This is a genomic window from Parapedobacter sp. ISTM3 (assembly GCF_016533505.1).
Classification (GTDB): Bacteria; Bacteroidota; Bacteroidia; order Sphingobacteriales; family Sphingobacteriaceae; genus Parapedobacter; species Parapedobacter luteus.
In genome coordinates this window covers 57,672-515,007 of sequence record NZ_JAENGN010000002.1, presented here as the reverse complement: position 1 = coordinate 515,007, position 457,336 = coordinate 57,672, and the positions used below count along the sequence as shown (strand labels likewise).

At 49.1% G+C, this 457,336-nt stretch carries 388 protein-coding genes, 5 tRNA genes, 1 other RNA gene and 2 pseudogenes (1 of these 396 running past the window's edge); 171 read left to right on the top strand and 225 right to left on the bottom strand.

From position 1 onward, the window contains the following. Positions 1 to 76: 76 nt before the first annotated feature. From JHJ32_RS04925 to JHJ32_RS04910, 4 genes are all read right to left on the bottom strand, one after another. On the bottom strand, positions 77 to 817 hold the full coding sequence (locus JHJ32_RS04925) for a menaquinone biosynthetic enzyme MqnA/MqnD family protein (protein ID WP_200120173.1): 741 nt from the start codon (positions 815 to 817) through the stop codon (positions 77 to 79). A gap of 11 nt (positions 818 to 828) precedes the next feature. Then, the gene (locus tag JHJ32_RS04920) at positions 829 to 1,455 is read right to left on the bottom strand and encodes a histidine phosphatase family protein (RefSeq protein ID WP_079718305.1); all 627 of its coding nucleotides are present in this window, start codon (positions 1,453 to 1,455) and stop codon (positions 829 to 831) included. A gap of 11 nt (positions 1,456 to 1,466) precedes the next feature. Next, positions 1,467 to 2,675: an aminofutalosine synthase MqnE gene (mqnE, locus tag JHJ32_RS04915; protein WP_079718306.1), complete on the bottom strand. Its 1,209-nt coding sequence runs from the start codon at positions 2,673 to 2,675 to the stop codon at positions 1,467 to 1,469. A 73-nt stretch (positions 2,676 to 2,748) separates the two neighbouring features. Next, positions 2,749 to 4,569 (bottom strand): ABC transporter ATP-binding protein, encoded by a 1,821-nt coding sequence (locus JHJ32_RS04910; RefSeq protein ID WP_079718307.1) that lies wholly within the window; start codon positions 4,567 to 4,569, stop codon positions 2,749 to 2,751. A gap of 109 nt (positions 4,570 to 4,678) precedes the next feature. Here JHJ32_RS04910 and JHJ32_RS04905 point away from each other — a divergent pair, with 109 nt between their 5' ends. Next, on the top strand, positions 4,679 to 5,848 hold the full coding sequence (locus JHJ32_RS04905) for a pyridoxal phosphate-dependent aminotransferase (protein ID WP_200120172.1): 1,170 nt from the start codon (positions 4,679 to 4,681) through the stop codon (positions 5,846 to 5,848). 31 nt (positions 5,849 to 5,879) lie between these two features. Further along, positions 5,880 to 6,719, top strand: coding sequence for a prephenate dehydrogenase (locus JHJ32_RS04900; protein ID WP_079718309.1), 840 nt, complete (start codon positions 5,880 to 5,882; stop codon positions 6,717 to 6,719). Between the two features lie 76 nt (positions 6,720 to 6,795). Here the strand turns inward: JHJ32_RS04900 and JHJ32_RS04895 are convergent, their stop codons facing one another. From JHJ32_RS04895 to JHJ32_RS04870, 6 genes are all read right to left on the bottom strand, one after another. Continuing rightward, positions 6,796 to 8,742 (bottom strand): OmpA family protein, encoded by a 1,947-nt coding sequence (locus tag JHJ32_RS04895; protein WP_200120170.1) that lies wholly within the window; start codon positions 8,740 to 8,742, stop codon positions 6,796 to 6,798. A gap of 194 nt (positions 8,743 to 8,936) precedes the next feature. Continuing rightward, the gene (locus JHJ32_RS04890; RefSeq protein WP_079718310.1) at positions 8,937 to 9,944 is read right to left on the bottom strand and encodes a type IX secretion system membrane protein PorP/SprF; all 1,008 of its coding nucleotides are present in this window, start codon (positions 9,942 to 9,944) and stop codon (positions 8,937 to 8,939) included. A 72-nt stretch (positions 9,945 to 10,016) separates the two neighbouring features. Continuing rightward, positions 10,017 to 14,885 carry a gliding motility-associated C-terminal domain-containing protein gene (locus JHJ32_RS04885; protein WP_200120167.1) on the bottom strand — a complete coding sequence of 1,623 codons (4,869 nt, stop codon included), beginning with the start codon at positions 14,883 to 14,885 and terminating at the stop codon, positions 10,017 to 10,019. A 223-nt stretch (positions 14,886 to 15,108) separates the two neighbouring features. After that, complete coding sequence (locus JHJ32_RS04880) at positions 15,109 to 15,678, bottom strand: response regulator transcription factor (RefSeq protein WP_176146259.1); 570 nt, start codon at positions 15,676 to 15,678, stop codon at positions 15,109 to 15,111. Between the two features lie 321 nt (positions 15,679 to 15,999). Then, the gene (locus JHJ32_RS04875) at positions 16,000 to 18,165 is read right to left on the bottom strand and encodes a S9 family peptidase (RefSeq protein ID WP_200120165.1); all 2,166 of its coding nucleotides are present in this window, start codon (positions 18,163 to 18,165) and stop codon (positions 16,000 to 16,002) included. Between the two features lie 45 nt (positions 18,166 to 18,210). Then, on the bottom strand, positions 18,211 to 18,483 hold the full coding sequence (locus tag JHJ32_RS04870; RefSeq protein WP_233632477.1) for a hypothetical protein: 273 nt from the start codon (positions 18,481 to 18,483) through the stop codon (positions 18,211 to 18,213). A gap of 139 nt (positions 18,484 to 18,622) precedes the next feature. On the opposite strand from JHJ32_RS04870, the gene JHJ32_RS04865 reads away from it, so the two are divergent. Further along, positions 18,623 to 19,552 carry a M28 family peptidase gene (locus JHJ32_RS04865; RefSeq protein ID WP_079718357.1) on the top strand — a complete coding sequence of 310 codons (930 nt, stop codon included), beginning with the start codon at positions 18,623 to 18,625 and terminating at the stop codon, positions 19,550 to 19,552. Between the two features lie 28 nt (positions 19,553 to 19,580). Here JHJ32_RS04865 and JHJ32_RS04860 read toward each other — a convergent pair whose 3' ends face one another. The 11 genes from JHJ32_RS04860 to JHJ32_RS04810 form a co-directional block, all read right to left on the bottom strand. After that, on the bottom strand, positions 19,581 to 20,150 hold the full coding sequence (locus JHJ32_RS04860; RefSeq protein WP_079718314.1) for a gluconate 2-dehydrogenase subunit 3 family protein: 570 nt from the start codon (positions 20,148 to 20,150) through the stop codon (positions 19,581 to 19,583). Between the two features lie 69 nt (positions 20,151 to 20,219). Further along, positions 20,220 to 21,899, bottom strand: coding sequence for a GMC oxidoreductase (locus tag JHJ32_RS04855; protein ID WP_079718315.1), 1,680 nt, complete (start codon positions 21,897 to 21,899; stop codon positions 20,220 to 20,222). Between the two features lie 106 nt (positions 21,900 to 22,005). Next, a complete protein-coding gene (locus JHJ32_RS04850; RefSeq protein WP_079718316.1) occupies positions 22,006 to 23,229 on the bottom strand; it encodes an MFS transporter in 1,224 nt (407 codons plus the stop codon). An 84-nt stretch (positions 23,230 to 23,313) separates the two neighbouring features. After that, on the bottom strand, positions 23,314 to 24,243 hold the full coding sequence (locus JHJ32_RS04845; RefSeq protein ID WP_079718317.1) for a hydroxypyruvate isomerase family protein: 930 nt from the start codon (positions 24,241 to 24,243) through the stop codon (positions 23,314 to 23,316). Positions 24,244 to 24,268: 25 nt separating this feature from the next. Then, positions 24,269 to 25,267: an FAD:protein FMN transferase gene (locus JHJ32_RS04840; RefSeq protein ID WP_079718358.1), complete on the bottom strand. Its 999-nt coding sequence runs from the start codon at positions 25,265 to 25,267 to the stop codon at positions 24,269 to 24,271. Positions 25,268 to 25,290: 23 nt separating this feature from the next. After that, positions 25,291 to 26,610, bottom strand: coding sequence for a Gfo/Idh/MocA family protein (locus JHJ32_RS04835; protein ID WP_200120163.1), 1,320 nt, complete (start codon positions 26,608 to 26,610; stop codon positions 25,291 to 25,293). A gap of 36 nt (positions 26,611 to 26,646) precedes the next feature. Continuing rightward, positions 26,647 to 27,576, bottom strand: coding sequence for a formylglycine-generating enzyme family protein (locus JHJ32_RS04830; RefSeq protein ID WP_370584473.1), 930 nt, complete (start codon positions 27,574 to 27,576; stop codon positions 26,647 to 26,649). 236 nt (positions 27,577 to 27,812) lie between these two features. After that, entirely contained in the window at positions 27,813 to 30,713 is a 2,901-nt protein-coding gene (gene infB / locus JHJ32_RS04825) for a translation initiation factor IF-2 (protein ID WP_200120161.1), read from the bottom strand. Between the two features lie 112 nt (positions 30,714 to 30,825). Beyond that, a complete protein-coding gene (gene nusA / locus JHJ32_RS04820; protein ID WP_079718321.1) occupies positions 30,826 to 32,064 on the bottom strand; it encodes a transcription termination factor NusA in 1,239 nt (412 codons plus the stop codon). A 1-nt stretch (position 32,065) separates the two neighbouring features. Next, on the bottom strand, positions 32,066 to 32,536 hold the full coding sequence (rimP, locus tag JHJ32_RS04815; protein WP_200120159.1) for a ribosome assembly cofactor RimP: 471 nt from the start codon (positions 32,534 to 32,536) through the stop codon (positions 32,066 to 32,068). Positions 32,537 to 32,664: 128 nt separating this feature from the next. Further along, complete coding sequence (locus JHJ32_RS04810; RefSeq protein ID WP_079718323.1) at positions 32,665 to 33,438, bottom strand: LexA family transcriptional regulator; 774 nt, start codon at positions 33,436 to 33,438, stop codon at positions 32,665 to 32,667. 111 nt (positions 33,439 to 33,549) lie between these two features. On the opposite strand from JHJ32_RS04810, the gene JHJ32_RS04805 reads away from it, so the two are divergent. After that, positions 33,550 to 33,888, top strand: a complete 339-nt coding sequence (locus tag JHJ32_RS04805; RefSeq protein ID WP_079718324.1) for a hypothetical protein — start codon at positions 33,550 to 33,552, stop codon at positions 33,886 to 33,888. Between the two features lie 60 nt (positions 33,889 to 33,948). Here the strand turns inward: JHJ32_RS04805 and JHJ32_RS04800 are convergent, their stop codons facing one another. The 3 genes from JHJ32_RS04800 to JHJ32_RS04790 form a co-directional block, all read right to left on the bottom strand. Beyond that, positions 33,949 to 37,062 carry a DPP IV N-terminal domain-containing protein gene (locus tag JHJ32_RS04800; protein ID WP_233632476.1) on the bottom strand — a complete coding sequence of 1,038 codons (3,114 nt, stop codon included), beginning with the start codon at positions 37,060 to 37,062 and terminating at the stop codon, positions 33,949 to 33,951. A 76-nt stretch (positions 37,063 to 37,138) separates the two neighbouring features. Next, complete coding sequence (locus tag JHJ32_RS04795; protein ID WP_370584472.1) at positions 37,139 to 39,493, bottom strand: penicillin-binding protein 1A; 2,355 nt, start codon at positions 39,491 to 39,493, stop codon at positions 37,139 to 37,141. Positions 39,494 to 39,638: 145 nt separating this feature from the next. Continuing rightward, on the bottom strand, positions 39,639 to 40,616 hold the full coding sequence (locus JHJ32_RS04790) for a cation diffusion facilitator family transporter (RefSeq protein ID WP_200120155.1): 978 nt from the start codon (positions 40,614 to 40,616) through the stop codon (positions 39,639 to 39,641). Between the two features lie 132 nt (positions 40,617 to 40,748). On the opposite strand from JHJ32_RS04790, the gene JHJ32_RS04785 reads away from it, so the two are divergent. Next, complete coding sequence (locus tag JHJ32_RS04785) at positions 40,749 to 41,954, top strand: pyridoxal phosphate-dependent aminotransferase (protein ID WP_176146260.1); 1,206 nt, start codon at positions 40,749 to 40,751, stop codon at positions 41,952 to 41,954. A gap of 78 nt (positions 41,955 to 42,032) precedes the next feature. Here the strand turns inward: JHJ32_RS04785 and JHJ32_RS04780 are convergent, their stop codons facing one another. Continuing rightward, positions 42,033 to 43,280, bottom strand: coding sequence for an ABC transporter permease (locus JHJ32_RS04780; protein WP_079718327.1), 1,248 nt, complete (start codon positions 43,278 to 43,280; stop codon positions 42,033 to 42,035). 174 nt (positions 43,281 to 43,454) lie between these two features. On the opposite strand from JHJ32_RS04780, the gene queA reads away from it, so the two are divergent. Together queA and JHJ32_RS04770 are read left to right on the top strand one after the other, a co-directional pair. Continuing rightward, on the top strand, positions 43,455 to 44,504 hold the full coding sequence (queA, locus tag JHJ32_RS04775; protein WP_079718328.1) for a tRNA preQ1(34) S-adenosylmethionine ribosyltransferase-isomerase QueA: 1,050 nt from the start codon (positions 43,455 to 43,457) through the stop codon (positions 44,502 to 44,504). Between the two features lie 22 nt (positions 44,505 to 44,526). Further along, positions 44,527 to 45,219 carry a 2-C-methyl-D-erythritol 4-phosphate cytidylyltransferase gene (locus tag JHJ32_RS04770; protein WP_079718361.1) on the top strand — a complete coding sequence of 231 codons (693 nt, stop codon included), beginning with the start codon at positions 44,527 to 44,529 and terminating at the stop codon, positions 45,217 to 45,219. On the opposite strand, the gene JHJ32_RS04765 is transcribed toward JHJ32_RS04770, so the two are convergent. The 12 genes from JHJ32_RS04765 to JHJ32_RS04710 form a co-directional block, all read right to left on the bottom strand. Then, positions 45,216 to 45,368, bottom strand: a complete 153-nt coding sequence (locus JHJ32_RS04765; protein ID WP_139378774.1) for a lmo0937 family membrane protein — start codon at positions 45,366 to 45,368, stop codon at positions 45,216 to 45,218. The genes JHJ32_RS04770 and JHJ32_RS04765 overlap by 4 nt on opposite strands. 81 nt (positions 45,369 to 45,449) lie before the next feature. Next, positions 45,450 to 46,214 (bottom strand): MBL fold metallo-hydrolase, encoded by a 765-nt coding sequence (locus JHJ32_RS04760; RefSeq protein WP_200120153.1) that lies wholly within the window; start codon positions 46,212 to 46,214, stop codon positions 45,450 to 45,452. Then, the gene (locus tag JHJ32_RS04755) at positions 46,211 to 46,483 is read right to left on the bottom strand and encodes a hypothetical protein (RefSeq protein ID WP_079718362.1); all 273 of its coding nucleotides are present in this window, start codon (positions 46,481 to 46,483) and stop codon (positions 46,211 to 46,213) included. The genes JHJ32_RS04760 and JHJ32_RS04755 overlap by 4 nt, the downstream gene beginning before the upstream one ends. An 85-nt stretch (positions 46,484 to 46,568) precedes the next feature. Beyond that, complete coding sequence (locus JHJ32_RS04750; RefSeq protein WP_200120151.1) at positions 46,569 to 47,555, bottom strand: glycosyltransferase; 987 nt, start codon at positions 47,553 to 47,555, stop codon at positions 46,569 to 46,571. Between the two features lie 51 nt (positions 47,556 to 47,606). Continuing rightward, the gene (locus tag JHJ32_RS04745; protein ID WP_079718363.1) at positions 47,607 to 48,557 is read right to left on the bottom strand and encodes a glycosyltransferase family 2 protein; all 951 of its coding nucleotides are present in this window, start codon (positions 48,555 to 48,557) and stop codon (positions 47,607 to 47,609) included. Between the two features lie 52 nt (positions 48,558 to 48,609). Next, the gene (locus tag JHJ32_RS04740) at positions 48,610 to 49,191 is read right to left on the bottom strand and encodes a DUF4199 domain-containing protein (protein ID WP_200120149.1); all 582 of its coding nucleotides are present in this window, start codon (positions 49,189 to 49,191) and stop codon (positions 48,610 to 48,612) included. Between the two features lie 17 nt (positions 49,192 to 49,208). Then, a complete protein-coding gene (locus tag JHJ32_RS04735; protein WP_200120147.1) occupies positions 49,209 to 49,877 on the bottom strand; it encodes a hypothetical protein in 669 nt (222 codons plus the stop codon). 2 nt (positions 49,878 to 49,879) lie between these two features. Continuing rightward, a complete protein-coding gene (locus JHJ32_RS04730) occupies positions 49,880 to 51,151 on the bottom strand; it encodes a dihydroorotase (protein ID WP_079718333.1) in 1,272 nt (423 codons plus the stop codon). Between the two features lie 149 nt (positions 51,152 to 51,300). Continuing rightward, positions 51,301 to 51,861, bottom strand: coding sequence for a UbiX family flavin prenyltransferase (locus JHJ32_RS04725; protein ID WP_079718334.1), 561 nt, complete (start codon positions 51,859 to 51,861; stop codon positions 51,301 to 51,303). A gap of 82 nt (positions 51,862 to 51,943) precedes the next feature. Continuing rightward, complete coding sequence (locus JHJ32_RS04720; protein ID WP_233632475.1) at positions 51,944 to 53,008, bottom strand: ABC transporter permease; 1,065 nt, start codon at positions 53,006 to 53,008, stop codon at positions 51,944 to 51,946. After that, positions 52,992 to 53,975 carry an ABC transporter ATP-binding protein gene (locus JHJ32_RS04715; RefSeq protein WP_079718335.1) on the bottom strand — a complete coding sequence of 328 codons (984 nt, stop codon included), beginning with the start codon at positions 53,973 to 53,975 and terminating at the stop codon, positions 52,992 to 52,994. Before JHJ32_RS04715 ends, JHJ32_RS04720 begins: the two co-directional genes overlap by 17 nt. 3 nt (positions 53,976 to 53,978) lie before the next feature. Then, positions 53,979 to 55,049: an NEW3 domain-containing protein gene (locus JHJ32_RS04710; RefSeq protein ID WP_245827008.1), complete on the bottom strand. Its 1,071-nt coding sequence runs from the start codon at positions 55,047 to 55,049 to the stop codon at positions 53,979 to 53,981. Between the two features lie 571 nt (positions 55,050 to 55,620). Here JHJ32_RS04710 and JHJ32_RS04705 point away from each other — a divergent pair. Then, on the top strand, positions 55,621 to 56,271 hold the full coding sequence (locus JHJ32_RS04705; protein WP_200120145.1) for an ankyrin repeat domain-containing protein: 651 nt from the start codon (positions 55,621 to 55,623) through the stop codon (positions 56,269 to 56,271). Here the strand turns inward: JHJ32_RS04705 and JHJ32_RS04700 are convergent. From JHJ32_RS04700 to ribD, 5 genes are all read right to left on the bottom strand, one after another. Then, complete coding sequence (locus JHJ32_RS04700) at positions 56,268 to 56,489, bottom strand: PspC domain-containing protein (protein WP_079718338.1); 222 nt, start codon at positions 56,487 to 56,489, stop codon at positions 56,268 to 56,270. The genes JHJ32_RS04705 and JHJ32_RS04700 overlap by 4 nt on opposite strands. Then, positions 56,461 to 57,777, bottom strand: a complete 1,317-nt coding sequence (locus JHJ32_RS04695) for a DUF2851 family protein (RefSeq protein WP_200120143.1) — start codon at positions 57,775 to 57,777, stop codon at positions 56,461 to 56,463. The genes JHJ32_RS04700 and JHJ32_RS04695 overlap by 29 nt, the downstream gene beginning before the upstream one ends. A gap of 92 nt (positions 57,778 to 57,869) precedes the next feature. Further along, entirely contained in the window at positions 57,870 to 58,625 is a 756-nt protein-coding gene (locus tag JHJ32_RS04690; RefSeq protein WP_079718340.1) for an ABC transporter ATP-binding protein, read from the bottom strand. 12 nt (positions 58,626 to 58,637) lie between these two features. After that, a complete protein-coding gene (locus JHJ32_RS04685) occupies positions 58,638 to 59,516 on the bottom strand; it encodes an ABC transporter permease (protein ID WP_200120141.1) in 879 nt (292 codons plus the stop codon). After that, on the bottom strand, positions 59,516 to 60,574 hold the full coding sequence (gene ribD, locus JHJ32_RS04680; protein WP_079718342.1) for a bifunctional diaminohydroxyphosphoribosylaminopyrimidine deaminase/5-amino-6-(5-phosphoribosylamino)uracil reductase RibD: 1,059 nt from the start codon (positions 60,572 to 60,574) through the stop codon (positions 59,516 to 59,518). The genes JHJ32_RS04685 and ribD overlap by 1 nt, the downstream gene beginning before the upstream one ends. Before the next feature lie 299 nt (positions 60,575 to 60,873). On the opposite strand from ribD, the gene prmC reads away from it, so the two are divergent. From prmC to JHJ32_RS04625, 11 genes are all read left to right on the top strand, one after another. Continuing rightward, positions 60,874 to 61,842: a peptide chain release factor N(5)-glutamine methyltransferase gene (gene prmC, locus JHJ32_RS04675; RefSeq protein WP_233632474.1), complete on the top strand. Its 969-nt coding sequence runs from the start codon at positions 60,874 to 60,876 to the stop codon at positions 61,840 to 61,842. Between the two features lie 11 nt (positions 61,843 to 61,853). Beyond that, positions 61,854 to 63,503, top strand: a complete 1,650-nt coding sequence (locus JHJ32_RS04670; protein ID WP_079718343.1) for an amidohydrolase — start codon at positions 61,854 to 61,856, stop codon at positions 63,501 to 63,503. Positions 63,504 to 63,653: 150 nt separating this feature from the next. Next, positions 63,654 to 63,726, top strand: a tRNA-Lys gene (locus JHJ32_RS04665). Between the two features lie 686 nt (positions 63,727 to 64,412). Beyond that, positions 64,413 to 65,147, top strand: a complete 735-nt coding sequence (locus JHJ32_RS04660; RefSeq protein WP_233632473.1) for a sensor histidine kinase — start codon at positions 64,413 to 64,415, stop codon at positions 65,145 to 65,147. Beyond that, complete coding sequence (locus JHJ32_RS04655; protein ID WP_200120139.1) at positions 65,144 to 65,899, top strand: LytTR family DNA-binding domain-containing protein; 756 nt, start codon at positions 65,144 to 65,146, stop codon at positions 65,897 to 65,899. Before JHJ32_RS04660 ends, JHJ32_RS04655 begins: the two co-directional genes overlap by 4 nt. Positions 65,900 to 66,038: 139 nt before the next feature. Further along, positions 66,039 to 66,659 carry a porin family protein gene (locus JHJ32_RS04650; protein ID WP_200120137.1) on the top strand — a complete coding sequence of 207 codons (621 nt, stop codon included), beginning with the start codon at positions 66,039 to 66,041 and terminating at the stop codon, positions 66,657 to 66,659. A 283-nt stretch (positions 66,660 to 66,942) separates the two neighbouring features. Next, complete coding sequence (locus JHJ32_RS04645) at positions 66,943 to 67,827, top strand: DUF6268 family outer membrane beta-barrel protein (RefSeq protein ID WP_233632472.1); 885 nt, start codon at positions 66,943 to 66,945, stop codon at positions 67,825 to 67,827. 3 nt (positions 67,828 to 67,830) lie between these two features. Next, positions 67,831 to 68,784 (top strand): lysophospholipid acyltransferase family protein, encoded by a 954-nt coding sequence (locus tag JHJ32_RS04640; RefSeq protein WP_233632471.1) that lies wholly within the window; start codon positions 67,831 to 67,833, stop codon positions 68,782 to 68,784. Between the two features lie 138 nt (positions 68,785 to 68,922). Next, a complete protein-coding gene (locus tag JHJ32_RS04635) occupies positions 68,923 to 70,092 on the top strand; it encodes a DUF6695 family protein (RefSeq protein WP_233632470.1) in 1,170 nt (389 codons plus the stop codon). A gap of 187 nt (positions 70,093 to 70,279) precedes the next feature. Next, the gene (locus JHJ32_RS04630; protein ID WP_233632469.1) at positions 70,280 to 71,278 is read left to right on the top strand and encodes an aldo/keto reductase; all 999 of its coding nucleotides are present in this window, start codon (positions 70,280 to 70,282) and stop codon (positions 71,276 to 71,278) included. Between the two features lie 68 nt (positions 71,279 to 71,346). Then, a complete protein-coding gene (locus tag JHJ32_RS04625) occupies positions 71,347 to 72,249 on the top strand; it encodes an AraC family transcriptional regulator (RefSeq protein WP_200120196.1) in 903 nt (300 codons plus the stop codon). Positions 72,250 to 72,368: 119 nt separating this feature from the next. Here the strand turns inward: JHJ32_RS04625 and JHJ32_RS04620 are convergent, their stop codons facing one another. From JHJ32_RS04620 to JHJ32_RS04600, 5 genes are all read right to left on the bottom strand, one after another. Then, positions 72,369 to 72,767 (bottom strand): S41 family peptidase, encoded by a 399-nt coding sequence (locus tag JHJ32_RS04620; protein ID WP_233632487.1) that lies wholly within the window; start codon positions 72,765 to 72,767, stop codon positions 72,369 to 72,371. After that, a complete protein-coding gene (locus JHJ32_RS04615; protein WP_233632468.1) occupies positions 72,695 to 73,789 on the bottom strand; it encodes a S41 family peptidase in 1,095 nt (364 codons plus the stop codon). Before JHJ32_RS04615 ends, JHJ32_RS04620 begins: the two co-directional genes overlap by 73 nt. 210 nt (positions 73,790 to 73,999) lie before the next feature. Next, positions 74,000 to 74,584, bottom strand: coding sequence for a hypothetical protein (locus tag JHJ32_RS04610; RefSeq protein WP_200120133.1), 585 nt, complete (start codon positions 74,582 to 74,584; stop codon positions 74,000 to 74,002). A gap of 84 nt (positions 74,585 to 74,668) precedes the next feature. Next, complete coding sequence (locus JHJ32_RS04605; protein ID WP_200120132.1) at positions 74,669 to 75,130, bottom strand: carboxymuconolactone decarboxylase family protein; 462 nt, start codon at positions 75,128 to 75,130, stop codon at positions 74,669 to 74,671. A 111-nt stretch (positions 75,131 to 75,241) separates the two neighbouring features. Beyond that, positions 75,242 to 75,820, bottom strand: a complete 579-nt coding sequence (locus tag JHJ32_RS04600; RefSeq protein WP_200120131.1) for an NADPH-dependent FMN reductase — start codon at positions 75,818 to 75,820, stop codon at positions 75,242 to 75,244. A gap of 223 nt (positions 75,821 to 76,043) precedes the next feature. Here JHJ32_RS04600 and JHJ32_RS04595 point away from each other — a divergent pair, with 223 nt between their 5' ends. The 8 genes from JHJ32_RS04595 (at position 76,044) to JHJ32_RS04560 (ending at position 84,748) form a co-directional block, all read left to right on the top strand. After that, on the top strand, positions 76,044 to 77,018 hold the full coding sequence (locus JHJ32_RS04595) for a GlxA family transcriptional regulator (RefSeq protein WP_200120130.1): 975 nt from the start codon (positions 76,044 to 76,046) through the stop codon (positions 77,016 to 77,018). Between the two features lie 355 nt (positions 77,019 to 77,373). Further along, complete coding sequence (locus JHJ32_RS04590; RefSeq protein ID WP_200120128.1) at positions 77,374 to 79,383, top strand: BamA/TamA family outer membrane protein; 2,010 nt, start codon at positions 77,374 to 77,376, stop codon at positions 79,381 to 79,383. Between the two features lie 2 nt (positions 79,384 to 79,385). Continuing rightward, positions 79,386 to 80,480, top strand: coding sequence for a sensor histidine kinase (locus JHJ32_RS04585; protein ID WP_200120126.1), 1,095 nt, complete (start codon positions 79,386 to 79,388; stop codon positions 80,478 to 80,480). After that, complete coding sequence (locus JHJ32_RS04580) at positions 80,477 to 81,214, top strand: LytTR family DNA-binding domain-containing protein (protein ID WP_200120124.1); 738 nt, start codon at positions 80,477 to 80,479, stop codon at positions 81,212 to 81,214. The genes JHJ32_RS04585 and JHJ32_RS04580 overlap by 4 nt, the downstream gene beginning before the upstream one ends. Positions 81,215 to 81,411: 197 nt before the next feature. Then, on the top strand, positions 81,412 to 82,227 hold the full coding sequence (locus JHJ32_RS04575) for an oxidoreductase (RefSeq protein WP_200120122.1): 816 nt from the start codon (positions 81,412 to 81,414) through the stop codon (positions 82,225 to 82,227). Between the two features lie 11 nt (positions 82,228 to 82,238). After that, on the top strand, positions 82,239 to 83,048 hold the full coding sequence (locus JHJ32_RS04570; protein WP_200120120.1) for an AraC family transcriptional regulator: 810 nt from the start codon (positions 82,239 to 82,241) through the stop codon (positions 83,046 to 83,048). Positions 83,049 to 83,122: 74 nt separating this feature from the next. Next, on the top strand, positions 83,123 to 83,692 hold the full coding sequence (locus tag JHJ32_RS04565) for a Crp/Fnr family transcriptional regulator (RefSeq protein WP_079716567.1): 570 nt from the start codon (positions 83,123 to 83,125) through the stop codon (positions 83,690 to 83,692). Between the two features lie 81 nt (positions 83,693 to 83,773). After that, complete coding sequence (locus JHJ32_RS04560; RefSeq protein WP_200120118.1) at positions 83,774 to 84,748, top strand: aldo/keto reductase; 975 nt, start codon at positions 83,774 to 83,776, stop codon at positions 84,746 to 84,748. Positions 84,749 to 85,842: 1,094 nt separating this feature from the next. Here JHJ32_RS04560 and JHJ32_RS04555 read toward each other — a convergent pair. The 3 genes from JHJ32_RS04555 to JHJ32_RS04545 form a co-directional block, all read right to left on the bottom strand. Further along, positions 85,843 to 87,099 (bottom strand): TonB-dependent receptor plug domain-containing protein, encoded by a 1,257-nt coding sequence (locus JHJ32_RS04555; RefSeq protein ID WP_200120116.1) that lies wholly within the window; start codon positions 87,097 to 87,099, stop codon positions 85,843 to 85,845. A gap of 216 nt (positions 87,100 to 87,315) precedes the next feature. Then, positions 87,316 to 88,479: a FecR family protein gene (locus JHJ32_RS04550; RefSeq protein WP_200120115.1), complete on the bottom strand. Its 1,164-nt coding sequence runs from the start codon at positions 88,477 to 88,479 to the stop codon at positions 87,316 to 87,318. Positions 88,480 to 88,616: 137 nt separating this feature from the next. Then, positions 88,617 to 89,204: an RNA polymerase sigma factor gene (locus JHJ32_RS04545; RefSeq protein WP_200120114.1), complete on the bottom strand. Its 588-nt coding sequence runs from the start codon at positions 89,202 to 89,204 to the stop codon at positions 88,617 to 88,619. Positions 89,205 to 89,391: 187 nt separating this feature from the next. On the opposite strand from JHJ32_RS04545, the gene JHJ32_RS04540 reads away from it, so the two are divergent. Further along, entirely contained in the window at positions 89,392 to 89,748 is a 357-nt protein-coding gene (locus JHJ32_RS04540; protein WP_079716583.1) for a helix-turn-helix domain-containing protein, read from the top strand. Between the two features lie 13 nt (positions 89,749 to 89,761). Here JHJ32_RS04540 and JHJ32_RS04535 read toward each other — a convergent pair whose 3' ends face one another. The 4 genes from JHJ32_RS04535 to JHJ32_RS04520 form a co-directional block, all read right to left on the bottom strand. After that, on the bottom strand, positions 89,762 to 90,127 hold the full coding sequence (locus JHJ32_RS04535; RefSeq protein ID WP_079716584.1) for a response regulator transcription factor: 366 nt from the start codon (positions 90,125 to 90,127) through the stop codon (positions 89,762 to 89,764). A gap of 12 nt (positions 90,128 to 90,139) precedes the next feature. Then, complete coding sequence (locus JHJ32_RS04530; protein ID WP_200120113.1) at positions 90,140 to 91,279, bottom strand: PAS domain-containing sensor histidine kinase; 1,140 nt, start codon at positions 91,277 to 91,279, stop codon at positions 90,140 to 90,142. Between the two features lie 201 nt (positions 91,280 to 91,480). After that, on the bottom strand, positions 91,481 to 92,014 hold the full coding sequence (locus JHJ32_RS04525) for a hypothetical protein (RefSeq protein WP_200120112.1): 534 nt from the start codon (positions 92,012 to 92,014) through the stop codon (positions 91,481 to 91,483). 21 nt (positions 92,015 to 92,035) lie between these two features. Then, entirely contained in the window at positions 92,036 to 93,217 is a 1,182-nt protein-coding gene (locus tag JHJ32_RS04520; RefSeq protein ID WP_079716587.1) for a hypothetical protein, read from the bottom strand. A gap of 161 nt (positions 93,218 to 93,378) precedes the next feature. Here JHJ32_RS04520 and JHJ32_RS04515 point away from each other — a divergent pair, with 161 nt between their 5' ends. Together JHJ32_RS04515 and JHJ32_RS04510 are read left to right on the top strand one after the other, a co-directional pair. Continuing rightward, positions 93,379 to 95,316 (top strand): tetratricopeptide repeat protein, encoded by a 1,938-nt coding sequence (locus tag JHJ32_RS04515; RefSeq protein WP_200120111.1) that lies wholly within the window; start codon positions 93,379 to 93,381, stop codon positions 95,314 to 95,316. Then, the gene (locus JHJ32_RS04510) at positions 95,285 to 95,896 is read left to right on the top strand and encodes a response regulator transcription factor (RefSeq protein WP_200120110.1); all 612 of its coding nucleotides are present in this window, start codon (positions 95,285 to 95,287) and stop codon (positions 95,894 to 95,896) included. The genes JHJ32_RS04515 and JHJ32_RS04510 overlap by 32 nt, the downstream gene beginning before the upstream one ends. A gap of 135 nt (positions 95,897 to 96,031) precedes the next feature. Here the strand turns inward: JHJ32_RS04510 and JHJ32_RS04505 are convergent, their stop codons facing one another. After that, entirely contained in the window at positions 96,032 to 96,643 is a 612-nt protein-coding gene (locus JHJ32_RS04505) for a YigZ family protein (protein WP_079716590.1), read from the bottom strand. A 374-nt stretch (positions 96,644 to 97,017) separates the two neighbouring features. On the opposite strand from JHJ32_RS04505, the gene JHJ32_RS04500 reads away from it, so the two are divergent. From JHJ32_RS04500 to JHJ32_RS04485, 4 genes are read left to right on the top strand one after another with little or no spacing between them, the layout of a single operon-like run. Then, on the top strand, positions 97,018 to 98,871 hold the full coding sequence (locus JHJ32_RS04500; RefSeq protein WP_200120108.1) for a hypothetical protein: 1,854 nt from the start codon (positions 97,018 to 97,020) through the stop codon (positions 98,869 to 98,871). After that, positions 98,799 to 99,017, top strand: coding sequence for a hypothetical protein (locus tag JHJ32_RS04495; RefSeq protein WP_200120106.1), 219 nt, complete (start codon positions 98,799 to 98,801; stop codon positions 99,015 to 99,017). The genes JHJ32_RS04500 and JHJ32_RS04495 overlap by 73 nt, the downstream gene beginning before the upstream one ends. Before the next feature lies 1 nt (position 99,018). After that, positions 99,019 to 99,846 carry a DUF2490 domain-containing protein gene (locus tag JHJ32_RS04490; RefSeq protein WP_200120104.1) on the top strand — a complete coding sequence of 276 codons (828 nt, stop codon included), beginning with the start codon at positions 99,019 to 99,021 and terminating at the stop codon, positions 99,844 to 99,846. Positions 99,847 to 99,893: 47 nt separating this feature from the next. Beyond that, the gene (locus tag JHJ32_RS04485; protein WP_200120102.1) at positions 99,894 to 100,790 is read left to right on the top strand and encodes an MORN repeat-containing protein; all 897 of its coding nucleotides are present in this window, start codon (positions 99,894 to 99,896) and stop codon (positions 100,788 to 100,790) included. 29 nt (positions 100,791 to 100,819) lie between these two features. Here JHJ32_RS04485 and JHJ32_RS04480 read toward each other — a convergent pair whose 3' ends face one another. Then, the gene (locus JHJ32_RS04480) at positions 100,820 to 101,680 is read right to left on the bottom strand and encodes an EamA family transporter (RefSeq protein WP_200120100.1); all 861 of its coding nucleotides are present in this window, start codon (positions 101,678 to 101,680) and stop codon (positions 100,820 to 100,822) included. A 103-nt stretch (positions 101,681 to 101,783) separates the two neighbouring features. On the opposite strand from JHJ32_RS04480, the gene JHJ32_RS04475 reads away from it, so the two are divergent. Then, entirely contained in the window at positions 101,784 to 104,420 is a 2,637-nt protein-coding gene (locus tag JHJ32_RS04475; protein ID WP_200120098.1) for a valine--tRNA ligase, read from the top strand. A 49-nt stretch (positions 104,421 to 104,469) separates the two neighbouring features. Here JHJ32_RS04475 and JHJ32_RS04470 read toward each other — a convergent pair whose 3' ends face one another. Continuing rightward, positions 104,470 to 108,318, bottom strand: a complete 3,849-nt coding sequence (locus tag JHJ32_RS04470) for a glycosyltransferase family 2 protein (RefSeq protein WP_200120096.1) — start codon at positions 108,316 to 108,318, stop codon at positions 104,470 to 104,472. Continuing rightward, positions 108,305 to 109,609 carry a glycoside hydrolase family 2 TIM barrel-domain containing protein gene (locus tag JHJ32_RS04465; RefSeq protein WP_139378623.1) on the bottom strand — a complete coding sequence of 435 codons (1,305 nt, stop codon included), beginning with the start codon at positions 109,607 to 109,609 and terminating at the stop codon, positions 108,305 to 108,307. Before JHJ32_RS04465 ends, JHJ32_RS04470 begins: the two co-directional genes overlap by 14 nt. Before the next feature lie 299 nt (positions 109,610 to 109,908). Between JHJ32_RS04465 and JHJ32_RS04460 the strand changes: the two genes are divergently transcribed. Further along, positions 109,909 to 110,553 carry a hypothetical protein gene (locus JHJ32_RS04460; protein WP_200120095.1) on the top strand — a complete coding sequence of 215 codons (645 nt, stop codon included), beginning with the start codon at positions 109,909 to 109,911 and terminating at the stop codon, positions 110,551 to 110,553. Between the two features lie 26 nt (positions 110,554 to 110,579). Here JHJ32_RS04460 and JHJ32_RS04455 read toward each other — a convergent pair whose 3' ends face one another. Then, entirely contained in the window at positions 110,580 to 111,233 is a 654-nt protein-coding gene (locus JHJ32_RS04455) for a hypothetical protein (RefSeq protein WP_200120094.1), read from the bottom strand. A gap of 58 nt (positions 111,234 to 111,291) precedes the next feature. Continuing rightward, a complete protein-coding gene (locus JHJ32_RS04450; protein WP_079716596.1) occupies positions 111,292 to 111,903 on the bottom strand; it encodes a WbqC family protein in 612 nt (203 codons plus the stop codon). A gap of 161 nt (positions 111,904 to 112,064) precedes the next feature. Here JHJ32_RS04450 and JHJ32_RS04445 point away from each other — a divergent pair, with 161 nt between their 5' ends. The 5 genes from JHJ32_RS04445 (at position 112,065) to dapA (ending at position 117,830) form a co-directional block, all read left to right on the top strand. Beyond that, entirely contained in the window at positions 112,065 to 112,940 is an 876-nt protein-coding gene (locus JHJ32_RS04445) for a lysophospholipid acyltransferase family protein (protein WP_200120093.1), read from the top strand. Beyond that, positions 112,901 to 113,968: a glycosyltransferase family 2 protein gene (locus tag JHJ32_RS04440; protein ID WP_233632467.1), complete on the top strand. Its 1,068-nt coding sequence runs from the start codon at positions 112,901 to 112,903 to the stop codon at positions 113,966 to 113,968. The genes JHJ32_RS04445 and JHJ32_RS04440 overlap by 40 nt, the downstream gene beginning before the upstream one ends. Positions 113,969 to 114,050: 82 nt before the next feature. Next, complete coding sequence (locus tag JHJ32_RS04435) at positions 114,051 to 114,788, top strand: hypothetical protein (RefSeq protein WP_200120092.1); 738 nt, start codon at positions 114,051 to 114,053, stop codon at positions 114,786 to 114,788. An 80-nt stretch (positions 114,789 to 114,868) separates the two neighbouring features. Next, positions 114,869 to 116,887, top strand: coding sequence for an NAD-dependent DNA ligase LigA (ligA, locus tag JHJ32_RS04430; RefSeq protein WP_079716598.1), 2,019 nt, complete (start codon positions 114,869 to 114,871; stop codon positions 116,885 to 116,887). A gap of 58 nt (positions 116,888 to 116,945) precedes the next feature. Next, complete coding sequence (dapA, locus tag JHJ32_RS04425; RefSeq protein WP_079716599.1) at positions 116,946 to 117,830, top strand: 4-hydroxy-tetrahydrodipicolinate synthase; 885 nt, start codon at positions 116,946 to 116,948, stop codon at positions 117,828 to 117,830. Position 117,831: 1 nt separating this feature from the next. Here the strand turns inward: dapA and JHJ32_RS04420 are convergent, their stop codons facing one another. Beyond that, complete coding sequence (locus JHJ32_RS04420; protein ID WP_200120091.1) at positions 117,832 to 118,743, bottom strand: glycosyltransferase family 2 protein; 912 nt, start codon at positions 118,741 to 118,743, stop codon at positions 117,832 to 117,834. A 256-nt stretch (positions 118,744 to 118,999) separates the two neighbouring features. Between JHJ32_RS04420 and JHJ32_RS04415 the strand changes: the two genes are divergently transcribed. From JHJ32_RS04415 to JHJ32_RS04380, 8 genes are all read left to right on the top strand, one after another. Then, a complete protein-coding gene (locus JHJ32_RS04415; RefSeq protein WP_200120090.1) occupies positions 119,000 to 125,689 on the top strand; it encodes a polyketide synthase in 6,690 nt (2,229 codons plus the stop codon). A gap of 4 nt (positions 125,690 to 125,693) precedes the next feature. Beyond that, positions 125,694 to 129,746 carry a non-ribosomal peptide synthetase gene (locus JHJ32_RS04410; RefSeq protein ID WP_200120089.1) on the top strand — a complete coding sequence of 1,351 codons (4,053 nt, stop codon included), beginning with the start codon at positions 125,694 to 125,696 and terminating at the stop codon, positions 129,744 to 129,746. Between the two features lie 146 nt (positions 129,747 to 129,892). Further along, on the top strand, positions 129,893 to 130,684 hold the full coding sequence (locus JHJ32_RS04405; protein WP_079716603.1) for a glycosyltransferase: 792 nt from the start codon (positions 129,893 to 129,895) through the stop codon (positions 130,682 to 130,684). An 11-nt stretch (positions 130,685 to 130,695) separates the two neighbouring features. Continuing rightward, the gene (locus JHJ32_RS04400; RefSeq protein WP_079716604.1) at positions 130,696 to 131,493 is read left to right on the top strand and encodes a glycosyltransferase family 2 protein; all 798 of its coding nucleotides are present in this window, start codon (positions 130,696 to 130,698) and stop codon (positions 131,491 to 131,493) included. A gap of 12 nt (positions 131,494 to 131,505) precedes the next feature. Continuing rightward, a complete protein-coding gene (locus JHJ32_RS04395) occupies positions 131,506 to 132,366 on the top strand; it encodes a glycosyltransferase (RefSeq protein ID WP_079716605.1) in 861 nt (286 codons plus the stop codon). Positions 132,367 to 132,379: 13 nt separating this feature from the next. Continuing rightward, positions 132,380 to 133,144 (top strand): glycosyltransferase family 2 protein, encoded by a 765-nt coding sequence (locus JHJ32_RS04390; RefSeq protein WP_200120087.1) that lies wholly within the window; start codon positions 132,380 to 132,382, stop codon positions 133,142 to 133,144. Positions 133,145 to 133,172: 28 nt separating this feature from the next. Continuing rightward, positions 133,173 to 134,537, top strand: coding sequence for a flippase (locus JHJ32_RS04385; RefSeq protein ID WP_255539711.1), 1,365 nt, complete (start codon positions 133,173 to 133,175; stop codon positions 134,535 to 134,537). Between the two features lie 236 nt (positions 134,538 to 134,773). After that, positions 134,774 to 136,129 (top strand): hypothetical protein, encoded by a 1,356-nt coding sequence (locus JHJ32_RS04380; protein ID WP_200120083.1) that lies wholly within the window; start codon positions 134,774 to 134,776, stop codon positions 136,127 to 136,129. 3 nt (positions 136,130 to 136,132) lie between these two features. Here JHJ32_RS04380 and JHJ32_RS04375 read toward each other — a convergent pair whose 3' ends face one another. The 7 genes from JHJ32_RS04375 to JHJ32_RS04345 all read right to left on the bottom strand — a co-directional run bounded on the left by JHJ32_RS04375 (position 136,133) and on the right by JHJ32_RS04345 (position 145,316). Beyond that, positions 136,133 to 137,830 (bottom strand): GMC oxidoreductase, encoded by a 1,698-nt coding sequence (locus JHJ32_RS04375; protein ID WP_200120081.1) that lies wholly within the window; start codon positions 137,828 to 137,830, stop codon positions 136,133 to 136,135. Positions 137,831 to 137,850: 20 nt separating this feature from the next. Then, entirely contained in the window at positions 137,851 to 138,429 is a 579-nt protein-coding gene (locus JHJ32_RS04370; RefSeq protein WP_200120079.1) for a gluconate 2-dehydrogenase subunit 3 family protein, read from the bottom strand. Next, entirely contained in the window at positions 138,426 to 139,601 is a 1,176-nt protein-coding gene (locus JHJ32_RS04365; RefSeq protein ID WP_233632466.1) for a glycosyltransferase, read from the bottom strand. The genes JHJ32_RS04370 and JHJ32_RS04365 overlap by 4 nt, the downstream gene beginning before the upstream one ends. Positions 139,602 to 139,666: 65 nt before the next feature. Further along, positions 139,667 to 140,851, bottom strand: coding sequence for a glycosyltransferase (locus JHJ32_RS04360; RefSeq protein WP_079716612.1), 1,185 nt, complete (start codon positions 140,849 to 140,851; stop codon positions 139,667 to 139,669). 170 nt (positions 140,852 to 141,021) lie between these two features. Then, positions 141,022 to 142,452, bottom strand: a complete 1,431-nt coding sequence (locus JHJ32_RS04355) for an O-antigen ligase family protein (protein ID WP_200120077.1) — start codon at positions 142,450 to 142,452, stop codon at positions 141,022 to 141,024. A gap of 11 nt (positions 142,453 to 142,463) precedes the next feature. Next, a complete protein-coding gene (locus tag JHJ32_RS04350; protein ID WP_233632465.1) occupies positions 142,464 to 144,626 on the bottom strand; it encodes a Wzz/FepE/Etk N-terminal domain-containing protein in 2,163 nt (720 codons plus the stop codon). Between the two features lie 6 nt (positions 144,627 to 144,632). Beyond that, positions 144,633 to 145,316, bottom strand: coding sequence for a TolC family protein (locus JHJ32_RS04345; protein ID WP_079716615.1), 684 nt, complete (start codon positions 145,314 to 145,316; stop codon positions 144,633 to 144,635). A 386-nt stretch (positions 145,317 to 145,702) separates the two neighbouring features. Here JHJ32_RS04345 and JHJ32_RS04340 point away from each other — a divergent pair, with 386 nt between their 5' ends. Then, positions 145,703 to 147,283, top strand: a complete 1,581-nt coding sequence (locus tag JHJ32_RS04340; RefSeq protein WP_200120073.1) for a hypothetical protein — start codon at positions 145,703 to 145,705, stop codon at positions 147,281 to 147,283. Positions 147,284 to 147,292: 9 nt separating this feature from the next. On the opposite strand, the gene JHJ32_RS04335 is transcribed toward JHJ32_RS04340, so the two are convergent. The 5 genes from JHJ32_RS04335 to JHJ32_RS04315 are packed head-to-tail and all read right to left on the bottom strand — an operon-like array spanning position 147,293 to position 153,210. Beyond that, positions 147,293 to 148,171, bottom strand: coding sequence for a dienelactone hydrolase family protein (locus JHJ32_RS04335; RefSeq protein WP_200120071.1), 879 nt, complete (start codon positions 148,169 to 148,171; stop codon positions 147,293 to 147,295). Positions 148,172 to 148,207: 36 nt separating this feature from the next. Then, entirely contained in the window at positions 148,208 to 149,227 is a 1,020-nt protein-coding gene (locus JHJ32_RS04330; RefSeq protein ID WP_200120062.1) for a UbiA family prenyltransferase, read from the bottom strand. Next, positions 149,224 to 150,222 carry a glycosyltransferase family 2 protein gene (locus JHJ32_RS04325; RefSeq protein ID WP_200120060.1) on the bottom strand — a complete coding sequence of 333 codons (999 nt, stop codon included), beginning with the start codon at positions 150,220 to 150,222 and terminating at the stop codon, positions 149,224 to 149,226. The genes JHJ32_RS04330 and JHJ32_RS04325 overlap by 4 nt, the downstream gene beginning before the upstream one ends. Continuing rightward, entirely contained in the window at positions 150,213 to 151,427 is a 1,215-nt protein-coding gene (locus JHJ32_RS04320; protein ID WP_200120058.1) for a glycosyltransferase family 4 protein, read from the bottom strand. The genes JHJ32_RS04325 and JHJ32_RS04320 overlap by 10 nt, the downstream gene beginning before the upstream one ends. Continuing rightward, a complete protein-coding gene (locus JHJ32_RS04315) occupies positions 151,408 to 153,210 on the bottom strand; it encodes an ABC transporter ATP-binding protein (RefSeq protein ID WP_176146151.1) in 1,803 nt (600 codons plus the stop codon). The genes JHJ32_RS04320 and JHJ32_RS04315 overlap by 20 nt, the downstream gene beginning before the upstream one ends. 182 nt (positions 153,211 to 153,392) lie before the next feature. Between JHJ32_RS04315 and JHJ32_RS04310 the strand changes: the two genes are divergently transcribed. After that, positions 153,393 to 154,259, top strand: a complete 867-nt coding sequence (locus tag JHJ32_RS04310) for a beta-1,6-N-acetylglucosaminyltransferase (protein WP_200120056.1) — start codon at positions 153,393 to 153,395, stop codon at positions 154,257 to 154,259. 14 nt (positions 154,260 to 154,273) lie between these two features. On the opposite strand, the gene JHJ32_RS04305 is transcribed toward JHJ32_RS04310, so the two are convergent. Further along, positions 154,274 to 155,362 (bottom strand): sugar transferase, encoded by a 1,089-nt coding sequence (locus JHJ32_RS04305; RefSeq protein ID WP_079716623.1) that lies wholly within the window; start codon positions 155,360 to 155,362, stop codon positions 154,274 to 154,276. Continuing rightward, the gene (locus JHJ32_RS04300; protein WP_079716624.1) at positions 155,346 to 155,735 is read right to left on the bottom strand and encodes a response regulator; all 390 of its coding nucleotides are present in this window, start codon (positions 155,733 to 155,735) and stop codon (positions 155,346 to 155,348) included. Before JHJ32_RS04300 ends, JHJ32_RS04305 begins: the two co-directional genes overlap by 17 nt. Before the next feature lie 276 nt (positions 155,736 to 156,011). Here JHJ32_RS04300 and JHJ32_RS04295 point away from each other — a divergent pair, with 276 nt between their 5' ends. Next, positions 156,012 to 156,770 (top strand): 4'-phosphopantetheinyl transferase superfamily protein, encoded by a 759-nt coding sequence (locus tag JHJ32_RS04295; RefSeq protein WP_200120054.1) that lies wholly within the window; start codon positions 156,012 to 156,014, stop codon positions 156,768 to 156,770. A gap of 122 nt (positions 156,771 to 156,892) precedes the next feature. Here the strand turns inward: JHJ32_RS04295 and rpmA are convergent, their stop codons facing one another. Both rpmA and rplU read right to left on the bottom strand, forming a co-directional pair. Continuing rightward, positions 156,893 to 157,306, bottom strand: a complete 414-nt coding sequence (rpmA, locus tag JHJ32_RS04290) for a 50S ribosomal protein L27 (protein WP_200120046.1) — start codon at positions 157,304 to 157,306, stop codon at positions 156,893 to 156,895. 60 nt (positions 157,307 to 157,366) lie between these two features. Beyond that, positions 157,367 to 157,678 carry a 50S ribosomal protein L21 gene (gene rplU / locus JHJ32_RS04285; RefSeq protein ID WP_079716627.1) on the bottom strand — a complete coding sequence of 104 codons (312 nt, stop codon included), beginning with the start codon at positions 157,676 to 157,678 and terminating at the stop codon, positions 157,367 to 157,369. 189 nt (positions 157,679 to 157,867) lie between these two features. On the opposite strand from rplU, the gene rpsF reads away from it, so the two are divergent. From rpsF to rplI, 3 genes are read left to right on the top strand one after another with little or no spacing between them, the layout of a single operon-like run. Beyond that, the gene (rpsF, locus tag JHJ32_RS04280) at positions 157,868 to 158,239 is read left to right on the top strand and encodes a 30S ribosomal protein S6 (protein ID WP_079716628.1); all 372 of its coding nucleotides are present in this window, start codon (positions 157,868 to 157,870) and stop codon (positions 158,237 to 158,239) included. Next, complete coding sequence (gene rpsR / locus JHJ32_RS04275; RefSeq protein WP_079716629.1) at positions 158,239 to 158,502, top strand: 30S ribosomal protein S18; 264 nt, start codon at positions 158,239 to 158,241, stop codon at positions 158,500 to 158,502. Before rpsF ends, rpsR begins: the two co-directional genes overlap by 1 nt. A gap of 13 nt (positions 158,503 to 158,515) precedes the next feature. Next, complete coding sequence (gene rplI / locus JHJ32_RS04270) at positions 158,516 to 158,959, top strand: 50S ribosomal protein L9 (RefSeq protein WP_200120044.1); 444 nt, start codon at positions 158,516 to 158,518, stop codon at positions 158,957 to 158,959. A gap of 170 nt (positions 158,960 to 159,129) precedes the next feature. Here the strand turns inward: rplI and JHJ32_RS04265 are convergent, their stop codons facing one another. The 4 genes from JHJ32_RS04265 to JHJ32_RS04250 form a co-directional block, all read right to left on the bottom strand. Further along, a complete protein-coding gene (locus JHJ32_RS04265) occupies positions 159,130 to 159,774 on the bottom strand; it encodes a hypothetical protein (RefSeq protein ID WP_200120042.1) in 645 nt (214 codons plus the stop codon). Between the two features lie 80 nt (positions 159,775 to 159,854). After that, positions 159,855 to 160,238, bottom strand: a complete 384-nt coding sequence (locus JHJ32_RS04260; RefSeq protein ID WP_079716632.1) for a hypothetical protein — start codon at positions 160,236 to 160,238, stop codon at positions 159,855 to 159,857. A gap of 146 nt (positions 160,239 to 160,384) precedes the next feature. After that, positions 160,385 to 161,836, bottom strand: coding sequence for a RagB/SusD family nutrient uptake outer membrane protein (locus JHJ32_RS04255; RefSeq protein ID WP_200120040.1), 1,452 nt, complete (start codon positions 161,834 to 161,836; stop codon positions 160,385 to 160,387). 20 nt (positions 161,837 to 161,856) lie between these two features. Further along, the gene (locus tag JHJ32_RS04250) at positions 161,857 to 165,012 is read right to left on the bottom strand and encodes a TonB-dependent receptor (protein ID WP_200120038.1); all 3,156 of its coding nucleotides are present in this window, start codon (positions 165,010 to 165,012) and stop codon (positions 161,857 to 161,859) included. Positions 165,013 to 165,506: 494 nt separating this feature from the next. Here JHJ32_RS04250 and JHJ32_RS04245 point away from each other — a divergent pair, with 494 nt between their 5' ends. Next, the gene (locus JHJ32_RS04245) at positions 165,507 to 165,782 is read left to right on the top strand and encodes a LapA family protein (protein ID WP_079716635.1); all 276 of its coding nucleotides are present in this window, start codon (positions 165,507 to 165,509) and stop codon (positions 165,780 to 165,782) included. Here the strand turns inward: JHJ32_RS04245 and JHJ32_RS04240 are convergent. The 5 genes from JHJ32_RS04240 to lepA all read right to left on the bottom strand — a co-directional run bounded on the left by JHJ32_RS04240 (position 165,775) and on the right by lepA (position 171,068). Further along, on the bottom strand, positions 165,775 to 167,049 hold the full coding sequence (locus JHJ32_RS04240; RefSeq protein WP_200120036.1) for a HAMP domain-containing sensor histidine kinase: 1,275 nt from the start codon (positions 167,047 to 167,049) through the stop codon (positions 165,775 to 165,777). The two genes, JHJ32_RS04245 and JHJ32_RS04240, sit on opposite strands and share 8 nt — an antisense overlap. Continuing rightward, positions 167,050 to 167,724 carry a response regulator transcription factor gene (locus JHJ32_RS04235; RefSeq protein WP_200120035.1) on the bottom strand — a complete coding sequence of 225 codons (675 nt, stop codon included), beginning with the start codon at positions 167,722 to 167,724 and terminating at the stop codon, positions 167,050 to 167,052. Positions 167,725 to 167,824: 100 nt separating this feature from the next. Continuing rightward, positions 167,825 to 168,253: a hypothetical protein gene (locus tag JHJ32_RS04230; RefSeq protein ID WP_200120033.1), complete on the bottom strand. Its 429-nt coding sequence runs from the start codon at positions 168,251 to 168,253 to the stop codon at positions 167,825 to 167,827. A gap of 55 nt (positions 168,254 to 168,308) precedes the next feature. Then, the gene (locus JHJ32_RS04225) at positions 168,309 to 169,190 is read right to left on the bottom strand and encodes a bifunctional 5,10-methylenetetrahydrofolate dehydrogenase/5,10-methenyltetrahydrofolate cyclohydrolase (RefSeq protein ID WP_200120031.1); all 882 of its coding nucleotides are present in this window, start codon (positions 169,188 to 169,190) and stop codon (positions 168,309 to 168,311) included. Between the two features lie 87 nt (positions 169,191 to 169,277). Next, positions 169,278 to 171,068 carry a translation elongation factor 4 gene (lepA, locus tag JHJ32_RS04220; protein WP_079716640.1) on the bottom strand — a complete coding sequence of 597 codons (1,791 nt, stop codon included), beginning with the start codon at positions 171,066 to 171,068 and terminating at the stop codon, positions 169,278 to 169,280. A 170-nt stretch (positions 171,069 to 171,238) separates the two neighbouring features. Here lepA and JHJ32_RS04215 point away from each other — a divergent pair, with 170 nt between their 5' ends. Both JHJ32_RS04215 and JHJ32_RS04210 read left to right on the top strand, forming a co-directional pair. Next, the gene (locus tag JHJ32_RS04215) at positions 171,239 to 172,219 is read left to right on the top strand and encodes a GlxA family transcriptional regulator (RefSeq protein ID WP_079716958.1); all 981 of its coding nucleotides are present in this window, start codon (positions 171,239 to 171,241) and stop codon (positions 172,217 to 172,219) included. 5 nt (positions 172,220 to 172,224) lie between these two features. Further along, positions 172,225 to 172,767, top strand: a complete 543-nt coding sequence (locus JHJ32_RS04210) for a hypothetical protein (protein WP_079716641.1) — start codon at positions 172,225 to 172,227, stop codon at positions 172,765 to 172,767. Between the two features lie 11 nt (positions 172,768 to 172,778). On the opposite strand, the gene JHJ32_RS04205 is transcribed toward JHJ32_RS04210, so the two are convergent. Then, the gene (locus tag JHJ32_RS04205; protein WP_233632464.1) at positions 172,779 to 173,888 is read right to left on the bottom strand and encodes a Gfo/Idh/MocA family protein; all 1,110 of its coding nucleotides are present in this window, start codon (positions 173,886 to 173,888) and stop codon (positions 172,779 to 172,781) included. Between the two features lie 134 nt (positions 173,889 to 174,022). Between JHJ32_RS04205 and JHJ32_RS04200 the strand changes: the two genes are divergently transcribed. The 6 genes from JHJ32_RS04200 to JHJ32_RS04175 all read left to right on the top strand — a co-directional run bounded on the left by JHJ32_RS04200 (position 174,023) and on the right by JHJ32_RS04175 (position 179,533). Further along, positions 174,023 to 174,568, top strand: a complete 546-nt coding sequence (locus JHJ32_RS04200) for an OmpA family protein (protein WP_200120029.1) — start codon at positions 174,023 to 174,025, stop codon at positions 174,566 to 174,568. A 9-nt stretch (positions 174,569 to 174,577) separates the two neighbouring features. Beyond that, positions 174,578 to 175,756: an AIR synthase related protein gene (locus JHJ32_RS04195; RefSeq protein WP_200120027.1), complete on the top strand. Its 1,179-nt coding sequence runs from the start codon at positions 174,578 to 174,580 to the stop codon at positions 175,754 to 175,756. Between the two features lie 35 nt (positions 175,757 to 175,791). After that, a complete protein-coding gene (locus JHJ32_RS04190) occupies positions 175,792 to 176,229 on the top strand; it encodes a RimK/LysX family protein (protein WP_139378624.1) in 438 nt (145 codons plus the stop codon). A 54-nt stretch (positions 176,230 to 176,283) separates the two neighbouring features. Continuing rightward, complete coding sequence (rimK, locus tag JHJ32_RS04185) at positions 176,284 to 177,210, top strand: 30S ribosomal protein S6--L-glutamate ligase (protein WP_079716645.1); 927 nt, start codon at positions 176,284 to 176,286, stop codon at positions 177,208 to 177,210. Between the two features lie 37 nt (positions 177,211 to 177,247). Continuing rightward, on the top strand, positions 177,248 to 178,072 hold the full coding sequence (gene lgt, locus JHJ32_RS04180) for a prolipoprotein diacylglyceryl transferase (protein ID WP_200120025.1): 825 nt from the start codon (positions 177,248 to 177,250) through the stop codon (positions 178,070 to 178,072). 243 nt (positions 178,073 to 178,315) lie between these two features. After that, positions 178,316 to 179,533, top strand: coding sequence for a multidrug effflux MFS transporter (locus JHJ32_RS04175; RefSeq protein WP_079716647.1), 1,218 nt, complete (start codon positions 178,316 to 178,318; stop codon positions 179,531 to 179,533). Here the strand turns inward: JHJ32_RS04175 and aroQ are convergent. Genes aroQ through JHJ32_RS04155 form a run of 4 tightly spaced genes read right to left on the bottom strand, consistent with a single transcriptional unit; the run spans position 179,472 to position 185,138 of the window. Beyond that, a complete protein-coding gene (gene aroQ / locus JHJ32_RS04170; RefSeq protein ID WP_079716648.1) occupies positions 179,472 to 179,894 on the bottom strand; it encodes a type II 3-dehydroquinate dehydratase in 423 nt (140 codons plus the stop codon). The genes JHJ32_RS04175 and aroQ overlap by 62 nt on opposite strands. A gap of 28 nt (positions 179,895 to 179,922) precedes the next feature. Further along, the gene (locus tag JHJ32_RS04165; RefSeq protein WP_079716649.1) at positions 179,923 to 181,581 is read right to left on the bottom strand and encodes a gliding motility protein RemB; all 1,659 of its coding nucleotides are present in this window, start codon (positions 181,579 to 181,581) and stop codon (positions 179,923 to 179,925) included. A gap of 59 nt (positions 181,582 to 181,640) precedes the next feature. Further along, positions 181,641 to 184,316, bottom strand: a complete 2,676-nt coding sequence (locus JHJ32_RS04160) for a TonB-dependent receptor (protein ID WP_200120023.1) — start codon at positions 184,314 to 184,316, stop codon at positions 181,641 to 181,643. A 9-nt stretch (positions 184,317 to 184,325) separates the two neighbouring features. Continuing rightward, positions 184,326 to 185,138, bottom strand: a complete 813-nt coding sequence (locus JHJ32_RS04155; protein ID WP_200120021.1) for a GLPGLI family protein — start codon at positions 185,136 to 185,138, stop codon at positions 184,326 to 184,328. A gap of 887 nt (positions 185,139 to 186,025) precedes the next feature. On the opposite strand from JHJ32_RS04155, the gene JHJ32_RS04150 reads away from it, so the two are divergent. Further along, positions 186,026 to 187,444 carry a glycoside hydrolase family 125 protein gene (locus JHJ32_RS04150; RefSeq protein WP_200120019.1) on the top strand — a complete coding sequence of 473 codons (1,419 nt, stop codon included), beginning with the start codon at positions 186,026 to 186,028 and terminating at the stop codon, positions 187,442 to 187,444. A 32-nt stretch (positions 187,445 to 187,476) separates the two neighbouring features. Beyond that, positions 187,477 to 188,298: a glutamate racemase gene (gene murI / locus JHJ32_RS04145; RefSeq protein ID WP_200120017.1), complete on the top strand. Its 822-nt coding sequence runs from the start codon at positions 187,477 to 187,479 to the stop codon at positions 188,296 to 188,298. A gap of 10 nt (positions 188,299 to 188,308) precedes the next feature. Here murI and JHJ32_RS04140 read toward each other — a convergent pair whose 3' ends face one another. Beyond that, positions 188,309 to 188,761, bottom strand: coding sequence for an OmpA family protein (locus tag JHJ32_RS04140; protein ID WP_233632463.1), 453 nt, complete (start codon positions 188,759 to 188,761; stop codon positions 188,309 to 188,311). Between the two features lie 104 nt (positions 188,762 to 188,865). Next, the gene (locus tag JHJ32_RS04135; protein WP_200120013.1) at positions 188,866 to 191,031 is read right to left on the bottom strand and encodes a glucoamylase family protein; all 2,166 of its coding nucleotides are present in this window, start codon (positions 191,029 to 191,031) and stop codon (positions 188,866 to 188,868) included. Between the two features lie 168 nt (positions 191,032 to 191,199). Between JHJ32_RS04135 and JHJ32_RS04130 the strand changes: the two genes are divergently transcribed. From JHJ32_RS04130 to JHJ32_RS04120, 3 genes are all read left to right on the top strand, one after another. Beyond that, a complete protein-coding gene (locus tag JHJ32_RS04130; protein ID WP_200120011.1) occupies positions 191,200 to 192,153 on the top strand; it encodes an acetyl-CoA carboxylase carboxyltransferase subunit alpha in 954 nt (317 codons plus the stop codon). Positions 192,154 to 192,453: 300 nt separating this feature from the next. Beyond that, positions 192,454 to 192,681: a DUF433 domain-containing protein gene (locus JHJ32_RS04125; protein ID WP_079716654.1), complete on the top strand. Its 228-nt coding sequence runs from the start codon at positions 192,454 to 192,456 to the stop codon at positions 192,679 to 192,681. A 1-nt stretch (position 192,682) separates the two neighbouring features. Then, on the top strand, positions 192,683 to 193,018 hold the full coding sequence (locus tag JHJ32_RS04120; RefSeq protein WP_200120010.1) for a DUF5615 family PIN-like protein: 336 nt from the start codon (positions 192,683 to 192,685) through the stop codon (positions 193,016 to 193,018). A gap of 135 nt (positions 193,019 to 193,153) precedes the next feature. Here JHJ32_RS04120 and JHJ32_RS04115 read toward each other — a convergent pair whose 3' ends face one another. From JHJ32_RS04115 to fucP, 7 genes are all read right to left on the bottom strand, one after another. Beyond that, positions 193,154 to 193,933, bottom strand: a complete 780-nt coding sequence (locus JHJ32_RS04115) for an SDR family oxidoreductase (protein ID WP_200120009.1) — start codon at positions 193,931 to 193,933, stop codon at positions 193,154 to 193,156. Positions 193,934 to 193,938: 5 nt separating this feature from the next. Then, complete coding sequence (locus tag JHJ32_RS04110) at positions 193,939 to 194,769, bottom strand: amidohydrolase (protein WP_200120008.1); 831 nt, start codon at positions 194,767 to 194,769, stop codon at positions 193,939 to 193,941. A gap of 19 nt (positions 194,770 to 194,788) precedes the next feature. Then, positions 194,789 to 195,643 (bottom strand): fumarylacetoacetate hydrolase family protein, encoded by an 855-nt coding sequence (locus JHJ32_RS04105; RefSeq protein WP_200120007.1) that lies wholly within the window; start codon positions 195,641 to 195,643, stop codon positions 194,789 to 194,791. An 11-nt stretch (positions 195,644 to 195,654) separates the two neighbouring features. Further along, entirely contained in the window at positions 195,655 to 196,425 is a 771-nt protein-coding gene (locus JHJ32_RS04100) for an SDR family NAD(P)-dependent oxidoreductase (protein ID WP_200120006.1), read from the bottom strand. 66 nt (positions 196,426 to 196,491) lie between these two features. Then, on the bottom strand, positions 196,492 to 198,156 hold the full coding sequence (locus JHJ32_RS04095) for a UxaA family hydrolase (RefSeq protein WP_200120005.1): 1,665 nt from the start codon (positions 198,154 to 198,156) through the stop codon (positions 196,492 to 196,494). After that, the gene (locus JHJ32_RS04090; RefSeq protein ID WP_200120003.1) at positions 198,143 to 198,496 is read right to left on the bottom strand and encodes an L-rhamnose mutarotase; all 354 of its coding nucleotides are present in this window, start codon (positions 198,494 to 198,496) and stop codon (positions 198,143 to 198,145) included. The genes JHJ32_RS04095 and JHJ32_RS04090 overlap by 14 nt, the downstream gene beginning before the upstream one ends. A gap of 52 nt (positions 198,497 to 198,548) precedes the next feature. Next, positions 198,549 to 199,817: an L-fucose:H+ symporter permease gene (fucP, locus tag JHJ32_RS04085; RefSeq protein WP_200120001.1), complete on the bottom strand. Its 1,269-nt coding sequence runs from the start codon at positions 199,815 to 199,817 to the stop codon at positions 198,549 to 198,551. 161 nt (positions 199,818 to 199,978) lie between these two features. Here fucP and JHJ32_RS04080 point away from each other — a divergent pair, with 161 nt between their 5' ends. Next, positions 199,979 to 200,851: an AraC family transcriptional regulator gene (locus tag JHJ32_RS04080; protein ID WP_200120000.1), complete on the top strand. Its 873-nt coding sequence runs from the start codon at positions 199,979 to 199,981 to the stop codon at positions 200,849 to 200,851. A gap of 144 nt (positions 200,852 to 200,995) precedes the next feature. On the opposite strand, the gene JHJ32_RS04075 is transcribed toward JHJ32_RS04080, so the two are convergent. The 6 genes from JHJ32_RS04075 to JHJ32_RS04050 all read right to left on the bottom strand — a co-directional run bounded on the left by JHJ32_RS04075 (position 200,996) and on the right by JHJ32_RS04050 (position 209,041). After that, positions 200,996 to 201,967, bottom strand: coding sequence for an NAD(P)H-quinone oxidoreductase (locus tag JHJ32_RS04075; protein ID WP_370584470.1), 972 nt, complete (start codon positions 201,965 to 201,967; stop codon positions 200,996 to 200,998). After that, positions 201,964 to 204,657, bottom strand: coding sequence for an outer membrane beta-barrel protein (locus JHJ32_RS04070; RefSeq protein ID WP_079716662.1), 2,694 nt, complete (start codon positions 204,655 to 204,657; stop codon positions 201,964 to 201,966). Before JHJ32_RS04070 ends, JHJ32_RS04075 begins: the two co-directional genes overlap by 4 nt. A gap of 212 nt (positions 204,658 to 204,869) precedes the next feature. Then, positions 204,870 to 205,394 carry a ferritin gene (locus JHJ32_RS04065; protein ID WP_200119999.1) on the bottom strand — a complete coding sequence of 175 codons (525 nt, stop codon included), beginning with the start codon at positions 205,392 to 205,394 and terminating at the stop codon, positions 204,870 to 204,872. Positions 205,395 to 205,756: 362 nt separating this feature from the next. Beyond that, a complete protein-coding gene (locus JHJ32_RS04060) occupies positions 205,757 to 206,119 on the bottom strand; it encodes a hypothetical protein (RefSeq protein ID WP_079716664.1) in 363 nt (120 codons plus the stop codon). Positions 206,120 to 206,291: 172 nt separating this feature from the next. Beyond that, positions 206,292 to 207,647, bottom strand: a complete 1,356-nt coding sequence (locus tag JHJ32_RS04055; RefSeq protein WP_079716665.1) for an efflux RND transporter periplasmic adaptor subunit — start codon at positions 207,645 to 207,647, stop codon at positions 206,292 to 206,294. A 41-nt stretch (positions 207,648 to 207,688) separates the two neighbouring features. Continuing rightward, on the bottom strand, positions 207,689 to 209,041 hold the full coding sequence (locus tag JHJ32_RS04050; RefSeq protein WP_200119998.1) for a TolC family protein: 1,353 nt from the start codon (positions 209,039 to 209,041) through the stop codon (positions 207,689 to 207,691). A 106-nt stretch (positions 209,042 to 209,147) separates the two neighbouring features. Between JHJ32_RS04050 and JHJ32_RS04045 the strand changes: the two genes are divergently transcribed. Further along, positions 209,148 to 209,756, top strand: a complete 609-nt coding sequence (locus JHJ32_RS04045) for a polysaccharide deacetylase family protein (protein WP_200119997.1) — start codon at positions 209,148 to 209,150, stop codon at positions 209,754 to 209,756. Between the two features lie 15 nt (positions 209,757 to 209,771). Here the strand turns inward: JHJ32_RS04045 and JHJ32_RS04040 are convergent, their stop codons facing one another. Then, a complete protein-coding gene (locus tag JHJ32_RS04040; protein ID WP_200119996.1) occupies positions 209,772 to 210,551 on the bottom strand; it encodes a DUF4249 domain-containing protein in 780 nt (259 codons plus the stop codon). Positions 210,552 to 210,554: 3 nt separating this feature from the next. Beyond that, positions 210,555 to 212,894, bottom strand: coding sequence for a TonB-dependent receptor (locus JHJ32_RS04035; protein ID WP_200119994.1), 2,340 nt, complete (start codon positions 212,892 to 212,894; stop codon positions 210,555 to 210,557). 249 nt (positions 212,895 to 213,143) lie between these two features. Here JHJ32_RS04035 and JHJ32_RS04030 point away from each other — a divergent pair, with 249 nt between their 5' ends. Further along, a complete protein-coding gene (locus JHJ32_RS04030) occupies positions 213,144 to 213,881 on the top strand; it encodes a family 16 glycoside hydrolase (RefSeq protein WP_079716670.1) in 738 nt (245 codons plus the stop codon). An 86-nt stretch (positions 213,882 to 213,967) separates the two neighbouring features. Here JHJ32_RS04030 and JHJ32_RS04025 read toward each other — a convergent pair whose 3' ends face one another. Together JHJ32_RS04025 and JHJ32_RS04020 are read right to left on the bottom strand one after the other, a co-directional pair. Then, positions 213,968 to 215,761, bottom strand: coding sequence for a chloride channel protein (locus JHJ32_RS04025; RefSeq protein ID WP_200119992.1), 1,794 nt, complete (start codon positions 215,759 to 215,761; stop codon positions 213,968 to 213,970). A 10-nt stretch (positions 215,762 to 215,771) separates the two neighbouring features. Next, on the bottom strand, positions 215,772 to 216,710 hold the full coding sequence (locus tag JHJ32_RS04020; protein WP_200119991.1) for a hydrogen peroxide-inducible genes activator: 939 nt from the start codon (positions 216,708 to 216,710) through the stop codon (positions 215,772 to 215,774). Positions 216,711 to 217,133: 423 nt separating this feature from the next. Here JHJ32_RS04020 and JHJ32_RS04015 point away from each other — a divergent pair, with 423 nt between their 5' ends. Continuing rightward, positions 217,134 to 217,703, top strand: coding sequence for an HD domain-containing protein (locus JHJ32_RS04015; RefSeq protein ID WP_200119990.1), 570 nt, complete (start codon positions 217,134 to 217,136; stop codon positions 217,701 to 217,703). Positions 217,704 to 217,724: 21 nt separating this feature from the next. Continuing rightward, positions 217,725 to 218,597 (top strand): YitT family protein, encoded by an 873-nt coding sequence (locus JHJ32_RS04010; protein ID WP_233632462.1) that lies wholly within the window; start codon positions 217,725 to 217,727, stop codon positions 218,595 to 218,597. A gap of 17 nt (positions 218,598 to 218,614) precedes the next feature. Here JHJ32_RS04010 and JHJ32_RS04005 read toward each other — a convergent pair whose 3' ends face one another. The 9 genes from JHJ32_RS04005 to JHJ32_RS03965 form a co-directional block, all read right to left on the bottom strand. Then, positions 218,615 to 219,658 carry an adenylate/guanylate cyclase domain-containing response regulator gene (locus tag JHJ32_RS04005; protein ID WP_200119989.1) on the bottom strand — a complete coding sequence of 348 codons (1,044 nt, stop codon included), beginning with the start codon at positions 219,656 to 219,658 and terminating at the stop codon, positions 218,615 to 218,617. After that, complete coding sequence (locus JHJ32_RS04000; protein WP_200119988.1) at positions 219,651 to 220,034, bottom strand: response regulator; 384 nt, start codon at positions 220,032 to 220,034, stop codon at positions 219,651 to 219,653. The genes JHJ32_RS04005 and JHJ32_RS04000 overlap by 8 nt, the downstream gene beginning before the upstream one ends. After that, a complete protein-coding gene (locus tag JHJ32_RS03995) occupies positions 220,031 to 221,407 on the bottom strand; it encodes a sensor histidine kinase (protein ID WP_233632461.1) in 1,377 nt (458 codons plus the stop codon). The genes JHJ32_RS04000 and JHJ32_RS03995 overlap by 4 nt, the downstream gene beginning before the upstream one ends. Before the next feature lie 70 nt (positions 221,408 to 221,477). Further along, positions 221,478 to 222,407: an AraC family transcriptional regulator gene (locus JHJ32_RS03990; RefSeq protein ID WP_200119987.1), complete on the bottom strand. Its 930-nt coding sequence runs from the start codon at positions 222,405 to 222,407 to the stop codon at positions 221,478 to 221,480. Positions 222,408 to 222,415: 8 nt separating this feature from the next. After that, positions 222,416 to 222,769 carry a hypothetical protein gene (locus JHJ32_RS03985; RefSeq protein ID WP_079716677.1) on the bottom strand — a complete coding sequence of 118 codons (354 nt, stop codon included), beginning with the start codon at positions 222,767 to 222,769 and terminating at the stop codon, positions 222,416 to 222,418. A gap of 1 nt (position 222,770) precedes the next feature. Beyond that, on the bottom strand, positions 222,771 to 222,974 hold the full coding sequence (locus JHJ32_RS03980; protein ID WP_200119986.1) for a hypothetical protein: 204 nt from the start codon (positions 222,972 to 222,974) through the stop codon (positions 222,771 to 222,773). Continuing rightward, a complete protein-coding gene (locus JHJ32_RS03975) occupies positions 222,971 to 223,750 on the bottom strand; it encodes an SDR family oxidoreductase (RefSeq protein WP_200119984.1) in 780 nt (259 codons plus the stop codon). The genes JHJ32_RS03980 and JHJ32_RS03975 overlap by 4 nt, the downstream gene beginning before the upstream one ends. Positions 223,751 to 223,993: 243 nt before the next feature. Continuing rightward, positions 223,994 to 224,066 (bottom strand) — tRNA-Thr (locus JHJ32_RS03970). Positions 224,067 to 224,280: 214 nt separating this feature from the next. Further along, positions 224,281 to 224,697, bottom strand: a complete 417-nt coding sequence (locus JHJ32_RS03965; protein WP_079716691.1) for an OsmC family protein — start codon at positions 224,695 to 224,697, stop codon at positions 224,281 to 224,283. Positions 224,698 to 224,771: 74 nt separating this feature from the next. Between JHJ32_RS03965 and JHJ32_RS03960 the strand changes: the two genes are divergently transcribed. From JHJ32_RS03960 to JHJ32_RS03945, 4 genes are read left to right on the top strand one after another with little or no spacing between them, the layout of a single operon-like run. Then, the gene (locus JHJ32_RS03960) at positions 224,772 to 225,959 is read left to right on the top strand and encodes a cysteine desulfurase family protein (protein WP_200119982.1); all 1,188 of its coding nucleotides are present in this window, start codon (positions 224,772 to 224,774) and stop codon (positions 225,957 to 225,959) included. 31 nt (positions 225,960 to 225,990) lie between these two features. Next, the gene (locus JHJ32_RS03955; protein WP_200119980.1) at positions 225,991 to 227,196 is read left to right on the top strand and encodes a polysaccharide pyruvyl transferase family protein; all 1,206 of its coding nucleotides are present in this window, start codon (positions 225,991 to 225,993) and stop codon (positions 227,194 to 227,196) included. 8 nt (positions 227,197 to 227,204) lie between these two features. Continuing rightward, positions 227,205 to 228,386, top strand: a complete 1,182-nt coding sequence (locus JHJ32_RS03950) for a hypothetical protein (protein WP_200119979.1) — start codon at positions 227,205 to 227,207, stop codon at positions 228,384 to 228,386. A 42-nt stretch (positions 228,387 to 228,428) separates the two neighbouring features. Beyond that, on the top strand, positions 228,429 to 229,421 hold the full coding sequence (locus JHJ32_RS03945) for an LLM class flavin-dependent oxidoreductase (protein ID WP_079716695.1): 993 nt from the start codon (positions 228,429 to 228,431) through the stop codon (positions 229,419 to 229,421). Between the two features lie 16 nt (positions 229,422 to 229,437). On the opposite strand, the gene JHJ32_RS03940 is transcribed toward JHJ32_RS03945, so the two are convergent. Further along, positions 229,438 to 230,034 (bottom strand): DUF502 domain-containing protein, encoded by a 597-nt coding sequence (locus tag JHJ32_RS03940; protein WP_079716696.1) that lies wholly within the window; start codon positions 230,032 to 230,034, stop codon positions 229,438 to 229,440. 74 nt (positions 230,035 to 230,108) lie between these two features. Continuing rightward, the gene (locus tag JHJ32_RS03935) at positions 230,109 to 232,565 is read right to left on the bottom strand and encodes a bifunctional UDP-N-acetylmuramoyl-tripeptide:D-alanyl-D-alanine ligase/alanine racemase (protein WP_200119978.1); all 2,457 of its coding nucleotides are present in this window, start codon (positions 232,563 to 232,565) and stop codon (positions 230,109 to 230,111) included. Between the two features lie 56 nt (positions 232,566 to 232,621). Here JHJ32_RS03935 and JHJ32_RS03930 point away from each other — a divergent pair, with 56 nt between their 5' ends. The 5 genes from JHJ32_RS03930 (at position 232,622) to JHJ32_RS03910 (ending at position 235,522) form a co-directional block, all read left to right on the top strand. After that, positions 232,622 to 233,080 (top strand): regulatory protein RecX, encoded by a 459-nt coding sequence (locus tag JHJ32_RS03930; RefSeq protein ID WP_200119977.1) that lies wholly within the window; start codon positions 232,622 to 232,624, stop codon positions 233,078 to 233,080. A gap of 63 nt (positions 233,081 to 233,143) precedes the next feature. Beyond that, positions 233,144 to 233,219 (top strand) — tRNA-Gly (locus JHJ32_RS03925). Between the two features lie 56 nt (positions 233,220 to 233,275). Then, positions 233,276 to 233,361: transfer RNA gene (locus JHJ32_RS03920), tRNA-Leu, on the top strand. Positions 233,362 to 233,557: 196 nt separating this feature from the next. After that, complete coding sequence (locus JHJ32_RS03915) at positions 233,558 to 234,517, top strand: hypothetical protein (RefSeq protein ID WP_200119976.1); 960 nt, start codon at positions 233,558 to 233,560, stop codon at positions 234,515 to 234,517. Between the two features lie 159 nt (positions 234,518 to 234,676). Beyond that, on the top strand, positions 234,677 to 235,522 hold the full coding sequence (locus tag JHJ32_RS03910; protein ID WP_200119975.1) for a universal stress protein: 846 nt from the start codon (positions 234,677 to 234,679) through the stop codon (positions 235,520 to 235,522). A 71-nt stretch (positions 235,523 to 235,593) separates the two neighbouring features. Here JHJ32_RS03910 and JHJ32_RS03905 read toward each other — a convergent pair whose 3' ends face one another. The 7 genes from JHJ32_RS03905 to JHJ32_RS03875 form a co-directional block, all read right to left on the bottom strand. Next, on the bottom strand, positions 235,594 to 236,376 hold the full coding sequence (locus JHJ32_RS03905) for an endonuclease/exonuclease/phosphatase family protein (RefSeq protein ID WP_200119973.1): 783 nt from the start codon (positions 236,374 to 236,376) through the stop codon (positions 235,594 to 235,596). 94 nt (positions 236,377 to 236,470) lie between these two features. Next, the gene (locus tag JHJ32_RS03900) at positions 236,471 to 237,808 is read right to left on the bottom strand and encodes an IPT/TIG domain-containing protein (protein WP_200119971.1); all 1,338 of its coding nucleotides are present in this window, start codon (positions 237,806 to 237,808) and stop codon (positions 236,471 to 236,473) included. A gap of 47 nt (positions 237,809 to 237,855) precedes the next feature. Continuing rightward, positions 237,856 to 238,719, bottom strand: coding sequence for an endonuclease/exonuclease/phosphatase family protein (locus JHJ32_RS03895; RefSeq protein WP_200119969.1), 864 nt, complete (start codon positions 238,717 to 238,719; stop codon positions 237,856 to 237,858). Positions 238,720 to 238,728: 9 nt separating this feature from the next. Then, the gene (locus JHJ32_RS03890; protein WP_200119967.1) at positions 238,729 to 240,387 is read right to left on the bottom strand and encodes a RagB/SusD family nutrient uptake outer membrane protein; all 1,659 of its coding nucleotides are present in this window, start codon (positions 240,385 to 240,387) and stop codon (positions 238,729 to 238,731) included. A 27-nt stretch (positions 240,388 to 240,414) separates the two neighbouring features. Next, on the bottom strand, positions 240,415 to 243,804 hold the full coding sequence (locus JHJ32_RS03885; protein ID WP_233632460.1) for a TonB-dependent receptor: 3,390 nt from the start codon (positions 243,802 to 243,804) through the stop codon (positions 240,415 to 240,417). 169 nt (positions 243,805 to 243,973) lie between these two features. Then, entirely contained in the window at positions 243,974 to 245,128 is a 1,155-nt protein-coding gene (locus JHJ32_RS03880; RefSeq protein WP_200119963.1) for a FecR family protein, read from the bottom strand. Between the two features lie 127 nt (positions 245,129 to 245,255). Continuing rightward, complete coding sequence (locus tag JHJ32_RS03875) at positions 245,256 to 245,855, bottom strand: RNA polymerase sigma factor (RefSeq protein WP_200119961.1); 600 nt, start codon at positions 245,853 to 245,855, stop codon at positions 245,256 to 245,258. A 221-nt stretch (positions 245,856 to 246,076) separates the two neighbouring features. Between JHJ32_RS03875 and JHJ32_RS03870 the strand changes: the two genes are divergently transcribed. The 5 genes from JHJ32_RS03870 (at position 246,077) to JHJ32_RS03850 (ending at position 250,353) form a co-directional block, all read left to right on the top strand. Next, a complete protein-coding gene (locus JHJ32_RS03870) occupies positions 246,077 to 247,711 on the top strand; it encodes a helix-turn-helix domain-containing protein (protein ID WP_200119959.1) in 1,635 nt (544 codons plus the stop codon). Between the two features lie 133 nt (positions 247,712 to 247,844). Beyond that, the gene (locus tag JHJ32_RS03865; RefSeq protein WP_200119957.1) at positions 247,845 to 248,771 is read left to right on the top strand and encodes an AraC family transcriptional regulator; all 927 of its coding nucleotides are present in this window, start codon (positions 247,845 to 247,847) and stop codon (positions 248,769 to 248,771) included. Then, positions 248,768 to 249,163 (top strand): response regulator, encoded by a 396-nt coding sequence (locus JHJ32_RS03860; protein WP_079716705.1) that lies wholly within the window; start codon positions 248,768 to 248,770, stop codon positions 249,161 to 249,163. Before JHJ32_RS03865 ends, JHJ32_RS03860 begins: the two co-directional genes overlap by 4 nt. 199 nt (positions 249,164 to 249,362) lie before the next feature. Beyond that, positions 249,363 to 249,713, top strand: coding sequence for a hypothetical protein (locus JHJ32_RS03855; RefSeq protein ID WP_200119955.1), 351 nt, complete (start codon positions 249,363 to 249,365; stop codon positions 249,711 to 249,713). Positions 249,714 to 249,975: 262 nt separating this feature from the next. Continuing rightward, on the top strand, positions 249,976 to 250,353 hold the full coding sequence (locus tag JHJ32_RS03850; RefSeq protein WP_200119954.1) for a hypothetical protein: 378 nt from the start codon (positions 249,976 to 249,978) through the stop codon (positions 250,351 to 250,353). Between the two features lie 42 nt (positions 250,354 to 250,395). Here the strand turns inward: JHJ32_RS03850 and JHJ32_RS03845 are convergent. Both JHJ32_RS03845 and JHJ32_RS03840 read right to left on the bottom strand, forming a co-directional pair. After that, positions 250,396 to 251,915: pseudogene (locus tag JHJ32_RS03845) on the bottom strand (FMN-binding glutamate synthase family protein). A gap of 310 nt (positions 251,916 to 252,225) precedes the next feature. Then, positions 252,226 to 253,716: a succinate CoA transferase gene (locus JHJ32_RS03840; protein ID WP_200119953.1), complete on the bottom strand. Its 1,491-nt coding sequence runs from the start codon at positions 253,714 to 253,716 to the stop codon at positions 252,226 to 252,228. A gap of 141 nt (positions 253,717 to 253,857) precedes the next feature. Between JHJ32_RS03840 and JHJ32_RS03835 the strand changes: the two genes are divergently transcribed. Continuing rightward, positions 253,858 to 254,670, top strand: coding sequence for an AraC family transcriptional regulator (locus tag JHJ32_RS03835; protein ID WP_079716710.1), 813 nt, complete (start codon positions 253,858 to 253,860; stop codon positions 254,668 to 254,670). Between the two features lie 36 nt (positions 254,671 to 254,706). Next, the gene (locus JHJ32_RS03830; RefSeq protein ID WP_233632459.1) at positions 254,707 to 255,573 is read left to right on the top strand and encodes a DUF1080 domain-containing protein; all 867 of its coding nucleotides are present in this window, start codon (positions 254,707 to 254,709) and stop codon (positions 255,571 to 255,573) included. Positions 255,574 to 255,650: 77 nt separating this feature from the next. Here JHJ32_RS03830 and rpsT read toward each other — a convergent pair whose 3' ends face one another. Continuing rightward, positions 255,651 to 255,905, bottom strand: coding sequence for a 30S ribosomal protein S20 (gene rpsT / locus JHJ32_RS03825; protein ID WP_079716711.1), 255 nt, complete (start codon positions 255,903 to 255,905; stop codon positions 255,651 to 255,653). A 302-nt stretch (positions 255,906 to 256,207) separates the two neighbouring features. Here rpsT and JHJ32_RS03820 point away from each other — a divergent pair, with 302 nt between their 5' ends. The 4 genes from JHJ32_RS03820 (at position 256,208) to smpB (ending at position 258,970) form a co-directional block, all read left to right on the top strand. Then, a complete protein-coding gene (locus tag JHJ32_RS03820) occupies positions 256,208 to 256,756 on the top strand; it encodes an RNA methyltransferase (RefSeq protein ID WP_200119949.1) in 549 nt (182 codons plus the stop codon). 59 nt (positions 256,757 to 256,815) lie between these two features. Continuing rightward, the gene (gene sucD, locus JHJ32_RS03815) at positions 256,816 to 257,694 is read left to right on the top strand and encodes a succinate--CoA ligase subunit alpha (RefSeq protein ID WP_079716714.1); all 879 of its coding nucleotides are present in this window, start codon (positions 256,816 to 256,818) and stop codon (positions 257,692 to 257,694) included. 99 nt (positions 257,695 to 257,793) lie between these two features. Further along, the gene (locus JHJ32_RS03810) at positions 257,794 to 258,456 is read left to right on the top strand and encodes a metal-dependent transcriptional regulator (protein ID WP_200119947.1); all 663 of its coding nucleotides are present in this window, start codon (positions 257,794 to 257,796) and stop codon (positions 258,454 to 258,456) included. A gap of 58 nt (positions 258,457 to 258,514) precedes the next feature. Continuing rightward, the gene (smpB, locus tag JHJ32_RS03805) at positions 258,515 to 258,970 is read left to right on the top strand and encodes an SsrA-binding protein SmpB (RefSeq protein ID WP_079716716.1); all 456 of its coding nucleotides are present in this window, start codon (positions 258,515 to 258,517) and stop codon (positions 258,968 to 258,970) included. A 20-nt stretch (positions 258,971 to 258,990) separates the two neighbouring features. On the opposite strand, the gene JHJ32_RS03800 is transcribed toward smpB, so the two are convergent. Further along, on the bottom strand, positions 258,991 to 259,902 hold the full coding sequence (locus JHJ32_RS03800; protein WP_200119945.1) for an AraC family transcriptional regulator: 912 nt from the start codon (positions 259,900 to 259,902) through the stop codon (positions 258,991 to 258,993). A 189-nt stretch (positions 259,903 to 260,091) separates the two neighbouring features. On the opposite strand from JHJ32_RS03800, the gene JHJ32_RS03795 reads away from it, so the two are divergent. Together JHJ32_RS03795 and JHJ32_RS03790 are read left to right on the top strand one after the other, a co-directional pair. Beyond that, complete coding sequence (locus JHJ32_RS03795) at positions 260,092 to 261,594, top strand: aldehyde dehydrogenase family protein (protein ID WP_079716717.1); 1,503 nt, start codon at positions 260,092 to 260,094, stop codon at positions 261,592 to 261,594. A 124-nt stretch (positions 261,595 to 261,718) separates the two neighbouring features. After that, a complete protein-coding gene (locus JHJ32_RS03790) occupies positions 261,719 to 262,105 on the top strand; it encodes a DUF779 domain-containing protein (RefSeq protein WP_079716718.1) in 387 nt (128 codons plus the stop codon). A gap of 6 nt (positions 262,106 to 262,111) precedes the next feature. Here the strand turns inward: JHJ32_RS03790 and JHJ32_RS03785 are convergent, their stop codons facing one another. The 3 genes from JHJ32_RS03785 to JHJ32_RS03775 are packed head-to-tail and all read right to left on the bottom strand — an operon-like array spanning position 262,112 to position 265,036. After that, on the bottom strand, positions 262,112 to 262,516 hold the full coding sequence (locus tag JHJ32_RS03785) for an acyl-CoA thioesterase (protein WP_370584468.1): 405 nt from the start codon (positions 262,514 to 262,516) through the stop codon (positions 262,112 to 262,114). Between the two features lie 15 nt (positions 262,517 to 262,531). Beyond that, the gene (locus tag JHJ32_RS03780) at positions 262,532 to 264,343 is read right to left on the bottom strand and encodes a DNA mismatch repair protein MutS (RefSeq protein WP_200119943.1); all 1,812 of its coding nucleotides are present in this window, start codon (positions 264,341 to 264,343) and stop codon (positions 262,532 to 262,534) included. 36 nt (positions 264,344 to 264,379) lie between these two features. Continuing rightward, positions 264,380 to 265,036, bottom strand: coding sequence for a protein-L-isoaspartate(D-aspartate) O-methyltransferase (locus tag JHJ32_RS03775; protein ID WP_079716720.1), 657 nt, complete (start codon positions 265,034 to 265,036; stop codon positions 264,380 to 264,382). Between the two features lie 138 nt (positions 265,037 to 265,174). On the opposite strand from JHJ32_RS03775, the gene JHJ32_RS03770 reads away from it, so the two are divergent. After that, positions 265,175 to 265,909 (top strand): hypothetical protein, encoded by a 735-nt coding sequence (locus JHJ32_RS03770; RefSeq protein WP_200119941.1) that lies wholly within the window; start codon positions 265,175 to 265,177, stop codon positions 265,907 to 265,909. Here the strand turns inward: JHJ32_RS03770 and priA are convergent. Beyond that, complete coding sequence (gene priA, locus JHJ32_RS03765; protein WP_200119939.1) at positions 265,903 to 268,386, bottom strand: primosomal protein N'; 2,484 nt, start codon at positions 268,384 to 268,386, stop codon at positions 265,903 to 265,905. The genes JHJ32_RS03770 and priA overlap by 7 nt on opposite strands. 22 nt (positions 268,387 to 268,408) lie before the next feature. Then, positions 268,409 to 268,798 carry a DUF423 domain-containing protein gene (locus tag JHJ32_RS03760; RefSeq protein ID WP_079716723.1) on the bottom strand — a complete coding sequence of 130 codons (390 nt, stop codon included), beginning with the start codon at positions 268,796 to 268,798 and terminating at the stop codon, positions 268,409 to 268,411. Positions 268,799 to 268,980: 182 nt separating this feature from the next. Here JHJ32_RS03760 and JHJ32_RS03755 point away from each other — a divergent pair, with 182 nt between their 5' ends. Further along, entirely contained in the window at positions 268,981 to 271,614 is a 2,634-nt protein-coding gene (locus JHJ32_RS03755; RefSeq protein ID WP_200119936.1) for a hypothetical protein, read from the top strand. Here the strand turns inward: JHJ32_RS03755 and JHJ32_RS03750 are convergent. Both JHJ32_RS03750 and JHJ32_RS03745 read right to left on the bottom strand, forming a co-directional pair. Further along, positions 271,611 to 272,756, bottom strand: a complete 1,146-nt coding sequence (locus JHJ32_RS03750) for an acyltransferase (RefSeq protein WP_200119934.1) — start codon at positions 272,754 to 272,756, stop codon at positions 271,611 to 271,613. The two genes, JHJ32_RS03755 and JHJ32_RS03750, sit on opposite strands and share 4 nt — an antisense overlap. 25 nt (positions 272,757 to 272,781) lie before the next feature. Further along, positions 272,782 to 275,820: a ThuA domain-containing protein gene (locus JHJ32_RS03745; RefSeq protein ID WP_200119932.1), complete on the bottom strand. Its 3,039-nt coding sequence runs from the start codon at positions 275,818 to 275,820 to the stop codon at positions 272,782 to 272,784. Between the two features lie 168 nt (positions 275,821 to 275,988). Here JHJ32_RS03745 and JHJ32_RS03740 point away from each other — a divergent pair, with 168 nt between their 5' ends. From JHJ32_RS03740 to JHJ32_RS03730, 3 genes are all read left to right on the top strand, one after another. After that, the gene (locus JHJ32_RS03740; RefSeq protein ID WP_200119930.1) at positions 275,989 to 277,068 is read left to right on the top strand and encodes a DUF6695 family protein; all 1,080 of its coding nucleotides are present in this window, start codon (positions 275,989 to 275,991) and stop codon (positions 277,066 to 277,068) included. 23 nt (positions 277,069 to 277,091) lie between these two features. Then, complete coding sequence (gene panD / locus JHJ32_RS03735; protein WP_079716728.1) at positions 277,092 to 277,460, top strand: aspartate 1-decarboxylase; 369 nt, start codon at positions 277,092 to 277,094, stop codon at positions 277,458 to 277,460. 111 nt (positions 277,461 to 277,571) lie between these two features. Beyond that, on the top strand, positions 277,572 to 278,777 hold the full coding sequence (locus JHJ32_RS03730; protein ID WP_200119928.1) for a DUF763 domain-containing protein: 1,206 nt from the start codon (positions 277,572 to 277,574) through the stop codon (positions 278,775 to 278,777). 24 nt (positions 278,778 to 278,801) lie between these two features. Here JHJ32_RS03730 and JHJ32_RS03725 read toward each other — a convergent pair whose 3' ends face one another. Both JHJ32_RS03725 and JHJ32_RS03720 read right to left on the bottom strand, forming a co-directional pair. Then, complete coding sequence (locus tag JHJ32_RS03725) at positions 278,802 to 279,566, bottom strand: SDR family NAD(P)-dependent oxidoreductase (protein WP_079716730.1); 765 nt, start codon at positions 279,564 to 279,566, stop codon at positions 278,802 to 278,804. A 32-nt stretch (positions 279,567 to 279,598) separates the two neighbouring features. After that, entirely contained in the window at positions 279,599 to 281,314 is a 1,716-nt protein-coding gene (locus tag JHJ32_RS03720; protein ID WP_200119926.1) for an IlvD/Edd family dehydratase, read from the bottom strand. Positions 281,315 to 281,516: 202 nt separating this feature from the next. Between JHJ32_RS03720 and JHJ32_RS03715 the strand changes: the two genes are divergently transcribed. The 4 genes from JHJ32_RS03715 (at position 281,517) to JHJ32_RS03700 (ending at position 285,447) form a co-directional block, all read left to right on the top strand. Further along, complete coding sequence (locus JHJ32_RS03715; protein ID WP_079716732.1) at positions 281,517 to 282,527, top strand: bifunctional oligoribonuclease/PAP phosphatase NrnA; 1,011 nt, start codon at positions 281,517 to 281,519, stop codon at positions 282,525 to 282,527. Positions 282,528 to 282,546: 19 nt separating this feature from the next. Further along, a complete protein-coding gene (locus tag JHJ32_RS03710; protein ID WP_079716733.1) occupies positions 282,547 to 283,503 on the top strand; it encodes an FKBP-type peptidyl-prolyl cis-trans isomerase in 957 nt (318 codons plus the stop codon). 124 nt (positions 283,504 to 283,627) lie between these two features. Continuing rightward, positions 283,628 to 284,395, top strand: coding sequence for a TatD family hydrolase (locus JHJ32_RS03705; RefSeq protein WP_200120187.1), 768 nt, complete (start codon positions 283,628 to 283,630; stop codon positions 284,393 to 284,395). A gap of 35 nt (positions 284,396 to 284,430) precedes the next feature. Then, positions 284,431 to 285,447 carry an asparaginase gene (locus JHJ32_RS03700; protein WP_079716735.1) on the top strand — a complete coding sequence of 339 codons (1,017 nt, stop codon included), beginning with the start codon at positions 284,431 to 284,433 and terminating at the stop codon, positions 285,445 to 285,447. A 9-nt stretch (positions 285,448 to 285,456) separates the two neighbouring features. Here JHJ32_RS03700 and JHJ32_RS03695 read toward each other — a convergent pair whose 3' ends face one another. The 11 genes from JHJ32_RS03695 to JHJ32_RS03645 all read right to left on the bottom strand — a co-directional run bounded on the left by JHJ32_RS03695 (position 285,457) and on the right by JHJ32_RS03645 (position 300,485). Next, positions 285,457 to 285,885 carry a nuclear transport factor 2 family protein gene (locus tag JHJ32_RS03695; RefSeq protein ID WP_233632457.1) on the bottom strand — a complete coding sequence of 143 codons (429 nt, stop codon included), beginning with the start codon at positions 285,883 to 285,885 and terminating at the stop codon, positions 285,457 to 285,459. Between the two features lie 4 nt (positions 285,886 to 285,889). Next, a complete protein-coding gene (locus tag JHJ32_RS03690) occupies positions 285,890 to 286,669 on the bottom strand; it encodes an HpcH/HpaI aldolase/citrate lyase family protein (protein ID WP_079716737.1) in 780 nt (259 codons plus the stop codon). Beyond that, positions 286,666 to 287,751 (bottom strand): phosphotransferase family protein, encoded by a 1,086-nt coding sequence (locus JHJ32_RS03685; RefSeq protein WP_200119916.1) that lies wholly within the window; start codon positions 287,749 to 287,751, stop codon positions 286,666 to 286,668. Before JHJ32_RS03685 ends, JHJ32_RS03690 begins: the two co-directional genes overlap by 4 nt. Next, positions 287,751 to 288,824, bottom strand: a complete 1,074-nt coding sequence (locus JHJ32_RS03680; RefSeq protein WP_200119914.1) for a bile acid:sodium symporter family protein — start codon at positions 288,822 to 288,824, stop codon at positions 287,751 to 287,753. The genes JHJ32_RS03685 and JHJ32_RS03680 overlap by 1 nt, the downstream gene beginning before the upstream one ends. Further along, the gene (locus tag JHJ32_RS03675) at positions 288,814 to 290,508 is read right to left on the bottom strand and encodes a hypothetical protein (protein ID WP_200119912.1); all 1,695 of its coding nucleotides are present in this window, start codon (positions 290,506 to 290,508) and stop codon (positions 288,814 to 288,816) included. Before JHJ32_RS03675 ends, JHJ32_RS03680 begins: the two co-directional genes overlap by 11 nt. Positions 290,509 to 290,625: 117 nt before the next feature. After that, positions 290,626 to 291,906 (bottom strand): sialidase family protein, encoded by a 1,281-nt coding sequence (locus tag JHJ32_RS03670; protein WP_200119910.1) that lies wholly within the window; start codon positions 291,904 to 291,906, stop codon positions 290,626 to 290,628. Positions 291,907 to 291,939: 33 nt separating this feature from the next. Then, entirely contained in the window at positions 291,940 to 292,614 is a 675-nt protein-coding gene (locus JHJ32_RS03665; protein WP_139378631.1) for a hypothetical protein, read from the bottom strand. A gap of 109 nt (positions 292,615 to 292,723) precedes the next feature. Next, the gene (locus JHJ32_RS03660) at positions 292,724 to 294,025 is read right to left on the bottom strand and encodes an exo-alpha-sialidase (protein WP_200119908.1); all 1,302 of its coding nucleotides are present in this window, start codon (positions 294,023 to 294,025) and stop codon (positions 292,724 to 292,726) included. Positions 294,026 to 294,073: 48 nt separating this feature from the next. Beyond that, positions 294,074 to 295,714, bottom strand: a complete 1,641-nt coding sequence (locus tag JHJ32_RS03655) for a RagB/SusD family nutrient uptake outer membrane protein (protein ID WP_200119907.1) — start codon at positions 295,712 to 295,714, stop codon at positions 294,074 to 294,076. A 34-nt stretch (positions 295,715 to 295,748) separates the two neighbouring features. After that, complete coding sequence (locus tag JHJ32_RS03650; RefSeq protein ID WP_200119906.1) at positions 295,749 to 298,748, bottom strand: TonB-dependent receptor; 3,000 nt, start codon at positions 298,746 to 298,748, stop codon at positions 295,749 to 295,751. A gap of 213 nt (positions 298,749 to 298,961) precedes the next feature. After that, positions 298,962 to 300,485 carry a sialidase family protein gene (locus tag JHJ32_RS03645; protein ID WP_200119905.1) on the bottom strand — a complete coding sequence of 508 codons (1,524 nt, stop codon included), beginning with the start codon at positions 300,483 to 300,485 and terminating at the stop codon, positions 298,962 to 298,964. A gap of 247 nt (positions 300,486 to 300,732) precedes the next feature. Here JHJ32_RS03645 and JHJ32_RS03640 point away from each other — a divergent pair, with 247 nt between their 5' ends. Further along, complete coding sequence (locus tag JHJ32_RS03640; protein WP_079716747.1) at positions 300,733 to 301,617, top strand: AraC family transcriptional regulator; 885 nt, start codon at positions 300,733 to 300,735, stop codon at positions 301,615 to 301,617. Positions 301,618 to 301,624: 7 nt separating this feature from the next. On the opposite strand, the gene JHJ32_RS03635 is transcribed toward JHJ32_RS03640, so the two are convergent. From JHJ32_RS03635 to JHJ32_RS03565, 15 genes are all read right to left on the bottom strand, one after another. Continuing rightward, complete coding sequence (locus tag JHJ32_RS03635) at positions 301,625 to 302,920, bottom strand: folylpolyglutamate synthase/dihydrofolate synthase family protein (RefSeq protein ID WP_200119904.1); 1,296 nt, start codon at positions 302,918 to 302,920, stop codon at positions 301,625 to 301,627. 4 nt (positions 302,921 to 302,924) lie between these two features. After that, positions 302,925 to 303,746: an energy transducer TonB gene (locus JHJ32_RS03630; RefSeq protein WP_079716749.1), complete on the bottom strand. Its 822-nt coding sequence runs from the start codon at positions 303,744 to 303,746 to the stop codon at positions 302,925 to 302,927. Positions 303,747 to 303,809: 63 nt separating this feature from the next. Next, positions 303,810 to 304,217 carry a biopolymer transporter ExbD gene (locus JHJ32_RS03625; protein WP_079716750.1) on the bottom strand — a complete coding sequence of 136 codons (408 nt, stop codon included), beginning with the start codon at positions 304,215 to 304,217 and terminating at the stop codon, positions 303,810 to 303,812. 13 nt (positions 304,218 to 304,230) lie between these two features. Then, on the bottom strand, positions 304,231 to 304,932 hold the full coding sequence (locus JHJ32_RS03620; protein ID WP_079716751.1) for a MotA/TolQ/ExbB proton channel family protein: 702 nt from the start codon (positions 304,930 to 304,932) through the stop codon (positions 304,231 to 304,233). A gap of 68 nt (positions 304,933 to 305,000) precedes the next feature. Continuing rightward, positions 305,001 to 306,059 carry an SPOR domain-containing protein gene (locus JHJ32_RS03615; protein ID WP_200119903.1) on the bottom strand — a complete coding sequence of 353 codons (1,059 nt, stop codon included), beginning with the start codon at positions 306,057 to 306,059 and terminating at the stop codon, positions 305,001 to 305,003. A 139-nt stretch (positions 306,060 to 306,198) separates the two neighbouring features. Continuing rightward, entirely contained in the window at positions 306,199 to 307,932 is a 1,734-nt protein-coding gene (locus JHJ32_RS03610) for a hypothetical protein (protein ID WP_200119902.1), read from the bottom strand. Between the two features lie 17 nt (positions 307,933 to 307,949). Beyond that, a complete protein-coding gene (locus JHJ32_RS03605) occupies positions 307,950 to 310,979 on the bottom strand; it encodes a tetratricopeptide repeat protein (protein WP_200119901.1) in 3,030 nt (1,009 codons plus the stop codon). A gap of 160 nt (positions 310,980 to 311,139) precedes the next feature. Continuing rightward, the gene (locus tag JHJ32_RS03600; protein WP_079716755.1) at positions 311,140 to 312,075 is read right to left on the bottom strand and encodes an aspartate carbamoyltransferase catalytic subunit; all 936 of its coding nucleotides are present in this window, start codon (positions 312,073 to 312,075) and stop codon (positions 311,140 to 311,142) included. A 21-nt stretch (positions 312,076 to 312,096) separates the two neighbouring features. Continuing rightward, positions 312,097 to 312,648: a bifunctional pyr operon transcriptional regulator/uracil phosphoribosyltransferase PyrR gene (gene pyrR, locus JHJ32_RS03595; RefSeq protein ID WP_200119900.1), complete on the bottom strand. Its 552-nt coding sequence runs from the start codon at positions 312,646 to 312,648 to the stop codon at positions 312,097 to 312,099. Between the two features lie 223 nt (positions 312,649 to 312,871). Further along, positions 312,872 to 313,333, bottom strand: a complete 462-nt coding sequence (locus JHJ32_RS03590; protein ID WP_079716757.1) for an RES family NAD+ phosphorylase — start codon at positions 313,331 to 313,333, stop codon at positions 312,872 to 312,874. A gap of 2 nt (positions 313,334 to 313,335) precedes the next feature. Further along, positions 313,336 to 313,773 carry an antitoxin Xre-like helix-turn-helix domain-containing protein gene (locus JHJ32_RS03585; protein WP_176146158.1) on the bottom strand — a complete coding sequence of 146 codons (438 nt, stop codon included), beginning with the start codon at positions 313,771 to 313,773 and terminating at the stop codon, positions 313,336 to 313,338. A 44-nt stretch (positions 313,774 to 313,817) separates the two neighbouring features. Then, positions 313,818 to 314,843, bottom strand: a complete 1,026-nt coding sequence (locus JHJ32_RS03580; protein WP_200119899.1) for a YCF48-related protein — start codon at positions 314,841 to 314,843, stop codon at positions 313,818 to 313,820. Between the two features lie 23 nt (positions 314,844 to 314,866). Then, positions 314,867 to 317,887, bottom strand: a complete 3,021-nt coding sequence (locus tag JHJ32_RS03575; protein WP_200119898.1) for a DUF2723 domain-containing protein — start codon at positions 317,885 to 317,887, stop codon at positions 314,867 to 314,869. A gap of 119 nt (positions 317,888 to 318,006) precedes the next feature. Then, complete coding sequence (locus JHJ32_RS03570) at positions 318,007 to 318,699, bottom strand: YafY family protein (RefSeq protein ID WP_200119897.1); 693 nt, start codon at positions 318,697 to 318,699, stop codon at positions 318,007 to 318,009. A gap of 9 nt (positions 318,700 to 318,708) precedes the next feature. After that, a complete protein-coding gene (locus tag JHJ32_RS03565) occupies positions 318,709 to 321,738 on the bottom strand; it encodes a DUF2723 domain-containing protein (protein ID WP_200119896.1) in 3,030 nt (1,009 codons plus the stop codon). 204 nt (positions 321,739 to 321,942) lie between these two features. Here JHJ32_RS03565 and JHJ32_RS03560 point away from each other — a divergent pair. The 5 genes from JHJ32_RS03560 to pth all read left to right on the top strand — a co-directional run bounded on the left by JHJ32_RS03560 (position 321,943) and on the right by pth (position 325,257). Beyond that, positions 321,943 to 322,013 (top strand) — tRNA-Gln (locus tag JHJ32_RS03560). Positions 322,014 to 322,281: 268 nt separating this feature from the next. After that, positions 322,282 to 323,226 (top strand): ribose-phosphate pyrophosphokinase, encoded by a 945-nt coding sequence (locus JHJ32_RS03555; RefSeq protein WP_079716763.1) that lies wholly within the window; start codon positions 322,282 to 322,284, stop codon positions 323,224 to 323,226. Positions 323,227 to 323,299: 73 nt separating this feature from the next. Beyond that, a complete protein-coding gene (locus JHJ32_RS03550) occupies positions 323,300 to 323,890 on the top strand; it encodes a 50S ribosomal protein L25/general stress protein Ctc (protein WP_079716764.1) in 591 nt (196 codons plus the stop codon). Between the two features lie 437 nt (positions 323,891 to 324,327). Further along, entirely contained in the window at positions 324,328 to 324,582 is a 255-nt protein-coding gene (locus tag JHJ32_RS03545; RefSeq protein WP_200119894.1) for a hypothetical protein, read from the top strand. A gap of 108 nt (positions 324,583 to 324,690) precedes the next feature. Further along, positions 324,691 to 325,257, top strand: coding sequence for an aminoacyl-tRNA hydrolase (pth, locus tag JHJ32_RS03540; RefSeq protein ID WP_079716766.1), 567 nt, complete (start codon positions 324,691 to 324,693; stop codon positions 325,255 to 325,257). Between the two features lie 38 nt (positions 325,258 to 325,295). Here the strand turns inward: pth and JHJ32_RS03535 are convergent, their stop codons facing one another. Both JHJ32_RS03535 and JHJ32_RS03530 read right to left on the bottom strand, forming a co-directional pair. Next, positions 325,296 to 326,984, bottom strand: a complete 1,689-nt coding sequence (locus tag JHJ32_RS03535; RefSeq protein ID WP_200119892.1) for a M56 family metallopeptidase — start codon at positions 326,982 to 326,984, stop codon at positions 325,296 to 325,298. Positions 326,985 to 326,986: 2 nt separating this feature from the next. Beyond that, positions 326,987 to 327,352, bottom strand: a complete 366-nt coding sequence (locus JHJ32_RS03530; protein ID WP_079716768.1) for a BlaI/MecI/CopY family transcriptional regulator — start codon at positions 327,350 to 327,352, stop codon at positions 326,987 to 326,989. 200 nt (positions 327,353 to 327,552) lie between these two features. Here JHJ32_RS03530 and JHJ32_RS03525 point away from each other — a divergent pair, with 200 nt between their 5' ends. The 8 genes from JHJ32_RS03525 (at position 327,553) to JHJ32_RS03490 (ending at position 336,727) form a co-directional block, all read left to right on the top strand. Continuing rightward, entirely contained in the window at positions 327,553 to 328,839 is a 1,287-nt protein-coding gene (locus JHJ32_RS03525) for a citrate synthase (protein WP_079716769.1), read from the top strand. 136 nt (positions 328,840 to 328,975) lie between these two features. After that, entirely contained in the window at positions 328,976 to 330,058 is a 1,083-nt protein-coding gene (locus JHJ32_RS03520) for a complex I subunit 1 family protein (RefSeq protein ID WP_079716770.1), read from the top strand. A 38-nt stretch (positions 330,059 to 330,096) separates the two neighbouring features. Continuing rightward, a complete protein-coding gene (locus tag JHJ32_RS03515; protein ID WP_200119890.1) occupies positions 330,097 to 330,657 on the top strand; it encodes a 4Fe-4S binding protein in 561 nt (186 codons plus the stop codon). Between the two features lie 6 nt (positions 330,658 to 330,663). Beyond that, complete coding sequence (locus JHJ32_RS03510) at positions 330,664 to 331,206, top strand: NADH-quinone oxidoreductase subunit J (RefSeq protein ID WP_233632456.1); 543 nt, start codon at positions 330,664 to 330,666, stop codon at positions 331,204 to 331,206. Continuing rightward, complete coding sequence (gene nuoK, locus JHJ32_RS03505) at positions 331,203 to 331,508, top strand: NADH-quinone oxidoreductase subunit NuoK (protein WP_079716772.1); 306 nt, start codon at positions 331,203 to 331,205, stop codon at positions 331,506 to 331,508. Before JHJ32_RS03510 ends, nuoK begins: the two co-directional genes overlap by 4 nt. Positions 331,509 to 331,518: 10 nt before the next feature. After that, positions 331,519 to 333,567 carry an NADH-quinone oxidoreductase subunit L gene (nuoL, locus tag JHJ32_RS03500; protein WP_200119889.1) on the top strand — a complete coding sequence of 683 codons (2,049 nt, stop codon included), beginning with the start codon at positions 331,519 to 331,521 and terminating at the stop codon, positions 333,565 to 333,567. Continuing rightward, positions 333,564 to 335,174, top strand: a complete 1,611-nt coding sequence (locus JHJ32_RS03495; RefSeq protein WP_200119888.1) for a NuoM family protein — start codon at positions 333,564 to 333,566, stop codon at positions 335,172 to 335,174. The genes nuoL and JHJ32_RS03495 overlap by 4 nt, the downstream gene beginning before the upstream one ends. Before the next feature lie 68 nt (positions 335,175 to 335,242). Further along, positions 335,243 to 336,727 (top strand): NADH-quinone oxidoreductase subunit N, encoded by a 1,485-nt coding sequence (locus JHJ32_RS03490; protein ID WP_200119887.1) that lies wholly within the window; start codon positions 335,243 to 335,245, stop codon positions 336,725 to 336,727. Between the two features lie 72 nt (positions 336,728 to 336,799). On the opposite strand, the gene JHJ32_RS03485 is transcribed toward JHJ32_RS03490, so the two are convergent. The 3 genes from JHJ32_RS03485 to JHJ32_RS03475 form a co-directional block, all read right to left on the bottom strand. Further along, positions 336,800 to 338,116, bottom strand: coding sequence for a sorbosone dehydrogenase family protein (locus tag JHJ32_RS03485; protein ID WP_233632455.1), 1,317 nt, complete (start codon positions 338,114 to 338,116; stop codon positions 336,800 to 336,802). Positions 338,117 to 338,219: 103 nt separating this feature from the next. Next, positions 338,220 to 338,999 (bottom strand): GLPGLI family protein, encoded by a 780-nt coding sequence (locus JHJ32_RS03480; RefSeq protein ID WP_200119886.1) that lies wholly within the window; start codon positions 338,997 to 338,999, stop codon positions 338,220 to 338,222. Positions 339,000 to 339,003: 4 nt separating this feature from the next. Next, positions 339,004 to 341,796: an outer membrane beta-barrel family protein gene (locus JHJ32_RS03475; RefSeq protein WP_200119885.1), complete on the bottom strand. Its 2,793-nt coding sequence runs from the start codon at positions 341,794 to 341,796 to the stop codon at positions 339,004 to 339,006. 349 nt (positions 341,797 to 342,145) lie between these two features. On the opposite strand from JHJ32_RS03475, the gene JHJ32_RS03470 reads away from it, so the two are divergent. Genes JHJ32_RS03470 through JHJ32_RS03450 form a run of 5 tightly spaced genes read left to right on the top strand, consistent with a single transcriptional unit; the run spans position 342,146 to position 345,517 of the window. After that, positions 342,146 to 343,513, top strand: coding sequence for a dipeptidase (locus tag JHJ32_RS03470; RefSeq protein WP_200119884.1), 1,368 nt, complete (start codon positions 342,146 to 342,148; stop codon positions 343,511 to 343,513). A 41-nt stretch (positions 343,514 to 343,554) separates the two neighbouring features. Beyond that, the gene (locus JHJ32_RS03465) at positions 343,555 to 344,277 is read left to right on the top strand and encodes a 1-acyl-sn-glycerol-3-phosphate acyltransferase (protein ID WP_233632454.1); all 723 of its coding nucleotides are present in this window, start codon (positions 343,555 to 343,557) and stop codon (positions 344,275 to 344,277) included. 40 nt (positions 344,278 to 344,317) lie between these two features. Beyond that, a complete protein-coding gene (locus tag JHJ32_RS03460; protein ID WP_079716781.1) occupies positions 344,318 to 345,076 on the top strand; it encodes an ABC transporter ATP-binding protein in 759 nt (252 codons plus the stop codon). Beyond that, positions 345,063 to 345,251, top strand: coding sequence for a hypothetical protein (locus tag JHJ32_RS03455; RefSeq protein WP_200119881.1), 189 nt, complete (start codon positions 345,063 to 345,065; stop codon positions 345,249 to 345,251). The genes JHJ32_RS03460 and JHJ32_RS03455 overlap by 14 nt, the downstream gene beginning before the upstream one ends. 44 nt (positions 345,252 to 345,295) lie before the next feature. Continuing rightward, positions 345,296 to 345,517, top strand: coding sequence for a DUF2795 domain-containing protein (locus JHJ32_RS03450; RefSeq protein WP_002996718.1), 222 nt, complete (start codon positions 345,296 to 345,298; stop codon positions 345,515 to 345,517). A 100-nt stretch (positions 345,518 to 345,617) separates the two neighbouring features. Here the strand turns inward: JHJ32_RS03450 and JHJ32_RS03445 are convergent, their stop codons facing one another. Beyond that, positions 345,618 to 346,433 (bottom strand): ThiF family adenylyltransferase, encoded by an 816-nt coding sequence (locus JHJ32_RS03445; protein ID WP_200119879.1) that lies wholly within the window; start codon positions 346,431 to 346,433, stop codon positions 345,618 to 345,620. Continuing rightward, positions 346,434 to 347,096 (bottom strand): TatD family hydrolase, encoded by a 663-nt coding sequence (locus JHJ32_RS03440; RefSeq protein WP_200119878.1) that lies wholly within the window; start codon positions 347,094 to 347,096, stop codon positions 346,434 to 346,436. Between the two features lie 242 nt (positions 347,097 to 347,338). Between JHJ32_RS03440 and trpD the strand changes: the two genes are divergently transcribed. From trpD to trpA, 4 genes are read left to right on the top strand one after another with little or no spacing between them, the layout of a single operon-like run. Continuing rightward, the gene (trpD, locus tag JHJ32_RS03435; RefSeq protein ID WP_200119877.1) at positions 347,339 to 348,331 is read left to right on the top strand and encodes an anthranilate phosphoribosyltransferase; all 993 of its coding nucleotides are present in this window, start codon (positions 347,339 to 347,341) and stop codon (positions 348,329 to 348,331) included. Between the two features lie 56 nt (positions 348,332 to 348,387). Further along, positions 348,388 to 349,017: a phosphoribosylanthranilate isomerase gene (locus JHJ32_RS03430; RefSeq protein ID WP_200119876.1), complete on the top strand. Its 630-nt coding sequence runs from the start codon at positions 348,388 to 348,390 to the stop codon at positions 349,015 to 349,017. Continuing rightward, positions 349,010 to 350,194 carry a tryptophan synthase subunit beta gene (gene trpB, locus JHJ32_RS03425; protein WP_200119875.1) on the top strand — a complete coding sequence of 395 codons (1,185 nt, stop codon included), beginning with the start codon at positions 349,010 to 349,012 and terminating at the stop codon, positions 350,192 to 350,194. Before JHJ32_RS03430 ends, trpB begins: the two co-directional genes overlap by 8 nt. Before the next feature lie 3 nt (positions 350,195 to 350,197). After that, the gene (trpA, locus tag JHJ32_RS03420; RefSeq protein WP_200119874.1) at positions 350,198 to 350,971 is read left to right on the top strand and encodes a tryptophan synthase subunit alpha; all 774 of its coding nucleotides are present in this window, start codon (positions 350,198 to 350,200) and stop codon (positions 350,969 to 350,971) included. Positions 350,972 to 350,982: 11 nt separating this feature from the next. Here the strand turns inward: trpA and JHJ32_RS03415 are convergent, their stop codons facing one another. Beyond that, entirely contained in the window at positions 350,983 to 351,432 is a 450-nt protein-coding gene (locus JHJ32_RS03415) for a PepSY-like domain-containing protein (RefSeq protein ID WP_200119871.1), read from the bottom strand. Positions 351,433 to 351,565: 133 nt separating this feature from the next. Here JHJ32_RS03415 and JHJ32_RS03410 point away from each other — a divergent pair, with 133 nt between their 5' ends. Both JHJ32_RS03410 and JHJ32_RS03405 read left to right on the top strand, forming a co-directional pair. Next, entirely contained in the window at positions 351,566 to 352,024 is a 459-nt protein-coding gene (locus tag JHJ32_RS03410) for a hypothetical protein (protein ID WP_200119868.1), read from the top strand. 124 nt (positions 352,025 to 352,148) lie between these two features. Beyond that, complete coding sequence (locus tag JHJ32_RS03405) at positions 352,149 to 355,010, top strand: TonB-dependent receptor (protein ID WP_200119866.1); 2,862 nt, start codon at positions 352,149 to 352,151, stop codon at positions 355,008 to 355,010. Between the two features lie 71 nt (positions 355,011 to 355,081). On the opposite strand, the gene JHJ32_RS03400 is transcribed toward JHJ32_RS03405, so the two are convergent. The 5 genes from JHJ32_RS03400 to JHJ32_RS03380 all read right to left on the bottom strand — a co-directional run bounded on the left by JHJ32_RS03400 (position 355,082) and on the right by JHJ32_RS03380 (position 359,446). Next, the gene (locus JHJ32_RS03400) at positions 355,082 to 355,924 is read right to left on the bottom strand and encodes a VOC family protein (protein WP_079716791.1); all 843 of its coding nucleotides are present in this window, start codon (positions 355,922 to 355,924) and stop codon (positions 355,082 to 355,084) included. Positions 355,925 to 356,008: 84 nt separating this feature from the next. Continuing rightward, a complete protein-coding gene (locus JHJ32_RS03395; RefSeq protein WP_200119864.1) occupies positions 356,009 to 356,578 on the bottom strand; it encodes a nucleoside triphosphate pyrophosphatase in 570 nt (189 codons plus the stop codon). 4 nt (positions 356,579 to 356,582) lie between these two features. After that, complete coding sequence (locus JHJ32_RS03390; RefSeq protein ID WP_079716793.1) at positions 356,583 to 357,080, bottom strand: HAD family hydrolase; 498 nt, start codon at positions 357,078 to 357,080, stop codon at positions 356,583 to 356,585. Between the two features lie 536 nt (positions 357,081 to 357,616). Continuing rightward, the gene (gene floA / locus JHJ32_RS03385) at positions 357,617 to 358,606 is read right to left on the bottom strand and encodes a flotillin-like protein FloA (protein ID WP_079716794.1); all 990 of its coding nucleotides are present in this window, start codon (positions 358,604 to 358,606) and stop codon (positions 357,617 to 357,619) included. A gap of 120 nt (positions 358,607 to 358,726) precedes the next feature. Further along, positions 358,727 to 359,446 carry a head GIN domain-containing protein gene (locus JHJ32_RS03380; protein WP_200119862.1) on the bottom strand — a complete coding sequence of 240 codons (720 nt, stop codon included), beginning with the start codon at positions 359,444 to 359,446 and terminating at the stop codon, positions 358,727 to 358,729. A gap of 161 nt (positions 359,447 to 359,607) precedes the next feature. On the opposite strand from JHJ32_RS03380, the gene JHJ32_RS03375 reads away from it, so the two are divergent. The 8 genes from JHJ32_RS03375 (at position 359,608) to JHJ32_RS03340 (ending at position 369,695) form a co-directional block, all read left to right on the top strand. Continuing rightward, positions 359,608 to 360,774, top strand: a complete 1,167-nt coding sequence (locus tag JHJ32_RS03375; RefSeq protein WP_200119860.1) for a hypothetical protein — start codon at positions 359,608 to 359,610, stop codon at positions 360,772 to 360,774. An 85-nt stretch (positions 360,775 to 360,859) separates the two neighbouring features. Continuing rightward, the gene (locus tag JHJ32_RS03370) at positions 360,860 to 363,943 is read left to right on the top strand and encodes a response regulator (protein ID WP_200119858.1); all 3,084 of its coding nucleotides are present in this window, start codon (positions 360,860 to 360,862) and stop codon (positions 363,941 to 363,943) included. Between the two features lie 13 nt (positions 363,944 to 363,956). Then, positions 363,957 to 364,769, top strand: a complete 813-nt coding sequence (locus JHJ32_RS03365) for a protein-glutamate O-methyltransferase CheR (RefSeq protein ID WP_079716798.1) — start codon at positions 363,957 to 363,959, stop codon at positions 364,767 to 364,769. Beyond that, a complete protein-coding gene (locus JHJ32_RS03360) occupies positions 364,762 to 365,394 on the top strand; it encodes a chemotaxis protein CheB (RefSeq protein ID WP_200119856.1) in 633 nt (210 codons plus the stop codon). The genes JHJ32_RS03365 and JHJ32_RS03360 overlap by 8 nt, the downstream gene beginning before the upstream one ends. Continuing rightward, positions 365,382 to 366,995 carry a response regulator gene (locus tag JHJ32_RS03355; RefSeq protein ID WP_200119854.1) on the top strand — a complete coding sequence of 538 codons (1,614 nt, stop codon included), beginning with the start codon at positions 365,382 to 365,384 and terminating at the stop codon, positions 366,993 to 366,995. Before JHJ32_RS03360 ends, JHJ32_RS03355 begins: the two co-directional genes overlap by 13 nt. A 131-nt stretch (positions 366,996 to 367,126) precedes the next feature. After that, positions 367,127 to 367,660: a plastocyanin/azurin family copper-binding protein gene (locus JHJ32_RS03350; protein WP_079716969.1), complete on the top strand. Its 534-nt coding sequence runs from the start codon at positions 367,127 to 367,129 to the stop codon at positions 367,658 to 367,660. Between the two features lie 123 nt (positions 367,661 to 367,783). After that, a complete protein-coding gene (gene lpdA, locus JHJ32_RS03345) occupies positions 367,784 to 369,190 on the top strand; it encodes a dihydrolipoyl dehydrogenase (protein WP_200119852.1) in 1,407 nt (468 codons plus the stop codon). A 115-nt stretch (positions 369,191 to 369,305) separates the two neighbouring features. Further along, entirely contained in the window at positions 369,306 to 369,695 is a 390-nt protein-coding gene (locus JHJ32_RS03340; protein WP_079716802.1) for an acyl-CoA thioesterase, read from the top strand. A 3-nt stretch (positions 369,696 to 369,698) separates the two neighbouring features. Here JHJ32_RS03340 and JHJ32_RS03335 read toward each other — a convergent pair whose 3' ends face one another. Next, positions 369,699 to 370,004 carry a DUF3817 domain-containing protein gene (locus JHJ32_RS03335; protein ID WP_079716803.1) on the bottom strand — a complete coding sequence of 102 codons (306 nt, stop codon included), beginning with the start codon at positions 370,002 to 370,004 and terminating at the stop codon, positions 369,699 to 369,701. 183 nt (positions 370,005 to 370,187) lie between these two features. Between JHJ32_RS03335 and lpdA (JHJ32_RS03330) the strand changes: the two genes are divergently transcribed. Both lpdA (JHJ32_RS03330) and JHJ32_RS03325 read left to right on the top strand, forming a co-directional pair. Next, the gene (gene lpdA / locus JHJ32_RS03330) at positions 370,188 to 371,576 is read left to right on the top strand and encodes a dihydrolipoyl dehydrogenase (protein ID WP_200119850.1); all 1,389 of its coding nucleotides are present in this window, start codon (positions 370,188 to 370,190) and stop codon (positions 371,574 to 371,576) included. A 167-nt stretch (positions 371,577 to 371,743) separates the two neighbouring features. Then, positions 371,744 to 372,823 (top strand): hypothetical protein, encoded by a 1,080-nt coding sequence (locus tag JHJ32_RS03325; RefSeq protein ID WP_200119848.1) that lies wholly within the window; start codon positions 371,744 to 371,746, stop codon positions 372,821 to 372,823. A 17-nt stretch (positions 372,824 to 372,840) separates the two neighbouring features. Here JHJ32_RS03325 and JHJ32_RS03320 read toward each other — a convergent pair whose 3' ends face one another. The 5 genes from JHJ32_RS03320 to JHJ32_RS03300 all read right to left on the bottom strand — a co-directional run bounded on the left by JHJ32_RS03320 (position 372,841) and on the right by JHJ32_RS03300 (position 377,408). Beyond that, entirely contained in the window at positions 372,841 to 373,851 is a 1,011-nt protein-coding gene (locus tag JHJ32_RS03320) for a LacI family DNA-binding transcriptional regulator (protein WP_200119846.1), read from the bottom strand. A gap of 225 nt (positions 373,852 to 374,076) precedes the next feature. Next, entirely contained in the window at positions 374,077 to 375,519 is a 1,443-nt protein-coding gene (locus JHJ32_RS03315; RefSeq protein ID WP_200119844.1) for a S41 family peptidase, read from the bottom strand. 27 nt (positions 375,520 to 375,546) lie between these two features. Further along, the gene (locus JHJ32_RS03310) at positions 375,547 to 376,161 is read right to left on the bottom strand and encodes an HAD family hydrolase (RefSeq protein WP_200119842.1); all 615 of its coding nucleotides are present in this window, start codon (positions 376,159 to 376,161) and stop codon (positions 375,547 to 375,549) included. A gap of 82 nt (positions 376,162 to 376,243) precedes the next feature. Beyond that, on the bottom strand, positions 376,244 to 376,729 hold the full coding sequence (locus JHJ32_RS03305; RefSeq protein WP_200119840.1) for a hypothetical protein: 486 nt from the start codon (positions 376,727 to 376,729) through the stop codon (positions 376,244 to 376,246). Between the two features lie 13 nt (positions 376,730 to 376,742). After that, positions 376,743 to 377,408, bottom strand: coding sequence for an ABC transporter ATP-binding protein (locus JHJ32_RS03300; protein WP_200119838.1), 666 nt, complete (start codon positions 377,406 to 377,408; stop codon positions 376,743 to 376,745). Between the two features lie 166 nt (positions 377,409 to 377,574). On the opposite strand from JHJ32_RS03300, the gene JHJ32_RS03295 reads away from it, so the two are divergent. From JHJ32_RS03295 to JHJ32_RS03265, 7 genes are all read left to right on the top strand, one after another. Beyond that, positions 377,575 to 379,515: a KUP/HAK/KT family potassium transporter gene (locus JHJ32_RS03295; RefSeq protein WP_200119836.1), complete on the top strand. Its 1,941-nt coding sequence runs from the start codon at positions 377,575 to 377,577 to the stop codon at positions 379,513 to 379,515. A gap of 71 nt (positions 379,516 to 379,586) precedes the next feature. Next, complete coding sequence (sucC, locus tag JHJ32_RS03290) at positions 379,587 to 380,777, top strand: ADP-forming succinate--CoA ligase subunit beta (RefSeq protein WP_079716813.1); 1,191 nt, start codon at positions 379,587 to 379,589, stop codon at positions 380,775 to 380,777. A gap of 94 nt (positions 380,778 to 380,871) precedes the next feature. After that, entirely contained in the window at positions 380,872 to 381,711 is an 840-nt protein-coding gene (gene lgt, locus JHJ32_RS03285) for a prolipoprotein diacylglyceryl transferase (RefSeq protein ID WP_200119834.1), read from the top strand. Between the two features lie 68 nt (positions 381,712 to 381,779). Continuing rightward, the gene (asnS, locus tag JHJ32_RS03280) at positions 381,780 to 383,225 is read left to right on the top strand and encodes an asparagine--tRNA ligase (protein WP_079716816.1); all 1,446 of its coding nucleotides are present in this window, start codon (positions 381,780 to 381,782) and stop codon (positions 383,223 to 383,225) included. 150 nt (positions 383,226 to 383,375) lie between these two features. Beyond that, the gene (locus tag JHJ32_RS03275) at positions 383,376 to 383,996 is read left to right on the top strand and encodes an L-threonylcarbamoyladenylate synthase (protein ID WP_079716817.1); all 621 of its coding nucleotides are present in this window, start codon (positions 383,376 to 383,378) and stop codon (positions 383,994 to 383,996) included. A 33-nt stretch (positions 383,997 to 384,029) separates the two neighbouring features. Beyond that, positions 384,030 to 385,199 carry a Na+/H+ antiporter NhaA gene (gene nhaA / locus JHJ32_RS03270; protein ID WP_200119832.1) on the top strand — a complete coding sequence of 390 codons (1,170 nt, stop codon included), beginning with the start codon at positions 384,030 to 384,032 and terminating at the stop codon, positions 385,197 to 385,199. Further along, positions 385,192 to 386,733: an ATP-binding cassette domain-containing protein gene (locus JHJ32_RS03265; RefSeq protein WP_200119830.1), complete on the top strand. Its 1,542-nt coding sequence runs from the start codon at positions 385,192 to 385,194 to the stop codon at positions 386,731 to 386,733. Before nhaA ends, JHJ32_RS03265 begins: the two co-directional genes overlap by 8 nt. Before the next feature lie 149 nt (positions 386,734 to 386,882). Here the strand turns inward: JHJ32_RS03265 and JHJ32_RS03260 are convergent, their stop codons facing one another. The 5 genes from JHJ32_RS03260 to JHJ32_RS03240 form a co-directional block, all read right to left on the bottom strand. Beyond that, positions 386,883 to 387,191 carry a hypothetical protein gene (locus JHJ32_RS03260; RefSeq protein WP_139378636.1) on the bottom strand — a complete coding sequence of 103 codons (309 nt, stop codon included), beginning with the start codon at positions 387,189 to 387,191 and terminating at the stop codon, positions 386,883 to 386,885. A gap of 65 nt (positions 387,192 to 387,256) precedes the next feature. After that, positions 387,257 to 387,430, bottom strand: coding sequence for a hypothetical protein (locus JHJ32_RS03255; RefSeq protein ID WP_176146163.1), 174 nt, complete (start codon positions 387,428 to 387,430; stop codon positions 387,257 to 387,259). Positions 387,431 to 387,655: 225 nt separating this feature from the next. Next, positions 387,656 to 389,959, bottom strand: coding sequence for a GH92 family glycosyl hydrolase (locus JHJ32_RS03250; protein ID WP_370584467.1), 2,304 nt, complete (start codon positions 389,957 to 389,959; stop codon positions 387,656 to 387,658). A 160-nt stretch (positions 389,960 to 390,119) separates the two neighbouring features. Next, a complete protein-coding gene (locus JHJ32_RS03245) occupies positions 390,120 to 392,384 on the bottom strand; it encodes a GH92 family glycosyl hydrolase (protein WP_200120185.1) in 2,265 nt (754 codons plus the stop codon). A 98-nt stretch (positions 392,385 to 392,482) separates the two neighbouring features. Continuing rightward, positions 392,483 to 393,172, bottom strand: coding sequence for a basic secretory protein-like protein (locus JHJ32_RS03240; RefSeq protein WP_200119820.1), 690 nt, complete (start codon positions 393,170 to 393,172; stop codon positions 392,483 to 392,485). A 660-nt stretch (positions 393,173 to 393,832) separates the two neighbouring features. On the opposite strand from JHJ32_RS03240, the gene JHJ32_RS03235 reads away from it, so the two are divergent. Both JHJ32_RS03235 and JHJ32_RS03230 read left to right on the top strand, forming a co-directional pair. Continuing rightward, on the top strand, positions 393,833 to 395,266 hold the full coding sequence (locus JHJ32_RS03235; RefSeq protein ID WP_079716827.1) for a sensor histidine kinase KdpD: 1,434 nt from the start codon (positions 393,833 to 393,835) through the stop codon (positions 395,264 to 395,266). A gap of 7 nt (positions 395,267 to 395,273) precedes the next feature. Then, entirely contained in the window at positions 395,274 to 395,972 is a 699-nt protein-coding gene (locus JHJ32_RS03230) for a response regulator transcription factor (protein WP_079716828.1), read from the top strand. 29 nt (positions 395,973 to 396,001) lie between these two features. Here the strand turns inward: JHJ32_RS03230 and JHJ32_RS03225 are convergent, their stop codons facing one another. The 9 genes from JHJ32_RS03225 to JHJ32_RS03185 form a co-directional block, all read right to left on the bottom strand. Then, entirely contained in the window at positions 396,002 to 396,295 is a 294-nt protein-coding gene (locus JHJ32_RS03225; protein ID WP_079716829.1) for a DUF721 domain-containing protein, read from the bottom strand. Beyond that, positions 396,292 to 397,407, bottom strand: coding sequence for a DNA replication/repair protein RecF (locus JHJ32_RS03220; RefSeq protein ID WP_079716831.1), 1,116 nt, complete (start codon positions 397,405 to 397,407; stop codon positions 396,292 to 396,294). Before JHJ32_RS03220 ends, JHJ32_RS03225 begins: the two co-directional genes overlap by 4 nt. A 26-nt stretch (positions 397,408 to 397,433) precedes the next feature. After that, positions 397,434 to 397,739 carry a DUF4834 family protein gene (locus tag JHJ32_RS03215; RefSeq protein WP_233632453.1) on the bottom strand — a complete coding sequence of 102 codons (306 nt, stop codon included), beginning with the start codon at positions 397,737 to 397,739 and terminating at the stop codon, positions 397,434 to 397,436. Positions 397,740 to 397,875: 136 nt separating this feature from the next. After that, a complete protein-coding gene (locus tag JHJ32_RS03210) occupies positions 397,876 to 398,379 on the bottom strand; it encodes a hypothetical protein (RefSeq protein WP_200119818.1) in 504 nt (167 codons plus the stop codon). Positions 398,380 to 398,382: 3 nt separating this feature from the next. Next, a complete protein-coding gene (tilS, locus tag JHJ32_RS03205) occupies positions 398,383 to 399,714 on the bottom strand; it encodes a tRNA lysidine(34) synthetase TilS (RefSeq protein ID WP_079716836.1) in 1,332 nt (443 codons plus the stop codon). Between the two features lie 30 nt (positions 399,715 to 399,744). Continuing rightward, positions 399,745 to 400,620, bottom strand: a complete 876-nt coding sequence (locus tag JHJ32_RS03200) for an outer membrane beta-barrel protein (RefSeq protein WP_200119816.1) — start codon at positions 400,618 to 400,620, stop codon at positions 399,745 to 399,747. Next, a complete protein-coding gene (locus JHJ32_RS03195) occupies positions 400,518 to 401,054 on the bottom strand; it encodes a hypothetical protein (protein WP_200119814.1) in 537 nt (178 codons plus the stop codon). The genes JHJ32_RS03200 and JHJ32_RS03195 overlap by 103 nt, the downstream gene beginning before the upstream one ends. Further along, the gene (locus tag JHJ32_RS03190) at positions 400,949 to 401,605 is read right to left on the bottom strand and encodes a carboxypeptidase-like regulatory domain-containing protein (protein ID WP_200119812.1); all 657 of its coding nucleotides are present in this window, start codon (positions 401,603 to 401,605) and stop codon (positions 400,949 to 400,951) included. The genes JHJ32_RS03195 and JHJ32_RS03190 overlap by 106 nt, the downstream gene beginning before the upstream one ends. A gap of 93 nt (positions 401,606 to 401,698) precedes the next feature. Then, positions 401,699 to 402,259 carry a GLPGLI family protein gene (locus JHJ32_RS03185; RefSeq protein ID WP_370584475.1) on the bottom strand — a complete coding sequence of 187 codons (561 nt, stop codon included), beginning with the start codon at positions 402,257 to 402,259 and terminating at the stop codon, positions 401,699 to 401,701. Between the two features lie 741 nt (positions 402,260 to 403,000). Here JHJ32_RS03185 and JHJ32_RS23105 point away from each other — a divergent pair. Further along, positions 403,001 to 403,402 (top strand): annotated as a pseudogene (locus JHJ32_RS23105) (OstA-like protein); the annotation flags it as partial. A gap of 1,776 nt (positions 403,403 to 405,178) precedes the next feature. On the opposite strand, the gene JHJ32_RS23100 reads toward JHJ32_RS23105, so the two are convergent. Then, positions 405,179 to 405,517, bottom strand: a complete 339-nt coding sequence (locus tag JHJ32_RS23100; RefSeq protein ID WP_370584474.1) for a DoxX family protein — start codon at positions 405,515 to 405,517, stop codon at positions 405,179 to 405,181. 396 nt (positions 405,518 to 405,913) lie between these two features. Between JHJ32_RS23100 and JHJ32_RS03175 the strand changes: the two genes are divergently transcribed. Both JHJ32_RS03175 and JHJ32_RS03170 read left to right on the top strand, forming a co-directional pair. Continuing rightward, complete coding sequence (locus tag JHJ32_RS03175; RefSeq protein ID WP_079716842.1) at positions 405,914 to 406,261, top strand: YciI family protein; 348 nt, start codon at positions 405,914 to 405,916, stop codon at positions 406,259 to 406,261. A gap of 5 nt (positions 406,262 to 406,266) precedes the next feature. After that, positions 406,267 to 407,517: an RNA polymerase sigma factor gene (locus JHJ32_RS03170; RefSeq protein WP_200119810.1), complete on the top strand. Its 1,251-nt coding sequence runs from the start codon at positions 406,267 to 406,269 to the stop codon at positions 407,515 to 407,517. Between the two features lie 19 nt (positions 407,518 to 407,536). On the opposite strand, the gene JHJ32_RS03165 is transcribed toward JHJ32_RS03170, so the two are convergent. After that, complete coding sequence (locus JHJ32_RS03165; RefSeq protein WP_200119808.1) at positions 407,537 to 408,259, bottom strand: SDR family oxidoreductase; 723 nt, start codon at positions 408,257 to 408,259, stop codon at positions 407,537 to 407,539. Between the two features lie 124 nt (positions 408,260 to 408,383). Between JHJ32_RS03165 and JHJ32_RS03160 the strand changes: the two genes are divergently transcribed. The 4 genes from JHJ32_RS03160 (at position 408,384) to JHJ32_RS23095 (ending at position 410,735) form a co-directional block, all read left to right on the top strand. Further along, positions 408,384 to 408,929: a hypothetical protein gene (locus JHJ32_RS03160; RefSeq protein ID WP_200119799.1), complete on the top strand. Its 546-nt coding sequence runs from the start codon at positions 408,384 to 408,386 to the stop codon at positions 408,927 to 408,929. 287 nt (positions 408,930 to 409,216) lie between these two features. Beyond that, positions 409,217 to 410,071: an SPFH domain-containing protein gene (locus JHJ32_RS03155; RefSeq protein ID WP_200119798.1), complete on the top strand. Its 855-nt coding sequence runs from the start codon at positions 409,217 to 409,219 to the stop codon at positions 410,069 to 410,071. Positions 410,072 to 410,116: 45 nt separating this feature from the next. Next, the gene (locus JHJ32_RS03150) at positions 410,117 to 410,290 is read left to right on the top strand and encodes an Arc family DNA binding domain-containing protein (protein WP_079716849.1); all 174 of its coding nucleotides are present in this window, start codon (positions 410,117 to 410,119) and stop codon (positions 410,288 to 410,290) included. A gap of 100 nt (positions 410,291 to 410,390) precedes the next feature. Further along, positions 410,391 to 410,735 (top strand): four-helix bundle copper-binding protein, encoded by a 345-nt coding sequence (locus tag JHJ32_RS23095; RefSeq protein WP_200119797.1) that lies wholly within the window; start codon positions 410,391 to 410,393, stop codon positions 410,733 to 410,735. Positions 410,736 to 410,853: 118 nt separating this feature from the next. On the opposite strand, the gene JHJ32_RS03140 is transcribed toward JHJ32_RS23095, so the two are convergent. Beyond that, the gene (locus JHJ32_RS03140) at positions 410,854 to 411,483 is read right to left on the bottom strand and encodes a gluconate 2-dehydrogenase subunit 3 family protein (protein WP_200119796.1); all 630 of its coding nucleotides are present in this window, start codon (positions 411,481 to 411,483) and stop codon (positions 410,854 to 410,856) included. Between the two features lie 15 nt (positions 411,484 to 411,498). Beyond that, positions 411,499 to 413,238: a GMC family oxidoreductase gene (locus JHJ32_RS03135; protein WP_079716853.1), complete on the bottom strand. Its 1,740-nt coding sequence runs from the start codon at positions 413,236 to 413,238 to the stop codon at positions 411,499 to 411,501. Positions 413,239 to 413,516: 278 nt separating this feature from the next. Here JHJ32_RS03135 and JHJ32_RS03130 point away from each other — a divergent pair, with 278 nt between their 5' ends. The 3 genes from JHJ32_RS03130 (at position 413,517) to JHJ32_RS03120 (ending at position 415,526) form a co-directional block, all read left to right on the top strand. Then, entirely contained in the window at positions 413,517 to 414,395 is an 879-nt protein-coding gene (locus JHJ32_RS03130; RefSeq protein WP_200119795.1) for a methylated-DNA--[protein]-cysteine S-methyltransferase, read from the top strand. Positions 414,396 to 414,480: 85 nt separating this feature from the next. Continuing rightward, positions 414,481 to 415,089 carry an alpha-ketoglutarate-dependent dioxygenase AlkB gene (locus JHJ32_RS03125; protein WP_200119787.1) on the top strand — a complete coding sequence of 203 codons (609 nt, stop codon included), beginning with the start codon at positions 414,481 to 414,483 and terminating at the stop codon, positions 415,087 to 415,089. 71 nt (positions 415,090 to 415,160) lie between these two features. Further along, entirely contained in the window at positions 415,161 to 415,526 is a 366-nt protein-coding gene (locus JHJ32_RS03120; protein WP_200119785.1) for a VOC family protein, read from the top strand. A gap of 12 nt (positions 415,527 to 415,538) precedes the next feature. Here the strand turns inward: JHJ32_RS03120 and JHJ32_RS03115 are convergent, their stop codons facing one another. The 3 genes from JHJ32_RS03115 to JHJ32_RS03105 are packed head-to-tail and all read right to left on the bottom strand — an operon-like array spanning position 415,539 to position 417,629. Next, the gene (locus JHJ32_RS03115; RefSeq protein ID WP_200119783.1) at positions 415,539 to 416,117 is read right to left on the bottom strand and encodes a non-canonical purine NTP diphosphatase; all 579 of its coding nucleotides are present in this window, start codon (positions 416,115 to 416,117) and stop codon (positions 415,539 to 415,541) included. Continuing rightward, positions 416,114 to 416,647 carry a hypothetical protein gene (locus tag JHJ32_RS03110; RefSeq protein WP_200119781.1) on the bottom strand — a complete coding sequence of 178 codons (534 nt, stop codon included), beginning with the start codon at positions 416,645 to 416,647 and terminating at the stop codon, positions 416,114 to 416,116. The genes JHJ32_RS03115 and JHJ32_RS03110 overlap by 4 nt, the downstream gene beginning before the upstream one ends. Before the next feature lies 1 nt (position 416,648). Continuing rightward, on the bottom strand, positions 416,649 to 417,629 hold the full coding sequence (locus JHJ32_RS03105) for a deoxyhypusine synthase family protein (protein ID WP_079716858.1): 981 nt from the start codon (positions 417,627 to 417,629) through the stop codon (positions 416,649 to 416,651). A 264-nt stretch (positions 417,630 to 417,893) separates the two neighbouring features. Between JHJ32_RS03105 and gltB the strand changes: the two genes are divergently transcribed. Then, the gene (gene gltB / locus JHJ32_RS03100) at positions 417,894 to 422,408 is read left to right on the top strand and encodes a glutamate synthase large subunit (protein WP_200119779.1); all 4,515 of its coding nucleotides are present in this window, start codon (positions 417,894 to 417,896) and stop codon (positions 422,406 to 422,408) included. Between the two features lie 21 nt (positions 422,409 to 422,429). Next, positions 422,430 to 423,896, top strand: coding sequence for a glutamate synthase subunit beta (locus tag JHJ32_RS03095; RefSeq protein WP_200119777.1), 1,467 nt, complete (start codon positions 422,430 to 422,432; stop codon positions 423,894 to 423,896). On the opposite strand, the gene JHJ32_RS03090 is transcribed toward JHJ32_RS03095, so the two are convergent. Genes JHJ32_RS03090 through tgt form a run of 3 tightly spaced genes read right to left on the bottom strand, consistent with a single transcriptional unit; the run spans position 423,893 to position 427,059 of the window. Beyond that, positions 423,893 to 424,810 carry a DMT family transporter gene (locus tag JHJ32_RS03090; RefSeq protein ID WP_370584466.1) on the bottom strand — a complete coding sequence of 306 codons (918 nt, stop codon included), beginning with the start codon at positions 424,808 to 424,810 and terminating at the stop codon, positions 423,893 to 423,895. The two genes, JHJ32_RS03095 and JHJ32_RS03090, sit on opposite strands and share 4 nt — an antisense overlap. Positions 424,811 to 424,824: 14 nt before the next feature. Beyond that, a complete protein-coding gene (locus JHJ32_RS03085; RefSeq protein ID WP_079716861.1) occupies positions 424,825 to 425,925 on the bottom strand; it encodes an LptF/LptG family permease in 1,101 nt (366 codons plus the stop codon). A gap of 3 nt (positions 425,926 to 425,928) precedes the next feature. Then, complete coding sequence (tgt, locus tag JHJ32_RS03080) at positions 425,929 to 427,059, bottom strand: tRNA guanosine(34) transglycosylase Tgt (protein ID WP_079716862.1); 1,131 nt, start codon at positions 427,057 to 427,059, stop codon at positions 425,929 to 425,931. A gap of 204 nt (positions 427,060 to 427,263) precedes the next feature. Between tgt and JHJ32_RS03075 the strand changes: the two genes are divergently transcribed. Together JHJ32_RS03075 and rsmG are read left to right on the top strand one after the other, a co-directional pair. Continuing rightward, positions 427,264 to 428,406 carry a glycosyltransferase gene (locus tag JHJ32_RS03075; RefSeq protein ID WP_079716863.1) on the top strand — a complete coding sequence of 381 codons (1,143 nt, stop codon included), beginning with the start codon at positions 427,264 to 427,266 and terminating at the stop codon, positions 428,404 to 428,406. 19 nt (positions 428,407 to 428,425) lie between these two features. Beyond that, positions 428,426 to 429,061: a 16S rRNA (guanine(527)-N(7))-methyltransferase RsmG gene (gene rsmG / locus JHJ32_RS03070; RefSeq protein WP_079716864.1), complete on the top strand. Its 636-nt coding sequence runs from the start codon at positions 428,426 to 428,428 to the stop codon at positions 429,059 to 429,061. A gap of 27 nt (positions 429,062 to 429,088) precedes the next feature. Here the strand turns inward: rsmG and JHJ32_RS03065 are convergent, their stop codons facing one another. Both JHJ32_RS03065 and JHJ32_RS03060 read right to left on the bottom strand, forming a co-directional pair. After that, positions 429,089 to 430,051, bottom strand: a complete 963-nt coding sequence (locus JHJ32_RS03065; RefSeq protein WP_200119775.1) for a hypothetical protein — start codon at positions 430,049 to 430,051, stop codon at positions 429,089 to 429,091. A 73-nt stretch (positions 430,052 to 430,124) separates the two neighbouring features. Then, on the bottom strand, positions 430,125 to 430,661 hold the full coding sequence (locus JHJ32_RS03060) for a DinB family protein (RefSeq protein ID WP_200119773.1): 537 nt from the start codon (positions 430,659 to 430,661) through the stop codon (positions 430,125 to 430,127). Between the two features lie 259 nt (positions 430,662 to 430,920). On the opposite strand from JHJ32_RS03060, the gene dprA reads away from it, so the two are divergent. The 5 genes from dprA to JHJ32_RS03035 all read left to right on the top strand — a co-directional run bounded on the left by dprA (position 430,921) and on the right by JHJ32_RS03035 (position 434,776). Beyond that, a complete protein-coding gene (gene dprA / locus JHJ32_RS03055) occupies positions 430,921 to 432,015 on the top strand; it encodes a DNA-processing protein DprA (RefSeq protein ID WP_079716866.1) in 1,095 nt (364 codons plus the stop codon). A 77-nt stretch (positions 432,016 to 432,092) separates the two neighbouring features. Then, positions 432,093 to 432,191, top strand: an RNA gene (ffs, locus tag JHJ32_RS03050) — signal recognition particle sRNA small type. Positions 432,192 to 432,293: 102 nt separating this feature from the next. Beyond that, entirely contained in the window at positions 432,294 to 433,136 is an 843-nt protein-coding gene (gene accD / locus JHJ32_RS03045; protein ID WP_079716867.1) for an acetyl-CoA carboxylase, carboxyltransferase subunit beta, read from the top strand. Positions 433,137 to 433,346: 210 nt separating this feature from the next. Next, a complete protein-coding gene (locus tag JHJ32_RS03040; RefSeq protein ID WP_079716868.1) occupies positions 433,347 to 434,315 on the top strand; it encodes a M23 family metallopeptidase in 969 nt (322 codons plus the stop codon). A gap of 125 nt (positions 434,316 to 434,440) precedes the next feature. Next, positions 434,441 to 434,776 carry a MerR family transcriptional regulator gene (locus JHJ32_RS03035; RefSeq protein ID WP_079716869.1) on the top strand — a complete coding sequence of 112 codons (336 nt, stop codon included), beginning with the start codon at positions 434,441 to 434,443 and terminating at the stop codon, positions 434,774 to 434,776. Here the strand turns inward: JHJ32_RS03035 and fbp are convergent. The 3 genes from fbp to JHJ32_RS03020 all read right to left on the bottom strand — a co-directional run bounded on the left by fbp (position 434,773) and on the right by JHJ32_RS03020 (position 437,168). After that, the gene (fbp, locus tag JHJ32_RS03030; protein WP_079716975.1) at positions 434,773 to 435,801 is read right to left on the bottom strand and encodes a class 1 fructose-bisphosphatase; all 1,029 of its coding nucleotides are present in this window, start codon (positions 435,799 to 435,801) and stop codon (positions 434,773 to 434,775) included. The two genes, JHJ32_RS03035 and fbp, sit on opposite strands and share 4 nt — an antisense overlap. Before the next feature lie 106 nt (positions 435,802 to 435,907). Continuing rightward, positions 435,908 to 436,402, bottom strand: a complete 495-nt coding sequence (locus JHJ32_RS03025) for a metallophosphoesterase (protein ID WP_079716870.1) — start codon at positions 436,400 to 436,402, stop codon at positions 435,908 to 435,910. A gap of 22 nt (positions 436,403 to 436,424) precedes the next feature. Next, complete coding sequence (locus JHJ32_RS03020; RefSeq protein ID WP_233632452.1) at positions 436,425 to 437,168, bottom strand: tRNA1(Val) (adenine(37)-N6)-methyltransferase; 744 nt, start codon at positions 437,166 to 437,168, stop codon at positions 436,425 to 436,427. Between the two features lie 204 nt (positions 437,169 to 437,372). On the opposite strand from JHJ32_RS03020, the gene hutH reads away from it, so the two are divergent. After that, positions 437,373 to 438,938: a histidine ammonia-lyase gene (gene hutH, locus JHJ32_RS03015; protein ID WP_079716872.1), complete on the top strand. Its 1,566-nt coding sequence runs from the start codon at positions 437,373 to 437,375 to the stop codon at positions 438,936 to 438,938. A 103-nt stretch (positions 438,939 to 439,041) separates the two neighbouring features. On the opposite strand, the gene JHJ32_RS03010 is transcribed toward hutH, so the two are convergent. The 3 genes from JHJ32_RS03010 to alaS form a co-directional block, all read right to left on the bottom strand. After that, positions 439,042 to 439,728: a response regulator transcription factor gene (locus JHJ32_RS03010; RefSeq protein WP_079716873.1), complete on the bottom strand. Its 687-nt coding sequence runs from the start codon at positions 439,726 to 439,728 to the stop codon at positions 439,042 to 439,044. 101 nt (positions 439,729 to 439,829) lie between these two features. After that, on the bottom strand, positions 439,830 to 440,930 hold the full coding sequence (locus tag JHJ32_RS03005) for a TlpA disulfide reductase family protein (protein ID WP_200119771.1): 1,101 nt from the start codon (positions 440,928 to 440,930) through the stop codon (positions 439,830 to 439,832). Continuing rightward, positions 440,920 to 443,571 carry an alanine--tRNA ligase gene (gene alaS, locus JHJ32_RS03000; protein WP_200119769.1) on the bottom strand — a complete coding sequence of 884 codons (2,652 nt, stop codon included), beginning with the start codon at positions 443,569 to 443,571 and terminating at the stop codon, positions 440,920 to 440,922. Before alaS ends, JHJ32_RS03005 begins: the two co-directional genes overlap by 11 nt. A 207-nt stretch (positions 443,572 to 443,778) precedes the next feature. Here alaS and JHJ32_RS02995 point away from each other — a divergent pair, with 207 nt between their 5' ends. Together JHJ32_RS02995 and JHJ32_RS02990 are read left to right on the top strand one after the other, a co-directional pair. Further along, a complete protein-coding gene (locus tag JHJ32_RS02995) occupies positions 443,779 to 445,101 on the top strand; it encodes an OmpA family protein (RefSeq protein WP_079716877.1) in 1,323 nt (440 codons plus the stop codon). A gap of 164 nt (positions 445,102 to 445,265) precedes the next feature. Beyond that, positions 445,266 to 447,038, top strand: coding sequence for a DEAD/DEAH box helicase (locus JHJ32_RS02990; protein ID WP_079716878.1), 1,773 nt, complete (start codon positions 445,266 to 445,268; stop codon positions 447,036 to 447,038). A gap of 89 nt (positions 447,039 to 447,127) precedes the next feature. Here the strand turns inward: JHJ32_RS02990 and JHJ32_RS02985 are convergent, their stop codons facing one another. The 7 genes from JHJ32_RS02985 to JHJ32_RS02955 form a co-directional block, all read right to left on the bottom strand. Further along, positions 447,128 to 448,504 carry an MFS transporter gene (locus JHJ32_RS02985; RefSeq protein ID WP_200119768.1) on the bottom strand — a complete coding sequence of 459 codons (1,377 nt, stop codon included), beginning with the start codon at positions 448,502 to 448,504 and terminating at the stop codon, positions 447,128 to 447,130. A 120-nt stretch (positions 448,505 to 448,624) separates the two neighbouring features. After that, positions 448,625 to 450,040: a glucuronate isomerase gene (uxaC, locus tag JHJ32_RS02980; RefSeq protein WP_079716880.1), complete on the bottom strand. Its 1,416-nt coding sequence runs from the start codon at positions 450,038 to 450,040 to the stop codon at positions 448,625 to 448,627. A 15-nt stretch (positions 450,041 to 450,055) separates the two neighbouring features. Continuing rightward, positions 450,056 to 451,693 (bottom strand): altronate dehydratase family protein, encoded by a 1,638-nt coding sequence (locus tag JHJ32_RS02975; protein ID WP_200119767.1) that lies wholly within the window; start codon positions 451,691 to 451,693, stop codon positions 450,056 to 450,058. Between the two features lie 3 nt (positions 451,694 to 451,696). Continuing rightward, entirely contained in the window at positions 451,697 to 453,163 is a 1,467-nt protein-coding gene (locus JHJ32_RS02970) for a tagaturonate reductase (RefSeq protein WP_200119766.1), read from the bottom strand. A gap of 8 nt (positions 453,164 to 453,171) precedes the next feature. Further along, positions 453,172 to 455,142 (bottom strand): glycoside hydrolase family 88 protein, encoded by a 1,971-nt coding sequence (locus JHJ32_RS02965; RefSeq protein WP_200119765.1) that lies wholly within the window; start codon positions 455,140 to 455,142, stop codon positions 453,172 to 453,174. Positions 455,143 to 455,145: 3 nt separating this feature from the next. Next, complete coding sequence (locus JHJ32_RS02960) at positions 455,146 to 456,804, bottom strand: glycoside hydrolase family 28 protein (RefSeq protein ID WP_200119764.1); 1,659 nt, start codon at positions 456,802 to 456,804, stop codon at positions 455,146 to 455,148. 115 nt (positions 456,805 to 456,919) lie between these two features. Continuing rightward, a protein-coding gene (locus tag JHJ32_RS02955; protein WP_200119763.1) for a rhamnogalacturonan acetylesterase crosses the window boundary here: on the bottom strand, positions 456,920 to 457,336 show its 3' portion. It continues 345 nt past the right edge of the window; only the last 417 of its 762 coding nucleotides appear in the window; the start codon falls outside the window, past its right edge; its stop codon occupies positions 456,920 to 456,922.

Here is a 457,336-nt window from a genome sequence, read left to right as displayed (position 1 = left end):
AGGTTTCATTGAAATAATTGTTTTTAAGCGGCAATGAAGCTTGCATGAGCTTCTTTTCATCTATAAACAAAGCCGCTCACGGATTGATTGGCGCGCGGTCAAGCGTTTTCATCAACCTTAAAAACATCGCAACGGCTTTTTTTTTGTCTTCGTTATATTGATAGTCGATATGCTCCATCAAATATTGGCGATAGTCAAAATCAAGCCTGGGCGGTAGTTGTTTGATAAGCTCTTCCCGATGGGCCAGTCCATAGGCCAGTGCTTCGTCAAATGCTTGGATAAAGGACACCGGAAGTGGTTTGTTGGCCACCCAAGCTGCAAATGTAAACGGTAACCCGGTAAACTGCTGCCAGTGCAGCGCCAAATCATAAACATAAGCATGCGAATGCTGCTTTCCGAACGTACGATCACCGATTTCGACATAAGCATCGGCATCACCGCTGGTCAGTACCGCTACCTCACGTTTCCAATGGTGCTGCAACAGGATTTGTGCAAGCCCATTTGATGTCCTGGACTGGCTGTCCAGGCGGAGCGTGTCGATTTCCTCAATTGGTTTTTCACTGAATATAAATACCGAATTGACCGCTCCTGTTGCGCCGAGGCAATAATCGGTAACAATCTCCGCATCAGGCAGATCAAGCAGGGCGGCTACCGGAACAATGCCCAAGTCAGCTTCGTTGTGGATTAGTTTGTACGCACATCGGCTAGGAACGTCCAGGCTCAATGTTATGCGATCGATAACAGCCGAACGTTGCAAGCCGTAAATAAAAGGCAATGTATTCGTATAAGACACCGCAGAAACTCTCACTTTTTCCATGCGCGTACGTATTATTCGGTAAGCAATCCTTCTAAATGCTGAATATTGTAGGCGTCTGCTATCGAAAATCCGCGGCCATCGTACAGCACCTTATAGAGCGCGGTATTGGTGTGCGGAAAATCATCCATCTGCGCAATATCCCGGTTGATCAACAAGCAGAGCAATACACGCATTGCCCTGCCGTGCATGCAGACCAATACCTTTTCTTCCTCGCGGACGGAAAGGATGCGGTCAAGCGCCTTCCGCTGCCGCGCAGCCAATTGATTTGGCGATTCGCCTCCGGCTACCGCAGCGTCCAGCTCGCCGTTGCGCCACCGCATAATCAAATCAGCAAACCCCTCCATGATTTCCGGTGTTTGCTCTTTGCCTTCGTAGATCCCCCATCCAATCTCATCCAGCCCTTCCAACTGTTCCATGGGTATGCCGTCCTGCATAAATGGAGCTACGGTTTGGTGCGTTCGCAACAAGGTAGACGTGTATATCTTATCGAAACGCTCGTCCCTGTAATGCGCATAGAAGGCCTCAGCCTGTTTTCTGCCCATCTCGTTCAATGGCGAATTGATCCCCCGGCCTTGTACGATACCCTTCAGATTGAGATCGGTTTGACCGTGACGAATGATGTAAAGTAATTTTTCCAAGAAGTATACGGCTATTTATCGTTCAACACTGGTAACTGATAATATCGCGACTGTTTGCCGGGCTGCTCGTCTTCAAAGACCACGTCTTTATAGTCGGTAATCACCCGATAAAGCGTATCCCGCTCAACGGGATGCCTTCCGGCATTTCGGATCAATTCAACCAGTTCGCGCGTCGACATTGCGGGATGCTGTTCTTCGGCACCAGCCATGGAATAAATTTTTGTGGTGTCATCCAGCGTTCCGTCAATATCGTTTACACCAAAGCCCAGTGCCAGCTGGGCCGTTTCCCGGCTAATCATGGCCCAATAGGCTTTGATGTGCGGAAAATTATCCAAGTAGATACGGCTAATCGCATAGTTGCGCAAATCCTCGACCACGGTTGTCTCCGGAACATGCGACATCTGGTTGTCCTTATTTCGAAACTTGAGCGGAATGAAGGTCTGAAATCCGCCTGTCTTATCCTGCAGGCGCCGCAACCGCTCCATATGGTCTATGCGGTGCCAGTATTGCTCGATATGGCCATACAGCATGGTCGCGTTGGAATGCATCCCCAGCCGGTGCCACACCTCATGAATCTGAAGCCATTGCTCCGCATTGCATTTATCCTTGGCTATCTGCTCCCGAATTTCGGGATGAAAGATCTCGGCTCCCCCTCCCGGCATCGAATCCAGTCCCGCGTCCTTCATCATCGCCATACCCGTCGCATAGTCGACCTTGGCTTTTTTAAAGATATAATGATACTCTACCGGCGTTAGCGCTTTCACGTGAAGATTTGGACGGTGACGCTTAATCGCGGTAAACAAATCCATATAAAAAGCCATATTGTACTGAGGCAATACGCCGCCGACGATATGCACCTCCGTTACCGGTTCGTTGTCATACGATCGGACCTGATTGAGCATTTCCTCCATCGTGGCTTCCCATCCATCATCGCGATGTTTAATCAATCGTGAATAGGAGCAGAACTTGCAATCATATACACAAAGATTTGTGGGCTCGATGTGAAAATTGCGATTAAAGTAAGTGACGGCGCCGTGCCTTTTTTCCCGGATAAAATTTGCCAATACACCTAAATACCCCAATTCGCCCCGTTCATACAAAAGCAGGCCTTCTTCTTCATTTATCCGCTCTCCGGCGTATACCTTAGCGGCGATGGCGCTTAACGCACCATCAAGGCGCTTATTTTCAAGGAGGAAGGTAAGTTTTCGTTCAGCATCCATTTCCTGAAATCTTAGCCAACAAACTTAGGCAAAATTGCGTTTATTTACAACGCAGCACCCGCAATCACGGCCGTCATTCGCCAAATTGCTGCATATCAATTAATTTTTTATATAGCCCACCCTTAGCCAACAATTGTTGGTGCGTGCCTTCTTCCACGATGTGACCGGATTCGAGCACAACGATTTTATCGGCATTCTGGATCGTGCTCAAACGGTGGGCAATGACCAGTGTTGTACGGTTTTCCATCAGCTTGCCGAGCGCTTCCTGTACCAGTTTTTCCGATTCGGTATCCAGTGCAGACGTCGCCTCGTCAAGCAATAAAATGGGTGGGTTTTTCAGTACAGCGCGGGCAATGCAAATCCGCTGCCGTTGGCCTCCAGACAACCTGATTCCCCGATCACCGATGTAGGTATCGTACCCTTTTTCGGTGTCCAGAATAAATTCATGTGCATTGGCAATTTTCGCTGCGGCAATTACGTCATCCAACTGTACATGCTCAGCCGCAAACGCGATATTGTTATATATCGTATCGTTGAATAAAAAAGAATCCTGGTTGACCAATCCAATCAGCGAACGCAAATCGCTCGTTTTCAAATTCTTTACATTGACTCCATCAAGCAACACTTCGCCTTCTTTGACGTCTATAAACCGTGGGATTAGATCCATCAATGTCGATTTTCCACCGCCAGAAGGTCCTACCAGCGCGACGGTCTTGCCTTTAGGAATCTCCAGATTGATGGCTTTGAGCACCTGCCGATCGCCATAAGAAAAACTTACATCGACCAACCGGATACCTTGATTGAACGCCGTGAGCGGCTTAGCTGCAGGCGCATCGGGCAACTCGTTCTTCTGGTCAATTAAATCGAGCACGCGCTCACCTGCCGCTATCCCGGAGTGAATGTTGGCAAATGAGTCTGTGAGGGCCTTTGCGGGCCGCATGACCTGCGAAAACAACGCAATATAACCTATAAATGCCGCAGCCGATAAGTCATCGGAACCACTCAACACCAAATTTCCACCATAAAGCAGTATGACAGCAACCATCACGACGCCCAAAAGCTCAGAGACGGGCGATCCCAGCTGCTGCCGCCGGACCATCCTTCTGCTTATTTTGGAAAGCAATATATTTTCGTCATTGAATTTTTTCTTGATGAAATCCGTCGCATTGAAAGCCTTGATGATTTTCACGCCCGACAACGCCTCATCCAAATAAGCAATCATATTGCCGTATACTTGCTGTGCCCGGATGGCCTGTGCCTTTAGCCGCTTCACAATCCGGGAGATGAGAAAAGCGGACAATGGAATGACCGCCACTGCGAACAACGTCAATTCGGTGGAAATCAGAAACAATGCTATAATATAAAACACCAGCGTGAGCGGCTCCTTAAACACCACCTGTAGTGTACCGGTCACCGAAAATTGTACAACCTGCACATCCGACGCTATCTTTGAGATAATATCGCCCTTGCGTTGACTGTTGAAATAGCCGACATGCAAATCCATTACATTGTCGAAGACTGCTTTGCGCAGGTTCAATAGGGTATGGATACGGAGATTTTCCATAATCCGTTGCGACAAATAGCGAAACAGGTTGCTGAGGAACACGGAGACAACGATAATCAGACATACCCTTTTCAAGGCTTCATAAGGACCGTACAACAATCCGGCCTGCGTCGCATAGTAATTAAAATAATCGATCACATCATACCAGTTTTCGGGCTTTGCTACTTCGGCAGCAGTCCCATTGGTATTAAACAGGGTGTGCAGCAAGGGGATCACCAACGCGAGATTTAACGTGCTGAACACGACGCTCAACAACGTGCAAAGAACGTAGGGAATAGCAAATTTTTCAATGGGTTTGGCGTACGAAAGTAATCGAAAGTAAGTCTTCATCAAGAACTAAACAAGTTGCAAAGTTACCAAAAAAAGCAAGGCGACCGGAAAAATACGGACTTAATTATTGAATGTATTTATTTATTTTAGTCGCCTAAAAGTAAAAAAAATGCAAATAGAGCTTGCTAAGCGGATTCAACATACGGAAGAATATTATTTTTCAAGGAAGTTACGGGAAATTGACGCACTCAACCAAACGGGGGCTAAGGTTATCAATCTAGGCATCGGAAGCCCGGATTTACCGCCTCACCCAAGTGTCGTGGAGACCCTCCATCAATATGCGGCCATGCCAACGACGCATGGGTATCAAAATTACAAAGGAATCCACCCCCTGCGCAAGGCAATTGCCGACTGGTACCACCGGTACTATGGCGTGTCGATTCATGCGGACCGCAACGTGCTACCGCTAATCGGCTCCAAGGAGGGCATTGTTCATGTCTGTATGACCTATCTTGCAGAAGGTGACAAGGCGTTATTTCCCAATCCGGGGTATCCGGCCTATGCGTCAGCCGTACGGCTAAGCGGCGCTACCGGTGTTCCCTATAAACTCGCTTCGCAGCGTAATTGGTTGCCTGATTTGGATGCATTGGCTAAAGGCGACCTTAGCGGGGTGAAACTCATGTGGCTCAACTATCCGCACATGCCCACCGGCGCAGCGGCCACAACGACTTTTTTTAACGAAGTGGTCGCTTTTGCGAAGCAGCACCGCATCCTGCTTTGCCACGACAATCCTTACAGCTTTATCCTTAACAATCAACCGCAAAGCCTCTTGGCTGCTGATGGAGCCCTGGATGTGGCAATTGAGCTCAACTCATTGAGTAAATCATCCAATATGGCCGGCTGGCGTGTAGGCACGCTTATCGGCGCCGAAGAACGCATCAATGAAATTATCCGCTTTAAAAGCAACATGGATTCCGGGATGTTTCTTCCCGTACAAATGGCTGCTGCAAAGGCCTTATCCCTGGATCCGGAATGGTACCAGGAGTTGAATAAGACCTACAGCCGCAGACGGGAAAAAGTATACCAGCTTCTGGATGCGTTAGCATGCACGTATGACAAGCAGCAGGTTGGCCTATTTGTATGGGCAAAAGTTCCGGCCTCCCAGGCCGATGGCTACGCACTAAGCGATGAAATCCTTCGGCAATCCAGGGTATTCATCACCCCCGGCGGAATTTTTGGGGATGGCGGCAATGCATACATCCGGGTAAGCCTCTGTGCAACGGAGGCCGTGCTGGATGAAGCCTTGGACCGCATTGCAAATGCCGTGATAACCCAATGATGTATTGAATAAACCATATACGCAAAGACAAATGAAGGTAGCCATCGTTGGTGTAGGACTCATTGGCGGGTCCATTGCCATCACCTTAAGAGAAAAAAAAGTAGCCACTAGGCTTGTGGGGGTAGACAAGAGTGAGCATAATCTAAAAAAAGCGATACAGCTGGGGCTTGTCGACGAGGGTATGACCATCGACGAAGCTGTTGATCATTGCGACGTGATCTTTCTCACCATCCCCGTTGATGCTATTCTGACTATCTTGCCTCCCCTGCTCGACCGGGTGACCAACCAAGTAATTGTCGACATGGGTTCGACCAAAGAGCGCATATTAGCACGCGTAACCAACCATCCGCAACGTGGCCGGCTGGTGGCCGCCCACCCCATGGCTGGTACCGAATACTCCGGTCCGGAAGCCGCTGTCGCCAATCTATTCAAGGGTAAAATGATGGTATACGTCGATGCGATGGATAGCGATGAAGATGCATTTGAGACGATGGAAGCCGTCACTGAGCACCTTGAAATGCGCACTACCTTTATGAATGCGCAGGAACATGACGTCCACACAGCCTATGTATCGCACATCTCGCATATTACTTCATTTGCGTTGGCGCTTACCGTGCTGGAAAAAGAAAAATCTCAGGGACGGATTTTCGAATTGGCCGGATCGGGATTCGAATCGACAGTACGGCTTGCGAAAAGCTCACCCGATATGTGGACACCGATTTTCCGGCAGAACCGTGAAAATGTACTCGAAGTACTGCAAGAGCATATCAAACAGCTCCAGCATATCCAAGAGGTGTTGGACAACGAAAACTATGACGCTTTCTACAAGTTGATCAAAAAATCAAACAAAATCCGGAAGATATTGAAATAGATCGCCCTCATCCTGAAAATACTAAAGGGCAACCGCCATTGGTTGCCCTTTAGTATTTTCAGATCAGCATAATGACCTAGTACTCCAGTACCGTCACCTCGGTCCTCCGGTTGGCCTGGTGCTCTTCTGCCGAACACGGGACACCATCGGCGCATCGATTGACCAATTTGTTTTCACCGTAGCCCTTCGCTACCATGCGATCGCGTGCTATACCACGGCTCACCAAGTAGTCTACCGCAGCCTGTGCCCTTCGTTGTGAAAGCACTTCATTATATGCGCGGCTACCCCGGCTGTCAGTATGGCTGGACAGTTCAATCTTCAAGGTCGGGTTGTCCCGCATCGTGCGAACCAGTTCGTCCAGTATCGCCGCAGCATCCGGACGGATGTTATACTTATCGAAGTCATAGTAGATATGCTCCAATTCGAATGTCTGCCCTGGCCGGAAAACGGGCTCCAACAGCAGGGCCACCTCCAGTGTATCAGATTTGGTGATTCCCAACGTACTCACCTTTGCCGAGTCGGCATGATAACCTTCTTTCTGTCCCAATACGGTATAATCGCGGCCAGGATCCAGCTCAAATACAAACGTACCGTCATTGCCGCTATTCACTTTTGCGACGATTTTCCGTTGGCCGTCATATAGGGTGACGGCCGTGGCAGGCAAACGCTCACCGGTGGCCTTATCCGCCGTGGTACCGTTCAGGATAATAATAATTTTCGGCTTCTCAAATGAAAACGAGTAAATGTCGTCGCCGCCCTTCCCTCCTGGCCTATCGGAGGCAAGAAATCCATGGAAACTATCCCCTTCTTCGCGATGGACGATGTACGCGAAGTCGTCCGTAGCACTGTTGACGGGATATTTCAGGTTTTCCGGTGCCGTCCAGGAAGCTTTACTGCCTGTAGCCTGATAGATATCAAGGCCGCCCATGCCGGCAAAGCCATCACTGGAATAATAAAGGATCCCATCCGGGCCGATATTAGGGAAAAGTTCATCACCTGCACTATTGACTACATCGCCTGCGTTGACTGGGCTACCCCATGTTCCGTCAGCCTGCCGTTCACTGTACCAGATGTCCGTGCCGCCCTGGCCGCCGGGCATATCCGACACAAAATACAGGGTATTATCATCCGGAGACAATGTTGCGTGGCCTACCGAATAAGTGTTGACGTTGTTGAAGGCAAACGGCTCTTCGATCCATTCTCCATCTATTTTGCGGTACACGTAAAGTTCAAGCCTGTTGGTTCGATACCGGTGCCGTCCCGCTTTTTCCAATTGGCCGTCACGGCCGGCATATGTGCGGGTGACATAATACGTATTACCGTTCTTTTCGGCGGAAATCGGACCAATATGGTATTTGGCGCTGTTGATGGCCATGTCTGCCAGAGACGACGTGCCGAGGTTGCCACTGGCCGACAGCGGAGCGGTATAGATACGCAAAAAAGCGTTGCCCGTCCAACCATAGGTTGCTTCAAACGTCCCGGCAGCGGGTTCGCCGGCGTAATACACCTGATCTCCTACGGGAAAAACAGAGAACTCGGCATTCCCTGTGTTCACCTCAGTCTCGTTATGCAGCCGATGCAAGGTTGGGTTTGCCATCCAATGCAATGCCGAATCACAGCCCACAATTTCCAGCGCTACCCGCTCGCTATCGCCCGTTTTGGCGGCATAAGCTTCTAACTGCTGCTTTGCCGCTGCGTATTTACCGTTTATTTTGAGCACTGTCCCATAGTGCAGTAAGTGCTCAGGCGAGCTTTCGTCCTGTCCTATAAGGCGTGCATACCAATTTTCCGCCGACTCATAGTCTTTCATTTTCAGATAACTATCTGCAAGGCGTTCTAAATCTTGCACCCGCGGACGTTTGGTATCCACAAGCTTCGCGTATAATTTCACAGCGTTGGCATACTCAAAACGCCTGTACAACTCATCAGCGCGGTCGCGGAGACTGGGTTGTTCTTGGGCAAGGGAAATATGAGCCAAGAACATCAACGCCACCATCAACAAACCTACGTATTGCTGTTTCATTGGAAAATAATTTGTTCGTAAGGGTATGAGGGAATTTGCGTTTTTATCATCGTTTGTGTCAGACGCCGGCACGGCAGGTTTCGTTTGAATCATTGTTTTTAAGTGGCAATGAAGCTGGTATGAATGAATCATGTTTTTTTGCGATGGCAATTCAGGTTTCATATCGTCAAAATTAAAAGGAAGATGTCCATTAACTAAAAGAACCTTGGGCTTAATATACGCTGTGCTTTAGGACCGAAGGTGATCCCCAGTGTCACTTCATGTGACCCATTTTGGACGTTTGATAGCCTACTGATAATATGATCATATGAATAGCCTATCCTTAGCGTTTCGGTAGCATAAATCTGAGTCACCGCTGATATGGAGTTCCGGCCACTCAAGCTCTTGCCGCTTATCCGGTTATATTCACGTTCAAAGACGGCAACACCGGTGCGCCAGCCTGCTCCGAGCCAAAAGCGATCGCCGAAAATAAACATGGCATTTACGTCTAAACTCGTCGGCCCTTTGAAATCTTCCTTAACCAATAAGCTTGGGCGAAGCCTCAAACCTTGAGACAGATCAAATAATGCACCGGTGATAAAGTAAAGATGGCGCTTGCGCCGTATGTTGTCGGTGGTAGTTCCGTCCCAACGGAAGATATTATTGCTCTGGTCGCCGGAAAGCAAATCCATGACCGATACCCCGGCATACCATTTGGGATTGTAGTAGTATATCCCAAAGCGGAGATCAGGTATCCAATTGCTTATCTTACCTGCGGGAACCACTTGATCACTCCCTTCAATGGGCTGGAGTACTGTGCCGTCAAGACTGTATTGGGTCACGCCAGCACCAATACCAAAGCTCAATCGTTGCGTATCCTCCTCATTCAGCCGCAGCCGAAATGCATAGTTTGCATATGCCGAAGTTGAAGACTGCGGCCCCAGCCTGTCTGCAGTGAGCTGTAAACCTACGCCATGGCGCTTAGCTATCGGGTCTACGATACCGTCTATTGATAGTAAGCCCGTTTGCGGTGCCCCCTCCAATCCCACCCATTGGCTACGGAGGCCAAGCTGGCCAAACCATTGCTCCTTATACCCTGCATAGGCCGGGTTCACACTCATCGAATTGAAGATATACTGCGTAAATTGGATATTCTGCTGGCCATGGGCTTCCCTCGCTATTCCCACGGCAACCACCAATATCATTAATTTTATGTACTTCATCGTTTTTTTATTTTAATCAATGCCAACGTACTATGAGACCTCATGTTTACTATGTAATATCGATGATACGTACTACTGCCGTTTGATAAGCACCCAGCCCGTATGCCGCTCTTGACGTCCGCCCGCATGCGTGATGATGGAATAATAATAAGTTCCTTCATTCAACCCTTGCCCGTTCCACGTATTCTTGTAGTTTGTATTGCGATATACTTCATTGCCCCAGCGGTTCACGACCGTAATTTCGACACGGTCGAACCCTTCGATACCGACAATTTCGAAAACATCGTTACGGCCGTCGCCATTCGGGGTGAACACATTCGGAATCTTGAATGGATGGGCACTGACCGTAACCGCAATGGTAGCAACATTGGAAAGTAAACCGTTTTCATCGCTCACTTCATAACGCACCGTGCTTGTACCTACGAATCCAGCTTCCGGCATGAAAGATACAATGCCCTGTGTATTCACCTCATAGCGACCTTCGCCAGGAATGGTTACAGCATTCACACGATTGCCAGATGCATCGATCAACCTTACCGTGGCCGGCACTATCGGACTGCTTCCTGCTTGGTCATTTTCCAGTATCGCTATCGTCACGGCTTGCCCATGAGGGGTTGTCGCATTATCATCTACCGCGATCGGTGCGATTTCCGCCGCGACACCTTCCACCGTTATCGTAACGGTTGCTTCATTTGAAGCCAAGCCATTTTCGTCTTCTACAACATACTTCACAACGCTGACACCGACATAATCTGCATCCGGAACAAACGTGACACCGCCGTCCGAATGAACCGTATAGGTCCCCTCTCCTTCGATAAACACAGTGGTGACCTTATTGCCGGTCACGGGATCAATGAGGCGAACGGAACCGGGCACTATCGGGCTATTACCGGGCTCATCGTTTGCCAGCACAGTGACCGTTACTGGCTCGCCCTGGTTGGTATTGGCCTCGTCGTGATGAGCAACTGGCCCGATAATCACCGGTACATCCGGTGATTCAGGATGCTCGGTTTCCGGATTAGCGGGATCACCTCCCGTCACTAATGCGACGTTCCGTATTGCTGTGACTCCTGCCAACGCTCCCGCAACCTTTACTTTGAAGCTTACCGCGACTTGTTCTTCCCGGTTCAGGGAGATTTTCCAAATCAATTTACCGTTGACGAGCGAACCATTATGGCTTGCACTGCCAGCGATGTAGGTTGTATGGGCAGGAATCGCATCTTCTATAATGATATCATGGTAAACATCTTGCCCCATGTTTTTGACAATAATGGTATAGGTCAGCTCTTCTCCTGCCTCAGCTTTGCCGTCGCCGGTTGCGTCGGCCACCGTTTTACTTGATTCAAACCGGTTGTCCCGTACAACAGGCGTCTCGGTAGCTGGCTCTTCCGGTGTCTCCGGATCATCGCCCGTCACTCGGGCCACATTGCGGATGCTGCCAACACCTGTCAGATCCTCCGCAACGACTACCGTAAAGCGGACTTCCCGCGATGCGCCGAACGGTACGTCGAGTGTCCATGACAGCGTGCTGCCGCTCAACGTTGCCCCCGCACTGGCGCTGCCTTCTTTGTATATTGTATTTGCCGGGATGGCATCGGTGACCACGATACCCGTATAGTCCGCATCACCCGTATTGGTTACCCGTATTGTGTAGGTCAGCTCCTCGCCGGCCTTCACTTCCGATTTGTCCGCTGTCTTCACGCTGCTGAACGATTTCACCGGATCCGTCGGCGTTTCCACCTCCGGCTCTTCCGGTGTCTCCGGATCATCGCCCGTCACCCGGGCCGCATTGCGGATGCTGCCAACACCTGTCAGATCCTCCGCAACGACTACCGTGAAGCGGACTTCCCGCGATGCGCCGAACGGCACGTCGAGTGTCCATGACAGCGTGCTGCCGCTCAACGTTGCCCCCGCACTGGCGCTGCCTTCTTTGTATATTGTATTTGCCGGGATGGCATCGGTGACCACGATACCCGTATAGTCCGCATCACCCGTATTGGTTACCCGTATTGTGTAGGTCAGCTCCTCGCCGGCCTTCACTTCCGATTTGTCCGCTGTCTTCACGCTGCTGAACGATTTCACCGGATCCGTCGGCGTTTCCACCTCCGGCTCTTCCGGTGTCTCCGGATCATCGCCCGTCACCCGGGCCGCATTGCGGATGCTGCCAACACCTGTCAGATCCTCCGCAACGACTACCGTGAAGCGGACTTCCCGCGATGCGCCGAACGGCACGTCGAGTGTCCATGACAGCGTGCTGCCGCTCAACGTTGCCCCCGCACTGGCGCTGCCTTCTTTGTATGTCGTATTTGCCGGAATGGCATCGGTGACCACGATACCCGTATAGTCCGCATCACCCGTATTGGTTACCCGTATCGTGTAGGTCAGCTCCTCGCCGGCCTTCACTTCCGATTTGTCCGCTGTCTTCACGCTGCTGAACGATTTTACGGGGTCGGTGTCGATAGTTGCCGTCGGGGTTTGTGGCGTCTCCATTACATCACTCGTTATAACGGCCGTGTTTTCGATCATGGAAACACCCGTCAAGTTCTCTGCAACTTCGACCACAAACGACACTGTGATACTTGTTCCCGCAGGAATTACCAGATCATCCCAAGTGATTTCATTGGCCGCAGCATCATAAATTCCGTTTGTAGCATTGCTAACATACACCGTATGAGCCGGCATTTGGTCGGCAATATTTACGGAGATATCTCGATCATACGTACTGCTGATTGCAATGGTATACGTTAATTGTTCTCCCGCCTGTGCCAGTCCATCGTTGTCCGCATCGGCAACCGTCTTTTCGCTTGTGATGGCACAGTCGCCGGCAATGGTCACCGATTTCTCCTGGTGTGCCACGCAATCCGCCTCACTTGATACGGTATAGCTAATGACAACCGTACCCGGTGCTAGCGCTGTAATCAAGCCGTTGGCGTCGACCGTGGCTATGGTTTCATCACTGCTGGCCCAAATCCCCCCGGCCTGCACCGGTTGCATTACTGCTGTGGTTCCCGGACAAAGCTTATCGGGGCCACTGAAATCCGCATCAGGTTGCGGATTTACCGTTACCGTAAATGAAACGGGGGTACCCTCGCAGCCATTCTCAGCCCGCGGAGTAACCGTAAAGGTTGCGACAATTGGTGCTTCGGTATCATTAACCGCGATAAATGAGATGTCACCTTCACCATTGTCTGCAACACCAATCGCCGCATTGTCACTGCTCCACAGGTACGTCAACGCTGCTTCGCTACGGAAGTCAATACGGACTTCATCGTTTGCGCATACAACCACATCCGAAGCACCGGTAAATGTAAAGCAGCTATTTAAGTCAACGTTGAAAGTCACCGCGCCATAAATCGGATTTCCCTCCGGGACGCAAGGTGTCTCGTCATCTCCAAAGCCACTGATAAAGCCCGAGGTAACCAGTTGCTCAGAAACCGAACCAATACCTGAAAAGCTACCGTCTATGGCAATCTGCGGCGAACACCCCCCTTCGATTCCTAATAACGAAGCGCAATCTTTCACCTTCACTTTATAGGTCATCCAGGCTATCACGTCGTTGATGTCGTCATGGCGATCAATCGCCGCAACATTCCAAATGAGTTTCCCGTCCACGAGCTGCGGTGTTTCGCCCTCAGAGACTGCGACAACTTCGATATTGATAAAATCGGGAACAGGAATTGTAATCACACCATCCCGAATGGCTTCATTACCTTTGTTTTTTATTTCGAGCCTGAACTCGACCTCATCGCCAGCCGCTACCGTACCGTCGGGAGAAATTCCCGAAACTACACGGTTGATCGGTTCAATAATCGGGATATACGCATCAACGGCAAATGTCAGGTTGTAAATCACATAGCTGTCATCTCTCGTGCTGTACCGAAAACTCGTATGATCGTCGCGGTTCCGGATGTATTGTTTTTCTTCATTGGGGATCTGGAAGACCGCGATGTCAATACCTGCATTGTCTGCCAAAACGGGCCTCCGTGGGGCGTCGTTGAGGATGGTGGAGTTGAAAAAGTTATCCACGTCATTGAGCGAATGCTGCAAACGGTCATAAGTCCCGGTTTCCTTATTGAGGATACTCAAGTAATCGCCTAAGTCAATCCGATCGCCCTCGCCGGCCAATATGCCCAATTTGACATTTACAGGCCCCTCTTCATTAGACAAAAAGTCTTCAATGTCGATTTGGTATTCATCGGTGGTTCCACCCTGTACAAATGCGAACCCATCATATACCACCACATTCCGGGTGTTCATCACGGGGTTCTGGTATACCACGACCAATCCCCACCCACCGTAATAGCCAATCAGGCCTCCGCTCCGGTCCGGGCCTTCCGTCGTTGCAATATCTGCCACATAATATGCACCTTCTTTGTGGTTTTTCACGTAAGCTGTCACGTCCGCGAATGCCACATACATGCCACGATTCGTGGCGACATCCAACGGGTTGCCATCTTCAGCAACGATTTCATCCGCTGTAATATCCACATACGTGTCGCCTTCGTGCTTGAATTTCACCTTGTTTTTTTGGAAACGGGTATTGCTCCATTGGCCGTCAGGAAGCCTACCGGGCACATCGTTATTTTCTGTCTGCGCCCTACCGCTCCAATAAAGTCCGGCAAAAAGAACTTCCGTACATGCCGCCAGCGCACCATTTTCATTGGAAAACTGGAGTGAAGCCGATGAAGAATTTTGGGTCTGCGCATCGTCGTCGATATCAATGAACTCAACTCCTATACCATTGTGCGCGTCGGGACCGCTTTCGGTCAATCCGACGTTTGTATTACCCAATATGGAAAAATCCCCCCGGATAGGTGCGTTTGGAAAACGCGGGACAAATTCTTTCCTTACCTGTGCTTCCACAAAGCTGAACAGTGTTGCAACCAACATTAAGCTTGTCAACACATACTTACACAAGGATTTAAAGTCTACGTGTTTCATTTAGAATATATTTCAATAATTAATAGTCAATATCAGATTCCACTCAATAGGTATTTTTTCACCCGGCCAAGCAATAGTCGGCCAAATGATGTGCACAAATAGACAGATTTAGGTTATGAGCAGCAATTTGATGTGTACGAACGACAGGAAAATGTATGTAAACAGAAAATAATGTAGGTGAAATACTACAGTCTGACCCGTGACGCCAAGCTGCTAAATGGTGCTACCTATAGATTTTCGATAAGGCGATAAGATCAGATAACGCCTTAACATTGGTTTTTCTGAAAACCCGCTTTTTGTAGGTACTGACCGTCGTTTCCTTTAAATTCATCCGTTTGCTGATTTCAATTAAGGGAATTCCCTTGATAAGCAAATCAGCGATTTGGGCTTCTCGGGCTGACAATAGGCTAAACGGTCCCCATCGGGTCACCCGCGATGGCTGCAATACGTCGCCGGTTTCCCGCTGAAAAACCCCGCCTCTCAATGCCGTTTCGAATGCTTGCACAATGCTATCGACCGCTGCATTCTTGGTTAGGTATCCATTGATACCAAATGCAAGATACTTGGGCCCATAAATGGCTTCATCCAGTTCGGAAAATATCAGTATGCGGGTTTTAGGGCTGATGGATTTGATATGCTCTACGATAGCCAACACGTGCGCGCTGTCGCTAATCTCGGCATCCAATACCACGAGGTCGTATTGTTTTTTAGGCAGATCGTTAAGCGTTTTTTGAAAATTCTGTGCTTCACCGATGGCGGAAAACGGGAAATGCTGCTGCACTAACCACTTCATGGCGATTCCCACAATTTCATGACAATACGTCAAAAAAATATTATGCCCGATGTTTGCTAAGCTACTATCCATGGTCGTTTATGAGATTCCGCTATTTATTCTTGGTCAAAGTTAGGGGGTTACAGAGGCTTGCGGAAAAGAATGCGTGTAAACAACAAAAAATTGTATACGAACGACAAAGGCAAAAAAAAACCGCGCCTTTGGGAAGCGCGGTAAAAACAAAATGTTTTTTATCAACCTAAACCTAATCTCTTAACGCTGCAGATTTCATTTTGTTTTATGCAAACATGATTTTTTTTGAAATTCCAGCTAATCAGGGCGTCAATTTATCCAACGTTCGAAAAATTCATAAGTACGCAGCATCTGGTCGATGCGTTGCCGGTTGTCCCCGCTGCGTGTAATTTCGTGACCTGCACCCGGATGGCGGACATATTCCACGGGCCTGTCCAATACTTTAAGGCTCTTGTAGAGCATTTCGCTTTGTATCACCCCCGTCCGAAGATCGCTTTCGCCATGGAAAATGATATAAGGCGTCTTGATCTGAGATACGTAATTGATCGGCGACTCGCGCTCCAGCACATCTTTTACCTGATCGTCCCAGGGGTATCCGCCAAAATAGTTGGGTACCAACCGCCATGCATTGCCTTCACCAAAAAATGTCTTTAAGTCATATACCCCACGCTGGCTACATGCGGCTTTGAAACGGTGATCATGAGCAATGATCCAGCTGACCAGATAGCCAGCATACGATCCGCCAGTAATCAGTAGTTTGGCGGTATCTACCCAGCCTTCGGCGATGGTTCTGTCCAAGGCGGTAAGCACATCACTGGCGGGACCGGCGCCCCAGTTATTCATGTTAGCCCGCAGAAATTCTTCACCATATCCACCTGATCCCCTCGGATTGCTGTATACTACGCCATAACCCTGTGCGCAGAAATATTGAAATTCATGCCACATGCTTGCCTCTCCCGGCCCCCACATGGCCGACGGTCCACCGTGGATTTCCAATAGCAACGGGTATTGTGTTCCTTCTTTGTAGCCGATTGGCTTCATAACCCAATATTCGATTTCCATTCCATCGTCATTGGTAAACACATGCTTTTGCGGAACACTCAATTGCTTCTTTGCTATCCAATGAGTGTTGAAATCAGACAGCTGCTTACTATTTTTCAACGATAAATCATCGGCGATGAACAGTTCCGACGGGCTGTTGATGCTGGTCTTCGTGTAAACGACACGTCCCCGTTCGAAATCGTAGTCGCCGATACCTTCATCTACTGAGGTGAGTCTGTCGACGTTGGCACCGTCAATTGCTGCCCTACATAATATTGTACCACCATTGCTTGCGCTGGTAAAGTACAGGTACTTTTCGTCACTACTCCACTTCAGTCCACTTTTATTCCGGTCAAAGGTGATGGATATCGGTGTACCGGCGGCGCCAGAGGCGCTCAAATTCACTACATATAATTTCGGGACGGAAGGTTTGCCGATTTCAGACTCCTGATAGGCGAGCCATTTGCCGCTTGGTGAAACGGCTCCGACCGAAAAGCTTTTGCCCGGTTGCGCCAGCAGCTCCTTTTCGCCGGCGCCATCGACAGCTAACATCACTACCTGGCTCTCCTGTACGCGATCGGGATGAAGCACCCCTTCCCTTCTCACATTGACCACTAACCTGTTATCGTCCACCATCTGCGGCGATCCGTACGAATAAAACCCGCGGGTGATTGCTTTTGGTGATGCTCCGACTTCTGCGTCCGTGATGAAAATATGGGAAAAGCGGATCTCCGCCGAGGTGGCTGTTTCTCCTTGAAAATTAAGCTTGGTCAACACTTTCGCTTTCCTATCTTCCTCATTCTTTTTTAAGTAAGCTCGAATCTCGGCCAAGGACCCGTCCGGGTCCGGCTTGCTTGCCGTGTCCATTCTTAAATGCTCATTACCGCTGAATCCCGGTTTTTCATCCACCCATTCAGGAAGCCTGCCCCCTGGGTTGATGACGGAGTCGCGCAGTACTTCCTGTAGCGACAAAGATGCCGTAAACAAAATCCTCCGGCCGTCTTTTGTCCATTGCGGGTTACTCGCTCCATAACGGTGATTGGTAAGCTGTTGCGGCTCACCGCCAGTCAATGGCAGCAAAAAAAGCTGGGGTTTACGATCCACCGCTCTGACGAAGACGATGGATTGCCCATCCGGGCTGAATACTGGCTGGGAAACGCCTCCTTCGGAAAATGTAAGCTGCCTTGGGCCATTAGTGCCGTCGGTCGCCGCGAGCCATAGCTGATTGTCATAAGAATAATCGGATTTGCTCTGTTTATCCGGAACGATAGCCTGTACTGTAAACAGCACTTGTTTTTCGTCCGGAGATAAGTCAACAGATGTTATCGATTTGATCTTCAGCAAATCAGTCACTTTAATTTTCTCGGTAGCCTGTTGGGCCGTCGCGGCAATGAATAACTGGAAAAAAACAGCAATCAGTAAAAATCGTTTCATGGATTAATAATCGTTGGGTAAAGTATGTATGTGTATGTGTATAAGCTAATAGTCGACATCCAGCAGACTGCCCAATGGCAAGACCACCCCATTTTTGATCTGAAGCGCGTCATCGGTAACCGTCCAAACCGTCGTTTCCACCCGTTTTGGTCCGTCGATTGTCTGAAACGTAATGGTTGCCTTGGCTTTAAATTCATTACCTAACCGCTGAGCACCTTGCAGTTTGGGACGCAACTCCACTGAATGATCTGCCGACGCTTTTGCCAACCTATACTTCGGGATCTCTTCCTTAGGTATCAATTCTACAGCTGTCATCATGGCTAGTGATTTGGATAAACAATACTACTGAAATTGAACCAGAATAACAATGACTGGTTTGAAAAATTGCAGTTACATGATCACTTCCAGGCGCATTTTCATTATTTTGCACAATATTTTATTCATTGCAAATCGGCTTATGGTGTTTATAAGGACATTCATTATTATCATTTCCTGCCTGCTGGCCGTTTTGAACGGTTCAGCGCAAAAGGTCGACAGGGATCGCTTACTGAACGATATCAAAACTTTGTCATCCCGCGACTTTTCAGGCAGAAAGCCGGGTACGATGGGCCATCAGAAAGCCAGGACTTACCTTGCCGGGCGGTTTCAAGCGTTGGCACTGAAACCTTTCCAGGAAGGTTACCTTGACACCTTTGCCATGACCAATGGGCTCACCGGATACAACATTATCGGATACATACCCGGCAAACGCGAGGACGCCATCGTTATTTCAGGACACTACGACCACCTTGGCGAACGCAACGGTGCGATTTATTACGGGGCAGATGACAATGCCAGCGGTGCATCTGCTTTGCTCGCGTTGGCCGCCTATTTCAGCGGGCACCGACCCAACCATACCTTAATTTTTGCCGCCTTCGATGCCGAAGAAATGGGTTTACAAGGTGCACGGGCATTTGTCAGGGCACCGCCGATCCCGCTGGACAGGATTGTACTCAACGTCAACATGGATATGGTAAGCCGCAACGATAACAATGAACTTTACGCTTCAGGCACCTATCATTACCCTTTTCTCTCGCCTTTTATCAAAAGCGACAGCCGCTTCATCACCCTTAAGACGGGGCATGACCAACCCGGCAGCGGCCATGACGACTGGACAAAGCAGAGCGATCATGCAGCTTTCCATGAAGCAGGCATCCCATTTATCTATTTTGGTGTGGAAGATCATCCCGATTACCATACGCCACGGGATACTTACGAGCGTATCCAGCCGGATTTCTTTCATCATGCTGTCTTGGCGATACTGGACGTATTGGAGAATATCGACAAAGAAACCCTTCCGTCGCCCAAATTGGTTAGAAGCGGTTCTGCAGTAGGCGATTTGCCGTAAGCATCCCCGCTCTTGTGTACTTCCCCGCTTAGGTAGCCCAGGCCTTATCGCCTTTTTTATAGGGATAATCACCGTCGTACCGTCCGGGGATCTGAACGTAGCGCAATGCCTTGGTGGCTCCCAGCTCCGACGTAAAAAATCCAAGCAACGTCAGCTGCTTAAACAGGTGAAAATAATGGTCGGGGTCTTCGGCTGTTTTACTTTTTTGGTAATCCTTTGCCTCCTTATCGATCGCCGCCAGAAGCTCCGTACGTTCCGTAGCATTCAATTCCTGGAATTTCCGGCCGAATTTTTCATCAGCAGCATCTTCGAGTTTGCCAAGCCCGTCTACGAATGTCTTTTGCTCATTAGCTGTGTAACAATCTTTGACCATCACGGGGATAAATGCACCCACGCCGGCCTCTTTTGCACCCGGACTGCTTGTCGGCGGTAATATGGTGTCTGCCACATCCCCGAGAAAATCTACCATTTCCGGTTCAAAAAGGCCCTCCACATGCTTAGTGGCCTTGCGGGTACACCCTTCCAAAAATAGATTAGCACCAACAACCGCTCCGCCCATTATCCATGCAACCCTTGCCAAAGCTTCTCTTCTATTCATAATGTCATCTCGTTAATCGTTAAACTTGTCGTTATCAATGTCTATCCGGCTCCAATCGTGCAATGCACGTTACAAGTTGCCTTTCTTCAACTCGCTCACCGCAAAATCAACAGCACGAGCCGTCAATGCCATGTACGTGAGCGACGGATTCACACAGGCGGCAGACGTCATGCAAGCACCGTCCGTTACAAACACGTTAAGTGCATCCCATACTTGGTTGTTGCCATTCAGTACCGAGGTTTTCGGATCCCGGCCCATTCTTGCCGTACCCATTTCGTGGATGCCTTGCCCGAAGCCATATCCGTTGTCGTACGTATATACATCTTTCACTCCGGCCGCTTCCAACATTTCCTTACCATCCTCCATCATATCCTTACGCATTTTCAGCTCATTTTCCTTGATTTCCATATCCATGGCCAATACGGGCAATCCCCATTTGTCTTTAACATCCTTGTCCAGGAATATCCGATTTTCATGATAGGGCAATGTCTCGCCGAATGCGGTGAAGCCAACAGACCAGCTGCCCGGCTCGCACATGGCATCCTTCCATTCGCCACCGATACTCATTTCAGCAATCTCACCACTCCACCGGCCACGGCTCGCAGAGCCTTGATAACCAAAGCCGCGCACATAATCGCGCTTATCATTGCCGACATTCCGGAAGCGTGGTATATACAGACCATTGGCCCGCCGGCCGTAGTAATATTTATCTTCGTACCCTTCCACGCGTCCGCTGGCACCGCAGCGGAAATGGTGATCCATCGCATTGTGGCCGAGCTCGCCGCTGCTGCTGCCCAATCCGTCCGGCCAGATATCGGTTGCCGAGTTCATCAATATCCAAGTCGAGTTGAATGCGGATGCGCATACAAACACGATTTTAGCAAAATATTCATAGGTCTGATTGGTTTCAGCATCCAACACCTCTACCCCTTTTGCCTTTTTCGTATCCTTATCGTACAGAATCTTGGTCACAATCGAAAAAGGGCGCAATGTCAGGTTGCCGGTAGCCACCGCAGCGGGCAACGTAGATGACTGTGTGCTGAAATAAGCCCCAAAATTACAGCCCAACCAGCATTGATTCTGGTATTGGCAATTGACTCGCCCTTCATGCGGCACGGTAAGGTTTGCAACACGGCCAATGATAAAATGGCGCTGTCCTTTATAGTGGGCTTTGATGCGCGCGGCCATATCTTTTTCTACCACGTTCATTTCCATGGGCGGCAAAAAATCACCGTCCGGCAATACATCGAGGCCGTCGCGGTTGCCACTGATGCCGGCAAAGCGCTCGGCATAGCTGTACCAAGGAGCGATGTCCTTGTACCGGATTGGCCAGTCCACCCCATGGCCGTCCTTGAGGTTTGCTTCAAAATCCAAATCGCTGAACCGATAGCTTTGGCGACCCCACATCAACGAGCGTCCGCCCACGTGATAACCCCGGTACCAGTCGAAGCGTTTCACCTCAACATACGGGCTTTCCTTTTCGTTTACCCAAAAATCAAGGTTCTTTTCATTCAAGGGGTAATCCCGCCGTAATACGGGATAATCTTCAACCATTTGCTGTGTCCGTCCGCCGCGGTGCGGAAACTCCCACGGGTGCTTCGTTGCCGCATGGTAGTCTTTCACGTGCTCCACGTTGCGGCCACGCTCCAGCATGATGGTCTTTAATCCTTTTTGCGTTAACTCTTTTGCAGCCCAACCACCGCTAATCCCTGATCCGATGACAATCGCATCATATACATTATCTGCCATAGCTTGTTATATAGTTTTTGTTTTAGTTATGCGTTAGTTTATCCCCTGTAACGGGATTATATTATTGACGTTATTATTATCATTTTATTGTCTCAAGTGGTGAAAATTAGCCGTTTACCGTCGCTTTCTCATTCCTGAAAAACACCGCAAACAGGAACAGCACCACAGCGGCGATTCCCGCCGGCACCAACCAGACATTCTGCCAAAAGTGATCCCCGGTAGGATTGGTCTTGTAATATTCACTGACCAATCCGGCCACCCAAAAACCGATCAATTGCCCGACGCCATAGGTCGCCAGGGTAATTAAGCCCTGTGCCGAACTTTTGTATTTTTCCCCTGCCCGCGCATCTGTATAAATCTGGCCCGATACGAAGAAAAAATCGTAGCAGATACCATGCAGCGCAATGCCTATAATCAGCATATAAGCCAACTCGCCGGCGTTGCCATAGGCAAAGAGCAAATAACGCACAGCCCATGCCAACATACCGAGCATAATGGTGTTCTTGAATCCAAAGCGGCTAAAAAATACCGGCAACAGCAGCAGGAAGAATGCTTCCGAAATTTGGCCGATGGTCATTTTTCCTGTCGGGTTGGCTAATCCGATTTCCGAAAGGAACTGATTGGCATATTGGTAATAGAACGCCAAAGGGATGCATATCAGGATAGACGATATAAAGAACACGAGAAAGTTCTTGTTGCCAAGCAGTTTCAGCGCATTCAAACCCAGCATTTCGCTAATACTGCTACTTTCGGTAGTATCTCTTTTTACGGGGGGAGTTTTAGGAAGCGTAAAGCTGAACAGCCCCAGGACCAGTGAAGCGACAGCGGCCATCAAAAACGTATTTTTTAATAGGCCGGCACCGGTGTCCCATTTGAAGAGGTAGCTAATGGACAGGCCTGCCACTATCCAGCCGACCGTTCCGAAAACCCGTATTGTCGAAAATTCTTTTTCCGGATTTATCATTTGCCTGAACGATATCGCGTTGGCCAACGACAACGTAGGCATGTATAAGATCATATACGCTAGTACATACGGATAAAAGGCGCTCACATCCGGGGCATTGTACATTTGATACATCAAAAAAGCACCTATCAAATGCAATGTCCCGAAGATACGCTCTGCGTTAAAGTACTTGTCGGCAATCAGGCCGATGATAAATGGTGCGATAATCGCGCCGAGCGATTGGGTAGAAAACACATTAGCTTTCTCCAGTTCCGACGCATTGAGATTCTGGCTCAAGAACGTCCCCAATGTCACAAACCAAGCTCCCCAAATAAAAAATTCGAGGAACATCATAAAAGACAACTTAATTCTTATGCTTATGTTCATAATTGACTATGCACGACTGACGGAATGGTGAATCCGCAACGAATATGAGATATATTTATGAATACTACAACAAATTAACACTTATTAACCCAAAAAATTATCGACTTCGCGATAAGCAGCGATCAGCTTTACTTCGCCTTCCTTACCGCTCATTGATTTGCCGTGTTCCATACCAACCACGCCACGGTATCCCTTATCGTAAATGTGCTTAAACAAGTTTTTGTAATTGATCTCGCCTGTTGTAGGCTCCCGCCGACCGGGGTTATCTCCGGTCTGGAAATAAGCAATTTCATCCCAGCAGCGGTCGATATTGGCGATCAGGTCTCCCTCATTGCGTTGCATGTGGTATACATCGTATAGAATCTTGCAGGATGGGCTATTTACGCCTTTGCAGATGAGATATGTCTGGGTAGACGTCCGCAGGAAAAGATCAGGCGTATCGCTCAGGGGTTCCAACACCATCACGATGCCGTGGGGCTCCAATATCTCCGCACCGCGTCTCAATGCTTCGATAACATTGGCTGTCTGGATGTCCGGGGGCAGGTTTCTCGCGAAATCCCCCGGAACCACGGTCGTATACTTACCGCCGCACCGCTTAGCCAGTTCCACGGCCTGCCGGCATCCCTTTAGGAATATGTCTACATGCTCCTGCTTTCCCGCGGCCAACGTATTGGCACCATTCCCCCCTTTGTCCAGCACAAAAACCCCCATCGTCATGCCCAATTTCGCCAACAAGCTTCCGATACGTTCCTGCTCCTCCACAGGCCGGCCCGAAAACCCGTTGTCTTCGATGCTGCGAAAGCCTTGGTCATAGGCAAATTGGATTTGATCGAGGATGTTTTTCCCCGCATGGTTTTCAAATTGGCCTTGATGGGGCCCATAATTGAGGTTGAAGGGTTTGTTTTCCTGTTTTGGAGCGCCATTCGGTGTATGTCCAAAAGCATGTAAAGCCCCACTGCCCGCTACGGCACCGGTAGCCAAGAGGGAATTGCGAATAAATTGACTTCTCTTCATTGTATTAAATAGATTATACGATTTGTTAATAGCTGGATAACAACCTATTGAATCCAGCACTTGACGTATCCCGAACGAACCCGGATGCATCTCGATAAACGACCAGCACGTCCAAGTCCTCCCGTTGGTTGACAAATGCAACAGCCTCGTCAGCTTTCATGGCCATAATTACATTGTCATATCCATCCGCAGTGACTGCATTTTTTGCATAGATAGTGGCACTGATAATCTCGGTATCGAAGGGGTAACCTGTTTTTGGATTGATGTGGTGTGATACCCTACGTTCGCTGTCCTGTAAAAACTTACGGTAACTGCCTGCCGTGGTGACTGCCCCTTCCCGCACTTCCATCACGTCTTCGATCACCACCTGCTCCATGCCCTTACCTGACGGCCGTTCAATGCCGATACGCATCGGCGTGCCATCCGGCTTGGGCCCTTTAACGCGCAATTCGCCCCCCAGTTCTACGAGGTATTGGACTATTCCTTTGCTTTCCAAGTGGTCGGCCAGTACATCTACGCTGTATCCTTGCGCTATGCCATTCACATCAAGTTGTACACATAGGCACTGTTTCTCCAGCTTACCGCCCAGTAAGCGGATTTTGTCCATCCCTACACAGGCCAATGCCTGGTTCACCTCGGTACTATCGGGAAATTTTGTTATCGCTGTTGGTCCGAACCCCCAAAGCTGCACCAATGGCGCCACCGTGATGTCGAATATGCCCTCGCTGTCGTGATGGATTTCAAATGAACGGGCGAGTACCTTGTAAAAATGTTCGTCAACGTCAAAGGTCCCGTCCTCACTCCCGTTGATCTCATTGATGAGCGAATAAGGGTTGTATAATGACATGGAACTGTCAATCGCGGCCAGAATGCTGTCAACCGCCGCCTTGGTGACCGAGCTATCCGTTGCATAATAGGTAACCATGTAGTCCGTACCTTGCGCATAGCCCGTGATGGTATATCGCGTTAGCCCGCCGTCAACAAAGCCGGCCGCCACGCACCAGCAAGCCGTTATTCCGGCCATTAACAGCTTTGACTGTTTTTTCACTATAAGACGACCGTTTGCCCAGGAATCGCATAAGGGTACATCCCGTTTTCGCCGGGCAATACCTTAGGAAGGGCATCCCATGCCAGGCGTTCCGGCATTAAATCGACGTTGGATTTCAGCGCATCCTCCCATTTGATGACCTGGCCCGAATACGTAGCCAGCCTGCCGATGATTCCCGTCAGTGTACTATATGCACCATATTCCGCATTGTCAAACCGATATTCACCCTTGCTTATGGCATCAAAGAATTCCACGTGTTCATGCTGGTAAGGGTTGGCATTCCCGCGTTTCGGATGGCTATAAAGCTCGTTGCCCTTGGCATCCCACAGAATAGCATCATTGCCCGCTGAGAGGTATACACGTCCCTTGGTACCCTGGAATGTCTCATCGACCCTGTTGGATGTGCCTTCGAAATGCCGGCATTGGCTGTATATCACCGAACCATCAGCATAGGTAAGCTCTACCGCATGGTTATCGTAGATTTCGCCGTATTCCTTGCCCGTCCGCCATGCGCGGCTGCCGGTGCCTTGTATAGACACCGGGTAGCTCCCTTTTACCCAGTTGGCAACATCGATATTATGCACGTGCTGTTCGACGATGTGGTCGCCACAGAGCCAATTGAAGTAGTACCAGTTGCGCATTTGATATTCCATTTCGGTTTGATTGGGTTGGCGGGGCCTCACCCATACGCCGCCACTGTTCCAGTACACCTGTCCGGACACAATATCGCCAAGCGCTCCATCCTGTATACGTTTAATAGCCTCCCGGTAGTTGGCTTGATAACGGCGCTGCAACCCCACGACAACGTTCAGTTTCTTCCGCTTGGCCTCTTCGGCAGCTGCGAGCACCCGGCGCACACCGGGGACGTCTGTAGCCACGGGCTTCTCCATAAACACATGCTTGCCGTGTTTGACAGCTTCTTCGAAATGTACAGGCCTGAAACCGGGCGACGTGGCCAGTATAACGACATCAGCAAACGGAATGGCCTTTTGATAGGCGTCAAAACCCACGAATTTCCGGTCTTCGGGGACATCCAACTTATCCGCATGGCGTTCCGACAACTTGGTATATGCTTCATCCAGCCTATCGCGAAACGCATCGGCCAGCGCTACTATCTTAATATTGGCCCCCGAAGCAATAGCATCGAAAGCGGCACCCGTTCCTCTGCCTCCGCAACCAATAACGGCTACCTTGATTACATCGTCTCCATGGGCGTATGCGCCCAATACGGGCATTCCACTAAGCAGGGCTCCGCCCGCCAGCAGTGCCGAACTTTTCAGAAATTCGCGGCGTTGTTCACCTATACGTTTTGTGCTCATCTGTTTTGTTTTAGATCTATATTAAGGTTCTCTTTTTTAATAATCCTGTATGGGCGCTTTATCGTAGTACGCCATGATTTCCGTTTCGGAAGGTGGGTTCAATGGTCTAACCAGTCTGATGCCGATAAAGGGTGCTTCCGGAAACCACCAATTACTTTTCGGTATCTGCGGGTCCAGCTGTTTCCATGACGGATCCGAAGGCAACCGGGATGCTGAGCGCAGATCACGGGCACTATCCTCAAAGGATCCCCCTCGGATGCTATGCGGATACAGTTGATCCGGTACAGCTACGGGGTTATCAGCGACAGTGCCATCAGACAACTGCTGATAGCGATCTTCGATGTATTGGTCATATGTCCATTCGGCTACATTGCCATGCATGTCATAGAGCCCCCATGCATTGGGCTTTTTCTGGCCTACGGGATGGGTTTTATTGTCGCTGTTTTCCTTATACCACGCATAATCCGATAAGGCCGCCGGGTCATCTCCAAAATAATATTCGGTACTGCTACCGGCCCGGCAGGCATATTCCCACTCGGCTTCCGTAGGCAGCCGGTAGAAAACCCCCGTGCGTATATAGAGCCACTTGCAGAACTGGATAGCATTATACTGTGTCATCGCAAGAGCCGGATGCCCCTCCTTCCCCATCCCGAAGGTCATATCCAGGTAGGGCTTAGTAGGCCGGGTCACTGCGTCTACCTCCGGCGCGACACGGCCACCGCTGCGGGCGAGCTCAAAATCCTTATAGACGAAGGGCTCGTATAGGTCCCAGGTCACTTCATAAGTCCCCATCCAAAACGAATCTACCCTCACGGGGTGCGGCGGTTGCTCATCCTTGTTTCCCATTGGACTACCCATCGTATACTCTCCGCCGGGAATGGGTTGCATCGGAAAACTCAGCGCAGTGCCTTCGATATGCTGGGTATACGGTTCAAACAGCTCCTGCGCCTGCGCAAGATTCAGCAATACTAGACTACAAATAAACAAAGACTTCACAAACATCTCAGCTATAATCAAAAATTGGTGGCTGAATTTAAAGTCTTTTTATTTAAATGCAAAATAGATCAAGTATTTTAACCGTGACACGTCACCAAGGCGAATAATTAGGAATAAAAAAAATCGCCCACATTGTGTCCTTATTACACTTATGGGCGATTCGTTATTGTGGAAAACTTTTCGTGGGTACCGTTCCCGGCGCAAGCTTAAAGTTTGCGTTTTACCTCCACTTGTTCGTAGGCTTCAATGATGTCGCCTACTTTGATATCGTTGAAATTCTGAATATTTAATCCGCATTCATAGCCGGCAGAGACCTCTTTCACATCATCTTTGAATCGTTTCAAGGACGCCAACTGACCTGTATACACCACCACACCATCACGGATAACACGTATACTGTGGTTACGATTAATTTTGCCATCAAGCACCATACAACCGGCGATGGTGCCTACCTTGCTAATCTTAAACGTTTCACGGATTTCCACGTTGGCCACTATCTTTTCCTCATATTTAGGCTCCAGCATGCCTTCCATGGCTGCTTTCACCTCTTCTATCGCATCATAGATAATAGAGTACAGTCGGATATCGATCTGTTCTTGCTCTGCCAGCTTACGGGCACTTGTAGATGGCCGTACTTGGAAGCCAATGATGATGGCATCCGAAGCAGACGCGAGCAATACATCCGATTCGGATATCTGGCCCACTGATTTATGGATGACATTGACCTGAATTTCTTCTGTCGATAGCTTCAGCAGCGAATCAGACAATGCCTCGATAGAACCGTCCACATCGCCCTTGACAATGACATTAAGCTCTTTGAAGTTTCCGATGGCCAATCGTCTGCCAATCTCGTCGAGCGTGATATGCTTCTGCGTACGTAATCCCTGTTCGCGTTGCAATTGCAGCCGCTTGTTCGCCACTTGCCTGGCCTCCACCTCGCTCTCCATTTCGTAGAACTTATCTCCGGCAGTGGGTGCGCCAGACATCCCCAATATCTGTACGGGAGTAGAAGGACCCGCTTCCGTGACCTTTTGACCACGTTCGTTGTGTAATGCTTTCACTTTGCCGCTGTGGGAACCAGCCAATATAGGAGCCCCCACCTTAAGCGTTCCGGACAGAATCAACACTGTTGTTACGATTCCTCTTCCTTTGTCGAGACTGGCTTCAATGACCGAACCGACGGCCCGTTTTTTAGGGTCGGCTTTCAATTCCAGCAGTTCAGCTTCAAGCAACACCTTTTCAAGCAAAAGATCGACATTTTGCCCGGTCTTGCCCGAAATCTCCTGGCACTGGTATTTGCCACCCCAATCCTCGACTAAAATATTCATATTGGAGAGCTGCTCGCGGATCCTATCCGTATTTGCGCCCGGCTTATCGATTTTCGTAAACGCAAATACAATCGGTACACCTGCGGCCTGTGCGTGGTTGATGGCTTCCCGGGTTTGCGGCATCACGCTATCGTCTGCCGCAATCACGATAATAGCAATATCGGTCACCTGCGCTCCACGCGCACGCATCGCAGTAAAGGCCTCGTGGCCCGGCGTATCCAAAAATGTAATTTTACGGCCGTCATCCAACTTCACCTCATAGGCGCCGATGTGCTGGGTAATTCCCCCTGCCTCCCCGGCAATCACATTGGATTTGCGGACATAATCGAGCAATGACGTCTTACCATGGTCTACGTGCCCCATAACAGTCACAATAGGCGCGCGGGGGACTAGATTTTCTGGATTGTCCGGTTCCTCAAGCTCGGTATTTTCCTCATCTTCAGGTTTGACAAACTCAATCTCATAGCCAAACTCATCAGCCACAATGGCAATGGTTTCGGCGTCCAGGCGCTGATTGATGGAAACAAAAAGCCCCAGGCTCATGCATGTAGCAATAATCTGAGTGACAGGCACGCCCATCATGTTGGCCAAATCATTAGCCGTCACGAACTCGGTCACCTTCAACACCTTAGACATCATTTCCTGCTCAAGTGCTGCCTCTTCGGCCGAATGAGCAATGTCATCCCGTTTTTGACGGCGGAGCTTTGCACGTTGCGCAAACTTACCGGACTTACCTGCACCGCTGAGGCGGGCAAGTGTTGCCTTAATTTGATCTTGTATTTCCTTTTCTGACGGTTCTTCCCGGCTTTCGGTGGCGTGCCGTGGTTTGCCTTTAAAGTCGTGGCGTCCCTTCGGCGCGGCGGTGCCGTGCTGCCCTTGTTGCCCTGGCGCGGCAGCCCCCGGGCGCTGGACTCCCGGTTTGTCTTTACGCTTCCGTTTGCGTTTATGGTCGTGCGCCGAAACGCCAGAAGTACTGGAGGAAGATGCGACCGGTTTTTCTCTCGGTTGGTGCGCCGTTAAATCAATTCGACCAACAACGTTGGGTCCCGTCAGGCGTTGGGCGCGAGCACGTATAACCTCATTTTGAGGCTCAGGTGCACGCTCTTTCGGCTGCGGCTTTTCCTCCGGCTCCCGGTTTTCCGGGACTTCGGGAGCAACCGGCTGGTCGATGACAGCCGGCGGCGTCTCTTCCTTGGCCTCCGGCTTGTGGTCGGGCTCCTGTTGAGCCGCCGGAATAGGCGTAGGCTCCTTCTCTGCCTGCGTGTCCGCAGGTGCCTCTTTCTCTTTCGTTTCTTTTTCCTCTTTGGGAGTCTCCTTCTGGTGCTTTCCGCCCCGGAAGTTGTCCAAATCAATTTTGCCGACGATCTTCATGCCGGGGATATGCGGCTTTTCAGTGGTCTTAACCGGATCCGGTTCTTTATCCTGCGCTTTTTCTTTGTCAGCCGGAGGCGTCTGACGCACCTCAGGTGTAAATGCACCCGTATTCTTAATCAGTATTTCTTCAGTATCCGTGTCTTTCTGTGGTTTTTGCACAACAGTTTCCGAAGGGGATTCTTCACGACGGATTTTGCCAATGATAATCTGATTGGCTTCTTCCTTCACAATTTTATCCCCCTGAAACTCACGCAAGAGAACATCGTAGGTTTCGCTATCCAATTTGGTTCCCGGTTTGGGCTCAATATCGTAGCCACTCTTGACCAAGAAATCAACAGCTGTACCTATACCAATGTTCAATTCCTTTGCTGCTTTCAGCAATGTTATGCTCTTACCTTCTGACATCTAATTTATTTACCTCTTATTTTTTGTGTTGATACAAAAATATATTTTTTTAAGCGTATATCGGCAAAGAATTAAAAAAGCACGACAAGCGGGTACATCGCCCGGTAGTCAATTATTCAAATTCAGCCTGCAACACCTGAATGATTTCGTGTATGGTGTTTTCCTCCAAATCAGTACGTCTCACCAAATCATCCACGGAAAGTGCCAGTACGGATTTGGCCGTATCCAGCCCCACGCGTTTTAGTTCATCGATGATCCAGCCATCGATTTCATCTGCGAATTCTTCGATATCCACATCCTCTTCGACCTCTTCTGCTTCGCGGTATACGTCTATTTCATAACCCGTCAGTTTGCCTGCAAGTTTGATGTTATGCCCTCCACGGCCTATCGCCAGTGATACTTGATCGGATTTGAGGTAGACTGCTGCCGTTTTGTGTTCGTCATCCAATTTTATCGAGCCAATGCGTGCGGGACTTAATGCCCGCTGGATGTAGAGTTGCGTATTGTTCGTATAATTGATGACATCGATGTTTTCGTTCCGCAACTCACGGACAATACCATGGATGCGGGAACCTTTCATGCCGACGCACGCACCTACCGGATCAATGCGGTCGTCATAGGATTCAACGGCTACTTTGGCACGCTCACCCGGTTCACGCACGATTTTGCGGATAGTGATTAAGCCATCAAAAATTTCGGGCACCTCCAACTCAAACAAGCGCTGCAAAAATTCGGGGGCGGTACGGGAGATAATAATCCTTGGATTGGCATTAACCATTTCAACCTTGTGTACCACGGCACGGATGGTATCGCCCTTTTTGAAATAGTCCGCCGGGATCTGTTCGGTTTTAGGCAAAATCAATTCGTTGCCATCATCATCCAGCACCAAGGTCTCTTTTTTCCAAATCTGATAAACTTCGCCGGTGATCAATTCACCTTCCCGGTCCTTGTATTTTTTAAATACCTCATCCTTCTCAAGTTCCAGGATTTTGGACACAAGCGTCTGGCGAGCCGCTAAAATCGCCCGGCGCCCAAAGCTCTCCAACGTTATTTCTTCGATATAGTCATCCCCGACTTCGAGATCGGGATCGTATTTACGGGCTTCCGCCAATTCGATTTCCAAATCGTCATCCTCTGAAAAACCGTCTTCGACCACCACCCGCGTACGCCAAATCTCCAAGTCACCATTATCCGGATTGACGATGACGTCACAATTTTCATCGGTACCGTATTTCCTACGAATCATGCTTCGGAAGACCTCTTCCAACACACTGATGACCGTAGGTCGGTCGATGTTTTTGAACTCTTTAAATTCTTGAAAAGAGTCAATCAAATTGATATTATTGCTCATTTTATTTAAATGAAATTAACACCTTTGCTGTTTTGATACTTTCAAAGGGGATACTGTTTTGCTGTTCGACTGCTTTCTTCCCTTTTTCTTTAATTTCTTCCATAATCACGATATACTCGTCAGCCACTTCCAGCAATTTCCCTTCCTTCTGCCCTCCGTCTTGTAGCTTTACCTGTATATTCCTCCCGACATTTTTCTGGTATTGCCTCACTGAAGTGAACGACGCATCGATACCCGGCGAAGAAACCTCAAGCCGATAAGCATGCGCGATTACATCTTCCTCCTCCAGATGGAAGCCTACATGCCGGCTAATAGCGGCACAATCCTGAATACTTACGCCCTGGTCACCGTCTACCAACACCTCAAGCTTGCCATTGGGATGCATCTTTATACTTACTATAAATAGGTCTTCCCTATCGGCAATCTTATCTTCAACCAATGCCTTTACCTTATTTTCTATTGAGTGCTCCACTTACAAAATAAACCATTAGCCATGAAAAAAGGGGACGATTTCCGTCCCCTCTTTTTCAAGATGATGCAAAGATAAGTAAAATGTTTTATAATTAAAAATCTGCTTATGCCAATGGGTATGCCCGGCCGTTAACGGTTATCCACGACTGTACTGATGGTCTTCTGCATCTGGGCCATCATGGCGGTGAGTGTTTCCATGGTAGGCTCTGGGCTCGGCTCAGGCAGTTGGGTACTGATATAGGCCTTGGCCTTCCATATTTCCAGAATATCCGCTGCCGGCACCCAATAGGGCTCATAGCTCTTATTATCAGAAACCAGCTTCAACCCTTTATCGTCTTTATATTTAAATGCGATGCGTTTATAGACAACCCCATCGTTCCGGGATATCACCACATAGGTCTGACCCGGTTTTACGTCGTTCCAATTTTCGAGGTATTCCGCTATCACGATACTTCCCGGCTGAAGGGGCAGCATCGAATCGCCCTTGATTTCAAAAGCCCGATAGGTCCCCTGCCTGAACATGGGTAAGCTGAACTTCGGCAGTTCAGCTATATATTCGGGATCCGCGTACCCGTTAAGATAACCCGCGCTGGCCTTGACCGGCACCAATTCAATGTTCTCTTTATCGCCACCATCCACTGTTATACTCAATACCCGCACGTTAGCTGCATTGCCACGGGGAGTGGGCCGCCATTTGTCGTTGATCGTGTCATTTGCCAGCTCGTCCATGGTCAACCCATAGAAGTCGGCAATTTTCTTTAGCAATTCATATTTGGGTTCCGCACGATTTTCCTCATATGCACCGACAGATGCGCGTTTGATACCCATCTCATCCGCAAACTGTTGCTGAGTAAGCCCCTTTTTCTTACGGAGGTATTTAAGATTGTTAGCAATGTTCGACATAAAAAGTAAAAATAAATTTGAACAAACTAAATAAATTAGTATTATTGTGCCAATAAAGTTAGTAAAACTTTTCAGGGCGACAAAAAAATAACGTTAAATAATTTTCAACATATGAATAATTACATCTATATCTTAACCGATTGCAACCGTACCTGCTTACACGTTGGCATGGCACAGGACCTTGAAAGGGCGATTAAAACCTATAGAGAAGCTCCGGGCTTATTTTTTGATGCATGTGCAAAAGTTTCCCGCTTGGTTTACCACGAAGCGCTTCCTACCGAAGAATCTGCCTTACGCCGGTTCAGGGAATTAAGCACATACACCCGTATGCAAAAAGAAAAACTCATCCGGAAATATAATCCCAATTGGGTCGATCTCGGGTTGGTAAGACCGTTGAATGCCTTCGGCTCAAGCGGCCTTACCAACGCCCGGTTACATTTAAGAAGCTAAGCCGGTCCTGGGCGTCCTCAGGGTGCCCAATTGGGCGGCCACGATGTGCAAAATAGCAAATTACCACCCGGGTGCAAAATTAAGCCCGAATGTGCCAAAGTTCACGTCAGTACGCTGAAACGGGAACGCATAGTAAGGCTCGAGCACCATGGCTCCAAATAAATTGACCCGTAAGGATACACCGGCGCTTAACGCAGGGATACGCTCATAAACATCTACCATCTGGCCATTTGATGCCTCCACAGTTTCCAGGTACCTGGGTGTGCTTCTAAATGCGACTTTGGAGCTACTATCCCAGGCAAGCCCGGCGTCAAAAAAGAAATTCAGGTCAGAAAACAACATATTGGATCGAAGCACAGCCAACCGTTCAGGGCCGGTGAATGGCAGCCGTACTTCAAAATTAAATACGGCAATGCGCGTTCCCATCAAACTATTGAAATTAAAACGCTGATCCATATTGTTCCTAAAAGAAGCACTTTCATAGCCCCGGATCAGGTGAGGGTATCCCAAAAACAGCGGAAATAATGCATCTTCATTACGGCCTGATCGCATATAGGTATACGCCCTTGCTGCAATGGTGACCGGTTGATACCGGTTATATTTCCGTAAGTCGAACGTATACGCCCTAAAGTTAAAATCACCGAAATACTGTTCCATCCCCACCCGGTAACGGAATCCCTGTAAGGGCGCAGCGATGCCGAACACTGCATTATCGCCGACAAACGAGGTATTGATCTGCTGGATGGTAAATGCATTGAAGTTGCCACCGAAGATGCCACTTGCTTCATCATTCGGCACCCTATCCCGACCGCCGTATCCGTAAAGGTAACTTTGCCACCAGCGATCCACCCGATAGCTATACCGCGCAAATGCCCCGCCCATTTCGAAACGGTGATGCCTTGAAAACGGGTATGCACCGAAAGCTTCCGCCTGCTGCTGGAATGTCCGGATGATATACGTATCCAATATCGGCTCCGGACCGTTTCCTACATCTCTTTGGCTATAGAGCGAATAGCCCGACATGAACGGAATGTGCGAGACGGCTCCGCCCCAATTTATCCGGCTCCGCTGGTTTATGTACGCGACCTGGCCGCCGAAATCATAAATTTCGCCATTAATGGACAGCGCGGCAAAGATCTGGTTATGGCCAAGGATGTCCGAAAACATTCCCTGTATGCCGCTGGCGATGCCGGCCCCGTACCGACTGCCCACCGCCAGGCCCATTCCGCTATTGGCCAAGTAGTCCAACTTGAAATTGGGCTTGTATGCGACCGATGAAATCTGCTTATCGCTGATACGCTGAAACAAGTTGAAATTACTCAGGTTGGCATTCACGACATCCACGCCAAGGTTTTCCGGAGGAGGCAGCATTGCGGCGTCGAAATTAACGACATAGGGATCGACCTCCTTCGGCTCAAACTCATCCACTTTCGCGTTATAGACACTGTATTCGTTCCGTCGGTAATAGGAATAGACGACGTCGCCATTAACCGAAAGGCTTAAGGCGGGAGAGTATTCCGTGATGCCACTGATGCCTGTGAAATATTCTGTCATCCGCTCAACCTTACGCTCAGCCAGCGTATACCGGTACATATTCCGGAAGCCGTCGCTATTGGAAAGGAAATAAATCTGGCTGTCGTCCGCAGAAAACTGAGGATTTAAATTATTCGCGCCCTGGAATACATCGACGTTTGTGATTTCGCCGGTTTCAACATCAACCATGGCAATATTCATGGGAATATCCACACTTCTTGTATCGGATTGGAGCGCTACGCGGTCGGTACTGAAAACAATGTATCTGCCGTCATGAGAAAAACTCGGTTGAAAATCCGAATACCAATCGTCGGTAAGCTGCGTCAGCTTTTTTGTATTCAGGTTATAGAGATAGATATCACTGTGGCCATTCTTCAGCCCCGAAAACGCAACGGTCTCGCCGTCGGGGGCCCATGCAATATTGGCAAACTCGGTGATATCCCCCATCGCTTCCAACGCCAGCGTTTTCCCATTCGCAACGTCCACAACCATGAGCTTGCTTCTACCCCGACTGAAGACACTGAAGGCAAATTTCTTACTATCCGGCGAAAAGGCACCCGCTGATTCCAAGTAACTGAATTCATCAATATCTGTATTGGTAAGCCTGCTGGACAATTTCCGGATTACGTCGCCGGTCTGGGCGTCCGCCAAAAACAAATCGATGCTGAACAAATCCCGTTCGGACATAAAAGCGACGTATTTGCCGTCGGGTGAAATCGCCGGCGATACATTCAGGCGGCCTGAATTCTTGCTGTTGATGATGGAGCGTCCTACCGGCGCTTTCCCCGTGTCAACCGGAAGGTTGCGGTAGGCATTCTCCATGCTGTTTCTCCACAGGTTGGATAAGGTCTGGGCATCATAGCCAAATACCCGCCTGATACCCATTTCATAGCCATACATGGCTGTCGCCTTAAATAACGGCATGATGACCGTATCCCCGTAGGTGGAGCCGATATAGGCCCAAAACGCCTGCCCAAACCGGTAAGGGAAATACCGGTTCATATTTTCGGTCATGGCTCGCAGGGATGGAATATCATTATTTATGTAGGCGTCACGCATCCACATGGCTGTAAACGCATCCTTTTTTCCGATGGAAAAATACTCCGCCATCCCTTCTACCATCCACAGGGGAATGTTACCTATATTTTCCAAACGAGTGGAATCGCCGCCTTCCATCAGTACCCGATATTGAAACGCATGCACCAACTCGTGTCCCAGTACATGCCGTGTCTGATGGTTAATCTGCATCACAGGCATCACGACCCGCGTCTTGAACGCTTCGGTAACACCTCCGGTACCTACTCCAATCTCTCCCTGGATCGTAGTCGTTTGCTGGAATTCGGGGTGATTGCTGTATAGGATAATCGGATTTTTACGCAAAAACGTATCCCTAAACACCTGCTGGTGCAATTCGTACCAAACTTCGCTTTCTTTAGCCAACCACCTGATCAATGTGTCATTTTGCAAATAATAGTGCAGATTAAAATGAGGCGTTTCGTAGACCTGGAATTTGAGCGACTTATATCGCATTTTATTTTGGCCGAAATATTGGGCCCGGGCGTTTAGGCCAATTGCGCTAAACATCAACACCAAACAACTATTCAGCAAGATAAGCTTGACAAATCGATTAAGGTACGTCATGGAAAATGGGTGTATAATCACAATGTCTAAATTAGAACGAATATCGGTGAAAAAGTTTAATTATTACCAACGGATATTATTTTTTTGACGGATACCGAATGCGAATCTTATTATTCGGGTGGGGCTCGGTGTGTGCGGCCGGCCCGTCTTGATCGCCATTCGCCTTGTGTTCTTCAGGAACCGGCGCTGTATTTTCAAACTGTTTTTTCAATTCTTCGACATCCACTGGAATTTCCACCGGGGAATCAGGCAACCTTAACGGTATGATCGTATCCAACAGCGTGCTGTCCGGACGGGAAATGCGTGGACTCGGGCAGTCGTATTTCCGGTTTATCGCTACGGCCGGTTCAGGAAACGGCCCGTAATCGTAATCCAATGAATCGTCATGATAGATTTTCTCCATAAACCGGCCGAACACCGGAAGCGCTGTGCGCGATCCCTCACCGGTCTGCGAATTTCTGAAATGAATACTCCGTTCGTCACACCCTACCCAAACACCCGTGACCAAATCCTTGGTAACACCCATGTACCATCCGTCTACATAATCTGACGATGTGCCTGTCTTTCCCCCTATCTGGTTTTTATTTCGCCACAAATCCCATTCCCAGAGCGCTTGAGAGGTACCTTCCGGTTCCTCCATGCTCCCCATGAGCATATAGCCCATCAGCCAGGCTACCTCCTCACTGATGGCCTGCGTGGCAGTTGTTTCAAATGTAGCTACAATGTTGCCGTTGTAGTCGACAATTTTTGATACCAAGATGGGTTCCACCTTTTTTCCACGGTTCATGAACGTTGCGTACGCATTGACCATCTCAAACACACTGACGTCGTTGGAGCCGAGGCTCACCGAAGGCACACTGGCCAAGGGGCTGGTAATGCCACAGCGTTCGGCCGCATCAACCACCTTGTCCCATCCGATTTCTTCGGTAATCTGAGCCGTGATGGAATTGACGGACCTTCCCATCGCCCAGCGTAATGACATTTCGCGGCCACTAAATACCCAGTCGGCATTTTTAGGCTCCCATACTTTTTCTTCCCCGTTTTCCGTATAGGTTATGCGCACAAACTTATCGACATATTTGTCGCAGGGCGACATGCCTGCTTCCAGTGCTGCGAGGTATGCAAATGGCTTGAAGGTGGAACCGGCTTGCCGCTTTGCCTGGAATACGTGATCATATTTATAGTACTGGTGGTTGATCCCCCCCACCCAGGCTTTTATTTCACCGTTATACGGATCCATCGTCATCAGCCCCGCATTAAGCATCATTGCGTAGTGTGCCAGCGAATCCATGCTGGAATACTGCACCTGCTTAATTCCATCCCACGTGAATACCTCCATAGGTTTGGGCAGGTTCAAGTAGTAAAAGATACTGTCTTTATTGCCTTTATACCGCTCATCCAACTGCTGATAATACGTTGTCCGCACGACGAGGTTTTCCAGAAAATCTTCAATAACATTACCTTCAGAATCCCGCCAGGGGATCTCGCCCTGCCAGGCATTTTCCAATCGCCGCTGCAAGGGCTTCATTTGTTCGGCCACCGCCTCCTCCGCATGCCGCTGTACCCGCGAATCAATGGTGGTGTATATTTTCAGACCATCCACGTAAATATCATATCCGTTTTCTTCGCACCATGAGGCCAGCCATCGTTCCACCGCCGTGCGCAAATAGGAATCACCGTTTCCAAGATCCTCGATTTCCCCGAGGTGCAATCCCAGTGCAGCCGCCCTGGCGGCTTCATACTCCTGCGCCGATATAAATCCGGCTTTATGCATCTGCCCCAAAACCACATTCCTCCGCTCAAGCGACCGTTCAGGGTTGCGTATCGGATTATAGAGCGTGGTGCCCTTCAACATACCAATGAGCACTGCCGCTTCTGCGGCAGTCAGTTCCTGTGTTTCCTTGTTGAAGTAACGCCTGGCCACCGTTTTTATACCGTACGCATTATTACTGAATGACACGGTATTGAGATACATGGCGATGATATCTTTCTTGCTATATTCCCCCTCCAGCTTGTATGCGGTAAGCCATTCTTTGAATTTTATGACCAGCATACGCACTCCGGGCACCTTATCCAGCAGCCCGACGGCCTGATTGTACCGGGTGCGGTATAAGTTTTTTGCAAGCTGCTGCGTGATTGTACTGCCTCCTCTCCGGTCGCCTTGCGCGGTGGATACGATGCTCGAGAAGATGGCCAAAAAATCCACCCCACGGTGTTTAAAAAAGCGAATGTCTTCTGTAGCAATCAGCGCGTTGATTACATTAGGCGAAATACTGTCATAGTGTACCGGGGAGCGATCTTCCTTATAATAACGGCCGATGAGCACGTGGTCTGCCGTATAGACTTCCGACGCCACGCTTTGAATCGGTTTACTGATATCTTTTGATGTCGGAGAATAGCCGAATAACCAAAGAAAATTCACTTCAACCATACAGACTATCAAAACAACCACATAAACGATTATTACAGCATAGCGTATATAGCGATTTCGTATCTCCTTAAACATCGCGTAAAGATGATGAAATGTTTTGATATTGCATACGGTTGTTCACCGCTTTATATTTTGTATTTACTCGTTATTCGTGAAAGTGTTTCTCGTTTTTACTGATGATCCGCTTATCCCAGACGATGTCAACGCGGGAAGCTTCACTGCGAATTGGGCAGTTTTTTACCCTGCAATAGTGACAACAGGCAGGCACGCAGGGATCAGCATGAATAAACAATTCAGCATTTGCATGCAACCCCCTATTAATCAGTTGATCGATAGCCGATACTTCATCATGAACTTTATTTAAGTCATAGTAATTGGGCAACGTTACATGACAATCGATATGAAGTTCGTGACCATAGCGCTGCACCCGCAGATTGTGCACATCTATCCAATCGTCCCTGCGATATCGCTGCAGGACGGCGGCCACGTCGCCTACCAACTTCATGTCAGACTCATCCATTAAGCCGGCGATTGACTTACGGAGCAGGTTATACCCACTGAACAAGATGTATAAGCCAAGCCCGATGGACAGCACGACGTCGATCCACGCCATTCCGGTAACATAGATGATGAAAAGCCCGACGAGTAACCCTGCGGTACTGTAGGCGTCGGTCTGTAGGTGCTTCCCGTCTGCCTGCAAGGTCAACGAGTTGAGCAGTTTGCTCTGTTTTACCATATAGGTGCCCAACGCAAAATTGACGATGCCCGTCAGCGCGACAAGCCCGATGCCTTCCAATAGGTTACCTAACGGCTCCGGCAAAAAGATATTGTACACTGCTTTTCCCAGAATCAGAACACCGGCGATAAAAATCAGCCCGCCCTCCAAAAAGACGGAAAAGAACTCAACTTTACCATGGCCGTACGGATGATTCTGATCCTTTGGCCGCGCCGACAGATGGATGCTGTAGAAGGCGAAACCTGAAGCCACCACATTCACAATGCTTTCCATCGCATCGGTCAGTATGGCATTGGAATTCGTCAGCAGGTACGCCGTAAACTTAGTCAACATCAGTACAACACCAGCAGCTAATGCGAAAAGAATGATGTTTTTCTGTTTATTCAAAACCGATGCACTTAAGATAATTGGCAAAGATAATGAATTAGCGCCATACCGGTTGGAGGCAAATTTCTTGGGCGATTCTTCATGGCAAAGAAGTTTTTTATAATAGTAGAAATTTAGCTAAGTTTGCGCACCATGAGTACACCATCTGTTCTTTCTGATAGGATCAATAATCTATCTGAATCCGCTACGCTTAAAATGACCAAATTGGGTCGCGAACTTGCAGCAAAGGGCGTCAATGTCATTAGCCTTAGTGTGGGCGAACCGGACTTCAATACGCCGGCGCATGTAAAACAAGCCGCCAAGCAGGCGCTTGACGAAAACTACACCCGCTATTCCCCGGTGCCCGGATATCCCGAACTACGTAAGGCCATCGCGAATAAGTTGAAAAACGAAAACGGGCTGGACTATGACGTTTCGCAAATCGTGGTCTCAACGGGTGCCAAACAGTCGCTTTCTAACGCCATCCTGACGTTGATTAACCCAGGCGATGAAGTCATCATCCCGACACCTTACTGGGTATCTTATTCCGAGATGGTAACGCTTGCCGAAGGCAAGTCGGTGTTTATCAATACCACAATCGACAGCGATTTTAAGATTACCCCCGAAGAGCTGGAGGCGGCCATCACCCCCAAAAGCAAATTATTCATGTTTTCCTCACCATGCAACCCTACCGGCAGTGTTTATACCAAGGCCGAACTTGAAGGGTTGGTCCGCGTGTTCGAAAAACATCCTCATATTTATATCATTTCGGATGAGATATATGAGCACATCAACTTCATTGGCAAGCATGAATCGATCGCTCAATTTGACAGCATCAAAGACCGCGTCATCCTCATCAACGGCTTCTCGAAAGCGTTTGCGATGACCGGATGGCGGCTTGGTTATTTGGCTGCCAGCAAAGAAATCGCTGCTGCCAACGACAAGCTGCAAGGACAAACCACGTCAGGTACTTGCTCTATTGCGCAGCGGGCCGGCATTACCGCCCTGGAACAAGGGCTGGAAACCGTGCAAGAGATGAAGGCGGCCTTTGAACGGCGCAGGGAATTGGTATATAACCTTTTGAAAGATATACCAGGTGTAAAGACGAATTTACCTCAGGGGGCTTTTTATTTTTTCCCTGACATCAGCTCGTTTTTTGGCAAAAAAGACGCACAAGGCCAAATTATAAAAGATTCGGCAGACCTTGCCCTGTACCTGTTGAACGAAGCTCACGTAGCGACCGTTGGGGGCGACTCATTCGGCAACAACAACTACATCCGCTTATCATACGCGGCCTCCGACGACAATCTCACGGAAGCATTGCGCCGGATAAAAGCGGCGTTGGCCAAATTGGCCTGACAGCATAACCGGGGCAAGACGAACTACCACATAAGCCGTAGATGGAACCGGGTCTCCAAACCCAACTCCGTTTACGGCTTACTTGCTCCGTATCGCCTCCACCGGATCAAGCCGCGCGGCCATAGCCGCGGGCACAATACCCGCAATAAGTCCAATTAGGGTAGACAATATAATGGTAAGCATCACCATTCCCATGTTGACAACAATGGTCAGGTCGAATGCAAACTTCACCAAAACCGTAAGCAGATACACAACAGACAACCCCATCAGGCCACCGATGAGGCACAAAGCGATGGCCTCGATAAGAAATTGCGACAGGATGAAATAGTTCTTGGCGCCTAACGACTTTTGGATGCCGATGATGTGCGTGCGTTCCTTGACGGACACAAACATGATGTTGGCGATACCGAAGCCCCCCACCAAGATGGAAAATATGCCAATAAAACCGCCGGCTGTATTGATGACCTGAAACATGGCATCCAATTGGGCTGTAATGATAGTGGTTTTGTTGAGTGAAAAATCATCTTCCTGCTGGGGACGCAACCGGTGAATGGAGCGCATAACACCGCGCAGTTCGCTTTCGGTTTCTTCCAATGATACATTTGGTGCGGCACTCACCATGATGGCTGGGCTATACCGCCGGATATTCACCACATTACGTGCAAAATTGAGCGGCACCATAATGACATTATCCATGGATACGTCAAAAATCATCCCCTCACCTTCCCTTTCAAATATGCCAATCACCGTGATTTTCCGCCCCAGCACCCGGATTGATTTTCCAATGGGTTCTGTGTTGGGGAATAAGCCTTCGGCTATGGTAGCTCCAATAACCGCCACATTCGTTCCCCGGCTCGATTCAGATTCGGTAAAATAACGGCCGTCCGCAATATCCAGCTCCCGGATGTCATACATTTCATGGGAAGCTGCCGTGACCGTTACCCCTGAGACGTTGTTATTGAGGTATTGCGCGGTCCGCCCACCGATATCAATAGAAAATGAGATAGCCTCTGCGGTGGTCATCCTCGCTTTGAGGGCTTCGTAGTCCCGAATGTCCGGCTCCGGACGGTTCACGTATTTCCACCACGGAAAATCCGGACCGCCATCCCATGGCCACTTCATGACGTAGATGGTCTTGCTACCTAATTTTTCGACACTGCTTTCCAAGTTTGCACGCAAGGTGTCTACTGCCGAAAACACGCCAATAATAATCAAGATACCAATCGTCACGCCAAGTAAGGACAGCAGGGTACGTGTGCGGTTTTCGCGCAGCGCCGAAAACGCAAAGCCAAAACTCTCTCCGATTAATTTCAGGAACAATATCATACACAGTTAAGACGGCCAATCATTCGTTAAGTTACAGCGAAGATAAACTAATTTTCCAGATAATAATTATACTTATCCTTCACATCGCGTATGAAATAATTTTGTAACTTTGCACGCTAATTTATATACGTTGGGCATATATTTTGTGCCGCTATCTAAAATTTTGCATCAACAATGAAGCTATCACAATTCAAGTTCAATTTACCCGAATCCCTTATCGCATACGAGCCAACCGAAAGCCGCGACGAATCCCGATTGATGGTGCTCGACCGTAAAACCGGCAAAATAGAACACAAAATATTCAAGGACATCCTCAATTATTTTGACGACAAGGATGTCATGATCCTGAATAACACCAAAGTGTTCCCGGCGCGTATGTATGGCAACAAGGAGAAAACCGGCGCTACCATCGAGGTATTCCTTTTGCGTGAGTTGAATAAAGAACTCCGGTTGTGGGATGTATTGGTGGATCCAGCGCGGAAAATCCGCGTGGGCAACAAGTTGTATTTTGGCGACGACGACTTGTTGGTGGCCGAAGTGGTAGACAACACAACATCTCGCGGACGCACTATCCGGTTCCTTTTTGACGGAACCGATGAGGAGTTTCGCCGCAATATTGAAATACTGGGCGAGACGCCACTGCCCAAATACATCAAGCGCAGGGCTACCCCGGAAGATAAATTCCGGTATCAGACGATATTTGCCAAGCATGAAGGTGCTGTGGCAGCCCCTACCGCAGGCCTGCATTTCAGCCGTGAGCTCATGAAACGCCTCGAACTAAAAGGCGTGGAATTTGCCGAAATCACGCTCCACGTAGGCTTGGGCACCTTCAGGCAGGTGGAAGTGGAGGACCTCACCAAACACAAAATGGATTCGGAGCAATTCGTAATCCCTGAAGAAGCCGCAAGGATCGTCAACCAGGCCATAGATGCCAAAAAAAGGGTATGCGCCGTGGGTACCACTTCAATGCGGGCCATTGAATCATCGGTGTCTGCGGACAAGCACCTAAAACCGGCTAACGAGTGGACCAGTAAATTTATTTATCCACCCTATGATTTCAGCATTGCCAACAGCATGGTTACCAACTTCCACACCCCTGAGTCGACGCTATTGGTCATGATTGCTGCGTTTGGCGGCTACGAAAATGTCATGAATGCCTATGAAATAGCCGTCAAGGAGAAATACCGGTTTTATAGCTATGGCGATGCCATGCTCATCATCTAAGCCGGCGAGTTTCGAAAAAATCATGAACTACGCGATCATCGTGGCTGGGGGTACCGGGAGCCGTATGAACGCGGATATTCCTAAACAGTTTCTGTCTTTGAAGGGTATGCCTGTCATGATGCATACCCTTCTTGCATTCCACAAAAGCCAAAGCTCACCCTGTATCATCGTCGTGCTGCATAAAGACATGCATGATTATTGGTCTGCACTTTGCGAAACATACCGGTTTGATATACCGCATACGTTGGTAACCGGCGGGGACAGCCGTTTCAGCAGTGTAAAAAACGGCATCGAAGCTATAAAATCCATGCATGCCAATTTGTCGAACAGCCTGATCGCCGTTCATGACGCCGCGCGTCCGCTGGTGACGCCCGCATTAATTGATCGGACGTACGAGCAAGCCTCGAATACCGGAACGGCGGCATTGGCCGTGCGAAGTATCAACTCCGTCCGGATTGTGAGCGGCAACGGGCTAAAGAACAACGCCTGCCGGCGGGAAACTGTTTACCTGATGCAGACTCCCCAAACATTCAACGGTGCTGTCTTATCCGACGCTTACGAGCAACCGGAGCATGAAATGTATACAGACGATGCATCTGTGGTAGAAAAAAAAGGGTATCCCATCTCAATCATCGATGGCGACACCCGAAATATTAAAATTACTTTCCCTGAAGATCTGCGTATCGCAGCGATACTCTTAGAGACAATCGATTAGGCAGCGCTTCGAATAACGCGCAGCAAAATCGCAATGATAGCTATCACCAATAAAACATGGATAATTCCTCCGGTGTAGTATCCACCAAAAAAGCTTATTGCCCAAACGATAACCAAGATCACGGCAATGATATAAAGCAAATTTCCCATAACTGTATAAGGTTAATGATTAACGATTATTTATACAGTACAACACCGGCATATAAAAAATGTTTGTCGGCGCCGTTGGTTTCAGGCCAGCTCCAGCGACAAGCCATCATATGCCAGGAAAATCCCTTCCGGCAGTTCGGCCTGTACCTCATCGTGGAGCCCCAGTTTGTGGCTAATATGGGTAAAATAGGTTTGTTCGGCGCCGACTTGCCCCGCAAAGGCGATTGCTTCGTCTAACGTAAAATGGGAAATATGTGCTTCCCGCTGTAGCGCATTGACCACCAATATTTTCGTCCCCCTGATTTTCTGCACTTCGGTGTCTTCCACCGTTTTTGCATCAGTGATGTAGGTAAAATCACCTATACGAAACCCCAGGACAGGCATCATGTAATGCATGACCTCAATCGGGATGATCGGCATCCCAAACAGTGAGAACGGCAATGAAGATATTTCGTGCAGGTTCAGTTGGGGGACACCGGGATATTTTTTGGCTGCGAAGGCATAGTAAAACTCCCGCCGAAGGGCTTCATGTACCTCCAGAGCGCCATAAATATCAATGGCGTGGCCCTGTTGGCGGTTGAAGGCCCGCACATCGTCCAATCCGGCAATATGGTCCTTATGCGAGTGGGTAAACAGAATAGCATCCAAGTGGGTGACGTGCTCACGAAGCATCTGATACCGGAAATCCGGGCCGGTATCGATGACAATATTTTTGCCATTCACCTGTATCAATACAGCCGATCGCAACCGCTTATCTTTAGTATTTAAAGAAGTACATACCGCGCAATCACATGCAATCACCGGGATACCTTGGGATGTTCCTGTTCCTAAAAATCGTATGGTCAAATCGTTAGCTTAGTTTGTTTGATACTGCGCAAAAATTGCTTTTGCTTCTCATCGAGTGTCCCACTATCCGTCGGCATATCACGTAATATGCCCATCAGCGCACCGATTTTCATCTCCAGATTCGAAAATCGATTGACGACGACCACTTTACTGCTCTGCAGCACGCATGCTCCTGTCTTGAAGTTCCCTTTTTCGTACCGCACCCTGTATCCCAGATCTTTCAACAGGGCTTCCAGTTTATCCAGACTATGTTGCGTATTCGGTAACAACGGCAATCATTTTTAGTTCTGCCAAAATACGATTCGTCTGATGAAATCGCAAAAGTGTTTTATCCACAATAGCCGTGAGCCGGCATTAACGGCGGTTGACGATTACCCGTTTGATAAAGTCCTGCATAAAACCCAATCCATAAGCTACCAACTGGATGAATGAGGCAGCCACGCTGAGCAGTGCCACCCACGTATCTCGTGTCCTTGCCCAGGCATGGAAAAAGATCAGCGTAGCGTAGGCAAGCAGCAGTATATTGCCGGCAAAAGCAAGTGTACAACCTGCACCTGCGATGGCATTCCATGCATTGAGCCCCGCCACAATCATCAGAAAGCACACAAATGCCGCCGGAAAAAAATGTACCAGCTTCAGTTCGCGCGGAAAATGTTTATAAATATTGATTCTGGCCCGACCGAAAAAATGCAGCTGCTTATAAAACTGCCAGAAATCCGTCCGCCGCTTATGATATACCAACGCTTCGGGAATTAACCCGATCTTAAAACCCGAAGCCTGGATCCGAATGCTGTATTCGATGTCCTCCCCCAGCCGTGTAAGCTTGAATCCGCCTATCCGCTCCCAGACTTTCCTTGACACCCCCATATTAAAGCTCCTTGGATGAAACGTCCCCAGATGTTTCCTGTTTCCGCGGATGCCACCTGTAGTAAAAGGCGACGTCATGGAATAACTGATGGCCTTTTGTACCGGAGTAAAGGACTCATGGGCTGCATCGGGACCACCAAAGGCATCCAGCGGTGTCTTTTTTAGAAACGCGACGACGTTGGAAAGATAATCCGGGGGAATGAGGCAATCGGAATCAAAAACAATAAAATAATCGCCCTTGGCACGCGCAAACCCGAAATTACGTGTAAACCCCTGCCCCTCATTGGGCTTACTATAATAATGTACGTCCAGGCTGTCGCTGTAGCGTTCGACAATGGTTCGCGCGTCATGCATGGAGCCATCCTCAATAACCAGTACCTCGAATGCCGTGTAGCGTTGATGGGTAAGACTTTCCAGCAGCTCATTAATCTCCTGGGGCCGATTGTACAACGGAATGATGATGGAAAAAAACATAGAACAGGAAAGCCAACCTAAAATCGAAAATTTAATATCACAACGCTAACATCAAATCACTTTCTCAATCTGGTAATTGTTGCGATCGGCGCTGTTGCGGGAAACCAGTTCGGCAATAAATCCGGTCAGAAACAGCTGTGTTCCCAAAATGATAGCCACCAACGCCAAAAAAAACAGAGGTTGGTCGGTGACGTTCCGGTAAGGACTTTGATTGGCTATGCTGATCAGTTTTTCAGCGATAAGCCACACGGCAATGATGAAGCCGGCCAGAAAACTCAACACGCCCATTGTACCGAAAAAATGCATCGGCCGCTTTCCGAATTTGCCGACGAAGAATATCGACAGCAAGTCCAGGAACCCCTTGATAAATCGCCCCGGTCCGAATTTCGTCTTCCCGTATTTCCGCGGGTAATGTTGCACGACCTGCTCATCAATACGCTTGAAGCCCGCCCATTTGGCAATAACGGGAATATAACGGTGCATCTCACCATACACCTCGATATTCTTCACCACGTCCTTCTTGTAAGCTTTCAGTCCGCAGTTGAAATCATGGAGATTATGGATACCTGACATCCCCCGGGTGACTGAATTGAACAGTTTGGTAGGAATGGTTTTACTTGGCGGATCATGGCGCTGCTTTTTCCAGCCTGATACCAAATCAAACCCCTCCATGGCAACTCTTCGGTATAATTCGGGGATTTCATCAGGACTGTCCTGTAGGTCGGCGTCCATGGTGATCACGACGTTGCCCTGCGCCGCCGCAAATCCAACATTGAGTGCTGCCGACTTGCCATAATTGCGCCTGAATTTGACACCGGTAATTCTCGCATTGACAGCTTTTAACTCCTCAATAACTTCCCAAGAGCCATCGATGCTGCCATCGTCTATCAATATAATTTCATAGCTGAACCGATGGTCGTCCATCACACGCTGTATCCAAGCCGTTAACTCGGGCAGCGACTCCGCTTCATTGTATAAAGGAATAACGACAGAAATATCCATATCCATAGTCATGCGACGTTGCAAACTTAGCTAAATCGCATGACATTATCGGCTACTCTTCATCGACCTGGGCAAATATGGGCGGATTCCGCTTGAAAATTGCCGCAAAAATCAGTGCACCGATAAAATACACAATGGCCGCGATGGCCAAGCCCTGAATGAGATCGACCAAGCTGGGATTCACCTGCTTTTCAATACTTTTCTCAGCTTCCTCGATCATCTTATCGATAACCTCCTGGTCTGAGCTAAAGGCCTCCGCCATCCGCGTGGTAGCGTTCAGCGATGCTTCCCGCATCATATTGGCATAATCCGGCTCTATCCATTTGGCAAAGGCTGTCGTAAACAGCGTATAGATCACGACCTGCACAAAGAACATCAGGAAGATATTCCCCAGCGCTTCCCGAAACGACCAATAACCGCCGATTTTTTTCCGAAGATCCAGCGTGAAATAGACCGCCAACCCGATTCCTACTGCAATGGAAATAAAGCCAAACACGGGACTGGCCAGTGTTGCCGGAGATGCGTAATACACCAATAGGAAAATAATGACGTTGATCGCCGCCCATATCAGCGCGTTGTTAACTGCAATTTTCCTGGGGTTAACTTTTTCAGCTGTGTTTAGATTTGTTGTCATGGTTCTTTATTTTTGAATTAACGACTATAGGCTACCAGTAAATGATATACGGCCTTGTCAAACGCAGGATTTATACTCGCCGCAATATATTCCTCCCAGTCCTGTGCCGTGGGGCGCTGCTCATAGAAGAATCCCATCATGGGATAGAACAATTCAGCCAATTCCGTGTCCTGGGAGATTTTCGCAGCCACCTCGGCGATTTCGTCATAGGAACTATCCACGAGCAATTGGTTGGCAATGACTGGCTCGTAAATCCGATGCTCATCCTGGAATTCATCCTCATCCACCAACAAAAATTCTTTGAGGTAATCCTCCAGCTGCGGTTCGATAGCTTCATCTGCACATTCGCGCAAATAAAGCAGCAAATTCAACACTTCCGTTCCCCGGTCAATGGTCTGGTCTTCGATGGCTTCCCATTCGTCCGACTCCAGGTAGTCGCCCTCCAATTTTTCCACATCCGCAGCGAAAAAATTCATCAACAGTAAATCGAACGCGATCTCCCGCAGTTCTTCTAATTTGGGGTGGTCGTCAAACGCCTCATCCAATAGCGCAACCTTCTCCAGGTAGGGTACGTCTGCTTCAAACACGCCACTGAGCTGAGCCGATAGGCCATCAACGCCGACGCCCGCTATTTCGCCATAAGATTGTAGAGCTGCCTCAAGAGCCCGTTGTATGTGAAGATCCATAGTTAGTGCTGTGTGTTTACCATTTGACGCTTATTAACCGCCATTGTTACCTGGCCCGTTAATTCTTTTCCAAGCAACGGGCTGTTGCTTGACTTAGACCGGTTGGTACGCTGGTCAAAACGCCAGCGTCTTCCGGTATCAAGCAAAATAAAGTTTGCCATTGCCTGCTCTTGAAATTCCGGAATGGGCAATCCCAATATACGCCGAGGGCCAACAGCCAGTTTGTCTACGATCAAATCAACCGATAATCCGGCCTCCAAGGCGAGTGGCAGTACGGTTTGTAGACCAATGATTCCTTCTGCCGCAACCTGAAACTCGACCTGTTTGAACTCGACTTCATGAGGCGTATGCTGCGACACAATGGCGTCGATGGTACCATCTTCAAGCCCTTTGCGCAGCGCCATCACATCGGTATCCGTCCGCAACGGCGGGTTTACTTTGTAGTTGCTATCAAAACCGACGACCAATTCGTCCGTCATGATCAGGTGGTGCGCCGCCACATCACAGGTTACCCGGATACCGCTTGCCTTTGCGTTACGAATCAGGTTGACGCTCTCAGCGGTACTGATTGTCGTGAAGTGTATCGCCGCTTCATTGTATTCAGCGAGATGCAAATCGCGGGCAACCATCAGTTCTTCCGCCAGATTGGGGTTACCTTTCATTCCAAGGTAAGTACTGGTAACGCCTTCATTCATCTTCGCTCCACCAGCTACCGAAGCATCCTCGGGATACGATACTATCACGCCGTCAAAGCCCTTTGCATACAACAATGCCCTGCTCATCAGCCCTGCTTGCTGCACCGGTCTGTCGCCATCGCCGAAGGCGACGGCTCCCGCCAATTTCATGTCGTACAATTCAGCCAGTTCCTCCCCTTGCCTTTTTTTGCTGATGGCACCTATCGGAAATACATCAACCGGCAACGTCTTTGCCCTGTTTACAATCAATGCTACCTCCGACCGGCTGTGTACCGGAGGTTGCGTATTGGGATGAACGGCCACTCCCGTGAACCCTCCCGCAACTGCCGCTGCACACCCCGACAAGATATCTTCCTTGGTTTCCAGCCCCGGCTCCCCAAAATTGGCATTCATATCAAAAAAGCCAGGGGCAACGTATTGCCCACTTGCATCAACAACAAGCAGCTGGTCATGTTCAACCCCGATATGAGGCGCTATCTTGACGATTATCCCGTTTTCTACCAGGATATCCACTTCTTTACCATGAAAAGGTGAGTTGCGAAAGGCTACTTTGGCCGATTTGACAAGTAAGTTATCCATGTATATAAAAAGAAGAATAAGGCGTTAATAGGACAAGAAAGGCGATTTTCAAAGGAATTATGGCAACGAGCACATTCATTAAAAAACAAAAGTACAAAATTGACCGTATTGGCAAGGGTTTATTTTGAAATATTCGTTTTCCCCGGCAGTCAACTTCCCCATTCGTACCCGTTAGTTTCCAGCCCCGCCAACCCCAGTGCCCGATCCACCACCGTCGTAGCGAGTTCCTCAAAATTTGCCGGAAGGCTGTAAAAAGATGGACTCGCCGGACAAATGATGCCTCCTGCCTCGGTAACGGCGACCATATTACGCAAATGAACCAAGCTTAGCGGCGTTTCCCTTGGCAATAAGATGAGCCTGCGCCGCTCCTTCAGCATCACGTCCGCGGCACGGGTAGTCAAGTCAGACGAAGTACCCCCAGCGATGCGGGCCAATGTACCCATAGAACATGGGCATACGATCATCGTGTCAAACTTGGCTGAGCCCGATGCAAACGGGGCATAAAAGTCGTTTTTTTGGTAAAATGAAAAAGGATATTTGGCATAGTCCTCATTGTTCAACTCGAATTTCCAGACGTCCTTTGCATTATCGGACATGACGACGGCCACAGTTTCCAGCTGGGATTGGAGACGCGAAAGCTTATCAAGCAATACTTTGGCATAAATAGCACCACTTGCACCGGTGACGGCAACAATTATTTTTCTGGACATCCGCTTAAAATAATGGCCAAAGCTATAAAAAAATAGCCCAAGGTGATGACTTGGGCTCAAGAAAAATCGGATTAAAGCAATCTCATCGCGATCGGATTTCCTTCCGCATAAACGAAACGTAGGATAAGACGAAGCAAATGACCGTTGCCGCAATCAATCCTGTTAACTGCGGCCAAACAATCAGCAAGCTCTGCCCCAGGGGCAGTGGGCTCGGTATCGCCCCATAAGCCTGCTCCATCGTCAGCGGACCCAAGCTTCGTACCGAGGGACTCAGCAACGTCGTCGTGGCATCCGTATACAGCTGGCTCGGGACGACACGCATTAAATTAAGCACAAACTGCTGGTGGCCTATCAGCTGTTGCGGAGACGCCATTTCCGAAGGCATCATCGCCCGGGCGACGAGATTCACGATGATCTGGTAAAACACCGTGAAGAACAGCCAGATAGCTATGGCCGTGAGTGCCGAAGTAGCAGCCTGCCGAAACCGAATAGACAAAAAGACAGACAGGTTGAGCCAAAAGGCTACATACAACACACTCAACAGCAAAAAAAACACAACCCTTAAAAACTCCTCAGCAGTGGGCGGTATCCCAATGATGACCATGCCAAACCCCATCACCAAAAAACCCAACGCGAAAAACATGACGCCAATGACTACAAATGCCGCCATAAACTTGGCATTAATCAGGTAATCGCGATGGATGGGTTGGGCCATGATGCGGCTCAACGTGCCCGAATTCTGTTCGGAATTAATTGCGTCAAAACCAAGGCCTATTCCCAATAGCGGGCCAAGAAACCCGATGAACACATGAAAGGGCGGCAACGAACCGTCTGACAACGTAAACAGCTTTAAGAAAAAGTAAGGATCGTCGGCATCATTAGCTTTTGCCGCTTCATCGACCAGGTTGGTTATCGACGTATAGAGCGAACCAAAACAGGTCAACAATATTAAGAAAAGCAATACGTTGAAACGCCAGCTGCGTACATGGTCAGCCACTTCTTTCTGGACAATCACCCAGAAAGGATGGGTAACGCCATTCATCCGCCTCTCCCTTACCCGCTCCAGGTAGCGGCTGGACGAGTCTGCCAACTTCGCCGCCCAGGGCCTGGTCTTCAACTGCCTGACGGCATTATGCAGTTTTTCCATATAGCTCCCCTCCTTCAAAGTATTTCGTGTAAATATCATCAAGCCCGTATTCTTTCATGTTGAGGCTCTTCAATCCAAACCCAGAATCGACAATTGTCTGCGCAACCAAGGTGGTCACATCTTGGGTACTTCCAATGTAAAACCGATTGCCGTCCACTCGTACGGATACCACTCCCCGCAATCCAAGCAACCGCGCCCTCAATCCCTCTGCCAGCGGCCTACCGTCGGTTGTTTCCGTCCGCTCAATACGGGCCTCGGTGCTGTAGGGTTCCTTATCGGAAAATAACGCCTTCGATAACTCAGCAATATTCCCCTGTGCAAGTAATTTTCCAGCCACGAAGATCCCTACCCTATCACAAACCTGCTGCACCTGATGCAGATGATGTGAAGAAAGCAATACCGTAATCCGTTCTTCGCGGCTGAGGGAAACGATCAAATCAAGAAATTCACGTACGCCTATCGGATCGATTCCCAGTGTTGGCTCGTCGAGAATAATGACCTCCGGATTTTTTACCAGCACATCGGCCAACCCTAAACGCTGACGCATACCACGGGAATATTTGCCCGCTTTTTTCGCGGATGCTTCGCGAAGCCCTACCCGATCAAGCAGCCTGTCTACCCGTTTCTCCGCCTCCCGCCAGGACAGCCGGTTGAGCCTGGCGGTATATAATAGGTTGTCGCGCCCGCTCAATTGTTCATAAAACCCGACGTCATCGGGCAAGTACCCCACTCGCCTTTTCACCTCGATTGGATTCACGGTGGAGTCGATGCCGCATACGCTTACTTTGCCGGATGTCGGCTCAGTAAGCCCAAGCATCATGAGGATAGTCGTCGATTTACCGGCGCCATTTGGCCCCAGCAAGCCAAATACCTCACCTTTCGTAATGGAAAGGTCGAGACGATCTACCGCCGTAAAATCGCCATACTTCTTGGTTAGCCCCTTCAGCTCAATAATGGTGTCGCTCACGGCTTACCTCCTTCCGTATTTGCGGAACAAATAGTACACGCCACCCGCGGCGCCGAGGATAATCAATATGCCCAGCCAGCCCCAAAGCAAGGGCGTGCGGACCGCCATCCGGAAGGATGCCGTGGCTGACTTCTCGGGGGTCTTAGCCTCCATATTGACTACGTAATCACCGGCGATAGCTTTTCTGCTGGCGTTGATTGTCGCAAAAACCTGTGCATGTTGCCCCGGTGCAATCACATCAATTTTACTGGGCTCAAACTGTACGGTCCAATCCACTGGCGCAGAAGCTTTCATTTCGATGTTTTTCAGCGGTGCCGATCCCGTATTTTTGACCAGCATCTCCACTTTTTTATTGCTGCCTGCGGTGATGTTCGTGCTCAACCTTCCGGAAGGTGTGGTCAGTTCCAAACTATACGAGCCGGTAATTACCACCTCAAGTTCCAGGTTGGATGACATTCCGCTTGCGGAAGCCACGACAGGAATTTTGTACTTTCCTGCGCCAAGGTGATCGGGTGGATCCAGTTCGATGGTGATATTCTGCGTTTGATTCGGCCCCACATTAACCGATGACACCTGCTTGCCATTGGCCCGGAAAAGCGCATTCCAGCCCTGCGGGACCTGGGCCCTCAGCCCATAGACCTGCTCCTCACTGGATGGGTTCCGCAGTGTAGCGTTGAATGTGAAGGTCGAGTTTGCCGCTCCCTCCATATTGGCCTGGTCGGTATTAAACTCTGACTTAAAGCTACCCTGCTCCGACACCACCACCGTCAGCGGCAATTGGCTCATTCCTTTGGCAACCACTTGAAAACGGTAGGTGCCCTTATCTACTTTATATGGCACCTGTACCTTGAATGAAAAGTTCTTTTTTTCCTTAGGCAGTACGGCAAGCTGTTCCACCGACCATCCACCGGATTTGAGCTCATAAGACCATCCTTCGGGAAGGCCAACAACAGCAATCTCAGCGCTTCTGACGCTGCCGCCGTTGTTGATGACGTCGACGGAATAATCAATGGACTCGCCAGGCGGGACGGAAATTTTCGTGTAGGGAGTATAAAGCGTAACACCTTGTGCCACAGCTTTTTTACAAACCAATTGAATCGGAATTACTCCACAAAAACAGAAAAATAAAAGAAAGATTTTAGGTAAAGTATTGGCACGTGCTAACATAAAAAACTAACTATTAATTTAGAATGATAAACAGTACGCGCGCAAAAATAGAAATTCACCAAAATATCAAAAATATTTTTTACATTTTTTAACATTTGGCTTCAGCGGGTGTATGAGAGACATCCATTTGCTCAAATTCAAAATTACCGTGCTGCCGATTTAAGCCTCGCATGAAGACAAAAAAAAGGGCCGAATAATAGAATATTCGACCCTACATCTACCTATGAAAAACATGCCCTTTGGGAGGGCATTACAAAAGTACAGCTAAGAATGAGGATCCAAAACAAATAACGTGTTAAAAAACGTTTTTGTAGATGTAATACTACAAGAAATGACTACAAGACGTCCTATACCTTGTTTTTGATGGCGGTGAAGCGGCGATTAGACACCTTTTATAGGCGACGATTCGTGCAGGTTTAATATTTTTTTAGTTAATTCGTCCCTGAATTTTAATTGTAGATTTATCCAAACTGAAAACATGAGCCTTAGTCAACTCGAAGAATACATCGAAACGGGCAATAGCCTAGCCATTGACAATTTGCTACGTAGCGACCCAAGCTTAGGCAAACAAAAAACCAGTCACGATATATCCCCGCTGTTATTGGCCTGTTATTACAACAAACCTCAAATTGTCAGTGTTCTATTGAAACATATTGATGAATTGACCATCCATGAAGCTGCGGCAGCCAATCTTTTGGAGCAGGTACAGGCGATGATTGATGACAACCCACATTTATTGGATGAAGTCTCGGATCATGGCTTCACCCCGCTGGGACTCGCCACACACTTTGGAAACGAAAATGTCGTACGGTATCTTCTGGCGAAAGGCGCCGATCCCAATATACAATCCCACAACGGTTACAATGTATATCCCCTCCATGCGGCCATCAGTTCGGGGTTTGACAACATTGCCAAAATGCTGATTGAAGCAGGTGCCGAGGTAAACGTTTTCCAGGCATCGCGGATCAGCCCGCTCCATTTGGCTTCCCAGACCGGCAACATCGATCTGATCATCCTGTTGTTGGAAAATGGTGCACTTATCGAGGTCAAAAATGATATGGGCAAGACCGCATCAGACTTAGCGGCGGAGAAAGGGCATGTCGAAATCGCTAATATTTTAAAAGTCTAAACGTCCCAAAGCCGATGGCGCATACGTTTGATGTAATTCCGGAAATCCAGCACTATCCCGGCTAAAAAGTAGAAGATGATCGGAAATCCTACAGCCAGGAAGGAAGTGTAAATAAAAAACAAGCGAAGCTTGGATATGGAAATACCTAAACGTTCGCCGATATAGGTGCATACGCCAAATGAACGTTGTTCAAAAAAGAGAAGAATCCGCTTTACCATCACGCATCGTTTTAATCAATTGTAACCCTACCCCGCAATCCAAGCATTTTTTCCTATCGCAATAATATGCTTTCATTTGTAACAAAGCCTGCGAATCAGCGGCTTGTTCCGCATGCACGCCCAGCGCCGAAAAACGCCTGATAACAGCATTATCCTCGGCTTTCAGGTGCTCCAACAGGACAATAGCCCGGTAAAGATACGCTTCTTTACCAATATATTTACCATAAGCAAATAAAATACCAGTTATCGCATTAATTAGCAACACATCGATAGCCTGCGCCCCCAATTGGTTGCTGTGTGCGGGCGCCGGCGTATCAAACCGGTAATGGCGCTGCCAATAAGGGTGCACGGGCAGCTTATCAAACCATGCTTTCAACACCGCTACTTCTTTGTTGTCAATAATGGCAGAAAATAAATGTACGGCATATTGGCAAAGTGCGGCAAACTGCGCGATACGCATGGTGGGAAAATTCGCGGGGCGGATACGCATAAATTTCCATACGGTCGCATCGACCGGCGTTAATGCATGGAGCTTCCGCAGGTAGCCATATTCTTGCTGCAGCATCCGCGGATAATCGTCGCTGAAATTAACACGTTCAAGCATACCGGCCTGACCGAAGAACAACGCTTCCACCGCGGCCGGATGATCCTTGTGTTTAGCGACTATGCCGCGCGGCAAGCTACGGGCAAGCTGTTCGAAAGCTTGCGCATTCACCTTGAATCCGAAGCTCCGCGCCATCCAGATGTAGCAGGTCTCTTCCCAGTCTCCTTTTTGTTGGGTGAGTAGATCAAAGACGGCAGAAACCCGCCGTTCCAGACGTTCGATTACCAGCCGGGACAGCCATTGGGACAACTGGAATGACGGTACGGCATGAATGCGCCGCTCACAAGGTATCCAATGCCTACCGGCCATCAGCTCCCGGTATCGGCCCAGAATATTTTCCGGCACCAACGGCCCCAGTTCGAGGGTTTCGGGAGGGATGCCATCCTCGCGTTTTATAGGCCGGTCATATTCATAGACGACATGCAAAATTACATTGTTATACGCCCTGTCAAACTGGTGGCGATGAACATCCCAATCAGAAGCCCGTACGTGTATCTCCACGTTCCCCGCCCACTCGGTATCGCCAATTCGTATGCGCGCGCCAAGAAAATCAGGACCAGCATCCCGGTTGTACATTCCAGCATCCAATACCGTAACAGTTTTTCCCGATACCGTAAGGACATGCCGCGTACTGTAAAGGCGATATCTCCAAACGAAATGTAATATGTCTTCTGGCAAGGTCATTCCTTTCGGCTTTAGGTAATGTATGCCAAAGATAAAAGTTTCAGCGAAAAGCCCAAATTTTTAGCGCATGGTAGGCGCGCTTAGCAGCCCGTTCAATAGTAATCAAACCAAGACACGACATCCGTCTGTTTAAGTGCCAACTTAGCCTGCTGATCACAATCCCGGATAATCTTGCCATTTTCCATTTGGATAAGCCGTGTCCCGTAACGTAGAGCCTCAGCAATATTATGTGTCACAAGCAATGCCGTGAGGTTATTTTCGCGAACAATGCGATCAGCGATTCCCATGACTTCCCGTGCTGACCGGGGATCCAGTGCGGCGGTAGGCTCATCGAGCAAAAGGATATCCACGTCTGCCATCGTTGTCATCAGCAGGGTAAGCGCCTGTCGCTGCCCACCACTCAATGTGCCCATAGGTTGGGCAAGCTTGTGTTCTAATCCCATCCCCAGTGTCTCCACTTTTTCGGCAACGGAACGCTTAAATGCAGCGTCTGCCCCGAGTTTCAGCCATTTGGGCACCCGGCGCAATGCCGCCATCCGGAAATTGTCGAGAATACTCAATGACGATGCCGTACCGGTCAACGGGTTTTGAAAGACACGTGCTATCCATTGGCTCCGCCGATAATCAGGCAGCCGCTGGATTTCCCGGTCATTAAGCAATACTTTGCCCCTATCCGCATATATACTGCCTGCAATCAAGTTGAGTAACGTGCTTTTCCCTGATCCGTTGGCCCCCACAAGCACCGTAAAACTTCCTGCTTCCAATCGAAGCGTCGTATCCTGTACCGCGATGACTTCGGTCGCTTTCCCCGGATTAAACACTTTTGTGATACGTTGAAGCTGCAGCATATTTACCCCGTTTTAACGTCTACCGAACTGCATGACACTACCTACACGTGGCAGTGCTACGATAAGCAACACCAACAATGCCGTTGTCAGCTTCAGCAGGTTGGCGTCTACCCCTGCACTTAGCGCAATGGCTAATATGGATTGGAAGATCATCACACCCAAGAGCACACAGCCCAGCATCGCCGGAATCGCCCTGATTTTCAAAAAATTCATCAGTGTATCGCCGATAATGACAGCTCCCAATCCGCTGATGACAATCCCAATCCCCATATTGATGTCTGTGAATCCCTGAAACTGGGCCATCAGCGAACCGCTCCATGCAATCAACGCATTTGCAATTGCCAGACCATATACCTTCATCCGAGCCGGGTTTACACCCTGCGCTCGAATCATCGGCTCGCTATCTCCGGTTGCCCGCATAGCGATACCAAAGTCGCTGCGCAGCAGGTAGCTCATACAAAAAAACAGGATGGCCGACCCCACCGAAAGGACAGCAAGCGCATTATGGTCTGCATCTGCAAACACCCTGAATGCTGCAAATAAATCCTGATAGCCGATCAACGGCTTATTGGATCGTCCCAGCAGTACCAGGTTGACCGAGTAAAGCGCCGTCATCACCAATATACCGGCCAAAAGCGCATGGATACGCAGCCGGGTATGGATCCACGCCGTCCAGCTTCCTGCCACCGCGCCACCTAACATGGCCAACAGCAAGGTAACCAGAGGTGAAAAGCCATTGGCTAATCCCACGGCCGTAATGACCGCGCCTAATGTATAACTTCCATCCGCCGTAATATCGGGTATATTGAATATCTTCATTGAAAGAAACAATCCGATGACCAGCGGACCAAGACAGAGGGCTTGGATAATTGCGGCAAGGTAAAAGTCCATCAGCGGTGCAGATTGCGATAGTAAACGTCCAGTTTATCGGGGCCGATAACTTGATGCCCCGCCCCCGCGGCATGCAACACCGGCGCGGCAATTCCCGAACCCCAGGCCGTCCGTGACGTAAATACACGGGCCTCGTCCCACAGTCCGGCCTGAATGAATAAATCGAGCGTTTTCCGCCCGCCTTCCACGATGAGCGACTGAACATCCATCAGGTACAGCTGATAGGCAATTTTCTGGGGCAAGTACCAATCAAAGTCTTCCAGCTCGATATGTTTGATATTTGCCGCCCAATCCGATTTTACAGCGTTAAAAACAATGGTTTCAGCCCTACCATCAAATACCTTTGCATCCTCCGGCACGGCGAGGTGCTTGTCGATGAGCACACGCCTGGGGTTTTTGCCCTGCCATTCGCGCACGGTCAGCTGCGGATTGTCTACCAGCGCTGTCTTCGCGCCTACCAATATCGCATCTTCCTCGCTCCGCCAGCGATGCACAAGCTGCTTAGCCCCCGGTCCTGTAATCCATCGCTGCGTGCCATCAGGGGGGGCCATATACCCGTCGGCGGTTTGTGCCCATTTCAGTATGATGTAAGGGCGTTGCTGCACTACCCGGGTGGTAAACCGCCGGTTTAGCCAAAGTGCCTCCTCAGCAAGCACACCTTCGACTACGTCTACGCCCGCATCTTTCAGGATACGAATACCCGCGCCATTGACCTTCTCAAACGGATCGCGGCAGGCAATTACCACCCGCCCCACGCGGTATTCGGCCAGCAGCCTCGCACAGGGCGGGGTTTTGCCGTGGTGCGCACAGGGTTCCAGGCTGACATACATCGTCGCTTGGTGCAGCAATTCCGTTGCTTGGTCGCCGTAGTGGCTTAGCACTTCTTCAATGACCAACGCTTCGGCATGCGCCCCCCCAAACCTCCGGTGATAATTTTCGGCAATAATACGTCCTTGGGAGACCAACAGGGCTCCAACCATGGGATTGGGACTTACCGATCCGATCCCCAACTGAGCCAATTCCAAACAACGCCTCATGTAACGTTCGTGCTCCTGCATGGTGCAAACTTAATTAAAATTGTCCGTTTCCGGATACGCGGTCTGTCGCGGCAGAGTATCGATGGCGCCGTTGCGGAATAGTTCTCGTTCGCTACTTCCATACCTTTTCTTTACCCTCCCGCTACCCCCGGGGTAAAGAAACGGTATAGAAAGGGTATAGAATGGGTAAAGAAACGGTATGGAATGGGTATAGAATCGGTATAGAAAGGGTATAGAATCGGTATAGAAACGGTATGGAAAGGGTATGGAAAGGGTATGGAAAGGGTATACAAGAAGTATGGGAAAGGTAAGCAAACCGTATGGAAAGGGTAAGCCAGGTTCAGCCATTCGGTAACGAATCGGTAACAAACCGGTATTGTTTTGCCAAACCGAAAGTATGCTGTATGTTTGTGCTTATGCACCCCGTTGCCTACATCGAACAGCGATTTGTGAATGAGCTGGCGTCGCTCTACGATGCTGGCGAAGCCCGGCAGCTCTATTCCCTGCTGCTTGAAGAACGATTGGGGTGGTCCCGGCGGGATTACCTGATCCGCAAGCACGAGCATCTGCCTGAGCAGGACGTAGACTGGCTGCTGGATACGCTATCGTCCTTGAAAAAGGCCATGCCAATCCAATACATCCTTGGATACGCGTGGTTTATGGGGATGAGGCTGGCAGTCAATGAATCCGTTTTAATTCCGCGCCCCGAAACCGAAGAACTCGTGCACTTAATCATCAGCGGGCACCAAGCGGCCGGCTCGATGCCTCGGCGTATCATTGACATCGGCACAGGCAGCGGCTGCATCAGCATTGCACTGAAAAAAGCCTTCCCTGATTCCTCCGTTTATGCGCTTGACATTTCGGCGGCGGCCCTACGGGTTGCCAAGCAAAATGCCGATGCTCAATCGGCAGCCATCAACTTTATCAACGCTGACGTGCTGGAATGGGACGTCATTTTTCAGGAAGGACAGGTATTCGACATCGTCGTAAGCAATCCGCCCTATATCACGGCGAACGAACAACACGACATGCACCCCAATGTGCTGTCGCACGAGCCTCATCAGGCGCTTTTTGTGGACACAAGTACGCCGCTGTTGTTTTATGAACACATCGCCGCATTCGCACAGAAACATTTGCACCCAAACGGCGACCTATATTTCGAGATTAACCGCAGCTACGGCCAAGCAGTGTGCGACCTGCTCTATAAAAAAGGGTTCCAGCATGTTTCCTTGCATCAGGATATGCAGCAGGCCGACCGAATGATCCACGCTACAATGAGCAATAACTAACCATTTACCACATGACACATAACACATTCATCCTCTTTCTGGCCGCAGCCACAGCAGTCATATCTTCCTGCGACGGGGTCAAGCAGGCCGACCTCATCGTGCATAACGCCGTCGTTTATACCGTTGACTCGTCGTTCGCCACTGCAGAAGCTTTTGCCGTGCGCAATGGCGAATTTATTGCCGTAGGCACCAATGACGAGATACGCTCTGCTTACAAAGCCAAGGAGACCATTGACGCACAGGGTCTGCCTGTATATCCCGGATTTTACGATGCACACGCTCACTTCTTTGGTTATGCAGAGACCCTTGGACAAGTGGACCTGACCGGCGCCTCCTCGTTCGACGAAATCATCGATCGCCTCAAAACGTTCCGGGCCTCCCATCCTGAAGCATCGTGGCTGCGCGGCCGCGGATGGGATCAAAACCGATGGGAAACCAAGGCCTTTCCGGATAGGAGTAAACTCGATGAAGCATTCCCGGATGTACCGGTATACCTTGTACGGATCGATGGACACGCAGCCGTGGCCAATGGCAAGGCCCTTGAGTTGGCGGGTATCACCGGGCCCACCGTTGTTGAAGGCGGCTTGGTGGAAGAAAAGAACGGCCGTCTTACCGGCATACTGGTAGACAACGCCATGAAACTGTTGGCAGCAGCTATTCCTGAGCCGTCTACACAAGAGCTCATTCAGCTATTGCAGGAGGCCGAAGCAAACTGTGTCGCCGTTGGCCTGACCACGGTGAGCGACGCTGGTCTTGATCGGCGCACCATCGTTTTTCTGGATAGCCTGTACAAAAATGGATTGCTGCGTATACGGAACAACGCGATGATTAGCCTCACGGAAGAAAATCTGAGCCACTACCTGGCCGAAGGCCCCTATGTAAGCGAACGGCTCATGGCACATACCTTCAAAATATTAGCTGACGGTGCACTGGGCTCCCGCGGCGCCTGTCTGCTCCGCCCCTACGCGGATGCTGCCACAACGGGCTTTTTATTGTTCAGCCCTCAAACAATTGATTCAGCCATTGCGCGCATTGTGGACAGCAAATTCCAGGTAGCTACCCATGCCATTGGCGATTCCACCAACCGTCTAATACTGGACATCTACGGCAAATACCTCAAAGGGAAGAACAATCGCCGCTGGCGCATCGAACACGCGCAGATCGTAGCCCCGGACGATTTCGACAAGTTCGGTAAGTATTCGGTTATTCCTTCCGTACAACCCACGCATGCCACTTCAGATATGTACTGGGCCGCCGATCGAATTGGTTCAGCGCGCATCAAGGGGGCTTATGCATATAAGCAACTGCTCGACGAAACGGGACGGCTTGCATTGGGCAGCGACTTCCCCGTGGAGAGCATCAATCCGATCTGGGGCTTCCATGCTGCCGTGGCACGTACGGATGCGAGCGGCTACCCCGCAGGAGGCTTCCAACCGGAGAATGCCATCAATCGAGAAGCCGCATTGCGTGGCATGACCACTTGGGCCGCCTATACCGCCTTTGAAGAAGACACCAGAGGAAGCATCGAAGTGGGCAAGAAGGCCGATTTTGTCCGGTTGGAGAAAGACATTATGACCGTTCCGGTAGCGGAATTACGCGACATTACGGTTTTGCAAACCGTTATTGCAGGAGAAATCGTGTATGAAAAAGACAATGAATAATTCGCGGTATATTTTTGCGAAAACCTTAATTACTGAAACAAAGGCGGTTATTATTTCATAAAAATTATCTGCAATTTATTTTGGACGATACAATCGATAATCCTATCTTTGCACCACTTTCCAGAAAAGGAAAGCGCTCTTAAAAAAGATGATTCCGTAGCTCAGCTGGTAGAGCAATACACTTTTAATGTATGGGTCCTGGGTTCGAATCCCAGCGGGATCACAAAAGGCGCTAGAGATAGCGCCTTTTGTCGTATAAAGCTGGGATGAGAATGAAGCGGTGGCAGGGTTCGATCCGAAGGAGGCTCAGGGTGCGTGCACGGGAACGGCGGGGCTGAGCCAATTCCAGCGGGATCACAAAGCCTCGACGAAAGTCGGGGCTTTGTCGTTTAAACCGGGATGAGAATGAAGAGCCGGCCGGCTTCGAACTACTTCGTTGAACATCGGACTTACGATGAGCCTTTTTCTCAATAGCCGTTTTCATAGCGCCTACTACTGCCAAGCCGTTTCGTCTCTCTCCAAAACCTCAATCGTTAATTCATCCCCTAAATAATGAACTTCATCGGAAAACGGAGGCATTTCCCAATAAATCTTGCATGGAAACTTTACTTTTGAAGAATGGTTCAAATAAAAAGAACAAATGTAAAAAGACTGGTCATCTTTCTCTGCTCGACACTGATATACGCTTTGTGCCAGATGCTTTTCAGCATTATTTTAATGAAAGAAGACCTATGGAGTAATTTTCATATACAGTTATCGGCTCATTACGTCGTAATCTTTGCCATGTGTATAGCAGATTACCGATTACTATTGTTTTTAAACAAATATTTACCATATTCCAAGAATATATTTTTACGTATTGTGGCAGACATTGCCGGTATAACCTTGATATGCTTGATACTATTATGGATGTTCAATTTTGTGATATATGACGTGTTTCTCATTCCCGAAGATGGACTGCCTCCTTTCCTTGTCAAGTTTGCATTTGCTATGTCTACAAATATTCCTATTCTGTTGGTATTCGAGTTAATCCATTATTTCCAATCTGAACAAAAAGCCATAGCCGATTCCGAGAAAGCCAAACGAAAGGTCCTCCTGTTTCAGCACGAGACATTGAGGTCACAGATAAACCCGCATTTCCTGTTTAATTCCCTGAATGTATTATCGTCATTAATATACATAAATCAGGAAAACGCCAACAAGTTTACCAAAGCCCTTTCAAAAACGTATCGATATGTACTATCCCTCACTCAACAGCCAATAGTATCTGTTGCGGAAGAATTGGATGCCTTGGATTCGTATATATTTATGATGAGAATGAGGTTCGAAAACTCTTTTACCTTTACGGTAAATAAAATATCGTCCAGTGAACAGCATAAGATTATCCCCCTTACGCTGCAACTGCTTATAGAAAATGTATTCAAGCACAATATCGCAACCGAAGAATCAGCGTTGAATATTATAATCAATGTTGATAATGACTATATTACGGTCGAAAACAACATCCAACCATCAGGCAGTGCAGACAACGGTGGAATAGGGCTGAATTACATCGCCAATCAATATAAAATCTATGCTAAAGAAGTTGCGGTTGAGCATACCGAGCAAATGTTTATTGTAAAAATTCCCTATATACAGTCATGAAGTACCTGATAGTAGAAGATGAGCGGTTCGCATACGAAGAACTGAAACGTATGATGATGAAATTACGTCCGGGTTATCTGTTGGAGAACCAAACGAAAACGGTTGTCGATACCATTGGATTTCTGAAAGAATCCGCTGTTGATTTGATTCTTATGGATATCCGTCTCGCCGACGGGAACTGCTTTGAAATATTTAACCATGTGGAGGTCACCATACCTGTTATATTTACGACAGCTTACGATGAACACGCTATAAAAGCGTTTAAGTTGAACAGTATCGATTACCTGTTAAAACCATTTGATGAAAGTGAACTAGAGACAGCATTAACCAAATTTGAGAACATCTTCCATAACCGTACTTATAAAAGCAAATCCAAGAATTTTGAGCAATTATTATCGCTTAAAACCAAAAATCGTTTCCTGATATCCAAAGGGGAAAGCTATCATTATATAGAGACCAAAGATATTGCCCATTTTTACAGTGAAGACGGGGTCGTCTTCCTCCATACATTCAACGATAGACGCTATATCATTAATTATACCTTAGACCAATTAGAGCAACAGCTTGATAGCCGTTTGTTTTTCCGTGTATCACGTAATTGCATCGGGAATGTAAAAGCCATTGAAAACGTTGCAAAATACTTCAACAGCCGTATGAAACTTTCCTTTGTACCCCAATGCCCGCATGAGGTTTTGGTAAGCCGTGTACGCGTGCCGGACTTCCTGAGATGGATGGACGGTATTGTGCAATAGCTTGATGCTGAAAATTCCATTCCTTGGATAGTGCAGTTCATTTATTAGATTCTAAGGCCTATCGCTTAAAGATTTCGTAACCGCACCGTTCGTTGTTCTTTTGTTCAGAATTTAAAAACAACATTAAAATTTCAGAACAATGAAAAAGAACGTATTAACATTTGCTTCCGCGGTAGGTGCACTGATTTTCTCCTTTCAATTATCTGCACAGGACAATCCTGTATCAATCGGCTTCAAAGCCGGATCAAGCCTTTCCAATTATCGGTTAAGCGGCAATATGAAAGGATTCAAAAGCAAAATGAACATAGGCGGTTCGGTTGGCGGTTTCGTCAGATACGACCTAACTCAAAACTTTGCCCTGCAATCCGGTATCGATGTGTATTACAGGACTTCCAAGCTGGAATCCACAGCAGACAGAACAACCAATAAAATCAAATCTTTCGGCGTAGAGGTGCCAATTTTCGGGATTGTGCAGGGAGAGTTGGGCAGCGGAAAAGCCTTTATAGGAGCAGGCCCGTATGTTGGCTACGGCATCAGTACGAAGTCCAATGGTGTAAACCTTTTCAAAAATAACAGCGAAGCGGGCAGACCGGCCATGAACCGTTTTGACTACGGCGTCGGGGGTATTATTGGCTACGACTTTGATAAAAATTGGCAAATAAATGCAAATTACCAGCTCGGCCTCGCAGACCTGCAAAAAGCAAAAGGGGGTTCGATGAAAAGCCACGTTGCGTCCATCGGAGTGGCCTACAAATTTTAAAAGTCAAGGAGTTATCAAAAGCAGATTGCGTACCGAAGTTAGGTTCATGCCAAACGTGAGATACCTGAATATCGGTACGTAATAGCTTCTTACGCTGTCTAGTGCGCCTATCATTTATTCCATGCTTTTCATGCTACATTTCATCCCGTCGATTCTGCAATCCGCAGCTTATCGCTTTCTGTTTTGCCTGTTTCATCATTCTTTTGGTCAGAATATAACAAAAATGTACAGATACAATTCTAACATCGTGAAGTCAATATCATTATACTTAGCAGCATTGCTCATGTTGTTATGCTTGGAGTCAAAAGCACAGCAGGTGTCCTTCAGAATGGAGTACATTGGAAGTTCCGACTACTATTATTTGCCTCCAGGCGAGAAACCAAGGGAAAAAATTGGTGATGCGAAAGGCTCGGCCATGGTTTACCAGGGGGCGTTCAGCATGCCCTTATCCATGAGGTTAAATGAGAACAACCGTCCGACCGCCTGGGGACTTGGTCTTGGCGGGGCATACGTATCGTTGAAAAACCAGAATTTTTCGGAATATATGGTGTCCGAAATCATGAACTTGCATTTAGGCGTTTATCATTTACGCCCGTTGAACGACAAATGGTCGATGAGGGCAAGTGTCGGAATGGGCGTATTTACACCTTCTACCGACTTTTCCAAAATCAGCTTCAAAAATGTGCTTGGAAGCGGCGGAGTTGTCTTTATCCGTCATCTGAATCCCAATCTTGACATTGGAGGCGGTGTGGCTATAAACAGTTCGCTGGGCTACCCCATGATATTCCCTGCGGTTTATGTCAATTGGAGCCACGATGGGAAATACGATGTAAATATTGAACTGGTAGAGGGCTTGGACGTGTCGGTAAGTTATGGTTTCAATAACAGGTTCAAACTATCCTATGCCCTTGAAATGAACGGACAGGTAGCTCTGTTGGAAAAGGACGGCGAAGATGTGATATTCTTCCACCAATATATCGTTACAGGGTTTCGTCCCGAAGTAAAACTTGGCAATAAGGGGCTTTCCATGACGGGTATGGCGGGGCTGAATCTATTCCGTCCTGCGTCATACAGCGCCAGAACCTTGAAGGGGGTGTTTGCAGGTGATAATGACTACCACTTTTCTGTCTCTCCGTATGCGTCCGTTGGTTTAAAAATGAAATTTTAATCCATGAAACCTACAGGGTTGTCAATCAAAAAATATGATGAACTCATGCAAGCTTCATCACCGAAAAAAGCAACTATTCAGATGAAAATGAAGCATGCCTTACAGGCTGTTGCATATAGGGTCTTATATACTTTCACCTACGCCATAAGTCTGTTACCAATGGGATTTCTGTATGCGCTGGCGTCTCTCACTTTTTTTTTTGTTTATTACATCATCGGGTATAGAAAAGCGGTAGTCCTTCAAAATGTTGCACGCTCCTTTCCTGAAAAGCGATATGGGGAAATCCACGCAATTGTAAAAAAGTTTTACATTTGTTTTGTATCCTATTTTGCCGAAATGATAAAAAGTGTCTCTGCTCCGGCGGAAGTACTTGATAAGAAAATAATATTTGAGAATCTGGAGCTGATAGACCAGTATATAAGTTCTGGGAAAAATGTCATTGCCTGTTTGGGGCATTGTGGCAATTGGGAGATGTTAAATTTCATGCCATACAAAATACGCCACGAAATGTATGCCGTTTACAAACCCCTTAGGTCTGGGACGATAAATAGGCTAATGATTAAACTAAGGTCTCGTTTTGGCATGAAGTTATTAGCTGATAGCGCAGTTATGCGCCATGTCCTATCTAAAAGCCCAACCCCTGCCGTCTATCTTTTTCTTGCTGACCAATGTCCACGCATAAAGGAGGAAAAATACAGGTTTACTTTATTGAATCAGGAAACATATTTTTTTTCAGGGATGGAAAAATTGGCTCGCAAGGGTCGGACGGCAGTTATCTATCTGCATATTACACAGCTATCAAAAGGAAATTACAAAGTAATCTTCGTACCGATAAGCGCCAATGCGCAATCTACGGCCGATGGCGAAATAACCCAAAAGTACATTGACCTATTAACGGAAAATATCAGGGAAGAACCATACGGTTGGCTGTGGACACATAAGCGTTGGAAACGATGATTACGATGGTTTACATACCCGCAATTATATTAATGATAATTGCAAAGGACAACAAAAACAGGTACTATCTGAACTGTCACTGTATAGCCTCGATAAAAAATCAAATACGGTTTTTTTCAATAAACGGGGTTTACTTTAATGCCAATTTCAAAAAAAGATTTCATGCAGCCACCTATCACCTACAATGATATAGCCCTTATTTTAACATGGCCTGATGCTACCATTCGTGGAGATGAAAAGTGGATGATGTTTTTCAGGAAAGTCGGCATCGTAAAAAACCTAAATTTCAAAGTCGGTCATACGGGTATTGTTATAATTAAACGGGAAACGGGCGAGATGCTCTTTTATGACTTCGGACGTTATATAACGCCTCGGGGATACGGCCGTGCGCGCTCCAAGTTTTCCGACCCTCGCTTGGATATTAATCTAAAGGCAACGTTTGAAAATGAATGTATCGCTAACCTCGAAGAGGTTACAGAACAAATTGAAGCTTTGACATCTGCGATGAACGGAGAAGGGATTCTCTATTTCGCTATCGCCCGTGACATCAACTTTGAGCTCGCCAAAGCTTATGGAGATGATTGTGTATGTCAAGGAAGTTACCCCTACGGTGCAGTAGCCCGTAACAATAATAACTGTTCCCGCTTTATTACCCGTATGCTGATGCGTTCATCCAAAAGGTACAATTGGAGTCACGGAGTCAACTTTCCCGAAACGATTAAAGCCAGTCCCATTAGCAATGTGGTTAATGTGGTACCTGACCGGATGATATATTCGTATACTCGGGAACAAGGCTTAAAGCGTTTTAAATTGAATCGCTGGCAGTCCCTACTATTATTACTAAAGAATCTTGGCGACAACATCATGCTAAAGAAAGCGAGGCTTTTGCCCAATGACCACGTCATTGGTTGTATGAACTTTTCTTCTAAACCTACTGCTGTACCTCAAGACGCGCAATATCTCGGCGGTGTGGGTGACGGAGCATGGTTTAGTATACGCCCCACATATAACGACAAATTCGTCATCAAAAGATTTACTTCAAATGGAGAATTGGAGTACGCTGTACTCGGCAAAACAACCAGACCGATTAAACTATCACAACCTTTTGAAATCTCGTATGACAGCCATCTCCTCTTTACTCATGTGAAACAGGACGGATGTAAAATTCGCATCAACCATATACAACGACTGCCTATCGATTATTTATTTGATACCCAAGAATATAAGTTAAAAACAAGATTAAAAAGTAATATAGAGAAAGCAGTTTCTTTCGAGCTTCAAAGGGAAGTGAATGGGCAAATTTTGTGATGAAACGCTTAGTACAGATTACCCATTATCCCTGAATCTCCATAACAACATCAGATTTAATCTTTAGCATTTTTCACTTAATGCATAGTTAGCTAATCCTTGATTTGCATACAACTTTCAGGGCTTTGCATACAGCTGTTAAAATGTTCTTAGCGAACTTTGATTTATCAAATTTGATAGTATGGTTATGAAAAAAATAAATTTAGGAAGCCAAGGTTTGGTCGTACCCGTTATAGGTCTGGGCTGTATGGGTATGACGGGTTTTGAAGAAGGAAACATGTATGGCGAGGCCGACGAACAGGAAGCTATCGCGACAATTCACCGGTCGCTCGAGCTGGGTGGCAATTTTTTAGATACTGCCGATCTGTACGGACCCTTCAAAAATGAGCAGCTGATTGCTAAAGCGATAGATGGTAATAGGGATAAATATATCATCGCGACAAAATTCGGCTGGGAAATAGATGATAACAACAAAGTGACCTGGGCTATCAATGGCAAAAAAGAATATGTCAGAAAAGCGGTGGAACGTTCGCTTAGAAATCTGAACTCCGAGTATATTGATCTGTACTATATGCACCGACTGGATAAAAACACGCCCATCGAAGAGACCGTAGAGGCCATGAGCGAGCTGGTGAAGGAGGGAAAAGTGGGTTATCTCGGACTGTCGGAAGTATCGTCAGAAACAGTGAAAAGAGCTCACGCCATTCACCCGATTACGGCGGTACAAAGTGAATATTCTTTATTTGAACGTACCGTCGAGGAACGCGGCATACTGAACACGCTGAATGAGCTGGGGATAGGATTTGTTGCTTATTCACCATTGGGACGTGGCTTTTTGTCGGGACAGATCCGAAATATAGATGACTTACCGGAAGATGATTTCCGCCGGGCAATCCCCCGTTTTCAGGAAGAACATTTTTACAAGAATATTGAACTGGTTAAAGCAATTGAGGCAATGGCCGAAGAGAAAGAAATAACCGCATCACAGCTGGCGCTGGCCTGGATTATAAACAAGGGTATCTTACCGATTCCGGGCACCAAACGGAGGAAATATGTAGCGCAAAACTTAGCGGCCGCAGAAGTTGAGTTGAGCGAGGCCGACCTGTCGAAACTCGAGCGTATCGTACCGCCGGGTACCGATACCGGTAATCCATACGATGAGTTTAGTATGGGGCTTATTGATTAGAGGATTTGTACGGCTGCATTTACGGATGCAGCCGCTACTGTACACATTAAAATGTTTAAATTAGTATGATGAATGCCATCAGATCGGTATCAGAATTTCACCGGTTACTCTCTTTACCGGAGCCACGCCATCCACTGGTAAGTGTGATTAACTTGTCCGAAAGTTTTTTCCTGGAAGATGATGTATGGAAAGGTTTTGTGAACAGCTTTTATTGTATTGCCCTCAAAAGGGAAGTCAAGGGCAAAATACGATATGGTCAGCAACATTATGATTACAATAAGGGCGTTCTGAGCTTTACTGCCCCTAATCAGGTGCAACATTTGGATCTGAATAACATGGAATGCGGATCTGGTTACCTGCTTATTTTCCATCCTGACTTTTTGCTGGCCCATCCACTGGCAAGCAACATCAACCGTTATAGCTTCTTCTCTTACGCTGTAAATGAGGCGCTGCATCTTTCTGCTGAAGAAGAAGATGATCTTATTACCATATTGAACAAGATCGATAAGGAATGTCTGCATATTGATAAATATACTCAGGAAATTATCCTATCGCAAATTGAGTTGTTGCTCAATTACTCCAATCGATTTTATGAGCGGCAGTTTATCACCCGGAAGAACCACAATCATCAACTGCTTGCCAGATTTGAACACCTTGTCGATGAATATTTTGACAGCAGTACTACAACACAACCGGAACTGTTGACGGTACAACGCGTGGCCGAACTGATGAACCTGTCTCCCAACTACCTGAGTGATCTGCTCCGCATGCGTACGGGGCAAAATACACAACAGCATATACATCAGAAGTTGATTGAAAAGGCGAAGGAAAAACTCTCGACTACAAATTTATCCGTAAGCGAAATCGCTTATACACTAGGTTTTGAACACGCACAGTCGTTCAGTACGCTGTTCAAGAAGAAAACCAGCTTGTCGCCTCTTGAATTCCGAAGGCATTTAACTGATAATTAAGATACAAGGCTCACAACGTCTTTCAGCTCGGGTAAAAGCCCTTTGTTGTGCCCTGTTGGGCCAAACCCTCCTTGTTGTAGTGATTATCGTTCATTAATAATTGGGTGTTTTTTTAATTGCTATTGATTTCCAATAAGCTGTAATATAAATTCCATCTGGGTATCTTTATGTTGTAAAAAGTCATCCAACCGTGGCCATACTTCATAATCGGGTATTATGCCCCTCCCCTGTGGTTGGTCGGGCAATACTCGAGCATCCTGAACCACATAGACTACCGAGAATTTCGTTTTTATTTCAGAATTGGGAAGTTCATATACTAAAGATATATGGCCATTGTGGTCATAATACCCGCCTACGGTTTCCACACCTACGATGGTTACGTTTCTGGCATATGCTTTTACCAAGGAGGCAAAATGAGAAGCTGCAGAAGCCACGTTCTCATTGATCAACAAGTAGAGTTTTCCTTGGTATGCAGGGGATTTGGATCTATATACGGGATTGTATTTTTCATTTTGCAGGCTTTTACCGTCTTTAAAATCATAAAAATAATCTTTAAGGAATTCGCGTCCTTTTGCAGGGTTAGACTGTCTATACGTTCTGTAGTGGAAACACCCCAAAAGTACTCTTCATAAGGGATAGTGCTTGGGTCAAAAATAATATGAGCCCCCAGGTTTTCCTTGAAATTCTCATCGCTCAGGTACATGATCGGTTGTTCAAAAGTGGGGTCACTTCCCCCGGGGTTGTTACGCGCATCAATAATCAAATTGGGAATTTTGTTTTGGTCAAGCACATTGAAAACACTATCGATAAAACTGACATATACTTCAAAAGCCGGGTCGTCAATTCCGGTTGCCATACAAAAACACCTAATGTTAAGCAGGCCTGTATTGGGTCGTATCATTTCAAAGCCATAAGCAGGCTGCTTTTTGAAATCAAGCTTATCAGATATGGGTGCGCTGAATTTGTTGTTCTGGTTTTCTTCATAAGCTTCAAAGGATACGGCCGGCAGGGTGGTAGTCATGACTTTTTCAGAACCCGGTGCCGTATATTCCACGATGTACTCGGCCGTAAGGCCATATTCCATAAAATACCGCCAATGAAAAACCTTTTCCACAGCAGATGATAATTTATAGGTTTTGTTGTATCCATCAACAGGGAAATATTTATAAAAGGAGCGCATCAGTTCCGTATCGTTTACCCCATTTATACTCAGGATTCTTGCTCCCGGTGGAATAGTATCGTGGTACCCGTCAAAGATCATTTTACCGTCCATATAGGTCAAATGATATGGGAAATAAACACGCTGTTCTTTCAGGAAACCCATTAAATTGGTGCCCGGTTCGGTATAGTTGTGGAGGCTGCCCTCAAAATCGGTCAATTGAAGAATGATTTTAAAAAAGTCATTAAGGGGCAGCGGCTGTTTCACTTTTTCAAAAGCCCACTTGTAGATGCTGTCTATCTGTTTTTCCGTGCGATAGATGTACAGCCCCGAATTCACGTTTTTACGGATGTCGAGAAATACTTGCAGGTCATCCTGCATTTCCTGTGGTGATAACAATCGATTTTGTGTTGTCCAGCTGTTTGCTGGAGCATTTTTTTCTGATTGTGCATGGGCTAATATTAAAAAATGCAAGAATAAGAATATTGTTAAAATGAATTTCATTTTTGTATGTTTTCTGGGGTAAAAATAGCTATTTCCAAAGTATCCAGTAATTTTTCGGAAACTGTCTGAATCAATTGATAGCTTTTTTTAAAACCTCCACCCAAGATGAATCGTTGGAAATGGGACCCAGGAAGCCTGCTTGTATTCCTCAGCCCCTTGACTGACGGTCTTTGTCGAGGGATTATACAAAAGTGCAACCCAGGGCGAAATGTAAAAACCTTTATAGTTGTTTTCTTTTTTACCAAACATAAAACGATACCCAGCCCTTATTCCAATATTCAGGTTTCTGAGTCTATCCGTATCACCTTCGCCATCTTTTAGTTCTAATATATCTGCGGTATAGGTGAGTTGAATCCCTGCAAAGAATCCTCTACTTTCCCCAAAAAGGTAATCGGTTTTAACATCATACCCGGAGGTATATACTGAATAAGCCTCATTCTGAAGTAAAAAGTCAGGAGTTTCAATCGCAAAAACACCTAAGCTCGTCCTAAAACCGGAATAGGTAATTGCAGCGTGTAAAGAATAGCCGTTGAAAACAAATGCAAGTGGGTCTGATTCTACTTCAAATTGTAGCCTTTCAGCAGTTTGTGTATATGCATTATAAATGCACATCGGGGCAATCCCCATCATGAATGCTATTAAAAGAAAGTATATTGAGTTTGATTTTATCATTGCAGGTTTAATATAACAACTAAATGGAGTGGCATTTACCCACGTGGGATGGTGGTTTTTAATTTACAAAAATCATTCAGAGAACTATGAAGCTTGTTCTACTTTATAATTCCCCGGAGTAGTGCGAAGCACTTTCATATATCTATTCCAGAGGTTGATTTGGCTAATTAGCATAGTCAGGTCGGCAATTTCCTGAACAGTATAGAGCGCATTCAGATTTTTAAACTGCTCATCACTGATCTCGTTTTCACTGGCCAGCGTCAGCGATTCTGCAAAATCCAAAGCCACGCGTTCTTTTTCTGAATAGTAAGGGCACTCCCTCCAGGCAGACAGGGAATACAATCTCTTATCACTTTCACCATGATGAATGGCCTCTTTGAAGTGCATATCCAGACAATAGGCACAGCCGTTGATCTGAGAAACACGAAACTTTATAAGCTCCATAAGTCGTGCCGGTATCCAGCTGTTTTTGATGTAATTTTCCGTTTGCATCAATACGTCTACATGCTCTTTTGAGATTTGTGATAATTTAATTCTTTCTTTCATAACCAATTGTTTGAATCGCCCATCCATTGCGATATGTGAAATAATTGCACAAACTATTCGTTGAGCCACGACTATCCTTGAACGCTCCCGTAAGACATTGTACAGACTGTATCATGTTATTACCATTTCTTTTACGTCTTCCGTTTTTGCTTTAGCTAAGGCGTTAGCAAACCACAGTAATTCTTTTATGAACTCATTTGTGTTATTTATGAAGTCATCTTTTATCGGACTGAGGTTGCTGTCAAAAGTGTTTTCTACATCAGGAACAAGGAGTTTTATAGGCAAGGGATAAGCTCCTAAACTTAAGATCACATGCTGTAATTGTGTCGAAGCGTTGATTCCGCCCATTCTTCCCGCAGAAACGGCGGCGATCCCAATCGGTTTACGGGCAAATTCAACCCAAAAATAATCCAAGGTGTTTTTGAGTACCCCCGAAAAGCTACCGTTATATTCCGGGGTAACCAATATCATTGCATCGGCATTTTCTAACCGCACACTAATCTTTTCCGCTATTTTCATTACATCCGAATTCTCCTCTGCAAAACCGTCATAAATGGGGAGGGGATTCTCCGTCATATCAATTACGTCCACTTCAATTCCAAGATTGGAAAACTGATTTTCAAGGTAAAGACAAACATTTATGGATTTTCTGTTCTTCCTTACGCTTCCTGCTAAAATTACTATTTTCATAGCTTTTCTATTTTTATTAAACTAACTGTTTTGTCAAAACTATTACCTTTTTCAAAAAAACCACATAGGCAAAAGTGACAATTAACGATGGTATTATTGCCATATTGCTGCTCAAGTACGATCTCAGACCGGCAACTTTATTCGTAAGCTGTGTGTTAATCAACGCATGAGAATTTGATATAAATTGATTATCATTGCTCATTTTAGTTAATTTGGTGAACAAATGAAGCGTGTTTCCATACTTGTTGTTGAGAAGTCGTTGATTGCAGCCATTGGAAATGCTCAATATATGTTTAAGAGCGTTAATGACTTCCTCGAAGAAAATGGGGAAAAACCCATGTTTCAGGTTCAGCTGGTAGGGCTTTCCGACGAGATGAAACTGCATGAAGGGAGCTATATCATACAGTCAGATACAACGATATACAGACTAAAGACTACAGATCTTATCCTTATCCCGCCCTTGAGCGGCGATTTATCAGAAAGTGTAGACATTAATAAGGAGTTCATTCCTTGGATTAAACAACGTTATAAGGACGGTGCTCAAGTGGCTAGCCTGTGCGTAGGAGCGTTTTTATTGGCTGAAACCGGCTTATTAGACTACAAATGGTGTTCCACACATTGGAAAGCAGTGAACGAGTTTCGCTCAAAATACCCTAAGGTAAGATTGGTTGATAAAGTCATTACAGATGATAAGGGACTTTATACAAGCGGTGGTGCCAACTCCTACTGGAATCTGCTTGTTTATTTAGTAGGCAAGTTTTCTAATTATGAAATTGCCGTTAAAACCAGTAAATACTTTGAAGTGGACATGACTCGAATAGATCAAGCTTCGTATGCCATCTTTGAAGGTAGTCGACTTCACAATGATAACGCCATACACAGGGTACAGGACTACATTGAACGTCATTATCAGGACAGGTTAAATCTCGAAGGATTGGCAGATATCGGTCAATTGGGGCAACGAACCTTTCAACGGAGATTTAAAAGGGCAACCCACCATACCGTGAATACGTACATCCAAAAAATGAAGATGGAAGCTGCCAAGAAATTTCTCGAACACGACGACTCAACCATAAGCGAAATAATCTATGAAGTCGGTTATACAGATTTTGAAGCTTTCCGACGGGTTTTTAAACGGGAAACAGGGCTATCACCCCTACAGTATCGCACTAAATATCAGGAAAGGCAGGTGGAGTAGAAGTGTTCAAACGCTACCCCCCCAAAGGGTTGAAACAACTGTCTGTCATAGCGCTATGTTAGACAGTGTTATCAGCAGCGCCTTTTAATGCTCGTTGGATTCCGTAAGCACCTATTCTACAACAACAGGCTTTGGTCAGTAAGGACTATTCGTTCTACTAAATGATTTACCTCCAAGATTCATTAGTCCACCTGACGTGTTGCTGGAACGGTTAACGTATTCGTAAATGTCTGATCTGTTCAAATGAGCCGTTCACATCATGAATGCCGTCGTTCGTATAATTGAATTGGAAGCAAGAAGCCATTACGATACATTTGCATCTTTAAACAATATATTTTTAACGAAAAGCGAGCTGATGTCAATTCCTAATATTATCTTACATTTCTATTGCCTGTTCTTTATTTCAAGCTACCTTTCTGTTGGCACCAGCCAAGCACAACCAACCATGTCCGGGGATACAGCGGGGGTACTGGCCTTCAACGGTGGGAAGGTGCTGACGTTATCGGACGGTTTTTTTGTTGTCACTGACGCATTGACCCATGTAAATACCCGTATCGCCGCACCCCACCAACCCGAAGTACTGTATTATAGTGCCATCAGCGAAGATGGCAGGTGGTTCATCTATTCGACCAAGACAAAGGCAGCGCGGATCACTTATGTACACGATCTGGCCAAAAATGGTGAATTGAGGCAACTATTCCCGTTTGCACTGGAATCAGCGACTATTTCAGTGGATGGGAGGAGCGCTTTTTTTATCCATTCCAAAACGTTTTGGAATGCAAAGCTTGCCGCTTATGACACGCAGTATTGGCAATTACAGGCTGAACGAGCCGTGGCTAGCCTAACCAACAGCGCAGCCGCCAATGCAGACGGCTCCCAACTGCTGGTAGCCGCAGGTTCAATCGTAACGGCCATCCATTCGAAGACGTTAAAAACCGAAAAGATTAACTGGGAAAAATCCCGACTAACAAGCTTAGTCTACCATCCTACCCTACGCCATCAATACGCCAGTATCAATCATAAGAATGTGATTGAAGTGCGGGATCTTTTAAAGGACAGTGTGCTGCACACCATCCGTACCAATGGCGGGCAGATCACGCGGATAGCTTATACGCCAACCGGCACAGGGTTGATCAGTCTCGATGATACCGGAAACCTGATCGTCTGGAACCTTGCCAATCGTTCTGTGCAGATGCGTGATCAGGGTGTAAAGGCGTATGGCCAGTTAGATGGCCAACAGCTGATAGTGCTGAAGGATGCGTGGCTGAGAGCTGCCTACAGGCCGGCTGATACAGTGACAACCCAACCTGATAGCGCGTATTTAGGGAAAGCCAAAAAGGTGGACATGTTGCCCATCCCCCTCATCGCTTACACGCCCGAAACAAACTTCTTATTGGGTTTCGGTATGAGTTTCATTTTCCACCCACAAAACGATAGCACAGCAGTAGACAAACGTTATTTCCGCCCATCTATCATAACACCTTCTGCGGCTTATGGTTTCAGCGGTCAATTACAAACAAGTTTAGCCGTAAATTATTTCAGTAAACGAGGATGGCACTTCGCTAACCAAATCAGCTACGTCAACAACAATCGGTCTTATTTCTTCGGACTGGGGCACGGCGCTCAAAGGAGGATAAATACGACATACCATAACGATGTGTTTTCCTGGAGCGGCGCCTTGACAAAAGGCATCGGCGACCGCTTCTTTGCAGGGGTTGCGTATCAAATCCGTCATGACAGCCCGTTAGATTTCGATGAGTCCCCATCTTTGTCCGTACCCGATGCTGATGGCGGTTTGCTAGCCGGTATAGGGCCAGTATTGCGCTTTGATACCCGCAATGATGTACTGTTCCCTACAAAAGGTTATTATGTGGATTTATCTTTCACGCGTTTTGGCGATTGGTTGGGGAGTGACTACCAATATAGTGATGTCCGATTGGATTACCGCGGGTTCCACGCCTTACCGATACTCACCAACGGTACTACATTGGCTGTCCAGGCACTTTACCAAGGCACCTTTAATGGAGAGCCCCCATTTTATCAGCTGCCCTACCTTTCGGGTGACCGGATATTGCGCGGCGTTTGGCGTAACCTGTACATTGATCGGCAAGCCATTGCGGTACAAGCCGAACTGCGATCCAATTTCAGCAATATCGACCCGCGATATGGCTATGTCGTATTTGCCGGGGCCGGAGATGTTGCCCCTGATTTTTTCAAAGGGTACAACCCAGGTGTCATCGGTGTATTCGGCGTCGGATATCGGCAGCAAGCCATCCCAAAGCTAAAACTTCAATCACGGATCGACGTCTCCTACACGACCAAAGGTCATGTTGGCATTTTTGGCGGACTGGGATTATCCTTTTGACGATGTTAAAGAATCCTCTCGGACCGATCGTGCATTTTTTTAAGCGCAACCACAGACGGCTGAGCATATTAGCGTTGCTGAGCATGTTGCTCTATGCCGCTTTATTCGTTACGACATACATTGCTAACCCAGAGAAAACCATGCAAGATTTTGGTGGACGCTTTGGCTTTGCCACCAATACGATCTTGTTCCTGGTGGATTCCGTCACCACCTATTACATCTTGGTCTTCCAAATCCTCTTGCCATTGCTGCGCAGGCAGCGCAAACGAAGGGCTTTGGCGGTTGCATTGGCATTTTATATCGTAAAACTTGGTATTCACTATTGGGTATGGACTATTGAACCCAGGCCTGAATCGGATGTGGCATCGAAAACCTTTGTTCCTGAAGACAGCGTCTACTGGTTTTTGATATGGAATGGGATTTTTTACGTGTTTGACATCATATTGAGCCTTTCTATGGCCTTTGTGGTAGAGTGGAACCGAAAAAGCAAACAGCAGATCATTTTGGAAAAACAGAAAGCCGAGGCTGAGCTCAGCGCATTGAAGCATCAGATCAATCCGCATTTCTTATTCAATTCATTGAGCTTCATTTACGGCAAAGTTTTGAAATTTGACGGAGAAACGGCAGACTCCGTATTGATATTAGCTAATATTATGCGTTATGCGTTAGGGAAAAATGCGGACGCCAATGGCTTGGTGAACATCATGGAGGAAGTAAAGCACTTGGAAAACGTGATTGAAATCAATCAACGGCGACATAACCATCGTCTCCATATTCAATACGAAGAAAATATTTCAAACCTTTCTGTCTCCATTATGCCCTTGTTGTTAATCACATTAGTAGAGAACGCGTTTAAACATGGTGACCCGCACGACAAAGCGCATCCTATTCTGATTCACTTATATACGAATGACCACATACTGACGTTTTATATAAAGAACAAAAAAAGTACCGGCGTCAAAGAATTGTCCAACGGCATCGGTCTAAAAAACATTAAAAAACAACTGCAATTGATGTACGGGGACAATTTTACCATGCAAGTGGAAGACATTGCATCTACGTTTGCGGTTCGTTTGAAAATACCTTTGCACCCATGATCGATTGTGTTATCATTGATGACGAACAACATGCTATAGATTTGCTCGAACATTATGTGAGTAAAGTTCCATACCTCAACCTCATCGGATCAACAACTGATCCCATCGCAGGCTTATCAATGGTGAACCGCATGCCAGGTGGTTTGATTTTCCTAGACGTACAAATGCCACAACTGTCGGGAATAGAAATGCTCAAACTAATTAAAAGAGACATACGTGTGATCATGACGACCGCCTATAAGGAATACGCATTTGAAGGCTTTCAGTATGAGGCGGTTGACTACCTACTGAAACCCATTGACTTCCCAAGATTTCTAAAAGCTGTTAACCGGTTGGCAATTCCCTATCAAGTCCCCCCCGCAACACATAACGTAAGTACGGCTTACCTCTTTGTTAAAGGCGAGCAGAAAGGAAAGTTAATCAAAGTGGACATACAAGACATCACGTTTATTGAAGGATTGGGCAATTATGTTGCCATCCACCAAGTCAAGCGACAACGCATCATCACCTATATGAGCCTAAAAGAATTAGATGATAGACTGTCCAATAGCGGCTTTATCAGGCTCCACAAATCGTTTATTATCTCATTTGCGCACTTAATTACGATAGAAGGCAATTGCGTAAGGATGTTAGATGAGGAGCGTCTAATCCCAATAGGCAGTGCCTATAAACAAGAATTTTTCAAGCTGTTAAACAAAAATCTTCTTTCGTCGCAGTGTACGTCTTTTAATTGACTCAATCGCCTCAAACCTTCAAAAAAGCGTTCGAGTACCTGTACCAGCGGATCACAAAACCTCGCTGAACGTCAGGGCTTTTTTCAAAACCAAAAATTGTTGAGCTTCTATGCAAAGAGATTTGAACCTGTGAGCAAAATGCATCGCCTAAAAGACGTCTAACTTTGCGCCATTATTGAAAATAAAACTTAGAAAAGATGAAAAAAGTCGTATTAATCACTGGGGCATCTGCAGGGATGGGCAAAGAAACCGCAAAACTATTGGCGCAAAACGGTTATGAAGTATATGGGGCGGCGCGTAGACAAGAAAGATTGGAAGATTTAAAGGCATTCGGGGTCAATCCTATTGTTTTAGATGTAACCAAGGATGAAACAATTACAGCTTGTGTCAAGCACATTTTAGCAGAAACCGGTGGACGGATTGATATTTTGGTCAACAGTGCAGGGTTTGGTTCGCACGGTGCCATCGAAGATGTTTCCATCAACGACGCTAAACATCAGTTGGAGGTCAATGTCTTTGGAGCCATGAGGCTTACACAATTGGTGTTGCCTTATATGCGCAGGAATAAATTTGGAAAAATTGTAAATATATCTTCGGTTGGTGGAAAATTGGCCGGCCCCTTAGGGGGTTGGTATCACGCCAGTAAATTCGCATTGGAAGGCTTGAGTGATAGTTTGAGAAACGAAGTCAAACCTTTCGGTATTGATGTTATTCTTATTGAACCGGGCGCCATTAAATCAGAATGGAGCAATATCGCCTATGATAATCTGATAAAGACATCAGGCAATGGAGCATACAAAGACATGGTATCAAAATTTGCAAATATGATTAAAAACAGTGATGATAAAAGTTCCGACCCTATTATTATTGCGGAACTGATCAAGAAGGCCATTGAATCAAAAAGTCCAAAAGCGAGATATGCAAAAGGTTACTTGGCTAAGCCCATTCTTTTTGTCAAGAAAATAACCTCAGATAAGTTAATGGATAAAATTCTCGCAAGTCAAATAAAGTAGTACCAAGTGAAATGGAAACGATAGACATTGTTCAGCATAATATATTGCTTTCTTACACGAGTAAGCAACAGTTTAGCCAAGAGCAATTTTGGAGTGAACATACATTGTCGATGCTTCTATCAGGAGAAGGGCGTGTCTACAACAATGAAGAAACACAACGATATACTCCGGGAACAATAGGATTGCTAAAAAGGAATCAGTTAGCCAAAACGGTTAAAATCCCTTCGGCTGACGGAAAGCCTTTTAAGTCCGTAGGTATCATTTTAGACCAGGAAACGTTAAGAAGATACAGTGCTGCGAATGGACTTACCGCAACGTCGCCCTACACAGGGAAAACGATGCTTAAACTCAATCAAAATCATTTTATCTCAGGATTTTTTGATTCGCTTCTTCCCTATTTCGAACAGCCAGGACAGTTAACTAAACGATTATCAGAACTGAAAACGAAAGAGGCGATTGAACTTCTGCTGTCTCATGATCCCGGATTAAAAGAATTGCTGTTTGACTTCAGTGAACCTTTCAAAATCGATTTGGAAACCTTCATGAACAGCCATTTCACCTACAATGTGCCGATAAAACAATTCGCAAAATTAACAGGAAGAAGTATGTCAACCTTTAAAAGGGATTTTAAAAAAGCGTTCCACCAAACACCTGAAAGATGGTTAAAGGACAGGCGTTTAGATAAAGCACATTTTTTAATTTCAGAATTAAGACAGAGACCTTCGGAAGTTTATTTGCAAGTCGGGTTTGAAAACTTTTCGCACTTTTCTGCTTCGTTCAAACAAAGATTCGGATACAATGCTTCAACGGTTGGGCAGTGAGAACCATACGTGTAAATGACTATGTTTTTGCCAAATGACAAATGTCCCTAACTAACGATTGCTAACTTTGTGGAATGGAGAGGTTTATTGAATACATTTTACAGTTTGGGAATTTAAACCAACAGCAAATTGACCTTGTTTCAAGCAAAGCAACAGTGTTAGCGCTTGGCAAAGACGACTATTATTGGGAAGCCGGAAAGATGGTAAGACGCATTGGTTTTCTTACAGCCGGCGTGCTTCGGGTTTATTATTACACCAATAAAGGTGAGGAAAATACCCGATATTTTATAGATGAGAACCACCTGATTCTGGATGGCCCTGCCTTTGAGGGGAATTACGTACCCTCAGAATACCTGCAAGCCATGACAGACTGCGAGCTTGTCATATTCTCAAAAAAAAATTGGAACGAAATTTCCGAAACTATTGTCGATTGGGATAGTATCGTCCACAAAATAACGGCAAAACATCATAGGGAAAAATTAGAAAGGAGAAGTAATTTGGTTTCCCAGGATGCCACCACCCGCTACCTTGATTTTATCGAAAAATTTCCAACGCTGATCAATCGTATTCCGTTGTCTTATATTGCGTCATACCTGGGAATAACCCAATCTTCCTTAAGCAGAATACGAAAAAATATCCGCTAAAATTGCTTTTTGCCATATGGCAAATGGTTTCATTTTTTATTGAGCAACCTTTGTGGTATCAAATTAAAAATCAGTAAAAAAATGGAATCAAGAAAATTAGGAATTAGCGGACTGGAAGTATCTGCATTGGGGTATGGTTGCATGGGATTGAGCTTTCCGAATGCACCTGCCAAAGAAGAAAGCATCAGGCTAATCCGTTCAGCAGTTGAACAGGGCATAACGCTTTTTGACACGGCACAGGGTTATGGCGACAACGAACTCTTGGTTGGTGAAGCACTGGAGCCTTTGCGTAAGGGGGTTGTAATTGCAACCAAGTTTGGCTTTAAAGACGGAAATGTAAGGTCGGGACTGGACAGCCGCCCGGAAACCATCAAAGCCGCGGCAGAATCATCTTTAAAACGCCTGAAGACCGACTGCATTGATTTGCTTTACCAACATCGGTTTGACCCCAACGTCCCCATTGAGGATGTTGCAGGCACAGTAAAAGAGTTGATCCAACAGGGAAAAGTAAAGTATTTTGGTCTATGTGAGATAAACGCGGATATCATCCGAAAGGCGCACGCTGTTTTGCCTGTGACAGCTTTGCAGAGCGAGTATTCCATGTTCTATCGCGAACCCGAAAATGAAATTATCCCCGTATTGGAGGAATTAGGAATTGGTTTTGTTCCTTTCAGTCCCTTAGGCAAAGGATTCCTGACAGGAACAATCAACGCAGAGGTGGAGTTGGACAAGGCGGATACCAGGAATATGTTGCCTCGTTTCAGCAGGGAAAACAGAGCCGCCAACCAGGCATTGGTTGATTTAGTGGTTTCCATTGCGGAGGAAAAAAACGCTACGCCTGCGCAAATAGCGTTGGGTTGGCTGTTGGCCCAGAAGCCATTCATTGTTCCAATTCCTGGGACATCAAAGTTACATCGGCTGCAAGAAAACATGGGTGGTGCTGACATTTCATTGACTGCTGACGACTTGAACAAAATCAATGCGGCATTGGCGACTATTCGCATCGTAGGCGAACGCTATCCTGCACAAATACGGGATACGGCGGAAAAGAAATGAAAAAGAACACCCCGCTCATGACGTTGAAAAATTGCTTGGCAGAAGCCGCTTGATTTGAACATAACGTTATTGCAGACATCCTTGCTTCGCAGTACAAAGCAAGCCTTGGCATGCTTCGCCAAGCGATAAGCAAAGTACCGGAAGAACAGTGGAATACCGAAGAATACGGCAATCCAAACTGGCAAATTGCCTACCATATTCTATGGGGAGTAAAATTTATTTTAACAAATTATTAAATTTCTCGATAGCCGGCAAAACTGCTGGAACATCGTTAACAAAAGTCTTACCTTCGTTTCAATCAAGGTCTTCTTTGGAAAACTATCAATACCAAATAAACAGTCAAGCTATACAAGCTGAATAAACAATCAAGCAAAAGAAATATGGTTTAGACGTCTTAAACAAAGCCACGCGTTATATTTTTTGCGTACAAAATGCATATTCATGAGTCATAGATCGAATCTCCTGAAACTACTGGTATTATTTATGGTGCCTTGCTTTGGATCTCATCGGTCTACTGCCTAAACAACGGCAGTCATTTCTGGTATTGATAAACTGCATAAACGCACACCGGTTTTAGTCACGCGGTGGAACCCTACATTTGATGCACGTTATCAGCCTGCGTCAACCATCGCTCATGCTCATTATCAGAATGACAGTGTATTCACACTTGTTATTCCGGCGACGCGTCCTGTATCCGTAGATTTCCAAATGCCAAGCAGGGGATTCGCCCACAAATCGTGGGTTTCACCGAATGACAGCCTACGCGTTGAAATCGACCGGAATGCCGATTACCCCTTTTATTTTTCCGGGGAACATGCTTTCCATTACAATGTCTACCGCCAACTAAAAAGTTGGGAAGATGATTTATATAGCAATGACATCCAAACGTTTGGTGATTTCAAGTCGGCATATCAGGGCATTGGCCACGCCGTAGATTCGTTATTGGAAGGTGCGGCCGGCGACCCCATGCTGTCCGCGTCATTTGCCGATGTGTTTAAGGAAGAAATTAAAGCCAAATACATCGCGGATTTAACGAATTTCATGAGGAAATTCGGCAAACAGGACCAATCGCTGGCCATGCAGGAAATTAGGCTTCAGCACGTGGAATTGGCCAATGACGATTTGCTTAGCTCCCGCTTTTTTACACTGGGGCTAACCGTCCCACTTCCCGTGGGAAAAGATAGCTCGTTGACGGCGCTGTTCCAATCGGTCGACTGCAGCTCACCGGAGAGAAAAGCATCGATCAACTCTTGAGAATAACGCCAAGTTCCGGCACCATCTACGCGATTCATGTCAAGCTCATTGGCTAAACGCATATAATCGACAGCACCGACGGTACGCGGTAAGCCTGAGGGCGCTTGTAAAATCATACTGCCACTGTAATCAATATTGAACGCGTTATCTGCGGCGCCGGTCTTGGTGGTCACCAGCACCACGCCGTTAGCAGCCTGGACCCCGTAAATCGCGGCAGAAGCGTCTTTCAAGATTGATATGCTCTCGATATCGTTTGGATCCAGCTTCTCAATGTTATTCCGGGGTACGCCATCGATGATAACCAATGGACTCCCCATACCACGGATGTCCATCGATGTGCCGAATAATCCAGGTTCGCTGTTCTGCTGCCTTACCCGTAGACCGGGAACGCGGCCGGTCAGTGCATTGAGTACATTCTCGTTCTTCGTCTGCACGATCTCGGCTTGCTGTATCGTCGCCACCGCTCCGGTAACGGTAGCGCGCTTTTGAGTGCCGTACCCCACGACAACGACTTCCGACAGATCCATCGCTTCAGGAACAAGAAAGATATCAGCCTCCTCACTACTGACGGCCAGTTCCCTGGTCTGGTAACCGGTGAACGAAATCACCAGGATTGCATCTTTTGGCAGTTGCAGAAACGAAAAACTTCCGTCTTCCGAAGCAACCGTAATCCGATCGGTGCCTTTCAGGCGGACCGTAGCACCTTCCAAAGGATTGCCGTGTTCGTCGAGCACCTTTCCCCTGAAGGGAAGTTGGAGAACGTCGGTACTCCTTGGCGGTATCGTTTTAGCACGATGCGCCTTTCTGGCGCTTGTCACTAAAATGGTATTATCCTGTATACTGTAGGCCAATCCGCGTGCGTCCAGCAGCTTGCTAAGCATCTGGTTCAATTCGCCCCGGCCCTGTATGGTTACTTTTTCCTCCGACATCGCCTCTCCATCCAAAAACAGGAAATTATAACCCGTTTGATTGCGGATTGATTCGAATATGGTTTCAAGGGAGACATTCCTGGCATTAAGCGAGACGGTCTGGCCGAATGTTGTTGCCGCACGCAGCTGTATGCATGATACGACCGTGAGCATCGCAATTAACTTCATGATGAATAGTGTTTTTCCTAACGCTTTTTTGTACGGTTTAAATAAATTCATCTTAAATTTGTAAAGGTTATACTATATAACTCTCCAACCCGGCATCCTCTTTCGCACTTTGTGATACGGGTTGAGTAATATCCTGTCCGTCCAGAATCTGATTCAGGGCGGGCTTTTTTTTGTCACTTTCTTATTTTATCATCGTTATTTTTTTTGGGGTTATCACTACTTGTTTTGTTGTTCTCGTTTTCCGCGCCTTACATAAAGTATCCGGTCCTCGATGTCAACGGTAACCTCGCCAACCTCTTCCAACATGGCCAACACCCGGTGAATTGGCAGGTCTCGCGACACGTACCCCGTCAACCGGCGGTTTTGGATGGATTCGGCAAACTGCACCTCTACATCATACCATCTGGACACCTGTTTCATCACGCCATGAATGTCCAGCCCTTTGAAACGGAACAGGCCGTTTTTCCAGGCCACAGCCTCCAGCGTATCGGTAGCCCCTACCTGTACCCGTGTCGAGCCATGATGCAAGACCGCTTCTTGCAGGGGACGCACCACATATTCCTGTGTGCCAACGTGCACATGTATGCTTCCTTCCAGCAGGGTCGTACGTGTTGTCGCTTCGTCTTCATAAGCATTGATATTAAACTGCGTCCCAAGCACTTCCACAGACTGGTGCTTGGTTCGCACCATAAAGGGTATGCGCCGGTTGTTTGCATCTGTCTGTTTGGCGACATCGAAATAGGCCTCACCGCTCAACGCCACGGCGCGGCCAGTTTCCGTGAACGAGGAAGGAAAACGTAAGGAAGAACCCGCGTTGAGCCACACCAGCGTTCCGTCTGGCAACCGAACTTTATACTTTCCGCCGTTTGGTACCTGAATGGTGTTCCAATCTGCACTGTCACCGTCAAGCTCGGCCCCTACCGGTCGGCCGTTGGCATACTGTAGTTGTTCACCTTCAACGACAAGCGTTTCCTGATCAGAAGCCAATTCAACCGTCTTGCCGCTGGAAAGGGTTAGGTAGGCCCGATCTTTCCCCGGGACGATAGCCTCCATCACTGCGGCGTTTCCCTCCGGCGTTTCTACCGCTTCTCTTTTGATGAGCTGATAGCTAACGCCAATGGCCAACAACAACGCTGCAGCAACGGCACCACGCCGGATATAACGGACAGCCGCGCTACGCCTGCTTACATCGCGCATCAGACGCCCGCGCAAGCGAGCCTGTAGTGACTCGGCATCTCGGTCTTCGCCAGGCCATGATTGGGCCCCTTCATTTCCTTCAAGGAACCAATTGTCCAGTTGCTTCATCTCGCCCTCCGAAATTTTTCCCGCCGCCCACTTTCTGGCCAGTTCTTCAATCCTTTTATTCTCCGGATCGCTCATATGCATGCTTATATAAGTGTAGTGCGCAAAACAGCCGCACCACCCTTGGTCTGCCTATATTTTTTTTTGCCAGCTTGATGTTATGTGGATAATTTCAACCGGGCTCGTGATAAGTCCAATAAAGCCCAATAAAGGAACTACCGCATGAAGATGATGAACAGCGAAACAAGATGGGATAGCGAAACACGTAGTTTCCGCAATGCATTACTCAGGTGACCTTCCACCGTTTTTGGCGAAACGCGGAGATGTCTGGCAATCTGCTGGATGGAAAACCCATCTTCACGGCTGAGCTTGAATACCAGCTGGCACTTATCCGGCAAGGCTGCCACGGCATGTTCAATACGTTGCTGGCATTCTTTAAAACGGATGAGATCGCTTGCTCGGTCTGGAGCAGCCACGCCTGTTTGTTCCAGCTCCAATGTTTCGAGTTGAAGGATGCTTGGACTTTTTTTAGCCTTTGCCAGATGGGCAAAGATCTTATACTTCGCGATGGCGAAAAGATAATGCGCCAATGACGTTTTTATCACCAGTCGGTGGCGTGATTTCCAAAGATGGAAAAACACGTCATTCACGATCTCTTCCACTACCTCCGGAGCCTTGAGCTTGGCCAATGAAATAAGCAACAGCCTTTCCCAATAACGATTATATAGCTCGGCCAACGCCCTTGAATCATCGTTCCTTAACGCCGCTATCAGATCGAGGTCGCTTTGTTCGGTATAAGTCATATGCCACAACAGTCAGCGCAAACCTACTTTAGCAATAAAAATCTTTTGTTAAACCAGCATTAATCTTCGGTTGCCGCCACACAGACGTGCTTCTCCGAGCAAAGGCTATCATAGATCACTTACCTGTAAGACGGGGATAAATTTATCCCCTATTGTGTGTTTTTGAACGTAAGTATAATTTTGTGTCATGTATGAAAGAAAGATTTTACCGAACCTGAATTGTGGGCTTGACCTGGTGGGTGAGGTGTTATATGGTAAATGGAAAATGCGTTTACTTTGGTTTATCAATGAAGGCCATCAGCGCCCGAGCGAGCTGCAACGTAAAATTCCGGACGCAACAAGGCGCGTACTTAATATTCAACTAAAAGAGTTGGAAGAACACGAACTGATTAGCAAGGAAATATATCCCGTTGTTCCCCCCAAGGTAGAATATCATCTGACCGCTTTCGGCAGGACGTTAATCCCTGTTATCGGCGTCATCGGAAAATGGGGGGAAGAACACGAGGAAAAACTACAATCCGTAATCATGAAACGATATGAATGACCTTTTTTAACACTTACTGCAATTGCCGCTTGACGTGGTTCATCAGTTCATCAATATGAAAAGGCTTTTTTATGAAGCCTTCCGCATTGCAGCCGTTCTGAATATTTTCGAAATGGGCAGATATAAGCAAGATAGGGGTATGGCTGGTTTTCTCTCTTTTCCTCAATTTACAGCAAATTTCATAACCGTCGCCGTCAGGGAGCATAATATCCAACAAGTATAGATCGGCATGGAGCTGTTCCATCTCCCGCTCAAAAGGAACAGCCCTATCGAACAGTTTGACCTCGATATTTTCCTCGGTAAGCAGGTATTCAAGAAGTTCACCGATAGCAACGTCGTCTTCCAATACAACGACGGTTTTTTTTGTTGACATATTCATTGACAATAAAAATTAGGAATTAGATACATGAGCTAATGGAAGGGTGAAATAAAATTCTGTGTACGAGCCCGGCTCACTTTTTACCCCAATTTGCCCACCATGGCGCTCAATGATCGCTTTACAGAGGTATAGTCCAAGGCCGAGCCCCTGGATTTTCTCCACCCCTTCTGCACGGTAAAAGCGGGTAAACAGTTTCAATTGCTGGTCTGCGGTTAGCCCAATACCACTATCCAGGACAGAAAGCGTGACGGATGAGGGGCTGCGATGCAACCGGATGTGCACCATATCGGAAAAAGGAGAATATTTAACGGCGTTGCTGAGCAAATTGATAAGTACCTGCTCTATCCGTTGTTTATCGGCATAAATATATACCTCCGACTCAAGGCTCTCCAAATGAAACGTATGCGACGGAAAAGTATAGGTACAGACATTTATCGTATCTGCGACAAGTCTACCAAGACCGAACATTTCCTTATTTAACAGGAGCTTGTCTGCTCCGATTCTGACGACATCCAGAAGCTGTCCGACCAAAGTTTCAAGTTTTTCCACTTGGTCCGTTGCTTTGCTTATAAACTTTTGTGTTATGGGCTCTTGTGTCTTTTTAGCGATGATCTGGAGGTAGCCATATATCGAGGTCAGCGGCGTCTTTAGTTCATGGCTGGCCAGTGCGATAAATTTGTCTTTATGTGCGATGGCTGCCCGAAGTTCATTCAGTAACTGGTTTGCCTGATGACGCGCATTGACTTCTACGGAAATATCCCTGGCGATTTTGGATGCGCCGATAATTCTCCCCTCACCATCCTTTATCGGTGATATCGTAAGCGAAATGGGTATACGCGTACTCGCTTTGTTTACCCGGATTGTTTGAAAATGATCGACCTTTTTACCTTTCCTAATCTGCCTTAGAATGTGATCTTCTTCCTTCCGCCGTTCTTTGGGTATCAGGATGGTAATCGGTTTGCCGATCACTTCTGCCTCACGATAACCGAAAATGCCCTCCGCACCGCGGTTCCAACTGGTGATGATCCCTTTTAAATCTTTACTGATAATGGCATCATCGGATGATTCGATAATTGCCGAAAGAAAAGCCTGCCGACTTTCCATCGTCTCGAATGTCTGCCAAACACTGTTATTTGCGTCATTTGTGCCCATAATTGGTACCACCCAAACTAAATCGATAAGACAACAGCACGACCCTACATTTTGTTTAAACAAACTTTTTGCAAGATCGCCGTCAACCGGTACCATGCGGAATACAAATGGCATCGGTGACAAAGGCCGTCACCGACACCAATATTGACAATATCGAGTTTTCCCTGTACCAAACAAACCACGAAAGCGGTTATCGGTGGCTCATAGCTTGAACGTTATCCCGGCATTGAGGACGGACACGCCGAACCCTAATTCGGTGTACAGACCGATGTTGTTGCTGAAAAACCAGCGGCCGCCCAAGTAGGCGGAGAATCCCAGGCCGCTGCCGTACGTGTTGGGGCCGTCGTAGCCCTCAGCTTTATAACTCGCGATATTATAAGCCAGCATCAGACCGCCGTAGACATCAAGATTAGGTACATTTTCAAACCCGTTGTAATGATAGGCGCTCCGGGCACCAACCACGGTATAGTTCCACTGTTGGGTATAGCCCGAACTGCGGTACCGGTATCCGGTATTGCCGATGTATCCGCCCAGGCTGATAACGCCCGGTCCGCCGACCTCCCAATTGCCGTATTCATACGACACACTGACAGCCGGCCTTGCGTTGCCCAGGCCGCCCAGGTTGGTTCCGAAACCGACACCGGCGTTGACCGCGCTGGTACCTTTTTGAAACGATTGGGCATACGCCCCCGTTGCCATCAGGGCAACGCTAAGGATTAAAATTGTTTTCTTCATTTTTGGGTTATTTATTTATCTCTAATTAGCAGCATACAGAATATTCGGTCCCTGTTCGTAAAAACGGTCGCCCACATAGGAGTTATACAGTCCCCTCCAATCACCGGCTGCTGGAACCGTGGCATTGCCATCGCCATTGGTATCGCCCCCGTGGGCATCGTCTTTGATCGAGGTGAATATGGACGTGGAATGGAACTGTACATTCCGGGCATCATGCCGGGATATGCCGGAGCTTGTACCCATGAATTTGACCACGACACCCGGTCCAACGATGATAATTTTTTCGTTATAGGTTTGTATCCATTCACTAACTACGTACGGCACTTCGGTATGAAGCCAGGATGCCGTACCATTTGCGGCACTTCCGTCTGTTACATAAATACCATTGAGCGTGTTGGTTTCAGACGGATTCTCGGGATTGTGAAATACATTGCTGGGATCCAGCGTATACCGGATGCTCATATAAAGAGGTTTACCATTGTCATAAAAAGCGTTATTGGTAAATTTAGATACCGTTGGGTCGACCATCAGGCCGCCCGCATAAAACGCCGTGGAATTGTGGAATGACGCAGCGATGTTGGAGAAGGTATGGGCAAACCGGCAGTGATCAAAGGTGAAGGAAGCCGCCGTCCCTCCTATATTCACGGCGTTATAGTACCCACCGGAGTTCTGCCCGGCATAGAAGAAATCGCAAAACAGAAAGCTGTTGTTGGTGCCTCCGGTAATGTTGATTCCCCGCCAGTCTCCTTTTTCCGCTTTGGTGGCCGCACCATCGCCGTTGGAATCGCCACAGTAGCGGTCGTCCGCAAACGATGTGAACACGATGCGCTGATTGGCGGTTCCCTCTGCAATGATGTTGCCGTCGATGACATCCAGCCGGGCGTCTTTGAGCTTGATGGTAACACCAGGCTCAATCGTCAAAGGCGCCCGCACGGAGATATTCCGTCCCACGATGACGTATACATGGCCCCTGCTCCAGACGGTGGGCTCGGTGATGTTGCTTTCTACCATCACCACATCGCAATGCTGCAATGCGGTGTCATCTTCATCCGGTTGAATGTCGTTTTTCTTACAAGACACCAGTGATAAGACCAGGGCCAGGAGTGCAGCCATTAACGTTTTCAACTGCCGGATGGCCCCGTCCTGACGGTGCCCAAAAAGGGTTATTGCAGCAGTCGCTTTTTTAGTGTACGTTGTTTTCATAACTTTAGTCATTTAAAAATTCCGTTATACTTGAGACATCAAACCATCAGTTGGTCCGACAGGCCAAAGGTAGCGTGGCAGCAAACTGCAAACACCCCCCTAAAGGGGGTTTTTATCACCGTGGCCGGGAAGTACTTTTGTCATGGAAAAATTAACCGCTTATGAAAAGAATACCCTTCTTTTGTCTCACCCTTCTACCACTGGCAGCAGGCCAGCCAGCGGACTCCCTGGAGCGGGAAGTAAAGAAAGGTGGGCTGACCGATACGGAAAAGATAACGATATACGATGATCTGAGCTGGGCTTACATGGACAGCGACATGCGGAAATCGGTCGATTTCAGCGCGCAAGGGCTGGCGCTCGCCAAACGAACCGGAAACGACCGGATGGTAGCCGTCTTCCACCGCAATATGGGCGTGGCGTATTACATGGGGTCGGTTTATGATTCGGCGGCCATCCATCTGGATAAGGCGATTCCCATCATACAGCGGATTGGCGACGATAGGCTGGAAGCCGTGGTCCATTCGGCCTACGGCAACCTATACAAAGTACAAGGCCTGTACAACGAAGCGCTGGACAACTATTTGAAGGCCGCAGCCTACTTTGAGCAGCAAGATAGCCCAAGGGAACTGGGCAAGCTGTATTCCAACATTGGCGGCGTTTATCAGGTCATGATCAATTATGACCACGCCATACAATATTTTGAGAAAGCACAAAAACTGGCCGAGCAGACCGGTGATCAGGAAGGGCTGGCCAGCGTGTACACCTCGCTGAGCGATATCCATTTGTATAAGGGAACGGATAAGCTGCAGTCGTTGCATTATGCACAAGAGGCGGTAAGGCTATACCAGGAAACGGGCAATAAGTTCAGTGAAAACATGGCCTTGCAGACCGTGGCCAAAGTACACTATTACCATGATGACTATGCAGCGGCCATGCCTATCGCTGAGGCGGCTTTACGGCAGGCGGAAGACCTTGGTTTTCCCAGCCTCATCGCCCATGCATTGATTATCGTATCCAATATCCACTACCATCAGGAGCAATATGCGCAATCTGCAACGACAGCCCGGCAAGTGCTGGAGCATGACTCAACCAACATCAACATTCTGAGGAACGTGTACGCCAACCTGACCCGGGCCCACGCTTACCTCGGGCAGCCCGATTTCACGGCAAACTACCTGGATCGCTACCGCGAAGTGATGGATCGGTATGCCACCGAAACCTACCAGCAGGCGCTGTCTGCGATGGAAGTAAAATACGAAACAGAAAAAAAAGAGCTGAAAATCGAGACGCTTGAAAAGCAACGTCGGCTCTATACGTGGCTGGGCGTTGCTGGCAGCATCATCTTCGTCTTAGCCCTGGCGTTTGCAGCCCTCCGATACCGCCTGGCTGTTAGCCGGCAGAAGCTGGCCGAACAGGAAACCATGCGCTTGCGGCAGGAAAAGCAGCTGATTGCGGTGCAGGCGGCATTGGACGGCGAAGCGGCCGAACGCAGCCGGCTGGCGAGGGATTTGCACGACGGGCTGGGCAGCATGTTGTCTGTCGTCAAATTCACCCTGCCGCAGATGAAAAGTGGCGGGGTGCTGGAAGCAGTCGAAGTGTCGCGCTTCCAAAAGGCGCTGGGCATGCTGGACGATTCCATCCGGGAGCTGCGCCGCATTGCCCATCATATGATGCCCGAATCGCTGGTACGCTACGGGCTGAAAGCGTCGTTATCAGACTTCTGTGAGGCCATTCCGACCGTCGACTTCCACTATTTCGGGAATGAAGCGCGGTTGCCGGAAAAGCTGGAAATCCTGGTCTACCGCTGCATTCATGAGCTGGTCAATAATGCGCTCAAGCATGCGCAGGCTACCCATATCAATGTACAGCTGGTGCAAGAGCCCAGCCGGATATCGTTTACCGTGCAGGATGATGGCGTCGGCTTCGATCCCGGCGCCGTAACCGAAGGCACGGGGCTGCAGAACATCCGGCAACGGGTGACTGCTTTTCAGGGGACAATGAACATTTATTCTTCGAAACAAGGTACTGAAATCCACGTGGAGCTCGAACTCACAACAAACGAACAAGATGATAAAAGTAGCGATAATAGACGACCATAAGATATTGACCGAAGGGCTGCAGGGACTGATTGCTGAGTCAGGCATAGCCACCGTTGCCGGCGTGGCACATAGCGCAGCGGCATGCCGCCTTTCCATCGGTTTCTGGAAACCGGATGTCGTGTTGCTGGACGTGGGCTTGCCCGATATCAACGGCATTGATCTATGCAAAGAACTGAAAACGCAGTTTCCCGGCATGAAGATACTGGCCCTGACCACACACAACGAATACACCGTTGTGCGGCAGATGCTGGACAACGGCGCATCTGGTTATCTGATAAAGAATGCCATGGCCGACGAAGTGCTGGCCGGAATACAAGCCGTTGCCGCGGGAAAAACCTTCCTCTGCCACGAAATTGACCTATTGATGAAGCGGCCGCAGGAAAAAAACATCTGGCTAAGCCAGCGCGAACGTGAGCTCCTGCGCCTGGTAACCGAAGGGTTGACCAATGCCGAAATTGCTGAGAAAATCTTTTTAAGTCCCGAAACCATCAAAGGTTACCGCAAAAATCTGCTACTGAAACTGGGGGCACGGAATACCGCGGTACTGGTAAAGATGGCCCTCGAACAGAAGTTAATCTGATCCCGCCCTGTGGCACAGAAATTCCACCGTGCCCCGGGCGCACTCCTACCCTATCCGCCGGCTTGCGGATAAGCATCTGGATCTCAACAACGCGATATACGGATTAACTCATGGATTGTGCCAAGACCTGCACCATCAGTTGACAAAAAGCACTTCAATATGTTGCATGTTTTCCAGCCTGCCCAGTACCTTTTCAACCTGCCGTCGTCTCACGGCTACGTCCATGGTGCAACGGTTATCAAAATCCTGCTTCAATACGCCCAACTCTTCCTCTTTCACGATACGCATCACCTCATTCATTTGCTCGTAACTGAACGATATGCGGTACACGTCTTTCACTGTGAGCTCCACGATATCGGCCGCACCCAACGCTTCTTGCGTGGCGGTCTTATACGCGTTGATAAGCCCCGGAACGCCCAACAGCGTACCGCCGAAATAACGGACGACCACCACGAGGATGTTGGTTATATCGTGCGACAGTAGCACGTTCAGTATCGGGCGCCCTGCTGTTCCGGACGGCTCGCCATCGTCATTGATACGGAAAACGGAACGGTCCGGCGTGAGCCTGTAAGCCCAACAGTGGTGCCTGGCCTTCGGATGCTGAGCTTTCAGGGAAGCGACCAGATCCTTTACCTCCGTCTCGCGTCGCAACGGATAGGCATACGCGATGAATTTACTTCCTTTTTCTCTGAATACGCCTTCTGCCGGGGCGGCTATCGTCTTATATGTGTCGTCAAACAGATTCACGGGACCAAAGTTATCAAATTTATGGATTGACGATAATTTATCGCTTCCCCAATGTTGACCAAGCTCCACAAAATGGGGAAAGATCAGGAAACGATAAACTGACCGGGGTTCAAGTCGATATTTAACCGCTTAACTGCTAATGAATTATTTTTTTTTCGAAAATCATTCACTGCGGCATTATTTTGTCTCGGTTTCCCGATGAAATCACCGGTTATTGTGGTTTCCTTCTTGTTTAAGCGGCAACCTTAGTTACGAAAATACCGGTTTGGCACCATCGAAGGCCAGCCGGGCGTTTTAATATGTATATCCGTCATATCCGTTACGTATACCGTCACAAGTTTACAAGCCATCCAGGCTGGCCATACCGCCTCCACTTGACTTTCTTTTTCCTATTAGCTAACATACTATCCCTGCATGCCCAGCAGCTTTCCCGCTATCAGGGCCGATACGTTCTCCGCGATTCGCTGGTAGGTGTAGCCGATTTCGAATACCGGTTACAGCAGGGCGACACGATTAAAGATGGGCGGTTTATCTTCCGCCATTTTGTGGAACATTATCAGGAAACAGACTCGATCCATGGGCTTGTGCTCGACGGCAATTTCCGGAACGCCCTGAAACACGGCCCTTGGAAATACGCATTCCGCCGATATGCCGTTGCGGGGGAAGCTCAAACTACCGGCGGCCAAATCGTCTATGACGCTTCGGGCACGGAATGGCTGATCAACGCCAACTTCCATAACGGCCGGGCGCATGGAGATTACGAACTGGCTATCCGGCGTATTGCCGAATCCCGTCCGGTGGATACCTCGTTTTATTCGAAAGTACACTACCACGACGGACATATTACCGGCCGTTTGATCGGTTTCACCCGCAACATGCGCGTGGAGGGGCAGTTTGATGAAGAGGGATTTCCCAACGGAGATTGGTTATTCACCCATCGCACCGGCAGTGGCCGTTCAATCCAGGAATTACGGCACTATGATCACGGCTTTTTCAGCAAACACTATTATAAATTGGATGATCACCTGCTGGAAATCCGGCATATTGGATTTGATACGCTGGCGAAGAGCGGCCGGGGGCTGCTCACCCGTTTCCCGGCAACCAGGGCTTACTTCCGCGCGCTGGGCTACACCAACGTGGTGATGGACACCACGGCCATCAGCGGTGTGATTGATATTGACAGCTCGCAACAATACATTTCCAGGGCAAACGAATTCCTGGAACGCGTGTTCATACGGCCGGCGGGCTATCGCGATAGCAACGTGTGGCATGGCGCGGGTGGCAGCGACCCTGTGCCACCGATCCGGGTGAAAGTGAGCAAGTTTTCCTTTTCGGAAGCGGAAATATATTTGAATCAAAGCAATGAACGGCTGCTTACCGAAGTGCTGAGCCTTATCGACGACTTTTTTGATAATCCCAATACCGAGATGGGGCGTTTCACTAATGAGGACCTGAGCCGTTATTATGAGGTGCTGAGCATCTACCGCGACCGGCTGAACCAAATTGCGCCGGTCATCCGCTTTCTGGCTGATGAAGCGTCTGAATACGTGGATCATGATGCTATCCTTGCTCACAATGCAGTGGACATCCATTATCCGGATACCGTGCGGTATGCGTTTCAGAACGAAAAACTATCGAGCCGTCATCGATTCCCTCCGGCGCCGACCGCATTCAATGCTGGCACGCTCAACGAGCACCTCACGTCGGTATTCGACGATGTGTCAGCGATCATCAGCCGGATGGAGGGCACACTTGACGATTACCAGGCGCAAAGCGACCTTAAGGAAAAGGAACGTAAACTCGTTAGCCTGCGGGATTCGGTCATCCAGCGGTTTAACAATGCAACGCAACGCGGGGATTATAATCAGCTTCATAGGGAAATGCGTGATTCCGTACAACGGTTTATCGACACATCGTTCAAGGAATACGCCGCACTTGACATCTACCAGCGCCTACTCGCAGTAGATTCCTTACAAGACTGCTACTCGGAATATCTCGGTTTGTACCATGCACTGGTCGACTATAACAGCAGGTTAGAACAGTTGGATCAGCAATATACACGTTCCATTTGGAACCCCTACACCTTCACCTATATGGACGAGCGGGTAAAAGAACGGCTCTACCGGGCCTTCGAGGAAACGGTCTTGCCGTACGTGTGGGAAAACGCACGGCGGCAGCTGTCCTGCACGGGTTATCCACCAGGCTCAACCCACTGGAACAGCTGCTGAACAGGATGGCCGAGCTGCGGCAGGAAGATACCAAGACGCTGGAAAACCACCTGCGAAAATCCCGGAACGATGTGCATAAATGTCTTGAACTGATGGGCCTCCGTCCGGAAGGCATGCCCGCTACCGAACTGCAAACAAAGAATTGAGATGGAGACCAACAAGCTGAATGCTATAGCGTTATGCTTACTGATTTTTATACTTGCCCTGAACGCGACCGGTTACGCCCAAGACAGCCGGCCCAATCAGGCCATTACCCAGCCAACCAGCACTGCCTTGTGGAACGGCTTCTACGGGCGGTTCCGGCTAAGCGAACGGCTGTTCTGGGATGCGCAGTTCCACTACCGGCGCGTAGGTGATGGAGACACCGACTATGTGGGGAGGATGGGCCAGATATACAACCGCCACGCCCTGAATTACCTGGTAAACGACCGGCTGAGCATTTCATTGGGACCGGTCTTGCGCCTCAACTTTACACCTCAACCGGGAAATCCGGAGTTTGAAGATGTTGTGCTGGAGCCCCGCATCTGGCACGAATACCTCTTTGCCATGCCTTTTGGTGGCAACATGGCCTACCACCGGGTACGTATCGAGCACCGGTGGAGCCGTTCCAACGCCGTAGGGGCCGATTGGATATTCCGAAACCGTTGGCGGTATAAATTTTACATGAATATACCCATTAACAACCGTCGGCTAATTCCGGGAACATTTTTCGTTACGCCTGATGTGGAAATTATCATGCAAAGCGGTAAACCGGTGGTTGATAGCCCAATGGAAGACCTACGCATCAATCCATCCATCGGTTACATCCAAAACCCGCGCCTGAAATATACGGTAGGCATGATGTATACCACCGGCCAGACATTGGATGCTGGCTACGTGTACACGTCCCGGTGGATATTGCGGACGAATGTTTACATATCGTTGGATTTTCGGAAAAAGGAAGCGCGGTTTCCCGGCGTACGCTTGGAAGACTGACACCCCCGCATTAGCGACGTGGACATGCTTACTAAAGTAATTTTGCGATGAAAGGAAAACAGACAAAACCGACTACTGCGTTAATCATACTCGCCGCCATTATCGGGGGCCTGATACTGGCATTGGTGCTCGTTTATCAAAACAGGCGACGGTTGGCCGCAGATAATGAACGGCTCCGCGCCGTGGTGGCGCAATCCCCGCCCCGCGAGGGCCCGTGTGACAGCATTGCCGGCCTTTCCAACGCCGATGGGCTACTCTTTGCCGGCCATTACCAGCAAGCGCTCGAGATTTACCGGCAGTTGCTCCAAACCGCGCAGCCGGCCGCCACGAATATGTTGGAAAGCCGTATCGATTACGCAACGCACCGGATCGCTCAGCGTCAACACAACCTGGAACTGGATACCGGCTTTCGAACGGTAAGCCAGCCTGTTATTGATTCACTGAACCTGCTGCGCCGGCAGCATGACAGCTTGCACCGTGCATCCGCAAAATTGACCGACAGCCTAAACCGCCGGATAACCGAGCTCGGCCGGCAGATACGCGACCGCAACCGGGCTTTGGAGCGGAAAGCACAAATGCAGGTGCTGGTTTTCAATAACCCCGACGGGGCCACCATCCACTATCTGGGCGAAACCAAAAACAACAAGGCGCACGGATTCGGCACTGGCATATGGGAACATTCCGGCGGCGTTTATAAAGGAGAATGGGCAGACAATCAACGGCACGGCCAGGGAACATACACCTGGTCGGACGGTGAACGGTATGAAGGTGAATTCAACAGGGATAAGCGGGAAGGAACCGGCATATATACCTGGCCAAGCGGCGAACGGTATGAGGGCACATGGAAAAACAATAAACGCAATGGCCGAGGGATACTTTACGATCCGGATGGCAATATCAGCTACGATGGTTTATGGGAAGATGACAAGCCGCTAAAGAAATAGCCGAAGTCCAAAAATGCTTCGCTGGTCATTCACGAATAGGCGATAATCAATACGGATACAACGGCCAAGATTACCCCTATTTTATTGATCCGCGATAATTTTTCCTGGAAAAAAACCAAGCCGACAAGCGCGCCGAGTGCGATGACCCCCACGTTCATGCCCGTGAATACGGTGGACGGATTTTCGGGCAACGCCCGGTGGGCCATCATATAAAACAAAAAATTGCCGAGATTGAACGCACCCAGCACCAAGCCCCAGTATACGGCATGCATGGAAAAACGCCCCTTACCTTGTAAAATAACGATCAGGTAGCCGAAGGCTACCAGCATCGCCAGGCAGAAGATGACAAACAACGAAACGGTATACGGCGTGCCCGTATGCTGAGCAATGATCTTTAACAGGATATCGACCAAGCCATAACCGAAAAAAACGGATAGCGGATAAAGCCACACCCGGTGGTTGAGACCGTATTGGTTACTTCCCCGGTGCCAACCGATGCTGCATAAAATGCCTACGAACCCTACAGCAACACCGATGAGCTTGCCGGTGTCGGGGGCTTCACGGAACAGCCAAAACGCAGCCAGCAATGAAATAAACAGCGAAAGCCGCTGCGCAACTTCCGTACGGACAATGCCGGTGTGCCGGATGGATGCGCTGAGCAGCACGAAAATACCCGGAAGCAGTACGGCCAGCGACAAATAAATGCCTACCGGAGCCTCCGTGATAACAACGTCACTGAAATCGGGCCGCAGCACGGCCCAGCTCCCCAAAACAGTAACCGGATAATTCCAGACAATAATCTGCCGGGTATCCACATGGTGCCGCCTGGCCAGCTTGAGAATGACAGAGACGGTAACACTACACATCACACTAAGCAATACGTATACCATATACCTGAGGTTTGTGCCGGCGAAGTTAAGGATAATGCGGCCTATTTTTGCTTTAATTGCTAAGTTTGGCTAAGTTTGCGTCCCTTAAACGTGTAGCAATTCAATGAGCATATCAAAGACATATAACCCCAAGGAAGCCGAAGATAAGTGGTACAGTTACTGGATGGAAAAAGGCTTTTTCCGTTCCACACCGGATGATCGCGAGCCCTACACCATCGTGATGCCTCCCCCCAACGTAACCGGCGTACTGCACATGGGGCATATGCTCAACAACACCATACAGGATGTGCTGATCCGCCGCGCCCGCATGCAGGGCAAAAATGCCTGTTGGGTACCCGGCACAGACCATGCCTCCATTGCCACGGAAGCCAAAGTGGTCGCGATGCTCAAAGAAAAAGGCATCGATAAGAAAGATTTAACACGTGAGCAGTTCCTTGAACATGCCTGGGAATGGAAGGAAAAATATGGAGGCATCATCCTCAAACAGTTGGAAAAACTGGGGGCATCGTGCGATTGGGGTCGCACGAAATTCACGATGGACCCCGACCTGTCCGACGCAGTGATTGATACGTTTATCCGGCTGTACCGGAAAGGATACATCTACCGGGGTGTACGGATGGTCAACTGGGATCCACAGGGGCGCACCGCGCTCTCGGATGAGGAGGTCATCCGCAAAGAAGTGAATCAAACACTTTACTATGTCCGCTATGCCGTGAAGGATGCCGACGGTGATGCGCACGCCTACCTGACCATTGCGACCACGCGACCGGAAACCATCATGGCCGATACGGCGGTGTGCATCAATCCCAACGACCCGAGGTATGCTCACCTGAAAGGCAAGACGGCTTTGGTGCCGATCATTAACCGTGAAATACCGATTATCGAAGATGAGTACGTCGACATGGAATTCGGCACAGGCTGCCTCAAAGTAACTCCTGCCCATGATTTGAATGACTATGAGCTGGGGCAGAAACACAACCTGGAAGTGATTGACATCCTCAACGACGACGGCACACTCAATGAAAAGGCGCAAATACTGGTCGGCGAAGACCGCTTCAAAGCCCGCAAGTTGGTGGCCAAGCTGCTGGAAGAAGCCGGGCAGCTCGAAAAGACCGAGCCCTACAAATCGCAGGTGGGCTTCTCCGAGCGCACCGACGCGGCCATCGAGCCGAAGCTGTCCATGCAGTGGTTCTGCCGGATGCAGGAACTGGCCAGGCCAGCGCTGGACTATGTGCTGAACGGCGAGGTCAAGCTGATTCCCGACAAGTTCATCAACACCTACCGCCACTGGATGGAAAACATCAAAGACTGGACCATCAGCCGTCAGTTGTGGTGGGGCCAGCGTATCCCCGCGTGGTACAATGCGCACAACGAATGGGTGGTAGCCAAGACTGAAGAAGAAGCACGCGAGTTATTTGAAGCGGAAGGCAAGTCTGCCGAGGGCATCCGGCAGGAAGACGATGTATTGGATACCTGGTTTTCATCTGGCTTGTGGCCCATGTCTGTATTTGATGGCACCCGCCATCCGGAAAATGCGGATATCCGCTATTATTACCCGACAAGTGATTTGGTAACGGCTCCTGAAATCCTGTTTTTCTGGGTAGCCCGTATGATTATCTTCGGCCATGAGTACAGAGGCATGCCTCCTTTCAAAAATGTATATCTCACAGGCATTGTGCGCGACAAATTGGGTCGAAAAATGTCAAAATCGCTTGGCAATTCGCCTGATCCTATCGAGCTCATGGCACAATATGGCACAGATGGTGTACGTGTGGGCATGTTACTTTCGTCGCCGGCAGGCAACGACCTGATGTTTGACGTGGCCTACTGCGAACAAGGCCGCAACTTCGCCAACAAAATATGGAATGCATTCCGGTTGGTGAAGGGGTGGGAAATCGCGGACATCCCCGCTTCATCCGCCCAACGTGAAGCCGCTAATTGGTTCGCGCATCGCTTCAACCAAGCGGTTGCCGAGATCGAAGGCCACTTTAGCAACTACCGCATATCCGATGCGCTGATGGCCACCTACAAGCTCATATGGGATGATTTCTGTTCGTGGTACCTGGAGCTGGTGAAACCTGCATATCAACAACCCATTGCCGCGGAAGCTTTTGAGGCGACCAAGGGATTCTTTGAATCTGTACTTAAACTCATCCATCCTTTTATGCCATTTATCAGCGAGGAACTCTGGCATGACGAACTCTTTGGCGTGAGGGGTGAACTTGATTGTTGCATCATCGCCGACTATCCCAAAACGGGAGCTTTCGATGAACAGGCGTTAGGCGATTTCACCGTACTACAACAGGTGGTATCGGAGATCCGTAACCTCCGCAATGCTAAGCAAATTTCTCCAAAAACACCGTTGCCGCTGGCTATCCATGCTTCGTCAGGCATCGATTTCAACCGATATGCTGAAAGTATCCAAAAGATGGCCAATGTATCAGACGTCAGCTTCGTTGAAGGGAAACAGGCCGGAGCAACCAGCTTTTTGGTAGGAAAAGACGAATTTTACGTGAGCATCGCCCAACGTATTGACGTCGAAGCTGAACGCGAGCGCATCACCAAAGAAATCGATTACCTCAACGGATTTTTGAAATCCGTAAATGCCAAGCTTGGCAACGAACGCTTTGTACAGCATGCTAAGCCGGAAATCGTAGCTAATGAACGGAATAAGAAAGCGGACGCCGAGGCGAAAATCAAAATGTTGGAAGAAAGCTTGGCTAATCTTGCTAATCTTTAGGTCGGCCAGCGTGACCGTTGCCTTGCCTGTCATCTCCAGCGTTTTGGACCTAATACGTCTCATCAACGTCATTGTCAAGCCTAAACGATGCGAGGGCTTCCTCCGGCCAATGTAATGTGTTCAAAGGCGTATGGAGTTTGGATGATATCATTTTAACGTGGTTATCACCTGAAACCGCTAAAGCAATCCTGAAATTTGCCGGATTTCCGGGCACGTGGAAGGTGATGTCTACGCCTTTTCCCAAGGTTTTGGTTTCCAGCGGCTCACCGTAATGATTGGTTTTAATCAATTTCCATTCCGGCATTAGTCCATCATTGTCTTTCAGCAACCGCCAATCCTTACCATCGCGCAATAATACACGATACGTGACGGATTTATTTTTGCTGATTGTTGTGGCCGGCAACAATATTTTCAATTCGGGCAGTTCCCGTGGCAGTTCGGCACCGTCCCAGCGGTTTGCCAACCGGTGCATTTCAAATTTACTGTTCCCTGAACCATCCAGCAATCCATCAAACGAGACAAACCCGGGAGTTTGTTCGTCTTGCCAATTGGCAATAAAAAAGCCGGATCGGAGCTCAGGAATTGCTAAGTAATCGGAGGCATTTATTCTACTATAAAAATGCGGCGACTCAAGATTTTCTAATCCGGATCCCATAGCTGCTCCATCTCCTACCGCTAAACCAAAGCAGTCGATGTCAGGGATGTAATAGTGAAGCCAACCCATATGCTCACTTAGCTTACTGTCGACTTCGATGTCTACGCTAACGGGCCTATTGGGGTCCATTGATTTAATTTTAGCTACCAGCTTTTGCAGCCACAACACATAAGCCTCGTTATGGTAATACAGATCAGGCTTGTAATGATTAGCATACATTCTACGCAATGGGCTGTTTCCGATATTCCACATTATTATGGCCTCATTATCTTTCAAGGCTGCTACCGTTTTCAATATCCGGGCCGCATAGCTGTCCAACTCCGCACGGTTTGATATAAAATCAGCATTGCTGGGCAACCAAAAGCCATAGCTGACATCCAGCCCTTTTTGCCGCGCTACATGTAATATATTAAGGTCATAGAAAGTGGGGCCAAAATGCTTCACCGTATTGAATCCCATTTCCTTCATCTTGGAAAAATCGGCAGCAATTTCCTTTTTCCTCAACGCGTGACCATTTGTGGACCAGTTTTGCCCCTTCGTATAATTAACACCTTTGATATGATGAAATGACACGCCGCCGGAGCGCCGGACGGTGGTGTCCGCAGGGCGAGCAAGGGTCTCGTTAATCGGCCTGTTTGTAAGCCATTGGGTTTGCCTACGGGTATTGTTTAGTGCCTTACCTAAACTGCCGAAATCCTCGATCGTCCAGTCCAAAAAAACATCGCTTTCCGGATCCGGCGTATTATAATCGATATTGGCATTAAAAAAGACAACTGCCCCAATCTCCGGAAACCGCTCCTTTATGTCTTTAAAAGCCGTTTGAAACCAGTATGTTTGTTGGCCTTCCGCCGGTAACGAGCCCATTTCTGCCAACATAACGGGTATGCCTGATTGAAAAATAGGCTGTTCGTGGAAAGGCATGTAAAGCTCCTTCATACTGTACCATTTCCCGTCATTATTCCTTGATCCATAATTAAGGTTGGTCACTCCTATCCAATCTACATAGCGCCTGCCAGGGAAATAGGATGTTACGGCCTCGGGCTTCCAAGGATTCCAGACCCAAATAGCATTATAAGCTCCGCTACGGTTGAAATACCGGTGTATGTACCGCCAGGCCGCTTTAAATTCTTCGGCGGTATTCTGGCCGACCGCGGACCAAGGGTATTGCGGATTGTCTGCTTCGTGCGCAAACCGGATAAAAATCGGGCGGTTTACCGACTTGACCTGACCGGAAAAACGGGCCAGATAGTCGTCATAATCTCCTTTCAGAATAGCTGCAAACACGCGCTGTTCCTTGTCGTTATCGGATTTACCTTTCAGTTGATCAAATAGACTTTGCCATGGCTCCCAAGTTATCATCGGGATGGAACCGAGCTCGTAAATGGAATCCAGCAGGTGGACGGGCAAATCACATTGAGGCTCGTCTCCCCAAGGTACATAACACGAGACGACACCAAAAGATATATTGCTTTGCTGTGCAAGCTCCTTCACTCGGCGCACCACCGTGAGCCCATTGGATTGCTGAGGAAAAAACACGCCAGGGACCAGGGTGGCGCTGCTATATTGCTCACCTGCCGAATACCCTTCTTTTTCTGGCTGGGTATTTATATGATAAAGGATGTAACATCCGATAAGCGCCGTAAGCATCAACGCCGTACTCCTCACTCCACGGTAAACATGCCGTCTAAATTTCCAGAACGATTTTTTGAACTCAGCTATGACAGCCATCAACGGTCTCAGCAGCCAATTGCGTTCTTTAAACCGCCTGAATCGATACTGTTGGCTTGCAACAATCGAAAACGACAAAATAAGGCAGTTGATCGCGGCGAAACCCGCCATAATAAGGTTATACGGATTCCAGTCATTGGATAATCCGTAAGCAACAGCTGCCAATGACACCGCGATGACTAATAGATTTGGGGTGTTCAACCGCCAGTTACTGTCTTCGCTATCATCTTTCGGCGTGGGGATATAAGGGACCTTTTTCCGAAGAAGGGTGTAAATCAACCCAGTAAGAAAGATCCACCATGTGCCTATCATCAACAAGCCTCCGACAATATGGACACCCCGCTCCTCTTCTTCCATCACCCACTTTTGGACAAAAAGCCGGATAAGCAAAATGGACATAAATAACGGAAAACCAATGGTGACGAAATTGAACAAGTCGAAATTTATGGGGCTCGTATTGAGCAGCAGGGAAATAACAGGTATCGAGAAATTAATTAAAATAAAGACACCCGACAAATAGTATATCGGTATGGCACCATAATGCAACTTTTGTTGCCAAGTAAATTTTCCGAAAAGGCGGGGATAGGAAGTCACGAACAGCTCAAAAACACCCCGCGCCCATTTCAACTGTTGGCTATAATACGCCGATAAGGTAGACGGGACCAACCCTCGGGCAACGACCGCGGGCACATATACGGACTTCCAGCCTTTGGCGTGGAGTTGCATCGCCGTATGCATATCCTCCGCCAAACCCGCGGCGTGACCCCCGATGGAATCCAACGCAGCACGCCTAAACGTACAATTAGCACCGATAGCAAGTACAGTACCGTATGTATTCATGGACATCATAATGGGGCCATAAAATTGATAAGTCTGCTGTGCGGCACCTTTCGCAATGAGCCCCTGGTCTTGATTTTTATAGGCTTGGACAATTTGTACGAAGCCCACGTTCGGATCGTTGAAGTGGGAAACTATGGGATCTAAAAAATCAGGGAACGGTACATGGTCGGGATCCAGAATCACACAAAGCTCCGCAGACGAATATTTTAATGCATTGTTTATATTGCCGGCTTTTGCATCTATTTTAACAGTTCTGGTGATGTGGAATACACCAAGCTCTTTGCAAAGGTTTTTTAGGTATGGGTCATCGGCCTCGTCACACAGGAAGGTTTGGTGGGGGTATTTGATTGCTTGAATAGCCATCAACGTTTCCCGAATCATTTCATAAGGCTCACCTGCGCAGAATGTCGTAAATATATCGACGGTAAACGACCTCTCGTGCTTAGGTATATCTGGTACGGCAATACAAACGTAGTGAATCCATTCATGCACTATCTTGAGGCATGCGAAGACAAATGTAGCAATCAGCATCCAATACAGTGCCGGATATTCCGCGTTGGTGCCCAATATTTCTTTTAAGAAGAGCACCATGCATAAAGCGCCTATGGCAACCATCAGGCGCAGGGTATAACGCTCTCGTTTCGACGGCTTAATTACTGGTTTAGTTCTTTTCATTCGTTCCCACGACGTAAAAAGGCATATTGCACGTCGCAATATTGCCGTTATCATCATATACTGTTGCGAATATCCGATAAGGCCCTTCGCTGTCGGGTGTAATAAACCTAACATCCACACCCTCATTGCTTCGGAACAACCCGTTGACAGGCAATGGCTTGATCGTGTTGTTCCGTTCTTCCACCTTGTGCCAATCCTCCGGGAAAACCTCCCAGATTACCTTGGTGAATTTTGAACCATCCACCAGTCGCACCTTAGCCTCCACTTCTTCATTGGCGTTTAGGAAAATACTTGCAGGATGGTCCTGCCCGGCTAAAAGCATATCGCGTATTTTGGGCGCCGGCTCGACCGACGTCTTTCCTGTCCAAATCTTTTCAGCGACGGCAACGACCTCCGTTTTATGGCCAAGTTCATCAAATAAACTGAACCAAGTATGGGTAGTCTCCTGCTTTTGTCCCCAATAAAAAATCAAAGAGCCTAAAAAGCCGCTATCATCCAATGGCATTTGTTGTTCGTATCTCCAGCGGTATTGTTCTGCTTTATCGGTGCTCGTTGGTTCAATCCAAGCGCCCCATGCGGTCTGCGGCGTGCCATCCCAAGGGCCATCAATCCCCCATTCTGTAATTAAATAAGGCCCCCTCCATAGCCAAGAAAATCTTTTTAAGTCATCGCGCAAATAGGTGATCCTGCCGAATATGTTAAATGAAATGACATCTACATGAGTACGCATCTTAATATTAAAAATATCCTTACGCTGGAAGTTCACCATGGTGGTGGTGACGGGGTGATCAGGATCATCCCGGTGAATCATGTCGACGATGCCGTTAAAGGCTTTGTAAAAGTTGGCATACGCCGGTCTGTACGGGAAAGAAAGCTCGTTTCCTACGCACCACATGAGCAATGCAGGTGCGTCTTTGAATCGATTCACCAACGCCTTTATGTCTTTATACTGCTGAGCCACCTTCGATGAATCGTTGTAATAGTCCATATAACGGCTTTCTGGGATTGGCAAACCAACGATCACCGCAATTCCCAACTCATCAGCCTTTTTCAATATGGGGGCTATGCCGACGGTGTCCCATAGCCTGATGGTGTTGCCGCCGATTTGCTGCAATAAGTCCAACTGCGCATGGCCGGCGGCCCCTTTTATCTCAAACGGTTTTCCATGGCGATATAATGTATATTTCCCTTCCTTCTTTTCAATGAAGACTTTGGCATTGCGCCTCGGTTTGGCATCCGTACAGGCCACCAGCACCTGCAATAGCAACAAAAAAAAACAGGTATTTCTCATCGGATTAGGTTGCATCTTTCGGCCGACATGATTGTTTGCAATTTTAGTTAGTCATCAGGAATAGACTGCTTCGCCCTTCAAATATCTTAATTGACTGAAAACCTGCGTAAAGATATGGTATTTCTAAAAACATCCAAACTGCTCTTCCTAATCAATTATTCCGTTTATGCTATCTCGCCGTTTAGACATTACTGCGCACTGTGAGGCCGGTGCTGTGGCGCAGCCTGCAAATTTGACTTTGAAGCCAGCCGGTTTTTTCATAGTTTAGTGGGCTTAAATTGAACTATTTCCGAAAAGTCATGAACAAACTATTGTACATTACCTGTATTGGTTTGATCGCCGTTGCTTGCCAGCAGGGGCAAAACCAACAAGAAGAGACCGCTGCAACCGATCCCAATGCGATCACCTGTGAAGGGATAGGCCCCGTAAAACTTACATACACGTACGCTGCGTTGGATAGCGCTGTCGGCGCCGGTAGCCTTGAAAATGGAACGATTGAAGAAGGTGGAAGCACGACACATATCACCAAGGTCTTCCCCAATGAAGCAGAAGAAATCACCGTATACTGGGCCGAAAGCGAAGAACCCTATACGACCATCACGAAAGTTGCGGTCGCTAATAATTTCGGCCCTTATCAAACCGCAGAAGGACTCCGTGTCGGTTCCATGCTGAATGAGGTAAAGCAATACAATAACTTCATGCCCGTCACCATGACCAATTTCTATAACAGCTTAGACGGCTTTGCAACCATTTTGGGGTTCAATGGAGGCGATCTGGAGGTTAACTATCCTTGCCTCGGCGGTAAACTTGACATCACCAAACAACGGGGCGTTGACGTCCGCACGTTGGATGAAATTAAGCCAGAAAACGAACTGCAATCATCCCATAAGCTATTTAACGCCATCGATGTGGAGGTAGTAGAGCTGAGCATATCCGCAAAATAAGCCACATATCGAGTAGGGGTTCGCTCCTACTCGATCCCTATTACACGTGCCACATTGTCTTTTAGCTTGGTCACGTCTGTTTTTAGTCCGCCGTACAACGACATCACATTGACCGACCGTTGCTGAATTTGCCGGAAATTATGCAGCCATCCGGCCTCCACAAACAAAAAGAAACCGCCGATCCGATAATCGGCCCCTACGCCTAACCTGAAGGTGGGCGTAAGGTGTGACGTGCTTTCGATCGTTACTTTATGCTCAGCCGGAGAAACCATCGCACGAGGTTGTATCACGACGCCTGCACCGGGGCCTCCATAGGCATGCGCGTTTAGCTTACCAAATCGCTTCCGAATTCCGCCTGCAAGATTAAGAATGTAGAAATTGCTCCTACCCTTCTCCAAATCGTAAGCATAATCCGGATCGGGCACTTGTTGATCATACCGAAAGGTCAGAAAATCAAGCGATGGGTAGATAAAATAAGGACGTTTAGCCAGGGAAATATCTAAGCCCAGGGTGTTGGAAAATTTTGCCCGCAGTACCTCTTTCGTCTCGCCCAATGCGAACCCCCACCCCATACCGCTGGTTACAAACACTTTCCGCTGGTCGGTGGAGTCTGTTTTTGACTGCGCAGCAGCATCGATCATCGTTAAGAGCGACGAAATGAGCAAATAATGTTTCAGCATAACTTTCCCTATAGATGATGACACTAAAACAGGGAAACTCGCGAAAAGTTTTCAATTGCTATAGATACGTCCGGCTTTGGGGGCCATGATTAAACAGCAGATCCACAATGCTTAGGCCGGCGATAAAGCCGTGTTTATTTTCGAATACTTGGTAGTAAGGTTTCGGATCGCCGCCCGCATGTCCCGTTTTGGGGTGGATGGCTTGCCTGAAATCCAAGTCGGACGGATAATTTTCTCGGTAGCTTTCGGTATATCCGACGCTCCTCGTTATCTTCAGCAACCGAAGCAGCAACTGCAATTGAAGCACGTTGTAATCAAACAGCCACTCATACCGTTGTTGGTAAAATGGCATAAAATCTTCTTCATAATATTCAAAATAAGCCGAGCTGCGGTATGCGGTCTGCAAACTCATCCAATGCAACCGTTGCCAGTCCGACTCATAACTGATCCGTACATCTTTCATCCGGGTATGTCCGCCACGGCCTTTTTTTACCGGCACAATAAGGTCCAATTTTCCGTTGGCCGAATAAACCGATGCCCGGGTGCGATAGGTCTGCTTGGGATAATGTTCGTATTGCTCAAGCAAGATTGGCATCGGAGCATTGTGGATAACACTGAAATAGGAAACCGGGGGCAAGTAAAAGGCAGGCAAGATGATCTGTTCGTCCATGTAACGCAAGAAATAAGTTTGTGCGGTAAAAATAATATAAATTAGGAATATATCATCCGAACCAACCTGCGCCTGAGGTCCGCACGGAACCCGCAGGCTCCGCCGCAATTAAATTGCATATAAAAGCAACTTTATCTAAGTTTGCAGTTTTACGCACTTGAATGGCCGTAATGCGAAAATCTTCCATTGTTTCTTTCTTTGTTTACCTGATTTCACTGCTGCCTTTTTGGGTGCTCTACGCGTTTTCAAACGTGCTATATTTATTACTATACTACGTCATTGGCTACCGGAAAGCGGTGGTATATGAGAACCTCCGGAATGCATTTCCGGAAAAAACGGATAGCGAACGCAGACAAATTGCACGGAAGTTTTACCGTTTTCTGCCCGATCTGATTGTGGAAGCCGTCAAAATGCGTAGTATATCGGCGGAGGCGGTCGAAAAGCGGATAGTTATCCATCAAAAGGAAGAGTTGGAACGTCATTTCAGGGCCGGCAAAGGCGTGATAGGCGTTACTGCTCACTATGCCAATTGGGAACTGGGCATTCACCGGCTGAGCTTACTCACGGAAAATCCGGTACTGATCATCTACAAACCGTTGCATAACCAGACGGTGGACCTCATCTACAACGCGATACGGGGCCGCTTCGGTGCCACGATGGTTCCGATGAAACAAACCCTGCGCAAAATCATTGCACATCGCCAACAACCGCACATCAGTATCTTTGTAGCCGATCAGACACCGATGTATAAGGATTCCAACTATTTTATCCCGTTTCTCAACCAGGATACGCTCGTATACACCGGAGCCGAGAAAATCGCTAAAATGACCAATTTCCCTGTCGTCTTTTGCCACATCGACCGCATCAGGCGTGGCCATTATAGTTGCACATTCACGACGTTGGTTGAAAATCCCGCCGAAGTGCCGGGGCATGGCATCACGGATATTCATAACAAATTTACGGAAGATATCATCCGCAGAAAACCTGAATGGTGGCTATGGTCCCATCGGCGGTGGAAAAGGAAACCCAAACCATGAAGCATTATCCAAAGGTAGCCGTTGTCATCTTAAATTGGAATGGAAGGTTTTTCTTAGAGAAATTTTTACCTTCCGTATATAACAGCAATTATCCCAACGTAGAGTTTGTGGTGGGCGACAATGCGTCGTCCGACGATTCGGTGGACTTTGTCGCCGCACATTTTCCTGCGATACGCATTATCCGCAACAGCAGCAACCTCGGCTTTGCCGGAGGTTATAACGAAGTGCTGAAATCGGTGGATGCGGACTACTTTGTACTACTTAACTCGGATGTGGAAGTTACGCCCGACTGGATTACACCGGTCATTGAGCTATTGGAAAGCCACCCCGACATGGCAGCTGCGCAACCCAAAATCCGTTCGTATTACCAACGCGACCATTTTGAACACGCAGGCGCCGGCGGGGGATTCATTGATTATTATGGCTTTCCCTTCTGTCGCGGACGGATGTTGCACGTTGTTGAAAAGGACGACGGGCAGTATGACGATGCTTGCGAAGTATTCTGGGCCAGCGGCGCAGCACTTTTCATCAAGCGCCAATGCTGGGAATTGTCGGGAGGGTTTGATGCAGATTTTTTTGCGCATATGGAAGAGGTCGATCTATGTTGGCGTCTCAAACTAGCCGGGTACCGCATCGGTTATTGCCCACACGCTGTCGTATACCATGTGGGTGGCGGTACGTTGGCTGCGAGCAATCCGAGAAAGACATACCTCAATTTCCGCAATAGCCTCTTTATGATGCAAAAGAATCTGCCCTTCCTCCAAGCAGTGTGGGTCTTGTTTGCACGCATGTGGATCGATTTTATTGCGCTTATCCATTTCCTCATTGCGGGAAAATCGAAAGATGCCTGGGCTATCAGTCGGTCGCACCAGCGCTTCTTTCTTGATTTTTTTAAAACCGCAAAAAAACGAAAGCAATATCGCCAGAAATTTGGCACCAAAGGTATCTATCGGGGCAGCTTTATATGGGCTTTTTATATCCATGGAAAAACACGATTCAGTCAGCTCAATCGCCGTAAGTTTCTGTAAAATACCGGCTACAGACAACTTTTTAAATAATAGTTTGTTACTTTAGTAATTTGTAGGCCAAAACAACAAACAATTAAAAACCATGAAAAGGTATCTCATTCTTCCGCTACTCGCAATTTGTATAACTGCTTGGGGTAGCCAAGCCCATCAGGCAGACGCACTTGCCGGAGCGTGGCACATGCAACAAGGCGACATCCAGCAAACAGCCGTGTTTGTGGATGGCTACCTATCACACAGCACCTATGACGTCAAAAACAAAAAGTTCATTGCCACAAGGGGTGGCACATATGACGTTGCAGACGGCAAGCTTACCGTTACGTGGCAGTATGATTCTGAAAAGGCCGCGAATGAAACGCCCGTAGATACTTGGCTGGGCCAAACCAGTACATTTGCGTACGAAGTGGCTAATACGCTCACCACCGATTTGTCAGGTTCGGAAGCCACTTGGCAACGTATCGATAACAACGAAGGTCCAATGGCGGGCGTATGGTACATGTCGGGGCGTAAGCAGGGCGATGAACTCGCCCAACGGACGTTACAGGATAGGCGGACGCTCAAAATATTGTCCGGGAAACGTTTCCAGTGGGTAGCTATCAACATCAAGACAGGCCAGTTTTCTGGTACCGGCGGAGGCACCTATACGTTCGGAAACGGAAAATACACAGAGAATATCGAGTTTTTCTCAAGAGGTGGAGATCGGGTAGGAATGTCCCTACCATTTGATGATCAAATCATCGATGGCCAATGGCACCACACCGGAAAAAGCTCTGCGGGAGATCCGATGTACGAAATATGGAGTAGGCTAAACGGTGATCGGTGAGCAATGATAGGCGGCCGGTATAGCCGGATGAAAACGAATAACCGGTTGCCGAAAGCCATAAAATTTGTATTTTCGCCGCTATGTCACCAGCAGAAGCAGCTATTCGAATCGAGGAATTAACCAAGGAACTCAACACGTACAACTATCAATATTACGTATTAGCTAATCCGACAATTTCGGATTATGACTTCGATCTGAAACTCAAGGAATTGGACGCCTTGGAGCAACAATTCCCACAATTTCTCGATCCGGACTCACCCACCCAAAAGGTGGGTGGAGATATCACGCAGCGCTTCGATACCGTTCGTCATAGATGGCCGATGCTTTCGCTCAGCAATACGTATAGCGAACAGGAATTGCGCGATTTCGACAATAGGGTACGCAAGGCCATTGGCAACGATTTTGAATACGTATGCGAATTGAAGTTTGACGGCCTATCGATCAGCATCACGTACGAAAATGGTGTACTTAAGCGTGCTGTCACCCGCGGTGATGGCGTGCAGGGTGATGACGTGACGGCAAACGTACGCACCATAAAATCCATTCCCAACAGGCTAAAACCTAATGGATATCCTGACCTGTTCGAAATCCGGGGAGAAATATTTATGCACCGCGCGGCATTTCAACGGCTTAATAACGAGCGTATTGAAAACGGGGAGATGGCTTACGCCAATCCGCGCAACTTTGCAGCCGGCACGATCAAGCTGCAGGACTCCGCGGAAGTAGCCCGCCGCCCCCTGGACTGCTTTCTTTATTTTCTGTATAGCAACGAACGGAATCGGCTTTTCAGCAATCATTGGGACAGCCTCCAAGCGGTGAAAGCATGGGGATTTCATGTATCGGAGCATATGGCGTTGTGCTCATCGATCGATGAGGTGCTTGCATTCATCGCAAAGTGGGAACAAGGGCGCTACGACTTGAGCTATGACATAGACGGCATTGTTATTAAAGTAAATGATTACGGACAGCAGGAAGAGCTTGGGTTTACCGCTAAATCACCCCGGTGGGCCATTTCCTACAAGTACAAGGCCGAGCAAGCGGAAACCAAGTTTTTGTCCGTGAGCTACCAGGTTGGCCGCACCGGAGCAGTGACTCCCGTGGCTAATCTCAGCCCTGTATTGCTTGCGGGAACAACCGTAAAGCGGGCTAGCCTGCATAACGCGAACGAAATCGCCCGGTTGGATTTGCGGGAGGGCGACATGGTATTTGTCGAAAAGGGCGGCGAAATCATCCCTAAAATCACAGCCGTGAATCTCCTAAAACGGAAACCCGAATCCCAACCCATCAGCTATCCCTTGACCTGTCCTGAATGCGGGACGTCCTTGGTACGCAAACCTGGCGAAGCGGTGCATTATTGCCCGAATGACGAAGGTTGCCCCCCGCAGATAGTTGGGCGGATGCAGCACTTCATCGGCCGCAAAGCCATGGACATCGAAGGCATGGGCGACGAAACCATCGAGACCTTCTTCAAACAGGGGCTTCTCCATAACATCACAGACATTTATTCCCTTAAAGACAAACAGGAAACACTTGTACGGTTGGATCGCTTCGGCCAAAAGTCCATCGAAAATATGCTGGCCGGCATTGAAAAATCCAAGGAAAAACCATTTGAGAAGGTGCTGTTTGCACTTGGTATACGTTATGTGGGGGAAACAATCGCTAAAAAGCTAGCCTCACACTTTAAAAACATGGATGCGCTGGCGGCGGCTTCCAAGGAAGAAATTGAGTCAGTCTACGAAATTGGCGAACGGATCGCGGAAAGTGTGACCGAATATTTTGCTAAGGACGTCCACAGGGAACAGCTCGAACGGCTCAGGCAACATGGCCTGCATTTAGCTATCGAAGAAAAAACGAACGAACGCCTCGGCGACGCATTGTCAGGAAAAACGTTTGTGATCTCGGGCGTGTTTGAACACTTCAGCCGGGAAGAGCTGACCTCGCTTATTGAAAGCCACGGCGGCAAGCTGTTGAGCAGCATATCCGGCAAATTGGATTACCTGGTCGCCGGCGACAAAATGGGCCCGTCTAAACTGGCCAAAGCCGAAAAGTTGAAAGTCCCCATTATTTCGGAGCAGGAGCTGCTCAGCATGATTAATTGATCGTTATAAAATCATTTATTTACCTTAATTTTGGCGCGCTTATATAAACGCAATCATAATGGACGAACTTTATGGTGCCGGGGTGGCACTGGTTACCCCCTTTCATTCGGATGGAACAATTGATTACCTGGGCTTGGAAAAGCTCATTGAACACCAAATCAACGGTGGGATGGATTACCTGGTTTCACTGGGCACTACCGGTGAGGTGGCCACGCTGACCGAAGACGAACGAAAGGCGATATGGAAATTTACCGCGGAGAAAGCAGCGGGGCGCATACCGCTCGTTGCCGGTATCGGCGGCAACAATACCGTTGAGGTCGTACGCCAATTAAACGCGTTTGATTGTGATGGCTACACAGCTATCCTATCCGTAAGCCCCTATTACAACAAACCGACACAGGAAGGTATTTACCAACATTATAAAGCGATAGCGGCAGCCACTCCCCTCCCACTCATTTTGTATAATGTACCCGGCCGCACAGGTAGCGGCATAAGCGCTGAAACCACCGTACGGCTGGCAAAAGAATTTCCGAATATTGTGGGCACAAAGGAGGCGTCTGGCAGCTTTGACCAGTTCAGCAAAATCCTGCGTGACAAACCCGATGAATTTTTATTGATTTCGGGAGACGATCCGGTTACCTTGCCCATGATGGCTTTGGGTGCGGCAGGGATCATTTCGGTAGTAGGCAATGCTTTCCCTACGGCGGTGTCCCAGCTTGCCAAACTATGCTATGAAAACCGATATGAAGAAGCCCGGACAATACATAACCGATTGATTCGTATCACCGAGCTGTGCTTTGCCGAAGGCAACCCTGCGGGGATAAAAACCATGCTCAGCGAACTGGGCATCTGCGGAGCATCGGTCAGGTTACCCTTGGTAGAAGCGAGCAGTCAGCTGACAACGACTATCCGGGAAGAACTGGCAAAAACTGACATTCGCTAAATCAGGTTGTGGGGAGTTTTATCCCCAAATCATTACTTTTTGTGGCGTGTGTAATATTCCACATGACTCCCTTTAGGGCGGCCTTGGCCAAATCAATCCTTCCTTTGGCCAGGTATCGGATGATGGCAACGGGCGTGGGAATAAGCAGGTAATAGCAACTAAAGAAAAACCTGGCCAGCAAGGGCGCATTGCGCCGGATGAACAGCCACCTGTTGCGCATCAGGAAATAAGTCTTTAAAGGACTTACCTTACCTACGCTCATCGATTCCTTGTGGTAGATTTTGGCTTTTCCGGTAAAGGCCATTTTTAGCCCGGCACGTTTGAACTTTTCACACCAATCCAGTTCTTCGTAGTAGAGGAAAAAATGTTCCTCCATCAACCCTACCCTATCCAAATCGGTCTTGCGACACATCATGGCTGCCCCGTGGCAGTAGCCGGTCTCGTTGGTAGTATGGTCATATTGCCCTTGGTCATCTTCCATTACCCCGAGGCCTTTATTACGGCCGGTAAAGTAGTTTATCGGTGTATAACCAGCATACTGGATCTTGCGTTTGTCATCGAAATATAGGATAAGCGGCGAAAGGAGGCCGATGTCGGCATGGCGTTCAATTTCACCGCGCATTGAGAAAATGAACCCTGCTGTAATTTCGGTATCATTATTCAGAAACAGCAGATAATCGCCCTTGGCCTGTTTAATACCCAAATTGTTTCCGCCGGCAAAACCGAGATTTTTCTCGGACCGGATGTAAATCAAATTGGAATATTCGGCTCTAAAAAGATCGCCATAATCTTCGGTACTGCCGTTGTCGACAACGATGACTTCTACATCAGGCCCAGCGTATGCCCGTATAGATCTGAGCAAGTCAATGGTCATGCTGTTTTGATGGTAATTGACGGTGATGATGGAAACCATGCAACTATGTTAATTCAACTGATTTGCCTTTACTAAAACGGCACAAAGCTAATCCTTTCATCAAGCGGCACCGATAATAAGCTGATTAATTGTGAGAAAACGTCAATTTTCTACTACAAACAGGGGCATATTCCCAAAATTACTCACTGCTGTGTAGACGTATTTCGACAAAATAAAATTTATCAACCCAAATAGAAGACAACGATGGAACATTCAGGATACCTTTGGGAAACTATTTAAAAAAAAGCAGCTTCCTATGGGTTTACGGCAAAACGGATTTCAGCCGGTTTTCACTATCACTGACCTGTTCAGCACTGTTTTACAGGCCGGACATCTCGATACTATTGCCATCGAGTTTAATACGGATAGCCTGACTTACCGCGAACTAGACTTGCGATCCGACAGCGTAGCAAACGCTTTGGCACAATACGCCCCCGATGAAATGATAGTGGGCGTGAGCACCACGCGATGCACGGATATGGTGGTTTTTCTTTTGGGAATACTGAAGGCGGGTCGTTTTTACCTGCCCCTCGATCCCGCCCATCCTGACGAAAGGTTGCAACAAATCATCGCCGATTCAGGCATTCGTCACATCGCTTGCTCTTTGGGAGATACCAACCGATTTGAAAAACTGGGGCTGGCACCGATAACGTTGCCAACGGCAACAGAGCATGCGACAACGGTCCCAAAGGCGACCAGCTGCGCAGGCTATATCCTCTACACTTCGGGCTCAACAGGTAAGCCAAAAGGTGTAAAAATGGGTGAAACAGCTTTGGCGAATCTCTTACAATGGCAACGAAACCATTCTGTTGCTGCCACAGGAACGAAAACCCTTCAGTTTGCACCGCTCACCTTTGATGTCTCTTTCCAGGAAATTTTCGCTACACTGACCACCGGAGGTACACTGGTGTTGGTTGAGGACGATTTACGGCTCAATCCAATTGAGCTGTTGAAGTTTATTGAACAACGTGGAATCAATAGGCTATTTCTGCCCTTTGTGGCGTTGCAGCTGCTGGCAGACACGGCAGCGTTTTCTAACCTATATCCGCGATGTTTGCAAGAAATCATGACTGCGGGCGAGCAACTGAAAGTCACACCGCAGATCGTCAGTTTTTTTGAGCGTATCCCGGACGCTGTTCTTTACAACCAATACGGGCCTACCGAGGCGCACGTCGTGTCGTCACTCAAACTCGAAGGCCCTCCCTTAACGTGGCCGGAGCTACCGAGCATCGGTACGCCGATATCCAATGTAGATTTGCTGATCCTGGATGAACAACAAAGGCTGGTAAAAGACGGTGAAATCGGCGAGCTTTATATTGCCGGTATGTGCCTTGCCGATGGATACCTCAATAATACGGCACTGACCGAAGAACGCTTTATTCACTGGACACACCCAGCGCATGGCACAATAAGGATATACCGCTCCGGGGATTTGGCCAAACGCCTCGAAAACGGAGCGATCGAATTTTTAGGCCGCATCGACCATCAAGTAAAAATACGTGGCTACCGCATTGAAGTGGGCGAAATCGAACATGCACTTATCCAACTGCCGGAAGTCAAAGATGCCGTAGTCATTGCCGTAGGACAAACCGCTGACCAACGGAAACTCGCCGCCTATCTTTTGCTTAATCCGGACCAAACCTTCGATCCGCCTACGTTCCAAAAGGCATTGCGAAAGCGGCTGCCTGATTATATGGTACCGTCGGTTTTTGTCCAGTTGGATGCCTTCCCGAAAACGTCAAGCGGGAAAGTCGATCGCAAGGCCCTGCCCACGCCCGAAATGAAACGCCCTGATAGCGAAATCCCATACAGGGCACCAAAATCGATCATTCAGCGCCATTTAGCTACGATATGGAAGGATTTGCTCAACATTGACCGGGTGGGAATCGATGACAATTTCTTCGAGCTGGGCGGTAATTCCCTGCTTGCCCAAAAAACCGTCGTTTCATTGATGCAGCAGCATAAGATAAGCCTGCCGATTACCAAACTTTACCAGTACGGGACTATCGCCGGGATTTCGTCCTATCTCGAAGGCCAAGGTGAGGTAAACCCGCGGATACGCCCCGACATGAAAGCGCGGAAAAATAAACAAGCCGAACCAATCGCTATTGTAGGGTTTGCTGGGCGTTTCCCCGGGGCAAAAGACGTATGGGAGTTTTGGGACAACCTAAAGGAAGGGCGCGAGACCATAAAATTTTTCACCGAAGACGAGCTAGACCCATCCATCCCCCTTGCCGAACGCAGCGATCCGAACTATGTCAAAGCAAGGGGCATCTTGGAAAACGCTGAATGGTTTGATGAACGGCTTTTCGGTATTACGCCAATCTTAGCCCGGATCATGGATCCCCAGCAACGGATATTCCTGGAAATCTGCCGGGATGCATTGGAATCCACCGGTCACCTACCAGCCGTATATCAAGGCATTGTCGGCGTTTACGCCGGATCGGGCAGCAACACGTACTACCTAAACAACGTATTGAGCAATCCCGGAGAAGTGGCCAAAACCGGGGCCTTCCAAGCCCTGACCCTCAACGAAAAAGATTACTTAGCAACCCGAACAGCCTACCAGTTGAACCTCACAGGGCCAGCGGTAAGTGTTTCCAGCGCATGTTCCACGTCACTGTTAGCGGTAGCCCAAGCAGTTGAAGGGCTCCGCACCGGCCAATGTGATGTTGCACTGGCAGGTGGTATATCCATCACGGCGCCTATCAACAGTGGTCATGTTTATGAAGAAGGGGCCATGTTCAGCGACGATGGACATTGCCGACCATTTGACGAAGACGCAAAAGGCACCGTTTTCAGTGACGGTGCAGGGGTGGTCGTGCTCAAAAGACTGTCCGATGCAGCACAAGACGGTGACCAAATCTATGCGATAATCAAAGGAATAGGAGTCAATAATGACGGTGGGGTAAAGGCAAGCTTCACGGCGCCCAGCCCTGCGGGGCAGGCGTCAGCCGTTTCAATGGCATTGGATGACGCAGAGGTATCACCCGAAACCATCGGATATGTTGAGACCCATGGCACCGCAACGCCACTGGGCGACCCGATCGAGATAGAAGCACTGAAAATGGCTTTCGGCCAGCAGGCTACCCAACAATATTGCAAAATTGGCTCGCTCAAAAGCAATATGGGACACCTTACCCATGCCGCCGGCGTCGCGGGGTTGATCAAGACGGCCCTGATCCTGCATTTCAAAAAAATACCGGCTTCTATCAATTACAAACGGCCCAATCCGGCTATTGATTTCGAAAACAGCCCCTTTGAGGTTAATGATAGGCTCTCCGTTTGGGAAAGCGAGGCACCCAGACGCGCGGGCGTGAGCTCATTTGGCGTGGGTGGAACCAACGTGCATGTCGTACTGGAAGAATATGCGCATGCGCTGACCAAAACGGCAGATCCATCAACTGATGATGAACGGTACCCGTACCTGGTCAATTGGTCCGCCGCTACCGAACAGTCCGCAGTGACCTACGGAAAGCAACTGGGCGCTTACCTGAAAAGCCATCCCGAAATAGCCGTTGGGGATGTCATTGCGACCCTAAACGCTACACGACAGCCGCTGAACCACCGCCACTTTGTCGTCGCAGCTGACCGCGACGATTTGCTGAAACAGCTAACAAATGGGTGCTCGAGACAACATTACCTGAATGAGCAAACATCAGACATCATTTTCATGTTTCCCGGCCAAGGTTCGCAATACGCCAATATGGGTAAAAAACTCTATGAGCGTTTCAGTGCATACCGGCACGCCGTTGACACGTGCGCTGCCTTGCTGACAGATACGCTACAGGAAGATATAAGAGCGGTGATGTTTTCAGATGACGCCCAACGGCTTCAGCATACCCAATATACGCAACCTGCGATCTTCGTCACCGAATATGCATTGGCAACGCTTTGGATGAGCTGGGGCATACAGCCAACGGCATTCATGGGACACAGCGTCGGCGAGTTTGTCGGCGCCTGCCTCGCCGGTATTTTCTCGCTTTCAGATGCGCTGGCACTTGTAGCAATGCGTGGCCGGCTGATCAGCGGTCTGCCTACCGGCAGTATGGCGGCTATCCGGGAATCCGCCAGATTGATTGCACCGTCGCTTCCTGAAGGGTTGTCAATAGCCGCCAATAATGCGCCAAACCTGTGCGTCGTTGCAGGCCCTACCGATCAAGTTGCCGATTACATTCGCCAGCTCGAACGTGAAGGCATTAAGACCAGCTTACTTCATACAAGCCACGCCTTCCACTCGTCCATGATGGACCCTATATTGAACCAATTCAAGGCAGTCGTCAATCAGAAACCAAAACACGTACCCCAAAAACCGGTGATTTCAACTGTAACGGGCACTTTTTTGGCTGATAGCGAAGCTACGAGCAGCGAGTATTGGGTACGCCATATACGCGAGATGGTCGATTTCTCGGGGGCGGCCACTTTTGCCTCACGGGAAATACCCGGCATCTTTTTGGAAGTAGGGCCCGGTGCAGCGACAGCCACTTTGGTAAAACAACATGCCAGCATCGAAGCATCGAGGGTCATCAGTGGCATCCGTAGTACCGCGTCAGTGGATGAACTGACCGCCTTGTATGAAAGCCTTGGACGAGTTTGGTCATTGGGATGCTCTCCAGATTGGAGCGCTATCCATGGTCAGCGCAGGGCGTTGCTTACCGATTTGCCTACGTATGCGTACGAAAGGAATTATCATTGGCTGGCTCCGCAGCCGAAGGAAACGGCCCCAGTGCAGCACAAACGGCCGGAACCCCTAACAGAACAGACTCAAAAACAACATGATACCATGAGAAAAACAATACTCATCAACAAGATTAGGGAGATTTTGGACGAAGCGTCCGGCATTGGCATAGATGATACCGCCATACATGACAGCTTCATCGAAATCGGACTTGATTCGCTCTTGCTGACGCAGGTTGCACAAACTTTAAAAAAGGAATTTAATCTGCCGATTACATTCCGGAAATTGAATGAAGAATATTATAATCTCGATCTTCTGGCAGATTACTTAGACAAAAATCTTCCTGCAAATCAATATAGCGCTCCGCAGCCACCGGCTCAGGCTCAGCCATCCGTCCAGCCGGTTGACCAGCATGCGCCCACGCCAGGGCACGCTGTCGCTTCCTTTCAGCAACCGGTATTCAATCCGCAATCCACAGGTGCTGCTTCTCAGGTGGCATACGACAGTATAGCCCTTATTTCACAGCAAATTAACCTGATATCCCAGCAAATTGCATTGCTCCAGGGGGTCAATATGCCGGGCAATCAGCAGCCGATCATGCAGCATGCTACAGCGCCTCACGGATTGACTTCACTGGCGGCCGCCGCCGCACCGGCACCGAGAACAGCCGACGCAACCAACGTGGCACTTTCAAATGAAGAACTGGTTGAGCTCAAGAAACCCTTCGGTGCCACCGCTCGCATCGAGAAGCACGCATCAAATTTGTCCGGCCAACAGCATGAATATCTCAACAACCTGATTGAGAACTATGTCAACAAAACTGCCAGAAGCAAAGCTTACACCCAAGAACATCGGGCTTACATGGCCGATCCACGTGTTGTATCGGGGTTTAAGCCTTTAACGAAGGAAATGACCTATGCGTTAGTGGTCAACAAATCTGCGGGTTGCAGGCTCTGGGATATCGACGGCAATGAATACATCGACGCACTGAACGGTTTTGGCTCCAGTATGTTGGGCAACCAACCGGAGGTCATAAAAAACGCCCTGCTCAGTCAGATTGAAGAGGGTTATGAAATCGGCCCCCAGCACGAAAAATCAGGAGAAGTCTGCAAACTTATCTGTGAATTTACCGGCATGGATCGTGCAGGCCTGTGCAACACCGGATCGGAAGCGGTCTTGGGTGCAATGCGGATTGCGCGCACCGTTACCGGCCGGTCTACCGTTGTTGCCTTCTCGGGTTCATACCACGGCATCGTAGACGAAGTAATTGTACGCGGCACCAAAAAACTGAAATCGTTTCCCGCAGCCCCAGGCATCATGCCAGAGGCCGTGCAGAACATGTTGATACTCGATTACGGCACTGAGGAGTCGCTCCGCATCATTCGCGAGCGGGCAAACGAGCTCGCCGCCGTGCTTGTTGAACCGATCCAAAGCCGCAGGCCCGAATTTGTGCCCATTGAGTTTCTCAAAGCCTTGCGTGAAATCACTGAACAGTCCGGCACCGCATTGATCTTCGATGAAGTTATATCTGGCTTCCGCTTCCACCCTCGCGGTGCGCAGGGACTTTTCGGCATCACGGCCGACATCGGAACTTACGGGAAAGTAGCCGGGGCCGGTATTTCCATTGGTATCATTGCCGGTAAAAAACGCTTTATGGATGCGCTTGACGGCGGCTTCTGGCAATTCGGTGACGAATCCATGCCCGAAGCCGGCGTGACCTACTTCGCAGGTACATTTGTACGGCACCCGCTCGCACTTGCAACCACCAAGGCATCGCTCGAATACCTGAAGGCACAAGGACCGCAATTGCAGGAAAACCTGAATCGGAACACCGAATACCTGGCAAACCGACTTAATGCGATTTCGGAACGGTATGGAACCCCTATCTTTGTGGCCCAGTTCGGTTCACTTTGGAAGATCAAATACAAAGAAGAGTATCCTTATACCGAACTGCTTTTTGCACTCATGCGCTACAAGGGTATCCACATTCTGGACGGGTTCCCTTGTTTCCTGACAACTGCGCACGAAAAAGCGGATATTGAACGCATCATCCAGGCATTTGAGGAAAGCTTAAAAGAACTGATTGAAGCTGGTTTCATACCTACTTACCGAGATGGCCAAGCCAATAATCGGTCACTTACCTCGGCACCCACAATGGAACCGCCATTTCCCAATGCGCGGCTTGGAAAAGATCAGGAAGGGAATCCAGCTTGGTTTGTTGAAGACACCAAAAATCCCGGTCAGTATTTACAGGTAGCGTACCAATAAGAAGATGAACTCAACAACAAATTTGCAACTAATTCCGGTTGCTTACGACCCGTTTTCCGGCGGTGAAATTGAAAAGATCATCTCCCCTATTGAGCCCCAACAAGAAATATGGCTATCATGTATGATCGGCGGCGATGAAGCTAACCGAGCATACAACGAATCGGTATCCATCCGCTTCTCGGGCGTACTCGATATAACGGCGCTAAGTGATGCTATGCGTACTGTTATCCAGCGGCATGAAGCTCTTCGTTGTTCGTTCAGCAGGGACGGCCGGTCCATCTACATTTATATGAAAGGTAAAAGCAACTTTATTGTCAAAGACTTAAGGTCGCTGCCCCTTGATATTCAAAAGAAACAGCTTGACAAATACCATGAAACAGATGCCAAAACGCCTTTCGATCTTGAAGAAGGCCCGTTGGTTAGAACCACGCTTTTCCAGCTGTCCGACACCGAACACTTGTTTACGCTAACAGCTCATCATATCATTTGTGATGGATGGTCCTTAGGTACCATATTTGAAGATCTCAGCAGATTTTATTCAGCGGCTGTGCAGGGAACCATTCCTCAAGCGACCGAATGGACAACTATGAGCACCTATGCGGAGGAGATACGTTCGTTTGTCGATTCAGCTGACTACATTCAAACCACGCGCTATTGGCTCAACAAATACAAGGGGGGCATACCACAATTGGCATTGCCTTTGGATTTTCCACGTCCGAAAATGCGCACATACAAAAGCAGACGGGATGATTACCGTATTGATAAGGAGTTTGCAGCCAAAATCAAGGAACTGGGCGCTAAAGTAGGTAGTAGCTTCGTGATTACGTTATTGACTGCATATGAAGTGTTTATTCATCGGCTTACCGGCCAGGACGATATTGTTATTGGCCTTCCGGCCGCAGGGCAATCTGCCACCGGACATTTCAGCTTAGTAGGGCATTGCGTCAACTTACTTCCTATTCGGAGTAAGATCGATGGCCAGGTATCATTCTTGGATCACCTAAAGCGACGCAAATCAGCGATTCTTGATGATTTAGATCACCAACAGATCTCATTTGGAACGTTACTCCAAAAGCTAAACGTCAAGCGCGACCCGTCACAGATCCCGTTGGTCTCCGTGGTATTTAACATTGACATGGGGATGAATTCGAATGTATCATTCTATGGAACCACACATCGCCTGATATCAAATCCCAGGGAATACGAAACTTTTGACATCTTCTTAAACGTCTCAGGTTCTGAAGAAGCGCTGACATTGGAATGGTCTTACAACACACAGTTGTTTAAACCGACAACGATTGCGGCGATGATGAGGCAGTTTACAGATCTCTTGAACACCGTTATTGCGCAGCCTTCCGTGAAACTGATGGATATCTCGATCAATCAGGACGCTGAAGCCGATATCAGCCGGCACACGACGGAAGTAGCCTATCCTAAAGACAAGCCCTTCACTGCATATATTACGGAAATTGCCGCAGCAACGCCGGATAAAACCGCGATTAAATTCAAAAACAAGGCAATAAGTTACCGGGAGTTGGAAGAACGCTCAAACCAATTGGCGAATTACTTGGTTGCCAAAGGCGTGACGACAGGAGCTATTATCGGCGTAGCCTTGGATCGCTCTATCGACATGGTGATTGCCTTGCTTGGCGTCGTTAAGTCGGGAGCAGCCTATATACCCTTAGACCCAAGCTATCCGGTTAACCGTATCGAGTTTATGCTTCACGATTCGGCGGCGAAATTCTTGCTGACCGAATCGAAATACAGCCGTCTTTTCGACAGCCAGGCGAAGGAGTTGCTTTACGATGAACTGCTTACCGATCTGTGCGCTTATCCAAGCGAAACACCACAGCGACTTATCCAAGGCGACAACCTTGTTTATGTGCTGTATACCTCGGGGTCTACCGGAAATCCGAAGGGCGTACAAATCGAACATCATAGCCTTTCAAATTTATTATTGAGCGTGCAACAAGAACCGGGCATTCATACCAATGATACCTTACTCGGCGTTACGACGATTTCGTTCGATATTGCGGGGGTTGAACTTTACCTGCCATTAATTGCGGGCGCCACCCTATTACTGGCGGATGCCGAGACGGCTCGGGATGGCAAGCAATTGCTCCATTTGGCCACAAAGGAACATGCAACGATTATCCAAGCAACCCCAGCTACGTGGCGCATGATGCTGGAATCTGGCTGGACGGCTAAATTGCCTATCAAAGCCATTTGCTGTGGCGAAGCCTTCCCAAAAGATCTCGCATATAAACTACTTGAAAAATGCCAATCCGTTTGGAATATGTATGGCCCGACCGAAACGACCATTTTTTCTACCGGAAAAGAGCTAACGAAGGATTCTATTGACCAGATTACCATCGGCAAACCCATCGCCAATACAAGGGTGTATGTACTGAACGAGGCCTACCGGCCTCTGGGAGTAGGCCAAGAAGGGCAGCTTTTCATTGCTGGAAGCGGTGTGGCCCGAGGCTATGTAAACCGTCCAGAGCTCACAGCTGAAAAATTTGTTGCGGATATCATGGAGCCCGACACAAAAATGTACGCGACGGGTGACCTCGGCATTTTACTCGATAATGGTGAGTACCTCTGCTTAGGCCGTATCGATCATCAAGTCAAAATCAGGGGACACCGCATTGAGCTGGGAGAAATCGAACACCACTTATCCACATTGGACGGCATAAAAAATGCCGTCGTCATGGCTCGCGAAGACGCCCCTGGCAACCAACGTCTTGTGGCCTATTTGATCATCGAACGAACGAAAATATCGCGAGAAGATATTAAAATTTGGCGAGAAGCACTTTCTACCAAACTACCAAATTATATGCTTCCCAATGATTGGGTAGCGATCGACGCTTTCCCTCTCACGGCAAATGGTAAAATAGACCGGAAAGCTTTGCCGAAGCCTTCGACCTCGTCCGCCGTTGAAGGGGCTCGCCATGAATCAGCACTCACGACGAATGAACAAAAAGTGTTCGACATTTGGGCCGCTGTCTTCAAGACAACGGATATTCGGAAAGACGACGACTTTTTTGAGTTAGGTGGGCATTCCCTCCTTGCCGTCGAAGTGATAACACGGATAGAGAAACAGCTAGGCAAACGTCTGCCGTTAGCTAGTTTGTTTAACAGCCCTACCATAGAAAAATTAGCTTTACTCCTTGACGACGAAGAAACGCTTCAATGGAACTTACTTGTGCCCATAAAGCCCGAGGGAAAAAAACCGCCTCTTTATATCGTGCATGGCGCGGGAATGAATGTGCTTGCATTCCAACCCTTATCCAATCACCTCGACCCTGATCAGCCAGTGTATGGGCTGCAAGCCAAAGGACTCGACGGCGTAACCGCTCCAGCAGAAACCGTGCAGGAAATCGCAAAAGACTATGTCGATGAAATTTGCAAGCACTATCCCTCCGGCCCATACGCCATAGCCGGATATTCAGCGGGAGGCACCATAGCCATCGAGATGGCTAAGCAGCTTAAAGACGCAGGGCAAGAGGTCCTCTTCGTAGGTCTTATTGACTCCTACCCTCACAATGTCTCCAATGACTATAAAACGGTATGGAATCGAGGCTTAGGCCATTTCTTGAAATTCATCTACATGAAGGCAATGCATGTACTTGTTTATTTATTCAAGTACCCAAAAACATATCTTCGCGATCGCTATAATTACATAAGGGGCTTCATTTACAATATCTTTAAACGTTTTTTCCCCGACACCGAGCTGATTGACACGGAGCCGGCGCATATCAAGGCCATTCAGTGTGTGCATGAGCGGGCTATGCGGCATTACCACATCCCATATTATGACGGTGCGGTCTGGCTCTTCCGGACAACGGTAAAAACCACGTATTTCCTTAACTATCGGACGAATGCTTGGGATACGAAGTTATTCAACAGGTTTTTGGTAGTCAATATCGATGGCGAACATTCGGAAATTTTTAAACCGGCGTTTGTAAAGATACTCGGAAAAAGGCTGCAGGCAGAATTAAACCATGCAAAAACGATGCAAGAAGCCTCAACAGATCGCTGCGTAGGCGAAGCTTAAGCGTTGTCGGTTTATCGCTACAAATCAAAATATAGTAGAGACAAAGTAAGATTTCACACGGCGCTTTACACTAATTTTGGCCCATGCTTGCTACAAGCTCTGTAAGATAACTAACTATACAGGAGCAGCAGCTAAACGCTTGAAAGATGCAGTATCCAGATGTAACATTGTTAATTACACACTACAACAGAAGCAGTTCCCTTGAAAAATTGCTGTCAAGCATCAGTGAACAGCGCTTAACGTTCGGTGCCATTGTGGTATCAGATGATGCCAGCAACGCGCTTCACTCGGCCCACCTCAGGGAATTGTGTGATATTTATCCGATTCAATTGGTCACCGCAGCGAAGAATGGGGGCCTTGGCCATAACATTAACAAGGGACAACGTGCCGTCAAAACACCGTATACATTATATGTGCAGGAAGATTTTCAACCAACCGGTGCATTTCCTCGTGCCTTTGGCGATGCGTTAGAGCTAATGGAAGACGACCGCACGCTTGATTTGGTAAGTTTTTATGCCTATAAACCATATCCGTATACCCGGCCATACCGAAAAGGGTATTCTGAAAAACTATTTAAACCGATGCCTTGGTATGCCAATCACCTAAAATTCTATGTATACAGCGACCATCCGCACCTCCGACGTAACGAATTCCAGAATAAGTTTGGGGCTTATGCAGAAGGTGTTAACAGTGACAGGACCGAGCGGCTTATGGCACTTTCTTTTATCAAGAACAAGGGAAGAGCATTGGTCTACGACAATCACTATGGATTGTTTGTCCAAGAAAACACAACAGACGAGCCAAGCACGGCTACATTCAGGAGCAACTGGCGGCAAAGCTCCAATTGGGCGGTAAAGACCATCCGATATGCCTATCTAAAATGGAAGGTTATCGACCAAACCTATCAGCTCGCTACCTTTAAGAAAAATACACATTAATCACATTGATAATGGCTACACATACAACACATTTCGATAAAATCAGTCTATTGGTCACTCATTTCAACAGAAGCAAGTCTTTAGAGCGGCTGTTGTCTAAATTACGCGAACACGGCGTATCCTTTGCCGAAACTATTGTTTCCGACGGTGGGAGTAATTCAGAACACTTGAGATACGTGAACCACTTGCGATTGGATTTCGGGTTCACGCTGCTAACAACAACCGAAAATAAAGGCTTGGGCAACAGCATCAACGTGGGGCAAGATGCCGCAAAAACCCCTTATATCCTTTACATTCAAGAAGATTTTGTCCCCAAGAGCGACATCATTCCGGTGCTGACTGATGCTTTTAATATCATGGAACACGAAGAAGAATGGGACATTATCAGGTTTTATGCATTCCCTTGGGCGCGTTTCCCCTACCTAAAGCCTTACAAGAAGGGATTTTCAGAAATGGTATTCCATATTGCGCCTTGGTACACTGACCACACCAAATTCTTTGCATACAGCGACCACCCACACCTCAAACGCAGATCGTTTCCCGAGAAATTTGGTCGTTACTACGAAACATTAAGTGGCGATGTAACAGAGATGAAAATGTGCCGCTCATTCTTACGCCATAAAGGGAAAGGATTGTATTACCATCATGACAATGACCTTTTTGAGCATGATAATCCATTGGAGGAACCCGGACAAGTGCGGGAAGCCCAATTAAAGCGCCAGCGCTTACGCCAGTTACCTGCGCTTCGATGGGCTTACCTGAAATATCGCATGCTGCGCGACACGGTGCTGCTTTTACAGAACAAATAAACGCAAGGAAATATGAGCATGTTAAAAACCCCTGCTTGGCTACGACAACATATCCATCCTTACGCTTCGGCCGAAGCAATCCCGGAGAAGTGCTTCGATGACATCAATGGGCGGCTTGACCAGCTTAACCGTGGCGAATCACCATTGGTCTCGATCTTAATTGCAGCATGGAATGAAGAAGTCAACATTCTGAACTGCATATCCAGTCTTTCCGCGATGGAAAGCTCATTGCCTTTCGAGATCATCGTCATCAACAACAACTCGACGGACCGCACACAGGAAACTATCGACAAACTTCACGTCAAATCGCTTTTCCAGCCTATCCAAGGGTGCGGACCGGCCAGGCAAATGGGGCAAGAGCATGCTAGCGGCAAGTATATCCTATTGGCGGATGCCGACTGTATCTATCCTCCCTGTTGGCTGGATGAGATGATGGCAATGCTGCAAAAACCGGACGTAGTGTGTGTCTACGGCAGGTATTCGTTTATTCCAGAAAAGGGGTATCCGAGATGGAAACTTTACCTGCTTGAGCGGATGAAAGATATCATTGCGGAATTGCGGCATTTCAAACGTCCTTATTTAAATGCCTACGGCATCAGTATGGGTTATGTGAAAGAGCTCGGCTTAAAGGTCGGTTATGTGATGTATAAGATCTGGGGAGACGATGGACGGTTATGTTTTGATCTGATGCAATACGGAAAAGTAAAACAGGTAAAAAATAATGAGTCCAGGGCGTGGACGAGTCCGCGAACCCTTCAGCGTGACGGTAGCTTTCGCAAGGCGCTGGCTTCGCGGATCAAGATCGAACTTAAGCGGCTTGGCTCCATGTTTACCCCACATCCGCCTCACGACACAAAAACATCACAAAACTGACCCGGGCATAGATATGGAGTTTCCCAACGTTACGCTGCTAATCACTCACTACAACAGGAGCCAATCCCTCGAACAGCTACTAACGACTATTAATGCACTACAGCTGTCTTTCGGAGATATCGTCGTATCGGACGACGGAAGTGCTGCCAAACATGCCCGCGCCCTTACGGCCCTGGAAAAAAAGTTTGGCTTTCGTCTGATCACCACTCCAGTAAATAAAGGGTTGGGGCACAACCTGAATAAAGGTCAGGATGCGGTTAGAACACCATATACGCTGTATGTGCAAGAAGACTTCATTCCGCATGAGGCATTCGGACCGATACTGGAAAAGTCCCTGAGTATCATGGAGAAGCGGAGTGATTTGGATATCGTCAGGTACTATGCTTACCTACCGTTTCCCTATCTGAAACCGTTCGACGAGAATTTCGGAGAGATGTTTGTTCCCTTGAGTGGTATTCATTACACAAAAATTTATGCCTACAGCGATCATCCTCATCTCAGAAGGAGCGATTTCCTAACAAAATTCGGACGATATGCAGAAGGACTCAAGGGAGACCGCACGGAATACAAAATGTGCATATCGTTCATTCAATGTGGGGGCAAAGGACTTTTTTATCGTGATTTCAAGCGACTATTCACACAAGCTAATTCGATTTCAGAGCCCAGCACCATGCACCGCGTAGCTTGGCGGCAAAGCAAGAATTTGCTCATATCCGTTGTACGCGACTTTTATCGGCAAATCAAATACAATCTGGATATTTTATTCATGAGGCCATAACGAATCACTAACATTTTTTTCAAACTGCATGGGAATTAGAGGCAATATAACGAAAAACTACTGGATAAAATCCGGCTTGTTAAGTTTATTCCAAAACATTTTTAACGTTGCGTTCGGCTTCGGCGGCTTTTATTTTTTGATTAGAGTACTCAGCAAGGAGCAGTACGGCACTTATGTGCTTTTCCTGGCTACTGTATCCATCATCGAGCTTACGCGGAATGGGCTGCTGCAAAATGCAATGATCAAATTTATCGCCGGAGTTGAAGAGCGCGAAAAGCCGGCCGTCGTTTCTACTTCCCTGTTAATCAACCTAGGCATCACCTCATTGCTGTCATTGATCATACTGGCATTGGCCCCAATTTTAAGCTATGTTTGGGATACGCCAGCGATCACTACAATGCTCTATCTCTACATCATCGCTTTCTTCATTTCGGGCATCCAAATGTTCTTTAATAGTGTAGAACAGGCCTATTTAAACTTCAAAGGGCTGTTTTACTGTAGCTTTACTAGCCAGATCATCAGTTTTGCCTACATCTCGACCTGTTTTTTTCTCGGCATCGAGATTTCTCTGATTAGCTTGGTGCTTGTCAACATACTGTCTACTACGATCAGTACAATACCTGCTTGGCGATATGCCCGACATAACCTGCCCGCATTATCACTCAAGCTCCATATCAACTGGATGAAAAAAATGCTGGATTACGGGAAATACGCCATGGGAACATCAGTAAACGCTTTGTTATCAAGCACGATAGATCAAATGATGTTGGGCGCTTTGCTATCCCCTGCTTCCGCAGGTAAATTCAATATTGCACTGCGAATTAGCAACCTTGCCAATATCCCCAGCAATGCGATGGCAACAATCGTATTCCCGCAGGGCTCAAAACGTGCAGAAACCGAAGGAAACACGGCGCTGAAATACCTGTACGAAAAATCGGTGGGCAGCATCCTCGCAATATTAGTGCCTGCTTTATTATTCATTTATATACTGGCTGACCCGATTATTCACTTTGTCGCGAGCGAGAAATATGCTGACGCTATTCCGCTACTCAAAATCACACTTATTTACAGCCTGTTTATTCCGTTTAGCAGACAGACCGGAACCATCCTCGAATCAGTAGGAAAAACAAAATTGAATTTTTACCTCGTTCTATTTACCGGAATTTTTAATATGTTGCTAAATTTCTTTTTCATCAGCCGATGGGGCGTATTGGGTGCCGCTTATGCGACCTTAGGGACAAACTTTGTGTTCTTCGGCGTGTCCCAGTACTTCAACAGGAAGCTATTCAACGTCAGTTTGCTTAATCCATGGATCTATGCCGTCCAGTTTTATCCGGAAATCTTCCGAAAACTCTTCCCGCGTAAGCCGGCGCCTCGGTATGAAATAAAATGAGTCACCAAACAATAGGGGGATTTTACTTTGAAAACGATACAACGAATTTAAGCCCCCTATTTTAAATAATCCTAAGGAGAAAAATTTTCTTTAAATATTTATATCCATATACTGACTGTTCGAAATTATCGTTTACTTTGAAAGGCTGTTTACCGAACAGACATTTTTTTACAGTATACGATATGACAAGGTTCGACCTTAGGTTGTTTTTGACATTAGCCCTTAAGGGCTGCATCATGATGGTAACATCTTCCTGCGACACATCTCCCAAAGCTATCACTCCTGCCCCTCAAGATTCGGTAGTAACCGGAACACCACCACCAAACAACGGCGGTCTGCCCGAACCCGATGGCCCTGCCGTTTATTTAGGCCAAGCGAACAATGAGGAGTTGATTATAGATGGTCAGAAACAAGATTTTGACTGCCACTCCACCATTTATATCAAGGGCGGGAATTACCGCTCGATAGACATACGAAACCTGGAAAGATCAGCGGGCTGCCCACTGACCATTACGAACCAAGGCCGGATCACGCTCGCCGGCAAAAATGCCGAGCTACGTATTTCCAATGCATCGCATGTAACAGTAACCGGTGATGTGACCAATGGAAATGAAAAAGGATTTAATTTTCTTGACAATTCTTACCGGGCCTTAATACTTTCCGGCCGGATCCATCATGTCACCTTAAGCAATATGGCTTTCAAGAATATCAGCGACTACGTCATCTCTTACAACAATCAAACGGTATTTGATGGCAGTGACCAAACGGCCACCAAAAGCTTACGCATTCTGAAAATGGATTGTGAAGCGTCAGGGCCATTTATCAATTTCAGCGGCCGGAAAGAGGGCAGCACGGTCATTGGTTTGTACAAGGAACTGGAAATAGCTCACGTCAATTATTACAACTCACCGTCTCCAGGCATTATTGTATTTGTACCGAATGCAGAAGCATTCAACATCCATCACAATACCATCAATAATGTAAACACGCAAAATGAGCATCACAATGCCATGTTTCAAATCCATGGGAACGGCCAATTTCACAATAATTATATCTCCAACCACCAAGGCAACGCCTTGCGGTCGCGTCCTTTTTCCTTCGGAAATACCGTTAAAGAGGTACTTATCTACAATAATATTGTAATCAACTCGCGTAAATATTCGGCTTTTGAAGTACAAACATTTGCTGAAGATCTGATTCACAGTGCAAATACAGTTGCAAATGTGAAGGTATTTAACAACACCTGCGGCAACCTAAACTTATCATCGGACTGGTACGGCGTTGTCCTGGACGCCTATACAATCTCAGGAGGCAAATGCGACGTATTCAATAATTTAGCCTTCAATTTGCCCGCGCCTCATCCGAAAAGCCCCATTGTGAGCTACATGGCCATCAATACGGATGATCTAACCGATCACAGCAACTTTTACTACGAAAGTGCCGCCGCTGCAGGTATTATTGACGAGACCACGCTAAGGCTCTCTTCACAATCACCCAACAAAAATAAGGGAATTAAAGTAACAGGGCTCACAACGGATTACTACGGAATATCACGCGACTCCGAGCGACCTTCTGTGGGCGCGGTCGAATAAGTGTCAGAGATCGCCCCTTTTCAACGCCTCCACTGCAAAGTGGCAAGCCCTCGCTGTCAACGCCATATACGTAAGCGAAGGGTTTTGACAGGCAGAAGACGCCATGCAACTGCCATCGGTGACGAACAGGTTTTTGACGGCATGCAACTGATTGAATTTGTTTAATACGGAAGTGTTTGGATCATGCCCCATCCGTGCCGTTCCCATTTCGTGAACCGTGCTTCCTCCAGCTTTCGAATAATTAAACCCATAAACATTGACAAAACCGGCATCCTCCAGCAATTGCATGGCTGTTTCCTCAATATCTTCCATCATTTCGTGCTCGTTGGTCCGATAAGAGAAAGATATTTTCACCATTGGCATGCCCCATCTATCCTTTTTTTCCCGGCTCAATGTCACTTGATTATCATGGTACGGCAGGCATTCGCCCCACCCTCCCATCCATACCGTCCACGGTCCCGGTTTCGTCAATTGGTCTTTAAATACGGTCCCAAACCCATCAAGTACTTGCCCCCTTTCCTGCCATTCCTGCCGCTCGCCATGCCCTTGCATATTGTATCCCCTGAGAAATGGGAGTCCCTCATGACCCCGCAAATTGCGGAAGCGTGGTATAATAAAGCCACACGGCCGCCGCCCTTTATAATAGGTATCGGCAAAGCCCCGATGTTCGCCGTAGGCGCCCGCATACGAATGGTGATCCATCAGGTTGTGCCCTAACTCTCCACTATCATTGCCTAATCCATTCGGAAACCGGCTTGAAGTTGAATTCAGCAGAATGGCCGTGGTTGCTATCGTCGACGCATTTAAAAAGATAATCCGCGCATAGTACTCGGTCGTCTCCAAGGTGATAGCGTCAATAACCCGCACGCCGTAAGCCCGCTGTTTGGCATCGTCATACAATACTTCGGAGACCACAGCATTGGGATGCAGTGTCAAATTTCCGGTAGCCATCGCTGTGGGCAGGGTGGCACTGTTGCTGCTGAAATAGCCGCCGTAGGGACATCCCCTTGAGCACAAATTGCGGTTCAGGCAGCTGCCTCTGCCATGCCATGGTACCGTCAGATTAGCCACGCGAGCAATGGTCAGCTTCTTCTGTGCGTCGCGCCCATGAATTGACTGAGCCAAGTGCTTTTCGATACAATTGAGCTCAAAGGGCGGTAAATACTGACCGTCCGGCAATTGCTTTAGGCCTTCCGCTTTGCCCGAGACGCCCACGAAACGTTCGACATAATCGTACCAAGGCGCAATGTCGCGATAACGTATCGGCCAATCGACTCCGATCCCGTCCTTTAGGTTGGCTTCAAAATCAAGATCGCTCCAACGATAGCATTGCCTCCCCCATACCAGCGACCTCCCTCCGACCTGATAGCCGCGTATCCAATTGAAGGGCCGCTCTTGTATATAGGGGTGTTCCTGATCGTTGACAAAGAAGTGTTTGTTGCCGGCGTCAAAGAATAAACTCTGAACAGGACTTTCTTGCTCATCCTGCTTGGACGGATAAATACCATATTTAAAGTCCCAGGGATGATAATGTGCGGTGGGATAATCCTTAACGTGTTCTACATTTTTGCCGCGCTCCAACAGTAAGGTGTTCAGCCCTTTCTCACACAGCTCTTTTGCCGCCCATCCGCCACTTATCCCCGACCCCACGACTATGGCATCGTACGTCCTGCTGTCTCTTTCTTTGCCGACGATATTCATATATTGAACGTCCTTTATTGTTATTTAGTTGCCCAGGACCGTTGACCGAGCAAGACGAGCGGCACACAGGGCTGATAGCTTTGCGGTGTGGCTTGATAATTTAAGCAGCGCGTGGCTCCCAGTAGCGATGTGCAATACCCCTCAACGGTATAGGCTTTTAAGTAACTGATAAAAGAAAAACCAAACAATTTACGCTTCACCTTCATTAATAACGGGTGCAAAAACAGCTGCTGGTCTTCCAGGCATTCGAGGATTTTCACCCGCTGGTCCATCGTGCAATTCATAAAAGATTGCCCATAGCCTTTCCGAGATAGTTGTTCAATGTCGCCAAGCCCATCAATAAAAAAGTTCTGTTCTCTCCGGTCGAGGTAAAAAATAACCTTCCCAATAACGAAATCAGCTACGCCCGCTTCTTTGGCCCCCGGTGAGTCGGTCGCTGGAATAATGGTTTCAACAAGCTCGCTAATCAATGGCCTCATGGCGTTCAGTTTGCCCAAATCGGGCTTTCTGCTCGTATAAATGACCCATTTCAATAATGGATAGGCAGTTATCACACCCACCAACACCATGATCAGATAAAGCGCACGCCGCCTCGTCATTTTTCCGTTAGGTTTTCTATCTCCGTAATCTGTTTGACCACCGAATGCTGGGTAGCTACTGAAATTTTATTGGCTTTCCGGGCTTTAAATAGTGAAACAAGCTGAAGGGCCATAAACCGGGGAATCCGCCATAACGATCGATACACCCGGCGATCTAACTTACTATGCCATAATGCATTTAAAAAAGCAACGACAAACAAACTCAGCCCTACCAGCCAAAACGCTGCATGCAAAGGATAAACAAGGAGGTCGACCATCAGGAAAAACAATGCACCCAGCAAAAAGATAAATAAGGGCGGTCGTAACAGGGTCAAACCGAATAGCACCTGGTTGACATCCAACTTTCGTAGTCCGCTCGCCAGTAGCCGGAAACCGAATCCCATGTACTTAAACCATGTATTGATCCACCGCGCACGTTGGTTGACCAACTGGGTAGCCTGTGCTGTTTTCTCATCATATACAATGGCGGATGGCGCGAATGCTATGCGATATCTGCGTTTTACAAGCTCATATTGTAAGACTTTATCAAAACCGGCACCAGTGATGTCCAGGTTACCCAGGCACTGCTTATACAATTCAGTTGTGAATGCCATCCCCGAGCCAGCCAAGGTAGCGGAAGATCCGACACCAAATAACAGCGCACCATCGTAATAGTGGTAATAGCTGTCGCGGGCAGCATCCAAGCACGCCAGCGTAGTGTCGAGATTCTTGGGCTTGCGTATCCCTTGGACGGCAACAAAGCCGCGGTTGAACCACTGATCCAATTCACGAAGATAATCGGGATGTACTAAGTTGTCGCTGTCGATAATCGTAAGCCGCTCATGTGGACGCCTAAACCGATCGATAGCATAGAAGTGTGACCGTGTATTGCTGGCTAATACTTGCTCGGGCTGAAGGAGGACTATCCGTTCATCCTTGATGTCCAAGGCGGAGCAATCACAGTTGTCTGCAACGACATATACCATAAACCGGTTATAACGCAACTTTAATATGGAATCTATTACTGCGGGCAGTGAATCCACCTGACCGTAGGCCGTCACGATAATTGCGTAATCCGTTTCAGTAACGGCGGCACCGCCCGACATGGGGCTGCGCCGCATCCGGGTTATGGTTACATACAACAAATAAAGCAGTATGGGAGCAACAAGATGTACGCCCACTAACAGTTGCATTCCGAACCAAAAAAAATCAAAAAAGTCCATTAGCTATTTTAGTCGTATTCTCACTGAGCACCAGCTCATGCAAGTTTCATTGCCTTATATATTTTTTCAACGCTATTTTCCCAGGTGTGGTTACCTGCAATATCGGCGCGTCTCCGCCTTACAGCCACTGAATCTTCTTGCAAAGCCAATTCGATTAAGCGCGGATAGTCGTGCGCACTATCTGCCAAATATACGATATCGCCAAACTCTGCCATGGCCCTTGTTCGTGTTGCGACGACCGGCTTGCCTAAAGCAAGATATTCATCAACTTTCCGTGGGTAATTACCTATAGTCAGGTCATTGACCGCTTGTGGGTTAACACAGACATCAAACCGGCTAATGTAGTGTGCCAGTGTTGAAAGCGGCTTTAGCCCGATGAACCGTACATTGCTCAATTCGTGCAACTTGCTTTTTTGAAACACCTCATCTTCGGGTCCCACCAGCACCAGCGTCCAATCGGTACGCTCAGACGCCAGCCGCTCAAGCAACGATACATCAAGCCGGATACTTTGCAACGCACCGACGTAGCCGATTATCGGCGTATCGATACCTTGCAGTTCAGGAGGAACAGGGTAAGTTTTACCAAAAGAAAAATATCGGAAATCGCACCCTTGGCCTACATAATGTGCGTTGGGGTTATACTGCTTACAATAATCAGCCAAGTACAGCGAGTTAGCTACACAGACATCATTCATGGCAATAACCCGCGGTTCCAACCAAGCGCCATGTTTCTTCCAATACGGCGTGGCCAAGATATAGTCCCTTGAATAATACACGCTGCGCTTGGGTTTTAGCAGATCTGCTAAGTAGTGACATTTGATGATCTCATTGTCATTGAATAGGTAGAACTGGTCAAAGCCAAGCCGTTTAAGTGCTTTCCGTATGGCATCGGCAAAACGCCGGTTATTAGCTTGATTGATCTTATCGAAAAGCCACTTGTTGCTGAGCCAGTTGATTGACTCCACCATACAATCAGGGTAAAGATTCCAAAGGTTTGGGGCAAGCTCAATCAGCCCTTCAGATTTGCCGGAAATAACATCTAGCCGCTTCCGGATCCCTGGATCATTTCGCGACCGCATCGATGTGATCCTATCCAATGGCGAATTGACATACAAAACACGGTTGTGTTTGCTAAATACCAGGGCTATATCCTTGCAATTGCTGCCGATTGCCGTATCCCAAGGCTGCTGGCCTACAATGACGATATTCTCATTCACCATGTTGTCGTGTTTTGCTTGTTTCGGAGTAGCCCGGCTCCGCTATACGCTTGTAGTCTGATATGCCTCGAATAAACCCAACAATCAGACAAATAATACCTGGAACTAAAAATATTTCAAATGGCATGATATGATTTGCTTACTTTTAAAAGATTGATAACCAACCGGTCTAGCTATCTACGCTCACTATCCATTTTGGGGCCCAAGTAGATCAACGCCCAAGAAACATACACCACGAGTGATGCGGGTATCCGGTTGATAACCTCGTTTCCGTAGCTTGACACAAAAATCCCTACCGTGCCCGCCAACAACGCGATCAGTTTTATTCGCAATCCGGGATCACGGATGCGCCAGATATACCCGCCGCATTTGCCTTGGATATACAGCATCATGCAAAACCAAATAGTCAAGCCGACAACTCCATACATTGCCCACACTTTCACCCAGTAGCTATCCGGCTCAATGGTGGAGATAAACTTGTCACTGTTATATTCGTGGCCCCAAGTACCGATCACGCCCAAGCCTTCGCCGAACGGTTTGTTCTTCAGATGATCGTTCAAAATTTGCTGATTCTGAAAGCGGAGGTTAAGTGATGCATCCTGAGGGTCAAGAGCGGTCCGCAAACGGTAAATATGATAATTGCCGCTACCGATGTGCGTATACTTCAAAAACGCCAGTGCGCATATCCCCATGATTAACCCAAGCGTCAACACTTTAAAGTTCTTAAAAAGGAAAATAGCTGAGAATGCGCCAAAGACCAGCACGAAGAGCGCCCCTCGCGTACCTGAGATGAGCATACCATATAATAAGATACCGCCAGCAATCAACAGCAATACCCTTACCCAAACCTTATAAGGTCCAAAGCAAAGAATCAGCGCTACTAAAGCGATATGTGCCTGAGACGCACCAAACATACCTGCATCGGTATAAAAAGAGAAAACTCGCAACTTGCCCCATATCAAATGTGTGCTCGCCACCTGCTCCAAAAAAGCCTGCTCGCCTGGTAACAGCCCGATGCGCAGCTGTCTCAGTCCATTCAGCGCGGCGAGCACCGACAGGGCGATAATCAGCACAAGAAAGATATTGAGATGCCGTTCTTTATTGAATACGAGAAAGACCAACGGAATGATAAGCAACGCATGAAGTGCAGCACCCCGCAACTCCTGTACCCAGCCCATAACGCTTGCGCCCGAAGGATTGGCTACCTGCAGCACACTAATCAGAAACCATAACAGCGTAAGTCCTACCAAATCATTACGCACATGGCGCCAATCTGCTTCAGACGCATTAAACAGTGCAGCTATCCAGCTGATCACCAAAAGCCCTTCGACACCTATTCCAAATGGAACAGACACGATCTCCCGGCCAAAAAAAGGAAGGACAAAACTGTATGCCACCGCTACAAGCATCCCCATTTCAGGCCTTCTAAAGAGAACAATCAGGAATGCAACCGCTCCCCACAGCAGCGCCGCAAGTACACCACCCAGGATATCCCAACGGAACACCACGTACCCTGTGGCCAACGCTGTTGCTATCCCTGCAAACAATAGCAGGTTTCCGATGGTGAGCCTTGATTTCAATGTTACTAACTGCTGATCCGCCATAGAACTATCGACTAGCTTATTGAGACATTGGCCCGTACTTTTACCTGATTAAGCACCCACCCCATAAACCCTTTCATACCAACAAGGCTTTCCAGAAATCCATTGTCATTGCCACTAAAGGATTCTCCCGATTTAAACACCGCAATGCTGCAATCGGTAAACATTAGCCATTCTTTTGCGCGGTTGACATCCTTCAAACTATTGATGTCAATCAGTATAATGTCAAATGTATCGCGCAATATTTCGAATCCCGCTATCAAGTTGTTGGCGTCTCTCATTTCCAGCAAGGATGTGTTGTCCGGGTTACGCTTCAATACGGTAATTAGGTCTTCCGCCTTGATTTCTTTTTTCACCAGAAATTTTTCAAACTGATTCGCCCCAACCTTATCTTCATTAGCGATGAGTGAAGCAAGGTCATCGCAGTCGTCTCCAATCATCAGCACCTTCTTGCCCGTGAGCGCAAACGCATAGGCCAAACTGGAGGCCACAAATGTCTTGCCTTCCGACCCGGATAAACTGGTAATACCCAGCACCTTCCATTGGTTATCGGCCATTTTGTTCGAGATTTCAAAACGCAGCGCCCTTACCAGATCTTTATATACCTGATAATTAAAGTCATTCTCCTCGCTTTCCCAGATTGTTCGCAGGTCCTTACTTTTACCTTTCACCAAACTCAATGCGCCCAATACTTTATGCCCGGTTCTTGCTTGTAGCTGCCTTGAATCGACGATTTTGTTGTCCAGCAGGAAAAATATCAGGAAAGCGGTAAAGCAAATCGCCATACTTGCGATACCTGAACCGGCTATATACAAACTTTTCTTCGACGGCTCTGGCAACCCCGGCAATCCTTCTTGTATGATCCTTAAGCGCAATCGCCCTGCATTTTCGGTATTGGCTTGGTTATAGCGATTCAGCGCTTCCGTGTATTCTTGAACGGAAAGCTGTGCCTCGCGTTCCAGGTCCTGTACACCTGCTTCGGCAGGGGCCATGGTGTAATACCTGCTTTTCAGCGATGCCAAATCGCGTTCGATGGCAGAAATACTGTTTTCGGCCCTGGCCAGTTCGATTTCCAATGTGGTCCGCTCCTGTATCAGGTTTTGCCTGTTTGCCTGTGGATTGTTCAGCTGCTTATTCGAAATTCTCGCCACAATAGTCGAGCGCTCGCGCTCCAGAGAATCCACCGCACGCTTATCTTGCAGGCTAAAATTATTGTCGATGTAGCGTTTACTGGCCAGTTCAATTTCCCTACCGATACGCAACAGCTCATTATTCTCGGCAGCTACCGCTGAATTCACATCTGCATCATTTGCATTTCCTAATTTTTCGTTGATCCGCCGTATCGCCCCGCTGATGGACTGAACATCACTGAGCGCCTGCGATCGCTTGGTTTCGTATTCGGCAATTTGCTGATACAATGCTTCAGCCTGCGCATCGATATTGACCACACCGCTGCTTGATTTGTAATTACGAAGCAAGGCGTTTTTTTCATCCATAATGCGCTTTTTCTCAACCAACATCGAATCCAGCAACGCCATCGTACTGGTTTCGTTCCGCGTTGCGGTCAGGTAATAATGGCCTATGAATGCTTGGGAGAGCGTATTGACAGCATAGACCGACAATGCGGAATTTTCCGAAATAAATTCTATATTAACAATATCGGTTTCCCCCCTGCGCGAAATGCTTAGGCTCTCAAGCAAGCGATCTTCGTCATATCCAATCATAGCTAAGTAGTCGAAAAACGGGTAGTCACCGTTATCCAGCAACGACATCGGTTTTCCTCCCGCAAGCCGCTGCTTATACCATTGGATCACCTCATTCCGTTGCTGCACGGTTAATTGGGCCAATTCTTCAGGTAAAGGACGGAATGCTCTTTCCGGACTTTCTAAGTCATGTAAAATGAGGTGGATGGACAGCTTGTTGATGACATTTCTGGATTGCATCATCTCTATCAAGCCGTTGAACTGCTGCATCACCCGATAATAATCATTGGCGGAAGCACTGAGCAACTCTTGCGTCCTGTCGGCGATCCCCGTAGCGATTTGGGCCTCCGACCGATATTGGTCAGGAAGATTCTTGACCAGAAAATAAGTAGTCAGCAGGCAACAAACGGTCACCAATCCGATTATCCACAAACGTCGTTTCAAGAATCGTAAAAATGCGGCTATGTCTATCATAAGGCACTATTTCTCAATGTCAGTTAATTTTACTCCAATGATTTCCTCCAAGGCATCCTTAGCCACAAGTAAATTCATCTCGGCTTGTAGTATTTCAGCTTGGGATGACGACACAGCGGATTTAATGGTGGAATAGCTTTCGATATCGACTTCCCCTCGTTCAAACTTCAGCTGCGCATCCTGCAACAGCATTTTGCTATCACTTGCGGCTTGAGTTTTTACTTTATAATCTTCAAGCACGAGGATATATTCATAATAGCGTTTTTTCACCTCGTTCTCCAGTGTGCGTTCATAGGCCTGCCGCTCCAGCTGGGTGATTTTGTAGTCTGCTTTGGCCTGCTTTGTCAAAAAGGGTCGTTGGATTAAAGACGACAGGTTGATGTTGATACCGTATTGGAACCCGTTGAATACATAAGGGTTATCGGGGCTGAGCGCAGCTCTTTCATTCGGCCGGTAAAAATAAGATACATTGAACATGTCGAGATATCCTACCGGTTGCGAACGGTAAAGGCTCTTGGCTTTCTCTTCATTAAGTTCCATCACTTTAAGCTGCGGATAATACGCTTTTGCTAATTCGATGAAACGCTCTAATTGCTTTTCGTTCATGTTGCCGATGACCGTTGCGTCTTGCGCCCTGACCATCACCGAACAGACCATGAGTAGACAAACGGTTAATTTAAATTCCTTCATTTTTTTATTTATTGTTTAATGGCACGCACGCAAAACATACGCGATCGTTTGTTAGATGATTAATTATTCTGACCTTAACTGTTAAGGTCTCTTTCTGTTTTTCCATTTAAAGCAGATGACGTTACTGATTTCATCAAAGCAAAGTTGGAACTTATTTCGTTAGCAATGGTGGATATTCCCGCTAATTTTCTTGATTTGTAGAAATCCACCTACAAACCAACAACCTATCCGGTCGACGCCAACTTATGTGTCGGCAGCAGTACTACGAATGTGATTTTATAATTTTAATTTATTTTAGAAGAAGTTTAATTTAAACAACTATTTTTACCGAAATAAGTGCAAAAAAAGACGTGAAATCAAAGCCATTACAACTAATTTTCCTTAAAATGAATATTCTTTTATGTGTCTTATGCTTCGTTTTGGGAATGGGAGCGTGTACCAAACAAATCGAGGGCGAAAAAGCCATTCCGCAAGACAGTTCCGGCTCCATTGACATACCGCCTGTGGAGGGCATACGGATGAAGGACGTGCTTGGTATTAACGGATTTGAGTGGGAGTTTTTGGTTAATAACGAAATCGACCCCGTTCGAACCAACTTGATAAAACCGTTTGGAGGATTCAGGCACTATCTGGACTGGGGACGCATAGAAAACGAAGAGGGAGAATATGCATTCAGTCCCACGCTAAGCGGAAATTGGGATTATGACGCCATCTACGCTTGGTGCCAACAAAATGACGTTACGGTATTGGCGTGCGTGAAAACGGTTCCTGGTTGGTTTTTGGACAAAAACTATCCATCTGATTTGCATGACGCAGAAAATGTGCCCGCAGCTTACAACGCCGATCGTACCGATCCAGCCTCGTACATCCAGCTTGCAAAAATAGGCTTCCAATTTGCTGCGCGCTATGGAAAAAATAAGAACATCGACGCCGATTTGGTGTCCGTGGTTCCAAAACCGAGCTGGCGCCCAAACCAAAAGAAAATCGGTTTAGGTCTTGTTGATTACATCGAATGCAACAATGAACCAGACCGGTGGTGGAAGGGCCCGAAAGCCCAACAGACCCCCGAAGAATACGCTGCTAATCTTTCCGCATTTTACGACGGCCATAAAGGAAAATTAGGCCGGGACGTAGGTGTAAAAAACGCGGATCCGACCATGCAGGTAGTCATGGGCGGCATAGCCAAACCGGATGTCAATTTTGTTTTGCAAATGGTCGAATGGTGCAAAAAGCACCGTGGGTATCGCCAAGACGGCTCGGTGGACCTGTGCTTTGATGTGATCAACTATCACCATTACTCCAATAACAAACAGAGCGATTGGTCTGCGCCTGGAATCAGGGGCGAAGCGCCGGAGGTGTCTGATTCGCCGGCATACGCCTCAGCTTTTGTAAAGATGGCTAAGGAACATTTAAACGGCATGCAGGTATGGGTCACTGAGTTGGGTTATGACGTCAACAGCAACAGTCCGCAACGAGCAATGGCCATTCAAGACAAATCGGCCTTGGTGACCCAAGCCGATTGGAGTATCCGGTCTGCATTGATGTATGCCAGAAGCGGCGTCAGCCGGATACATTTCTATATGTTGAACGATGTCGACACGCAAAGCCCCGTGCAATATGCTTCTTCAGGGTTTGCTACACCCGAAGGACGCAAACGACCCGCATTGAACTATGTCACCCAAATAAGGGACCTGATGGGCGATTTTGTATATACCAAGACACTGAATAACGATCCATTTGTGGATTTATACACCTTAGGAGACAATAAAATCTACGTACTCACCGTGCCCGATGAAAAGGGCCGCCAGGAACGCTTCGAACTTGACCTGTCCGACGAAAAAGTCAGTCAGGTAAAAATCCATGAGTTACAACCTGCATCCAGTCAATTGAGTACCAGAACAGAAGCTGTACAGGGCGGAAAGTTAGTGATTACCGTCTCCGAAACGCCGATCTTTGTTGAGCTCTAGGCTGGGATTCTATCGGGACTTTGTATACTGGTACAGCCAGCTATAAATATCCTGATCGAAACGGTCAAACGCCGGGTTTTCCCTTCCCATTCCGGAGCCGTCGTATGTCATACTCCAGGAGTCGTGTCCAACGCTTGGATACAAGGTCATCTTTGCCTTCACACGCGGATTTAATGCATTGATAGCTGATACAATTTCATAAGCCCGCACAACAGGAACATCCGGATCGTTTTCGCCATGGAAAACCCAAATGGGGACTCCGGAGAGATTGTTCACGTAATTGCTACGCAACGAGCCACGACCGCAGATGGGAACTGCCGCCGCAATCCTCGCTTCGTTTCCGTATTCCCCTAAGTAATCGAAAATCCCATATGCGCCCATGCTAAGGCCTGTCAGATAGACGCGTTCACGGTCTATTTTATGCGTGCTTAACAAAAAGTCGATAAAAGCCTTGAGCGTGCCGGGGGCCCACGAGCGCGCATCGGTTTGCGCCGAAACGACCAAAAATTCCTGTTCAGGCGCCCAAGCACCTTCTTTAATCAACTTACCCGGACCATGTACGATGGCCAAATCGAGCGTCTCGGGATTGTTCCGGCTGCTCCCCCTTTCGCCCGACCCATGCAGCACCACAAGCAACGGATAGGACTTTTCTGTTTCTTGGTAAGCCGTCGGAATGAACAGATAATACCCATAATTACCTTCGGTCGTTCCTTCGTAAAACGGTATATGGTAACCGCCCTTCACTGCATACTTTCCAATATCTGCAGGTATAGACTGATCAATGGAAACGGGATTAGGCTCACCGCCGGACTTAGATGGCTCATCATGGTTTTGTTTACACCCTAAAATTCCCAGCCCAACCACCAACATAACAAATTTTAACATCATAATAATTAAGAAAATATAAGTATATGTACAAAAAAACTAAGCACTGGCAGACCGCCTTTTGAGTATGCCCAGCGATAAGAACCATCGAGCAAAATTTTTACCGATGTCGACCAATGTAGTTGGAAAAACAAAGACGTGAATAACCAAAATCCACCACGCCTGTGCATGTTGGGACGCCGCAACCAACAGCAAGGATACTGGCCAGAACGATTGGTAAAAAAGCTGAAAAACCAGCTGATATGCACCGGTTTGTGGCGTAAGCACTATGGTGGGTCGTATGCCACGGAGAAAATATCCAAGGAGCAGCGAGGCTCCGTATACCATCAAAGCCATGTAAACAACAAATTCCCCAATACTAATGAGCATGGCAGCAAATGCCGTCAATTCTAGCGCCAGTATCATCCGCTCTATGGGACGGAAAACCGTTGGTGGCACATGGACGGCAAACGTATGCAGGTTTGATGCGATGTCATTTTCGCGATCCTGATACTGATGCCACAAAATACCCCTGAGCCCGTGGAAGAACGCCCACGCGCCCACACAGACGGACCACCCAATATCCGGTGTAGCCCCGGCATAATGACAGATCGCATAAACCATATAAAGCGAAGGAAACAAATGAGCTCCCGCAGCGTCTGCTAAGGCACCGGCCAATCCCCTGTTTTTTAAGCGGATTGGCGGTAGTGAATACAAACTAAACACGATCCACGACATGGAATAAAACAGCAACGATAGCGGATCAACACCTAACTGGATGGTTAAAAAAAAGCCAACAACCAGACACAACAGCAGTAACAGCCAACGCAAAACTGGCGGCACATGTTGCATTTTATTCCGTTTGCCATTAGCCAAATCCACTTCGATGTCTGTGATATCATTGATAAGGCTTACGTATATAGCCCCAATGATAATCGAAAATAATAGAAGTCCGACGTAACCCACGGCATCATGCAGCGGAACCGGTGCCTGTAAAACGGTTGCATACGCTACCGCGAGCAATGTAGGCAGCTTGTTCGACCACCAGTCTGCCACCCGGATGTAAGTCAGTAGCTTCATGATTGGATTTCCACGAATGATTCGCCGCCGGCTGCCATCCGCGATCTCCTATTTCGGATAGCGGTGAGCAATAGCTTGGGTATTTGATCAAGCGTAAACCAGCTACTTATACCGATGGATTTATAGAATAATTGCCAAGATGACCGAACATTTCGATCGCGGATGAGGCGATGTTTTGATAGCTCCATGAGCGTTGCCACGTAGCGCCTCCGCATGAGCATTAGCTCATCGTCAGCCAGGTATTGCTGATACCTGTCAATAATACGGGCTTCATCGTCCACCAAAATTTCGAGCACTTCGCTCCTTCTCCGACCGTCATATATGTTCGCATGGTGCACATGTTTTTGCCACAACTTTTCCAACGTGAATGCCGCCTTGCACGGTTTGGTAAATATCATATCGAGATATAGGCTCCAGTCTTCACCTATCCGGATACCCCTGTCCCATCCTGCTACAATGGAAGACTTTCTAATGACCGCCGACGAGGTCGGTGATGGGCAGGATACCAAAAAGAGCGATCGGAGATCTGTATTGGTTAGGTACCGCCAGTTCCCCTCGCTATTTTTTAATATAAACGGCTTCACGTATGGATCTCCTGCAAGAAAATCGAACGAGGTACCATCCCTGCCCACCTGAAGCCAATTGGCAAAGACAAAGTCAAGTTGATCACCGACGAGCCGATCCATGCATTGTTCCAAAAAGTCAGGGCACCATACGTCATCCGAATCAAGCGAGGCTATAAATTCGCCCTTCGCCCTCGCCAACCCAAGATTCCGCGCAACCGATTGCCCGGCATGTTCAATATAGATATACTCAGCCGCATCAAACCGACCTACCAATTGGGCCGTATTGTCAGTAGAGCCATCATCCACTACAATTACCTGGATATTGGGGTATGTCTGGGCGAAGATACTCTCAAGAGCCTTATGCAGAATATAAGCCCGATTATAGGTAGCTACGATAACACTGACAAGAGGTTTAGTTGTTAGTTGCATAATTGATTAGTTAACATATTGACAAATACTTTTTCCGGTGATTCAGGAACTATTTCAGCAATTTCAGCTGCGGCCACCCTTCCCATCTCTTCCCACTCGTGCCGTCGATTCCAGGCGCGTTCCATTGCTTCTTCGAAGGATTCTTCATGAGCATAGCCAATAAAGCCCGTCTTTCCGTCTTCCAAAAACTCCGCATTTCCCCCTACATGGGTAGTAATGACGGGCCTTCCGGCAAACATCGCCTCAACAATAGTAAGCGGCAACCCTTCACACCTTGACGGAAGCACAAGCGCATGGTGACGTCGCCATACTTGCACCATATCATCACAATACCCCTCGAAACTGACCTGTACTACGTCAAAGAACGCCGCCAAATCGCGTAATGCTTCTTCATCCTTGCCAGCTCCGATAAAGGTCACGGAGACAGATCTGCTTTTCCATTTAGGTTTGCTGAGTATCCGCAGCAGCATGTCCTGCCCCTTGTCTCCGATGAACAACCTCCCCACGCAACATAGGCGAACTTCATCACCTAAGGTTGGATAGTCTACATAATGTGTTGATTCTACGGGATTAAACACCACCTGAGCGTTGTCCAAACGTATAGCGAATTGCTCCTCTGTCAAGCGTTTGTTATGCTGGGAAACAAAGTAATTAGCGCGGGCGTGCCGATACAATGTCCGGAATAACTCGCGTTGTAACGGCGATGGCCAGTAAAAATCAACCGCTTTATGTGAAACAATAGCATATGGAATCTTTAACAGCTTACAAGCATAAGCGTACGCCATCCCGTCAAAATTAATACCTTGAGAAATCAAGATCAACCGGGGCCTAACGCCATGAGAAAGTGCCCGGAAAAAGGCATAGTATGGGTCTGAAGCCAACAGCGGAAGCAATGCAGGGTTAAACAAACCATTCAGCTTAATCGAGACTTTCCTCCATAACTGCTCGAATCTGGATCGTCTCGGGCATAACTCAATAAACTCGACGCCCTCCCTTTTATGGGCTGCGATACGCGGATGTGCTTCATGCACAACCGCTTTATAGACCACCACTTCATAGCCCCGCGCTTGAAGATGAGTTACACTTTTTGACCACAGTTCTTCACAACCGCCCCATTCATCGGCTATCGCTGTTACGATACCAATGGCATTGGCTCGCCGTGTGTCCAAACGCCCGCGCAAGGTATTAGCAATCGCTGCTTTCATAAATCAAATCGGTATTGAACAAAGCGGTGAAATAACCATTTTTTGCAATTAATTCTTCAGGGATTCCCTCTTCTACCACTTCCCCTTCCCGCAACACATAGGCGTAATCTGCCTGCTTGACCGTCGAATACCGATGGCTGACGACAATGGCACCGCGTGTCCCCAAGAAACTCCGTAGCGAGGCAAACAATCCATTTTCTGACTGTGTATCCAGCGCGCTTGTCGCCTCATCCAACACAAGAAACCTCCCGGGATGATACAAAGCGCGCGCCGTGGCCAATTTTTGCCACTGCCCGATACTTAATTCGCTTCCACCCTCGAATACCCGACCAAGTACCGTTTGATAATCTTTTGGCAGCGCACTGATGAAGCCATGTGCACCTGCTTGGCTTGCTGCTTGTTTGATAGCGGCCGACTCGTGATTGGCCAAATCGATGTTGCCGAAAGCAATATTCTCCGACACGGACACATGATACCTGCAAAAGTCCTGAAACACCACACCGATCTGCTTCCGGTAGGCATTGCTTGAAAACTTCCTGATATCGGTTCCTTGCAGGGTTATCCGTCCGGAAACCGGATCATACAACCTATTTAGCAATTTAATGATGGTACTCTTCCCGGCGCCGTTCGCTCCAACTATCGCAACGATTTTCCCTTGGGGAAACATGAGGTTGATGTTCCGCAATACGAGTCTGCTATCAAAAGGATAATGAAAGCTTACCTGTTCAAATTTCAACACCAGCGGTTCATCGTCTTGAGGGACGGCCCGTGCCGCTTTCGGATCATCAAATGTGCTTTTCAGATCCAACAGGTCAAATATCGAATCCATGAATATACTATTCTGGTAGACGGTAGATATACCGTTGGTTGTTGCTTGCAATGCAGAAAACAGCTGCGGAAACATAACTAAAAATATAGAAATATCTCCGACCGTAACAGCCCCGTGGATGGCCTTGTTAACCATATATGCCATGCAAGCAAAAAAACCAATACTGGCCAGCGCGGTAGTAGCGATCTCTCTCGTGGTTTGCTGTTTGGTTAACTTGTACCGTTCGGTTAATAACCGCATTCGGATATTAAAATAACATTGTTTCAAGTACGCGCCTAATCCGTAACTCCTGATTTCTTTGGCAGACGATTCAGCGGTGATCAGCTGGCTATAATAATTAGACGCTCGTTCTATCGCCGTGTTTCTAATCCGAAGTGCTTTCAGCTTGTCGGAATAAACGATGCGAACCATCATTGTAGGAAGCACAAAACAGGCCATGATGGGGAGTAAAAGCCAATCAATCGCAATAAATAGATAAGCGATCGCTCCCAAGCTTAGCAGATTTTTTGCGGTATCAACCAACGCCATCAACACCGCATGAGGACGTCCATCTCCCGCTTCTTTCGCACGCTGCAGCTTATCAAAATAACCCGGTGATTCATAAAAGGACAAATCCAATTCCACGGCTTTTGCGTGTATGCTGTCATTGAGGTGTTCGGCTACTTTGGCAGATTGAATTTCGGATGAGTAAAATGATATAGCCCGGGCAATATTATAGAAAAGAGTCAGCGCTCCGGCTATCAGGATTTGGCGTATTACGGCTTCTACATGAGTACCGAGATGCCCGCCGGATTCGGCAATAATATCAATCAGTCCTTTCAGTGCATATAATGAGCTGAACAAGAAAGCGGTCTCAACCACTATCATCGCCACGACAAATAACATCCCCCTTCCCTCAAGCGACCAGATAAGCCTAAGTGTACGGGCGATCTGCAGGTTTGATTTTAAATCCAACAATTGTTTAGTAAAGCTTGACACCATCTGAAATGTAACTTCGATAATCTGAGGTTGATTTATTTGTTAACGCCGTCTTTTTATTTCAAGCAAATCTCGTTAAAATTGCACGATGATTGGATTTATTGATAACTTGATTTTTTGGTTTGTAGTAAATAGGCTACAATAAACGGATATAAACGATGCCCACCGTCGCCCACCTTATACTTGCCTACCGTAATCCGAAACAATTAGCTAGTTTGGTCTCCCGGTTGCTGCATCCCAAGGCTGAAGTATTCATCCATATCGACCGCAAGGCCGATATACGCGTTTTCAAAGCGGCCTTACCCAACCGGCAGGACATTCACTTTATAAAAAAGCGGGCCTCCATCAATTGGGGCGGCTACAGCATGGTACAGGCTACGTTGAATGCTTTTCAGGAAATTCTGCACTGCAAATCGTATGATTTTGTCAACCTGATGAGTGAGTCTGACTACCCGCTGACTACGCCAGATCAATTGATTGAATTTCTTGACCAACATCGAAATAAAACATTTGCGGAATTTGTACAGGAAGGTGACCCTTGGTGGGCGGAAGCCAAGGAAAAACTGAGCAAATACCACCTTGTCGATGTCCGTTGTAAAGGGAAACATCAGTTCGAACGCTTGTTAAACGGTATACTGCCGCAGCGGAAAGTCCCTTTGGGGATGACAATCGTAGGCCGCTCACAATGGCTTATCTTGTGCCGGGAACATGTCCAATATATCCAACGCTTTCTTGAAGACAATCCGGTTGTCAGGCGCTTTTTTCGTTACACTTGGGGAGCAGACGAGATTATTTTCCAAACTATCCTTTTCAACTCCCCCTATAAGGATCGACTGGTGAACAACAATTTAAGATACATCGACTGGAGTGAAGGGAAATCTAGTCCGAAAATTCTAAAAACAGAAGACTTGCCATCATTGAAAGCCTCGCAAAAATTCTATGCTCGGAAATTTGACACCGATGTTGACCATGTCATAATGGATCGTATCGACCAATGGATTTTCCGTGTTCCGCAAGAAGAATGAAGCAAACCCGTAGTCTAAACTTTTTCTTTCTGCAACAAAGCAGGAACAGTTTTCAGTAAAATCTTCAAATCCATCCAGAAAGAGAAGTGCGTAGCGTAGTCATTATCCAAGCGCCGACGCTCTTCATCTGACATCTCACTTTTCCCGCGTTTCGTCACCTGCCATAGCCCGGTGATTCCAGCAGGCCCTAAAAACCGCATCGCCCATTCGTCAGACGTTAATTCTTGCGCTTCATAGAGCGGTAACGGCCGGTTTCCCACTAATGACATATCGCCCCTAAACACATTAAAAAGTTGCGGCAGCTCGTCTAAACTGGTGTTGCGTAAAAACGATCCCAATCGCGTTACACGCGGGTCATCTTTAATCTTGACAAATGCCGATGTCCCTCCATTTGCGGCATATTGGTTCAAGGCGGCAAGCTTTTCAAGTTCTTTATCCGCATTTACCTTCATGGATCGGAACTTGTAAAAACTAAAAACCTTGTACCCTGTTCCGGCACGTTTACTCTTATAGATAATTGGTCCTTTCGAATCCAGTTTAATCAGTAAAGCAATGACGGCCATCAATGGAGCTAACAACAACAATAATGTACCTGAAAATAAGATATCAAACGCCCGTTTGGACAATGGAATTTGATACGGTTGTGCCTGTCCCTCCCGTGTGCGGACCGAAGCGTGCTTATCCCCGATCAACTTGAACTTGACAAGAAATTTCAGCCGTTCTTCGATATTCGACACGTTGAATGGATAGCAATAAATATCGCTCACATACGGCGCAAACATCTCGGTCAACAACGCCCTGTTATTTTTGAATCCAAGAAGGATAATACTGACAGAACGCGAAAGGGGGTTAGCCTTTATTCCTTTGATAAACGAATGAATGCTTGACAACTCGTCTTCCACTTCCAGGATAAGGATATCGGGGATGCTGAGAATGGACTGGTTTTCGACGTGCCTTTTGACATCAGCCAATTTGCTGAACCGGATAACATCAATATCATCATGGAGCGCCTCATCCAATTCATCGACGAATTTGGTTCCCAGATAAGCTACGGAAATCGTTAGAAATTTATTTTCTTGTTTTATCTTAGTTAACAAATCCATAGGACGATGTGTTAAATATACCTCCGATAACTTCTTTTAAAACAAGCGGATCAAATGGTTTACGAAGACATTTATTGACCGAGTAGGGCAAGCGATCCAGTTCTTCCAAGATATTCTCCGAGGCAGACAGTACGATGACCGGAATATCGCTATATAAGCCACTTATCTTGATACATTTCAAAAATGACTTTCCATCCATAAAAGGCATCATCCAATCCATGATAATCAAGTCGGGCAATTGATGTTGTTCAAGCCAAAGAAACGCTTCGAATCCGTTTGCGGCGACCTTCACATCAAAATCCTTGGAAAGGATAAAACACAGCAACCGCTGTATGGTTGGTTCGTCTTCTATTAACAGTATTTTTTTCTTCATACCTCGCTGGATGGATGAGTAACGTATTTTTCAGCAGCAAATCTCCATCATTTTTCATAAAAAGAACCTAAAAAACCCTGCAAATCAATCCAATTGTAGCGATTCCACTACAAGGGTTCGCGACAACTGGCTAAAACTAAAGTCCGCTATGCATCCATGGCATAAGAATCCGCCCAATCTTCCAATTCCCGCATTTAATCGCTATTTTTGATTGCTAATCCATGGCCATACATCGTTTCGAATAAGGTTGGAGTCGCTGATTAGCATATTATATAAATGACAAATACAACAGTTATTTCCACTTGGTTGGACGAGACGAAATGGACCGATGGCTGGAACATTATCCAGCGCGGCACCCAAAGCGGGCAACCGGCTATTTGGGTGGTTGATCCTTCGGAGGCGAACGCGCGGTTAATGGGACAGTATGCCAACATCCTAAGCCGTGAAGAGATCCTAAGGAGCGAACGGTTCCATCAACCCGCTCATGCTACGCGTTTCAAAGTCGCCCATGCACTGCTTCGACTGCTGTTGGCGAATTCAACAGGTACTTCCGCCAACACCATCCACTTTGAAAAGGGCCATCATAACAAGCCCTTGTTGTCCGCTCAGGCTAGCAGCGCCATGGAATTTAACTTGTCCTATACAGCGCACAAGGTCATGATTGGGACGGCCCCTCATTCCATCGGTATTGACATCGAGTGGTTACAACGCCCATTGGATATCGAAGATATGCTAACGGCATGTTTTTCTACGAACGAAATTGCTTATATCAAATCCCGTACGAACGATATGCTGCTACGTTTTTATACCTTATGGACCAGAAAGGAGGCCATCCTGAAATTAACCGGTGAAGGGATAGGCGAACATCTTCCGCATTTTGAAGTATTGGACGGTATTTGCGAGGCAAGGAAGGAAGTGATCGGTGGCCAGCCGCCGGACCGTATCTTCCTTTATTCATTTTGTATCGGCGATGACTTTATCGGATGCGTGGCCACCCCGATGCCGGTTAATCGTTTTTTTCTTTACAGGATATAGCCTGCTTCCGGCTCACGATAGCACGTCGTGCAGAAAAGTAACGCATTAGCTATGCCATGAACGAAAAAAGCCACGGCAATATATACTGCCGTGGCTTTTATGTATCATTAACCGCTCGCTCGTTAGGCCCCTTCTTCAGCGCTCGCTTCCGCGGTTTCAGCTTTTGCTTTCTTGGCTTTGGCAGGTTTATCAGCGACTTCTCCATCCGCCTTAGCTTCTACTTCAGCCGCTGCTGGCTTTTGCGCAGCCGACTTAGGCTGCTCAGCTGCCACCGCTTCCTTTTCAAATGGCACCACCGAAACGTACGATTTGTTATTTGCCTTTTTGCGGAACACCACTTTGCCATCGATCAAGGCAAACAACGTATGATCCTTACCAATGCCCACATTGACGTCAGGATGGTGTTTGGTTCCACGCTGACGGACAATGATATTTCCAGCGATGGCTTGTTGGCCACCAAATATTTTCACTCCTAAACGTTTGCTATGTGACTCACGGCCGTTCTTCGAACTACCCGCACCTTTTTTATGTGCCATGTCTTTACTTAGTTTGTATCGTTAAAGGCTAATGCCTAAGTTAAACAATCTTTCCTTTAATTATAAGGTAATGCCCGTAATCTCAATTTTGGTAAATTGCTGACGGTGCCCATTTTTCTTTTTGTACCCCTTACGGCGTTTCTTCTTGAAAACGATCACCTTATCACCTTTCAAATGTGACAAAATTTTAGCCGAAACTTTGGCACCTTCCACCGTAGGGGCTCCTATGGTAAACTTACCACCATTTTCTGCTAACAATACATTGTCAAATTCAATACTAGCGCCCTCATCCCCTTGCAAACGGTGTACAAAGAGCTGTTGGTCTTTTGCAACTTTGAATTGCTGTCCGGCTATATTTACTATTGCGTACATTGTTAATGGATTAATAAATTAAATTTGTCTCTAAAATTCGAAGCGCAAAGGTAATGCTTTATTTCTTTTTTTCAAACAAAAAGCATAAAAATTATCCTGACAGCACTTTGATATCAAAAAGTTTATCCCTAAATTTGCAACCCGTTTCAAGACGGAGTATTTTAATTCATTCTATTTTAAACGAAAAGTATGCAACAGTACGAAACCGTTATCATTCTTACCCCGTTGCTTTCTGAAGAAGTTTCGAAGGAGGTTATTGCCAAATTCCGGAACATCCTTACTGAAGGCGGAGCCGAAATTGTCCATGAAGACAATTGGGGTTTGAAAAAACTTGCGTATCCGATTGAAAAAAAGACAACCGGATTTTATCACCTTACAGAATTCAAGGCTCCAGGTGAATTGATTGGTAAACTGGAAATTGAATACAAGCGTGATGAGCGAGTAATGCGTTTCCTGACCATCAAATTAGACAAACACGCCATTGCCTACAACGAAAAGAAACGCAGTGGTGCTTTCAACAAAAAGGCCGAAGCGCCTAAAACAGAGGAGGTAGCAAACTAATGGCAAATGAACAAATTCAATACGTGACCGCCCCCAAGGTGGAGGACAACCGTAAGAAATACTGCCGCTTCAAGAAAAATGGCATCAAATACATCGACTACAAAGACGCCAACTTCCTGTTGAAGTTTGTCAATGACCAGGGCAAGGTGTTGCCCCGCCGGCTTACCGGTACTTCGTTGAAGTTTCAGCGTAAGGTAGCTCAAGCAGTAAAGCGCGCACGCCACATTGGTTTGTTGCCTTATGTCACAGATTCACTAAAATAGGGAGGGAAACGACATGGAAGTAATTTTAAAGCAAGATATCAAGAAGTTGGGTGAAAAGGATGACGTTGTCACCGTAAAGCCCGGATATGGACGCAATTACCTCATCCCCCAGGGATTCGCGGTATTAGCTACCCCGTCTGCCAAGAAGGTGCTCGCCGAAAACATCCGTCAAGCGCAATTCAAGCAGGAAAAAATCAAAAAGGACGCTACGGAATTGGCCAATAAGCTGGAAGGTGTGAAATTGACGATTGGCGCGAAGGCCGGTGAAACTGGAAAGATTTTTGGTTCGGTAAACAGCATCCAAATTGCCGAAGCATTGAAAAAGCAAGGTTTTGACGTAGACCGCCGTCGCATCACCTTTGAGCAAGACCCAAAAGTGTTAGGCGAATATGTAGCCAACCTTAACTTGCATAAGGAAGTAAAGGTTCAGGTGCCTTTTGAAGTGGTTGCTGAATAGCAGACCGAATAGTATCTAACAAAAAAAGCCGTCCCATTATCTGGGATGGCTTTTTTGTTAGTTTGGTAACATCAGAGAACGTAATCCAATACGTATCCACAGCAAAACAAAATCCAGCGACAATCCAAGCGACAAGCAGGCTAATCGCCCCTTTCCCACCAACCAACCTATTACTTTTCGGATTCTATCATATCAAAAAGCCGGATTAGATCTGCTTCTTTCTTAATATTCAATCGGTATTTCTTCTGGCGCTCTGCAATATTTTCACCTGGAAAAATTCTCTCCAGGTCATCGACCGTCTTAAATTTAACCAGTTGCTGATCCACAACAGTGTAGTAGGTTGATGATGTTAACACGTTTTTGATTTGGTTAGGCTGGCCGAATGTCGCGGCTTGATCAACTAGCGACTTCACCGTTTTCTTATACAATGGAGCTTCTCCGTCAACGAGTATTTCAAGATACCCCACTACCCCACTTAATTGGATAAAATTCAGTGTATCTCCCGTTGTCGGCTCAATAAGCGAAAAACCCGAGACCGGCTTATTAAAAGCTAGTGTGTTCCCTGCCTTATCTTTAAATACAAGTTGCTCCGCCAACATATCGTATAATAGATCGATATTTGTATAACTGCTACCGTCTGATAAGGTAACACGTCCTTTCGCCCAATCAGCAAACAGATAAGGGGATCCTTTGATACCTTGATATGACTGTCCCTTAATGGGCGTACCTCCAACAGGATCGGCCGATATCGTCCATTGACCGAAACTGGCATTTATAAAAACACCTAAGCAGAGAAAAAAGAAAAGAGCTTTCATAACATTCAAAAAAGGGAATCACTTCATAAAAAGTAATTCCCGATGTCAAAGAATATTTAATTTACCAATGTGGGGTTGGTTTACTCAATCCCGATATACACTGTAAATTCTTCGTTGTTAAAAGTGAAAACGCCATTACTTGTCGAAAATGTTCCGGTTATTGTATAGATCCCGTTCGGGTAGGGAACGAAATGAACAATTGCGTCAATATTATAAACCGGCTCAATGATCCCGCCGTCAATAGTAGCGTATGCTTGTGTAATAAAAAACGAGTTGGTTCCACCAGATGGTTCAAACACAAAATCAAAACGAGCATTATATGGTGAATTCGTATAAACAATGCCGGAATAACGGTAATCATGCTTAACTCCACTTTTAGGCAAATGCATTTTAGATTCAACAAATTTTGTTGGAAATACAATCATTCCCAAAATGATGGCAAAAAAGGAAATTCTTTTTTTCATAGTATCCTAGCTATTAAGTATCATCAAAATCTCAGGGACTAACATATGGCCACAACACTGATTGAATACAAAAAATGCATCAATCTATTATAGTTTATTATAACAGGATAAGGCCAGACTTTCATCCGGCCTTATCCTCTATTAAGTTAGTTTACCAACGCTGGATTCGTTAGAATCTCAGCAGTAGGTATCGGATAAACATACCTATCATCCGACGGTTCAATACTGGCACCAGCGCCAACAGAAACGATGGGTTCAAGCCTGCGTTGCAAATCAGGAATGCGGAAACCTTCTCCTAAAAGTTCTATCCGCCTCTCTGTTGCGATAGCCGTTAGAATGGCTTCCCTTGAAGTCAATCCCGCAAACTCATAATCAGGATCTGAACGATGCCTTACGGCTTCTAAGAGTGCTATTGCACGGCCTTGATCTCCAACCTCAGCTTCCGCTTCAGCTAAGTTCAATAACACTTCGGCATAACGGATGATAGGCACCCAGTCGTCATAAGGTGAATCCCCACTCCATTTTGTCAAGATATGCCAAGCATCACTGTATACTTCCGTAAGGCTTCTACGCGCATCAGACTCCGGCCAAGCTTCGCGGTCGGCATAAATACCAGGAGCCGATTGATTGAGGTAATATTCAATATTCCCTACATTGTAATAATACCCAAGCTGATTCTGCGTGCCTGGAGCGTTTGTGTCTGCCATAGGAAATGAAAAAATGTTCTCCAATGTATTATATTGCGTGTACAAGGCCATCACGTCCGCTGATAGCACATGCGCAACATTGTTCGGGGAACTGAATGGAGCCGACGCCGAAACAATTTTATTTGCTTCTGTAATGACGTCTCCATGTCTCCCCATTGCCAGATACACCCTTGTTTTTAATGCTATTGCGGTATTTTTGTGCGCACGCGTCGTATTATTGGAACCGTGGGTAGCAGGCAATCCAGCTTCTGCGTCGTTCAGGTCCTGCAGAATTTGGGCATACACATCAGCCACAGAGCTAGCAGCAAGTTCGTTGTTTGCAGAGCTTGTTTCCGGTTGCAAGCGCAAAGGCAATCCTCTAGATTGTCCATTATCCAACGTGTATGGCTTTGCGAACAATTGAACCAAAGCGTAATAAGTTAATCCACGAATGAATTTAGCTTCAGCTCGATATTGCGCTTCCAATTCGTCACTGACTGCATCTGGATAGTTGTCGAAGTCGGCCAAAAATTTATTAATCCGATTGATGGTTAAATATCCCTGGCTCCAGAAATTAGCAATATAAGTGTCGCTTGGATCATTTGTAAATTGGTAGGAACTGTAACCAGTCACCACATTTGATGTCCGATTCCTAAACTCCTCACCACGGATATCGTTGTATATCAAATACCGGCCACCAAACAACGCACCATTTTTGGCCGATCCATATAGTCCGTTTACTTGGGACAATATACGCTCCGGCGTTTCGAACGCCCTGTCTTCTGGAATAGATGTCTCCGATGGGTAATTTAAAAAGTCATCCCCACAGGAAGATAACAGGGCAACTAAAGGCAGTGATAGTACCGCAACTTTTACGATAGTAGACTTAGTTTTTGAATATATTCGTTTCATGTGATATTCATCATTATAAATTAAAACCCTAAACTCACTCCGAACGTAAATGCGCGTCCCTGCGGAATCGAATTCCGTTCAATACCGGAAGCAATGTTTGAATTTCCGTTAGAGGATATTTCCGGATCCACACCCGTATAACCCGTAATCAAAAAGAGATTATTAGCCTGCACATAGAGTCTTAGGGAATTAATACCGCTTGCGCCAAATACCGATTGAGGTAACCTATAACCTAGGGTAGCTGTTTGCAGACGTAAAAAATCCCCTTTTTCTACATTAGATTCTATTAGGAATGCCGAACCATTGGATACGTTATCACTATAGATTGCCCTCGGGATATCGGTGTTGGTATTCGTAGGAGTCCAAGCGTTTAACGCTTCTGTTGAATTATTCCAGACCCGCTGATCAAGCAAACCAGCCCGAGTACCATTATAAATATAATTTCCTCCTGAAAAAGTAAAATTGAGTGCCAAATCCCAATTCCTATATGAAAGGTTATTGTTAAAGCCTCCGTACCAAGTTGGTATCGTATTTCCTAGCGGGACAGCAGCACCTGTAACCGACGAAGTCGGCACTGGCGTACCATTCTCCACTAATGTATAAGAATTTGCACCGCCTAAATGTTGATACTGCACTTGCCGACCTTGATTATCGATAAAAATTCGACGGCCATTCTCAGGATTGACGCCAGCTGTCCTAACACCGTAAATCTGTGCAGCAGAGTATCCAACCTGAGTATAACTTGACAGCTCTAATGAACTAGTATATCCTAAAATTGGATTCCCATCGCCAACCAATGCAGTAACTTCATTTTTCAACGTGGCAAAATTCAGATTAGTCGACCACGTAAAGTCGCCCTTTTGAATGGGAACGGCGTTGACCGCAAATTCAAATCCACGGTTGTACATAGCGCCAACGTTTAATAGAATACTGTTTCCTGGAATACCTTTTGAAGGGGCTTGAGGAACTTCCAAAATCATGTTGTCAATATCCTTATTAAACCAGTTCGCTTCCAAGCTCAGTCGGTTGTTAAAAAACCCTAAGTCAAGACCAACGTTGGTTTGTTGACTGGTCTCCCACTTCAATTCATTGTTCCCCGCCTGAGAGTAAGAAATACTGGGCACACTGCCATAAATACCGGTTCCAAACAAATTGTATGCTCCGTAATAACTGTTTAGGTTACCGTTGCCAGTCCGACCCCAGCTTGCTCTGACTCTAAAATTCGAGACTGTATTTGCGATTGAGCCGGACTTAAAAAATTCCTCTTCAGAAATGGTCCACCCCAAGGAAGCTCCGCCAAAATTACCCCACCGGTTATTAGCGGACAATGCAGAGTTCCCGTCCCTACGGAAGTTACCACTCACAAAATATTTGTTGGCATAGTTGTAGCTCACACTACCCAAATATGCCTCAAATGCCAAATCGTTAATGCTATTGCCACCTGCGGTATTTGTCAAGAAACTGCCTTGATACTGGTTAAAAAATGGATCACCCAAGTCTTGGCGCTGTCCTCCCCATCCCGCTGTACGCGTGCGCTGAACATCAGATCCGAGAACGATATTCAAATTATGAACTCCGGCAAAGCTTTTCTGATATTGTAATGTATTAATCCAGTTCCAGTTATCTGAACGCACCTGTTGATTATACGCGTGCCCGTTAGTAGCACGGCCGTCACCATTTATCGGGTTCCAAAAACGGTGGTTTTCTGTATTACGCAAATCCCAAGTATACGAAGTCTTAAACGTCAGTCCATCAGCCAAATTTAATTCTGCGGCCATGTTTGCAAACAATCGATTCGTCTCGGAATAGTTTTTATCCAAATCGATCAGCACCTGAGGATTAGACCATTGCATCGCCACAAGGTTGGCTCCTCTTCCGATCGAATTAGCTTCGGTGTTATAATCTCCGTTCTCGTTATAAACCGGAACGTTCGGTGCCTGCGCCATTGCAATGCGCCCTAAACCAGAGGATGCGAAAGCCCCGCCAGAATAAGATCCACTGTTTGGTGCATTATTCTGGTTATTGGTATAATTAATATTAGCCGACAATTTAAGCCAATTAGTCGCCTGGTGGTCGATATTGAAGCGAGCACTTCTTCGCTTAAAATTATTAGCTCTTAAAAAACCATCTTGATCCGTGATACCTGCTGAAAAATAGTATACAGTTTTTTCTGAACCTCCTGAAAACGTCAGGTTGTGGTTTTGAGAAACAGCAGTTCTATATACAACATCATTCTGCCAATCTACATCAACTAAATTACCATTTGCATCTTGCGTTGCAACAAATGCATTACGTGGAGCTCCGGTAAAATTAGGATTGACTTCAAACGCATTATCAATCGCAGCGTTCTTATATGCAATGTATTGCTCCGCATTCAGCACCTCAGGAAGCCTTACGGCATTTGTTACACCAACCCATCCGTCATAAGTAACACGAGGGCGGCCTTGGCTTCCTCTTTTCGTAGTGATAACGAGTACCCCCGCTGCAGCCCTAGATCCATATATTGAAGCTGATGCCGCATCTTTTAAGATGTCGATTGACTCGATATCAGCAGGATTGATATCAGATAAGGGGTTATTGGTCGCCGCGTTTGAGGAAACATCCCCGGTCGAGATAGGAATACCGTCGACCACAATCAGAGGAAAGGAACTTAGGGAAATAGAGCTTAACCCGCGCACACGGATAACCGGTGGGTTATTCAATAAGCCATTGGGTTGAATGATATTAACACCAGCAGCCTGTCCTGTGAGCCCTTGGCTAAAGCTTTGCACAGGGCGATCAGCTATTTTAGAGCCGCTGACCGTAGCGGCGGCCCCGGTGAACTCCGTTCTCCGCTGCGTTCCATACCCTGTAACTACCACTTCGCTTAGCGCCGTGGCATCCGTGGCCAATACCACAGTGATGTTGTTACTCGACCCTAACGTTACCGTCTGCGAAACATAACCAAGGTATCGAAATTCCAGCGAGTTCACAGACGCGGGAATATCGATAGTAAACGTACCCAAGTTGTCTGTTTGCGCGGCTATATTGGCACCAACGGCCAACACGGACACGCCAGCGATTGGGCTTCCATCTTCCTCAGCCGTCACCCTACCGCTGATTCTCCTGTCTTGGGCATACGCCGATCCGATCAACAGTATACCCAGCATAAAGAAACATAGTAATTTTTGTTTCATGTGTTTGTGAATTTGGTTAAAAAAATAAAGAATTAATTTTTAGAAGTCGGTATAAAGGCAAACCCAACCTATCGTTAATCGGATGGCGCCCATATACCTATCTTACTCACCAGGTTTAACAATAAGGGAATAAAATCTTAATTGAAAAAAAGCCTTGACAGCCCTAATTAATATCATGGTTGATACCATCCTTTCCAACATTGCACTTTACGTTTGAAACACCCTGCTAAACCACAAAATCTGGCATGAATCATTTGCCGATTGATTGAATCCGTTAATATCAATCAAGCCTACAAACTAAATCAACAAAACCGATACAATGCGTTCAATAAGGTGTTTTATGTGTGTCTTAATTCTATCGCTGCGTCAAAAATACAATGTTCAACCATTTAAACAAATTTTTCGGCAAAAAATGTTAAAAAAAGTTAATCTTTTATTAGCATTGCGCTCAAAGAAATTGCTACTTTCGTCATAAAATCCTTCAAAAAGCAAACATGCGTGCAAAAACCATCATTATCATCATCATAACCGTCTTGGTTACGGTGATTCTCATGAAAAACATGGACGAGGTCAACTTCTGGATATTCGGCACGCGAAGTGTCCCCAAGTTAGCCGTACTCGGTATCATGTTTTTTATCGGTGCTGTGGTAGGTTTTCTGCTTGGCCGGCCTCGGAAAAAGCAACAAACCGAAAAAACGGACCAGCAAATCAGCCCGACGTTTGAAGCTAAAAAACCGCTGGATCCCGCGGATGAGGACTACATCAATTAATGAACCGGAAAGACAGGTGATGCAAGCCGCCTTCATACTGGTAGGCCACCCGGGCGTGGTAGCGCTGGGCTATTGCATTGACCACGGCCAAACCGAGTCCTGTGGATGACGCGTGGTCCGTTGGTCGATAAAAACGGGTAAATAACTTGTCTGTTTCCAAGGGTTGCGCGCGGCCGGTATTGGCTATTTCAAAACCATTATCAGTCACCCTGACCCGGATACTTCCCCCATCGTGGTTATGCACGATTGCGTTTTTCAATAAGTTAGCTATCAAAACGTCTGCCAAGTCGACATTGAACAACACGTTCAATTGAGCGTCCTCTCGGATTTCCAAGTTGATGCGCTTGTATTGCAGCAGTTCGCCGAAGTCTTCGATTTGCTGTCGCAGACGCGCGTTGAAATCGACCCGCTCTTCCTTGGAAAACTGTTGGTTTTCTATTTTTGAAAGGAGCAGCAACGATTTATTGAGCCTGGTCATCCGCTCAAGGTGTTGGATAGCATTGGCCAGCAGCTGTACCTGGGCGTCTTCGCCCTGAACTTGCTCAAGCAATAATTCCAGTTTATTAAGCGCAATCGCCAAGGGAGTCTGCAACTCGTGCGAAACGTTTTCAATAAATTGTTTTTGATTCTGGAAAACAGCAATATTGGCCTTAAGCAATGCTGCCACCGTATCGTTCATATCCCGGAATTCCGTTACCCGCGTTTGCGGCGGGCTGAATATGTTATCTTCCCCAAGCTTGAATCCGCGGAGTTCGTTTTGCAGTTGATAAAATGGTCGCCATATTTTCCGCAACACCCAATTGTTGATGATAAATGCGCTGGCAATAACCGCAAGATACAGCCAAAGCAACGCATGCAACAGATCAGCCACCAAATCGTCCTCCTCCACCATCGAAGCAATAATTTTGAGCTCATAGTACCGGTCGTCCCTGGTCGAAAAATAGGTGGTAAGCATGCGCACAGTTTCGAACTCTTCTTCATACTCCATATACATGGCTGTATCCTTAAACACTTCGGTAGCCCGCAATGCCCACTCGCGCTTTATGGGCCGTATGGCGTAATTACTTTCTCCAAAGTTTCGCTTATTCAACAACGAAGTGTCCTGATGCGCTTTTTTGATAATCAAGATTTTATAATTTTCCAAGCCGTCATCAATGCTGTCATACACCTCATCCATCATGCTGAAATAAAAAACCACCGCCCATATGCTTAAAATGAAAATCAGCGAAGCCGACAAATATAACAGCGTGTGGTTGAGCAGTTTCATTTAGACGGTTAGCTTATAACCTACACCATAGATAGCCTGTATCTCCAGATTCGCACCATGTTCTTTCAATTTTTTACGTAGGTTCTTGATCTGCGAATAAATAAAATCGAAATTATCTGCATTGTCAATATGGTCGCCCCAGACGTGTTCGGCCAGGGCGGATTTATAGATAAGCCTGTTTTTATTGACGATGAAAAAAGCCAAGATGTCAAACTCTTTTCGATTAAGGTGGATATCGCTACCGTCGACACGGAGCACCCGGCCATCAAAGTCCAACTCCATGTTGTTCAGCGCGATCACGTTTCGACCGCCCAAGGCCTTTCGGCGCAGTACGGCCTTAATGCGGGCATTCAATTCGGCCAAGTGAAAAGGTTTGGTCAAGTAATCGTCAGCGCCGAGTTCAAGCCCTTCCAATTTGTCGTCCAACGAATCTTTGGCCGAAATGATAATGACATTGTCCCGCTTTTGTTTCGATTTAAGGACCTCAAGCAAACTAAGTCCGCTTCCATCCGGCAATCCCACATCCAAAAGGATGCAATCATAGTCATACAGGGATACCTTCTCCATAGCCGAATGAAAATCGGAAGCAGTTTCCACGATGTACTGTTCTTTACACAAAAACTGCATCATGTTATCCCGTAATCCTTGTTCGTCTTCTACGATAAGCAGTTTCATTTCAAGTGTTTTTTATACAAGCCCCAGCGCGCGAGCTTGGGCAACAAAAAACCCATAGGAATACGCCCATGGGTGATATGATTGGTATGTCAAGTGCTAATTAATTCTTCTTTTTCACCTCTTCCTTCACATCTTCGACGGCCTTATTGACTTCACTACCGACCTTCTTAGCCGCATTTTTTAAGTCTTGAGCGGCCGCACTGGAAGCTTCCTTTACCTCTTCTTGGGCACTTTTGACACCTGCTTTTATACCTTCTTTAGCTTCATCGAAAGTCGATTTTGCGTCGTCTCCCAACGCTTCCGCCTTTGCGCCGATTTCATCGCCTGCTTTTTCTATACTGTCCATCGCCGAATCGATCTCTTCCCCTACCGCATGATCGTGATGGTCATGATCATGGTCATGGCCTTCATGGCCGTGGTCATGTGCTGAATGGTCATGGTGATCCGATTCAGCGTTTGATTGGCTGTTATTGCAAGCCGAAAACGCAAGCGCACCTGCGAATAATGCTATGAATGCTATTTTGTTCATCAATGTTTGATTTATAATATCACGCACAATATGCGTACCAATCCTAAAATCAGTCTTATTTATAGATACTTTTTTTCGCTGCCTCCAACGTATTTTTCAGCAACCCCACGATGGTCATCAGCCCTACCCCACCCGGTACCGGCGTGATCCATGACGCCAGCGGGGCAACGCGCTCAAAATCCACATCCCCATACAGTTTATATCCCGATTTGGTTTCGCTGCTGATTTCGCGATTGATGCCTACATCGATGACGATGGCGCCTTGTTTAACCATATCGGCCGTGATGAAGTGCTTTTTTCCTATGGCCGCGACCACAATGTCGGCTCGCCTCACCTCATCTTTGATATTTCTTGTCCGGCTATGGGTCAGTGTCACGGTGCAATTGCCGGGACTGGCATTGCGGGCAAGCAGAATGCTCATCGGACTTCCGACGATATTACTGCGCCCTACGACCACCGCATGCATCCCTGCTGTATCGAGACCATAGTACTCAAGCATCAACAAAATGCCATAGGGTGTAGCGGGTATAAAGCAAGGGAGGTTGCGTTGCATCCGGCCGAGATTGACCGGGTGAAAGCCATCTACATCTTTCCGGTAGTCAATTGCTTCCGTGATCCGTTCGGGATCAATGTGTTTTGGCAACGGTAATTGCACAATGATACCGTCTACCCCCTCGTCTGCATTGAGCTCCCTAATCTTGGCGATCAATGAGTCCTCGGAGATAGTTGCCGGATAGTGGATATTGGTCGATTCAAACCCCACAAGCTCGCAATTGCGCATTTTACTGGCTACATACGTTTCGCTTGCACCGTCATTCCCCACAAGAACCGCTACCAGATGGGGCTTCCTTCCTGTTGAAGCTAAAAACGCTGCTGCTTCTTGTTTAATGCCTTCTTTTATTTTTGCTGATACCAGCTTGCCGTCGAGTAATTTCATATTGATAGCTTTAGGCTTTAGGCTTTTAGGCTGTATGTGCAGACAGGGAAGCCCATCGCTTACAGCTTACAGCGTAAAGCAACCTGATTAATCCAATTTCAAAACCGCCATAAACGCAGACTGTGGGATTTCCACGTTACCCACCTGGCGCATACGTCTTTTTCCTTTCTTTTGCTTTTCCAGCAGTTTGCGCTTACGCGAAATGTCCCCGCCATAACACTTGGCGGTCACATCCTTCCGCAATGCACGGATGTTTTCACGTGCAATGATTTTAGCTCCGATGGAGGCTTGTATTGCAATTTCAAATTGTTGCCTTGGCAGCAACTCTTTTAGCTTTTCGCAGATCTTTTTGCCGAATTCGTACGCATTGTTCCGGTGAATGAGGGACGACAGGGCGTCGACCGGCTCACTATTCAGCCGGATATCTAACTTCACCAAGTCTGATTGCCGGTATCCAATTTGATGATAATCAAATGAAGCATAGCCTTTGGATATCGTTTTCAGCTTATCATAAAAGTCAAACACAATCTCACCCATCGGCATCTCGAAGACCAGTTCAACCCGATCTGCTGTGAGATAAGACTGGTTGATGATGACACCACGCTTCTGGATACAGAGCGACATCACCGGGCCGACAAACTCCGCTTTCGTAATGATATTGGCTTTGATATAAGGCTCTTCTACATAGTCCAGCTTGCTTGGATCGGGCAAATCTGAGGGGTTATGGACAATGATTTCCTCATGGTCCTTGGTGAGGTATGCTTTATAAGACACGTTGGGTACCGTCGTGATGACCGTCATATCAAACTCCCGTTCTAATCGCTCCTGAATAATTTCCATGTGCAGCATACCGAGGAATCCACAGCGGAAGCCGAAACCCAAGGCTGCCGAAGATTCCGGTTCGAACACCAGTGAAGCGTCGTTGAGCTGCAATCGGTGCATACTTTCACGGAGCTCTTCAAAATCTTCCGTATCGACCGGATAGATACCAGCAAATACCATGGGCTTTACTTCTTCAAATCCTTTGATAGCCTCCTTGCTCGGACGGGCAACGTGCGTGATGGTGTCGCCTACCTTCACTTCACGCGCCTCTTTGATGCCGGAAATAATATAGCCTACATCACCTGTCCGTATTACTTCCTTAGGCACTTGATTAAGCCGCAATGTCCCGATTTCATCCGCAATATACTCTTTGCCCGTGGCAATGAATTTCACCCTATCGCCCTTGCGTATCTCTCCATTCTCCACTTTGAAATATGCCATGATGCCTCGGAAGGAATTAAATACCGAATCAAAGATCAGTGCCTGTAACGGAGCCTGCGGGTCGCCCACCGGGTGGGGGATCCGTTCAATAATCGCATCAAGGATATCCCTGACCCCCAATCCGGTTTTGCCCGATGCAGGAATAATGTCTTCCCGCCTTCCACCGATAAGGTCGACAATCTGGTCTTTGACCTCCTCAGGCATCGCGCCGGGAAGGTCCATTTTGTTCAACACCGGAATGATTTCCAAATCGTGTTCCAACGCGAGGTACAAGTTGGAGATGGTTTGCGCCTGAATACCCTGCGAGGCATCGACGATAAGCAGCGCACCTTCACAGGCCGCAATGGAGCGCGATACTTCATACGAAAAATCAACGTGCCCCGGGGTATCAATAAGGTTCAGCACGTATTCTTGTCCGTCTTTCACGTAATTCATCTGGATGGCATGGCTCTTTATGGTGATGCCACGCTCCCGCTCCAAATCCATGTTATCCAACAACTGGGCCTGCGCTTCGCGCTGGCTGATGGTATTTGTATATTCCAACAGCCTGTCGGCCAGCGTACTCTTCCCGTGGTCTATGTGTGCAATGATGCAAAAATTGCGGATATGATTCATTCAAAATAACGTTATACGAAGCGATCGCATGGGACCTGCATTTCACCGCCTTTGGAAAGGCACCGGCATGAATGGTCCATACAAAACGACTTCAAACGGCAAAGATAATTTTTTGGCCGCATATTTTTCATGATGTTTGTACCTTTGGTGTAAACAACGATGCGATTACCATGCAACTGTCCATCATTTTGACCAATAAATACCGACTATTGAGCCTTGCAGCTATCGTGGACGTATTTGAAACCGCCAATCGTTTCTTGCAAGAGGATGGCAAGCCCGAGTTGTTCAACATTACCTTCGTCGGCACGACGGCAACCAAGGTACTTCCTGACAGCTTAAGTCATATCGCTTACGCAACAATCGAACGGGAGCAGGTTTACGACCTGATTTTTGTGCCTGCTTTCGGACCGGTAGACATGGCGAAAACCTTGGAAGAAAACAGCTGTTTATTCCCGTGGTTGCATGCGCAATATCAACGGGGCGCCATGCTGGCCAGCAATTGTACGGGGGCATTCCTCCTCGCCGCCTCGGGACTGCTCAACGATAGGCGGGCGACCACGCATGTAGACGCCGCCGATAAACTGGCGACTTACTTTCCGAAGGTCAAGCTTGAACAGGATGCGGTAGTGACCCATGACGCCAACATCTACACCAGTGGCGGCGCGACGAGCGGTTTCCACCTCATGCTGGCATTGATTCAGAAATGCTGCGGCAGGGAAATGGCCGTTCGCATCGCAAAAACGTTTTCCATCGACATGGACCGGGAGAACCAGGCGCACTTTAGCCATTTTGCTCCCGTGGAAACGCATGACGACGCACTGGTGATGCGCGTCCAGCACAAAATCAAAAGCCAATTCCCTGAAATCAGGAGCATCGAGGAAGCTATCGCTGATATTCCGGCCAGTAGACGGAATTTTGTGCGTCGGTTTAAGCAGGCCACAGGCCTCACTCCCATCCGTTATCTACAAAAAACCAAAATCGAAGCGGCAAAGAAATTGCTGGAAAATACCGAAAAAGGATTGTTTGAAATTATGCTCGCGGCCGGATACAATGATATGAAAAATTTCAGGCAGCTATTCAAAGAAAACACCGGCATGACACCTAAGGCATACCGGGATAAATTCGCCATGCGGTTCGAACCCATAATCTGATCACGATGCGTACGATAACCGGATATACCCTTTTTGTGCTCTTGCTCGCTGCGTTTCACGTCAACGCGCAGCCGACCCCTGGGAAAGAAAAGCTTGTACTCACCCTTCCGGCCGAATACCGGTGGAAAGACAAGACGATACCGAAGGACACCAAAGGGATACGGGGCATGTCCTATACAGTAAGGGGGAAAAATGCGCAACTCGCCCCGGTGAAGACGGTCACCACTACAACCATCGATAAGCGTTATTACCCGATGAAAGCCGAGGGGTCGCCAGCGGAAAAGCTCGAATTCGAAAAAGCCGGATGCCCCGGTGCAACGCTCGACGTGATTGATAAAAAGACCGTAGATGGCCGCACAGCAATTCTATACGCGATTAAGGATACGAAGTCCGCGGATGGTGACTGCGGAACAACGGTATTGCTGACCTATGTAGCCGAAGGGCCCACGGCATTGCATACCGTTGAGGTGGCTATTCCGACGGCGCATTTTACGCAGGAACTATACCAGCTATGGTGTGACGTATTGCTGCAAAGCCGTATCGAATAGCGAAAACCAACCTAAAGCACTATCCGTTCGCCTCGCTTAGCCGATTCCCTTGCCGCATGCAAAATCTCCACGACAATAAGGTTGTTGGCGAGGGAAGACAAATCGTTTTCCGTATCGATGGTTCCACTAAGCACCGCTTCCAAGTAAGCGAGGTGATCGCGGAAATACCCGTTCTTCACCGGTATATTCGTCTGGCTACCGGGGCTTGAGTAACGCACCAGTGTACTACCGTCTATGGCATGAAACGAAACGTCCTCGCCATATACCTGTATATCTTTAATGCTGTACGGCCAATCCCATGAGGCCTGAATGATGCCGGTGACGCCTCCCTTATATTCCAGTATGATTGTGGCGTCGTCATCCACATTCGGATATACCGCCGGTTTTAATTGGCGGGTAACGGCCGTCACCGCCAAGGGCCGCTGGTTTTTCATCAGCCACGTCATCAGGTTGGCACCATAACAGCCGAAATCTATCAACGCGCCGCCTCCATTTTTTTCCGGATCAGTTAGCCAACTTAAAAAAGCCTCGCTGCATCCAATTTCTTTTGGCCCCTGATGCCCATCCTTGACGATCACTTTTTTCAATGTGCCGAGCGCTCCTCCATCTGCCAGTTGTTTTAATGCCTGGTTACTTGGATACCAGGTCGTCTCGTAATTGGTATATACCGCCGTCCCATGTGCTGCAGATAAGGCAGCGATGCGTTGCGCTTGTTCGTTATTAATCGCCAAGGGCTTCTCTACCATCAGCGGTATTTTCAACGGCAAGCAGGCCTCCGCAACCTTCACGTGCTCGGAGATGGCGTTGTAAGCCAGCACGACGTCAGGGCGAACGGCCTGGAGCATCTCGTCTACCGTTGAGTAAAACAACGTGTCCGAAAGTTTATAACGTGCCTGAAAGCGACGTATCAACGCCTGATCCGATTCGGCGATGCCAAGGATGTCCACCTCATGCCGCTGATAAGCGCTTAACAGCGGATGGACATGATCATGGCTCAATCCGGCAACTGCCACTTTTAAGCCTTCCCGTGCGAATGCATCATTGAATAGCAATAACGAGAAAATGAGGAACACATATCGCTTCGAATAGGTTGGCATCATCATTGTACTTATCTTCACCATAACTATGAATTCATGTAATTTCGCATAAACAGATTAAGAACCAAGTATATGGAAAAAAATCATAGTTATGTATGATCCACTCCATATAATTTATCAGATATTTTCCTATGTTTACAACAGCAAAGTTATTTCACATGAAAACCGTAAAGAGTTGTATATTAATGGCCTATATCGGGATATTGGCCGTATCTCATCAAAGCTGCAAGCCGAAACAAGTCGTACTCCAGCCTGCCGCTGAAGTAATTGAAAGGGAAACCCCGGCAGAGCGGGTTGTTGCGGAGCCAAAAAAAGAAGAGCCTAAAGCAGCACCTACCCAATCGGAGCCGGCACCGGTAGCACCGCCAAACTACAATTTCAAGAATATTCAATTTGAGTATGATTCGCACGTATTGAAAACGGAATCTTATGCCATCCTCGATCAAATCGCACGGGAAATGCAAAAAGATCCCGATGCCCGATTTGTTATCGACGGCCATGCTTCTATCGAGGGTACCGCTGCTTATAATATGGAATTATCTATTGATAGAGCGAATGCCGTTAAATTATATTTGGTCAATTCGGGAATCAGTGGAAATAACCTAACCGTCAACGGCTATGGGGCTACCCGGCCTTCAGCATCTAACGATACCGAGGCCGGGCGGGCGCTCAACCGGCGTGTAGAAATCAAGCATGTAGATTAAGGGAGGGAAATGGCAGATTTAAAGTATAACCAACGGGGGGTTTCCGCAGGCAAAGAGGATGTACACCATGCCATCAGAAATTTGGATAAAGGGTTATTTCCAAAGGCCTTCTGCAAGATTATACCCGATATATTAGGCGGTCACGACGCTTGGTGCAACATCATGCATGCAGACGGGGCGGGCACGAAATCATCGTTGGCTTACGTGTACTGGAAAGAGACCGGCGATCGGTCGGTATGGCGCGGCATTGCCCAAGATGCGATTGTCATGAATCTCGACGATTTGCTGTGCGTGGGCGCGACGGATAACATCTTATTATCGTCGACCATCGGACGCAATAAGCATCTTATTCCCGGAGAAGTGATTGCCGAACTTATCAATGGCACGGAGGAGATCCTCGCTGAGCTTCGGGAGTTGGGTGTCGGTATCTATTCCACGGGTGGCGAAACCGCCGATGTTGGCGACCTGGTACGGACCATCATTGTGGATAGCACGGTCACCTGCCGGATGAAGCGATCGGACGTCATCTCCAATCACCGCATACAGGCCGGCGATGTTATCGTCGGATTGTCCTCCTACGGGCAGGCCACCTACGAACGGGAGTACAATGGCGGCATGGGCTCGAACGGGCTGACCTCGGCGCGGCACGATGTGTTCCATAAGGCAATTGCTTCCAAATTTCCGGAGAGCTACGATCCGGCCGTCCCTGACGAGTTGGTATTTGCCGGCTCCAAGGGGCTGACCGAGACGATTGACATCCCGGGCCAAGGCCCTGTGACGATAGGCAAGCTGGTATTATCGCCTACGCGCACGTACGCTCCTGTCATTAAACAGGTCCTCGACAACTATCGCCCGCAGATCAATGGCATGATTCATTGCAGCGGCGGAGCGCAGACCAAGGTGCTTCACTTTATTGACGATTTGCACGTCATCAAAGACAACTTATTTGATGTGCCGCCACTGTTCAAGCTTATCCAGCAAGAGTCCAATACCAGTTGGGAGGAGATGTACAAAGTATTTAACATGGGACACCGGATGGAACTATACGTGCCCGAATCCATAGCCGCAGACATTATCCGCATTTCGGAACAATATGGCATCGCCGCACAGGTCATCGGGCGTGTAGAATCCTCGGCCGCAAAACAGGTCACCGTTGAGTCTCCTCTTGGTACGTACGTTTATTATTGACCCAGCCCACGTCTAAGGCAACAACCACCCCCTTTATGTTGAAAACCATCGGCTGGAAGGAAACCGTAGATTTGCCGGAGTTGGGTATCACCGATATCCCCGCTAAGGTGGATACCGGCGCACGTACATCCGTGCTCCATTGCAGCCACGTTCAATTAATCAAGAAAGGCAGGAAGCAATATGTCGAATTCCGCCCGTTGGATGGCCATCCCGGTCATCAAACGAATACGTATGTCTTCCCCTTTCATAGCGAGCGGCGCATTCGGAATTCGTTTGGACAGGAGGAAAATCGCTATATTATCAAGACCACCATCTTGTTTTTCAACGAACTGCATCCGATTGAACTGTCCCTGCGCGACCGTTCAGGCATGGAGTTTCCAATATTGTTGGGCCGATCGTTCATCCGGAGGAAGTTCCTTGTAGACGTTTCTCGGGCAAATCTGTCAAAAAAATCAACCAAAGACAGCAAGTAATCCAAACATTAACCCGTCCTTATTGTTTCTATCGACGATTAATCGCAGCACCACGTGAAAATAGCCGTATTATCGACAATCAAAAGCCTATATTCTACCCGCAGACTGGTGGAGGCCGCCCAAATGCGCGGCCACGAGTGTGTGGTCATCGATCACAGCCAATGTTATGTAGGTATCAAACAAGGAAAACCCAGCATCCATTACAAAGGACAGGACATCTCCGATATTGACGCAATCATCCCGCGTATCGGGGCTTCCGTCACCTTCTATGGTTCGGCCATTGTCCGTCAATTTGAAGTAATGGGCGTTATATCGGCCAACCCAAGCCAAGCGATCACGCGGTCGCGCGATAAGCTTCGCTGCATGCAGATACTCTCCGGGGCTGGCATTGGGATGCCTACCACCGGTTTTGCCCGCCGAACACGTGATGTAGACGACTTAATTAAAATGGTTGGTGGCCCGCCCCTGGTCATCAAACTGCTGGAAGGCACCCAGGGTATTGGCGTCGTGTTGGCCGAAACCCGTAAGGCGGCTTCATCCGTTATCGAAGCATTCTACGGGTTAGGCAATAATATCCTTATCCAGGAGTACATTAAAGAGTCCCGCGGAACAGACATTCGTGCTTTTGTCGTGGATGGCAAGGTGGTCGGCGCCATGAAACGTACCGCCAAAGAGGGCGAATTCCGGTCAAACTTACACCGAGGTGGCACCGCGGCTGTAATAAAGCTGAATAAAGCCGAACGGGAAACCGCAGTGCGGGCGGCACGGGAATTGGGACTGACCGTATGCGGGGTGGATTTGCTGCCCTCAGACCGGGGACCACTGGTGCTCGAAGTCAACTCATCTCCGGGGCTTGAGGGCATCGAAAAGGCCACGCACAAAGACATTGCCGGCGAAGTCATCGCCTTCCTTGAGAAACAATACATCTTAAAACAACAAACCAAAAAAGAACGGAAGGCAAAGGCAGGCCCTAAACTTTAAAAACACTATATTTACCGGCCTAAACAGTTTAATAACCATGACAAACAGCATATTAAGCGCCATTCACTGGAATGTAAGCCCTGAGATATTCAGTATCGGCAGTTTTGAGGTCCGGTATTATACCCTGTGTTTCCTGCTGGCTTTTGTCAGCAGTTATTTCCTGATGCTACGTATCTTTCAACGCGAAAACAAGTCACAGGAATTGCTTGATCAGTTAAGTATCTACATCTTCATTGGTACCTTGCTGGGTGCCCGCTTGGGGCATTGTTTATTTTACGAGTTCGATTACTATAAAGACCACCCGTTGGAGATGATCTTGCCCTACACCTATGTCAATGGCAAATTTACCCTTACAGGTTTCCACGGGTTGGCCAGCCATGGCGGCGCTATCGGTATTTTGGCTGGCATTTTCCTGTTTTGCCGCAAAACGAAAACCGATTTTCTTTGGCTTACCGATAGGCTCGTGATCGTCATTCCGTTGGCAGGCGCCTTTGTACGCATCGGCAATTTCTTTAATTCAGAAATCATAGGCTTACCTTCCGATTTGCCTTGGGCCGTAGTCTTCGAACGTGTAGACCAAATCCCGAGGCATCCTGCACAGCTATACGAGGCCCTGTCTTACGTGCTTATATTTGTCTTGTTGTGGAATATCTACCACAAGAAGCCCGTGTTGAAACCAGGATTCATTTTCGGCTTATTTCTGATCCTGCTCTTCGGTGCCCGATTTGTCCTTGAATTTGTCAAAGAAAACCAAGAAGCGTTCGAAGACGGGATGACCTACAACATGGGACAATTATTGAGTCTGCCCTTCGTCGCTGTTGGTATTTACCTCTTATTCAGGCCAGCTAAGAAAACAGCGTAACCGTCGGCAGACCGGCTCAATAGGTAGCTGTAAGCTGTGCTGACAGGTTTCGGGCCGAACAGGGGCTTTCGCGGGATCCGAGGGCAGCTTTGGATACGCAACGCAACTGGAGGACTCGCTCCGTTCATCCCCCAGGTTGCTTATGCGCATCCAAAGTGCCCGGACAAAATGCTTAAAAGGCGCCCCTACCAATTGAATAAAGACAAGTAAAAAGCCGAAACAAAGCTGTAATTTTGTAACTGCATGGCAGCTACAACAAGGCATCGTCTTTTTACCTTCATTATCCTTGGACTCTTATCGGCTGTAGGCCCTTTTTCCATTGATATGTACTTGCCCGGTTTCGATGCCATCGCAGCCAGCTTAAAGACCACTGTAGCACACGTCCAACTCTCATTAACGTCTTTTTTCATCGGCATCGCTTCCGGCCAGCTCGTTTACGGGCCGCTGCTCGACCGTTTCGGCCGTAAGCCACCATTGATTGTCGGGCTGGTTATTTATATTGCAGCATCCATCGGTTGTGCCTTGACCAACTCCGCAGACAACCTGATGGTGTACCGCTTTATTCAAGCACTGGGCAGCTGCGGCGGCATGGTGGCATCGCGCGCTATGGTCAGGGACTTTTTCGGACCGTCGGAGAGCGCCAAGGTCTTTTCCCTGCTGATGCTGGTCATCGGTATTTCGCCAATCCTGGCCCCTACCGTGGGCAGTTTCGTCATCGCACATTGGAATTGGCATGGTATCTTTATCGTATTGGCGGTCATTACGGCGTTGATATTGGCCGTAGTCGCTTTTTTCCTTCCCGAAAGCAAAGGCCCCAATCCAACCATGTCGCTAATGCCCCGGCCCATTACCCAATCGTACTGGCAGGTCTTCAAGACAAGACAGTTTTTTACTTACGCATTTGCCGGCGGCTTGGCCTCTTCGGGGCTATACGCCTATTTGGCCGGATCGCCTTATGTCATGGTGTCGCTCTATGGGTTGAACGAAAAGCAGTACGGATTGGTATTTGCGTTTATAGCGTCAGCATTAATTGTTGCAAGCCAGTTAAACAGCGTGTTGCTCAATAAACACAGCAGCGAGAAAATAGCCAGAATAGCGTTGATGGCACAATCATCCGTCGGACTCATCCTGACTATCCTCTGTGTCACCGGATATATCAATTTATTGGTGATGATTGGCCTGATTTTTCTGTTCTTGGGCTGTCAAGGTTTTGTGTTCCCCAACACATCGGCATTGGCGCTCAGCCCATTCAGCAGACTGGCTGGTAGCGCCTCGGCGTTGATGGGCAGCATCCAGATGGGCTGTGGCGCGCTATCATCTGCCTTGGTAAGCTATCTTCACGATGAAACCACGGTACCGATGGCCGCGGTGATGGCAGGCTGTGCCTTGCTGAGCTTAATTATCTTGTTAGCAAGCTCTCCAGCGCCAGCCGGTAACCATCCAACCCGAAACCGCAAATAACCCCTTTGCAATTTTTTGCCAAATAGGAATGATGTCGGTAGGACTCCCTGGCGTACACATTGGAAATATGCACCTCCACCACCGGGGCCGTTACCGCCGCAATGGCATCTGCTATTGCCAGGGAAGTGTGGGTGTACGCACCGGCGTTGAGGATGATACCCTCCGTTGCGAATCCGACCTCATGAATTTTGTCGATGATAGCGCCTTCATGATTGCTTTGGAAATAAGACAACGCCACTGCGGGATAGGCGTCTCGCAGTGCCGCCAAAAACGTGGTAAAATCCTGATCGCCGTAAATGCTTTTTTCCCGTATGCCTAAGAGGTTCAGATTCGGGCCGTTGATGATGGTAATCCTGCTCATACTGCAATATCAAAAAAAATAGTCTGTTTTAAAAATCATAATAGAAATTGCGGAACGAGCCACGCAAGCCCAGGGTAATCATGCCCGTCTGGGGATGCCTGCCCAATTCAGGGATTTCATGCCGGCGGTATACCGCACCGGCTTCAATCCGCAGGTTATATTTCGGATTAAACAAATAGGATACCCGCCCATCGGCAAAGAATAAATTGTTTTTAACTCCCTGGCCGATGTAATTGCCATACTCGTTGGCCGGTATCAGATACGATTTGAAAATATCTCCGCCGAAATTCGCTTCGGCATCTGGATCTGTACCGAACTGGCCCCATATCCCCTGGAATGAAAAATCAAACCGGCCGTATGAATAATTTAGTATACCCACCAATTCCCGGAAGTTGGCCCCCCAGGGGTGCGCCAACGGCTGCCCGTAATTGCTGTAGTTGCTTGCCGGATCGAAGTGCGCATAAGTATACGGGCGCGCCGTATTGTATTCTGCCAAGAAGTTCAGATCTTTTATGCCAAAAGCGTCAAATCCACGAAAACCAAGTTGCGCCCCCCATTTGTTGGTCACATGCCCGTTGGTTGAGAAGAAATTCTTGGCCACGAATTCCCCCAAAAGGAACTGCCCGTACACCGATAGGTTCTTCAGGGCTTTGTATTTGGCATTTAATCCCAGGTGCATTTTGTCCGGAGAAGATGTATTGGTCAGTTCCACCGGTCGCATAAAAATAACCGGGTTAAAATAGTTAAAATCAAACCCCCGCCGCCCCGCGGCATTTTTGGCTCCCCACACGACCGATTGGAATAAGCCCACAGATAGCCTATTGTCAACATTCCAATCCAGGTATTGGAAAGCCCCCCATTTCCAGTTGTCGCCGCCCCGTGTCGGCAAACCGGTAATCGGGTCATACGTATTCGAACGCGGATGCATGGGATCCATCATGTACGTCCACATACTTAAGTATTGGACATTTCCCAAATTTCCGGTCAGCTTCAACGCCGTATAGTTTGATGAAACATCAGACAGCAGCATCGAACGGTATCCATCGCCAATAAACTGTTTGTCGTAGGCCAGCGTAACATTGAGGTATTTATTTACGGTGTACGACAATACCGCCGAAGAATACATCCAGTCGCTCATCTTCGGGTTGGAGTAGGACGTCTTGCCATGGCCTTGACCAGGAACGATGGCTTGCTCAAAAACATAAGCATTCAGGTACTGCGGAAACACCGCTTGATTCTCGAAAAAATTCACATAAAGGAAAAACTTATCCTGTATGGTCAGGCCCGCTTGTGCACCCCTGGTGTTTACCCAGGTCGTCCGACCTCCGCCGGCAAAATCACGCCCAAGCTGAAAATCAGGCAGAAAATCGGCATAAAACGTGTGATCGTCTTTTTTGATATCAATCAAATGCTCATTATACAGCTTGCGGCCCCACCATGAAGTCCGTTCGGTCACACCCAACTGCATCAACGAATCATACCGCGGCTGCAACGCGCTGTCAATGATGAGCGGTTTCAACGCGGTATGAAGCCTTGTATCGCTATGGTACAATACGTTATTGAGTTTCTGGTAAAACTGATAAGAATAAGGCTGATAGGTTGATTGCGCGTTTCCGATATAAACCGCACAACTTAATATCACGACGGACACCGTCCGTATGCAATTATCGTATAGACGTTCTATCATATGAAAAAATCAGACAACAAAGATAACATTGCCATCCAAGAATTAAGCCATATTATGGATTAAAATCGGTAAGCGGCTCCAAACAGGAGCATTCGGGGCTGTAAGGCGAAATCCCGGCGCACATTGTTATAGTCAGACACATGGACAACAACCAATCGCTGCTGGTTCAGCGCATTCCGCACATTGGCCGTGAAGGCAAGCCTGTCCTTGATAACGTCCCACTTTGCCCCAAAATCCAGGAACAGGGTTTGGTAATTGTTGTCTGTTTCGCTGCGCACCCAGCGATAATATTCCAGCGATTGCGTGACCAACATGCTATTGCTAAGCCTCCATGTGTTTTGCAGGCTAACCAGCCAATTGGACTGGTTATTTCGTTGCTCACTTTTTCCAACGGTTGTCCGGTTTAGCTGCAGGGAATTCCGCAGCCGAAACACGAGGTTATAGGGGATGTTAAAACTGGAATTCAATGCCAACTCATTGCTCACCGTCGTAGCATTTACTTGCCTTTCAGTGTAAGAATTGACTTGATTGATGTAACGATACCGCGTCACGTTGCTGGACAGCGATGTGAGCAGATTAAGTTTGGATAACATTTTATCAATCCCCACACGCATACCGGAAAATGGTAGGGTTTCACGGCTTGGATACGCAGTGCTATACAAATAGATCGGGTCGTAAAGAATGGTTGACTGCAGTGCATTATTGGTTACACCATGATAAAGATACACGTTGGCAAAAAACTGACGGTATGGAAAACGGTAAGTGTAGCGCAAGCCGACGTTTTGATTCGTTAGCATGTAAGGCGTGGTTTCGTAATTGCGTGCATTTCGGTAGTTGGTAAAGATAAAGCCGCTATACTGGTTGCGGAGCGGTGCCAGCTGCCGGTTATAGGTGTAATTCACTGAGAGCCGATGCCGACGCCAAAACGACCACTGTACACCTACATTTGGCGCCAAGTAAAATGCTTGCTGGTTAAAATCAGAACTTGCGTTAAGCCTATCCGCAAGTTGTGCAGCGTCATGGTGTACACCCAAATCTCCGTAAACCTGAACAGGCCCAAGGCGTAGACGTCCGTCGACATTCGCGCCTAACCGGTGCGTCTTCCTAGTATATTGATTGCTGAATGCAGCCTGCCGGGCGGTTGGATTGTCGTCTTCAAATAGCCGTGATTCCAAGTCTTCCTGATCATACCGGTAGCTAAGCACCGCTCGGTACATAAATCCATTGTTTAGCCGGGATGTCCATTTGGTCGTCAGGGCAAAGCCACTAAACGGACTCAGGTAATGTTGAGCCATCGGATAGTCAAAACTCCCTTCATTCGCTTCAACCGCCGCATATGTTGGAACAGTTAGCCGTTGATTCAAGCTGTTCCGAAGGTATGCCGATTGAACCTGTATGATAGACGCCGTACCGATGCGCGCGGAGTAATCGGCGTGTACGAGATGCCTGTCTTGCCCGCTCTGCAAGCCCTGAAATACGGCATTTTCGTTGAGTATTATCGATGTGTTTTCGTCGTGTTCGATATGCAGACCCGTGTACCGGATTTTCAATAGACTTGCGGATGTTATTTGATACGTCGCATCGATGCCCCCTGACCACTGAAGTGGGTCGTTGCCATACACTGCGTGTTCATCAAACACGGTCGTATCACCTTGGGAAAAGTAACGCGACAGGGAATGGGACGTGACTCGATTGCCATCGGCATAGCCCTGAAAGTTAACCCGGATAGACAACTTATCCGCAGGGTTACTCACTGCATTCAGCGAACCTAACCGCCCGTTGTTGAATAGCGTCCGCTGCCTATTCACCAATGGCGTGGCAACGACACCAATATCCAACAGCTCCGTATTTTCTTCTGTCAGGCGGATGTCATCGCCCGCAGTATTTACTCCGGCGTTGCCACGAGGAACACCGACCTCGAACCCAGCGTTATTCCCTTTAGCCAGCAGATAGGCTTTGAGCACTTTAGCAAGCACGATACCATTTGCCGTAATATCATACTTGCCTTGAACGCCGCCTGCGGCCTCCACACTTCCCAACAGCAATTTCCGGCCCTTGTCTTTCAGCCGCAGATTCAGCGCAATTTCGTCGGAATCTAAGATGCCTTTATATAGCGGGTTTTCTAAATATCCTCCCACCACTTCGACATCTTCAACCACAGCTGCCGAAAGATTCTTGGAAAGCAGCTGATAATCCGTACCCACCAAATCATCATCTTCAATATTGATCTTGGAAATATTTTTCCCGTTCACGGATATCCGCCCCTGATCATCCACGCGAAATCCCGGCAACTTTGCCAGTGCTTCCTCCAAATTGCGCTCCGTCTGGTTAGTGAAAGCTTCCAGGCGATAAACTACCGTGTCGCCACGCTCCCGGATGGCGGCCCTGGCATTGACGTTCACTTCCTGTAAGACCTTTTCCTCTTGCGTCAGGACAAAATTCGCCGAGCCAGTCTTCCTTACCGTTTCATCGATCGTTATGCAGGTTCGCCTGAAGCCCAGCATGCTCGCGCAAATCGTGGTCGCAGATGTGTCCTTCACTGCTACCCTAAAGACGCCATCCGTAGCTGTACTACTAAACGCCACAATCGCAGAATCCGCTTGCATCAGTATAATTGACGCGTTCGGTATCGGTTGTCCGGCACCGTCCTTGACAGTCCCTGATAAGGATAGCGTTTGCCCTTTGGCGCAAACTAACATGAGTAAAACAGCAAAAAGCGAAAACCAATTCTTCATCCACCCCAATCAATTCAACGTTTTTTCGATGAGGAATCGAAGGGTTCGCGGCATCCCTATCCGGGCATTAGCATCGGGCGCGCGTTCACGGATCATCTTTTCAAACTTTATTTGCGCAGCCTTATTGGACTCTTCGACAAATTTGTCCGCTTCCTCCCTGAAGGTTTTGAAATCCGCAAAACGAACCCCCTTACTCGGCGGCGTAATCTCGACATCCCCTTCAGCCGGGATGGCGATCTGTTCAAACAGGAATGACAACTCACCATCCCGTGTGGTTGCCTCTAAAATCAAGCCCGGCAGGCCGCCCAGCTTCCATGGCCCGTACGGCAGGGGGATATCCGGTGTAAACCACGCATCATATGTCCTGCCACGGAACGTGCCTACCGCTTTTTGGCAGGTGAAATTGCCGATTGCCTTTTTTTCGTTGATCAGTTCCCACTGGATGCCCGGCAATGTGTCGTTATAAATAAACGTTTCCCCCTTTACGCGTTCGGCGACGATCAGTTCTTTGGCGGCGTAGTCGGCATAAACCTCGTTTCCGGTTCGCTGAATACCTATCGTCATAAAGGGAATGGCATATCGATTGCCCTGCGCATCCACCGTATCGCGCTGGGCACGAGTTTGGGGTATTGTCGCATAGCCATAATGCGTCTTCCCGCCTTGAAAGTGCAGCTCACCCTGATAGTCCGTGGAGCCGATGATTTCGATAATATGCTGCTGAATATAAGTAACCTGACCGGACGATGGTTGTCCGGCACTGCGTGACATGAAGACGCTTAACCACAGTATTAAAGACAGTAAAAACCGGCTGATAATCCTCATAATGCTCATTTTAGTAGTAAAAAGAAATGCGGCATGGGGTTTCCTTCCCCAGTTGGCGACGTTGGTTTAATTATCCCGCATCACATTCTTCCGTGCAATCACCATAGAAGCCATCAATTATCCAGCCTGCTAGCTCATCGATGCTACCACAGTCAGCTGTGAGCTCTACAATTGTGACATCATCCGCGGGACAGCATTGCAGAAGGATATTCGTCGTACAATCTTCAAGGGATATAACATTTACATCAGGTTGGCTGTATTCAGCCGTGGTTGAAATCGGTTTACTTGACAGAACCATTTCGTATCGGGCCGAAAGCTGGGAATCTGAACGTTTAATTAACGCCGCTTCGGCATCAGTGACCGACCGACCGAAAGCGATAAACGATAACGGCAAACAAACAAACAAACAAACAAACGAAATACTTAAAAAACGATTGACTTTTCATAACAAATTGATTAAATAATTCAACAACTAAAAATACGACCGCATTTCTTACTATAAATTTCCTTATAAATATCACAAATTCAAAGAAAAAATCAAAAAATACCAACTTTAAACAAAAAAACAAGACTTATCACACAAACAAAACAACCACATCACCCACAAAAACCAACACATTCATTATAAAACCAATAAATTCACTTTTTTTTGACTTACCACTCAACAAAACTAACCAATCCGCATTATCTTTTTTAAAATTTCAAGCTCTTAACTTACAAAAAAAAAGCAAAAATCCATAAAACAAAAAGCCTCTAGGACATTTCAAATAGTAGGTGTCGCGCAGCTAAAACGAATTGGCAGCTACTTGGTATTAGTTTTTTTTGCATATTGCGGCACTGAAATCGGCGCAGATGAATCTGCAGTACCCATAAATGAACCAGGTATCATGAAACGAAGAACATTTATTCAAAACACAGCGATGTTAAGCGCGGGGCTTTGGGCAAGTAAGTTTTCGATGGCTTCCAACGCGCAGGAATTTCCGACGGTACGTGTATCGCCCAACGAGCGGCACTTCTCCAGCGAAGCGATCGAGCAGGCTATTCAAGAATTCCAACGTCAAGTGGGAGATAAAGAACTCGGATGGTTATTTGGCAATTGTTTCCCCAATACGCTTGATACCACCGTCTATCCCGAAGACAAGGACGGCAAGCCTTACACCTATGTGATTACCGGCGATATCGACGCCATGTGGCTCCGCGATAGCTGCGCACAGGTCTGGCCTTACCTACCTTTTATGGCTGCCGACAAAAGCCTTCAACGGCTGGTCGCAGGTCTGGTCAATAAACAGAGCCAATGCATCAACATCGATCCATACGCCAACGCGTTCTACAACGACCCCACCAAGGTGGGTGAATGGGGCAGTGACCACACCGACATGAAGCCGGGCATCCATGAGCGCAAGTGGGAAATCGACTCCCTTTGTTATGCGGTCCGCCTGGCTTACGCGTATTGGAAAGCTACGGAGGATACCTCTCCGTTTGGTAAGGAATGGGTGACCGCCCAGCGGAATATCCTGAAAACGTTCAAGGAACAGCAGCGCAAAGACAGCCTGGGGCCTTATCGGTTTGAACGGACCACCGCACGCGGATCGGATACGTTGCAGGTAGACGGATACGGGTACCCTGTCAACCCTGTAGGACTTATCTGTTCCAGCTTCCGGCCCAGTGACGATGCCACTGTCTTTTCGTTTCTCATCCCCTCCAATCTATTTGCGGTGGTGAGTCTGCGCCAATCAGCAGAAATGCTCGCTCACCTTGCCAATGAACAAGCGCTCGCTACGGAAATGCTTGACTTGGCCAATGAGGTGGAAAATGCCGTAAAGGAATACGGCATCGTAGACCATCCGATGCATGGAAGGATATACGCTTATGAGGTCGACGGGTTTGGCAGTTACATGATGATGGATGATGCCAATGTACCCAGCCTCCTATCGCTTCCCTATCTCGGCGCGGTGGATGTCAACGACCCGATTTACCAACGGACACGCGCTTACGTACTTTCCGAAAACAATCCGTTTTTCTTTAAAGGTTCGGCCGCGGAAGGTATTGGCGGGCCACACATCGGACGAGACATGATTTGGCCCATGGCCATCACCATGCGGGGTTTGACGGCTATTAACGATGCAGAGATAAAATCCTGTATCGAGACCTTAAAAAACACCCACGGTGATACCGGCTTTATGCACGAGTCGTTCCATAAAGATGATCCGAAACGGTTCACCCGTAAATGGTTTGCATGGGCAAACACACTATTTGGCGAATTTTTATGGAAAACCTACAAAGAAAAGCCATATTTGCTGAAGTAAACGGGGTTGAGTGACCTCCGACTACTAAAAAAATGGGGCCCATAGGTATATTTGACTCTGGTTATGGCGGATTGACGGTCTTCCGGGAAATCGTGAAGAAACTGCCGCAGTACGACTACGTATATTTAGGTGATAACGCCCGCGTGCCTTATGGCACGCGGTCATTTGAAACCGTATATGCCTATACAAAGGAATGCGTCGAAAGCCTGTTTAGTATGGGATGCCATTTAGTGGTTTTGGCATGCAATACGGCCTCGGCCAAAGCGCTCCGCACCATCCAGCAAAAAGACTTGCCCCATTGCCCCGATTTGCGCAAGGTTCTGGGCGTCATCCGCCCCACAACCGAAGTAATCGGTCTTCACACCTCGACACGCCATGTCGGTATCCTGGCAACCCCCGGAACGGTGAAGTCCGCTTCATACCCGATCGAAATCCGGAAATTTTTTCCCGACATAACGGTGTTCCAGCAAGCATGTCCGATGTGGGTTCCCTTGGTTGAAAATAACGAATTGGATTCTGAGGGCGCCGCCTATTTTGTCGAGGCAGATATCAAGCGGCTACTCCATCAATCTCCCGATATCGACACGGTCATATTAGCCTGTACGCACTACCCGTTGCTCCTGCCGCTCATCAGACGTTTCATGCCGCCATCTATCCAAATCCTACCGCAAGGCGGTCTGGTGGCCGATAGTCTGGCCGACTACCTCAAGCGCCATGCGGAAGTAGAAATGCTTTGCACGAAGAATGGCCGCACGCATTTCTTTACGACAGACAACGCAGCAGATTTTGAAGAACGGGCCGGAAGGTTTTATGGCCAAGCCGTCAAGGCGTCCGAATTGAAAATGCAATTTTAAGAAGCTACTACTATGGCTTCGCTGTCACAATGGTGACCTCAACCCGGCGATTTCGTTGCCTGCCTTCCTTGGTGTTATTGGGGGCCACAGGTTTAGACTGGCCGTACCCATTCGTCGTAATTCGGGTTTCGTCCAATCCTTTTTCGACAGCATATTTCTTTACAGACTCGGCCCTTTTTTCAGACAACCACTGGTTATACGTTTCTGTCCCCGTAGCATCGGTATGCCCGTCCACAATGAGTGTCGCCCCGGGATAGTCGTTCAAAAGCGCCACCAATTTGTCCAGTTCATTTTTCGCCTGGTCGGTCAAATAAGAAGAGTTCAGCGGGAAAAGCACGTCCGCATCAAACGTGACCATAATGCCCCGATCGGTCATTGCAGCATCTTCAAAATTGCTTTGCACATGCTTCAGGCCATCCTGCGTACCGTCAACGGTTACTTGAGCCCCTGGATTGACTGCCATTTGTTTGTTTTTGCAGGAAAACACCGCGGCAGAAATAATGAATACAAACGTAAAAATGCTATATCGTTTCATGTTGAGAATTGGATGACGTAAAAATAAAAAAACTACTCAATTGAAAAATGATTTTCAATAACCTTTTTTATGTCCGGATGATCGGAAAACAAATCCCAGATTAATCCACTGCGTCCATTTTCAATCATCACCACTACCGCCGCCTGATTCATGGCGTCGTATTCATCTGCCAGCGTGTTTTCACCGATCGCAATCCATTTGCGGAATCCATATTCCGTAAACAGCGCAGGCCCAAGCTGATGGTAGAATGCCCGGATGGACCGCATAGCATCCTCCGGCAGGTAACCATAAGTGGCCGATGCGATAGCGGGATTAACCGCCACCAAGGTATCAGTCGTATCCGAGCGTGTTTCCATCCCCCAGATATCTTTTGAAAACCCACAACATTGATGCTCGTTGTCACGCCGCTGATACGCTTTTGCAAGATTGACGTTGTTGACGAAATAATTGGTGAACCTGTCTTTTTTATTCCTCGGATCAAACGCCAAAAACGGCTTGTATGCTTCCAGCAATGAGGTATCGACCGTTCCAACGGCTATTGGCAAACCATACACGGTACTGTCCGAAGTATAGGGAAATTCCAGATAGCTGGGTAATGAAGGGCCGCTTCCCTCGCGGATCTTCACCGAAAAAACACGGTTGTCTGCCAGGGCCAAGGCCTGGGTCGAATCCACCAGTGTCCTCCGTACCCCCAACCCCCGGGCATAAGCATCCGGTTCAAGTGCAAACTGGGGCGAAGCCAACGCCAGTATATAACAGATAAAGTCGGCATTGAAGCCGCCTAATGGTGAAGCTTCCGTAAATCCGGTAACGGGCGACCAGCGGTCAAGTAAAATATGTTCGTGCCCTTCGATGGCAAATTGATTCCAGGCTACGCCCGCCCATAAGGAATCAATTTTTTCAGTCAGCGAGTCGGTATCGTCACTATCCGCCTGAAAATATTGCTGCGCGACCAGCAATCCCTGCATCAGGAATGCCGTGGCCTTAAGGTCTGCCACGGGAATGGTATCGACCGCAAAGACTCCTTTGCCCGTACGGCCGTTTAGCTCAGCGGGGTACGCCCCGTTGTACCGTTCTACTTTACCCAAAAAATCCACGATACGCTGGAGCCTGCTTTTGACCAACGAACGTGACACAAACCCTCGTTCAACCCCCACGATATATGACAAAATGCCCAAGCCCGTTTCTTTCACGGAAACCGTGGCGTCATCCGTACCGAAATGTGCCGAATGCATGCCGCTGTTTACTTCCGCCCGTTCCCAGAAGTAATTGAAATGTGCCGCTTGCACAGCATCCAACAACGCCTCATCACTGGACGTTTCCGGCGAAGCCTCCACGATATTGGAAAATGGCGATTCGAGGTAATCATAATCTACCCAGGCTATCTTGTAATAGTACGTTTTATTTGAATGAGGCACAAAATCAGTACATTTTTGCACAAAAATAGGCCGGATAGCGACAGGCTCGAAATGCGTGTTGTCTTCTGACCGATAGATTTTAATGTACCGTATGCTGGGGGTGAGCGGCAGTTGCCAGGTAAGGTCCACATGCCTGTCGTACGCTTTCGCCGTCGATAACACGGCTGGCGACGAAAGCTTCACACGTGGCGGCTTAGCGGGCAGAAATTCAATCTGATCGATGTATAGCCAGTGGGTGCCGTTGTCTCCCGTCCCCTGAGAAAACCGCACACCGTCGATTGCCTCATCCATGCGCAAGCCGCCGATAACCCGCAATGGCAATCGTACATTCAGCCACATGTTTTGCTGAAAGTCAACCACATATTTAGCCAAATCTATGAAATTGCTAAGCGTATCCTTCTGCCGCAAAGCTATTCTGGGCAACGCGCCACTTTCCGTATCTGACGCAACAAACAGCTTGAACGTTAGCACGTCATCCGCTTTTGGTTGATAGTGATTTGAACTGTTGGGATAGTCGATCTGCGCATACCAGTGCCCCTCCGGCGAAGCTGTATACTTCAAAGACAACGCATTACCGGGCGTGAAATACACCGAATCCGACACCGGCAACCTGCCACCGACATTTTCCATCCAGCTTCCGCCTTCGTAATGCACCTGACTGTAGGCATAGCTCCCCGGCAACACACTGTTTTCAAATAGTACTTCTGGATAGGTTTCTGCTATGGCCGAAAACGCCGACACGAAAAAAAAATAAAAAGATAACGTAGTTGCTCTAATCATACGCATGACTGAATAATGCCTCGTACTAACAGGACAAAGGTACACAAAAACCAAGCCATTGCTGGTGGTAGGCGATAAGTGACGGGCAATCACTGACCACTACCGATCACATTTTTAAATAATCAATACAATTCCCTAACTTAGCGGCCTGATTTTGCAAAGGCATTTATGGAGACAACGTTTGATTTTGAAAAACCCATTGCAGATCTGCAGCTACAGATCGAAAAAGTGCGCCAAGTAGCCGACAAGACCAAAGTGGATATGAGCGCTACGTTGACGGAGTTGCAGGATAAATTGGAAAAAACCAAACACCAAATATATAGCAATATGACTGGTTGGCAAAAAGTGCAGATGTCGCGTCATCCCGACAGGCCCCAGACGCTGGATTATGTCAGTCAGATTTGTGAACAATTCATTGAACTACATGGCGACCGGAATGTAAAAGACGACAAAGCCATCGTCGGCGGTTTTGCCACCATTGGCGGCCAGCCCGTCATGATCATTGGTCATCAGAAAGGCAAGAATACGAAGGAAAGGCAATTCCGGAATTTCGGGATGGCCAATCCCGAGGGCTACCGCAAAGCCTTGCGTTTGATGAAATTGGCCGAGAAATTCAATAAGCCGGTCATCACATTGATTGATACCATGGGCGCCTATCCGGGCATAGAAGCCGAAGAACGGGGGCAAGGCGAAGCCATTGCCCGTAACCTCTTGGAAATGGCTGTCCTGAAAGTACCGATCATCTGTATTGTTATCGGTGAAGGCGCTTCCGGCGGTGCATTAGGTATCGGCGTAGGTGATAAGGTGTATATGCTTGAACACACGTGGTATTCGGTCATATCGCCTGAATCCTGTTCCTCCATCCTGTGGCGTAGCTGGGATTACAAAGAACGGGCTGCCGAGGCCCTCAAATTGACAGCCGCCGATATGCTGAATAATGGTCTTATCGATGGTATTATTCCCGAACCATTGGGCGGGGCGCATCACAATCCGGCAGAAATCGCCGAATCGGTCAAACAACAAGTGCTTGCAGACCTGGCTGTTTTGCAGAAAAAGCCAGCCGGCCAACTGGTTTCCGAACGCATCGATAAATTCAGCAAGATGGGCGTCGTTATTGAATAACCCCGGGTACGAAGAAGATTCAGCTCGTATTCTTACGACTTACGACCTCCCGCGGATTCTTGGCATTCCGGCCGTTTCCTCACAGCAGATTTCCGTTTGCTCAACAAACGTCTAACCTGACTCATTCTGTTAAAGGTTAGCCGTCCGTCGCAGTAAAGCATCCGCTAATGATAGCCGACTACGCTGGTCAGGGCAATCGGGTCTTGTTTTATGAGCGTTATCCACATAGGTCAAAAGATTCCGTTTTAGGTCCAGGGAAAAGGTGTTGGACATTAATGAAATTTTTTATATTTTTACATCATGGAACAGTTTTCATCCTATATCGCAATCGATCCTAACATCCGTTTCGGAAAGCCGTGTATTAAGGGTACGCGTATTGCTGTTGTTGATATTCTCCAATGGCTGGCTTCCGGCATGACCAATGCTGAAATCCTTGAAGACTACCCACTATTGAAAGAAGAGCACATTCGGGCTGCACTTGCATTCGCCGCCAACCGGGAAGCCTTCATCAGAATTGTAGCCGCATAGCATGAAACTGCTTTTGGATGCAAACTTGTCCTGGCGTTTATCAAACAAACTTAAAGTCTACTTTGAAGATTGTTTACACGTAGATTATATCGGCCTCACCGTACCTGCCAAAGACATTGATATTTGGAATTATGCTTTGGCTAACGACTTAATCATCGTTACCAATGATGATGATTTTCTCAATCTTGCCAATGTGAAGGGTTTTCCGCCAAAAGTGGTTTTATTAAGGACGGGCAACCAAAGCAATGTCTTTTTGGAGCAATTACTAATCAGACACAAGGAAGACATCGAAGGGTTATTCGGTTCGAACGAATACGGTTTCCTTGAAATCATATAACCAATCCGCTGGCACGCACATATGCATGCTGTCCATAATACAACATGCCTTGGTTTGCATCCCGACCATGGTCATCTCCAGCGTGACTTGCAAAGGATGTCTGCATCAGTCGCGAAGCGGCCGGACCCCACGTCTTTAAAGCGCCCTATCCAAATGCACGTACCCGCCATCCACGTGGATCAACTGGCCCGTGGTGTGGCTCGAACAAGGTGACAGCAAAAACACCACCATGTTCGCTATTTCCTCGGCAGTGGTCATCCGTTGTCCGAGCGGAATTCGTTCGGTAATTTTCCGCAACATCTCGTCAGGGTTAGGCAATGTTCGAATCCATGCATCGTACAGGGGCGTAAAACACTCGGCCACAATCACCGCATTTACACGAATCCCATATTTTAATAATTCCACGGCCCATTCCCGTGTCAGTGCATTGCGGCCTCCATTAGCCGCGGCATAAGCCGACGTATTGCCTTGTCCGGTTTCGGCGGTTTTGGAGCTGATATTGACGATGCTGCCTTGGCTTACTTTCAAGGCTGGCAGTGCATGATGAGCCATCAGGTAATAGTGGATAAGCGATTTATGTAAGCTATCCACAAACTTTTGGTAACTGCCGTGTTCCAAGCCGATCCCATCGTTTACACCCGCATTATTCACCAAGCCGTCGATACGTCCAAACCGGGCCAGCGTTTCGCTGACAGCGCGTTCGCAATCCTCCGGACGGGTCAATTCGGCTTCTACGCTGAGTGCCTGCCCGCCCATTGCTTCCACTTCAAGCTGCACCGCGGTATTATCGGCCTGTTTTCGCCCTACAATCACCGGAATCGCTCCCTCGGCAGCCAAGGCCAACACGATGCCCTTGCCGATGCCTTTAGCTCCCCCCGTTACGATGATTATTTTATCGTTCAAATTTAAATTCATGATGGTTATAATTTATAAAAGTCTACGGCATTTTTATACCATACCCGCTCTTGTTCGGCCGGTGATAACCGACCAACCAGGCCGTCCACCAACGCAAGCACCTGTGCATAGTCGGCCGCAACCAAGCAAACCGGCCAGTCCGAACCAAACATCATCCGGCGAGGTCCAAACACCTCCATGGCGTGTTGTGCATAATACCCAAAATCCGAGGGCTTCCAGTCGTTCCAGTCTGCTTCGGTAACCATCCCCGAAAGTTTGCAGTACACGTGTTCATGTCGGGCCATCGCCTCCATCTGCACTGCCCAAGGTTGGCGAGCTCCGCTTTTGATATACGGTTTGGCCAAGTGATCAATCACAAATGGCTGGTTAGGAAAATACCCGACAAACTCCAACGCCGCTTCCAGTTGATGGGGCTTGATGAGTATGTCATAGGTATAACCGTAGCCGGCCAGCATTTCAATGCCGTTCAGGAACGCCGGGCGCAATAAAAAACGGGGATCCTCCTCCCCTTGCACAATATGCCGAAACCCTTTTAGTTTGGGGTATTGGCTAAAGTATGCCAGGCGTTCCGAGACATTGGCCGACTGCAAATCCACCCAGCCAACCACGCCTTCGATAAACGCGTACCGGTCGGCCAGATCCAGCAGAAACAACGTTTCCGCCTCCGATTGATCGGCCTGTACAGCTACACACCCCGATATACCATTGGCGTCATATACCGGCTTCAAATCGACCGGCAAAAAATCGCACTGAATCGGCGCCATATCATTGGTTATCCAGGCATCCCTTACGGGTTGGTATTTCCAAAAGTGCTGATGTGCGTCAATACGTTTCATCGTTTGAATTCGAAATCTATCAGCTTTGATAAGCTTTTACCGTCTGGCGGGATACACCTAACCCGTCAGCGCCCAACTCCACCACATCACCGGGTTGGAGATAAATGGGTGGGTTAAAACCCAATCCCACGCCTGCCGGGGTGCCCGTGGATATGACATCCCCCGGCAACAGGGTCATAAACTGGCTTACATAGCTGATAATGAATGGTACGCTGAAAATCAAATTTTTGGTATTGCCGTCCTGGTACGTTTTGCCATTCACCGTAAGCCAAAGCCTGATGTTATTGATATCTTCGATTTCGTCTTTTGTCGCCAGAAAAGGGCCTATCGGAGCGAACGTGTCACACCCCTTGCCTTTGTCCCATGTACCTCCGCGCTCCAACTGGAATTCACGTTCGGAAACATCGTTGTGCAGCACATATCCCGCCACATAATCAAATGCAGCGGATTCTTCTACGTAAGTTGCTTTTTTGCCTATCACGATCCCGAACTCCACCTCCCAATCGGTCTTCGTTGAATTTTTGGGTATGATGATATCGTCATAAGGCCCACTTAACGATGTGGTAGATTTCATAAAGATAATCGGTTCCGTAGGTATTTGGGCACCGGTTTCTTCGGCATGATCACGGTAGTTGAGCCCAATGCACAGGATTTTCGAAGGCCGGGCTATCGGGCTTCCTAAGCGCGTACCTTCCGGCACCGGTATGAGCCTGTCCGCGTTGGCTTTGACAAATTCATCCAATCGAGCAAGGCCGTTATCCTCAAAAAAAGCTTCGTTATAGTCGCCACCAAAGGCAGACACATCGTAGTTTATGTCGCCAAGCTGCACCCCTATTTGTTCGCGGCCGGGGTCGCCGTATCGAATCAGTTTCATGGTTATCAAAATTAATTATTCAACTTTACAAACCCTCCGTCTATCGGATAGTCATTTCCCGTGATAAAGCCCGCTTCATCCGAACATAGGTACAACGCCAACGACGCGATTTCCTCCGGTTGTGCCATACGGCCGATGGGCTGGCTTTTGGAAAGTGTTTCAAACATTTCAGCCTCTTTGCCCGGATAGTTTTTCGCGATGAACCCATCCACGAAAGGGGTGTGCACGCGCGCAGGTGAGATGCTGTTACAGCGTATCCCGTATGGCAGGTAATCACGCGCAACCGACAAGGTCATCGCTTGGACGGCCCCTTTGCTGGTAGAATAAGCAAAGCGATCGGTAATCCCGACAATAGCAGCGATGGAAGCCATATTTAAAATCACTCCTCGTCCTTGCTTTTTCATCAGGGGTACAACGGCATACAGGACGTTATATGCCCCTTTCACATTCACCGCATAAATCCGGTCAAAATCCGCCTCCGTGGTGTGCTCCAGATCACCCACATGAGCTATCCCCGCATTGTTCACCAAAATATCCGCAGTGCCGATTCCCCTGACCACGTCACATACCATTTCCTGCTTACTTACGTCACAGGAATGCACACTCGCCTGCCCACCAAAGGCACCGATCGCTTCCACCAATGTGCCAGCAACAGCCGTATTCAATTCCAAGATGTGAACAGCAGCCCCCTCTTGGGCAAAACGTAAACTGATAGCCCGTCCTATCCCACTGCCTCCCCCCGTGATAATCGCTGTTTTTCCAGCTAATTTTTTATTTGACATATTCATTTACTATTAGCTAACAAAAAAAAATGCACGCCATCGTTTACAGCCTAAACAGCCTACCGCTTACAACGATACCCCCCTGCGCCAAGGAATGAAATCATCCTGGCCCAGTTGCACCGCTTTGGGCTGCACGTTGCCACTTGCCACCTCGATAACAAAACGCAATATACGATGCGCCACCTGTTCAATCGTTTCCGTCCCTTCGATGATAGTGCCACAGTTGATATCGATAATATCCGGCATACGCTCGAACAACTTGGTGTTGGTCGCCAGCTTGATGACCGGCGCTATTGGGTTTCCGGTAGGCGTTCCTAAGCCGGTGGTAAACAGTACGACGTTGGCTCCGGCAGCGACTTCCGCTGTCGTACTTTCGACATCGTTTCCAGGTGTACAGAGCAGGTTTAATCCCGGCTTGTTCGCCACACCCGGATAGTCCACTACCGCTGTCACCGGCGAGGTCCCTCCCTTTTTTGCCGCCCCTGCCGATTTGATGGCATCGGTAATCAATCCATCACGGATATTACCAGGAGACGGGTTGGCGTAAAATCCCGATCCGTCCGCCTCTGCCTTGGCATGGTACGTTTTCATCAGTTCCATAAACCGCAGCGCTGTAGGTTCATCGACACAGCGGTCGCTCAATTCCTGCTCCACACCACATAATTCAGGAAACTCAGACAGGATCACGGAGCCGCCCATCGCTACCAGCATGTCGGAGACGTAGCCCAGTGCCGGATTCGCCGAAATGCCCGAGAAACCATCCGAACCGCCACATTCCAAACCGATGCATAGCTTGCTTAACGGGGCGGGGCGCCGGCGCTGCTCGTTGGCGTTCATCAATCCGGCAAAGGTATGCTTCAAGGCCTGCTGGATTAAATTGGTCTCCGTGCCCAGCAGTTGTTGTTCAAAAATATACAGCGGTCTATCAAAATGAGGGTCACGCCTGGCAATCTCCTCGCGCAAAATCGACGCTTGGGCATGTTGGCACCCCAGGCTCAACACCGTGGCACCGGCGACATTCGGGTGCGTGATATACCCCGCAAGCAACCCGCAAAGGGCATCCGAATCAATCCGCGTGCCTCCGCATCCCATTTCATGATTAAGGAACTTAACACCATCTACGTGCTCAAACAGCCGCTTTCCATCCCCTTGCGTCTTACCCATAGCGATATCGGCGTTTAAAACATCCTCCACCGTCGCGCCAGCGCGATACAATTGAATCAGTTGGTCGACTTCTGGCTCATAGTCCCGTGACCGCTTACTATATCCCAATTTTTCCTCCAAGGCACGTTTCATCACCAACACATTACGGTTTTCGCAGAATACCAAGGGAATGACCAACCAGTAATTTGCGGTACCTACCGTGCCGTTTGAGCGGTGATACCCCATGAAAATCTGGTTTTCGAATCCCGACACGTCGGGCTGTTGCCAATCCAACTTGCGTTCCCGCAGTTCAAAAGGACTCGCGGCGTGATGGATATTTTCCGTCGTGACGGTTTCGCCTTGCGGTAGTGCACGCACGGTTTTCCCTACCAGCACGCCGTACATCCGTATCTCACCCCCTTCGTCCAATGGCTCAAGCGTAAATTTATGCTTAGCCTTTACGCCACTAACCACGGAAAACCGTTTGCCATCAAACACGACTTCAGTACCGGGAGCAAGATCCTGCAAGGCTACAAGCACATTATCCGCCGGATGTATCTGTAAAAAAAGCTGCTTATCTGTTTTCATGTTCATTAACGCTAAGATCGAAAATTTTATCCATTACGACCCACTTTTCTCCCGGTTTCGCTCCCGGTATTGCTTTTTGGTACTTCCAGGTAAGCTGTTCCCAAGCTTGTACAAGTGGATTTGCAGCATCCGCCGCGGCCTTATCTTCAAACGAAAAATCGTCTTCTGTTTCAATAATCATGAACATCCGGTTGGCAAACCGGTAGATCGACATCCGGAGTATACCCGAGTCTGTAATCGACTGTTTAATTTCCGGAGCCACATTCCGGTGCAGTTGCTCATATTCGGCAATCAGTTGAGCCTCATCCTTCAAGTCCAATGCCAGTGCATAACGTTTCATATACTATTTATTTTAACGTTTTACGGCCCAATGGAGCCGTTGATGATATCGCTTATCCATGTGCAGGAATCACTTGCTGCACACGCTTATTATTCACATTCCGCAGGGCAAACAACAACACAACAACAAAGCATACGGCGGGCACGAGGTAAGCGGTCTGCATGGTGAACCGATCAGACACGCTTCCCATAACCAGCGGAATGATGGCTCCGCCCACGATGGCCATGATAAGCACGGAGGAGCCTTGTTTGGTATGCTTGCCCAGACCGCTGATAGCCAGCGAAAATACAGTCGGGAACATGATGGACATTAAAAACGTAACGCCTACCATCGCATAGACGGCAAACAGGCCATCGACCCAAACCGACAGTACCGTAAACAACACACTAAGTAATGCAAAACCAGCCAGCAGTTTAGCTGGAGCGATAAAACGCATCAGGAAGGTCCCCACGAAACGTCCAACCATAAACCCCAGCAGGGCAATCGCCAGCAAATTGGCCGCCGTCTTCTCCTGCACGCCGGCCACCTGATTGGAAAAGCGGATAAAAAAGCTGACGACACCGACTTGTGCCCCCACATAAAAAAATAGGGCGGTCACGCCAAACACGAAATTACCGTTTGACCAAAGGGATCGCCCTTTAATGCCGCCGTCCGGTATGTCGGACGCTTCTTCGTCGATTTCGGGGAGTGGCGTCCGCACAACCAATAGCGCAACCAGCAGCACCACGGTACCGATAACCATGTAGGGCACGATTACGGCGTCGGCCTCCGCCTGCAAATAGGCCTCCAACTCGTTCGCCGCCATCGTCGCCTGTTCTTCCACATCAAGTGTCTTCCCCGAAAGGATATACCTCCCCCCGATGAAGGGCGCCAGCGTAGCAGCCAACCCGTTGAATGACTGCGCAAAATTGAGCCGTTGAGTAGCTGTCTGCGGACTGCCTAAGACACTTATATACGGGTTAGCGGCTGTCTCCAAAAAAGTAAGCCCGCTGGCGATAACAAAGAGCGCCAGCTGAAACAGGCCGTATGCGCGCGTGTTGGCGGCCGGAAGAAACAGCAATGCGCCGACAGCGAACACAACCAACCCCAATACGATACCCTGTTTATAGCCAAACCGCTTCATGAAATAACCAGCCGGCAACGCGACGGCAAAATAAGCAATAAAAAACGCAGAATCCACGAAGGCGGACTGAAAATCAGACAATTGGCAAGCCTTTTTAAGATGAGGGATCAATATCGGATTTAGATTATGCGCAAACCCCCATAAGAAAAACAGCGAGGTTATCAAAATTACCGGTATCAAGGTATGTCGTTTCGTCATCGTGCCCATTCGTATTGGTTAGTGTCCAAAGACCAAGCAAAGAAAGCAAAGAAAGCAAAGAAAAGCTGCCAACATCTTAGCGATGTATTCAGTTATATTAGCGCCTTTTTCGTATAATTGTTATTTATTATGTTTTTTTGGCTGACCAATCGGGCAATAGCATGAAACCTCAGTTACTAAAAGTAAGCACAGGGCCAGCGCACTCCTTTAGCGCGCGTCGTGATACGGTGCCCTACGTCAATAACCGCTGGCACTATCACCGGGAGATAGAACTTATCCATTTTGAAAAAGGACGGGGCACGCAGTTCGTTGGCGATAGCATCCGCAATTTTGCGTCGGGCGACGTCGTATTAATTGGTTCCAACCTGCCGCATTACTGGAGCTTCGACAGCAACTATTTTGACCCATCCAGCCGCGAGGAAGCCGATATCCGTGTCGTGCATTTCAATGATGATTTTTGGGGAACTGATTTTCTTGATTTACCCGAAAATACCGGCATCAAACAGTTGCTCCAAACAGGCAAACAAGGAATAGCAGTTAGCGGCCCAGCCCGTCAATGCGTGCAACGGCTTTTGGCAGATCTACTCGGCTCTGAAGGCCCAAAGCGTATTTTACTACTCATGGAAGCCCTTACCGCAATTGCTTATTCCAAAGATATCCAACTGCTTTCATCCGTTGGGTTTAACCCCCATTTTCAGCGAGGTGAAAAAGACCGCATAAACAATATTTATGATTTTGCCCTCAAACATTTCAAACAACGGATTCCACTGCACGAAGTGGCTGAAGTAGCCGGCATGAGCAGCAATGCGTTTTGCCGCTATTTCAAGTCGCGTACCGGAAAAACCTTTTCGCAGTTTCTCATCGAGATACGTGTAGGGCATGCCTGCAAGCTGCTCATTGAAAACAACATGAATGTCAAGCAAATCTGCTATGAAAGCGGGTTTCATAACTTTGCCGGATTCCACAAGTACTTCAAACAGATTACAGGAAAAAGCCCTTTGAATTATCAAAGGGCTTACCTAACGAAACCTTAGTTACGAACATGTACTTACCGGTGTCCTTCCAAACTCAATGAAAACGGAAAATCTTCTGGCTTGGTCCCACTATCGGTATTGGGTTCAGGGCCCATGTCAAAATGGAGCACCGCTCCCTGGATGAGTTCGCTGTGTCTAAGATATTTAGCACTCCAACACCAGCTTTCCCATAAAATTACCGGATTCCATCAATTTATGCGCGTCGGATGCTGCGGACAACGGAAATACGCGGTGAACAATTGGTTTAAACAGTCCCCGCGCGACCAGTGGCCATACCTGGTGCTCCACGGCCTCGCACAATGCCGCTTTAAAGGCGCCATCTCTACCCCGCAGCGTGCTCCCCGTGATGGAAAGCCTACGTTGCATCAAAGCCATGACATTCAACTGCACCAATTTGCCTGCTACCGCGTTGATGAATACGAGCCTGCCCTCCTCCGCCAGCAACGATAGGTGCCGCTCAAAATAAGGCGCGCCTATGCTGTCCAAAATGACGTCGATCTGTTTTCCGGCAAGTTCTTCAGCAAAATCACGCTCGTTGTAATTGATACAGGCCACAGCCCCCAGCCGCTCACAGAAGTCGCATTTCTCACGGGTTCCTGCCGTGGCATACACCTGCGCACCGAAGCGTTGGGCCAATTGGATAGCCGTTGTGCCGATGCCTCCACTGCCGCCATGCACCAGCAATGTCTCGCCCGGCTGCAAATTTCCCCGCTGGAAGACATTGTGCCAAACCGTCAGTACGGTCTCCGGCAAACAGGCGGCCTCCAAAAAATCAAGGTTAGCCGGCATGGGCAGACAGTGGCTCGCGTCTACCGCCGCAAACTCGGCGTACCCCCCACCCCCCAATAACGCACACACCTGATCTCCCGGCGCCCATCGCACCACATCAGTGCCGCACGCCTCCACAGTGCCTGCCACTTCCAAGCCCGGAATATCCTGTACGACTCCGTGCGGAGCCGGATAATTACCTTTCCGCTGAAAAATATCCGGGCGATTAATACCAGCGGCCCGCACCCGGATAAGCAGCTCATTCGGACGAATTGCCGGCAGCGGACGTTGTTCGACGGAAAGCCCATCGGCGTCGCCATAAGTGGTAATGGTTACTGCTCGCATCATGATTTTTTAGAAGGATATTTTTGCAAACGAATATTAAGTGATAACATAAAATACCTGGCCAGCCGATTATTGCGTACATCGAGGATGTCAGTACCCAAAACTTCACGCGTAACCCCGGTGTTCTGGTTAAACAAATCAAATCCCTGGATACGGAGCAGCGCCATTTTATTCTGCAAAAACGTACACTCGATGTACGCATTTAATAACGTGGGGTTTGCATTGACGAAACTGCTGTAGCCCGTATTGAGTCGATGAGAAAGGTCAAAGCCAAAAGCCCAGTTATCGGAGAGGTAGCCTTTACCGGCCAACCCGAACAATACCGAATTGGCATTGATACCGTCCCGGTTGTCCCAATTGCTTAACGAATAGCGTGTACGGTTAAACGTGTAGCTGCTGTTAAATTCTGTCTCAATGACGTCTTCCAACGTATAGCGCAGTTGTAGCGCCTGCGAATAAATAAAATTCCGACCGAAATTCTTCCTGTCATTGATGTACGAAATATTGTTTACGTAATCCGTGGTGCCATTGATATTCAGCTGCAAATCGTCGTTGAACACCGGCGTGCTAAACATGTAGTAGCCCCGCGCATCAAAATACCCGGAAGCATTGCGGAAGCTCGTTTCCTGTACGGTACTGCTGGGGTTCGACCGATTGGTCACAATTTTATTCTGGATTTGATTGAGCGCGAGCTGCGCTTCGAAAAATTGGTTTTTCCCCATTTTCGTTTGCCGGAAACGGGTAGTAATCCGGTTGATAAACTCCGCCTTCAATTCCGCGTTGCCAATAATGATATTCTGCGAATTGGTCAGATCCCGGATGGGCTGTATTTGGGAAAAATTAGGCTGATTGTTCGTACCTAAATATTCGATGGACCATTCGGTCTCGTCATTGATGCGAAACCGGAAACCGGCGCTGGGAATCAGGTTGACGTTGCGATGCTGCGTCGTTGTGTCAACATCAAGTGTGTGCCCCTTTAAAAGCAGCGGTTGTACGCCAAATCCCAACGTGTATCTGAACCGCTTGCTTTGCTCCATTTGGTAAATCAACCCTACGCGGTTACTTTCAAAAAAGTAAGCATAATCCAGGCTCAGCGAATCTACAAACATTTCCCTGCTCGTATCCCAGACACTGCGACGGCTGTCAATGGCTGTATAGTTGTATTCATAGCTGACCTCTAAGATACTTTTATCGTCGATAGGCTCAATGTATGCGGCTTTCAAGCGGCCCACGCGGTTTTGGTTGTCGCTTTCCACCTGCTGCGAAAATGCATAGGCCCCATCGTCAATGGGTTGCCCCGTAATTGCATTCATGCTTTCAAAAACATCGTTGATGTCTTCCAATTTATCCCTGGCAGCATACTTACCCTGCATATTCAGTACAAATTTACGTCCCGGCTTGTGAAAGCTCCTTGAATACAAGACATCCATATCGAAGTTGGGCGATGACATTTCTTCGCCTGATCGATAGACACGTTCGCTTACAATCCGCTGGTTTTTAATCGTATCGTTGCTGTGATGCAGGGCATTGACCGTACTATACGAAATGTTTGGACTTACTTTCAGGTAATTGTGATCATCCAACTGCGCTTCTATATCCCAAGCCATTAGATGATTAATGTTGTCGGTATTGACCTCTCTGGCCTCTTGATTAACGATCGTATAAAAATCAAAAACACTCTGCAGCACCGAATTGCTTATGGTCCTGTTCTTTCTGTTCGTAAACGTATACTTCCCATATATACTTACCTTTTCCGAAATATCGTCCGAATAGCTGACCCCCGCTGAGTTGGTGGTATTCACCCCATCCACCGGATCCATCATCCCGGTTAAGTCCGCGCCGCCCCGTTCTCTGCCGCCCGCACCGCTTGGCGCGCCGTAACTGAATAGGCTTGTGTTGGTGTTATTAAACGACCCAATCAGGGAAAATTCCTGCCCATCGTTGTAATTATTTACGCCCATGCTGCCAATATACCGGTTTTCGGTGCCACCACCACCCGTCACCTGGCCAAAAAGCACACGCTTCTTATCTTCTTTTAGGACGATATTAAGTATTTTCTCCGGTTCCGTATCCTTTATGCCTGTGCTATTGGCCATGTCGCCATAGTAATCGATGACCTGTATAGACTGGATAAATTCAGCCGGAAGGTTACGTGTGGCAGTCAACACTTCGCCACCGAAAAAATTCTTGCTATCGACCTGCACCCGGCTAATCTGCTTCCCATGAGCAATCACCGAACCGTCCCGTCGTACCTGTATATTGGGCAGTAGTTTGAGTGCTTCTTCCAGCAGCGAGTTCTCGCGTACCTTGTAGGCATCCATATTATATTGCACCGTGTCCTCCTTAATAACGATGGGTTGCACCCGGTTAATGACGACTTCTTTAAGCAACGTTTGCTGTGGCGGCAGAACCATTGGGAGCAATTGCATGGCCGATCCGGGGAAGGTAGCCGGGTAGGATCGCTCCACAATTTTATAACCAATCATACTAAAGGTAAGCCGGAATTCCGGCCCGATGATATCCGAAAACCTAAAGGTTCCATCATTACTGGTAACTGTCAATAAGGTATCCAGTATGGACGTAAGACGCACATTTACACCTGCCAGGGCAGTACCCGCCGTGTCGATTACAATGCCGCTTATCTCTTTGCGCTGATGCTGGCTAAAGGCCTGCAACGATACAAAAAGAAACACAAAAACGAGGAGCCTATGTATAGCTATCGATGGCAACTTTTCGTCAGGATATGATGAGTTGGTTTGGAATGTCTTCTAATATTTTGAAATCCGAATCCGCTCCTTATTTAAATTAACAACGAAAGATAGTACTTAATCCGTATGTGTGCAAAAAAAATCGGGCTGCCTTTCAAAAAAGACAGCCCGACGATACCGGCGATCCGGCAGAATAACTACCCTTCATAGCTCACCTTCGGCACATGCTTGTCAATTTCCCAGCGTCCTGTTCCGTCTTCGCCAATCACGTCAAACATTTCCAGAATACGCCGTGCAACGTATTCCTCTTCAATTTGCTCCTCGAGAAACCATTGGATAAACTGAAAAGTCACAAAATCCTTCAACTTGATGCATTTGTCAGCTATGTTGTTGAATTGTTCGGTCACATACATCTCCTGCTCCAGCATTTGCTCAAAAACGCCACGGAAGGACTCAAAGTCAGCGGGAATGTTTACGATTTCCGGGGAAATCGCCTTTCCGCCCCTGTCGTTCACATAGTTGAAAAGCTTCATCATGTGTTTCCGCTCTTCCTCCGACTGCTTCGAAAAAAAATCGGCACTGTAATCGTACCCTTGGTCATCGCACCAGGAAGACATTGCCAGATAGACGGACGAAGAATGTGCCTCCACCTTAATCTGTGCGTTCAGTATGTTTTCTATCTCTTCGTTCAACGAAGTTTTCAATCGCAATAAATCTTTCATATGCTTATATTTTTCCTGATGGACAATACCATCAGCCGTTCTTTATTTGTTACTACAAAAATACACAAACAAAGTACCAAAACGCTCAAAATAAAAACAATACAAATTCAGTCTAAATTATTGACGACGGGTCGTGAATCAAGCTAAGGCACCTTTGGATGCGCACAAGCAACCGGGGATTAGCGGAGCGAGTCTTCCCGTTGCGTTGCGTATCCAACGTGCCGCCGCATCTCCGCGATGCTTCTCCTTACCTGAGGCATCTTTGGATGCGCACAAGCAACCTAGGGGGATGAGCGGAGCGAGTCTTCCCGTTGCGTTGCGTATCCAACGTGCCGCCGCAACCGCTCGAATCGGTACCGAAGTCAGGCTACCCGGCTGGGCGTTCCTTTCATGCAAGCCTGCACCATGCTGTTCAACGTGATCATAAACTTCGCCCCATCCAAAAGCTCACGGAGGTTAAGCACATCGTTGATCGTCAAAACAAAACAACGAGGCGTACGAAAGGGCATCACGATAGTAAAATCTGCCGTACGCGACGAATCAATGATCATTGCAGAAATGTCGATTGCATCAATCTTCTTTTTGAAGTCCAAGAAGTCGCCGACCTTGAATGCCGTAGTACTTCCGGCAAACTCCAACCAGTAACAATTTTGCCTGCTGCACTGATATACAGCGCCATGAGCAGTTTTATAGACTTCTTCGAAATTAGCTAAAGGACAGATCATTTATCCAACCACTGTATGATTCGGAGGCGAATATACAGATTATTTATAATCAGTCCAACTTGAATTTATTTTATATAAGCTTCGGCTACACGCATTAAGCTATTAGGCTGTAGGCGTTCGGCCTGCTGCCTATCGGCTTACAGCCCATCACCTGTTGCCTGTCGCTTGCAGCCTATAGCAAACTATTCCGGTCGACCTTTTCCACCTTACTGCCGTCCCTCAAAATCTTGCTGATAGCGTTGAATGGGCGGGACACAACCTCGTCTCCTTCGTTGAGTCCAGAAAGAATGCGTATATACATGTCATCCTGGATTCCGGTGGTTACTTCCACCTGTTTCACGGTGCCATTGTTGTAGACAAATACATATTCTTTCATTTTTGGTGCCCCTGTCGCAGCAGTGTGCGGCGAGTCGGCGGTTGGGGTATTGGCGGCTGTTGTATCGCGACCACTTGCTTCACGGGTGGTGACGGCCTGTATGGGCACAGCCAATCCGGTGTCTTGCTTGGTATGGATATCCACTGTAGCCGACAGGCCGGGACGGAAAGGCGAGGGGTTCGGCTGGTCTTTTTTCAATAAATCCTCATAGGATTCAGACAGTATCCGCACTTTCACATTGAAATTGGTGACCTGGTCGGTCCCCGCCGTCGTGGTCGTGGTCGTGGCTGCCGTGGTAGAGGAACTGGCTATTTCGGTGACAACGCCCCGAAATTCCCGGCCTTGAAATGCATCTACCTCGATGGTCGCTTCGTTGTTTAGCGCTACCCGCGTGATATCGTTCTCGTTGACTTCCACGACCACTTCCATTGAGCTCATATTGGCAATACGCATGATTTCGGTACCAGCCATCTGAGCCGTTCCAACCACACGTTCGCCCAATTCCGCTTGCAATAACGATACGACACCGTCCACCGGCGCATAGATGGTCGTACGCGCAAGATTGTCACCGGCTTCATTTACCGATGCCTGCGATTGGTCTATACCGTATCTCGCGGCGAGGACACTCTGCCGTTGAGCCTCCAGGCTTGCCAGCGCACTTTCATAGTCTGCCCGGGCTTTATCAAACTCTGCGGCTGATACCACCTTCCTTTCAAACAATTCCTTATTTCGGTTGAATGTAGCCTCGATATTGACAAAGTTGGCCTCCTGTTGCTTCAATTGCTGTTCGGACACGGCCAGACTGGCCCGCTGGGCATTGAGCGATGCCACCGCCCGATCGTACCCCGATTGCAGGATATCGGGCCGTATACGGCAGAGCACCTGCCCTTTGGTTACCACGTCACCTTCCTTAACGTTAAGCTCTACAATTTCACCGGAAACTTCAGAGCTAAGCTTTACCTCCACTTCAGGATGGATTTTCCCACTGGCAGACACTTGTTCGTTTACCGTCCGCTTCTCCGCCTTCTCCGTCGCCACTTTAATAACGTCACCCTGGCCAATCCAGCCCATTTTATTAGCGATGATGACCAGCACCAGCAGGATTACTGCACCAATCACTACATATTTAAGTGTGTTTTTTTTCTTTGCCATAGTCTATCTATATCTATTATCTATGATTTGCTATTAATTGTTTAGTCTTCGAAATCAATTTCATTGCCCAGGTAGAAATCAATCACCTTGCTGCGGAATAACAGGTCGTACCGTGCCTGGATATGATCAAACTCAGCCCTGTTCATCGTGGTCTGCGCAGTAAATAGTTCCACGGAATTGGCCAAACCGACTTCATAACGCTGGTTGATCACTTCAAACGCGTCTTTAGCGGACGTGAAAGCGGCTTCCGTAGAATGATATCGCTGTTCTGCCGAACGTAGGTCGAGCACAGCCTGATTAATGATCTTATTTAAGTTGTTTTTAGCGAGTTGCTCACTTGCCAACGCATTTTCATACCCTATTTTAGCCTTGGCCAAGGTAATCCGGGTGCGCAGGTTATTGAAAATCGGAATGCTCAATGTAAGGCCTAATGACTCACTCCTGTTGTTTCGCAACTGCTCACCAAAAGGGCCGAAAAAATCCACGGCCTGCGACGAAAAGTTGGTACCAATCCCGCCATTGAGCGACAACGTCGGATACAAGGCACCTCGTGCGATGCTAATATTCTGTTTTGCGACCTGCGACAGCATCTGCGCCTGCCTGATATCCGGGAAAGTGGATACAGCTTGCCGATAGACTTCGTTGGCCAGGTAATTGCTCTCAACGGCATTGACATCAGGCAACGCGGGATTTTCAAGCGTAATCTCCACGGAAGGATCCATTTCCATCAGTTGTTTTAGGTTGAGCATTGAAAGTTCGAACGCATTTTGCGCGGTTGTCACATTCAACTCATCCGTAGCCACCTGGTTTTTCGCTTGTGAAAGGTCGGCGAGTGTATTGTTACCCACTTCATAATTTGCCTCAGCGGCTTCCAATTGCCGTTGCGACAGGGACAGCTGTTGTTGACTAGCCTCCAGCAGTCCCTGGTTGGTCAACGCTTCCAGATAAGTCGTTACAACAGAAAGCACCAAATCGTTCCTAACCCGGTCTACATTACTTTCATCAGCCATCAATTGGTATCGGTTGGCCCGTATCTGGTTTAATCGTTGAAAACCGGTAAATAAATCGGCATTCGAATTGACCCGCCCGCCGGCTGAGCTGACTGACTGCGTCACCAACCTACCGGCAGTCTGGTCGAATGTCAACCCCCAATTGAACCCACCGTTTATTCCGGCGTTGAGGGTCGGGTATAGGTTCATTCTGGCTTGCCGGAGATCTTGTTCAGACAGCGCCTGTTGAAACTGCGCCTGCCGCACTTGCAGGTTTCTTTCCAATGCTTGGGAAATCGCCGTTCTAACGGATACTTCCTGTTGCGCCGCCCCCTCCAGCGAGGCCAGCAGCATCATACATAAACAAGCGACGGAATACGTTAGGTGTAAAAACTTCTTCTTCATCAAAATATATTAGTAGTACCTGGCCATGACGTACTCATAGCCCTTTTTTCAATTGAATGCGCATTAAGTCTCCGAATCTGGTCAATATTTATTTCTTTTGTAGCCTATGTACACAGTCAGCGCTCCCCTTGTCTTGCAGTGGTTTTATCCCTCGCTTACCTGGCATCGCGGCCGTGTTGAAAAACGTATTTTTCTCACCTTTGACGACGGCCCGATACCGGATGTTACACCGGGCATCATAAATACCTTGAAAAATTACGGCGTCAAGGCTACGTTCTTCTGCGTGGGCGAAAATATTAAAAAACATCCTGATTTATTCGACACCCTGCTGGAAAATGGCCATCGTATTGGTAATCATACCTACAACCACCTCAACGGATGGAAGACGAAAGACGAAATATACCTTGAAAATGTGTTGCAATGCCAGCAATTGACGCAGACAAATCTTTTCAGGCCGCCCTACGGGCGAAGTACGCGTGCACAATATGCGACATTGCGCAAAGACTACGAAATCATCATGTGGGATGTTCTTAGCGGTGATTTTGACACCAAGCTTGCTCCTGAAAAATGCCTGCGGAATGTCATCAATCACGCTCGCAACGGCTCCATCGTGGTTTTTCACGACAACATAAAGGCTGTCCCGCGTGTGTCCTATGCGTTGCCGCGTGCCATCGAATATTGGCTGGGGCAAGGATATACTTTTGGCGTTTTGTAACAATGTGCCGCCTTTCTACTGCACCACGGTTGAAATTTCAGACACCGCACAGGCGCTGAAATAGCCGAGAGCCCCTTCGCCGAATACAGAAGGCGGGTTGGCCGGAGCGGCCGTACCGGGATTGGTCGTTTGTACAGCGTTCCAAAAATCAAATGTCGCCTTGTCGATACACTGCATCTGGACGGTCACCAAGTCCCCGGCGACCAATTTAAGGTCAAAATCGATAAGGTCTTCACTGACGTATCTTCCGTCGTTAAATTTATCTTGGGCGACATGCACCATTTCGAAAGGGGCGCCATTGACACTCCACAAGTAACGGTAATAATTGGGGATGTAAGGTGGATCTTGGAATTTAAGCGTGATTAGTTTCTCCTCCTCGCCGAATATGTTTCGCAGGGCCGTTCCGATGGAATCTGCGACGACCAAGGTCGGCATCGTCGATACCGCCGTAAATACCTCCCCCCCTAACTGGACACGCAGCTCATATCGTTCGTTTTCTCTTCCGCGAAAATTGTTAGCGATATAAATACCGGGGGTTTGTTCAATGAAATGAAAAACCCCGCCGCTTCCACTCGACACGTGTACATCTGCACCAGACACAGGGTCAAAAGGACGATCCCTGTCAAACGCCACCGTACGGCTGATGGTCACCTGCTGGCGATTCGTCCGGTTGTTGACTTCCCCGACGATAACCAATTGTGGATGAGCATCATTGAGGTTGATATCAATCACATCTTCGCAACTCCACGACAAGCTAAGAAACAAGACAATCGAAATAATACGGTACCTGTGCATTGTTTAAAATTTAAAATTCCATGTGACCGATGGGATGATGCCAAACAAGGCTATCCGATACGCTTCTGTAATGTTCGGATTGTGCTCATTTTCCCGGAAGTCGATAATATACGCGTTTTTACGATTATAAGCGTTGTAAATACCGAAGGTCCAACTCGATTTGAAACGCTTACTCACGTTTGACTCCCATGTCGCACCCAAATCCAGCCGATGGTAATCGGGCATCCGGTATCCATTCCGTTCCGTGTAGTACCAAAGTGTACGGCCATCCACGCTGTATTTGCCGCTCGGAAAAGTCACCGCATTGCCCGTGCTGTATACAAATGTGGCTGAGATATTCCACGCAGGTGATAACTGGTACATGGCCACTGCGGATACATCATGCGTACGGTCTTGCCGCGCAGCAAACCAGTTGCCTTGATTAATATCATCAAAACGCCGCTCGCTCCGCGAAAGCGTATAGCTTAGCCAGCCATTGAGTTGGCCTTCCCGTTTTTTCAGCAACAATTCTGCACCGTAGGCCCTGCCGATACCGTAAAGCAGTTCCGCCTCGATATGTTCATTGGCCTGCAAATCAGCCGCATTTCGGTAGTCTATCTGATTTTGCATTCGTTTATAATACGATTCTACCGAAAATTCATAGCGGTCATCCGAAAAATTTTGGTAATACCCAATTGCCGCTTGATCGGCCATCTGTGGCTTGATGTTGTTGCTGCTCATCACCCATGCATCCGTCGGCAGGCTGGACGTTGAATTCGTTAGCTGGTGTAGGTGCTGGACATTGCGGTTGTACGATAGCTTCACGCTGTTGTTGCGATGCAATTGATAGCTCATCGATAGCCTCGGTTCCAGATTGAAATAATATTGTACGACATCGCCGCGTTCATACCGCCGACCATCCAACACATCGCCATCAGCATCATATCCGTAAAACATACCTGGCCCCAATAGCAGGAAGTTATTGGCTCGTAGTCCATAGACAACGCTCAGCCGATCCGTGGGTTTCCATTCATGCGAAAGGTATCCTGCAAGCTCCATTCCCTTCCGGCTGTCAAGCCGGAGGCTGTTGACCGACGAATTTGCACCGGCATCGATATTCGCCGGGGAAATTTCCTGTCTGAGTAAATTGACGCCGAAACGCCACGTGCTCCTGTTGGACTGAAAAAACTGAAAGTCCTGCTTGACATTATAATTCAGGATACGGGAAGCTATTGCGAAATTGAGGTCATTGTTGTCAATATTGACATGGTAGTTGAAGTTGCTGTATATAAAAGACGTATTGGAAAACAAACGGCTATTCAACACATGGTTCCAGCGCAATGTAGCGGTCGCATTCCCCCACCCGAAGCCAAAGAGACTGGCGTATCCCATGACATCCCGGCCGAAATAACCCGAAATGAAAAGGGTGTTTCGATCGTTTATCCGGTAATTGGCCTTGGCATTTAAATCATAGAAATACAAGCGGCTATTGTTGATGCTTTCGTCATCCGCAAACTTCAGAAAGAGGTCGGCATAAGTCCTGCGCCCACTGAGCATAAACGATCCGCGGCCGCCGGCTATCGGCCCATCCATCTTCAATCTCGACGCGATGAGCCCTATCCCCCCTTCCATCCCAACGCGCCTTTTGTTGCCATCGAGCATGGAAATATCAAGCACCGACGCCAAACGCCCGCCGTACTGGGCAGGCATCCCGCCTTTATAGAGGTTTACATCTTTGACAGCGTCGGAATTAAACGTTGAGAAAAAACCAAAAAGGTGCGATGCATTATACACCATAGCTTCGTCCAGCAGGATCAAATTTTGGTCGCCCGCCCCGCCCCGCACGAAGAAGTTACTGCTGCCTTCACCTCCAGCCAGTACGCCGGGCAATAGTTGAATCGTTTTTAAAACATCTTTTTCGCCCATCAACACCGGCACGTGCTTAATCTCATTGACATCCACGCGAGCCACCCCCATTTGCGGGCTCCGCACCTGCTCATTGATTGCCGGCTGGCTTACCACCACTTCGTCCAGCAGTTCACCTCTTGACAAATCGATGTCTACACGCTTATCCTCGCTCAGGCTGACGGTCGTTTCATGCGACTCATACCCGACATGCGAGACAACGAGTACGTGAGGTCCTCCAACAAGGGTAAGCGAATAAAAGCCGTAATGATTTGTACGGGTGCCAATGGCCGGCTCCGCCTTTAGCCGTAAGCTAGCCCCTACCAGCGTTTCGCCTGTATGTGCATCACGGATGTAGCCGCTGATTGTATAGGTTGGTTGGCCCCATGTACTGGATGAGAGGCCAATCAAAACAACCGACAGAAAAAAATGGAGCTTACCAAGTAACTCAACAGACATGTCTTATACGAATCAAATTAAACTCCATTTCGGCTTACAATATTACCTATTTTTGCCTAATTAATTGCGAAATATCCTTGATTGCCAAACACAAACGCGAATGACCACAGCATTTTGTCAATGCGCCGGTAAGGGCGACGTTTTCCTTTTTATCAAAAATAATGTCTCAAAACGCCCGTTTTTGAAAATAAGTTCGTAGTATTGGCCCAAAACAAACTCATAAATCATAAACATCACAGAATCTCTAACATGGAAAATCTTAAAAAATCGCTATCGATTGGCTTAGCAGTCGCTGTGCTGGCTGCTTGTGGCTCCGGACAACAAACCAGTGAAGCACAAGACACCAGTGCTACAACAACCGCTGAAAATGACGGATGGGTATCACTGTTCGACGGCCAAACCACCGATGGTTGGCATACCTACCTGCGGGACACCGTATCAGCCGCCTGGGTAGTTCAAGACGGCGAATTGCGATTCAATCCTGAGGTGCCTCGTGAGCAACGCGGCGATATTGTGACGGATGGCGAGTATGAAAACTATGAGCTTGAGCTCGAATGGAAGATTTCTTCCGGCGGCAATAGCGGCATCATCTTCGGGGTACACGAAGATCCGAAGTTCAGCGCTACCTACCAAACCGGCATTGAAATGCAGATACTGGACAACATCGACGCCGCCGATAACAAAATCGAAAACCACCTTGCCGGATCACTGTATGACATGATTGGCAGCAAGGAGGTGTCGCAACCCAAACCGGTCGGCGAATGGAATAAAGCCCGTATCCGCAAAAACAACGGACAGATCACCCTGTGGCTTAATGACGTCCAAACTGCGGACGTGACCATCGGTACCCCCGAGTGGGAGCAGGTATTAAATGCAAGCAAGTTCAAAGATTGGGAAGGATTTGCAAAATATCCAAAAGGAAAAATTGCATTGCAAGACCACGGCGATGTCGTCGCCTTCCGTAATATCCGGATTAAAGAACTTTAGTTGGCAATGGGTGGTGCGTAACCAGCGGCCAGTCTTGGCTGACCGGCGACCACGCACCACCCATCACTATACCGCATACCGCCACCCTATTCCAGGTATGCCCCCTGCCTCATCAGCAACGCACGGTATTTATTAAAGACGGCCGATTTGGAAACGAATCCCATATAATTCCCATGGCTGTCCACCACGGGGAGTATCCAGATATCCTCCCGATTCATCTTTTGCATCACCGCTTCCATGTTGGTATCCATGCGGATAATATCCACCGGCTTTTCAGCCAGCTCCTGCATTGTCTTGCCTACCTTTTCCGGGCTTTCACCCAGCAATATCTCAAATAGTCGCTCACTGTATATGATACCGAGCAGTTTGCCATCGGCATCCACCACTGGAAAGATATTGCGCTTGGTGTGGATAATGTCATGCCGCCTGTCCGTTGGCCGTTCGTCTGGCCGTAGGATGGTAAAATTGCGTTCCAGCACATACCGAAGTTTCATCATGCTCAGCACTGTCCGATCCTTATCTTCGTGGGTGAGCAGGTCACCTTGTTCGGCCAGCACCTTGGTATAAATGGAGTATTTCTGTGTTGCCCGATTGATCAAATATGAAATCGCTGTGACCAACATCAGCGGCACCATCAAGGCATACCCGCCCGTGATTTCCGCGATGAGGAAAATAGCCGTCAACGGAGCGTGCATAATACCGCTTAGTGCCGCAGCCATGCCGGCCACCACAAAATTGGCCACATTCAGTTCAATCATGCCCGTAAGGTTTATACCGTAAGCAAAGGCAAATCCCAATAACCCGCCCATGACCAAACTCGGACCGAATACCCCGCCATTTCCTCCGCTACTGAGCGTGATAAGCGCTGCGAAGGACTTCGCAAATACGGTAACCACGGCATAGATGACTATCAAGATACCAACATGCCGGTAGTCCGCAAAAATGCTATTAGCCAGCAACGAGTCCATCCGTCCGTCAAGAATCTGCTGGATAGCCAGGTAGCCTTCGCCATAGAGCGCAGGGAAAAGAAAAATCAGGAGGCCAAGGCTTATCCCCCCTATCCACACCTTCTGGTAAGGGTTTTCAACTGTTGCAAATACTTTCTTGGCCCACGTACTTACCTTGGCAAAGTATATCGAAAAGCCGCCAACGATAACAGCTAACAGCAGGTAAAAAAACAACGCCTGAAATTCCCAATCGTCCGTCACCAGATGAAAAAGAGGCTCGCTATATAGCAGCTTTGACACCACTGATGCTGTCGCCGCAGCCATCAGCAAAGGAATAAATGCAGGAATAGAAAATTCGGGCAGTAAGATCTCTATGGCAAAAATCATCCCTGCTACGGGACTATTAAACGCACCTGCAATACCAGCCGCAGCTCCGCAAGCAAGCAACATCGTCACTTCCCGGTAATTGAGTCCAAAGAAACGACCCGCATTGGCGCCAATGGCCGAACCGCTGTAAGCAATCGGAGCTTCCAGTCCGGCAGAGCCACCGAAGCCGACCGTGAGCGCACTGGTAATGATCTGTGAATAGATGTTGTGCGGTTCAATACGGCTCGACTTGCGTGAAATGGCATAAATAATCGGTGTCATGCCATGCTCGAAGGTGCCTTTGCGAATAAAACGGCGCACATACAACACGCTCAGCAATATCCCGATCAGGGGAAAAAACAGGTATAGGTAATATTTGTATTGCCATTGCACGTCATTTTGTAAAAATGCGGCGATCGAGTGCGTCAGCCCTTTGAGGGCTGCAGCAGCCAGTCCGCCTATGATCCCTACGATGACAGCGAGAACAACCAGGAAATTCCGGTTAGAAATTTTCTGCATCCGCCATTGGTTGAGCCGATGAATGATTTGCTGGGGTTTTTGCCGCATGACTTATTGGTCAATCAATTTCCATGATATCCTTCTTCTTTTTGGTCCTGAACCGCTTGGGGACAGAAGCGATAATTTCCCGTTCAAGGGCGTCGATGGCCTGCCGCTTTAAAAAGTTATGCGTGGTCACCAAACTGATTTCGCGCACAGGTTCGGGCGACTTGAAATAACGTACCCGGCCGAGCTGGTCCTCACCAAAATCGTCGATGCTCAATTCCGGCAGGATGGTAGTCCCCGAGTTGCTATCGACCATCCGCTTGAGCGTTTCCACACTTCCCGTGTTATACGCCAATGTACCGTCCGGATCCATACTCCGCTTGCGTTGGCATATGTTCAATACCTGGCCACGCATACAGTGCCCCTCGGTAAGCAGCCATAGCTTATCTTCCAATACATCTTCCGGCGTCACTTCCTTCTTTTTGATTAATGCGCTTTTGGGCGATATATACGCTACAAACGGCTCGTAAAACAAGGGGCGTTCGACCAGTGCCGTATCATATACGGGGGTGGACAACACGCCACAGTCGAGCAAATTCACCTTTAGCTCGCGCACAATCTTTTCAGTCGTATACTCCCATATCTGTAATTGCAATTTGGGAAACTTCTGCATGAAATTACCCAGCACACGAGGCAGCAGGTAAGGTGCAATGGTCGGAATTACCCCGATGCGAAGCTCGCCTTCCAATTCGCCCTTTTTCAATTGCACCAGTTCATTTATTTTACGGCTCTCGGTAAGGACGACCCGCGCCTGTTTGATAATTTCCACACCGACTTCGGTCGGTACAATCGGTTGCCTACTCCGATCGAAAATACGGGCACCGATCGATTCCTCCAGTTTCTGAATTTGCATGCTTAACGTCGGCTGGGTCACGAAACATTTTTCAGCGGCAGCCACGAAACTCCTGTAGGTATCTACAGCGATAATATATTCCAATTGAACAAGTGTCATCGTATCGAAAAAATTGATACAAAGATAAAAAAAGCCTTTAGAACCATGCCGCGTCCGCGGAAAAACAACGAATATGCCCTGTTTGGCAGATCGTAAGCCAAAGGATTACCATTAAATTTTATTTTAAACTTAACTACCTTTTACTTACATTTTAGCTTTCATCGTATTTTTATCGTAAAGTCATCGTATTTTCATCGTATTTTATACGATAAAAATACAATGGATATTAGTTTTTACATCGTTAAACCCTAAATTTAAGTAAGTATTATAATCGTTTTTATTTAATTTCTTATTGGTAAATTGTTCCGACATTGTATTCCTTTTTTACGGCATCAACACAGCGCCAATAAAAAGTAGTACAGCAAGAGCGTCTATATCGGAAAGAAATAAAATTGATATATTAGCCGCCGATAAAAATCGGATATGCGACTCGATTTGGCTGAGCACTATATTCTAAATCGGTTGGAAAATGAGCTTCCGCCTGATTTGACCTATCATAACGCCTTGCACACTGCCGATGTGTACGCAGCAGCGAGGCAGATAGCCGTGCTGGAAGGCATACCTGATTTACAGCTTCAATGGCTGCTCACGGCAGCGCTTTACCATGACGCAGGCTTTTTGGTTCAAACCAAAGCACATGAGCTGTCGTCGTGTGCTATCGCCCAGGAAACACTACCTGGCTTTGGCTACACCGACGCCGATATAACCGTGATTTCCAAACTCATCATGGCCACGGAGATCCCTCAACGGCCCCGGCAACATCTGGAAGAAATCATTTGTGATGCAGACCTGGACTATCTCGGCAGGGACGATTTTTTTGATCGAAGCCTGTTGCTCTACCAGGAAATGCGCCATTTAGGCACTATTTCTTCGCGCGAGGAGTTCGAGAAAATCCAAATTGCGTTCCTGGACAAGCATCATTATTTTACGGAAACGTCCAAACGGCGCAGAAACGCCAAAAAAGAAGAAAATTACAAAAAACTATTAACATAACTATCTGATAACCGGCGAACCATGATAACTAACCAGTGGCGGGCCATTGCCCAGGACATCATTTATGTGATTTGTGGCGTGTTGTTTTGCGGATTTGCACTGAAGGGCTTCCTGATTCCCAACCATTTTTTTGATGGTGGTGTGACGGGCATTGCCTTACTTATCCATGAGATCTACAACTTCAACATCGCATACGTCATCGTGTTGGCCAATCTGCCGCTAATCGTCATGGGTGCCTTTCAGGTAAACGCCAAATTTGCCTGGAAAACCCTCGGCTGTGTGATATTGCTCGGCATTTGCCTGTTGTATGTCCCATATCCACCCATCACGTCGGACAAACTGCTCGTCTCTATCTTCGGCGGCGTATTTATGGGATTGGGTGTAGGTCTTTCGATGCGGGGCGGGTGTGCGCTTGACGGCATCGAAGTGCTAGCGTTGTACACGCTCAAACGAAGCAGCTTCACCATCAGCGAAATCATCCTGGGTATCAATATTGTCATTTTCCTCATCGCGGCTATTCACCTTGGGCTCCCGACGGCTCTTTACTCCATCCTGACCTACTACACGGCTTCACGGACCATTAGCTTCGTCATTGAGGGGCTGGAGGAATACACGGCCGTAAACATTATCTCTTCCAAGAGCGACGTCATCAAAGATCGGTTGGTCAATGAAATGGGGAAAGGCATCACGGTCTATAAGGGCGAGCGAGGATTCATGCAAGGCAGCTTTGACGTAAGCCATCCGGTAGACATCGTTTTTACGGTGGTCACCCGGTTTGAGGTCAGGCGCCTCAAAAGCCTCGTACGCGACATCGACCCCCAGGCCTTTGTGTACACAAACACCATCAAAGAGGTGGCCGGTGGCGTGCTGAAAAAACGTGCCAGGGAGCATTAGTCCGCGCAGCCGGCATATCACTCGATTACTTCGTAAACGGCTACGGGCAACGCCTTGTTCTTTAAGCTCACCGCTCCCAGTTCTTTCAGGTTGAAGGACTGCTTTGCCTGCTGATATACGTGCTCCGGCACCAGAATCTGGTCGGCTTTGGCGACAGACTGGAGCCGCTGGGCTACATTTACCGTATCGCCGATGACGGTATAATCCAACCGCTTCAGCGAAGCTGAACCGATATTGCCGGATATCATCTCGCCCGAATTGATACCGATGGATACCTGGGGCTTAAACGCTTTATCGGTAAGACCGGCAACCGTCACCCCAGCAATGCTGTCTTTCACGGCCAACGCCGCATCAATGGCCCGGTCAATGTGATACTCGCCCCGGAAGATGGCCATCACCGCATCGCCCATGAACTTATCGATATGGCCATTGTGGTTGATGATTTCTTTGACAATGACGTCAAAAAGGGTATTGAGCATCTTCACTACACCGTCAGCACCCACATGTTCGGTAATGGCGGTGAATCCGCAGATATCGATAAAAACGACCGTGCCTTCAATGGTCTCGTTCGCCATCAGGCTCTTTTCGAATTCCTGATGGGTCATGAAGTTGAGTACATGCTCGTCGACGTACATCTTCAGAATGTTATTCTCCTTGACGGCTTGCAGGGTTTCCCGGAGTTGCCGTACATGATGCAGGGTCTTCTCGATGGTCGTGTCCAGATCGTCAAAATTGACCGGCTTAAACACAAAGTCAAATGCGCCGCGATTCATCGCCGTGCGGATGTTGTCCATATCGCCGTAAGCGGAAACCATGACGGCTTTGATGACCGGGCTGGCTTCGGGCAACTTGGTCAGCAACGTCAGCCCGTCCATGCCGGGCATGTTGATGTCGGTAAGGATAACGTCGATGTCGTCTCGCGCTTGCAGCAGCGCCAACGCCTCGTTACCATCCCTTGCAAAAACAAACGTGTAGATTTTTTCCCGTATCTTCTTCCGAAATTTCTGCCGGATGAGTATCTCGAGATCAGCCTCATCGTCGACAACCAAAATATTAGCCATGCGCCTCCAACCCTTTAAGTTTATCTTTCAATACATTAAAATCCAGCGGCTTGGTCAGGAAGTCATCGGCGCCAAGCTGCATGGACTGCGAGCGGTTTGCCTCATCGCCGTATGCCGTGATCATCATGACGAACGGCGGTGCCGCCCGGTGTGCCGTCCGGATGTGACGGAGCAGCTCAAGCCCGCTCATACCCGGCATATTGATATCGGAGAGAATGAGTACGACCTCGGAATCTCCCGATGTCATGTACTGCAAGGCTTCTTCGGCGGAAAGCGCAAAATCGAATGCCAACTCACCGCTCCTGATCTCCCTGCGGAATCGTTGCCTGAATAACGGCTGGATGTCTACCTCGTCGTCTACTACTAATATCTTCATGATGCCGGTATGGTGATGGTGAATGTTGCATATTTGCCCTCGGCGGTATCTACCTGCATTTCGCCGCCATGCATCTTGTGGATGATATCATAGCTCATCGAGAGCCCCAAACCGGTACCCTGGCCCGTAGGCTTGGTGGTAAAAAACGGTTGATATATTTTGTCCAAGATGTTCTTTGGGATACCCAGCCCATTGTCATGTACGGTGATCGCGATGGCCTCTCGTCCGTCCGCCCGTCGAACGTTGGAGGTGGCTACCCGCACTAAGGGCGTATAATCCGCAGGAGCTCCCTTTTTTTTCTCACTCACTGAATAAAAAGCATTGTTAAACAGGTTGAGCAATACCCTCCCCAAATCCTGCGGTATGACCGCCACGGAAAGCAAATCGTCAGCAAAGTCCATCTCCATGGTGGCATTGAACGATTTATCCTTGGCACGCAACCCGTGATAGCTCAGCCGTAAGTATTCGTCGGCCAACAAGTTGATATTTATCACCTCCTTTTTACCGGCACTGGCGCGGGAGTGCTGCAGCATGCTTTTGACGATACCATCCGCCCGCTTGCCATGGAGGCTGATTTTTTCCAAATTTTGCGTCAGATCGCCGATAATCTCTTCAGCTTCCTCCAGCTGTTCGGCGGGCAGCTGGCTGAGCGGGCCGGCTTTTAACTCATCAAGCAGCTCAACGCTGACCTCCGAGAAGTTGTTGACAAAATTCAGCGGATTCTGGATCTCGTGGGCGATTCCAGCCGTCAGCTCACCCAGGGAAGCCATTTTTTCCGACTGGATAAGCTGATCCTGCGTACGCCGCAATTCATCCAAGGTCTGCTCCAGCTCTTCCTTTTGCTTGACCAACTCCGCCGTACGCTGCGCCACTTCCGCTTCCAGATTGACCTTCATCTCGGCCATGACGCGAAGCCGAGCCTCCTCAGCCTCCCGCCGCAAGCGTTCCTTTTCCAGTGCCCGGCGCTGGTTGCGATTAACAAACCACATGGCACCAAACCAGAGGATGCCAAACAACTCGGCGTTGTCAAAAAAGTCATCGTTTTCCCGATAAAAGTCGCGGTTAACTGCCTGTACGACATCACTGAGCAAGGACAAGACCATGTAAGGCAGCATGGAGACCATGAAACTGCGCCCCACCCGCAATTCCGGCCGTACGTATACCAACCACAGCAGAGCAAATACACCAAGTCGTATCCCATGTTGGATAATCGCCGAATCGGTAAGAATATCCAACAGCAACAACCCAATGGCAATGCCCCGGCCAGCCATGACGTATCGGTGAACATCATAGGGCGCCTCCTTTGGATCGATTCTTTTCCCAAGGAAATTGATCAGAAGCAATGCAAATAGCGGTTCGAGTAACATGCTCATGCTGCCGTTGGTTTGGGCCAAACTTAGCTAAATTTGTTTTCACCTGCAACACCATGACGGGGCTGCCAGATCAGTGCGATCCGGGAACAGCCCGATTAAACGACTGCCGGAATTGCAACGGCGAAACGGTGGTCTTCGTCTTGAAAAGTTTACTGAACGATTGCGGATGCTCAAAGCCCAATCCGTAAGCGATTTCACTGACGGACAAGTCTGTCGTCGACAGTCTTTCCTTCGCCTTTTCGATTAGCCTATCGTGAATATGTTGCTGGGTGTTTTGTCCCGTGAGCACCTTGAGCAAACTACGCAAATAATTAGGCGAAATATTCAGCTGCTCAGAGACATATTGAACCGTAGGTAGCCCTTTGGTTATTAAGTCGTCGTCGTTGAAATAGTCCGAAAGCAATTTTTCAAACCGGTCAAGAATTTGATGATTGGCTATTTTTCGGGTGATGAATTGACGTTGATAAAAGCGTTCGGCATAATTCAGCAGGGTTTCTAAATGCGAAACAATAATATCCTGGCTGAACTTATCCATGTTTGTATGATACTCGTTCTTGATATTCGCTACTATGCCGTTGATGATCGCTTCTTCTTTATCGGAAAGGAACAATGCTTCATTGGTGGAGTAGCCAAAGTACGCATACTGTCTGATTTTTTTAGCAAGCGGCGTATTCCATAAAAAATCGGGGTGTATGAACAGCATCCAACCTTCAAGACCCGCAGGTACGCCGTTTTCTTCACCACGGAGAATTTGCCCAGGCGCCATAAAAGCCATCAATCCCTCATCGAAATCGTAGCGCTGCTGCCCGTAATGAAGTTTATCGCACCCCCTTTTCAATGATATGACATAAAGATCAAATAGCACCGCATTTATTGCTGAATCATTTTTAATCCCCGATACGTCAACGATACCGATGAGCGGGTGATGAGGCTTCGGAAGCCTCATTAACCGATGGATTTCCGTTATGGATTTTATCCGGTAGGGCTTTACATTTGCCATAACACAAACTAATTTTTGAATGGATATTTGAGCCAAATCATGAGTAACGGCATCGCCAAAAACGGAATTTCTATCAACGCCGTTTTGTAATTCCCTGCTTTCAGCGATAAGGCCATAATAAGGAGAATCGACATGGCATTCAGTACATTCGCCAAGAAAAATGTTTTTGGAATCAGCAGCAAAGCCCCAATCGCAAAGGTCAGGATGCCAAAGAAGGGAATGACGGGTTCATTGATGCCCAGTTCATTCATCATCTTTAACGATTCGGGATTGTTTTTGTAGTTAAATATGCCCCACCCGTGCCGGAAATTCAGCGACACGGACACAATCAATAAGATTAACGAAATGATGTTCTTTACCATTTTAATGCAGGATATACGCGTCTATGATGTAACCCGCAACTAACGCAATCGGAACACCGATTAAGGCACTTGCCAATGCCTTTCGTGCCTTATTGGGGAATTGATTTCTGTGCCTAAAATACAGAAAAAATCCGATTGGTGGAATGGCATTGGAGAGCGCAAACCAAAACCTTGACAGGTCGTCTTTTTTGTTTTCGTTTTTCATTGCTTGTTCAGTTGTTTAAACTTTTTAAATTCCCGGTGTCCAAACTTTAAAAGGGTATTAGGCATCAGTCTGCTCACGAATTTGACCAGGTCGATCAAGGTCGGCTTGAGTTCCGGTTTATCTTTCAAAAGGCCTTTGATGACGACAGCTACCATTTTATCCACAGGCATCATTTGTTTGGGATTAGGTTGCAATACCCAATCATTTTGAAGATTGGTGTTAACACCCGGCGGTATCATTTCAAATACCTTTACATTGGTATCTTCCAATTGCAACCGCAAAGCTAACGTATACGCTCGGACGCCTGCTTTTGCGGTACTGTAAATCGGTGCTATTGAATAGGGCATCAATGCAATACCCGAGGAAACATTGACAATCGCAGCCGATTTCTTCGTGAGCAGATGCGGTAAAAACTGATGCACCATTTGGATGGTTCCAGTAAGATTGACGGCAATTTCACGGTTGATGTTTTCCAAATCCAATGTTGCGTCCTGCACATCGATCAACCGCATCAATCCGGCGTTGTTGATGAGGATATTCAATTCTGGAAATTGTGCCGTAACATCCAGGTAAAGCTGTTCAATGGCTGCTGCATTGCTTACATCGCTTTGAAAGGTATGGACTTTGGGAAACTGTTTCCTTGTTCGGTTCAGTGCATCAAGGTTACGTCCGGTGACGATAATGTTTGCACCTTGTTCGGTCAGCTGTTTTACGAGCTCCAAACCGATTCCGCTGGTTCCGCCCGTAATCAGGACGGTGCTGTTTTTTAATTCCATTTTGCGATCTTTTTGATACTGCAAAAATGCGGTGGCTTTCAGCGGCAGATTTAGCCTAAACGCCTTTTGTTGTAGCCGAAAATAAGCGTTTCGGAAATGCACCTATGCGGCAGCATGTAAAATTCTGCGAATGCTACCGCGGGATCGGGAAGGATTCAACTGATCGATAATGTCCGGTTAAGGCACCTGTCAGTTCACGAAAAAAAAGCTCCGAACAGTACGTTCCGGAGCTTTAAACTTAGGAGCCGACGATGGGATTCGAACCTACGACCTACGCATTACGAATGCGTTGCTCTACCAGCTGAGCTACGTCGGCATCGGCAAAAAATTTACGGGTGCAAATTTAGCTAAAATTGTATTGCTATGCAATAGCAAAGAAAGGGCTTACGACAAATTTCAGATTTCGAGAAATTGACAATATCCATCCGTTGGATTTTTGGCTGGAACGTTCACTGCGTTTACGCTGCTAGGCCAAAAATCCAACGGATGGAAACAAACGGAACTTCCGCTCAAAATAAACCTTATCGTAATTAGGCCAATGTTACCGTCAGTTCAATCGTTGCCTTCAGCAACTTTGACACCGGACAGATTTCCTTTGCTTTTTCGGCGATTTCCTTAAACTCGGCTTCGTCAATACCATCCACTTCCCCGGTAAGCGCCAGTTGTACGGTCGTGATGGTTCCGTCTTCGAAAATTACCTTGGCCTCGGTATCCAGGCTGGTCGGTTGGTATCCTTTTTCGCTAAGCAAAAAGCTAAGCTGCATGGTGAAGCAGCCTGCGTGTGCGGCGCCAATCAACTCCTCGGGATTGGTACCCACGCCGTCTTCAAACCGGGTTTTGTACGAATATTGGGTTTGATCCAATACGGTACTCTGCGTGGTAAGCGTACCACTACCGTCTTTTCCCGTGCCTTTCCAATTGGCACTTGCATTTCTGGTAAACTTCATGGTATTCGTGATTTTTATGTAAAGTTATAAAAGGGGAACAAGTTTTGCGCTAAAATTGTTTATAAATTCGCAACATGGACGGGCTTCTTTACTTTGACAACAACGCAACAACACCACTTGACCCACAGGTTCTCGACGCCATGATGCCTTATTTCACCATGCACTTTGCCAATGCGTCCAGCATGACCCACCGCGCAGGCAGGCATGCCGCGGCAGCGGTGGATAAAGCAAGGGAACAGGTGGCCGCACTCATCGGGGCATCGCCCCGCGAAATTACGTTTACGTCGGGAGCCACGGAGGCCGTCAACATGGCATTGAAAGGGGTATTTGAGCACTATCAAGCTAAGGGCAGGCACTTTATTACCTGCCTTACGGAGCACAAAGCGGTGCTTGATACCTTCGCCTATCTGCAACGAAAAGGTGCAGAAGTCACGTACTTGCCGGTAAGCACTGCCGGCAGCCTTGATTTAGCTGAGTTGGAAGCCGCTATCCGCAAGGATACGATACTGATTGCACTGATGTATGCCAATAACGAGACCGGGGTCATCCATCCTGTCCAGCAAATTGCCGACATTGCAAACAAATACGACGTCCTTTTTTTTTGTGATGCCACGCAAGCAGTAGGTAAGGTGCCTGTCTACGTTGGCGATGGGTATCCGGACTTGCTGTGCCTCAGTGCACATAAATGCTACGGTCCCAAGGGTGTAGGCGCATTGTATACCAAACGGCGGAACAAACGCATACAGACCGGTGCATTACTGCATGGCGGTGGACAGGAGAATAAGCTCCGTGCTGGCACACTTAACGTGCCCGGCATCGTGGGACTGGGCGAGGCAGCAGCAATTGCCCAACGCCAACTCGCCACCGAAGCACCGCGGTTGGGTACCCTACGGGACACCCTGGAAACCGGATTGATGGCACTGGATGCGTCATTCGTCAACGGCCGCAGAGCGCCGAGGCTCCCACATGTAAGCAACATCACCTTCCGGCACCTGAAGGCAGACCAGGTTATGGTGAACGTACCGGATATCGCCATCGCGTCGGGTTCGGCGTGTGTGAGTGGTACACGCGATCCTTCTCATGTGCTCAAAGCGATGGGGCTTTCAGACGCTGACGCCCACGCCTCCATACGGTTCAGCCTCGGCAGATTCAATACCGTGGCAGAAGTCGATACTGCCATCGCACAGCTTACATCGGTTATACCGCAGTTAAGGGCTTCGTCGCCCATCTGGCAACTGTACAAGGCAGGTCAGGTAGATTAATGAATTAGCAATTGACAAAAAACACGACAGATTGGCTACGAAAAACACGAACAACATCTTAATTATCGGCGCGTTTGACCGTTATAATTATGGGGATTTGCTGTTCCCCCTGGTTATTGAGGCGCAGTTGAAAACCTATGGCCAGCCGTTCGAGGCGTCCTATTTTGGTATTGTAAAAAGCGACCTCAGCGCCCTGGGCGGCAAACCCACCGAAGATATCCGGGCATTCTACCGCAAATGTGAGGAGGGCACAGGCCATACCAGCGTCATTGTTGCCGGCGGCGAAGCGGTGGCCGTGACGTGGAGCTCGCTATTGCTGGCGCTTAGCAGCCTATTCAAGCGCACGCATCGGTTCCACAACCGCATAAACAAAGTCATCGACCTCAATGCTTTCGCCAAACGGGCGCTACATGGCAAAACTGCCCTCCCCTTTGTCTTTACCAAAGCTGACTTTAAGGGTATAGACCGGGTTATCTTCAACTCCCTCGGAGGCTCCGAATTGAATCCGGCGATTTTTGACCAGGTTCCGGACCTCCGCGATAAATTGCGCCAGATCGATTATTTTGCCGTGCGTGATGAGGCCACACAGCGCAATCTCGCGTTGCAGCACGTGCAAACACAGCTTTACCCGGATTCGGCTATCTTGATGTCCACCTTTTACCCCAGCACCGTGCTGGCCAAACAGGTGTCCCCCGCCGTCAGCCAGTACGTCGCCGAGAACAAAGGAACATACGTCTTCTTCCAGGTTAAAAACAATCATGCGAAGAACAAGGAACAGCGCATTGCGCAGCAGTTGGATTTGATTGCTGCACATTCGGGATCACCCCTCTGCTTTTGCCCCATCGGCAAGGCACTCAACCACGACGATCACCTGGCGTTAGGCCGCATCACACCGTTGCTGAACCACCCTTGCACCCTATTTGACGAAGTAAGTATCTGGGACATCATGTATTTAATCGCCAATGCAAGGGTCTACATCGGCACCAGCTTGCACGGCGCCATTACGGCCATGAGTTATGCCGTGCCGTATGTCGGCGTTGCCGTGCCGAAACTAAACAGCTACCTGCAGACGTGGGGCGTAGCGGGAATAAACCGCACGGTGGCGTTGGATGGCCTGTACGAAGGGTTTCAGCGTGCTGTGGGCACCGACAGAGCCGCGCTCAACCAATCACGCGAACGGCAATTGGCGGCCGCCGAAGCGTCGTTTTCGCATATCCGGCAACTGGTCTTCCAATAATAGCGGTGATGAATCCTCAAATCCTCACACCGGATGTGCAGCAGTACCTGCGCACCCACGAAGCTATGCCTCCTACGGAAATGGCGTTGCGTAAAAGTCCTTTTCCGCACGTTTCCTCCCTGGAATTGGCCCAACAGCTGGATGGCAGGCAACGTAGCCGGAAAAAACTGCCGCTGTGGTATGATATACCGGGGATTTATTATCCGGAAAAACGCGCCATGGAGCAGGCATCCTCACAGACTACCGCCCAATACAAGGCAAGTTTGATCCGCCAGCAAAGCCGTATAATCGACCTAACGGGCGGCCTTGGTGTCGACACCTATTTTTTCGCACAACGCGCCGAAACGGTGATCCACTGCGAAAAGAACGAAGCACTTTCCCGGATCGCGGCACACAACGCATTGACACTGGGCATACGCACGATCAGCTTCATTGCGGATGACGGCCTTGCTTATTTGCGCAGCCAAGGCGACAACGCATTTGACTACGCGTATATCGATCCTTCACGGCGGGTAGAAAGCCGCAAGGTCTTCCGGCTGGAGGACTGTGAACCCAATGTGGTGGAAGTTCAACAGGACTTGCTGCAAAAAGCGGGAAAATTACTCATCAAAGCCGCTCCATTGCTGGATATTTCCGCAGCCCTCCAAGCGTTGAACAAGGTCTCTGAAGTGCACATCATAAGCGTCGACAATGAATGTAAAGAATTGCTGTTTGTCTTGGATAGCGCTTATGCAGGCACGCCGCAACTGGTAGCGGCCGTACTGAAAAACGATGTGACACGCACCTTTTCCTTCGAAATGAGCGAGGAGACCGCCGCCGTCTCGCACTTGGGACTGCCCGAGCATTACTTGTACGAGCCGGATGCGGCATTGCTCAAATCCGGCGCATTCAAACTCATCGGGCAGCGCTATGGCCTGAAAAAGCTCCACCAACACACTCACCTCTATACGTCCACGACCCACCACCCGGACTTTATGGGCAAGACGTTCCGGGTGGACCGTGTAACGCCCTATACTGATTTCAAAAACGACAAATCGATACGGCATGCCGCAGTCAGCACTCGCAATTTTCCGCTAAAAGTCGAAGCATTGCGCAAGCGGCATCGGATACACGACGGCGCGGATATGCATCTGTTCTTTTGCACAGGCCCTGATGATGTGCTTTTGGTCATCTTTGCATCAAAATGCTGATGCCGACTTGTACGTGAAGTGCCTAATGCGGTACTTTGCATCATGTCCAAGCAACTAAAGCTTTCCGCACTTGACCTCTCCGTCATCATCGCTGGCGGTGACGCCGCATCAGCCATTGCCCGCACGGTAGACGTTGCCCGGTATGTCGAGCAATTAGGCTACGAACGTATCTGGCTCGCCGAACATCATAATATGGAATTCATCGCCAGTTCGGCTACATCCGTGCTTATTGGCCATGTAGCCGGCAAGACGGAACATATCCGTGTCGGCTCGGGCGGCATCATGCTGCCTAACCATACCCCGCTGTCGGTGGCCGAACAATTCGGCACACTGGAAACCCTGTATCCGGGACGTATAGATCTCGGCTTGGGCCGTGCGCCGGGAACAGATCAACTGACCGCCATGGCGCTGCGCCGCAACAACCTCAATACCGCTTACCATTTTCCTTCGGATATCCGTGAATTGCAGTTGTATCTCAGCCCTGAAAACAGCGACGGCCGTGTACGGGCATTTCCGGGGGAAGGGCTTGACATTCCTATCTGGGTACTGGGCTCCAGCACCGACAGTGCCTATTTAGCGGCCGAGATGGGCCTACCGTACGCTTTCGCTGCCCATTTTGCGCCACAGCAGTTCCGCACCGCCATTTCACTTTACCGCCAACATTTCAAACCGTCGGCACAGCTCGACAAGCCCTATGTGCTGGCTTGTGTCAATGTCATCGCCGCCGATACCGATGAAGAAGCGCAGGTATTGGCGACGAGCATGTACCGCATGTTCCTGGGCATCGTTACCAATACGCGCCGGCCATTGCAACCGCCCGTCCCCTCGATGGACCCTTACTGGACGCCAGAGGTCGAACATGCCGTCAAACAGATGACCGCCTGCACGTTCATCGGAAGCCGCGAAACGCTGGCCGCACAGCTCTCCCGATTCGTTGATGAGACCGGCATCGACGAGCTGATGACCACCGGAAATATTTACGACCAGGGAGCGCGGTTGAAGTCTTATCGCATTCTCCACGAGGTTTTGTCGTGACATCACCGTGGGCGAATCACTCCAGTCCGCTCACGCCGCCCGAGACCACCAGCTTCATGGCATCAGTGGCGCTCATATTTAGCCGCTTCACCCGCTCAGACTTTACAACAACCACCTGACCGGCAAATGAGTAAGAATAGGGAAAGTAAACAATTACTTCACCCTGTAATCCGATCTTGGAAAGGTCCCGTTGCGTAAGGAATCCGATTTTTTTCAAGCCTGTTTCATTGACCTCCACAAGCACCGGCTCATTGAATTTCTTAGCATCTCCCACAAATGCTTCCGTAAAATCTTTGATGGAGGAATACAGGGTGCTAAACAAGGGGATGCGGTTGAGCAAATTGTTGAGCCAATTGGATATCGGCTCGGTGACGACATTTGTAAATACCATCCCTACAACGACCAGCACGGTAATCACGGTAAGGATACCCAGGCCCGGCACGTAAAGCGGCCTTCCCTCCTCGTCTTCCCAAAACCAACTGCTCAGGTTGAGTGCCGAATCGATGCTTGCCACAATCCAGACAATCAGAAATAATGCTCCTGCAAGCGGCACGACCACTAAGGTGCCTTTGATGAGGTAATTAAAGAATAAACGTATCGTTCGATTTTTCATATGTTAGTTTGGTGTGTTGTATGACGTGTATGGGGACTGCGTATGAGCATTGGAGCATCGACTCCGCCGCAGGACTACCCGTAATAATAGACTCTTTTTACCCGCTGTGATATGCCCGTCAGCAGCTCATAGGGAATCGTACCAATGGTTTTTGCCAACCGGTCGACATCACCAAACACAATGACCTCATCCCCTTCCCGGGCATCAACGCCACTGACATCCAGCATGGTCATATCCATGCAGATATCCCCCACTGTCGGTACAGTCTTGCCTTTGACCATCATGCTTCCCACACCGTTACCGAACCGCCTGTCATAACCGTCCGCGTAGCCAATATTTACCGTAGCAATGGTACTGTCCTTCGTCAGCATTCCACTCCGATTATACCCTACGCTTTCTCCGGCAGGTACCTCCCTGATTTGCGTAATGGTCGTTTTTAAGGTGCTTGCTTGCTGCAACACCAATACCTTATGCCACTCCTTATGAACACCATATAGCCCGATACCTAAACGTACCATATCCAAGTGCGCTTGCGGCCATCGTTGAATACCCGCGGTGTTGGCGATGTGACGGATAAAAGGGTATCGCAATGCATCAACCAGCTTCCCGGCAAACAACTCAAACGCAGCCAATTGCCGCGCAGTAAATGCGTCATGTGTGGCATCGCCAGCTGCGGCCAGGTGAGAAAACACAGACTGCACTTTTACTTCACCTGTTTCTTGCAAACAACTAATTAACTGTTCAATATCACTTACCGAAAAGCCCAGCCGGTGCATTCCCGTGTCCACTTTGATATGTATGGGATAATCAACCAACTGCTTGCCTGCCAATACCCGGATAAAGTCATCCAGTACACCGAAGCTGTATATTTCCGGCTCCAACCCATGAGCCAAAAGCGCATCGAATGAAGCCGCCGTAGGGCTCATAACCATGATGGGAAGCGTAATTCCGGATTTCCGTAACTCTACCCCTTCGTCCACATACGCCACAGCCAGGTAATCCACTTTATTAAACTGGAGCAAGCTCGCCACTTCATAACTCCCACTGCCGTAGGAAAACGCCTTCACCATAGCCATCAACTTCACATGCTTGGGCAGCAAGGCCCGATATTGATTCAGGTTATGCTCTACGGCATTGAGGTTGGTCTCCAACACCGTGTCATGCAATTTTGCCGTAAGCACTTGACTGATGCGCTCAAACGCATATTTCCTGGCACCTTTCAGGAGAATGGTCTCATCCTGGAAGCGCAAGTCAGCGAGTGATGCCAGAAAAGACGCGGTATCCGCAAACGCTTCATGCCTGACAAAGTCAAACCGCGGCGATTGACGCATCAACCCGGGACCAATGGTAATCAGCCTGGTAATTTTATTATGAGCAAGCAACTTAGCAACCGCTGAATAAACTTCTTCTTCATGTCCGGAAGCTCCCGGTATATCAGACAACACCAGCGTCCGGGAGGCATGTTGTTGCTGCTGTTGCAGAAAATCCAGCGCGATATGCAATGATGACAAATCGTTGCTGTAGCTATCGTCTATTACGGTGCAATTGTTAATGCCTTTTTTCATTTCCAGTCGCATTTCGACCGGCTGCAATGAAACCATCCGTTCGGCTATGACCGCTGAATCATATCCCATCGCCAGCATGGTCGCCCAGCAGCATACGGCATTTTCCCTGGCAGCCGCATCGATAAACGGAATGGTGATTTGCACAAGCTGCCCCTCGTATCGCGCGCGTATGCAGCATTTGCGTCCGGCTAACACGTCGTGGCCCATAACGTGCAACAGGGCGTCCCCCGCTCCCCATGTCATATGCCTCCCCGTGGAGGGTACGGGAATACCGGCTATATGATCCGGTGAATAGACGGCCTGTTTGGCTCCGTTAAACAAGCGGAGCTTTTCACTGATTTTGTCTTTAGCCGAAGCGAACCCATCGTCATGCGCAGGACCTATGTTGGTGAGCACAGCGATGTCCGGTTGGATCATCCGATGTAATACCTCCATCTCCCCTTGCTGACTGATGCCTGCTTCGATTATGGCCAAATCACACGTGTTATCCAACTGCCACAGCGATAGCGCTACCCCGATTTGCGAGTTATAGCTTTTGGGGCTTCGCGCAATGCGGTATTCCGGGGCCAGCAACTGTGCCAGCCATTCTTTCACGATGGTTTTGCCATTACTCCCCGTAATGCCAATCACCGGATAAGCAAACTGATTGCGGTGATGCATGGCGAGTACCTGCAGCGCCTCCAGGGTATCCCCCACAACGATAAAATTTGCTCCGGGAAACCAGGTTGTTTCCGTTTTCCCCTCAGCCACTACAAAATTACGCACTCCGCCGGCATATGCTTCCTTGACATATTGGTGGCCGTCACGCCGGCCTTCCAATGCAAAGAACACGCCATGCTGCGTATCAGAAAGTTTACGGCTATCGTACAGCAATGAACGTACTTCAGCCGACTCATCATTAAAATAAACCCGCACCGTGGGCATCAGCTCGGAAATCCGCCGAATGGTATATGATTGTTCATGCATGGCACGAATTTCAACATTTTTTGGGTTCTGCAAGAATTTTTTGCCATTTTGGACCTATGGAAGTGAAGGAAAAGGCGCGGGCCAAAGCCGAGCAATACTGCGCGTATCAGGAACGGTCGCAACAGGAGGTACGGGACAAGTTATACGGTTGGGGATTGCACCAACTGGACGTGGAAAACGTTATCGCCGATTTGATTGCTGCCGGTTTCCTGAATGAGGAACGGTTTGCACTGGCCTATGCATCAGGCAAATTTCGGATAAAAGGCTGGGGCCGTCACAAAATCAGACAAGGCCTACTGCAAAAATCCGTATCGACGCCGCTTATCCGTACAGCATTAGCCAGCTTGGATGATGATGCCTATCGTGAAAAATTATACGAATTGCTGCAAGCAAAAGCCCGGTTGGAAAAGGAAAAGCACCCCTATAAACGAAAAAACAAACTGCTTCGTTATGCCTTAAGCAAGGGATATGAAAGTGAACTGGCTCTGGAACTATTGAGTGACAATGAATTGTGATTTTTTTGAAAAAAGTATTGACAGAAGCTGAAAACTCCCTATATTTGCATCCACAAACAGCAAGCGAAAGTAGCTCAGTTGGTAGAGCGCAACCTTGCCAAGGTTGAGGTCGCGAGTTCGAACCTCGTCTTTCGCTCCAGAAGTCCCTTCTTCTTGCAAAAAGAGAAGGGATTTATTGTTAACAGACTATTAGTCGCCTAGGTGGTGGAACTGGTAGACACGCAGGACTTAAAATCCTGTTCGCCCTAAAGCGAGTGCGGGTTCGATTCCCGCCCTAGGTACTTAAAAGCCTTATAATCAACTGATTATAAGGCTTTTTTTCATTAAAACGCAAAATCGCTTTTGAGTTTCAACGGTTTTTACTTGCCCGACCAACGTTTTTACAGCACAGATAAAACATAACACAATGGTAACCTATCCGTAATCACCAGCAGACATTAGTTAAGTTCCTTGCATAGCGACTTACACATCAACTGCATGGATGTTTCTTCAATTGTTATGTATCTGGGCTTTGTCCTGGCGTCTTATTCTGTCGTGGGAAATGACACCATCCAGACCCTAGGTACTTTTTTAAGTTCCAATGAACGAAAAAGGTGGTGGGTACTCTGGGCATTTGCGGGAGGCATTCTCGCGTGTACCCTTATATTTGGGTATTTGAACCATGCGGGGGATGTTTCTTACGGCAGGCTCGAAAAATATCCGCTACCCGATCCCTTTGAATGGTATTTTCTATTGCCGCCTATTATCTTACTACTCCTAACCCGTACGGGAATACCGGTGAGTACTTCTTTTTTGATTCTGACCTTCTTCAATCCGGAAAACCTGACCAGTATGGTGACCAAATCGGTCTGGGGGTATGTCGTGGCTTTTGTGGCAGCACTGACGCTGTATTTCACGATTTCGAGGTTATTAGAAAAAAAATTCATTGAAAACCCGATCACCCGGAGGGAGAATGAGGTATGGACGGTGTTGCAATGGGGCTCTACGGGATTCCTATGGTCACAGTGGCTTATACAGGATTTTGCCAATATTTATGTATACCTGCCCCGGGCCTTGACGCCATGGGGGCTGGCATTCTCCTTATTGATTATACTGGTTATATTGGCTTACATCATTGCCTCAAAAGGGGGAACCATCCAGCATATCGTCCGCTCGAAGACCAATACTGTCGACGTCCGTTCAGCCACAATCATCGATTTCTCTTACGGTATCATTCTTTATTTTTTCAAAGAACTGAACAATGTGCCCATGAGTACCACCTGGGTATTTATCGGTATTCTTGCCGGTAGGGAAATTGCGCTCAATTTTATGCTGCGGAAAAATGAGGGGCGCCGCGCGATGTTCAGAAACCTGGCCGTGGATCTGACAAAGGTGGTCATTGGACTGGTGGTGAGTATTCTGTTGGTCTTTGCGGTTAAATACCTGGCTACGTTATGAACAACCCGGTATGCATAAACACTTTTTCCCGAGGATTGTTTCCTCGCTGGCTTCCCTTTCGTAGCCGATCTGCCGCCTTCGGGTGTACGGGTACTGAAAGCGACGGGACGCTCCAATAGGACCCAGAATAGAAGATGAACGAAGTTTTATAGCATCATCATGATGAAAAGTATACTTTTTCCAACCGACTTCTCCAGTGCATCGCTCAACGCATTTGGTTATGCACTTAAATATGCCGAAAAAACACAGGCAAGACTTGTTGTTTACCATAGTTTTATGCCAGGTGCGGAACTTAACGAAGAAACCCGCGAAGTTTATAAAAAACTTGATATTGAAAACTTCCATTCTAAGAAAGATAAGTTTCCACCGTTTGAAAAACTCATCGAAGAGCTCAAGGCAGACAGCGTAAAGATGAAGTATGTTGTTGAAGAAGGGGCTTTTATAGAAAATTTCAAAGCATATGTCGAGCGTAAGGAAGACGCGATAGAACTGGTGGTTATCGGTGCACAGGCAGCAAAGAGGGGGATGTTTGAAGTCTTTCTGGAGACCAACACCGCTATTATCCTTGAGGAGATCAATAAACCGGTAATCGCCGTACCTCAACGAGCCCGGTTTGATGGCGTGATTGACCATATAGCGTTTCTGGTCGATTACCACGAGGATGAGCGCGCTCCCGTGACCCAGGTTATGAAAACCTGCCGGGAGTTTGGCGCTAAGCTCCATGTCCTGCATTTTGATCTGGCCCATGGGGAATCCGTGGTGCCGCTGATGGACCGATTCAGGAAATCCCTCCGCGTACCGTATACAGAGGATACGGTGTTCCGGTCCATCGATACGATAGACCTAAAAGCCGCCCTTGCTGATTATTGCAGGTCCAACCATATCGATCTGGTCTGCCTGGTCAACCACAAACGTAACTTTTACCAACGCCTTTTTTCTTACAGCCTTGCCCAGGATCTGTTGCACAGTATCGACGTGCCGGTTATGGCTATTTACAACGATTAAGAGACCGCACTTCACCAACCGGGCACGCAGTGCACTGCCATCGCTTTCACCGAATCCCGGCCGATATGGGTTCAGCGAAACTCCAGCTCGACATACACAGGCAGGTGATCCGAGGCATATCGCTCTTCAATCACTTCATGCTTGACAACCTCAAAGTGCGCCTTTGGTCCGAACATGATGAAATCGATTTCACGGTTCGGTGATTCAACCGGTATGGTGAAGCCATTAGTGACGCTGCTCCGCCGAAAACACGCGTCAAGCAGGCGGATAGCCTCACTGTCCGGTTGAGCATTAAAATCACCACCGAGTATCACAGGAAGGTCCAGCCCAGCCCCCCATTTCACGATCTCCCGTGCTTGCAGCAACCTGTTTTCTGGTTTGAGGTCAAGATGGGTACACGCAAACACCAATGGTTTGCCCGCACGTGGCTCCACGACGGCCATCGCCAGCGTGCGGGGTTCGCCGCCCACGTTTTCTGCCATGGGCAATGGCTGGTTTCCAGTCGTCATAAACGGATGTTTCGATAAAATAGCAACGCCGTATTCCCCACCTTGGTAATCGATGGCTTTGGCAAAATAATGATGCATACCGGTAAGCTTGCCCAGCTCCTTCGCTTGATCAGCATGCTTGCCCGATCGCTCGGTGTAGACATCCACTTCCTGCAGTGCCACCAATTCGGCACCGCTTTCACGGATAACACGGGCGATGGCCTCCAGATCGATACTGCCCTGTTTGGACGGCGGATTGGCATGGTGGATGTTATACGTGAGTACCTTCAACGGCTGCGCGTAACCCATGCTTACCAAAAAAAGCAGCACAGTACAAATAAAAGGGATGTAGCTTTTGTTCTTCATTTTAAATTGTATCCTATTTTTTTTACTTGCAAATAAGCCGGCCGGAACCTGGACCGGTCCCGGCCGGCGCTAAAAACAACAAATATAGCCGGTTTTAATTCGTGCGTATCAAACGTCGGATAGCATGGTTTTCCAGATCGGCCACATAAATGTTGCCTTCCCCATCAAGCGCCAAACCAACCGGTGTGTTATACCGTGAAGTCGTCGAAGGCTCGCCATTGACGAATCCGGATTGGCCGCCCCCGCCGAGCGTCCGTACCTCTCCTTCCGGGGTCAGCACGCGGATGGCGTGGTTGTCGTTGATTTCCGCGATGTATATATGGCCGTCGTCAGCGGCGTGCACACCCCATATCCCGAAAAACAGCGCCTCAGCCTCCGGCCCGTCTGCATGCCCGTACTGCCGCGATCGACTACCGGCGATGGTCGTCACCATGCCGTCCGGCGTCACTTTCCGCACGCAGTAGTTGAAGCGGTCGGCGATGATCAGGTTGCCGTCCCGGTCGATATCGACTCCCGGTGCACGGTTGACCTGCGCCGTTTCCCGAGGACCATCCCGATAGGCTTGGACCCCATCCCCCACGTAGGTGCTTACGGTACCGTCCGGCGCGATGCTCCTGATCCGGCTGTTATTGTAGTCCGCAACGTACACCGTACCGTCATTGGCCACGGCTACGTCAAGCGGTTGGTTGAACTGGGCTTCAGCACCACGTCCTTCGGCATACCCTTGGGTGCTTCCGGCAAGGGTACTTACCATACCGGTTACTGCATCGATCTTGCGCACAAGGTGGTTGTTGCGGTCAGCGACGTAGATGTTGTCGTCTTTATCAATGGCAATACCGTAGGGCCAGGCGAATGTTGCCTGATCCGCAGGCCCGTCCTGCCGTCCCTGCGCTCCGGTACCCGCTACCAACGACACCTGCCCGTCTGGACTGACTTTGCGAATCCGGTTGTTGTTGCGGTCGGAGAAAATCAAGTTACCCTTCGAGTCGAAGACCACGCCCCCCGGCCGGTTGAGCAGCGCTGACTGCCGTGGGCCTTCCGCATAGCCCATTTCGCCGGTACCTGCATAGGTTTCCGCCCGGTAGATGGCAGGCGCCGCCATATAGGTAAATACGGGTCCGCTTGCCGATCGCCCTCCAACGATAACGGATATCGATCCGGTCGATCCTTCTTCCGGCACTTCGACATGGATGGTGTGCTCGTTGAAGTGTATGATACGGGCTTCGACCCCGTTGATCTCCACCCGGTTTTCCGCGCGTACACGGCTAAAGTTTTCGCCCTGTATGGTAAGCGTTGACAAGGGATGCCCCTGCTCAGGGGAGATAGCGGTAATCATCGGATCGCCTCCCGAGGCCGACCCGTCATTATCTTTCTTGCATGCGGTCATGAGCACTCCCAATGCCATGAACAGCGCGTAAATCGTTCGTTTCATTTATAATGATGTGACTAATCGTTTTCAATTTGTATGAATGAGTTCTCTTACCTGTATACCAGTTCAGCAACCACAGGTCGGTGATCAGAGGCATACGTCTCGTTGACCGACGCATACCCCACTACCGTGAACGCCGATGAGGCGGCCTGATTCAGGAAAATAAAATCAATGGCCCGACTGGGGCTGGCGGCAGGAATGGTGTTGGGGCAGCTCCCGAGACAAGCCACCCGAAACACATTTCCAGCGACAAGCCGGTTGATAGTTTCCGAGCCGACCTGGGCGTTGAAATCGCCGCCGAGGACGAACGGAGCACCAAGGGCTTCATTTACATCCCTTAACTTGTCGACCTGTAGATTGCGTGTTTCGGCATGTGAAACGTCGAGGTGTGTCGTCCCAAAGTAAATGCGTTCGCCATTTTCGGTTTCAACGGCGATCACGGCCAATGAACGAGCCTCCGTCGAAACACCAGGCACGCTCGGCAATTCGTGCCGCACACGTTGCACTATGGGGTATCTGGACAAGATGGCATTGCCGTATTCACCTCCCTGGTAATCGATCGACTTGCTGAAAAACACCTGCATGCCCGTACGGGTGGCCAATGTCCGAGCCTGATCGAGCGAAGGCCCCGACCGTTGTGTCCGTACGTCCACCTCCTGCAAGGCGACGACATCGGGATTTACGCGGTTAATTACAGCGGCGATCGCTTCAATGTCTATTTCGCCCGGCCGAGAAGGCGGATTGGCATGATGGATATTATAGGTCACCATCCTAACGGTATCACCGGATTTGATGACCGTCCCGGTCTGCGGCGGATTCGGCTCACCTGGTTCATCAAGGTCGCTGCCGACCTTTCCGCACGCGCTGACCAAGAACAAAAAAGCAAAATGGATCAATACAGGAACTTTTTTCATGTTGACTTATCAATTGACCCAGCCTGGGTTTTGCCCCAGTTCCGGATTACGATTTACCTGTTCCATCGGCACAGGCAACAAATAATTCTTGGGATCCTCAAACCGACGTCCGTCATTGACGATGATATATCCTTGGTCGTCCACGCGCAGGTTGGCTACGTCGGCCTGCACTGCGGCAAACGAACGGCGCATGCCTTTAACATCGGCGCCCAACAAATATCCCTGTTTCCAACGCACGATATCAAACCAACGCTGACCTTCCATGGCCAGCTCTACATGTCGTTCACGGCGTATCTCTTCACGTACGTCCAGCCCATTGGCCTGCAGCCAAGCCAAATCCATGCGCACCATACCCACCCGATCGCGGAGCAAATTGATCGTGCGATCGACGTCAGCTTGCGTGAGCGTTCCTTGTTCAAGCTTAGCCTCTGCCAATGTAAGCAGCACTTCAGCGTACCGGATCAGATGGATATCGTTCTGATCCCGGCTCACCTGCGCCACGGTAGGCACATGCACATATTTGGTAAAATAAAAGCCACTGAGCGTCACGCTCCCTCCGGGGTTGCCGGCGATGAAACGTGGAGCTGTATAAACTGTCAGATCCGTGTTGTCCGGGTTGCCGTCATTACGTCCACCCCATGTCGCCCCCGGGGGCAGAATGGTCTGCCGCATCCGCGGGTCGCGGTTTTTGAAAATGTCCGCATATGAATTTTCCTCGTATACCGAGGCGGGGTGGGTAATCGGATAGCCCAATGTGTCCAGGTAGGTGTCCACCAACGCCTTGGTCGGGTTGAAGCGGCTGGCCTGGTCGGGCACCTGGATTTCGCGGCTCAGGTTGTGCATACTTACATCCGACAGGTACGCCCGCGTCAGGATAGATTCCCGGTTATTGCCGGCCGCCAGCTTGCCTGCCCATGTGAAAAGCTCGTTATAGCTGGTTTCAGGATTTCCGTTGCTGTACAGCTCGTAGATGCCGAGGTCAATGCAATCCTGGGCCGCCCGTTCGGCCACATCATAACGCCCGGCATATAATGCGACACGTGCTTTCAGTGCGTAGGCTGCACCTCTCGAAATCCGCCCCAAGTTGGCGCCGGTCGGTATCTCGGCGGGGAGGTGCTGCGCGGCCAGGTCAAGGTCATTGAATATGAAGTCGATAACTTTTTCCTGCGGATCACGGGGACCGTATACCTCATCGATGTTCAATGGCTTGTCCACAATGGGCACGTCACCGAAAAAAAACGTCAGATAGAAATAAAGCAGCGCACGGATCACCCGCGCTTCACCAGCCAGCGCTTCGCGCCGTGCTTCACTTACGCTTTCGGCCCGATGGTAGTTAGCCAGAAAGTTGTTGCAGTGCCGGATACCCGCATATTGGTCTTTCCATTGATTATTCACCGTGGCCAGATCATAGGTGTAATTTCCGGATGCGATCAGCCGGTAGGCATTGCTGGCCGTTGAATTGATGCTTTCGTCACCCATTTGGCCGATGTCTACCGTGTTCTTGTTTTTGATAAAGGCATAGCAGGTATTTACCCCGAGCATGAGGTGTTCTTCCGTTTGCCAATACGTTTCATCCACGATATTATCGAGCGGTACGCGGTCGAGAAAGCCATCGCTACAGGAAGTGGCCATCGTCAGCAAAGCGATATAGATGATTGATTTTTTCATCGCAATATTTTTTATCCGTAAGTTGATCTATTTCAAGTTAGCACTAATTCCAAAAATAAACGTTTTCATCTGGGGGTATACACCGCCGGTGGTATTCACCGGCACCTCCGGATCAAACGCGGAATAAAAGTTGGTAAGTGTAAGGAGGTTTTCGGCCGAGGCGTATACCCTCACCTTGCCAAGGCCCAGCTGACCAAGCGCACGTTGGGGCAGCGTATAGCCGAGTTGGATGTTCTTGAGCCGCAAGTACGAGGCATCTTCGAGCCAGAACGTCGACATGCGGGTGTTGTACGTCTGGTTGTATACCAGGCGGGGATAGCTGGCATTGGGGTTTTCGGGTGTCCAACGGTCGAGATGCGCCTGATGCGGCATGGTGCTCTGGTTGATGAATGCATGCCGCGCTTGCCCGGACAGCAGTCCGTTCACTTTGCCCACGCCCTGGATGAAAAACGAAAAATCGAACCCTTTCCAAGCCAAATCACCTCGCAGCCCATAAGTATAGCGAGGAATGGCATTGCCGATGACGGTGCGATCCTTGTCAAGCGAGATGTATTCCCGCTCCGGATCATTGAAGTCATAGGATTTGTCCGGGTCGGTAGTCGGCGTCAGCACCCGGTAGATGATGTCGCCGGGCGATATCGGATCGCCTTCAATATGCGGGAAGCGCGGGGTGTACGCGCCAGTAACGGGGTTATACTCAAAATCGGCCTCCTGTGCAATGCGATCAGCCACCAGGCCATAAAACGCATCGATGGGATCACCCACGCGGCGGATACGGTCGCCAATCACTGGCGGGGCGCCGCCGTAGTCAGTCACCCGGTTCCGGACGTCGGCCAAGTTTGCGGTAATGCCGTACCGGACGGTGTTTATTGTGGATCGCCATCCTACCTGCACTTCCCATCCACGGTTTTCTACACTGCCTGCATTCTGCACGGGAAAGTTTGCGCCGAACACGTCCGGCAGCGGCACAGCCAATAGGATATCGTTGGTCTTGTTCACATAATAGTCGGCCACAACGTTGAGCCGGTTGCCAAGCAACGTGAGATCGAGCCCAACGTTGCTTTTCAGGGAGCTCTCCCAAGACAACAGGGGATTACCTACGTTCGGTTGCCAGAACGCATTGGTCAGCACGTTGCCGATGGGCATGGTGGTACGCGATGCGTAGGTATTCATATACCCAAAGTTCATCAGTGTGCCCGATGTGTTTTCCACACGATCATTTCCCTGCGTACCGTATGAAAAACGTATCTTACCCATGTCAACAATGTCTTTTATCCGCCCACGGAAAAACGGCTCTTCGGTAAACACCCAACCACCGGATACCGAGCCGAACCAATTCCACCGCAGTGAAGGATGGAAACGTGAGGATCCGTCCCGGCGGAAATTGGCCTCCAGCAGGTAGCGGTCTTTGAATGCATAATTTACCCGGCCAAAAAAAGAACGCAGCGCCCACTGCGTTGTGGGATTGGAATTGAGCTGGTTCTCTGTACCGATATTAAGACTTGGAATTCCTTCCACGGGGAAATGCGTACGGCTGGCGTTGATGTCATTGTTGACGTCTTCCTCCTGCGAAGCAGCCACCATGGCTTTGATATAGTGAGCATCCGCAAAGGTCTTCTCGTACTCCAGCATACCCATCAGGTTGATGTAATTGCGCGTGAAGCTGCGTACTTCCATCCGGTTGGGTACGTTGTTCTGGTAGACCAGCTCACCGTAGGGATCGATGTAGTCAATGGTATTGACCATCACCGTACGGCGGGTATGATAACGCACGTTGCCCAATTGGCCGCGTAATCGGAGGCCGTCCCAGATGTGCAGGCTGGCCTGTAAGTTGCCAGTGAACTCCTGGGAATTAAACTTGTCTGTGCCGCCATCGGTGGTGACGGCGATTGGATTGCGCTGCCCGCCATGATAGCCCCAACCTCCGGTAGAAAACCGTACAGGTACCAGCGGACTGATGCCCATGGCCGCGTTCAGTGGGCCTCCGGTATTGCTTGGGTTTTCCGCTGAGGCGAGGTAATTCCGGTCGATGTAACCGACATTGCCGTCGATCGTCAGGCGATCGAACAACGTGGTATTGAACCGTGCACGGATATTATGGCGGTGCGAGTTGAAGTTATCGCCCGTAACCATACCGCCCTGATTGAGATAACCGTAGGCGAGTCGGTAGGTGGACTGGCCCATCCCACCATTCACGGACAGGTTGTGGCTATGCTGGGGAGCGTGGCTGTTATAGATTTCATCGATCCAGCGAGTATTGGCAAAATAATCGGGGTCGGTGCCTTCGCGCGCAATCCGAATCTGCTCGTCCGTCCATGCGGGGTTATTCCGGCCGTTGACCAGCGCTTCGTTCATCAGTTCCATGTATTCCCACGAATTGGCCATCTCCGGCAACGTAACAGGCATCTGCATACCATAATATCCATTATAATTGATATCGGCCTTGCCGTCGTCAGCGGCCCGTCCTTTTTTGGTGGTCACCAAGATGACGCCATTGGCACCGCGGACTCCGTAGATGGAAGCTGAAGCCGCATCCTTCAGTACGGACACGCTTTCCACATCTTCCGGATTGAGGATGGACATATCGCCGCCCGGCACCCCGTCAATGACCACCAGCGGTCCTGCGTTATTCAACGTATTGATTCCCCGGATGCGGATGTTGGTATTGTTTGTCCCCGGCCGGCCGTTGGTGTTCACCACGGTTACTCCAGGCAATTGTCCCTGCAGGGCCTGGTTTACCGAAACGATGGGGCGCGCGGCAAAGTCCTCTGCCTTGATTGAGCCCACCGCACCGGTGAGGTTGATTTTTCGTTGCTCACCGTAGCCCACGACCACCACTTCGTCAATGGCTGACACCTGTTCTTCCAAAGCTATCCGAATACTCGTACGGCCGGCCACGCCCACTTCCACAGTTCGATAACCGATTGAGGATATTGTAAGTATGGCTTGTGGATGTACGCGAACGGTGAAATGACCTTCCTTATCGCTCACCGTCGATGTTCCCGCGTCTTTCACCTGTATCCCTACCCCCACAAGCGGCATATCGGTGTCTTTGGCATCAACCACCAGCCCGCGTACCGTAATGAGTGAATCCTGCGGAAACCGCGTCGCAGTTCTACGGGCCGCCGGTTTGCTAATAATGCTAATCTGCTTACCGCGGATACGGTAGGCAAGGCCTGCCTGTTCCAGTACCTGGTCCAACACGGTGAACAAGTCTTTGTTTTCTGCCGTGATCGACACTTTGCGGCCTGACACAGCGTTATCCTTATATACGATGGCGTAGTCGCTCTGGCGTTGTATTTCGTCAAAGACCTCCGCGATGGAACCATTCTTGATATCCATGCTGATACTCTGTGAATAGGTTTCGGCGTGCGCCGCCGCCAGTCCCAGCATGAGGCAAAATGAGACAAATTTCATTGTTCGTAAAAGCTTTCGAACCAATCCCGCCTTTTTTTGTGGCTTATGGCGGGAGTAGATTTTTTTCATAAATTTGTTTAATTTTTATTAATGACTTCAGTTAATAAAATGTCCGGCAGGGTGGTGTTGCAGCACGTACCCTGCTTTTTGCGTTTTGAGGTTAGGGCGATTAATTTTTCCGTGAAATAACGATCCTCCTTTCTTCTTGGTTTATTCGGTAAATATCCGATTCATAGATATCCGACAGCACGTCGGCCAGTGGTTGGGTAAGATCAAGACGGCCGGAGATTTTTTCGTCGCCCGCCTCCGCACCATCGGCCAATACGACAGCGGTGTTATAAACCCGTTCCAGCCGCCGAATCAAACTATGTACCGGCACGCTCTTCAAAATCAATTGTTTCTTGGTCCAGGAAATGTCGTCTTCCCCGCTGGCATCGGCCAGTGTCAATTGCTGATCCATTCGGCTCAAGGTTGCTTTTTTACCCGGCTTAAGGCGGACCGCCCGGAAACCATCCCGCTGTTTGCTGGTCAACATGATTTCTCCGGTTAGCAAGACGGCCGAACTGAAATCATCATCGGCATATGCGCTGATGTTGAACGAGGTTCCTACGACGTTGACTTCCATATCGGCGAGATGTACGGCGAAAGGCTTTCCCCCTTGGCGTGCCACGTCAAAATACCCTTCACCTTCCAAATACACGTCGCGGCTATCTCCGGCGAAAAATACCGGAAAAACAAGCCGCGAACCGGCGTTCAGCCAAATCCTCGTCCCGTCCGAAAGCATCACTTCTGTCCGCTTCCCGTAGGGAACGGACAGGGTATTATAGATGTCGGCGCTGTTCAACGTCAATTCGCGCTGGATACCGCGGCTGTCGGTGATGGTCAACATCGAATCGCGATAGCGTACGACGGTATTGTCACCGATGGATAGCACTTCGCCGGCACTGGACGTCAGCCGGACGGAATCCATCGCACTCAGATCGGTACGTTGCGCTTGCGCAAGCTGTGTCAGGAGGTCGCCCGTTCCCTGCACATCCGGCCGGCTAAGCCATAACCCGATTGCCGTCACCAAGACAATAGCTGCGGCACCTGCTGCAAGGCCGATCCACTTGTATTGGCGCACGCGAACCGGTACAGCGCTATTTGATACGGTGTATGTGATGCTGTTCCATAGCCGTTCCTTGTCAGATTTATCCATTGTTTTCTCGTCGGCATGCCTGGCTATCATACCCCCAATCTGCGCTGCCGCATCTTGATCATCGCCCGGTTGCTTCGAATCCCGTAATTCCCGGGGAATTTCTTCTTCTTCTTCGTTTCCGTCCATAGCTTTTCTTTACTACCCATCATAGAGAGAGCAGGCAGCCATTTGTATACAAGCCGCCATTCAAAAAAATCACAACACACTGAATATAAAAGAATTATTTTTTTCAGAGATATCCTTAAGGATAGCATCAAGGGCGTTTGGTGCACAGGACGAACAGCAGGTTCAGGGCTGACATTCGATGCTTCAGGTTTGCGCGCAGCTGCTTGATCGCCCGGTACACCATTATCCGGCAGGAGGTCGCCGTGATATCCATGATATCCGCCGCTTCTTCATAACTCAACCCGGAGTGGAACCGCAAGTACAGTGCTTCGCGCTGCCTGCCGGTAAGCAGCGCAAGTCCTTCGGCAAGCAGGGCAAGCCGCTCGCGCTCGCGCTCATCGAGCATGATCATCGTCTCCGCATCCTGGTTGACTGATAAATGGAATTCCACCGTTGTGGTATCAAGCAGCCGGTACCGCTCGGACCGCCGCATCGCGGCCAACACCTTTCGCCTCAATGAGGTGTAAAGGTAGGCCTTCACATTGACCTCCCTGTCCAGCCTTGCGCGGTAGACATGCAGATCGACAAAAAGGTCATGTATCGCGTCCTTCACCGTTTCTTCATCAGCGCAAAAACGGCTACCAAAGGAAAACAGCCTGTCCGCAAAGCAATCGTATAGCTTGCGGAACGCATCATCATGCCCTGCCACAAAGTTTTTCCAGTACGTATTTTCGGGTGGAACCACCATCTTCATCCTGTTGTCCGGCGCAAGCCGCTGCCGGTTGCCTGAGAATTTTCAAAGATACAAGACTTATATTAACTGTATATTAATTGGGTGGCAGGCAGTTCGGCATTGAACTACGGACTTCTTTAACGACGCGCAAAAACGGCATTTTATACCAAAGGCATTTTGTCTTTGCGTTTCTTTTATTTACTTTTGAAATGCACCTACGCGCTTTCTTTGCCGCTATGAAACAATTCCGATTAGGACAACCACTGAAAAACAAGTTGTTACAATTTCTACTCGTTGCCGCCCCGTTTTCCTGCGCCATCGCGCAACCTCCTGCTGACGAACAACGTTTCGACCAATATGTCAATTCGGTACTGATTAATGAACAGAAACTAAGTGCCGACAAAATCATCGCTATCGGCGATTCGCTATACCAGATCTCGAAAAACGATAGGCAGCGGATACGCTCGCTCTTTGTATCGATCAACGGTTATCACATGAGCGCAGATCGGGTAAATGCCCTGAAATACTCGCTTATGGCGGACTCCCTTGCTGAAAAATCAGGATCTGAGCTGGTAAGCCGCACAAGCGGAATGGTGGCCTCGCAGTACAGGTCGCTAAAACTCTATGATGAAAGCATTGCATACCTGCAAAAGGCCCTGAAAAACGCGAACCGCCTCAAAGGAACGAACGTACCGACCACCAAGATCATGGTCTACAACGAACTGGGAGCCATTCATTATGAAAAAGCGGATTACGAAAAAACCATTGAAACGGTAAAAGAGCAGCTCGCATTGATAGCCGAGGCCGGACAGGCCTTTCCCGATTCGTCGTTTCAGCACATGCTCGCAATCCACCTGCGGCCAGCCTACCTGAATCTTGGGAGATCGTACTATGAACTTGAAGAGCTTGACTCGGCAAAATCTTATTTCAGCAAAGCGAAAGACCTTTATGCGCAAAGCAGACAGCCCTTACCACCATGGCAGGAGACCGACTTGAATATAAAGCTTGCCGACATCGAAATTGCCGAAGGCGACGCAGATACGGCGTTGGCATACCTCACTACCGCCACATCCCTGGTTGCTGAACTTGACGACAGGGAACTGGAGCACGAACTGGATATCGTTTTCAATAGGTACTACGAACTCATAAACGATTACCAGAAATCCGATAGCATAAAACGGAAAATAATCGCCCATGTGGCCGACAGGCATCATTCCTCCGCGGAAGCATCCCGGTATATTTTGCAAAAAGAGAAAGCCAACGCTGACTTGCTCAAAAGCAAGAGCGATCTGCTGCTCGTGCTTTTGGCACTCACGCTGCTGGTGATCATTGTCGTGGTCATCATTTTTCAGAAAAAAAATAAAAAGGCACGGGCCAACTTCGAGCGAATCATAGCGGCACATAAAAACCCGGAACTCAACACGCAGATGCGGGAAAAACAAACGGATCAATCACCCGTCCGTCGGGAAAACGGCAACAACCGCCTGCTCGCCGAAGATACCGAAAGGGAGTTGCTGAACAAACTTGTCGTTTTCGAAACCGGGACAGCCTTCACGGAAAAGAACTTCACGATATCCAAACTGGCCGCCCTCATGGGCACCAACACCCGGTACGTCAATCACATCTTGCAAAACCACCGAAACAAAAACTTCAACGACTACCTAAACAGTTTGCGCATCAAATTTATCATCCAAAAGATGATCGACAACCCCGAATTCCTGAACTACAAAATCAACTACCTTGCTGAGCTCTCAGGTTACTCATCGCATAGTCGTTTTGCGCAGATGTTTAAGCAGGAAACCAACATCTCCCCGTCTCAGTTCATTAGCAGACTATCCCAGGAGCAGGAAAAAAGGCGTTCAGCCCCATGAAACTGTCCATAACCACTCAAACTGTATCACTTTTACGAAAACTGATAGTGTTATGTTTGTATAGGCGCAACAATAGTCGGACGTTTGCAGTGTGTCGTAACCATCCACATTTGGTTACCCGAACATTGGCAACATGGAAAAAACGCAGCATGAATTCCAGCTATTGTCACTCCAGGCTTATACGATGGAAAGCCTCCATGTGCAGGACGATGGTGATGCCGGTTATTTCACCGTCATCCGAACGTTCACACCGTTGAAGCTCGCCATCGGATCGCAGCATTACGAAGTACCCGGTGACAAACTTGTGTTTATCCGTCCGACAAAGACGATACGCTTGTTGTCCGTTGAAGATAGCCGTGGTTTTGTCGTTTCCTTCACCTCATCGTTTTATGAACGGTCCGGATCGGACTCGTACATCCTCAACTCGGCACTTTATTATGATAAAGAGAAAGCCCTGCAAGTGACCGGCACGGGCGATACGGAAGCCGATTTCAGGCGGATAATCAACAACCGGCTTGAAAGGTGTCCAGACAAACACACGAACCTGTATGCCGCTGTAGCTCATGCTTGTGTAGAATACCTGCTACTGGAAGGGTTTCTGTGGCTGCAGTTGGAACCGGCAACTATCAGCAACCGGGCGTTTTCGCCGAACCGTACGGTGAATACATTCTTAATCCTCGTGAATCAGCACTGCCAGCAACATACTGACGTGGCCTACTATGCCCAACAGTTGCATATCGCCCCCCGAAAGCTCTCCGATCTCTGCTACCAGATCCTGGGCAAGTCGGCTAAGCGGGTCATAACGGATATCGTACTGACGGCAGCGCTTCATTGCATACGGAACAGTGACCTGTCCATATCGGAAATCGCGTACGAAATGGGGTTTGCCGAAGAGAGTAACTTCCGCCGGTTTGTCAAAAAACACACCGGCAGGATCCCGTCGGCCTTCAGGAACGAACTCGACCTGCACCATCGAACCAATAAGCTAACGGAAAAAACCAACCCAGCGGGCGAACAACGCTGCATGATGGTCAATCACTTAATGACGAAGGGCGCATGATGGCAACACTTAGTGAAAAAATACAGCTTGTACTGGCAGATGATTGCGCCTTCCAGCGGAGAGCCATCAGCATGTTGGTCGAAAGCCTCCCTGCTTTTGAGCTTATTGCCGTGGCTGAAGACGGCCTGTCTTTAATAAACCAGCTTTGCAAGCTCCAAACGCTTCCCGGGGCCTGTATACTTGACCTTCATATGCCCGAAATGGATGGAATCACGACGGCCAACGAACTCTCGGGGAGGTTTCCGTCGATAAAACTATTCGGATACACGTCAACCGAAGACAGGCAAGCGATCGATCAGTTCAAAGGAAACGGGGCATTGTCCGTATTTCCAAAGGACCAGCCGATAGCGATGCTTGAAGCCATTGAACATTACATCAGGGAAGACGCGTAAACCACGCATGGCCAATGTACGAAGCAACTTTTTTGGGGTTACTCCGGAAAAAAGACATGAAAACAACATTTTTGAACCCCACAAACCCCATCCACGATTCGCATTTTTGCAGCGGCTCCCATTCAGGGAGTGTTTTCAATAAGGTAGATGTTCTCTGGGGTGGAGCCCTCCACTCCAGAGATTTTTTTAAGCATACACAATGAAGAGCCTATTAATCATTGTACTCCTGGCCGGAGCACTTTTTATCACTTCCTGCCAATCGGCCGGCTACGACCCCGAACCGGCTGGCAACGCCAATGCAGCAATCACCTCCCGCTACGATATCGTAACCCGTTCGGCAACAAATGCGCGGGGCGATACACTGACGATGGCTTTTGACAAAGCCGCTGGTATAGCCATGTTCATCCTGAAAAGCGACACGATATGGCTGGAAGCTGACGCCACGGCATCCGGTGTCCGGTATAGCAACGATCGGTATCGCTATACCGAACACCACGGGGTACTGCGGCTTACGAAAGATGGCCAGCCGCTGTTCGAACACAAAAGGTAACGGCCTTCCCTCTTCGACGACGGCGGAAGACACCGCGAACCGTTACCCTGCTCCGCGGCATCCCGACATTCGCGCAATGCGCAATGATGCCGTTCCAGCAAAAGCAAATCAGAAAAAATGATAGGAATATAGCTGTTTTGAACACCCACAAAACCTATTGTTTTCATGATCTTTACCGTACATAACGCAAGGAAAGTGCTCCATCCGGCACATCCTTGAAATATCGTATCACATGACTGTTGGCGTACCCGAAACTTGCACCATGAAGCTACCAAGCAACGAGCAACGTTTATCTTCAGGCCCGCTATCCGACAATAGTGCTCCACGCAAACAGACCGTGCGGGAAAACCAGAAAGGCCCTATAGCGCAAGTCTTCCTCAATAGCCTAACCGTAGCGGAGATCTGCCGGCGTACAGCTAATGCGACGGACGACCGGTATCGCGAGGCATTCAGGAAAGGGATTCCCATGTTTTACCACGACATGCGCACAACCAGACTCAATGAATTTATCCGGGCTAACCCCGACGGTTCGGAAGATTTGGTATGTTATGACACCGCCACTCGGGGTTACACGTTGATAAAGCACCTCCTGCCCGCCGGCAAAGGACGCTGGGCTTATCTATCGTGCGCAACTAAATAAACAAGGCATATTTGAATTGAAGGCGGGACGAGTCAAGCATGATTAACCTGTCATCGGCTTCTTCGCCCACGCATATTCCCCGAAATCCACTTCATTGAAATCGGGTTCGAATGATTCCGGACAGCTGATTTTCATCAGGAACTCGAACGACGGCGGGTAAGGTTCAGCCAGCAAACTACCTGTGGGAATGTAAGGGTAACTGTCGAGATAGGTTTCCACACGGTTCGGCGATACGCGGCGATGGATATGGACGCGGTGAATATGGTCCGGATGCTGGATACCTGCCGCACCCAGTAGCTCACCGGCAGCTTTCACGGTTTCATTGTGAAAGTTAGCCACGCGTATCTTTTTGTCGGCGACCACCAGCCCCTTCATCAGTTCGGGGTCTTGCGTGGCCACGCCCGCCGGGCAGGTGTTGGCGTTGCACTCCAGCGCCTGTATACAACCCAGCGCCATCATCATTCCCCGGGCGCTGTTGCAGATATCGGCCCCAAGCGCAAAATTCTTTACCAGATCAAACCCGGTAGCCACCTTGCCCGTGGCGATGATCTTGATGTGCCGTTTGAGGTCAAAGCCCGTCAGGCAATCGTACACAAAGGCCAGCGCCTCGCGCAGCGGCATGCCCACCGAGTTGGAAAACTCAAGGGGTGCGGTACCTGTGCCGCCCTCTCCTCCATCCACGCCCACGAAATCCGGATAGATACCGGTCTTCACCATGGCTTTGCAGATGGCTACAAACTCACTCCGATGCCCAATGCACAGCTTGAAGCCGACAGGTTTGCCGCCCGATAGCTCACGCAGTTCCTTCACAAATCCCAGCAAGCCGATCGGCGTGGAAAACGAACGGTGATACGGTGGTGAATCCACATCCTTTCCCGGTTCCACCATCCGTATGCGCGCCACTTCTTCCGTCACCTTCGCCGCGGGGAGCATGCCCCATGGCCCGGCTTGGCACCCGGGGAAAGCTTGATTTCGATCATCTTAACCTGCGGATGCCGTGCTTTCTGGCTGAATGCCTCCGGGTTGAAACGCCCGTCGGGATGCCGGCATCCGAAATATGCGGTGCCGATCTGCCACACGACATCGCCGCCGCCACGCAGGTGGTAATCCGTCAGTCCTCCTTCGCCGGTATTGTGGTAAAACCCACCGATTTTGGCTCCTTCATTGAGCGCGACAATTGCGTTTCGGCTCAAAGAACCGTAGCTCATCGCCGAGATGTTGAAGACGCTGCTGGAGTACGGCTGTCGGCATTGCGGCCCGCCTACCGTTACCCGCGGCTTTTCATTCACCTTAAAATAGTCAAGTGCATTAATGCTGTGGCTCAACCATTCGTAGTTATTGGCATACACATCCAATTGCGTACCGAAGGCGGTGGTGTCGCGTTCACGTTTGGACCGCTGATAGATCACACTGCGATGAAGCCGGTTAAATGGACGTCCGTCTGTATCGCTCTCCACAAAATACTGCTGGATTTCAGGGCGGATACTTTCAAATAAATAACGCAACCTCCCGAGCAACGGAAAGTTCCGCCGAATGGCACGCCTGGTCTGGACAATATCCATGATGCCCAATCCAATCAGGGGGCCTAAGACCACCAGACTCCATAATATCGGCGGCCACAGGAAGCTCACGGCCAACACCGTGGAAACAATAATTACAGCGCCGTATATAAATTTCTTTCGCATGGGTTATATCCGTTTTATTCAACGTGTGTCCACTGAAATGCTATCGAAAAGTGTGGTTTGCACGAACCGCAAAACTACCCGCCGCCCATTAAACGAAACTTAAACAACCATTAGAACTTGATTAAAAATCGCCAGCGACATTAAAACGACATTAACGCGGCAGTGTACCGGCCAGATAAAAGAACATTTATTTCATACTGCCCGTTTCCCTAAACCGGGTGTGCCAGCTGAATGCTTCTTCAAGGATATGCGGCGTATGGCCTCCCCGTAATGCCTGGGCCCGGTCAAAGTAAGACTGCAAAGCCTCCCGGTAATCCGGATGCACACAATTGTCGATAATCGTTTGTGCACGTTCGCGGGGAGCCAAGCCGCGCAGGTCAGCGAGCCCGATGTCTGTGACCAGGATATCGACGTCATGCTCGGTATGATCGACATGTGATACCATAGGCAACACATGTGAAATATTGTCATCCTTGGAAGCAGCCTGGGTCACGAAAATGCTGAGGTAGGCATTTCTTGCAAAGTCACCCGAACCGCCTATGCCATTCATGATGTTTGTACCGCCGATGTGTGTCGAATTGACGTTCCCGTAGATATCAAACTCGATGGCTGTATTAATCGCGATAACCCCCAGACGGCGGATTAAACCGGGTGTGTTGCTGATGTTCTGCGGTCTCAGCACAATCCGATCTTTATACCTCTGCAAATTACTGAAAACCCGGTCATAGCATTCGGACGAAACGGTGATTGAAGATGCTGAAGCAAAACTCATCTTTCCGCTATCCAGCAAATCGAACGTACTGTCTTGCAAAACTTCCGAAAACATCCGCAGGTCGTAAAAATTGCTGTCCTTGAAACCGGATAGCACCGCATTGGCTACTTTGCCAATACCGGCCTGCAAGGGCAGTAACCTATCCGTAAGATGGCCCTTTTTGACTTCATCTTCAAAAAACCGGAGCAAATGCTGGGCGATGGCCGTGGTCTTGGCATCCGGTGGGGCAATATCAGCCGGACTATCCTGGATATCGGTAAATACGATGGCGGCGATCTTGTTGATATCAACCGGGATGGAACGCCTGCCAATACGATTCTCCGGCGCCACAATTGGAATCACATTGCGGTGTGGATAATTCTCCGGCTGGAAAATATCGTGCAGGCCGTAAATGGATTCGGGCACTTTGGTATTGATCTCGATGATTATTTTTTTGGCTAAACTGAGAAACGTCACCGAGTTGCCCACCGAAGTCGTTGGCACGACGCTCCCATCACGTTCAATGAAGGCTGCTTCTATCACGGCAATGTCCACCGGGGGAAGACATTGGTTATGCAGCAGTTCGGCACTTTCGCTGAGGTGCTGGTCGATAAACAACACCTCTCCTTTATTGATTGCTTCCCGGAGCATCCGGTCTACCTGAAACGGCATTCGCTTGGCCAGTGCGCCCGCACGGGTAAGCTTGGCGTCGGTGTCATGCCCCAATGAGGCGCCGGTCATCAACGTCACTTTCAACTCCTCCTTTTCCGCACGTTTGGCCAATGCGTCGAGCACCACTTTGCTATCACCGGCTTTCGTAAACCCGCTTGCTCCCACCACCATACCGTGCTGGAACAGCTGGGCGGCCTGCTCGGCGTTGACGACCTTATCAAACAATTCTTCGGCTTTGATTCTTTCGTATGACATGGCATTTATTTTTATCTCCTTGCAATAATAAGGGTTATCTGTCCGCTACAGTTATCGTTTGACGTCATATTTTTATCCGTTTTAGACAAACAGTCGTATTTTCTGCTTATTTTAGCCCACAAAAAGCGATTATAGCAGCGGATGGGACATTACGTAAGCAGGTATTATATTACGGAAGTGGATCGTTTTCCGGATACGATTTATTGCCATCACGCCGTGATGGGCGAAAAATTCATTCCCGAGCACGAGCACAAAAAAGGCCAGTTCCTCTACACGGAGGGTGGCGTGGTATACCTCAACACCCCCCAACAGTCTTATTTTTTACCTGCAAGGCACTACATCTGGATTCCGGCCGGTGTACGGCATAGTATTCATCCCAGCACACCCAAGGTCATCATGCGCAACCTGTATTTTCCGGTATCTGCATGCGATGACGTTTTTTTTTCCAAAACGGCTATCTATCCGGTCGACAATTTATTGATGGAGTTGATGATGTTTACCAACCGCTGGAACGGCAACATCCGCCCGGAAGAGGAAAGCAGGTACAGTATCGCCAAGGCATTCAAAATGTTGCTTCCTGAGCTTGGCAGGGGCGCTTTACCGCTGGCACTGCCCTACCCGGGCGATAGCCGGCTGGTAAAAATCGTGGAGTACCTCGACGAGCATGTTGCCGACAACATCGGGTTTAAACATGTTGCCGATCATTTCGGCGTAAGCGAACGGTCATTAGCGCGTTTATTCCAAAAGGACCTCAACATGTCTTTTATCCAGTATTTTACCATTTTACGGATGCTGAAAGGCTTGAAATTGTTACTTGATGACAAGCTCAGCATCAATGAAGTGGCCTCAAAAGTGGGATATAGCAGCCTGCCCACCTTCAGCAATACCTTTACTAAAATCATCGGCGTAAGGCCGAGTGAATATGTCAAGCACCGTGGGCTATGGTACAAATAACACAAATCAATTGACACTAACCTCAATGGCGATTACATGAAAGCACCCTTTATGAAAGCACCCCTTATCCTTGCTGCAGCACTTGCTTCAGCAGTAACAGCCTGCACAGGCGCCAATGATCATGACGAGTTGAAATGGATCCAGCTCTTTAACGGCAAAGACCTCAGCGACTGGACCGTAAAAATTGCTAAACACGAAGTCGGCGAAAACTACGCCAATACATTCCGTGTGGAAGACGGCATGCTGAAAGTACGGTATGATGGCTATACGGACTTCGACTTCCAGTATGGCCACATTCACTACAACACGCCTTACTCGGCGTATCTCCTTCGCGTAGAATACCGCTTTACCGGCGAGCAGGCTCCCGGCGGCGAAGGTTGGGCTTGGCGCAACAGCGGCGCCATGCTGCATGGACAGGATCCGCAGACGATGCTCAAAAACCAGGACTTCCCGATTTCCATCGAAGGTCAGCTGCTTGGCGGTGATGGCACAAACGAACGGACTACCAGCAACCTATGCACACCCGGCACCAATGTACTGATGAAAGTTGATGGTGAGCTGTTTACCCCGCATTGTACCAATTCGTCATCAAAGACTTATCATGGTGACCAATGGGTAACTGCTGAATTTCTCGTGTTGGCAGATTCCGTGGTGCATCACATACTCGAAGGCGATACGGTGCTGACGTATTATAAGCCTCAGATAGGCGGCGGAAGCGTATCCAACTATGACCCGGCCGTGAAGGAGGATGGCAAATTGCTGAGCAGTGGATACATCTCACTACAGAGTGAAAGCCATCCTATTGATTTCCGGAAAGTGGAGTTGCTCGACTTGGAACCGTACATGCAGGACAAGGCAAAACTCCAGCAGGTGCTGCAACGGTTGCGGGAAGGCGCCCGGTGACCGGCCAGCGCCAGCGAAGCACAAAAAAAAGCCGCTCTGCTATCCAGGGCGGCTTCTCGCTTATGATATCTGTAGTATTATGACAAGCTATTCACATGTTTGGTCAGCTTCGACTTATTATTGGAAGCCTTATTTTTATGGATGACGTTTTTCTTTGCCAAACGGTCGAGCATAGAAATCACCCGGGGCAACAGTGCTTTCGCCTCTTCGGCATTGGTTGTCGTCCTCAATTTCTTGATTGCATTACGCGTTGTCTTCGCTTGGTAACGGTTCCGTAAACGCTTCGCAGCGTTGGACCGAATTCTTTTAAGTGCTGATTTATGATTTGCCATCTATTTAGCTTAATAGTTCTATTTCAATTTTCAGACCGCAAAGTTACCACCTTCTTTTTAATATTCAAAACAAATCCTGAAAATTTCACCATCACCGGGCTTCGGGGTGCACGGCACGTTCAACCCTTGGCCGATCAACGTTGTTTCTTGAGCAATCAACGTTGTTTCCGGCGGTGGGCTTTTTTGGCCTAGGAGCGTGAACGGAGTGAGCGTTCCAGTCAAAAAGCCCACCGCTGGAAACAAACGAAAGCTGTCGTCCCCCCTACGCTACCGGGCTCCCAAACTTTCTCTATCTTTGCCGCATGCAGAAATTATCCATGGATCAATTGCAGCGGCCATCAGTCGCGGCATTCAAGGAACAGGAAAAACTGCCTGTCGCGCTAGTGCTGGACAATGTGCGCAGCATGCACAATGTGGGCTCGGCTTTCCGTACATCAGACGCCTTCGCACTCGAACGGATATTATTATGTGGCATTACGGGCACGCCGCCCCACCGGGAAATCGAAAAGACTGCACTTGGTGCTACCCAATCCGTGGCGTGGAGCTACGCAGAAAATACGGCGCAGGCTATCCAGTTGCTTCGTGAAGAAGGCTACCGGATTCTGGCTGTGGAACAGGCCAAAGGCAGCATCCCGCTCCAGCAATTCCCCCCGTTAACCACCCAAAAATATGCGTTGGTATTCGGCAATGAAGTACACGGCGTGGCCGACGAGGTGATGTCCCTCGTAGATGCATGCATCGAAATTCCCCAATCCGGCACCAAGCACTCACTCAACATCGCCGTATCTATCGGTATCGTGTTGTGGAGCTTTTATAGCAAGCTTTATCTGTCCGCAACGGATTCGGGGTAAAGACAAACTTGCATATCAAAGCAATTTTATCTAAGTTTGCGGTACAAAAAACCAGAGCAATGAGTGTATTAGTAAATAAGGATTCGAAAGTAATCGTACAGGGCTTCACGGGCAACGAAGGCACCTACCACGCTTCGCAAATGATTGAATACGGCACCAATGTGGTGGGTGGCGTGACACCCGGCAAAGGCGGGCAGACACATTTGGAACGTCCGGTGTTTAACACTGTACAGGAAGCTGTAGATCAAACCGGCGCTAATGTGTCCATTATCTTTGTTCCACCGGCCTTTGCTGCAGACGCTATCATGGAAGCTGCTGCCGCCGGCATCGAAGTCATTGTATGCATTACCGAGGGTATCCCTACTAAGGATATGATTCAGGTAAAATCTTATCTGGGCGACAAAAAATCAAGGCTCATTGGGCCGAACTGCCCCGGCATCATCACTGCTGACGAAGCAAAAATCGGCATCATGCCCGGATTTATCTTCAAAAAAGGCTCGGTAGGTGTAGTATCCAAATCGGGTACACTCACCTATGAGGCTGTTGATCAAACGGTCAAGGCCGGATTGGGCATCACCACGGCCATTGGTATCGGCGGCGACCCCATCATCGGCACCACGACCAAAGAAGCCGTGGAATTGCTGATGAACGACCCAGAGACCGAAGGCATCATTGTCATCGGTGAGATCGGCGGTGGCATGGAAGCTGAAGCCGCGCGCTGGATTAAAGAACATGGCACCAAACCGGTGGTTGGCTTTATCGCCGGCCAAACAGCGCCTCCGGGGCGTCGTATGGGCCATGCCGGAGCTATCGTGGGCGGAGCAGAGGACACGGCCGCTGCAAAAATGAAAATTATGCGCGAATGCGGCATTCGCGTGGTAGAATCGCCAGCAGAAATCGGGAAAGCCATAGCAGAAGAATTGGGCGTTGGTGTATAAACCGACACCGCCAACTATATAACGAGGCGTTGGGCAATCATCCCAACGCCTTTTTTATGATGGTGCCATATTCCTGACAATTTACCTACCTTTGCAAGTATGCTATCCGATACCGAGGAAAATTACTTGAAGGCGTTGCTCCGTCTCACCGGCGAACACGACGGTGCAGGTGAAACGGGCACCAACCAATTGGCCGGCAAGCTCAACGTACGACCGGCTACGGCTACCGATATGCTCAAGAAATTAAAGGAAAAACAGCTTGTCAATTACGAAAAGTACGGCAAAATATCACTTACCGACACAGGGCGCGATCTGGCGGTAGCCATAATCCGGAAACACCGGCTCTGGGAAACGTTCCTGTTTGATAAACTGGGCTTCAGCTGGGATGAGGTACATGATGTCGCCGAGCAGTTGGAACATATCAAATCCGAAAAGTTGGTGGAACGGCTTGACAAATTTCTTGGATTTCCGCAATTTGACCCGCATGGCGATGCCATCCCCACGGCCGATGGCGATTATGCCAGCGAGGCCCGGTTTATGCTCGCCGAGGCCAGCGTAGGCAAGCAATACACGATTGTCGCGGTAAAAGACAACAGTCCGCCGTTTCTGCAATACGTAAGCCAAATCGGCATCGGCATTCACAGCCAGGTGGCGGTCCTGCACCGATATGAATTTGACCACTCCATGACGTTGGCCATTAACGGCACAAGCATCAATATCTCGGACAAGGTCGCTCAAAACATTTATTGTAAACCGGTTTAAGCTTTTTTAAGCGGTAAGCCGTACGCAATGAATACGCTATACACTATATAAATACGCTATGGCACTATCATCAGATATCAATATCAAAAATAAGAAGGCTTTTTTTGAGTACCATATATTGGATACCTACGTAGCCGGCGTCCGTCTTCTTGGTACGGAGATCAAGTCCATACGGGAGGGCAAAGCCAACATCAATGATTCCTTCTGTTCATTTTTTGACGATGGCCTGTATATCCGCAACATGCACATCGCCGAATATTCACACGGCTCCTTCTACAACCACGAGGCCAAGCGCGACCGCCAGCTGCTGCTCACAAAAAAAGAACTTAAAAAATTAAAAACGAAAAGCGAAGAGCGTGGGTTCACCATCATTCCCCTGCGCATGTTCATCAGCAAACGGGGATTTGCCAAAGTGGAAATCGCATTGGCCCAAGGTAAAAAAGACTTCGATAAACGGGAAACCATCAAGGAGCGGGATACCAAACGCGAACTGGCCCGGGTGATGAAAGGATAAACAACCGGCCATACCCGGATTTATTTGGTCAGCAATAGACGATAAGCCCCCGGGGTTATCCCCTCATGCTTCTTGAATATCCGGATAAAATAGTTCAGGTTATTGAAGCCCGACCCAAAACAGGCTTCTTTTATTGTACTGCCGGCCGCCAGCAGCTGCTTGGCTTGGTTTATCCGCTCCAGAATAACAAATTCCATGGGACTGATACCCATTTCATGCTTAAATGCACGGTAGAAATGTGGTTTGCTAATATGGGCGACCTGGCTCAGCTCGTCTACACGCAGGGAATGGGCTATGTGCTGCCTGATATAAGCAACCACCTGCCCTATCCGGCTGTCCGGCTGGGTGGCGTCCGTTGCCGTATACCGGTTTTGCAACTGGATGATCCGGATGAGCAGCTCCTTCAGGGTAAGGTCTGCGAGCACATCTTTATGGACATCCCCGCTCGTGCTGATGGCAATCAATTTATTGATCAGCACGGCCAGCTCCGTATGGTTATAGAAATGATATTTATCAAACGTCAACTGCCAGTTTAACGCTCCCAAACTACGCGGGTGGTATTCATTGAGGTAGTTGATGGTATCGGCAATTTGCTTCCTTCCAATAGCCAAAGCCGTACATTGGGTTGGTTCGTTATCAGACGCAAGGGGAAAATCGATCTCCATCCGCACCGATGGCGGTACGATGACCGTTTCGCCGGGTAAGTAATCAAACCCCGGCTTCCCGAACAGGTGCATCACCTTCTTACCGCGCAGCATGCTCGTAATCACCAGGTCATCGAACTGGAGGGGCACCAGCTCACTCCGCTTATACGTCTCAAAGACATTCAGCTCACAGCTGTTGAGCGTGTATGCACGCCGGTTTTCCACGAGCGTACGCAACTCGCGCTGACTGCTCAATGGCAATGGTCGTAATGTATTTTTACGGTTCATCGCTTGGTTTTTACCAAAGATAACCCACATGCCCTTGCTTTTGTGTCACGAAAATGCAATACCTTCTGCCTGTATGCGATACGATAGCTTTGTGCTATCACATGATAGGATAGTGCTCAGTAAAACGCGGCCTTCTTGTTACCTTCGAAAAAACATGTTCACCAATTATTAAATTAATATTAAATCGTTATGGCACTAATCGAAAGACCATCGTTCAAAGAACGATACGACAATTACATCAACGGCACGTGGACACCCCCTGTCAACGGCAAGTATTTTGACAATATTTCTCCTATCGACGGGAAAGCATTTACCCAAGTGGCCCACTCCACCGCTGCAGACCTGGATCTGGCTGTCGATGCCGCAGCTGAAGCGTTCAAGACGTGGAGCAAGACATCCGCAACTGAGCGGAGCATCATCCTCAATAAAATCGCGGATCGCATCGAGGCCAACCTCGACTTCCTTGCGGCCGTCGAAACGGTGGAAAACGGCAAGGCTGTCCGCGAAACGCTGAATGCCGACATCCCACTGGCGGCGGATCATTTCCGTTATTTTGCCAGCGTTATCCGTGCTGAAGAGGGTTCGCTCTCCGAGCTTGATGCCCACACCGTGTCACTGATCGTACACGAACCCATCGGCGTCGTGGCGCAGATTATCCCCTGGAATTTCCCCTTGCTGATGGCGGTGTGGAAACTTGCGCCGGCATTGGCGGCAGGGACCACCGTCGTGCTCAAGCCCGCTGAAAGCACACCAGCATCCATCCTGGTGCTCTTCGAACTTATCGGGGATCTACTGCCCGCAGGCGTGGTCAACATTGTCAATGGATTTGGGGCGGAGTTGGGCCGGCATCTTGTGACCCACCCTAAGGTAGCCAAGGCGGCCTTCACCGGATCGACCGCTACCGGACGGCTGGTGGCCCAATATGCTACCGAAAACATTATCCCGGTTACGCTGGAACTGGGAGGCAAATCACCGAATATCTTCTTTAACTCGGTGCTCGACCATGATGATGAGTTCTTGGATAAGGCCGTCGAAGGCGCGGTCCTCTTTGCCTTCAATCAAGGGGAAGTATGCACCTGCCCGTCGCGCCTGCTCATCCAGGAGGACATCTACGACCGGTTCATCGAACGCGTTATCCAACGCACCGAAGCCATCAAGACCGGCAACCCCCTGGATACAACGGTGCAAATCGGTGCCCAAGCGTCCAAAATACAATTTGACAAAATCAACGCCTACCTTAAGCTGGGCAAGGAAGAAGGTGCCGAAGTACTTACCGGAGGTGAAATAAACCACCTTGGCGGCGATCTGGAGCAGGGCTATTACATCAAGCCCACCATTTTCAAAGGACACAACAAGCAACGCATCTTCCAGGAAGAGATTTTCGGCCCCGTTTTGGCCGTGACGACGTTCAAAACGGAAGAAGAAGCCATCGAAATCGCTAATGACACGCTTTACGGCTTAGGAGCCGGCGTCTGGACGCGGGATGCCCATCAGCTCTACCAAGTGCCGAGGGCCATACAGGCGGGCCGCGTATGGGTAAACCACTACCACAGCTATCCGGCGGGTGCACCATTCGGGGGTTACAAGCAATCTGGCTATGGACGGGAAAATCACAAGCTAATGCTCAACCATTACCGGCAAGCGAAAAATATCCTGATCTCGTACAGTAAAAACAAACTTGGGTTCTTCTGACCCTCCAACCGTGGGACGCCCCAATGGCTCCCGCTCAACCGGCAGGCAATTGCCTACCGGTTGAGCCATACGGCACTCCAAATCCTTGAATCATCCGTTCTGACCAACAGCAAAGGTATAGCCCATGAAAACAACAATGCAGCGCCTCGACGCCACAGACAACGCAAAGGCCCTCGTCAGACAGCTCGCCGAAACGCATGGCGACCTCATGTTTTACCAAGCCGGCGGCTGCTGTGAAGGTACACAGCCCCAATGTTTTGAAAAAGGCGGATTCTTTCCCCGCACCAACGATGTATGCATCGGCACCGTGGAAGGTTACGAATTTTGGGTAGACAAAGACCTTTTCGAATATTGGAAACATGCCCATTTCACGCTGGATGTGACCGATGGTTTTGGCGCAGGCGGGTTTTCGCTGGAAACGCCGTTGGGAAAAACGTTTCAGGTACACTACCGGGTTTTCGCCGAAGAAGAACTGGAAAAACTACCGCCCGTAAAACGGAATATCCCGTAGCCAGGGTCACCCCAGCACCGGGACCGGATTTTTATGCTCATCAATCGCCACAAAAGTAAAGGTGCCTTTTATCGCTAGTTCACGGTGATCTTCATACATCTGCTCCACGAAAATCTCCACTTCGATTTTGAGGCTGGTGCGCCTCACGTGTACTACCTTCCCTATCAGTTCCACAATCGTTCCGGCCGGTATCGGCTTGGTGAAATCTATGCGATCGGACGAAACGGTCACCAATCGCTTCCGGCAAAACCGGGTCCCGGCGATAAAGGCCACTTCATCCATCAATGCCATGGCCGTACCGCCGTACAGCGTATCGTAATGATTAGTGGTATTTGGGAAAACCGCCTTAAAGATGTGGGTTTCGGATTGTTTAATGCGTTCGGCTAAGGACAGGTTTGCGGCATCGCTCATGATCATGACAGTTAACTAATTAATATTTATCCCTATCCCTTTTAATAACAGGGATGCATTGAAAATCGTACACTCGCCGGATTTCAGCTTATAGTCAAAAAGCATCTCGTCTCCTTTTACCTGGATATCGAAATGGTAGTTGGCGAGCACACCGGGATAGTCATCGGCCAGTTTGGCGAGCTGCAAATCGTGCGTGGCCACCATGCCCACGCCTCCATCTGCAATCAATTGCTTGATAATCGCTTTTGACCCCAGGTATTTATCCATGGAATTGGTACCACGCAACATTTCATCGACGAGGAAAAACGTATCGGCTTGGTTTTTTACAGTCTGCAACACCAGCTTTATCCGGTTGAGCTCGGCCTTGAACGTAGAGGTGCTCTCGTTCAGTGAATCGGCGATACGCATGTAGGTGACTAAATGGAACGTCGATAGTCGCATCTCCCGGGCGCAGACGGGTGCCCCGCAAAATGCCAATACGGCATTTATCCCCACGGTGCGCAGAAACGTACTTTTCCCGGCCATATTCGAGCCCGTGATAAGGGCCACGCGATGATTTTCCTGCCGGTAGTCATTCGTTACGGCGGCATGGCCGGGAATCAGGGGATGCGCCAGTGCGGTGGCTTGCACGATGGGCTTTGGCGCTTCACATACCTGCGGGAAAGCCCATTGCGGATGGTTACGGCTCAAGGTCGCCAAGCTTACCAACCCTTCCATTTCGGCAACGGTATCAAATGCGTTGAGCATATCCGTACCGTATTGCTTGCGCCATTCGAGGATGGCAAAAGCCTGCCGTAAATCCCAAAGGGCGACCATGTTGAGCACGGCCCCTACCAGCATATTCAACCGGTAATCCAGCCGGTCAATCAATCGCCCAAGCTCGCGGAAAGCAGCGGAAACTGGCTTGTCCTTTCCATTGGCATGGAGTGATGACGCCAGCTTCTCACCCAACTGGCTTTGCCACGCACGGCTTTCGATCAGTTCAAACGATGCGGCAAAAGCTCCGAGCAGCCGGCCGGCCTTGTTGACTTCCCCCGCAATACGATTGATGGTTCTTCCATAGCCAATCGCGATAAGAAAATGTGCCAGTGCAAGAACAATTGCGATGCGTGAAAAGGCAGGTACAAAAATGGCCAATCCGACAGCCAGAGCCATCAACCATGGAACAGCGCTAACATAGCGGCGCAGCACGAAGTTGCCCAATTTGACCTGTTCATTAGTTAAGAAGCGCTCAAACTGTGTTTTAAAATCGATCCCATGCCGAAGGTTAAACCACAACTTGGTCTGAAACCTTTGGCTCCAGCCGGTATCACCGGCCAATTCCTTTACGGCATGTTGCCGCATGGCTATCGTTGCCGCACCGGCTGGCGAAGACAACCATCCGGCCAACAAGCGGTTGGCCTGCGCCGTGGCGCAACGGTTGATCCTGGCGAATAACGACGACGATCCGAATACATCCAGGTCGCCTGTATAAGGGTGGCCGCGGTCCATGAAACGCTCGCCGTGGGGATACCGGTTGGGGTTGCCGTCTGCAATGGCGATTTCGTTTAGATTGACAGCCAAAAAGTCGTCCAATGCAGCCTTGCGTGCTTCCAGCTTACTCTGCCGCCACACCAAGCCCATAAACAGCACAATAACGAGAAAAAAAAGCGCCAGAACAAGCCACAGTTGCTCGGATTGTACCGCCGTGAACAGTGCGGCCCCTCCGCAGATGATGGCCACCAGGCGAAGCAGCGAATTGTTGTTTATCGCCCTGCGCAGCGCTGTCAATTGAACTTCGGTATTGGCTATATGCTGACGATAGTGCTGGTAAATGTTTTCTGACATGTCGTTTTTTTCATTATGCTGACGGGGTATTCACGCTCACCATGCCTGGTCGCCTACCAAAGGAACAAACCGGAAGGTATCCAGCTCTATCCGTTCGTACTCCTGCTCACCAACGCGAAGGATGGTGACCATCTTTTGCTCTTTTTCACTCCCTACCGGAATGACCATGACACCACCGATACGGAGTTGCTTAAGCATCACCTCGGGCACGAACGGTGCTCCGGCAGTCACCAAAATTTTATCGTAAGGCGCATGGTCCGGAATCCCTTTGGACCCATCCCCCAGAAAAAAATGGGGTTTATACCCCATGTATGGCAGCACCTGAATGGTTCGATTATAAAGGTTGGCCTGCCGCTCAATGGTATATACATCTGCCCCAAGCTCCAGCAGGATACACGTTTGGTACCCCGATCCGGTGCCGATTTCAAGCACCTTGTCTCCGGGCTGGATGTGAAGCAATTCTGTTTGGTAAGCCACGGTATAAGGCTGTGAGATCGTTTGGCCATCGCCGATGGGAAAGGCGATGTCTTTATACGCCTGGTTCCAAAATGTCTCATCAAAAAAATAGTGCCGCGGCACCTTGCCAATGGCTTCCAAAACCTGTTTGTCTTCAATTCCCCGCCGCTTCAGCAGTGCTACCAACTGCTTGCGGGCACCGCGTTCACGATAGTTGTCAATAAATTTATATGCCATTACGGCCCAAAAATAAGGATATTAAACGAGATTAATGCCGATCGGCTGTATAGCCCAGGCTTAATTTAGGGAAGCTGCTATCGTTCCATTAATATATCATTTTATTTACTATTTTCGCACGGTATAAACTTTTTGCGCATGAGGTATGTTCTTTTAGTTGCTATCCTTTGTATTACAGCCGATCAATTGGCTGCTCAAGTAACGCGAATTGATACGGTCAGCTACCCCAATCCGATTATTCCCAAAAGAAAGCAATATAATTTTAATACCGATTTCTGGTACACCATAGCCCTGCGGACGTACGCCTACGAGCAGTTCCCGCAATTGCTCAACCAGCCAACGGGGCAGTCGCCCACGTTGCGTTCGTCGTTTAATGGTGTCCTTTTCAAAATCAACGACAACCAGGTGGCTTACCGCCTGCAAGCTACTCATTTCAACAACGATATCACGTTTGATCACGAATGCGATGGATGTGCCGAAGTAGCGGGTAAATTCCGCAATACAGCTATCAAAGTGGGAGCCGAAAAAAGCGTCAACTACTCACGTTTTCAACCGTATTTCGGGGGCGACTTGGGCTTCATGATCCAGAAGTTCAACACCAAAGATCAGGATCCGGTGGTGTTTGCCGAAGACAACAAAAATGCGGTGCTCTTTTCGCCCTTCATCGGGACCAAGCTCTACGTGGTTCCGCGGGTCGCTGTCGGTATCGAGGCAAACTTCAACATCGCGTATTCGTACCAAAAGGTCAACACCTATGCCGACAACTCGTTTACCGGCGATCCGGAGCAAACCAAACGCTACCGCTGGGAGTATTTCTTCGCGCCGGTGGCCGCCGTGACCCTCCAGTATAACTTCGGCTTAATCAATCAGTAGGGATCGACATCAATTTGTACGCGTATCCCTTTATTGAGTTTGTCTGCCTCGAATCGCAATAAGGTTGCTTTAACCAATTCTTTGACCTTGACCATGCTGGTACCTGTGCGCTCCACCTTAAGCAGGATGCTGTAAATGTAGTAATTGCGTACCCGCGCCACCAACGGTGCCTCGGGCCCATATACACGCGGCCCCAGCCCCTCGCGCAAAACCGCGGCCAACCGATGTGCCGCATCATGCACGGCCTGCTGCTCCTTATGTTTGACATCGATCTTAAACAACCGGTAAAATGGCGGGTAGGCGTAGTTTTTCCGCTCAGCCACCTCCGTCATGAACATCTCCGCATAGTCATTATGGATGACCTGTTGGATAATGCGGTGATTAGGCGCGTACGATTGGATGATAACCTTCCCGCTGTCATTGCGCCGCCCGGCCCGGCCACTCACCTGCGCAAGCAACGAAAAGGCTCTTTCGTAGGCCCTGAAATCCGGATAGTTGATCAGTCCGTCGGCATTGATAATGCCGATGAGGCTTACTTTACCAAAATCCAGTCCTTTGGCGACCATTTGCGTACCCACCAAGATATCATAGCGGTGTTCGTCAAAAGCGTTCAGGACCCGATCAAACCCATGTTTGCCGCGCGTCGAATCCAAGTCGAGGCGGCCTATCCGCGCATTGGGCAGTAGGGTCTGCAGTTCTTCCTCCACCCGCTCGGTACCAAAGCCCTTGCTCTCAATATGGGTAGAACCGCAAGCCGGACATACCTGTATGGGGTCTTCAGAGAACCCGCAGTAATGACAGTGCAATTTGCCGCTGCTTTTATGGTACGTCAGGCTCACATCACAATGGATGCACTTGGCAATATAGCCGCAGGTCTTACACTGCAGAAGGGGGGTGTGCCCCCGCCTGTTCTGGAAAAGTATAATTTGTTGCTGCCGGCCTAACGCATCTTCCATGGCCTGCAATAGGGTGGTACTGAAATAGGAAAACATGTTTCCCTTGCGGCTTTCTTCACTGATGTTAACGGTGATAATCTCCGGCAGCTTGGCATTCCCGAAGCGTTCCTTGAGTGCTACCAGCCCATATTTGCCCGCCCGGGCATTGTAAAAACTCTCAATAGCCGGTGTCGCGGAGCCCAATAGCACATTAGCGCCGTGAATATGCCCCAGGTAAATGGCCGTATCCCGGGCATGGTAGCGCGGCGATGGGTCAAATTGTTTATAAGAGACTTCATGTTCTTCGTCGACGATGACGAGCCCCAATGCTTGAAAAGGCAGAAAGACGGCCGAACGCGCACCTACCACAACCTGATATTCGTTGTTGCGTATTTTATGCCACACTTCGGCACGCTCATTATCACTGAAGCGGGAATGGTAGACGCCCAATTTGTTGCCAAAATGCATCCGCAACCGCTCGGTAATCTGCGCCGTCAGGGCAATTTCCGGCAAGAGGTACAGCACGCAATTTCCTTGAGCGACCGCCTCCTCCATTAAGCGGATATACACCTGCGTCTTACCCGAGGCGGTGACGCCGTGCAGTAAGACGACGTCCTTGGTACTGAACTGATCCTTGATACGCTCAAAAGCATCCGACTGCGCAGCACTAAACGTAAAATCACCGCCGATTTCGACATCTTCGCCATCCAACCGACTGACTGCTTTTTCCTCCTGCACAAATATTCCTTTCTCTACCAACGCTGAGATGGTCGCCGCACTGCAGCCGCTGGCCTCCATCAAGTCGGCCTTGGCTACCTTGGCTTGCTGGCGGCGCAACTGGATGTAAACCAATACTGCGTCCTGTTGTTTTGGCGCGTTATTGAGCGAATCCAGCAACAGCCGGAGGCCCAGCTCGTCGGCGTAGTCCTCGTGAAGGTGAACAAATAATTTGACCTTGGGCTTATATTTCGGCATTACTTCTTCCGAAATCAGAATCAACCCTTTATCAAACAGCTTCTTCAGGATGGGAAATACGGTTTTTTGGCCCAGGAGTTTAACGATATCGCTTACTTTCAGTTCAGGCGAGATATCCAAGGCGTCCAGAATAAGAAATTCCTTATCCGACAATTCGCTGCGATCCACCGGTTCGCGATGGGCCGCGATGACCTTGGTCTCACTGGCCAGCTTCAGGGCCGCAGGTAAAGCCGCCTGCATCACCTCGCCCAACGTACATAAGTAGTAGGACGCTATCCAATCCCACAATCGGAGTTGTACCGGATCAACAATGGGCCGCTCATCCAATACATCAAGGATATACTTCGCCTCATACCGTTCCGGGGCCTGATCGGTCACCCGGTAGACGACGGCAGAATAGACCTTGTTCTTCCCGAATTGGACGATGACGCGTTTGCCCACCCCTACCCTGGCATTCCACTCATGGGGAACCCGATAGGTATAGGTCTTGGAAATCGCTAACGGCAATACCACATCGACAAACAATGTGGTACGCATATTGACATCGCCTTCCGTAAATTCAAGCATATCAGACAAAATCGGGAACGTGTTATCCCTTGTTCTTTATCGTGGCCACAAATAAGCCAAGCCAGCCCAGGATAAAACACACCCCACCCAACGGCGTGATCGGGCCAAGAATAGCCGGATTTCCAACAGCTGTAATTGCTCGCGTACTTAACAGATACAATGAGCCGGAAAACAAGAGGATTCCCAGCGTAAAGGTAACAAAGGAAAACCGGATGTATGTATTTTTTGCCCGTGAGAATGTCGCCAAAAACAGCAATGCGATGGTATGATAAAATTGATACTCCACTGCCGTCTCCCAGGTCTCAAGACCGTCTTCACTGATCTTCCCTTCCAAACCGTGCGCCCCGAAAGCGCCTAATACGACTGCAGCAAGACCAAAAAAGGAAGCCGTGAGTATAATACGTTTATTCATCAGTACGTCAATGAGTTAATTAAGGCCAATATCTGATCGCAATATTTGCCAAACATAGGCATAATTGGAGTTATTTGCAAGACAGTTAATAAAGTCCGGCAACGATATAACAACGTTTCCAAGAGCAACAAAATTGCGAAAAATTTTCGCTTTCGGCACTTTTTATGTTAGGTTTGCAGGAGATGAGGAATACCATTATCGTCACATCGATTGCATTTATAGCCGTGGTGGTCGCCTCTGTTTTTTATTTTTCCAGCCTCAATAAGGGCGATCAAACCAAGCGGAAGCCTTTTTTACACATCCCCGAAGATGCGGTCATGATGGCGACTTTCAAAAATGATGAGGCAGTGGACGGCGTTTTCTCCGATTTTGAACTATTTCGGGCGATACTCGGCGATGATCATAGCCAGCGCCTCCGCGGTCTCCAATACACCTTATTGCGCGACGAACAGCTTGCACCTTATACCCTCGGACAGGAAATCCTGATCTCCTTCCACCTCGGCGAAGACCAACTCAACTATTTAATGGCGGTCCCGCTTACTGAATCCCTGCCTGTACAAGTATTATTTGACGCGGTACGCCGCATCGACAGGCGCTATGAGCCACGGTGGCTGGATTCATTGTCGCAGCAATCCTTCATGCTGCGACTCCCCGATAGTACAGCGCTTTATGTGGCAGAATCGGGAGATGTATTGTTGGCGAGTTTCAGCGAAGCCCTGCTGAACGATGCATTGAATCAAGATGTTCCCCGGCTCGCTGCGGGGGCCATTGACTATTTCTTGCGGATAGACAACAAAAACGCACCGCTGACCTGGTATATCAACCACGGCCAGTTGTTTGGTTTGGCTACCGGTGCTATGCATACCGCGCCTCAGCATACCGTGCAGCTTTTGGATGGGCTGTCTGGGTATTCTGCGTTACATATGAATTTCAAAAGTGATGCCCTGATGTTCAGCGGCAATAGTACACTCGATAGGGATACCGCCGCTTACTTATCGCTGTACCGCGAGCAACGCCCTATTGAACAGACCTTGGCAAGCGTATTTCCGGCCAATACCGCTTCGTATCTGACCTTTGGCATCAGCGACTTCACGGCATTGCATAGTGGCATCACCCGGCTGCTTACCGACCGGGGAGAGCTCAACCAGATGCTCGAACAACATCGGCTAATCCAACGCGCATCGGCACTGTCTGTGCAGGACGAATTGCTACCGGAATGGGGCGACGAGTTTGCGGTGATCGAATTAGCCAATCAAGCAGAACTCGCTATCATAAAAGTCAGCGATTCCCTGTCTTTTGCCAATACCATTCGACGGATCAGCACCGCTTACCCTGAAGGGCTGTACCGGCTAAACCATTCCAATTTGCTCTATTATAGTTTGGGGGATCCATTAAAAACGTTCGCCCGCCCTTATTTCCAGCTTGTCGGCCAATATTTCGTTTGCGCCAACCAGCCCGTTACCCTCAGGCAATTTGCAGCGGATTATGCCGCACGGAAAACATTGGCCACCACCCTTGACTATATTGATTTTGAATCCCTGCTGGCTAACCAAAGTAATGTCACCTGGTTTGTAAACAATCAACTTGCCGCGAACACCATTGCAAGGCGGCTGAATCCCCCATTTGCAGCGGCTTATCGCGACACCACTAATTTTGGCTACCACCGGTTTTACGGATGGTCGTTCCAGCTCTCCGGCGCTGCCGGAAATTTATTCACCAGTTTCTATGCCAAATACGCCCGCAAAGCGGCATCCGCCGCCGCACAGGAATGGGCATTTGACTTAAACGGCAACCTCATCACTAATCCCGACGTGTTCCATTACAACGATACGAGCGAATTTATCCTGGCACAGGACGCCAGTCACATCCTCCATGCAATCAATAGCAATGGCCAGAAGCTGTGGAATGCGCAACTACCGGGCCCAATATTGGGCAAGATCCGGCAACTGACAGACAGCACCATCGTATTGACCACGGCAAAAAGGCTATACCGGATAGACACCGACGGCAATCCACTGCCTGGATTCTCGTTACTGCTTCCACGTGATGCGACCCACGGTGCCACCGTTTACGAAGATGACCAGCAGGTCCGCATTTTTATACCCGCCAAAAACCGCATACTGGCCTATGATGGCCGTGGATCGCGCTTAGGGGGCTGGGACAATAAAACGGTTACCGGTGATATCCTATTTGATATAAAAACCGCCCATGTAAACGATATACACTACATCATCGCAGCCACGGATGCCGGCCGGGTGTATTTCTTCAACGGCAACGGCCAGCCAATAAGCGTCGAAGACGGTGGACGCGGTGCGATATCCCGGAATCCGATCGGTCTGTACCTGCCGGCCGACGACCCGGATAGGTCATGGGTGGCTACCACAGACACCTCCGGCACCGTACATACCTTTACTTTCGGGCGGCAGCATGCTGAGCAGCACATCGGACCACGGACTTCGACGCATACCGTTGACTTCGTCAACATCTCGGATAACCCAATCCCAGACTGGGTTTTTACAGACCATGGGCAGCTATCCGTTTATCAAAATACGAGCTTGGTCTACCATTACGAATTCGGGCAACGCCTGGCGGCACGACCGCTGTTTTTCAGGCTTGCCCATGGCGCACACCAGATCGGCATAGCGACCGAAGGCAACCGGTTGATTTATGTATTCAACCCTGATGGAACCATTGTCGATGGTTTTCCGTTGGAAGGACATTCCCATTTTTATTTCGGCCCATTGCGAAAGGACGGCCGACGTTATTTGCTGTACAGCACCGGCGACCGTAAACTGTACGCCGCTCGCTTCGATTAGGATTCACGCTTATTCAAGCGGGCACGCCAACGCAAAAACGGATGTTCAACCAAACAATTGAGCAACAAAGCACCTAATACCGAGACCACCGCGCAGATCAACACACGCGTATTGCCGGCCTTCTCCAATCCAATGACATCCAGTGGCTGCTGCATCAGATGGTTCAGAAACTTGTGGCAAAGGTAGATGCCGTAGGACAACGCCGCAATGACAGCGCTCGCGCTCCAGCGGACACGGTACAAAATACAGGATGGGGAAAGCGCAGCGAAGACCAGCATCCCATAGGCAACGGACAATATGGGATAGCCAACCACCGTCGGCCAAAACGTCAGCCGATCGCCCCGGAAAATGAAGTACGCTACCGCGACCAACAATAATCCGCCTATCAGCAACAAGTTACCGTGTCTGGCCTGCCAAGCACACCAACGCGGGCGATAGTTCGTTATCGATGCTATGGCTACGCCCACCACGAGGCCATCCAGCCGGTTATACGTTGGGTAATAGATCCATTTATTATAAGCCACGAATCTATTCTCCGTAATAGCGGCATCGTAAAAAGGCTGCATGACCTGGAGCCATAGGAACCCCCGAATCAACAGTCCAAAAACCATAATACCCAGAAAAATCCAGGGGCCATGACGCCAAATCCGTGATCCGGCAAGTGACCACAGCGTGAGTGGCAACAGCAGGTAAAATTGCTCTTCTATCGCCAGCGACCAAGCATGCGAAAACGTACCCTCATTGCCAAAATCCAAGTCAAAGTTTTGTGTGAATGTCAAGAATTGCCATAGCGGCGCGATGCCATCGCGCTCCCGGATGAACGGAAAGGCAAAGTAGAGGAATACGACGAGAAAATACGCCGGAAAAATACGCAACGCGCGGTTCAGGTAAAACTCGCCGAAGCGGATCGCGCCTGCATCGAGCTGGCGCATTAGCTGGTTGCCAATCAAATAACCACTCAACACAAAAAACAGGTCAACGCCGGTCCAGCCAAACAAGCCGACTTCATCGACCCACCCCGGACGCTCGTAAGCACGGTAATGACAGAGAAACACCAAGATAATAGCCAACGCACGGAGGTGGTCCAAACCCGCCAGGTGTTTGCCATCGGCATCCGAAATACGCCGCCAATACCCGATCATTGCTCATCCGTCAATTGCAATGCCATCAGTCCGTTTTGGGCTTCATGGTCAAATTGACGGTTTTCGATCCCGACAATGGCCGGACGCCCATACCTGGATTGTTGGTATATTGGGCGGTAATCCGCAGTACCGTTTGCTCGTCATCACCACCAGCAGGCGGGCGGGCTACGATGGTGCCCTTGACCGGAAGCGATTTCCGCTTAGCCGTTTGGTCATCCGCCAATGACATGATCCACTGCACAATCTGGCGAGCCTCGGATTCTTTCATATCGGGGTGTGCAGGCATAGCCACTTCGCCCCACACACCGCTGCTGCCTTGCAGGATTTTTTCAACCAGGTAACTGGTAGCCTCGCGCTGGCCTTTGTACTTGGACGCCACAAGGGCGTACGAAGGACCTACACTCGGTTCATTGACTTTATGGCATGACTGGCAATCCGAAGCCATCATCAAGCTTCTACCCAGTACAATCTCCGATACCTGTTGATGGCCCATGGAAGCCCCGGCCAAATCGGTCCCTTTGATATAATCGACGGCGATTACGAGGTTAGCCGTGTCTATCGTGCGGCCACGATCATCCACCTTCACCTCGTACCCGATAGTTTCTCCCGGCGTGTATACCCCCGATGTATTGGTCAATATAATATCGACCACCGGGTTGTCGTTGCCCGCATAAACGGTCACCGGATTGCTCTCGGACTGGCCCTTGCCGTCCGCCACCGTGACACTGATGGAATATTCGCCCATCTTATCCAGCGTGTAGGTCAACTCAGGACCAGCCGTCTGTTGAGTCGCGTCGCCGATCTTCCAGGTATACGTAAGCTTGTCGTTCTCGTTGTCTTTCGCCTCCACGGTCGCCTTTACCGTGAAAGGCACACTGCCATTGCTTTTCTCCACGGTGATTTCACCGACCTGCGGCGGCAGGTTGCCGGCAATGTAGTCGATGCGGACGATACCCGCATCCGGGTTCTTGGCAAACCAACCCCTGCCATATTCCAATATATATAATCGGCCGTCCTTGCCCACTTCCATGTCAATCGGGTTGGCAAACGACTCGCCTTCCATAAAGGGTTCCATCTTATCGAAATCACCATTGGGCAACATCGTTACCGCTTTTATCCATCCCCTTATCCAATCGTAGATAATCAATTTTCCATCATAATAACCGGGATACCGGGTGGCCTTCGGAAACATGTCCGTATAATAGACTGGGCCGGCCATGGCATTGCGTCCCCCGGTGCCTACTTGCGGGAAATCGGGCGAAGCAGCATACGGATACCAGATGTATGCCGGTTGCGCCGGCGGCAGTACCTGCAGCCCCGTATTGTTCGGCGAATTGTTTTCCGGCTTTTCCGGATCAAACGGCTCCCCCGAACGGCCGGTGTCATAGTCAAACGGCCGATAAGCATAGTTATCCCCCACAAATAGCGGCCACCCAAAGAACCCGGCCTGCCGTGCTTGGTTTACTTCGTCATATCCGCGGGGGCCCCGGGTGTCGAGGCTGTCATTGTTTGCATCAGGCCCTACTTCGCCCCAATAGAGGTAGCCCGTTTTTTGGTCTACCGCAATGCGGTAGGGATTCCGGTTGCCCATCACGTAGATCTCAGGCCGGGTCTTGGCTGTGCCCTTAGCGAAAAGGTTGCCATCAGGCACTTCATAGCTTCCGTCCGCCAACACTTTGATGCGCAGGATTTTGCCTCGCAAATCATTGGTGTTGCCTGATGAACGGCGGGCATCGTATTGCTCATACCCCGGACGGCCATCTAAAGGTGCGAAACCATGATTCTTGAAACGAGAGGGATCCGGCTGGTCAAAAGGCGTTGAGTTGTCACCTGTGGAGAGGTATAGCAATCCATCGCCGCCGAATGCAATGGATCCACCGGTGTGGCAGCAAATATCGCGCTGCGAATAGAATTGCAGCACAATCTTTTCCGAACTGGTGTCCAACGTGTCGTTGTCGTACACAAACCGCGATAGCCGGTTTACCGACGTATCAGCCGGACTATAAAATGCATATACGTACTTATTTTTCTCAAAATCAGGATCCAGTGCCAATCCCATGAACCCTTCCTCGGCATTCACGTTGGGCACTTCGGTACGGTGGTATACGTTAAGGTATCCCACCTGCTTGACCGTTTTCGCTTCCTGGCTGTATCGCATCAATTCTCCCCGCCGTTGAGCGACAAGAATATCAAAATTGGGCAGTATGGCCATCTCCGTAGGCTCGAACAGTTCGCCCTGGAGCAACTGTGTTTTTACAAAACGTTGCCTTTCCGGTACCGGCTGCGTTTTCGCCTTGGAGTAGTTCAGCTTCAAGTTATCACCTATTGCATAGTTGATTCCACCCAACAATATCTTTAATTGCAAGGAATCACTGAAGGAAGCATCCGAATGTCCAAAGGCCGTGAAGAAAGACCGCCCCCCATCATAGTCATGATACCATACTATGGGATGGTTTTCGCCGTTTTCACCACCTTCATAGCTTTTTTCGTCAATGCTGACCAATACCTTCACGTCGGGGTTGAGCTTCTTGAAATTATACCATTCGTCATGGTAAGTGAAAGTAGCAGGTAATCCTTCCGTAGCCGGATGCTGAGTGTCCACCACGTGGAAGGTTGCTTCCTGCGGCTTGGGGTGGTTGTGGAAATACCCGCCGACCAGCCGACCGTACCAACCCCAGTCGTATTCTGCATCCGATGCAGCGTGGATGCCCACAAAACCACCACCGGCTTGGATATACCGCTCAAAAGCCACCTCTTGATAATGATTAAGCACGTCGCCCGATGTATTTAGGAATACGACCGCCGAGTAATTTTTCAAGCTGTCTTCGTTGAACCACTCGGCATTGGTCGTCGTATCGATATCATAGCCGTTTTCCGCAGCAAGCTTGATCAAGGCCTCATTACCTGCCGGTATGGATTCGTGGTAAAACGCGGCGGTTTTGCTGAACACCAAAATTCTCGGCTTGCCACTACGTTTGTTACAAGCGTTTAAAACAAAAAGAGCGGCCAAGGGTAAAATCAATAAAAACGATTTAGTGGAGGCCAACAAAGAAAGTCTTTTCATGCTACGGTTTATCATCTATATCTGGATTGCAAAAATGATAATTTTCATAATAATTCCGTGATAAAATTAAAATATACTTTGGTAAGTTTTCTGGTACAATCGGTTATTCCCTGTACATCCGCCCAAATTCCCAATTCTTTACAGATTTGGACGGTTATTTCACCGCCGATGACAACAACTCGTGGGAAGAAGGATCAGATGGAAACCTACCAAGACCTGGCAATGGTCATCGCCTGGCCGGATAAAACAGCACGCGGTGACGAACGTTGGATGGCCCTGCTCAAGCAACTCCGCATTGTGAAAAACTTGAATTTCAAGGTCGGTCATGCGGCTATTATCCTGATTAATCATCAAACCGGTTCGCTGGCTTACTATGATTTCGGCCGTTACATTACGCCCCGTGGTTATGGGCGGGCCCGGGATGCCGAGTCCGATCCCAGGCTTAAGCTATTCACAAAAGCGCAGTTGAGCAGCCAAGGGACCATCACCAATTTGAAGGCGATTTTAAGCGAACTTCAACAAATGGAATACGCTACGCATGGCGGGGGGCGGCTTCTTTTCTCGCTCATCACGGGAATCTCCTTTTCAGCATCAACGCGATTTGCGCAGCGCATGGTCGCTCATGGTCCAATACAATACGGGGCTATTGCCAAAGGCAACAACAGTTGTTCGCGTTTCGTGGCCCAGGTCCTGCTGGCAGGCCTGCCAAGCCGGCATCCTGCCCGGAAACGGATTGCGCTGCCGGAAAGCTTCAAAGCAAGTCCGGTCAGCAACGTGGTAAATGCCGCGCCCAATGGCGTTGTCTATTGCGACCAAGCGGGCGTATTGACGATGCTTCGGATGACGCGTTGGCAATCGCTACGTTTTCAAGTCGATCTCCTGTGCCACAACCTCTCGTCGGTCAAAGCCAAGGAATTGCCGTGCGACAAGAAGCCCGGCAGTATGGACGAACCGGTCAAGCCAGTACAAGTCCCCAAATCCGCCCAATGGTTGGGTGGCATTGGGGAGGGTGCTTGGTACGCGCTGGAAAACGGCGGTGTACAGGACGGGTTAGTCCTGACCAAGTATGCCGCTGACGGCAGCGAAGATTACCGCGTCGACTGTGTGGCAGGCCACCCTGTAAACCTCAATCTGCCCTTTCAGTTTACATACCATTGCCATTATCAACGGCACATTATTATACAAAACGGAACGCAAATTGTACTGGAAACATTTAGCCTTCCCATTAAGCGTACAGGCGTCGCTTAATGCCAGCATAACAAACAAACACTATGGAGTTAACTATTTTAAAATCAAAAATCCACACCGTAAAAGTCACCGAAGCAAACGTCGCATATAATGGGTCAATTACCGTAGATGCCGATCTACTGGATGCCGCCCAAATCAAGAAATACGAACAGGTTTATGTCAACAACGCGGTAAACGGCAGCAGGATCATGACCTATGTGCTCCCGGGGAAACGCGGAAGCGGTGAAGTGTGCATGAATGGTGGGGCTGCGTTACATGCTAAGGTCGGCGATACCGTACATATTCTGAGCTTTTGTACCGTAAGCGAAGAGGAAGCGGACAGCTACCAGCCGGTATTGGTATTCACCAAAGATGGCAACCAAATTGCATCCGTGGAGCGATACAACTATTGACGGGTACGGGTTCTGCACACACCACTTTTTTGTCCGCAAACCGGCGTAAGGCAGCGATGGCAACAAGTCATACTATTTTATTTAGTATCTTTGTCAAAAAGAAGATAGCGTATGAGACGATCTGGCATCGCCAATCTGCCGCTGCACCGCGGCTACGTACCTGGATGGCTCGCCGAACGGATGGCGAGGCTCGGGCTGGCCATTACGGAATGTATCCTGCAAGATTTCGGAAAGCAGGAATACCTGAAAAGGCTGAGCGATCCCTTTTGGTTTCAAAGCCTGGGGTGCGTGATGGGCATGGATTGGCATTCGTCAGGCATCACCACTTCCGTACTCGGCGCCCTGAAAAAGGCAGTCAACCCACTGTCGAAAGAGCTGGGCATCTATATCTGCGGCGGCAAAGGCAAACATTCGAAAAACACGCCTCAGGAGCTATATCGCTATAGCGATAAGCACGGGCTGGACGGAGCCGGGTTGGCGCGGGCCTCGAAGTTGGTCGCGAAGGTGGATAATTCTGCCATCCAGGATGGCTACCAACTCTATTTACATGCGTTTATCGTCAACGACGAAGGGGGATGGACCGTCGTACAGCAGGGAATGAAGGATGCAGACGCCACGGCCCGGCGTTACCACTGGCATAGTGAGGGGTTTGCGTCCTACACCGAACAGCCCCACAGCGGCATTTGTGGCGCAAACCAAGGGAAAATCATCGACATGACGGCGCTGGAAGCGAGACCTACGAAAGCAGCCATCCTCAGTTTGTGTACGGAAAAGCCGGCAACTGTCCTGGCTGAGCTGTCCACGCTATCGATGCCCAACCGCCACCATGTCACGGCAAACGACATCAATCTCAAACGGCTGGGCGCCATGCTTTGGCTTACGCACGAAAGACAACCTGCCGACTTCGATGAGCTGCTGCTGTTGCAAGGTGTGGGAGCCCGCACCTTACAGTCGTTGGCGTTAGTCAGCGAAGTGATTTACGGAACACCGACCCGGTTTGACGACCCCGCGCGGTTTTCGTTTGCCCATGGCGGTAAAGACGGACATCCTTTTCCCGTACCGACAAAAATCTACGACGAAACCATCGATGTACTCAACCGAGCGGTTCGACAAGCGAAGCTCGGACTGCATGACAAAAAACAGGCAATACAAGCGCTGAGCAGCCTCGCATACCGAGCTGAAAAAGACTTCGTAGCACGTGACAACCTCAATGAACTGCTCGAAAGAGAGCGGAACAATGCATGGCGATATGGAGGAAAAACCGTCTTTGGCGATTCCATGCCTCCCGTAAATAACCAATTAAGGTTGTTTGATTGAAACAACGCGGCGCATCGTGCTGGCCTAATACGGCGGAGGGCTTACCGATGTCCATCCTCCGTCGACGATAAGTGTCTGTCCGGTAATGTGCCGCGCTTCTTCGCTGACCAGAAACAGCGCAGCCGCAGCGATATCGGCTGTGGTTGCTGGCCGCCCCATTGGCGTTAAACGTGACCAGACCGCTTCATATTCCCTATCCGTCACCGTCCGCTCTGTCAACGTCGCACCGGGGGCCACGGTGTTTACATTGATCCCGAACGGTCCCAACTCCACCACCAAGTGCTTTGCAAGCATCTCCAACGCTGCTTTGGACATGCCGTAGGCTGCCAGGTTTTTGTGTGCCTGATGGCCCGTCGCCGAGGAAGTAAAGAGTATTGTCCCCCCTTTTCCCTGCGCAATGAATTGTTTGGCTACCGCTTGCGCGAGGAAAAATGTACCGCCCAGGTTTACATCCATCACTTTGCGGAAGGATTCCGGCGAATACCCCAGGAAGTCACCAAACAAGGTGATTCCTGCATTGGCTATCGCAATATCGATACGCCCGGTTTCGGAAACAGCTGTCTCAACAAGCTGTGTAATGACCCTCAAGTCGCTTGAATCTCCCGGGCAAGCGATGCATTTCCCCACATCCTGTAGTTGCCGGGTAGCATCGGCCGTCAATGATTCGTCGATGTCGTTGAGTAACACGGTTGCTCCTTCGAGGGCCAACCGCTTGCATAGTTCAAAGCCGATGCCTTGGCCAGCACCGGTAACAATGGCCGTCTTGCCAATAAATCTTGTTGATGCCATCAAATTCGGTAATTACGTATGCGTATCGTTAATCAGTGTGAGTCGCGTGAAACCGTGCTCCCCGAACCGCCCTTCAGGAAGTCAAAATCGGTACCCAGATGAGCTTGCTCCACATGGTCTACATACAGCTTGGCATACCCCCGTGTAAACGCGTTGGTGGCGTGTATGTGCGATGCCCTCCGTTTCTCCAGCTCAACGGCATCCACCAGCAGGTCAAGCCGCCGGCCAGCAACATCCAGCCTGATGAGATCGCCATCCTGTACAAGTGCAATCGTGCCTCCGTCGGCAGCCTCTGGCGATACGTGCAACACAACGGTCCCAAACCCGGTTCCACTCATCCGGCCATCCGATATCCTTACCATATCCGTAATCCCCTTGGCAAGCAATTTCCTTGGCAACCCCATGTTCCCTACTTCCGGCATCCCCGGATAGCCTTTAGGCCCTACGTGCTTCAGCACTAAAACACTGTTTTCATCCACGTCGAGGTCAGGATCATCGATCTTACGCTTATAATCCTCAATATCTTCAAATACCACTGCTTTTCCTGTATGCTGCATCAGCCGCACGCTGGCGGCTGAAGGCTTAAGCACTCCACCGGCTTCACAGAGGTTGCCTTTCAGCACTACCACACCCGAAATCTCATTAAAAGGCTGGTCCAGATCTGAGATGACGCTTCGGTTTAAACTTACTTTTCCGGCGATATTATCCCCTACGGTACGGCCATTTACCGTGATGCAGTCCTTATGGAGATGTTTGTCGATGGCGTTCATCACTGCGGGCAGTCCACCAGCATAATACAGGTCTTCCATAAAATAGTTGCCGGAGGGCTGCAAATTTGCCACCAGTGGAATATCCCTGGATAACACGTCGAAGTCATCTACCGTCAGCGGCACGCCAATCCTTCCGGCTATGGCGAGCAAGTGGATAACGAAATTGGTCGATCCGCCGATTGCCGCGTTTACCTTAATGGAATTTTCAAAAGCTTGGCGGGTGAGTACGCTGGACAACGTTAAGCCATCGTTTACCATCTCGACGATACGCCTGCCGGACAACTGGGCAAGCACTTTCCTGTTGGCGTCCGCTGCGGGTATCGCCGCATTTCCAGGCAACGTAAGCCCCAGCGACTCAACCATGCATGCCATGGAAGAAGCCGTTCCCATTACCGCACAATGCCCCTGGCTCCTGCACAAACCGGCTTCCGCTAAATTCAACTCTTCCTCGGTCATGATACCCGTGCGCACGTCTTCCGAAAACCGCCATACATCGCTGGTGCCGATATCCCGTCCATTATACTTTCCTGTGAGCATGGGGCCACCCGACACGACGAGCGTGGGAAGGTCAACGCTGCATGCACCCATCACCAATGACGGTGTCGTTTTGTCGCAGCCGCATAGCAAGACCACACCGTCAATGGGATTCGCCCGGATGGACTCTTCCACATCCATGCTGGCCAGGTTGCGGAATAGCATCGCCGTCGGCTTCATGAGGGTCTCACCCAGCGACATCACGGGAAACTCAACCGGATATCCCCCGGCCTCAAGGACACCCCGCTTTACCGATTCGGCCAATTCCCTGAAATGCCCATTGCACGGGGTAAGCTCCGACCACGTGTTGCAGATACCAATGATAGGCTTCCCTTTGAACTCGTAGTCGGGTATCCCCTGGTTCTTCATCCATGCACGGTAAATAAATCCGTCTTTCCCCTTTCTACCGAACCATTCTTGACTCCTTAATGATTTCGCAGACATTGAAAATATGTTTAGTTTATAATTAGCAGGTATAGTTAAAGCTACTTCGCTCAAAGCTATAAAAAATTTCCGAGTTTACCGTGCCTACGATACAACAGCGGTTTGACGGTCCAATCATTTAATTAGAAAATTTTTGTTTTCACCGGCCAAAAATTCCTTAATCGGATTTTTTGTAGTAGGTTTGCACACTTTTAGCAATTGAATGTTTACACCGGAAGCGCTTAAGAAGGAGCTGGCCAAACCGAAGCATATCGTTGTCACCACGCACCATAAACCTGATGGGGATGCATTGGGCTCATCGTTGGCTGTCTACCATTGGCTGAAAGCCAAGGGCCACGCCGTACACGTCATCGTCCCATCCGACTTTGCCGCTTTTCTTGATTGGATGCCCGGCAGGCAGGATGTAAAGATATATTTGGACGATAAAGCGGCCCATGACGCATTGATTGCCGAAGCCGACTTCATCTACTGCCTTGACTTCAACGGATTGGCTCGCATCCACGCGATGGAGGAAGCGGTAAGGCAAGCCCCGGGTGCCAAAATCATGATTGACCATCATCTCGAGCCGGAAAATTTCGATGACTATCGGCATTGGGATAGCCAGGCCGCCGCTTCTGCACAGCTGGTGTACGACTTCATTGCCAATGTCATGGACGAACATCAGTCCATCACGCCAGACATCGCCACATGCCTGTATACGGGCATCATGACGGATACTGGTTCTTTCCGGTTTCAGACGACCACGCCGGCTACACACCTCATTGCGGCAGACCTCATCACGCTGGGCGCACAAAATTGGAAAATACACGAGGCAGTATATAACAGCTACACCGAAAACCGCCTTAAGTTTCTCGGGTTCTGCTTGTTGAACAGGCTTGAAGTACTCCACGAGTATCGTACCGCACTATTCAGCATCTCCCGTGAAGACCTCAATCGGTTCCAAATCACGACCGGCGATACGGAGGGGCTGGTAAATTATGCCCTTGCCATCAGCGGCATGAAGCTTGCGGCATTAATTATCGATCGCACCGAACAGGTAAAGCTCTCGCTGCGTTCCGTGGGGGACTTCCCCTGCAATGAGGTATGCAAAACGCATTTCAACGGCGGCGGGCATCGCAATGCAGCCGGAGGAAATTCAAATGAACCACTGACGAACGTGGTACTGAAATTCAAATCGATATTGCCGGAATATAAAGCACTTTTAATACCATAATTTTAATTACACACAAAAAATGAAGAAATCAATTTTTAGTTTAGGGCTTGCAATCGTTGTGCTGGCCGGTGCCTGCCAGCAATTCAAGACGGGTGAAGGGGGTTTGAAATACAAAATCGTGAAGGATAACGGCCAGCCAAAAGCACAGACGGGAGATTTGCTATCCGTAAACCTGACCGTCACAACCGACAGGGACTCCCTGCTTTCCAGCACCTACAAAATCGGATTGCCGCAGATCGTGACAATTGCGGCCGACTCACTGCCGGGCCTGTATCCCGGCGATTACAATTCCATGTTTAAGATGCTGGGCGAAGGCGACAGCGCCGTATTCCAACTTGATCTGGACACCATGGCGGCCAAAACTATGCAGCCTAAGCCGGATTTTGCCAATAAATACGTAACCTTCAATGTGAAGGTAAACAAGCATTTCAAAAAGGGCGAATTAACAGACAGCGCATTATACGCCGAAGTAAACACCTATTTCGATGCTGAAATCGAAAAATTGAAAGCGTCAGAAGAAAGCAAAATCAACAATTACATCGAGAAGAACAATTTAGAGCCATTGAAAACGGCATCCGGACTGCAATACATCATTACCGAAGAAGGTACCGGTGAAAAGCCTGTTGCCGGAGATACCGTGAAGGTCAACTACACAGGTGCATTGGTAGCTTCCGGAGATGTATTCGACACCTCCATCAAGGAAGTGGCCGAAAAGAATAAGATATTTAATCCGATGCGCCCGTATGAGCCTGCCAAATTTGCCATTGGCGTACGCCAGGTCATCCCCGGTTGGGACGAAGGCTTATTGCTGTTGCCTAAGGGAACGAAGGCTAAGCTCATCATCCCTTCGCAGTTGGGCTACGGCGAACGCGGCGATGGACGTGGTGTCATCCCGCCTTTCGCACCGTTGGTTTTCGACGTCGAGCTTATCGACATCCTTAAGCCTGCAGCACAGGATACCACCGCACAGCAATAAAAAACAGAACGCCTTCCACCCGGAAGGCGTTCTTGCTTTGGACACATTGCCGGCTCCGGCAACGAAATGCCCGCCGGCATGTTGCATATAAAAGGAATTTATCTAAGTTTGCGTCATGGCAAGCATTTCACTGACCGATACCCATACGCACATCTATTATCTATATGGCACGCCGGAGTTAGATCATCAGATGCAACGCTGTTTGGCCAATGGCGTACAGCAACTGCTACTTCCCAATGTGGATAGCGGTTCAATCTCCCAGGTATTGGATACCGCCGCCGCTTATCCGGACAACTGCTATCCCATGATGGGGTTGCATCCCTGCGATGTAAAAACGGATTACCTCACCCAATTGGCCACCATCGAAAAAACAATAGCCAACCATAGCGTCTACGGCATTGGCGAGATCGGCATTGACCTCCACTGGGACAAAACGACCTTACCGCTACAACAGGAGGCTTTCCGCATACAAACCGGATGGGCCAAAGCCTTAGGATTGCCGGTATCCATACACTGCCGGAATGCTTTTGACGAGCTCTTCCAGTTACTCGACGAGGTGCAGGACGGGCGACTCACCGGTGTACTACATTGCTTCACGGGAAATAAGGAACAAGCCCAACGCACGATCGCCCTGGGGTTACATTTGGGTATCGGCGGGGTGGTTACCTATAAAAATGCCGGACTTGATACGGTCGTCGCCGCACTAGGTCTCGAACACCTCGTCCTGGAGACCGACTCACCCTATCTCACACCGGTGCCGTATCGCGGCAAAAAGAATGAAAGCAGTTATCTATTGTATATTGCACAAAAAGTTGCAGATTTGCACGGCGTACCATTAGAAGCCGTGGCCGCTGCCACCACGGCAAACGCTAAGCGGGTTTTTGGAATTTAGCCCGCACCAGTCAAGATAACCATAACACTAACCGGATGAATAATATATTCGTAATTTACACGGGAGGGACTATTGGAATGGTCAAAGACGAACAGAACGGCACGTTTATGCCATTCGACTTCGACTTGATCGCCAAGAATATTCCCGAACTTGCACGGCTCAATTACAACCTCAGTGTACATTCGTTTACCCCCATTATCGATTCATCCAATATGCAGCCCGCCATTTGGCTGGAAATGGCCAGTATCATTAAGGACAACTACGATGAATATGATGGCTTCGTTATTCTCCACGGCTCAGACACCATGGCATTTTCAGCATCGGCACTGAGTTTCATGCTTGAAGGGCTCCAAAAACCCGTGATTCTGTCGGGCTCACAGCTGCCCATCGGTGAGATCCGCACGGATGCCCGCGAAAATCTCATCACCGCCCTGGAGCTTGCATCAGCCAAGAAAAAAGGGCGATCCCTCATCCATGAGGTATGCATATTCTTCGATAACAAGCTCTTCCGGGGCAATCGTTCGTTCAAATACAATTCGGCCAAATTCGAGGCATTCCGATCACCCAATTACCCGGTGTTGGTCGAAGCGGGGGTACACCTGAAGTATAACCAAGAAGCACTGCTCGACAACAGTGACAAGGAATTTATTCTACACACCAAGTTGGATAATGCCGTATCGGTGCTTAAGTTATATCCCGGTATCAGTCCGCAGGTGGTACGCGCTGTACTCGAATCCGAGGCCAGGTCCGTCATTATGGAAACCTTTGGCTCAGGAAACACAACTACCGCACAATGGTTCCTTGATCTGATCGGCGAGGCTATCCGCAACGGTAAGAATATCCTCAACATTTCCCAATGCAAAGTCGGCAGCGTCGAACTGGGGCGCTATGAAACCAGCAAGTACCTTAAGGAAATGGGTGTGCTCAGCGGCTATGACATGACGTTTGAGGCTGCCGTAACCAAGCTCATGTACCTGCAGGGCGAGTTTGAAAGCCAAAGCGACGTAGCCTACTGGGCTGAACAGAACATCCGGGGAGAACTTACGGCATAAACGGTACGGCTACCTGTCCGTTTTCACCGCCTGCCTGGCAAGCAGCTTCCATTGCCCCCCGGCATGTTGCCAAACCGTCAATACATGCAAGCGGATTGTGGCACGCGGCTTACCGGCATCCTCCGTTTCGGCATCCAATTGATGGCGTACAATCGCTATATCCCCTGAAGTGGTGACCTGCTGATCCGAAAGCCGGATGTCCAGGAAGTTGGAGGTACCGTCGACCAACGCCGATATAAATTCCTCCTTGTTTTCTATTAAGCCGCTGGAATGCCCATAGGTGAGCGACGCAGCGGTCAACTGGTCCAGTGCCTCTGCATCGGCTTCGACCAACGCCTTTTTGAAAGCTTCGATTGTACCCGCTATGGATGGTTCCTGGCCCGAGTCCGGATTGTCTGGATTACAGGCAATCAATCCCACGACGGCCAATACAATCATTAATTTATACCTTTTCATCATTCAGTTGTTTATACCATGTTATCATATCCTGATATCCCTTCCGCAATATAGCCAAATCCGAATCCACGGCCATGCAACGGTATCCCATGGACACGAAGTTAGCAAAATCATCCCTATTGCGCAAAAGGATCCCAGCTTGCTTACCGTGCACTTCGGCCGCGCGGGCCACCTGCTCCAACGCCTCCTCAAAGCCCAGCTTATCTCCCGCAGGCTGATGAGCCAGTGCCAGCTTCAGATCCCCCGGTCCTACAAATAAGATATCCACGCCATCTACGGCCGCTATCTCGTGTGCATGGCGTACCCCCGCTACATCCTCTATCTGAGCAAGAAATAGGGGTTTGACATCGCGCGGGTCTACCGGAGGCTCCAAGCCATACCGATAGGTACGCACCGTAGTCGAATAACCCCGGTGCCCCATAGGCGGATACCGCATCGCCGCCACACATTCAGCCGCCTGCCGCGCAGACGTGACGTGTGGCAGCATAATGCCGTCAGCACCCCAGTCCAGCACCCGGGCTATTGTAGCGGCCTGCAGGTCGGGCACCCGGACAATCGCACAGGGCTCCCTGCCGCCGATGGTTCGCAAGAGCTCGGGAAGCTGCGCTTCGGGTGCGCTTCCATGTTCGAGATCGAGCAAAAGCCAGTCAAAAGGAAACTGCGCGGCGAGGTCCACGACGACCGGAGATCCGATGCTCAGCCAAGTCCCCAGGGTGACCGAGCCATCCAGAAATCGGTCATATTTTCTAACGTCGTATTTGTTCATAATGTGTCAATTGATTTATCTCCCCGTAGGCCTTCGCAAGCACTGTCTATACGATCAAGCGTGAATTGTTTAAGGCCTTTATGTTTCGGATTGTTCAAGAAAAACTTGTCCGACTTTTCAAAATAATTTCCTTTCACCCGGATGACGGACTTGAAGATGATATTGCGCAGCAGGTGCAACCAGAACCGCTGCTCGAAATCAGGAGGCAGGGCTTTCACGCGCTGATAGCCAGCTATGGCCGATAGCACCACGTCGCCGGAATGGAAGCACCCCAATAAAGAAAGGTCATCAGTCGGATCGCCAGACACGGCATCGTCCCAGTCAATAACGGCGGTAATCTGATTATCATTTCCGAGAATATTCCACAGCGCGAGGTCCTTATGCACCAGACATCCGGTGTCCAACTGGAGCAAGGGTCTGAAGCCGTTTACCAACTCCTTTAATTCGGCAACCTTATATGCGCTGATGAATCCACTGGCACGAAGATACTCCAGATGCACATCCCAATTCAGGAAAAAGTACTGCTCATAAGCATCATGATACCCTTCCAATCTACCCACCGAATGCAGCACATCAGGATTGAAAAGCCCGTATTTTCCCGGTTGTATGGATTGCCAAAGCGCCACATACCTCCCAATTGTGCCCGCCACAGCCAGTAGGTCCAGCTCACCCCGCTTGTCTACCACATTCAAGTCGCTACTGTCTACGCAGTCCATCACCTGAATGGCAAAAGGAACCACCGTGCGCGATACATCGGTGAGATAGATCAACGGGCAGGGAATGCCATGCTGCCTTACCATCTCCATGACCTTCGACTCTACAGCCATGTAGTTGTCACCCTCAGGGCCGTTTTCCAGCCGAACGAAATAGTCACCGTCCGGATAATGTGCCGTGAAGGTAATGTGATTGCCCTGCCCGTTTGCAGGTTCGATGTTGATAAGCCCATTCCTGAAATGACGGTTGAGGTAGTCACGCACCTGAATGGTGATTTCCGGTAGCGACGAACCGGCAGTACTGCGGGTATTCTCGGAAGCAAAAGCGCGGTCCGATTTCCAATAGTAAATATTCTTGCGCCCAGCCATTAATCTTTAGGAGTTTTGCGGTGCCACCATGAAGCTAAAATAGATCCCGTTACGTTCATCAACGGTCCAAAAATAGCTGCCGCCAGTCCGAGGGTTGCAATACGTCCCATCTCCTTGGACAGCCCAGACGCCAAGCCGCCGTTTTGCATCCCCACCTCGATTGCGATGGTCCGGCAATCCCGCTCTTTGAGCCGGAATAGCCGGGCCGTCCAATACCCCAGGGTGTATCCCAGGACATTATGAGTGAGGACCAGCATCACAAGCAGGGGCCCCACTGTCAGTAGGTTGTCGCGCCCCGCAGCCGCGATGACAACGATCGAAAATGCGATACCGAACATGGACACATAGGGCATGACGGCAGCAAGCCATGGCGTTTTACCGTGGAACAACTGATTGAACAGCAAACCGATACCTACGGGTAAAATAACCATCTTCAGAATGTCCCACATCATTTTTAGGGTATTGATTTCGATGAATTCACCGGCAAGGGTCTTCATGAGCAACGGCGTGAACAGTGGCCCCAGCATGGTGGCTATCGACGTAATTGTGACGGACAGTGCCACATTCGCCTTGGCGAGATAAGCGATCACGTTTGACGCCATGCCGCTGGGTACGCAGCCAATCAGCACGATACCTGCAGCTATTTCATTGGGCAACCCGCTCAGCTGAGCAATGGTATAACCCAAAACCGGCATAATGGCGAACTGACAGGTTACCCCGATCAGTACCGGGGTTGGCATTTTAAGCAAGCCGGCAAAATCTTTCAAACTCATCGTTGTACCCATGCCGAACATGATAAGCTGTATGGACGGCGTGATCAGCGTAGACAGGTCAAAATTGCCCCACCGCGTAAAATACTGCGGGTAGCTGACTGCAGCTGCGAAGCATGCCAGGATAACCATCGTGTAGCTGAAGCCTTTGAGCGCTGGGTAGCCTTGGAAGGCTATGGAAAGGAAAATAAAAAAAAGAATCAACAGCGGTGGTATAAACGGAAGATTGCCCGTTAGTGCGGCTCCACCGCAAGCCACAACCGCCACAAGAGCTGAATAAAGAAAAAATTTACTAATATGCATATTTACCTTTCGTATCAATTATCCCATCATATTCCGGTCCGCCCGCTCCTACGTAACCGTGGCTTGCTCCACTTTCGTCGGGGCTCACCCAAAAGGCGTAAAGCTTGCCGTTGGTCAAGTGAAAGCGGAATTTCACGGGTGTTCCAGCCAAAGATGACAAATCATTACCGCCTTTCCATTCCACCTTGTACAACGTGCTGTCTGTTCGGATAGGCTCGCATGCCTTTGCAGCAAACTGCTTCACCACCCGATTACTTTCGTCGAGCACTTCTACCCGCAGCTCGCCTTCCGGGCAATCGACGTTGACAAACAGGTGTCTACCCTTGAAGACAACCGGGCGGGTTACCAACGTTCCGCCCCGCCTATCCGCATCCATGGATGCAAAGCCATCCCGGCGCAGGGTAGCCATGCCGATACTGGCGCCGGTATACATCCCTGTCCTTCCTTTGGGATCCACACCCGAGTACCCACAATAGGGAAACCATAATTTGTCGCCCATTACCAGGCAGACCCCCATTGTGCCATGCAGGTAGCCGCGATCCCAATCCCCTTCCTTGCGTGTCGCCTCAATAAACGGCCGGCGGTCCGGCCTGTGCCAATGAAAACCGTCGCGGCTGAATCCCAATTTCAACTCCGTGATTTTCGGAAACCTACCTTCTTCACACACCCTATTATATGGCCCCAAATGGATATAAAATTCACCGAGCAAGATACTCTCATACGCCACGGCATTGAGGCTGTAAAGCTGAGCCGGGTTGTCTATCGCCGGATCGGGCGCATCCAGCGTATCGGCATTTACCCAATATACGGCATTGTCAAAGGTCGCGCCCTTAATAAATTCCTCGCTTTCGGAATAATATCGGGCCCGCCCCCTTTTTGTGCTCTTTTTAATGCTGAATGTCCATACATTACGGAAGGGATTATGGAAAAATGAGGTATAGTCTTCGGCATCGGCCGTATACACGCCTGTTGACCAAACCTTGCCATCAGCAGCGGTATGCAACGTATGCCTGGGACCGTCAGCCCGCTTTTCGAAGTACGTTTTCCAATCGCCATCGACCCAGCGCTCGATGATTGCCTTGTACCGCTGCATGCTATCCTGTGCGTTCACATCCAGCCATATTGCATTGTCCCCTCCAGCCATCAACGAACCTGGAGGCAGAATCAGGTTCCCGCCCGCAAGCCCCAGATCGGGTCGCTCCCATGAAACCAGATCCGTACTCGTAGCCATCGCCAGGGCACCGCGCCATCCCGCCGTATAGAACATCTTAAAGCGCTTGTCGGCCGGGTCGTAGAACACCCCTCCGTGTCCCAGGTATGTCACCGCACTGTTGTCATGGTATGTTGCCAGCTCCTGCTCCGTCTGGGGGAAGAATACCGGGTTGCCCTCGTATTTTTCCGGCCGATGGAAAACCCGGTCCAGGTCGGTCCGCTCAATCAGGAAATCATCTACAAACAGCTGCCTTCCCACATCAATAGGAATGACCTCAGGCGGGTTTTCAAGATAAGGCACACGCATCGGCCCCAAATCAGCGGGGTCCTGATCGCGTGGGGGCCACACTTCAGGCAACCGGATTCCATTGTACAACAAACGCGAGGTGTCGCCGTGCGCTATCGCCAAGGTATCGCGCCGTGCTGCCAAATGGCCCGTTTGAGCCATTGCGTCATCCGCAACCGACGACATAGCTAGTCCAAAAACACCATAACAAACCGCCTTCCGGACCCTGCACACGGCCAATGGCCCAGCCCATCTACTCAAAGTCAAAAAAAACGTAAATCTCATTCCTTGCTCTTAATTATTTCATTTATTCGATATGTCGCTTGCAACGGACCCCGAAGGCGGAGGCAATTTATCCAGCCCCCGAGGTCGGCTGATCAGTATCCTCGAACCGGACTCCGGACTTTGGAAGCGTCCTTCCAGTATGTCGGCCTCCGTGAAACGTGCCATCAGTATTTCGCCGTCCAGCTCACGGTTCCGGTCGTAGGCTATATATATGGTACCATCAGAAGCCTGGAAGCCATCCGGGTAGGATACTCCCCGCCGCTCGTCGATCATTAAGCCTCCCTTCCAGCTTTTACCATCGTCTTCTGAAAGATAAGCGATCAGTTTAGAACGGAACGCCGTGCGCTCATCCAGCGCGCCGTGCCGTACCATTAGCAGACGGCCCGATTGAAGCCGCCGGATGAAATGGCGGGAGCTGATATGTGGCATGTATCGCTGCGGTGCAGACCAGGTCCTACCCTTATCGGACGAGACGCTCTGCCAGATACCGTCACCTGTCCTGGCGGTCATCCACAGCGTGCCGTCTCGGCGCTCGATGACCTGATGTTCATCGAACTTTGGTTTGGGAAAACGTACGCCTCCCCTGCGCTGCCATGTCTGGCCCCGATCGTTTGAAACGAAGACGTTGGCCATTCGGAAAGTGTCCAGCTCGGGGAACGCTCTCTTATAAACCTCATCCTTTATTTTGCCGCGGTCCCATAGCGACACCGGAAGCATCCATGTGCCATCGGAGAGGACTACCGGTTTGTTGAGCGCGCAGCCGTGCCAGAGCCGTTTTGGCGCTGACCACCGTGGCTCATCGCTGTCAGGGTTTTCGCACACTGTGTACCACAACCCGGCCCGGCCATCGAAGTACGTCATGGACTGATCGAAAAACAACCACAGATTCCCTTGAGGATCCGTCCACAGGTTTCCCACTATCGTCCGTCTGGCATCACTGAGGCTTGGGTCGTGCGGATCGATCACCACCCTTGGCTCAGACCATGTCTGTCCATTATCGTCACTGGTATTCAATACAAAAAAGGCATCTTCATTGTCACCCCCGCCCACCCAACAGGCCCAAATACGCCCATTTGGCGTGCGTTCGATGCCGATGGTCATGCCGTAGTCTAGTCGGTCATAACCATATGTAGGAAGCGGGTTTGTATTGACGATGGGCGTTTCCATGGCTGGCTCTGCACGCTCTTCTACGTTGATCTGATTTCCCTGTGCGCGACTAGCTACATTGAAATATACGATAAACGACAATATCGCCACCGCAGTGCCTATGCACTTAACTAAAACCGACTTGCAATTCATATATCCGCTAATTTTGCTCAATATCTAGCGGCACTAATCCGCCTTTGTAATCTTGACATGACCCAGAAAAAACCGACCTACCTGTGTTGGATCAGACTTAATTTCTATCTGTGTCTCCTTAGTGGCATTCAATACCCGGAATTCCCTTGTTGTCCAACTATCTCTGGTGGTCACCTCCAGCTGGCTGACCGATGATATACCGCCATTAGCAACGCTGACGTACAATGTCTGCGAAGAACCACCCCAAATGGCCAAATCAACCGACACATTAATATTTACGCTTCCTTCGCCAATCATGTCCAGCGGTGGCGTTCGGATGTATGCATCCCTGGATGACTCTGTACCAATTTTCAGATAGCCGGGGCGTTCATACACTTTCGAGCCTTCCCACCCACTGATGCCGCGCAACTCCTTATAAGCCTCGGATACAAGCGCAAAAAAATCCGGGCAACCGTCCGTGTTGATACCGCATTCAGCAACCGGTTTGCTTTCGTCAATAATGTACCTATTGTCGTCATCCCGAGTAAATTCGCCCTTAACACCCGGCTGTTGGTTAATATAATCACCTCCCCAAATCATTTTCTCGAAGTCCTCCTCAAAATAAACGGATCCGATGGTATCATCTTCATCGTCGTCTTTATGCTCCTCATCTTTGGCACAGCTCCATAATGAAGTCACAAAAAGGATAAGCGCAAAAGACCTCAACATCGTCCTCCAATTTCCCGTGCCATATTGTTTTGCAGTTAGCAGATTCGCTGTTGTAACGCGGTTTTTATTTATTCCGTTATTCATGATTCTATCGTCTAAATAAGTTAAATTATTCGAGTTCGAGTGCGCTCAATGGCACACGGGTAATCCCCATATCTTCTTTGCCAATGGAATACATGGTGTATAACCAGCCATCGCGCACGATGGAGCTGGAGTAGGCATATCCAGGGTTCCGTCCGCCTATACCGGAAAATCGATGTCCTGTAGGAGATCCTGTCCGAAAGGCATATACCCGGTCGAAGGTATAGCCGTCTTTGCTGATGGATATGGTCATGGGGTCGCGATCCAAATACAGGGCTTGATCATATCGGTTGACGTTTTGGTTACCAATGAGCAATACGGTTCCGTCTTCCAAGGTTAATGCTTGTGCACGGCTAGGCGAGTCCGGGATATCGGTTGGATAGGGTGCCGCCCATCCACCGGTTCCATCGTTAAAACTCACATACATCCTATTGGTGTGCACGGGGTTATTGGCATGCCCCCAGTCCCTCAGCATGAGCACCAAACCGCCATCCTTGGCCCGGTAGATAAAACTTTCGATCAAACTTTGGCCGTCAACCGCTGTTCGCTGTACACCCCAGCTTGCATTGGCCCACCAACTGATTTGGTCGTTTTCACGATACCATCGATATAGGCGCTCGCCGATAGGCGAGGGAGCAGTTGGCGCATCGTCGCCTTCCATGAATACGGGAAGCGATCCGTTATTGGGCAGGCTTTGGACCAAGAATGGCTCGCCCAACGTTCCTTCCTCGCTCACTGCCCGAGCGATGGGATATACCCCCACACCGTGCACATACGTGATTGCATAAAGGACATCATCGATGATCGCCCAACGATCAGGCTTGAGATGTATGCCGTTTTCCGAACGCGGCAACACCGGGCCCGGAGCAGGAAACAACTCTTCGGCATCCGTCCAATTTCCCCATTCATCAGCGTGGGCATAGAGCACCCGCTGCCCGGGTGCATCTTCGCCAAATTCATGATTGCCCCACATGGCATAAAACCGACCGTTGTGGTGAATCAGACAGGCATAGTGATTGTATGCACCATCTTCACGTACCGAAGGCTGCCACACCACATCATGCTCCGCGTCTGAAAGTATCGGAAACCCTGCCCCATTTCGGATGTCAACCGTGGCCATGGGTGCCTTCCACATCGGAACCACCGGCGTGCCCTTGCTGGTAAACTGATCGGTTTCAACATCCCGCGTGCCCACTTGGATTTTAGTGGTTCGGTCGTCTTCTTCCTTAGGTGCATCAGCTTGGCCGGCTTTACCACATCCACAGGACTGTAACAGAATGAAAAGCCCTACAGTCCAAAAGATATGGTGTTGTTTTGTTATCCGTGTCATTTTGTGTTTGCTTTATTGTTTTATACGATCTATAATACCCACCATCGCTCAGTAGCCCGGATTCTGTTCAAGCCTTCTGCCGATATTGGCATCTATGGCCGATTGCGGAATGGGCCACCATTGGTGATGATCCTGGATTGAATTTCTGGTGAGCTCCCTTATGCTATATTGCCTTACCCGGTCTACCAACCGGCCCATACGCACCAATGTCCGCCGCCGGGGTTCTTCTGTAATCAGTTCCCGCGCACGTTCGTCGAGGATGAAGTCTTCCGTCACATCAGCGGCGTCGATCAACGTTGCGTTCGCACGTGCCCTCACCTTATTGATGTCGATTGCCGCATTTTCGCGGTTACCCATCCTGAAGTAAGCCTCAGCCCGCAACAAATACGTTTCGGCAAGGCGGTATACGATAAAATCCTGATAAGTGCGGCCGGACCAGGAAGTGCTGGTATGGGTCAGCGTACCCACATCGCCTTCGATCTTGCGCGGATAGGGATAAATATTCTGCATGGTATCGATTTCTGATGTCTTCGGTTCTACAACCTGCCCGAAGTAAGCCGATGACGGGTTCGTGTACCGGAGCTCCCTCCGCATGTTATGCACGGAATTGCGCATGTCGTTGTTCCAATCGTTGGCCCATACGTCGTAGAGGAAATAAGGCGTGGGCCGGACTTGTCCGGTACCTCTGCCCAAGCTATCGACGACTACCATGCCCGACCGACCATCGGGATCAGTAAGCCGCTCATACCAAGGTCCCCAGTTCCGCAGCCGATTATTTCCGTTGCTTCCTCCCTGGCCGCCTATAGTCATGTCTTCAAATTGCCAAACGTAAATAGATTCCAAGTTACCTGAACTTCTGTTTTGATTACCGTCCTTGAACAAATCCGAAAACGGGTCACCGGGTTCATTCAGCTTAGTACCAAACCGTTCAGTCATCAGTTGGTAATGACCCGAATTGATGACCCGATCAGCACTTGCCACCGCATTTTCGTATTGGCCCAGACTGATATAGACTTCCGTCAGCAGGTGGTCCGCAGCAGCCTTAACGATCCGGCCTTCCTTTTCGACAGCGACCGGCAGCCACTGGGAAGCAAATTCGAGGTCTTCCCGTGCAAAGTCCAGTACTTCCTCGCGTGAATTGCGCACAAAGTCCGTTTTTGGGCTGGTATAGATGGTGTCGACAATCGGTACACCACCATAAAGATTAGCCAGCATATTATGTGTGTACGCCCTGAAAAATTTAGCTTCTGCGATAATGGCATTTTTGCGCTCCTCACTGCTCCATATATCAGCCAGTTCGGGATTTTCGGCATATACAATAATCGTATTGGCCTGGAGCAGCATATCCTGATAAGCCCAGTTCCACACCCATTCGATGTGGTTTTCGGTGGGCGTTTGCAAGGTATTGTAGTTGTTGCTGCTGACCGAACTGTTTCCAAACGAGGCGACGTCAGTGGAAGTCTGCATGATGTAAAAGTAACGCGACGCATCGCGAGCCGCCATTTCATCGCGCGCCGCCTTATGCAGCGCAGTCATATAGGCTTCAAAGCCCCTTTCAGACGTCAAGATGCCCACGGTGCTGTAATCCGATAATGGCACCTCTTCGAGGAAATCCGAAGTGCATGAGTGATGGGCCATTAGCAATACCGCTAAAACCATCACATTACCTATCTTCTTAAGCGTTTTCATTGTATCGTCTTTATGTAGTTAGTTTAGTAATCGTTTAAAAGCCCAGTCTTAAACCCAGTGTATATGATCTGGCAATCGGATACCGATCGGTAGAGACCGATTCCGGATTTGTGCCCAACCAATCGGTAAAGGTCAACAGGTTTTTGCCGCTCAAAAACACACCGAGCTGGGTCAACCGATGTTTCGACAGGAATTCCGATGGAAACCGGTAAGCCAATGATACATCCTGTACGCGGATGAAATTGCGGCTCAAATACCAGCTATGCCCGAGGACGCTTCGCCGGTATTCGAGCGAAGGCCTCGTATTGGAGCGGTTTTCCGGGGTCCACCAACCTCCATCGAACATATTACCGGGCCGTATCGGATCCAAGCTGTTACTATAGAAGTCCAAATCGTTGAACGTCGCAATCCAACCCTGCATCGCATTGATAAAGATCGACAGATCAAAGTTGCCGTACCTAAAATTGTTGGTTATGCCCCAACGGAATTTAGGTTGGCCTCCCTGTCCGATAATGGTTCGGTCATTATCGGCTTCGACGCGGCCATCTCCATTAAGGTCCCGGAACCGAGCGAAGCCCGGTTCGTATCCCGCAGGAAGCTCATCGCCCTCCTGGTAGATACCATCAAACACGTAGTCGTAATATACGTTGATCGGCTGGCCAATAAACCACCGATTCCCCAGATCATCATCTTCCCGGCCGTCGCCGTCGGCATCCACGCCGTAGAGGCTCACAATTTTATTTTTATTACGAGAAAGAACAAAATTGGAGGTCCATTCAAACTTTTCCTTTTTGATATTTACCGTGTTCAAGGTCAATTCGATCCCTCGGTTATTTACCTTGCCCAGATTGGTCCAGATGGAGGAATATCCAGTCATTATCGGTATTGACCGCTCGACCAGTAGGTCACGGGTATCCATGTTGTACAGTTCGACAGTGCCACCGATCCGACTATTGAAGAGCTCAAAATCAACCGCCAAATTAGACGTGTAAGTCGTCTCCCACTTGAGGTTTTCATTGGATATATTTGATGGGTATATACCCAACGCCGATTCTGGCCCATAAACGTAACGGGTGATGTTGGCCAAGCTCAACGATTGATAAGGCGAAATCGCTTGGTTGCCCACAGCACCATAGGAAACTCTCAGCTTGAGCAAATCCACATAGCTGCTGTTTTGCAGAAATGACTCGTCGGATGCGATCCACGCGAATGCTGCAGACGGGAATGTTGCATATTTATTGTTAGCCGCGAATACGGAGCTACCGTCCCGCCTTGCCGTCAAGGTAACGAGGTACCGGTCTTTCAGCCGGTAATTGATCCTTGCCATCGACGAGATGCCTGACACCTTTTGAGCAGAAGAAGATACCGTTTGAAGTTCGCCGACATTAAGCCGATTCCATCCAAATGCATCAAACTCCAGCTGATCTGCACTCGCTGTCGTGGTCTCCTGGTTTTCGCGGTTTGCGCCGTACATCAACGTGACGTCAAACGCATGGTTGTCTCCCAATTTGAACTTGTAATCCAAGATATTTTCCAGCACCCAGTCCTGAGCTTTCCAGTTCCGCTTAGAGGCAGATGTCGTATTGGCTTCGGGCAGATGGATGTCCTGAGCGGTAGCTTGGTAATCGCGAATCCAACGATAATTCGCCGAATAGTTGACCCGAAAGCTCAACCCATCAATCCAAGGAACGTCAACCAATGTAAAGAAATTGGCAAAGAGATTATTCCTGTAATTGTCGTTTTCCGAAAGGTAATTGTTTCGCATGGGATTTGCAGATACGCCTTGGTCCTCCGGTACCGTAAATTGCGTGGGGGATCCGTCCTCGCGATACCACGTTCCATAGGGACTTTGTCTCGAAGCCAATGAAATCGATGCAGGTACACCGGATTGGTCATTTTCTGAAAACATCGTATTGGTACCGATGGTCAACCAATCTGTAATCTTATTTTCAAGATTCACGCGGAAAGCCATTCTACGGAGGTTGTCATCGTGTACCAACCCATTTTCGCGCGACATGGAAGCGGAGAGGTAATAGTTCGTGTGGTTGGTATTGCCGGCAAGGCTCACATCTGTTGAAAAGATCCTACCCTGTTGAGCGATCATGTCATATGGATCTACAATACGGCCATTCCGGTAGTTTTCGGCTTCTGTCAGCGTCAAATATGTGGCGACATTGTCTGGATCAAAAGGTACGCCCCTGAGCCTGCGGATTTCCATTGACTTTTCGAGATAGCGTTCCGGCGTCAGTAGCTGCATCCTAGCCGCCCAGTCGGACAGGCCGTAAAACGTATTCAGGTTAATGTTTGGCTTTTCTGTTTTGCCCCGCTTAGACGTGATCAGGATCACGCCATTCGCGGCTCGTGAGCCGTAGATAGCCGCCGCACTGGCGTCTTTCAGGATCTCCATGGACTCAATATCATTGGGATTGATATCGATCATACTTCCGTTAAAAAAAATACCGTCAAGAATGATCAATGGATTGTTCCCGGCACTCAAGGACCTGGGGCCACGTACTAGAATGGTTCCATTCTGTCCAGGCCGGCCATTGTCTGTAAACTGCACGCCGGCTACCCGGCCCCGCAGTGCCTGCGTCACGTTGGTATTAGGCAGGTTCTCAGTTTCCGCCATATCCACCTTGCTCACCGACCCGGTAACGTTGCGGCGCGATTGGGTGCCATAGCCCACGACCACCACTTCGTCTAAGGATGAAGTGCTGGCCATAAGCAGCACATTAATTGTTTCATTCTGCCCTACAGCCACTTCTTGTGTGGTGTAACCCACATTCCTGAATACCAAAGTGTCGCCGCTGTTGGCTTGGATGCGGTATTGGCCGGTTGCGTCGGTGACTGTACGTGCAACACCTTGCTTCACTTCCACGGATACCCCCTCCAAAGGCCCGTCGCTATCGCTCACCACGCCCGACACCGTTTGTTGTCCCTGTGCGAAAGTGGCAGCTATTGGCAAGGTCAAGGCCAGACAGAGGCAAAATACCTGTTGGCTTCTTAATAGCAATAAAAATTTACTCATCATCATTATAATTGATTAGGTTTGAAAATTGGTTAACGCGTTTCCCGTTTATCAACTTCGGCAAATATCCGGCAAAGGCCGGTAAATGCTGTTCAATCATTTATCAACTCTGTATACTCGTTTACCATTTCGCCAAACGCTGGGATATAGCTGATGCACGAATCAAAAACAACGTCCTATAGACCAATATGTTGCATACCACCAAAGCTAGCGCCAAGGTCAGTCATCCGCTTTACTGATCAACTGCTTTTGTTTGGCTTGTTTACCGACAAACCGTCCCTGCTTGATATCTTCCTCGGTAAATGCAGCCATCAAAATCTCTTTCTCTCCCCCACGGGATCTATCGTAGCACACATAGATCAGGCCGTCATCATCCTGTACCACATCCGGATACGAAACGTTGTTACGCTCGTCCAGCAACAACTCATATGGCCATGTCTGCCCATCGTCCAAGGAAAGGCGAGCCGTCATATTCTTCCTTGCCTTACGCGTAGGATCGTTGTTATACACAAGAAGAAGGTTGCCGGACTGCAGCCGTCCGATATATAGCCGTGAATTAGCTGAGGTCAATTCTTCAACTTCCTGCAGGGAAGTCCAGCTTTTTCCTTGATCATCGGAAATACTTTCCTGCACATTTCGTTGCAGCATCCAGATATTTCCGTTAGTCAACTGCACGCACATGTGTTCATAAAAATTGCTGATAGGCTTGTTCAGCGGCCCGCCCTGCAATGTCCAGTGCTCACCTTCATCATCGGAAATGTAAACTGCACTTTGGTGGTTAATCCAATCATAGGACGGCAATAACCACTTTCCCGAAGCCAACACAATGGGTTTGTTCCGGGTCAGCCCATCGCATAAACGCCTTGGAGACGTCCAGGTAGGTTTGTCTGAGGTTGGATTATCAATACGGACAGCCCACGTCCCCCATATGCCGTCAAAACCCTTTGGCCCGGTATTCTGCACCCAAAAAATCCATAATCGCCCTTGGGGATCTTTCCAAAGCTGTGGGTCCATAACCCGCACCGCACTATTGGGATGAGTGATTACCATGGCGGGATCTACCCACTCTTTGCCGTCATCGCTGTACGATATGATGCCGTAATTGCCTGCATCCGGCTCACGAGTGCCGCCCGAAAACCATGCAGCCCACAGCCGCGTTCCTGTTTTTGTGATAGATGGACATCCCTGCCATTTCCGTGTGCTTCTGCCGTATTCAATACCCGGTAACCAGCTGACCTGAGCCGGTTCAGTGATAGATGGCAACGGTCGCGCATCAAAGAATGCTACCGCCCAGCCTTCGTATCGGACATCTTTCAGGCGGAAATTATCGTACACTATGTCCTTCTTGAATATACCAATTTGAACCTCTTGGCCGCTAAAAAGCGTAAACGACGGATGATCCAGTTTAATAAAACCCTGTTCATGTAGAACCGGCTCCTGTGATCCCGGCTCTCCCGCAAGCGGAGTAACGACGAAGAGGCTACCTGTAGTAACCGGAACAATACGGTTTCTCCCTGCCATTGAGCCAATAATGTAGCCTGACCCCCGCAGGAAACGGGGCAATTGCTTAAATACATAACGCTCATCGGCAAATATGGGAGCTCCTTTTCGTGCTATACCCACTTTATCCGCTTTTTCAGGAACAACGGCTGCAAGGACCTTGGTACTGTCGGGAAATTGTGCACGGACATCGGTCCCGAAGCAAATTATCAACGCGATAGTAATGATAGATTTATAAAACATAGGTTTCTCAATTCGTCCAAATATCCCTTGATCAATCCTAAATTCTGTTCAACCATTTAGCTATTATGTATACTAATTTATCATACCAATAATCCCGAATTGCCCGTCAAACGATCAAAAAAACAACACACATCATTAAAAATCAATTATTTACACAAAAACAAAACTCAACTACCTCCTACAGGGTGATTTGTATTTGTATACACTTTTCCTTAAACTTGTCCCTATAACCAATTATTAGCAAGTCATGAAGCCCCATTTTCATTTGGTACCAAGGACCACAGCATACCCCTATCTTTCGCGACAGCACACCCTACCTAACTTTGGTACAGTATGGCATTATCATCCTGAATTGGAGTTACATTACATCGTCCGGGGCGAAGGGGTTCGTTTTGTCGGCGACAACATCAGCAATTTCGATGCGGGGGAGTTATTACTGTTAGGCGAAAACCTTCCCCATATGTGGCGATGTAACAAGCGGTATTTCCAGGGAAACCCCAATATTACGGCGGAGGCCGTCGTCGTGCAGTTCCTCGCCGATTTCATGGGAAGAGATTTCCTGCGGAAGCCAGAAGCAGCGGCCATCCACGCCCTGTATGAACGCGCCCGGTACGGGCTGGTCATCCACGGCAGGACCAAAAAACAGGTGGTAACCCTAATGCGGGAGTCCGTTCAAGCTGAAGGCCTGTCCCGGCTGATGCTGATATTCAACATGCTGCACGTATTGGCCGACAGTAAAGAGGTAACGCAAATCGCGACAGGCTGGACGACACACCAGGCGAATAAGGACGAGACCGATCGGATTAATAAGGTATACCATTATATCCTGTCCAATTACCGCAACGAAATCACGTTAGACGAGATTGCTACAGTGGCCCATTTGAGTGTCACATCATTTTGCCGTTACTTCAAGATGATGACCAAAAAGACGTTTCGCGATTTCCTCATCGAAGTGCGCATTAGCCACGCTAAGCGTATGCTTATTGAAGACAGCATATCTACCACGGAAGCCATCTGCTTTGAGTGCGGATTCAACAACCGTTCTAACTTTTTCCGGCATTTCAAACGCATCACCGGCTGCACACCGGTTGAATACCGGCATCGGTATTTGTACGAAAACGTATTTGTGTAGGAGTGCCTCAATAAATCGCCAGCAATTCGCCAACCACGAATGTGCTCCCGCCGACGAAAATCAGATCATCCGCCCCTGCGTGCTGCCTCGCCGCCTGCAACGCTTCGCGCACGCTGGTAAATGCGCTGCCCTCCAGGCCATAGTTTATGGCTGCGGCATGCAGCTCTTGCGCAGGGAGTGCCCTGGGCATCGCCACCTGGCAAAAATAATAGCGGGCCTCCCGGGGCAGCATGGGAAGCATGTTGTTCAAGTCCTTATCGCGCATCACACCGATGACCATATGCAACGCATGATGAGGCGTGGCGCTGATATTCGCCAGCACTTCGCGCCACCCATCGGCATTATGGCCGGTGTCGCAAATAACCAATGGGTCAACCGACAGCGTCTGCCAGCGGCCCATCAAGCCGGTAAGGTGCTGCACTTGCATCAGGGCTTGCCCGACATGCGTATCAGTAATGGAAAATCCCATCCGCCGCAGCTCATCCACCGCACAAAGTACGGTAGCAAGGTTTTTCGTCTGGTAGCTACCCGTCAAATCCAATGCATACACCGCTTCGTTCCTTGCAGACCGATGGTTGACGTTTACGTGCAAGAATCCCGAGTGCTTGTTCATGGACGTCACCTGCCACAGCTGCGATGCGTACATCAGGCGGCTTGCATGGACGGCAGCGGCACGTTCGAAAACACCGGCCACTTCCATCTGCCATTCGCCGATTATCACTGGCACACCCGGTTTGATGATTCCGGCTTTTTCACTGGCGATCTCCTGCAACGTATTGCCCAATAGCTGTATATGGTCATAACCAATGTTGGTAATAATGGAGAGCAAGGGGGTGATAATATTGGTCGAATCAAGCCTGCCTCCCAACCCCGTTTCGACGATAGCGATATCTACCTGTTCGTCAGCAAAACACTTAAATGCCATTGCAACCGTCACTTCAAAGAATGAAGGTTCGACGGCCGCTATCAACGGTTGGTATTCGCCTACGAAGTCAACGACTGCCTGCTTGGCAATCATAACCCCGTTGATGCGTATCCGCTCGCGGAAATCCAGCAAATGCGGTGAGGTGTAGAGTCCGGTTTTGTAACCAGCAGCCTGCAGGATGGCCGCCAGCATATGCGACGTAGAGCCTTTGCCGTTCGTGCCGGCAATATGCACCGCCTTAAAGCGCTCCTGCGGGTTGCCGAGCGCTTCGCAAAGCCGGTAAGTGTTAGTCAGATCTTTTTTTAACGCCGATGCACCATCGCGCGTAAACATCGGCAAACGCGCGTACAGGTAGTCGACCGCTTCTTCGTATTGCATGCGCTTATTTCAACCGAAATCGAACCGGAACAATGGCCTTCTGAACAGTTGGTGCCCGTTCCAGCTCATTAAGCCGCGCTCCGCGCAAAGCACGCTCGCATTTTTCCCAAAGGCTTCTGTCGGGCAAGGTCGTGCCTTTCACGCCCGCCCGGGCATAAGTAATCGTTCCGTTTGGCGCTACATGCACCTCCACCGCCACGACCCCAGCCTGCTGGCCGTTGTCTTCAATTTGCGGCGGCACAACCCAGCGCCTATTTGCGATGGTGAGCCCCTCGGTACCAAAGCCCGACCCGCCTTCGCCATAGTTTGCTGCCAGCGGATCACCCTGGGCGCTTCCCTGATTGCCTCCTTCGGCTCCCGTACCATCGCCCCTTCCTGCGGCATTATTGCGCTTGCCGGTGTACAGGGCATTGGGATTGACTGCCGGTTTACTTTCCTTTTTTTCTACGGTAGCCTCCTCGGCGTTGGCCTTTTTTGTTTCGTTGGCCACCACAGCCGGTGCATCATCCATATCTTGGGTAGCGACTGTCCGCTCGGTTACCTGCTGGGACGGCGTCGGTTGTGTCTCCTGCTGTGGGTCTATCCTATCCGGCCGTACATGATTAGCATTTGGATCCATGGACGCCTCGTCGACGGTCATGTAGTCATCCCCCATGCCCACTTCCGCAGTGCCGTAATTGACAATAATGCCTCCTGTCCCAATTTCAGGGAAAGCAGAACCGATCATGATAAAAAAACTAAGCAGTAACAGCCCGCCCATCACGCCGCCCGAAATCCACAACGCCTTCGGGTAGTTGTTGTCTTCCTGTAAGTGATAATAGCCCATGGTGTTTAAAACGTCCTCTTTTAATTAGATGCGTGCCCAATACGCATTCCATAAATCAACCTATTATTCCCGCAGTGGTTCGGTTGCCAATACCAATCGTATCTTGAGCTTATTGGCAATATCCATCACCGAGATAATATTTTGTATCGGCACCGTGCTATCTGCATACAGCATAATGGTCAGCTCCTCTCCCGGCTGGACATAGGCCTGGATAGCGTTCGATAGATTAGCGTAAGGCACCTCCTGCTTATCAAGATAATATTTCAAATCCTGGGTCACAGACACCGTCACCGTCTTCTTCGCGACTGATTGCTCACCCGCACTCGAACGGGGCAACAGTAATTTCACGACCTGCGGGTTTGCCACAGCAGAGGCCAACAGGAAAAACAACATCAGGAAAAACATGATGTCGTTCAACGAATCCGTAAATACCCTAACTTCTGATTTATTTCGTCTTGCTCGTAAATTCATCGCATTAGCCTATTTAAGCCCCCGGCTCATCCAACAAGTCAACAAACTCTATGGCATCTGTTTCTATCCGGAGAATCAATCGCTCGAGCATGGTATTCAACACATGGTATCCGGAGAACGCCAAAATGCCGATGGTCAACCCCGCAGCCGAGGCTATCATCTTTACATATAATCCTCCTGAGACACTGGCGATATCGATTCCACCTGCAGCCTCTACATCCCTGAAGATGATGATAACACCGAAAATGGTACCGACGAACCCCAGCATCGGCGCTACCGCGGCAATGATACTTAATAGATTAAGGTTTTTCTCTAATCTCGCGACCTCCAGTTTGCCGATGTTCTCAATGGCACCCTCGATATCTTTGATGGGCCTACCAATGCGCAGCAGCCCTTTCTCAAGCATTCGTCCAAGCGCGCTGTTACTTGCCCGGCATACGGATAGCGCGGAGTCCAATCTTCCTGATAGCACACTCTGCTTTACGTGCGACATCAAACTGGGATCATATTTTGATGCCTTCTTGATGGTCAGGTATCGTTCAATAAAAACGACCAATGTGGCAAAAAGTAAGAGCGCCAATGGAACCATGATCCATCCTGCTTTTACCAAAAGTCCAATCAAGCTTACTTGTTCGTTTGCAAGTTCTACGGTTTGCTGTGCAGCCCCCGCTAAGCTATCAAGCGGGTATACGGTGTCTTGTTGTAATAGTGACATAAATTGTTGGTGGTTTCCTGAGCTTGTTTTATAATCTGCTTATTAAATTTTTATTACTTATCTCCTTATTATTTTTCCTCGCCGTGTTCTATTTTCGCTATCCAAGCACCCGGTTCGAACGTCTTTTGTACCCTCGCCAACTCACGGTACGCTTCTTCTTCGGTCGCGAAAGATCCCCAGCTTATCTTTTTCCGGTTGCCCGGCATCCGGCTCTCGATGGCGTAAAGATCATAGCCTTTGGCTTTCATCTGCGCGACATATTTATTAGCTTGCGCCATTGTGGCAAACGAGCCGACAATAATTTCATAAGTGACCGATGGTTTTGCAACCATGCCGTTCCCCGGATGTGCCACACTATCTGCTAGGATACTATCCGCAGACATGGCGGCCAATGCCGTGTCTAACTCGGACGTATCGGCGGTAACAACATGCAGTTGAGTAGGCTGGTCTGACGGATCGCTATCCTCCTTATGGGCAGCATCGCTTCCCCGTTGCCCAAAAATCGCGGCCAACTTTGCCCGCTCAAACCAAGCTGGCTTGAAATACCACGCCAACCCGACAGCTGTGGACAACAGCACAGCGGTAAGCACCGCTGCAACCAGCCAGCGCGAGCGCCGCTTTCCGCTTATTGACACCTCATCGGTTGCTTCCTCTCGCTCGGTGACCGCCCCGTTGGTTTCAGCAACCGGCGCTGGCACCACCTTTTGTTCATTCGGCTCCGCCGTAGCGACTGCAACGGACGGCTGTTTCTGTACAAGGGCGGGCTCCTTGATGGGCTTCAGACCGAAGCCCTCCATGTCGTAAGGCTTGAATAGCAAGGAAGCACCATCAGCAAATAAATAGCCCAGCCCCGTCAATAGCGCCTGGCCATGGCGACTGATGGATTCCATAACCTGCGCAACTGCCTTATCCAGTATACGCTTGGCTGTCTGCTCATCCACATGACGTTGCCTTTGCAGGTAAGCGATGATTGGAAACGCTTCCGCATCGCTTTCTATCAACTCAATATAGCTCGTAGGCGGAAGGTAGGCCGACTGCTTTTCATCGTACGACGCAGCTACATGCGTTACCTTAAACACACCGATCTCCGGCACATCCACTGCTGGGTATCGCCTTAACAAATTCACTATACACAGACCCAAATTCATACGATATGATTCCCTTTACTTACCACGTCATAACTGCCGACGCTCGACCCGCAAACTTAGCTAACTTGCCGTTTATATGCAAGTTACAAAAACAGCCTCTAACGCTAAGTGCTAGCCATTAAAACGAAAAGTTTACACCACCGATGACATTCAATCCCAACCTCGGGTAAAACAGATACCGTTCATAATGGGTACCCAGCATATTGTTCATCCGCAGATAAACGCCTATCTGGTCGGTCACCCGGTATTCCGCGCCAGCACTTAGATCGGCAAACGACGGGATGGTGGTTTTACGGGCACCTGTACCACCCAACTCGGTGATGGAATACTCCGATAAATCAATATTCGCATCTCGTACCAAGCCATACGTTTGCCCTTGGAACAGCAACTCGCCGTCGATATATAGCTTATCGCTGATATTGAACCGGGCGTTAGCCGCCAAGCGCATTTTGGGCATATACCAGGCCTCTTCCTCGCGTTGCAGGTCGAACTCATTGAAATTCAATCTGCCCCCGATCGTTACGACCTCCGACACACGTACATTGAGCTCGCCTTCCAGTCCGATAATGGTGCTGGCATTTTCGCCATCCTCATAGAGCAGGCCAAATTCGTAAGGTCTATCCGGAGCGACCGCATAAAATGGCATGCCTTCTATACGGCGGTAGAACGCTTTTACTTTATAGCCGAAGGTCGCGCCTGCATTCCCCTTAATACCGCCGAATATTTGCATGCGATCCACCGAATTGCGTATATAGTTTGTCCCCCCCAATGCGCCCAGCCAAGGGTTTTCCTTGGTCAGTTCTTTGACCGATGTCTTATTCACGTCACCGTTGATCCCACCAAAAAGGTGCGCATATTGCGGGATTAGTGCAAAATCGATTTCTGCTGAAGGAAAGATGTTGGTCCGCGAAGAATCGCCAAATTCAGACACAAAGTTAGCGCCCAACGTAATGTTGTAGTTCGAACCCTGAAAACGTATGTAAGGATTTATCCGGGCGATATGGTTGCCCAAGTCATACGAAGCGTCTTTTACCGAGGTAAAATCTCCGGAAATGTTTGCTCCGACATTGAATACATTAAGCTGTTTATTCACATAACCTGACAAGGCAAAAGCACTTTCTTTGGTTTCATAGGCATTGCTGTAACTGTATGCATCTGCCTTGAGCGAATAAGAAAGTGCGTCCGTTGCTTGCTCATCGTAATTGCTGGTCAATTCACCGGTAAAATAAATATCATTGAACGCCTGCTTGGCTGGGTTGAGGTTCAAATTCGTGCCATCGGTATCGCCGACCAGACCGTAAAACCGCGTTCCGTACCGATTGTAGCCAATTTCACCGTCCAGGGTGATAGGACCAAGTATCGTCCGGCCAAACACGCCCACTTGTTGTGACGAAAACTTTTGCTCTTCGTAGCTTCCTTGTTGGCTTAAGTGCTTTACATAGCCGCCCAACCGCGTATCTACATAATAGTCTGAACTCAAATAGACTTCTCCCAATATCGAACCCAGATTACCGGCGCCGACCTTCACGTAATTGTTGGTCAGCGCTTGTGTCCTCGTAAAAGGCATCTCCTGGATGGTAAGCTGTTTGGTACCTGTGTTGATATCCAGCTTTCTATCCAGGATGTGATAAGTCAGCTTTGGCTGGTATTGCCGTTTATTGGTCATATCAGGGCTGCGCCGTATTTTCACGGCGTCCGCCAATATCGGACGGTAATCGCGTACGACATCAATCGAATCAATAGTAGCAGGTCTTTCGTCCTTCTGCTCTTCCTGGGCGTACCCCATCATGATCATGCCCGAAAAAATCCCTGTAAGCAAATACCTGTAGCGCATTGATGTATGAAAGATCATAAGTTATTAAATTCCCGTTACTTATTATTCAATTTTTGTAGACGCTCTTTTGCAGAAGGTATCACGTCATCCTCACCTTCATAATTTTCAATCACACTCTCCAACGTGCTCTTTGCCTGAAAATCATCACCTTTCCCCGCATACGCGTCAGCCAGTAGAATAAAGCTCTTGGCTACCCAATAATCATGTGATGCCATATTGTTAATCACCTCGAAAGCAGATTCGATAGCTTTGTCATAGTCCTTGGCCTCGTATTGCAGCTGGCCAACCCGATAGCGCGCCTCGGCGCCCACCACAGTCTGGCTTTTTAGGGCTGCAAGGTTCAATTCTTTCATCGAATTTTGGGTATCTCCTTGGCGCAGGAGGGCCCTGGCCGTATACAGGTGCGCTTTCGCAATATCTTCTTCAGACGAGCGATCATAATCCTTGATCAGCTTGGCATACTTGATGACCTGTTCCATATCGCCGATCTCATAGTAGCAAACCAAGAGGTTATTTACGGCATACCCGTAGTTGGCCTTGTATTCAGACGTAAGTTCCAATTTCTTAAGGTGCACAATTGCTTCGTTGTACTGCCCCAAACCAAGGTAAAGCTCCGATACCGTAAGCAAGGTATTCTCAGTATACTGGCTGGTCCAATCGTTGAGGATGATGTTCAGATCGTGCAATGCTTCCTTAGGGTGACCGGTCCGGTAAAGGCTCACACCTCGGATATAGCGGGCATGTTTTTCCTGTATCGGCTTGGGGAATTTATCAAAATACGCATTGATAGCCTCCACCGCGGCCTGGTATTCTCCGCGTGCAAACAAGGTATGGGCCGCTTGGAATGCCAGGTTATCCTGCTCGGCGGTAGACAGGTCGCCAATATTCGTGCTCGTGGCGTAGTTGATATACCCCGAAGCATCGCCCCTGTCCAGGTAAATGTTTTCAATAGACCGCAGCGCCTGCCGGGCCTCGTCGGTTGTGGAATGTTCCTCCACGACCCTTCTAAATGTCGCCATCGCCGCCTCAGTGTCATCCTTATTATACTGGACAAGGCCGATCGTCATCAATGCCCGCGGAGCGTAACTGCTGCGCGGATATTTCTCAATCATTTGCTGCAGCCCGTCAATAGCGGTATCGTAATCACCCATGGTGAAATAAGTGTAGGGGATTTCAAACGCTACGTCGTCTGCATAGTTCGAGTTGGGGAACCGCTCCACGACCGATCGCAGCGTACTGAGCTTCGCATCGTTATTGCCTTGCAGGCCTTGAATGATGCCCCGTTGAAACAACGCATAATCCTGGCTGGACGCTTTGCTATTGATCAGCCGATCGTAGTATTGCATGGCCCTGCCGTAATTGCGCATCGAGAAGTACGAGTCGCCCAGCCGTGCAATGGCGTCGTTACGTACGTTGGGCTCTATGGCGTTGCCCCCAGTAGACAGAAAACGCTCAAAATAATTGGCGGCGGTATTAAAGCTGTTGTTCCGGAACGCGGCATAAGCCAGCGCATAGTTTGCGTAGGCATAAACGTCGGTATTGCGCGCGGCAGGCATGCGCAGGAAACGTGAAAAATTCTGTACAGCTTCGCCATATTTACGCACTTCGTACATCGCCTCGGCTTTCCAGTACGTCGCTAACGCAGCGATTTCCGGATCGATAGAATATTGCTCCGATCGCATAAACAACGAGATACTGTTTTCGAATGCCCGCTCGTTGTAAAACTCCAATCCCCGGTAGTAAGTAACTTTCTGATAGGCGGCATCGGCTTCTCGACCACGGTTTTTGATCGATTCCAGGATATCCACCGCTGCCCGGTAGTTGTTGGTGCCCAACAGTGTCTCCGCATAAAGCGTTTTGGCTTCCTCCAGCCGCTTGCTGTTTGGATAGGTGTCCAAATATTCCTTTGCGGCCTCCAATGCCACTTGGTGAAACTCGAGTTCGTACGATAGCTTCGCATAGTTAAAGAGCCCTTCTTCCTTCAGCGCCGGGTCAAAGTCCAGCTTGGAGGCCTTGAAAAATGCATTACGGGCACTCTGTTTGTTGCCCACCTTCAGGAAGGCATCGCCGAGCGCAATCATTGCACTTTGGTAATACGCATCAGGTTCCTCCATTTTCTCCAATTCGGCAATGGCTTTTTCATAGTCGCCATTTTTGTAAGCGATATAACCAATCTGGTAGCTATCCTGGTTATTCTGGGTCTTGCCCTGATCGGCCAATTGGAACCTGTCATAGTATTCCTTGGCCCGCTCAAAATCGTTCTTTGCAAAGTAGGTCGCGGCTATGATACGAAACATATCCGTTTCATGCGCTTGCTTGGTGGTCTCCAATATCGGCAGCGCATAGTCCAACACATCATCATACCGGTGATCAAGATAGTACAGGGCCGTGATGTAATAAGGATAGGTCGCCTCATAGGTCTTCGAACCTTTCAACTTCTCAAATTCAGCCAGGGCAACTTTAAACTCCCTGTCCAGGTAGCACAGGTAGGCGTAATAGTAAATGGATGCTTCCTGGTAAACTCCTCCCTCATCTTTAAGCTGCTGGAAAATCGGCTTTGCCGAGGCATAATCATCTGTCATGAAAAAGGAGTAGGCCTGTTTATACCGGAATTCCTTATTTTCGCGCCCCGCTAAATTGCGGCTATCCAGCCTGTTAAACCATTCCAGCGTTTTTTTGTAATCTTTCTTCGCGAAATAGGATCGACCCACCTGGAAGTACGCAGCCTTAGCATTTGCACTGGCTGGGTAATCCTTGATATAACGAAGGAAGCGGCTCTCGGCGTCAGACTCTTCCAGTTCAAGCGCGCAGATAGCCTGATAAAAACGGACATTTTCTTTCAGCAGGGTCAGCTCGGCATGTTCATCTTCCTGCAAGGTCGAATTTATCCGGATCGCTTCCACTTTATCGAAGTGCTTTGCAGCTGCGGCGTACTTCCCTTTTTCGTACAACTCCATACCGGTTTTGTATGCCTGGTTGACTTCCTGCCATGCGCTTTGCTGCGCTAATGCAGGTGATGCTGCTAAACTTAATAGTAAACCTAACTGATAAATCCGATTACACATGCTTCAAATTAATCTATTTTCGTTTTCCTCGATTTCCACACAAAGTTGGGGCCATAAAATACACTCAACGCCAATCCAACCCCCTAAATTACGGGGAAACCATGACGTTTTCCTCAAAAGTTGTCCACAAATGTTAATAACATTGCCCCGCTAAAGCACCTTATCCGCGTGTACCCGCAAGCAAATACAATACGGCCATCCGTACAGCCACACCATTTTCCACCTGGTCCAGGATAATCGAATGATGGCTGTCGGCCACATCACTGGTGATCTCCACGCCACGGTTTATCGGTCCGGGGTGCATGATCGTTATCTCTTTGTCGAGTGAATCGAGCAATTGCTTATTCAACCCGTAAAGCATGGCATATTCCCGTAGGGACGGGAAATAGGCAATATCCTGCCTTTCCAATTGGATACGCAGCATATTAGCTACATCGCACCAGTTGAGTGCATTGACTAAGTTATACTCAACCTTTACCCCGAGCGAACTGATATATTTGGGTATTAAGGTCGTGGGGCCGCACACCATTACCTCCGCACCCAGTTGGCGGAGGCATAGGATATTCGACAACGCGACCCTAGAATGCAAGATATCGCCAATAATAGCGACTTTCTTCCCGGCTACATCCCCATAACGTTCGCGGATAGAGAACGCATCCAATAAAGCTTGGGTAGGATGCTCATGCGCGCCGTCACCCGCATTGACGATCTGTGCCTTTACATGTTTACTCAAAAAAATCCCCGCCCCGGGGTACGGATGCCGCATGACAATCATATCCACCTTCATGGCCAAGATGTTGTTTACGGTATCGATGAGCGTCTCTCCTTTGCTCACCGAGGACGAAGAAGCCGCAAAGTTGATGGTGTCCGCAGATAGCCGCTTTTCCGCCAACTCAAACGAAAGCCGCGTACGGGTAGAGTTTTCAAAAAAGACATTGGCTATCGTGATATCACGCAACGAAGGGACCTTTTTTATCGGACGGTTCAGCACGTCCTTGAAATTGTCAGCTGTCTCGAAAATAAGCTGAATATCGTCCTCGTTAAGGTCTTTAATACCTAAAAGGTGACGCGTGCTGAGTTGCCTTGATGTTGTCATTGATTGCAAAAAACGATGGTCTTAACTTTCTTCTTCTGTCAGTAATGTAATCCTATCGTGCGTATCCACTTCTTTCCACCCCACGGTTACCCGTTGTGAATCTATGGAATCCACCTGAATGCCGATGTAATCGGGCTCGATGGGCAATTGCCGTGAAAAACGACGATCCACCAGGACTAACAATTCTATCTTGGCAGGACGTCCGAACGCTTGCAGTGCATCCATCGCCGCGCGGATGGTCCTTCCGGTCCACAGCACGTCATCCATAAGGATGACCTTCTTGCCCTCTACAATGAAATCAATATGTGTGCTGCTCGGCACCAGCGGCCCACTGTCTTTTCTTCGGAAATCGTCGCGAAAAAAGGTGATATCCAACTCACCGTAAGCAATGGCCGATACGCCTTCTATCTCTTTCAGTTCCTCTACAATCCGCCTTCCAAGATAGATACCCCGGGGCTGAATACCAATAATCACCGAATTGGAGAAGTCGGTATGATTCTCTATCAGTTGATGACACAGTCGCTGAATAGTAATCTGGAATTTCTGACCTTCCAATAATATAGATTGTTTCATCAAAAACAATTATTGATTGATTGTATGTTCTTCAGTGGCATCAATGAGATCGCTACGCTGAGTTTTCCTTTGGCCAGATGGAACCTGCATTTCATCGCCTTTTCCGTCGGGCACTGACCTATCAGGCCTCAGTCGAAACTGACTTTCAAATCGGCACGGAATACGGCACAAACCTACTACATTTTTTTGACTTACCATGTCCCCGTACAATATTTTTCCGCCTTCACAGCCTATCCAACAGCCTCGAATCCATCGTAAAAACTTCAGGTTTGGAAAATCTCAGGGCATTGAAATTCACGGCCTGTGTATTGATAATGACATTGCGCTCAGATGGAACAATTACCGACGGCACGGAGAAGGCCACAATGGAAGGTTCGTTGAGGATCTGTGCGCCTAACCACTGCGAATAACCAACGTTATCCGGCCAATCATCCACCAAGCGCGAACTATCGGCATGGTAAATCCGGCCCGCAGCTTCCGGTATTTCAATTTGCAAAAGCATCAATTCCGTCATATTTTCCCTCCCCCGGGCATGTACAAATTTCTCCAACAAAGCGAGCGAAATATGTTCGCTGGTATACAGACAGGCCAGGCCTTTTGGATTCCAGCGACCGCCGTACAATCGGGCTCCCACACCTGCCATGTCCATGATGTAATTTCGGGCAGCCAACCGGTACACCTTCATGCTCAACTGTAAACACCATAAATCATCCGGCCCAGCTCATCGGCAATAAGCTGAACCCCACCAAAAGACTGTAGCGCCTCGAATCCAATATCCTTGCCAAGGATGGACTTCGGCATACGAAGCCAGGCTTCAAAAGCCTTTACATTGTCAAAAACCGACAAGCCTGTATTGGCCAACGCAGCCAGCTGATGAAGATGCTCGGCATGTAACCCTTCGAATGGTTTCTGATCCTTAAGGTAGCGCTGCAACGTACGCTCGCTAATGTGGAGAATGCCCGCCCATTCCTGCTGCGTGAAAGGCAACTTCTCGCTAAGGGATTCAAATTGGGATATCGGAAACAAACCGAGCTCCACAGAAGACAAATACATAGCCGCCGGCTCCGTAGCTAGTCGAGCGCTTATGGCCGACGATTGCGGCTTGTCGTATTGGATAGCTTTCATGATTACGCCTTTTGTCATGCAAACATACGACAATTGTTTGACTCCTAAAAATTCATCTGTAAGGAGGCTATCCGCCCATTTGCCCCAGCCAGGACCACCCAGGTACCGGCTTTGGCTTGCCGCACCACATGGAAACTCTCCTTTGAAACGGCATTCCACGTCATCCCGCCATCCGACGAAATATCCACACCCGATGTACCAACGGCCACTAAATCACGCGCACCTACATACTCGGCTGCCGAACGGAAACCATGGGTACCCACCGTCGGCTGTTGCCATGTAGCACCACCGTCGGCAGTCACGAATACGACACTGTCCGTGCTCCGATCTGCCTGATAGTCACCGCCAACCACGACACCGTGCCTTTCATCCCGGAAGGCCACGGAGAATATTCCGGTGGAAGCGCTGCCCTGGATAATCGGGCAACCATAGGCCCGCCACGTATTCCCATGGTCTGCTGAATGCAAAAGCCGGGCGTGGCTGCCCCCTGTGCCGATAAACGCATGCCCTGCCGACAAGGTACGGATGCCGGTCCCGCTGGCAGCAAACCCGGCTTCACCATCGCCCAGACGGACGTCGGCCTGTTCACTGATGTCTTGCCATGTCTTTCCCCGGTCTTCGGTTGCCAGCAGTTGCATAACGCCGTCAATCGGATCACCGTAGGCCAGCCCCCTCCCGTTGTCCCAGAAATCCATGCCGTCAAAAAAAATTTCGTGCCGCTCATCCCGGTAGGTTTCCTGCCAGGTCGTGCCCCCATCAGTAGTGCGGAGTATCACTAAGGGCGATCCAGCGCTGATAATAATTGCCTCAAGGCCCGAAAACACCTCAATATCACGGAAGTCTGTCGCTTCATGGCCGGCTACCTGTTGCCAGCGCCATGTTCGTCCGCCATCCGTCGTACGGCTTACCCAACCAGCGCTCCCGCTTACCCAAGCTACCGAATCGTCGAGTACTGAAAGCCCGCGGATACTGGTTGGCTTACCCCCTTCCAACATCGCGATTTGTGCCCCTTGTCCGTATGCAGATAGCACCACGGCACAGCTACTGATGATGCCTAATAACCACTTCATCGTATTCCTTTCGTTAACCGCCCCTAACCCTTGTCAAAAAACACTTGCCGATACCGGTCAAACACAGCCATAGCCGCCTGACGCTGCTTTTGCTGTCCGCGCGCCGCTGCCACAAATGCAAATTGTTGCAATGCAACCAGGCTATCGCGTATGGCCATGCCCTCGATATTGGGCTTGGTCGCTGCGATGGCCGCGTAATAAGCCAGCTGCTCATCCAAAAAAGCCACATTCCGATCTAGCAATTCATTGGCTTTAGCCGTTTCTCCCACCTCATACAGCTGATCTGTCAATACGGGGTAACGCGCGGCGAGCTCCACCAGATGGATCCGCTCGGGCAGCACCTCCACCGCACGGTTTACTACATCATGTGCGGCATCTTTCTTTCCTTCCGCTATCAGCATCTCGGCTGTATCTGAAAACACCTTCATCGATTGGCCCACGAGCGCATAGGAAGTGGGATCAAGGTGTGGCGTTTCTTTCATGTTGCCCCAGGCATATTGCTGCATAATGTTTTCATAAGTGGCCTCCGTATTGACCAACCGCTTACCGTCTTTACCTTCCGCTCGTGCGTTTACCGGCATCAGCCTTAAGGCAAACCCTTCGGACACCAGGTAGTCGTCAAGTCCGAGCCGTTGACGTTCAGGCACCGAAAACGCAAAGTATATGGGGCGTTTCCACTCATTATGCACGAGGACGTCCATCATTGCCAGCTCTGCACGGGTCACGATATCCTGGTTATAATTCCAGATCATGGTATCTACGATATCCCCGTACCACTTCGCAGGCACTACCTGGTTTTCAATTACCTGATCTTTATCCACCGTCAGCTTAAACCGTTTGGTCGGGAGAAAATTACGTCGTGTACCGTTTGAATATTCCAGTTGGTCTGACGGGTTATCGGATAGCAGCAGGGCCAGCAGTGTTTCCAGCTCCACCGAATCCTGGATACCATAATCGTGATAATAAAGCACATCGCGTTGCCCTTTTACAAACTGGCGGTCCTCCATGGAAATGGGCAGTGCCCCGGCGTCATTAATCGGCTTCTTCATCTGCCGCACCTGCCAGTCCATCCCCAACAAGCTTAAATTTACGACACGGACATCCGGCCTTATGCCCTCCACCTCCTGCAAGTACCAAAGGGGGTACGAATCGTTATCGATATAAGTAAACAGAATGGCGTTCGGCGCGCAGGATTCCAGGTAATTGCGTGCCATATCCCGGGCCATAAACTTTTGCGAGCGGTCGTGATCATCCCAACCTTCGGCAGCCATCAATATAGGCGCCGCGAACAATGCGATCCCGACGGCGACCGGTACGGCGGTGTGCCGATTCAATCGTCTGTTCAGCAGGTCTGCCACCGCTGCCGCCCCCATGCCTATCCATATAGCAAACGCATAAAACGAACCTGCATAAGCATAATCCCGTTCACGGGGCTGCAGCGGGCTCTGATTGAGGTAGAGCACAATAGCAAGGCCTGTAAAAAAGAACAGCAACCCCACGACTGCCATGTCTTTCCGATGCCGCCGCAAATGCCAAACCAACCCCATAATGCCGAGCAACAACGGAAGGAAATAAAACGTATTGCGCGAAGGATCCATCCGCATCGCTTCGGGCAGATCATTTTGGCCGCCAAGCCGCCACTGATCAAGGAAGCTGATGCCGCTAATCCAGTTGCCTTCCGTATAGTTTTCGAAAAGCGGCTGCCTGTCGTTCTGCCGCCCGGCAAAATTCCACATAAAATACCGCCAATACATGTGACCGAGCTGGTAAGTGGTTAGAAACCTAAGGTTATCCGCAAATGCCGGCCGTTCCTGGTCGCCCAGGCCCAGCCAAGCGCGGTACGCCTGCGGATGGAAATCGCGATCGCTGTAAACGCGGGGAAACACCGTCGTGCGATCATATACGTATGTCAATGCTTTCCCGGCCACTTCGTACTTGGTCTCACCCTTACGGTAGGTGTTGGATCCCTGTTTGACATCGACGATATTGGCATCAAAGTACGGTCCGCTCAGCAACGGCTCGCTGCCAAACTGCCCCCGATTCAGGTACCATAAAAACGAAAAAGCATCATCGGGTTGACTGTTGTTCAAGGACGGATTGGCTTTCGCCCTGATAAGCACCATAGCAAATGAGCTATACCCAAAAATGATGAAGCTAAAACAGACAAACGCCATGTTCAGCATAGGTTTTGCACGGCGCATGGTATGCCACAGGCCATAGGCAATACCACCTACCAACGACAGCGCAAACACAGCGGCGCCGGTTCCGAATCCTGCTCCCAACGTATTTACAAAGAAGAGGTCGGTATACGCAGCGAATTTGACGAGGTATTGAACCACTCCCCAAAGAATGAAGGCCAGCAGGGCACAACCAATCAATAACGCACGCGTCACGCCTCGGGCGGTCACTTTGGAAGTCCTGCGGAAATACACCACCAGCGCCAGTGCGGGAATGGTCAATAAATTGAGCAAGTGCACACCAATGGAGAGTCCCATGATGTATGCAATGAACACCAGCCACCGGTCGCCCCCCGGCTCATCGGCCCTCGCCTCCCATTTCAGGATGGCCCAAAAGACGACCGCCGTACATAGGGAAGACATGGCATAGACCTCTGATTCCACTGCGGAAAACCAAAACGTGTCCGAAAACGTGTACGCCATCGCGCCGACCACACCCGCCCCCATGATCTGAAGCAGCCCCATTGGGGTGAGCGGTTCACCGTTCTTCCAGCAAATTTTCCGCACCAGCGCCGTGATGGTCCAGAACAAGAACACAATGGTCAACCCGCTGGATAAGGCCGACCCGAAATTCATCCAATAGGCTATGCGTTGCGGATCGCCGAATGCAAGGTTTGAAAACACATTTTGAAGCATCAAGAACAACGGCGCCCCCGGTTGGTGCACAATCTGCATACGGTACGCGGCAGCAATGAATTCGCCCGGATCCCACCAACTGGTTGTCGGTTCCATGGTCAATATATAGGTGATTGTGGCTGTCGCCGCACATAACCAGCCGACGAGATTGTTGATCTTTTGGTAATTCATGCTTATCCGGTTAGTCGGTATGCAATACGTTTATTAATTGCATAAAATTAAGGGATAAGCAGATACGTTATCCTCACCACGGCCCGATTTAACATTTTTTAACATCGACATGGCCGGTGTCAGTAATCCACAGGCAACTGCTTCATGAATTCCCTGACAGACGGGTGATCGGTCTTCTGAAAAGGCAGGCCCGTGCTACGCAAGCTTATGATTCGTGAGACCCTGAAGTCACGGTAGTCCTTGCGCAAGTGGCACCAGCCGATAACATGCCAGTTCAGCGCATAAAATATCAAGCCGACGGGCTCTATCCGCCTGCCGCTTTCTTCGCCATCCGCCTTGCAATAGCGGATGTCCAGTATGGTCTTGGAGACGACCGCCTCCTGCAAGGCGGACAGGTGCTCATAGTCATGCCCTTTCAGGTCCCTGGGAAGTTGAAACCCCGTATTGCTGGTCAGGTATTCCAGCTTTTCTTTTTGGGAGTCGCGCATCACCGCTTTTACTTTATTCAGCGCGCTGGAATAATGCTTGCGGATGGATTTATCGGCAAACCCGGTCAGCAGATTTTCCATCAGTAACAGGGCATTGGCCTCCTCCAAGCTGAACGATACCGGCCGGAGGAAATATCCCTCTACGACGAAATAGCCCTTGTTTGGCTCGAAGCCTACGGGTATCCCCTGCTCATTCAGCGCTTTGATATCGCGATACACGGTACGGATGCTAATATCAAACCGATCGGCCAATTGATCGCCCATCACGTACCGGCGCGACTGCAAAAGGGTTAGGATGCCAAACAAACGGTCTATCCTGTTCATGGCAGTCTCCTAATTCGAGGGCACGCCACCTCCGAAGAACCTCGCTTCATACTGCCCGAAAATTTTGGAAACACGCGCAGCCAGATCGTCCTGCCCATGTTCTTTGGCAGATTCAGCAAACCTATTCAACGTAAACATGCTATACTGAATGTTTTGCATTTCCAGGTTGGGCTTCGTTTCTGCAATGGCGGCGAAGTAGCGAAGTTGTTCCTCCAAATACTTCACATTGCGCTCGGTCAGTGCATTAGCCTTTTCCGTCTCCCCCACCGCATATAAGTTGTCTACAATAAAGGAATAGCTGTAAGCATCCATGATCCGGTAAATTCGTTCGGGCAAGGTCTCCAGCGCATTGTTCAGCAATTTTTTAGCTTCATCTATCCGGCCTTCCGCGATAAGCGCCTCGGCGGGTGCCGCGTAGATATTGTTCAATATCAAGCTAATCATCCGATACGATTCCGGGTCGATGTACGGTGAATTCTTCATGTTACCCCATACATATTTATTCATGGCATGGTCATATACAGCGTCTGCATTGACCAACCCCTGTGAGGAGTTCTGTACCATATTAATGGGCATCAGCCGGAGCGCAAACCCCTCGGAAACCAAGTATTTGTCCAACCCCATGAAATTTTCGCTCGGCACTGTGGTCGCAAAATAAATAGGCCGTTCCCAATTGTTGTTTACCAGGATATCCATGATGGCCAATTCTGCACGGGATACATAATTACGGTTGTAAGTCCACTGGAGGACGTCAACGATGCTATCCTGCCAGCGTTCGGGGACAACGTTGTGTTTGATGACGTCGTCTTTGTTGATGGTAAGCTGCAAGTTCTTGGTCGGCAGGAAATTCTCAGGCGCCTCGCCCTGTATCTGCCGTTTATCATTCGGATTGTCGGACAACATCAGGGCAACGATATTCTTCAGTTCGACCGCACCGGGAATTTTCGCGTCCTGATAGTAGATAACGTCGCGCACTCCCTTTACATATTTTTCATCCGGAATGGTGATGGGTAGCGGCTCCGCTTCATTCACCTCGTCTTTCATCTGCCGCACGTACCAATCCGCGCTCAATAAGCTGAGGTTGACCACGCGTACATCCGGCCGCACGTTCTCCACCTCCTGAGCATACCACAACGGATACGTATCGTTATCCCCGTATGTAAAAAGAATGGCATTCGGTGCGCAGGATTCCAAGTAATCCTTGGCAATATCGCGCGCCAGGAACTTCTGGGAGCGATCGTGGTCATCCCACCCGTCCTTAGCCAAAATCACCGGGCCAGCCAGCAGGCCGATGACGGTAGCCACCAGCCCAGCCGTACGGGCATTGAGCTTCCGCACCAACCAATCACTGATCCCCACGACACCCAAGCCAATCCAGATGGCAAATGCATAGAACGACCCTGCATACGCATAATCACGTTCGCGCGGTTGCAGGGGCGTTTGGTTGAGGTACAGGACGATGGCCAATCCGGTCATAAAAAACAACAGCCCCACCACGCCTGCATCCCGCTGGCGGCGTTTGAAGTGCCAGAACGCGCCAATCAATCCCAGAATCAGGGGCAAAAAATAAAATTTATTGTATGAAGGATCCGTCAGCTGCGATTGCGGCAGTGCGTCTTGTCCACCCACATGCAGCTGATCGATAAACTTGATGCCGCTAATCCAATTGCCCGTGGTGAGATCACCATGGCCCTGCTGATCATTCTGCCGGCCCACGAAATTCCAAAGGAAATACCGCCCATACATATGGCCTACCTGGTAGCTGAAGAAAAAGCGCAGGTTATCGCCAAACGTGGGTTGCTCGTTTTCGCCCAAGTTGAGGTAGCTGCGGTAATATTGCTGGTGGGACGGCTCGCGATAGCCATATATCCTCGGGAAGATGGTCTCCCGATCAAAAACGTAATCAAAATTTTGGCCGGCCACCTCATACTTTTCCGCCCCCTGCCGATAGATTTTACTTCCGTAATTGACATCTATCGGCCGAGAGTCAAAGTAAGGCCCCTTAAAAAGCGGATTATCACCGTATTGTTCGCGGTTGAGGTAGCTTAAGAACGCAAACGCGTTGTCGGGGTCGCTGTTATTCAACGTCGGGTTCGCTTTGGCACGGATAAGAATCATGGCAAAAGAACTGTAACCGAATACGATGAAAGCGAACGACAGCAGGATAATGTTAAGCAACGGTTTTGCTCGCTGTATGGAATACCATATTCCGTAAACGGTGCCACCGATGAGCAGCAGGGCAAATACCACCACGCCGGACCCGAAACCCATCCCCAGTGTATTCACAAAAAACAAATCAAAGTAAGCCGCAAACTTGATCAGGTATTGGATAATACCCCACAATACGACGGCTACCACGACAAAGCCGATAAGTAATGCCTTAAGTGCCCCGCCGCTTGTGACCTGTTGCGTACGGCGGAAATAAATGACCAGAGCGATCGCAGGGATTGCCAGCAAATTCAGGAGATGCACACCGATGGATAGCCCCATAATATAAGCGATGAAAAGCAGCCACTTGTCTGACCCCTGCTCATCAGCACGTGCTTCCCATTTCAAAATCGCCCAGAAGACCACCGCTGTACAGAGCGAAGACATCGCATATACCTCGGATTCGACCGCCGAAAACCAAAACGTATCTGAGAAAGTGTAAGCCAACGCACCTACCGCACCGGCTCCCATGATTTGAATTAAACCACTTTCCGTAAGATCTGTCCCTGCCTTCCATACCACCTTGCGGGCCAGTGCCGTAATGCTCCAAAACAAAAAGACGATGGTCAATCCACTGGATACCGCCGAGCCAACGTTCATCCAAAACGCAATGCGCTCGGGGTTGCCAAACGCCAAATTCGAAAAGACATTCTGCAGCATCAGGAACAACGGGGCTCCCGGCTGGTGCACAATCTGCATCTTATAGGCCGAGGCGATAAACTCGCCCGTATCCCAAAAGCTCGCGGTGCGCTCCGCCGTCAAAACGTATACAGTGGTCGCGATCAACCCGCATAACCAACCGATAATATTATTGATCTTATTGTAGTTCATAAAATATCGTGCGAATGGTCCATTACAAAATCACGCCCCGAAAATAAAGAATAGTACCGTAACACAAACATAATATTTGGTTTTTTAACACATGACGCATACTATCAAGCCCTTGCAGCAAAAAATAAAATATTTTTGCAATAATTGTTTTGTCGCCCTATATTTGCAGTCCCATTCGCAAGGGTGGTAATATAAGATTCGGATTGCCCGATAGTATAATGGTAGTACGACAGATTTTGGTTCTGTTTGTCTAGGTTCGAATCCTGGTCGGGCAACAAAAAAAAAAATTACGGATTGTCTTGCGGCAATCCGTAATTTTTTAACAGGTATTCTAATACGTGCAATCGAATCTTCATGGCACACTGGCATCTCGTAAACTGTGCAGCGATACACTACATACCGTATGGACTGGCGCAGTATACTTATGAATAAAATGTTTTGAAAAAAACAGGAAAGTTGTGGAAACAATGTTTATCTTAGCCTTACAGTGAAACATCACCATATCCCAATCCATTTGCTAACCCCAAAAACAACAACAGAACCATGCCTTTGCAATTCAATCCGGTAAAGCTTTTTTCCGGTTCCGGCTCCACGGAATTAGCCAAAAAAATCGCTCATGCTTACGGCAAAGATCTCGGTGCGATGACCGTTTCGTGCTTCAGCGACGGCGAAATTCAGCCATTTTACAATGAATCCGTCCGCGGATGTGATATCTTTCTCATCCAGTCGACCAATCAACCTACGGACAATCTATTTGAGTTGTTACTCATGATCGATGCTGCGAAGCGCGCTTCGGCACATTACATCACTGCCGTAGTGCCGTATTTCGGCTTTGCGCGGCAAGACCGCAAAGACAAACCCCGTGTAGCTATCGGCGCGAAAATGATTGCCAATCTAATTACTGCGGCAGGTGCACACCGTATTATGACCATGGATCTCCATGCCGCCCAGATACAGGGCTTCTTCGACATCCCGGTAGACCACCTGGATGCATCGGTTATCTTTGTGCCACACATCAAGTCACTTAACCTGCCGAACCTGACTATCGCCTCCCCCGACATGGGCGGATCATACCGTGCGCGCACATTTGCGAAGTTTTTCAACGCCGAGGTGGTCATTTGCGACAAGCAGCGCAAACGCGCCAATGAAATCGAATCCATGTCCATTATCGGTGACGTCACCGGACAGGACATTGTCCTCATTGATGACATATGCGACACAGCTGGCACATTATCCAAAGCCGCTTCGCTCATTATGGAAAACGGCGCCACGAGCGTGCGTGCAGTGTGTACCCATCCTGTTTTATCCGGCAAGGCCTATGAAACAATCGAAAATTCTGCGCTCACCGAACTCATTGTTACGGACACCATTCCGTTGAAGCAGCCCAGTCCCAAAATCAAGGTGCTTTCCACGGCCAATCTGTTTGCAGAAGCCATTAAGAATGTCAATGAACACGGGTCTATCAGTAATCTTTTTAGAGTAGAATGACATAAAATAGAAATATAGAATATTTTTACATATCTTTGCGGCCTCAAATTTTAAACATAATTTTAGATTCAAAATGAAATCAATTGCTATTAGCGGTTCTTTGAGAAAGAACGTAGGGAAAAGAGATGCGAAGGAGCTGCGCTACGCTGGTAAGGTACCCGCAGTGCTCTACGGTGGTGAAAAACAATACCACTTTGCCGTATCCGCAACTGATTTGAAGCCGGCAATCTATACGCCGGATGTTCACTTCATCGACTTGGAAATTGAGGGCAAAAAGTTCGAAGCTGTCGTTCAGGACGCACAATTCCATCCCTTGACGGACCAGGTGCGCCATGTGGACTTCCTGGAGCTCAACGATAAAAAAGAAGTTGCCCTGGAAATCCCAATCAAGCTTACCGGTACTTCCCCCGGCGTAAAAATGGGTGGTAAATTGGTGCAAAAACTTCGTAAACTACGCGTAAAAGCACTTCCGAAAGACTTACCTCAATACATCGAGGTGAGCTTGGAAAGCCTGGAGGTAGGAAAGTCTGTCCGCGTCGGCGAAATCCAACTGGAAAATGCACGTGTACTCAATAACGCTGACGATACCATTGTATCAGTCATCATGTCGCGCGCATTGCGCCAAGCCGAACAAGAAGCGGCTAAGGCTGACAAGAAAAAATAACTTATCACACCACATCTGTGAATGGGCAACCCTCAGCTGCGCAAGCACTGAGGGTTGCTTGTTTTAGTATGGGCTACCTGCCCCTGCCCGTCTTGAACTTCAAAGCTATCTTGCGTTTTTTTTCGGCTTTGACGACCATTCCTACGTGAGGCCGGAACCCGGAACAGCCACGCAAGTTGCATTGTGCGGCCCAACACAGGAGGTCGGCAGGATGAGCTCGAACAAATCCCTTTTCCTAAGAACGATTTATTGGAGCTAATGGCGGGAGTCTACAGCGAATCACCGAGGCTTCTGGAACAGACAGCGCCTCAAGGTTGGGGCAAAAGTCCCTACAGGAAACTTTATGTTGAAGCGATGGATGACCGATATTCTCTGTACCGGTATAGAAGGGTTGTGGATTTTCTCAGCTTCCGCCTTAAGTACCGAGAGAAGCATATATGCAGGACGAATACCGTGAGCTATCCCTGGGAATAAATTCCCCATATTCCGCCGATACCCCCGAAACAATCGGGGAGTCAATCATTGAAATTCTTGCAACTTACAAAGTTGCCCATGTTGATCCGTTGGACTTCGCGAAGATATTTGAAGAAATCACCAAGCGGAAAACACCTGAAGATGTATTGGCTTATCTCCATGTATACGGTGAATTTCCAGGGGGATACCCAATGAAGCTGGAAGATTACATGTTTTAGCTTTAAGCCTTTATGTATATCTTTGCTGCCATCGATGCGTACAGTGCCGGACGATGTAGCAATCGTGCTGTCCAGCACAATAAATAACAAGCAGCATCATAACAGTTAATGGCAAAAAAAACGTTGATAGTGGGCCTTGGCAACATTGGCCCGGAATATGCGGATACCCGGCACAATATTGGCTTCATGGTAGCCGATGAGCTGGCTAAACAAGCAGGAACTACCTTCTCCACTCTTCGGCATGCTTACTATACCGAATACCGGCAACGCGGCAACAGCGTATACGTCATCAAGCCGACCACCTATATGAACTTAAGTGGCAAAGCCGTCAATTACTGGATGCACGAGTTGAAGATTCCATTGGAAGATATCCTGGTGATTGTAGATGATCTCGCCCTGCCATTTGGCAAGATACGGCTGCGGCCCAAAGGCAGTAGCGCCGGCCACAACGGACTAAAAAACATCGAAGCACTGTGCGGAGGGCAAGGGTACCCCCGGCTGCGCTTTGGCATCGGCGATAACTTTCCGAAAGGTAGGCAGGTAGATTACGTGCTAAGCGGATTTGATGACGATGAATTGTTGGAATTACCCACCCTCATCGAACGTGCGGTACAGATGGTAAACAGCGTTGTCCACGTAGGTGTGGAGCTGACCATGACACAGTTCAACAAATAGCTCCTTTCCAAATTTGCAGGTCCCCAAGGCTACCTAAATCATTGCCGGCGCTTGGTCGTGATTTCAATCACACCATTCCGCCCTTTGTCGCCGTACTTGTCGACCGCCGCCTTGTCCTTCCATACGCGGATCGCCTCAATATCATCGGGAGGAAGCAGCTTGAGCGTCATGTCCTCTTTTTCTTCGCCATCAATGATAACCAAAGCCCCATTGAAGTCTGCATTGCCCGTTGCTACGCCCCTGATAGCCACACGGCCTGCGGCATTGTCCGCATTGTTGTCCGTCACGGCGTTGTCTCCCAGCGTTTGCATGCCGTAGCCCCTGATGCGGATGCTACTTTCCTGAAGCGTATCCGTGGTGCGCATCGGACTTCCCACAACAGCAACCTCTTCGAGTCCATCCAACGTGCGGCGGCCGCCACCCTCCGAGGCATCCCGCTTCGTCGTTATATATACGATACCGTTATCGCCACGGCGGCCATACAGTGCCGTTGCAGCTTCTCCTCCTTTGAGCACATCAATGCGTTCGATATGGTTCGGATTCAGCCCGTTTAAATCCCGCTCGGGATATATTTCTCCATCTACAACAAATAATGGCGGTGATGAAGAAAGGCTATCTGTCCGCCAAGCAGCCTGCTTAGCCAGCGGCACGTTAGGAAACATATCGGCGAAGTTGAGCCGCTCCGCTGCGCGATTGTCCCGAACGGTCCCCTTGGGCACCGTTTCCCCGATAGGGTCCGAGCCGCCGTCAAGCATCATCGGAGCGTCGTCGTCGGATACCGTTGCTACGGAGGGAGTATCCACCGCCGTCGCGACAGCCGGAATAATGCCGGCCGGATGTAGGCCATCCATTTCTGTTCGATGCTGGTATGCTTTTGTCACCGTAAATACCAGCACGAAAACAGCAACTGCGGGGATGGCAACCATGTATTTCCCCAGCTGCAACCGCGACGATCGCCGTTTATTCATCATCGCAATCCGGCGCTTCAGGCTTTTGAAATTAAACCCGTTCCCGATAGCCGGATTGCCGGCCGCATAGGTACCTACCTTCAGCAGGCTGTACTGATAGGCTTTCTTATCCACGCCGCTTTGCAGCACCCTCCTGTCGGTGATGAATTCCAGGTTCTCGTAGATTGCATGGCGGATCAGCCAAGCACCAGGGTTAAACCAGCAAATCACGCCGCATAATTCGGCCAATAAGACGTCCAGCGTATGCAGCCCGTCCACATGGATTTGTTCGTGTTCAAAAATCTCCTCCAGTTCACATTCACTGTGGTTGTGTACATTGACATAGATGTGCTGCCAGAAAGAAAAAGGGAGCACATTACCAAAAACCTGCCGGTAACGGAATAGCCGCCACATTGCCGGCCGCGACCCGCGGTGTATGCGCCACAAGCTGCCCAGCCGCATCAACAACTTCATGGCAAACCATGCCACGCCACCGCCTATCAATGCCGTAATCAGCGGCCACCAATCAAACGTATCCGCAGGTACCTGCTGCCAGTCAGGAATGATATAGACAACCTCGCCTGGCAACGTCTGATCAGCCTTCTCCAACAGGGCACCCACGTCCACCAGGGGATAGCCCATCGAAAAAAACAAGGCAAACAACAGGTAAAACCGGTTGAGGGTGTAGAATGTCAGCTTGCGCAACAGCCATCTGTAGACAACGTAAAACAGGATAACGGCCAGATTGGCCTTCAGCAGGTATATGACAACATCAGGCACGGCTATTCGCTTTTTTCTTCCTTAATCATCCTGATGATGTCGTCCAGTTCATCCGCACTGATTTTTTCTTCCTTAGCGAAAAAACTCACCAGTTCTTTATAGGAATTTTTGAAGTAGTCGCTCACAAAACCGCTCATAAACATTTTTTTGTAATCTTCCTCCGCAACGATTGCCTCGTACCGATAAGCGTTGGCATACTTTACTGCCTTTACATACCCCTTGCGCTGCAAGTTTTTTATGGTGGAAGCCAGCGTAGTGTACGGCACTTTTTCTCCCGGCATGCGCTCAAGCAACTCTTTGACGAATCCACCGTTGTTGCGCCAAATCAATTGCATGGCGTCCTCTTCCTGAATAGTCAGTTTTTCCATTTGCTTATGTTCGTGACGTAAAGTTACGAGAAAAACGTAGAACTCCAATATTTCCGTTAAAAATGATTTGTTTTATGGTGCCACACATTGGCCACCGTCGTTATTATATTAATTTAACATTAAAATGGCATCAAATAATCTGTTTAAACGCTTTTATATTTTCCCAATTTCATTACATTTGCAATTCATCCAATTAGATTATGTCAGAAACAGCTTCAATATCATTAAACGGAAAATCCTATGAACTGCCTGTTATCACAGGCACAGAAAATGAACAAGGTATCGATATATCGAAATTGCGCGATGTGTCGGGAGCAATTACCGTTGACCCAGGGTACAAAAATACGGGGGCCACTAAAAGTGCCATCACATTTTTAGACGGGGAAAAAGGCGTACTCCGCTACCGAGGGTATCCGATTGAGCAATTGGCTGAACATTCGACATTTTTGGAAGTGGCGTACCTGCTGATTTATGGCGAATTGCCTTCTTCAGACACCTTACTTGACTTCAGGAAGAAAATCAGCCGCCATACGCTCATCCATGAAGACATGAAAAAATTTTTTGATGGTTTTCCATCAAAATCGCATCCTATGGGGCAGCTCTCCTGCCTGGTGGGAGCACTGTCAGCTTTCTACCCTGAATCACTTAACCCCAATCCCAGTGAGGAAGAAGAAAACCTGACCATCATCAAGCTATTGGCCAAGATGCCGACCATCGTATCATGGATCTATAAGAAATCCCTCGGCCACCCCGTTATTTATCCCCGCAATGAGCTCAACTATGTGCACAATTTCCTCAATATGACATTCGGCCAAATCACCGAAGACATTGTCATTGATAAATCGGTGGTAAGTGCGATGCATAAACTGCTTATCTTGCACGCCGACCATGAACAAAACTGCTCGACGTCCACAGTGCGTATCGTAGGCTCTTCAAATGCCAATTTATATGCGTCCATATCAGCTGGCATCTCCGCACTTTGGGGGCCGCTGCACGGCGGCGCCAACCAAGCGGTCATTGAGATGCTCGAAAACATCAAAAACGATGGCGGCAACAGTGCAAAATGGTTGGCCAAGGCAAAAGACAAAAACGACCCCTTCCGGTTGATGGGCTTCGGTCACCGTGTATACAAAAATTTCGACCCGCGTGCAAAAATTATAAAAAAGGCCTGTGATGAGGTGCTGGATAAACTGGGCATCAATGATCCGGTACTTGACATTGCCAAAGAGCTTGAGGAGGCTGCACTGAAAGACCAGTACTTTGTGGACCGCAAGCTTTATCCCAATGTTGATTTTTATTCGGGGATTATCTACCGTGCATTGGGCTTCCCGACGGATATGTTTACCGTGTTGTTTGCACTGGGAAGGCTACCCGGATGGATTGCCCAATGGAAGGAAATGAAAGCCAACAAGGAACCCATCGGTCGCCCCAGGCAGATATACACCGGCAGCACGATAAGAGATTATGTGCCGTTGGATCAACGATAATCTTTTGTAAACCCAACGGATTCGAGCATCGGTTGGGTTTACACGCTTAGAATCATTCAAAATAATCTAGCGTCCCGCTGCGTATTATCGGGCCAATTCCTTATGTTTGCACGAATGTTTTAGCGTGTAAAGCAACGTGGTCTTCTATATTACATACATCATTGTCGCCATCGCATTATTTGGGTTCATTGCACTTTTCACCTTATTTGCGGTATACAGCGAGCGCAAGATAGCCGGCTTCGTCCAGGATCGTCTTGGTCCGATGGAAACGGGCAAGTACGGCAGCCTACAAACCTTGGCCGATATCCTCAAGCTTATCCAAAAGGAATTTATCACGCCTTCGGCAGCCGACAGCATATTGTTCAGCGTAGCGCCTGTTGTCATCTTCGCTGCCGTTTTTTTGGGTTTTGTCGTGATGCCTTGGGCACCGGGCATTGCCCCGGCAGCACTTCATTTGGGGCTTTTTTATGGGTTGGCCATCGTTTCGGTTGATGCCATCGGCCTCCTGATGGCCGGATGGGGATCCAACAATAAGTTTTCACTGCTTGGCTCCATGCGGGCTGTGGCGCAGATCATCTCCTATGAGATTCCCGCCGGCATCGCATTGATTGCCGCCGTAATGATCGCGCAGACACTTGATATGCAGGAAATCACACGCCAACAAGGTATTATGGTTGAAGATGAGCGCATCCTGTTTCTCGGGCTCTGGGATGTCAGCCACATCGGCGGTATACTGGCTTGGAACATCTTCCAAGCTCCGCACCTTTTACTTGCATACGTTATTTTTTTCATCGCTTCGCTTGCAGAATGCAACCGCGCGCCGTTTGACATTCCCGAAGCCGAATCCGAATTGGTCGGGGGCTTCCATACCGAATATGGCGGCCTGCGGTTCGCGTTTATTTTTCTGGCGGAGTATGCCATGATGTTTCTGGTAGCCATGATTGGCGTGACGGTCTTTCTTGGCGGATGGAATACACCATTACCCAACATCGGGACGGTGAAGCTGGCAGATTGGACCACGGGGCTGGCTTGGGGGATTTTCTGGACACTCATCAAGACGTTACTTGTCGTGGGCCTCCAAATGTGGATTCGGTGGACTTTACCCCGCCTGCGGGCTGACCAGCTTATGGCGCTTTGCTGGAAGGTGCTTACTCCATTGGCGTTCCTCTGTATGGCCCTTTCGGGGATATGGCGGGTGTGGGTGATCGTTGGTGGGTGATTGGGAACTGGCCCTCCCACCACAAAAAATTTAAAAAAATGTTCAAAACGACCTTACAAGCATTCATTACCGCAGCGAAGGGATTAGCTATCACGCTGGCGCACTTCATCGGCGCGCGCAGGTCTCGCCATGCGCTGGACATACGTAAGGCAGGTTATTTCGACAAACAGGAAGGGGTTACCACGGTACAATTCCCCAAGGAGAAGATGCCTATTCCCGAAGTAGCCCGCTACCAACTTGATGTGGAGATAGACGACTGCATTGTCTGCGACCTATGCGCCAAGGCCTGTCCCGTAGACTGCATCACCATCGAATCTGTCAAAGCCACAGGCGTCATCGGTAAAACTTCCGACGGTAGCGTCAAACGCTTATATGCTGCCAAATTTGATATCGACATGGCCAAATGCATGTATTGCGGACTATGCACGGTGGTATGTCCCACGGAATGCATCACCATGACGGACCTATACGATCGCAGTATGACCAATCTGGCGGAACTGACCTATTCCTTTGCGGAGATGAGCCCCCAGGAGATAGAAGAAAAAAAACGGGAATGGTCCCTATTCCAGGCCGAAAAGGAGGCGGCAAAAAGGAAATAGCTGGCTATGGAAACACTGGTATTTTACGGCTTTGCAGCCATGGCAATCGGTTCGGCCATCTTGTTGGTCAGTATGCGTAATATTGCCCGTGCGCTATTCTTGTTTTTTATCGTTCTTTTCTCGGTAGCGGGTTTATACGTTTTTGCCTTGGCCGACTTCATCGCTATCACACAACTGCTTATTTATGTGGGTGGTGTATTGGTATTACTGCTGTTTGCTTTCATGCTTTCTAATAAGGAGTTGCTCAACCAGCTCCAGCGTGGTGTATCCCACTTCTTCGCGATGCCGGTGTGGCAAGCGCTGTTGATTGCGGTTTCCTTCCTTGCGATATTAATCCATACCGCCATACAGGTTGGTGCGGATGAACCTGCCTGGATAACCGCTTCCAAAACGGCGGGGACGACCATCCAACCGGGGGACAACACTGTGCAACACATCGGTGTACAGGTGATGACCCAATACCTGCTGCCATTTGAAGTGGTCTCCATACTCCTGATGATGGCCTTAATCGGCGCGGCCCACCTGACTCGAAAGGAGGAGACGCCATGATTACACTCACGCACTTCCTGGTCGTCGGTGCCTGCCTGTTTTCAATCGGCCTTTATGCCGTCTTGGCACGCCGCAATGCGATCTTGGTATTGGTAGGCATTGAACTGATGATTAATGCGGCGATTGTGAACCTTGTGGCCTTCAGCCGCTATGATAAAGCGTTCTATGGTGGACAGGTTTTTGCGCTTTTTGCCATCGTACTGGCTGCGGCAGCGGTAGCCGTCGCATTGGCCATCATCCTGAATGTATATAAATTTTACAAATCGGTCAACCCCGAGGACATTAGAAACTTAAAAGATTAACAAAACGACATTGCCTAACCTCACACTGACATATCCGCTGTTGGCTGCCTTATCGGCGGTGTTGTTGCCTTTCGCGGGTTTTCTCCTTTCCATCGCACTGGGCAAAAAAGCCAGACATGGAACCGTGGCCATCGTTGCCATCTCCCTCAGCCTCCTGGCTGCAGGATATGCGTTCGCGCAGGTATGGGGCCATGATCCTATCCACGTACGCTGGCATTGGTTTACGATAGGCCAGCATGCGTTTCATGTAGGTCTACTTTTGGACAATGCCGCTGTGCTGATGCTCCTACTGGTCTGCCTTATCGCGCTGCCGGTCCACGCCTATTCCTTTGCCTATATGAAAGGCGACCCGGGCATCCACCGGTACTGGGCTTACTTAAGCTTATTTTGTTTTGCCATGCTTGGACTGGTGGTGGCCGACAACCTGTTGCTGATGTACATATTTTGGGAACTTGTAGGCTTTGCTTCCTACCTGCTCATTGGCTTCTGGTATACCCGGGATGCGGCGGCCCATGCCAACAAAAAAGCATTCATTATAAACCGTGTCGGTGATATCGGATTTCTCGTAGGCATTGCCATGGTCTATAGCAGTGTTGGCACACTGGACGTCCAGGCGCTTTTTGGCCCGCAAGGGGTGTTTGCTGCGCCTGCCGGGGCTGATATACCGGCTGCCAACGGGAAAGGCACCCTCACAGCCGGCTGGCTCACCGTCGCGGGATTTGCTTTTTTCCTCGGTGCTATGGCCAAGTCGGCACAATTCCCTTTTCATGTATGGCTGCCGGATGCCATGGAGGGGCCTACCTCCGTGTCGTCACTCATCCACGCAGCTACCATGGTGGCCGCCGGCGTCTTCCTGCTCGCCCGGGTGTTTCCGTTGTTCAACGAAGCGATGTTGCTGGTTATCGCCACCACCGGCACCATTACGGCTTTCGTCGCGGCCTATTTTGCGCTGACCCAATACGATATCAAAAAAATTCTGGCGTTTTCAACCATCTCACAACTGGGTTTCATGATGACCGGTATCGGTATCGGCATGTACCACATCGCGCTGTTTCACCTTGTCACCCACGCTTTTTTTAAATGCTTGCTTTTCCTGGCAGCGGGTGCCATCATCCACGAGATGCAGCACATGAAGGAAAAACATGGGCTGGCCATCGACCCACAGGATATCCGGTATATGGGCGGCCTGCGCAAGCGGATGCCTATAACGTTTGCTACCATGCTCATCGCATCACTTGCGTTGGTCGGCTTCCCGCTGACCGCTGGCTATCTTTCCAAGGATGCCCTGCTCGTGCATGCCTTTGAATGGGCCGCCCTGCAACGGGGGCCTGTCAGTGCCATCCCTTATGTGCTTGCCATCGTGAGCATACTGACCAGCTTTTATATTTTCCGTTTATTAGCTAAGGTGTTCTTTGCACGGCCGGCCGCCATATTGGCCAACAAGGGTGTCAGCGCGCATGAAGCCCCCCGGCAGATGCTGGTACCCATGGTGTTCCTCGCGTTTTGCTCGCTTTTTCCTTTATTCACGTTTAATCCGCTGAATGATGGACAGGTTTGGCTGCTGCAAGGCATCGCCGCGGAATTGCCTACATTGCCGCCACTCCGCCTGTTGCACCTGCTTGTGCCCATCTTGGCAACAATAACAACAATAATCGTGGCTGTGGTCGTTTGGCGCTGGTATATCCGCGGGCATTATCCACTCAACACTACAGGAGCGTTGTATCGGCTGTCCGAACGCCAAGGCTATGTAAACGAGCTATACGGTGCTGCCATTGTCCGTCCGCTGCTTAAATTGTCGGCCCTGCTGTGGTGGACGGATCGCCATGTGGTGGATGGCATCATAAACGGTATAGCGGCTGCGGGACGGGCGCTCGCAGGCATAACCACATGGATAGACCGGCACATCGTGGATGGCGCCGTCCGCCTGGTGGGTAAGCTGGCCTGGGGTGCCGGCAATGTGCTGAGACGTTCACAGACCGGCAGGGTACAGCAATACCTTGCCCTGGTATTTTTTATTATTCTGTTGATTTTGCTTTATCTTATATTCGCGCAAGCATGAACCCGCATTTATTGACCATACTGATTTTTTTGCCGCTGGCTGCCGCCATGTTGATGATGCTTGTGCCATCAACCAAAAAGACTGTTTATAAATACATCGCATTAATCACCGGGCTCCTTCAATTGCTATTGAGCGGGGCAATGTATTGGTTGTTTCACCCCAAGGGATCCGGCATTACGGAAGAAAGATTATACCAGTTTGTCGATCATGTGCCTTGGATACGGTTGGACATGGGCAGCCTTGGCCTGTTGGAAATCGACTATTATGTCGGCGTCGATGGCCTCTCCATGCCGTTTCTTTTCCTTACAGCGTTCGTGATGGTTATCGCAATTGGTGCTTCATGGGACATTCAAAAGCGTGTAAAAGGTTATTTCATCCTCCTGATGGTGTTGGATATGGCCGTGATGGGCGTATTCTCCGCCCTCGATTTTTTCCTATTTTACGTCTTTTATGAATTGATGCTGCTTCCCTTGTATTTCCTCATCGGCATTTGGGGCGGCGCGCGGCGCGAATATGCGGCCATCAAATTTTTCCTGTATACCTTATTTGGTTCGGTATTTATGCTTTTGGTCATTGTGGGGCTTTATTTCTCGGTGACCAATCCGGATACCGGCGCCCACACGTTCAACATGTTGCACATGATGAATCCGGCTAATTATGCCCCCGATTCCATCTTTTCGGCCTTTGCCCAGCGGGAATTGTTCGGCATCTCGGCCCGGTTGCTCGGCTTCATCGTTTTGTTCGTCGCCTTTGCCATTAAAGTACCTGTGGTACCACTGCACACCTGGCTGCCCGATGCGCACGTCGAAGCGCCTACGCCGATTTCGATCATCCTTGCGGGGATCTTGCTCAAAATCGGCGGATACGGTATCCTGCGGGTTTGCTTCAGCATTTTCCCTGATGCCGCATTGCAGTCTGCTTGGTGGTTGGGGCTCATCGGCGTGGTATCCATCATCTATGGGGCATTGGTCGCCCTGGGCCAGCGCGACCTGAAGCGCATGATCGCCTACTCGTCTGTGTCGCATATGGGTTTCGTAATGCTCGGTATAGCCTCCTTCACCGTGGAAGGCACTGCTGGGGCAGTATTCCAGCTAATCAGCCATGGCTTCCTATCGGCGGCGCTGTTTTTTCTCGTCGGCATGCTGTACGACCGCGTGCACGATCGCGATATCTACCATTTCCGGGGGCTGGCAAGCCTGATGCCCCGGTTTACGGTATTTGTGGCCATCACATTCTTCGCATCACTGGGGCTACCCGGTTTCTCGGCATTCATTGGGGAGGCATTCGTTATCATCGGGGCATTCAACGCTGAGGGTTTGCATGGTCTGCTGCCACGATGGATGGCCATTGGCGGATCGATTGGCATCCTGCTTAGTGCGGTATATTTCCTTTGGACGCTGCAACGAATGTTTTTTGGGCAGCTCCGTGTCAAGGGTGGCAACGCGTGGGTGGCAGCCCTCTCCGATGCCTCCCCGCGCGAGACATTCGTCATGGTGCCGATGCTTGCCCTGACACTGGCATTGGGTGTATATCCGGCCTTAGCCTTGGATAACATCAACGCATCAGTATTGGCGCTGGTGGAGCTGGTAACAGGAGTAGATCATTGAAACGACTAATAGGTTGTGAGCTTAGGCGCTAAGCCATAAACTTGGACTGTAAGCTGTAAAGACATATAATGACCGAGCTTTTACCCAATATAAGCAACAAACTGGACCATGTCCTCGCAGGGCTGCCGATGCTGCTGCCCGAACTGGTCCTGACAGCAACGTTCCTTACAGGCATAGGTGCCGGGTTGTTTGCCGACCGTTATTGGCGGCACGCCTCGTTTGCTGTCACCACGGTTGGCATTGTGCTTGCCGGGGTGTGCAGCGCCTGGCAACTGGCATTACCCGCTGTCGACAATCTGCTGTTCGGGATGGCGACGATGGATGCCTTTGGCCGTTATGCCCGTCTGCTGACCGCTGCCGTTTGCTTGCTGTTCATACTGTTTGCAAAAGCAAATCCGGGATTCAACGCACATCGGAAGAAGACGTCCGATTTATACAGCATCTTGCTGGCCGTACATATCGGCCTCAATCTCATGGGAGTGGCCACCAATTGGCTGATGGTCTTCGTGGCTATAGAAATGGTGTCCATCGGTTCTTACCTCATGGTGGGATACCTCGCCAAGGAGGCCCGGCAGACCGAAGCCGCCATGAAGTACGTGCTATTTGGTTCGGTATGTTCCGCCGTGATGCTATACGGCCTATCATTTATGTACGGCTTCACGGGCGATCTCAATTTTACGTCAGCCGCCCATATCCAAGGACTGGAAGGTACCGCTCCCCTGCTCGTTGCTACGGCGTTGCTGTTCGTCTTCACAGGCATCGGGTTCAAGCTGTCGTTTGTGCCTTTCCACTTCTGGACCCCCGACGTATACCAGGGGGCGTCTACGCCTGTGACGGCGTTCCTTTCCACCGCGCCGAAAATTGCGGGCGTGGCTTTGCTGGCGCGAATACGCTATGCCTGGCCTGCAGACAGCGATGCTTTCCAGTACTTACATACCCTGATACTGGTATCAGCTATCGTGACTATGCTGCTTGGCAACCTCGCCGCGCTGCGCCAAACCAACGTGAAGCGGATGATGGCTTACTCTTCTATCGGCCATACCGGTTTTCTCATGATGGCGGTACTGGCCTACTCATCCGGGGAATTTGCCATTCTCTTGTTTTACCTTGCTGTATATGCGCTGATGAATATGGGCGTATTCATGCTGGCCGATTACATTGAAGCACGCACGGGTGCAGTCGACGTCGACGAGTACCGCGGATTGGGTAAGGTACTTCCCACGGCCTTCGTCAGCTTCGTCATCCTGCTGATATCGCTTACCGGTCTACCCCCCACCGCAGGGTTCGTCGCCAAACTACTCGTATTCAGTGCGGTATTCAACAATTGGCAGCTGACGGGCAACGCCGGCATGCTGTTGCTGCTCATCGTTGGCGCGCTTACTACCGTCATTTCTCTCTTTTATTACTTCAAGGTGCCATTGCATGCATTTCTACGGCAACCGGAACAGGAAAGGGAAACCCTGCCCGCGCACCCCATTGTCGTTGGCCTGGCCCTACTTATGGCCGCGGCTGTATTGCTGCTGGGCATTTTCCCGGGTTGGTTGATGGCCTAACTTTGCCTGTATGCTTGGCCAACACATCATCGCTTTTTATTCTGACAGCATAAAGCAGCGTGTAAGAGTCCGTTATTCCGGCACTACCGCCCAAATGGTATTGGCGGCATCGTCTGTCACCAACAGGTAGCCTTGTTGCGTGAAGGTCACGCCCACCGGACGGCCATATACCTCGCCTTTTTCCGCATCGGCGATGAACCCGGAGAGAAAATCCTCCGGCATACCGGTCGGCTTGCCATTATCAAAAGGTACGTAGACGACTTTATAGCCCACCAATTCGGAGCGATTCCACGACCCATGCTGGCCAATGTAAGCACCCGACGGGAATCCTTCATGTTTACTGAAAGCCAGTCCCAGCGATGCCGTATGTGATCCCAGGGCATAATCTGGCACAATGCTTTTGGCAACCAAATCCTCATGTTGTCCTTTCCAATTCGGGTCGGGATGCTTGCCCCAATAAGCATAGGGCCATCCGTAAAAACCGCCCTCCTGTACAGCTGTGATATAATCCGGCACCAACGCATCGCCCAGTTCGTCGCGCTCATTGACAGCCGTCCAAAGCACACCGGTTTGCGGTTCCCAATCCATACCTACCGGATTGCGCAGGCCCGATGCGAAGATACGTTCGCCCGTGCCATCCGGGGCGACCTCGATAATGTTTGCCCGCCGGACTTCATGCTCCATGCCGTTTTCACCCACATTGCTGCCGGATCCGACCGAAATATAAATTTTGCTCCCATCGGCATTGGCAACGATATTGCGTGTCCAATGGTTGTTATATCCGCCAGCCGGCAGCGCCAGCAGCTTCTCCCCTTCGGCCACGATACTCGATGCTTCCGGGTCATAGGGGAACCGCCACAGCCCATCGGTATTTGCTACATAGAAATAGTCGCCCAGTACAAGCATACCGAAGGGCTGGTTCAAGCCGTCCAGATAAACGCGCTGCAAGTCGGGTTTGGCATCGCCGTCCGTATCCCTGAGGAGAATGATTTGATGCGAGCTGACCGCCAGGTTTTCGTTTCGGGATTTGGCTTTCCCGCTGACCAAATCTTTGATGCGTTCGGCACCACGTTTCACCGTGCGCGCTTCTGACACAAAAATGTCGCCATTCGGTGCTTGGTAAATCCATCGCGGGCTATTCAGCTTATCGGCAAACTTTACGACCCGATAGCCTTCCGGGGCGGTCGGCTTCTGCCCCTCCGGCCAACCAATAACCTTGGACAACTTGGTTGCCGACGGCGTCGCCATCGGCTGCGGCAGCGTTACATCCGTCCCATACTCGACAACTTCCTGCGTAAATGCACTCGAAATCGGATAAGCAGATACTGCCATACAGCAGACAAAAAACCTGAAAAACGTGCCAGACAATAATTTGGGTGACTTCTTCATATTGCGATTTACCTAATGCTTGATTACATCGTAGCCAACAACTGGCTATCGCAAATGTTTGTCTTTCCGTTGCGGATTTGACGGAAACTGGCAGTGGTTAGTACTACAACAGGATAGCTTTCAGGATAGCCTGCGCACGATCGCCCCAGTTTTTCAGGCTTGATTCGAGTTGGGTGCGCAATTCGCGGTAGTCAACGGCCTTGCCCTTTTTAGGGGCTTCCAGTTCTTTCGCCGACACCGGGCGATCGTCCACTTTGGTCGCGAAATAGGTAGTATTTTCATAGGGAAGGGCTATGCCCAGGATCAAACCGGGCAAGCCGGTAAATGATTCGGGACCTCCGGTCACCGGAATCTGATCGGTATAAAAAGCAACCACGTAAACGGAATCCAGCACCAGGGCATTGGCCCGCCGGCATTCGTACCCCGCAATCTCCCGGGTCTCATTGGTAAGCCGCCACTGGATGCGCCTCGTGCTATCCGTAATCAGGTAGGTTTCCTCGTAAACACTTTTCTGGCTGATACTTTGTCCGGCAATCAAGTCCGTAACGATGATATTGCCCAAATCGACAGACGGATCATTGCCAAGGAACCCGGTACTGGAGCCCGGCGCGGCATGGGGCCAAAACCGTGTTTTTCCATCCGCGAAGGCCAGGCTGTATTTGAACGATTTGAACTGCGGATTGGTCTTCCGGTATTGTTCGAAAGCCTGTTCCATGAATGAGTTGTCGCCTATCCGGCTTTTGATTTTCGCGTACATATTGACCCGTTTTTCGAATTCGACGACACCGCTCTCGACAAAGCGGGCGTACTGCGCCCGCAGCGGCTGGGATACAGTCATGAATACAACTAAACAGGCCAACAGGTGAAACGTATTCTTCTTCATATCGCTAATTTTGTATGGATACGCCGCCCATCTTATTGAAATCCCATGTAAGGGAGAACATCAGGTAGCGTGTAATGGTCGTATAGCTGTTCTGCGAAAGCATGTTGTTGCTGGCATAACGGCTAAAGCCCACGTTTTGCTTAAGCAGGTCGTTGACCCCCACAGAAAGGCGGAGTGTCTCATCTTTCAGGAACTTCTTGCTGACCGATGCATTGATAATAAACCGTTCAAACTCTTCATCAAATGACTGGGTGGCCGCCGTATAGGTATATTGGCCATCGGATGTAATCTGAAACTTCCAGGGCAGGTAAACATTGAAAGTGTAGTTACCGTTTAACCCCCAACCATTGTTATTTTGCTGCCGTTGCAACGATGATTCGCCATGGGTATAGGTTGGGCCGAAATTGATGAAGAAATCATACTTATTTTGGATATACTGCCGGATATTGACACTTCCGCCGTAGCTCGAGCTTTGGGTCTTATTCAATTCGCCGTTGGTCAGGTTATAATAGACGTTGCCATTCATATTGAGCCCGGCACCGACATTGAGATTCCATTTTTTCAGGTTCTTACTGAAGTTTGAATAGAAGAAATAATTGATGGGCGATTGATTATCCAGGTTTGCATACTGGAACGTGCTGCGGCCTACCGAGTCGGTAAACGTGTTGCTGACGATTGGGTTGTGCGTGTTGGAAAAGCTCCCCGAAAAAAATACGTATTGATTGCCGAGCACTTTGAATGAATTGTACGATACGTTGAAGCGGTTGGTGTACGACGGTTTCAAATCCGGGTTGCCGAGTACGATGTTCATGGGATCATCGTTCACCCGCACAGGCTGGATTTGATTGATAGACGGTTGTGTATTGTTGCCGTTATAAGATAGCGTAAACGACTTCTGCTGGGAAAACCGATATTGCCACCGCAATTGCGGATTGTGATTGGTGAAACTGCGTTCGAAGCGGCTATCAGCATACCGATCCGTTTGATCAAACCGAACCCTGCTGATCCGTGTCCCGAAATTGACTGTAGATTTGCCCTTTTTGAAATTAACGATGGCTCCCAACTGGTTTGACAGTTGATTGAGTTTAAAATCGTTGCTGAATAAGGAATCCAGGTCCACGTAATTGCCGGCACCCACCGGATTGAACGATTGCCTCACTGACGTGCCGTTGCTTGCTGTGAGGCGATAATTCAAGACCAAGGCAAGTGCCTGCGAGAGGGGTTCGGAATAGGTGACATTGGAATTGAACACCATGCTGTTGTTGTCGTTGATCTTGAGCTGATCGATTATCCAAACACTATCTACCGTACCACGTTCATAGAACGTGTTTTCCGAATACAAAAATCCCTGTGCGTTGCTTTGCTCGATCGTTTCGTTGAGTTCCCAAGAGAGTGTCCGTCCCTGTTTCCGGAGCTTTTTGGTCCACAATGCGGTCACGAAAGCGCTGAGTCCTTCGGTATCATTGGTGGTACGGCGCATCGACTGATTGAGCATGCCACCTGTTCCGTCGGTACCCGTCGACTGGTTGAACCCGCTGGTCTCGCCCTTTCGGAGGGTCCCGTCCACAGTCACTTTCAACGTGGAGGTCGAATCAAACTGTGTTTCAAAGATAGCTCCGCCGCGCTGCCGGAATATCCGGCGATCGAACGCCTCGTCGGAGACGGTATTGATGGTCCCCGTGGGCAGGTTATTTTGCGTGATGGTATTGTTGGTGCCTTCGACGCTTAGTTCGCCGATTTTATAGTTCCCGTTGATGGATTGCCTACCGTCGTTCCATTTGTTGCTGTAGAACGCGCCCCCGTTCAACGCAGAGGGAATTCCGCGGCCGTCATACCGGCCGCCCCAGGATTCGATATCGTCCTGGCCGCCCGTCATCATAATCATGATGCCACCGTCTTCCATCAAGCTCGTACTGCCGGATGGCGAATAGCGGTCGGCATCCTGCCAGCTCAACCCTGTCCGCCCCGTGTTGCCGAGCGTGCCGAATGCCGAAAACCGCTGCTTATTATTGAAACGGTTGAACATCGCCTGGCCTTGGTAGAAGTCTTTATTGCCAACACCCGCATCTACTTTACCAAAATGCCCCGTCTTCTTATCTTCCTTAAGGACGATATTGAGTGTTTTCGACCGTTCGCCATCGTCTACCCCAGTAAACTCGGCTTGGTCGCTCCGTTTGTCATAAAGCTGTACTTTATCAACCATGTCGCCGCGAAGATTTCGGGTGACCAAGGTCGGGTCATCACCGAAAAACTCCTCGCCATCCACCAATACTTTATTGACCGTCTGCCCTTGGGCAGTGATTTTACCATCCTGATCGACTTGGATACCCGGCAATTGCTGGAGCAAATCTTCCACCTTCGAATTGGGCTGGATGGTGAAACTGGCGGCATCATATTCCGTTGTATCCCCCCGAATCGTGATGGCCTGCCGGCGACTGACCAATACCTCTTCCAACAGCTTGGAGCGGAGCACCAACCCCAAATTGCCAAAATCCAGCACCTTGGTCGCACTGTCCAAGGTAAACCGCTCCACATAGTCGGCATACTCGGGAAACGTGGCGAAAAGGATGTACTCACCTGCATCCAGCCCCTCCAGTTGGAAATTGCCCGACGCGTCCGTACGGGTAAACGTATAAAGCATGGAATCCTGGGCGTGCACAAGCACAATGGACGATTTGGCCAGTTTAATGCTGGATGCCGTATCCACCACCGTACCTTTGATGGCATAGCCTTCCTGAGCTACCGAAAACAACCAGCATGAACATACCGCTAACAGCGTAACGAGGAATCGCTTCATAAATCGGGGTTTAATGCATATATTAGGTATCTTACCTTCTACTGATTACGTGCTGGATTATTTCAGGCTGCCTCTAATCGTGTATACTATTTCCAACTGTCGCAAATATAAAACTAAAAAAATAGTTTCAAAACAAATTATCATTTTTAACAGTCATTGCCACGCCTACGGTACGTCAGGCAAACGCTATCAAGCCGATGCTCCGAGGCTTTTGACGCAGTTGCGGGCAATATGTTGCATAAACAAGCAGCATAAATTACAGAAATCTGAACGCTGATGTACCCTCATGAGCGACTGCTATTTGTCTATATTTGGCAAATTACCTAAGTTTGCCGGAAAGCCTCTTACTATGCAGAAGATCAAAGAATATGTGAAAGCGAACCAGCAGCGCTTTTTGGATGAGTTGTTTGCGTTACTCCGTTTTCCGTCCGTGAGCGCAGACCCGCAATATGCAGCCGATGTGCGAGACACGGCGGAATACGTTGCCCAAAAATTACGGGATGCGGGGGCCGATAACGTGGAAGTATGCGCTACCGCCGGCCATCCTATCGTATACGGCGAGAAAATAATCGACCCCAACAAGCCCACGGTACTGGTATACGGCCATTATGATGTGCAACCCCCGGACCCGTTGGAGTTATGGGAGACCCCACCGTTTGAGCCTACGGTACGCGATGGCAAAATATTTGCCCGGGGCGCATGTGACGACAAAGGACAGTTTTACATGCACGTCAAGGCGTTTGAACTGATGCAAGCGACAGGTACCCTGGCCTGCAATGTCAAATTCATGATTGAAGGGGAAGAAGAAGTAGGTTCGGATAACTTGGGCGTGTTTGTAAAAGCCAATAAAGCGCGTTTGGCAGCCGACGTGGTACTCATCTCCGATACAGCGATGATCAGCTTGGAGACTCCTTCGCTGGAAACCGGACTCCGCGGCCTTTCTTACCTTGAAGTGGAGGTGACAGGCCCCAACCGCGACCTGCACTCCGGTGTATATGGCGGTGCTGTGGCCAACCCGATTACTATCCTGGCCAAACTCATCGCTTCGTTGCATGATGAAAACAACCGCATCACCATCCCCGGCTTTTATGACGATGTAGCTGAGCTCAGTGACGCGGAACGCAACGCGCTGAACGAGGCACCATTTGACGAAGATGAATACAAGCAGGATCTTGGCATAAAGGCACTTTGGGGCGAAAAGGGATACTCCACCATTGAACGCACTGGGATACGCCCCACGCTTGAAGTCAATGGCATCTGGGGCGGATATATCGGCAAAGGTGCCAAAACGGTGCTGCCATCAAAGGCATATGCTAAGATTTCGATGCGGCTGGTGCCCAACCAAGATTCAGCCACCATCACCGCCCTGTTCACCAAACAGTTCGAACGCATCGCACCCGACTATGTATCCGTGAAGGTGACGCCCCACCATGGTGGCCAGCCGGCGGTGACACCGACCGACAGCCCAGCCTACCGAGCCGCCGAGAAGGCGATTGAGGAGGCCTTTGGCAAGAAACCTATCCCCACGCGGGGCGGCGGAAGCATTCCCATCGTATCGTTGTTTGAAGACGAATTGGGATTGAAAACCGTACTGATGGGCTTTGGGCTGGACAGCGACAACCTGCATTCGCCCAACGAAAAGTATGACATCGCCAATTATTTCAAAGGGATAGAAACGATTCCGCTGTTTCACAAGTATTTCGCGGAATTAAGCTAACTTCGGGGGGCTTGAAGGGGATGATACACGTGATAAGAAAAATGCACAGATGCCTCTATTTGGCATCTGTTTTAGTTTTCTTTGCCCTCTTTTATCCGTTATTGAAGTTTTTGGCCCGCAATCCCGAACGCCATTCGCGAAGCATCGCACGTTGCCGCCGGGCCATTGGCTTTTTAAGCTCGGTATGTGTCGGAATAATTTACAGATTCCGATTTGAAACGTCCATCGATTGGTCGCGCCCATACGTCATTTGTGCGAACCACACTTCCAACCTGGACATTACGGCGTTGGTGTTGCTCTGTCCGGCTGATTTTTCCTTCATGGGAAAAATCGAGCTGTTGGACAATCCGGTGACGGGTATGTTTTTCAAGACAATCGATATTCCGCTGAACCGGCAAAGCAAAATCTCCGCCTTCAAGGCGTTCAAACGCGCCGACGGATACCTCCGAAAAGGACGAAGTATGGCTATCTTTCCCGAGGGGCATATCGGTGAAGAATACCCGCCCCGCCTGTATGACTTTAAAAACGGCCCCTTCAAATTAGCCATCGAAACGCAAGCGCCCATCATACCGGTCATTATCCACAATGCATGGAAAATTTTCTGGGATGATGCCAAAGCCTACGGAAGCCGGCCGGGAGTCATCGATATCGAAGTCCTGAAGCCAGTGGAGACCGCCGGCCTTGGATTGGACCAAGCCGATCAACTGCGGGATGAAGTCCACCAGCTGATAAAAAAACGCTGGGTCAGAATAGGAGGCTTGTAACTTTTGCTATATTCGTACGTCTTAAGGAAAAGAAAAATTTATGTCGCATCAGGCCCTCATTCAAATCAAGGATATCGGACGCAAATATGTCATCGGCTCGGAAACCATCCACGCACTGAAGTCAGTGACGCTTGAAATCAATAAAGGTGAATTTGTTGCTCTCATGGGGCCATCGGGCTCCGGCAAATCGACCTTGATGAATATCCTTGGTTGCCTGGACACACCCACGCGGGGAGAGTATATCCTCAACGGCATCAATGTGAGCGACATGAGTGATGATGAACTTGCCGAAGTGCGCAACAAGGAGATCGGCTTTGTATTCCAAACATTCAACCTGCTGCCACGCTCCACTTCCCTGGACAATGTCGCATTGCCCTTGGTTTACGCCGGATACAGCAAGAAGAAACGGGATGAAATGGCACAACGGGCCTTAGAAAGTGTCGGTTTAGGAAACCGTGTTGACCATAAGCCCAACGAGCTTTCCGGTGGTCAGCGCCAACGGGTGGCTGTAGCCCGGGCCTTGATCAATAACCCGTCTATCATCCTTGCCGATGAGCCTACCGGTAACCTGGATACGAAGACGTCGATCGAAATCATGGGGCTGATGGAAGAAATCCACTCCCGCGGTAATACCATCATCCTTGTCACACACGAAGAAGACATTGCGCAACATGCACACCGGATTGTCCGCATGCGGGACGGCCTGGTGGAAGACGACTACCCCAACAAAGACATCAAAAGTGTATCGCCACGGCTCGCTGCTTTACGGGAAAAAGGAACCGATTTTGAAAACATTTAGCCGTGTACTTGACGCGCGTTATTCCTCATTTTTACGGTTTCCCGTTGCCGCTTTTGCTGAAAAAGCGGCATTTTTTACGCAAAAACAACGCCTTAACACCAAACAACCAGCTGTTAACCAACAACTTAAACGAATATTAAAAAATATTGACAAAAAATTTAAAAATCATAATTGAAATATTATATTTTTGCGCAAAATTGGAACTTAAATTGACAAGTTATGTATTGGACACTCGAGTTAGCCTCACATTTGGAAGATGCACCTTGGCCGGCAACAAAAGACGAGCTTATTGATTATGCCATACGCTCAGGTGCTCCAGTGGAAGTAATCGAAAATTTGCAAGCCCTGGAGGACGATGGTGAGCCTTATGAAAATATAGAAGAAATTTGGCCCGACTATCCGACCAAGGATGACTTCTTCTTTAACGAAGATGAATATTGACACATAGCCGCCCCGCACGATAAAGTCCGGGGCGGTTGTGTTTTTGTACCGATAATTACGACATCCTAAATCGGCAACCGGACTGGCAATTGATGTAATTTTATCTCATACCGAGGGTTTGCTTCGCTGCGATGTGTTTATTAGTCTTTACTTTTCTCGGTTGTATCCGTTTCGGCCTGGATACCATCGTTACCGGAACGTCCAACAAATCACGGATAACTACCGATGCACACACGCCGCCGAACGCAGCCGGCAGATAGGAAATCGTACCGTAGGCCGAACGCTTGAAATTGCTGCCGTCGGTCATCACTAATGAATCGCGCTTTACCTCCTCGACCGAAAACACGGCCTTGACGTTACCGGCATTGGCCAACTTTTTCAGCCGCTTCCGTACATATTGCGCAAATACGCACTGATAGGTCTCCGGCAGCCACGTGACGCGTATCATCGTGGGATCGAGCTTCCCTCCCGCACCCATCGAGCTGACGATTGGCACGCCCGAATGCAAGGCGGTGGACAACAATGTGACCTTTGGCGTGATGCTGTCGATGCAGTCCATGACGTAGTCATACGGCTTGCTCAGTATTTCCCGGCATTTCTGCGGGGTAAGGAAGTCCTGCACGACGTGTAACTTCAGATTGGGGTTAATAGCCAGCAATCGCTCTTCCATGATACGCGCTTTACTTGCGCCGTGATTGGTCGCCAGCGCTGGCAATTGGCGGTTGCGGTTGGAAGGATCGACTACATCCCCGTCGACAATGGTCATCTCCCCTACTCCCGCCCGGCAGATAAACTCTGCGGCAAAAGATCCCACGCCGCCAAGCCCCACCACTAAAACGTGTTTCTGTTGTAACAGCGCTATTCCGTCATCGCCCACGAGCAACGCCGAACGCGATAACCAGCTAATATCGATCATTTAAGTCAGTTGAATTTTTTTCCAGCTGGCAAAAATAGCATCTTTCAGGTCATCTAGCGCCATATTGCGCAAAAAAGCGGCTTGCTCATAAATGGCTTGTATGTTTACTCCGCTATCATCCGTCTCGAGAAAAAAAGGCGGCGCCAGCTGCCGGATGGTCTTCGCCGCATTGCTGGTTTCTTCCATTATTGCCGCACCAAACGAAAGGTAAAAACCTTGCCGTAATAGCTGGCCAGCCAAGGCCGGCGACTTGTTAAAACCGTGCACAATCATCGGTACTTTGGCAGCGTAGCGTTTGCCGTAGGACTGTAGCTCGTCAAATGCCCGCACACAATGAATAATCATCGGCTTATTGTGCCTCACAGCCAGTACGGCCTGCCGCTCGAAGGCGGCTTGCTGGATAGGCATAGCGGGGCCGCGCAGCCGGTCGAAGCCACATTCGCCCACCAGCTTGACTTGGGCGTGATCGATGTGGTGTGCCAGTACTTCCATCTGCGATTCCAGGTTTTCTTCGGTAAGATACCAAGGGTGTAGGCCGAGGGAGATCCAGGTATTTACCGACGTTGGTTTTTCGTGCAACGGCAGGACATTATAAATTACCGAGGCGCCGGCCGAATGTGGCGCACCACGATGAGCATGGATGTCAAAAAAAGGCACAAGCATACGCTATAAATCGAGTCAAATTTCAACTATTTATTTCACTTCCTTGCATCTTTCAAAACAAAAACGCATATTTGCGTCAAACGAAATGAATTGTAAAAACGAGCATATTACTTGGTGGTGGCACAGCAATTAAATGTTGTGGCAATCGCCTATTATGACAAGTAATCATGTTACTGAAATATATAGCGGCTTGCCCATATCGGCAGGCTTTTTTTATGTGTTATCAACAGTGAAACCTGCAAATGAAACAGATACTAGCGCATTTATTCGAATTCAAAACATTCACCAAACGTGAAGCGTATGAAATACTGATCCATATCGCTTCAGGAAAATACAACAACTCGCAGATAGCGGCATTTATGACCGCATATGGGATGAGAAGTATTCGGGTGGAAGAGCTGGAAGGGTTCCGCGATGCGATGTACGATCTTTGCCTGCAACTGGATTTTCCGGGTTATCAGCTAATCGACCTGTGCGGCACTGGCGGGGACGGGAAAAACACGTTTAATATTTCCACGCTCGCTTCTTTCGTGGTGGCCGGAGCGGGATATCCTGTGGCCAAACACGGCAATTATGGTGTATCTTCGGGATGCGGGTCGTCCAATGTCATGGAGTATCTCGGATACCGGTTTACGAACGACAGGGATGACATCAACCGGCAACTGGATGAGGCAAACATTTGTTTCCTCCATGCGCCGCTGTTCCATCCGGCAATGAAAACCGTGGCACCTATCCGCCGTGAGTTGGGCGTAAAAACCTTTTTCAATATGATTGGACCTCTGGTGAACCCCACGAACCCCCGCTACCAATCCGTCGGCGTATTCAGCCTCGAACTGGCACGCCTCTACGGCTACCTCTATCAGCAGACGAACAAGCAGTATACGATTCTCCATGCACTTGATGGATACGATGAAATCTCGTTGACAGGCGATTTTAAAACCGTTACCAACAAGGGTGAACATTTCTATACCATTGAGCAACTTGGCTTTACGCCGCAATCCGCTCAAAGCATACACGGGGGCGAAACCATAGCGGATGCCGCAAAAATATTTACTATGGTCATCAATGGCGATGGTACTGCGGAACAAAACAACGTGGTCCTCGCTAATGCGGCGATTGCCATACAGACCATCCATCCGGAGAAGAGTTTCGGCGACTGTTACTACGAAGCAGAGGCATCATTATTGGGTAAGAAAGCCTTGGGTAGTTTTAACAGGTTAGTTAATGGAGCATAGGTAGGAAGCGATATGCACAGTGGGCAACTATGGCCCGGCGCAAGGCATAAAAAGAAATGAACCCAAAAATCAAAATATGTGGATTGAATTCCCCGGAAAACATTCGGGATGTGTTGGATTTGCAGCCGGATTATGCCGGTTTTATCTTCCACCCCACCTCTAAACGCTTCATCGGGGATCTGGACGCCGCATGGGTGGCGGAGCTACAAGGTCCGGCGATAAAGACAGGCGTGTTCGTCGATGCGCAGTTGGAACGAATACGAACAACGATACATCAATACCGCTTGGCAGCGGTGCAATTGCATGGAAACGAAACGCCCGAATATTGTACTGAATTGCGTAACCTCGGAATCGAAATCATTAAGGCATTCGGCATCAGTGATGGCTTTGATTGGTCGGCATTAGCGGCATACGAAGCGGTAGCCGACTACTACCTATTTGACACCAAAAGCCCTCAGCATGGAGGCACGGGCATGAGCTTCGATTGGAAATTACTTGAGGGCTACCGATCCAGCAAGCCCTTTTTCCTGAGCGGCGGTCTGAGCGCCGACAATATCCATGATGCGGTGCGATTAGGCGACGATCGGCTGTATGCCCTCGACCTGAATTCTAGATTTGAGACCGAACCCGGAATCAAAAACATTGAATTACTGAAACGAACGTTACAAAACATCAACGATGAGTAAATATCAGGTAAACGACAATGGATATTATGGCAATTTCGGGGGGGCCTATATTCCAGAAATGCTTTATCCCAATGTGGATGAACTGCAGCGAAGCTATCTTCCCATTATCCAAAGCGAAAGCTTCCGGCAGGAATTCGACCAGCTGTTGCGGGATTATGTAGGCCGGCCCTCGCCGCTGTACCGTGCCGGACGCCTTTCTGACCGGTACGGCACGAATATTTTCCTTAAACGGGAAGATCTCAACCACACCGGTGCACATAAAATAAACAACACCATTGGCCAAATCCTGCTTGCCGAACGACTGGGAAAGAAACGTATCATCGCCGAGACAGGGGCGGGACAGCACGGCGTGGCAACCGCCACGGTGTGTGCGCTGAAAGGACTGCAATGTGTGGTATATATGGGAGCAATCGATATCGAGCGGCAGGCACCCAACGTCGCCCGCATGAAGATGATGGGCGCCGAAGTGATAGCTGCCACTTCGGGCAGCAAAACCCTCAAGGATGCCACTAATGAGGCCTTGCGTGACTGGATAAACAACCCATTGGATACCCACTACATCATTGGATCGGTGGTGGGGCCCCACCCTTATCCGGATATGGTAGCCCGGTTTCAATCGGTCATCTCGGCGGAGACCCGGAAGCAATTGCTCGAAAAAACCGGACGTGAAATCCCCGACTATGCTGTTGCCTGCGTAGGCGGCGGGAGCAACGCCGCAGGTATGTTTTATCATTTTCTCGACGAGCCTTCGGTAAAGCTTGTAGCTGTGGAAGCGGCCGGAAAAGGCGTGCACTCCGGCGAGTCAGCAGCGACCACCGTCCTCGGCCGCGAAGGCGTATTGCATGGCAGCCGCTCCATCCTGATGCAAACCGATGACGGACAGGTCATTGAACCGTACTCTATATCAGCGGGGCTGGACTATCCCGGTATTGGGCCGCAGCATGCCTGGCTGCATAAATCGGGACGTGCAACCTATGCTGCCATTACGGATGAGGAAGCCATGCAAGCCGGCCTTCTGTTGACCCGTCTTGAAGGGATTATCCCCGCAATCGAAAGTGCACACGCGTTGGCACAGCTGGAAAAAATGACCTTCAGCAATGACGAAAGTGTCGTGGTCTGCCTTTCTGGCCGGGGCGACAAAGATTTGGACAATTACATGAAGTTTTTTGGGTTTTAAACCATGAATAGGATAAACGAACTATTTGCCAAAAAAGGCGACAAACGTATACTTTCCATTTATTTCACCGCCGGATACCCCGCACTGGACAGCACCCTCGATATCGCCGAGGCACTGGAAAAGGCAGGCGTTGACTTCCTCGAAATCGGCTTCCCTTACTCTGATCCAGTCGCCGACGGGCCCGTCATCCAGCACAGTTCGGAAGCGGCCCTGCGTCACGGCATGACCCTTCACATCCTTTTTGAGCAACTCAAAGCGCTGCGTAAGCGGGTATCCATACCGGTACTGCTGATGGGATATGTCAATCCGGTATTGCAGTATGGTGTGGAAAACTTCTGTAAGTCATGCACGGCTGTAGGTGTAGACGGTGTTATTGTGCCTGACCTGCCGATGTATGAATTCGAGGAACACTACCGCCCTATCTTTGAAGCAAATGGATTGAGCAATATCTTCCTTGTGACACCACAAACGTCGGAAGCACGCATCCGTAAAATCGATGACTTGTCAACCGGTTTTATTTATCTGCTTTCGTCATCGGCTACCACCGGCAAAAACCTAGCGGTATCCGAAGGTACAACAGCTTATTTTTCGCGCATTCGCGGTATGGGCCTTAAAAACCCAATCGTCATCGGTTTTGGCATTTCCAATCACGGGACGTTTATCCAAGCGACAGACTATGCCGATGGGGCTATTGTGGGAAGTGCTTTCGTCCGGCTACTCGGCGAGGCAGACTACATGGAAAAAATACCCCAGTTTATCCGCCAACTGCGGAGCTAGCGGATTGGACATCAGTCCATCCGCTCTTTCAGGATTTTACCGTCCGCATTGAAGCGAACTTTCAAATCGCCCTTCCGGTTTTCAAGCTCGACTTCGTACGTCAACGCATGGCCGGCATTGATTTTCTTCACTTCTTCGATACGGTATCCGCTAAATTCTACCGCTATCTGATTTTTCACAGCCTCTGGAAGCGAGCTGGATGCAATTTCTTCTTCGTGGGCCAGCACCTTCCCTTCCGGGCTGATGACGGCCTTGTGGTCTCTTCCGATTAAACCAACACTGAATTCAGCTTCATAAGTACCATCCTGCTTCCGATCCCATTCTACTTGCCGGGCTTTTGGAAATTGCTGTTGAAATGCATTAATTACCACGGCGGGCACACGGCGCGCGGTGGCACGTTGAGCCATCACCGATACCCCGGTCAAAAAAAAGATACACAGACTGAATACTAACTTTTTCATGGTCGTACATTTTAATTCAGCACAAAACAATGAATCAAAGTAGGAAAGACTTTGGAAATTGAATTGATTACACCGAAAAAAGCTGAATGGCCGTCCATTAGAAAATTGTTAGGTTTTTCCTTACCTTTGCATTGTGGCAAAGGTATTCGTCATATTACTCACCGTTATCTATGCGTTCTCGGCAACCGGAGCGACCGTGCACCTGCATTATTGCTGCGGTGAACTCCAGAAGCTGGCGGTACAGCATGAGCAAGAAAAGCCCGAACACCAAGATTGCCCACTTTGCTTAACGCATCAGGAAAAGAAAGAGGCTGACGCTGCATGCTGTGGCGACGATAGTTGTGATAATGACCCTGCAGCGCATCCGCACTGCCAGCATGTAAAGGTCGAGGCAAAGAAAACGACCGAAGAACACCTCCCCAGCGGAGACAAAAATGTCTTGAAAATCTATCCGCTGGAGCTATTGGTTTTTACCTTAGCGCATGTCATCGACCTGCCTCCGGAATTTTGCCATACCGTCCAAACGATTGACGACGCCCCTCCCGAGGTTGCTGTACCTTTATTCATCCAGCATTGTACTTACCGCATTTGATTTTGCTGACCGTTGATCATTCGCCAGCGGGCCAAGCCTAAAAACTGCTTCCCCCCGTTCGGCGGTTGCGCAACGGCATAAGATTTAGGTTTTAAATCAACATCAGCAATCAAATTTTAATACCATGAGTTTCTTTATTAAAGCGTATATCACGCTATTTCTGTTGCTACCGGCGTCATTGTCGATCAGGGCCCAAGATAGCACCAGCCATTTATTTACCGTAGCTGGCAACTGCGGTATGTGCAAATCACGAATTGAAAAGGCCGCAAAAGATGCAGGGGCCGAAACCGCCGTATGGGATGCAGAAAGCCAACAGCTCCGGCTGGCAGTCAATCCCAAGCTCACCGACATCGCAACCATCAAAAAAAGCATTGCCGCGGCAGGTCACGATGTTGATGGGCTACGTGCAGACAACGAAGCATACAACGCGCTGCCCGAATGCTGCCTGTATACCCGCATGGAACCTGGCAGCGACAGCAATGTCCCAGCGACCGACCAAGGCACCATATCTTTCGAAGTGGCGGGCGTATGCGGCATGTGTAAATCACGGATTGAAAAGGCTGTACGGGCAGACGGCCTGAAAAACGCACGTTGGGAAGCCAGCACCCAACTACTTACCCTTTCCTTTGACCCCGCCGTGTATGATGTAGAAGCCGCCAAGGCGCGTATCCTCACTGCCGGCCATGATGTCGAAGGGCGTGCCGCTGATGCGGATGCGTATACGAAGTTGCCTGCTTGCTGCCATTATCGAGACGAGGCCAACGTGCATAAAGTCACCGGGCGGGATCACCACGACGACCACACCGTCACGGGCGTCGTCATGCAGGAAAATAACCGTGGTGAGCTTACCCCTATTGAGTCGGCCAATGTCTATTGGGTGGAAGACGCGTCCATCCAGGCGCAAACGGATGCATCAGGGGTATTCAGAATCGACCACCAGGAGCACCTGAAGCAGCTCGTGATTTCGTATGCCGGACACCAGCCGGATACCCTGGCAATCGTTGACCCCCATGAGGTGGTAGTAGTCACCGCCAAGGACAATGTATTGGCCGAAGTAACCGTGTCAGCGAGACGGCGTTCTAACTACATCGCAGCACTTAGTCCAACCAGACTGGAGGTTTTGACAGGACAGGAACTATTTAAAGCGGCGTGTTGTGACCTCAGCGAAAGCTTTGAAACCAATGCATCTGTGGATGTAGTGAGCAGCGACGCGGTCACCGGCAGCAAACAAATCCAGATGCTGGGCCTGAGCGGTATCTATACCCAGCTGACGGTAGAGAACCTTCCAGGTCCCCGTGGCCTGGCCATCCCGCTGGGACTGAACAGTATTTCTGGAACCTGGATCGAGTCTATCCAAATCGGAAAAGGGATTGGATCGGTGGTCAATGGCTTTGAAAACATCGCCGGGCAGATCAATGTGGAGCTGAAGAAGCCGGAGACGTCCGATAGGCTATTTTTCAATGCTTATACCAATAATATGGGACGATCTGATATCAACCTCAACCTATCCCACCGGTTTAATGAACGGTGGACAGGCGGGCTGCTCCTGCACGATAATTTCATGTATAACAAAAACATGAATTTCAGCAATAATGGCTTTCGGGATGTCCCCGTGGGCAACCTCTTTTCGGGTGTAAACAGGTGGAAGTATGAAGACGGCAAGGGCTTCGTCCTCCAATTTGGCTTCAAGTTCCTTAGCGACGATCGCACCGGCGGGCAAATTGACTTTGACCCAGCTACGGACAAGCTGACCGAAAACCGGTACGGGCTGGGGTTTGACATTGAGCGTTATGAAGTATTTGCCAAAATCGGTTATGTCTTCCCCCAGCAAACCCAGCGCAGTATTGGCCTGCAGCTCTCGGGCTCTGCTTATGATCAGCATTCCTATTTCGGCCTGCGCACATACGATGCCCGACAACGAAATGCCTATGCCAACCTGATTTACCAGGACATCATCGGTACCGTCGTGCACAAATACCGCACAGGCCTGAGTATGCAGTACGACCGATATGACGAACATTACATCGGGCAGCAATTTGCACGCACTGAAGCGGTTCCGGGCGGCTTCTTTGAGTACACGTACAGTCCATCGGAAAAATTTGATGCCGTATTGGGCATGCGGGGCGACTACAACAACCTTTATGGTTGGTTTGCCACGCCGCGCGCGCATATACGCTATCAACCCATAGCCGGCACCACGTTTCGGATCAGCAGCGGCCGCGGACAACGCACGGCCAACATCTTCGCAGAAAATACCGCTGCATTGGCCAGCTCACGGATAGTTCGCATCGCCACAGCAAATCACGGCGAAAATGCGTATGGCCTCAAACCGGAAATCGCGTGGAATACGGGCATCAGCTTCGACCAGTCATTCCGGTTGTTCCAGCGGGAGGCATCGTTCAGTGCCGAATTTTTCAGGAACGACTTCACCAATCAGGTAGTGGTTGACTATGAAAACCCACGCGAGCTGGTGTTTTACAACCTGGAAGGCAAATCCTATTCCAATAGCATGCAGACGGAACTGCGCCTGATGCCTTTGCCACATTTTGAAGCACGTATGGCTTACCGCTTTTTTGATGTGAAGACCACGTATACCAATACGCTGATGCAACGGCCATTGGTGGCACGTCACCGCGGGTTTCTCAATCTTGGCTACCGTACGCACAGTGGCGGCTGGCATTTCGATTATACGCTCAATATCACAGGCCAGAAGCGCCTTCCATCCACGGCAGCCAACCCGATAGCATACCAAATGCCCGAATATTCACAAACCTATACCACGATGAATGCGCAAATCAGTAAAACCATCGGCAAAAACCGTCCTATCGACCTTTATATCGGTGGGGAAAATTTAACCGACTTTTTCCAGCAAAATCCGGTATTGGCGGCAGACCAGCCCTTCAGTGAGTTCTTTGACTCGTCGTTGCTTTGGGGCCCGATCACCGGCAGAATGTTTTACATCGGGGTGAGGTTTAGCGTCAAGTAGGACGTTGGACTTGGAGCAACGATTGAAGGAGTAACGATGTCCTTACTCCTTCAATCGTTGCTTTTTGTACATTAAGCATTCAGCAGTGCTTCAATATCAAACTTCTTCATCTTCATGTAAGCTTGCATGACCCGCCCCGCACGTTCAGGATCGCGCAGCAGCTTTGGCAGAACCGCGGGTACGACCTGCCACCATACCCCAAAGCGGTCTTTCAGCCAGCCGCACATACTTTCTTCGCCGCCTTCGCTCAGCTTATTCCAATAGTAATCCACCTCTTCTTGCGTCTCGCAGTCGATCACCAACGAGACGCCTTCATTAAAGTCAAACGGCTGCAAAACAGCGCTATCCATCGCCATAAACAACTGACTACCAAGCACGCGGAAGCGTGCATGTACGATGGTCGCATCATGGGCTACCTGCCCCGGCGTGTATTTTGCAATAAACAGAATGGCTGAATCGGCGAATACCGAGACGTAATAGTCCATCGCAGCGCTGGCCTTCCCCTGCTGATTGCCACAGAACATCAGCAATGGCACAAACCGTTGCCCCACCTCGTCGCTGCCGCCCAATGACAACTGCCAACTGACCCCGAAGCGATCCTGCACCCATCCATATTGTTCACTCCATTCGTACGCTTGCAATGGCATCAACGCCGATCCGCCAGCGATAAGCAGGTGCCATGCACGTTCCAGTACTTCGCGGCTTTCAAGCGTCACATAAAACGAGATGGCAGCGTTGGGCTTGAATTGCGCACCGCCATTTAACCCCATGAACTTAGTGCCGTCAAGTTCAAAAGTAACCACCATCGGGGTGTCTGCCGTGACGGTTGAATTGGCAAAAGCCGAACAGTATAAATCGGCAGCCGCTCTTGCGTTGCCATCAAACCAGAGGCACGGGTATACGGTATTTTTCATTTGATCACACGCCTTGTATAATCGCAAAGCTATAACCTTCTCGTCAAAACGGTGCTGGGTGAACGCGACAACTGCTGGGGGTATTTATGACAACTTTAAGGGATATCGTTTCAATTCAATGCTAAGCCGGGCTGTAGGCAGGCCCACGACGTTGGTATAGGAGCCGACGATCTGCTCGATGGCAACGGCTCCGATCCACTCCTGTATACCATAAGCACCGGCCTTGTCGAATGGTTGATAGCGGTCAATATAATACGCTATCTCCGCGTGGCTAAGCGATCGGAAATAAACCGAAGTCACTTCATGAAACACCGTGATGCCTCCTTGATGGAGCAATGCCACGGCGGTAATCACTTCATGCCGTCTTCCGGATAAGCGCATCAGCATGTCGGTAGCATGCGCGTCATCGGTCGGTTTACCAAGGATAAGATCGTCAATGGTCACAATCGTATCAGCCGTAATGACTAACTCGTCGGTGACCTCGGAAATAAAGGCCCTGGCTTTCTTTTCGGCAATAAACCGGACGGCGGTTATCGGATCAAACTCGGCCGGAAATGACTCATCCACCGATTTGACCATCACCTCAAAAGGAATTCCCATGAGCGACAGCAGTTCCTTCCGTCGGGGTGATTGCGAAGCAAGAATAATATTCATTGAATCAGCCCTCCCACGTGCCCTGAAGTTTCATCACCTTTTCCATGACATCCCGGACCGCACCTGTACCACCATTACGGAAGGAGATGTAAGCAGCCACCGCTTTTATTTCTTCCACGGCATCGGCAGGACATGCGGGTAGTCCTGCAATCCGCATATTTGCCAAATCAGGAATATCATCACCCATATATAACACATCTGCCGGGGAGAGCCCCAAGGATGACAACCAGTCATGAAAAACCGCACTTTTGTCATCTACTCCCAAAAACACATCGGTAATCCCCAGGCCGGCCAGGCGCTTTTTCACGCCCAGTGATTTTCCGCCCGTGATAACTGCGATTGGATACTTCTTTTTGACAGCAAGCTGCATAGCATAACCATCCTTGATGTTGAATGACCGGAGCTGCTCACCGTGCTCGGTTACCAGCACATTGCCATCGGACAACACCCCGTCTACGTCAAAGACAAAGGCTTTTACCTGTTTAAATCTATCAAATAACATGATTTTTGTCAACTAACCGGCCAAACTTACCCAAAATCTGCTGAATAGCGGACCTCCTATTAAAAAAACACTGCGTCAATCCGGTGTACAGGCTGTCTTGTTTTGTGTTCTGCACGAAAGTAGTTCCATTGTTAAGTTGTTTGGGAACCGCGTACAAAGGCGTACGGCAAATCTCAGATTTTGAGGGACTAATGAATGTCTCCGGCTATGTTTTTTGACCCGGCAGCGTGAATTGCGTAGGCTTGTCGTGCCTCCGCACACAAAACACGGATGGCAGTATTTTTTCAATTTGGCACGAGGTTTGTAAAATACCTTTACAGAAACGCTTGAAAAATAGCTTCAAGCCATTTAACAGCAAGGTTCTTTTGACAATTTGTTAACAAAAGAACCATTGAAAAATAAAAAAGTGGTGTTAATTTTGCACCAGAAAATTTAACTCGGGTTTCCGAGGATTAAAATTGTCTTTTCATAATTTAGGTTTATAATTGGTTAGTAACAAACCCCGGTGCCCATCACCGGGGCTTTGTTTTTTATGGCTATTTTTTATCGCCTTTGCTTGTATCACCACCCGGCTTCGCAATAGCGCCGCGCATATCTGTATCCGCTTGAATATTCTGCATCCTGTAATAGTCCATTACGCCGAGGTTGCCACTGCGGAATGCTTCAGCCATCGCAAGCGGCACCTGGGCTTCCGCTTCGATGACTTTTGCCCGAGCTTCCTGTGCCTTGGATCGCATTTCCTGTTCGGACGCCACAGCCATTGCCCGGCGTTCCTCAGCACGGGCATTGGCAACTTTAAGGTCTGCTTCGGCTTGATCGGTCTGCAACTTCGCTCCCACGTTTTCACCGATATCAATATCAGCGATATCAATGGATAGAATCTCAAATGCCGTACCGCTATCAAGGCCTTTAGAAAGCACGGTCTTTGATATCCGATCGGGATTTTCCAGCACTTCTTTATGATCTCTGGATGATCCGATGGTTGTCACTATCCCCTCGCCTACCCGGGCAAGAATCGTTTCTTCTCCGGCTCCCCCCACCAACTGGTTGATGTTGGCCCTTACAGTCACGCGTGCCTTGGCGATGAGCTGAATACCGTCCTTGGCCACAGCCGCCACCGGCGGCGTATTGATAACCCTTGGGTTTACCGAAAGCTGCACGGCATCAAACACGTCCCGTCCCGCCAGATCGATGGCCGTGGCCAGCTTAAAATCCAATGGAATATTCGCCTTGTCTGCCGAAATCAATGCTTTAATGACATTATTGACATTGCCTCCGGCTAAAAAGTGGGTCTCGATATCATTGGACGTGATATTCAATCCTGCTTTCGTGGAGGTAATCATTGCATTGGTGACCAACGATGGCGGCACCTTACGGAGACGCATCAACAGCAAGTTCAACAGGTTGACACGGACACCGGACAACTGCGCGGTAAACCACAAATTTACAGGAAGGAGGTATAGTAAGATAAAAAACGCTACTACAGCTCCTACAACAAACAAAATAGGGGTGAAATTGGGTTCCATAAGGTCAACAAGTTTAAAGCTATCATTTTTATAACAGTCTCTAAAGGTACAACTTTTTGATTGTTATGCAAGGATTGCTGGTACTTTTTGGCTTGTTGATCCGTGACAAAGTCCGATACACTATATTCTACGAAGCCTTCCCGAGCCGGATGTACGCACGTTGGTCTGTGCGTTCCCGCTGTAATGAACGTTGCCGGATCCGCTGATGGATGCTTCCAGGCGTTCATCGGCATGAATCATAATATTGCCGGAGCCCGATACCTTGAGATTTGCAGACCGGCTTTTCAGTTCACGTCCGTCGAATCGCCCTGAACCACTTATAGAGACGTTGCTCTCCGTGGCACTTCCGCTGGCCGTTATCCGCCCCGAACCGCTAACCGATGCATTGCATAGCTGTACATTTGCGGCAAATGCAATCCGGCCCGAACCACTAACCGATGCATTCAGTTCATCGCCCGATATCGTACCCATGATCGTGATACTGCCTGAACCAGATTGGGCAACCCCATCAAGCCGCTTGGCCGTCACATAAGCGGTCACGCTGCCCCAGTTGCGCCCCATCTTCCATGCATGCTTTTTATACCTGATTTTTAACGTACCTTTTTCCACGATGGTCTCAATTTCACGGATTGCTGCCGCGTCGCCCTCCAGCCTCACGGACTCGCTGGCGCCAAAACGCACTTCGACATTGATGCTGCCACCGCTGGCCAATGCGTGGAATCCACTCACATCGCGGGTCTCATCCCGGGCGGATAAGCCCGTAGCGGCGTGGACCAGCCCGATACTAAAAATTGGCAGCAGCAACGCCAGCCAGCCTAATGAAGATAGTGTTCTTTTCATGGTATTCCTTTTTTTTGTGTTCTTTCCCAATAAGACGCCGCAAAAACCAATAGGTTGCAGCCGTCTCGTTTTTTTTTGGCGTACCCGGGCACATGTCATTTTGCATAAACCGCCTTAAACTTCTATTTTTAACGCGTTTCGAAAATTATACCGTGTCATTTATGAAAATACTACCCGTAGCCGGAGCAGAACTAGATCGGTTATTCGTAACGATGGCGCCGCCACTTTACGAGGGAGACCCCAATTATATCAGGCCATTGGATCAGGATGTCCTTGATGTATTCAATCCAATGACCAACTCCTATCATGACCGCGGCCGATGTACCCGCTGGCTTCTACATGACGATTCCGGTCGTGTCATTGGGCGTATTGCGGCCTTCTACAACTTAGACACCTTTGAACGCGATGAGTTCCCTACCGGCGGTTGTGGCTTTTTTGAATGCATTGATAGCCAGGAGGCGGCAAACATCTTGTTTGACACGGCGAAGGCCTGGCTGCAGGAAAACGGCATACAAGCGATGGACGGGCCTATAAACTTCGGCAACAGGGAACGGTGGTGGGGGTTGCTTGTGGACGGCTTCCACCCGCCGTGTTATTGCTGCAATTACAATCCACCTTATTATCAGCGGCTTTTCGAGCAATACGGTTTCCAGCTTTATTTCAAACAATTTACGTACCGCCGTGAACTCGCTGCCCACATTTCCAGCAGGGTGGGCGAAAAGGCTACATACGCCTTGCGTGATGCGGGATACACCTTCCGTCACATCGATCCCGGTCAGCTTGATAAAGCTGCCGAGGACTTCCGCACGGTATATAATGAGGCCTGGGCGCGCCACGAGGGGGTAAGCCCGATGAGCAGCGACAATGCACGCAAACTTATGCAAACCATGAAACCCATCATCGACCCAAAGATTATCTGGTTTGCCTACTACCATGGCCGACCCGTGGGCTTTTGGGTAAACATTCCCGATGTAAATCAGCTCATTGTAAAATATATGAATGGACGGCTGGCGTTGTGGGGAAAGGTGCTCTTCCTTTGGAACCGTTGGCGGAAGCGTTGCAAAACGATGTTTGGCATTGTATTTGGCGTAGTGCCAAAGCACCAGCGGAAAGGCGTGGAAGCCGCCCTTGTAATGGCTGCGGCAAAGGTCATGCGAGATCGAACGCAATTGCGCTATGAAGACTTGCAAATGAACTGGATTGGCGATTTCAATCCAAAGATGATGAATGTAGCACGGTATGTAGGGGGTACGATATTCAAAACCCATCACACTTACCGGTATCTATTTGACCGCAGCAAACCATTCGAAAGGCATCCTATCCTTTGACAGCAGCTTGCCACCATGATTGGCAAGCCAAGGCCTGCGACAGTGACGTTTTATATTTTTGCAAAAACAGGGGATTGAGTCCATCATGAAAAAGCTAAAATTCAAGACACATATCTATTTAGGTTTTTCTGTATTAGTTATTCTTCTGTTGGCCAGTTTGTTGCATGTATCCCTATTATTCTCGAAACTGGATGCAGCGCATACGATACTCGACCATATCAAAACCACGTTCCTGGTTACCGCTGTTTTGGTGTTTATAGTGATCCTGTGGCTGCTGGTGTATGTGACCAAGACGTTTGAACATTACAAAAAAACAGAACGCCTTATCCGCAAATCAAACGCCGATCTAAATAAGCTTTCGAAGGAAAAAGAAGTGGATAATTGGGCCTTGAATGGTTTAGCGACGCTGGATGACAACACACGCGGTGGACTAAGCGAACGGGTAATCGCTGTAAACGCCATCCAGACCATTTGCCAATACCTCGACGCAAAGGTAGGTGTCATCTACCTGAAAAGTGAAGCCGATGACAACGAATACCTGCATGGCGGCTCTTATGCGGTGCCAACCGAACATATACGGCCGAAAATCACAAAAAGCCAGGGGTTAATGGGGGAAAGTATTGCCTCCAAAAAACAGGTCGTCCTTACCGATATCCCGGATGGCTATTTAACGGTCACCTCCGCACTTGGCGAGACAAAGCCCAAACATATCGTTATCCAGCCTTTTGTGTATGAAGACGAGGTTATTGGCGTCATGGAAATAGGTTTCTTCCACAAAATTGAGTCAGCCGTCGAGCATTTTCTAATCCGCGCAGGGGTCGATTTAGCTGTGGCGCTTAAAGTATCACGCACGCATGCTGCGCTTACCCACCTCGTTGAGGAAACCCGGCAACAAGCCGAAGAGTTGGCAGCCCAACGGGAAATACTCCGCACCACCAATGAAGAGCTGACGCACAAGACGTATTTGCTGGAGGCGTCCGAAGAAGAATTAAGGGTACAACAGGAAGAACTCAAGCACGCCAATACCGAGTTGGAAGAAAAGGCCCGGCTATTAGAGGAACGTAATTTTTCGATCGAACAGGCCCGGCAGTCCATTGCGATGAAAGCCAAAGAGCTTGAGCAGTCGGGCCAGTATAAAACGGAGTTTATGGCGAATATGAGCCACGAATTGCGTACCCCGCTCAACAGCATCCTCATACTGGCCAAATTGCTGGAAGACAATAAATCCGGCAACCTCTTGCCTGAACAAGTGAGGTACGCAACGGTAATCCACCGAGCAGGTACCGATTTGCTTCAACTGATCAACAACATCCTGGATTTGGCGAAAATCGAGTCGGGCAGTGTCGAGCTGATCATTGAACGCATCGAATGTTCGAGCATTGCACAGGATTTGCTCGATCTGTTTGGAAGCATCGCCGATAGTAAAACCATCGACTTCTTCATTACGATCAACGACGGGCTGCCCCCCTTTATAACCACCGATGAGCAGCGCCTTAAACAAATACTCAAGAACTTATTGTCCAATGCGTTTAAATTCACGCCGGAGGGCGGGCAGGTAACGCTTTCATTTGCCTTAGCAAGCCAATCGCCGGCATGGAAAACAGGCATGCTCCGCGGTATCCGTGCAAATGACGCCCTGGCGATATCCGTGATAGACAATGGTATAGGAATCGCGGAAGATAAGCAGCAGCTGATTTTTGAGGCCTTTAAACAGGCCGACGGTTCCATCAGCCGAAAATTCGGCGGTACCGGGTTGGGACTATCCATCTGCCGGGAGCTGGCCACCATGCTTGGCGGCGAACTTCACGTAAGCAGTATCGAACAGCGAGGCAGCACATTTACCCTGTTCATACCATTGCGTTATACCGGAAGCGCCCTCCTTACGTCGGCGAAAGAAGAACAGGGTGTATCCCCTTTGCCACCCAATGATGCAAAATATGGCAAGAAGCCGGAACCTTCTGCATCGTCAGCTATCGCTAAGCCACGGCGTCTGCTGATCGTTGAAGATGATCAGCATTTCGCTGAATTACTGGCGCTGTGCGCACGCGAACATGGGTTTGAACCGTTGGTAGCCAACGAAGGCCCTATTGGATTGCAGATGGCCTTTGATCACGTGCCGGATGCCATTATTTTAGCCATCTTATTGCCCGTCATGGATGGATGGACAGTACTCAGAAAGCTTAAGGACAATCCAGACACCAAGGATATCCCTGTGCACCTGATGTCTGCCGATAAGTCCGACAAACGGAAAATCGAGGATGAGACCGTCGGATTCCTCACGAAGCCAGCTGACAAACGATCACTTGAAGCACTCTTCGCCTTATTGGATAAAACCGTCATGCCACCTTTGAAAAAGGTATTGATTGTGGAGGATCAGATTGTCCAAAGCGACAGCCTCAAATCAACCCTCACCGCAAAAGGTGTGGAAGTAGAGCAGGCATTTACAGGTGCGGATGCGCTTGAGCTGCTCCGATCGGACACCCACTACGATTGCATCATTCTTGACATCAATTTGCCTGACAGGTCGGGCATTGAGGTGTTGGACGATATCAGACATACCGCAAAACATGCACAGACGCCCGTCGTCATCAATACGGCAATGGAACTCAATGCCGAAATGACCGGGCGGATAATGCGCCATACCAAAACCCTGGTCATGAAGTCTGATCAATCGGGCCATCGCATCCTGGATGAGATCGATTTATTTATCAACAACGTCAAAAATAACCCGGCGCATAACAAACCGTCTAATGGACAAGGCTCACCTGCGCAACGTACCCCACAAGTAGATAAAATACTACAAGGCAAGCGTATTCTCCTTGCCGACGACGATATGCGTAACATTTTTGCACTGAGCACCGTGTTTGCATCGTGCGGCTTGGAGGTAGAGACCGCCAACAACGGACTCGAAGTGCTGCAGGCTATCCAGAAACAGTCTCATATTGACCTGATCTTGATGGATATCATGATGCCCGAAATGGACGGTTTTGAAGCCATCACAAAAATCAGATCGTTTAAGAAATTCGCCAAGCTGCCTATCATTGCCATGACTGCCAAAGCTATGCCTGGCGATCGACAACGCGCATTGGATGCCGGTGCAAATGATTACATTACCAAACCTGTAGATGCCAACAGACTGTTGTCCTTGATGCGTGTGTGGTTAAGCTAACATCAAAATAAAAATGGGTATATCGTTCGAAAACCTGGAAGAGCTTATCGAGCTGGTCAATAATGTTCACGGCTTTGATTTACGTGGCTATACCCGAGCGTCACTCAAAAGACGGATTACACGCATCATGGAACTTTACCGCCTTGATTTCAGCAGCCTCAAAGATAATTTGGTGAATACTTCGGGATTTTTCAATCGGTTTCTAACAGAAGTGACCGTTAACGTCACGGAGATGTTCCGCGATCCCGCTTTCTACGGCACATTGCGCGAAGAAGTTTTTCCGTACCTCGCGACCTTCCCTCATATCAAGATTTGGAGTGCCGGATGTTCAAGCGGTGAGGAAGCTTACTCCTTAGCCATCATGCTAAAAAAGCAAGGACTATACGATCGGTCTTTCATATATGGCACCGATATCAACGCTAAGATGCTGGAGCGCGCCAAACAAGGCACCATTGATCTGAGAAAGATGAAAACATATTCTGACAACTACCTCCAAACGGCATCCGGCGAATCGCTTTCCGAATATTATGCCGTCCGGTACGATGCTGCTATCATCCATCATGATTTGCGGAAAAACATGCTGTTTTCCATCCACAACCTCGTGTCAGACGGCGTATTCAATGAATTCCAGCTCGTTACTTGCCGTAACGTCTTGATTTATTTCGATTTAACATTACAACAGCGTGTACTCAATTTGTTGTACGAAAGTCTCGCGTTATTTGGTTTTCTTTGCCTGGGATCGAAAGAAAGCCTTCGGTCCGAATCGTTAAAGCACAAATTCCGGTTAATTAACAAAAAGCAAAACATATATCAAAAAATTGCTTAAATTAACACCACATATCGCCCGCAAACTTCAAGGGACTGAAGTGCTCATATTAGCTTGTTCTGCGGGCGGATTTAAGGTTATGTTTGAAATGCTCAAGGTGTTTCCGGAAAATTTGTCTATTGGCGTACTGGTCATTATCCACCGGAATCCCAAGTATGAAACGAATATCGAGGAAAGCATCAGGTCCAAGTGCCGCATTATGGTTAAGGTCGCGGAGGAAAAGGAACGCATCAAGCCCGCTACGGCGTACTTTGCTCCAGCCGGCTACCACTTATTAATAGAGCCCGACCGGAGCCTGTCCCTTGACGTCTCGGAACCGGTGAATTTCTGCAGACCGTCGATTGACGTAACGATGCAGAGTGTTGCCGATGTATATGGTGCCTCGACGACGGCGGTACTGTTGTCCGGAGCCAACCAAGATGGTGCAAAGGGTATGCAATCCATCCAACAAGCTGGTGGTTTATGCGTTGTACAGCGCCCTGAATATGCGGAAATCAAAACGATGCCCGAGGCGGCAATTGCACTTGGGGCGGCAGAACTCCTTCTGAGCGATGAGGAGCTTATCGCGTTCGGTCAAGAATTAAACAACCATATATTGAAGAGCGATCAACCATGGAGAAATTGAAGCTGGTCATCGTCGATGACAAAGAAGAGAATGTATTGAGTTTAAAGGCACTGCTCGCTGATATAGACGACTTGGAGATCTGGGGCAGCACTTCGCCCAACGAAGCGTTGCGCTATTGCTGGAACCAGGAGGTTGCCATTGCCCTGGTTGATGTGCAAATGCCGGAGATCAATGGCTTTGAATTCGTTTCGCTTTTGCAAAGCAACCCCAAGACTTGGCAAATCATGGTCATCATGGTTACAGCCATATCCAAAGAAGACAAGTCCCTATTGAAGGGCCTGTACAGCGGTGCAGTGGATTACCTATATAAACCCTTAAATCCGGATATCACAACGGCGAAGGTCAAGTCGTTTATGCAACAGGTGTATATCCAACGGGAACTGAAGCGGAAGAACGAAGAGTTGGAGCGATCGCACCTGGAACTGGTCAAAGCCAAAAAGGAGGCGGACCTGGCCCGTAAATCGAAAGAAAACTTCTTAGCGAATATGAGCCATGAAATCCGGACCCCTATCAATGGCATTATGGGAATCACCACCATGCTCCGGAACTCGCCGCTCAATGAAGAACAATCCGAATGGCTCGACTACCTGGAAAACGCTTCGCAGCAATTGCTTCTCATCATCAATGACATCCTCGATCTCTCGAAAATTGACTCGGGTAAGATGCGGCTCGACTTTGCCAAAACTTCACTTCCCAATATTATCAAGGAGCTCTCCAATCTTTTTGCCTACAAAGCAGAACAGAAAGGCATCGCATTTCATGTCATTACCGATGAAAACCTACCGAAGTTTATCCTCGCGGATTCCCTGCGGCTGACCCAAATATTGAGTAACCTGATTTCAAATGGCATCAAATTTACCGAGCGAGGGAGCGTCACATTGGAAACCAAGTTGCTTAGCCGGGCCAAACACCGGGTTCACATTCAGTTTTCGGTGAAAGATACGGGCATTGGCATCAACAGCAACGCCATAGACAAGATTTTCCAATCGTTTGAACAGGGCGAAGAAGGAATCACCAAACGATTTGGCGGCACGGGATTGGGACTCGCCATTGTAAAACGGCTGGTAAATCTGCACCAAGGACAAATCCATGCCTACAGCGAGGTGGATAGGGGCAGTGAATTTGTATTCGAATGCTGGTTTGATGAAGAAGCCTCCGAAGCAGCACCGAAATCGGACAAGAAACAATACACCGACATGCCGCCATTCAGCGACTTGCATATCCTCCTGGCCGAAGACAATGAGCTGAACAGCTTCATGGTCAAACACATGCTGAATACATGGGGGATCTCCGTAGATACAGTAAAAAACGGAAAAGAAGCGTTGGACAAGGTGGAGGAAACGCCGTACAGCCTCATCCTCATGGACGCACACATGCCTGTAATGAGTGGCTTTGACGCTATCCGAACCATCAGAAACGACCACAGGGAACACATCCGCCACATTCCCATTATCTCCATATCAGCATCGGTACTGCAACGGGAGCAGCAAGCCGCATATGCCGCTGGGGCTGACGCCGTCGTGGGTAAACCGTTTGATCCGGTATCTTTATACCAAATCATTAAAACATTGACACAAGCGAAAACAGCGCCCCAACAGTAACATTAAAATTACAATTACGTGATAAATGCACTTTTCTACCTCTCCAAATTCAACTACCTTTGGGGCGCAAACAACAGCACGGTTTGTATTGTTAACATATATTGATAACCCTGAAAGATTATAAAAAAGCAATGAAACAGTTATTTTTAATTCCAGTAGTAGCAGGTTCGTTTTTTATCGCGGCATGTGGTGGTAGCCAAACAAAGGAAGAGTCAACCGACACGACGGAAGCGGCAGCTGAACAGTCGGCCCCCGCGGTGGACATCCCCGGCTTAGACACGGTAACGGTAAGCAACGAGATAGCTTTGGAAGGGAACGACCTGATGAAATATGACAAGACCCTGTTTAGGGTAAAAGCCGGCCAGCCGGTAAAACTGACATTTCACAATGTCGGCGAAATGCCGAAGGAATCAATGGGACATAATGTGGTCGTTCTTCAACCGGGCACTGACTTACCTGCATTTGGTGGCGAAGCCATCAAGGCTCCAGACACCGAATACATTCCGGTGACTTTCGCATCGTCCATCGTAGCCCATACCAAACTGTTGGGCCCTGGGGAAACGGATGTCATTGAATTTACGTTGGATAGCAAAGGTGTATATCCATTTCTATGTAGCTTCCCTGGCCACTATGGTGTTATGCAGGGAAAAATTGTCGCTGAATAAGGCTTGGCGATCCCATGGAATAACAAAAAAGACAGTCGGCAGGCTGTCTTTTTTGCTATACACTTTCTGCCTCAGCGTAATTATGCTTACCTTTGAATCATCGAATCGAATAATTTTCATCACATGCAATACGACGTCATAGTAATCGGTAGCGGGCCCGGTGGGTATGTGGCTGCTATCCGTTGCGCACAATTGGGCTTAAAAACAGCTGTTATCGAAAAATACAACACCTTTGGTGGCACCTGCCTTAACGTAGGATGTATCCCGTCAAAGGCGTTATTGGACTCGTCCGAACATTATCACAATGCCGCCAAGCACTTCGGTGCCCATGGCATTAACTTGAGCAACCTTCAGGTAGACATGAAGCAAATGATGGCTCGGAAGAGCGACGTCATTGCCCAAAACGTAGCGGGCATCGAATTTCTGTTCAAGAAGAATAAAATCGACAGCTTCACCGGGGTGGGTTCCTTTGTCGATAAAAACACCGTTAAGGTGACGAAGAGCGACGGCGCAACCGAGCAGATTACGGCGAAGAACGTAATCATAGCCACGGGGTCAAAACCCACGGCACTGCCCTTCCTTCCGGTAGACAAAAAACGGATCATTACCTCTACCGAAGCGCTGACGCTTACCGAAGTACCTAATCACCTCATCGTCATTGGCGGCGGAGTCATCGGGCTGGAACTTGGCTCGGTCTACGCCCGCCTGGGGGCCAAGGTATCCGTGGTAGAATACGAAAAATCCATCATCCCAACCATGGACGGGGGCCTGGGCAAAGAATTACAACGCGTCTTGAAGAAATCGCTTGGCATGGAGTTCTTTCTGGGTCACAAAGTTACAGGCGCTACCGCCAAAGGCAAAAAGGTAACCGTCACCGCGGAGAGCCCGAAAGGAGAAGCCGTGAAATGGGAAGGCGACTACTGTATTGTAGCGGTGGGCCGCACAGCCTACACCGAAGGATTAGGCTTGGAAAATATCGGCATCACACTGGAGGAACGTGGAAAAAAAGTCCCCGTAAACGAACACTTGGAGACTTCCGTGCAGGGCGTATATGCCATTGGCGATGTTATCAAGGGAGCCATGCTTGCCCATAAGGCCGAAGATGAAGGTGTTTTCGTAGCCGAACACATCGCGGGCCAGAAACCCCACATCGACTATAACCTTATTCCGGGGGTCGTCTATACTTGGCCTGAAGTAGCCAGTGTAGGAAAAACCGAAGAACAGCTCAAGGCTGCGGGCCATGCGTACAAGGCCGGCTCCTTCCCATTCAAAGCCAGTGGGCGCGCAAAGGCCAGCGGCGATACGGATGGATTTGTCAAAGTGCTGGCTGACGCATCGACCGATGAAGTGCTCGGTGTACACATGATAGGACCGCGTGCCGCAGACATGATTGCAGAGGCGGCCGTAGCAATGGAATACCGCGCATCGGCCGAAGACATCGGCCGGATCTGCCATGCGCATCCCACTTTTACCGAAGCATTTAAGGAAGCTTCCCTTGCCGCTACCGCCAATAGGCCCATACACATGTAAAAAAAAGCCGTTTAATGCCGCCGTAGAAGACGTACAGCGGCATTAAACGGCAGCCTTTCTATAAACCGTGTTATGCAGTGAACAATTGAGTCGTTAATTTACTGATAATACGCATATGAATTTCCACACGCGCAAATGGGTCAAGCCCGAAGACCTCAACCCAAATGGGACATTATTCGGAGGCACACTGCTCCGATGGATCGATGAAGAAGCAGTGATTTATGCGATTGTACAATTGGGCAATCCGCATGTCGTGACCAAATTTATCTCTGAAATCAACTTTGTGAGTTCGGCCAAGCAGGGCGATATCATCGAACTGGGCATCACGGCGACGCATTTCGGCCGTACGTCGATTACGCTCACTTGCCAAGTACGCAATAAAATCACCCGCAAAAGCATCCTGACCATCGATAAGCTCGTATTTGTGAATCTGGACCGCGATGGCAATCCAACGCCCCATGGCAAGACGGAAATCACCTATGCTTATGCAGGAAATCGGCCTTGACGTTTAGGCCTCCTGCTTCACTTTCCGCTCTACGAAAAACGGTGCAAACGGAATCAACGAAGCGATGAAAAACAAGACAACGCGACTGAACTTCCACTTATACCGATCTGTGCACATCCACAGTAGATAGCAATATGCTATAAACAGGATACCGTGTGCCCAGCCCACGTATTTGACGCCTAACGTGGCCCATTCGTAGTCTGTGGTTCGTTTCAGAATGGAGAATGTGACTAACACGACCATGGATATTCCTTCGACAACAGCGACGTTGCGGAACCAGTTTAAAAGTTGCTTAAGATGATTGCTCATGATTAATGATTTGCCCGGCAAGTTAGCCAATTATCTCCGGCACCGATAATTGACCGGCGGGGTTTGACGGAAATGTGACGGTCGGCCTCCCCTACAGCTTATCAAAAAAATACGTAAGTTTGTAGCCACCGTATTTTGATTGGACAACACAAAGTGAATCAATCTCAAGAAACAATTAACTATATGAACTACGACATCATTGTAATCGGGAGCGGGCCAGGTGGGTATGTAGCCGCCATCAGGGCTTCCCAGCTCGGCTTTAAAACCGCTATTGTGGAACGGGAATCCCTGGGTGGTATCTGCCTTAATTGGGGATGTATTCCCACCAAAGCACTACTCAAAAGTGCCCAGGTATTTGAATACCTAAACCACGCTGAGGACTACGGTATTAAGGTAAACGGCGGTGAGGCAGATTTCGGCGCTATCATTAAACGTAGCCGGGGTGTCGCCGATGGCATGAGCAAGGGCATTCAGTTTCTGATGAAAAAGAACAAGATTGACGTGATCATGGGTACAGCCAAAATTAAAAAAGGCGGCAAGGTAGAAGTGAAGGATGCGGAGGGAGCCACAAAGGAGTATAGCGCTAAGCATACGATATTGGCTACAGGTGCACGCTCGCGCGAGTTGCCCGCCCTGAAGCAAGACGGCAAACGAATCATCGGGTACCGCCAAGCCATGAGTCTCGAAAAACAGCCTAAATCGTTGGTCGTAGTCGGGTCCGGCGCTATCGGTGTCGAGTTTGCTTATTTTTACAACGCCATCGGCACCAAGGTAACCATTGTGGAGTTCCTTGATCGCATCGTACCCGTGGAAGACGAAGAGATATCCAAGCAGCTGGAGCGCAGCCTGAAAAAGGCAGGGATAACGATACTTACCAGTGCGGAAGTACAAGCTGTGGACACATCAAATGAACTGAGCAAGGTACAGATCAAAACCGCAAAGGGGACCGAAACCATCGAGGCGGAAGTCGTGTTATCCGCGGTAGGTATTACGCCAAATATCGAAAATATGGGCTTGGAAGAAGTGGGCGTTAAAACGGATAAGGGCCGTGTTGTGGTAGACGATTTCTATAAAACCAACATCGACGGCGTATACGCCATAGGCGATATTGTCAAAGGCCAGGCGTTAGCCCATGTGGCCTCAGCAGAAGGCATCACATGTATCGAAAAGATAAAAGGACTGGATGTTTCACCCATTAACTATAACAACATCCCCGGCTGCACCTATTGCTCACCTGAAATTGCATCGGTAGGCTACACGGAGAAGGCGGCGAAAGAAGCAGGTTATGAAATAAAAGTAGGCAAATTCCCGTTCTCCGCGTCTGGGAAGGCCAGTGCTGCGGGTGCGAAGGATGGTTTTGTCAAGGTCATCTTCGATGCCAAATATGGTGAATTTCTGGGAGCCCACATGATTGGTGCCAACGTTACCGAGATGATCGCCGAAGTGGTGGTAGCTCGCAAACTGGAGACCACCGGGCACGAAATTATCAAAGCTGTACATCCGCATCCCACCATGAGTGAAGCTATCATGGAAGCCGCGGCAGATGCTTACGGCGAAGTGATCCATTTATAACCGGAAGTCCGGAGCCCGGCGTTGGGAGTGTTGAACTTCGATCTCCGGTCTCCGGACCCCGGTTTAACCAGCCTGAACTTAACAAAAACGTAATAACAAAAAAACCTGGGATTATTTCCCTAAGCCAAAACAATTATTATATTTGCCATTACACACCTAAAAAGAACATGGCAACAAAATTCCTAAGCATCCCGAGTGTTATCGAACGACATGACAAACCCTTAATGCAGCTCACTTCATCCCTGGAAAAGCGCATCCAGCTATTTGAAGGCGGTAGCGGTTTTTTGGTTGGTGAACTGGCGTTGTCCCAAGGGCATGCCCCTTACCGCAATATCAACAGTTCGCCTGCCGATTTGGATTACCAACTACTGGCGAAGACAGGGCTGCTGTTGGCCTCGGGGGCCAAGTCAGGGGAGCTTGTCGTCACGACGGGGTTTCCATCGGCAGTCTATGAACTGTTCAAGCAACAAGCAGAGAAATTCTTCGCCGTGCGTGACGTCATCACGGAATATAACAGCGATACGCTGAATGGCGGTGGCCGGAGCCGCGTGCAACTGACCATCTCGCACCTCGAAGTCATGTCCGAAATCATGGGCTGCATTACCGCCGTTCGAAAAGGTCCCTTAGCGGATGACGGCAATTTCTTCATCGTGAGCTTGGGCTACGGCACCTGCGAAACTGCGTTAAGTACTGCCGAAGGTCCAATCGCCCGGACATGTGTCAGCGTCCCTGGACTTAGGCACGCTGTCAACACGCTTTACGACGAGCTGACAGCAAGCTACTACCTATCCATGAAAAACGAACACATGATCAACCAGAGCTTCCAACGCGGCGACATGGTCATTGGCCGCAAGCGTATGAGCCTATTAGGTGCAAGGAGTACGCACCTGGCAAGCTATTACAATGAGATCGTCTCTCCGGCCATGCGAAAAGCGTTCACCGACACCGATTTCGAAAAAACCAATCGGTTATATTTGGTCGGCGGAGGGGCGCGGTACCCGGAATTGGTAGCACACTTCAAGCAGGAGTTCAATGAAGTACTTGATGTCATTGTTCCTGAGGGCGCTGAAAATTTTGCCGCGTTGGGCTATTACCTACGGTCGGCCTTGTGGTGTGGTCCAAACCACATCGAGCGTGCAGTAGGGCTCGATATCGGCAATGCTTATACCGTCATATCTACTTATGAAGCGGATAAGCCCGTAAACCAACAAGTGGAGGCACAATCGCTGGTGTTCATGGAAGAATAATAAAAACCGGTGGTATATTACACTTGATTGATGAGCCGTGAATTAAAAACAACCTTTACAGGCTCCTTACGGCCGGGAGTCCTAATAAGATCAAAAAGTAATGTTGCGGCTTTCCTTCCCTGATCGCCGGGGAACTGTTCGATGGACGCCATCGGTGGGTTTTCCATGTACTTCCAGAGCGGGTAATTGGCATAGCTGATAAAATGAATGTCCTGATTGAGTGTCAAGCCCCGTTGGCGGACGGTCATCATTACATCCAACGCTACGTAATCATTAAATGAGACCACGGCAGATGGTCGGTCAGGCAGGGCAAGCAATTGCAAAATAGCGGCTTCGTTGCCCTCGGGCGTAAGATCCGTATGTACGATGTATTCCTCACGATAGGGAATATTATTCTTCTGTAAGCCTTTGATATAGGCATTTTTTCGTTCGATACTGGCGGGTAAGAGCTCAGGTCCGTTAATGAGCGATATGGCGTGATGTCCACAAGAGACAAAAATATCGATTGCCTCCAGCATCCCGGTTTCCAGCTCACTCATTACTTTGTTGATGTTATCCAAATCGGGTACGCAATCAAAAAAAACGATGGGGATGCCCGCGCTCTCCAGCAGGTCAATAAACCGATAATCTCGCGTGTTTTTACCGATAGACATTAATATGCCATCCACGCGGTGTGTTTTCAAGGTTTGCAGGATACGCAACTCGCGTTCGGGGTCATCAAGCGATTGCCCCATGATAACGGTATACTGCTCTTCGTGCGCGACATTTTCGATTTCACTGATGGCGGCGGAAAAAAACGGTTCTGACAAGCTTGGCAAGACTACACCTATCGTGAAGGTCTTCCGCTGCTTGAAAAAAATAGCGGTTTGATTCGGTTCGTAGTTCAGCTCCGCGGCCACCTTTTTGACCCGCATGGTGGTCACCAACCCGATGCTCGGATGGTCATTCAATGCACGGGAGACCGTAGAAGGCGATATCTTCAATCGTTTTGCAATCTCCTTTATTGTCGCAGGTTTGCCCTCTTTCATTAGATTCAGTTCGTTATCAAGCGGGATTTCCGTCTAAAGTATGCGCAATATACTAATAATTTGGTAAAGTCTGACATGCAATAGCAGCCTCGGGTACGCGGCGTGCCATGGTCTAAGCATTCAGGACGTTTCCTGCTATTGTTTTTGGGCTTGAACAAAACAGCTGCGGGAAACAAACGGAAATTTGCCGTACTCCCAGTTTTGCCGCTCGTGCAATTAACGCAATCAGCGCGCAAATTGATACATTCCTTTCTGCCCATGCCGGTCCAGCAGGCTATTGATACGGCCTGAAACCGGCCCGGCATGGGCAGTTCGCTCACTTGATTGCGTACTGGCCACATTGGATGAAAAGCGGTTATTGGTGGCATAATACAATGCCTCGGCGATCATATCTTCGGCCGGGTCCCCGAAATCCCTGGTCAAGTCGTCATATATCAGCTTATCGACAGGCATCCCCGAAAAGTAGTCCCCCTCTCCCATCGCGTTGAACGTCTGGTAGGAAACCGCATACAAATCTACTCCCAAGATATTCCAATTAAAATACCCCACAGGTTTTCCGTAGGTTGCATGTTCTCCTATTAGCTTGACATCCATGTAGGGCTTCAGGTTGTTGATCAGCAGCTCACTCGCCGACGCCGTGCCTTCCGTCACGAGAAAATAAATCCGTTCGAGATTGAGCGCATTGGGCTTGTTAAAATGCACCGGCGAAAAATCAAGGGATACGCCTTCGGCGCGCAAGAAGGCGTCAAGCCCATCATTTGTCTGGTTGGAATACATCAATTGATGCCCAACAGCGGCAGGTGCCAATAAATTTGACAGGTACTCAGCCGTTATGACCGCCCCGCCCCCATTATATCGTAGATCAACAATCAACTCGCGGATACCCGATTCTTCAAATTCCGCCATCAATTGATCCAACTGTCCCTTTACATAAGTCGGGTTGCCGCGTGCATTGAGTGTCGAAATAAAAATATCAAAGGCAAAGTAACCGACTTTCTTGCTTCCCGCATCGTACACCTGATGGGCGAGGATGGGCTGCAATTGATAGTTTCCCCTATTCAGGTTGACGGACACCTCTCCGCCGTCAGGTTTACGCAGCGACAGGCTGATATGCGTTCCGTCCAGTGCATTAAAAAGAAAAGCGAGATTATCACGTTCCATCGATGCGAGCGAAAGATCGCTGTTGCCATTGATTTGCAGAATTTGCCACCCCCGCCTTATGCCCATGGCATATGCCGGCGATCCGATATCCACTTTTTTCACATACAAACTATTCTCATCGTGATAGCGCACATCAATACCGAAGCTGCCTGCAAGCCCCTGCTGCACTTCGGCATTTATCGTACCCCATCGATCCAGGAAGCTGAACCGATCGTATGGGTTGCCGTGATTATCCCGCGCATAGCCCTTTAATGCTTCCAACACCGCATCGGCGGAATTATAGCGGATGGTGTTTGCCCGTACGTCCGCGAACCAATCCGGCAAAGCGTCCTGCCATAAATAAAATTGATAGGTGTAGGTATACACGGAATCTTTCAGCAAATCTTCTTGGCTCTCAGCACGTGCCGGTCGCTCCAATGCAGGCATAACCGTATCGCGATTGCAGCCAGCCAACGCCATGCCCAACAGCAGTGAGGCAACGAAAGGCTTAACTAAATTTATCTCCATTTTCTAAAAACTAATCATCGATGCTACCTATGAGCCCAAGAACCGCTCCGCAGCGATGGTGTCGATACCCAAGTCGTTTGGCAATACGGAGCTATCCACAGCGTGGACATACAAAACGTCCGGCGCTTGCAAGCTATTGTCTTGCAGGAGAAACCCCAACGGATCAAGCTGCCTGTTCAACAGTTCCTCTTGGAAATATACTTTTACCACGCGGTCAAGCCCGCTCCATTCCATGTGTTTCAGTTTGTTCAGCTGCATGGTGGGGTTACCTTCCGTCAATACGAACAATTGCTTTCCTTGCTGATGCAACGCCTCCATCAACGCCAGCATGGGTTTGTACGGCAAAAGCTTTAGGGGCAGCCGGGCAGCCAAATGCAGGCGATCAAAATGCTCTTTATATTTGCGGTCAATGCCGAATGCTTCTGCCGCACGTTCGAAAATCCCCTCTTCGCCGTGGTGCGTGTAAGCAGTCTTAAAAAAATCCGTTAAATCATTAGCCGGGGGTACAGTTTCGGTGTACTCCAATAGATTGGCAAACAGGTAATATACCTGCAATACATAATCCTTTCTTGGAAAAAGCACATCATCCAATTCGAAAACAACAGCTTTTTTTCCGGCAGGGATATCCGCGTACGTCAACATATTAGGTTTGAGTCAAAAATATGGAAATGGTTTAATGATTCCGTGTCCGTTTTCGCGGAATCATTGCTATCGTTTCGCCAGGTTAATCACCGACGCAGCACAGCGCCAGTTCGTCGCCTGACTCCAGCTGTGTAAAAACCCCGGATAACGTGCCGTAGGATTTAACTCCTACAGTGGGCGGCTCGGCTATTTTTCCGTCGAGCAATAAGAGCAACGGCAGCTGCTTTGGTGGGTTTTTAATGACCGCCACTGCAGCAAGTTCAGCCAGGGCAGGCACCCACACCGCTATCCCATATTCCGAAAAAAGTTGCCGTGCCTCCGATAGCGGATATAGTTCATTGACACCCAGCGGGATGAGGGCACTAATATTTCTATCGAGGCAGATTTTAAGCATCTCATGTGCAAAAGCCGGCGCGTTTGCCTTGGGGATTTCAAGGTAGTTCTCCAAGCTTAACAACGCTTGTGGCATTCCATCGGCAGATCCGAACACCATATGCTGCCGTTGCCCTGCCGGCAAACGGTTTGCCACCCGCTGTGCAAATGGCTGTGTGCCCTGTGTAATTAACATCTTGCTCGACATATCACTGTGCTTGGCCAGGCTCAATCTGTCCGTCTTTGATGTGTACGATGCGATCGGCGATGTTCGCCAATTCTTCATTGTGCGTTACGACCACAAATGTCTGGTTCAGTTGAGCCCGCAGTTCGACAAACAACTGGTGGAGAGCCGTTGCGTTTTCCGAATCTAAATTTCCTGACGGCTCATCCGCCAGCACAATAGCCGGATTGTTTACCAACGCACGGGCAACGGCCACCCGCTGTTGCTCACCACCCGACATTTCGCCCGGTTTGTGAGCGCTGCGATGGCTCACCCCGAGCAGTTCCAACAATTCGGAAGCCCGGTGTTCGGCAGCTTTCCTGCCTACCCGCTTGATAAAAGCAGGAATACATACATTTTCCAGCGCCGTGAATTCAGGCAACAGGTGATGGAACTGAAAGACGAATCCGATGTGCGCATTGCGGAAAGCACTCAACTGTTTGGTACTTAGCTTATCGATGTTTGTCCCATCGATGACGAGGGTTCCCCGGTCAGGGCGATCCAGCGTGCCGATGATGTGCAGCAAGGTGCTCTTTCCGGCGCCGGAGGCCCCCACAAGGCTGACAATCTCTCCCTTGGCAACGTGCAGGTCTATCCCCTTCAGGATAGCCAGTGTACCGTACGACTTATATATGCCTTTTGCTTCTAGCATTCCGCGAAGGTAGGAAATTCCAAATCAATACAGAAAATGGCAAGGAAACAAAACAGCCTGACCGGTATTAAGTTATCTTGAAGACAGTAAACATAACGCTGTTTCAAAATAGGAAATTAAGCCGGATATACGTTATGTTTGCAGGCGAAAAATAACGACAGCAAAAATGCAGCAGCCGTCTTCCAAACATCCGCTTACCACCGCGGGACTTCTTATTGCACTTGGCATTATTTACGGAGATATCGGCACTTCCCCGCTATACGTGTTCAAGGCCATCATGGGTACGGACCGTATCGAGGCGGATTTGGTATACGGGGGATTATCGTGCATTTTTTGGACATTGACGCTCCAGACGACCATAAAATATGTCATCATCACGCTGCGGGCGGACAACAAGGGGGAGGGCGGTATCCTCTCCTTGTATTCGCTGGTCAGAAAACAAGGCAAATGGGTGGTATTTCCGGCAATGCTTGGCGGGGCAGCACTATTGGCTGACGGCATGATTACGCCAGCCATAACGATTTCGTCGGCTATCGAAGGGTTGGACATCTTTTATCCGCATCTGCAGACCGTACCCATTGTGTTGATTATCGTCGTTGCCCTATTTTCGCTGCAACGGTTCGGAACGGCGGTTGTAGGGCGGCTATTCGGGCCGATTATGTTTGTCTGGTTTTCGATGCTTGCAATCATCGGGATTACACTATTTGCGGATACCCCGTCAATCCTTAAGGCCTTAAGCCCGCATTATGCCATCCTGACCATCGCTTCACACCCTAATGCACTGCTGATTATCGGCGCTGTATTTCTGTGTACAACAGGGGCTGAAGCCTTATATTCAGACCTCGGCCACTGCGGCTTGAAAAACATCCGGATTTCGTGGATATTTGTAAAAACCTGCTTACTATGCAATTACTTTGGACAAGGCGCTTGGCTGTTAAGAAACGAAGGCACATTGCTTGATGGCGGCAACCCGTTTTACCTCATGATGCCTGTATGGTTTCTCCCCTACGGCATTTCCGTGGCCACCATCGCAGCGGTAATCGCCAGCCAAGCCATGATTTCAGGCGCCTTCACGCTGATCTCGGAGGCTGTAAGGCTTAACGTCTGGCCCAAGGTACGGATTGTACATCCCAATATGCTGAAAGGCCAACTTTATGTGCCGTCGGTCAATTGGATATTGCTCATCGGCTGTATCCTTGTGGTGCTGATATTCCGCGAATCTGCCCGGATGGAGGCCGCATATGGGCTCGCGATCAACATCAGCTTCATCGTCACCACAATATTGATGACCGCATTTCTTTTACAGAAACGGGTTTCGGTATGGCTGTCGGTGTGTTTTCTACTGTTGTACCTTTCGATTGAAGTCACATTTTTCGTGGGCAACGTCTCCAAATTCACCCATGGCGGATGGCTTACTTTGCTCATCACGGCCATATCGTTCATGCTGATGCTGTGCTGGTGGTGGGCGAGAAAGATTAAGAATAGGCATACGCGGTTTGTAAACATTGAAAAATACCTGCCCCTTATCTCTGAAATTGGCAAGGATACCTCCATACCGCTTTATGCTTCCCAACTTGTCTATCTGACGAGCGCAAATTTTGATTCTGAAATTGAAGAAAGCATCATCTATTCGATCACCAAAAAGAAACCCAAAAGAGCCGATGTATACTGGTTGGTACATGTGGATGTCACGGATGCTCCTTACACAGGTGAGTATGAAGTCACCCAACTGGTGCCGGGGAAACTAATCAGGATAGATTTCAGGTTAGGGTTCCGCGATGAACAGCGCATCAGTGTATTATTCCGGGAGGTTGTGGAAAATTTGGTTGCCAATGGAGAGGTAGATATCAAAAGCAACTTCGCCACGCTCCGTAGGTACGGAATAGACGGCGATTTTCGGTTCGTTGTGCTGGAGCGTATCCTATCGAACACCTCCGAGCTCAACTTTATTGAGCGGATCGTACTTGACGTTTACAGTTTGCTGAAAACGCTCAGCCTGTCGGAAGAACGCGGCTTTGGTCTTGACTCAAGCTTCGTGACCATTGAACGGGTTCCGTTGATGGTGCCCTCGCAATCCAAGCGCGGGAAGCTGAAAAGGATAAAATAGCTACCGGTTTTTGGCTATTTTCCTTGACCGTTCCCAATTAAAACGCTACTTTTACGGCAAATTTTTCGCAAATGAACATTCACGAATATCAAGGCAAGCAAATACTGAAGAGTTTCGGTGTGCGGGTGCAGGAAGGCATCGTAGCCGAAACGCCTGAACAAGCTGTGGAAGCAGCCAAAAAGCTGAAAGAAGACTACAACTCGGATTGGGTAGTGGTGAAAGCTCAAATCCACGCCGGTGGCCGTGGTAAAGGCGGCGGCGTGAAATTAGCCAAGAACCTGGATGAAGTGAAACAACGGGCCTCCGACATCATTGGCATGCAGCTGGTCACCCCACAGACCGGCCCAGAAGGCAAAAAGGTAAACAAAGTATTAATTGCCCAGGATGTTTATTATCCCGGTGAAAGTGAGACTAAAGAATTTTACATGAGCGTATTGCTCGACCGTGGACGCGGCCGCAACATCATCATGTACTCCACCGAAGGTGGTATGGACATCGAAGAAGTAGCCGAAAAGACCCCGCATCTGATTTTTAAGGAGGAAGTCGATCCGAAAGTGGGGCTCCAAGCCTTCCAGGCACGCAAAATCGCTTTCAATCTTGGACTGAGTGGTGCTGCGTTTAAGGACATGACCAAGTTCGTCGCCGCTTTGTACAAAGCTTATGACGCTACGGATTCTTCGCTCTTCGAGATCAATCCGGTACTGAAAACATCAGATGACAAAATATTAGCCGTAGATGCTAAAGTAAACTTGGATGAAAACGGCTTATTCCGTCATCCGGATTATGCTGCGCTGCGCGACATCACCGAAGAAGACCCGACTGAGGTCGAGGCGGGCGAATCAAACCTGAACTATGTGAAGCTCGACGGAAATGTGGGCTGTATGGTCAATGGTGCGGGGTTGGCAATGGCAACCATGGATATCATCAAGCTGGCCGGTGGCGAACCTGCTAATTTTCTCGATGTTGGTGGTACCGCTAATGCACAGACGGTAAAGGCCGGATTTAACATTATCTTGAAAGATCCGAACGTGAAGGCCATTCTCATCAACATCTTCGGTGGCATTGTCCGGTGTGATCGTGTAGCTCAAGGGGTTATCGATGCTTACCAGGAAATCGGCAATATTCCGGTGCCCATCATCGTACGTTTGCAGGGCACCAATGCCGAAGAGGCCAAACAGCTGATCGATGAATCCGGACTGGAGGTATACTCCGCGATTCTGCTCAAGGAAGCCGCTGAATTGGTGACGAAAGTGTTAGCCTAATAGCCAGATTTAGATCTTGGCTCTTCGATATTTAAGGCCAACTAATAAAAAAACCTCCAGCTTATTGGAGGTTTTTTACGTTAAATCCCGCGATATGATTGCAACCGTCATCCACTGGGGCACTTCGCCTGAAATCACCAAGCTGTTTGGTGTGTTTCCGCTTACCTACTATGGCCTGCTGTTCACTGGAGGCATCGCACTAGCATATTTTATGATGGCATGGATTTATCGGCGCGAAGGCATTGGCGACGAAAAGTTCGATAGGCTGAGTATTTACGTCGTCTTGGGTACCATCATCGGTGCCCGGCTGGGGCATTTCCTGTTCTACCAGCCCGAATATCTTTGGAAAGCGCCGCTGGAGGTCGTGTTGCCTATCGCCAAGGTAGATGGGGTATACCAATTTGATGGATACCGCGGCCTGGCCAGCCACGGCGGCATCATTGGTATCATTATCGCCGTCATCTTATATTGCCGGAAAACCAAGCTGAGCTTCCTGTGGGTAGCTGACCGGCTGGCTGTCGTAGCACCTGTGACCTGTGTATTTATCCGCGTGGGTAACTTCATGAATTCGGAAATCATCGGCAAGCCTACCGGGGGCGACTACGGAGTTGTTTTCCGACTGGTAGATGCAATTCCCAGGCACCCTGCGCAGCTCTATGAAGCCATCGCTTACCTGCTTGTCTTTTCAATGATGATAATGCTGTATCGCCGAAACGTAAAACCTGATGGCTTTATTTTTGGAATATTCCTAATCTTGTTATTTTCGGCCCGCTTTGGCATCGAATTCTTCAAGGAAAAACAGGTAGCATTTGAGCGGGGCATGACGCTTAACATGGGGCAATGGCTAAGCATACCGTTTATTTTGATCGGCTCGGCGCTGGCTGCATATCGGAGAAAAAGCGCTGTAAATAATGAATACGGCCATGCCTATTAAGCAATGATCAGGGATTCATCGCAATCGCATATCGCAATACGCAATACTAAGATACGCAATACTAAGAAATGAAACATACACGTATAAAAGACTTACTGAACGCTACCGAATACGGGCAGCAGGTGACCGTAAAGGGATGGGTAAAAACATTTCGCAACAACCAATTCATTGCCATCAACGATGGTTCTACGCTCGGCAACATCCAAGCCGTGGTTGATTTCAACAGCACGGAAGAATCACTGTTGAGACGGATCACCACGGGTGCCGCCATTGCTGTAACGGGCCCGTTAGTGGAATCCCTGGGTAAAGGCCAGCGGGTGGAAATAAAAGTGGATACATTGGAGATTCTTGGTGACAGCGACCCGGAGAAATTCCCGTTGCAACCTAAAAAACACAGTCTTGAATTCCTTCGCGAAATTGCCCACCTCCGTTTTCGCACCAACACGTTCAATGCGATATTCAAGGTACGCAATGCGTTATCATTTGCCATTCACCAATTTTTCTATGAACGGGGATTTGTATATATACATACCCCCATCATTACGGGCTCGGATGCAGAAGGAGCTGGGGAGATGTTTAAGGTAACCACGCTTGATTTTAATGACACCCCCCGGACTCCCGATGGCGCTGTTGACTATAAAGAAGATTTTTTTGGCAAGCCAACCAACCTTACGGTATCCGGCCAACTGGAAGGAGAATTGGCCGCTATGGCCCTGGGCAATATTTATACGTTCGGCCCAACGTTCCGCGCCGAAAACTCAAACACCACCCGCCACTTGGCAGAGTTTTGGATGATTGAACCTGAAATGGCCTTTTATGACTTGGTAGACAACATGGATCTGGCCGAGGAACTTTTGAAATACGTCATCCGTTTTGCATTGGATCATTGCCCGGATGAAATCGAGTTTCTCAAAAACAGGCTACTGGATGAAGAAAAGGGCAAGCCGCAGCAGGAGCGCTCGGAAATGGATTTGATAGCTAAACTCCACTTTTGCCTTGACAACAGGTTTGAGCGTATTACCTACACGGAGGCCATTGACATCTTGCATCGCAGCAAGCCCAACCAAAAGAAGCAATTCAAGTATCCGATTGAAGGATGGGGAGCTGATCTGCAATCCGAACATGAGCGGTACCTCGTCGAAAAACACTTCAAGAAGCCGGTCATCTTAACGGACTACCCTGCCGACATCAAAGCGTTTTACATGCGGCAGAATGACCCCGATGAGCAGGGACGCCGTACCGTCCGCGCCATGGACATCTTATTCCCCGGCATCGGGGAAATGGTGGGAGGCTCGCAACGGGAAGAACGACTCGACAAGCTGGTCAGCCGTATGGAGGAAATGGCTGTACCGGCAGCGGAACTGGACTGGTACCTGGATACCCGTCGTTTCGGCACTGCCCCGCATGCCGGATTTGGGGTTGGTTTCGAGCGCTTGGTCCTGTTTGTCACAGGCATGACCAATATCCGGGATGTCATCCCCTTTCCGCGAACGCCAAACAATGCAGCATTTTGAGTGTTGGTGAATGGTGATGGGTGTCTGGCCCATTGCGCCACGTCTGGCTCCGGAGCGCTTCGCGGCTGTCTCCTAAGCCGCGTCAGTAACGGACTAATCGGGTGGAACGAGGCGTGCAGTGAATGGTGATTATAAGCGACAAGCAGCAACATGTTAGTTAAGATATACGACGAAAACCCGAATCCCAAGGCTATCAGACAGGTAGTGGATGTGCTACAAAGAGGGGGGCTCATCATCTACCCTACCGATACGGTGTATGGCCTCGGATGTGACATCAAGAACCAAAAAGCCATCGAACGGATATGCGAGCTTCGTGGCATAAAACCGGAGAAAGCCAACCTTTCGTTTGTTTGCTATGACCTTACCGATATTGCCCAGTATACCAAACCCTTTGACACAACCACCTTCCGGGTTTTAAAAAAGGCGCTGCCCGGACCGTTTACGTTTATCTTCAACGCCAGCAGCCAAGTACCTAAGCTGTTAAGCTCAAAGAAAAAAACGGTAGGTATCCGTGTGCCGGATAATAATATCGCCCGCGAAATCGTGCATGCACTAGGTAATCCAATAGTCTCTGCCTCCATCCATGACGAAGACGAGATTATCGAGTACTCTACTGATCCGGAGCTCATTCATGAAAAGTATAAAGACTTGGTCGACATGGTTATCGACGGCGGGTATGGAGGCAATGTTGCCTCAACCGTCGTGGACACTACGGAAGGTGAATTTGAAATTATCCGGGAAGGTAAGGGAGATTTAGCACTTTTTTTATAATTTAGCATGCGATTTACCGACTGATTTTATTCGATGCGCAAACATATCAAACAGTTTTTCGATGCTGACTCAGCCAGTGGTATTACACTACTTATTTTTTTAGTGATTTCACTTGTTATCGCCAATTCGCCGTTGGGACCGGGGTTTGAGTCGCTCTTGGCGCAAAAGGTTGGTTTTGACTCTGGCGCGGTGCACCTGAGATACAGCATACTCCATTGGATAAATGATGGGTTGATGGCTGTATTTTTCCTGATGGTGGGCATCGAGATCAAGCAGGAGCTGGCCCATGGACAGCTTTCCTCTGCAAAAAAAGCATCACTTCCTTTCTTTGCAGCCATGGGCGGGATGCTCGTACCCGCCGGTGTCTATGTATTGTTCAACGCCGGCACTGATACCAGCCATGGGTGGGGCATTCCGATGGCCACGGATATTGCTTTCGCGATTGGTATTCTTTCCATACTCGGCAGACGTGTGCCCGTGGCATTGAAAGTATTTCTAACCGCTTTAGCGATTGTCGATGATTTGGGTGCTATCCTGGTCATTGCCATATTTTATACCACGGAACTGGAAGCCACCTATTTGCTGTATGCGCTCGGTATTTTCGCACTCTTGATGTTTATCAATCGGTTGGGCGTGAAGTCACTGTGGTTTTACCTCATTCCCGGTCTGTTTATATGGTACTTCATTCATCATTCGGGGGTACATGCGACTATCGCCGGGGTACTCACGGCATTTGCTATTCCGATAAAGGGAAAAAGGGAAGGTTACTCACCTATTCAAACTGTGGAACATGCCATTGCCACTCCGGTCAATTTCATCATCATGCCCGTTTTCGCCTTGGCCAACACCAATATCCGGTTTGAAGCCGGCATGGTGGACGGGTTGGCCAGTCCGCTCGGATTGGGCATTATTGCCGGTTTATTCATCGGCAAGCCCCTTGGTATAACCCTCTTTTCGTGGCTATCTTCGAAAGCAGGATTAAGCGAACTACCAATAGGTGTTAAGTGGTCTCAGGTACTTGCAATTGGGCTGATGGGGGGTATCGGTTTTACCATGTCCATTTTCATCGCGTTGCTTTCCTTCGACGCAATCCATTATCAGACAGAAGCAAAATTTGCTATTCTTGTGGCTTCAGCACTTTCTGGCGTCATTGGGTATATGATTCTTAAAAAGTTGGGAAAAGGATATCTGAAAGATGTCTAGCATTGCCACAGCGCCTCCCTTCACCTTACTTGAGATGACAGGCGCAACACTCGTCCGAAACGGGGCGATTGTGTTGCAGCACGCCGGATTCTGTGTACAGCACGGCCAGCAGTGGGCCATTATCGGTGAGCCGGAAACCGCCAAGAACTACTTGCTGCAGGCGCTTGCTGGTAAAGTGGTCATAAACCAAGGCGCTGTACACCATTTCCATGCGTCCTCTTACCTGCAGGCTGGCGAGGGCAATGGAGGATACCGTACCCATCATGATTTGGTGGCCTATGTGCCGTTTCACCATCATTTCCGGAGCAAGAGTAACACGCAGAACTTTTATTACCAGCAACGGTTCAACAGTGCTGATGCCGATGATGCAGCAACGGTACGTGAACTGCTAAGCAAGACCCGCCCCAAACACAACGATATCCGGTGGACAACCGACGACGCCATCACGCTTTTCGGCTTGGATAAACTGGCGGATAAGGCGCTCATCAAGCTATCCAACGGCGAAACCCGGCGGCTGATGCTGGCCACCGCCCTGGTCAAAAACCCCAACATCCTTTTGCTCGACCACCCATTGGTTGGTTTAGACGTGGAGGCGCGCAGCCGTTTTGAAGGTATCTTACAGGCGATTATCCAATCGGGCATCCACGTGATCATGGCCACGACTCCACAGGAGATCCCAAGCTGCATGACCCATGTAGCCGTCATCGAAAATGACACCATTGCCATACAGGGGCCGGTGGACCAGATCTACCTGAACAAATACCGGCAATTAGCCACGCCCGGCAATGTTGCATTGCCTGATGCAATGCGCGGCACCATCCGTACCCTATTTGAACAGCGTACGACTCCTGCGATAGGTTCTCCGATAATAAGTATGAACGATGTATCCGTCCGTTATGGCGATAAGCTTATTTTGGATGGCATCAACTGGCGCGTTGAACAGGGAGAAGCATGGTCTTTGAAAGGACACAATGGTGCAGGGAAGTCCACCCTACTCAGCCTCATTAACGGTGACAATCCCCAGGCATACAGCAATGACATCATCCTCTTCGGACGCAAGCGGGGTACCGGAGAAAGTATATGGGACATCAAGAAACAAATTGGCTATGTATCACCAGAGTTGCATCAGTATTTCCCGAAAAACCAGACCGTCCTACAGGTGGTATTGTCTGGATATTTTGATACAGTAGGGTTATTCCGGAAGGTCGCCCCCGCGCAGCGGGAAGCAGCAGTGCGATGGCTGCAGCTTTTCGGGTTGTCTGACGCCATCCAGCAGCGCCTTGCCTTACTGAGCCCCGATAAGCAACGGTTGTGCCTGCTGGCGCGTGCTATCATCAAAAACCCCAATCTGCTTATCCTCGATGAGCCCTGTCAGGGGTTAAGCCCCCAGCACCGGGATCTTTTCAAGGCCCTCATGGATGAAATCCATGCCGTCAGCGGTACCACGATTATCTATGTAAGCCATTACGAAGAAGATATTCCATCGTGTGTGACCAAATACATCCGGCTGGAGCAAGGCAGGATTAAACTTTAGCGATTCAGGAAAATCACTTGGGTCATTCATTGAAAAGCCGGCCGGCTTTTATCAAAAACGCGCCCGGCTTTTGAACGAAAGGCGCCCGGCTTTCAATAAAAAGGCGCGCGCCTTTTATTGGCTCAGAGTAGGTGGTAAAAAAAAACGACTTAGTAAACATGCCTTTGGTGCACGTAATAAAAGAATAACGCTCCCGAAAAGTAAGCGAATATATCACCGACATCAAAAACATAATCAGCGGAAATCTTGGGGAGCGCTAACTCCATCACACCGGCAGTCACCGAAGCGGCCACTAACAACGGAAGCAACGCATATCGATAAGTAGCCCCTTTTTTAAACAAAACACGGACGGTTGTCAAGGATATATGGGCGACGACAGGAATAAATAAAAAGTCGGTCAGGTAACTATTAAGCATGGCAATAGGCATTCCCGTGTAGCGGCTTACGACGATGCCCAACCAACAAATGATATATACGGTGAAAAAAGGATCAACTAATATATGAATCCAACGAAGTATTATTTTCACAAGAAAAAAACCGCTACAGCTAACAACGACAAAGCCAACGTGATGAACAACGTCATTACGGCGTAAAACCCTATGTGCTTGCTCATGCGTTTCGCACGGCTGTCAGAAGGATGTATCCCGAATAGCTGTTCGCGAAATGACCGGATGAACGAAGTTTTCTCTTTTTCCATACGTTTTATTGATTAATACATTTTTCCCCAAGCAAGTGTTTTGCTTAGCCAAGATCAGCGCTGAAACAGCTGCTCCTTTGCGGCGCGAAACCGGGAACCGTTTGTAGCTGGTTGCAGTATCCAGCCGCTGCACCTGGGTTTCTTTGCCGGTAGCTGTATGGAGGAAGTTAACTATAAGGAATTTGCCTGATAAAACGGTGCGTCATGATTGCGCAACCAGAAAAACTAAATCGGCTTGCGCCCCATCCTGAATTCCAGCTCGCCGCCATTGACAATATCACTATGCTTCAGTCGATAGCCTTTCAAAGGCTTGCCATTGAGCAGTACCTGCTGCACATAAACGTTCTTGGCGCCTTGGTTGACAGCCGTTACGGTAAATTGCTTTCCGTTTTCAAGGTTGATGGTAGCTGATTGTACCAATGGACTGCCAAGCCAGTATTCATCCGACCCCGGCGATACCGGGTAGAAACCGAGACTGCTGAATAGGTACCAGGCGCTCATCTGCCCGCAGTCATCATTACCCCCCAGGCCATCCGGACCGTTGTGGTACTGGTTTTCAAGAATCATCCGTACACGCTCCTGCGTTTTCCAAGGTTGACCGGCAATGTTATAAAGGTACACCACATGATGGGCCGGCTCGTTGCCGTGCACGTAGTTGCCGATGATCCCTTCTCGGGTGATATCTTCCGTATTGGCAAAAAACTTGTCCGGCAGATGCATCGTAAAGAGCGAGTCCAAATAACGTGCAAGCCGCTTTTGCCCGCCCATCAACTCCATCAGCCCTTCGGGATTATGCGGCACATAGAGGCTATAGTTCCATGTGTTGCCCTCAATAAATCCTTGACCATGCGTTTCCAGGACATCAAAATCTTTTCTGAAAGCGCCATCGGCATGACGCGGACGCATAAAACCGATGGTTGCATCGTACATATTGCGCCAGTTTTCCGACCGTTTAATAAACGTATTATAAACATCCTGGCGACCAAGATGCTTCGCCAACTGAGCGATGCACCAGTCGTCATAAGCATATTCTAAGGTGTTCGACACCGAGGTGCCGTTTTTTTCATCGGGAATATACCCCAAATCGATATAGTCGCCGATACCCTCGTAGCGGCGATAATTGGCTGTTGCCACGCAAGCTTCCAGTGCCGCCTGAGCATCACCCCTGTATACCCCCTTGACGATGGCATCGGCAATGACCGAAACGCTGTGATAGCCGCTCATGCACCAATTGTCATTGGCATAATGCGACCAAATTGGCAACATCTTCAACGGGCTCTGATCATAATGTGCCATCATAGAGGCTACCATATCCGCATTGCGTGATGGGTTGACCATATTCAAGTATGGGTGGAATGCACGGAACGTATCCCAAAGCGAGAAAGACGTATAGTTGGTGAAGCCCTGGGCGGTATGCACCTCGTAATCCAAGCCGCGGTACTGCCCATCGATATCCATATAGACCGTGGGCATCAACGCCGCATGGTACATAGCGGTGTAGAAATTGATGTAATCAGCTTCCGTAGGTAGAACAGCCTCGATTCGACGCAATTCCTTTTCCCACAGTGCCTGCCCCTCTTGTTTGGTACGTTCGAAGTCCCAATGCGGTACTTCGGCCGCCATATTGGCTAACGCGTTACGCATGCTTACGGGCGAAAGCGCCACCTTGGCAAGCACCTGTTCGCCGGCCTGCACATCAAAATCGAAGTGCATACGAAGCTTTTTACCGGCAATATCGGGGAAATTGTCGGTCTGATCGAATTTACGCCAGAAGCCCCGGTATACGGAAGCATTTTCGAAGTTTTTGCTCCCATAGGATTTAAACGGCTTGGAAAATGACATCGCAAAATAGACGGTGCGCGTACGTGCCCAGCCGTTGGTTTGCCGATAACCAGTAATGGTGCTATCATTAAGCACACGCACCACCGTCCACACGTTCTTGTCGTCATAATTGTAAATGCCGTGCATCAAGTCCAAGACAATGTGGGCCTCCTCCTGCGCAGCGAAAGTATAGCGGTGCATACCTACGCGTGCACTTGTGGTCAACTCGGCAAGAATATCATGGTCGTCTAATTTCACCCGATAATAATTAGCCGCAGCCACCTCGTTGGCATGTTGGTACGCGGATCGGAACCCAGCCTTAGGCATTGCAGCAATGCCGGGATTAAGCTGCAACTCTCCCGTGGTAGGCATGACAAGGAAATCACCCAAATCGGAATGCCCCGTACCGCTGAAATGGGTATGGCTAAAACCAACGATGGTTGGGTCGTCATACTGGTACCCCGCACAGTACTTATATACATCGGGGTTGTACTTGCCGTCCACCGCATACGGAATCGTATCCGTATCGGGGCTCAATTGTACTGCACCGAAGGGTACCGTAGCCCCCGGAAAAGTATGGCCCATTTTAGCTGTGCCGATTAGGGGCTGTACGTAATGCACCAGGCTATCTGTCGGGTTGGCTGCAACAATCCGCGATACAGCCGCCAACAGCAGCCCCGTTAAAAATGTATATTGAGTACGTTTCATTATCATTCCGTTTGCCGAGTTCGCTAAAAATATATGCATGCCGCTGGATCGATATGAGCAGGTTGGGCAATCTACCCGTTGCCACAACCTGAACCAATGACCAACAGCCCATCAATAGTCCGGCTGATATACACCGAACGAGACGAAAGCGCGAGCATCGTTAATCGTTTAATTCATTTGTCAACGAATACGGAAAGTCGGTTGCGTTCACACCTCTCGACTTGTTGGGCTGATCGCCCATCTTGACATCCAGCACTGCTCCCTTCAGTAGCTCGCCATGCTTCAAGAAATTAGGTGTGTATACCTGACCATTCACATGCAACGATTGAATATACCGATTTTGATCGCTATTGTCCTGTGCATTGATGACCAGTTTTTGGCCATTACTGAAATTGACCGTTGCCTTTTTAAATAAAGGAGCACCTAACACGTATTCATCTGTAGCCGGGCATACCGGGTAAAAACCCAAGGCGGAGAAAACATACCATGCGGAGGTTTGGCCATTATCTTCGTCGCCGCAATAGCCATCAGCTTGAGGGTTGTACATCCTATTCATGGTTTCACGCACCCAATATTGCGTTTTCCACGGCTCACCGGCGTAGTTGTACAGGTAAATCATGTGCTGGATGGGTTGGTTGCCATGTGCATACTGGCCCATATTCGCGACTTGCATCTCACGGATTTCATGGATGACACCCCGGTAGTAGCTCTCATCAAATATAGGCGGCAGTGAGAACACGGAATCCAGCTTTTTCACGAAAGCTTTATGCCCACCCATCAAACGGGCAAGCCCTTCGATATCATGGAATACCGACCATGAATAATGCCAGCTATTGCCTTCAGTAAATGCATCTCCCCATTTGAACGGGTTAAACGGTGTCTGGAAACTGCCATCTTTGTTCTTCCCGCGCATCAGGCCCGTCTCGGGATCGAAAAGGTGCCGGTAGTTCCGGCTGCGCTTGGCATACAGGTCGATATCAGCCTGCGATTTACCCAGCGCTTTGGCCAACTGATAGATGGCAAAGTCGTCATAGGCATATTCGAGTGTACGTGCCGCATTCTCGTTGATGCCCACGTCGTATGGTACGTAACCCAAATCGATGTAATAGGGTGCTCCTGCCCGACCTACGGCGGTCATCGGACCTTCATTATTGGCGCCGTGAAGCAGCGCTTCATAAAGCGTCTCGATATCATAACCACGCAGGCCTTTGATATATGCATCAGACACAACGGATGCCGAATTGTTGCCCACCATGATATTAGCGTAGCCCGGGCTGCTCCACTCAGGAAGGAAGCCGCCCTCTTTGTAGGCATTGGCCAAGCCAGCCTGCATTTCGACATTGATCTCGGGATATACGAGGTTGAGGAACGGGTATAACGCACGGAACGTATCCCAGAACCCCGTACCGCCAAACAGGTAGCCCGGCAATATTTCTCCATTATACGGGCTGTAATGCACGACCTGTCCGTCCTTATCGAGCTCATAAAGCCGGTTGGGAAACAAGACCGTGCGGTATAGACATGAATAAAAAGTTTTGAACTGGTCATGCGTGCCGCCTTCTATGGTTACACGTTTCAGTGTTTCGTTCCAAACGGCTTTTGCCTCTGCTTTGATTTGTTCAAAATTTTTATCGGCGAGCTCACGCTGCAAATTCAACTCGGCTTGTTCGTAGCTGATGAACGAAGAAGCGACACGCATATTGACTTGTTCTCCCCTTTCGGTCTTAAATCCTACGATGGCAGCAGCGTGGTTGCCGCTGAGGTGTAACGCCGTGTCATTATATACGCTGTCGCACCAGCCTTTGGTGAATGCAAACGGTTTGTCGAACTCAATGACAAAATAATTTTTAAAATTCGGTAAATTGCCTCGGCTGTAGCGGCTGGAATAACCGATTATTTTCCGTTCGGCCGGAATAATGGTGATTTCCGATCCCCTGTCAAACGCATCGATGGTCACGAACGCGCTATCACTTTCCGGAAAAGTAAAACGGAAACGGGCGGCACGCTCGGTAGGTGTAATTTCGGTGGTCACATCTGCATCCGCAAGGTACACACTGTAGTAGTAAGGCTTCGCCACTTCCGCTTTATGCGAAAACCAGCTTGCCCGCTCGTCTTGGTCTACCGTGGGCTTGCCAGTACCCGGCATGATGGCATATTGCCCGTAATCATTCATCCAAGGCGAAGGTTGGTGGGTCTGCTTAAATCCGCGGATTTTGTCGGCACCATAAGTGTACATCCATCCGTCGCCCATTTTTCCGGTCTGTGGACTCCAGAAATTCATGCCCCAAGGCACAGCGATTGCCGGATAGGTATTACCATTTGAAAAAGCCGGTTTTGAGTCGGTGCCCATCAACGGGTTTACCCATTCTTCGGGTTCATCGATCGCCTGGATGTATTGGGCTTCAGCTGTCAATTGGCAGGCCATGGCACATGCGACTACAGCTGCAGAACGTAATTTAAAAATCAATCTGTTCACTTTATCGTTTTAGCTAAGTTATAACTGAGTTACTTTCCCTTTCAAACCTACGCATTTCCTTTCGTATAAGCAATCCAAAGTTCATCGAGCGTAGCCCCGGTTTCCCGCTTCCACATGTCATCGGAGTACGTACTTGTTCGCAGAGCCTTATCCAGCCTTTTTACAATCCCTTTTTTATGCGTGTGCTCCACCCAATCCAGGAAACGGGCGGTGATACGGTAGCTGCTGGTATAATGATGTTCGGGCTTCAACTCCGGCAGTGTCCAATTGGCGCCCGGATTATCCACTCCATACTTATAGCGCACATAATCTGCGATGCCTTCCACCAGCCAGCCCGGTCCGCTACGCGGCGGGTAAGCCTGCACAAGATGCATGACTTCATGGGTCACGACATCCACGTCACCAGGATTTTTCTCCAACCAAGATTGGGCAATGGTCACCCGGCCATTATGGGCGTAAGCCACACCATCATAAGCCGTATCAACCGTAATGGTCACTTCTTTCACGGCTTGTTTGTTGAAGTCGCGGGTTAATTTGGGGTAGACCTCAAAAAAAGTCTCCTGCAACCTCCCTAATACATCCTTGGAAAACCCCTCGTCTTGTTGAACCAAGATAAGGGTAACCCCCTTTTTTGAAATTGTGTCCGCCACTGGATCCACCAGTTGAGAAGCAACCGACGGACGACAATAAGTAAGCGTTGCAGCTACACCAAAACATATCGACAATATGCGTTTCATACTTTTTTATGATTAAAATGAAAGAAAATACAGCTTTGGCTACCCGCGGTTTCACAATAATTCATTACAGTATAATTTGTATATCATAAAGTAAGCTTAGTCAATACGAAATCGCCAGGATTCCATTAAATACGGAGGTAAAGTTATTTAGTTGCATGCGTGCAAGTTGTTAATGAACCTACAACGCATCGTTAACATATTGTTAAAGCTCAGATGAATCAAAATCAGCGACCAACACCAACGTGGCAGGGAATTCATATTTAATGGTTTCCCAGATCCAAAATTTGATTCATTTTAGCGCTTTCATTCCGACGCTTATAAGATGACGGGCCAACAGGCAATAACCCCTTCTTTTTGATTGCTGTTTGCCGACTGCTGAGCACAGGAAACGGCAAAAAAGTAAAAGCCGTCTCGTTATTCGGAAGACGGCCTTTACTATCAGCGCCTATGACGCCTGGTGTTTGCTTTAATAGGTACTAAATCATGCCAAATGAAAGGCAAAATTTCAGTCAAAAATACGCCCTGATCGTCATCTGAGTTGTTAATAAAATCACAATAAAATGTTAATGATACCAATCCCTATTAATTTTGTGGCGGGTATTCTGTGTACCATGCAAATAATCGTTAACATTGCACCACACGGGTTTAGACACGACACTGATGAGTTATTCACTGCTGGTTCATAAAAGCATTTCGTTACTGGGCTTTGTCTTGTTGGCTTCCGTGCTGTTCTATCTTACATACAATACATTCAAACTCAAAGACGAACAGTATCAGACGGTAGAAAAAAAGCTCATCAACGATCGATATACACAGCGAATACGTAATGACAAGGTGTTTCCGGGCGGCGTAGCCATTATTGATCGCTACCTGATGGATAATATCTATACGCTGGAGGCTTTATATGACCAAGATAAAACGGCGTTCGAGCATTACAAAAACCAAGTGCTCGATAGCATGTTCCACGCCCTTCGGGCAGCCAATACAATGGATAGCCTGTTTGCGCAAATAAAAGCCGAATATCAACTCAATGAAGATTTACAATATTTGTTGTCCATTAATGCCGTTCAATTGGTTTTCAAAAATCTCCGTATTGTTAGTATATACCAAGCCGGCGAGTCGTATCCATTCGTTCCAGACAGCTTAAGGACCCGTTATGGTGTATACATCGGCGGAAAACTGGAAAAACCGAGACCACAAAATCAAATTGCCGGCATTACGGTGAGTGCCTCTACGGATTATAATTATTGGATGACTTTTTCGCTCCATGCCGATCACAGCAACCGTATCTTGCATATTATCAAGTTGATGATGCCTACATTCCTGCTGGCACTATTTGCGATTGGTTGCGTGGTGTCCATCTACTACTTCACTTTCCGCAATTGGCTTCGCCAAAAAAAGTTGGCCGAAATGAAATCAGACTTTGTCAACAGCATCACGCACGAATTCAACACCCCGTTGTCTACCATTATCGTCGCGAATAAAAACATGCAAAACGATAAAATACTTGCCGACCCCGACAACATCAAACCGCTCACAAAAATCATTGAACGTCAATCCCTGCGCTTGCAGAAACTTTTTGAGCAGGTCATGGATATCACTACGATGGATAATTCTTCTTTGCAGAAGGAAACCCATGAACTTAACCAGTTGCTGCATGAAATCATCACTGACTACAATGTAAAAATTTCGGTCCACCACAATATCGTTATTGAATTGCAAGCGGGCACGCACCCCCTAATTGTTGAATTGAACCGTTTTTTTTTCACGACCATGCTGTTCAATTTATTTGACAACGCGATTAAATATAACCATTCGGAGCATAAACGCATCGCAGTCCATGTAGCGGTGGGTGATGCCTCCATCAGCCTACAGATAGCGGACAATGGAATGGGCATACCAGACAATGAAATCGAACATATATTCGAAAAATTTTATCGTTTTCAAAAGCAAGGTACCCAGCACATCTCGGGACTGGGCCTGGGGCTCTTTTATACCTACCAGTGCATCAAAAGCCACGGATGGAAACTTTCCGTTACCAGTGAAGAAAAGATAGGCAGTCAATTTATTATCCATATACCTTATAAGCATTAACTGGTCCATGAAACCAAAATTGTTGTATGTAGAAGATGAAGCGGATTTGGGCAACGTAACCAAGCAATACCTCGAAACGATGAATTTTGAAGTGACTTGGTGTACAACCGGTAAAAGCGCGTATCAGGAATACCTGACACATCACACGGCATATAGCTTAATCATCATTGACATCCAGCTACCCGACATCAACGGGTTCGATTTGGCCCGGAAAATCGTGGCACACGACAAAAACGCGTTCTTCTTGTTCCTGACGGCACGCAAGGAGAAAACGGACAGGCTACTCGGGCTGGACATGGGTGCAATAGACTACATTACCAAGCCTTTCGATATCGACGAATTAGTACTACGCATTCGAAACATCACCAGAAGGATGCTCCCCACCACCGATCAAAAACCAGCAGAGACGATTCGAATCGGTGATATAACGTTGAATAAGGAAAAGCTCAGCCTCACCATTGAAGGAAATACGGCCACAACGCTCACGTTGCGGGAGGCTGAATTGCTGGAATACCTCTATGAGCACCGCAATTCAATCGTGAAGCGGGAAGATCTCCTTATCCGTTTCTGGGGCGAAAACGATTATTTCATGGGACGTAGCTTGGATGTCTTTATTTCCCGGTTGCGCAAATTACTGCGGCGCTCTTCATCCGGTGCAAGGATTGAAAACATCTACGGGGTGGGGTTTATCCTCTCTATCCCTTAACCGGTATGCTTAGCCGCCCGTTTGCAAAACTACAATACGACCAGGTCTTCGATGACCACCTGCCCGACATGCTCATTCATGCGGCCGATAATTTGCGATCGCATCAGTAGAAGTTCGTTCTTAATGACAGCTGATTCAACCTTGATGAATAACTTTTTATCACGGATATACAGTTGCTTGGTTCGGTTGGCAATGGCATTCCCCATCAGCTGCGGCCACGCGGAAATCAAGGCTGTTTCGTCAAACTTGCGCCGCAGTTTATAGACATCAAGCATTTTTTCGATGGCCTCTTTGATGGTGATATCGTCTCCCCTTCTGCTCATGCCGTTTCCAATTGGTTCACCACGCCGCTGTTAATTTCAAAAATACACACTTTCCGATTTATTTCTTCAAAGATACGGTTTATCCGCAGAGCATCGGTATCCGTAAGGAAGATCTGCCCAAAATCGTCCGCAGAGACCATCTGCATCAGCTTACGGGTGCGCACCTCGTCCAACTTATCAAAGATATCATCCAACAGGAGCAACGGTTTGAAGGCTTTTTGGTTATACAGAAAGCTATACTGAGCAAGTTTCAAGGCAATAAGAAACGACTTCTGTTGCCCTTGCGAGCCAAATTTTTTTAGAGGCATATCGCCATGGATGGCAAACAGCAAATCATCCTTATGGATGCCCACGGTAGTGCGTTCCAACGCCCGATCGCGATCAAGCTGCTGTGCCAGCAGATCAGCAAAATCACCTGCCATGAGCTGCGATTCATATACCAGGGATACTTCTTCGGCCGTATCCGTGAGAAATCGGTAATGTTTATTAAATTCAGGAATAAACGCGGCCATGAATGCCTGCCGTTTTTCAAAAATCGGCATACCCAGTTCAACCAGTTGCATATCCAGCACATCGAGTACACCCTTATCAAGCATGCCCGTCTTAGCGGACTGCTTTAATAAGCTATTGCGCTGCACCAAGCAACGGTTATAGGCAATCAGTCCATCTAAATAGCGTAGGTCGGTCTGGGAAATCACATTGTCTATAAAACGCCGACGCTCCTCGCTACCATCGGTCACGATGGTTGAATCGTTGGGCGAAATCATCACCAACGGAAAAAGACCAATATGGTCGGCCAAGCGTGTATATTCCTTCTTATTCTTTCTGAACTGTTTTTTCTGGTTACGTTTGAGGCTGCATGCCACCACATCGGGCTGTCCGTCTTTGTCAAACTCGCCCTGTACCATAAACCAATCTTCGCCCTGTTTAATCTGTTGGGAGTCTACAGGGTTGAAATAGCTCTTGCAAAGTGAAAGGTAATGGATAGCATCCAAAAGGTTGGTCTTGCCCGCGCCGTTTCTTCCGGTAAAGGCGTTTACCTCCGGAGCAAAATGCACAGTAGCCTCGCTGTAGTTCTTAAAATGGAGTACGGACAATTGTTTCAGCCACATACCTACAAAGGTAAGGTTTTTGCTGGCTATTCGGCAGATGACTTAATCTCTTCAAACTCTACAAACTCACCCGCTTTTTTCGCTCCCTGTTTAGGCTTACTTTGTGGAGGCATATAATCGATACGCACCTTGCCATCCGGCTGGTGCGATTGGTGGGGCTGCTGGAACTGCTGCCCGCCTGCGTAAGGACCGCTTCTATACTGATATTGCTGTTGGGCCTTACCCATCACTTTCTCCGCCATTTTGCGCATCGCCCAGGGGAATAGGAGCCGCGCAACCATGCGTAGCAACCACAGGACGGTTATTGCGATAAATAAAAACTTCAATAACATACTCACAAATATAAGTAAAAACTGGACACCTCGCTTATACCGGCGTAATTTTAACGAACTTTAACGTATAACTGACAAACCGTACTTTGGTTTAAAACCTTTGAACAAATCATCAAAAGCAGCTACCGCACCAGCGCTACCCCGGATGCTGTGTACTTGGTTTGGCCTTGGCCTTCAAAATGGCCTGTTGCAGCTCAACTTGCCGCTGTGTACCGATGATATAGATCAGTCCGTCGCGATCGGTAAGCCATACGGCATCCTTGCCTCCTGCGTAGAATTTGATTTTTCCTCGTTGATGGAGGTTGTAAACTGGATTGTTGATAAAAAAATTGCTATATGGCTTGCATTCCACCTTGACAATGCTGTTGAGATCTATCTTGACAAGCCGGGTGGTCCAGAGCCCACTTAACTTCACACTCCCCTGCACCACCGTTATGCGATAATGAAGCATGTACATCATCACGATAGAGACGAAGATAACAGCGCTTCCTACAATAAGGAATAACTGGCTCTCATTCTCCCGCTCGATATTGAGGTAGTAAGCCACGAAGCAAAAGAGCGCTAGTACCAATCGTACGCTTACCCAGCTGCGATCCCGCCCCATGTATTGATTCTCTATGTATATCGGTTTTTCTGCCATTGGCTAATAAGAACACGCTAAAGTAACTACTTTTTTTGTTTTGTCCGTAATTTTATAGCGATCATCCATCCGATAAGGCGCTACCCACAGAATATTCCCATCGCCGTTAATGACTACCGGTATAAAATGTTTCTGATACGCAGGCACTTTAAGCGACACAAAAAAATCGCTCAGCTTCTTCCGGCCGCCCATGCCGAGCGGCCGGAAGACATCCCCTTCTTCCCATGCCCTGATGCGAATAGGAAAAACCACATGAGCAGCATCTAACTGCACGACATGCGTACTTCTGTTGACCGCCATGTCCGTAGACAAGCCTGACTCAAAGTGATATTCATGCCAGCGTGCGCCGTCTCCGGGGTATGCTATAGTAGCTACTTCGTTTTGCGGTACTTCAATTGGCTTTACGACCCATTCATGCCGATCGACGTATAACATATGCGAGGGCGAACTAAACCGCTTCCCCGGCGTGCCGGGCATCGACCCAGCGATATCGCTTATCACTGCTTCCGTGAATCCGTAAGGACGAAAAAGTTCATAAAGTAAAAACGGCAAGGGATGCAATCCCGCCAACCCACTGATGGGGATATGCCATTCGCCCGGCCTTCGCTCCGTAAATAAATCCTTACGCAATTCCGCCACGTAGGTCTCTACCACGCTATAGGCATCTGCAAAGCGCTCCATGTTTTTTGCCATGGTGCGCTCAAGCTCCGGGTTGAGTTCCTTCAGTCTGGGGATAACCTCTATCCGGATTTTATTACGTGCATATTTGGTGGAAAAATTGGAAGCATCATCACGATAAGCCAATCCATGCTCTGCCACATAGGTAGCTATTTCTTCAGCATTTAAGAAGAGTAAAGGACGGATGATTCGGTCTCTTTTAGGCTTTATCCCTTTGAGGCCCGCGAGGCCAGTGCCCCGCACCAGGTTGAGCATTATTGTCTCAACATGGTCATTGCGGTGCTGCGCCACAGCGATATAATCATAACCCTGCGAAGACCTGATGGTCTCAAACCAGGCATAGCGCAACTCCCGTGCTGCCATTTGGATAGAAATGCCTTGCTGGCGGGCATAGGTTTCCGTGTCAAATCCTGTCGAATAGAATGGTACTTCCAATGCGCGGGCGAGGTCACTTGTCAACGCTTCGTCCGCATCGGAGGCCTCTCCCCGCAGGCGGAAATTACAATGTGCTATGCCAATGGTATAACCTGCTTCAGCAAAAAGATGGGTCATCAGCACCGAGTCTTTGCCGCCGCTTACTGCAAGTAGGATACGCTCATGCGATTGGCACAACGCGTGTTCGTATATGTAGTGGATGAATCGCTCCTGTACGCTCATATGCCCAAAGGTACGGGATATCACGTAGCCTCACAACTTATACCTTACTGAAAGCAGCCACACTCGGGGCATGATGTAGGTGACCTGCTCGCTTGCGAGGAAGTCGGAAATGGAATTGGACACCTTGGTGCGGTTGTCCAGGAAGTTGTTTGCTGTGAGGCGGAAGCCCCAGGGAGTATGCTCCGGTTGGTAGTCCAGCGCCGCATTGGCCACATGGTATGAGTCGCTGAGACCCGTCCGAGTATTCCGGTTGCGAAAGTAGGTATATTCAGCCATGGCGGACCAATCCCTTAGCAGCCGCCAGTCGAGACTGGCATCCAACTGGTCGGTAGTGAAGCGGGATGAGGTATTGCCGCGGAAGCGGTTGAATCCCTTGGTATAGGCAACCGATGCCCGGGGCCAGTCGCTCGGTTCGGTGCGCATGTTTACGGTATACTGGTGGCTTGTGCGGCGGTTGTTTGCCAGTATGTCATTGACCGTCTGGGAATAATCGAACCAGCTGAGCCGTACATTTCCGCCCACGCGGAAAAAAGCCACCCGGTTGGAATACGAGCCGTACGCCATCCAGTTCGTTTCGGGATTGTCGGTCAACACGGGCATCGAATAATGGTTGATGCCTTCGAACTGCAGTTCGTTACGGATGGCGCGCACCTTGCGGTTGAACGTGATGGACGCATTAGCTATTAGCCCCCCGATACCCGTGAAGCGGGTATAGCGCAGGGCAGAGCGGTGATAGCGCTCATTGGCCAGCAGAGCGTTACCCCTGGCCACAGCATTGTACGAGGTGAGCGTAAAGCGGCTGTTCAGCTGCCCAACGCGGGGGAAGCTATTGGCATATTGGTAGTCGAATACGATCCGTTCGTTTTCCCGTATTTCATATTCGCTTTTCCATGTTGGCTCGGGCAAGAAGCCACGTCACTGCTGAAGTTAAGGGCGGCGAAGCGCGAGCGGTTTTCCACCGCGTCGCGGTTGTCCGAGGTAAACGTATTGAGGTTGGTAAACGAAGGGCGGCTATTGGTATTGACAAAGGCACTAACACCACCCTGAAAGCGCATCATGTCATCGAAAGTGAATACCGACTTGCCAATGTCGTTGATGTCGCCGATGACGCTCACGTTATGGGCCGGCGTGTAATAGAACAGTGCCGCATGGCCGAGGTGGTGGCCGCCATTGCCGCCCCCGGCTTCAAGGTCACCGAATACGAGCCGTTTGCGGTCTTCTTTGAGCTTTACATTCATGGCCATCTCATCCGTGCCGGAGACCTCTTTGAGGAAGCCCACCTCGTTGAAGTGGTCGATGACCTCAATCTGGTCGAGTGCATCGGCGGGAATGTTTTCCACGGCCAGTTTGCTGCCCCCGCCGAAGAATTTTTTTCCTTCCACGAGCATGTGGCGGATGGCTGCCCGTTGAAGGTAACGCGCCCATCACGGTCCACCTCTACGCCCGGCAATTTGCCAAGGACGTCTTTCAGCTTGCGTTCGTTGCCCGCAGCAAAAGCCTCTACGTTGAAGACGATGGTATCCTTCTTGATGATGACGGGACGGTATTCGTGCTCGATGATGATTTCCGTGAGCTGCTCGTTTTTGGTCCGGAGTTTGAAATCGTGCCGAAGGTTACTATTGCTTGGGTCGAGTTTAGTTGAATCTGGATGATAGCCGATATAGGAAACGCTAAGGAGATAGGCTTTGGAAGCATCCAACGTAAAATTGTATTGCCCCTGTGCATTAGCCATTGCGAACTTGACATTACCGTCCTCACCTAGGGCTTTTGCCATTACATTAGCCCGTCCCAATGGCGCGCCGCTTTCGTCAGATACGATGCCGGTTATGATTCGGAACTGAGAAAATGTGACCAGCGGGAACAATAGCAATAAATTAAGTAGCCTGTACACCCGTACTGTTTTGACTTATCATGTATGTTTTTGTAATAGGAATTACCTTTTAAAGTAATCTTCACCTTCTAACTATTGACATAAATCACATCATCAAAACGGAGGCATTATTTTCCCCCTCCGTTCCATTATTTTCTTGTGAATATCCCTGTAAAACTGTTCTTCTGAAATTAATTCGAATTCGGGCATTGGCAAAATAGCAATGTTTTCTCCTAGCGAAATGGATTTCGCACCGAATATCGTAGTATTGGTTTGTAATTCCAAAATCAGCCCAGGCAAGCCTCCATATTTCAACGGTCCAAAAGGGAACGGGAGTTCAGGGCAAAACCAAGCAATGACAGGAATTCTTCGTAATCCACCGCTACCGTTCTGAGATAGATTGTCACGGGTCGCTTTAAAACACTTATATCCGGCTATTTCTTTGCTTTCGTTCGTAATTTTCCATCCTGTATGTCTACCGCTCTTAAAAGAATCTACCAAGAGATAGTCTTTGTGAAACGGGGGAAGAGCTGGCATGACACGGTACGCAGCGTCTGGATTTTGCCAAAAATGCCTGTTGGTAGAGACACCTATAAAAAAAATCTCTGCACTTTTAACATCTTCTGGAGGGATTGTTCTACTCTCATCAAGGTTAAACGTCGCGTTTGAATCTATAAAATTCAGTATATTTCACAATCCCACTATTGTAGGATTGGCTAAAGCTGAAAAATTGGCTTGCCAATAGCAAGGCAAGTAATGATAAGCGGATTAATGTCAAATCAACCCTTTTTATTCGGAACAAAACTGTAAGTATTCTCTCCATTTTTCGTAAGCAAAATCCTCGTCAGCATCCTCTTGAGTAACATAATACAGATAGACTTCAAAAGCTGCATCTTCACAGGAAACATTAATTTGCTGAACGTTTAATAAAGATACAGAAGAAGATGAAGTCACAAAAACCATAGGGTTGTGACCATTGTTGTAAGTAGAGATTTCATATTCTGATATATTTTGGTTTGTATACTCAAAATAAAATTAAACTAATTGATTTGAAAATTCCAATTTTTTTTGAAATAACCTTGAAAATTTTACCAAGATTTAGCCGATAGCTCTCTTTTAATTTGGGGCCCCGCGGAGTATTTAACCGTACCTACTTCCCTCGAACTATGAGGCAAATAATCCTTTCGATAAATGGTTTTTCTTTGCTGGCTTTCCGTGTCAAACGCACCCCTTTAGGATTTGCATCCGCAGTGTTCGTGAATACCATGCATTTTAGCTAAGTTTGCGCCTGTGAAGAAAAGCCTGTTGTTCATATGTTTCGCTGCATTCATTTCGACGCTTACGTACGCTCAGCAGCGTGACGAATTGAGATTGATATCGTCTTCACACAGTCGCCTCAATGCAACTACGGGCAACATGATGAATTACCGGCCTGTATATGAACACCACGGTTCGACACTATCAGCCGATAGTGGCTATGTCTATAACGACAATGAAGGCAGGCAATTTTTCGATGCGTTCGGTAAGGTGATTATCACCCAGCCGAATGGAACCGTCATTTATGCAGACAAATTACATTACGTCGCCGAAACCCAACTTGCCACGCTCACCAATAACGTACGCATGGTAGATGGCAATTCGGTACTCACCACCAACTACCTCACATACAACATGAAAAGCAGCGTGGGCACCTATACCGGTGGCGGGCGCATCGTTAATACCACGGATACCATTACGAGCAGAAATGCCTACTACTTCGATAATACCAAGGATGCTTATTTTCGCTATGATGTCGTCGTACGGACGCCAGACGTAAAAATTTATACCGATACCATGCGGTATAATTCGGCCACCAAAATGACCTATTTCTATGGCCCTACCAACATCAAAGGCAATGATGGCGAAAACCTCTACACCGAACGTGGCGAATACAACACCGAGACGGAGCAAGCTTGGTTTGACCGTAACAACCTGTATACGGAAGGGAGCCGTTTCCTCCGCGGCGACAGCCTCTACTACGACGGCACATCGGGCAACGGGCGTGCCGTACAGAACGTGGTGTTTATCGACACGGCACAGCAATACTTTACCTACGGTGGCGAGGGGTTGTACAACCGGATCGATGAATCCATCACGATGACCAAGAACCCCTTGGTGATGACCGTAACGCGCAATGATAGCACGGCGTCGTCCGTGGATAGCATCAGTACCCTATCGCCAGATACATCCGTACAAGCTATCGATACGCTAAAAAAACCTCAACCTGCTGCCGTAGACACCATTTACATGACGGCCGATACGCTGTTTTCAAAGCTCATTTTATTGAAGGACTATTTACCCAAGGTCTTTGACCTTGATCGTGAAGGTGGCGAAATTGATGACTTTGAAGACGAGGACTATGGCGACGATTACGGCAATATGGATGACACCGGCTTGTCGGACGGCATGGACGAACCGCCGCCGTTGAGCAGCGACTCACTGCAAACCGACACTGCCGTTATCGATAGCCTTCAGCGACAACCTCGGGACAGTTTGGAGGCATTCCCCGCCACGCTGCTGGATACGCTGAAAGCACCTCCCGACAGCCTAAGCACGCCCAAAACCGCCGACCCGGCCATCAATATGGCAATAAAAGCTGATTCGGCAGTGCTGCAAACTCATCTCAATCGAGTGGCCGCGGCGCCGCTGGAGACGGCTGGCTTGGATATTTTGGCGCGTAATCTTGCGGCAGACAGTGTACTTCGCGGACAAGCAGTAATACCTACCGGCGGAGAAACCGACAGCCTGATGGCTGCGGCCATGACCGCGCTTTCCCGTCCACCCACCGACACGGTACCAAAAGACACATTGGGTAGCGACACGGTAAAAACGCGCATCATCAAGGCCTATTACAACGTTCGGCTCTTCAAATCGGACCTGCAAGCGGTGGCTGACTCCGTATACTATGGCTACCCTGATTCCATGATGCGTTTCTTTGGCCGCCCGATGATATGGGCGCAGGGATCGCAGATGACGGCCGATACGATTTATATGCAAATACGTAACGAGCAGCTGGACAACATGTTGCTGGTCAGCAATAGTTTTATGGTAAATACCCAACTGGATTCTACCAAGTACAATCAAATCAAAGGAAGGCGGATTACCGGCTTTTTTTCGAACAATGCGCTGGATCGGATGTTTATAGACGGCAATGCAGAGAGCATCTACTACACCGTCGATGAAAAGCGCAAAGTGTATACCAACATGTACCACAGTCGCAGCAGCCGGATTAAGATATTAGTCGATAGCAATCAAATTACCTATTTCAATCCGATTAGGCGCGTGGATGGCAAGGTCTACCCGATGCACCTTGTCCCCCAAGACGCGGAGATACTGGAGGGTTTTGTATGGAAGCCGGGGGATCGCCCCACCTCGAAGGAGGATTTGCTCATCCGGAGGCGTCCGCCAGCTGGCGCCGCAGATGCCATGGTCCCGCCAGACTCGACGGAAGCGCCACAAGCACCCGGCGGGCGACCAGTTCCGGCGGGGGTTGATTCCACATCGATTCAACCGGATACGATTCCGCGACCCGATATGACCGATAGCACAATGAACCTATCGATGCTTTGGCCGTCCGGCAATCCATGCATCGAGGCTGTATCGCCCTGGGCCGAGCAGCAATATCGCAAGATGCATGGTCAGGAACGCGGGAGCCAACTCATGCTTGTCAAACAGCTGCCAATCGTGGACCGAAATGACCACCAGCATCGTGACGATCAACGGCATGGTAGCCAATCGAGTAAATAGTCCCAATACCAATAACGCAGAGCAAAATAGTTCGGCAAAAATAGCCAGCCCCATGGAGACGGGGCCACCCAATCCCATGAAGTCGTAAAACGAGCCGTTCTTAGCCGCAAAATTGACCCATTTGCCGTAACCGTAAGTCGGAATCATCAATACACCGGCCCCCAGCCGCAACATCAGTGTCGCCAACTGGAAAGAGGATGCATTATACCCGGTAGTCATGAACCTTTTCATGGCACAAATATATTTATTTAGAAATTATCTAAATAATTTTCCGCAAGGTTCATCGACTGGTGTGCGACAGATTTCAAATGTCGAGAATCCAGATGTTTCCTGCACACCCAAATCAAAAATCTTTATCCTTCCTACGTCGACGTCTAAAAAAAAATGCATTTTTACCATTCGATATGGTTAGCAGACGAGTCGTACGGTGGCTTAGTATGGAACGAACGAAGCACGAAACGCCGTAAACAGACAAAAATAGCTTCAAAAAAATGTCCCCAAACGGCAAACCCGATTGTCAAGGTAAAAACAAAATAAAAAGTTATGAAAGAATTTCTAATGCTGATTCGTGAAGAATCAAATTACGGCGAACTGTCTGCCGAGGAAATGCAAGCATGTATCGAGAAACATTATCGTTGGGTAGAGACCCTCAAGCAGAAGGGGCAATACAAGGAAGCCCAACCTCTTGACGCGGGTGGCGCATACATCCGCGGCAAGCAAAAAATCGTATCAGACGGCCCCTTTTTGGAGGGAAAAGAATGTGTCAGTGGTTATTACATCCTATTGGCTGATTCCCTTGAAGAAGCCATTGAGATCGCCAAGGGAAATCCAGACCTGGATTGGGATCGCACCGTTGAGATACGGGAAATCATGACAATGGAAGACGCGTAGACGCAATGGACGCCACGGGACAGCTGGTCGCTCATTTCTTCAGACAACACTCGGGGAAGATGGTTGCATCCCTTGCCCGGGTGTTTGGCATGGCGCAATTAGACAATATCCTCGATGCCGTGCAAGATACCTTTGAGACTGCCATGTCCCATTGGCGCTACAACGGCATGCCGGCAGATCCACCGGCTTGGCTATCACGCGTTGCCCGCAACAAGCTGATCAACATCATCAATCGCGCCGCACGGCAGACCACTATTGAAGCCATGGAGGCTTCGATAGTGGCTGCGCAGGGCGAAACCCCGCCCGTGGTCGAGGACGAAAAAGCCGCGGACAGCCAAGTGCAACTGCTGGTGGCGTGCTGCCATCCGGCTCTCGGCGAACGCGACCGCATACTGACCACGCTCCATGTCCTGTGCGGTTTCGGCGTTCCGGAATTAGCCAACGCATTACGGTTGAATCGTGAAGTGGTCAAGAAAGCTCTGCAGCGCAGTAAATCGACCTTACGGCGTGTAAACATCCAATTGGATCCCCGAGCAGCAAAACACGCCGCGGAAAACTCCGCTACGGTGTGCACCATCTTATACCTCATGTTCAATGAGGGTTATAAGGCTACGCGCGATGCCAAAGGCATCAATATGGACCTTTGTTATGAAGCCATGCGTCTGGCGAAGCTGTTGCGCCCCATAGCACCTCCTGCAGCCGAAGTGGATGCGCTATTGGCACTTATGTTTTTCCATTCCGCCCGCTTTCCGGCACGGATAATGGCTTATGGCGAGTGGGTACCACTCGCAGAACAAGACAGGAGCTTATGGGACCGACGGCTGATTGCCGAAGGCTTCCATTATTTGGAATGTGCAAAACGCAGCGGCTGTGCAGGCAAATACTACCTTGAATCGTTAATTGCCTCATTGCATTGTGCGGCAAGGCATTTTGCAGAAACCGATTGGAAAGCGATCCTCGGCCTTTACCGGTTATTGGAAGGCCTTGAGCCGAGTTCAGTCCTCATCCGTCTTAACCGCCTGGTTGCTGAAAGCTACGCCGCCGGGCCTCTCGCCGTCATTACGGAGCTGGAAGCCATTCCGTACGACGCGGATTCCGGCACCGTATTTCTCCTCCAAGCCGTGAAAGCCCACGTATACCAACGCGCAGGTAGCACCGCGCAGGCTCACATCGCCTACCGTGCGGCCCTATCCCTTGCACAAAATCCACTGGATGCCCAATATATCCAAAAACAGCTGAACACGTTATACACATGACGTCCAGACAGCCTAGCGCTCAGAGCCGTTCGTGCAGCCAAGCAGGCAACCATCGGTATAGCCAAGCGATAAGTCGCCACCGCCGGGTAATGTATACCACTTTACGGCGTTTACAAAGCCCCCGGTAAATCTGGTTTGCAGCTTTCGGTAACGGCCCCACCCAAAACCGTACAGGAGACTTGGCCGACGGCGTGTCGACAAAGCCCGGACAGATATCCGTAACCGTGATTGGCATGCGTCCATGATATGCTTTCTGCCGCAGACTTTGCAGGTAAGTGATTTGATAAGACTTTGTCGCACTGTAAGCGGGCGCCTGCCTGCTGCCCCGCATACCGGCAATAGAAGTAATTGCCGCCAGATGTCCATATCCTTGGCGCTGGAAATAAGCAAACGCCCAGTCGGCCAACTGGGTAAAGGCGCCGACATTCAGGTCTATCATTTTGCGTTCTATCCCAAAATCCAACGCTTCGTTGGTATCCCCTCCGCCAGCGCTGATGACCATGACATCGATACCCCCCATCGCCGCAGCAAGCGCCTCCAAGTGTGCAATACTGGTCTCGGTGTCCGTCACATCAAAGGCGCGGATACAATAGCGATCTGGACGCATGGCCTTCATATCCCGGAGGATCGCCTCCCGCCGACCCGTGATGCCTACCTTATTTCCTGCCGAAACCAACGTTTCAGCCAATGCACGGCCTATTCCAGACGTGGCACCGATAATCACTATCTTCTTATCATTCATGTCTCCATACGGGTAAATAACAATTTAATATAACAACAGTAGGCCAAAGCGCAATTAAAGAAACCTACCGCCGGTAAAGATGATCAAAATACGCCGGTTTCCGATAAAATAGTATATTCGAACAATGAACGCCATATACCCATCCTTGACGAAAGCCCTGTTACTAAACGCTTTCTTTCTTTACATGGGGTTTGCCGCAGTTGCCCAACACCATACCTCCACCAACAAAGAAATAAGGCGAGATATCGAAACGATGTTGCCGGAAGGCGAAATGACAGCCAATGTCGCAGACAGCACAAACTATACGCTGAGTTTATCGATAGCCAATAATGGGAATAAAATTTGGTTCTATACGTATGACGATTCTTCTCCGGCACCTTCGATACTTGATCAGACGTCCATCGATCTCGGAAAAAACGCAGTCATTCTGGACGGGCAGGAATTAGTTTATATAGGCAAAATAACAGTAATTGACAAAGAAAATAGCTTACAAAGCAAATGGAAAGGCCATTGCTGGTCTTCCGAAAGACCCGATGGAAATGATGGCAAGTATCACCAGTTTGTACTTGGCAAACTTGAACCGAGCGGTCAGACCTACCTACATATCCAGATTAAAGAAATAAAACAGGGCGAAGAAAAACTGTCGTTGGATTACCCCTTGCTTTTCTGATGAAGCCAAAAATATTTGCAATGTGCAGGACAACCTACCCTGCACATATGCAAATGTTAGTGACACTAAATAACGCATGGAGCCTTCCCAATCCCCATACATCTCATGCAAGAAAAAGAACGCTTGGGATGATGGAGGCAAGGTAAAGAAGGTGCGCTGGATAGACAATACCTATTTTGGTGTATTTTGCCGAGTGGCCCGTTGAAGCTAAAACTGTATAAATATTTTTTATTTTGCATTTTTATTAATATTATTGTGATATCAAAATAATATCAAAAAAAATAGTCATGATAAACGAAAAAAACACCACTGCAATTTCGGGTTACTTATCCTTTGTTGTGCTGCTGGCTGGCCTCGGTCTCGCAGCGTATGGTATTTACAGCCAGTCGGTGTGGCTGATTGCGATTGGCATTGTGCTGGCATTGGTCATATTGAAAGGCTGGCTTGTTGTCAATCCCAATGAATCTGCCGTATTGATTTTATTTGGCAGTTACCAGGGGACGGTACGGAAGGACGGCTTTTTTTGGGTAAACCCATTGGTCGTAAAACGGACCGTCTCATTAAAGGCGCGGAATCTCGACGGGCAAAAAATCAAAGTCAATGACAAGCTGGGCAATCCCATAGAGATTGCTGCCGTAGTCGTCTGGCAGGTGCGCGATACCGCCAAGGCATTATTTGCCGTAGATGATTACAGCAAATATGTTCAAATACAGAGTGAAGCTGCCGTCCGTCATTTAGCAAATCAGTTTGCTTATGACAACTTCGAGGATGAAGCAGCCGTAATCAGCCTAAAAGATGGTGCGCAGCAGGTAAGCGGGATATTGGAAAAAGAATTGAACGACCGACTGGCCATGGCGGGGATAGATGTGATTGAAGCTCGGATCACCCATTTGGCCTATGCGCCGGAGATTGCCAGTGCGATGTTGCAGCGCCAGCAGGCCACTGCCGTGGTTTCTGCGCGCAGACAAATTGTGGATGGTGCCGTAGGCATGGTAGAGATGGCCTTGGAGAAGCTATCGGAAAAAGACATTGTACAACTTGATGAAGAGCGGAAGGCCGCCATGGTCAGCAACCTGCTGGTGGTTTTGTGCGGCGAACGAAATGTCGCGCCCGTAGTCAACGCCGGTACATTATATCATTAATAATATCTTTGCATCCTTATAACGAATAAAAACGGGAGCTTTTTAATGGCTGATAAAGCGGATAAAAAGGCATTTGCGCTTCGCATACACGCCGATATGCTGAAAGCATTAGAAGAATGGGCGGCAGAAGAATTCAGGAGCACCAATGGGCAAATTGAATTTCTGCTTGCCCAGGCATTGGCACATCGGAAGCGTACGAAAAAGAAGGAAAAAGAATAGTATCGGTCAATTGATTTACAAATTGCGATGACGGTAAACAAACGGCCATCATGCATGTTAGCTACTTACTGGGGGAGCTAACTCATAAAATCAATGAATCATGATAGAAGAGAAATTCACCAACTGCATCGCTGCCTGTTATCGCTGCGCTGATGCATGCGACCACTGCGCAACCTTATGCCTGCGAAACGACCAAGTACAAACTATGGCTGCCTGTATTCATTTAGACCGATTTTGCGCAGATGCCTGCCGCATGGCTGCATCTTTTATGGCAAAAAGCAGCGGAACGGGGCACGAAGGGTATGTCGTACAGCTTTGCGACCTCTGCGCCCAAATCTGCGATGAGTGTGCGGAAGAATGCCAAAAACACGACAATGAACATTGCAAAGCCTGCGCGGAAGCATGCCGGGCGTGTGCCGAGGCGTGCAGAACAATGGCTGCATAGACAACCGTCCATGTCTATGCGCAGCAGCTTACACGGCATCAGGCACCCATGCGCCGAGCAATAACGTGGCACCGACAGCCATAAACTATCCGGCTCATCGGGTGCCCTTTACAAAATTTCACCCCCAACCGTCGGCAAATCCGTGGGCCTGGAGGACATCCTGAGGCACGCCATCCCAAATACCGGGACGGTTGCCGACATAGCCGATATCTTTCACTCCCATCTCGCTGGTAAAGAAGCCTGAAGCGGTGAGGTTGCGTGCTAAGCTGAAGAATGCCACACCTTGTTGCATCTCAGGCCGTGCCTTGCTGGGGTAAGCGATGTCATCCACCAATTGCAATTGCTGTGCTTCCGAGCAATCGACAAACACGCTGCCATACCGCCGTTGGCTTTGTACATTCAGCCACTTCAGTCCGCCCCGCATCGGCGTCTGATAGCTTGGAATATCTTTCACCATAAACTCAATAAATGCAGGCACGCCAGCATCGCTGGCACTTCCGGATACGTCATCCGCCGGAATGATAATGTCGGTCAACACGGTGAGTGTAGCCAGCTCATGCTCGGTAAAAAATTGCTCACCTGCCAAACGTTGGTTGCGTTCATGCTCAAATTCCTGAACACCGGGGAGCTTCCCTCCTCCCGCAGCGGCCTCTTTATTCGTTTCGGCACCGGGCCTACAGGAGTCGATTAGCAATGCGCCGCCTGCCGCGGCGAGGCCTAATGCCTTAATGGAATCTCTTCTGTTCACGTTGCTATGATATGTTTATCCAATGTTTAACTTATTACGCTGCTCCAAAATGTATTCTGCGGTACGCATCGACAGTGCGAGGATGGTCCACGTAAGGTTCTTGTCGCCTTGCTGTACAAACGGTCCGGCATCTACCACAAATAAATTAGGACAGTCATGCGCTTGGCACCACCTATTCAAGACCGACGTTTTAGGATCATCGCCCATACGCGTAGTGCCTCCTTCATGAATGATTTTCCCCGGCGCTTCCAGACCGTAGGACGTTTCTGGGCCAGGCATAGGCGAAGTCATGACGGCGCCCATCTCGTGCAAAATCTCCTTAAAGGTCTCCTGCATATGCTTGGCCTGCGCTACTTCTTCATTGGCCCATTTATAGTGGAACCGGAGTACCGGAATCCCATATTTATCCACCCGATTGGGATCTATCTCGCAGTAGTTGTCATACCTGGCCAATGCTGTACCCCTACCTGCCATACCTACGCTTGCTCCATAAAACCGGCGGTAATCTCCCTTCAGCGACCGGCCGTATCCGCCTTGCTCTCGTTGTTGGCCATCTTGGCCGGGCACCAGGTGATTTACATTCGCTACCCAGTCCATAAAGCCGTATGACGGCATACGCATACCGCCGCCGTATTCGATATGATATCCCCGAGGAAAACTGAGTTTCCTGTTGTCGAGCCACCATGGCGAATAAATGTGTACACTTCCTACCCCATCTTCGTTGTACCGCTTTCTATCCAGCAGTTGCGGCAGAAAGCCCCCCGCACTTGCTCCGGTAGAATCATGCAAATATCGTCCTACCAAACCGCTGCTATTGCCTAGCCCTCCCGGATGTGCTGCCGACTTCGAATTGAGCAACAAGCGGGCACTTTCACATGCACTTGCCCCCAATATGACAATTTTAGCCCGCACGGAATATTCCTGCAAATCCATCGTGTCGACATAAGACACGCCGGTCGCCCGCCCTTCATTATCAGTCAGCACCTCACGCACCATTGCATTGTCTACAACCGTCAAGTTGCCCGTCTTAATGGCCGGAATGACCAAACAGGAAGAAGAAGAAAAATCGCCATACACCCGGCATGCCCTGCCACATTGCCCGCAATAAAAACACGTGCCACGCCCTTCCACACCGGGAAGAGCCTCCGTAAGCACCGATCCACGTCCAGCAATAACCGGGACACCTGCCTTCTGTGCTCCCCTTTTGATATATAATTCGTTGAGCCGCGGCTTAGGTGGTTTCAGAAAAATACCATCCGGCTCGTTGCGAATCCCTTCCACTGTGCCATAAATACCAATCATCCTGTCTACGCGGTCATAATAAGGCTTCACCTCATCATAGGTAATTGGCCATTCGGCGGTCACACCATCCGTTGGTTTGAAATCATCCGGGCCCATGCGCAACGAAATACGCCCCCAATGATTTGTCCGCCCGCCAAGCATTCTTGCCCTAAACCATTCAAATTCGGTACCCGCCGCGCGGGTATAGGGTTCGCCATCCAACTCCCAGCCACCATAGGCAGCGTCGAAATCGCCGAACGGACGCACAGTACTTGCGCCACGGCGAGGTGATTCCCATGGCCACCGCAATTGCAGGGTATCTTTGGCCGGATCGAAAAATGGTCCCGCTTCAAGCATGAGCACCTTTAAACCCGCATTAGCCAACACATAACCAGCCATGCCCCCTCCGGCACCGGATCCGACAACTATTGCGTCAAATACCGTGGGGTTTTCTTTGATTTGATAAGAAATCATTATTTTTCGGTCTATTTATATTGTTATCGTTTAGCTTGAAGGCGATTGACTATCGGTCTGTCGCTATCAATGGCCAAATATAAAATTTTATTGGTTACAAACACCAAATAAATAGCTAAAACGATTATGCATCACTAAACCAGGTCCATTCCGAAAAAAATACAGTAAATTCGTTAAATTAAAAAAACTTGAGTTCAATTGGGGCGCCTGATATTAGCAAGTTCCGGATTGCATGACATGGCCATACTTGCGATTTTTGCCGTATATATTCGTATAACATGAATGACCAAGCGAAGTTAAACTATCACCGGGTTGCTGTAGCAATAGACTATATCAAGCAGCATTTCAAAAAGCAGCCTTCCCTTCAAGAAATCGCGGCGCAGGCGCATACAAGCCCCTATCATTTCCAGCGATTGTTTTGCGAATGGGCTGGTACCAGCCCAAAAAAATTTTTGCAATATGTCAGTGTGGAATATGCAAAACATCTACTTAAGGAAAGACAGGCTACGTTGTTTGAAACTGCACTGGAAACGGGCCTTTCGGGGACCAGTCGGCTGCACGATTTGTTTATCACCATAGAAGGAATGTCGCCCGCTGAATATAAAAACGGTGGCCAACACCTGACCATTCGCTACAGCTTTGCACAAAGCCCTTTCGGCACGCTGATCGTCGCTTCCACCGACAAAGGGATTTGCCACATGGCCTTTTGTGATGATGAACAAACGGCTTTGGGTATACTAAAACAGAAGTTTGCAAATGCTTCATTTGCGCACGTGCCGGAGCCGGTCCACCAAGATGCGCTTGCTATCTTCCAAGGCGACTGGCATAATCTACGAGAAATTAAATTGCATCTGAAGGGCTCCGCATTCCAGCTAAAAGTATGGGAGAGCCTATTAAAAATCCCAATGGGTGGGCTCACCACTTACGGAACAATCGCCAAAGAAATCGGCCGATCATCTGCCTCAAGGGCGGTAGGCAATGCCATCGGCAGCAATCCGGTAGCCTACTTGATCCCATGCCACCGGGTTATTCAATCTACCGGCGCCTTGGGGGATTATATGTGGGGCAATACCCGGAAAACGGCTATCATCGGCTGGGAAAATGCGCAGATCGAAAATAGTCGCCTATTAATCGGCGCTGAGCAGCCGGGGCATTGACTCAATGGGGCGTTGCAGGAGTACTAAACTCGAGGACGACGTGCAAGCATCTTGAGACAATACGTTTGAGCCTGATTACTGAAAAATGGATTTGTTCAATAGTGAAATAGACGAAACAAAAAATTTATTGCCGGAAGGCGGCATCGTCAATTACTATGGCAGGCTGCTATCGCCTCCCGAAGCTGACCACTACCTGACCTATTTGCTTACGGCTATTCCGTGGAAGCCTGACGAAGCCTTTATCTTTGGCAAGCATTACGTCACCAAACGAAAGGTTGCCTGGTATGCTGATATCCCTTATGAATACACCTACTCCAACATTACCAAACGGGCAATCCCTTGGACTCCACAATTACTGGAACTCAAACAGTTGGTTGAGGAAAAGACGGGCGAGCACTTCAATTCCTGCTTACTGAACCTTTATCCTACCGGCGATGAGGGCATGGCTTGGCACAGCGACGACGAAAAGGACCTCAAAAAACATGGTGCAATTGCTTCGCTAAGTCTTGGAGCTGAGCGGCGATTTTCTTTCCGCCATAAGCAAACCAAGGAGACGGTTTCGCTTGCTCTTCCGCATGGTAGCCTATTGGTCATGAAGGGCACCACTCAAACCCATTGGTTGCACCGCCTGCCACCTACAAAACGCGTGAAACACGCGCGGGTAAACCTCACATTCCGGACAATGATCGATTGACTCCCATCTTGCCATTTTTTGAAATCTGCTTTGGGATGCATATCTTGTTGCCGAATAAGCGTAATAGCAAAATGACAGCATTACAAGGCATTGATACGGTCATTGTCCGCGTATCTGATATTGGCCGCGCCAAACAATGGTATCAAGAAAAACTGGGCCTAACGCCTGTGTGGGAAGACACTAAGCAACAATTGGTCGTGCTCGATACCGGTAGCCCAACGAGTTTAACGCTTTGGCAGACCGACAAAAAGGCAACGATTGACCGGGAGTTGGCTTCTTACCCGATTTTCCGAACAACTGATGCAAAGCTGTCGTGGCAGGTACTGCGGGATAAAGGCGCGGATGTCGGCGATTTAATTCGTGATGATTACACGACCTATTTCCGGTGCTATGATCCGGACGGCAATGTATTGGAAGCATGCCAAGTGCACGAGTGAACCGGACGTTGGCTAAGAAGTTGCCTTCAAAAACTCGGCAAGCTTAGCCACGGCGATAGCACGGTGACTGATGGCATTTTTTTCGGCAGCCGCCATCTCGGCAAATGTTTTGTCATAGCCATCCGGGGTAAATAAGGGATCATAACCAAACCCACCGCTTCCCTGTCGCTTGTAGCCGATCTCGCCTTCAACAACGCCTTCAAAGAAGTACGTCTTCCCGTCCAATAGTAAGGAGATAACCGTGCGGAATCGGGCCTTTCGGTTGGGATGGTTACCCAACCGGCTGAGCAACAAATCAATGTTTTTCTCCATGTCCCGCGTACCCGAATAACGGGCAGAATATACTCCCGGCTCATTATTAAGCGCTTCTACTTCCAGGCCTGAATCATCAGCAAAGCAGTCATAGCCATATTTGGTATACAAATAACTACTTTTTTGCGAAGCGTTCGCTTCGAACGTACCACCCGTCTCGGGGATATCGTCCGTGCAACCTATATCAGCAAGCGTAAGCAATCGAATATCATTTCCCACCATCGCCTGGACCTCTTCAAGCTTATGCGCATTATTGGTAGCAAAGACCAGTTCAATCATATCAATAATGTTTTTACAGTACCCCAAAATAACCGTTTCTTTTCGGCATCAGCCAACATCTCGTCAAACGTAAACGTGTGGAAAACCGTAATGCCTTGGTGGGCCAACACTGTGTTGGGTTCGGGATTGGCAAATCCCTCCCAAGGTAGGGATACCCCGAGCGATACCACAATTTTTGGATTGAAAAAGGCAAAAATATCACCTTGCTGTGGCATTGCGGAAAGCGTGCCGAGGTTCAGCAACGCAATGTCGTCGGCCGTTAGCTTCAAAGCGGTTAACGTTTTGGTTAGCGCCTCCAATGCCGATACAGACAGCCACTCGTGTTGCGGATCGCTTGCCAAAAACAGGTAGTTGCGCACGTTTTTGCCATAGAACGGAAACTGCGGGGCCGCTGCCGGAGCGGTAGCCACCGCGGATAGTTCCCCGATGGCTGCCGTGACGGGCGCGTCTTCATCCATACCGAAGAGCGTCTCGGTAATCAAGTAGCGCAATGCTACGGAATCCGTCGTCTGGATGTTCGACATGGCCATACTATTGTCCCAATATCCAAGCAAAAATCAATGGCGCCACAATCGTCGCATCCGATTCTACAATGAATTTAGGCGTATGGATATCCAATTTACCCCAGGTGATTTTCTCATTGGGCACCGCACCCGAGTAAGAGCCGTAAGACGTGGTGGAATCCGAAATCTGGCAGAAATAACTCCAGAACGGAATGTTTTCCATCGCCATATCTTGATAGAGCATCGGTACCACGCAAATAGGAAAATCACCCGCAATGCCGCCACCAATCTGGAAGAAGCCCACGCCTTTCCCTTCGGAATTCTTGATATACCAGTCCGCGAGGTAGGTCATGTACTCAATGCCGCTTTTCATGGTCGATGCTTTGAGCTCGCCCTTAATCACATACGATGCAAAAATGTTGCCCATGGTGCTGTCTTCCCAGCCGGGCACCACGATAGGAAGATTTTTTTCGGCGGCGGCCAGCATCCACGAATTTTTGGGATCGATTTCGTAATACTGTTCCAGCACACCACTGTTGAGCATCTTGTACATAAACTCGTGGGGGAAGTAGCGCTCTCCTGCGTCCTCCGCATCTTTCCATATCTTATGGATGTGCTGCTGGATACGCCGGAACGCTTCCTCTTCCGGGATGCAGGTATCCGTAACCCGGTTGTAGTGGTTTTCAAGCAACTCCCATTCGTCCTGCGGACTAAGATCGCGGTAATGCGGCACGCGTTTGTAATGCGAATGCGCTACCAGGTTCATGATATCTTCTTCGAGGTTAGCACCTGTACAGCTGATGATAGCCACTTTATCCTGGCGGATCATCTCGGCCAGCGAAATGCCCAGCTCCGCCGTGCTCATGGCTCCGGCTAGCGTAATCATCATTTTACCACCCGCGTCAAGGTGGGCCTCATAGCCTTTGGCGGCGTCGACCAGCGCCGCGGCATTGAAATGCAGATAATTTTTTTCGATAAACTGGGATATAGGACCTTTTGTTGTACTCATTTCTTACACTTAGTTTTTGCATACAAAGGTACGGTTTTAAGGTCACAGTTCACAGCTTACCAACCCTCGGGGGAAAACGCTCGCCGCCCGGCGCGGCCGCGAACATTGTAAAAATGATAACATGAGCCCATGGTTTTAGCATTTTACTAAAAATAAACACAAAAAATAGGTAATTATTAACAAACAAAATAAAAATTTGAAAATAATTTAATTATCCGCGAAATAATTACTAATTTAGCAAATTGAATACGCTAACTAAATAGAATGACTGGTAAATTGAGACAACAGGAGGGGCTTTATCAATCTGATTTTGAGCACGATGCCTGCGGTGTAGGTTTTATCGCTAACCTCAAAGGCAACAAAACCCATAGGCAAGTAAGGGATGCGTTGACGATGCTGGAAAACATGGAGCATCGCGGCGCATGTGGTTGCGACCCGGAAAGTGGCGATGGTGCGGGTATCATGATTCAGCTACCCCATGAATTTCTTTGGGAAGAATGCATATCGCTTGGTATCCAATTGAGCGAGCCGGGCTATTACGGCACGGGCATGACGTTTTTACCCAAGGAAGCGGAAGCAAACCGCCTGTGCAGGGAAATCATCCAAAGCGCAGCCGAAGAGAGGGGAATGAAATTCCTCGGTTTCAGGCGCGTTCCTGTCAATGCAGAGGGCATCGGCAGTACCGCATTGAGCGTGGAGCCGGAGATCGTTCAGTTTTTTGTTTCACGGCCGGCAGGGGTGACAAATACGACGGACTTTGAGCGGAAACTTTTTGTACTGCGGCGCCTTATCGCCAAAAAAGTGAGGGAAACAGAAGCACTCACCGAAGAACCGTACATCGCTTCGCTATCTTGCAAAGTGATCATCTATAAAGGCCAATTGACCACCTACCAAGTGGGCACCTATTTCCCTGACCTTACAGACGAACGAGTGGTGTCTGCATTTGGACTGGTGCACTCCCGTTTTTCTACCAATACGTTCCCTTCGTGGCAATTGGCCCAACCGTTCCGTATGTTGGCGCACAATGGGGAAATCAATACGTTGACCGGAAACTTGAATTGGTTTTATGCCGGGCTACGCTCCCTGTCGTCGCCTTATTTTACGGAAGAGGAAATGCAGATTCTGCTGCCCGTCGTGGACGGCCATCAATCGGATTCGGCATGTTTGGACAACGTCGCGGAATTGCTGCTGCATAGCGGACGCAGTATAGCACACGTCATGTTGATGATGGTCCCTGAGGCATGGGACGGAAATACGCACATGGATCCGCTGAAAAAGGCGTTCTATGAATACCATGCCACATTGATGGAACCTTGGGACGGACCCGCCGCACTTTGCTTTACGGATGGGACGACCATCGGTGCGATGCTCGACCGGAACGGCTTGCGCCCTTTACGCTTTGCTATTACTTCAGACGATCGGGTGATTGTGGCTTCGGAGGCCGGCGCACTGCCAATAGACGAGCGCATCATCATTAAAAAAGGCCGTCAGCAACCCGGTAAGATTTTACTTATTGACATGGAGAAGGGCGAAATCCTTTCTGATGCACAGGTAAAGGACGAGCTTGCCCGCAAACAACCCTACGGCGACTGGCTGAATCAGTACAAGATTCGCATGGAAGAACTTGCTGATCCGCGGGTGACGTTCACCTACTTGTCCAAGGAATCGGTATTCAAGTATCAGCAGATATTCGGTTACTCGCGTGAGGATGTGGAAGGCATCATTACTCCCATGGCGCTGGATGGTAAGGAGCCTGTAGGCTCCATGGGTACCGATGTACCGTTGGCGGTACTTTCCAACCATCCTCAACACCTATCAAGTTATTTCAAGCAGTTTTTTGCGCAGGTGACCAATCCACCGATCGACCCGATAAGGGAACGCTTGGTGATGAGCCTCGCCACCTTTATTGGCAATAATGGAAACATCCTCGATGAGGACAAGATGCATTGCCATTGTGTAGCCCTCGAACACCCGATACTCACCAGCAAAGAACTCGAAAAGCTCCGCAGCATCGATACCGGCATCTTCCAGGCTAAAACCTTACAGTGCTATTTTAATGCCACCGGAGAACCCGGCGCATTGGAAGACGGCCTAAAGCGGCTCTGTCGGTATGCAGAGGATGCCGTACGGGACGGCTTTGAGGTGATCATCCTCTCCGACCGTGCCATTGATTCACAACATGCGGCCATACCATCACTGTTAGCGGTATCTGCCGTACACCACCACTTGATTAAAACCGGTCACCGGGGTGCCGTTGGTTTGGTCGTTGAGGGTGGCGACGTATGGGAAGTGCACCACTTTGCTTGCCTGCTTGCATTTGGTGCCACGGCTGTCAACCCCTATATGGCGCTTGCGACCATCCGCACGCTTAAAGAACAGAAAATACTGGACACCGAGCTAACATGGCCTCAACTGGCGAAAAATTATGTCAAAGCGGTATGCGGGGGATTACTTAAGATTTTCTCTAAAATGGGAATTTCTACCCTCCAGTCTTACCACGGTGCTCAAATTTTTGAAGTACTCGGTATCAACAAAGATGTAGTCGACAATTATTTCTGCGGCGCCGTATCACGAATCGGCGGCTTGGATCTCGATGATATCGCGCGGGAGGTGCTAAGCAAGCATAATCGTGGGTTTAGCAGCTCACGCAACGCGAAGGAGCTGCTACCCGAGGGTGGTATATACCAATGGAAAAGAAGAGGTGAAGCGCACCTGTTCAACCCCCAAACGGTTCACCTGCTGCAACAGGCTTGCCGCAGGGGTGATTATGAAACCTACAAGAAGTATGCTGCGCTCATCAACAACCAAAAAGAACGCATGTATACCCTTCGTGGGCTGCTTGACTTTGCGAGGCATCGCACACCGATTTCCATTGATGAAGTCGAACCGGCAGAAAATATCATGAAACGTTTTGCCACGGGTGCCATGTCGTTCGGTTCCATATCCCATGAAGCACACAGCACCTTAGCCATTGCCATGAACCGCATCGGCGGCAAGAGCAACACCGGTGAAGGCGGAGAGGACGAGATCCGCTACAAACCACTGCCCAACGGTGATTCGATGCGGTCGGCCATCAAACAGGTGGCTTCCGGCCGCTTTGGCGTTACATCCAATTACCTAACGCAAGCCGATGAGTTGCAAATCAAAATGGCACAGGGTGCAAAACCGGGCGAAGGTGGGCAACTACCCGGACACAAGGTGGACGATTGGATTGCCCGGGTGCGGCATTCTACTCCGGGCGTCGGACTGATTTCGCCCCCACCCCACCACGATATTTACTCCATCGAGGACTTGGCACAGCTTATCTTTGACCTGAAAAATGCCAACCGGGAAGCGAGAATAAACGTAAAACTGGTATCAAAGGCCGGCGTAGGCACTATCGCTGCGGGGGTAGCAAAAGCCCACGCCGACGTCATCCTTATTGCAGGATACGATGGCGGCACCGGCGCTTCGCCCATCAGCTCCATTAAACATGCTGGTCTGCCCTGGGAGTTGGGCCTGGCCGAATCGCACCAGACGCTGGTCAGGAATGGCCTGCGCAGCCGCGTGGTATTGCAGACGGATGGACAACTTAAAACCGGGCGGGACATCGCTATTGCCACCTTGCTGGGTGCTGAAGAATGGGGAGTAGCTACAGCTGCGTTGGTAGCCGGTGGCTGCATCATGATGCGCAAATGCCACCTGAATACCTGTCCCGTGGGCGTTGCCACGCAAGATCCCGAATTGCGTAAGCTATTTACCGGCAAGCCAGAAGACATCGTCAACCTGTTTAAGTTTCTCGCAGAAGAATTGCGCGAAATCATGGCCGAATTGGGCTTCCGCACCATCAATGAAATGGTCGGCCGAGCACAGTTTCTCAAAAAACGCGAAAATGTGGATCATTGGAAGATAAACAAACTGGACCTTTCAGGCATCCTCCATGTAGCCCACAGCCAGGCAGGTGATACCCTGTATCAAACCGAACAGCAAGACCACGGGTTGGATATGATACTGGATTGGGGGTTGGTAACCCAAGCCCGTAAAGCATTGGAAAGCAAAACTCCGGTCTTTGGTACATTCAACGTAAGGAATACCGACCGGACTATCGGCACGTTGCTTTCCAACGAAGTATCCAAAATATACGGCGGAGAAGGGCTTCCGGATAATACCATTAATTACAAGTTTACAGGCTCGGCAGGACAGAGTTTCGGTGCCTTTGCGGCAAAGGGGTTGTCATTTGAACTGGAAGGTGAGGCCAACGACTACGTGGGCAAAGGGCTTTCAGGCGCACAATTGGCTATCTACCCACCGCCTAGCAACCAGCGGATTGCACATGAAAATATCATCATCGGCAACGTTGCTCTATATGGGGCCACCTCCGGCCACCTTTTTGTGTGTGGTCAAGCCGGCGAACGCTTTGCCGTGCGCAACTCGGGCGCTACTGCCGTGGTCGAAGGCGTCGGCGACCACGGGTGTGAATACATGACCGGAGGCCGGGCACTTATCCTGGGCGCTACAGGGCGCAACTTTGCCGCTGGCATGAGCGGGGGCATCGCCTGGGTCTACGACCTTGAGGGCACTTTCCGGGATAACTGCAATACTGAAATGGTGGATCTTGATCCGCTTGACACCGAAGATGAAACAGCTATCATTGCCCTGCTCAAACGGCATATTCACCTCACGGAAAGCAAGCGTGCTACGCATATCCTCCAGAACTGGAAAACTGAGAAGGCTTATTTTATCAAAGTATTCCCCCGGGAATATAAGAGTGTACTGCGGGCAAAGTTAGTAGAAGCATAAACAACGATACAGACAGAAAAGATGGGAAAACCAACCGGATTTAAGGAATTTGAACGAACCCTTCCTAAGAAGGATACGGTCTCAAGCCGGAAGAAAACATACAGCGAATTTGTCCATGCTTACAGCGACGACGAATTGAATAACCAAGCGGCGCGATGCATGAATTGCGGCATACCATTCTGCCACTCGGGTTGCCCACTGGGCAATGTCATTCCGGAATTTAACGATGCCGTTTATGATGGCAAATGGGAAGAAGCGTACCGGATATTGGCGTCCACCAATAACTTCCCCGAGTTTACGGGAAGGATATGCCCGGCCCCCTGTGAGTCGGCCTGTGTACTAGGCATCAATCGTTCGCCCGTAGCCATCGAGGAAATTGAAAAACACATTATCGAAATCGCTTTCAAACGCGAATTTGTGAAAGCGCGCCCCACACACCTGAAAACCGGCAAACGCGTCGCTATAGTTGGAAGTGGGCCCGCTGGCCTTGCGGCCGCGGCACAATTGATCAAGGTGGGCCACGAAGTGACGGTGTATGAACGCGACGACAAACCCGGAGGGTTGCTCCGCTACGGTATCCCTGATTTCAAGCTTGAAAAATGGGTCATTGACCGCCGGATAAAAATCATGGAGGAGGAAGGCGTCGTCTTCCGTTGCAATGCAGAGGTGGGAAAAGACGTGCCTGCCAGCGAGCTCCAGGCCTTTGACGCGATTGTCTTAACCGGAGGTTCGACCATCCCGCGAAACCTTAATATCCCGGGAAGGGAATTGAAAGGGGTGCATTTTGCCATGGAGTTCCTAAAACAACAGAATAAGCGTGTAGGCAATTCGTCGTTTACGGAAGAAGATATTTTGGCAACCGGCAAACACGTGCTGGTCATCGGCGGCGGCGATACCGGCTCAGATTGCGTAGGCACATCCAACCGGCATAAGGCCAAGTCGGTTACCCAATTTGAGCTGATGCCCCAGCCGCCAAAAAGCCGCACAGAAGCCATGCCCTGGCCTACATATCCCATGCTCCTCAAGACCACTACGTCGCATGAAGAAGGCTGTGATCGCTTCTGGAGCATCAGTACTAAGGAATTTATCGGCGACGAAAAGGGTAATGTCAAAAGCGCACGCGTAGTCGACTTGGCATGGGAATGCGACCACCTGGGACGTCCGGTGAAGTTTACAGAGGTAGCCGGTTCAGAACGGGAAATCCCGTGCGAGCTTGCTTTACTGGCCATGGGCTTCCTGCACCCCCAGCACGAGGGGCTGCTTCAACAATTGGGGGTGGAGCTGGATGAGCGCGGCAACGTACGCGCACAAGAAGGAGCATATAAAACATCCGCTGAACGCGTTTTTGTCGCAGGCGACATGCGCCGCGGCCAATCACTCGTCGTATGGGCCATCTCCGAAGGCCGTGAGTGTGCACGCAAGGTAGACGAGTACCTGATGGGATACTCCGAATTGGAAAGTAAGGATACCGTATTTGATTATGCTTAAGCGTTGGGCTTAATCCGAAATTGGGCTTTCCGTTTCGCCACTTGGTACTTCATCATTGGATAAACGAAAACCGATCCCAAAATAATGATCGCGCCGGCATAAAAACCGGCGCTCATTTTTTCGCTTTGGCCAAAGAATAGCCAGGCTAACAGGATACCATAAATGGGCTCTAAATTACTGGCGAGTGCGACACGGAAAGCGCTGATTTCTTTCATCACCGATACCGCAGCGACGTATGCCCCCGAGGTGCACACGATTCCTAACAAAAGCAAGTACCCCACGTCTTTGCCTGTGGCTTTCAGTCCGTGATGGAAACCACCGGTTATCAGCATAAACAAAGAAATCCATAGCCAGGCTCCCAGCATTTCGTAAAAACTGATTACTGTCGCTTCATTTCTCTTTATCAGCTTAGAATTGATAGTACCGAACAATGCTGCCGCCAAGGCCGCCAGTAAGCCTAAAACGATACCTTTCACATATTGCCCCTCAAACTTAAAGATAAGGCAGATACCAACGATGATGAGCAGTCCTACAAGCACTTCCATTTTTGAAGTACGGCGCTTATAAAACAAGGGTTCGATAAACGCCGTAAACAATGTCACCGATGACAGGCATACCAAGGTGACCGACACCGTAGATACTTTGATGGATTCGAAAAAAAGTATCCAATGCAGCCCCACCAATCCGCCGGTTAGAAAAAACTGGATAAGCTCCTTCCGCCCCACGGCGAAAGATTGCCGCTTATACCAAAAATAGATGGCCAATGAAACAAACGCAATCAGTACCCGATACCATACCAGATGGACAGCAGCTATGGAAATCAGGTTGCCCAATATACCGGTAAACCCCCATACGATGACGGTCAGGTGCAAGATAAACAGGTTGCGGTTGATGGTCAGTTTGCCCATGGTCATTCGGCTGTGTCGTATTACTTCGGCGCTTTGTATAGAAGATAAAACGCCAGTGCTCCGAAGATTAAGTTGGGGATAAAAACAGCAATGATAGGTGGCAATCCGCCTTTTAGCGAAAACATGGTAGAAAACTGGATGAACACAATGTAAGTGAAACTCAGTCCGATGCCAATCCCCAGACTTAGCCCTATCCCTCCCCTCACTTTCTTCGACGACAGGGCGACCCCCATCAGGGTCAATACATAGGCGGCCAGCGGCGTCACAAATCGCTTGTATTTTTCCAACAGCAAATCGGTCATCATGCCCGTACCCCTGATTTTTTCTTTTTCGATCCGATCATTCAGCTCCGTCATGTTCATTGCGGTAAAGATGTTATCGTACACTTCGAAGTCGCGCGGTGTCATGTCGAGCAGCGTATCCATGCTTGTGCCCTTGATCATAGCTTCATCCAAAGAATCAATGACACGGATTGAATAATTCTCGATGCGCCAATTATTCTTTACCGAATCCCACGTGATGCGGTCGGCCATCAGCTTCTCCTTCAGCTCCCCCGCTTCAAATTTCTCGAGTACGAAATTGTACCCTACTTTCCGGTTATTATCAAAATTATCGATATAAACATAGCTGTTATCGTCAATCTGCATGTGGGTCGAGCTCTTGGTATTGTTTTCCACAGGCTTTACATAGATGCGTTCGAACCCCACCTTCAGCTTATTCGTGCGCGGGATGATGTACACGCTAAAGACAAAATTAAGCCCAAAAATAATGGTTGCCGCTATCATGTAAGGCCTAATAAACCGGTTGAAACTCATACCGCCGCTTAAAATCGGCACAATTTCCGTTTGATCAGCCATCTTTGCTGTGAAGAAAATCACCGCAATAAAATTGATTAACGGCGAAAGCATGTTTAAATAAAACGGTACAAAACCAGCATAATATTCAAACACAATTTTGGAGAGCGGTGCCTTGTATTTCATGAAATCATCCAAGCGTTCGGAAATATCGAACACTACGGCAACTACCGTGAAGATGCCCATGGTAAAAACAAAGGTAGTCAGGTACTTCCTGATGATATATCTGTCGATAATGTTAAACGACGACCGCAACCATTTCACCATTCGCTATAACCTTTCGTCCAGTTGTTTTACGATACTGTTTTTCCACGCATGAAAATCACCTGCCATGATATGCGCGCGAGCTTCTCCGACCAACCAGAGGTAAAAATGCAGGTTGTGCAACGAGGCAATTTGTGCACCAAGGATTTCTTGTGATCGAATCAGGTGCCGCAAATACGCCTTGGTGTATACGCGGTCGGCAAGCAGATCACTTTCGGCGTCAATGGGCGAAAAATCCTGCTCCCATTTTTTATTTTTGATGTTGATGATCCCGCGACGCGTAAACAGCATGCCGTTGCGCGCATTGCGGGTAGGCATCACACAATCAAACATATCAATACCCAAAGCGATATTTTCCAAAATATTGACCGGAGTCCCCACTCCCATTAGGTAACGTGGTTTTTCGGCCGGCAGTATGTTACACACCACTTCGGTCATCGCATACATTTCTTCTGCGGGCTCTCCGACGGAAAGCCCACCGATAGCGTTGCCATCCCGTCCGAACGAGGCGACGGTCTCAGCCGATTTTTCGCGGAGGTCCCGATATACCGAACCCTGTACGATGGGGAACAGCGTTTGATCATAGCCGTACAGCGGTTCGGTTGCATCAAATCGCTCACAGCACCGTTTAAGCCAGCGGTGCGTCATATCCAGCGATCGCCTGGCATATTGATAATCACAAGGGTATGGCGTGCACTCGTCAAATGCCATCACGATATCGGCTCCGATGATGCGCTGGGTATCCATCACATTCTCCGGTGTAAAGAGATGCTTGGATCCATCGATATGCGAACGGAATGTGACGCCTTCTTCCTTGATTTTGCGCACTTCGGTAAGCGAATACACCTGATAGCCACCACTGTCGGTCAGGATCGGTTTTTCCCAACCGTTAAAACGATGAAGTCCGCCGGCAGCGTGCAGGATGTCCAATCCAGGACGTAAATACAGGTGATACGTATTACCCAAAATGATTTGCGCTTCAATATCATTGACCAGTTCGTGCTGATGCACGGCTTTCACCGTGCCGGCAGTGCCTACAGGCATAAATATGGGGGTCTCGATGGTGCCATGAGCCGTCTCAAGTATACCGGCCCGTGCTTTAGACTGTGCGTCTGCTGCCTGAAGGGTAAATTTCATTGTGGATGCAAAAATAGGAAAAACAAAACATAGGCGTTGATAGTGGCACAAGATTTTCAATTTAACCCCCGTTGATGTTGGCTGAGGCATACGAACAGCCAATTGCTGTGAGGCATCACACGTCGAACAACCAATCACAGCGCGTATTGAAATGCTTATCGAACGCATTATATTCGCGATTTTTATATAAGTTTGGCAGCATATATGGAACTAGTTAACCAAATAGCCGGGATCGGTTTTCTCCTCTTATCCGGAATATGCGGACTGCTCTTGGTTATCCAACTGTACTACTTATTATTTGTGTACAGCAGGCTTGCCTTTTACAGCATCCCGCCCAAACTGGGCAACACCCCTACTCGACCGCTGTCTGTGATCATCTGTGCGCGAAACGAAGAAGAAAATTTGCGGCAGAACCTACCTGAAATACTCAATCAGGACTATCCTGACTTTGAAGTGGTATTGGTCAACGATTATTCGCAGGACGAGACCAAGTGGTTATTAAGAGAATTGTGTACGCGATACCCACACCTTAAGGTGGTCGAGATTGCTGAGCATGTGCGACTTAAGCATGGGAAGAAGTTTGCAGTGAGCCTCGGTATCAAAGCCGCCCGATATGAACACCTTGTTTTCACCGATGCGGACTGTGTTCCGGCATCTGACCAATGGCTCAGGCATATGGCTGATGCCTTCAATGGCGGGGAGGAAATCGTGCTGGGGTACTCGCCCTACCGCAGAAAGCCCGGATTCCTAAATGCCCTTATCCGGTTTGAAACTTTCCATACTGCCATGAGCTATCTTTCCTACGCACTCAAGGGGAACGCCTATATGGGCGTAGGCCGTAATTTAGGGTACACCAAAAGCTTATTTTTCAGAGGCAAAGGATTTGCCTCGCATATGCATATCCCATCCGGCGATGATGACCTCTTTGTCAATCAAAATGCGACACCGCATAACACAACCATTTGCATTCATCCGGAATCACACGTGTGGAGCGAACCCAAAACTACACTGTTGACCTATTCCCGGCAGAAAACTCGCCATGCCGGAGCTTCCAGGGCGTATAAAGTTTCTCATCAGCGAATGCTGGCCACTCAACTGATCAGCGCTGTTCTTTTTTACCTGGCTGCCATCGCTGCGGTGGTCATATTTCCGCAGTACTGGTACATCATTTTGGGGATTTACCTTTGTAGGCTGTTTGTACAGATCGTCATCTACTATCCCATCCTCAAAAAACTCCAAGCTGGCGGGCTGCTTTGGATGCTGCCGTTGCTGGATGTCATTTATTATAGCTATATCTGTGTCAACGGCATTTTTGCCCTGTTCAAAAAAGACGTGAAATGGAAGTAAGACAAAAACATATCATGCCATGTTAAATCCCGGAGTTGATGTCATTTACCGTTATTTTCCAACGCTGTCCGACAGCCAACGTACCCAATTCCTTCAATTGGGTGAGTTATACCCGTTTTGGAATGCGCAGATCAACGTGGTTTCCCGCAAGGATATCGACAGTTTGTACCTTCGCCACGTATTGCATTCTCTTGGCATCGCCAAATTTATCGGCTTCGTACCTAACACCCGGATACTGGATGTAGGCACGGGAGGTGGTTTTCCGGGTATTCCCTTAGCTATTTTTTTCCCGGAAGTCCACTTCCATTTAGTCGATTCGATTGGCAAGAAGATCAAGGTCGTACGAGAGGTAGCCACAGCCATCGGACTGAAAAACATCAAGGCCGATCACATCCGCGCAGAACAAGTGGACCGTAACTACGATTTTGTCGTTTCCCGCGCGGTCACACGGTTGGCAGACTTCTATCCATGGGTCCGCAACAAATTATTGAAAAAAGACCAGAATGCAATCCCTAATGGCATATTATACTTGAAGGGCGGGGACTTGCGCGAAGAAATCAATGAGGCACGTCTTCCGGCGGAAGTACATCCGCTTTCTGCTTATTTTGAAGAGGATTTCTTTGAGACCAAGCACCTGGTTTACATTCCGGTGTGATTACCGTCAACAATCCCATCAACGTGACTATCGGAAGAACTTCAAGCCATTTCCGGATATTTCGACGGCACCAGCATAGCCTTTCAAACCGTATTTTTTGGTTGCAAGTATACCATTAAGGTAAATAACTTTTCCCCGTGTTGCTTGAACGCGGGTTAACCGCTCGCCCCTTAACATCTTTCCGTTGACCGCCAACAGGCGGCCATCGTTTATTAGTTTGCCTGTTTTCTGTTGACGATTCATTACCGCAGAGACCGTATTGTCTACCCAACGACTAAAGGTCACCACTCGCTCATCGTAAAAATATGGGACCCCATCATTGCCTTCGACCTCGACATCCATAAACGTTGCTTCCAATCTATTATACCGATAAACCAACAGTCGCCGGTTAGAAACTGGTATTCGCTTATATCTGTTCGCAAAGAAAAAACGAGAAGGGGCTAACACGATTTTGTTGGCTGTATCCCGTCTAATACTGCGGTATCGAGTCGTACCTAGATACAGCGTATCCGCCGACTCCCCCGAGGCAAGAATAGCATCATGACCGGGATTTGCCTTACTTGGCAAAGGAACACCGGTATGCATCAAAATCATGTCCGGGTTAAATCGGCGTCGATGGATAGCCGCATTGGAAACGACCCATTCAACATCCTTACCTATAATTTCCGTGGCACCGTATTGCCCAGCTTCTCCAAACCTGGCCGAGGCTTCAGAACTGCTGTATTCAACAATTTTAACGGCTTTTGTTACACCAACAACCTGCCGCTCTCTTAACGAATCCACTGGTGTGCCATTCAAAATAACCAACCGTTCGCCCCCTGACACATAATTTTTGTGGTGTGCATGGAGTTGGTCAAAGTAGTAATCCGGTAAATATCGCTTACCAAATGGCGACAAAGACCACCCTGTAACCCATAATAGTCCTACAGCACCAAGAGGCATCATCGTCATCAGCGCTATTCTAAACCTTCTATTTGTATACCGCTTCATCTTTGGGTCGCTTTGCTCATCGCGCTTTCATTTGTTCAAAAAAACATTCCAATAAGCATGAGAAACTGGCCATTTATTGATTCACTGATGAACGCACCAAAGGCAGCAGCTTTACGGTGACCAACAGCTGACCTACGTGCCGTTGGGTGTGTTCGGCAGCATGAAACAACAGTCCTATCAAGGTCGTAGGTATCCGCTTTCGGCCTAGATAGCGGGTGTCGGTTAGCCCGGCTTCATCCATCCGGATTAATTGATCGATTGCCTTGTCCACCTGTTTACCAAAAGTTTCCACTAATTCCGCCGCACCGATATCGGCGATCTCGTCTCCCTCTGACTGCAAGTAAGCAAACTGCGCTTCAGACAAGGGCATACCCAACGCATAGGTGAACATCCTATCAACCACGCCGGTCATATGTTGCAAATGAAATCCGGGCGAGGCTGCACCTCCGGGCTTGTACCATAAATGCCCGTCATCAAAATTTTGCATGCATCGTGCGATTTCCTCCTTTGCCTGCAGCAATGCATGTGCAACCGGCTGCAGCAATGGCGGCACATTTGGGACCGGGCCTCGCATCCACACTTCAAGGCGCATGGTTGACTGTTCTTCCATATCACAAATTTAGCCAAAATTGTTCAAACCCGGCTTACTGGATATGCGGCCGGCCTTTCTGCCCCAGGTGTGGCACCCCGAGGCACCCGCTCGGCAATATGCCGTTCCTGATCAGCGGGGCAGCATATCGACGCGCCTGTTGGGGCTCGGATACCTTACCCTATACACTAACCCACTGATACCTTTAATGCGGTTGCCCTGCTTTGCTGTTTTGGCAAGCTCCATTAATCAAACAATTTTTGTATATTAGCCCAATCCTATGAGCCTGCTTCATCAAATTGCATTGACGAAAGTGAAAGGTATAGGGCCCATACTCGGCCGACACCTGGTTTCTCGTTTTGGGAACGCAGAAGCCGTATTTTCCGCTTCAAAGCAGGAATTGACCACTATTCCTGGAATCGGCGGCCACTTGGCAGACGCCATTTTGCACGCCGGGGCGCTCCATGAAGCGGAAAATGAGCTACGTTTCGTAGAAAAACACCGTATTCAAGTACTTTTTTCGGGGAATAAGGATTACCCTAAACGCCTCGACGAATGTCCGGATGCTCCGTTATTACTTTATTACAAAGGATGCGCCGACCTCAATGCGGCACGCATGGTGAGCATCGTAGGGACACGCAACGCAACCTCATATGGGAAAGCCGTTTGCTCCGAGTTTATTGAAGCGCTTTTGCCTTACCATACCACTGTCATCAGCGGGTTGGCCTACGGTATAGACAGCTTCGCTCACCGCAATGCGCTTACTCATGGGATTTCGACCATCGGTGTGCTGGGCCACGGCCTCGATCGCATTTATCCAGCCGCAAATCGTGAGATGGCGGCCAAAATGTTGGATTGCGGCGGCTTACTCACCGAGTTTCCCTCTGGCACTAAGCCTGATCGGCAGCATTTTCCCATGCGCAACCGAATCATCGCCGGCTTAGCTGACGTCGTGATCGTCGTAGAAGCCGCGGCCAAAGGGGGTGCACTTATCACTGCCGAAATTGCGAATACCTATAACCGCGATGTCTGTGCTTTTCCGGGCAATTTGAATCAAGCGTTTTCCGCGGGTTGCAATTACTTGATTAAAACTAACCGCGCGCACTTGATCACCAGTGTAAAAGACTTGGCGTACCTTATGAACTGGGAGCCTGAAGCCAAGCGGACGTCCTCCGGTCAACTTGAGCTTCCCATCTCCCTCGGCGCGCCGGAGCAACGTGTATACGACGCTATCCAGGCAGCCGGCCAAATGGCCATTGATGACTTATTATTGAAACTTCAGTGGCCCCAAAGCAAACTAGCGATTACACTCCTCGAAATGGAGCTAAAAGGTGTGATTGCTGCGCTCCCAGGCAAAATCTATCGCGCCATATGATTGGCTTGAAAATCAACCGATTGAAAACAAAAGCAATTTTTATTGCTCCTTATCCCGATTTTTGCTACTTTTGCGGTGGGTAAGTCTTTTACGACCAGCTCCCCGAGATTCCCCCAGGGTGGGAACGCAGCAAGGGTATCGGGTTGTAGCGGTGCGATAAAAGGAGCTTGCCCATTTTTTATTTATACCCCTTCATCACAACACCTAACTATCCATACAACAGCATTTGCATATCAACGCAAGTTTATCTAAGTTTGCATCCCATAACGACGATTTGCATGAGTTGGTTTAGACGCGAAAAGGCCGGAATAAGTACGGCTACCGAGCACAAAAAGGAAGCACCTGATGGCCTATGGAATAAGTGTCCATCCTGCAAAAAGCCTTTATTGAACATCGAACAGATTGAAAACAAGTATGTATGCCACTACTGTGGCTACCATTTACGCATTGGTTCCGCGGCTTACTTTTCGATTATTTTTGATGACAACCAGTTTACGGAACTGTTCGCCAACCTGCGTTCCGGCGATCCCCTACACTTTGAGGATACTAAAAAATATACCGAACGGCTGGAAGAGAGTTACGCCAAAACAGGATTGAATGACGCGATCCGTTGCGCACATGGTAAAATCGATGGACAAGACCTGGTATTGGCGTGTATGGATTTTACCTTCATTGGCGGATCGATGGGATCTGTAGTCGGCGAAAAAATAGCCCGCTCCATCGACTATTGCCTTAAGCATCGGGTTCCGTTCATGTTGATATCCAAATCTGGAGGCGCACGTATGATGGAAGCTGCTTTTTCCCTTATGCAGATGGCTAAAACTTCCGCCAAGTTGGCACTTCTGAATGAAGCTAAAATACCTTATATCTGCCTACTGACAGACCCTACCACTGGCGGCGTAACGGCCTCTTACGCCATGCTTGGCGATATAAACATCGCTGAGCCGGGCGCGCTCATTGGTTTTGCTGGACCAAGGGTAATCAAAGAGACCATTAAAAAGGATCTGCCAAAAGGCTTCCAGACTTCCGAATTTTTGCTTGAACATGGCTTTCTTGATTTCATTGTCGATCGCCGCCAGCTTAAGCAAAAAATTGCCTTATTCCTAAGTATGGTCAGATAAGTCACACGCAAGACATTCTTCAACAGCAAAAAACAGGGCATCTACTCCCAATGGGTGGGGTATGCCCTTACGCGAGGGCATTAATAACACGAAACAAGGAGATTTGTTTTGAAGTTTAAGATTTTTTTGCGTACTTGCGGCATTCAAACTAAGTGCCTTTGTATCAAACTCCGTATACCCCATTACAAGACTAATCGTAAAACAACACGAATGGCGAAAACGAAGTACCATTACAACTCACATACCCTAAAGTACGAGAAAGTAAAAACAAGCACCAGAACCTGGGCGTTGCGAGCACTTGGATTTCTCACGAGCTCCTTTGCTTGCGGCGTGTTTCTACTCTATGTCGGTTTTACAGTTATTGATTCCCCCAAGGAAAAACAGCTCAAGCGGGAAATAGACCAAATGGCCTTGCAATATAACATTATGCAGGAGCGCCTAAAACAGATAGATGCCGCATTGGAAAACATGCAGCACCGTGACGACAACATTTATCGCGTCATCTTTGAAGCCGACCCCATTGACCCGGATGTCCGGAAGGCCGGCTTTGGTGGTGTAAACCGCTATAAAAACCTTGAACATTTCAGCAACTCCGATCTCATGGTGGAAACGGCCAAAAAGCTTGACCAGATATCCAAGGCCCTATATGTGCAATCGAAGTCATACGATGATTTAACGGAAATGGCTAAATCCAAAGCGGAAATGATGGCAAGTATTCCAGCCATCCAACCGGTGGATAACCGGAAAATCCGCGGCGGTATCTCTGGCTTTGGTGTACGGATACACCCGGTATATAAAATCAGGAAGATGCATGCCGGCATCGACTTTACGGCGCCGGTGGGCACGCCCATATATGCCACGGGCAACGGCAAAGTCGAGGCAGCTGGTATTGACGGCGGATACGGACGGCGCATCATCATTAACCATGGTTATAATTACAAGTCACTTTATGGCCACATGAGCCGGTTTACCGTAAAGGTAGGTCAACAAGTGAAACGTGGCGACCTCATCGGCTACGTAGGAAATACCGGCACTTCGACAGGCCCTCACCTGCACTATGAGGTACATAAAAACAATAAGCCCGTAAATCCGATCAACTTCATTTACAACGACCTGACACCTGCGGAGTACGTTGCTATACTGGAAGCAGCCTCACAGGAGAACCAGTCCTTTGACTAACAGGATGAACAAGATCGTTGATGCCGGGGAGGAAAACGGGAATATAAAAACGGCATGTGGTTTGTGCTATAATTCAAGTGTAATTGTATCTTTGCAACACGTACTACTGTATTCTTTTTCGTAGCATGCCATATAAAGAGCGCGAAATAAACAAACTTTACTACACAATGGGCGAAGTGACGGCCATGTTTGGCGTCAATGCTTCCCAAATCCGGTTTTATGAACGTGAATTCGACGTCATACAACCCAAAAAAAATAAAAAAGGCAACCGCTTGTTCACCCCCGAAGACATTGCCAATTTAAAAATCATCTTCAACTTAGTCAAAGACAAAGGCTACACCCTTCAAGGTGCACGTGATTATTTGAAAAACAATAAAAGCGAAGCGCGCGAAAACCAACGGGTTATCGACTCCCTCCAGCGGCTAAAAGCCTTTTTACTGGAAGTGCGGGATAGCCTTTAGTCGCTTTCCCCGCTCGCCGATGCAGCTGAAAGACGAATAAATTCTTCTACTTTTTCGACCATGTCAGTGCTTCCGATAAAAATGGGCGTGCGTTGATGCAACGACTCCGGCTGGATTTCCAGTATCCGGCGGTGCCCGTCAGTAGCCCTTCCGCCAGCTTGTTCGATAATAAAGGCTAGCGGATTACATTCATACATCAACCGCAACTTGCCCTGCGGATGAGATGAAGTGGTAGGATAAAGGAAAATCCCTCCCTTAATGAGATTGCGATGGATATCCGCAACCATAGAGCCGACGTAACGCGAAGTAAACGGCCGCTGCGTAGCCTTATCTTCCACTTGGCAGTATTTAATGTAATCTTTAACACCCTGCGGGAATTTAATATAGTTCCCCTCGTTGATAGAGTAAATCACGCCATCGCGGGGCATTTGCATATCAGGATGAGACAAGCAAAATTCCCCGATAGAAGGATCCAGTGTAAAGCCGTTGACTCCCTTGCCTGTTGTATATACCAGCATCGTGGAAGACCCATATATCACGTATCCGGCCGCTACTTGGTAAATTCCTTTTTGAAGAATCTCGTCCAGACATACGGTCCCTTCCGTCGTTGCGCGCCGGTAAATCGAAAAGATGGTACCCACCGACACGTTTACATCGATATTCGACGAGCCATCCAACGGGTCGATGCAAACAATGTATTTAGCGTTTTTTGATATTTCAGAATGGATAAGGATACAGTCATCGTGTTCTTCGGAGGCTACCACGCAGCATTCGCCGCCGCTGCGCAAAGCAGAAATAAATTGCTCATCGGCATATACATCCAGTTTTTTCTGGCCTTCCCCTTGTATATTAACCGTACCATTGTCTCCAAGAATATCGACGAGCCCGGCTTTATTGACTTCCCGGTTTACAATTTTTGCGGCAATGCCAATGTCCCGTAAAAGCCTTGACAGTTCGCCTTTGGCGTAAGGAAAGTCCGCCTGTTTTTCGATAATGAATTGGCCGAGGGTAGTCACCTTTCTCATAGTCAACATTAGTTAGTGTAAAGAATTTGATTTCAAACAACACAAAAATATACACCAAAAACCAATAAAACGACGATTTAAGAATATCTTAGTGTAAAACTATCCTTTACTTTCCTGCTAACTCAATAACTTCTAAATTCTCAATACGGCTGCCGTCGATGCTAAATCGTAAAAGCGTACGAACCTTATGCCAGCCCTGCTTGCCAGCCGCACCCGGATTGAGGTGCAGGCATTGTAACTTTTGGTCGTACATCACTTTGAGGATATGCGAGTGACCGCAGATAAAAAGTTTAGGTGGGTAACGGCGAATGGCGTCCTTTACCTGTGGGCTATAGCGTCCTGGATATCCTCCGATATGGGTGATCCAGACATCCACCGCTTCACAGGTAAAACGTAGTGTTTCAGGGTATGTTGCACGGATTTGTTGCCCATCGATATTACCATATACGCCTTTCAGCGGTCTGAAAGCGGCCAGCGTGTCAGCAACGGCAATATCCCCGAAATCACCGGCATGCCAGATCTCGTCGCATGATTCAAAATGCCTGAATACCGCCTCGTCGAGGTAACCGTGCGTATCTGAAAGTAATCCGATTCTGGTCATACTGCTGCTAATATAGCGATTCTTAACGTGTCAGGAAAAAGTCTTCCAGCAACCTGTGGTACGCTCGGCTGTAGACTCCTTTGTTTTCATAAATTACAAAGTCCGGCTGATCCCACATTGCTTCATAGGGTGCTTTACCGACTGCCAATACCCGGCGTATGGCTGGGGCCGATTCAAAGGAATGGATATTTCGTTCCCCCTGCAAGACTAACTGAAACTCTTTTACGGCTTTTTGTTTGACTTGTTCAGCCAAAGGGACGGGCAGTATAAGCTGCAGGCTTCCTCCCGGGCTAAGCCAGCGAGCGGATCGGTCTAATAAATCCGAGAAAAAGGCCATATCGGTATGCCTGGCCAGTTGCTTGCGCAGATCGGGATTTTTCAGCGAATATAAAAAGTAGGGAGGATTCGACACCATCAGATCATACGGCTGCGTTGGCTCAAAATCTTCCAATGCTACGGCATATGCTGTTGTACGCGCCGCAAAAATCGACGATTCAAAATTTTTACGGGCGACGCTCGCCGCCAGCGCATCAATTTCGATCGCATCAACCACTGCTTCAGGAAAGCGCTGAGCAAGCATCAACGCGATAACCCCTGTACCCGTTCCGATATCAAGCACACGCCCAGGACTAGGGCTTGTCGCCATAGCCCCCAGTAGCACACCATCAGTGTTGATTTTCATGGCGCACCCCGCCTGATCAACAGCAAATCGCTTAAACCTGAATACCGACATATTGATGTCCGCAAAGTTAGCGGAATAGTTCAAAGCATCTTATGTGCTTTTGTTATTTAATTTGATAAATTCGTGGATAGTTTCTAACATTGTACGAACGCTAAATGAAGGGTTGTGGATTTTACAGGCTGTGATGTGTTCCGATGTTCTTCCTCGATCTAAAACAATTGATCTTTATCAAAAAAAACGATGGTTGATGTGGATTAGCGGTGGTAAAGGCAAATTAGACAGAACCAGATGAAAAGTTTTCGATACGGTACAGACAAGCTAACGATTGAGGCGGCCATGGCGCTCACGCGCGGAGAAATGAGTGGTACATTATCTGCCAAAGCCCGGCACAGGATTGACCAATCTGCGGCGTTTGTTGAAGGCATTGTATCGCAGAATGAAGTCGTCTACGGAATCAACACAGGGTTCGGCCCGCTTTGCGATACCATTATTTCGCCTGAAGACACCGCCAAATTACAGCATAACCTACTTAAAAGCCATGCCGTCGGCGTCGGCGACATGCTTCCTGTGGAAATGGCGAAAACGATGATGATCATCAAAGTGCAGTCATTGGCACAGGGCTACTCGGGTATACGGCTGCGAACGCTTGAACGAATCATCTGGATGGTTGAACAGAATATCATCCCGGTCGTTCCAGCACAGGGATCGGTCGGCGCATCAGGTGACCTCGCCCCGCTCTCCCACCTCTTTCTGCCGCTTATTGGCCTTGGCGAGGTGTATTACAAGGGCTACATCATGTCTGCGGAGGAAGCGTTAAGTACACAGGGGATGCCACCCATCCAGCTTGGCCCCAAAGAAGGACTGGCACTGATTAACGGCACGCAATTCATTGCAGCACACGCTGTCCATGCGCTATACCGGATGCATAATGCATTGGAAGCGGCTGACATCATCGGTGCCATGTCGCTCGAAGGGCTGATGGGCTCCTACAAGCCATTTGACGCCCGCTTGCACCAAATCCGGCCTTTCCCGGGCAATCAATTGGTCGCCCACCGGCTATGGGAATTGCTTCATAAATCTGAAATCGCCAACGCTCATCCTGATTGCGGCCGGGTGCAAGACCCATATTCGCTGCGCTGTATGCCCCAAGTGCACGGCGCTTCGCGCACGGCATGGCTCCACCTCAAAGAGCTCACCGAGATAGAAATCAATGCGGTGACCGACAATCCTATTGTCCTGGGCGCACATGATGCCATCAGTGGCGGAAATTTCCATGGACAACCTTTGGCAATAGCCCTTGATTACGCCACCGTAGCCGCAGCTGAGTTGGGCAATATTGCCGACCGCCGGAGCTACCTCATCATCGAAGGGCGGTACGGGCTTCCGAAGCTACTTATCCAGGATGCAGGGCTAAACTCGGGATTCATGATCCCCCAGTACACCACGGCGGCTCTAGCGTCCGAGAACAAAACGCTTTGTTTTCCGGCAAGCGCTGACAGCATTCCCACTTCACTGGGCCAGGAAGACCATGTGTCCATGGGCTCCATCAGCGGGCGCAAACTAAACAAGGTCATTGATAACCTCGAATATATTCTTGCAATAGAACTATTGTATGCTGCACAGGCCATAGACTTTCGTCGACCGCTTAAGTCGTCCGAGGTATTGGAGGCATGCCACGAACTGGTGAGGAGCAAAGTACCTTTTGCTGACAGTGACCGCATCTTTTCCTATGATATCAAAACGCTTAAACAACTGATCAGCAGTGGCACATTCGTACACCGGGCAAATGAAGCCGCAGAAACATACGGCTACCATCTCAACAAAACGGTTTACGAAGCCTTCAGCCTTTCTTGAATGACGAGCTAAGATAGCTCAATTAAAAATTACTGCTCCCCCAACTGGGTAATGGCTGGTATAGCGAAGATCGCGGCATGCCCGATTTTTAAGGTAGAACGGCCTAAGCCTCAAATTTGTAACCCACCCCTTTCACGGTGGAAACATAGCTTTCGCCTATTTTTTCACGCAGTTTGCGGATGTGAACATCGATAGTGCGGTTTGTCACGACCACTGAGTCCTCCCAGATATTTTTTAGGATCACTTCCCTCGTGTACACTTTACCCGGCTTGGATGCCAACAGGTAGAGCAGCTCAAATTCTTTCTTGGCCAACACTATTTTTTCACCGTTTTTGAACACTAAAAACGCTTCTCGGTCGATAACGAGGTTGGCAATCTCAAGCTTTTCGTTCGGGAGCTCTTCATGCTGTGCATTGCGGCGTAGGATGGCATTAATCCGGCTTAACAAGGCGCGTGGCTTGATTGGCTTGGCAATATAGTCATCAGCACCTACATTAAACCCAGCTATCTCAGAGTATTCTTCGCTACGGGCCGTCAAAAATACCATAAACGTACTTTTAAACTCGGGCATAGCCCGCATAATGCGACAGGCCTCAATGCCATCCATTTTAGGCATCATGACATCAAGGATAATCAGATCGGGCATGACTTTCTTTGCCGTGGTCACAGCCTCCTGGCCGTTTGACGCCGTATAGACCTGGTAGCCTTCGCGTTTAAGGTTATAAGCAATTAACTCTACGATATCCGGCTCATCGTCTACCACCAATATCTTTTGTTTTACGGTACTCATGGTGTTATTTTTTGCTAAAGTATGTACTTAATGACAAATAATGGTTAAACCAGCATTAATAAATCGTTAAACAACACCGCTGCTTTAACAAAAAAGAAGCACTAATCCAATGTTTTCTTCAAAAAGGCTTCGAGGTCGGGGCCCCGTAAATTCTTAGCGATAATGATCCCCTGGGGATCAAGCAGGTAGGATGTCGGGATGGCCTGTATTCGGTAAAGCCCCACTACTTCGCTCCCCCACTGCTGTAAATCAGAAACCTGTGTCCACTCCAATCCGTCATCGCGGATGGCACGCATCCAAGCCCCGGGGTTACCATCGAGCGATACTCCCAGCACAGTAAACCCTTTATCCTTATACGCATGATACTGCTTAACGATGTTTGGGTTTTCTTCACGACAAGGCACGCACCATGATGCCCAGAAATCGACAAGCGTATATTTGCCTTTGAAATCAGATAGCTTTATTGGCTGGTTATTTGGCGTAAGCGACTCGAAATCGGGAGCGGGCTGCCCGACGGCCAGTCGCTTCAATCGTGCCATTTCCTCTAAAAATTGCCGTACTCGCGCATTATCATCCCACCGTCCGGCAATGCGGTCGGCATACGCAATCAATTCTGTTTCTGCAAGTTCGGCATCCAAGGTACTCATTGCGTAGAACCCGGCCAAATCGTCGTGCTGATTGGCAAACTGTACCGCGGATTTCGTATACTGTTGCATACGTTCGCGATATTTTTGAAGGAATTGCTGCCTGAGGTTCATCAGTGCCGTATCATCCAGCCCCGCCGCCTGGCTCGCAAAAGCTGTTTCAAGCTCCTCCTGAAAGCGCTCTTTTTCGGCTATAGTGCCGGCAAAGCTCTTTATTTTTTCCGACAGCGGCGAACCGGAAATTTCATAATCGTCGCTATCCTTCGTCAGGTCTGCGCGAAAAGATAGCTGGTCCCCGTTTTGCAGGATAACGTGATACCTGTTAATTCCCGCTTCCAGCGTCAGCAGCCGGGGATGTGATGCTGCGCGGCGGAACCGGAATGCTCCCTTTTCATTTAAGAACACCGAATCCAACTTCCGATCGCCTTCATAGAGCAGAACGGTCTTTATGTTACCAGCGTTATCGATTTGCCCGTCGATCGTAAATGCTTCGTTGCCTGAACAGGCCAGAAAAAGCACGCTTACCCATCCCAATAAGATTGCAATATTATTCGTCATCTTTGATAACCTTTGTGTGATCGTCCACATAACTTTTTGCCTTAGCCAAAGCCCTGTCCAAGCCACTTGCGTCCTTACCACCAGCCGTCGCGTAAAACGGCTGGCCGCCACCACCGCCCTGTATCTCCCGGGCTAGCTCCCGTACAATTACACCCGCATTCCAGCCCCGGTCTGAGACCAGATTGTCCGAAATGACAACGGTAAGCCCCGGCTTGTCGCCGATTACCGTCCCCAGCACCAGAAAGAGGTTGTCGACATAGCCTTTCAGCGCATATGCGAGCGTTTTCACCGCATCCGCGTTGGGCACGTCTATCTTTTCGGCGAGGAAGTTAACGCCATTCACAGGCACAACCTTGGCTGCTAAATCCTGTTTAAGGCTAAGCGCTCGTTCGGCCACGGTCCGTTCGATTTCCTTTTTCAGGTGGCTATTCTCGTCGACTACCTTCGACAGCGCTTTGACGAAATCCTTAGGGTTGTTGAGCAACTCCTTAAACTTACTGACAATATCAATCTGTTCATAGATAAACTGCTCCGCACGGCTTCCCGTAATCGCTTCAATTCGCCTTACACCGGCAGCCACTGCGCTTTCCGCCACAATTTTAAAGAAGCCGATTTGGCCGGTAGCACGGACGTGTGTCCCACCGCACAATTCTTTCGAAAATTGGTCGTCAAAGGTAATGACCCGCACCCTATCACCATATTTTTCACCGAATAATGCCGTTACGCCGGCATCAACAGCTTGCTGGAACGGCACATCCCGTTCTTCCTTCAACGGAATATTTTCGCGGATTTTTGCGTTGACAATACGTTCGATCTGCAAGAGTTCCTCTTCGCTGACTTTGGCAAAATGCGAAAAATCAAATCGCAGGTATTCCGCATTCACCAATGACCCTTTTTGGTTTACATGCGTACCGAGCACCTGTTTCAATGCGGCATGAAGCAGGTGGGTGGCGGAATGGTTACCTTCTGTTTCACGTCGTTTGGCAACATCAACCTTGGCCACCAACGTAGCGGACAAATCCGTAGGTAAGTGCGGCGTAAAATGCACAATCAATCCGTGTTCCTTTTTGGTATCCGTAATGGCTAGTTGTTCACCGGTGTCGGCCACGATTAATACGCCGGTGTCGCCCATCTGCCCACCACCTTCCGCATAAAAAGGTGTTTTAGCAAGCACAAGCTGGTATTGATCCACTCCTTTTGTACTGATTTTCCGATATTTCAGGATTTCGGTATGACACGTTAATTGGTCGTAGCCGACGAAATCCACCTGATCTTCTTCACGCAAAACCACCCAATCGCCTGTATCGACAGCCGTAGCAGCACGGGATCGGCTTTTTTGAGCTTCCAGCGCTTGCTGAAAACCCTGCATGTCAACCGTCCATCCTTTTTCACGTGCCAGCAGTCCGGTTAAATCAATCGGAAAACCGTAAGTATCATACAACTCAAAGGCAAAGCCGCCATCAATCATCTTAGCGTCTCCATTGCCAATGTAATTTTCAAAGCGCTGCACGCCGGTAACGAGCGTACGCAAAAACGATTGCTCTTCCTCGAGCACCACCTTCTGCACAAATTCCTGCTGCGCGGACAACTCGTCGAATACCCCCTCAAACTGCTTGGCCAAAAGCGGCACCAACTCGTGCAAAAACGGCTCCTTGAAGTGCAGGAACGTATAGGCATACCGCACGGCCCGGCGCAAAATACGGCGGATGACATAACCAGCCTTATTGTTGGATGGAAGCTGCCCGTCAGCAATGGTGAAACTGATCGCACGGATATGGTCAGCCATGACCCGCATTGCGATATCCGTCTGCTCGTTGGCACCATAAGACACCCCTGCCCGCTCCGCAATGTAGTTGATGATGGGCCTGAACACATCCGTGTCGTAATTCGACGCCTTGCCCTGGATGACGCGTACGAGGCGTTCAAACCCCATCCCGGTATCGACGTGCTTGGCCGGCAGTGGCTTCAGGGATCCGTCTTTCTGCCGATTAAACTGCATAAACACCAGATTCCAGATTTCGATGACCTGCGGGTGGTCAGCATTGACCAAGGTCCTGCCATCCACGGTCTGGCGTTCGGCGTCCGGGCGGCAATCCACATGGATTTCCGAACACGGGCCGCATGGGCCAATATCCCCCATCTCCCAGAAATTATCTTTTTTGTTGCCCAGAAGAATACGATCTTCGGCGATGATCGCGCTCCAAAAGTTATACGCTTCTTCATCCTTCGGCAAACCATCTGCTGGATCGCCCTCAAAGATGGTAACGTACAACCTGTCTTTATCCAGCTTGTACACCTCGGTAAGGAGCTCCCAGCTCCATGTAATGGCTTCTTTCTTAAAATAATCACCAAAACTCCAGTTGCCCAGCATTTCAAACAGGGTATGGTGGTAAGTGTCTATCCCCACTTCTTCCAGGTCGTTGTGTTTACCGGAGACGCGCAGACAACGCTGGGTATCCGCAACACGGGGATACAGGGCCTGTGCTTCCCCTAAAAAGATATCTTTGAACTGGTTCATACCAGCATTGGTAAACATCAGCGTGGGATCATTTTTGATAACCACCGGTGCTGACGGTACTATCTGATGCCCCTTATCGTTGAAAAAAGCCAAAAAAGCTTCGCGGATTTCCCTACTTGTCATTTGAAAAAATGCGTTTGATATTTTTCGCAAACTTAGGCAAAATTGCCTGTTTATGCAATTTGTACAAGCGGCCTGCCACCGGCAAAGATGCCGAAACGCACTTTTTGGCGCAGCCAAATCAAACATTTCACGTAAAATACAAAAAATGGCAAGCTAATTGCTTAATCGCTTCCAAAATCAAAACTATCGCTTAATAAATTACCAAGCATGAAAATGAACGTAAAAAAAGCCGGCGCCCTTGCTGCAGCAGGGATACTCGCCGTTACCCAACTTGTTGCCCAAACCCCCACAATCAATGAGGTAAAACCTTTTGCACCCGAATCCGAGTACCGGACTTGGTCTATTGGTGTACATGGCGGCCTTCTAAATCAATCCAACCTCATCGGTCTACGACGCAGGTTCGATAAGGTAGAGCACAATTTTGGATATGGCGTATATGTAAAAAGGCAAATCCTCCCCGGTTTCGGCATTCAAGCTGAATATATGGGCGGGAAAGTAACAGGTGCCTATAAAGACAATAACAACTCTTTTGAGACCAAGCTGCCTTGGTCCGTGGCATTATCAGCCCACGTCACACTGGCCAACATCAACTGGCGGCATCATCAAGGACTCATTAAGCCATACTTAAACGTTGGCCTGGGTGCATTGGGTTTTGAGCCCACCACCGAAATAAATGGCATCACAGCGACCTATGACTCGACTACCGAACTTTTTGTTCCTGCAGGCCTGGGGTTGAAATTTGCCGTTGCACCCGATATCAACATCGATTTGGGCTACCGGATGAACCTGGTACAATCAACCACTTTTGACGGTGTGCGCGGCGGAGGATCGAAAGACCTCTTTTCCTATGCCCATGTAGGTGTTGAATTTGCACTGGGCAACAAGTCAAAACCAGTTTTGGCGAACAGCAATCCAGTATCGAGCATGCAGAAAGAATATTTGGCTCAATACGACGACTTGGTCGCACAAAAAGAAGCACTGAAAGCGCAGCAAGCTGAGAACGAAAAATTACAGGCTCAAATGGAGCGGTTGTATGCAGACTTAGCCGATGACGACGGGGATGGTGTAGCCAATCGTTATGACAAGTGTCCGGATACTCCTGAAAACACAAAAGTAGATGGTGCAGGATGCCCATTGCCTGAACCCAAAGCGCCTGTCGTGCAACAAGTGGTTGTGACCGAAGAAGACCGCCGCGTCGTAGATGAAGCGATTCAAAACCTGGAATTTGATCTTGGGAAAGCGACCATTCGTCCCTCATCGCACGCCAGCCTGAATAAAGTTGCCGCGTTATTAATTGAGAAAAACTTCAGCCTCAAATTAGCTGGCCATACAGACAACACCGGCTCCATGCAAACCAATATGCGCCTATCGAAGGAACGTGCGGAAGCGGTGAAGGCATACCTCGTCAGCAAAGGCGCCAATCCATCGCGCATAGAAGCCACGGGATACGGGCCGACGCAACCCATCGCCAGCAACAACACAGCGGAAGGCCGCCAACAAAACCGGAGGGTAGAGTTTACGTTGTACTAAGTTGGGAATCCCAAAACCGGTAGTCGGAAGGTTGGAAGTCCCATGTGGTCTTCCAACCTTCCGATTCCCGGTTTTCTTACTTATATTAAATTTTGAATTCCAATTTATTAACCGTACCTTTGCACCGCCTTAGGCAATAGTGCCTATTGTAATTAAACATATTGATGAACCCATTTATTGAACTGGGGATCCGTCATGATATTGTTAATGCCATCACAGAGTTAGGGTTTGAAAAACCTACTCCCATTCAGGAACAAGCCGTTCCCGTACTTTTGACAGGCAGCAACGATTTTGTCGGATTAGCCCAAACCGGTACCGGCAAAACCGCAGCTTTTGGCTTGCCATTGTTAGAATTGTTGGACTTTTCGCAAAAACACCCGCAGGCGTTGGTACTATGCCCAACCCGCGAACTGTGTTTGCAGATTGCGAAAGACATCGAAAAATTTGCCAAGAACATTCCGAATGTGCATGTCGTCGCCGTTTACGGTGGCGCGAGCATCAGCGACCAGTTGCGGCAGATCCGTCGAGGTGTACAGATTGTCGTGGCCACCCCTGGCCGCATGCTGGACATCATCGGCCGTGATGCCATCGATTTCTCCAACGTGAAGTATGTTGTGTTGGACGAAGCCGATGAAATGCTCAACATGGGCTTTCAGGAAGACATCAACAATATCTTGTCTACCACCCCGGACGAGAAGAAAACGTGGCTGTTTTCAGCCACTATGCCAGCCGAAGTGCGGCGGATTGCCAAAAATTACATGACCGATCCGTTTGAACTGACCGTAGGCACCAAAAACAGCGGCAACGCAAACATCGAGCACCATTATTACGTGGTGCGTGCTCGCGACAAGTACGCTGCATTCAAACGCATCGTAGATTCCAATCCTGAGATTTTCGGCATCGTATTTTGCCGTACAAAGGTAGAAACGCAGGAAATCGCCGAAGCACTCATCAAAGACGGCTACAATGCGGACTCGCTGCACGGCGATCTGTCGCAGCAGCAGCGCGATAAAGTGATGAAACGCTACCGGGATAGGAGCCTTCAACTGCTTATTGCCACGGATGTGGCCGCCAGGGGCATCGACGTGAACGATGTGACCCACGTCATCAATTTCTCGTTGCCTGACGAAATTGAAAATTACACGCACCGTAGCGGACGAACCGCCCGCGCAGGGAAAACGGGTATTTCCATTTCTTTGGTAAACCTGAAAGAACTGGGCAAAATCCGCCAAATCGAAAAGGTCATCGGCAAACCCTTCGTTAAAATGGAGGTACCGAAAGGCGATGCGGTTGTTGAAAAGCAACTCTTTGCTTTAATCAACAAGGTACACGAGGTAGCCGTCAATGACGATCACATCGATCGGTACCTGCCCCAAATCATGGAAAGTTTTGCCGATTTGAGCAAAGAAGAAATCATTAAGCGTTTTGCTTCCCTTGAATTCAACCGGTTCTTGGAATACTATCAAAACGCACCGGACCTCAACGTGGATGCCCACGAGGCACGTAGCGGTGATCGCAGAGGAAAAGCAGAACGCTTTGGCCGCGACGGGTATAAATCGGATTACACCCGGCTGTTCATCAACCTCGGTTCGGTAGACGATTTTACGCGCGGAGACATACTCGGTTATATCTGCAACACGACAAATATCAGCGGAAAAGCTATTGGCAAGATAGACCTCAAAGGTGTATATACATTTTTTGAAGTTGAAAATTCATCTGTTGACAAGGTGTTCCGGGGCTTTCAGAATGTTGATTTCAACGGACGTTCCGTACGTGTGGAAAACGCTGGTGAAGGACGCGGTGATAGCCGAGGCGGCGAAAAGCGTACCCGATCGTTCCGCAACGGAGGCGGGGAAAGCGGTGGACGCCGTAAACGTGAAAGCGGTGGTGGTTTCCGGGATTTTGGCGGGAAACGCCGTGAAAAAAGCCGTTGGTAGACAATAACGTATATCACAAAACAAGGGCTTGCCGGAACACCGTGCAAGCCCTTTTTCTTTTTATTGCTTATTGACCGCCGTATTACACGCTATTTCAGGTCTACCAATTTCATCCGCGGCACCAACGACTTCATAATCACCCAGGCTATCAGATAAGAAACCGCACAAATGGAAAACATGATGGTGTACCCGGTGTGAATGCGGTCAATTGCCGCATAGTGGTCGAAAACAGCACCGCCAAGTTTACTCATTACCACACCGCCTAAGCCGCCCGCCATGCCGCCGATACCGGTCACGGAAGCTACAGTAATCTTGGGGAACATATCCGATACCGTCGTGAAGATATTGGCCGACCACGCCTGATGCGCCGATGCACCGACACCGATCAACACGACAGGAATCCAGTAACTGATTCCTCCCAGCGGTTGCGCAGCCAACACGACAAGTGGAAACAATGCGATGATCAGCATAGCTTTCATACGCCCGTCATAGGGTGAATAGCCTTTATTGATATAATACTTGGGAAACCAGCCCCCGCCGATGCTCCCGAACATGGTCATGCTGTAAAGCACTGCAAGGGGAAGCATAATCGCTACGCCTTCCATACCGTATTGTGCCTTCAGGTATGCCGGCAACCAAAACAGAAAGAACCACCAAACCCCATCCGTCATGAATTTCCCGGCAGCAAATGCCCACGTCTGGCGGTACCCCAACAAACGGACCCAGGGCACTTTTTCGGCTTTTTCTTCCTCCCGGTCAGCAGGCACGTCCACGACCTCCACATCACTTTGTATGTAAGCAAGCTCAGCAACCGACAGCCGCTTTTGCTTTTCAGGCTTCTCATAAAACCAAAACCAGAAAATGAGCCACAGGAACCCTACTGCGCCAATGACGACGAAGGTACTCTGCCACCCCCAGTTCAGCGCCATCCAAGGCACTGTGAGCGGAGCCAAAATAGCGCCCACATTGGAACCCGAGTTAAATATACCGGTAGCAAATGCCCGATCTTTCTTGGGAAAGTATTCCGCCGTCGCTTTGATGGCAGCGGGGAAATTGCCTGATTCGCCAAACCCCAGCAACGCCCGGGCAATGATAAAACCAACCACAGATACCGAGAGTCCTGTGATGCCGAATACCCCCAACAAGCTGACAGCCCCTTCGCCGATGGGAATCGCAACCGCGTGTACAATGGCAGCAACCGACCAAACGATGATGGCAACGGCAAACCCCCACTTGGTTCCCAAACGATCGATAATGCGTCCGACGAACAACATTGACAAGGCATAGATAAACTGGAAAGCCGCCAAGATGTTGGAATAATCCGTATTGGACCACCCGAACTCCTCCTCCAAGGTAGGGTGCAATAAACTGAGTACTTGCCTGTCTAAATAGTTAACGGTCGTGGCAAAAAACAACAATGCACAGATCGTCCATCGGTATCTGCCTACTGGCTGTGTTGGAGTCATAATATAAGTATCAAGATGATTAGATTTATATCGCGTAAACGTTTACGCCATCCAAAGATAGGAAGACTTCGTTAATTACCACCTTTTACTACCGGAATTTTTGCGAAATCGTTTTCGTTGCTAAGCCGAAGTTCCTTCCCAACCAAAGTACCGATTGGCATTGTGATAGCATATATCCTGAATCATTTGCCCTATCCATTCGATGTCATTCGGTAGTTCGCCGTTCTCGATTTCCGTTCCAAACAGATCGCATAAAAGCCGTCTAAAATACTCGTGCCTGGGAAACGAAAGGAAGCTCCGTGAGTCCGTCAGCATGCCGACAAAACGACTGATCAGCCCCATGTTGGAGAGTGCATTCATTTGTTTAATCATCCCATCCTTTTGATCAAGGAACCACCATGCTGATCCAAACTGGATCTTCCCCGCAATAGAGCCATCGTTGAAGTTGCCAATCATGGTCGCCATCAACTCATTATCGGCGGGATTTAGGTTGTAAAGAATTGTCTTGGCCAGCTGATCACGACTGTCAAGCCGATTCAAGAATTTCGAAAGCGTCTGGCCCTGGCTAAAATCACCGATGGAATCCCAGCCGGTATCCGGGCCAAGTTTATGCAGCATCCGTGAGTTGTTGTTGCGCAAAGCACCCAAATGGTATTGCTGTACCCAATTCTTTTCTGCATCCCATTGTCCAAACAACAGCAACAGTGCGGATTTTATTTTCCGGCATTCGCCATTGTCCAGGGGGGTTCCGTTCAGCGCCTTTCTGAATACGCGATTAACCTCCTCGTCCGTAAAATCGTCACAATAAATTTCCTCAAGGCCATGGTCAGACACCGAACAGCCCATATCTGCAAAGAAATCATGGCGTCTCTTAAGAGCCTCCACAAAATCGGCGTACGAGGCAATGGATACTCCTGCCGCTTCCTCCAGCCGGGAGACGTACCGTTGGAATTTCGTTAAATCATCCAGGTTCATGGCCATATCAGGGCGGAAAGCGGGCAGAACAGGTATTTCATACCCCTCATCTTTCAACTGCTGATGAAAATTGAGCGAATCGACCGGATCATCCGTTGTGCAGATGACCTTGACATTCATTTTGTCCAGCAACCCCCGCACCCGGTACTCGGGCGACTGCAATTTTTCGCGGGTCTCGTCATAAATCCGGTCGGCCGTATCCGCATTCAGCAGATCCGTGATCCCAAAATAGCGTTGCAGCTCGAGGTGTGTCCAGTGATACAGCGGATTCCGCATGGTATAAGGCACAGTCGCCGCCCATTTACGAAATTTCTCCCGGTCGGGTTTATCACCGGTGATATACTGTTCATCCACACCATTCGTGCGCATCGCCCGCCATTTGTAGTGATCACCATTCAACCATACTTTGGTGATGTTCTCAAACTGGGTGTTTTCGGCAATCTGTTGCGGCGGCAAATGGCAATGGTAGTCGATGATGGGCATGGCCGACGCATAGTCGTGATACAGCGTCTGCGCTGTCTTTGTGTTCAACAGAAAGTGCTCGTCTAAAAACTTCTTCATACCTATATTCGTAAATTATAAAGACACTCCTCGTTTCCAGGGAATAAAATCATCCTGATTAAGTCTTACCGCATGAGGCATCACTTCACCCGAAGCCGCTTTTATGCAGTATTCAAGAATTTCTTCGCCCATCTCCGCGATGGTTTTTGCGCCATTGATAATCGGCCCGCAATCGATGTCAATGATATCCCCCATACGCTCGGTCAGCCTACTGTTGGTCGCCACTTTGATCACCGGGCATACGGGATTCCCCGTAGGCGTACCTAATCCGGTTGTAAACAAAATCAGGGTCGCTCCGCTGGCCGCTTTTCCGGTGGTTGCTTCCACATCGTTACCCGGCGTACATACCAGGTTCAATCCGGGTTTATTTGCCTGTTCGGTATAATCCAATACATCGACGATCGGTGATGTGCCGCCCTTTTTGGCGGCACCGTTGCTTTTGATGGCATCGGTGATCAGCCCATCTTTGATATTTCCGGGGGAAGGATTCATATGGAATCCGGACCCTACCCGCTCTGCTGCTGCTCCATATGCCTGCATCAACGCCATAAACTTACGGGCGGCATGTTCATCAGGCATCCGGTCAAGCAGATTTTGCTCCGCGCCGCACAGTTCTGGAAACTCCGCCAGCAAGACCGTTCCGCCCAGCGCCACCAGGAGATCGGCACAGTACCCCACGGCCGGATTGGCTGAAATCCCGCTGAAGCCATCACTGCCGCCGCACTTCACACCAATAGCCAGTTTATGCAACGGCGCTGGCTGGCGTAACAGCTTATTCGCCTCCACCAGTCCCATAAACGTTTGGTGGATGGCCGCTGTGATCAATTGTTCTTCGCTAACCGCCTGTTGTTGTTCAAAAATCAAAAGCGGCTTATCAAATGTAGGATTCAATTGTTTAAGGTCTTCCACGAAGTCACGGACCTGCAAATTCTGGCATCCCAGGCTCAACACCGTAACCCCCGCTACGTTGGGATGGTTGGCATATGCAGCGAGCAGCTTACTCAACACCGCAGCATCTTGCCGGGTACCACCGCATCCGCCTTGGTGGTTAAGGAATTTGATACCATCCACATGCTTGAAAAGCCGGTCCACCGGCACCACCGATTCCTGTACAGTGAGGTCTACTTCCGATACATCGTTCTGCCGTTCGTACCATTCCCGCAGGATACGCGTCTTGGCTTTGTATTTATCCGTGACCGCATACCCCAGCTCGTTGTGCAACGCCTCGCGTATCACATCCAAGTTTCGGTTTTCACAGAACACCGTTGGTATAAACAGCCAATAGTTGGCCGTGCCCACCCGGCCGTCGCTCCGATGGTATCCCATGAAAGTACGTTCTACAAACCGTGACACGTCCGGTGGGTTCCAAACGTATCGGTAAGGATGGTACTCATAGGGCGAAGTATCGTGTTTTACGTTACCTGTATTCATCCATTGCCCGGTCGTCACCTCATGTTGCGCCCTTCCCACGATGACACCATACATGATGACCGCCTCTCCGGCGTCCAGCCGTCTGCCAAAAAACTTGTGCTTTGCCGGAATATCTTCCTGCAATGAATACACGGCACCTTCATAGGTCAATCGTGTCCCTTTCTTTAAATCTTGCAACGCTACCAGCACATTATCCTGCGGATGCACTTTCAATACCTGCACTGCTCACTTATTTTGTAGTTTCAACTCCATTTCTTCATTCAGTTCTTGTATCACTTCTAGCGCATTTTTTTGCTGGAGTTGTACCAGAAAGTACCTGATCGCATCGGCAAGCCCCGGCAAACCATTCAGATCCATGCCCCAACGGTCTTCGTTGCGCAGCACCTCAACGACCAATTCTTCTCCATCGACCGTGCTCCACAAGCCGGCCAACCAGCCTGCGTGCTCATCGGCAACCTGGTGGGTTCCTTGCATGAAATACAGGTAGGCGGCAAAACCCAATGCCATGCATCGCGGTACGGCGCGGTTCTTGCGTATAAACCGTTCCAAGGACGCCACATTACGCATCTGCATCTTCGACGTGTAGTTTAAGCTGATACTTTGCCAAGCATGATCCAGGAAAGGATTTGCAAAACGATCCATGACGTTCGCTGCAAAGTCAAGTGCCTCCGCCTCCGAAATCCCGTTGCCAATTATTGTGTCGGCTATCTCCCTGAACATCAACCGCCGCACATACCGTGCAAACCCATCATGCTGCATGGCAACTTTAACTGTACTAAAGCCGCAAAGGATGGCCAGTCCGCACGAGAACGTATGGCTTCCGTTTAATAGGCGCAGTTTGAGTTCTTTGAATTTGCTGATGTCCGGAGTAATGATCATTCCCTCATCCCCTTGGGCGAAAGCGAGCCGGTCGTGTACGCGATCATTATCCGACTCGATCGCCCAGAGCCGGAATGGCTCGGCCATGATTGCCAACGCATCACGATAGCCCAGTTGCTTTTCTGCTTCTTCCGCCTCATTCTCCGGCAATTTTCCCGGTACGATGCGGTCGACCAATGTGTTGCAAAAATCGTTAGCTTCCACTATCCAACGAGCAAACTCGTCTCCCAATCCGTGCCGGCGGGCCAACTCCAATACAATCGACTTCAATGTGGCTCCATTGTCACTGATCAGTTCGGTCGGCAATATCACCCACCCTTTGTCTGGGTCGCCATTGAAATGCACAAAACGGCGATAAAGCAACGCGGTAAGTCTACCCGGAAAAGACGATGGCGGCGCAGCCCGGGGTTCGTCTTGATCATCCAATACAATCCCCACCTCGGTCGTGTTGGAAATGACGATCGAAATATCTGGATGTTCCGCAATCTGAGCAATCGTCTCCCACTGCGTTGCTGCATGCAAGACCCTGCTGATAGCAGACACCAGCAGGGTTTCGCGCACCTCTTTACCGTTTTGCAGCCCGTTGGTATGTAGCGTATACAGCCCGTCCTGCCGAGCAAATTCGTCGGTACCGCCTTGTCCGGTTGATTTTACCACTACGATCCGTCCGTTGAATATCCGCTGCCGGTTAGCTTTTTCAATAAAATAGTCGGGCAACCCGCGGAGCAGCACCCCGGTTCCGAATTGCAAGACCTTCTCCGGGAGTTCCTCCGTCGCGCCGGTTTGCAATAAATCCTTATTCAATGTTTTCATTACTTGCATTATTTTCTCCTCGCTTTTGCTAGCAACCACTGCACCCATGCATCCGCCGCCTCGTAATTTTCAAAATCCGGGGGCAGCTTACGTCCATCTATGTACTCATTGTATATCCACGGGTCACCTAGTGCAAAAACCGTCCCTTTGCCATATTTGGCCGTAGCCATGAGGTGTTTTCCCTCCTTTTGGACGAGTGACCGCGCGGGCGGTGTAAGCTCCAGGGTACTGACCTCTTTGAGGAAAAGCCTATAAGGTTTTTTGAAGACGCTGTTCCCTTTTTTAAGTTGAACGGCTCCCTCCGGGAAGTGGTCGTTTTTTACCGACAGCGCATTGTCTTCGTTAAAGCGGATACCGAACCGCCCGGCCAGTTGATTGAAATGTGTAAATTCCGCGTTGCCGGCATCATTACCCAAAAGGACCAATACACCACCCTGCCGTACCCATTCGGTTATCACGTCGATTTCAGGGCGTTCCAGAAAATTTGGCGAGTTTGTCTCTTTTTCCGTATCCGGATCGACGATGATGTAAACATCGGCATTACCCAATGTCGCTACCCCAGGTTTCGTCTCCAATGATGCCGTCCTTACCCCATAGCGGTTGAAGAGGTGTCCCAGAAACGAATAGCCGCTGTTCGACTGATCTTCCCATACGTAATGATAACGTACCTGCCGGCCGGTCACGTCCACACGGTACTCATTATTGTAATAATAGTCTAGAACCACCGTCTTACCTTTCGCTCGCCCCAGTGTGGGCAACAGCTCCATCTCAGCTGCACATTTGATAAATGCACCCATCCCCTTCGGGTCGTTCTGAATCACCGGCTCGCTCATGTAATACGCAAAGCTACCGTCGCGATAACGGCCCGAGCCCCCAAGGCCAGACACCGCCACCGTACGTTCGAGATTGATGCCGCCATCGTCACGACCGGAGATAAATGTCTTCAAGATGCCGCTGTACCCTTTCTGCGCCTGTTTGATATAGCCTTCCGGCAGGTAGCCCAGGCGTACGCCTTTGGCCAGCGTATATACCAGCATGCAGGAAGCCGACGCTTCGAGGTAATTCTCAGGGCGATGTGCCATGTCGACCACATCATACCACACACCCGAACGTTTATCCTGAAACGCAATCACCGCTTTTGCAAACCGCTGAAGGATCCCTGCCAACGAATCCACGCCGGGGTGGTCTTCGGGGAAATGCTCGATAGCATCAACCAGGGCCATCCCGAACCAGCCCAACGAGCGCCCCCAAAAGTTCGGAGACCGGCCAGTAGCCTTGTCTGCCCAGGCTTGTTCCCGCGATTCGTCCCATCCATGGTACAACAGGCCGGTCTCGTCGTCGCGGCTATGGCGTTCCATCAACACAAACTGATTAGTGATATCGTCAAATGCATCCCGCTCATTAAATAATTTGGCATACTCGGCAAAAAAGGGCTGCCCCATGTAAAGGCCATCCAGCCACATCTGGTGTGGATAGATTTTCTTGTGCCAAAATCCGCCCTCGGATGTCCTTGGATGCGTACGCAATTGATCCCGCAGCAGGGAGGCTGCATTGTAATACTTCGCCTTTCCCGTCACCTGATACAAAAGCAGGAGCAGCTTACCATTGTTGATGAAATCGATGTTGTAGTCTTCCCGCTTGTAGGCTTTGATGGTTCCATCGTCTTGCACGTAGTGATCCATCTGCTGTTGGATATAAGCAAACCACCGGGCATCGCCGGAGCCCTTCCACACCGCTTCCACACCTTTGAGGATTACCCCCAAATCATAACTCCATTTTGCCGGCGTACCTGGTTTTCCCAAACTGAATGAGTCGGGCCACAGTTTCATGGCGGTCTCCGCCATCCGCTCGCTGTATTTCTCCGGCTGTGCCCCTGCCCAGCCTACGGCACCAAACACTAAACCACACACCAAGACAGGTTTCAAAGCTGCTTTCCGCAGCACAAACTTTATCAGCTCATTATTCAGATTTAACTTCATCGGTTAGTTCATTTTTACAGCCGTTTCCGCGGCACCATGGTCAGCCTGCAGCGGTTTTTCGGCCAAGGATGTATCGATATTATGCAGTACCACGCCTTTGCTCCGCTCACCCTGCACATGGAGCAACGTTTTCACACGCCCGCCGTAACGCAGTGCATCGAACACGACGTCTCTACCATTAAGCACATAGGCCAACGGCTCATCTGAGGTGGTTTCCACTACCGATTCGGTAACCGTGATCGCTGCGCCCTCCTGAATGTCGATTCCCGCTGCCGTCTTCATGCGCAAGCCCGACAAGTGGATCCCCCGTATGGGCATCTCGGGTAGCCCGCGTATGAACACCGCCTTCTTAGCCCCCTCGCAATGGATGTTGGCAATGTAGAAGTTACGGAATTGCGGTGTCTCTTCAGACACAGGCAGCGTTTCCGCTTTCGGCGGCTGGCGAACCTCTCCTGCAGCGGGAATGGGATCCTTCGCCTCGTAATACATGTCAAACAGGATCGCCTCCCCCGGGATGTCCTTCATGTATATGTCCCGGATATAGACATCTTCCACCACTCCGCCCCGGCCGCGAGTGGTTTTAAAGCGCAAGCCTATGTCTGTACCAATAAACGTTAAGCCGGAAACATAGAGGTTGCGCGCCCCTCCACTCATTTCACTGCCTACCACAAAACCACCGTGCGCATGGAAAACCGTACAGTTGCGCACCCATAAATTTTCCGTAGGCATCCCCAACTGCCGCCCGTGTGTGCCTTTCCCGCTCTTTACACAGATGGCGTCATCGCCGACGTCAAACGAACTCCCCTCTACCAGCACATTGGTACAGGACTCGATGTCCAATCCGTCGCCATTTTGCGAATACCACGGATTGCGCACGGTAATATTGCGGATTGTGACATCCCGGCTCATCAGCGGATGGATGTTCCATGCTCCGGAGTTTTGGAAGGTCACCCCTTCCAGTAAAATCCGCTCACAACGTTCCAATACCACAAGGTTCGGTCTCAGGAAATCCGCTATCTCTTCAAAGAACGCCTTGGTCTTATCCGGCGTAATCAGGCCGGCATCTTGGTATTGCCGTCCCTTCAGCGCACTTTCTGAGGGGTACCATTCCTTGCCGTCCGGGGTAACCACGCCGCCGGATGCGACAAGGTTTTTCCATTGGGAGTCCGTCATCTTTGCTTTTTTCACGTAGCGCCATGCATCGCCGTTTCCATCAATTACCCCTTCACCGGTTATGCCAATATTTTGCTGTCCCTCAGCACGGATGGGCGAGTGTCGGCGTACTTGGGGCAATCCTTCCCACCAGGTTTCAATCAGCGGGTAATCGTTGAAATCACGTGAAAACTGCAAAAGTGCATGGCGCGACAAGTGCAGGTTTACGCCGCTTCTCAGCGACAAGGGCCCCGAGCTCCACACCCCTTCGGGGATCAACACAACGCCGCCGCCCTGCCCGTGGCAAGCATCGATGGCCGATTGGATGGCCGCAGTACTGACAAATCCCGGGGCATCAGACGCACCGAAGCCCCGTATATCAAAGGTATCCGTTTTAAACACCGGCAAGCGGACATCCGGCTCCGGCCAGGTGTCTTGACCGCAGACAACGGATATTGTTCCGCTTACCAAGCAAACCGCCACAACGGTCATCCATCCTATTTTTTTCATGTTCTTTCGCATTCTTGTCCCTGCAATTTTATCGTTATCCGATAAGCATCAAAAACTTTCCGCGCCATTTATTTGCGGAATCGTTACCGAAAACGATTGCGACCGGCAGACTTGTCTAACGCTTGAAGTGCGCCGCCAACGCTGGCAGGCAACGCTTCATCTCAGCCACTGCCAGGTCGCAGATTTTAAAAGCGCCTGTGCCAGAGAGATGTGTATCATCCTCCGCGCCGTTCGGCAACGCCTCGTACTGCCCCGGCATCAGGTGCAGGAACAGTGCCTTTGAACGCTCAGGCCCCCACTCCAGCAGCAGCTCCCGGGTTTGCGCATGCATATCGAGCAACGCCACGCCTGTTTCACTTGCCACATTCCGCACAACCTCCGGATAGGCCCCGTGTGTTTCCTCGAGGTATCCCCGGACATCAAACTTACGGCGCATGATTGGTGTCGACAGTACCGGGATTCCGCCGCGCTCCCGCGTCTCCGCGATGTATCGTTTCAGCTGACGCGGAAATTCGACCTCCGGATCCGCATA

What these genes read in the sequence shown, in the direction of transcription:
- JHJ32_RS03495 (WP_200119888.1), top strand. Translation starts at nt 333,564, where the DNA reads ATGAACCCGCATTTATTGACCATACTGATTTTTTTGCCGCTGGCTGCC.
- accD (WP_079716867.1), top strand. Translation starts at nt 432,294, where the DNA reads ATGAGTTGGTTTAGACGCGAAAAGGCCGGAATAAGTACGGCTACCGAG.
- JHJ32_RS03120 (WP_200119785.1), top strand. Translation starts at nt 415,161, where the DNA reads ATGACAGCATTACAAGGCATTGATACGGTCATTGTCCGCGTATCTGAT.
- JHJ32_RS02995 (WP_079716877.1), top strand. Translation starts at nt 443,779, where the DNA reads ATGAAAATGAACGTAAAAAAAGCCGGCGCCCTTGCTGCAGCAGGGATA.
- JHJ32_RS03225 (WP_079716829.1), bottom strand. Translation starts at nt 396,295, where the DNA reads ATGAGCAGAAGGGGAGACGATATCACCATCAAAGAGGCCATCGAAAAA.
- JHJ32_RS04810 (WP_079718323.1), bottom strand. Translation starts at nt 33,438, where the DNA reads ATGTCGAACATTGCTAACAATCTTAAATACCTCCGTAAGAAAAAGGGG.
- JHJ32_RS03370 (WP_200119858.1), top strand. Translation starts at nt 360,860, where the DNA reads ATGAAAAAGCTAAAATTCAAGACACATATCTATTTAGGTTTTTCTGTA.
- JHJ32_RS04640 (WP_233632471.1), top strand. Translation starts at nt 67,831, where the DNA reads ATGAAACCTACAGGGTTGTCAATCAAAAAATATGATGAACTCATGCAA.
- JHJ32_RS04555 (WP_200120116.1), bottom strand. Translation starts at nt 87,099, where the DNA reads ATGAAGTTAATTGCGATGCTCACGGTCGTATCATGCATACAGCTGCGT.
- hutH (WP_079716872.1), top strand. Translation starts at nt 437,373, where the DNA reads ATGAAAAGTTTTCGATACGGTACAGACAAGCTAACGATTGAGGCGGCC.
- JHJ32_RS02960 (WP_200119764.1), bottom strand. Translation starts at nt 456,804, where the DNA reads ATGAAAAAAATAGGATGGATGACCGTTGTGGCGGTTTGCTTGGTAAGC.
- JHJ32_RS04735 (WP_200120147.1), bottom strand. Translation starts at nt 49,877, where the DNA reads ATGGATCTTCACATACAACGGGCTCTTGAGGCAGCTCTACAATCTTAT.
- JHJ32_RS03980 (WP_200119986.1), bottom strand. Translation starts at nt 222,974, where the DNA reads ATGAAAAACGAAAACAAAAAAGACGACCTGTCAAGGTTTTGGTTTGCG.
- JHJ32_RS04450 (WP_079716596.1), bottom strand. Translation starts at nt 111,903, where the DNA reads ATGGACGAACAGATCATCTTGCCTGCCTTTTACTTGCCCCCGGTTTCC.
- JHJ32_RS03320 (WP_200119846.1), bottom strand. Translation starts at nt 373,851, where the DNA reads ATGAAAGAGGGCAAACCTGCGACAATAAAGGAGATTGCAAAACGATTG.
- JHJ32_RS03910 (WP_200119975.1), top strand. Translation starts at nt 234,677, where the DNA reads ATGATGAAAAGTATACTTTTTCCAACCGACTTCTCCAGTGCATCGCTC.
- JHJ32_RS04650 (WP_200120137.1), top strand. Translation starts at nt 66,039, where the DNA reads ATGAAAAAGAACGTATTAACATTTGCTTCCGCGGTAGGTGCACTGATT.
- JHJ32_RS04870 (WP_233632477.1), bottom strand. Translation starts at nt 18,483, where the DNA reads ATGATGACAGCTGTAGAATTGATACCTAAGGAAGAGATCCCGAAGTAT.
- JHJ32_RS03275 (WP_079716817.1), top strand. Translation starts at nt 383,376, where the DNA reads ATGTTAGTTAAGATATACGACGAAAACCCGAATCCCAAGGCTATCAGA.
- JHJ32_RS03110 (WP_200119781.1), bottom strand. Translation starts at nt 416,647, where the DNA reads ATGGCCATGTCGAACATCCAGACGACGGATTCCGTAGCATTGCGCTAC.
- JHJ32_RS03950 (WP_200119979.1), top strand. Translation starts at nt 227,205, where the DNA reads ATGAATCCTCAAATCCTCACACCGGATGTGCAGCAGTACCTGCGCACC.
- JHJ32_RS04360 (WP_079716612.1), bottom strand. Translation starts at nt 140,851, where the DNA reads ATGGTGAATGAGAATATCGTCATTGTAGGCCAGCAGCCTTGGGATACG.
- asnS (WP_079716816.1), top strand. Translation starts at nt 381,780, where the DNA reads ATGAAACATACACGTATAAAAGACTTACTGAACGCTACCGAATACGGG.
- JHJ32_RS04925 (WP_200120173.1), bottom strand. Translation starts at nt 817, where the DNA reads ATGGAAAAAGTGAGAGTTTCTGCGGTGTCTTATACGAATACATTGCCT.
- JHJ32_RS03830 (WP_233632459.1), top strand. Translation starts at nt 254,707, where the DNA reads ATGAAAGCACCCTTTATGAAAGCACCCCTTATCCTTGCTGCAGCACTT.
- JHJ32_RS04345 (WP_079716615.1), bottom strand. Translation starts at nt 145,316, where the DNA reads ATGAAGGAATTTAAATTAACCGTTTGTCTACTCATGGTCTGTTCGGTG.
- JHJ32_RS03350 (WP_079716969.1), top strand. Translation starts at nt 367,127, where the DNA reads ATGAAACAGTTATTTTTAATTCCAGTAGTAGCAGGTTCGTTTTTTATC.
- JHJ32_RS03380 (WP_200119862.1), bottom strand. Translation starts at nt 359,446, where the DNA reads ATGAAAAGAACACTATCTTCATTAGGCTGGCTGGCGTTGCTGCTGCCA.
- pyrR (WP_200119900.1), bottom strand. Translation starts at nt 312,648, where the DNA reads ATGAAACAATCTATATTATTGGAAGGTCAGAAATTCCAGATTACTATT.
- JHJ32_RS04545 (WP_200120114.1), bottom strand. Translation starts at nt 89,204, where the DNA reads ATGACTTATACCGAACAAAGCGACCTCGATCTGATAGCGGCGTTAAGG.
- JHJ32_RS03105 (WP_079716858.1), bottom strand. Translation starts at nt 417,629, where the DNA reads ATGAGTACAACAAAAGGTCCTATATCCCAGTTTATCGAAAAAAATTAT.
- JHJ32_RS03240 (WP_200119820.1), bottom strand. Translation starts at nt 393,172, where the DNA reads ATGAAACGCATATTGTCGATATGTTTTGGTGTAGCTGCAACGCTTACT.
- nhaA (WP_200119832.1), top strand. Translation starts at nt 384,030, where the DNA reads ATGCGCAAACATATCAAACAGTTTTTCGATGCTGACTCAGCCAGTGGT.
- JHJ32_RS04850 (WP_079718316.1), bottom strand. Translation starts at nt 23,229, where the DNA reads ATGAACATAAGCATAAGAATTAAGTTGTCTTTTATGATGTTCCTCGAA.
- JHJ32_RS04570 (WP_200120120.1), top strand. Translation starts at nt 82,239, where the DNA reads ATGGAAACGATAGACATTGTTCAGCATAATATATTGCTTTCTTACACG.
- JHJ32_RS03460 (WP_079716781.1), top strand. Translation starts at nt 344,318, where the DNA reads ATGTCGCATCAGGCCCTCATTCAAATCAAGGATATCGGACGCAAATAT.
- JHJ32_RS04305 (WP_079716623.1), bottom strand. Translation starts at nt 155,362, where the DNA reads ATGGATTTGTTAACTAAGATAAAACAAGAAAATAAATTTCTAACGATT.
- JHJ32_RS04415 (WP_200120090.1), top strand. Translation starts at nt 119,000, where the DNA reads ATGGGTTTACGGCAAAACGGATTTCAGCCGGTTTTCACTATCACTGAC.
- JHJ32_RS04225 (WP_200120031.1), bottom strand. Translation starts at nt 169,190, where the DNA reads ATGAAATTACTCGACGGCAAGCTGGTATCAGCAAAAATAAAAGAAGGC.
- JHJ32_RS23095 (WP_200119797.1), top strand. Translation starts at nt 410,391, where the DNA reads ATGATAGAAGAGAAATTCACCAACTGCATCGCTGCCTGTTATCGCTGC.
- JHJ32_RS04510 (WP_200120110.1), top strand. Translation starts at nt 95,285, where the DNA reads ATGATAAAAGTAGCGATAATAGACGACCATAAGATATTGACCGAAGGG.
- JHJ32_RS03135 (WP_079716853.1), bottom strand. Translation starts at nt 413,238, where the DNA reads ATGATTTCTTATCAAATCAAAGAAAACCCCACGGTATTTGACGCAATA.
- JHJ32_RS04390 (WP_200120087.1), top strand. Translation starts at nt 132,380, where the DNA reads ATGGAGTTTCCCAACGTTACGCTGCTAATCACTCACTACAACAGGAGC.
- JHJ32_RS04770 (WP_079718361.1), top strand. Translation starts at nt 44,527, where the DNA reads ATGAACTACGCGATCATCGTGGCTGGGGGTACCGGGAGCCGTATGAAC.
- JHJ32_RS03440 (WP_200119878.1), bottom strand. Translation starts at nt 347,096, where the DNA reads ATGCTTGTGCCTTTTTTTGACATCCATGCTCATCGTGGTGCGCCACAT.
- JHJ32_RS04765 (WP_139378774.1), bottom strand. Translation starts at nt 45,368, where the DNA reads ATGGGAAATTTGCTTTATATCATTGCCGTGATCTTGGTTATCGTTTGG.
- JHJ32_RS04205 (WP_233632464.1), bottom strand. Translation starts at nt 173,888, where the DNA reads ATGGTGAAGATAAGTACAATGATGATGCCAACCTATTCGAAGCGATAT.
- JHJ32_RS04475 (WP_200120098.1), top strand. Translation starts at nt 101,784, where the DNA reads ATGAGCATATCAAAGACATATAACCCCAAGGAAGCCGAAGATAAGTGG.
- JHJ32_RS04435 (WP_200120092.1), top strand. Translation starts at nt 114,051, where the DNA reads ATGAAAAGGTATCTCATTCTTCCGCTACTCGCAATTTGTATAACTGCT.
- JHJ32_RS04350 (WP_233632465.1), bottom strand. Translation starts at nt 144,626, where the DNA reads ATGATAGACATAGCCGCATTTTTACGATTCTTGAAACGACGTTTGTGG.
- JHJ32_RS04295 (WP_200120054.1), top strand. Translation starts at nt 156,012, where the DNA reads ATGACAAATACAACAGTTATTTCCACTTGGTTGGACGAGACGAAATGG.
- JHJ32_RS03725 (WP_079716730.1), bottom strand. Translation starts at nt 279,566, where the DNA reads ATGGCATCAACAAGATTTATTGGCAAGACGGCCATTGTTACCGGTGCT.
- JHJ32_RS04805 (WP_079718324.1), top strand. Translation starts at nt 33,550, where the DNA reads ATGAATAATTACATCTATATCTTAACCGATTGCAACCGTACCTGCTTA.
- JHJ32_RS04465 (WP_139378623.1), bottom strand. Translation starts at nt 109,609, where the DNA reads ATGAGAAATACCTGTTTTTTTTTGTTGCTATTGCAGGTGCTGGTGGCC.
- JHJ32_RS04635 (WP_233632470.1), top strand. Translation starts at nt 68,923, where the DNA reads ATGCCAATTTCAAAAAAAGATTTCATGCAGCCACCTATCACCTACAAT.
- dprA (WP_079716866.1), top strand. Translation starts at nt 430,921, where the DNA reads ATGAGCCTGCTTCATCAAATTGCATTGACGAAAGTGAAAGGTATAGGG.
- JHJ32_RS04215 (WP_079716958.1), top strand. Translation starts at nt 171,239, where the DNA reads ATGCAACTGTCCATCATTTTGACCAATAAATACCGACTATTGAGCCTT.
- JHJ32_RS03680 (WP_200119914.1), bottom strand. Translation starts at nt 288,824, where the DNA reads ATGCATATTAGTAAATTTTTTCTTTATTCAGCTCTTGTGGCGGTTGTG.
- JHJ32_RS03075 (WP_079716863.1), top strand. Translation starts at nt 427,264, where the DNA reads ATGGAACTAGTTAACCAAATAGCCGGGATCGGTTTTCTCCTCTTATCC.
- JHJ32_RS04150 (WP_200120019.1), top strand. Translation starts at nt 186,026, where the DNA reads ATGAAACGAAGAACATTTATTCAAAACACAGCGATGTTAAGCGCGGGG.
- dapA (WP_079716599.1), top strand. Translation starts at nt 116,946, where the DNA reads ATGGACGAACTTTATGGTGCCGGGGTGGCACTGGTTACCCCCTTTCAT.
- JHJ32_RS04695 (WP_200120143.1), bottom strand. Translation starts at nt 57,777, where the DNA reads ATGACCTTGCCAGAAGACATATTACATTTCGTTTGGAGATATCGCCTT.
- JHJ32_RS04300 (WP_079716624.1), bottom strand. Translation starts at nt 155,735, where the DNA reads ATGAAGAAAAAAATACTGTTAATAGAAGACGAACCAACCATACAGCGG.
- JHJ32_RS04200 (WP_200120029.1), top strand. Translation starts at nt 174,023, where the DNA reads ATGAAAACCGTAAAGAGTTGTATATTAATGGCCTATATCGGGATATTG.
- JHJ32_RS03340 (WP_079716802.1), top strand. Translation starts at nt 369,306, where the DNA reads ATGAATTTCCACACGCGCAAATGGGTCAAGCCCGAAGACCTCAACCCA.
- JHJ32_RS03085 (WP_079716861.1), bottom strand. Translation starts at nt 425,925, where the DNA reads ATGGTGAAATGGTTGCGGTCGTCGTTTAACATTATCGACAGATATATC.
- JHJ32_RS03430 (WP_200119876.1), top strand. Translation starts at nt 348,388, where the DNA reads ATGAACCCAAAAATCAAAATATGTGGATTGAATTCCCCGGAAAACATT.
- JHJ32_RS04245 (WP_079716635.1), top strand. Translation starts at nt 165,507, where the DNA reads ATGCGTGCAAAAACCATCATTATCATCATCATAACCGTCTTGGTTACG.
- JHJ32_RS03670 (WP_200119910.1), bottom strand. Translation starts at nt 291,906, where the DNA reads ATGAATTGCAAGTCGGTTTTAGTTAAGTGCATAGGCACTGCGGTGGCG.
- JHJ32_RS03640 (WP_079716747.1), top strand. Translation starts at nt 300,733, where the DNA reads ATGAAGCCCCATTTTCATTTGGTACCAAGGACCACAGCATACCCCTAT.
- JHJ32_RS03400 (WP_079716791.1), bottom strand. Translation starts at nt 355,924, where the DNA reads ATGAAAAATACCGTATACCCGTGCCTCTGGTTTGATGGCAACGCAAGA.
- JHJ32_RS04015 (WP_200119990.1), top strand. Translation starts at nt 217,134, where the DNA reads ATGCGACTCGATTTGGCTGAGCACTATATTCTAAATCGGTTGGAAAAT.
- JHJ32_RS04845 (WP_079718317.1), bottom strand. Translation starts at nt 24,243, where the DNA reads ATGAAGAGAAGTCAATTTATTCGCAATTCCCTCTTGGCTACCGGTGCC.
- JHJ32_RS03155 (WP_200119798.1), top strand. Translation starts at nt 409,217, where the DNA reads ATGATAAACGAAAAAAACACCACTGCAATTTCGGGTTACTTATCCTTT.
- JHJ32_RS03610 (WP_200119902.1), bottom strand. Translation starts at nt 307,932, where the DNA reads ATGATCTTTCATACATCAATGCGCTACAGGTATTTGCTTACAGGGATT.
- JHJ32_RS04380 (WP_200120083.1), top strand. Translation starts at nt 134,774, where the DNA reads ATGATGGTAACATCTTCCTGCGACACATCTCCCAAAGCTATCACTCCT.
- JHJ32_RS04400 (WP_079716604.1), top strand. Translation starts at nt 130,696, where the DNA reads ATGGCTACACATACAACACATTTCGATAAAATCAGTCTATTGGTCACT.
- JHJ32_RS04395 (WP_079716605.1), top strand. Translation starts at nt 131,506, where the DNA reads ATGAGCATGTTAAAAACCCCTGCTTGGCTACGACAACATATCCATCCT.
- JHJ32_RS03915 (WP_200119976.1), top strand. Translation starts at nt 233,558, where the DNA reads ATGGATGTTTCTTCAATTGTTATGTATCTGGGCTTTGTCCTGGCGTCT.
- JHJ32_RS04865 (WP_079718357.1), top strand. Translation starts at nt 18,623, where the DNA reads ATGGTGTTTATAAGGACATTCATTATTATCATTTCCTGCCTGCTGGCC.
- JHJ32_RS03555 (WP_079716763.1), top strand. Translation starts at nt 322,282, where the DNA reads ATGCCTTTGCAATTCAATCCGGTAAAGCTTTTTTCCGGTTCCGGCTCC.
- JHJ32_RS03445 (WP_200119879.1), bottom strand. Translation starts at nt 346,433, where the DNA reads ATGATCGATATTAGCTGGTTATCGCGTTCGGCGTTGCTCGTGGGCGAT.
- JHJ32_RS03940 (WP_079716696.1), bottom strand. Translation starts at nt 230,034, where the DNA reads ATGAAAAATCGAACGATACGTTTATTCTTTAATTACCTCATCAAAGGC.
- JHJ32_RS03215 (WP_233632453.1), bottom strand. Translation starts at nt 397,739, where the DNA reads ATGTTATTGAAGTTTTTATTTATCGCAATAACCGTCCTGTGGTTGCTA.
- JHJ32_RS04605 (WP_200120132.1), bottom strand. Translation starts at nt 75,130, where the DNA reads ATGAAAGAAAGAATTAAATTATCACAAATCTCAAAAGAGCATGTAGAC.
- JHJ32_RS03395 (WP_200119864.1), bottom strand. Translation starts at nt 356,578, where the DNA reads ATGAATATTATTCTTGCTTCGCAATCACCCCGACGGAAGGAACTGCTG.
- JHJ32_RS03895 (WP_200119969.1), bottom strand. Translation starts at nt 238,719, where the DNA reads ATGAAAAAAGTTCCTGTATTGATCCATTTTGCTTTTTTGTTCTTGGTC.
- JHJ32_RS03870 (WP_200119959.1), top strand. Translation starts at nt 246,077, where the DNA reads ATGAAACAATTCCGATTAGGACAACCACTGAAAAACAAGTTGTTACAA.
- trpD (WP_200119877.1), top strand. Translation starts at nt 347,339, where the DNA reads ATGAAACAGATACTAGCGCATTTATTCGAATTCAAAACATTCACCAAA.
- JHJ32_RS04080 (WP_200120000.1), top strand. Translation starts at nt 199,979, where the DNA reads ATGAAACCTCAGTTACTAAAAGTAAGCACAGGGCCAGCGCACTCCTTT.
- JHJ32_RS03165 (WP_200119808.1), bottom strand. Translation starts at nt 408,259, where the DNA reads ATGAATGATAAGAAGATAGTGATTATCGGTGCCACGTCTGGAATAGGC.
- JHJ32_RS04550 (WP_200120115.1), bottom strand. Translation starts at nt 88,479, where the DNA reads ATGAGCGATCCGGAGAATAAAAGGATTGAAGAACTGGCCAGAAAGTGG.
- JHJ32_RS02965 (WP_200119765.1), bottom strand. Translation starts at nt 455,142, where the DNA reads ATGAAGTTAAATCTGAATAATGAGCTGATAAAGTTTGTGCTGCGGAAA.
- JHJ32_RS03220 (WP_079716831.1), bottom strand. Translation starts at nt 397,407, where the DNA reads ATGTGGCTGAAACAATTGTCCGTACTCCATTTTAAGAACTACAGCGAG.
- JHJ32_RS03060 (WP_200119773.1), bottom strand. Translation starts at nt 430,661, where the DNA reads ATGGAAGAACAGTCAACCATGCGCCTTGAAGTGTGGATGCGAGGCCCG.
- sucD (WP_079716714.1), top strand. Translation starts at nt 256,816, where the DNA reads ATGAGTGTATTAGTAAATAAGGATTCGAAAGTAATCGTACAGGGCTTC.
- JHJ32_RS04250 (WP_200120038.1), bottom strand. Translation starts at nt 165,012, where the DNA reads ATGAAACAAAAATTACTATGTTTCTTTATGCTGGGTATACTGTTGATC.
- JHJ32_RS04720 (WP_233632475.1), bottom strand. Translation starts at nt 53,008, where the DNA reads ATGGAAAAACTGCATAATGCCGTCAGGCAGTTGAAGACCAGGCCCTGG.
- JHJ32_RS03885 (WP_233632460.1), bottom strand. Translation starts at nt 243,804, where the DNA reads ATGAAATTTGTCTCATTTTGCCTCATGCTGGGACTGGCGGCGGCGCAC.
- JHJ32_RS04485 (WP_200120102.1), top strand. Translation starts at nt 99,894, where the DNA reads ATGAAAGGAAAACAGACAAAACCGACTACTGCGTTAATCATACTCGCC.
- rpmA (WP_200120046.1), bottom strand. Translation starts at nt 157,306, where the DNA reads ATGGCACATAAAAAAGGTGCGGGTAGTTCGAAGAACGGCCGTGAGTCA.
- JHJ32_RS04175 (WP_079716647.1), top strand. Translation starts at nt 178,316, where the DNA reads ATGGCAGCTACAACAAGGCATCGTCTTTTTACCTTCATTATCCTTGGA.
- JHJ32_RS04455 (WP_200120094.1), bottom strand. Translation starts at nt 111,233, where the DNA reads ATGCTGAAACATTATTTGCTCATTTCGTCGCTCTTAACGATGATCGAT.
- JHJ32_RS04135 (WP_200120013.1), bottom strand. Translation starts at nt 191,031, where the DNA reads ATGATTAGAGCAACTACGTTATCTTTTTATTTTTTTTTCGTGTCGGCG.
- JHJ32_RS03965 (WP_079716691.1), bottom strand. Translation starts at nt 224,697, where the DNA reads ATGAAGTTTACCAGAAATGCAAGTGCCAATTGGAAAGGCACGGGAAAA.
- JHJ32_RS03945 (WP_079716695.1), top strand. Translation starts at nt 228,429, where the DNA reads ATGTCCAAGCAACTAAAGCTTTCCGCACTTGACCTCTCCGTCATCATC.
- JHJ32_RS03255 (WP_176146163.1), bottom strand. Translation starts at nt 387,430, where the DNA reads ATGGAAAAAGAGAAAACTTCGTTCATCCGGTCATTTCGCGAACAGCTA.
- JHJ32_RS03490 (WP_200119887.1), top strand. Translation starts at nt 335,243, where the DNA reads ATGACCGAGCTTTTACCCAATATAAGCAACAAACTGGACCATGTCCTC.
- JHJ32_RS04005 (WP_200119989.1), bottom strand. Translation starts at nt 219,658, where the DNA reads ATGGCTAATATTTTGGTTGTCGACGATGAGGCTGATCTCGAGATACTC.
- tilS (WP_079716836.1), bottom strand. Translation starts at nt 399,714, where the DNA reads ATGAGCGTACAGGAGCGATTCATCCACTACATATACGAACACGCGTTG.
- JHJ32_RS03150 (WP_079716849.1), top strand. Translation starts at nt 410,117, where the DNA reads ATGGCTGATAAAGCGGATAAAAAGGCATTTGCGCTTCGCATACACGCC.
- JHJ32_RS04740 (WP_200120149.1), bottom strand. Translation starts at nt 49,191, where the DNA reads ATGACAACAAATCTAAACACAGCTGAAAAAGTTAACCCCAGGAAAATT.
- JHJ32_RS04330 (WP_200120062.1), bottom strand. Translation starts at nt 149,227, where the DNA reads ATGAAGCTACTGACTTACATCCGGGTGGCAGACTGGTGGTCGAACAAG.
- JHJ32_RS03095 (WP_200119777.1), top strand. Translation starts at nt 422,430, where the DNA reads ATGGGAAAACCAACCGGATTTAAGGAATTTGAACGAACCCTTCCTAAG.
- JHJ32_RS03235 (WP_079716827.1), top strand. Translation starts at nt 393,833, where the DNA reads ATGAGTTATTCACTGCTGGTTCATAAAAGCATTTCGTTACTGGGCTTT.
- JHJ32_RS03300 (WP_200119838.1), bottom strand. Translation starts at nt 377,408, where the DNA reads ATGCTAGAAGCAAAAGGCATATATAAGTCGTACGGTACACTGGCTATC.
- JHJ32_RS04110 (WP_200120008.1), bottom strand. Translation starts at nt 194,769, where the DNA reads ATGAAACGTATTGACGCACATCAGCACTTTTGGAAATACCAACCCGTA.
- JHJ32_RS03740 (WP_200119930.1), top strand. Translation starts at nt 275,989, where the DNA reads ATGACAACAACTCGTGGGAAGAAGGATCAGATGGAAACCTACCAAGAC.
- JHJ32_RS03250 (WP_370584467.1), bottom strand. Translation starts at nt 389,959, where the DNA reads ATGAAACGTACTCAATATACATTTTTAACGGGGCTGCTGTTGGCGGCT.
- JHJ32_RS03755 (WP_200119936.1), top strand. Translation starts at nt 268,981, where the DNA reads ATGAGGAATACCATTATCGTCACATCGATTGCATTTATAGCCGTGGTG.
- JHJ32_RS04530 (WP_200120113.1), bottom strand. Translation starts at nt 91,279, where the DNA reads ATGGGCACAAATGACGCAAATAACAGTGTTTGGCAGACATTCGAGACG.
- JHJ32_RS03550 (WP_079716764.1), top strand. Translation starts at nt 323,300, where the DNA reads ATGAAATCAATTGCTATTAGCGGTTCTTTGAGAAAGAACGTAGGGAAA.
- JHJ32_RS04325 (WP_200120060.1), bottom strand. Translation starts at nt 150,222, where the DNA reads ATGCAACTAACAACTAAACCTCTTGTCAGTGTTATCGTAGCTACCTAT.
- JHJ32_RS03880 (WP_200119963.1), bottom strand. Translation starts at nt 245,128, where the DNA reads ATGGACGGAAACGAAGAAGAAGAAGAAATTCCCCGGGAATTACGGGAT.
- JHJ32_RS04000 (WP_200119988.1), bottom strand. Translation starts at nt 220,034, where the DNA reads ATGAAGATATTAGTAGTAGACGACGAGGTAGACATCCAGCCGTTATTC.
- JHJ32_RS03450 (WP_002996718.1), top strand. Translation starts at nt 345,296, where the DNA reads ATGTATTGGACACTCGAGTTAGCCTCACATTTGGAAGATGCACCTTGG.
- JHJ32_RS03750 (WP_200119934.1), bottom strand. Translation starts at nt 272,756, where the DNA reads ATGATCGGGTATTGGCGGCGTATTTCGGATGCCGATGGCAAACACCTG.
- fbp (WP_079716975.1), bottom strand. Translation starts at nt 435,801, where the DNA reads ATGAGAAAGGTGACTACCCTCGGCCAATTCATTATCGAAAAACAGGCG.
- rplU (WP_079716627.1), bottom strand. Translation starts at nt 157,678, where the DNA reads ATGTACGCAATAGTAAATATAGCCGGACAGCAATTCAAAGTTGCAAAA.
- JHJ32_RS04880 (WP_176146259.1), bottom strand. Translation starts at nt 15,678, where the DNA reads ATGAAGTGGTTAGTGCAGCAGCATTTCCCGTTTTCCGCCATCGGTGAA.
- JHJ32_RS04195 (WP_200120027.1), top strand. Translation starts at nt 174,578, where the DNA reads ATGGCAGATTTAAAGTATAACCAACGGGGGGTTTCCGCAGGCAAAGAG.
- JHJ32_RS04730 (WP_079718333.1), bottom strand. Translation starts at nt 51,151, where the DNA reads ATGGATAACTTACTTGTCAAATCGGCCAAAGTAGCCTTTCGCAACTCA.
- JHJ32_RS03635 (WP_200119904.1), bottom strand. Translation starts at nt 302,920, where the DNA reads ATGCAATACGAAGAAGCGGTCGACTACCTGTACGCGCGTTTGCCGATG.
- JHJ32_RS04105 (WP_200120007.1), bottom strand. Translation starts at nt 195,643, where the DNA reads ATGAAACTGATTCGATACGGCGACCCCGGCCGCGAACAAATAGGGGTG.
- JHJ32_RS04875 (WP_200120165.1), bottom strand. Translation starts at nt 18,165, where the DNA reads ATGAAACGATTTTTACTGATTGCTGTTTTTTTCCAGTTATTCATTGCC.
- JHJ32_RS04115 (WP_200120009.1), bottom strand. Translation starts at nt 193,933, where the DNA reads ATGAATTTAAATTTGAACGATAAAATAATCATCGTAACGGGGGGAGCT.
- JHJ32_RS04210 (WP_079716641.1), top strand. Translation starts at nt 172,225, where the DNA reads ATGCGTACGATAACCGGATATACCCTTTTTGTGCTCTTGCTCGCTGCG.
- JHJ32_RS04265 (WP_200120042.1), bottom strand. Translation starts at nt 159,774, where the DNA reads ATGAAAGCTCTTTTCTTTTTTCTCTGCTTAGGTGTTTTTATAAATGCC.
- JHJ32_RS04355 (WP_200120077.1), bottom strand. Translation starts at nt 142,452, where the DNA reads ATGGCGGATCAGCAGTTAGTAACATTGAAATCAAGGCTCACCATCGGA.
- JHJ32_RS04045 (WP_200119997.1), top strand. Translation starts at nt 209,148, where the DNA reads ATGTACACAGTCAGCGCTCCCCTTGTCTTGCAGTGGTTTTATCCCTCG.
- JHJ32_RS04780 (WP_079718327.1), bottom strand. Translation starts at nt 43,280, where the DNA reads ATGATATTGTTCCTGAAATTAATCGGAGAGAGTTTTGGCTTTGCGTTT.
- JHJ32_RS03040 (WP_079716868.1), top strand. Translation starts at nt 433,347, where the DNA reads ATGGCGAAAACGAAGTACCATTACAACTCACATACCCTAAAGTACGAG.
- JHJ32_RS03780 (WP_200119943.1), bottom strand. Translation starts at nt 264,343, where the DNA reads ATGTCAGAAAACATTTACCAGCACTATCGTCAGCATATAGCCAATACC.
- infB (WP_200120161.1), bottom strand. Translation starts at nt 30,713, where the DNA reads ATGTCAGAAGGTAAGAGCATAACATTGCTGAAAGCAGCAAAGGAATTG.
- JHJ32_RS03010 (WP_079716873.1), bottom strand. Translation starts at nt 439,728, where the DNA reads ATGAGTACCGTAAAACAAAAGATATTGGTGGTAGACGATGAGCCGGAT.
- JHJ32_RS04335 (WP_200120071.1), bottom strand. Translation starts at nt 148,171, where the DNA reads ATGATGTTAAAATTTGTTATGTTGGTGGTTGGGCTGGGAATTTTAGGG.
- JHJ32_RS04540 (WP_079716583.1), top strand. Translation starts at nt 89,392, where the DNA reads ATGTATGAAAGAAAGATTTTACCGAACCTGAATTGTGGGCTTGACCTG.
- JHJ32_RS03090 (WP_370584466.1), bottom strand. Translation starts at nt 424,810, where the DNA reads ATGACCATGGGCAAACTGACCATCAACCGCAACCTGTTTATCTTGCAC.
- nuoK (WP_079716772.1), top strand. Translation starts at nt 331,203, where the DNA reads ATGATTACACTCACGCACTTCCTGGTCGTCGGTGCCTGCCTGTTTTCA.
- JHJ32_RS03770 (WP_200119941.1), top strand. Translation starts at nt 265,175, where the DNA reads ATGAGGTATGTTCTTTTAGTTGCTATCCTTTGTATTACAGCCGATCAA.
- JHJ32_RS03985 (WP_079716677.1), bottom strand. Translation starts at nt 222,769, where the DNA reads ATGGTAAAGAACATCATTTCGTTAATCTTATTGATTGTGTCCGTGTCG.
- JHJ32_RS03415 (WP_200119871.1), bottom strand. Translation starts at nt 351,432, where the DNA reads ATGAAAAAGTTAGTATTCAGTCTGTGTATCTTTTTTTTGACCGGGGTA.
- JHJ32_RS04610 (WP_200120133.1), bottom strand. Translation starts at nt 74,584, where the DNA reads ATGATAAAATCAAACTCAATATACTTTCTTTTAATAGCATTCATGATG.
- JHJ32_RS03720 (WP_200119926.1), bottom strand. Translation starts at nt 281,314, where the DNA reads ATGTCTGCGAAATCATTAAGGAGTCAAGAATGGTTCGGTAGAAAGGGG.
- JHJ32_RS03990 (WP_200119987.1), bottom strand. Translation starts at nt 222,407, where the DNA reads ATGGCAAATGTAAAGCCCTACCGGATAAAATCCATAACGGAAATCCAT.
- JHJ32_RS04235 (WP_200120035.1), bottom strand. Translation starts at nt 167,724, where the DNA reads ATGAAACTGCTTATCGTAGAAGACGAACAAGGATTACGGGATAACATG.
- JHJ32_RS04340 (WP_200120073.1), top strand. Translation starts at nt 145,703, where the DNA reads ATGAATATTCTTTTATGTGTCTTATGCTTCGTTTTGGGAATGGGAGCG.
- JHJ32_RS03695 (WP_233632457.1), bottom strand. Translation starts at nt 285,885, where the DNA reads ATGATTGTATTGGCCGTCGTGGGATTGATTGCCTGTAATCCAGACAAT.
- JHJ32_RS04405 (WP_079716603.1), top strand. Translation starts at nt 129,893, where the DNA reads ATGCAGTATCCAGATGTAACATTGTTAATTACACACTACAACAGAAGC.
- JHJ32_RS04840 (WP_079718358.1), bottom strand. Translation starts at nt 25,267, where the DNA reads ATGGCCGGAATAACGGCTTGCTGGTGCGTGGCGGCCGGCTTTGTTGAC.
- JHJ32_RS04095 (WP_200120005.1), bottom strand. Translation starts at nt 198,156, where the DNA reads ATGAAAACAGATAAGCAGCTTTTTTTACAGATACATCCGGCGGATAAT.
- JHJ32_RS03790 (WP_079716718.1), top strand. Translation starts at nt 261,719, where the DNA reads ATGAAAACAACAATGCAGCGCCTCGACGCCACAGACAACGCAAAGGCC.
- JHJ32_RS04370 (WP_200120079.1), bottom strand. Translation starts at nt 138,429, where the DNA reads ATGACGAGGCGGCGTGCGCTTTATCTGATCATGGTGTTGGTGGGTGTG.
- gltB (WP_200119779.1), top strand. Translation starts at nt 417,894, where the DNA reads ATGACTGGTAAATTGAGACAACAGGAGGGGCTTTATCAATCTGATTTT.
- JHJ32_RS03405 (WP_200119866.1), top strand. Translation starts at nt 352,149, where the DNA reads ATGAGTTTCTTTATTAAAGCGTATATCACGCTATTTCTGTTGCTACCG.
- JHJ32_RS03585 (WP_176146158.1), bottom strand. Translation starts at nt 313,773, where the DNA reads ATGAAAGCTATCCAATACGACAAGCCGCAATCGTCGGCCATAAGCGCT.
- JHJ32_RS03130 (WP_200119795.1), top strand. Translation starts at nt 413,517, where the DNA reads ATGAATGACCAAGCGAAGTTAAACTATCACCGGGTTGCTGTAGCAATA.
- JHJ32_RS03905 (WP_200119973.1), bottom strand. Translation starts at nt 236,376, where the DNA reads ATGAAGAACAAAAGCTACATCCCTTTTATTTGTACTGTGCTGCTTTTT.
- lpdA (WP_200119850.1), top strand. Translation starts at nt 370,188, where the DNA reads ATGAACTACGACATCATTGTAATCGGGAGCGGGCCAGGTGGGTATGTA.
- JHJ32_RS03645 (WP_200119905.1), bottom strand. Translation starts at nt 300,485, where the DNA reads ATGTTTTATAAATCTATCATTACTATCGCGTTGATAATTTGCTTCGGG.
- JHJ32_RS02990 (WP_079716878.1), top strand. Translation starts at nt 445,266, where the DNA reads ATGAACCCATTTATTGAACTGGGGATCCGTCATGATATTGTTAATGCC.
- JHJ32_RS04630 (WP_233632469.1), top strand. Translation starts at nt 70,280, where the DNA reads ATGAAAAAAATAAATTTAGGAAGCCAAGGTTTGGTCGTACCCGTTATA.
- JHJ32_RS04035 (WP_200119994.1), bottom strand. Translation starts at nt 212,894, where the DNA reads ATGTCTGTTGAGTTACTTGGTAAGCTCCATTTTTTTCTGTCGGTTGTT.
- JHJ32_RS04420 (WP_200120091.1), bottom strand. Translation starts at nt 118,743, where the DNA reads ATGGTTTCCATCATCACCGTCAATTACCATCAAAACAGCATGACCATT.
- JHJ32_RS03785 (WP_370584468.1), bottom strand. Translation starts at nt 262,516, where the DNA reads ATGAGCGATGCCGCAAACCTGTCCTTAGCCGAACGCATTAAACAATCC.
- JHJ32_RS04460 (WP_200120095.1), top strand. Translation starts at nt 109,909, where the DNA reads ATGAACAAACTATTGTACATTACCTGTATTGGTTTGATCGCCGTTGCT.
- JHJ32_RS03745 (WP_200119932.1), bottom strand. Translation starts at nt 275,820, where the DNA reads ATGAAAAGACTTTCTTTGTTGGCCTCCACTAAATCGTTTTTATTGATT.
- JHJ32_RS04320 (WP_200120058.1), bottom strand. Translation starts at nt 151,427, where the DNA reads ATGAAAGCAGCGATTGCTAATACCTTGCGCGGGCGTTTGGACACACGG.
- trpB (WP_200119875.1), top strand. Translation starts at nt 349,010, where the DNA reads ATGAGTAAATATCAGGTAAACGACAATGGATATTATGGCAATTTCGGG.
- JHJ32_RS04160 (WP_200120023.1), bottom strand. Translation starts at nt 184,316, where the DNA reads ATGAAGAATTGGTTTTCGCTTTTTGCTGTTTTACTCATGTTAGTTTGC.
- JHJ32_RS04595 (WP_200120130.1), top strand. Translation starts at nt 76,044, where the DNA reads ATGAAGCGTGTTTCCATACTTGTTGTTGAGAAGTCGTTGATTGCAGCC.
- priA (WP_200119939.1), bottom strand. Translation starts at nt 268,386, where the DNA reads ATGCTTGAATTTACGGAAGGCGATGTCAATATGCGTACCACATTGTTT.
- JHJ32_RS04895 (WP_200120170.1), bottom strand. Translation starts at nt 8,742, where the DNA reads ATGAAACAGCAATACGTAGGTTTGTTGATGGTGGCGTTGATGTTCTTG.
- JHJ32_RS03795 (WP_079716717.1), top strand. Translation starts at nt 260,092, where the DNA reads ATGGCACTAATCGAAAGACCATCGTTCAAAGAACGATACGACAATTAC.
- JHJ32_RS04165 (WP_079716649.1), bottom strand. Translation starts at nt 181,581, where the DNA reads ATGATAGAACGTCTATACGATAATTGCATACGGACGGTGTCCGTCGTG.
- JHJ32_RS04615 (WP_233632468.1), bottom strand. Translation starts at nt 73,789, where the DNA reads ATGCAGGATGACCTGCAAGTATTTCTCGACATCCGTAAAAACGTGAAT.
- JHJ32_RS03875 (WP_200119961.1), bottom strand. Translation starts at nt 245,855, where the DNA reads ATGGTGGTTCCACCCGAAAATACGTACTGGAAAAACTTTGTGGCAGGG.
- JHJ32_RS03530 (WP_079716768.1), bottom strand. Translation starts at nt 327,352, where the DNA reads ATGGAAAAACTGACTATTCAGGAAGAGGACGCCATGCAATTGATTTGG.
- JHJ32_RS23100 (WP_370584474.1), bottom strand. Translation starts at nt 405,517, where the DNA reads ATGATTCCGACTTACGGTTACGGCAAATGGGTCAATTTTGCGGCTAAG.
- JHJ32_RS04190 (WP_139378624.1), top strand. Translation starts at nt 175,792, where the DNA reads ATGTTGAAAACCATCGGCTGGAAGGAAACCGTAGATTTGCCGGAGTTG.
- JHJ32_RS04140 (WP_233632463.1), bottom strand. Translation starts at nt 188,761, where the DNA reads ATGGCAGTCAATCCAGGGGCTCAAGTAACCGTTGACGGTACGCAGGAT.
- JHJ32_RS04890 (WP_079718310.1), bottom strand. Translation starts at nt 9,944, where the DNA reads ATGAAGTACATAAAATTAATGATATTGGTGGTTGCCGTGGGAATAGCG.
- JHJ32_RS03390 (WP_079716793.1), bottom strand. Translation starts at nt 357,080, where the DNA reads ATGTTATTTGATAGATTTAAACAGGTAAAAGCCTTTGTCTTTGACGTA.
- JHJ32_RS03675 (WP_200119912.1), bottom strand. Translation starts at nt 290,508, where the DNA reads ATGTCGTCGGTTGCGGATGACGCAATGGCTCAAACGGGCCATTTGGCA.
- JHJ32_RS04855 (WP_079718315.1), bottom strand. Translation starts at nt 21,899, where the DNA reads ATGGCAGATAATGTATATGATGCGATTGTCATCGGATCAGGGATTAGC.
- JHJ32_RS04725 (WP_079718334.1), bottom strand. Translation starts at nt 51,861, where the DNA reads ATGTCCAGAAAAATAATTGTTGCCGTCACCGGTGCAAGTGGTGCTATT.
- JHJ32_RS03525 (WP_079716769.1), top strand. Translation starts at nt 327,553, where the DNA reads ATGTCAGAAACAGCTTCAATATCATTAAACGGAAAATCCTATGAACTG.
- JHJ32_RS03655 (WP_200119907.1), bottom strand. Translation starts at nt 295,714, where the DNA reads ATGAAAACGCTTAAGAAGATAGGTAATGTGATGGTTTTAGCGGTATTG.
- JHJ32_RS03810 (WP_200119947.1), top strand. Translation starts at nt 257,794, where the DNA reads ATGCTATCCGATACCGAGGAAAATTACTTGAAGGCGTTGCTCCGTCTC.
- JHJ32_RS03570 (WP_200119897.1), bottom strand. Translation starts at nt 318,699, where the DNA reads ATGAACAGGATAGACCGTTTGTTTGGCATCCTAACCCTTTTGCAGTCG.
- JHJ32_RS04480 (WP_200120100.1), bottom strand. Translation starts at nt 101,680, where the DNA reads ATGGTATACGTATTGCTTAGTGTGATGTGTAGTGTTACCGTCTCTGTC.
- JHJ32_RS03800 (WP_200119945.1), bottom strand. Translation starts at nt 259,902, where the DNA reads ATGAACCGTAAAAATACATTACGACCATTGCCATTGAGCAGTCAGCGC.
- JHJ32_RS03865 (WP_200119957.1), top strand. Translation starts at nt 247,845, where the DNA reads ATGGAAAAAACGCAGCATGAATTCCAGCTATTGTCACTCCAGGCTTAT.
- JHJ32_RS04835 (WP_200120163.1), bottom strand. Translation starts at nt 26,610, where the DNA reads ATGAGCACAAAACGTATAGGTGAACAACGCCGCGAATTTCTGAAAAGT.
- JHJ32_RS03580 (WP_200119899.1), bottom strand. Translation starts at nt 314,843, where the DNA reads ATGAAGTGGTTATTAGGCATCATCAGTAGCTGTGCCGTGGTGCTATCT.
- JHJ32_RS04050 (WP_200119998.1), bottom strand. Translation starts at nt 209,041, where the DNA reads ATGAAGAAGAAGTTTTTACACCTAACGTATTCCGTCGCTTGTTTATGT.
- JHJ32_RS04125 (WP_079716654.1), top strand. Translation starts at nt 192,454, where the DNA reads ATGGAACAGTTTTCATCCTATATCGCAATCGATCCTAACATCCGTTTC.
- JHJ32_RS04365 (WP_233632466.1), bottom strand. Translation starts at nt 139,601, where the DNA reads ATGCAACTGTTAGTGGGCGTACATCTTGTTGCTCCCATACTGCTTTAT.
- JHJ32_RS03855 (WP_200119955.1), top strand. Translation starts at nt 249,363, where the DNA reads ATGAAGAGCCTATTAATCATTGTACTCCTGGCCGGAGCACTTTTTATC.
- JHJ32_RS04750 (WP_200120151.1), bottom strand. Translation starts at nt 47,555, where the DNA reads ATGTTTTTTTCCATCATCATTCCGTTGTACAATCGGCCCCAGGAGATT.
- JHJ32_RS03375 (WP_200119860.1), top strand. Translation starts at nt 359,608, where the DNA reads ATGAAAATACTACCCGTAGCCGGAGCAGAACTAGATCGGTTATTCGTA.
- JHJ32_RS04065 (WP_200119999.1), bottom strand. Translation starts at nt 205,394, where the DNA reads ATGAAAGATTTATTGCGATTGAAAACTTCGTTGAACGAAGAGATAGAA.
- lpdA (WP_200119852.1), top strand. Translation starts at nt 367,784, where the DNA reads ATGCAATACGACGTCATAGTAATCGGTAGCGGGCCCGGTGGGTATGTG.
- sucC (WP_079716813.1), top strand. Translation starts at nt 379,587, where the DNA reads ATGAACATTCACGAATATCAAGGCAAGCAAATACTGAAGAGTTTCGGT.
- rpsF (WP_079716628.1), top strand. Translation starts at nt 157,868, where the DNA reads ATGCAACAGTACGAAACCGTTATCATTCTTACCCCGTTGCTTTCTGAA.
- JHJ32_RS03035 (WP_079716869.1), top strand. Translation starts at nt 434,441, where the DNA reads ATGCCATATAAAGAGCGCGAAATAAACAAACTTTACTACACAATGGGC.
- JHJ32_RS04655 (WP_200120139.1), top strand. Translation starts at nt 65,144, where the DNA reads ATGAAGTACCTGATAGTAGAAGATGAGCGGTTCGCATACGAAGAACTG.
- JHJ32_RS03160 (WP_200119799.1), top strand. Translation starts at nt 408,384, where the DNA reads ATGAACGCCATATACCCATCCTTGACGAAAGCCCTGTTACTAAACGCT.
- JHJ32_RS03620 (WP_079716751.1), bottom strand. Translation starts at nt 304,932, where the DNA reads ATGTCACTATTACAACAAGACACCGTATACCCGCTTGATAGCTTAGCG.
- JHJ32_RS04560 (WP_200120118.1), top strand. Translation starts at nt 83,774, where the DNA reads ATGGAATCAAGAAAATTAGGAATTAGCGGACTGGAAGTATCTGCATTG.
- JHJ32_RS03025 (WP_079716870.1), bottom strand. Translation starts at nt 436,402, where the DNA reads ATGACCAGAATCGGATTACTTTCAGATACGCACGGTTACCTCGACGAG.
- JHJ32_RS03265 (WP_200119830.1), top strand. Translation starts at nt 385,192, where the DNA reads ATGTCTAGCATTGCCACAGCGCCTCCCTTCACCTTACTTGAGATGACA.
- JHJ32_RS03335 (WP_079716803.1), bottom strand. Translation starts at nt 370,004, where the DNA reads ATGAGCAATCATCTTAAGCAACTTTTAAACTGGTTCCGCAACGTCGCT.
- JHJ32_RS04600 (WP_200120131.1), bottom strand. Translation starts at nt 75,820, where the DNA reads ATGAAAATAGTAATTTTAGCAGGAAGCGTAAGGAAGAACAGAAAATCC.
- JHJ32_RS03515 (WP_200119890.1), top strand. Translation starts at nt 330,097, where the DNA reads ATGTTCAAAACGACCTTACAAGCATTCATTACCGCAGCGAAGGGATTA.
- nusA (WP_079718321.1), bottom strand. Translation starts at nt 32,064, where the DNA reads ATGAGCAATAATATCAATTTGATTGACTCTTTTCAAGAATTTAAAGAG.
- JHJ32_RS03245 (WP_200120185.1), bottom strand. Translation starts at nt 392,384, where the DNA reads ATGGCCTGCCAATTGACAGCTGAAGCCCAATACATCCAGGCGATCGAT.
- JHJ32_RS04520 (WP_079716587.1), bottom strand. Translation starts at nt 93,217, where the DNA reads ATGAAAACAACGTACACTAAAAAAGCGACTGCTGCAATAACCCTTTTT.
- JHJ32_RS03210 (WP_200119818.1), bottom strand. Translation starts at nt 398,379, where the DNA reads ATGGCAGAAAAACCGATATACATAGAGAATCAATACATGGGGCGGGAT.
- JHJ32_RS03935 (WP_200119978.1), bottom strand. Translation starts at nt 232,565, where the DNA reads ATGCATGAACAATCATATACCATTCGGCGGATTTCCGAGCTGATGCCC.
- JHJ32_RS03065 (WP_200119775.1), bottom strand. Translation starts at nt 430,051, where the DNA reads ATGAAGCGGTATACAAATAGAAGGTTTAGAATAGCGCTGATGACGATG.
- JHJ32_RS04470 (WP_200120096.1), bottom strand. Translation starts at nt 108,318, where the DNA reads ATGAAAAGAACTAAACCAGTAATTAAGCCGTCGAAACGAGAGCGTTAT.
- JHJ32_RS04860 (WP_079718314.1), bottom strand. Translation starts at nt 20,150, where the DNA reads ATGAATAGAAGAGAAGCTTTGGCAAGGGTTGCATGGATAATGGGCGGA.
- murI (WP_200120017.1), top strand. Translation starts at nt 187,477, where the DNA reads ATGGGGCCCATAGGTATATTTGACTCTGGTTATGGCGGATTGACGGTC.
- JHJ32_RS03565 (WP_200119896.1), bottom strand. Translation starts at nt 321,738, where the DNA reads ATGAACTACAATAAGATCAATAATATTATCGGTTGGTTATGCGGGTTG.
- JHJ32_RS03995 (WP_233632461.1), bottom strand. Translation starts at nt 221,407, where the DNA reads ATGAGCATGTTACTCGAACCGCTATTTGCATTGCTTCTGATCAATTTC.
- JHJ32_RS03315 (WP_200119844.1), bottom strand. Translation starts at nt 375,519, where the DNA reads ATGGAGATAAATTTAGTTAAGCCTTTCGTTGCCTCACTGCTGTTGGGC.
- JHJ32_RS04580 (WP_200120124.1), top strand. Translation starts at nt 80,477, where the DNA reads ATGATCGATTGTGTTATCATTGATGACGAACAACATGCTATAGATTTG.
- JHJ32_RS04040 (WP_200119996.1), bottom strand. Translation starts at nt 210,551, where the DNA reads ATGCACAGGTACCGTATTATTTCGATTGTCTTGTTTCTTAGCTTGTCG.
- queA (WP_079718328.1), top strand. Translation starts at nt 43,455, where the DNA reads ATGAAGCTATCACAATTCAAGTTCAATTTACCCGAATCCCTTATCGCA.
- JHJ32_RS04055 (WP_079716665.1), bottom strand. Translation starts at nt 207,647, where the DNA reads ATGGCAAAGAAAAAAAACACACTTAAATATGTAGTGATTGGTGCAGTA.
- JHJ32_RS03960 (WP_200119982.1), top strand. Translation starts at nt 224,772, where the DNA reads ATGGACGGGCTTCTTTACTTTGACAACAACGCAACAACACCACTTGAC.
- JHJ32_RS03605 (WP_200119901.1), bottom strand. Translation starts at nt 310,979, where the DNA reads ATGTGTAATCGGATTTATCAGTTAGGTTTACTATTAAGTTTAGCAGCA.
- JHJ32_RS03465 (WP_233632454.1), top strand. Translation starts at nt 343,555, where the DNA reads ATGCACAGATGCCTCTATTTGGCATCTGTTTTAGTTTTCTTTGCCCTC.
- JHJ32_RS03890 (WP_200119967.1), bottom strand. Translation starts at nt 240,387, where the DNA reads ATGAAAAAATCAATCATCTATATCGCTTTGCTGACGATGGCCACTTCC.
- JHJ32_RS03310 (WP_200119842.1), bottom strand. Translation starts at nt 376,161, where the DNA reads ATGTTGACGTACGCGGATATCCCTGCCGGAAAAAAAGCTGTTGTTTTC.
- tgt (WP_079716862.1), bottom strand. Translation starts at nt 427,059, where the DNA reads ATGAAATTTACCCTTCAGGCAGCAGACGCACAGTCTAAAGCACGGGCC.
- JHJ32_RS03365 (WP_079716798.1), top strand. Translation starts at nt 363,957, where the DNA reads ATGGGTATATCGTTCGAAAACCTGGAAGAGCTTATCGAGCTGGTCAAT.
- lepA (WP_079716640.1), bottom strand. Translation starts at nt 171,068, where the DNA reads ATGAATCATATCCGCAATTTTTGCATCATTGCACACATAGACCACGGG.
- JHJ32_RS02970 (WP_200119766.1), bottom strand. Translation starts at nt 453,163, where the DNA reads ATGAAAACATTGAATAAGGATTTATTGCAAACCGGCGCGACGGAGGAA.
- JHJ32_RS04885 (WP_200120167.1), bottom strand. Translation starts at nt 14,885, where the DNA reads ATGAAACACGTAGACTTTAAATCCTTGTGTAAGTATGTGTTGACAAGC.
- JHJ32_RS03715 (WP_079716732.1), top strand. Translation starts at nt 281,517, where the DNA reads ATGTTTACACCGGAAGCGCTTAAGAAGGAGCTGGCCAAACCGAAGCAT.
- JHJ32_RS03730 (WP_200119928.1), top strand. Translation starts at nt 277,572, where the DNA reads ATGAGACGATCTGGCATCGCCAATCTGCCGCTGCACCGCGGCTACGTA.
- JHJ32_RS02985 (WP_200119768.1), bottom strand. Translation starts at nt 448,504, where the DNA reads ATGACTCCAACACAGCCAGTAGGCAGATACCGATGGACGATCTGTGCA.
- JHJ32_RS03975 (WP_200119984.1), bottom strand. Translation starts at nt 223,750, where the DNA reads ATGGAATTAAAAAACAGCACCGTCCTGATTACGGGCGGAACCAGCGGA.
- JHJ32_RS03900 (WP_200119971.1), bottom strand. Translation starts at nt 237,808, where the DNA reads ATGAAACGAACGATTTACGCGCTGTTCATGGCATTGGGAGTGCTCATG.
- alaS (WP_200119769.1), bottom strand. Translation starts at nt 443,571, where the DNA reads ATGACAAGTAGGGAAATCCGCGAAGCTTTTTTGGCTTTTTTCAACGAT.
- JHJ32_RS03840 (WP_200119953.1), bottom strand. Translation starts at nt 253,716, where the DNA reads ATGTCATACGAAAGAATCAAAGCCGAAGAATTGTTTGATAAGGTCGTC.
- floA (WP_079716794.1), bottom strand. Translation starts at nt 358,606, where the DNA reads ATGGAACCCAATTTCACCCCTATTTTGTTTGTTGTAGGAGCTGTAGTA.
- JHJ32_RS04535 (WP_079716584.1), bottom strand. Translation starts at nt 90,127, where the DNA reads ATGAATATGTCAACAAAAAAAACCGTCGTTGTATTGGAAGACGACGTT.
- JHJ32_RS04025 (WP_200119992.1), bottom strand. Translation starts at nt 215,761, where the DNA reads ATGCGGCAAAAACCCCAGCAAATCATTCATCGGCTCAACCAATGGCGG.
- JHJ32_RS04645 (WP_233632472.1), top strand. Translation starts at nt 66,943, where the DNA reads ATGTTGTTATGCTTGGAGTCAAAAGCACAGCAGGTGTCCTTCAGAATG.
- JHJ32_RS04020 (WP_200119991.1), bottom strand. Translation starts at nt 216,710, where the DNA reads ATGACACTTGTTCAATTGGAATATATTATCGCTGTAGATACCTACAGG.
- rpsT (WP_079716711.1), bottom strand. Translation starts at nt 255,905, where the DNA reads ATGGCAAATCATAAATCAGCACTTAAAAGAATTCGGTCCAACGCTGCG.
- JHJ32_RS03625 (WP_079716750.1), bottom strand. Translation starts at nt 304,217, where the DNA reads ATGAATTTACGAGCAAGACGAAATAAATCAGAAGTTAGGGTATTTACG.
- lgt (WP_200119834.1), top strand. Translation starts at nt 380,872, where the DNA reads ATGATTGCAACCGTCATCCACTGGGGCACTTCGCCTGAAATCACCAAG.
- JHJ32_RS03005 (WP_200119771.1), bottom strand. Translation starts at nt 440,930, where the DNA reads ATGACGAATAATATTGCAATCTTATTGGGATGGGTAAGCGTGCTTTTT.
- JHJ32_RS03470 (WP_200119884.1), top strand. Translation starts at nt 342,146, where the DNA reads ATGCAGAAGATCAAAGAATATGTGAAAGCGAACCAGCAGCGCTTTTTG.
- JHJ32_RS04120 (WP_200120010.1), top strand. Translation starts at nt 192,683, where the DNA reads ATGAAACTGCTTTTGGATGCAAACTTGTCCTGGCGTTTATCAAACAAA.
- JHJ32_RS03230 (WP_079716828.1), top strand. Translation starts at nt 395,274, where the DNA reads ATGAAACCAAAATTGTTGTATGTAGAAGATGAAGCGGATTTGGGCAAC.
- JHJ32_RS04490 (WP_200120104.1), top strand. Translation starts at nt 99,019, where the DNA reads ATGGAGACCAACAAGCTGAATGCTATAGCGTTATGCTTACTGATTTTT.
- JHJ32_RS03630 (WP_079716749.1), bottom strand. Translation starts at nt 303,746, where the DNA reads ATGGGCTATTATCACTTACAGGAAGACAACAACTACCCGAAGGCGTTG.
- rpsR (WP_079716629.1), top strand. Translation starts at nt 158,239, where the DNA reads ATGGCAAATGAACAAATTCAATACGTGACCGCCCCCAAGGTGGAGGAC.
- aroQ (WP_079716648.1), bottom strand. Translation starts at nt 179,894, where the DNA reads ATGAGCAGGATTACCATCATCAACGGCCCGAATCTGAACCTCTTAGGC.
- JHJ32_RS03650 (WP_200119906.1), bottom strand. Translation starts at nt 298,748, where the DNA reads ATGATGATGAGTAAATTTTTATTGCTATTAAGAAGCCAACAGGTATTT.
- JHJ32_RS04685 (WP_200120141.1), bottom strand. Translation starts at nt 59,516, where the DNA reads ATGGACTTTTACCTTGCCGCAATTATCCAAGCCCTCTGTCTTGGTCCG.
- JHJ32_RS04100 (WP_200120006.1), bottom strand. Translation starts at nt 196,425, where the DNA reads ATGTCAAATAAAAAATTAGCTGGAAAAACAGCGATTATCACGGGGGGA.
- JHJ32_RS03835 (WP_079716710.1), top strand. Translation starts at nt 253,858, where the DNA reads ATGGGACATTACGTAAGCAGGTATTATATTACGGAAGTGGATCGTTTT.
- JHJ32_RS04690 (WP_079718340.1), bottom strand. Translation starts at nt 58,625, where the DNA reads ATGCTGCAGCTTCAACGTATCACAAAAGTGTTTAATCCGGGGAAAGCG.
- JHJ32_RS04010 (WP_233632462.1), top strand. Translation starts at nt 217,725, where the DNA reads ATGATAACTAACCAGTGGCGGGCCATTGCCCAGGACATCATTTATGTG.
- rsmG (WP_079716864.1), top strand. Translation starts at nt 428,426, where the DNA reads ATGTTAAATCCCGGAGTTGATGTCATTTACCGTTATTTTCCAACGCTG.
- JHJ32_RS03295 (WP_200119836.1), top strand. Translation starts at nt 377,575, where the DNA reads ATGCAGCAGCCGTCTTCCAAACATCCGCTTACCACCGCGGGACTTCTT.
- JHJ32_RS04385 (WP_255539711.1), top strand. Translation starts at nt 133,173, where the DNA reads ATGGGAATTAGAGGCAATATAACGAAAAACTACTGGATAAAATCCGGC.
- JHJ32_RS03545 (WP_200119894.1), top strand. Translation starts at nt 324,328, where the DNA reads ATGCAGGACGAATACCGTGAGCTATCCCTGGGAATAAATTCCCCATAT.
- JHJ32_RS03305 (WP_200119840.1), bottom strand. Translation starts at nt 376,729, where the DNA reads ATGTTAATTACACAGGGCACACAGCCATTTGCACAGCGGGTGGCAAAC.
- JHJ32_RS04795 (WP_370584472.1), bottom strand. Translation starts at nt 39,493, where the DNA reads ATGGTTGAAGTGAATTTTCTTTGGTTATTCGGCTATTCTCCGACATCA.
- JHJ32_RS04745 (WP_079718363.1), bottom strand. Translation starts at nt 48,557, where the DNA reads ATGGATATTTCTGTCGTTATTCCTTTATACAATGAAGCGGAGTCGCTG.
- JHJ32_RS04900 (WP_079718309.1), top strand. Translation starts at nt 5,880, where the DNA reads ATGAAGGTAGCCATCGTTGGTGTAGGACTCATTGGCGGGTCCATTGCC.
- JHJ32_RS03775 (WP_079716720.1), bottom strand. Translation starts at nt 265,036, where the DNA reads ATGGCATATAAATTTATTGACAACTATCGTGAACGCGGTGCCCGCAAG.
- JHJ32_RS04910 (WP_079718307.1), bottom strand. Translation starts at nt 4,569, where the DNA reads ATGAAGACTTACTTTCGATTACTTTCGTACGCCAAACCCATTGAAAAA.
- JHJ32_RS04060 (WP_079716664.1), bottom strand. Translation starts at nt 206,119, where the DNA reads ATGATCTGTCCTTTAGCTAATTTCGAAGAAGTCTATAAAACTGCTCAT.
- JHJ32_RS04705 (WP_200120145.1), top strand. Translation starts at nt 55,621, where the DNA reads ATGAGCCTTAGTCAACTCGAAGAATACATCGAAACGGGCAATAGCCTA.
- JHJ32_RS04410 (WP_200120089.1), top strand. Translation starts at nt 125,694, where the DNA reads ATGAACTCAACAACAAATTTGCAACTAATTCCGGTTGCTTACGACCCG.
- prmC (WP_233632474.1), top strand. Translation starts at nt 60,874, where the DNA reads ATGGAAAGGGTAAGCCAGGTTCAGCCATTCGGTAACGAATCGGTAACA.
- JHJ32_RS04800 (WP_233632476.1), bottom strand. Translation starts at nt 37,062, where the DNA reads ATGACGTACCTTAATCGATTTGTCAAGCTTATCTTGCTGAATAGTTGT.
- JHJ32_RS03700 (WP_079716735.1), top strand. Translation starts at nt 284,431, where the DNA reads ATGAATAATATATTCGTAATTTACACGGGAGGGACTATTGGAATGGTC.
- JHJ32_RS04905 (WP_200120172.1), top strand. Translation starts at nt 4,679, where the DNA reads ATGCAAATAGAGCTTGCTAAGCGGATTCAACATACGGAAGAATATTAT.
- JHJ32_RS04660 (WP_233632473.1), top strand. Translation starts at nt 64,413, where the DNA reads ATGTTCAATTTTGTGATATATGACGTGTTTCTCATTCCCGAAGATGGA.
- JHJ32_RS04375 (WP_200120081.1), bottom strand. Translation starts at nt 137,830, where the DNA reads ATGAATATCGTCGGCAAAGAAAGAGACAGCAGGACGTACGATGCCATA.
- JHJ32_RS04440 (WP_233632467.1), top strand. Translation starts at nt 112,901, where the DNA reads ATGGTCCCATCGGCGGTGGAAAAGGAAACCCAAACCATGAAGCATTAT.
- JHJ32_RS03590 (WP_079716757.1), bottom strand. Translation starts at nt 313,333, where the DNA reads ATGAAGGTGTACCGGTTGGCTGCCCGAAATTACATCATGGACATGGCA.
- JHJ32_RS04310 (WP_200120056.1), top strand. Translation starts at nt 153,393, where the DNA reads ATGCCCACCGTCGCCCACCTTATACTTGCCTACCGTAATCCGAAACAA.
- JHJ32_RS03475 (WP_200119885.1), bottom strand. Translation starts at nt 341,796, where the DNA reads ATGAAGCGATTCCTCGTTACGCTGTTAGCGGTATGTTCATGCTGGTTG.
- JHJ32_RS04130 (WP_200120011.1), top strand. Translation starts at nt 191,200, where the DNA reads ATGGAGACAACGTTTGATTTTGAAAAACCCATTGCAGATCTGCAGCTA.
- JHJ32_RS03660 (WP_200119908.1), bottom strand. Translation starts at nt 294,025, where the DNA reads ATGACACGGATAACAAAACAACACCATATCTTTTGGACTGTAGGGCTT.
- JHJ32_RS03575 (WP_200119898.1), bottom strand. Translation starts at nt 317,887, where the DNA reads ATGAATTACCAAAAGATCAACAATCTCGTCGGCTGGTTATGTGCGGCG.
- JHJ32_RS04525 (WP_200120112.1), bottom strand. Translation starts at nt 92,014, where the DNA reads ATGAAGAAAACAATTTTAATCCTTAGCGTTGCCCTGATGGCAACGGGG.
- JHJ32_RS03510 (WP_233632456.1), top strand. Translation starts at nt 330,664, where the DNA reads ATGGAAACACTGGTATTTTACGGCTTTGCAGCCATGGCAATCGGTTCG.
- JHJ32_RS03685 (WP_200119916.1), bottom strand. Translation starts at nt 287,751, where the DNA reads ATGGCTGGGCGCAAGAATATTTACTATTGGAAATCGGACCGCGCTTTT.
- JHJ32_RS04445 (WP_200120093.1), top strand. Translation starts at nt 112,065, where the DNA reads ATGGCCGTAATGCGAAAATCTTCCATTGTTTCTTTCTTTGTTTACCTG.
- JHJ32_RS04240 (WP_200120036.1), bottom strand. Translation starts at nt 167,049, where the DNA reads ATGAAACTGCTCAACCACACGCTGTTATATTTGTCGGCTTCGCTGATT.
- JHJ32_RS04260 (WP_079716632.1), bottom strand. Translation starts at nt 160,238, where the DNA reads ATGAAAAAAAGAATTTCCTTTTTTGCCATCATTTTGGGAATGATTGTA.
- JHJ32_RS04590 (WP_200120128.1), top strand. Translation starts at nt 77,374, where the DNA reads ATGTCAATTCCTAATATTATCTTACATTTCTATTGCCTGTTCTTTATT.
- JHJ32_RS04515 (WP_200120111.1), top strand. Translation starts at nt 93,379, where the DNA reads ATGAAAAGAATACCCTTCTTTTGTCTCACCCTTCTACCACTGGCAGCA.
- JHJ32_RS04625 (WP_200120196.1), top strand. Translation starts at nt 71,347, where the DNA reads ATGAATGCCATCAGATCGGTATCAGAATTTCACCGGTTACTCTCTTTA.
- ribD (WP_079718342.1), bottom strand. Translation starts at nt 60,574, where the DNA reads ATGCAGGAGCACGAACGTTACATGAGGCGTTGTTTGGAATTGGCTCAG.
- JHJ32_RS03760 (WP_079716723.1), bottom strand. Translation starts at nt 268,798, where the DNA reads ATGAATAAACGTATTATACTCACGGCTTCCTTTTTTGGTCTTGCTGCA.
- JHJ32_RS04075 (WP_370584470.1), bottom strand. Translation starts at nt 201,967, where the DNA reads ATGATGCGAGCAGTAACCATTACCACTTATGGCGACGCCGATGGGCTT.
- JHJ32_RS03480 (WP_200119886.1), bottom strand. Translation starts at nt 338,999, where the DNA reads ATGAAGAAGAATACGTTTCACCTGTTGGCCTGTTTAGTTGTATTCATG.
- JHJ32_RS03665 (WP_139378631.1), bottom strand. Translation starts at nt 292,614, where the DNA reads ATGTTGAGGTCTTTTGCGCTTATCCTTTTTGTGACTTCATTATGGAGC.
- panD (WP_079716728.1), top strand. Translation starts at nt 277,092, where the DNA reads ATGGAGTTAACTATTTTAAAATCAAAAATCCACACCGTAAAAGTCACC.
- JHJ32_RS03175 (WP_079716842.1), top strand. Translation starts at nt 405,914, where the DNA reads ATGAAAGAATTTCTAATGCTGATTCGTGAAGAATCAAATTACGGCGAA.
- JHJ32_RS04575 (WP_200120122.1), top strand. Translation starts at nt 81,412, where the DNA reads ATGAAAAAAGTCGTATTAATCACTGGGGCATCTGCAGGGATGGGCAAA.
- JHJ32_RS04785 (WP_176146260.1), top strand. Translation starts at nt 40,749, where the DNA reads ATGAGTACACCATCTGTTCTTTCTGATAGGATCAATAATCTATCTGAA.
- JHJ32_RS04230 (WP_200120033.1), bottom strand. Translation starts at nt 168,253, where the DNA reads ATGAACAAAATAGCATTCATAGCATTATTCGCAGGTGCGCTTGCGTTT.
- JHJ32_RS03820 (WP_200119949.1), top strand. Translation starts at nt 256,208, where the DNA reads ATGCAGAAATTATCCATGGATCAATTGCAGCGGCCATCAGTCGCGGCA.
- JHJ32_RS04585 (WP_200120126.1), top strand. Translation starts at nt 79,386, where the DNA reads ATGTTAAAGAATCCTCTCGGACCGATCGTGCATTTTTTTAAGCGCAAC.
- JHJ32_RS04090 (WP_200120003.1), bottom strand. Translation starts at nt 198,496, where the DNA reads ATGAAACGTTATGCACTGGCATTGGACTTGAAGGATGAGGCTCAACTG.
- JHJ32_RS03710 (WP_079716733.1), top strand. Translation starts at nt 282,547, where the DNA reads ATGAAGAAATCAATTTTTAGTTTAGGGCTTGCAATCGTTGTGCTGGCC.
- smpB (WP_079716716.1), top strand. Translation starts at nt 258,515, where the DNA reads ATGGCACTATCATCAGATATCAATATCAAAAATAAGAAGGCTTTTTTT.
- fucP (WP_200120001.1), bottom strand. Translation starts at nt 199,817, where the DNA reads ATGACGAAACGACATACCTTGATACCGGTAATTTTGATAACCTCGCTG.
- JHJ32_RS03355 (WP_200119854.1), top strand. Translation starts at nt 365,382, where the DNA reads ATGGAGAAATTGAAGCTGGTCATCGTCGATGACAAAGAAGAGAATGTA.
- JHJ32_RS03860 (WP_079716705.1), top strand. Translation starts at nt 248,768, where the DNA reads ATGATGGCAACACTTAGTGAAAAAATACAGCTTGTACTGGCAGATGAT.
- JHJ32_RS04255 (WP_200120040.1), bottom strand. Translation starts at nt 161,836, where the DNA reads ATGAAACGAATATATTCAAAAACTAAGTCTACTATCGTAAAAGTTGCG.
- JHJ32_RS04700 (WP_079718338.1), bottom strand. Translation starts at nt 56,489, where the DNA reads ATGGTAAAGCGGATTCTTCTCTTTTTTGAACAACGTTCATTTGGCGTA.
- JHJ32_RS03690 (WP_079716737.1), bottom strand. Translation starts at nt 286,669, where the DNA reads ATGAACAAATACGACGTTAGAAAATATGACCGATTTCTGGATGGCTCG.
- trpA (WP_200119874.1), top strand. Translation starts at nt 350,198, where the DNA reads ATGAATAGGATAAACGAACTATTTGCCAAAAAAGGCGACAAACGTATA.
- rplI (WP_200120044.1), top strand. Translation starts at nt 158,516, where the DNA reads ATGGAAGTAATTTTAAAGCAAGATATCAAGAAGTTGGGTGAAAAGGAT.
- pth (WP_079716766.1), top strand. Translation starts at nt 324,691, where the DNA reads ATGGCAAAAAAAACGTTGATAGTGGGCCTTGGCAACATTGGCCCGGAA.
- JHJ32_RS03850 (WP_200119954.1), top strand. Translation starts at nt 249,976, where the DNA reads ATGAAGCTACCAAGCAACGAGCAACGTTTATCTTCAGGCCCGCTATCC.
- lgt (WP_200120025.1), top strand. Translation starts at nt 177,248, where the DNA reads ATGACAAACAGCATATTAAGCGCCATTCACTGGAATGTAAGCCCTGAG.
- uxaC (WP_079716880.1), bottom strand. Translation starts at nt 450,040, where the DNA reads ATGAAGAAGTTTTTAGACGAGCACTTTCTGTTGAACACAAAGACAGCG.
- JHJ32_RS03930 (WP_200119977.1), top strand. Translation starts at nt 232,622, where the DNA reads ATGGAAGTGAAGGAAAAGGCGCGGGCCAAAGCCGAGCAATACTGCGCG.
- JHJ32_RS04030 (WP_079716670.1), top strand. Translation starts at nt 213,144, where the DNA reads ATGGAAAATCTTAAAAAATCGCTATCGATTGGCTTAGCAGTCGCTGTG.
- JHJ32_RS03600 (WP_079716755.1), bottom strand. Translation starts at nt 312,075, where the DNA reads ATGACAACATCAAGGCAACTCAGCACGCGTCACCTTTTAGGTATTAAA.
- JHJ32_RS04155 (WP_200120021.1), bottom strand. Translation starts at nt 185,138, where the DNA reads ATGAGGATTATCAGCCGGTTTTTACTGTCTTTAATACTGTGGTTAAGC.
- JHJ32_RS03125 (WP_200119787.1), top strand. Translation starts at nt 414,481, where the DNA reads ATGGATTTGTTCAATAGTGAAATAGACGAAACAAAAAATTTATTGCCG.
- JHJ32_RS03170 (WP_200119810.1), top strand. Translation starts at nt 406,267, where the DNA reads ATGGACGCCACGGGACAGCTGGTCGCTCATTTCTTCAGACAACACTCG.
- JHJ32_RS03485 (WP_233632455.1), bottom strand. Translation starts at nt 338,116, where the DNA reads ATGAAGAAGTCACCCAAATTATTGTCTGGCACGTTTTTCAGGTTTTTT.
- JHJ32_RS04565 (WP_079716567.1), top strand. Translation starts at nt 83,123, where the DNA reads ATGGAGAGGTTTATTGAATACATTTTACAGTTTGGGAATTTAAACCAA.
- mqnE (WP_079718306.1), bottom strand. Translation starts at nt 2,675, where the DNA reads ATGGATGCTGAACGAAAACTTACCTTCCTCCTTGAAAATAAGCGCCTT.
- JHJ32_RS03115 (WP_200119783.1), bottom strand. Translation starts at nt 416,117, where the DNA reads ATGATTGAACTGGTCTTTGCTACCAATAATGCGCATAAGCTTGAAGAG.
- ligA (WP_079716598.1), top strand. Translation starts at nt 114,869, where the DNA reads ATGTCACCAGCAGAAGCAGCTATTCGAATCGAGGAATTAACCAAGGAA.
- JHJ32_RS04670 (WP_079718343.1), top strand. Translation starts at nt 61,854, where the DNA reads ATGACACATAACACATTCATCCTCTTTCTGGCCGCAGCCACAGCAGTC.
- JHJ32_RS03325 (WP_200119848.1), top strand. Translation starts at nt 371,744, where the DNA reads ATGGCAACAAAATTCCTAAGCATCCCGAGTGTTATCGAACGACATGAC.